At 42.0% G+C, this 461373-nt stretch carries 437 protein-coding genes, 25 tRNA genes, 3 rRNA genes, 1 other RNA gene, 6 pseudogenes, 1 CRISPR repeat array, 2 riboswitches and 1 other annotated feature (2 of these 476 only partly in view); of the genes and pseudogenes, 356 read left to right on the forward strand and 116 right to left on the reverse strand.

What is annotated here, in order from left to right:
• The 5 genes from codA to NL111_RS01055 all read left to right on the forward strand — a co-directional run.
• Positions 1-428: the end of a cytosine deaminase gene (gene codA, locus NL111_RS01035; RefSeq protein ID WP_285110343.1), read on the forward strand. It extends 808 nt beyond the left edge of the window; the window shows 428 of its 1236 coding nt (coding positions 809-1236); the start codon falls outside the window, past its left edge; its stop codon occupies positions 426-428.
• Positions 429-519: 91 nt separating this feature from the next.
• A complete protein-coding gene (locus NL111_RS01040) occupies positions 520-2052 on the forward strand; it encodes an ABC transporter permease/substrate-binding protein (protein ID WP_002830954.1) in 1533 nt (510 codons plus the stop codon).
• Positions 2049-3014: an ABC transporter ATP-binding protein gene (locus NL111_RS01045; protein ID WP_002830218.1), complete on the forward strand. Its 966-nt coding sequence runs from the start codon at positions 2049-2051 to the stop codon at positions 3012-3014. Before NL111_RS01040 ends, NL111_RS01045 begins: the two co-directional genes overlap by 4 nt.
• Positions 3015-3037: 23 nt before the next feature.
• Positions 3038-4375 carry a dihydrolipoyl dehydrogenase family protein gene (locus NL111_RS01050; protein WP_285110344.1) on the forward strand — a complete coding sequence of 446 codons (1338 nt, stop codon included), beginning with the start codon at positions 3038-3040 and terminating at the stop codon, positions 4373-4375.
• Between the two features lie 29 nt (positions 4376-4404).
• A complete protein-coding gene (locus NL111_RS01055) occupies positions 4405-5565 on the forward strand; it encodes a cation:proton antiporter (RefSeq protein WP_002830215.1) in 1161 nt (386 codons plus the stop codon).
• Positions 5566-5809: 244 nt separating this feature from the next.
• On the opposite strand, the gene helD (NL111_RS01060) is transcribed toward NL111_RS01055, so the two are convergent.
• Positions 5810-8095: an RNA polymerase recycling motor HelD gene (helD, locus tag NL111_RS01060; RefSeq protein WP_285110345.1), complete on the reverse strand. Its 2286-nt coding sequence runs from the start codon at positions 8093-8095 to the stop codon at positions 5810-5812.
• A gap of 347 nt (positions 8096-8442) precedes the next feature.
• Between helD (NL111_RS01060) and trpS the strand changes: the two genes are divergently transcribed.
• From trpS to NL111_RS01080, 4 genes are all read left to right on the forward strand, one after another.
• Positions 8443-9465 (forward strand): tryptophan--tRNA ligase, encoded by a 1023-nt coding sequence (gene trpS, locus NL111_RS01065; protein ID WP_002830212.1) that lies wholly within the window; start codon positions 8443-8445, stop codon positions 9463-9465.
• Between the two features lie 547 nt (positions 9466-10012).
• Positions 10013-10951, forward strand: a complete 939-nt coding sequence (locus NL111_RS01070; protein WP_002830210.1) for a Ppx/GppA family phosphatase — start codon at positions 10013-10015, stop codon at positions 10949-10951.
• Positions 10948-12174: a hydroxymethylglutaryl-CoA reductase, degradative gene (locus NL111_RS01075; protein ID WP_002830958.1), complete on the forward strand. Its 1227-nt coding sequence runs from the start codon at positions 10948-10950 to the stop codon at positions 12172-12174. The genes NL111_RS01070 and NL111_RS01075 overlap by 4 nt, the downstream gene beginning before the upstream one ends.
• Complete coding sequence (locus NL111_RS01080) at positions 12167-13123, forward strand: hypothetical protein (RefSeq protein ID WP_002830959.1); 957 nt, start codon at positions 12167-12169, stop codon at positions 13121-13123. The genes NL111_RS01075 and NL111_RS01080 overlap by 8 nt, the downstream gene beginning before the upstream one ends.
• 163 nt (positions 13124-13286) lie before the next feature.
• Here NL111_RS01080 and NL111_RS01085 read toward each other — a convergent pair whose 3' ends face one another.
• Positions 13287-13478: a PspC domain-containing protein gene (locus NL111_RS01085; protein ID WP_002830204.1), complete on the reverse strand. Its 192-nt coding sequence runs from the start codon at positions 13476-13478 to the stop codon at positions 13287-13289.
• Positions 13479-13620: 142 nt separating this feature from the next.
• On the opposite strand from NL111_RS01085, the gene NL111_RS01090 reads away from it, so the two are divergent.
• From NL111_RS01090 to NL111_RS01145, 12 genes are all read left to right on the forward strand, one after another.
• The gene (locus NL111_RS01090) at positions 13621-14286 is read left to right on the forward strand and encodes a hypothetical protein (RefSeq protein ID WP_119179234.1); all 666 of its coding nucleotides are present in this window, start codon (positions 13621-13623) and stop codon (positions 14284-14286) included.
• Between the two features lie 78 nt (positions 14287-14364).
• Positions 14365-15213, forward strand: coding sequence for a DUF72 domain-containing protein (locus tag NL111_RS01095; RefSeq protein ID WP_159215796.1), 849 nt, complete (start codon positions 14365-14367; stop codon positions 15211-15213).
• Positions 15214-15292: 79 nt separating this feature from the next.
• Complete coding sequence (gene metG, locus NL111_RS01100) at positions 15293-17317, forward strand: methionine--tRNA ligase (protein ID WP_036672267.1); 2025 nt, start codon at positions 15293-15295, stop codon at positions 17315-17317.
• A gap of 279 nt (positions 17318-17596) precedes the next feature.
• Positions 17597-18379: a TatD family hydrolase gene (locus tag NL111_RS01105; RefSeq protein ID WP_002830200.1), complete on the forward strand. Its 783-nt coding sequence runs from the start codon at positions 17597-17599 to the stop codon at positions 18377-18379.
• Positions 18366-18935, forward strand: a complete 570-nt coding sequence (gene rnmV / locus NL111_RS01110; protein ID WP_008842097.1) for a ribonuclease M5 — start codon at positions 18366-18368, stop codon at positions 18933-18935. The genes NL111_RS01105 and rnmV overlap by 14 nt, the downstream gene beginning before the upstream one ends.
• Positions 18919-19812: a 16S rRNA (adenine(1518)-N(6)/adenine(1519)-N(6))-dimethyltransferase RsmA gene (rsmA, locus tag NL111_RS01115; RefSeq protein ID WP_002830198.1), complete on the forward strand. Its 894-nt coding sequence runs from the start codon at positions 18919-18921 to the stop codon at positions 19810-19812. The genes rnmV and rsmA overlap by 17 nt, the downstream gene beginning before the upstream one ends.
• Before the next feature lie 126 nt (positions 19813-19938).
• Complete coding sequence (locus tag NL111_RS01120; protein WP_002830196.1) at positions 19939-20244, forward strand: Veg family protein; 306 nt, start codon at positions 19939-19941, stop codon at positions 20242-20244.
• 347 nt (positions 20245-20591) lie between these two features.
• On the forward strand, positions 20592-21443 hold the full coding sequence (ispE, locus tag NL111_RS01125) for a 4-(cytidine 5'-diphospho)-2-C-methyl-D-erythritol kinase (protein ID WP_002830195.1): 852 nt from the start codon (positions 20592-20594) through the stop codon (positions 21441-21443).
• A gap of 9 nt (positions 21444-21452) precedes the next feature.
• Positions 21453-21965: a TetR/AcrR family transcriptional regulator gene (locus NL111_RS01130; protein ID WP_002830194.1), complete on the forward strand. Its 513-nt coding sequence runs from the start codon at positions 21453-21455 to the stop codon at positions 21963-21965.
• A gap of 138 nt (positions 21966-22103) precedes the next feature.
• Positions 22104-22583 carry a universal stress protein gene (locus NL111_RS01135; RefSeq protein ID WP_002830967.1) on the forward strand — a complete coding sequence of 160 codons (480 nt, stop codon included), beginning with the start codon at positions 22104-22106 and terminating at the stop codon, positions 22581-22583.
• Positions 22584-22597: 14 nt separating this feature from the next.
• The gene (locus NL111_RS01140; protein WP_002830968.1) at positions 22598-23050 is read left to right on the forward strand and encodes a universal stress protein; all 453 of its coding nucleotides are present in this window, start codon (positions 22598-22600) and stop codon (positions 23048-23050) included.
• A 255-nt stretch (positions 23051-23305) separates the two neighbouring features.
• Entirely contained in the window at positions 23306-24742 is a 1437-nt protein-coding gene (locus NL111_RS01145) for a DHA2 family efflux MFS transporter permease subunit (protein WP_270516283.1), read from the forward strand.
• 297 nt (positions 24743-25039) lie between these two features.
• Here the strand turns inward: NL111_RS01145 and NL111_RS01150 are convergent, their stop codons facing one another.
• The 5 genes from NL111_RS01150 to NL111_RS01170 form a co-directional block, all read right to left on the reverse strand.
• On the reverse strand, positions 25040-25915 hold the full coding sequence (locus tag NL111_RS01150) for an alpha/beta hydrolase (protein ID WP_270516282.1): 876 nt from the start codon (positions 25913-25915) through the stop codon (positions 25040-25042).
• A 133-nt stretch (positions 25916-26048) separates the two neighbouring features.
• Positions 26049-26807: an ABC transporter ATP-binding protein gene (locus NL111_RS01155; protein WP_002830189.1), complete on the reverse strand. Its 759-nt coding sequence runs from the start codon at positions 26805-26807 to the stop codon at positions 26049-26051.
• On the reverse strand, positions 26800-27720 hold the full coding sequence (locus tag NL111_RS01160) for an ABC transporter permease (protein WP_119179239.1): 921 nt from the start codon (positions 27718-27720) through the stop codon (positions 26800-26802). The genes NL111_RS01155 and NL111_RS01160 overlap by 8 nt, the downstream gene beginning before the upstream one ends.
• Positions 27717-28712, reverse strand: a complete 996-nt coding sequence (gene trpX, locus NL111_RS01165) for a tryptophan ABC transporter substrate-binding protein (protein ID WP_002830973.1) — start codon at positions 28710-28712, stop codon at positions 27717-27719. Before trpX ends, NL111_RS01160 begins: the two co-directional genes overlap by 4 nt.
• A gap of 317 nt (positions 28713-29029) precedes the next feature.
• Positions 29030-29725 (reverse strand): GntR family transcriptional regulator, encoded by a 696-nt coding sequence (locus NL111_RS01170; protein ID WP_058120717.1) that lies wholly within the window; start codon positions 29723-29725, stop codon positions 29030-29032.
• Positions 29726-29880: 155 nt separating this feature from the next.
• Here NL111_RS01170 and NL111_RS01175 point away from each other — a divergent pair, with 155 nt between their 5' ends.
• The 9 genes from NL111_RS01175 to NL111_RS01215 all read left to right on the forward strand — a co-directional run bounded on the left by NL111_RS01175 (position 29881) and on the right by NL111_RS01215 (position 40056).
• Complete coding sequence (locus NL111_RS01175; protein ID WP_002830186.1) at positions 29881-30192, forward strand: PTS sugar transporter subunit IIB; 312 nt, start codon at positions 29881-29883, stop codon at positions 30190-30192.
• Between the two features lie 73 nt (positions 30193-30265).
• Positions 30266-30589, forward strand: coding sequence for a PTS lactose/cellobiose transporter subunit IIA (locus tag NL111_RS01180; RefSeq protein ID WP_002830184.1), 324 nt, complete (start codon positions 30266-30268; stop codon positions 30587-30589).
• Between the two features lie 12 nt (positions 30590-30601).
• Entirely contained in the window at positions 30602-32056 is a 1455-nt protein-coding gene (locus NL111_RS01185; protein WP_159215800.1) for a 6-phospho-beta-glucosidase, read from the forward strand.
• Between the two features lie 60 nt (positions 32057-32116).
• Complete coding sequence (locus NL111_RS01190) at positions 32117-32878, forward strand: MurR/RpiR family transcriptional regulator (RefSeq protein ID WP_002830182.1); 762 nt, start codon at positions 32117-32119, stop codon at positions 32876-32878.
• A gap of 243 nt (positions 32879-33121) precedes the next feature.
• Positions 33122-34465 (forward strand): FAD-dependent oxidoreductase, encoded by a 1344-nt coding sequence (locus NL111_RS01195; protein WP_270516278.1) that lies wholly within the window; start codon positions 33122-33124, stop codon positions 34463-34465.
• A 33-nt stretch (positions 34466-34498) separates the two neighbouring features.
• Complete coding sequence (locus NL111_RS01200; RefSeq protein WP_070366613.1) at positions 34499-35275, forward strand: (S)-acetoin forming diacetyl reductase; 777 nt, start codon at positions 34499-34501, stop codon at positions 35273-35275.
• Positions 35276-36188: 913 nt separating this feature from the next.
• Positions 36189-37616 carry an arginine-ornithine antiporter gene (gene arcD / locus NL111_RS01205; protein ID WP_270516277.1) on the forward strand — a complete coding sequence of 476 codons (1428 nt, stop codon included), beginning with the start codon at positions 36189-36191 and terminating at the stop codon, positions 37614-37616.
• 68 nt (positions 37617-37684) lie between these two features.
• The gene (locus NL111_RS01210) at positions 37685-38395 is read left to right on the forward strand and encodes a Crp/Fnr family transcriptional regulator (protein WP_002830178.1); all 711 of its coding nucleotides are present in this window, start codon (positions 37685-37687) and stop codon (positions 38393-38395) included.
• A 119-nt stretch (positions 38396-38514) separates the two neighbouring features.
• Positions 38515-40056: a YfcC family protein gene (locus NL111_RS01215; RefSeq protein ID WP_004166786.1), complete on the forward strand. Its 1542-nt coding sequence runs from the start codon at positions 38515-38517 to the stop codon at positions 40054-40056.
• A 140-nt stretch (positions 40057-40196) separates the two neighbouring features.
• On the opposite strand, the gene NL111_RS01220 is transcribed toward NL111_RS01215, so the two are convergent.
• Positions 40197-40784: a uracil-DNA glycosylase family protein gene (locus NL111_RS01220; protein WP_002830175.1), complete on the reverse strand. Its 588-nt coding sequence runs from the start codon at positions 40782-40784 to the stop codon at positions 40197-40199.
• Between the two features lie 141 nt (positions 40785-40925).
• Between NL111_RS01220 and NL111_RS01225 the strand changes: the two genes are divergently transcribed.
• The 29 genes from NL111_RS01225 to fabV all read left to right on the forward strand — a co-directional run bounded on the left by NL111_RS01225 (position 40926) and on the right by fabV (position 65460).
• A complete protein-coding gene (locus NL111_RS01225) occupies positions 40926-41819 on the forward strand; it encodes a metal ABC transporter solute-binding protein, Zn/Mn family (protein ID WP_002830984.1) in 894 nt (297 codons plus the stop codon).
• Positions 41819-42499 carry a metal ABC transporter ATP-binding protein gene (locus NL111_RS01230; RefSeq protein ID WP_002830173.1) on the forward strand — a complete coding sequence of 227 codons (681 nt, stop codon included), beginning with the start codon at positions 41819-41821 and terminating at the stop codon, positions 42497-42499. Before NL111_RS01225 ends, NL111_RS01230 begins: the two co-directional genes overlap by 1 nt.
• Positions 42492-43280 carry a metal ABC transporter permease gene (locus NL111_RS01235; protein WP_002830987.1) on the forward strand — a complete coding sequence of 263 codons (789 nt, stop codon included), beginning with the start codon at positions 42492-42494 and terminating at the stop codon, positions 43278-43280. The genes NL111_RS01230 and NL111_RS01235 overlap by 8 nt, the downstream gene beginning before the upstream one ends.
• Before the next feature lie 332 nt (positions 43281-43612).
• Positions 43613-44449: a pur operon repressor gene (purR, locus tag NL111_RS01240; protein ID WP_087116502.1), complete on the forward strand. Its 837-nt coding sequence runs from the start codon at positions 43613-43615 to the stop codon at positions 44447-44449.
• An 8-nt stretch (positions 44450-44457) separates the two neighbouring features.
• Positions 44458-45864: a bifunctional UDP-N-acetylglucosamine diphosphorylase/glucosamine-1-phosphate N-acetyltransferase GlmU gene (gene glmU / locus NL111_RS01245; protein ID WP_002830170.1), complete on the forward strand. Its 1407-nt coding sequence runs from the start codon at positions 44458-44460 to the stop codon at positions 45862-45864.
• Positions 45865-46098: 234 nt separating this feature from the next.
• The gene (locus NL111_RS01250) at positions 46099-47190 is read left to right on the forward strand and encodes a prenyltransferase/squalene oxidase repeat-containing protein (protein WP_285110348.1); all 1092 of its coding nucleotides are present in this window, start codon (positions 46099-46101) and stop codon (positions 47188-47190) included.
• 16 nt (positions 47191-47206) lie between these two features.
• Positions 47207-47665 carry a DUF4430 domain-containing protein gene (locus NL111_RS01255; RefSeq protein WP_119179244.1) on the forward strand — a complete coding sequence of 153 codons (459 nt, stop codon included), beginning with the start codon at positions 47207-47209 and terminating at the stop codon, positions 47663-47665.
• Positions 47652-48134 carry a EutP/PduV family microcompartment system protein gene (locus NL111_RS01260; RefSeq protein ID WP_002830162.1) on the forward strand — a complete coding sequence of 161 codons (483 nt, stop codon included), beginning with the start codon at positions 47652-47654 and terminating at the stop codon, positions 48132-48134. Before NL111_RS01255 ends, NL111_RS01260 begins: the two co-directional genes overlap by 14 nt.
• Positions 48135-48452: 318 nt before the next feature.
• Positions 48453-48731, forward strand: a complete 279-nt coding sequence (locus tag NL111_RS01265; protein ID WP_002830161.1) for a BMC domain-containing protein — start codon at positions 48453-48455, stop codon at positions 48729-48731.
• 56 nt (positions 48732-48787) lie between these two features.
• On the forward strand, positions 48788-49510 hold the full coding sequence (gene pduB, locus NL111_RS01270) for a propanediol utilization microcompartment protein PduB (RefSeq protein ID WP_053905796.1): 723 nt from the start codon (positions 48788-48790) through the stop codon (positions 49508-49510).
• 21 nt (positions 49511-49531) lie between these two features.
• The gene (locus NL111_RS01275) at positions 49532-51208 is read left to right on the forward strand and encodes a propanediol/glycerol family dehydratase large subunit (RefSeq protein WP_128737284.1); all 1677 of its coding nucleotides are present in this window, start codon (positions 49532-49534) and stop codon (positions 51206-51208) included.
• Positions 51209-51226: 18 nt separating this feature from the next.
• Entirely contained in the window at positions 51227-51955 is a 729-nt protein-coding gene (locus tag NL111_RS01280; RefSeq protein ID WP_002830157.1) for a propanediol/glycerol family dehydratase medium subunit, read from the forward strand.
• Between the two features lie 11 nt (positions 51956-51966).
• The gene (locus NL111_RS01285; protein WP_002830155.1) at positions 51967-52497 is read left to right on the forward strand and encodes a diol dehydratase small subunit; all 531 of its coding nucleotides are present in this window, start codon (positions 51967-51969) and stop codon (positions 52495-52497) included.
• 11 nt (positions 52498-52508) lie between these two features.
• A complete protein-coding gene (locus NL111_RS01290; protein WP_285110349.1) occupies positions 52509-54338 on the forward strand; it encodes a diol dehydratase reactivase subunit alpha in 1830 nt (609 codons plus the stop codon).
• A gap of 5 nt (positions 54339-54343) precedes the next feature.
• A complete protein-coding gene (locus NL111_RS01295) occupies positions 54344-54700 on the forward strand; it encodes a glycerol dehydratase reactivase beta/small subunit family protein (protein ID WP_002830152.1) in 357 nt (118 codons plus the stop codon).
• On the forward strand, positions 54701-55174 hold the full coding sequence (locus NL111_RS01300) for a BMC domain-containing protein (RefSeq protein WP_002830151.1): 474 nt from the start codon (positions 54701-54703) through the stop codon (positions 55172-55174).
• 27 nt (positions 55175-55201) lie between these two features.
• On the forward strand, positions 55202-55477 hold the full coding sequence (locus NL111_RS01305) for a BMC domain-containing protein (RefSeq protein ID WP_002830150.1): 276 nt from the start codon (positions 55202-55204) through the stop codon (positions 55475-55477).
• Positions 55478-55507: 30 nt separating this feature from the next.
• The gene (gene pduL / locus NL111_RS01310; RefSeq protein WP_002830149.1) at positions 55508-56134 is read left to right on the forward strand and encodes a phosphate propanoyltransferase; all 627 of its coding nucleotides are present in this window, start codon (positions 55508-55510) and stop codon (positions 56132-56134) included.
• Positions 56135-56156: 22 nt separating this feature from the next.
• Positions 56157-56663, forward strand: coding sequence for a PduM family microcompartment protein (gene pduM / locus NL111_RS01315; RefSeq protein WP_002830148.1), 507 nt, complete (start codon positions 56157-56159; stop codon positions 56661-56663).
• Entirely contained in the window at positions 56642-56914 is a 273-nt protein-coding gene (locus NL111_RS01320; protein WP_002830147.1) for a EutN/CcmL family microcompartment protein, read from the forward strand. Before pduM ends, NL111_RS01320 begins: the two co-directional genes overlap by 22 nt.
• Before the next feature lie 14 nt (positions 56915-56928).
• Positions 56929-57507: a cob(I)yrinic acid a,c-diamide adenosyltransferase gene (locus tag NL111_RS01325; RefSeq protein ID WP_008841254.1), complete on the forward strand. Its 579-nt coding sequence runs from the start codon at positions 56929-56931 to the stop codon at positions 57505-57507.
• Positions 57508-57616: 109 nt separating this feature from the next.
• Positions 57617-58096 (forward strand): GlcG/HbpS family heme-binding protein, encoded by a 480-nt coding sequence (locus NL111_RS01330; RefSeq protein ID WP_024862645.1) that lies wholly within the window; start codon positions 57617-57619, stop codon positions 58094-58096.
• Position 58097: 1 nt separating this feature from the next.
• On the forward strand, positions 58098-59531 hold the full coding sequence (locus NL111_RS01335; protein ID WP_058120727.1) for an aldehyde dehydrogenase family protein: 1434 nt from the start codon (positions 58098-58100) through the stop codon (positions 59529-59531).
• Positions 59532-59534: 3 nt separating this feature from the next.
• Positions 59535-60656: a 1-propanol dehydrogenase PduQ gene (locus tag NL111_RS01340; protein ID WP_002830141.1), complete on the forward strand. Its 1122-nt coding sequence runs from the start codon at positions 59535-59537 to the stop codon at positions 60654-60656.
• A 23-nt stretch (positions 60657-60679) separates the two neighbouring features.
• On the forward strand, positions 60680-61867 hold the full coding sequence (locus tag NL111_RS01345) for an acetate/propionate family kinase (RefSeq protein ID WP_024862642.1): 1188 nt from the start codon (positions 60680-60682) through the stop codon (positions 61865-61867).
• A gap of 15 nt (positions 61868-61882) precedes the next feature.
• Entirely contained in the window at positions 61883-62227 is a 345-nt protein-coding gene (locus NL111_RS01350) for a BMC domain-containing protein (protein ID WP_002830138.1), read from the forward strand.
• A gap of 13 nt (positions 62228-62240) precedes the next feature.
• On the forward strand, positions 62241-63266 hold the full coding sequence (locus tag NL111_RS01355; protein ID WP_285110351.1) for an oxidoreductase: 1026 nt from the start codon (positions 62241-62243) through the stop codon (positions 63264-63266).
• Between the two features lie 26 nt (positions 63267-63292).
• The gene (locus NL111_RS01360; protein ID WP_285110352.1) at positions 63293-64081 is read left to right on the forward strand and encodes a tyrosine-protein phosphatase; all 789 of its coding nucleotides are present in this window, start codon (positions 63293-63295) and stop codon (positions 64079-64081) included.
• Positions 64082-64266: 185 nt separating this feature from the next.
• Positions 64267-65460 (forward strand): enoyl-ACP reductase FabV, encoded by a 1194-nt coding sequence (gene fabV / locus NL111_RS01365; protein WP_285110353.1) that lies wholly within the window; start codon positions 64267-64269, stop codon positions 65458-65460.
• Positions 65461-65562: 102 nt separating this feature from the next.
• Here the strand turns inward: fabV and NL111_RS01370 are convergent, their stop codons facing one another.
• On the reverse strand, positions 65563-66669 hold the full coding sequence (locus NL111_RS01370; protein ID WP_220444088.1) for a helix-turn-helix domain-containing protein: 1107 nt from the start codon (positions 66667-66669) through the stop codon (positions 65563-65565).
• A 268-nt stretch (positions 66670-66937) separates the two neighbouring features.
• Between NL111_RS01370 and NL111_RS01375 the strand changes: the two genes are divergently transcribed.
• The 3 genes from NL111_RS01375 to NL111_RS01385 are packed head-to-tail and all read left to right on the forward strand — an operon-like array spanning position 66938 to position 70171.
• Complete coding sequence (locus NL111_RS01375; protein ID WP_285110354.1) at positions 66938-67861, forward strand: energy-coupling factor transporter transmembrane component T; 924 nt, start codon at positions 66938-66940, stop codon at positions 67859-67861.
• Positions 67843-69489 carry an ABC transporter ATP-binding protein gene (locus NL111_RS01380; protein WP_285110355.1) on the forward strand — a complete coding sequence of 549 codons (1647 nt, stop codon included), beginning with the start codon at positions 67843-67845 and terminating at the stop codon, positions 69487-69489. The genes NL111_RS01375 and NL111_RS01380 overlap by 19 nt, the downstream gene beginning before the upstream one ends.
• Positions 69482-70171: an ECF transporter S component gene (locus tag NL111_RS01385; RefSeq protein ID WP_002830128.1), complete on the forward strand. Its 690-nt coding sequence runs from the start codon at positions 69482-69484 to the stop codon at positions 70169-70171. The genes NL111_RS01380 and NL111_RS01385 overlap by 8 nt, the downstream gene beginning before the upstream one ends.
• A 65-nt stretch (positions 70172-70236) precedes the next feature.
• Here the strand turns inward: NL111_RS01385 and glpK are convergent, their stop codons facing one another.
• The gene (gene glpK, locus NL111_RS01390; RefSeq protein ID WP_036672252.1) at positions 70237-71739 is read right to left on the reverse strand and encodes a glycerol kinase GlpK; all 1503 of its coding nucleotides are present in this window, start codon (positions 71737-71739) and stop codon (positions 70237-70239) included.
• A gap of 294 nt (positions 71740-72033) precedes the next feature.
• Here glpK and NL111_RS01395 point away from each other — a divergent pair, with 294 nt between their 5' ends.
• Both NL111_RS01395 and NL111_RS01400 read left to right on the forward strand, forming a co-directional pair.
• Complete coding sequence (locus tag NL111_RS01395; protein ID WP_002830125.1) at positions 72034-73011, forward strand: ribose-phosphate diphosphokinase; 978 nt, start codon at positions 72034-72036, stop codon at positions 73009-73011.
• Between the two features lie 243 nt (positions 73012-73254).
• Positions 73255-74292 carry an ABC transporter gene (locus NL111_RS01400; RefSeq protein WP_285110596.1) on the forward strand — a complete coding sequence of 346 codons (1038 nt, stop codon included), beginning with the start codon at positions 73255-73257 and terminating at the stop codon, positions 74290-74292.
• Positions 74293-75271: 979 nt separating this feature from the next.
• Here NL111_RS01400 and NL111_RS01405 read toward each other — a convergent pair.
• On the reverse strand, positions 75272-75610 hold the full coding sequence (locus tag NL111_RS01405; RefSeq protein ID WP_002830991.1) for a hypothetical protein: 339 nt from the start codon (positions 75608-75610) through the stop codon (positions 75272-75274).
• A 231-nt stretch (positions 75611-75841) separates the two neighbouring features.
• Positions 75842-76264, reverse strand: coding sequence for a hypothetical protein (locus NL111_RS01410; RefSeq protein WP_002830120.1), 423 nt, complete (start codon positions 76262-76264; stop codon positions 75842-75844).
• A 171-nt stretch (positions 76265-76435) separates the two neighbouring features.
• Between NL111_RS01410 and NL111_RS01415 the strand changes: the two genes are divergently transcribed.
• Positions 76436-77089 carry an MIP/aquaporin family protein gene (locus NL111_RS01415; protein ID WP_002830992.1) on the forward strand — a complete coding sequence of 218 codons (654 nt, stop codon included), beginning with the start codon at positions 76436-76438 and terminating at the stop codon, positions 77087-77089.
• Between the two features lie 54 nt (positions 77090-77143).
• Here NL111_RS01415 and NL111_RS01420 read toward each other — a convergent pair whose 3' ends face one another.
• Positions 77144-77902 (reverse strand): potassium channel family protein, encoded by a 759-nt coding sequence (locus NL111_RS01420; protein ID WP_002830993.1) that lies wholly within the window; start codon positions 77900-77902, stop codon positions 77144-77146.
• 108 nt (positions 77903-78010) lie between these two features.
• On the opposite strand from NL111_RS01420, the gene NL111_RS01425 reads away from it, so the two are divergent.
• From NL111_RS01425 to NL111_RS01445, 5 genes are all read left to right on the forward strand, one after another.
• Complete coding sequence (locus tag NL111_RS01425) at positions 78011-78982, forward strand: asparaginase (protein ID WP_002830116.1); 972 nt, start codon at positions 78011-78013, stop codon at positions 78980-78982.
• A gap of 51 nt (positions 78983-79033) precedes the next feature.
• Positions 79034-80947, forward strand: a complete 1914-nt coding sequence (locus NL111_RS01430) for a M13 family metallopeptidase (RefSeq protein ID WP_285110356.1) — start codon at positions 79034-79036, stop codon at positions 80945-80947.
• Between the two features lie 581 nt (positions 80948-81528).
• The gene (gene asnA / locus NL111_RS01435) at positions 81529-82536 is read left to right on the forward strand and encodes an aspartate--ammonia ligase (RefSeq protein ID WP_053905783.1); all 1008 of its coding nucleotides are present in this window, start codon (positions 81529-81531) and stop codon (positions 82534-82536) included.
• A gap of 283 nt (positions 82537-82819) precedes the next feature.
• Positions 82820-84127, forward strand: coding sequence for an NCS2 family permease (locus NL111_RS01440; protein ID WP_002830113.1), 1308 nt, complete (start codon positions 82820-82822; stop codon positions 84125-84127).
• A 320-nt stretch (positions 84128-84447) separates the two neighbouring features.
• Positions 84448-85206 carry a ribonuclease H family protein gene (locus NL111_RS01445; RefSeq protein WP_024862628.1) on the forward strand — a complete coding sequence of 253 codons (759 nt, stop codon included), beginning with the start codon at positions 84448-84450 and terminating at the stop codon, positions 85204-85206.
• Positions 85207-85284: 78 nt separating this feature from the next.
• Here NL111_RS01445 and NL111_RS01450 read toward each other — a convergent pair whose 3' ends face one another.
• The 3 genes from NL111_RS01450 to NL111_RS01460 all read right to left on the reverse strand — a co-directional run bounded on the left by NL111_RS01450 (position 85285) and on the right by NL111_RS01460 (position 87096).
• On the reverse strand, positions 85285-85806 hold the full coding sequence (locus tag NL111_RS01450) for a GNAT family N-acetyltransferase (protein ID WP_285110357.1): 522 nt from the start codon (positions 85804-85806) through the stop codon (positions 85285-85287).
• Positions 85807-85917: 111 nt separating this feature from the next.
• A complete protein-coding gene (locus NL111_RS01455) occupies positions 85918-86103 on the reverse strand; it encodes an LBP_cg2779 family protein (protein WP_002830110.1) in 186 nt (61 codons plus the stop codon).
• A 138-nt stretch (positions 86104-86241) separates the two neighbouring features.
• Entirely contained in the window at positions 86242-87096 is an 855-nt protein-coding gene (locus NL111_RS01460; RefSeq protein ID WP_285110358.1) for a LysR family transcriptional regulator, read from the reverse strand.
• Positions 87097-87256: 160 nt separating this feature from the next.
• Between NL111_RS01460 and NL111_RS01465 the strand changes: the two genes are divergently transcribed.
• On the forward strand, positions 87257-88282 hold the full coding sequence (locus NL111_RS01465) for a YeiH family protein (protein ID WP_004166766.1): 1026 nt from the start codon (positions 87257-87259) through the stop codon (positions 88280-88282).
• A gap of 381 nt (positions 88283-88663) precedes the next feature.
• Here the strand turns inward: NL111_RS01465 and NL111_RS01470 are convergent, their stop codons facing one another.
• Positions 88664-89605 carry an AEC family transporter gene (locus NL111_RS01470; RefSeq protein WP_002831012.1) on the reverse strand — a complete coding sequence of 314 codons (942 nt, stop codon included), beginning with the start codon at positions 89603-89605 and terminating at the stop codon, positions 88664-88666.
• 83 nt (positions 89606-89688) lie between these two features.
• Between NL111_RS01470 and NL111_RS01475 the strand changes: the two genes are divergently transcribed.
• The 9 genes from NL111_RS01475 to NL111_RS01515 all read left to right on the forward strand — a co-directional run bounded on the left by NL111_RS01475 (position 89689) and on the right by NL111_RS01515 (position 100862).
• Positions 89689-90018 carry a hypothetical protein gene (locus NL111_RS01475; protein ID WP_005919729.1) on the forward strand — a complete coding sequence of 110 codons (330 nt, stop codon included), beginning with the start codon at positions 89689-89691 and terminating at the stop codon, positions 90016-90018.
• Between the two features lie 21 nt (positions 90019-90039).
• A complete protein-coding gene (locus tag NL111_RS01480) occupies positions 90040-90864 on the forward strand; it encodes a Cof-type HAD-IIB family hydrolase (protein WP_053905777.1) in 825 nt (274 codons plus the stop codon).
• A gap of 427 nt (positions 90865-91291) precedes the next feature.
• On the forward strand, positions 91292-91945 hold the full coding sequence (gene pyrE, locus NL111_RS01485) for an orotate phosphoribosyltransferase (RefSeq protein ID WP_002831015.1): 654 nt from the start codon (positions 91292-91294) through the stop codon (positions 91943-91945).
• A 122-nt stretch (positions 91946-92067) separates the two neighbouring features.
• Positions 92068-92988, forward strand: a complete 921-nt coding sequence (locus tag NL111_RS01490; RefSeq protein ID WP_063504692.1) for an aspartate carbamoyltransferase catalytic subunit — start codon at positions 92068-92070, stop codon at positions 92986-92988.
• Between the two features lie 4 nt (positions 92989-92992).
• A complete protein-coding gene (gene pyrC, locus NL111_RS01495) occupies positions 92993-94285 on the forward strand; it encodes a dihydroorotase (protein WP_128688296.1) in 1293 nt (430 codons plus the stop codon).
• Positions 94282-95367, forward strand: coding sequence for a carbamoyl phosphate synthase small subunit (locus NL111_RS01500; RefSeq protein WP_128688297.1), 1086 nt, complete (start codon positions 94282-94284; stop codon positions 95365-95367). The genes pyrC and NL111_RS01500 overlap by 4 nt, the downstream gene beginning before the upstream one ends.
• A 2-nt stretch (positions 95368-95369) precedes the next feature.
• Positions 95370-98543 (forward strand): carbamoyl-phosphate synthase large subunit, encoded by a 3174-nt coding sequence (gene carB, locus NL111_RS01505; protein ID WP_128688298.1) that lies wholly within the window; start codon positions 95370-95372, stop codon positions 98541-98543.
• A gap of 11 nt (positions 98544-98554) precedes the next feature.
• Positions 98555-99466 (forward strand): dihydroorotate dehydrogenase, encoded by a 912-nt coding sequence (locus tag NL111_RS01510; RefSeq protein ID WP_002831022.1) that lies wholly within the window; start codon positions 98555-98557, stop codon positions 99464-99466.
• A 13-nt stretch (positions 99467-99479) separates the two neighbouring features.
• Positions 99480-100862: a flavocytochrome c gene (locus tag NL111_RS01515; RefSeq protein WP_002831024.1), complete on the forward strand. Its 1383-nt coding sequence runs from the start codon at positions 99480-99482 to the stop codon at positions 100860-100862.
• Positions 100863-100969: 107 nt separating this feature from the next.
• Here the strand turns inward: NL111_RS01515 and NL111_RS01520 are convergent, their stop codons facing one another.
• Complete coding sequence (locus NL111_RS01520) at positions 100970-101377, reverse strand: iron-sulfur cluster biosynthesis family protein (protein WP_002830093.1); 408 nt, start codon at positions 101375-101377, stop codon at positions 100970-100972.
• A gap of 93 nt (positions 101378-101470) precedes the next feature.
• Complete coding sequence (locus NL111_RS01525) at positions 101471-102907, reverse strand: MFS transporter (RefSeq protein ID WP_056985040.1); 1437 nt, start codon at positions 102905-102907, stop codon at positions 101471-101473.
• Between the two features lie 152 nt (positions 102908-103059).
• Between NL111_RS01525 and gloA2 the strand changes: the two genes are divergently transcribed.
• The gene (gene gloA2 / locus NL111_RS01530; protein WP_128688299.1) at positions 103060-103440 is read left to right on the forward strand and encodes an SMU1112c/YaeR family gloxylase I-like metalloprotein; all 381 of its coding nucleotides are present in this window, start codon (positions 103060-103062) and stop codon (positions 103438-103440) included.
• 139 nt (positions 103441-103579) lie between these two features.
• Here the strand turns inward: gloA2 and NL111_RS01535 are convergent, their stop codons facing one another.
• The 3 genes from NL111_RS01535 to NL111_RS01545 all read right to left on the reverse strand — a co-directional run bounded on the left by NL111_RS01535 (position 103580) and on the right by NL111_RS01545 (position 105868).
• Positions 103580-104473, reverse strand: a complete 894-nt coding sequence (locus tag NL111_RS01535) for an IS3 family transposase (RefSeq protein ID WP_128688300.1) — start codon at positions 104471-104473, stop codon at positions 103580-103582.
• Positions 104470-105144 (reverse strand): helix-turn-helix domain-containing protein, encoded by a 675-nt coding sequence (locus NL111_RS01540; RefSeq protein WP_004165838.1) that lies wholly within the window; start codon positions 105142-105144, stop codon positions 104470-104472. Before NL111_RS01540 ends, NL111_RS01535 begins: the two co-directional genes overlap by 4 nt.
• A gap of 493 nt (positions 105145-105637) precedes the next feature.
• A complete protein-coding gene (locus NL111_RS01545; RefSeq protein ID WP_002830089.1) occupies positions 105638-105868 on the reverse strand; it encodes a hypothetical protein in 231 nt (76 codons plus the stop codon).
• Positions 105869-106086: 218 nt separating this feature from the next.
• Between NL111_RS01545 and NL111_RS01550 the strand changes: the two genes are divergently transcribed.
• The 3 genes from NL111_RS01550 (at position 106087) to pta (ending at position 109368) form a co-directional block, all read left to right on the forward strand.
• A complete protein-coding gene (locus NL111_RS01550; protein ID WP_002830086.1) occupies positions 106087-106800 on the forward strand; it encodes a glucosamine-6-phosphate deaminase in 714 nt (237 codons plus the stop codon).
• Between the two features lie 393 nt (positions 106801-107193).
• Positions 107194-108393 (forward strand): acetate/propionate family kinase, encoded by a 1200-nt coding sequence (locus NL111_RS01555; protein ID WP_002831028.1) that lies wholly within the window; start codon positions 107194-107196, stop codon positions 108391-108393.
• Between the two features lie 3 nt (positions 108394-108396).
• Positions 108397-109368 carry a phosphate acetyltransferase gene (gene pta, locus NL111_RS01560; protein ID WP_002830083.1) on the forward strand — a complete coding sequence of 324 codons (972 nt, stop codon included), beginning with the start codon at positions 108397-108399 and terminating at the stop codon, positions 109366-109368.
• 151 nt (positions 109369-109519) lie between these two features.
• On the opposite strand, the gene NL111_RS01565 is transcribed toward pta, so the two are convergent.
• Positions 109520-109978, reverse strand: coding sequence for a Fur family transcriptional regulator (locus NL111_RS01565; protein ID WP_002830081.1), 459 nt, complete (start codon positions 109976-109978; stop codon positions 109520-109522).
• 156 nt (positions 109979-110134) lie between these two features.
• On the opposite strand from NL111_RS01565, the gene NL111_RS01570 reads away from it, so the two are divergent.
• Together NL111_RS01570 and NL111_RS01575 are read left to right on the forward strand one after the other, a co-directional pair.
• Positions 110135-111571: an MFS transporter gene (locus NL111_RS01570; protein WP_002830079.1), complete on the forward strand. Its 1437-nt coding sequence runs from the start codon at positions 110135-110137 to the stop codon at positions 111569-111571.
• 12 nt (positions 111572-111583) lie between these two features.
• Positions 111584-112486, forward strand: coding sequence for a YihY/virulence factor BrkB family protein (locus NL111_RS01575; RefSeq protein WP_002830078.1), 903 nt, complete (start codon positions 111584-111586; stop codon positions 112484-112486).
• A gap of 72 nt (positions 112487-112558) precedes the next feature.
• On the opposite strand, the gene NL111_RS01580 is transcribed toward NL111_RS01575, so the two are convergent.
• From NL111_RS01580 to nrdI, 4 genes are all read right to left on the reverse strand, one after another.
• A complete protein-coding gene (locus NL111_RS01580) occupies positions 112559-113020 on the reverse strand; it encodes an ASCH domain-containing protein (RefSeq protein WP_002830076.1) in 462 nt (153 codons plus the stop codon).
• A 79-nt stretch (positions 113021-113099) separates the two neighbouring features.
• Positions 113100-113879 (reverse strand): tyrosine-protein phosphatase, encoded by a 780-nt coding sequence (locus NL111_RS01585; protein WP_008841211.1) that lies wholly within the window; start codon positions 113877-113879, stop codon positions 113100-113102.
• A gap of 283 nt (positions 113880-114162) precedes the next feature.
• On the reverse strand, positions 114163-114954 hold the full coding sequence (locus NL111_RS01590; RefSeq protein ID WP_002830073.1) for a tyrosine-protein phosphatase: 792 nt from the start codon (positions 114952-114954) through the stop codon (positions 114163-114165).
• Positions 114955-114968: 14 nt separating this feature from the next.
• Positions 114969-115442, reverse strand: a complete 474-nt coding sequence (gene nrdI / locus NL111_RS01595) for a class Ib ribonucleoside-diphosphate reductase assembly flavoprotein NrdI (protein WP_002830072.1) — start codon at positions 115440-115442, stop codon at positions 114969-114971.
• A 163-nt stretch (positions 115443-115605) separates the two neighbouring features.
• Here nrdI and NL111_RS01600 point away from each other — a divergent pair, with 163 nt between their 5' ends.
• The 3 genes from NL111_RS01600 (at position 115606) to NL111_RS01610 (ending at position 119438) form a co-directional block, all read left to right on the forward strand.
• Positions 115606-116421, forward strand: coding sequence for a Cof-type HAD-IIB family hydrolase (locus NL111_RS01600; protein ID WP_004166745.1), 816 nt, complete (start codon positions 115606-115608; stop codon positions 116419-116421).
• A gap of 481 nt (positions 116422-116902) precedes the next feature.
• Positions 116903-117838, forward strand: a complete 936-nt coding sequence (locus tag NL111_RS01605) for an ABC transporter ATP-binding protein (protein ID WP_024862614.1) — start codon at positions 116903-116905, stop codon at positions 117836-117838.
• Positions 117828-119438 carry an ABC transporter permease gene (locus NL111_RS01610; RefSeq protein ID WP_285110359.1) on the forward strand — a complete coding sequence of 537 codons (1611 nt, stop codon included), beginning with the start codon at positions 117828-117830 and terminating at the stop codon, positions 119436-119438. The genes NL111_RS01605 and NL111_RS01610 overlap by 11 nt, the downstream gene beginning before the upstream one ends.
• Before the next feature lie 60 nt (positions 119439-119498).
• On the opposite strand, the gene NL111_RS01615 is transcribed toward NL111_RS01610, so the two are convergent.
• Entirely contained in the window at positions 119499-120884 is a 1386-nt protein-coding gene (locus NL111_RS01615) for a hemolysin family protein (RefSeq protein ID WP_002830067.1), read from the reverse strand.
• A 222-nt stretch (positions 120885-121106) separates the two neighbouring features.
• On the opposite strand from NL111_RS01615, the gene NL111_RS01620 reads away from it, so the two are divergent.
• Entirely contained in the window at positions 121107-122045 is a 939-nt protein-coding gene (locus tag NL111_RS01620) for an aldo/keto reductase (protein WP_002830066.1), read from the forward strand.
• A 175-nt stretch (positions 122046-122220) separates the two neighbouring features.
• On the opposite strand, the gene NL111_RS01625 is transcribed toward NL111_RS01620, so the two are convergent.
• Entirely contained in the window at positions 122221-122547 is a 327-nt protein-coding gene (locus NL111_RS01625) for a hypothetical protein (protein ID WP_024862611.1), read from the reverse strand.
• Between the two features lie 147 nt (positions 122548-122694).
• Here NL111_RS01625 and NL111_RS01630 point away from each other — a divergent pair, with 147 nt between their 5' ends.
• Complete coding sequence (locus NL111_RS01630; protein WP_002830062.1) at positions 122695-123225, forward strand: DUF1836 domain-containing protein; 531 nt, start codon at positions 122695-122697, stop codon at positions 123223-123225.
• Between the two features lie 403 nt (positions 123226-123628).
• On the opposite strand, the gene ybaK is transcribed toward NL111_RS01630, so the two are convergent.
• Positions 123629-124132, reverse strand: a complete 504-nt coding sequence (gene ybaK / locus NL111_RS01635; protein WP_285110360.1) for a Cys-tRNA(Pro) deacylase — start codon at positions 124130-124132, stop codon at positions 123629-123631.
• A gap of 108 nt (positions 124133-124240) precedes the next feature.
• Here ybaK and NL111_RS01640 point away from each other — a divergent pair, with 108 nt between their 5' ends.
• Both NL111_RS01640 and NL111_RS01645 read left to right on the forward strand, forming a co-directional pair.
• Positions 124241-124963: a GntR family transcriptional regulator gene (locus NL111_RS01640; RefSeq protein ID WP_002830056.1), complete on the forward strand. Its 723-nt coding sequence runs from the start codon at positions 124241-124243 to the stop codon at positions 124961-124963.
• Between the two features lie 237 nt (positions 124964-125200).
• Positions 125201-127564, forward strand: a complete 2364-nt coding sequence (locus NL111_RS01645) for a phosphoketolase family protein (RefSeq protein ID WP_002830055.1) — start codon at positions 125201-125203, stop codon at positions 127562-127564.
• A gap of 121 nt (positions 127565-127685) precedes the next feature.
• Here NL111_RS01645 and NL111_RS01650 read toward each other — a convergent pair whose 3' ends face one another.
• The 3 genes from NL111_RS01650 to NL111_RS01660 all read right to left on the reverse strand — a co-directional run bounded on the left by NL111_RS01650 (position 127686) and on the right by NL111_RS01660 (position 129746).
• Positions 127686-128279: an NUDIX hydrolase N-terminal domain-containing protein gene (locus tag NL111_RS01650; protein WP_285110361.1), complete on the reverse strand. Its 594-nt coding sequence runs from the start codon at positions 128277-128279 to the stop codon at positions 127686-127688.
• A 25-nt stretch (positions 128280-128304) separates the two neighbouring features.
• A complete protein-coding gene (locus NL111_RS01655; RefSeq protein ID WP_285110362.1) occupies positions 128305-129219 on the reverse strand; it encodes an RluA family pseudouridine synthase in 915 nt (304 codons plus the stop codon).
• A 65-nt stretch (positions 129220-129284) separates the two neighbouring features.
• Positions 129285-129746, reverse strand: a complete 462-nt coding sequence (locus NL111_RS01660) for a universal stress protein (RefSeq protein ID WP_002830051.1) — start codon at positions 129744-129746, stop codon at positions 129285-129287.
• Between the two features lie 223 nt (positions 129747-129969).
• Here NL111_RS01660 and scrK point away from each other — a divergent pair, with 223 nt between their 5' ends.
• Positions 129970-130842 carry a fructokinase ScrK gene (gene scrK, locus NL111_RS01665; RefSeq protein WP_128688309.1) on the forward strand — a complete coding sequence of 291 codons (873 nt, stop codon included), beginning with the start codon at positions 129970-129972 and terminating at the stop codon, positions 130840-130842.
• Between the two features lie 164 nt (positions 130843-131006).
• On the opposite strand, the gene NL111_RS01670 is transcribed toward scrK, so the two are convergent.
• Entirely contained in the window at positions 131007-131744 is a 738-nt protein-coding gene (locus NL111_RS01670; RefSeq protein WP_002831052.1) for a DUF554 domain-containing protein, read from the reverse strand.
• Positions 131745-131861: 117 nt separating this feature from the next.
• Here NL111_RS01670 and NL111_RS01675 point away from each other — a divergent pair, with 117 nt between their 5' ends.
• Entirely contained in the window at positions 131862-132752 is an 891-nt protein-coding gene (locus tag NL111_RS01675; protein WP_002831054.1) for a LysR family transcriptional regulator, read from the forward strand.
• A 72-nt stretch (positions 132753-132824) separates the two neighbouring features.
• On the opposite strand, the gene NL111_RS01680 is transcribed toward NL111_RS01675, so the two are convergent.
• A complete protein-coding gene (locus NL111_RS01680; protein ID WP_285110363.1) occupies positions 132825-133688 on the reverse strand; it encodes an NAD(P)-dependent oxidoreductase in 864 nt (287 codons plus the stop codon).
• A 125-nt stretch (positions 133689-133813) separates the two neighbouring features.
• On the opposite strand from NL111_RS01680, the gene NL111_RS01685 reads away from it, so the two are divergent.
• Genes NL111_RS01685 through NL111_RS01695 form a run of 3 tightly spaced genes read left to right on the forward strand, consistent with a single transcriptional unit; the run spans position 133814 to position 135183 of the window.
• On the forward strand, positions 133814-134278 hold the full coding sequence (locus NL111_RS01685; protein ID WP_002831057.1) for a hypothetical protein: 465 nt from the start codon (positions 133814-133816) through the stop codon (positions 134276-134278).
• Between the two features lie 13 nt (positions 134279-134291).
• Positions 134292-134966, forward strand: a complete 675-nt coding sequence (locus NL111_RS01690; RefSeq protein ID WP_005919621.1) for a L,D-transpeptidase — start codon at positions 134292-134294, stop codon at positions 134964-134966.
• Complete coding sequence (locus NL111_RS01695) at positions 134953-135183, forward strand: hypothetical protein (protein ID WP_002831060.1); 231 nt, start codon at positions 134953-134955, stop codon at positions 135181-135183. Before NL111_RS01690 ends, NL111_RS01695 begins: the two co-directional genes overlap by 14 nt.
• A 34-nt stretch (positions 135184-135217) precedes the next feature.
• Here NL111_RS01695 and NL111_RS01700 read toward each other — a convergent pair whose 3' ends face one another.
• The 3 genes from NL111_RS01700 to NL111_RS01710 form a co-directional block, all read right to left on the reverse strand.
• Positions 135218-135862, reverse strand: a complete 645-nt coding sequence (locus NL111_RS01700) for a DedA family protein (RefSeq protein WP_002830041.1) — start codon at positions 135860-135862, stop codon at positions 135218-135220.
• A gap of 338 nt (positions 135863-136200) precedes the next feature.
• Positions 136201-137052, reverse strand: coding sequence for a hypothetical protein (locus tag NL111_RS01705; RefSeq protein ID WP_004166729.1), 852 nt, complete (start codon positions 137050-137052; stop codon positions 136201-136203).
• Positions 137053-137055: 3 nt separating this feature from the next.
• Positions 137056-137475 (reverse strand): helix-turn-helix domain-containing protein, encoded by a 420-nt coding sequence (locus NL111_RS01710; protein ID WP_002830039.1) that lies wholly within the window; start codon positions 137473-137475, stop codon positions 137056-137058.
• 174 nt (positions 137476-137649) lie between these two features.
• Between NL111_RS01710 and NL111_RS01715 the strand changes: the two genes are divergently transcribed.
• Complete coding sequence (locus NL111_RS01715) at positions 137650-138582, forward strand: alpha/beta hydrolase (protein WP_128688311.1); 933 nt, start codon at positions 137650-137652, stop codon at positions 138580-138582.
• Between the two features lie 119 nt (positions 138583-138701).
• Here the strand turns inward: NL111_RS01715 and NL111_RS01720 are convergent, their stop codons facing one another.
• A complete protein-coding gene (locus NL111_RS01720) occupies positions 138702-140678 on the reverse strand; it encodes a cation:proton antiporter (protein WP_002831065.1) in 1977 nt (658 codons plus the stop codon).
• 91 nt (positions 140679-140769) lie between these two features.
• Positions 140770-141726, reverse strand: coding sequence for a nucleoside hydrolase (locus NL111_RS01725; protein ID WP_002830036.1), 957 nt, complete (start codon positions 141724-141726; stop codon positions 140770-140772).
• 160 nt (positions 141727-141886) lie between these two features.
• On the opposite strand from NL111_RS01725, the gene NL111_RS01730 reads away from it, so the two are divergent.
• A complete protein-coding gene (locus NL111_RS01730) occupies positions 141887-142870 on the forward strand; it encodes an NAD(P)/FAD-dependent oxidoreductase (RefSeq protein ID WP_128688312.1) in 984 nt (327 codons plus the stop codon).
• A 615-nt stretch (positions 142871-143485) separates the two neighbouring features.
• Here NL111_RS01730 and NL111_RS01735 read toward each other — a convergent pair.
• Positions 143486-145642: an LTA synthase family protein gene (locus tag NL111_RS01735; protein WP_159217792.1), complete on the reverse strand. Its 2157-nt coding sequence runs from the start codon at positions 145640-145642 to the stop codon at positions 143486-143488.
• Between the two features lie 164 nt (positions 145643-145806).
• Here NL111_RS01735 and NL111_RS01740 point away from each other — a divergent pair, with 164 nt between their 5' ends.
• The 3 genes from NL111_RS01740 to NL111_RS01750 are packed head-to-tail and all read left to right on the forward strand — an operon-like array spanning position 145807 to position 148128.
• On the forward strand, positions 145807-146262 hold the full coding sequence (locus tag NL111_RS01740) for a GNAT family N-acetyltransferase (RefSeq protein ID WP_285110364.1): 456 nt from the start codon (positions 145807-145809) through the stop codon (positions 146260-146262).
• Positions 146262-147371 (forward strand): YibE/F family protein, encoded by a 1110-nt coding sequence (locus NL111_RS01745; protein ID WP_024862601.1) that lies wholly within the window; start codon positions 146262-146264, stop codon positions 147369-147371. Before NL111_RS01740 ends, NL111_RS01745 begins: the two co-directional genes overlap by 1 nt.
• Positions 147364-148128 carry a YibE/F family protein gene (locus NL111_RS01750; protein WP_002830031.1) on the forward strand — a complete coding sequence of 255 codons (765 nt, stop codon included), beginning with the start codon at positions 147364-147366 and terminating at the stop codon, positions 148126-148128. Before NL111_RS01745 ends, NL111_RS01750 begins: the two co-directional genes overlap by 8 nt.
• A 398-nt stretch (positions 148129-148526) precedes the next feature.
• On the opposite strand, the gene NL111_RS01755 is transcribed toward NL111_RS01750, so the two are convergent.
• Entirely contained in the window at positions 148527-149465 is a 939-nt protein-coding gene (locus NL111_RS01755) for a magnesium transporter CorA family protein (RefSeq protein WP_002830030.1), read from the reverse strand.
• A gap of 109 nt (positions 149466-149574) precedes the next feature.
• Here NL111_RS01755 and NL111_RS01760 point away from each other — a divergent pair, with 109 nt between their 5' ends.
• From NL111_RS01760 to map, 4 genes are read left to right on the forward strand one after another with little or no spacing between them, the layout of a single operon-like run.
• The gene (locus NL111_RS01760) at positions 149575-150309 is read left to right on the forward strand and encodes a TerC family protein (protein ID WP_002830029.1); all 735 of its coding nucleotides are present in this window, start codon (positions 149575-149577) and stop codon (positions 150307-150309) included.
• Between the two features lie 40 nt (positions 150310-150349).
• Positions 150350-150679 (forward strand): thioredoxin, encoded by a 330-nt coding sequence (gene trxA, locus NL111_RS01765; RefSeq protein ID WP_002830027.1) that lies wholly within the window; start codon positions 150350-150352, stop codon positions 150677-150679.
• Entirely contained in the window at positions 150660-151526 is an 867-nt protein-coding gene (locus NL111_RS01770) for a DegV family protein (protein WP_004166723.1), read from the forward strand. The genes trxA and NL111_RS01770 overlap by 20 nt, the downstream gene beginning before the upstream one ends.
• A 40-nt stretch (positions 151527-151566) precedes the next feature.
• The gene (map, locus tag NL111_RS01775) at positions 151567-152349 is read left to right on the forward strand and encodes a type I methionyl aminopeptidase (RefSeq protein WP_002830025.1); all 783 of its coding nucleotides are present in this window, start codon (positions 151567-151569) and stop codon (positions 152347-152349) included.
• A 220-nt stretch (positions 152350-152569) separates the two neighbouring features.
• Here the strand turns inward: map and NL111_RS01780 are convergent, their stop codons facing one another.
• Positions 152570-152944: a VOC family protein gene (locus NL111_RS01780; protein WP_002830024.1), complete on the reverse strand. Its 375-nt coding sequence runs from the start codon at positions 152942-152944 to the stop codon at positions 152570-152572.
• 118 nt (positions 152945-153062) lie between these two features.
• Between NL111_RS01780 and NL111_RS01785 the strand changes: the two genes are divergently transcribed.
• Positions 153063-154610: an ABC-F family ATP-binding cassette domain-containing protein gene (locus NL111_RS01785; protein ID WP_002830023.1), complete on the forward strand. Its 1548-nt coding sequence runs from the start codon at positions 153063-153065 to the stop codon at positions 154608-154610.
• A gap of 79 nt (positions 154611-154689) precedes the next feature.
• Here NL111_RS01785 and NL111_RS01790 read toward each other — a convergent pair whose 3' ends face one another.
• Entirely contained in the window at positions 154690-155541 is an 852-nt protein-coding gene (locus NL111_RS01790) for an aldo/keto reductase (RefSeq protein WP_285110365.1), read from the reverse strand.
• 165 nt (positions 155542-155706) lie between these two features.
• Positions 155707-156621 (reverse strand): proline-specific peptidase family protein, encoded by a 915-nt coding sequence (locus NL111_RS01795; protein ID WP_002830021.1) that lies wholly within the window; start codon positions 156619-156621, stop codon positions 155707-155709.
• A 184-nt stretch (positions 156622-156805) separates the two neighbouring features.
• On the opposite strand from NL111_RS01795, the gene NL111_RS01800 reads away from it, so the two are divergent.
• Positions 156806-157588 (forward strand): biotin--[acetyl-CoA-carboxylase] ligase, encoded by a 783-nt coding sequence (locus tag NL111_RS01800; RefSeq protein ID WP_119179006.1) that lies wholly within the window; start codon positions 156806-156808, stop codon positions 157586-157588.
• Here NL111_RS01800 and NL111_RS01805 read toward each other — a convergent pair.
• The gene (locus tag NL111_RS01805; protein ID WP_285110366.1) at positions 157533-159989 is read right to left on the reverse strand and encodes a Xaa-Pro dipeptidyl-peptidase; all 2457 of its coding nucleotides are present in this window, start codon (positions 159987-159989) and stop codon (positions 157533-157535) included. The two genes, NL111_RS01800 and NL111_RS01805, sit on opposite strands and share 56 nt — an antisense overlap.
• Before the next feature lie 83 nt (positions 159990-160072).
• Positions 160073-161086, reverse strand: coding sequence for an adenosine deaminase (add, locus tag NL111_RS01810; RefSeq protein WP_002830018.1), 1014 nt, complete (start codon positions 161084-161086; stop codon positions 160073-160075).
• A 172-nt stretch (positions 161087-161258) separates the two neighbouring features.
• Here add and NL111_RS01815 point away from each other — a divergent pair, with 172 nt between their 5' ends.
• A complete protein-coding gene (locus NL111_RS01815; RefSeq protein ID WP_002831076.1) occupies positions 161259-162611 on the forward strand; it encodes an NCS2 family permease in 1353 nt (450 codons plus the stop codon).
• A gap of 16 nt (positions 162612-162627) precedes the next feature.
• Positions 162628-164406, forward strand: coding sequence for an adenine deaminase C-terminal domain-containing protein (locus NL111_RS01820; protein ID WP_285110367.1), 1779 nt, complete (start codon positions 162628-162630; stop codon positions 164404-164406).
• 127 nt (positions 164407-164533) lie between these two features.
• Here NL111_RS01820 and NL111_RS01825 read toward each other — a convergent pair whose 3' ends face one another.
• On the reverse strand, positions 164534-165922 hold the full coding sequence (locus NL111_RS01825) for an amino acid permease (protein ID WP_002830014.1): 1389 nt from the start codon (positions 165920-165922) through the stop codon (positions 164534-164536).
• Between the two features lie 153 nt (positions 165923-166075).
• Here NL111_RS01825 and NL111_RS01830 point away from each other — a divergent pair, with 153 nt between their 5' ends.
• Positions 166076-166492, forward strand: coding sequence for an NUDIX domain-containing protein (locus NL111_RS01830; RefSeq protein WP_002830013.1), 417 nt, complete (start codon positions 166076-166078; stop codon positions 166490-166492).
• A 101-nt stretch (positions 166493-166593) separates the two neighbouring features.
• Here the strand turns inward: NL111_RS01830 and NL111_RS01835 are convergent, their stop codons facing one another.
• A complete protein-coding gene (locus NL111_RS01835; protein ID WP_002830011.1) occupies positions 166594-166770 on the reverse strand; it encodes a hypothetical protein in 177 nt (58 codons plus the stop codon).
• Positions 166771-166890: 120 nt separating this feature from the next.
• Here NL111_RS01835 and NL111_RS01840 point away from each other — a divergent pair, with 120 nt between their 5' ends.
• The 8 genes from NL111_RS01840 (at position 166891) to NL111_RS01875 (ending at position 172496) form a co-directional block, all read left to right on the forward strand.
• Positions 166891-167460 (forward strand): guanylate kinase, encoded by a 570-nt coding sequence (locus tag NL111_RS01840; RefSeq protein WP_002831082.1) that lies wholly within the window; start codon positions 166891-166893, stop codon positions 167458-167460.
• Between the two features lie 60 nt (positions 167461-167520).
• Positions 167521-167967, forward strand: coding sequence for a Fur family transcriptional regulator (locus tag NL111_RS01845; RefSeq protein ID WP_002830008.1), 447 nt, complete (start codon positions 167521-167523; stop codon positions 167965-167967).
• A gap of 126 nt (positions 167968-168093) precedes the next feature.
• Positions 168094-168606 (forward strand): hypothetical protein, encoded by a 513-nt coding sequence (locus tag NL111_RS01850; RefSeq protein WP_200834150.1) that lies wholly within the window; start codon positions 168094-168096, stop codon positions 168604-168606.
• 12 nt (positions 168607-168618) lie between these two features.
• Positions 168619-169467 (forward strand): DUF6681 family protein, encoded by an 849-nt coding sequence (locus NL111_RS01855; protein WP_002830005.1) that lies wholly within the window; start codon positions 168619-168621, stop codon positions 169465-169467.
• Between the two features lie 142 nt (positions 169468-169609).
• A complete protein-coding gene (locus tag NL111_RS01860) occupies positions 169610-170350 on the forward strand; it encodes an amino acid ABC transporter ATP-binding protein (protein ID WP_004166713.1) in 741 nt (246 codons plus the stop codon).
• 12 nt (positions 170351-170362) lie between these two features.
• Positions 170363-171196 (forward strand): glutamate ABC transporter substrate-binding protein, encoded by an 834-nt coding sequence (locus NL111_RS01865; protein ID WP_002831086.1) that lies wholly within the window; start codon positions 170363-170365, stop codon positions 171194-171196.
• Positions 171193-171843 (forward strand): amino acid ABC transporter permease, encoded by a 651-nt coding sequence (locus tag NL111_RS01870; RefSeq protein ID WP_002831087.1) that lies wholly within the window; start codon positions 171193-171195, stop codon positions 171841-171843. Before NL111_RS01865 ends, NL111_RS01870 begins: the two co-directional genes overlap by 4 nt.
• Entirely contained in the window at positions 171843-172496 is a 654-nt protein-coding gene (locus NL111_RS01875; protein ID WP_002829999.1) for an amino acid ABC transporter permease, read from the forward strand. Before NL111_RS01870 ends, NL111_RS01875 begins: the two co-directional genes overlap by 1 nt.
• Positions 172497-172586: 90 nt before the next feature.
• On the opposite strand, the gene hflX is transcribed toward NL111_RS01875, so the two are convergent.
• The 4 genes from hflX to NL111_RS01895 all read right to left on the reverse strand — a co-directional run bounded on the left by hflX (position 172587) and on the right by NL111_RS01895 (position 177134).
• Positions 172587-173879, reverse strand: a complete 1293-nt coding sequence (gene hflX, locus NL111_RS01880; protein ID WP_002829998.1) for a GTPase HflX — start codon at positions 173877-173879, stop codon at positions 172587-172589.
• Between the two features lie 245 nt (positions 173880-174124).
• Positions 174125-174805, reverse strand: coding sequence for a histidine phosphatase family protein (locus tag NL111_RS01885; protein ID WP_285110368.1), 681 nt, complete (start codon positions 174803-174805; stop codon positions 174125-174127).
• 4 nt (positions 174806-174809) lie between these two features.
• On the reverse strand, positions 174810-176441 hold the full coding sequence (locus tag NL111_RS01890; RefSeq protein ID WP_285110369.1) for an APC family permease: 1632 nt from the start codon (positions 176439-176441) through the stop codon (positions 174810-174812).
• A gap of 45 nt (positions 176442-176486) precedes the next feature.
• Positions 176487-177134: a histidine phosphatase family protein gene (locus NL111_RS01895; RefSeq protein WP_002829995.1), complete on the reverse strand. Its 648-nt coding sequence runs from the start codon at positions 177132-177134 to the stop codon at positions 176487-176489.
• A gap of 139 nt (positions 177135-177273) precedes the next feature.
• Here NL111_RS01895 and helD (NL111_RS01900) point away from each other — a divergent pair, with 139 nt between their 5' ends.
• From helD (NL111_RS01900) to NL111_RS01920, 5 genes are all read left to right on the forward strand, one after another.
• Positions 177274-179571, forward strand: a complete 2298-nt coding sequence (helD, locus tag NL111_RS01900) for an RNA polymerase recycling motor HelD (RefSeq protein WP_285110370.1) — start codon at positions 177274-177276, stop codon at positions 179569-179571.
• Positions 179572-179708: 137 nt separating this feature from the next.
• Entirely contained in the window at positions 179709-181385 is a 1677-nt protein-coding gene (gene alsS, locus NL111_RS01905) for an acetolactate synthase AlsS (RefSeq protein WP_002829993.1), read from the forward strand.
• A 28-nt stretch (positions 181386-181413) separates the two neighbouring features.
• Complete coding sequence (budA, locus tag NL111_RS01910) at positions 181414-182118, forward strand: acetolactate decarboxylase (protein ID WP_285110371.1); 705 nt, start codon at positions 181414-181416, stop codon at positions 182116-182118.
• Between the two features lie 32 nt (positions 182119-182150).
• Positions 182151-183071 (forward strand): type I pantothenate kinase, encoded by a 921-nt coding sequence (gene coaA, locus NL111_RS01915; protein WP_370647627.1) that lies wholly within the window; start codon positions 182151-182153, stop codon positions 183069-183071.
• A 726-nt stretch (positions 183072-183797) separates the two neighbouring features.
• Positions 183798-185183: a cation:dicarboxylate symporter family transporter gene (locus NL111_RS01920; RefSeq protein ID WP_002829990.1), complete on the forward strand. Its 1386-nt coding sequence runs from the start codon at positions 183798-183800 to the stop codon at positions 185181-185183.
• Between the two features lie 151 nt (positions 185184-185334).
• Here the strand turns inward: NL111_RS01920 and NL111_RS01925 are convergent, their stop codons facing one another.
• On the reverse strand, positions 185335-186012 hold the full coding sequence (locus NL111_RS01925; RefSeq protein ID WP_285110372.1) for a Crp/Fnr family transcriptional regulator: 678 nt from the start codon (positions 186010-186012) through the stop codon (positions 185335-185337).
• A gap of 122 nt (positions 186013-186134) precedes the next feature.
• Between NL111_RS01925 and NL111_RS01930 the strand changes: the two genes are divergently transcribed.
• The 4 genes from NL111_RS01930 to guaA all read left to right on the forward strand — a co-directional run bounded on the left by NL111_RS01930 (position 186135) and on the right by guaA (position 190445).
• A complete protein-coding gene (locus NL111_RS01930) occupies positions 186135-186365 on the forward strand; it encodes a heavy-metal-associated domain-containing protein (RefSeq protein ID WP_002831095.1) in 231 nt (76 codons plus the stop codon).
• The gene (locus NL111_RS01935) at positions 186365-186910 is read left to right on the forward strand and encodes a ferritin-like domain-containing protein (RefSeq protein ID WP_063504667.1); all 546 of its coding nucleotides are present in this window, start codon (positions 186365-186367) and stop codon (positions 186908-186910) included. Before NL111_RS01930 ends, NL111_RS01935 begins: the two co-directional genes overlap by 1 nt.
• Positions 186897-188819 (forward strand): heavy metal translocating P-type ATPase, encoded by a 1923-nt coding sequence (locus NL111_RS01940; protein ID WP_285110373.1) that lies wholly within the window; start codon positions 186897-186899, stop codon positions 188817-188819. Before NL111_RS01935 ends, NL111_RS01940 begins: the two co-directional genes overlap by 14 nt.
• A gap of 72 nt (positions 188820-188891) precedes the next feature.
• On the forward strand, positions 188892-190445 hold the full coding sequence (gene guaA / locus NL111_RS01945; protein WP_285110374.1) for a glutamine-hydrolyzing GMP synthase: 1554 nt from the start codon (positions 188892-188894) through the stop codon (positions 190443-190445).
• Positions 190446-190592: 147 nt separating this feature from the next.
• Here the strand turns inward: guaA and NL111_RS01950 are convergent, their stop codons facing one another.
• The 3 genes from NL111_RS01950 to NL111_RS01960 form a co-directional block, all read right to left on the reverse strand.
• Positions 190593-191768 (reverse strand): tyrosine-type recombinase/integrase, encoded by a 1176-nt coding sequence (locus tag NL111_RS01950; RefSeq protein WP_285110375.1) that lies wholly within the window; start codon positions 191766-191768, stop codon positions 190593-190595.
• A gap of 87 nt (positions 191769-191855) precedes the next feature.
• A complete protein-coding gene (locus tag NL111_RS01955; RefSeq protein WP_285110376.1) occupies positions 191856-192089 on the reverse strand; it encodes a hypothetical protein in 234 nt (77 codons plus the stop codon).
• Positions 192090-192167: 78 nt separating this feature from the next.
• The gene (locus tag NL111_RS01960) at positions 192168-192941 is read right to left on the reverse strand and encodes a hypothetical protein (protein WP_274803653.1); all 774 of its coding nucleotides are present in this window, start codon (positions 192939-192941) and stop codon (positions 192168-192170) included.
• 13 nt (positions 192942-192954) lie between these two features.
• Between NL111_RS01960 and NL111_RS01965 the strand changes: the two genes are divergently transcribed.
• Complete coding sequence (locus NL111_RS01965) at positions 192955-193185, forward strand: 2-hydroxymuconic semialdehyde hydrolase (RefSeq protein WP_285110377.1); 231 nt, start codon at positions 192955-192957, stop codon at positions 193183-193185.
• Between the two features lie 82 nt (positions 193186-193267).
• On the opposite strand, the gene NL111_RS01970 is transcribed toward NL111_RS01965, so the two are convergent.
• The 4 genes from NL111_RS01970 to NL111_RS01985 are packed head-to-tail and all read right to left on the reverse strand — an operon-like array spanning position 193268 to position 195541.
• Positions 193268-194134, reverse strand: a complete 867-nt coding sequence (locus tag NL111_RS01970) for a hypothetical protein (protein ID WP_285110378.1) — start codon at positions 194132-194134, stop codon at positions 193268-193270.
• Positions 194135-194179: 45 nt separating this feature from the next.
• Positions 194180-194716 (reverse strand): PH domain-containing protein, encoded by a 537-nt coding sequence (locus NL111_RS01975; protein WP_285110379.1) that lies wholly within the window; start codon positions 194714-194716, stop codon positions 194180-194182.
• Positions 194717-194758: 42 nt separating this feature from the next.
• Positions 194759-195169, reverse strand: coding sequence for an ImmA/IrrE family metallo-endopeptidase (locus NL111_RS01980; RefSeq protein WP_285110380.1), 411 nt, complete (start codon positions 195167-195169; stop codon positions 194759-194761).
• Positions 195170-195181: 12 nt separating this feature from the next.
• Positions 195182-195541 (reverse strand): helix-turn-helix domain-containing protein, encoded by a 360-nt coding sequence (locus NL111_RS01985; RefSeq protein WP_152688835.1) that lies wholly within the window; start codon positions 195539-195541, stop codon positions 195182-195184.
• 170 nt (positions 195542-195711) lie between these two features.
• Here NL111_RS01985 and NL111_RS01990 point away from each other — a divergent pair, with 170 nt between their 5' ends.
• Complete coding sequence (locus NL111_RS01990) at positions 195712-195951, forward strand: helix-turn-helix transcriptional regulator (RefSeq protein WP_152688836.1); 240 nt, start codon at positions 195712-195714, stop codon at positions 195949-195951.
• A 126-nt stretch (positions 195952-196077) separates the two neighbouring features.
• Here the strand turns inward: NL111_RS01990 and NL111_RS01995 are convergent, their stop codons facing one another.
• Entirely contained in the window at positions 196078-196365 is a 288-nt protein-coding gene (locus NL111_RS01995) for a hypothetical protein (protein ID WP_285110381.1), read from the reverse strand.
• Between the two features lie 105 nt (positions 196366-196470).
• On the opposite strand from NL111_RS01995, the gene NL111_RS02000 reads away from it, so the two are divergent.
• The 44 genes from NL111_RS02000 (at position 196471) to NL111_RS02215 (ending at position 227712) form a co-directional block, all read left to right on the forward strand.
• A complete protein-coding gene (locus tag NL111_RS02000; RefSeq protein ID WP_285110382.1) occupies positions 196471-196728 on the forward strand; it encodes a hypothetical protein in 258 nt (85 codons plus the stop codon).
• A complete protein-coding gene (locus NL111_RS02005) occupies positions 196715-196930 on the forward strand; it encodes a hypothetical protein (protein ID WP_285110383.1) in 216 nt (71 codons plus the stop codon). Before NL111_RS02000 ends, NL111_RS02005 begins: the two co-directional genes overlap by 14 nt.
• An 81-nt stretch (positions 196931-197011) precedes the next feature.
• On the forward strand, positions 197012-197479 hold the full coding sequence (locus tag NL111_RS02010) for a helix-turn-helix domain-containing protein (protein ID WP_285110384.1): 468 nt from the start codon (positions 197012-197014) through the stop codon (positions 197477-197479).
• Entirely contained in the window at positions 197461-197733 is a 273-nt protein-coding gene (locus tag NL111_RS02015; protein ID WP_128472030.1) for a hypothetical protein, read from the forward strand. The genes NL111_RS02010 and NL111_RS02015 overlap by 19 nt, the downstream gene beginning before the upstream one ends.
• A gap of 10 nt (positions 197734-197743) precedes the next feature.
• Complete coding sequence (locus NL111_RS02020; RefSeq protein ID WP_159208631.1) at positions 197744-197887, forward strand: hypothetical protein; 144 nt, start codon at positions 197744-197746, stop codon at positions 197885-197887.
• Between the two features lie 92 nt (positions 197888-197979).
• Positions 197980-198873 carry a DUF1351 domain-containing protein gene (locus tag NL111_RS02025; RefSeq protein WP_285110385.1) on the forward strand — a complete coding sequence of 298 codons (894 nt, stop codon included), beginning with the start codon at positions 197980-197982 and terminating at the stop codon, positions 198871-198873.
• A gap of 2 nt (positions 198874-198875) precedes the next feature.
• Positions 198876-199712 carry an ERF family protein gene (locus NL111_RS02030; protein ID WP_274803648.1) on the forward strand — a complete coding sequence of 279 codons (837 nt, stop codon included), beginning with the start codon at positions 198876-198878 and terminating at the stop codon, positions 199710-199712.
• Positions 199705-200541, forward strand: coding sequence for a helix-turn-helix domain-containing protein (locus NL111_RS02035; protein WP_285110386.1), 837 nt, complete (start codon positions 199705-199707; stop codon positions 200539-200541). Before NL111_RS02030 ends, NL111_RS02035 begins: the two co-directional genes overlap by 8 nt.
• 4 nt (positions 200542-200545) lie before the next feature.
• On the forward strand, positions 200546-201268 hold the full coding sequence (locus NL111_RS02040) for a putative HNHc nuclease (RefSeq protein ID WP_021361655.1): 723 nt from the start codon (positions 200546-200548) through the stop codon (positions 201266-201268).
• On the forward strand, positions 201213-201623 hold the full coding sequence (locus tag NL111_RS02045) for a hypothetical protein (RefSeq protein ID WP_152688843.1): 411 nt from the start codon (positions 201213-201215) through the stop codon (positions 201621-201623). Before NL111_RS02040 ends, NL111_RS02045 begins: the two co-directional genes overlap by 56 nt.
• Before the next feature lie 2 nt (positions 201624-201625).
• Positions 201626-202072, forward strand: coding sequence for a single-stranded DNA-binding protein (gene ssb, locus NL111_RS02050; RefSeq protein WP_285110387.1), 447 nt, complete (start codon positions 201626-201628; stop codon positions 202070-202072).
• A gap of 10 nt (positions 202073-202082) precedes the next feature.
• Positions 202083-202280 (forward strand): hypothetical protein, encoded by a 198-nt coding sequence (locus NL111_RS02055; RefSeq protein WP_159225215.1) that lies wholly within the window; start codon positions 202083-202085, stop codon positions 202278-202280.
• Positions 202273-202515, forward strand: coding sequence for a hypothetical protein (locus NL111_RS02060; RefSeq protein WP_159225214.1), 243 nt, complete (start codon positions 202273-202275; stop codon positions 202513-202515). Before NL111_RS02055 ends, NL111_RS02060 begins: the two co-directional genes overlap by 8 nt.
• A gap of 605 nt (positions 202516-203120) precedes the next feature.
• Entirely contained in the window at positions 203121-203543 is a 423-nt protein-coding gene (locus NL111_RS02065; protein WP_285110388.1) for an ArpU family phage packaging/lysis transcriptional regulator, read from the forward strand.
• A gap of 210 nt (positions 203544-203753) precedes the next feature.
• Positions 203754-203826: transfer RNA gene (locus tag NL111_RS02070), tRNA-Asn, on the forward strand.
• A gap of 198 nt (positions 203827-204024) precedes the next feature.
• A tRNA-Ile gene (locus NL111_RS02075) sits at positions 204025-204096 on the forward strand.
• 65 nt (positions 204097-204161) lie between these two features.
• A complete protein-coding gene (locus tag NL111_RS02080) occupies positions 204162-204338 on the forward strand; it encodes a hypothetical protein (protein WP_200834126.1) in 177 nt (58 codons plus the stop codon).
• Positions 204338-205024, forward strand: coding sequence for a terminase gpP N-terminus-related DNA-binding protein (locus tag NL111_RS02085; RefSeq protein ID WP_285110389.1), 687 nt, complete (start codon positions 204338-204340; stop codon positions 205022-205024). The genes NL111_RS02080 and NL111_RS02085 overlap by 1 nt, the downstream gene beginning before the upstream one ends.
• Complete coding sequence (locus NL111_RS02090) at positions 204990-206321, forward strand: PBSX family phage terminase large subunit (RefSeq protein ID WP_285110390.1); 1332 nt, start codon at positions 204990-204992, stop codon at positions 206319-206321. Before NL111_RS02085 ends, NL111_RS02090 begins: the two co-directional genes overlap by 35 nt.
• A gap of 9 nt (positions 206322-206330) precedes the next feature.
• On the forward strand, positions 206331-207860 hold the full coding sequence (locus NL111_RS02095) for a phage portal protein (RefSeq protein WP_285110391.1): 1530 nt from the start codon (positions 206331-206333) through the stop codon (positions 207858-207860).
• A complete protein-coding gene (locus NL111_RS02100) occupies positions 207857-208990 on the forward strand; it encodes a phage minor capsid protein (protein ID WP_285110392.1) in 1134 nt (377 codons plus the stop codon). The genes NL111_RS02095 and NL111_RS02100 overlap by 4 nt, the downstream gene beginning before the upstream one ends.
• A 99-nt stretch (positions 208991-209089) precedes the next feature.
• The gene (locus NL111_RS02105; protein ID WP_021361667.1) at positions 209090-209662 is read left to right on the forward strand and encodes a phage scaffolding protein; all 573 of its coding nucleotides are present in this window, start codon (positions 209090-209092) and stop codon (positions 209660-209662) included.
• Positions 209663-209674: 12 nt separating this feature from the next.
• Positions 209675-210544: a capsid protein gene (locus tag NL111_RS02110; RefSeq protein ID WP_285110393.1), complete on the forward strand. Its 870-nt coding sequence runs from the start codon at positions 209675-209677 to the stop codon at positions 210542-210544.
• A 73-nt stretch (positions 210545-210617) separates the two neighbouring features.
• Positions 210618-211034 (forward strand): hypothetical protein, encoded by a 417-nt coding sequence (locus NL111_RS02115; protein ID WP_285110394.1) that lies wholly within the window; start codon positions 210618-210620, stop codon positions 211032-211034.
• Positions 211031-211381 carry a putative minor capsid protein gene (locus tag NL111_RS02120; protein WP_285110395.1) on the forward strand — a complete coding sequence of 117 codons (351 nt, stop codon included), beginning with the start codon at positions 211031-211033 and terminating at the stop codon, positions 211379-211381. Before NL111_RS02115 ends, NL111_RS02120 begins: the two co-directional genes overlap by 4 nt.
• A complete protein-coding gene (locus tag NL111_RS02125; RefSeq protein ID WP_152688854.1) occupies positions 211381-211725 on the forward strand; it encodes a minor capsid protein in 345 nt (114 codons plus the stop codon). Before NL111_RS02120 ends, NL111_RS02125 begins: the two co-directional genes overlap by 1 nt.
• The gene (locus NL111_RS02130) at positions 211726-212121 is read left to right on the forward strand and encodes a phage tail terminator protein (RefSeq protein WP_285110396.1); all 396 of its coding nucleotides are present in this window, start codon (positions 211726-211728) and stop codon (positions 212119-212121) included.
• Positions 212122-212133: 12 nt separating this feature from the next.
• Entirely contained in the window at positions 212134-212676 is a 543-nt protein-coding gene (locus NL111_RS02135) for a phage tail tube protein (protein ID WP_032540560.1), read from the forward strand.
• A 73-nt stretch (positions 212677-212749) separates the two neighbouring features.
• Entirely contained in the window at positions 212750-213217 is a 468-nt protein-coding gene (locus tag NL111_RS02140; protein ID WP_159214781.1) for an Ig-like domain-containing protein, read from the forward strand.
• Positions 213218-213288: 71 nt separating this feature from the next.
• A complete protein-coding gene (locus NL111_RS02145) occupies positions 213289-213681 on the forward strand; it encodes a hypothetical protein (protein ID WP_065124790.1) in 393 nt (130 codons plus the stop codon).
• Positions 213682-213690: 9 nt separating this feature from the next.
• The gene (locus NL111_RS02150) at positions 213691-214311 is read left to right on the forward strand and encodes a Gp15 family bacteriophage protein (RefSeq protein WP_133279918.1); all 621 of its coding nucleotides are present in this window, start codon (positions 213691-213693) and stop codon (positions 214309-214311) included.
• 33 nt (positions 214312-214344) lie between these two features.
• Positions 214345-219966 (forward strand): tape measure protein, encoded by a 5622-nt coding sequence (locus tag NL111_RS02155; RefSeq protein ID WP_285110397.1) that lies wholly within the window; start codon positions 214345-214347, stop codon positions 219964-219966.
• Position 219967: 1 nt separating this feature from the next.
• Positions 219968-220792 carry a phage tail domain-containing protein gene (locus NL111_RS02160; protein WP_285110398.1) on the forward strand — a complete coding sequence of 275 codons (825 nt, stop codon included), beginning with the start codon at positions 219968-219970 and terminating at the stop codon, positions 220790-220792.
• Between the two features lie 12 nt (positions 220793-220804).
• A complete protein-coding gene (locus NL111_RS02165; RefSeq protein ID WP_285110399.1) occupies positions 220805-221920 on the forward strand; it encodes a phage tail protein in 1116 nt (371 codons plus the stop codon).
• On the forward strand, positions 221913-222164 hold the full coding sequence (locus NL111_RS02170; RefSeq protein ID WP_152688872.1) for a hypothetical protein: 252 nt from the start codon (positions 221913-221915) through the stop codon (positions 222162-222164). Before NL111_RS02165 ends, NL111_RS02170 begins: the two co-directional genes overlap by 8 nt.
• A gap of 2 nt (positions 222165-222166) precedes the next feature.
• Positions 222167-222490 carry a hypothetical protein gene (locus NL111_RS02175; RefSeq protein ID WP_285110400.1) on the forward strand — a complete coding sequence of 108 codons (324 nt, stop codon included), beginning with the start codon at positions 222167-222169 and terminating at the stop codon, positions 222488-222490.
• A complete protein-coding gene (locus NL111_RS02180) occupies positions 222490-224319 on the forward strand; it encodes a BppU family phage baseplate upper protein (protein ID WP_285110401.1) in 1830 nt (609 codons plus the stop codon). The genes NL111_RS02175 and NL111_RS02180 overlap by 1 nt, the downstream gene beginning before the upstream one ends.
• 14 nt (positions 224320-224333) lie before the next feature.
• On the forward strand, positions 224334-225167 hold the full coding sequence (locus NL111_RS02185; protein WP_285110402.1) for a hypothetical protein: 834 nt from the start codon (positions 224334-224336) through the stop codon (positions 225165-225167).
• Entirely contained in the window at positions 225167-225493 is a 327-nt protein-coding gene (locus NL111_RS02190; RefSeq protein WP_285110403.1) for a DUF2977 domain-containing protein, read from the forward strand. The genes NL111_RS02185 and NL111_RS02190 overlap by 1 nt, the downstream gene beginning before the upstream one ends.
• A 2-nt stretch (positions 225494-225495) precedes the next feature.
• Positions 225496-225654 (forward strand): XkdX family protein, encoded by a 159-nt coding sequence (locus tag NL111_RS02195; protein ID WP_285110404.1) that lies wholly within the window; start codon positions 225496-225498, stop codon positions 225652-225654.
• A 106-nt stretch (positions 225655-225760) separates the two neighbouring features.
• On the forward strand, positions 225761-225985 hold the full coding sequence (locus NL111_RS02200) for a hypothetical protein (RefSeq protein WP_285110405.1): 225 nt from the start codon (positions 225761-225763) through the stop codon (positions 225983-225985).
• Between the two features lie 2 nt (positions 225986-225987).
• Positions 225988-226230: a phage holin gene (locus NL111_RS02205; protein WP_274584043.1), complete on the forward strand. Its 243-nt coding sequence runs from the start codon at positions 225988-225990 to the stop codon at positions 226228-226230.
• Positions 226214-227335, forward strand: coding sequence for a peptidoglycan recognition protein family protein (locus NL111_RS02210; RefSeq protein WP_285110406.1), 1122 nt, complete (start codon positions 226214-226216; stop codon positions 227333-227335). Before NL111_RS02205 ends, NL111_RS02210 begins: the two co-directional genes overlap by 17 nt.
• A 110-nt stretch (positions 227336-227445) precedes the next feature.
• On the forward strand, positions 227446-227712 hold the full coding sequence (locus tag NL111_RS02215; RefSeq protein WP_128472057.1) for a hypothetical protein: 267 nt from the start codon (positions 227446-227448) through the stop codon (positions 227710-227712).
• A 913-nt stretch (positions 227713-228625) separates the two neighbouring features.
• Here the strand turns inward: NL111_RS02215 and NL111_RS02220 are convergent.
• Positions 228626-228931, reverse strand: coding sequence for a helix-turn-helix domain-containing protein (locus NL111_RS02220; RefSeq protein ID WP_036672232.1), 306 nt, complete (start codon positions 228929-228931; stop codon positions 228626-228628).
• 247 nt (positions 228932-229178) lie between these two features.
• Here NL111_RS02220 and NL111_RS02225 point away from each other — a divergent pair, with 247 nt between their 5' ends.
• From NL111_RS02225 to NL111_RS02235, 3 genes are read left to right on the forward strand one after another with little or no spacing between them, the layout of a single operon-like run.
• Positions 229179-231851 carry an LPXTG cell wall anchor domain-containing protein gene (locus NL111_RS02225; RefSeq protein WP_285110407.1) on the forward strand — a complete coding sequence of 891 codons (2673 nt, stop codon included), beginning with the start codon at positions 229179-229181 and terminating at the stop codon, positions 231849-231851.
• A 34-nt stretch (positions 231852-231885) separates the two neighbouring features.
• Positions 231886-232899: a DUF4767 domain-containing protein gene (locus NL111_RS02230; RefSeq protein ID WP_285110408.1), complete on the forward strand. Its 1014-nt coding sequence runs from the start codon at positions 231886-231888 to the stop codon at positions 232897-232899.
• 18 nt (positions 232900-232917) lie between these two features.
• A complete protein-coding gene (locus NL111_RS02235; protein WP_285110409.1) occupies positions 232918-233322 on the forward strand; it encodes a hypothetical protein in 405 nt (134 codons plus the stop codon).
• A gap of 333 nt (positions 233323-233655) precedes the next feature.
• Here the strand turns inward: NL111_RS02235 and NL111_RS02240 are convergent, their stop codons facing one another.
• On the reverse strand, positions 233656-234096 hold the full coding sequence (locus NL111_RS02240) for a GyrI-like domain-containing protein (RefSeq protein WP_159214133.1): 441 nt from the start codon (positions 234094-234096) through the stop codon (positions 233656-233658).
• A gap of 333 nt (positions 234097-234429) precedes the next feature.
• Here NL111_RS02240 and NL111_RS02245 point away from each other — a divergent pair, with 333 nt between their 5' ends.
• Positions 234430-235767, forward strand: a complete 1338-nt coding sequence (locus NL111_RS02245; RefSeq protein WP_159214134.1) for an ApeA N-terminal domain 1-containing protein — start codon at positions 234430-234432, stop codon at positions 235765-235767.
• 334 nt (positions 235768-236101) lie between these two features.
• On the opposite strand, the gene NL111_RS02250 is transcribed toward NL111_RS02245, so the two are convergent.
• Both NL111_RS02250 and NL111_RS02255 read right to left on the reverse strand, forming a co-directional pair.
• Complete coding sequence (locus NL111_RS02250; protein ID WP_119178996.1) at positions 236102-236539, reverse strand: hypothetical protein; 438 nt, start codon at positions 236537-236539, stop codon at positions 236102-236104.
• A gap of 64 nt (positions 236540-236603) precedes the next feature.
• Positions 236604-237353, reverse strand: a complete 750-nt coding sequence (locus tag NL111_RS02255) for an Lreu_0056 family protein (RefSeq protein WP_285110410.1) — start codon at positions 237351-237353, stop codon at positions 236604-236606.
• 473 nt (positions 237354-237826) lie between these two features.
• On the opposite strand from NL111_RS02255, the gene NL111_RS02260 reads away from it, so the two are divergent.
• The 3 genes from NL111_RS02260 (at position 237827) to NL111_RS02270 (ending at position 242634) form a co-directional block, all read left to right on the forward strand.
• The gene (locus NL111_RS02260; protein WP_285110411.1) at positions 237827-238471 is read left to right on the forward strand and encodes an SDR family oxidoreductase; all 645 of its coding nucleotides are present in this window, start codon (positions 237827-237829) and stop codon (positions 238469-238471) included.
• Positions 238472-238663: 192 nt separating this feature from the next.
• Positions 238664-240073, forward strand: a complete 1410-nt coding sequence (locus tag NL111_RS02265) for an MFS transporter (protein WP_005916102.1) — start codon at positions 238664-238666, stop codon at positions 240071-240073.
• Positions 240074-240099: 26 nt separating this feature from the next.
• Complete coding sequence (locus NL111_RS02270) at positions 240100-242634, forward strand: M1 family metallopeptidase (protein WP_285110412.1); 2535 nt, start codon at positions 240100-240102, stop codon at positions 242632-242634.
• 226 nt (positions 242635-242860) lie between these two features.
• Here NL111_RS02270 and NL111_RS02275 read toward each other — a convergent pair whose 3' ends face one another.
• On the reverse strand, positions 242861-243442 hold the full coding sequence (locus NL111_RS02275; RefSeq protein WP_036671447.1) for a hypothetical protein: 582 nt from the start codon (positions 243440-243442) through the stop codon (positions 242861-242863).
• Between the two features lie 183 nt (positions 243443-243625).
• On the opposite strand from NL111_RS02275, the gene cas9 reads away from it, so the two are divergent.
• The 5 genes from cas9 (at position 243626) to NL111_RS02300 (ending at position 251853) form a co-directional block, all read left to right on the forward strand.
• Positions 243626-247720, forward strand: a complete 4095-nt coding sequence (gene cas9, locus NL111_RS02280; RefSeq protein WP_285110413.1) for a type II CRISPR RNA-guided endonuclease Cas9 — start codon at positions 243626-243628, stop codon at positions 247718-247720.
• Positions 247721-247935: 215 nt separating this feature from the next.
• A complete protein-coding gene (gene cas1 / locus NL111_RS02285) occupies positions 247936-248841 on the forward strand; it encodes a type II CRISPR-associated endonuclease Cas1 (protein WP_128688324.1) in 906 nt (301 codons plus the stop codon).
• Positions 248819-249124: a CRISPR-associated endonuclease Cas2 gene (gene cas2 / locus NL111_RS02290; protein WP_002831107.1), complete on the forward strand. Its 306-nt coding sequence runs from the start codon at positions 248819-248821 to the stop codon at positions 249122-249124. The genes cas1 and cas2 overlap by 23 nt, the downstream gene beginning before the upstream one ends.
• Positions 249121-249792: a type II-A CRISPR-associated protein Csn2 gene (gene csn2 / locus NL111_RS02295; protein WP_128688325.1), complete on the forward strand. Its 672-nt coding sequence runs from the start codon at positions 249121-249123 to the stop codon at positions 249790-249792. Before cas2 ends, csn2 begins: the two co-directional genes overlap by 4 nt.
• A 28-nt stretch (positions 249793-249820) precedes the next feature.
• Positions 249821-251307: a CRISPR direct-repeat array (repeat unit 36 nt; unit sequence GTTTCAGAAGGATGTTAAATCAATAAGGTTAAGATC).
• A gap of 303 nt (positions 251308-251610) precedes the next feature.
• Positions 251611-251853 (forward strand): helix-turn-helix domain-containing protein, encoded by a 243-nt coding sequence (locus NL111_RS02300; RefSeq protein ID WP_053905933.1) that lies wholly within the window; start codon positions 251611-251613, stop codon positions 251851-251853.
• Between the two features lie 1396 nt (positions 251854-253249).
• Here the strand turns inward: NL111_RS02300 and NL111_RS02305 are convergent.
• Complete coding sequence (locus NL111_RS02305) at positions 253250-253897, reverse strand: CPBP family intramembrane glutamic endopeptidase (RefSeq protein ID WP_024862570.1); 648 nt, start codon at positions 253895-253897, stop codon at positions 253250-253252.
• 189 nt (positions 253898-254086) lie between these two features.
• On the opposite strand from NL111_RS02305, the gene groES reads away from it, so the two are divergent.
• From groES to NL111_RS02325, 4 genes are all read left to right on the forward strand, one after another.
• Entirely contained in the window at positions 254087-254371 is a 285-nt protein-coding gene (gene groES / locus NL111_RS02310; protein WP_002829962.1) for a co-chaperone GroES, read from the forward strand.
• A gap of 22 nt (positions 254372-254393) precedes the next feature.
• Positions 254394-256016, forward strand: a complete 1623-nt coding sequence (gene groL, locus NL111_RS02315; RefSeq protein ID WP_002829959.1) for a chaperonin GroEL — start codon at positions 254394-254396, stop codon at positions 256014-256016.
• Positions 256017-256315: 299 nt separating this feature from the next.
• Positions 256316-258148, forward strand: coding sequence for a potassium transporter KimA (kimA, locus tag NL111_RS02320; protein WP_002829957.1), 1833 nt, complete (start codon positions 256316-256318; stop codon positions 258146-258148).
• A 221-nt stretch (positions 258149-258369) separates the two neighbouring features.
• Entirely contained in the window at positions 258370-259545 is a 1176-nt protein-coding gene (locus tag NL111_RS02325; RefSeq protein WP_002829956.1) for a glycosyltransferase family 4 protein, read from the forward strand.
• 67 nt (positions 259546-259612) lie between these two features.
• Here the strand turns inward: NL111_RS02325 and NL111_RS02330 are convergent, their stop codons facing one another.
• Positions 259613-260251 (reverse strand): YigZ family protein, encoded by a 639-nt coding sequence (locus tag NL111_RS02330; RefSeq protein ID WP_285110414.1) that lies wholly within the window; start codon positions 260249-260251, stop codon positions 259613-259615.
• A gap of 31 nt (positions 260252-260282) precedes the next feature.
• Here NL111_RS02330 and NL111_RS02335 point away from each other — a divergent pair, with 31 nt between their 5' ends.
• From NL111_RS02335 to NL111_RS02475, 29 genes are all read left to right on the forward strand, one after another.
• Positions 260283-261602: an ATP-dependent helicase ComFA gene (locus NL111_RS02335; protein ID WP_128688329.1), complete on the forward strand. Its 1320-nt coding sequence runs from the start codon at positions 260283-260285 to the stop codon at positions 261600-261602.
• 119 nt (positions 261603-261721) lie between these two features.
• The gene (locus NL111_RS02340) at positions 261722-262273 is read left to right on the forward strand and encodes a ComF family protein (RefSeq protein ID WP_285110415.1); all 552 of its coding nucleotides are present in this window, start codon (positions 261722-261724) and stop codon (positions 262271-262273) included.
• 128 nt (positions 262274-262401) lie between these two features.
• Positions 262402-262956, forward strand: coding sequence for a ribosome hibernation-promoting factor, HPF/YfiA family (gene hpf / locus NL111_RS02345; RefSeq protein ID WP_002829951.1), 555 nt, complete (start codon positions 262402-262404; stop codon positions 262954-262956).
• Between the two features lie 148 nt (positions 262957-263104).
• A complete protein-coding gene (gene secA, locus NL111_RS02350) occupies positions 263105-265468 on the forward strand; it encodes a preprotein translocase subunit SecA (protein ID WP_002829950.1) in 2364 nt (787 codons plus the stop codon).
• 77 nt (positions 265469-265545) lie between these two features.
• Positions 265546-266662 (forward strand): peptide chain release factor 2 gene (gene prfB / locus NL111_RS02355; protein ID WP_126130458.1). Its coding sequence is split into 2 segments (ribosomal slippage): positions 265546-265617 and positions 265619-266662, totalling 1116 coding nucleotides; the frame shifts between segments, so codons are not numbered across the junction.
• Between the two features lie 11 nt (positions 266663-266673).
• Positions 266674-267378 (forward strand): response regulator transcription factor, encoded by a 705-nt coding sequence (locus NL111_RS02360; protein ID WP_128688330.1) that lies wholly within the window; start codon positions 266674-266676, stop codon positions 267376-267378.
• On the forward strand, positions 267350-268738 hold the full coding sequence (locus tag NL111_RS02365; protein ID WP_002829946.1) for a sensor histidine kinase: 1389 nt from the start codon (positions 267350-267352) through the stop codon (positions 268736-268738). The genes NL111_RS02360 and NL111_RS02365 overlap by 29 nt, the downstream gene beginning before the upstream one ends.
• A gap of 227 nt (positions 268739-268965) precedes the next feature.
• Positions 268966-269847 carry a phosphate ABC transporter substrate-binding protein PstS family protein gene (locus NL111_RS02370; RefSeq protein WP_002829945.1) on the forward strand — a complete coding sequence of 294 codons (882 nt, stop codon included), beginning with the start codon at positions 268966-268968 and terminating at the stop codon, positions 269845-269847.
• The gene (pstC, locus tag NL111_RS02375) at positions 269843-270754 is read left to right on the forward strand and encodes a phosphate ABC transporter permease subunit PstC (RefSeq protein ID WP_058121037.1); all 912 of its coding nucleotides are present in this window, start codon (positions 269843-269845) and stop codon (positions 270752-270754) included. The genes NL111_RS02370 and pstC overlap by 5 nt, the downstream gene beginning before the upstream one ends.
• On the forward strand, positions 270751-271638 hold the full coding sequence (pstA, locus tag NL111_RS02380; protein WP_002831117.1) for a phosphate ABC transporter permease PstA: 888 nt from the start codon (positions 270751-270753) through the stop codon (positions 271636-271638). The genes pstC and pstA overlap by 4 nt, the downstream gene beginning before the upstream one ends.
• 13 nt (positions 271639-271651) lie before the next feature.
• Positions 271652-272449, forward strand: a complete 798-nt coding sequence (gene pstB, locus NL111_RS02385) for a phosphate ABC transporter ATP-binding protein PstB (protein WP_002831118.1) — start codon at positions 271652-271654, stop codon at positions 272447-272449.
• 12 nt (positions 272450-272461) lie between these two features.
• Positions 272462-273220, forward strand: coding sequence for a phosphate ABC transporter ATP-binding protein PstB (gene pstB / locus NL111_RS02390; protein ID WP_004166687.1), 759 nt, complete (start codon positions 272462-272464; stop codon positions 273218-273220).
• Between the two features lie 12 nt (positions 273221-273232).
• The gene (gene phoU / locus NL111_RS02395) at positions 273233-273895 is read left to right on the forward strand and encodes a phosphate signaling complex protein PhoU (RefSeq protein ID WP_002829939.1); all 663 of its coding nucleotides are present in this window, start codon (positions 273233-273235) and stop codon (positions 273893-273895) included.
• A 190-nt stretch (positions 273896-274085) separates the two neighbouring features.
• Positions 274086-274409: a PspC domain-containing protein gene (locus NL111_RS02400; RefSeq protein ID WP_230457010.1), complete on the forward strand. Its 324-nt coding sequence runs from the start codon at positions 274086-274088 to the stop codon at positions 274407-274409.
• An 18-nt stretch (positions 274410-274427) separates the two neighbouring features.
• A complete protein-coding gene (locus NL111_RS02405; protein ID WP_002829937.1) occupies positions 274428-274787 on the forward strand; it encodes a phage holin family protein in 360 nt (119 codons plus the stop codon).
• Between the two features lie 15 nt (positions 274788-274802).
• Entirely contained in the window at positions 274803-275741 is a 939-nt protein-coding gene (hprK, locus tag NL111_RS02410; protein WP_002829936.1) for an HPr(Ser) kinase/phosphatase, read from the forward strand.
• Between the two features lie 12 nt (positions 275742-275753).
• Positions 275754-276599, forward strand: coding sequence for a prolipoprotein diacylglyceryl transferase (gene lgt, locus NL111_RS02415; protein ID WP_002829934.1), 846 nt, complete (start codon positions 275754-275756; stop codon positions 276597-276599).
• Between the two features lie 76 nt (positions 276600-276675).
• Positions 276676-277692 carry an NAD(P)H-dependent glycerol-3-phosphate dehydrogenase gene (locus NL111_RS02420; RefSeq protein WP_004166684.1) on the forward strand — a complete coding sequence of 339 codons (1017 nt, stop codon included), beginning with the start codon at positions 276676-276678 and terminating at the stop codon, positions 277690-277692.
• Between the two features lie 22 nt (positions 277693-277714).
• A complete protein-coding gene (gene galU / locus NL111_RS02425) occupies positions 277715-278590 on the forward strand; it encodes a UTP--glucose-1-phosphate uridylyltransferase GalU (protein WP_002829932.1) in 876 nt (291 codons plus the stop codon).
• 191 nt (positions 278591-278781) lie between these two features.
• Positions 278782-279705 carry a thioredoxin-disulfide reductase gene (gene trxB / locus NL111_RS02430; RefSeq protein WP_008841833.1) on the forward strand — a complete coding sequence of 308 codons (924 nt, stop codon included), beginning with the start codon at positions 278782-278784 and terminating at the stop codon, positions 279703-279705.
• 245 nt (positions 279706-279950) lie between these two features.
• Positions 279951-281675: a phospho-sugar mutase gene (locus NL111_RS02435; protein WP_285110416.1), complete on the forward strand. Its 1725-nt coding sequence runs from the start codon at positions 279951-279953 to the stop codon at positions 281673-281675.
• A gap of 413 nt (positions 281676-282088) precedes the next feature.
• Entirely contained in the window at positions 282089-282718 is a 630-nt protein-coding gene (locus NL111_RS02440) for an HD domain-containing protein (RefSeq protein ID WP_002829927.1), read from the forward strand.
• 131 nt (positions 282719-282849) lie between these two features.
• On the forward strand, positions 282850-284853 hold the full coding sequence (gene uvrB / locus NL111_RS02445) for an excinuclease ABC subunit UvrB (protein ID WP_005916189.1): 2004 nt from the start codon (positions 282850-282852) through the stop codon (positions 284851-284853).
• 12 nt (positions 284854-284865) lie between these two features.
• Positions 284866-287709, forward strand: a complete 2844-nt coding sequence (gene uvrA, locus NL111_RS02450) for an excinuclease ABC subunit UvrA (RefSeq protein WP_285110417.1) — start codon at positions 284866-284868, stop codon at positions 287707-287709.
• Positions 287710-287895: 186 nt separating this feature from the next.
• Positions 287896-288783 (forward strand): RNase adapter RapZ, encoded by an 888-nt coding sequence (rapZ, locus tag NL111_RS02455; RefSeq protein ID WP_002829924.1) that lies wholly within the window; start codon positions 287896-287898, stop codon positions 288781-288783.
• Entirely contained in the window at positions 288780-289781 is a 1002-nt protein-coding gene (gene mgfK / locus NL111_RS02460; RefSeq protein ID WP_002829923.1) for a gluconeogenesis morphogenetic factor MgfK, read from the forward strand. Before rapZ ends, mgfK begins: the two co-directional genes overlap by 4 nt.
• An 11-nt stretch (positions 289782-289792) precedes the next feature.
• The gene (gene whiA, locus NL111_RS02465; RefSeq protein ID WP_002831129.1) at positions 289793-290722 is read left to right on the forward strand and encodes a DNA-binding protein WhiA; all 930 of its coding nucleotides are present in this window, start codon (positions 289793-289795) and stop codon (positions 290720-290722) included.
• Between the two features lie 268 nt (positions 290723-290990).
• A complete protein-coding gene (locus tag NL111_RS02470; RefSeq protein WP_285110418.1) occupies positions 290991-293783 on the forward strand; it encodes a glucosaminidase domain-containing protein in 2793 nt (930 codons plus the stop codon).
• Between the two features lie 101 nt (positions 293784-293884).
• Positions 293885-294160, forward strand: a complete 276-nt coding sequence (locus NL111_RS02475) for a hypothetical protein (protein WP_002829920.1) — start codon at positions 293885-293887, stop codon at positions 294158-294160.
• A 76-nt stretch (positions 294161-294236) separates the two neighbouring features.
• On the opposite strand, the gene clpP is transcribed toward NL111_RS02475, so the two are convergent.
• Both clpP and NL111_RS02485 read right to left on the reverse strand, forming a co-directional pair.
• Positions 294237-294830, reverse strand: a complete 594-nt coding sequence (gene clpP, locus NL111_RS02480) for an ATP-dependent Clp endopeptidase proteolytic subunit ClpP (RefSeq protein ID WP_002829919.1) — start codon at positions 294828-294830, stop codon at positions 294237-294239.
• 396 nt (positions 294831-295226) lie between these two features.
• A tRNA-Arg gene (locus NL111_RS02485) sits at positions 295227-295298 on the reverse strand.
• A gap of 74 nt (positions 295299-295372) precedes the next feature.
• On the opposite strand from NL111_RS02485, the gene rpoN reads away from it, so the two are divergent.
• From rpoN to eno, 6 genes are all read left to right on the forward strand, one after another.
• Positions 295373-296698 carry an RNA polymerase factor sigma-54 gene (gene rpoN, locus NL111_RS02490; protein WP_285110419.1) on the forward strand — a complete coding sequence of 442 codons (1326 nt, stop codon included), beginning with the start codon at positions 295373-295375 and terminating at the stop codon, positions 296696-296698.
• 185 nt (positions 296699-296883) lie between these two features.
• On the forward strand, positions 296884-297915 hold the full coding sequence (locus tag NL111_RS02495) for a sugar-binding transcriptional regulator (RefSeq protein ID WP_285110420.1): 1032 nt from the start codon (positions 296884-296886) through the stop codon (positions 297913-297915).
• Between the two features lie 67 nt (positions 297916-297982).
• Positions 297983-299005 (forward strand): type I glyceraldehyde-3-phosphate dehydrogenase, encoded by a 1023-nt coding sequence (gene gap / locus NL111_RS02500; RefSeq protein WP_002829916.1) that lies wholly within the window; start codon positions 297983-297985, stop codon positions 299003-299005.
• A gap of 128 nt (positions 299006-299133) precedes the next feature.
• Positions 299134-300336, forward strand: a complete 1203-nt coding sequence (locus NL111_RS02505) for a phosphoglycerate kinase (protein WP_002829915.1) — start codon at positions 299134-299136, stop codon at positions 300334-300336.
• 84 nt (positions 300337-300420) lie between these two features.
• Positions 300421-301176 (forward strand): triose-phosphate isomerase, encoded by a 756-nt coding sequence (gene tpiA / locus NL111_RS02510; protein ID WP_002831135.1) that lies wholly within the window; start codon positions 300421-300423, stop codon positions 301174-301176.
• 68 nt (positions 301177-301244) lie between these two features.
• Entirely contained in the window at positions 301245-302567 is a 1323-nt protein-coding gene (gene eno / locus NL111_RS02515) for a phosphopyruvate hydratase (RefSeq protein ID WP_002829911.1), read from the forward strand.
• Between the two features lie 222 nt (positions 302568-302789).
• On the opposite strand, the gene NL111_RS02520 is transcribed toward eno, so the two are convergent.
• The gene (locus NL111_RS02520) at positions 302790-304103 is read right to left on the reverse strand and encodes a PTS sugar transporter subunit IIC (protein ID WP_058121027.1); all 1314 of its coding nucleotides are present in this window, start codon (positions 304101-304103) and stop codon (positions 302790-302792) included.
• A gap of 11 nt (positions 304104-304114) precedes the next feature.
• A complete protein-coding gene (locus tag NL111_RS02525; protein WP_081041643.1) occupies positions 304115-305509 on the reverse strand; it encodes a glycoside hydrolase family 1 protein in 1395 nt (464 codons plus the stop codon).
• 133 nt (positions 305510-305642) lie between these two features.
• On the opposite strand from NL111_RS02525, the gene NL111_RS02530 reads away from it, so the two are divergent.
• The 12 genes from NL111_RS02530 (at position 305643) to smpB (ending at position 317141) form a co-directional block, all read left to right on the forward strand.
• Positions 305643-306365, forward strand: coding sequence for a GntR family transcriptional regulator (locus NL111_RS02530; RefSeq protein ID WP_058121028.1), 723 nt, complete (start codon positions 305643-305645; stop codon positions 306363-306365).
• A 56-nt stretch (positions 306366-306421) separates the two neighbouring features.
• Positions 306422-307528, forward strand: a complete 1107-nt coding sequence (locus NL111_RS02535) for a PfkB family carbohydrate kinase (protein ID WP_285110421.1) — start codon at positions 306422-306424, stop codon at positions 307526-307528.
• Positions 307529-307688: 160 nt separating this feature from the next.
• Positions 307689-308645 (forward strand): PfkB family carbohydrate kinase, encoded by a 957-nt coding sequence (locus NL111_RS02540; protein ID WP_058121030.1) that lies wholly within the window; start codon positions 307689-307691, stop codon positions 308643-308645.
• A 17-nt stretch (positions 308646-308662) separates the two neighbouring features.
• A complete protein-coding gene (locus NL111_RS02545) occupies positions 308663-309355 on the forward strand; it encodes a phosphoribosylanthranilate isomerase (RefSeq protein ID WP_058121031.1) in 693 nt (230 codons plus the stop codon).
• On the forward strand, positions 309315-310004 hold the full coding sequence (locus NL111_RS02550) for a DUF6198 family protein (protein WP_230937759.1): 690 nt from the start codon (positions 309315-309317) through the stop codon (positions 310002-310004). The genes NL111_RS02545 and NL111_RS02550 overlap by 41 nt, the downstream gene beginning before the upstream one ends.
• 4 nt (positions 310005-310008) lie before the next feature.
• Positions 310009-311166 (forward strand): iron-containing alcohol dehydrogenase, encoded by a 1158-nt coding sequence (locus NL111_RS02555; RefSeq protein WP_058121032.1) that lies wholly within the window; start codon positions 310009-310011, stop codon positions 311164-311166.
• A gap of 21 nt (positions 311167-311187) precedes the next feature.
• Positions 311188-312372, forward strand: a complete 1185-nt coding sequence (locus NL111_RS02560; RefSeq protein ID WP_058121033.1) for a NupC/NupG family nucleoside CNT transporter — start codon at positions 311188-311190, stop codon at positions 312370-312372.
• Between the two features lie 15 nt (positions 312373-312387).
• The gene (locus NL111_RS02565; RefSeq protein ID WP_058121034.1) at positions 312388-312747 is read left to right on the forward strand and encodes a hypothetical protein; all 360 of its coding nucleotides are present in this window, start codon (positions 312388-312390) and stop codon (positions 312745-312747) included.
• Between the two features lie 25 nt (positions 312748-312772).
• The gene (gene rihA / locus NL111_RS02570; protein ID WP_119178976.1) at positions 312773-313708 is read left to right on the forward strand and encodes a pyrimidine-specific ribonucleoside hydrolase RihA; all 936 of its coding nucleotides are present in this window, start codon (positions 312773-312775) and stop codon (positions 313706-313708) included.
• Between the two features lie 217 nt (positions 313709-313925).
• The gene (gene secG, locus NL111_RS02575; protein ID WP_002829910.1) at positions 313926-314162 is read left to right on the forward strand and encodes a preprotein translocase subunit SecG; all 237 of its coding nucleotides are present in this window, start codon (positions 313926-313928) and stop codon (positions 314160-314162) included.
• Between the two features lie 144 nt (positions 314163-314306).
• Positions 314307-316658, forward strand: a complete 2352-nt coding sequence (rnr, locus tag NL111_RS02580; RefSeq protein ID WP_002829909.1) for a ribonuclease R — start codon at positions 314307-314309, stop codon at positions 316656-316658.
• Positions 316659-316673: 15 nt separating this feature from the next.
• Positions 316674-317141 (forward strand): SsrA-binding protein SmpB, encoded by a 468-nt coding sequence (gene smpB, locus NL111_RS02585; protein ID WP_002829908.1) that lies wholly within the window; start codon positions 316674-316676, stop codon positions 317139-317141.
• Between the two features lie 119 nt (positions 317142-317260).
• Here smpB and NL111_RS02590 read toward each other — a convergent pair whose 3' ends face one another.
• The 3 genes from NL111_RS02590 to NL111_RS02600 are packed head-to-tail and all read right to left on the reverse strand — an operon-like array spanning position 317261 to position 319269.
• The gene (locus NL111_RS02590) at positions 317261-317821 is read right to left on the reverse strand and encodes a GNAT family N-acetyltransferase (RefSeq protein WP_285110422.1); all 561 of its coding nucleotides are present in this window, start codon (positions 317819-317821) and stop codon (positions 317261-317263) included.
• Positions 317808-318377 carry an LURP-one-related/scramblase family protein gene (locus NL111_RS02595; RefSeq protein WP_002831139.1) on the reverse strand — a complete coding sequence of 190 codons (570 nt, stop codon included), beginning with the start codon at positions 318375-318377 and terminating at the stop codon, positions 317808-317810. The genes NL111_RS02590 and NL111_RS02595 overlap by 14 nt, the downstream gene beginning before the upstream one ends.
• 19 nt (positions 318378-318396) lie before the next feature.
• Positions 318397-319269, reverse strand: a complete 873-nt coding sequence (locus NL111_RS02600) for a Cof-type HAD-IIB family hydrolase (protein WP_063504651.1) — start codon at positions 319267-319269, stop codon at positions 318397-318399.
• Positions 319270-319379: 110 nt separating this feature from the next.
• Between NL111_RS02600 and NL111_RS02605 the strand changes: the two genes are divergently transcribed.
• From NL111_RS02605 to NL111_RS02615, 3 genes are read left to right on the forward strand one after another with little or no spacing between them, the layout of a single operon-like run.
• Positions 319380-320072, forward strand: a complete 693-nt coding sequence (locus NL111_RS02605; protein WP_002831140.1) for a uracil-DNA glycosylase — start codon at positions 319380-319382, stop codon at positions 320070-320072.
• The gene (tsaE, locus tag NL111_RS02610; protein ID WP_004166671.1) at positions 320073-320546 is read left to right on the forward strand and encodes a tRNA (adenosine(37)-N6)-threonylcarbamoyltransferase complex ATPase subunit type 1 TsaE; all 474 of its coding nucleotides are present in this window, start codon (positions 320073-320075) and stop codon (positions 320544-320546) included.
• The gene (locus NL111_RS02615; RefSeq protein WP_285110423.1) at positions 320536-321042 is read left to right on the forward strand and encodes a GNAT family N-acetyltransferase; all 507 of its coding nucleotides are present in this window, start codon (positions 320536-320538) and stop codon (positions 321040-321042) included. The genes tsaE and NL111_RS02615 overlap by 11 nt, the downstream gene beginning before the upstream one ends.
• Here the strand turns inward: NL111_RS02615 and NL111_RS02620 are convergent.
• On the reverse strand, positions 321035-321571 hold the full coding sequence (locus NL111_RS02620; protein ID WP_285110424.1) for a 3'-5' exonuclease: 537 nt from the start codon (positions 321569-321571) through the stop codon (positions 321035-321037). The genes NL111_RS02615 and NL111_RS02620 overlap by 8 nt on opposite strands.
• A gap of 73 nt (positions 321572-321644) precedes the next feature.
• Here NL111_RS02620 and NL111_RS02625 point away from each other — a divergent pair, with 73 nt between their 5' ends.
• The 8 genes from NL111_RS02625 to NL111_RS02660 all read left to right on the forward strand — a co-directional run bounded on the left by NL111_RS02625 (position 321645) and on the right by NL111_RS02660 (position 331485).
• Positions 321645-322562, forward strand: a complete 918-nt coding sequence (locus NL111_RS02625) for a Gfo/Idh/MocA family protein (protein WP_002831143.1) — start codon at positions 321645-321647, stop codon at positions 322560-322562.
• A 61-nt stretch (positions 322563-322623) separates the two neighbouring features.
• The gene (murB, locus tag NL111_RS02630; protein WP_285110425.1) at positions 322624-323526 is read left to right on the forward strand and encodes a UDP-N-acetylmuramate dehydrogenase; all 903 of its coding nucleotides are present in this window, start codon (positions 322624-322626) and stop codon (positions 323524-323526) included.
• A gap of 167 nt (positions 323527-323693) precedes the next feature.
• Positions 323694-324545 carry a diadenylate cyclase CdaA gene (cdaA, locus tag NL111_RS02635; RefSeq protein ID WP_002829898.1) on the forward strand — a complete coding sequence of 284 codons (852 nt, stop codon included), beginning with the start codon at positions 323694-323696 and terminating at the stop codon, positions 324543-324545.
• Entirely contained in the window at positions 324546-325445 is a 900-nt protein-coding gene (locus NL111_RS02640; protein ID WP_285110426.1) for a CdaR family protein, read from the forward strand.
• A 125-nt stretch (positions 325446-325570) separates the two neighbouring features.
• On the forward strand, positions 325571-326932 hold the full coding sequence (glmM, locus tag NL111_RS02645) for a phosphoglucosamine mutase (protein ID WP_002829896.1): 1362 nt from the start codon (positions 325571-325573) through the stop codon (positions 326930-326932).
• Positions 326933-327187: 255 nt separating this feature from the next.
• Positions 327188-329005, forward strand: coding sequence for a glutamine--fructose-6-phosphate transaminase (isomerizing) (gene glmS / locus NL111_RS02650; RefSeq protein WP_204230067.1), 1818 nt, complete (start codon positions 327188-327190; stop codon positions 329003-329005).
• Between the two features lie 247 nt (positions 329006-329252).
• Positions 329253-329573 (forward strand): hypothetical protein, encoded by a 321-nt coding sequence (locus NL111_RS02655; protein ID WP_002829893.1) that lies wholly within the window; start codon positions 329253-329255, stop codon positions 329571-329573.
• 232 nt (positions 329574-329805) lie between these two features.
• Complete coding sequence (locus NL111_RS02660; protein ID WP_063504823.1) at positions 329806-331485, forward strand: oleate hydratase; 1680 nt, start codon at positions 329806-329808, stop codon at positions 331483-331485.
• A 220-nt stretch (positions 331486-331705) separates the two neighbouring features.
• Here the strand turns inward: NL111_RS02660 and NL111_RS02665 are convergent, their stop codons facing one another.
• Positions 331706-332245 (reverse strand): hypothetical protein, encoded by a 540-nt coding sequence (locus NL111_RS02665; RefSeq protein ID WP_002831149.1) that lies wholly within the window; start codon positions 332243-332245, stop codon positions 331706-331708.
• 162 nt (positions 332246-332407) lie between these two features.
• Here NL111_RS02665 and NL111_RS02670 point away from each other — a divergent pair, with 162 nt between their 5' ends.
• The 3 genes from NL111_RS02670 (at position 332408) to NL111_RS02680 (ending at position 334484) form a co-directional block, all read left to right on the forward strand.
• The gene (locus NL111_RS02670; RefSeq protein WP_285110427.1) at positions 332408-333088 is read left to right on the forward strand and encodes a YjjG family noncanonical pyrimidine nucleotidase; all 681 of its coding nucleotides are present in this window, start codon (positions 332408-332410) and stop codon (positions 333086-333088) included.
• A 313-nt stretch (positions 333089-333401) separates the two neighbouring features.
• A complete protein-coding gene (locus tag NL111_RS02675; protein ID WP_002829879.1) occupies positions 333402-333938 on the forward strand; it encodes a phenolic acid decarboxylase in 537 nt (178 codons plus the stop codon).
• 21 nt (positions 333939-333959) lie between these two features.
• Positions 333960-334484: a PadR family transcriptional regulator gene (locus NL111_RS02680; protein ID WP_128688338.1), complete on the forward strand. Its 525-nt coding sequence runs from the start codon at positions 333960-333962 to the stop codon at positions 334482-334484.
• A 189-nt stretch (positions 334485-334673) separates the two neighbouring features.
• Here the strand turns inward: NL111_RS02680 and NL111_RS02685 are convergent, their stop codons facing one another.
• Positions 334674-335462, reverse strand: a complete 789-nt coding sequence (locus tag NL111_RS02685; protein WP_128688339.1) for a glucose-1-dehydrogenase — start codon at positions 335460-335462, stop codon at positions 334674-334676.
• 566 nt (positions 335463-336028) lie between these two features.
• Positions 336029-336276: a binding site (T-box leader), on the forward strand.
• 62 nt (positions 336277-336338) lie between these two features.
• Here NL111_RS02685 and asnS point away from each other — a divergent pair.
• The 6 genes from asnS (at position 336339) to NL111_RS02715 (ending at position 344541) form a co-directional block, all read left to right on the forward strand.
• On the forward strand, positions 336339-337730 hold the full coding sequence (asnS, locus tag NL111_RS02690) for an asparagine--tRNA ligase (protein ID WP_002829876.1): 1392 nt from the start codon (positions 336339-336341) through the stop codon (positions 337728-337730).
• Between the two features lie 196 nt (positions 337731-337926).
• On the forward strand, positions 337927-338385 hold the full coding sequence (locus tag NL111_RS02695; RefSeq protein ID WP_005919175.1) for a PTS sugar transporter subunit IIA: 459 nt from the start codon (positions 337927-337929) through the stop codon (positions 338383-338385).
• Positions 338382-338687, forward strand: coding sequence for a PTS fructose transporter subunit IIB (locus NL111_RS02700; RefSeq protein WP_005919173.1), 306 nt, complete (start codon positions 338382-338384; stop codon positions 338685-338687). The genes NL111_RS02695 and NL111_RS02700 overlap by 4 nt, the downstream gene beginning before the upstream one ends.
• Positions 338688-338700: 13 nt before the next feature.
• Positions 338701-339810: a PTS fructose transporter subunit IIC gene (locus NL111_RS02705; RefSeq protein WP_098040657.1), complete on the forward strand. Its 1110-nt coding sequence runs from the start codon at positions 338701-338703 to the stop codon at positions 339808-339810.
• A gap of 21 nt (positions 339811-339831) precedes the next feature.
• Positions 339832-342501 (forward strand): mannosylglycerate hydrolase, encoded by a 2670-nt coding sequence (gene mngB, locus NL111_RS02710; protein WP_128688341.1) that lies wholly within the window; start codon positions 339832-339834, stop codon positions 342499-342501.
• A 99-nt stretch (positions 342502-342600) separates the two neighbouring features.
• Entirely contained in the window at positions 342601-344541 is a 1941-nt protein-coding gene (locus NL111_RS02715) for a BglG family transcription antiterminator (protein ID WP_128688342.1), read from the forward strand.
• A 109-nt stretch (positions 344542-344650) separates the two neighbouring features.
• Here NL111_RS02715 and NL111_RS02720 read toward each other — a convergent pair whose 3' ends face one another.
• The gene (locus NL111_RS02720) at positions 344651-346030 is read right to left on the reverse strand and encodes a C69 family dipeptidase (RefSeq protein WP_128688343.1); all 1380 of its coding nucleotides are present in this window, start codon (positions 346028-346030) and stop codon (positions 344651-344653) included.
• Between the two features lie 132 nt (positions 346031-346162).
• Between NL111_RS02720 and NL111_RS02725 the strand changes: the two genes are divergently transcribed.
• Complete coding sequence (locus NL111_RS02725; protein WP_004166656.1) at positions 346163-346465, forward strand: rhodanese-like domain-containing protein; 303 nt, start codon at positions 346163-346165, stop codon at positions 346463-346465.
• 152 nt (positions 346466-346617) lie between these two features.
• Here NL111_RS02725 and NL111_RS02730 read toward each other — a convergent pair whose 3' ends face one another.
• The 3 genes from NL111_RS02730 to NL111_RS02740 are packed head-to-tail and all read right to left on the reverse strand — an operon-like array spanning position 346618 to position 349268.
• Entirely contained in the window at positions 346618-347271 is a 654-nt protein-coding gene (locus NL111_RS02730; RefSeq protein ID WP_002829872.1) for an energy-coupling factor transporter transmembrane component T family protein, read from the reverse strand.
• Entirely contained in the window at positions 347255-348682 is a 1428-nt protein-coding gene (locus tag NL111_RS02735; RefSeq protein WP_075139720.1) for an ABC transporter ATP-binding protein, read from the reverse strand. The genes NL111_RS02730 and NL111_RS02735 overlap by 17 nt, the downstream gene beginning before the upstream one ends.
• A 10-nt stretch (positions 348683-348692) precedes the next feature.
• Positions 348693-349268 carry an ECF transporter S component gene (locus NL111_RS02740; RefSeq protein WP_024862546.1) on the reverse strand — a complete coding sequence of 192 codons (576 nt, stop codon included), beginning with the start codon at positions 349266-349268 and terminating at the stop codon, positions 348693-348695.
• Between the two features lie 88 nt (positions 349269-349356).
• A riboswitch (TPP riboswitch) is annotated at positions 349357-349448 on the reverse strand.
• Between the two features lie 268 nt (positions 349449-349716).
• On the opposite strand from NL111_RS02740, the gene NL111_RS02745 reads away from it, so the two are divergent.
• From NL111_RS02745 to sufB, 8 genes are all read left to right on the forward strand, one after another.
• A complete protein-coding gene (locus tag NL111_RS02745; protein ID WP_024862545.1) occupies positions 349717-350457 on the forward strand; it encodes a glucose 1-dehydrogenase in 741 nt (246 codons plus the stop codon).
• Positions 350458-350979: 522 nt separating this feature from the next.
• The gene (nrdD, locus tag NL111_RS02750) at positions 350980-353130 is read left to right on the forward strand and encodes an anaerobic ribonucleoside-triphosphate reductase (protein ID WP_063504644.1); all 2151 of its coding nucleotides are present in this window, start codon (positions 350980-350982) and stop codon (positions 353128-353130) included.
• Between the two features lie 10 nt (positions 353131-353140).
• Positions 353141-353728: an anaerobic ribonucleoside-triphosphate reductase activating protein gene (gene nrdG / locus NL111_RS02755; protein WP_002829866.1), complete on the forward strand. Its 588-nt coding sequence runs from the start codon at positions 353141-353143 to the stop codon at positions 353726-353728.
• A gap of 14 nt (positions 353729-353742) precedes the next feature.
• Complete coding sequence (gene sufC, locus NL111_RS02760) at positions 353743-354519, forward strand: Fe-S cluster assembly ATPase SufC (RefSeq protein WP_024862542.1); 777 nt, start codon at positions 353743-353745, stop codon at positions 354517-354519.
• On the forward strand, positions 354488-355561 hold the full coding sequence (locus NL111_RS02765; protein ID WP_231118484.1) for a SufD family Fe-S cluster assembly protein: 1074 nt from the start codon (positions 354488-354490) through the stop codon (positions 355559-355561). Before sufC ends, NL111_RS02765 begins: the two co-directional genes overlap by 32 nt.
• 1 nt (position 355562) lies before the next feature.
• Positions 355563-356738, forward strand: coding sequence for an aminotransferase class V-fold PLP-dependent enzyme (locus NL111_RS02770; RefSeq protein WP_075139722.1), 1176 nt, complete (start codon positions 355563-355565; stop codon positions 356736-356738).
• Positions 356735-357175, forward strand: coding sequence for a Fe-S cluster assembly sulfur transfer protein SufU (gene sufU / locus NL111_RS02775; protein ID WP_075139723.1), 441 nt, complete (start codon positions 356735-356737; stop codon positions 357173-357175). Before NL111_RS02770 ends, sufU begins: the two co-directional genes overlap by 4 nt.
• Positions 357168-358574: a Fe-S cluster assembly protein SufB gene (sufB, locus tag NL111_RS02780; protein ID WP_005919512.1), complete on the forward strand. Its 1407-nt coding sequence runs from the start codon at positions 357168-357170 to the stop codon at positions 358572-358574. Before sufU ends, sufB begins: the two co-directional genes overlap by 8 nt.
• A gap of 243 nt (positions 358575-358817) precedes the next feature.
• Here sufB and NL111_RS02785 read toward each other — a convergent pair whose 3' ends face one another.
• Both NL111_RS02785 and NL111_RS02790 read right to left on the reverse strand, forming a co-directional pair.
• Positions 358818-359441: a MarC family protein gene (locus NL111_RS02785; RefSeq protein ID WP_002829857.1), complete on the reverse strand. Its 624-nt coding sequence runs from the start codon at positions 359439-359441 to the stop codon at positions 358818-358820.
• A gap of 455 nt (positions 359442-359896) precedes the next feature.
• The gene (locus tag NL111_RS02790; RefSeq protein ID WP_128212102.1) at positions 359897-360970 is read right to left on the reverse strand and encodes an IS30 family transposase; all 1074 of its coding nucleotides are present in this window, start codon (positions 360968-360970) and stop codon (positions 359897-359899) included.
• A 73-nt stretch (positions 360971-361043) separates the two neighbouring features.
• On the opposite strand from NL111_RS02790, the gene NL111_RS02795 reads away from it, so the two are divergent.
• The 3 genes from NL111_RS02795 to NL111_RS02805 all read left to right on the forward strand — a co-directional run bounded on the left by NL111_RS02795 (position 361044) and on the right by NL111_RS02805 (position 363024).
• Positions 361044-361529, forward strand: a complete 486-nt coding sequence (locus tag NL111_RS02795; protein ID WP_285110428.1) for a KwaA family protein — start codon at positions 361044-361046, stop codon at positions 361527-361529.
• Positions 361519-362625 carry a hypothetical protein gene (locus tag NL111_RS02800; RefSeq protein ID WP_285110429.1) on the forward strand — a complete coding sequence of 369 codons (1107 nt, stop codon included), beginning with the start codon at positions 361519-361521 and terminating at the stop codon, positions 362623-362625. Before NL111_RS02795 ends, NL111_RS02800 begins: the two co-directional genes overlap by 11 nt.
• Positions 362626-362865: 240 nt before the next feature.
• A complete protein-coding gene (locus NL111_RS02805; protein WP_202054988.1) occupies positions 362866-363024 on the forward strand; it encodes a hypothetical protein in 159 nt (52 codons plus the stop codon).
• Positions 363025-363106: 82 nt separating this feature from the next.
• Here NL111_RS02805 and NL111_RS02810 read toward each other — a convergent pair whose 3' ends face one another.
• Positions 363107-364249 carry an ArgE/DapE family deacylase gene (locus tag NL111_RS02810; RefSeq protein ID WP_285110430.1) on the reverse strand — a complete coding sequence of 381 codons (1143 nt, stop codon included), beginning with the start codon at positions 364247-364249 and terminating at the stop codon, positions 363107-363109.
• Between the two features lie 126 nt (positions 364250-364375).
• Here NL111_RS02810 and NL111_RS02815 point away from each other — a divergent pair, with 126 nt between their 5' ends.
• From NL111_RS02815 to NL111_RS02825, 3 genes are all read left to right on the forward strand, one after another.
• Positions 364376-364636, forward strand: coding sequence for a hypothetical protein (locus NL111_RS02815; protein ID WP_285110431.1), 261 nt, complete (start codon positions 364376-364378; stop codon positions 364634-364636).
• A 26-nt stretch (positions 364637-364662) separates the two neighbouring features.
• On the forward strand, positions 364663-365598 hold the full coding sequence (locus tag NL111_RS02820; RefSeq protein WP_285110432.1) for an NADP-dependent oxidoreductase: 936 nt from the start codon (positions 364663-364665) through the stop codon (positions 365596-365598).
• Positions 365599-365773: 175 nt separating this feature from the next.
• A complete protein-coding gene (locus NL111_RS02825) occupies positions 365774-366811 on the forward strand; it encodes a zinc-dependent alcohol dehydrogenase family protein (protein ID WP_002829849.1) in 1038 nt (345 codons plus the stop codon).
• Between the two features lie 394 nt (positions 366812-367205).
• Here the strand turns inward: NL111_RS02825 and NL111_RS02830 are convergent, their stop codons facing one another.
• The 9 genes and pseudogenes from NL111_RS02830 to NL111_RS02875 form a co-directional block, all read right to left on the reverse strand.
• Complete coding sequence (locus NL111_RS02830; RefSeq protein WP_002829848.1) at positions 367206-367859, reverse strand: HAD family hydrolase; 654 nt, start codon at positions 367857-367859, stop codon at positions 367206-367208.
• 710 nt (positions 367860-368569) lie between these two features.
• Entirely contained in the window at positions 368570-369739 is a 1170-nt protein-coding gene (locus NL111_RS02835) for a metallophosphoesterase family protein (RefSeq protein ID WP_004166638.1), read from the reverse strand.
• A gap of 120 nt (positions 369740-369859) precedes the next feature.
• Positions 369860-370698: pseudogene (locus tag NL111_RS10680) on the reverse strand (ISL3 family transposase); the annotation flags it as partial.
• Positions 370695-370889: pseudogene (locus NL111_RS02850) on the reverse strand (transposase); the annotation flags it as partial. The pseudogenes NL111_RS10680 and NL111_RS02850, both read right to left, overlap by 4 nt.
• A gap of 381 nt (positions 370890-371270) precedes the next feature.
• Positions 371271-371945, reverse strand: coding sequence for an MFS transporter (locus tag NL111_RS02855; RefSeq protein ID WP_004166636.1), 675 nt, complete (start codon positions 371943-371945; stop codon positions 371271-371273).
• Positions 371906-372436, reverse strand: a complete 531-nt coding sequence (locus NL111_RS02860) for an MFS transporter (RefSeq protein ID WP_004166635.1) — start codon at positions 372434-372436, stop codon at positions 371906-371908. Before NL111_RS02860 ends, NL111_RS02855 begins: the two co-directional genes overlap by 40 nt.
• A 99-nt stretch (positions 372437-372535) precedes the next feature.
• Positions 372536-373552 (reverse strand): polysaccharide pyruvyl transferase family protein, encoded by a 1017-nt coding sequence (locus NL111_RS02865; protein ID WP_004166634.1) that lies wholly within the window; start codon positions 373550-373552, stop codon positions 372536-372538.
• 21 nt (positions 373553-373573) lie between these two features.
• Complete coding sequence (locus tag NL111_RS02870) at positions 373574-374944, reverse strand: sugar porter family MFS transporter (RefSeq protein WP_004166633.1); 1371 nt, start codon at positions 374942-374944, stop codon at positions 373574-373576.
• Positions 374945-375109: 165 nt separating this feature from the next.
• Positions 375110-375358 carry a GlsB/YeaQ/YmgE family stress response membrane protein gene (locus NL111_RS02875; protein WP_036671510.1) on the reverse strand — a complete coding sequence of 83 codons (249 nt, stop codon included), beginning with the start codon at positions 375356-375358 and terminating at the stop codon, positions 375110-375112.
• Between the two features lie 571 nt (positions 375359-375929).
• On the opposite strand from NL111_RS02875, the pseudogene NL111_RS02880 reads away from it, so the two are divergent.
• Both NL111_RS02880 and NL111_RS10645 read left to right on the forward strand, forming a co-directional pair.
• Positions 375930-376859 (forward strand): annotated as a pseudogene (locus NL111_RS02880) (IS30 family transposase).
• A gap of 94 nt (positions 376860-376953) precedes the next feature.
• Positions 376954-377243, forward strand: a pseudogene (locus tag NL111_RS10645) (transposase).
• A 224-nt stretch (positions 377244-377467) separates the two neighbouring features.
• Here the strand turns inward: NL111_RS10645 and NL111_RS02885 are convergent.
• Positions 377468-379132 carry a glycosyltransferase family 8 protein gene (locus tag NL111_RS02885; protein ID WP_128474541.1) on the reverse strand — a complete coding sequence of 555 codons (1665 nt, stop codon included), beginning with the start codon at positions 379130-379132 and terminating at the stop codon, positions 377468-377470.
• Between the two features lie 221 nt (positions 379133-379353).
• Between NL111_RS02885 and NL111_RS02890 the strand changes: the two are divergent.
• The 4 genes and pseudogenes from NL111_RS02890 to NL111_RS02905 all read left to right on the forward strand — a co-directional run bounded on the left by NL111_RS02890 (position 379354) and on the right by NL111_RS02905 (position 382965).
• Positions 379354-380281 (forward strand): annotated as a pseudogene (locus NL111_RS02890) (IS30 family transposase).
• Positions 380282-380348: 67 nt separating this feature from the next.
• Positions 380349-381197, forward strand: a complete 849-nt coding sequence (locus NL111_RS02895; RefSeq protein WP_004166631.1) for an IS3 family transposase — start codon at positions 380349-380351, stop codon at positions 381195-381197.
• A 54-nt stretch (positions 381198-381251) separates the two neighbouring features.
• The gene (locus NL111_RS02900; RefSeq protein WP_004166630.1) at positions 381252-382121 is read left to right on the forward strand and encodes a replication initiator protein A; all 870 of its coding nucleotides are present in this window, start codon (positions 381252-381254) and stop codon (positions 382119-382121) included.
• A 193-nt stretch (positions 382122-382314) separates the two neighbouring features.
• On the forward strand, positions 382315-382965 hold the full coding sequence (locus NL111_RS02905) for a dihydrodipicolinate synthase family protein (protein ID WP_080600964.1): 651 nt from the start codon (positions 382315-382317) through the stop codon (positions 382963-382965).
• 42 nt (positions 382966-383007) lie between these two features.
• Here the strand turns inward: NL111_RS02905 and NL111_RS02910 are convergent, their stop codons facing one another.
• The 3 genes from NL111_RS02910 to NL111_RS02920 all read right to left on the reverse strand — a co-directional run bounded on the left by NL111_RS02910 (position 383008) and on the right by NL111_RS02920 (position 385273).
• Complete coding sequence (locus NL111_RS02910) at positions 383008-384342, reverse strand: dihydrolipoyl dehydrogenase family protein (protein ID WP_285110433.1); 1335 nt, start codon at positions 384340-384342, stop codon at positions 383008-383010.
• Between the two features lie 152 nt (positions 384343-384494).
• Positions 384495-385067, reverse strand: coding sequence for an MFS transporter (locus NL111_RS02915; RefSeq protein ID WP_226884968.1), 573 nt, complete (start codon positions 385065-385067; stop codon positions 384495-384497).
• Complete coding sequence (locus tag NL111_RS02920) at positions 385040-385273, reverse strand: hypothetical protein (RefSeq protein ID WP_285110434.1); 234 nt, start codon at positions 385271-385273, stop codon at positions 385040-385042. The genes NL111_RS02915 and NL111_RS02920 overlap by 28 nt, the downstream gene beginning before the upstream one ends.
• Positions 385274-385871: 598 nt before the next feature.
• Here NL111_RS02920 and NL111_RS02925 point away from each other — a divergent pair.
• Positions 385872-386822 carry a magnesium transporter CorA family protein gene (locus NL111_RS02925; RefSeq protein WP_285110435.1) on the forward strand — a complete coding sequence of 317 codons (951 nt, stop codon included), beginning with the start codon at positions 385872-385874 and terminating at the stop codon, positions 386820-386822.
• A 74-nt stretch (positions 386823-386896) separates the two neighbouring features.
• Here NL111_RS02925 and NL111_RS02930 read toward each other — a convergent pair.
• Positions 386897-387292: pseudogene (locus tag NL111_RS02930) on the reverse strand (recombinase family protein); the annotation flags it as partial.
• Between the two features lie 38 nt (positions 387293-387330).
• On the opposite strand from NL111_RS02930, the gene NL111_RS02935 reads away from it, so the two are divergent.
• Complete coding sequence (locus NL111_RS02935; RefSeq protein ID WP_285110584.1) at positions 387331-387831, forward strand: AlwI family type II restriction endonuclease; 501 nt, start codon at positions 387331-387333, stop codon at positions 387829-387831.
• Between the two features lie 103 nt (positions 387832-387934).
• On the opposite strand, the gene NL111_RS02940 is transcribed toward NL111_RS02935, so the two are convergent.
• The 5 genes from NL111_RS02940 to NL111_RS02960 form a co-directional block, all read right to left on the reverse strand.
• Entirely contained in the window at positions 387935-389110 is a 1176-nt protein-coding gene (locus tag NL111_RS02940) for an IS256 family transposase (protein ID WP_004166624.1), read from the reverse strand.
• 849 nt (positions 389111-389959) lie between these two features.
• A complete protein-coding gene (locus tag NL111_RS02945) occupies positions 389960-391525 on the reverse strand; it encodes an AAA family ATPase (RefSeq protein ID WP_004166623.1) in 1566 nt (521 codons plus the stop codon).
• Between the two features lie 438 nt (positions 391526-391963).
• Positions 391964-392329 carry a hypothetical protein gene (locus NL111_RS02950; RefSeq protein WP_004166622.1) on the reverse strand — a complete coding sequence of 122 codons (366 nt, stop codon included), beginning with the start codon at positions 392327-392329 and terminating at the stop codon, positions 391964-391966.
• Between the two features lie 100 nt (positions 392330-392429).
• On the reverse strand, positions 392430-392882 hold the full coding sequence (locus NL111_RS02955) for a hypothetical protein (protein ID WP_285110436.1): 453 nt from the start codon (positions 392880-392882) through the stop codon (positions 392430-392432).
• Positions 392883-392963: 81 nt separating this feature from the next.
• Positions 392964-393194 carry an excisionase family DNA-binding protein gene (locus NL111_RS02960; RefSeq protein WP_004166620.1) on the reverse strand — a complete coding sequence of 77 codons (231 nt, stop codon included), beginning with the start codon at positions 393192-393194 and terminating at the stop codon, positions 392964-392966.
• Between the two features lie 383 nt (positions 393195-393577).
• Here NL111_RS02960 and NL111_RS02965 point away from each other — a divergent pair, with 383 nt between their 5' ends.
• Positions 393578-394732: a site-specific integrase gene (locus tag NL111_RS02965; protein ID WP_036671415.1), complete on the forward strand. Its 1155-nt coding sequence runs from the start codon at positions 393578-393580 to the stop codon at positions 394730-394732.
• A 214-nt stretch (positions 394733-394946) separates the two neighbouring features.
• Here NL111_RS02965 and ssrA read toward each other — a convergent pair.
• Together ssrA and NL111_RS02975 are read right to left on the reverse strand one after the other, a co-directional pair.
• Positions 394947-395315, reverse strand: a transfer-messenger RNA (tmRNA) gene (gene ssrA / locus NL111_RS02970).
• A gap of 39 nt (positions 395316-395354) precedes the next feature.
• Positions 395355-395501, reverse strand: coding sequence for a hypothetical protein (locus NL111_RS02975; RefSeq protein ID WP_002831223.1), 147 nt, complete (start codon positions 395499-395501; stop codon positions 395355-395357).
• A 123-nt stretch (positions 395502-395624) separates the two neighbouring features.
• Here NL111_RS02975 and NL111_RS02980 point away from each other — a divergent pair, with 123 nt between their 5' ends.
• The 3 genes from NL111_RS02980 (at position 395625) to NL111_RS02990 (ending at position 398220) form a co-directional block, all read left to right on the forward strand.
• Positions 395625-396437, forward strand: coding sequence for a LicD family protein (locus NL111_RS02980; RefSeq protein WP_285110437.1), 813 nt, complete (start codon positions 395625-395627; stop codon positions 396435-396437).
• A 24-nt stretch (positions 396438-396461) separates the two neighbouring features.
• Positions 396462-397247 carry a TMEM175 family protein gene (locus tag NL111_RS02985; RefSeq protein WP_004166616.1) on the forward strand — a complete coding sequence of 262 codons (786 nt, stop codon included), beginning with the start codon at positions 396462-396464 and terminating at the stop codon, positions 397245-397247.
• A gap of 373 nt (positions 397248-397620) precedes the next feature.
• A complete protein-coding gene (locus NL111_RS02990; RefSeq protein WP_002829843.1) occupies positions 397621-398220 on the forward strand; it encodes a lytic polysaccharide monooxygenase auxiliary activity family 9 protein in 600 nt (199 codons plus the stop codon).
• Positions 398221-398540: 320 nt separating this feature from the next.
• Here NL111_RS02990 and NL111_RS02995 read toward each other — a convergent pair whose 3' ends face one another.
• Complete coding sequence (locus tag NL111_RS02995) at positions 398541-398765, reverse strand: CsbD family protein (protein WP_285110439.1); 225 nt, start codon at positions 398763-398765, stop codon at positions 398541-398543.
• 143 nt (positions 398766-398908) lie between these two features.
• A riboswitch (TPP riboswitch) is annotated at positions 398909-399014 on the forward strand.
• A 145-nt stretch (positions 399015-399159) separates the two neighbouring features.
• Between NL111_RS02995 and thiM the strand changes: the two genes are divergently transcribed.
• The 28 genes from thiM to NL111_RS03135 all read left to right on the forward strand — a co-directional run bounded on the left by thiM (position 399160) and on the right by NL111_RS03135 (position 427694).
• Entirely contained in the window at positions 399160-399954 is a 795-nt protein-coding gene (gene thiM, locus NL111_RS03000) for a hydroxyethylthiazole kinase (protein WP_002831226.1), read from the forward strand.
• Complete coding sequence (thiD, locus tag NL111_RS03005) at positions 399951-400781, forward strand: bifunctional hydroxymethylpyrimidine kinase/phosphomethylpyrimidine kinase (RefSeq protein WP_002831227.1); 831 nt, start codon at positions 399951-399953, stop codon at positions 400779-400781. The genes thiM and thiD overlap by 4 nt, the downstream gene beginning before the upstream one ends.
• Positions 400771-401451: a thiamine phosphate synthase gene (gene thiE, locus NL111_RS03010; protein ID WP_285110440.1), complete on the forward strand. Its 681-nt coding sequence runs from the start codon at positions 400771-400773 to the stop codon at positions 401449-401451. Before thiD ends, thiE begins: the two co-directional genes overlap by 11 nt.
• Complete coding sequence (gene tenA, locus NL111_RS03015) at positions 401433-402110, forward strand: thiaminase II (RefSeq protein ID WP_285110441.1); 678 nt, start codon at positions 401433-401435, stop codon at positions 402108-402110. The genes thiE and tenA overlap by 19 nt, the downstream gene beginning before the upstream one ends.
• A gap of 396 nt (positions 402111-402506) precedes the next feature.
• Complete coding sequence (gene recQ, locus NL111_RS03020) at positions 402507-404261, forward strand: DNA helicase RecQ (RefSeq protein ID WP_285110442.1); 1755 nt, start codon at positions 402507-402509, stop codon at positions 404259-404261.
• A gap of 136 nt (positions 404262-404397) precedes the next feature.
• Positions 404398-405111, forward strand: coding sequence for a matrixin family metalloprotease (locus tag NL111_RS03025; RefSeq protein ID WP_005917527.1), 714 nt, complete (start codon positions 404398-404400; stop codon positions 405109-405111).
• Positions 405112-405437: 326 nt separating this feature from the next.
• Entirely contained in the window at positions 405438-406559 is a 1122-nt protein-coding gene (locus NL111_RS03030) for a serine hydrolase domain-containing protein (protein WP_285110443.1), read from the forward strand.
• Between the two features lie 15 nt (positions 406560-406574).
• Positions 406575-407354, forward strand: a complete 780-nt coding sequence (locus NL111_RS03035) for a YveK family protein (RefSeq protein WP_285110444.1) — start codon at positions 406575-406577, stop codon at positions 407352-407354.
• A gap of 9 nt (positions 407355-407363) precedes the next feature.
• Entirely contained in the window at positions 407364-408098 is a 735-nt protein-coding gene (locus NL111_RS03040; protein ID WP_285110445.1) for a CpsD/CapB family tyrosine-protein kinase, read from the forward strand.
• Between the two features lie 2 nt (positions 408099-408100).
• Positions 408101-408889 (forward strand): tyrosine-protein phosphatase, encoded by a 789-nt coding sequence (locus tag NL111_RS03045; protein ID WP_285110446.1) that lies wholly within the window; start codon positions 408101-408103, stop codon positions 408887-408889.
• A gap of 1 nt (position 408890) precedes the next feature.
• Positions 408891-409556: a sugar transferase gene (locus tag NL111_RS03050; protein WP_058120745.1), complete on the forward strand. Its 666-nt coding sequence runs from the start codon at positions 408891-408893 to the stop codon at positions 409554-409556.
• A gap of 19 nt (positions 409557-409575) precedes the next feature.
• Positions 409576-410358, forward strand: a complete 783-nt coding sequence (locus tag NL111_RS03055; RefSeq protein ID WP_285110447.1) for a DUF4422 domain-containing protein — start codon at positions 409576-409578, stop codon at positions 410356-410358.
• Between the two features lie 35 nt (positions 410359-410393).
• The gene (locus tag NL111_RS03060; protein ID WP_285110448.1) at positions 410394-411362 is read left to right on the forward strand and encodes a glycosyltransferase family 2 protein; all 969 of its coding nucleotides are present in this window, start codon (positions 410394-410396) and stop codon (positions 411360-411362) included.
• 17 nt (positions 411363-411379) lie between these two features.
• Complete coding sequence (locus tag NL111_RS03065) at positions 411380-412378, forward strand: stealth family protein (RefSeq protein ID WP_285110449.1); 999 nt, start codon at positions 411380-411382, stop codon at positions 412376-412378.
• A gap of 40 nt (positions 412379-412418) precedes the next feature.
• Positions 412419-413528 (forward strand): EpsG family protein, encoded by a 1110-nt coding sequence (locus tag NL111_RS03070; protein ID WP_285110450.1) that lies wholly within the window; start codon positions 412419-412421, stop codon positions 413526-413528.
• Between the two features lie 52 nt (positions 413529-413580).
• Positions 413581-414537: a glycosyltransferase family 2 protein gene (locus NL111_RS03075; RefSeq protein WP_285110452.1), complete on the forward strand. Its 957-nt coding sequence runs from the start codon at positions 413581-413583 to the stop codon at positions 414535-414537.
• A gap of 79 nt (positions 414538-414616) precedes the next feature.
• On the forward strand, positions 414617-415516 hold the full coding sequence (locus NL111_RS03080; RefSeq protein WP_285110453.1) for a glycosyltransferase family 2 protein: 900 nt from the start codon (positions 414617-414619) through the stop codon (positions 415514-415516).
• A 32-nt stretch (positions 415517-415548) separates the two neighbouring features.
• Complete coding sequence (glf, locus tag NL111_RS03085) at positions 415549-416673, forward strand: UDP-galactopyranose mutase (protein WP_502929573.1); 1125 nt, start codon at positions 415549-415551, stop codon at positions 416671-416673.
• A 2-nt stretch (positions 416674-416675) separates the two neighbouring features.
• The gene (locus NL111_RS03090) at positions 416676-418091 is read left to right on the forward strand and encodes an oligosaccharide flippase family protein (RefSeq protein WP_285110455.1); all 1416 of its coding nucleotides are present in this window, start codon (positions 416676-416678) and stop codon (positions 418089-418091) included.
• 16 nt (positions 418092-418107) lie between these two features.
• Entirely contained in the window at positions 418108-419154 is a 1047-nt protein-coding gene (locus NL111_RS03095) for an acyltransferase (protein WP_285110456.1), read from the forward strand.
• Between the two features lie 485 nt (positions 419155-419639).
• On the forward strand, positions 419640-421964 hold the full coding sequence (gene ygjK / locus NL111_RS03100; protein WP_285110458.1) for an alpha-glucosidase: 2325 nt from the start codon (positions 419640-419642) through the stop codon (positions 421962-421964).
• Positions 421965-422292: 328 nt separating this feature from the next.
• Positions 422293-422595, forward strand: a complete 303-nt coding sequence (locus NL111_RS03105) for a PTS sugar transporter subunit IIB (RefSeq protein WP_285110459.1) — start codon at positions 422293-422295, stop codon at positions 422593-422595.
• Between the two features lie 23 nt (positions 422596-422618).
• Positions 422619-423845, forward strand: a complete 1227-nt coding sequence (locus tag NL111_RS03110) for a PTS sugar transporter subunit IIC (protein WP_285110460.1) — start codon at positions 422619-422621, stop codon at positions 423843-423845.
• 34 nt (positions 423846-423879) lie between these two features.
• Positions 423880-424215 carry a PTS lactose/cellobiose transporter subunit IIA gene (locus NL111_RS03115; protein WP_024862496.1) on the forward strand — a complete coding sequence of 112 codons (336 nt, stop codon included), beginning with the start codon at positions 423880-423882 and terminating at the stop codon, positions 424213-424215.
• Between the two features lie 15 nt (positions 424216-424230).
• A complete protein-coding gene (locus tag NL111_RS03120; protein ID WP_285110461.1) occupies positions 424231-425685 on the forward strand; it encodes a glycoside hydrolase family 1 protein in 1455 nt (484 codons plus the stop codon).
• 130 nt (positions 425686-425815) lie between these two features.
• Positions 425816-426247, forward strand: a complete 432-nt coding sequence (locus NL111_RS03125; RefSeq protein ID WP_285110462.1) for a BglG family transcription antiterminator — start codon at positions 425816-425818, stop codon at positions 426245-426247.
• A 31-nt stretch (positions 426248-426278) separates the two neighbouring features.
• The gene (locus NL111_RS03130) at positions 426279-427013 is read left to right on the forward strand and encodes a BglG family transcription antiterminator (protein WP_285110463.1); all 735 of its coding nucleotides are present in this window, start codon (positions 426279-426281) and stop codon (positions 427011-427013) included.
• Between the two features lie 189 nt (positions 427014-427202).
• On the forward strand, positions 427203-427694 hold the full coding sequence (locus NL111_RS03135) for a PTS sugar transporter subunit IIA (RefSeq protein ID WP_285110464.1): 492 nt from the start codon (positions 427203-427205) through the stop codon (positions 427692-427694).
• 892 nt (positions 427695-428586) lie between these two features.
• Here NL111_RS03135 and NL111_RS03140 read toward each other — a convergent pair.
• From NL111_RS03140 to NL111_RS03150, 3 genes are all read right to left on the reverse strand, one after another.
• Positions 428587-429240 (reverse strand): DUF3862 domain-containing protein, encoded by a 654-nt coding sequence (locus tag NL111_RS03140; protein WP_204230093.1) that lies wholly within the window; start codon positions 429238-429240, stop codon positions 428587-428589.
• 91 nt (positions 429241-429331) lie between these two features.
• Positions 429332-430177, reverse strand: coding sequence for a DNA/RNA non-specific endonuclease (locus tag NL111_RS03145; RefSeq protein ID WP_159208689.1), 846 nt, complete (start codon positions 430175-430177; stop codon positions 429332-429334).
• Positions 430177-431085 (reverse strand): TgpA N-terminal domain-containing protein, encoded by a 909-nt coding sequence (locus tag NL111_RS03150; protein WP_285110465.1) that lies wholly within the window; start codon positions 431083-431085, stop codon positions 430177-430179. Before NL111_RS03150 ends, NL111_RS03145 begins: the two co-directional genes overlap by 1 nt.
• A gap of 152 nt (positions 431086-431237) precedes the next feature.
• Here NL111_RS03150 and NL111_RS03155 point away from each other — a divergent pair, with 152 nt between their 5' ends.
• From NL111_RS03155 to NL111_RS03170, 4 genes are read left to right on the forward strand one after another with little or no spacing between them, the layout of a single operon-like run.
• Positions 431238-431693, forward strand: coding sequence for a CopY/TcrY family copper transport repressor (locus tag NL111_RS03155; RefSeq protein ID WP_274583754.1), 456 nt, complete (start codon positions 431238-431240; stop codon positions 431691-431693).
• Entirely contained in the window at positions 431694-432068 is a 375-nt protein-coding gene (locus NL111_RS03160) for a cupredoxin domain-containing protein (RefSeq protein WP_002829798.1), read from the forward strand. It begins immediately after the preceding gene.
• 18 nt (positions 432069-432086) lie between these two features.
• The gene (locus tag NL111_RS03165; RefSeq protein ID WP_063504619.1) at positions 432087-432359 is read left to right on the forward strand and encodes a cupredoxin domain-containing protein; all 273 of its coding nucleotides are present in this window, start codon (positions 432087-432089) and stop codon (positions 432357-432359) included.
• Complete coding sequence (locus NL111_RS03170; RefSeq protein ID WP_285110466.1) at positions 432359-434284, forward strand: copper-translocating P-type ATPase; 1926 nt, start codon at positions 432359-432361, stop codon at positions 434282-434284. The genes NL111_RS03165 and NL111_RS03170 overlap by 1 nt, the downstream gene beginning before the upstream one ends.
• Before the next feature lie 192 nt (positions 434285-434476).
• Here NL111_RS03170 and NL111_RS03175 read toward each other — a convergent pair whose 3' ends face one another.
• Positions 434477-435004: a VanZ family protein gene (locus NL111_RS03175; RefSeq protein ID WP_005917432.1), complete on the reverse strand. Its 528-nt coding sequence runs from the start codon at positions 435002-435004 to the stop codon at positions 434477-434479.
• A 33-nt stretch (positions 435005-435037) separates the two neighbouring features.
• Positions 435038-436360, reverse strand: a complete 1323-nt coding sequence (locus NL111_RS03180; RefSeq protein ID WP_285110467.1) for an APC family permease — start codon at positions 436358-436360, stop codon at positions 435038-435040.
• A 118-nt stretch (positions 436361-436478) separates the two neighbouring features.
• On the opposite strand from NL111_RS03180, the gene NL111_RS03185 reads away from it, so the two are divergent.
• Positions 436479-437246, forward strand: coding sequence for a GH25 family lysozyme (locus tag NL111_RS03185; RefSeq protein WP_004166849.1), 768 nt, complete (start codon positions 436479-436481; stop codon positions 437244-437246).
• Positions 437247-437289: 43 nt separating this feature from the next.
• Here the strand turns inward: NL111_RS03185 and NL111_RS03190 are convergent, their stop codons facing one another.
• The gene (locus NL111_RS03190; protein ID WP_002829792.1) at positions 437290-437670 is read right to left on the reverse strand and encodes a DUF4828 domain-containing protein; all 381 of its coding nucleotides are present in this window, start codon (positions 437668-437670) and stop codon (positions 437290-437292) included.
• Between the two features lie 311 nt (positions 437671-437981).
• On the opposite strand from NL111_RS03190, the gene NL111_RS03195 reads away from it, so the two are divergent.
• The 7 genes from NL111_RS03195 to NL111_RS03225 all read left to right on the forward strand — a co-directional run bounded on the left by NL111_RS03195 (position 437982) and on the right by NL111_RS03225 (position 443817).
• Positions 437982-438989: a Gfo/Idh/MocA family protein gene (locus NL111_RS03195; RefSeq protein ID WP_285110468.1), complete on the forward strand. Its 1008-nt coding sequence runs from the start codon at positions 437982-437984 to the stop codon at positions 438987-438989.
• A gap of 6 nt (positions 438990-438995) precedes the next feature.
• Positions 438996-440312: a DEAD/DEAH box helicase gene (locus tag NL111_RS03200; protein ID WP_285110469.1), complete on the forward strand. Its 1317-nt coding sequence runs from the start codon at positions 438996-438998 to the stop codon at positions 440310-440312.
• Between the two features lie 93 nt (positions 440313-440405).
• Positions 440406-441437 carry an LCP family glycopolymer transferase gene (locus NL111_RS03205; RefSeq protein ID WP_285110470.1) on the forward strand — a complete coding sequence of 344 codons (1032 nt, stop codon included), beginning with the start codon at positions 440406-440408 and terminating at the stop codon, positions 441435-441437.
• Between the two features lie 11 nt (positions 441438-441448).
• The gene (locus NL111_RS03210) at positions 441449-441685 is read left to right on the forward strand and encodes a hypothetical protein (RefSeq protein ID WP_002829787.1); all 237 of its coding nucleotides are present in this window, start codon (positions 441449-441451) and stop codon (positions 441683-441685) included.
• Positions 441686-441966: 281 nt separating this feature from the next.
• Complete coding sequence (locus NL111_RS03215) at positions 441967-442221, forward strand: helix-turn-helix domain-containing protein (protein ID WP_002829785.1); 255 nt, start codon at positions 441967-441969, stop codon at positions 442219-442221.
• 236 nt (positions 442222-442457) lie between these two features.
• A tRNA-Arg gene (locus tag NL111_RS03220) sits at positions 442458-442531 on the forward strand.
• A 308-nt stretch (positions 442532-442839) separates the two neighbouring features.
• A complete protein-coding gene (locus NL111_RS03225) occupies positions 442840-443817 on the forward strand; it encodes a GMP reductase (RefSeq protein WP_004166854.1) in 978 nt (325 codons plus the stop codon).
• A 325-nt stretch (positions 443818-444142) separates the two neighbouring features.
• On the opposite strand, the gene NL111_RS03230 is transcribed toward NL111_RS03225, so the two are convergent.
• Positions 444143-446350: an ATP-dependent Clp protease ATP-binding subunit gene (locus NL111_RS03230; RefSeq protein WP_285110471.1), complete on the reverse strand. Its 2208-nt coding sequence runs from the start codon at positions 446348-446350 to the stop codon at positions 444143-444145.
• A gap of 215 nt (positions 446351-446565) precedes the next feature.
• Between NL111_RS03230 and ykzS the strand changes: the two genes are divergently transcribed.
• From ykzS to NL111_RS03385, 31 genes are all read left to right on the forward strand, one after another.
• Complete coding sequence (gene ykzS / locus NL111_RS03235; protein WP_002829780.1) at positions 446566-446754, forward strand: protein YkzS; 189 nt, start codon at positions 446566-446568, stop codon at positions 446752-446754.
• A gap of 142 nt (positions 446755-446896) precedes the next feature.
• Complete coding sequence (locus NL111_RS03240) at positions 446897-447163, forward strand: phosphocarrier protein HPr (protein WP_002829779.1); 267 nt, start codon at positions 446897-446899, stop codon at positions 447161-447163.
• A complete protein-coding gene (gene ptsP / locus NL111_RS03245; protein WP_285110472.1) occupies positions 447163-448887 on the forward strand; it encodes a phosphoenolpyruvate--protein phosphotransferase in 1725 nt (574 codons plus the stop codon). Before NL111_RS03240 ends, ptsP begins: the two co-directional genes overlap by 1 nt.
• Before the next feature lie 72 nt (positions 448888-448959).
• The gene (locus NL111_RS03250) at positions 448960-449733 is read left to right on the forward strand and encodes an alpha/beta fold hydrolase (RefSeq protein WP_285110473.1); all 774 of its coding nucleotides are present in this window, start codon (positions 448960-448962) and stop codon (positions 449731-449733) included.
• Between the two features lie 85 nt (positions 449734-449818).
• Complete coding sequence (locus NL111_RS03255; RefSeq protein ID WP_002829774.1) at positions 449819-451006, forward strand: glycosyltransferase family 4 protein; 1188 nt, start codon at positions 449819-449821, stop codon at positions 451004-451006.
• Positions 451007-451036: 30 nt separating this feature from the next.
• Entirely contained in the window at positions 451037-452053 is a 1017-nt protein-coding gene (locus tag NL111_RS03260) for a glycosyltransferase family 4 protein (RefSeq protein ID WP_201197906.1), read from the forward strand.
• A gap of 12 nt (positions 452054-452065) precedes the next feature.
• Positions 452066-453103 carry a lysylphosphatidylglycerol synthase transmembrane domain-containing protein gene (locus tag NL111_RS03265; RefSeq protein ID WP_502929577.1) on the forward strand — a complete coding sequence of 346 codons (1038 nt, stop codon included), beginning with the start codon at positions 452066-452068 and terminating at the stop codon, positions 453101-453103.
• A 438-nt stretch (positions 453104-453541) separates the two neighbouring features.
• Positions 453542-455118 (forward strand): 16S ribosomal RNA (locus NL111_RS03270).
• Positions 455119-455198: 80 nt separating this feature from the next.
• Positions 455199-455272 (forward strand) — tRNA-Ile (locus tag NL111_RS03275).
• Between the two features lie 5 nt (positions 455273-455277).
• A tRNA-Ala gene (locus NL111_RS03280) sits at positions 455278-455350 on the forward strand.
• Between the two features lie 178 nt (positions 455351-455528).
• A 23S ribosomal RNA gene (locus tag NL111_RS03285) occupies positions 455529-458451 on the forward strand.
• A 95-nt stretch (positions 458452-458546) separates the two neighbouring features.
• Positions 458547-458663 (forward strand): 5S ribosomal RNA (gene rrf, locus NL111_RS03290).
• The 16S, 23S and 5S rRNA genes sit together here with 21 tRNA genes alongside, the layout of an rRNA operon.
• 7 nt (positions 458664-458670) lie before the next feature.
• Positions 458671-458743 (forward strand) — tRNA-Val (locus NL111_RS03295).
• A gap of 7 nt (positions 458744-458750) precedes the next feature.
• Positions 458751-458823, forward strand: a tRNA-Lys gene (locus NL111_RS03300).
• A gap of 56 nt (positions 458824-458879) precedes the next feature.
• Positions 458880-458952: transfer RNA gene (locus tag NL111_RS03305), tRNA-Thr, on the forward strand.
• A 10-nt stretch (positions 458953-458962) separates the two neighbouring features.
• A tRNA-Gly gene (locus NL111_RS03310) sits at positions 458963-459034 on the forward strand.
• 31 nt (positions 459035-459065) lie between these two features.
• A tRNA-Leu gene (locus NL111_RS03315) sits at positions 459066-459151 on the forward strand.
• Between the two features lie 8 nt (positions 459152-459159).
• A tRNA-Arg gene (locus NL111_RS03320) sits at positions 459160-459233 on the forward strand.
• A gap of 10 nt (positions 459234-459243) precedes the next feature.
• Positions 459244-459317 (forward strand) — tRNA-Pro (locus tag NL111_RS03325).
• Positions 459318-459352: 35 nt separating this feature from the next.
• A tRNA-Met gene (locus NL111_RS03330) sits at positions 459353-459426 on the forward strand.
• Positions 459427-459446: 20 nt separating this feature from the next.
• Positions 459447-459520: transfer RNA gene (locus tag NL111_RS03335), tRNA-Ile, on the forward strand.
• Positions 459521-459567: 47 nt separating this feature from the next.
• A tRNA-Ser gene (locus NL111_RS03340) sits at positions 459568-459657 on the forward strand.
• Between the two features lie 10 nt (positions 459658-459667).
• A tRNA-Met gene (locus NL111_RS03345) sits at positions 459668-459741 on the forward strand.
• A gap of 4 nt (positions 459742-459745) precedes the next feature.
• Positions 459746-459819 (forward strand) — tRNA-Asp (locus NL111_RS03350).
• 4 nt (positions 459820-459823) lie between these two features.
• Positions 459824-459896, forward strand: a tRNA-Phe gene (locus NL111_RS03355).
• Positions 459897-459918: 22 nt separating this feature from the next.
• Positions 459919-459989 (forward strand) — tRNA-Gly (locus tag NL111_RS03360).
• 8 nt (positions 459990-459997) lie between these two features.
• Positions 459998-460071: transfer RNA gene (locus NL111_RS03365), tRNA-Ile, on the forward strand.
• Between the two features lie 3 nt (positions 460072-460074).
• A tRNA-Ser gene (locus tag NL111_RS03370) sits at positions 460075-460162 on the forward strand.
• A gap of 20 nt (positions 460163-460182) precedes the next feature.
• Positions 460183-460254 (forward strand) — tRNA-Glu (locus tag NL111_RS03375).
• Between the two features lie 28 nt (positions 460255-460282).
• Positions 460283-460356 (forward strand) — tRNA-Met (locus tag NL111_RS03380).
• Between the two features lie 6 nt (positions 460357-460362).
• A tRNA-Asp gene (locus NL111_RS03385) sits at positions 460363-460436 on the forward strand.
• Positions 460437-460555: 119 nt separating this feature from the next.
• Here NL111_RS03385 and NL111_RS03390 read toward each other — a convergent pair.
• Positions 460556-461373 carry the 3' portion of an ISL3 family transposase gene (locus NL111_RS03390; protein ID WP_502929576.1) on the reverse strand. 454 nt of this gene lie beyond the right edge of the window, so the window shows 818 of its 1272 coding nt (coding positions 455-1272); its start codon lies off the right edge, out of view; its stop codon occupies positions 460556-460558.

A 461373-nucleotide genomic window follows, 5' to 3' on the forward strand; every position in this document is an offset into this window, starting at 1 on the left:
CGTTAATCAACATTCACCTGGGTGGTCGATTCGATACGTACCCGAAGCGGCGCGGATTAACCCGGGTGAAGGAGCTGCTAGAACACCACGTCAACGTCTCATTTGGTGAAGACGATGTGAAGGATCCGTGGTACCCAATGGGCGATGGCAACATGCTGGATTCAGTTCACATGGGCATTCACGCGGCACAGCTGATGGGGTATTCACAAATTATGGATTCTTACAATCTAACTACTAATAACGGGGCCAAGACGCTTAACGTTGAGGATCATTACGGAATCGCGGTCGGCAAACCAGCCAACTGTTTGATTTTTAACGCGGATAATTTTTATGACGAATTAAACGAACGTAAAGAATTGCTTTACTCCATTCACCAAGGTAAAGTGATTGTCCAAACTCAACCAGCACAAATTAAAACTAATTTCTAAAACTAATTGGCAACTCAACGGGCATTTCGTTAGGGTTGCCAATTTTTTTGTGCGATAATTTAATTCAAATACAAACAAGGAAGTTGAGCGCATGAAAGATTTAGTTCAGACCTTCGCCGAACAAAAAAGCGACCTGTGGCAAGCCCTACTCCAACATTTGGGGATTTCACTGGTTGCGTTGGTGCTGGCGATTGTAATTGCAATGCCTTTAGCAATTTGGGCGACGCGACACCGCAAAATTGCGGAAATTTTGTTGCAGATTACGGGAGTTTTGCAAACGATTCCGTCTTTAGCCTTATTGGGATTGTTAATTCCATTAGTGGGGATTGGCAGCGTGCCAGCCATCATTGCCTTGGTAGTGTACGCCCTGTTACCAATATTTCAAAATACATACGTGGGGATCACCGAGATAGACCCATCGTTAGAAGAGGCGGCGGACGCTTTTGGAATGCGGCCATTACAAAAGCTATTTCGGGTGGAACTACCCACCGCCATGCCGGTAATTATTTCGGGAATTCGGACGGGACTGGTTTTGATTATCGGAACGGCAACGTTGGCCGCGTTAATTGGCGCTGGGGGACTTGGAAATTTCATCCTTTTAGGAATTAACCGTAACGACCCTGCATTAATCTTGGTGGGGGCCATCAGCTCTGCCTTATTAGCGATTGGGCTAAGTGCGTTATTAAACGTTTTACAACGATGGTCGGTTAAAAAAATCACCATTAGTTTGGCAATTCTCGTGGTGGCGGTTTCTGGTGCCACGGTTGCTAAAATATTAACCCCGCCGACCGAAACGATTACGATTGCGGGAAAATTAGGTTCGGAACCGGACATCTTAATCAATATGTACAAAGATTTAATTGAAGAGGAAGCCCCCCATACTAAAGTGACCTTAAAGCAAAACTTTGGGGAAACGAGCTTTTTATTTAACGCGTTGAAGGCTGACAAAATTGACATTTATCCGGAATTTAGCGGTACCGTATTAGAAACTTTAGTGAAGGATGCCCCTTCCCAGCGTCTAAGTGCGGCACAAACATACGCGACTGGGCGTAAATTGTTAGCTCAGCAATATCAAATGGACTATTTGAAACCGATGCGTTACCAAAACACTTACGCCCTGGTGGTGAAAAAAGATTTCGCAAAACAGCATCACTTAGAAAATATTTCGGATTTAAGCCGGATTGAAAACCAGCTACACGGGGGGATGACGCTCGAGTTCATTAACCGCAAGGACGGGTGGAAAGGAATTCAAAAAGCGTACGGTTTAGAGTTTCCGGTCAAGTCGATGCAGGCCTCGTTGCGCTATTCGGCTATTAAAAACGGGCAAATTAACGTTGCCGACGCTTACTCCACGGATAGCCAGATTCGGCAGCTCGGGTTGCAAGTCCTCAAAGATGACCAACACGTTTTCCCACCGTACCAAGGTGCGCCGTTAATGAAGAAGAGCTTTGCTAAAAAACATCCGCAAGTGGTCCGGGCGTTAAATCGCTTAGCAGGCAAAATTACGGAAGCAGAAATGCAAGAGATGAATTATCAAGTGAACGTCCAAAAACGTTCCGCCCAACAGGTGGCCCACGACTATTTGGTCAACAAGGGTTTGTTGAAAGGAGCCGAACGTAAATGAGTAAGACAATGATTGAATTTCGGCACGTGAAAAAGATTTTTGGTGGTCGAACAGTAATTGATGACCTAAGTTTTACGGTCAAGGAGGGCGAAATTTTCGTCCTGGTCGGAACTTCTGGAAGCGGGAAGACGACCACTTTAAAAATGATCAACCAGTTGTTTGTGCAAACCGCCGGCGACATTTTATTCAACGGGCAGAGAATAAAGGATTATGATTTGCGGAATTTACGTTTGGAGATTGGGTACGTGCTCCAACAAATTGCCCTATTTCCAACGATGACGGTGGAGCAAAACATCAGTTTGATTCCAGAAATGAAGCGGGTCGATAAAGAAGAGGTTAAACGACGGGTTACCCAGCTATTAGAAGATGTTGATTTAGACCCAGAGCGCTACCGCAAACGGTACCCGCGGGAACTTTCGGGAGGCGAGCAACAACGGATCGGAATTCTTCGTGCATTGGCTGCGCAGCCACCGGTGGTATTGTTTGACGAACCTTTCAGCGCGTTAGACCCTTTGGTGCGAGCGCAGTTACAAGACTTAGTTTTAAAGTTGCACCAGAAATTTAAGAACACGATCGTTTTTGTCACCCACGATATGGACGAAGCCCTGAAATTAGGGGACCGTATTGGGGTGATGAAGGACGGAAAGTTGTTGCAAGTAGCCACCCCGAAGGAAATTGCCCAAAATCCCGCCAACGAATTTGTGGAAAATTTCTTTTCAGCCACCGTGGGTAAGAACCTATACCAAACCGAAGTGGAAAAGGTGGTGCGCACGGGTTTTGGGGTGTCGGCGCCGTCCACGACAGAAAAATTACCTGTCATCCCAAGAACGGCCAGTTTAGACGAGGTGTTCCAGCAGTTAGCTGAGCACCCAATTTTACAGGTAGTGGATGAACACGGGCAGACTACCGGCTGGGTGGATCGGCCGTCCTTGTTTAAGTATTTGAGTGAAACAGTCCATTAATTTAGTTAATGAGGGGGAGCATTATGGAAAAATTTGACGTAGTTATTATTGGTGCAGGGCCTGCGGGCTTAGGGTTAGCGTATGACTTAAAACAAGCCGGCCAAGCCGTGGCGGTAGTGGAAGAAAATCGCTGGGGCGGTACTTGTCCCAACCGCGGGTGTGATCCTAAAAAAGTTTTAATGGCGGCGGTGGAAGCCAAGTTACGTAGCCGCCACCTCGTTGGGAAGGGCTTAGAAAACGAACCGGAAATCGACTGGCCTTCCCTAATGCGTTTTAAGGAAACGTTCACGGAACCAGTTTCTTCAAGTAGCCGTCAGGGATTGGTTGACGCTGGGATCACGGTTTTAGACGGGCACGCTGAATTTGTGGATCAACACACGCTAAAAGTAGGCGAACAGCGGGTGGAAAGCAGCCAATTCGTAATTGCCACTGGCCAACGTCCGGGACGCCTAAGCAAAATTGAAAATGAAGCATTGATGCAAACTAGTACAGACTTTTTGGCAATGCCGGAACTGCCTAAGCGAATTGCCTTAGTAGGGGGCGGCTACATTGCCTTTGAATTGGCAGCCATCGCGAACGCAGCCGGAGCGGAAGTGCACGTGATTCATCATAACGACCGGCCCTTAAAGCAGTTTCCAGCAAAAAGCGTTAAGCAATTTATGGAACAACTGACTAAACAAGGGGTTCAATTCCACTTAAATATTGACGTTACCGCGATCGAAAAAAGCGCGGAGGGGATGACCTTGCGGGATGATCATCAATTTAGTTTGCCAGTGGACCAGGTTTTCGTTACTGCCGGCCGAGTACCTAACATGGATACCCTGAACCTTGAACAGGCTGGGGTAGAGACCGCGAAAAATGGTATCATGGTAGATGACCATTTGAAAACTACGGCAAGCAACATCTATGCAATGGGCGACGTGGTGGCTAAAGCGCAACCGAAATTAACTCCGGTGGCAGGCTTTGAAGCACAATATTTGGCGCAATTGTTGACCCACCAAAGTTCGGCAGCCATTGCGTATCCAGTGATTCCGACCGTCGTGTATGGGGTTCCCCAATTAGCAAAGGCCGGGATGGAAGTTGCAACTGCACAAAAAGACTCGCAACGCTATGAAGTTAAGGACTTGGATTTAACTAATTGGTTTACCTATCGGCGGATCCAAGATCCAGACGCGCGGGCGACGGTCGTGGTTGACCGCCAGTCCCAACAAGTAGTGGGCGTGGTCACCATGAGTAGTGAGGCGGAACACGTGATAAACGACCTTACGTGGCTGATCAACCGTGGCGGTAGTCTTAGCGAGTTACAACGGCAAATTTTCGCGTACCCCACTGAAGCTAGTGACTTAGAGTACTTGCGGTAGTTAAAATTTAAGAAAAGGATCGTGATTTAATGGAGTTCGTGGGCGTCCTCGTTTTAATCTTAGGATTGACGCTGTTAGCGGGCCACTTTGCACAACGGATTGGCATTCCTGCCGTAGTTGGCCAATTACTGGTGGGAATTGTTTTAGGACCGGGAGTTTTAGGGGTAATTCACAGTAACGAAATCACCGCGGTGTTTTCCGAAATCGGAGTCATTATTCTGATGTTTTTAGCCGGGTTAGAAAGCGACCTGAAGATGTTAAAGCGCTATATTAAGCCAGCGCTGGTCGTTGCCGTCATGGGGGTAATTTTACCAATTGCTCTGGTAGGCGGCGCGAGTTTGATCTTCGGGGTTAGCCCAATGGAAGCCCTCTTTATTGGGGTGATTTTTTCGGCTACTTCGGTAAGTATTTCGGTAGAGGTGTTGAAGGAGTACCAAACCCTAAATACCAAAGAGGGAGCGACGATTTTGGGCGCAGCAGTGGCTGATGACATCCTTGGCGTATTGTTATTAGGGGTAATGATTGCCTTAACTAGTTCGAGCGGCGGCTCAAAGACTAGTTTGGGCGGCGCGCTTTTTTACCAAGTGCTATTTTTCATTGCCGTGTACGTAATTGGGAAATGGTTGGTGCCGATGTTAATGCGAGCGGCGGATCGTCTTTACATTACCGCTGCCCGACCAGTAATGTCGATCATTATTTGCCTAGGACTGGCTTGGTTAGCAGACGTAGCTGGGTTGAGCGGCGCCATCGGGGCATTCTTTGCCGGCGTTGCCGTTTCGTTGACTGACGAAAATGATGAGTTAAATGAAAGCATTGAGCCAATTGGCTACGCCGTTTTTATTCCAGTATTCTTCGTTAGCGTAGGGCTTTCGATGTCGTTTGCGGGCTTGCAGTCGGTAATCGGTTTGATTATCACCCTGACGGTCTTAGCGACCTTGACCAAGTTACTAGGTTGCGGGGCCGGTGCGTACCTGTCCGGCTTTGACGTAACCAGTAGCGGAGTGATTGGTGCCGGGATGATTTCCCGGGGCGAAATGGCGCTAATTACCTTGCAGATTGGGTATGGAGAGCACTTAATGAGTGAAACATACTATTCCGCAATTGTGTTGGTAATTGTGCTGGTAACGTTGATTGCACCGTTCATTTTAAAAGATGCGATCAAGTACAATAAGCGCGCGATGGCACGGTAAATATAACTGAGAGTGGGACAAACTGACTTTTGGCACATGTTTTGGCTCTATTGAAGCCAAAACGCCAAAATAAAAACGATTCATGATGAAGTTTAACTTCATGAATCGTTTTTTATTTAGAGCCTTTTGTCACAGCCCCTTTTTGGTTAAGCGGAGCAAACTGACTTCTGGCGCACGTTTTGATTTTATTGAAGTCAAAACCCCAGAGATTTTTCGTTTTTCTCAGCTTTGTCTTTTTAATTTTTTAGAGCTTTCCCGAAGAATTCCACACTCTTTTTATGCTAAAGCCTTCTTCCTTCATCTGGGTAATAATTTCGCTAACCTTCCCGATGCTTACCAAATTGAGGTGATGCATGGCTCTGGAAGCAATCGTGTACAGGGTGCCCCGCCATAATTTTTCGGGGTAATTTTGTTCCGAAACGTCGTAGGCAATTACCGAATCAAATTCCAACCCCTTCGCCAGGTAAATGGGTAATACAACGATTCCCTTAGGCAACGAGCGGTCGCCGTCGGTTAGCAGGCTAGGTTTTAAATCATGCAACCATTCCGCAACTTGAGTACTTTCCTGCATGTTTTTTGTTAGGATAGCGACGGTCCCGTAATCTTGCAATTCGGCTTGGCAAATTTGTTTCACTGCGGTAATGGCCTCGGAAAGGGTATCCGTAACCGTAATTTCGGGTAATTTACCATGTCGACTAAAGGGTTGAATTTTATCACCGTCGGGTAGTAGGGCCGCCGCAAATTTAGTGATTTCCGCGGTGGATCGGTAGCTACGGTTAAGGGTGATCAGGTTGGCCCGATGAACGGCAAATGCGTCCTTAAGTTTTTCAAGTAAAGCGGCAGGTTTGGTAACGTCCTTGAACAAAGCTTGTTCACTATCGCCCAACAACGTAAACTTGGCCTTCGGAAAGGCGTGCTTGAGGTACATTAACTGGGCAACCGAATAATCCTGCATTTCATCGATGAAGACGTACTGAAACTTGCGATTGGTGCCGCTTCCGGTGATCAAATCCCGTAACATCATTAGCGGAGCGGCATCTTCTAAACGTACATGATGCAATTCAATGTCGTTATTGAAGGTGGTGGCCGCTGCAGCGCCGTCAATTTCAGAAGATGGGAGCTGCCTTAAGAAATCCGCATACTGGGCGTAAACATCAATAAAGTAGTTATTAAAAATGGCATCGTCGATAATTTCAAAAGCCTTGGTAACTAAGTGACGGCCAATGAAATAATTTTCTTCATCAAAGGAGTTAAAGTGGCGACGTCCCACAATTTCGTGGTATTTTTCGTCACTGATTTGGTCGAGCTGGGTTTGTACCCAGTCTGCAGAAACCTCTTGATCAATCCGGGCCTTTAATAACTTAACTAGTTGGTTTTTAGTTCGTAAAATCCGTTCGCGGTTGCTCATGGATGCAGGGAAGCTCGCAAAAATTTCGCGAATCTGCTCTTTTTTAAAGAACGGCGCCCCTTGATAATTAATGTCGGTGAATTTAATATTTTCCGGGGTGAGTTGGTCTTCATATTGCTGAATTAACTCAATGTACCGTTGGCTTTCTTTAAATGAAATAATCCGTTGTTCTTCCGAAGTTTGGCTAACTTGGTTTTCAAAACGGTCAAACAGGCTTTGGACGTTGAGTCCTTCCAAACGCCGGTTAAGAAATTCGGCCAGGGTAAGCTGGCGCATGTTACGTTCCCCTAAACTAGGCAACACGTCGGAGATGTAACGACTGTACAGTTTATTAGGCGAGAATAAGACAATCTCGTCCGCGTCAAGGGAAGCTCGGCTATGATAAAGTAAAAAGGCAATGCGTTGCAGGATTGCGGAAGTCTTCCCGCTACCGGCAACCCCTTGAACAACGAGCAGGTCGCTTTGAACGTCCCGAATGATGTCGTTTTGTTCCTTTTGGATGGTGGCCACGATGTTGCGCATGTATTCGTCATTTTGCTCACCGAGCGCCTGCTGCAATAGTTCGTCACCAACCGTTTCGTTAGTATCGAACATGTGGGTGATTTCACCGTGGCTGATGGTAAACTGCCGCTTCTTAGTTAATTCGGTTTCCATGGGACCCGCCGGAGTTTCGTATTTGACCTTTCCGAGGGTTCCGTTGTAATAAATACTGGAAATGGGCGCCCGCCAGTCGTAAATTAAAAAGTCGCCGTCTTGGTCGGCAAAGGAGGCCACGCCGATGTATAGTGATTCCGGCGTGGTTTCGTCAGGATCTTGAATGTCAATACGTCCAAAGTAAGGCGAATCCTGTAATTCAGTTAAGGAGTTGATTTGTCGTTTTAAAATGGCTTCGTTTTCCACTGCCCGGGCAACCAAACCTTTTTGCTGCTGAATTTCCGCTTCCGTTTCAATCCGGTCGTCGGCTTCAATCAAGTTGACCTTAGCGTTTTGCGAATAGTTCTTTTCTACTTTACTAGTTTCGTGATGGGCCTTTTCGTACAGGTCTTCCGTCCGCTTTTTCTGGGCGCCAATCTGGTCAACTACGAAATCGACGCGTTGTTGTTCTTGCTGTTGCTCGTCCACCTGAATTACCTCCGTCCTTTTAGTGCTTGAACCATTTTAGGGGCCATTTCCGGGAAAGTCAAACTAAAGGATATTAAGGGAGATTTTTTTGACAAGGTTAGTGAAATTCCTATAGAATGGAATAGAAGTAGTAAGCCAAGCACAGAGAGGGAGGATTGCTGAAAAATCCCACGGCAAGCGAAATGGATTAGTTACGTTACGTAGGGCGAAATCCCTTATCTTTCAAGTGAGCGGTGACTTTATAGAAAAGTCACAATTTAGGTGGTACCGCGAGATTTCGTCCTATTATTCAAATTTTGAATGATAGGTTTTTTTATTTATTAAATTAAGTTATTGGAGGAAAAGAAATGACAGCCAAAAAAGTTATTTTGACCGGCGACCGGCCAACCGGAAAGTTACATATCGGTCACTATGTGGGTTCGCTAAAAAATCGGGTCCAACTTCAAAACACGGGGAATTACGATACCTTCATCATGATTGCTGATATGCAGGCGCTCACGGATAATGCTCGGGATCCTGAAAAGATCCGCAATAGCCTTATTCAAGTAGCGCTCGATTATCTGGCGGTAGGGATCGATCCAGCAAAATCGACCATTTTTGTTCAATCACAAATTCCAGCGCTTAGTGAACTTACCCAACACTACATGAACTTGGTTAGTGTTTCACGTTTGGAACGCAACCCGACCGTTAAAACTGAAATTAAACAAAAGGCGTTTGGCCAAAGTATTCCAGCTGGTTTCTTGACTTACCCAGTTAGTCAAGCGGCAGATATTACTGCGTTTAAGGCGGATACGGTGCCGGTTGGGGATGACCAAGAACCAATGCTGGAACAAACTCGCGAAATTGTTCGGAGTTTTAACAATATTTATGGTAAAGACGTCCTTGTGGAACCAGAAGGCTACTTTCCACCAAAGGGAATGGGGCGGATCCCTGGTTTAGACGGAAATGCTAAGATGTCTAAGTCGTTGAACAACGCCATTTATTTGGCAGACGACGCGGACACGATTCAAAAGAAGGTAATGTCAATGTACACTGATCCACAACACATTCGCGTAGAGGATCCCGGACACATTGAAGGTAATACGGTCTTTACCTACCTCGACATTTTTGATCCAGATAAGGAAAAGGTTCAAGAATTGAAGGATCATTATCAAGCCGGTGGGTTAGGCGACGTTAAGATTAAACGTTACTTAAACGAAGTTCTCCAAGCGGAATTGAAACCAATCCGGGAACGCCGGGAAAGTTACGCGGCCGACCTTGCGGGAGTTTACCAAATTCTCGAAGAGGGAAGCCAAAAGGCAAATGCAATTGCGAACCAAACCTTAAGCGAGGTGCGGGAAGCAATTGGGTTGAATTATTTTAAAAAATAGAGTGCGGAAGAACTCGGGAATTTCCGAGGATTAACAGAATCAAGGCCTTAATCACGGTTTGGGTGATTGAGGCCTTGATTTAGTTAACCGGAAGAAATTGAGTTCTGGAGCACGTTTCGACTGTGCAGCAAGAAAGCACAGAATTAGGGCCTTAATCGCGGTTTTAGCGATTGAGGCCCTAATTTGGTTACCGGAGGAAGTTGGGGCAGAAAACACGTTTCGACTATGCAGCAGGAAAGCACAGAATCAAGGCCTTGATCACGGTTTGGGTGATTGAGGCCTTGATTTAGTTAACCAGAAGAAATTGAGTTCTGGAGCACGTTTCGACATTACTAAAGACAATCCATTGAAAAAGGGGCTCGCTTTTTTAAATCCGGAAGGGCTTTTGTTTTTCTTTTCTTAAAGAAAAGCCGGACCTAATTTTTAATAGTACTTAAGGAACGTTAATTGATAAGGTTTTACTAGTTTTGCCAACTCTTTAACGCGCTCAACCATTGGGAATGGTAAAATAAAAAATGAATATATCAATTAAAATGAGGATCCCATAATGAAAAATTTAGTAATTGTCGATTTAGGGTCGAATTCGGTACGGATGGCCATTAACTCGATTACGGATGAAGGCACGTTCCGGGAAATCAGGCGGGTTAAAGAAGACTCCCGAATTTCTGAAGGTATGGGACGCGAACGCTTGCTTCGGCCGCAAGCAATCAACCGGACGATTGAAGCACTTCACCGGTTTAAAGCAATTTATGAAGAGTACCCAAGAATTGAAGTTCGCGGGATAACCACGGCGGCGGTACGGATGGCCCGTAACCAAAAAGACTTTTTAAAACGCGTTCAACGCGAAACGGGAATAAAATTAGAGGTTTTATCGGGAGATGACGAAGCCTACTACGACTATCTGGGGGTCATTAATTCACTAGAGGTCAAGGACTGTTTGGTACTGGATACCGGAGGGGCCAGTTGTGAGTTAATTGACGTGCATAATGGTAAGGCGCGGAACATGATCAGCATTCCAATCGGGGCAGTATCGCTTTCAGAACGGTTCCACTTAAGCAACGTGATTCGTGGGGATAATTTATTTTCCGCCGAAATGTTTGTTAATAAGCAGCTCCGCGACGTTTGGTGGATTATGGACGCGTTTAATAAACCGGTAGTTTTGCTAGGGGGCGCGAACCGGACGTTAGCTCGGATCAACCGCTGTCGGCAAAAAATTGCCCGGGTGAACAACATTCACGGCTATCGGCTAAAAACAGAAGCAATTAACCGCACTTTCCGTTCTTTGATTACCCGTAATCTGGAAAATCGCAAAAAAATTGCTGGTTTGGAAACGGCTCGGGCCGACATTATCGTGGGCGGGGTGTTACCATTGGTGATGCTACTTCAGATGATTGACTCGGACCGGGTAATCTTTTCAGAAAGTGGCGTACGGGAAGGCATTATTTCAGAATACATTAACCAACATGTAAAGGGAGTTAATTTATGATTGAAGGATACCATCGGTTAAGCCGGCAAGCCCAGTTAGAATTATTGTCAGAATTGACTGGCGTAGGGGTGGCTACGCTAGCAAAACTGCCAATTGACGCTGTACGGCAGCAACAAATCGAAAATTACTTAACTGATTTCCGAGTACCGGAAGGAATTGCGGTGAATTTTAAAGTTAACGGACGTGAGCACGTGGTTCCAATGGTCACCGAGGAACCTTCCGTAATTGCGGCAGCTAGCAACGGAGCCAAGTTAGTTTGCCAAGCTGGCGGATTTCAAGCCCATAGTAAGCGGCTGATGCGCGGCCAATTATTGATGAATACGAAAACGAGCATTGAAGCTAGCCAATGGGTGGTTGACCACCAAAAGCACCTGTTAGAAGTGGCCAATGCTGCCCATCCTTCGATGCAAAAACGCGGAGGCGGCGCGCTAAAAATCATGCCCCGCCCGCTGTCTGCTACCCAGCTATCCGTGGATTTGTTAGTGGATACAAAGGAAGCAATGGGGGCTAACACCATTAACACCATGCTGGAAGCTTTGAAAACGGAATTTGAGATGGAAGGAATCGCCGTAGAGATGGCAATTTTATCTAACCTGGCTGACCAGGCGCTGACCACGGTTACTTGTACGATTCCGGAAACGGTTATCGATTCTGCGGTAGCCCAAAAGATTGCTGATGCAAGTGAATTTGCCCAGATTGATCCGTACCGGGCGGCTACCCATAACAAGGGAATTATGAACGGAATTGACGCCGTAGTAATGGCTACTGGGAACGACTGGCGGGCTATTGAAAGTGGTGCCCACGCGTTTGCAGCTCGTGATGGGCAGTATCGGGGACTAAGCACCTGGCAAATTGTTGATCAGCAATTACAAGGCCAATTAGTAGTGCCATTGCCGGTTGCTACGGTCGGTGGGTCGATTGGAATTAATGAGCAAGCTCAACTAAACCTCGAATTGCTTCAAATTGATAGTGCTAACCAACTTGCAGAAGTGATTGGGGCAGTTGGACTCGCCCAGAATTTAGCGGCGCTCAAAGCCATCGTGACTGAAGGAATTCAGCACGGACATATGCGGCTACAGGCAAAATCATTGTTATTAGAACACGGATTGCCCGCAACTAAATTAAACGAGGCGGTGCCCCGGTTATTAAAAGAGCCGCGGATTGATTCCGCTCACGCCCAAAAAATTATTGAACAAATGAGAAAGAAGGATCTTGATGAGTAACGTAGAAGTTAATGACCAAGTAAAATCACTGTTAGAAGCCGTTAACGCAACCTTCCCGGGGGAGGTCCGTTTAAGTTTTGGTGACCAACAGGCCGGATTCGTTCGGCACGACCAAGCCCAACAATTCCACGAGCCGGGAAAAATGTTAATTAAGGTAGACGACATTACCGCGCCTAACTACACGGCTTCTCACGAGCTTATTCACTTATTGATGGTATTAAAAGGATTTCCGCAACTATACTTTGGTTTAACGACTGGGGAAAAGGAAACCGACCAGCAATTAATGTTTTTAATTACGGAGCTTTACGACGTAATTGCCCACGAAGTGGTGGTTGATGAGCAGCGGCGTCACGACTTGATTGATGAACAAGTGGAAGCTGAATTCTTGAAGGGAATTCAAGACGCGGTGGAACCCGAAACGGATGGCAAAGTAGATGGCTTTAGCGCCATTCGCTTGATCATGATGATGGACGCAATTAATTTTTATGGCGACCATCTTAGCGATTATGAAGCACAGTTAACCGCGGATTATCCAACCACGTTTGCAACGGCCAAAAAAATGATGGCGGAACTAAACCAGCGCAGCATCACTAGCCCGTTTGACTTGCATCGAAAAGTAGTTAAGGCATTTACGATGGTGGATCAACAACTTCAAGACTGGGGCTTGCCAGAACTTCATGCTCTAGAATTTGCTACGCTGGGCAGCGTGTTTAGCGAACGGCAATTACGGTTATCCGTTAAACAATTATTCCAAATTTACCATTCGGAATTGCACGAAAAAGCTCAGGACACCCGAGCCTTTGTAGGATTAGGAATTGGCGACCAACAAAACGCCTTCGTAGTCCCTACGCCAAAGGATAAGCCTAGTGACGAGTATTTCCGGGAATTGTACGCAAAAAACGTAAAGGATTTCTTTGACGAAATTAAGATGCCGTACACCACTCGCTAATTTAATCATTAACTCAAAACTCTGGTTGCGGTCGTTGACGTTAACCAGAGTTTTTAAGTGGAGAGCAGTTTTTAAACGTCACGCAGTGCAGTGCAAGAATAGCGGCATAATAAAAACTCAGAAAAACTTTTAAGTTTTTCTGGGTTTACTTCAAGTTAATAAATTATGATTTTTCGGGAACTACTACCATAGCCACCAGGTAGATGATGAGGCCCGGGAAGAAACCGGAAAAGACGGTGATTGCAGTGTAAATAATCCGTAATAGGTTGGCATCCACGTTATATGTTTCCGCAAAGCCACCAATTACGCCGCTGATTACCCGATCGGTGGATGATTTATACAGCCGTTTATTCATGTGCTCACCTCATTTCATTTCTTACATTATATAACATTTAGGTAAGAAAAACGCGAAAGATGAATCCCGATAGCTAGGCAGAAAATTAAATGGTAGAATTATTAGGTACTGATTCCATGTGTAAAATTGGAGACATTTAAAAATGAGTGAAAAAGGTTGGAGAATTACGGCAAACATTGCTGGAATACTTTCGTTATTGGCGGTATTCTTGTTCATGTTTCGCATGTTAGTAGGTAAGATTGATTTTTGGACCATCCTGTTTTTTTCGTTAATTGTGGTCGGAGCAGTCGCGTACGCATTGATCCATATGATTTTAAAAATCCGGTGGTTAACCCCGAGCAAAGAATCGGTTACCGAGCAGGTTTCGGAGACTAGGGAATTCGTGGGACTCTTTATGAGCATTTTAGTAGTTTTTGCTTGTGCAATCGGCTTTAGTTTTTTTAGCAAAACGGCAGCTGGTGAAACAGCGGGAACGATTTTGTTTGGAGCAACTTTAATCACGATCGTTGCCAAGATTTATGACATCTGGCGATTAACGAACGCAAAAACACAAGGGCGGCAAATGGTTGGACACGATCCAATTTGGCCCCTGTCACAAGCTGAAAAAATTGGGTGCGGTCTTTTCTTAATTGGTATTTTGGGGATGTGGCTGTGGGCCCCATTATTAGCGGTTAGTTACGCCGGACTATTAATTTTTTTGATCAAGCCAATTCGTCACCGCGTGGAAGGCCGGTGGCTGGACGTGCTTTTAATGACAATTAATTTAGTGATGGTGCTTTTATCGACACTTTTGGTGGTTTTTAAATAAATATTAATAAAACTGAAATCAAACTAACCGTGAACTTTTGGATTTGAATTTCAGTTTTTTATTTAGAAAGGAATTCAAATGATAGAAATTGGTTTAAGTACGTGGACGGACCATCCGGCGTTGTCAACGGAAGGAAAGGATAAAGCCACGTTAACGGAATACGCGGGACACTTTCCATTGGTGGAAGTGGACAGCTCCTTTTACGCGACCCCTTCCTTATCCAACGTGGTTAACTGGCAGCATCAAGTTCCAGAACAGTTTCGGTTCATTTTTAAGGCTAACCAAGCGATGACGCTTCATGATGGGGTAGTTGACGAAGACTACTTAACTACCGAGCGGCGGATGGTGTTCACCGATTTTTATAAGGTCATGCAACCCTTAGTGAAAGCTAATCAATTAGCTGCGGTACTTTTTCAGTTTCCACCGTCGTTTCGTTGCGAACTGAAAAATATTCGTTATTTATTCGAGGTTCGTCAAATGATGGGACAACTGCCAATTGCCGTAGAATTCCGTAATGCTAGTTGGTTTACCGATGCGGTGACTGAAGATACCTTATCTTATTTACAACGCTTAAAAATGATTAACGTGACGGTGGACGAGCCTTTTGATGGGAACCAAGGGATGCCGTTTGTTTTACAAGTCACCAGCGCAAAACAGGCGTTTTTCCGGCTACACGGGCGTAACGCTAGTGGTTGGTTTAGCAGCGGCAAGAACTGGCGACGAGAACGGACTAACTACCGGTATTCGTCTGCGGAACTAAAAGAGTTGGCAGAATCCATCAAGGCGGTTGCGGAATCAGTTCAAGACGTTATGGTGATTTTTAACAACAATGGTAATCACGATGCGGTAGCCAACGCCAAAGAATTGCAACAGCTCCTGGGAATTCATTTTACGGGGCTTGGTCCAATGCAGTTAGACTTATTTTAGCCCGGGAAGCGCCCATTTTTCCGCATGCTATATGGTACAATAACAGTAATTATCTTTAGACTAGAATTGAGGAACCATGATGGCAGAAAATAATACTTATTACATTACAACACCGATTTATTATCCATCCGGCAAATTGCACATTGGTAATTCCTATACCACGATTGCTTGCGATGCGGAAGCCCGTTTTCAACGGTTACAAGGCAAGGACGTCTTCTTTTTAACCGGTACTGATGAACATGGCTTGAAGATTGAACAAAAGGCGGAAGCTCTACACACCACCCCCCAAGCTTATGTAGACGACATGGCCAAAGGGATTAAAGAACTTTGGAAATTACTCGAAATTTCCAACGACAAGTTCATTCGGACTACCGATGAAGCTCATGAAAAGTCCGTTCAATACATCTTCCAGAAGCTGCTTGACCAAGGCGACATTTACCTCGGCGAGTACGAAGGCTGGTACTCCGTTTCTGACGAAGAGTACTTCACTGAATCCCAATTAGCTGAGGTTTACCGTGACGAAAATGGCAAGGTAATTGGTGGTAAAGCACCTTCTGGTAACGAAGTTGAATTAGTTAAGGAAGAATCGTACTTTTTCAAGATGAGTAAGTACGCGGACTGGTTGCTGGATTATTACGAAAAACATCCCGACTTCATTCAACCAGCTAGCCGGATGCACGAAATGATCAACAACTTCATTAAGCCAGGTCTTGAAGATTTAGCAGTGACCCGGACGAGCTTCAAGTGGGGAGTTCCCGTTAAAAATGATCCTAAACACGTAATTTACGTTTGGATCGACGCACTTTCTAACTATATCACCGCGTTAGGTTACGGTAGTGACGATGACAGCTTGTTTAAACGTTACTGGCCGGCTAACGTACACATGGTTGGTAAGGAAATCGTACGGTTCCACACTATTTACTGGCCAATCATGTTGCACGCGTTGGGATTAGAAATGCCAAAACAAATTTACGGCCACGGTTGGTTATTGATGAAGGATGACAAGATGTCCAAGTCAAAGGGAAACGTAATTTATCCCGAAACCATCGTGGAGAAATACGGGTTAGACGCACTTCGTTATTACCTATTGAAGGCAATGCCTTACAGTAACGACGGAAACTTCACACCAGAAGACTTTGTTTCTAAGATTAATTTTGATTTGGCAAACGACCTAGGGAACTTATTGAACCGGACCGTTGCCATGATTAACAAGTACGAAGGCGGCGTAATTCCTACGTTCCAAAGCGGGGTTAACGAAGTCGATGCGGACCTTGAAAAGGTTGCTGCAGAAACCATTAAAAATTATCAAGAATTAATGGAAAGCATGCACTTTAGTGACGCATTGGCTGAAGTTTGGAAGTTAGTTTCTCGTTCAAACAAGTACATTGATGAAACTACGCCATGGATTCTAGCGCGTAACGATGATGAAGAATCAAAACAAAAATTAGCTAGCGTAATGAACCACCTTGCAGAAAGCTTACGGATTATCGCAATTTTGATTCAACCGGTGATGACGCAATCACCAGCGAAGATTTTCGGCCAACTAGGTTTGGATCCGGCAACGATGGAACTTCAAGGTTTACACTTTGGCGAAATTCCAGCCGGCACTAAGGTGGTAGAAAAGGGAACGCCAATTTTCCCTCGGTTAGATATTGAAAAAGAAGCGGCATTTTTGAAGGGTCAAATGACTCAATCAGACAAAAAGAAGGGACGGGCAGCAATGGCAGAAGCAAATCAAGCAAAGGCTACGGAAGAAAACGTAAACGAAGCTAAAAAAGAAATTCGCATTGAAGCATTCGATAAGGTTGAACTACGGGTAGCAGAAATTCTGGAAGCGGGCCACGTAGAGGGCGCTGACAGGTTATTGAAGTTCAAATTAGATGCGGGCGATGAAGAACCACGCCAAATTTTGTCCGGAATTGCACAATGGTATCCAAACCCAGAAGAATTAGTGGGTAAAAAGGTAGTGATCGTTGCCAACTTGAAGCCAAGAAAGATGCGCGGTGAAATTAGTCAAGGAATGATTTTGTCGACGGAACGCGATGGCCAAGTAAACGTGGTAATGGTGGACGAAAAACACGAAAATGGAGATGTGTTGGGATAAAACCAGAGGGCGGAGTAACCCGGGTAGCTCTTGAGGATTAACGGAATTATTTAATTAATCGCGGGTTAGGCGATTGATTAGATAATTTGGTTAACCGGAGAGAGCTGGGTTACGGAGCCGATTTCGGCAAGGCAGCTACTTCCGCTGTGTTTATCCTAAGAATCTGGAATTGATAAGTGAAATGCGAAGAAGCTGGGAAAAACGTTGTTCACCCCAGCTTTTTTGCTATTAAGTAACAGGGCGTTAAGCCCGATTTGATAAGTTGGGGAGGCAATCAAGATGAAAATTTTTGATTCACATACTCATTTAAATGACGAAGCTTTTTGGGGAAACGAGCAAACGTACCTGGATCACGCGCGTAAGTTAGGGGTTAAAGCTACGGCCCAAGTCGGGTCCAACACAGTTTTAAACCAACGGGCTCTAGAATTAGCCGAAAAATATCCCCACACCTACGCGATTGTGGGATGGCATCCGGAAGACGCAAAAGATTTCCATGAATCCGAGCGAGCAACGTTATTGGAACAGTTGAAAAATCCTAAGGTAGTGGCTTTGGGAGAGATTGGATTAGACTATCATTGGGATACGTCGCCCCAAAAAACACAACGGCGGGTTTTTACGGAACAAATCCAAATCGCCCAAGAACGTAATTTACCGATTGCCATCCATAACCGAGATGCGATGGAAGATACCTACGAAATTTTAAAGAATGCCAGCACGCACCCAATCAAGGGTGTGATGCACAGTTTCAATGGGAACGTTGCTTGGATGGAAAAATTTTTGGAACTCGGATTAAACATCTCGTTTAGCGGAGTGGCGAGTTTTAAGAAGACTAAGGAAGTCCACGAAGCCGTTCGCCAAGTACCGTTGGAGCGGATCATGGTGGAAACCGACGCACCGTACTTAGCTCCGGAGCCTTTACGCGGCAAGCAAAACGAACCGGCCTACGCGCTATACGTCCTAGAAGCTTTGGCCCGCCATCGGGACATGGATCCAGACGAATTAGCAAAGGCAACTTTTGAAAATACATGTAAACTTTATGGGATTGAAAATGAAGAAAATTAAAGAAGTAATTGTAGTTGAAGGAAAAGACGATACCAAACGAATTAATTTAGCGGTCAACGCGGATACTTTGGAAACCCGGGGTTCGGCGCTGTCTGAGGAAACGATTGAACAAATTCAGCAGTTGCAAGAAACGCGGGGAGTAATTGTGTTTACCGACCCTGATTTTTCAGGTGAAAAAATTCGTAAAACCATCGCGGCCGAAGTACCTAACGTTAAACATGCTTTCTTAAAGCGCAGTGATGCCGTTCCCGACCACAAGGGTAGTCTAGGGGTCGAACACGCTAGTCCAGAAGCAATTCGGCATGCATTAGAGCATCTTTATACGGAAGATGACGAAGCGTTGCCCCAAATTTCTCAGGACGACTTAATGGAAGCTGGATTAATTGTGGGTAAAGAGGCTAAACAACGCCGAATTAAGTTGGGCGAAATATTAGGAATCGGATACGTAAACGCAAAGCAACTACCCAAAAGGTTGCAATTATTTCAGGTAGCTAAAAGTGATTTTGAACAAGCAGTTCAACAAATTGACGGAGGAAAGTATGAAGAATCAGATTGAGATTGGGAATCCCACGCGAACACGGGCGATTTTAGAAAAATATGGCCTATCCGCTAAAAAAAGCTTAGGGCAAAACTTTTTAACCGATCCCAACGTGTTGGTTAACATTGTGGACGCGGCCGAAATTAACGATGGCGACGACGTGATCGAAGTGGGACCGGGAATTGGGAGCCTCACGGAACAAATTGCTAAACGGGCCCACCAAGTTTTAGCCTTTGAAATTGATCAAAATTTAATTCCGGTTCTAGATGAAACGCTGGCTCCGTACGATAACATTACGATTATCAACGAAGACGTACTTAAAGTTAACGTTAACGAAGTGGTTGCGGAACATTTCGACGGACAGCATCCGATTAAGTTAGTGGCTAATTTGCCGTACTATATCACCACCCCCATCTTAAAATCGTTTATGGCAAGCTCCTTGCCAATTGCAAAAATGGTGGTGATGATGCAAAAAGAAGTTGCCGACCGGCTTACCGCGCAGCCTGGGGATAAGGAATACGGTTCGTTATCCGTCGTGGTGCAATACCGCATGCAAACTCAGGTAGAGTTCACGGTTCCTGCCCGGGTGTTTGTCCCCCAGCCTAAGGTGGATTCTGCGATTGTTAGTTTAACGCCTCGCAAAGATTGGCCAGTTTATCCTGCAGACGACCGTGACTTCTTCAAAACGGTGCACGGATGCTTTATGCACCGCCGAAAGAACTTGTGGAATAACATGCAGGGGTTGTACGGTAAGGCACCGGAAACTAAAGAAAAAATTCAGTCCGTATTAGACGAGTTGGAAATTGACCCGCACATTCGGCCAGAACGTTTAACGGTGGTTGACTTCATCAACTTACACAACCAAATTCAAACTGTCGGACTAAAGCGTAAATAAACCGTTTTAATTGAAATAAAGCACAAAAAAACTAAATGTAAAGCGTTGATATTCAATTGTTGGTGTGGTAAAATTGCATCTTTTGTGAAACTATGATAGAATGTTTCACATGGGAAGGTGAAGTTAATGCCAATCACACTAGCTACAATAAAAGATAAACTCGATAATCGTATCGGGGAAGAATTATTGGTAGTCGCTCAGGCTGGCCGCAAGAAAGTTACCAAACGGCGTGGACGATTGCACATGACATACCCAGCCGTTTTCGTAGTTGATTTGGATCAAGACGAGAACTCCTTCGAACGTGTGTCGTACAGTTACACAGACATTTTAACTAGAAACATCAAACTAAACTTTGACGATGAAACTGATGGTGAAGAAGCCGCCGAAGACATCGAGGATGAAGAAGACGAAGCAGAATTTGATGCAGAGTAACTTCTAGCTAATAAAACTTGGTGAACCGTGGTGAAGGAGCTAATTAAAGCTAAATCACGCGGTTCTTAAGCGTGGAAACGGGCTGTTAACCAAAACAGTAGCGGACGCAAAGTCATTAATGACTTTGCGTTTTTTTATGTAGTAGACATTAGAGAATAAATTACTTCCCAGAACTTTGGGGGCGCGGCTTTTCCAAGTTACACATGACGGCTTGGTTTGTAACTATTTAGTTATCGTGTTTTGCTAATAATTAGGGTAAAGTTTCACTTTGTGTTAAACACCCTTTTTTATTTTGTTTAATTTTCTAGTATAATCAGTATTAAAAGTAAACAAAGCGGGTGGAGTAAATGGAAATCACCGAGAAAGCTCCTGCTAAATTGAACCTTTTTTTAGACACGCCATTCAATCATCCCGATGGTTTACCAGAATGGAACATGATTATGACGTCGGTTGATTTAGCGGACTATGTCAAGATTGAAAGTATTCCAGGGCGCACGGGAATTAAGGTGCGAACGAATACTGGTTTTTTACCTAACGATAGTCGGAACTTAGCGTATCAAGCAGCCCGAGTTTTGCAAGAAAAGTATCAAATCCGCGCGCGAGTGAACATTGAGATTCGAAAACACATTCCGGTAGCGGCCGGTTTAGGTGGCGGTTCTTCAGATGCAGCAGCGGTATTGCGCGGTTTGAACCAGCTGTGGGATTTAAAATTAAATAACGAAGAATTGGCTAAAATTGGGTTGACCATCGATTCGGACGTTCCTTTTTGCGTCTATGGGCATACGGCACACGTTTTGGGAAAAGGTGAAAAGGTGATTCCCTTAAAAAAGCTGCCCCCAATGTGGGTGGTAATTGCCAAGCCCAAGCTTAGCGTTTCCACGCCCCATATTATTAGTAAAATTGAACACCAAACTTTACAACACTCAAATATTAAATTAATGCTCGACGCGATTGAACACGAGGATTATGATAGTATTTGTCGTTATATGGGGAACGTTTTAGAACAAGTAACCGGAAAAGAACATCCGGAAGTACTAAAAATTAAGGATAAAATTAAACAATTCGGGGCGGACGCAGCGCAAATGAGCGGTACCGGCCCGACCGTGTTTGGAATTTGTTCCAAGTCGACCCGGGCTAAACATATTGTTAACAGCTTAAAGGGTTTTTGTCATGAAGTATATTTAGTGAGAATTTTGTGAGGGATAGAAATGGCTAATCATGAAGCAACAAAAAAGAAAATTGTCGACGGGTTATTTGAGTTGTTAAAGGATAATGAGTTAGCCAGCATATCAGTTAGTAACATTTGCCAAACTGCGTCAGTTTCGCGGATGTCGTACTACCGAAGTTTTAAATCTAAGGACCAAATCATTGATTATAAAATTGACCAAATATTTACGGAATTTTTTAACTACTTAATGACCCGTCCTAATCACGATATTAGTGCCTTCTTGGAGGCTTACTTTGCGGTTTGTCGGAAAAATGCTTATTATATCGGAATTTTAATCGACGCTGATTTAAACGACCGCTTGTATAATAAATTGCATTTTTACCTAACCGATCTAATTGAAAAGGGAATTTTCAAACTACGGACGGACATCCCCGTAATGTGGGTTAATTTTGCGGCTGGCGGCTTAAGTCAAATGGTTGTGCAATGGGTGAAGGATGGACTCGTGCAGACAAACCAAGAAATGGTAATGGTTGCCCATCGCTTCTTAAGGTAGCGTATTTACATAGTTGCCAAACTGGTTAAAGAACATGGCAACGGTATAAGGAACGGAACTCGTTCTGCTATGGGGGATTGGTAGCGCTCTCGTAGGAAATCTACTATAATAGAAACATAAATTATGGGAGTGATGGACATGCTCGAGTATAAAAAGATCTTAGTACCAATTGATGGCTCTGCCAATAGTGAATGGGCCCTGAAAAAAGCAATTTCGGTGGCTCAGCGGAACCATGGACATTTAGACGTGGTTACCGTTATTCAGTCCTCACGTTTTATGGATATTTATGGGCATATGGGTACTAACATGAATTACGTCGAAGTATCCCTCCTCCGAGCTAAGGAATATGTCGATAACATTAAGGAACAAATTCAGCAAAAGTACCACTTTACTGATATTGACGTATACGTGGAAGCCGGCGATCCGAAAACCGTTGTGGCCACTGATTTGCCAGAGAAGTTAGGCACCGACCTGATTATGATCGGGTCGACCGGCCTGAACGCTTTGCAACGAACGCTGCTCGGTTCGGTAGCTGATTACGTAGTTCGCATTGCGCCAGTTGATGTTTTGCTGGTTCGCACCAAAATGGATAATTTCACGATTGCTAAGGAAGTATAACAGGAGGAATTGAGATGAGTAGTACGCGGGAATTGAACCCAAGAAGATTCAGTCAAATTTTAGTCGGGGTAGACGATTCCCCGGACGCGCAATTAGCTTTTCGGTTTGCAATGAACCGGGCTAAACAAGATGATGCTGAATTGGACTTGGTAACGGTTATTGAAGAAAACGACATTAATATTTACCAGGCGTTGGATAAAAACTTTATTACCCAAAAACGGGCCGAGCTAGAAAAACATTTGCAAGACTACCGAAAAATTGCGCTTGAATTTGGAATCAAGAAGGTCCAAACTTACATTGCCGAAGGGGAAGCCGGCGAAACGATTGTCAAAAACGTAATTCCGCGAGTTAACCCGGATTTATTAGTGATTGGCTCCTCTTCTAAGACGGGCATGGCCAAATATTTTGGTTCGCAAGCGTCATACATGGCTAAACACGCGCCGATTTCAGTACTGGTGGTCCGTTAAACCATTATTTTCAATAAGGTGCTAGCCGATTTCTGAAATCGATGAATAACTAATTAAATGAGTAAATAAAGGGTCTGCGAGATGTTCTCTGCAGACTCTTTTTGCATTTTAAGAACAATGGGGACGTGGTTTTCACGAAGTTTCAAGAAAAAACTTACGAAAAAATTTTCTTTCTGCTATAGTAATCTAGTTGCGTCATTAGATAGGGTACTTAAAACAACTAGAGTACGTGAAAGAAAGAGGGTTTGATTTTAAATGAAACAAAATGAAAACAATGGCATGATGCAAGCTAGAGTTCCAGTTGCTCATCCCATGATAGTCATGGCAAGCATGATGATTGGCGCGTTCGTAGGAATGTTTAGCGAAACTTCGTTAAACATTGCCTTACCACAATTAATGAGCCATTTAAACGTCGCTGCTGGTACGATCCAGTGGTTAGTAACGGGTTACATGTTGGTAATCGGAATCGTATTACCATTTTCGAGTTTAATTTCGAAATGGTTTACTACCCGCCAGATTATTATATTTGGATTGTTGGCGTTTATCGTCGGAGCGGTAGTTTCTGCGTTATCAACAGCCTTTCCAATGTTATTGGCTGGGCGCATGATTCAAGGAATCGCGACCGGTTTGATCTTGCCAATGATGTTTACCGTGGCAATGCAAGTTTTCCCGCCTTACAAACTGGGTGCGGCAATGGGAATGTGTGCCTTGGTAATTATGTTTGCACCAGCAATTGGTCCAACGTTGACCGGTTTGATTTTAGCTAAGTTATCCTGGAACTGGATTTTCTGGGCGTTTGTGCCATTCTTAGTAATTGCGCTATTATTTGCGATTTTTGGTTTGAAGAACGTCGGTGAATTGACGAAGCCTAAGGTTGACGTCCTTTCCCTACTAGAATCAATTATTGGTTTTTCAGGAATCGTAATGGGAGTCAGCTTTGCCAGTGAACAAGGTTGGGCTTCTCCGCTAGTGCTGGGTTCGTTGATTGTTGGAATCGTCGTCTTAGCACTTTACGTTAAGCGGCAACTTGCCCTTGTTGAACCAGTCCTTAACTTAAAGATTTTTGCCATTCCGGCTTTCCGGACCGGCGCGGTCTTAGTAATGTTAGATTTTGGCATTATTTTGTCGGCAATGTACTTGTTGCCAATGTACATTCAACGGGGGTTGTTACTACCAGTTGCCTTAACAGGGATTATTATGTTACCTGGTGGTATCATCAACGCGTTGGTATCTGCGGTCGCTGGTCGGCTTTATGATAAAGTAGGCGCAAAGACTCCGGTACGCTTAGGCTTGATCATTGCCTTGGTAGGTGCGGTAATGCTAATATTCACCACCACCCATACGTCAATTGCTTATTTAATTGCAGCACACGTAATTTTGATGGTCGGCGCTCCGTTAGCAATGTCACCTGCGCAAACGTACGCGTTGAATTCATTACAGGGAGCACAATCTGGTGATGGAAGTACCATCATGAACACTATGCAACAAATTGTAGGTGCGATTGCGACGGCCTTGGCAACTAGTTTGTTGGGAATTGGCCAAACGGTATATCAAAATCACCATGGCAGCGGCCACTTGAGTGCAGCATTTACGAACGGTACTCATTACGGATTTTACTTTACAATTGCTTTAATCGCGGTTGGCTTATTAGCTTCATTGAGAATCACTACGGCTAAGGATGCTGAAAAATAAGTAATTGAGCCACTAAAAATGAGAGTGGGACAAAAGTCTCTAAACAAAAAAACGGTTCATGAGGTAAAACTTCCTCATGAATCGTTTTTATTTTGGTGTTTTGACTTCAATAGAGCCACAACGTGTGCCAAAAGTCAGTTTGTTCCGCTTAACCAAAAATTGGCCATCATGCCCAATTCAGGCATCATGGTCAATTTTCAGTTAATGCTCGCAAACTACCCGACTTTTGTCCCACTCTCATTTTTTTACGTTAGCCGATTTCTTAGATTAGTGGGTCAGGGTGCTTAAAAATGACCACTACTTCTTTTGCCATAAAAACTTGATCAACGCGCGGTTAACCCGGGCATTGTTATGCAACTTGCTGTGTTGCGCGTTTTTTCCATGGATTTCAAGCTCCGTGTATGACTTGGCTCGAGGACTTACTAAATATTTTAGCGACTTAGCAGAATTTACCGGCACGGCTTCGTCAGAATGACTGCCATCGTCTAAATCGCCATAAATATTAAGTACGGCAGTTGAAGTAGGAAAATTTTTGCGCAGGTTAAGCAATTCCCGGTAAGCAGGGGCCATCCAGCTTGGCTTACCAGTAGCCTGGTTAACGGTGACTTGCTCACTCTTCTTTTCACCCATCAGCCCGTTGTAATGTCCCGCAATTGCTACCAAGTGAGCAACCTGAGGAAGCTTGGCATTGTGCAAATTATCATTGAGATAATTGATGATTTCAAGGTTTCCCATCGAATGTCCAACTAGGTTGATTGAGTGATAATGATGCTGTTTTTCTAAAGCAACGACAACTTGTTTAATGTATTCGCCGCCACGATGATATCCGCTAACGTAATCTTCGTGGTCATTATTTGCCGTCAGTTTGTTATCCGCTAAGTTAACTTCCACAATGGGGTTAATTGCGTCCGCGGGAATGGAATGATTAAACGTAACTTGGCCATTTTTAGCAACGTCTGCGCGGACTACGGTATTAGTTACTCCGGCTTGGCGAGCTGCGTCCACCATTTTTTCTTCGGCGTGAAAGCTGCTTCCCCATCCGTGGACAAATAACGTTGGAGTGGTGGACTGAACGTATTTTGCGGTAGTTGATGAACGATGCGGACCCGTCAAGTAGACTATTCCAGTTGCGATAATCAGCAATCCCAATAAAACTAATAATATTTTTTTCATCAAATTCTCCTTAACATTGTGAAATTCTCAATGGATTTGGAATTGTTCACATTATATCCGTAATTGTGGATAATGAAAAATATTTATTTTTAATCGTTAAGGATAATGATTCGTTATATAAGGCAGTGTAATCTTAATAAATTGAGAGTTCTCGTAAATCCGCCTGAGCCTTTTCTTCGGCGTTTAAATCTTGGGTGATTTGCCCGTTTCGCAAGACTAAAAGCCGGTTACCGTATTTGACCGCGTCGCTAAGTTGGTGGGTGATCATCAGGGCGGTTAAATGATCCGCAGTAATCCGTTCTTGGGTAGCCACCATTAACTCGGTGCTGGTTTTGGGGTCGAGGGCCGCCGTGTGCTCATCTAGTAAAAGAATTTCCGGTCGCTTGATGGTTGCCATCAAGAAGCTTAAAGCTTGGCGTTGTCCGCCAGATAGGCTTCCGGTTGGGGTTTTAAGCCGGTTGCTAAGTTGGTTAGGCATGCTTGCGGTAATCTGTTTGAATTCGGCAGTATGTTGGTTTAAGCGGCGGGGACGCAATCCGCGACGTTGTCCGCGTTTCGTAGCTAATAATAGGTTTTCCGCAACGGTCATGCGGGGGGCGGTTCCCAACTTAGGGTCCTGGAAGACCCGACTAATGTAGCGAGTCCGTTTTTCTTCGGAAAGGTGGGTAATGTCTTTTCCAGCAAGCAAAATCTGGCCTTCGTCAACGGCTAAGTTTCCAGCGATCACGTTAAAAAGGGTTGATTTACCAGCTCCGTTAGAACCTAACAGGGTGATAAAGTCGTTTTGGTAGACCTTTAAGTTAATGTTTTTTAAAATTTGGATTTCTTCGCTAGTGTGTCGGTTGGCGTAGACGGACACGTTTTTTAATTCTAAAATTACTTGGTTATTCATTTGAATCACGCTCCTGACTAATTGGTGAAAGGCCACGGCGGACAATGTTGGATAAACGCAGCTTTTGGCGTAAGGTTGGCAACATTAGGCAAAGGGCCAGTACTAATGAAGAAATTAAGTTTAAATCATTGGTGTTAAAGCCGGCCTTGAGGACTAAGAGAAGTACGAACCGGTAGATGATGCTACCGCAAACCACGGCAACGAGACGCTGGTTCATGGTCAACTCTCCAAAAACTACTTCGCCGATAATGATTGAAGCAAGACCGATTACGATGATTCCAATTCCCATGTTAACGTCGGAATAACCGTCACTTTGGGCAATCAAGGCACCAGAAACGGCAATTAAACCGTTGGAAACCATGAGGCCTAAGTTTTTCATTTGGTCGGTATGAATGCCTAAAGATTTTGCCATTTTTTCATTGTCCCCGGTTGCAATGAAGGCTTGGCCAAGCTCAGTTTGCAAGAAAAGCGCTAGAAGGGCAACCACCACGGTGATAATTAACAAGCCTAACAGTACGCTATCGAAGAAGGGCGGTAATGCAGTTAGGAACGCACCGCTAAACAAGGTGTGATGTCCTAATAAGGATACGTTCGAAGTCCCCATAATTCGTAAGTTGATGGAGTAGCAGGCGGTCATCACTAAGATCCCGGCCAATAAAATTGGAATCTTTCCCTTAGTGTACAGTAAGCCGGTGGTCAGACCTGCTAACATACCTACGCCAAATGCTAGTACGGTTGCCAAAAGCGGGTCTACTCCGTGAGTAATTGCGGTCACGCTCACGGCTGCTCCTAACGGAAAGGTCCCTTCCACGGTCATGTCAGGAAAGTCTAAAATCCGAAAAGTTAAAAATAATCCTATGCCAAGGAGCCCCCACAGCAACCCCTGACCGATAGCAGAAGTAATTAGATTCATTTGTAAATAACTCCTTCCTTTTGTGCTTTTTGTAGTAAGTTATTAGGAATTTTAATTCCCATTTGTTGCGCTTGTTTTAAGTTAATGGTTAGGTCGCCGCGTTTAAGATATTCGACCGGATTTTCCCGAACTTTTTCACCCTTTAAAATCCGCCCGGCCATTTTTCCAGTCAACACGCCGAGTTTATACTGGTTCACGCTGTAAGTGGCAATTCCGCCATTTTTGACCATGGAATCGACTGCTGGGAAAACGGGCACGTTAGCCGCGTTGGTGTTTTTGACCAACGTTGACATCGCTCCGGCAATGGTGTTGTCGGTTGGAACGTAAACCGCGTCCACCGCCTGGACCATGGATTGCGAAACCTGGTTAAGGTCGTTGGAATTCGCGATGGAATACGCCTTAAGATTAATGCCCGCCTTCTGGGCCAGTTTTTTAAATTGGTGGTACTGGGTCACGGCCGAGTTGTCACTAGAAGTATAAATAATCCCCAAAGTGTGCAAATGTGGCATAAGCTGCTGAATTAATTGCAACTGTTGGGCTAACGGCGCTTGGTCGGAGACGCCGGTAACGTTCGTAGTCGGATGCTTTAGGTTAGTCATTAGACGAGCACCTTTGGGATCGGTAATCCCGCTCATAATGACCGGCGTCGTACTGGTAGTATTTGCCAAAGCAAGGGCGGCTGGGGTGGTAATTCCAATCGATAGGTCGACCCCTTCATTTTCAAACTTCTCGCTCATGGTCTTGAGGTTACTCTGATTTCCTTGAGCATTTTGGTAGTCCACCTTTAGGTTCTTTCCTTCGGTAAATCCGGTTTGCTTTAAGCCAGCGTAAACCCCGCGCTGAATTTGTTTTAAAGCTGGTTGGTCCATTAGTTGTAGGATGCCAATCTTTTTAGTGGTTTGGCTAGCCTGGTTGGTAGAATTTCCTTCTTTGAAAAAGGCAAATCCCAGAAACGCAAAAATGATGACGATAAAACTTAACATTCTTTTCATACAAGCAAAGCTCCTTAAAATAAAGTAATAAAAAAGGACAAACCCAGAGGGCCTGTCCAAAAAAGGCCCGCATGGCGGTTAATGATCCATGCGGGCAATTATCAGCGTTATTCAACACAAATGAGCCGGCACAGATACGATCTGTATACAGGTCGTATCTTGCCTTTGCAAAACACAACCTAGTTACCGGCTTTGCCAACCATTATTGACATTTTTTCGTTTTAAAATGCTCATTTGCTTATTCCTACCTTACAAGTTAATCTTCCACGAGTATAACGGAAGACTTTTTAGTTTGTCAACGACGATTTAAAAATTACCTAGCTCTGGTTAATGGCATGGAAGTAGAAACGGGTTCCGCGATCTAAGTAATAAGTTTTCGAGAAGTTGAATAAAACGTTATTCTTCCGGTAATGCGACTGGTAAAGGGTGATATAGCGATCGCCTTGAGGAAAGCCGGTAATGGACGCAGCTTCTGGCGATAACGGTTCAATGCCAACGTATTGGTCGCTCGAATCAACGGTGACATCGTATTCGGCTTTGATAAACTCGAGGATTGATTCATGCAGGACGTCGACTGGTAGAAAGGGAACTTCGTTGCGTTCGTAGTAAGCGTATTCCAATATATAAGGCTGATTTTTACGGTAACGATACCGGATGATTCGGTATAGTTCATCGCCATCTTCACAACCAAACTCATTCGCCATGGCCCGGTCGGCAATCATCCGGTCAAAAGTAACTACCCGAGAAGTTAGCTTTTGATGGTTAAACCCCTCGGAAACCCCCATGGTGAGGTTAACGATCCGATCGGTGTCCGCGCCGATATTATTAATGTAGTATCCGCTGCCTTGAACCCGGCGCACAAGTCCCTTTTGGCTAATGATGTCGATGGCCTTACGAATTGTGTTCCGGCTAACGTTATACTTTTGCATTAATTCGTATTCGGTAGGCAATTTTACCTTGAACTGATGGTGATTAATTTTATAAATCAAATCATTTGCAATAAATGTATACAATTAGTGACACCTTCTTTATCTGGTTTTAATAACCTGGTGACAAATTTAAATGTTTGGCACTTGTAAAATTTGTACCTACGTTTTATAATTCAATTGTAACGTAAGCGGTTTCATAGTCAACCGCCTAAATTAAATTTATTACAGGAGTGATTCATATGGCTGAAAAAACAATTATGTTAGTATGTGCGGCAGGGATGTCGACTAGTTTACTAGTTTCCAAGATGCAAAAAGCTGCGGAAGCTGAAGGCGTTGACGCAGAAATCTTCGCAACGGCGGCATCCGATGCGGATAACAAATTATCCGAAAAATCACCAGACATTTTGATGCTTGGACCGCAAGTTCGTTATCTAGAAGACAACTTCAAAAAGAAATTAGATATTCCAGTAGAAGTTATTGATATGCAAGACTACGGCATGATGAACGGCGAAAAAGTTCTCAAAGAAGCTTTATCAGCAATGGGGAACTAAGGAACTTTGTGAATTTTTTAAAAGCGCTTTCACTTAACTGGAGCGCTTTTTTGTATCGAAAGGAGTAAATTAAATGGCTGAACAAGAACAAGATATGCAAGCAATTATGGGATTAATTATTAACGGAGGGAACGCAAAGAGTTCTGCTTTTGAAGCAATTAACGCTGCTAAGGAAGGTGACTTTAAGCGTGCTGATGAAAAATTGAAGGAGTCCGACGGCTTTTTAACTGAAGCACATAACGCCCAAACCGGGATGTTGACTGAAGAAGCCAACGGCAATCATGCCAAGGTAACTTTACTAACGGTTCATTCCCAAGACCACATCATGAATGCCATCACTTTCCGGGATTTAGCCGGAGAAATTGTGGACTTATATAAGAAATTAGCTGAAAAGTAAGGTGGAGATTTGATGACGGAAAAAAATTATCGGATGCCTGCTGGTTTCTTATGGGGCGGCGCAGTTGCAGCCCATCAGTTTGAAGGCGGATGGCAAGCCGACGGGAAGGGCGTTAGCATTGCGGACGTCATGACGGCAGGTAATAAAGACACTCCGCGTAAAGTTACCGATGGAGTGGTGGATGGGGAGATTTATCCTAACCATTGGGGAATTGATTTCTACCATCACTATCGCGAAGATATCGCTCTTTTTGCTGAGATGGGCTTTAAGTGCTTTCGGACTTCGATCGCTTGGACGCGGATTTTCCCTAACGGCGACGAAACGGAACCTAACGAGGCCGGATTAAAGTTTTACGATGACGTTTTTGATGAACTTTTAAAACATGATATTCAGCCAATTATCACCCTGTCCCATTTTGAAATGCCTTATCACCTAGTAAAGGAATATGGCGGTTGGACTAATCGAAAACTAATCGACTTTTTTGTCCGGTTTGCCAAGACGGTAATGGAACGTTATCGCGGTAAAGTTAAATATTGGATGACTTTTAATGAAATTAATAATCAAGCTGATTATGACGATCCGCACCCGCTTCTCCAAAACTCGGGGTTGCTAGTTACGAAAACTACGCCAGATAAAGAAGCGTTAATGTACCAGGCGGCCCATAACGAAATGGTTGCAAGCGCGAAGGTGGTCAAGTTGGCTCACGAAATTGACCCAGATTATCAAGTCGGGGCAATGATTGCCATGTGTCCAATTTACCCGCTTACTGCTAAACCAGCGGATATTATGAAGGCTGAACGGGCAATGCAGACCCGCTATTACTATGGTGATGTTCAGGCGAATGGTGAATATCCCGCATGGCTGTTGAAGTACTGGCAACGGCGTAATATTTCCGTGGACATCAGCGATGAAGACCGCAAAATTTTAGCGCAGGGCACGGTGGATTACATTGGCTTTAGTTACTACATGTCCTTTACGACAAAAGCTAACGATGACGATTCCGACTACGCCTACCGCGAGTCTACTGATTTAGTAGATAATCCGTACGTAGCAAAATCAGATTGGGGCTGGCAAATTGATCCAATCGGTTTGCGTTATTCCATGAATTGGATGCAAGACCGTTGGCATAAACCACAATTCATCGTGGAAAACGGTTTTGGCGCTTACGATCAAAAGACCGCCGATGGCCAGGTTCATGACGACTACCGAATTAAGTATTTCCATGACCACATTCTCGAGATGGAAAAGGCCGTCGTGTTAGACGGAGTTGATTTGATTGGCTACACTCCGTGGGGCTGCATCGATTTAATCTCAGCTAGCACGGGTGAAATGGCCAAGCGCTATGGCTTCATTTATGTCGACCAAGATGATGCGGGTCATGGAAGCCTAGCACGTTCTAAGAAGGATTCATTTGCTTGGTATCAAAAGGTAATTGCTTCAAACGGGGCGGATTTAACTACTAATTAATTAAAGCCGCTGACGTCCCGTAGGCCATAAGGTTAATACCGTTTTAAGGAGGTGATCAAGGTGTTTAGTTACGAACGAATTCAGACCCTCAATCAATTAGAAATGTTTGTTTATAAGTACGTTGCGGGCCATCTTGAAGAATGTAAAACGATGACGATTCGAGATTTATCAGCTAAAAGTCACGTGTCATCCACTACGGTTTTGCGTTTTTTGAAGAAAATGGGTTATGAAGGATTTTCTGATTTCAAATATGCGTTGCGACATCATGATAAACCCGACCGGTTTGGACAGGTAGAACAAGAATGGGGGCCAATTGCCCAATTTTTAACGCAAGCTAATTTGCCTAAGTACCGGCAAAAAATTTCCGCGGTAGCGCAGTTATTTTTAAAGGCGCATACCCGCCTCTTTTTAGGGATGGGATCGAGTAGCAGTCTCGCACAGTACGGTGCCCGAGTGTTATCTAATTATGGATTGTTTTCTTTGGCAATTATGGATCCGTATCAGCCGCAACCGATTGAGGGCCGGGACTATACTAAAACTTTGATCATGTTTTTGTCCGTTTCGGGCGAGTCCGATGCAATTTTGCGACAAGCTAATTATTATCGACAAAATGGGGCGACTACCGTTGCGGTAACGGCCAACCACCTTTCAACCCTTGCACGGGTTTGCGACCATTGTCTGGCATACGACATTCCGGAAAAGAAAGTGGGAACGCTAGACTTCACTTCCCAAGTGCCGGTAGTTTACGTTTTAGAACAAATTGGTCAGCGGTGTGGCGAGCTGATGAAAAATAATAAGGTGACTACCAAGGTTAAAAAATAGTGTTATGAGAACGGTTAATTTTAAGTAAAAGAGTTGGGAATGAAAATTTTTTGTGAATTTTAGTCCCAGCTTTTTTATGCTTTCAAAAGCGAATGTGCTAATTTATTCCCAATAAATCAACAGTGTTAACTATTAGGTTCAATAGCCGGGATAAAGCGAGCGTTTCCAAGACTTGTGTAGTAGTTGACAAACGGTTGAAAACGGTTACTATTTAGTTATAAACAACTAGGAGGTTGGTTACTTATGAAAATTGCTATAGTTGGTTGTACACACGCTGGAACCTTTGCGGCACAACAAATCTTAACAGAACATCCCGATTACGACGTGACGGTTTACGAACGTAATGATAATTTGTCATTCTTATCATGTGGGATTGCGCTTTGGGTAGGGAACCACGTTTCTGATCCAAAGAAAATGTTCTATTCATCGCCAGAAGCGTTGACTGAACTTGGTGCAACCATGAAAATGAAGCATGATGTTTTAGATATCGACCCCGATACAAAGACTTTAAAAGTTAAAAATCTCGCAACAAATGAAGAGTTTACCGATACATACGATAAGCTAGTTATGACGACTGGTTCATCGCCTGTAATTCCGCCAATTGATGGAATTGATAACGAACGAATCAAACTTTGCAAGAACTGGAACGACGCGGCAGAATTAAAACGGATTGACGACGACGTTAAGTCCGTAGTGGTAATTGGTGCAGGCTACATTGGCGCTGAATTAGCTGAACAATATGCAATCACTGGCCGTGAAGTTACCTTGATTGATGGTTTACCAAACGTATTGGCAAAGAACTTTGACCCTGAAATTTCTGACCAGGTTGCCAAAGACTACACTGACCACGGTGTTAAATTAGCAATGAACGAAATGGTTCAAGGCTTTAGCGGAACTGATCAAATTACCGTTAAGACTGATAAGGGTAGTTATACAGCAGATTACGCAATTCTCTGCGTTGGTTTCCGGCCACATACTAGTTTGCTAAAGAACAAGGTTGATATGCTCAAAAACGGTGCAATCATCACTGATGAATATATGCAAACTTCGAACCCGGACATTTTTGCCGCAGGTGATGCTTCAGTAGTGCACTACAATCCTACTGGCAAAGACGATTACATTCCGTTGGCAACTAACGCGGTTCGTCAAGGAATCCTAATTGGACATAACATTGAAAAACCAACCGTAAAATACTTGGGTACCCAAGCAAGTTCTGCGGTAGCACTTTTTGGTAAGACTTTGGCAAGTACCGGTTTGACCGAAGGTGGCGCACAAGCGCGGGGAGTGGAAGTTGATTCGGTAACCCTTGAACAGGATTATCGTCCAGAATTCATGCTTACCACTACCCCAATCTTAATGCGCTTGGTTTGGGATCCAAAGACCCGGGTTGTCCTCGGAGGAGCGTTCTACAGTGATTATGACTGTGCACAATCTGCAAACACGATTTCGTTGGCAATTCAAAACAAGATGACCATTGACGACTTGTCGATGGTAGACATGTTCTTCCAACCAAATTACGACCAACCGCTTAACTACATTAATGCGTTAGCAATGGCGGCCGTTGCCAAGGCAGATTCTAAGAAATAGTAGACTGATTTTAAGCAGAAGGGAATCCTGAGCATGAACAAATCAAAAGTAGCGATGGTTACGGGAGCTGCGCAAGGGATCGGTAAAGCGATTGCGTTGCGTTTAGCACAGGATGGTTTCGCAGTGGGAGTTGCGGATTTAAAGGCCGCAGCCGCCCAACAAGTAGCGGATGAGATCAACGACCGCGGACAAACTGCCATTGCTGTTGAAGTTGACGTTGCTAATCGAGATGACGTGTTTAAGGCGGTTTCTCAGGTTAGTGACCAACTAGGCGGGTTTGACGTGTTAGTTAACAATGCTGGGTTAGGTCCCACAACACCAATTGAAACCATCACTCCTGAGCAATTTGATAAGGTATATCATGTTAACGTTGCTGGCCCATTGTGGGGCATTCAAGCTGCAGTTGCACAGTTTGAAAAGTTAAACCACGGTGGCAAGATTATTAACGCGACTTCGCAGGCCGGAGTAGTGGGAAATCCTAATTTGGCACTCTACTCGGGTACTAAATTCGCGGTCCGGGGAATTACGCAAGTAGCTGCGCGAGATTTGGCAGACAAGGGAATTACCGTGAATGCTTACGCACCTGGAATTGTAAAAACCCCAATGATGATGGACATTGCTCATCAAGTCGGTCAAAACGCTGGCAAAGATGACGAGTGGGGGATGCAACAGTTTGCAAAGGACATCACCTTAAAACGACTTTCGGAACCGGAAGACGTAGCTGCAGCCGTTGCGTTCTTAGCTGGTCCGGATTCCAATTACGTTACCGGACAAACCATCATTGTGGATGGCGGAATGCAGTTTCAGTAAGTCAGTTTTAATTTAGCTTTGAACTAGTTCAGAACGAGAATTATATCGTTCTGGACTTTTTTGTTGTGACGGAGAATTGTAAAACAATGATGACGGATGAAATTTTAGCGATTGTTATTTAATTAATGGTGGGCTTGCGAGATAGTCAAAATGCGTTCCCAAGCCCAAATTTCTCCGGTTGAACAAAAGTTTAATTTGCAATGCAGACTAAACGTGCTCCAGTCTCCAATCTTTTCCGGTTAGTTTAATTATGCAATCAATTGCCAAACCTGCGATTAATTGCATAATTAAACTAAGTCTGTGTTTTTATGGAAGATAGTCAAAATGCGTTCCCAAGCCCAAATCTCTCCGGTTAATGAAATTAAAAAAATAAGCGTAAACGCTTAATTTTTTAATTTCATTAATCCTCAAGATTTAACCGGGCTTTTCCACGCTCTCAATTGAGCACCATCCTCGCCTTTTTTTCCTTTGTTTTGTACAATTACTTTAATAAAAATGATAAATTGCTAACATTTAGAACGTTAAATCTCCACTGAAAGCGGTTTTATTAATCGGTAAAATAGACCCATGGAGTGAAACTATTTTTATTGTTTTAATTATGTATCGTAGCCCGGGCTCGGATGAATTATCACGCCAGTTATTTCGATAAGGTTAGTTTAAAACAATAAAAAATTTGCTCAGTGTCCTGATTGAGGGGTTACCGAAAGCATTTGTCGTATTTAACTAGTTAGATATTTTTATGCGTATTTAAGAGTACTAGCTAAAACGTTGCTACTAGTGAGATCGATTCGGATTGCTTCATCAATCGTGATTAATGATCGCCGCTAAACAACTAAATTTTAAGTAAACAGTCAAATTATTAAGTGAGCTGAATGTTCTGCTCACGGACACAAACTTTTTAGAGGTGATCAACTTGTCAGAAAAAAAGCCGCCCAAAAAAATTGGTTTATTGCCATTATGTGCGCTAGTGATTAGTTCATCGATCGGAGGTGGGGTGTTTGGCCTACCATCCGATCTAGCACGTGCAGCGGCTCCGGGACCGGTGATAATCGCATGGTTAATTGTCGGTTTTGGAATTTTAATGTTAGCTTTGTCATTAAATAACTTACTGCTTAAGGAACCGAAGCTGGAAGGCATGTTTTCCTATGCGCAAAAGGGATTCGGACCGTTTGCAGGTTTTATTAGTGGCTGGGGATACTGGTTGTCCGCCTGGCTTGGCAACGTGGCGTTTGCAACCATGATGATGAGTGCTTTGGGGTATTTCTTCCCCGTCTTTAAATCAGGACAAAACTTACCTTCAATTTTGTTAGCAAGCGTCTTGCTGTGGTGTTTAACCTACTTTGTCAGTCAGGGAATTGAAGGCGCTGCGATTATTAACATGGTGGTTACCATTGGTAAGCTAGTCCCGTTGTTCGTTTTTATCGTAACTGCAATTATTTTATTTGATGGGCATCTTTTTACCCAAGCTTTCTGGGATAACGTAGGAAGCCACTTTGTAGTCAGTGACGTAATGCAGCAAATTAAAAACTGCACGATGGTGATGATGTGGGTCTTCGTTGGGATCGAAGGGGCTTCCACCCTCTCCGCACGGGCGCAGAAGAAGTCAACTGCCGGAAAGGCAACCATGTTTGGTTTGATTAGTCTATTAGCAATTTACATGCTAATCTCAATCTTGCCATATGGCTACCTAACCCGGACGCAGTTGGCGGACCTTCATCAGCCAGCGCTATTATACGTCTTTGCCCAGATGGTAGGTCCTTGGGGCGGTTACCTGATTGGCATCGGCCTAATCGTTTCCATCTTGGGTGCGTGGTTGTCGTGGACAATGCTACCAGCAGAAACCATTTTGCTAATGGCTAAGCAAAAGCTATTGCCAAAGTATTTTGGTAAGGTCAACCGGCATAATGCACCAACATTTGCGTTAGTAATGACTGCGTTTTTAGTACAGGGCTTTCTGTTTACCTTGTTGTTTACCTCGCGTGCGTATAACTTTGCTTATTCGCTTTGTACGGCTTCGATTATCGTCTGTTATATCCTAGTAGCAGCGTACCAAATCAAGTATTCCTATCAACACCTAAACGTAAAGGAAAATCGGGCGCAACTAATGATTGGAGTTTTCGCGTTAGTATTTGAAGTCGTGGGGATTTGGATGGCAGGGATTGAGTACTTATTACTCTGTTTAATTGCCTACTTACCAGGTATTTACTTCTACGGGAAGGCTCGTCAGGAAAATGGCTGCGCAGTCCGCTTGTCGCACAAAGAAAAATTAGTGACCGGATTGCTTACCGCGGGTGCGCTATTGAGTGTGGGTCTAATGTTTACGGGCGGAATCTCGCTTTAGGAATGTGTTATATTAGAACTTTGGTTACTTGATTTAAGAGCTAAGAATCATCAGCTAGGAGTAATGATATGACAAACGAGCAGGATTCCATTCGGGATAATCCGAAAAAGTATTTAAAAACTAAACCGGAATTTAGTGATTTTACCGATGCAGAGTTGCAACAGCTTATTAATCAAATGCACGTAAAGCAATTTCCCAAGGGACAGGTTTTATTTGATCAAAGCGATGATCGAGAAAATTTGTACTTTGTGATTAAAGGTTTGGTACGAGCGGAGCGAACCGATGCAAACGATAAATTCACTTTTTATACATACGTTAAGGCCGACCTTGCTTTTCCTTACCGGGGAATGTTTACGGAATGTTATTATCCGTACACAGCCCAGGCAATGACCGATATTGAAATTGTCTATTTTCCAATGTCAGTTTTTGAATCGCTGTTACGACAAAATAACGCGGCATTGGTCAAGGTGGTTAAGGAAATGAGTTCAATCATTAGCGAATCAGAAGATCAGATTCAGCAGTTAGTTACCCCAAGTGCACGACAACGAATTGTCCAAGCGTTGAAAACTTTTGAAGCTGATTTAGGACAGCTCCAGCCGGATGGTAGTTCTAAAATTCCGTATCCCCTCCGCATTAAGGAATTAGCAGTGATGAGCGGAACCAGCCGGGAGACTGCCGGACAGATTGTCAAATACTTGGTGGAACAAAACTTAATTGATTATGAACATAAACGGTTTGTTTTTAAACCTGAATTTTTTCAGGATGAAGATGACGACTAACTAACAAAATTGAAGGCACACAATTAAATACAACTAAAAAAGGTGGTCAACTGGCGTGGGACTTATTTTTAAAGAACTTTTGCGAGGTTGACCATTTTTTGGTAAGGGAGTGTGCCATTATGTTAACAAGGGGAAAACAGCGTTTTAAGCTTAAAATGCCGGGAGCGTTTGTAATTTTATTCATTTTGACGATTGTGGCGGTAATCGCTACGTGGGTAGTTCCTTCAGGGAGTTACGCAAAATTGGCGTACAACCAAGCAAACTCGTCTCTACAGGTAAAACAGCCTAACGGACAGGTTGAAAAGGTACCAGCTACCCAAAAAGAATTGGATAAACTGGGTGTTAAGATTAACATTCAGAAGTTCACGTCGGGAAGCATTAACCAAGAAATTTCAATTCCCAACACCTACCAGCGCTTGAAGCAGCATCCTGCAGGAGTTGATCAAATTACTTCTAGCATGGTTAACGGAACTATCGAAGCTGTCGACATTATGGTATTTATCTTTGTGTTAGGCGGCTTAATTGGTGTGGTAAGGGCAAGCGGAGCCTTCGAATCCGGTTTGCTAGCGCTGACGAAGAAGACGAAGGGGCATGAGTTTCTGTTAATTTTCTTAGTAGCGACGTTAATGGTTCTAGGCGGAACGTTATGCGGAATTGAAGAAGAAGCGGTGGCTTTTTATCCAATCCTCGTGCCCGTCTTCATTGCGATGGGCTACGATTCGATTGTCTGTGTGGGAGCCATTTTCTTAGCTAGTTCAATTGGGACGGCCTTTTCAACAATTAACCCGTTTTCCGTAGTAATTGCCTCCAACGCGGCTGGGATTAGCTTCACGGAAGGTTTACCATGGCGGGCCTTTGGCTGTGTAGTGGCGGCGTTGTTCGTAATTGGCTACCTCTACTGGTACAGTAAGAAGGTTAAACAAAATCCGGCAGCTTCGTACTCTTACGAAGACCGGAATGAATTTAACCAAAAATGGTCGGTAATAAATAATGATGAACAACAAGCAGCGTTTACCTTACGAAAGAAAATTGTTTTAGCGCTATTCGTAGCTGGTTTTCCTTTGATGGTTTGGGGAGTAATGACCCAGGGCTGGTGGTTCCCTAAGATGGCGGCTTCGTTCTTGGCCTTTGCCATTTTGATCATGATTTTAACGGCGACTGGTAAAAATGGAATTGGGGAAAAAGGTGTCGTTGACGCGTTTGTCAACGGTGCTTCGAGCTTAGTCGGGGTATCGTTGATTATTGGGTTAGCTCGAGGAATTAACTTGATTTTAAACCAAGGAATGATTTCCGATACAATCCTGGACTTTTCCTCGTCGTTAGTTGCCCACATGAGCGGGCCGGTATTTATTATCGTGATGTTATTTATTTACTTCGTCCTGGGCTTCATCGTGCCATCGTCTTCTGGTCTAGCGGTACTTTCAATGCCAATTTTGGCGCCGTTAGCAGATACGGTACAGATTCCACGTTTTGTTGTGGTTACGGCCTATCAATTCGGGCAATATGCAATGTTGTTCCTTGCCCCAACCGGGTTGGTAATGGCTACCCTCCAAATGCTCGACATGAAATATTCCCACTGGTTCAAGTTTGTTTGGCCGGTAGTGGTTTTCTTACTTGTCTTCGGTGGGGGAATTTTAGTGGCCCAAGTCTTGATGTATTAAAAACGTATCGATATAAAAACAGGAGCTTAGTTAGCTCCTGTTTTTTAATGCTTTGTAAAGATAACGGTGTTTGGGTTTAGAATGCTTATTTTAGTTGCAGAGATTGTTTACAGTAAAAATTAGTAAAGGGTGGTCAGACGCTAGGAATCTTGTAAAATAGCCGCGACTCGGCGTTTTAAATCGGGAACCACTTGTTCTTCAAACCACGGATTTCTTGCCAGCCAGATATTATTTCTGGGTGAAGGATGGACTAGTGGAAAATACTTTGGTAAGAACGATTGGTAATTTTTTACCAACTCCGTGGTGGTTGTCTTCGGAGTGGTTTTTAAGTAATAACGTTGCGAGTAAGCGCCAATCAACAAGGTTAATTGGATGTTAGGCATGGCAGCCACCATTTGGGGGTGCCATTTTTCAGCGACGGCCTTACGAGGAGGGATATCCCCGCTTTTGCCTTTTCCGGGATAGTAAAAGTCCATTGGCAGAACGGCAATTTTTCCAGAATTGTAAAAGGTCTCGCGCGAAATGCCCATCCAATCCCGAAGCCGATCGCCGCTTTTATCATTCCAGATAATTTCTGTATCCTGCACGCGTTTGCCGGGTGCTTGGCCGACGATGAGAATTCGCGCCTGGGGATTGAGCATGTAAATGGGGTGCCAACCCTTTTCAGTAAAGATGGCATTTTGCGGATCCTGCATGATTTCTTTGAAAAACGGCATTTGATAATCCAAACAAATTCTCCTTTCTATTAGGAAACTACCTCCAGTATACATCATTGAAAACGTTATCTTGAGAATAACGCTAGCAACTAGCGCATTCTTTGTTATAATTGTCAGAGTAAATAGTAATGATTACTCTTTAGGAGGAAGAAGATGCGCGGAAGGCGAAGTTGGTTAGCAGGTTTAGTTTTGTTACTAGCGGGAGTATTTTTGCTTGGGGGATGTACGGTAACTAAGCCAAAACATTCGGATAAGGTTCAAGTAGTTAGTTCGCTTAATTTTTATGGAGACGTGGCCAAGAAAGTTGGCGGTAAGTACGTCAAGGTGACGAATATTATTCAAAATGCGGCGACTGATCCGCATGATTTTGAGCCAACGACCAAGACGGCTAAACTCATGGTGGATGCTGATTTAGTAATTGAAAATGGGATGGGAACGGACGCCTGGATGCAACGGATCACCCCGCATAAAAAGGGACTTCAGGTGATTAATCTTGGACATTTGATGAACAAAAAGAATGGCGAGAACCCTCATTTGTGGTACGATTTGGCAACTATGGAACGTCTAGCAAACCAGGTGGCTAAACAGTTAAGTAAGAAAGACCCGCAACATCGCGAATTTTATCAGCGAAACGCCCAAAAATACGTTAAATCGCTGCAGCCAATCCAGAAGAAGATTGACGAAATTAAACAACAAAGTTCGGGGAAAAAAGTTGCGGTAACCGAACCGGTTTATGATTACACCTTGCGGGAGTTAGGCTACCAAATTAGCGACCGGAAATTTGCGCTTGCAATCGAAAACGAGACCGATCCTTCACCAAAAACGGTTGAAAGCCTGCAACAAGATCTTAAGCAGCGCCGAGTAGAATTCATCGTTAACAACCAACAGACTGGTAATAAGGTAATTGATGAAGTTTTAAAAATGGCTAAAAAACATCACGTTCCCGTTATCAACGTTACGGAGACGATGCCGGACGGTAAGTCGTATCAAGAGTGGATGGTTAGCCAACTAAATCAAATCAGTAAAATAATAAGAGGGAAAGATTAATGACGGAGACATTGGTACAAGTACACGACTTAACGGTCGAGTTCCCGGGACAAAAACTTTTCAATCATTTAAGCTTCAACATTGACCGGGGTGAATTTTTAAGTGTAATTGGTGAAAACGGGGTGGGGAAGACCACTTTAATTAGGACGTTGTTACACCAAGTTAAACCGACTCACGGGGAGATTAAATTTCGGTCGGCAGTGAACATTGGTTACGTGCCTCAGTTTAGAAATATTGACCGGGATTACCCATTATCCATTCGGGACTTTGTAGCCCTAAATTTGCAAGAAAGTCGGTTACCGTGGTTATCCAAGAAAGAACGCCAACAACTAGACAAAATTTTGCAAGAAACGGGTTTGGTAGAAATTCAAAATACCCGGATGGGTCGGGCGTCCGGTGGACAAAAACAACGGGCGTATTTAGCTCAGGCACTGGTCGATCAGCCGGATTTGTTAATCTTGGACGAGTCGACTGCAAGTTTGGATAGTGTTCGTAAATACGAACTTTTCGACTTGGTGCAACATTTTAATCGGCGGCACGGATTAACGGTATTATCAATTACGCACGATTTCGATTTAATGAAAAAATATTCCGACAAGTACTTATTGTTGAAAGAAGACCGGTACGCGTTGGGCGAAGTCAGCGATATTCACAGTGAGGAGGATTTGCCCAATGTTTAGTTTTGAATTTATGCAAAATGCCTACATTGCCGGAACTTTTATTGCCATTATTTGTGGGATTATGGGAGTCTACGTAGTGGGGCGCAACATGTCGTTCTTGTCCCACATGCTCTCAGAAATTGGCTTTTCTGGGGCGGCGTTCGGAATTTTTATGGGATGGCAAGCCTTAACGGGGATGTTGCTGTTTACCATTGTGAGCTCAATTTTGATTGGTAAAATGAGTGTGCAAGCATCACGACGAGAATCGGCAATTTCGGCAGTTTCAAGTTTGTTTTTGGGACTTGGAATCTTATTTCTTTCAATTTCTAACAAAAACGTTAGTTACGCTACTAACATTTTGTTTGGGAGCGTAATTGGAATTGGTCGGTCAGAAGTTCGCCAAGTATTGTTGCTTACCATCGTGGCCTTAGCCTTCATCTTGTTGATGTACCGACCGCTTAAGTTTGATTCGTTTGACCACGTGGGTGCTTCTGTAAAGGGGATTCACACAAATTTTATTTCAATTATCTTTTTAGTAGTATTAGCGTTGAGCGTTAGTACGGCAGCCCAAATTGTGGGTTCACTGTTAATTTTTGTGTTACTAACGTTACCGGCAGCGGCCGCAAAAATTGTGGCTAAAACGGTGAGTGGCATGATGCTGTTTGCGGTAGGCGCCGCCTTGGTAGGCGTTTGGCTAGGACTGTACTTGGGCTACGTAACGAGTTGGCCGGTAAGTTTCTTCATCGCCTTAATTGAATGCACGGTGTACTTTTCAGCGATGTTGCTGGGGAGAAAAGATTAGAATATCTCAAAATTGGGGACGAAATTTAAAAATTAACCAGCTAAGGGGATTGGTCGCAAGTTTAGCGATTGATTCCCTTATTTAATTGGATGGAGGAATTGGGGTGCCTAAGTGTGATGGGGCTACGCAAGCAGTAAATGGTGGTTTCCACCCAATACATAGCAATTTAACGATTGAAAAGGACTGTTTTCCGGTTCTTTTTACATTTATGAATTTTTGCAATAAATTATATTAAGGTTTTCGCCTAAACCCGAACATTATCCTTGAACTGTGGTATGATATTGGTTAATGAGAACAAATATCTAATAGACAAACGAAGTGGAGTGAAAGCAATGAAACTGAAGCGTAGTGAACGGCTGATTGATATGACTAACTACCTTATTAATCATCCCCGCACACTAATAACTTCTGGATTTTTCGTTAAGCGATATTCATCCGCTAAATCTTCGATTAGTGAAGATTTATCAATTATGAAATCAACTTTAGCAAAAAGACAGTTAGGAACCATTGAAATTACTAATGGAGCGGCTGGTGGAATTAAATATTTACCGGGAATTGGGAAAGCAGAAGCCCAAAAGGTTATTCAGGATCTCACGGAACAACTTTCGGATCCGGATCGTAAGCTGCCTGGTGGGTATCTGTATATGTCCGATTTATTGGGGCACCCGGACACCTTGCGTTCAATTGGACGGATGCTAGCTAGTGAGTACGTATTTTCCGACGTCGATGCGGTAATGACCGTGGAAACTAAAGGAATCCCGCTAGCCCAAGCAGTAGCCAACTATTTAAACGTTCCGTTCATCATTGTGCGGCACGAATCGGTGATTACGGAAGGTTCGACAATTTCGGTCAACTACGTATCCCGTTCTTCGGAACGTATCCAAAAAATGGAGCTTTCTAAACGCAGTTTACAGCGCGGAATGAAGGTTTTGATTGTGGATGACTTCATGAAGGGTGGCGGCACCGTTCATGCAATGGTCGATCTGCTGAAAGAATTCGAAGCAGAATTGATTGGAATTTCGGTACTAGCTGAAGGAACTTACAAAGGACAACGGGCAATTGAGGACTTCACTTCGTTGTTGAACGTGGACACTTCCCAAGCCGGACAAGTTCAAATCAAGGCCGGAAACTATTTTGAAAGAAATTTTAAAGAAGACACTAAGGAGTAATTGTAGCAATGGTGAAAAGTACGATTATTTTAGCAGCGGGTCAAGGAACCCGGATGAAGTCAAAATTATATAAGGTATTACATCCCGTTTGCGGTAAAGCGATGGTGGATCATGTTTTAACTCAAGTTGAAAAAACGGATATGGACCACGTGGTTACCGTAATTGGTCACGGTGCAGAAAAGGTTCGGGAATTGCTTGGGGACCGGACGGAATACGCGGTTCAAAAGGAACAACTTGGTACGGGGCACGCCGTTTTACAAGCTGAAGACATTTTAGGCGACAAAGACGGGATTACAATGATTGTTAGTGGCGATACGCCGTTGTTTACCGCTAAAACTTTTGAAAACTTATTTGAATATCATCGTCAAAAGGGCGCTGCGGCTACAATTCTCACTGCGCGGACCGATAATCCTTTCTCATATGGCCGGATTGTGCGTAACGACCTTGGGGTGGTGGATAAGATTGTTGAACAAAAGGATGCCACTCGTGAAGAAGCAGAAATCACGGAAATTAATACCGGAGTTTACTGTTTTGACAATCAGAAATTGTTCAAGGCTTTGCACCAAGTTAAAAATGACAATGCTCAAGGAGAATACTACCTTCCTGACGTAATTGGAATTATGAAGGCGGCTGGCGAAATTGTCGCAGCTTACGAGATGGATGACTTTAGCGAATCAATGGGAGTTAACGACCGGGTGGCCCTTTCGAAGGCAACTAAGGTAATGCAACAACGCATCAACGAAGTGCACATGCGTAATGGAGTAACCATTGTGGATCCGGAAAATACATACATTGATTACGGGATTGAAATTGGCGCTGACACCGTAATTGAACCAGGAGTTCAACTACAAGGTCAAACCAAGATTGGTTCGGATTGCGTGATTGGCGCACATTCTAAGATTGTGGATTCGACTATTGAAGACCGGGTTACGGTTACCTCTTCGCAAATTGAACAGGCTATCATGCACCACGACAGCAATATTGGACCAAATAGCCATTTGCGCCCGAAAGCTGAAATTGGCGAATTTGTTCACGTCGGTAATTACTGTGAAGTTAAGAATGCTAAATTGGGGGCCCGGACTAAAATGGGCCACTTAAGCTACGTTGGGGATGCAGATGTAGGTACGGATATCAACATCGGTTGCGGCGTGGTATTCGTTAATTATGATGGCATCAACAAGCATCACACTACGGTGGGTGACTACTCGTTCATTGGTAGCAACGCCAACATCGTGGCCCCAGTTAAATTAGCGGACCACAGCTACGTAGCTGCTGGTTCAACCATTACTGGCGACGTTAACCAATACGAAATGGGCATTGCCCGGGGCCGGCAAGTTAACAAGGAAGGTTATTTCAAAAAACTTCCGGTTTACGAAGCAGCTTTAGAAGCTGAAAAAGAAAATCAACGTGACTAATCATTACTAAGTTGATCCCTCAAGCACGCAGGTTGCTTGAGGGATTTTTTTGTGGTGGAAATTTTAAGCGGTAAAAAATGCACTATTTTGCGCAAGATTGTAATAATTTTAAGAACTATTTTGATAAGGCATAACAATTTTTTGCGGGTTCCCATGCCAAGCATTTTTAAATTTTAATGAAATGGTATATTGAAAAAGTGGAAACGATTTCTTTAATTATTCGGAGGGGATAGAATGTTAAAAAGTATAAAGTATAGCGCAGCGGTTGCTGCAGTTGCATTGTTATTAGGCGGTACGGTATCTGCTAGTGCGGCAAGTTTTACCACGGCAAGCAAGACGGAGCAAAAGGATCAGACCGAAAAAGTCTTTACATACGCCAAAAATGACCTTTTAAAGAAGAATCAAGATCTTGCTAAAGATATGGATTCTGGTAAAACTAGCAAGGCCAAATTGTTTGATAAGAAGGCTTACCCAGGAGTAGGAGCTAGTGATGGTTACCAAGATTTGTTAGTTGGATTGAAACGTCAAGGATATAAGTTTACTGATCATGACAAACAATTGGTTAAGAAAAACTTGATTGTTTCAAAAAAGAGTACGCCTAAGCAATTAGCAAATGCCATTATTGGACTTCAAGCTGTGGGCTTCAATCCCAAAGCATATAAAACTAATGGTGAAAAGCTAAACTTAGTAAAGATGCTCTACCAAAATAAGAAAGTATTGAATAAAAAGACAACTACTAATGAACAAGTTCAAGTTTTAGTAGCACTGAAGTCAAATAAGAAATTCAAGGCTCCTAAGAAAGCTAAATTTACGGTAAAGAAATTAAGCAACAAGCTGGCTAAAAAGCAAATTAAGGTTACCAACCATAAGAGTAAGAACTATAAAAATGATGGTGGTTGGGCATATAACGATGATGCTGCTAGTGTAGACGCAGACACTACTGCCATGACTTTAAATGCCCTAGAAATGAGTAAGAGCAAAAACAAGACCGTTAAAAAAGCAATTACTAAGGGTCGTCATTACTTGAAAGTTAACGTTAATAAAGACGGTGGCTTTGGTATGGATGGCAAGTCCAACGCTAACTCCAATGCTGAAGTTATTACAGCATTATCAATGAATAAGAAGGCTTTCAAGAAAATTAACCAAGTTAAGTTGAATGACAAACAAGAAAACTCCACGTTGAAGAACACCTTGTCATTTATTAAAGAAGACGGTTCTATTAAGGATGCATACGACCAAACCATGGGCGTGGGACAAGTCCTCGTTGCGCTTAGTGCATACCACAACGGAAAATATGCTAACAATGGGGTTTATCAATTTAAGTAGGGATTGAGGAAGGCTAATGAAACGGAAATGGTTTCCGCTTTTAGTGGCGGTATTCCTAATTATCGGTGTGGCAATTGGCTTTGGTGGAATTTTACATTCTAAAAATTCCAGTAATGATGATTTAGGCTTTAGCAATGCTAAAGTTGACCCAGATAAGGTGCAAGTCACGGTTGAAACGGATTTAAAACGACCTAAAAAGAACCAGCAAATCCTCTTTGATAAACAAATTAAGTATCAAAAAGGGATGACGGCGTTTAGCGCCCTTAAGAAAGTTGCTGGCAAACAAGTAGGCTATCAGAACGGGGCAACCGTATACGTCAATCGGATCGGTAAATACACTGAAAATGATGTCCACTCGGGGACGGGCTGGAAATATTACGTTAACAATGGCAAAGATATTGCTAAAGCAGCCAATTTAAAAACGTTAAAGGCCGGAGACCATCTGTATTGGAGATTTGTTGATGGATACAAATAAAGTGAGACGTCCAATGTTTATTGGGCCGATTGGTTGTGGGAAAACTACCCTGTTACAACGGATCAATCATTTAGAAATGCATTACAATAAAACGCAGTCAATTGAGTTTTATAACAACATTATTGATACTCCTGGTGAGTACATTGAACACCGCCGCATGTATACTAACTTGGCAACCACCGCGATGGACGCGGGGGTAATCGTTCTTATGCAAAGTGCGGTAGACAGTCGGATTGTTTTCCCAGAAGCGTTTGGGACCATGTTTGCTAGACCGTTAGTGGGCGTGGTTACTAAAATTGATTTGGCAGAAGACGACGCGCAGATCAACTTAGTGAAGCAGCGGCTTAAAAGTGCTGGAGCAAAACGAGTGTTTACGTTGTCTGCGGTGGCTAACCAAAACGTTAACGATTTGGTTGACTTTTTGCGCAAAACACGCGAACAAGAAATGGAAGCCAACAAACCAGATTAATTTTATTTTAAGAGGAATTGGGATAGTTAAACTATTCTAATTCCTCTTTTTTATGAATTATTGGCAACAACGCAGTTATTTGTTCAAAAAATTAATAAATTATTGTGATCTTCGAATTTAATAATCACTTTTATTCTAAAAGTCTAAAATGCAATGGTTTAATTTTGTCATTATGGAAAATATTTTACTTTGAACAGTCTTAATCAACCAGATTCCTAAATTAATGCCTTTAAAAAATGCAAACGGTTTCAATTATACTGAACTTGGATCCGGTCGTGCCGTAGCGATTGGAAAATAAAAAATCGGAGGAATTATCTCATGGAACATGAAGCATTAGGATTAATCGAAACAAAAGGTTTAGTTGCATCAATTGAAGCAGCGGATGCAATGGTTAAGGCAGCTAATGTTGATTTGATTGGCCAAGAAAAAATTGGTCACGGTTTGGTAACGGTAATGGTTCGCGGAGATGTTGGCGCGGTTAAGGCTTCGGTAGATGCTGGAGTAACGGCAGCTGAAGAAATTGGCGAAGTCCTATCAAGCTACGTCATCCCTCGTCCACATGCAGATGTTGAAAACATTTTGCCTAAGAAAGAGTAATTGGTTGTTGAAATAAACAATTCATTTTTAAGCAGTTTTCATCTGGAGGGATGAATATGAATAATTTTTTTAATTCAACTAGTACGGTTCCCGAATACGTTGGTTCTAGTGAGATAGGCGACACGATCGGAATGTGTATCCCTAGTGTAGACGCGATGTTATTAGACGAACTACACGTGAGTACTAGAAAATATTCAGTTATCGGGATTTTAAGTTCTCGAACGGGAGCTGGTCCGCAGATTATGGCGATGGACGAAGCGGTAAAGGCGACCAATACAGAGGTTTTGGACATTGAATTGCCACGCGATACAAAGGGCGGTGCAGGACACGGCGTTTTGATTTTAATTGGTGGTAGCGATCCTTCAGACGTTCGCCAAGCAATTAACGTTGCGTTGGATAATTTGTCACGGACATTTGGTGATGTATACAACACCCCAGCTGGACATCTAGAACTACAGTTTACAGCGAGTGCTTCCGGTGCGGTACATACCGCCTTCGGAGCTCCCCTAGGTAAAGCCTATGGTTTAATTTGTGGTGCTCCGTCTGGAATCGGTGTGGTAATGGCTGATACCGCAATTAAAACTGCGGGGGTTGATGTCCTAAGTTTTGCTTCTCCTGGTCACGGGACTAGTTTTTCTAACGAAGGAATCGTCCATATTAGCGGTGATTCGGGTGCGGTACGTCAGGCTGTGATGGCTGGACGGGCAGTCGGATTAAAGCTTCTTGGACAACTAGCCGGCACTGAACCAAAGAATGATTTTCCATCCTATATTAAGTAGCAAATGGAAAGGAGTAGTATTTTGAAACGGCAAAAACGATTCGAAGAACTTGAAAAACGTCCGATCCATGAGGACGGTTTTATTAAAGAATGGCCCGATGAAGGACTAGTGGCGATGATGGGTCCTAACGATCCAAAGCCAAGTATTAAGATCGAAAACGGCGTGGTTACGGAATTAGACGGAAAAAAGCGGGCAGATTTTGATTTGATCGACCTATACATTGCAAAGTATGGGATTAAATTAGAAAATGCCGAAAAAGTAATGGCAATGGATTCTACTCAAATTGCCCATATGTTGGTTGACCCTAACGTATCCCGCAAAGATATCATTGCGATTACTACCGCAATGACACCGGCAAAGGCTGAAGAAGTTATTAGTAAATTAAACTTTGGCGAAATGATTATGGCAACCCAGAAAATGCGTCCGCGGCGGACTCCTGCCACCCAAAGTCACGTTACTAATATTCGGGATAACCCGGTATTAATCGCGGCAGATGCGGCAGATGCAGCTTTACGTGGCTTCCCGGAACAAGAGACAACTACGGCGGTAGCACGCTATGCACCACTTAACGCTATCTCACTGATGGTTGGTGCACAAACTGGCCGTCCGGGAGTTTTAACGCAATGTTCAGTTGAAGAAGCAACCGAACTTAACTTAGGGATGCGAGGATTCACTGGTTATGCAGAAACTATTTCAGTATATGGTACTGACCGAGTCTTCACTGACGGTGACGATACTCCTTGGTCAAAAGGATTTTTGGCATCTTGTTACGCATCCCGTGGTTTGAAGATGCGTTTCACATCTGGTTCGGGATCCGAAGCCATGATGGGTTATACCGAAGGCAAATCAATGCTTTACCTAGAGGCTCGGTGCATTTTCATCACCAAAGCTTCTGGGGTACAAGGACTACAAAATGGTGGCGTTAGCTGTATTGGAATTCCTGGTGCGGTACCTTCAGGAATTCGTTCAGTAATGGGTGAAAACTTGTTATGCATGATGCTTGATTTGGAATGCGCTTCCGGAAATGACCAAGCATTCTCTCATTCAGATATGCGGCGTACAGAACGGTTATTAGGTCAGTTTATTGCGGGAACAGATTACGTTTCTTCCGGATATTCTTCAACACCTAATTACGACAACACCTTTGCGGGTTCGAATACCGATGCCATGGATTATGACGACTATTACATCATGGAACGTGATTTGATGATTAATGGCGGGATTCATCCGGTATCAGAAGAAGAGGTCATTAAGGGTCGGAATAAGGCGGCTCGGGCGTTACAAGCGGTATTTGATGAATTAGGATTACCGAAGGTTACTGATGAAGAAGTTGAAGCAGCAACTTACGCAAACACCTCTAAAGATATGCCAGAACGTAACATGGTTGAAGATATGAAGGCAGCTCAAGAACTGTTAGACAGAGGAATAACCGCAGTGGACATTATTAAAGCGCTTTATACCCGCGGATTTAAGGATGTTGCTGAAGCGGTATTAAATCTTCAAAAGCAAAAAGTTTGTGGTGACTTCTTACAAACGTCTTCAATCTTTGATAAAGACTGGAACATTATTTCAGCGGTCAACGACGCAAATGATTATCAAGGTCCTGGTACTGGATACCGGTTAGACGAAGATAAGGAAGAATGGGAACGCATTAAGAACGTTCCGTTTGCCATTGATCCAGGAAATATGAAGTTTTAATCAAAGGAGGAAGCGTAAATGTCTCAAACAATTGATGAAAGCATACTAAGAAAGATCATAAGAGAAGTTTTGGCTGAAAACCAAAATATGGATACGCCAATTTCTTTTAAAGATGAGTCAACTTCTTCCACTCCCAATACGCAACCAAAGACTGAAAGTGAGGACCGTTCCACAATTTCACGACCAGTTACCGAAAAAAAGTTGGATTGGTTTAAACACGTAGGTAAAGCAAAGCCCGGTTTTTCTAAAGATGAAGTAGTCATCGGGGTAGCTCCTGCCTTTGCGGAAGTTTTGGAGAAAAACATGACGGGATTACCGCATAAGGATATTTTACGCCAAGTAATTGCGGGTATTGAAGAAGAAGGTTTAAAAGCTCGGGTGGTAAAAATTTACCGAACTTCAGATGTTTCGTTCTGTGGTGCCGAAGCCGATAAATTGTCAGGTTCTGGAATTGCGGTAGCGATTCAGTCGAAGGGGACGGCAATTATCCATCAAAAGGACCAAGAACCGCTCTCTAATTTAGAGTTATTCCCCCAAGCTCCAGTGCTGGATTTGGATACTTATCGGGCGATTGGTAAAAATGCAGCCGAATATGCAAAGGGGATGTCGCCTAATCCAGTCCCAACCGTAAATGATCAAATGGCTCGGGTAGCTTACCAAGCGATTTCAGCCTTGATGCACATTAAAGAAACGAAGCAAGTTGAACCTGGACGTCCGGCTGAAGAAATTGAAGTAAATTTTGATTAGGAGGGAAAGTAATGAGTGAAATCGATGATTTAGTGGCCAAGATTATGAGCCAGATGGGCGATCAAGCTCCTAAGAATACATCTAAAACGAGGACGTCAACTCCTTCGCAAATGGCGACTCATGAGACTCCACTAACGACGAAGGACTACCCGCTTTATTCAAAACATCCGGAACTAGTTCATTCACCTTCGGGAAGTAATTTAGACGATCTCAATATTGATAACGTTTTAAAAGGCGCAGTTAAGCCTAAAGACTTACGAATTACGGCAGAAACGTTGCGTTTGCAGGGACAAGTCGCTGTAGATTCTGGACGCGATGCGATTCAGAAAAATTTTCAAAGAGCTGCTGAGCTAACCGCAATTCCCGATGAACGATTATTGGAAATGTACAACGCTTTACGGCCGTATCGCTCCACTAAACAAGAGCTGCTTGATATTGCTAAAGAGTTACGCGATCAGTACAACGCTAAAATTTGTGCAGACTGGTTTGAAGAAGCAGCTGAATTTTATGAAACCCGTAAAAAATTAAAAGGTGACAATTAAGGAGCATTTTTATGAAACGTGTAATTGGAGTTGATATAGGGAATTCTTCAACCGAAGTTGCACTTGCTGAAGTATCTAACCGTGGAGACGTTAAATTTATTAACTCTGGAATTTCAGCGACAACTGGAATTAAGGGGACTAAGCAAAATTTAATTGGAATTAAAAAATCGGTTGCGCAGGTTTTAGCTAAGACGCAATTAACACTTGATGATATTGATTTAATCAGGATTAACGAAGCTACTCCCGTAATTGGCGACGTAGCGATGGAAACTATTTCGGAAACCATTATCACCGAATCAACCATGATTGGGCATAATCCCAACACTCCTGGAGGGGTGGGGATTGGTTCTGGATATACGGTCAATCTTTTGCAACTTTTGCAAGAAAAGGATCGGCAAAAAAAGTATATCGTGGTAGTTCCTAAAGAAGTTGATTTTGCTGATGCAGCTCGGTTAATCAATTTATATAGTAAGGCTGGTTACCAAATTACGGCCGCAATTTTGCAGAATGATGACGGCGTTTTAATTGATAATCGGCTCGACCATAAAATTCCAATTGTGGATGAAGTGGCTTTAATTGAAAAGGTACCTTTAGGAATGTTAGCGGCTGTTGAAGTTGCGGATAAGGGTAAGGTGATTTCTCAACTATCTAATCCGTACGGGATTGCGACGTTGTTTGGTTTAAATTCAGATGAAACTAAAAACATCGTTCCCGTTTCACGAGCGCTGATTGGCAATCGTTCCGCCGTAGTTATTAAGACTCCGGCAGGTGATGTTAAGGCGCGGGTAATTCCAGCAGGTCGAATTAACATTCAGGGCGATCATGGTAGCGAATCCGTAGGCGTTTCTGCCGGAGCAGATGCCATCATGGATAAAATTACTAGCTTTGATCGAATTACGAACATCACGGGTGAAGCTGGAACCAACGTTGGCGGAATGTTAGAAAAAGTTCGGCAGACAATGGCCGATTTGACCGGAAAGCAGAATAAAGAAATTGCCATTCAAGATTTGCTAGCTGTTGATACATCAGTACCAATTAAGGTTCAAGGTGGCTTAGCTGGTGAATTTTCAACGGAACAAGCTGTTGGAATTGCCGCGATGGTTAAATCTGATCGACTACAAATGCAAAGAATTGCGGATTTGATTCAAAATGATTTGCACGTTCCAGTCGAAATTGGTGGTGCCGAAGCGGAAGCCGCCATTTTAGGGGCCTTAACTACTCCAGGAACAACCAAACCAATTGCTATCCTTGATTTAGGAGCGGGTTCTACCGATGCGTCAATTATTGATCAAAATAACCAGATTACCGCAATTCATTTAGCTGGTGCTGGTGACATGACCACGATGATGATCAACTCGGAATTAGGCATTAATGACACCTATTTAGCAGAGGATATTAAAAAATACCCCCTTGCAAAAGTAGAAAACTTATTCCAAATTCGGCATGAAGATGGCACGGTGCAGTTTTTTGACGAGCCCCTTCCAGCAGATATTTTTGCTCGAGTGGTGGTTATTAAGCCTAACGGATATATACCGGTGCCGGGAAATCTCAGCATCGAAAAAATTAAGCATGTTCGCCAAAGCGCTAAAAGAAAGGTTTTCGTAACTAATGCACAACGCGCGTTGCGACATGTTAGTCCAACTGGCAACATTCGGGATATTCCATTTGTAGTGATTGTGGGTGGATCAGCACTTGATTTTGAAATCCCACAATTAGTTACCGACGCTTTGTCTCACTACAATTTGGTAGCTGGACGCGGGAATATCCGGTCGATCGAGGGTCCCCGAAACGCGGTGGCAACCGGCTTGATTTTATCGTACGCAAACCAGTTAAGGTCGTGATGTAAATGAGTATGGAAAAACCTTCGATTGTAATTGCCATGCGTGAGGATAACGAAGATACCACTGAATTAACGCAGCTTTTATACGGAATTGAAGAAGAGGAGATTCCATTTTCTTTTAAGACCATGGCGTTCGACAACCCGGTTGAACGTGCGTACCAAGGGGCGTTATTTTCGCGATTATCAGTGGGAATTGCCTTTGACGATAAATCAGTAATTGTACACTATAAAAATTTACCTAAATCAGAGCCACTATTTAAGGTGGAAAAAGACAATTCCGTAAATTTACGGATTTTAGGAGCCAACGCGGCGCGCTTAGTAAAGGGCGTACCGTTTAAAAGATTAAATAAGGTGGTGAACTGATTGAAAACATTAGGTTATTTAGAAGTTAAAGGCCTTACCAACGCAATCGTATCGGCCGATAAAATGTTAAAAACCGCCGACGTGGAATTAAAAAATATTTCCAATACGCGAGGTAGTGGTTGGGTCACAGTTGCGATTGTTGGTGACGTAGCGGCAGTGAGCGTGGCAATCGCTATGGCAAAAGAAATGATGGGCGAAAACTACGTTAGCTCGACGGTATTAGCTAACCCTGCGGAAGGAATTGAAAAGCTTAACCGAACTGATTTATTACTTGAACCAACGGTACGGAAGGCTAACGAAGCTAATTCAGAGCCGCTGAACGTTGAACCGACACGGCCAACGGAAAAACTGGAACCTCAAAAACCAGCCAAGTCCGAGAAATCTAAGGCAACCTCAAAGACTAAAAAAGAATCAAATAGTAAAAAAGAAACTAATTCAAGTACTAAGAAACGTAAAAAACAATCTAAAAAATAATTTTTGAAATTTCAGGAGGAACATATTATGAATAACGCATTAGGATTAATCGAAACAAAAGGTTTAGTTGCATCTATCGAAGCTGCAGATGCCATGGTTAAGGCAGCTAACGTACAAATGATCGGTCAAGAAAAAATTGGTAGCGGTTTAGTTACAATCATGGTCCGTGGAGACGTTGGCGCTGTTAAAGCATCAGTTGATGCAGGAGTTGCTGCGGCTGAAAACATTGGTGAAGTAGTTAGTTCATACGTAATTCCTCGCCCGCATGCTGAAGTTGAACGCATTTTACCTTCAACAAAATAAAAATAGCTTTAATAAGGGTGGACGAGAATTATGGATGAAGAACAGTTACGACAGTTAATTCGCAAGATTATAAAGGAAGAAACTGACCCAAACCGGATTCGTATTGGAGTTTCAAATCATCACATTCATTTGACTGATGAAGACTTTGCAACTCTATTTCCTGGCCAAGAAATGACAGTGTACAAGCCGTTATACCAACATGAAGAATTTGCTTCAAATCAATTTGCAGACATTGTTGGTCCTCAAGGAACTATTAAACACGTGCGGATCTTAGGTCCTAACCGGGCACATTCTCAAGTAGAAATTGCCCGTTCAGAAACTTTTGAATTGGGAATCGACGCTCCTATTAGATTATCTGGTCATTTAGAAGGGGCTCCTTCCGTTAAGTTAGTTACTAAAGATGGAGAAGTAGAAGTCCAAGGTGTCATCGTTGCTAAACGGCATATTCATATGAGCCTAGAAGATGCTGCTCGTTTTGGTGTTAAGTTAGGTGATACGGTCAGTGTAGAAATCAATTCCGACGAACGCAGAACCATCTTTGATGACGTGATTTGCAGACCGCGGAAAGACTTCTTATTAGAAATGCACATCGATACTGATGAAGCTAACGCTGCTAACGTAAATGCGAATACGTTCGGTAGAATCATCAAAAAATAAACGAAATTGGAGGGTGAATTGAATGGATCCGATTGTTGCTCAAGTAATTGAAAAATTAAAACAGAGAAATGCGCAATCCGCCGAAATTACCTACTCCAAAAGTAATGACGTTCCCTCAACGGGAATATTTGTTGATAACGCCAATCTGGTTTTAAAGCAAGTTTCAATTGAGCTGATTGCGGATCTGTTTCACCTCGACCAAAGTAATCGTTGGGTAACCTGGATTTTACAAGGGCTCGATTACGACGTGAATTTTCAGTTAAACGTGAGCTATCACGCACTTAATTTTATCCCGTTAGTAATGATTAGGGACTGGCCAATTATGTTTGTCGTTAACGGTGAACATCCAGTTTATGCATTTTATCCAACTATAATCACACGAGAAATGTTAGCAGGCATTCCGGATAAAGCGGTGGTAGTGGTAACGAATGTTCAAAATATTACCGCGGGTGCCGAAGAAATAAGCAGCCAAAAGGATTTAAAAATACAAGTAAGGACTGATGAAAATTGTATATGGCAAAAGTTGTAGGCAGCGTGGTGTCTACCCAAAAAGATAAGTCATTAGTTGGTCGTAAATTAATGATTGTAAGAGCGATTGATTCGCAAGGCCAACCCGTTCGCCCGGAAGAAGTTGCCGTAGATTCAGTCGGTGCTGGTATCGGAGAATACGTACTGCTTGTGCGGGGAGCGGGTGCTCGGATTGCTAACCATGCGGATAAAAATTTTCGTGACGTGAGCGATTGCGCAATTGTCGGTATTATTGACAGTTTCGACAAGTAAGGAGATGTAGCAAGATGCCAATCTATACCAAAGGTGGAGATAAGGGATCAACGAGCCTTTACGACGGCAAACGAGTGCATAAGGACTCTTTACGAGTGGAAACTTACGGAACGTTTGACGAACTGAACGCCAACATTAGCGTGGCGGATAAACTTTGTTTAAGCAAAAAAAATCAAGAAATCTTGAAAAAAGTTGAGTACAAGATGTTCTTTTTACAAGGAGAAATTGCTACTTTAGATACCCAAAAATTTTTAAAAAATAGCGTGACCATTGAAGAACAAGACGTACTCGATTTGGAAAAGGTTATTGATGAATACACAGTCAAATTGCCACCCGTAAAGTCTTTTATATTGCCTGGTTCAAGCTTGGCCGGTGCTCAGTTACACGTGTGTCGGACAGTTTGTCGGAGAGCAGAGCGTCGCTTTGTTCAATTTGCTAGTGAAACCACCGTACGACCAGTACTTGAAAAATACGTTAATCGATTATCTGATTTCTTTTATATTTTAGCCCGATCCGAAGATTACGAAGATTATCTAGCCAAGGTGACGGAGGAAGTAATTAAAAGATACCGTGCGTATTTTACTGAAAATTAAGGGAAACGGCCTAGGGATTAACTAAATTTCGTGATGGCTGGTGGTTGTCAATTTTAAAAAGAACGGAAAATTTTCCAACTTCTTAAATGATTTGTTGAGGACGAATGGAATGAATGAAGAGCAAATTAATAACATTGTTAAAGAAATAATTACCAAACAGGGGGATCAATTAGGAAACCTATTTGATCGCCAAAAAATGCAAAGGGTGTTTGACGCGGCCGTAGCTAAAGCTAACGAATTAAATGTGGGAGTTACCATGTGCATCATGGACGCAGCAACGGTTGTTCAAATGCTTTACCACATGCCGAATGCTAATCTAGTTAGTTCAGAACTAGCTCCTAAGAAGGCTTGGTCAGCAATCGCAATGAAAGAACCTACTAAAGATATTAGTAAAGATATTCAACCTGGTGCACCGCTTTACCAAATGGAAACCATGTTGAATGGAAAATTAGTGTCCTTCCCGGGCGGAATTCCGTTAGAAATCGGCGGAAAAATTGTCGGAGCGATTGGGATTAGCGGCGGATTGGTTGAAGAAGACCAAGCAATTTGTGAGGCTGCTGTGGAAGAATTTATGAAGGAGAGTAAGTGAAATGGAAATTCAAAATCTTGAAGAAGATATTCGACGCATTTTAAGTGAAGAACTAAAGAAAAGTGGCACTAGCCAAACTGCGTCAACTAGTGATGCGGGCCAAAACGGAATTTTTAAGACCGTGGATGAAGCAATCGCGGCAGCTAAGGCAGCTGAAGATGTTTATATTGATAAACCATTAGCCTTTCGGGAAAAGGTTTTAACAGCAATTCGTGAAGGATTCCGTCCATACATCGAAAAAATGGCTAAGGACATTAAAGATGAAACAGGAATGGGAACGGTTGAAGCTAAAATTGCTAAGCTAAACAATGCTTTATATAACACTCCTGGAACTGAAATTTTGCAACCTGAAGCTGAAACTGGCGACGGTGGTTTAGTGATGTACGAATACGCTCCGTTTGGAGTAATTGGGGCAGTTGGTCCAAGTACTAACCCTTCTGAAACGGTAATTGCTAACGCCATTATGATGTTAGCTGGTGGAAATACGTTGTACTTCGGCGCCCATCCAGGTGCTAAAAAAATTACCCGTTGGACAATTGAAAAGTTAAACGAGTTAGTTTATGAAGCTACCGGGATGAAGAATTTAGTTGTATCAATTGAAGAACCGTCAATTGAATCTGTTCAAGAAATGATGCAACATCCTGACATTGCAATGCTGTCCATCACGGGCGGCCCAGCAGTGGTTCACCAAGCATTAGTCAGTGGCAAAAAAGCCGTGGGTGCTGGTGCAGGTAACCCTCCTGCAATTGTTGATGCCACTGCTAACGTTGCGTTAGCTGCACACAACATTGTAGATTCCGCATCTTTTGATAACAACATCCTTTGTACCGCAGAAAAAGAAGTAGTAGTTGAATCTAGCGTGAAGGATGAACTTATTAAAAAGATGCAAGAAGAAGGAGCATTTTTGGTAACTAACGCTAGTGATATCGATAAGTTAGCAGAAATGACCATTGGCAAAAATGGTGCACCTGACCGCCAATTCGTCGGTAAAGATGCAACCTACATTTTAGATAAGGCAGGAATTGCATACACTGGCACACCAAAATTAATTATTTTGGAAGCCCAAAAGGATCATCCATTGGTTACTACCGAAATGTTGATGCCAATTGTACCAGTAGTTTCTTGCCCAACGTTTGATCAAGTTTTAGCGACTGCGGTAGAAGTTGAACAAGGATTGCATCACACGGCTTCAATTCATTCTGAAAACTTACCAAATATTAACCGTGCGGCACACCGAATGAACACTTCCATTTTCGTAGTTAACGGTGCAACGTATGTGGGAACCGGGGTAGGAGCTAACGGTGCTCATGCAGGTGCTTCAGCATTAACGATTGCAACCCCAACTGGAGAAGGAACCGCAACAGCTAAGACCTTCACTCGCCGTCGTCGGTTAAATTCGCCAGAAGCATTTTCGTTACGTTCGTGGGAGGCATAATTTATGGAAAGAATTGCAATTCCAACTCAAATTTATTCTGGTACCGATAGCTTAAAGCAATTGGGAAAGCTAAACCAAGAACATATTTTAATGGTATGCGACGCTTTTTTGCCGGGGACGCCAACCTTAGATGAAATTAAGGGAAACATAAATTCGAGTAATCAGGTAACTGTTTTTTCAGATGTTAAGCCGGACCCGCCATTGAAGAACATTATGCAAGGGGTTAACGAATATTTAAAAAATGTACCCACGGTAATGATTGGAATTGGAGGCGGTTCAGCGATTGATACAGGAAAGGCAATTCGCTTCTTTGGTGAAAAACTTTCGGGAAAATGTATTAAAGAATTTATTGCCATTCCAACTACCAGCGGGACTGGTTCAGAAGTAACCAATACAGCGGTAATTTCGGATCCGGAAAATCATCAAAAATTCCCAATTATGGAGGATTACCTAATCCCAGACGTTGCACTTTTAGATCCGCAATTAGTAATGACTGCTCCTAATAGTGTAACCGCTTTTTCGGGGCTGGATGTTTTAACCCATGCTTTAGAAGCGGTGGTGGCTCAGGATGCCAATACCATTACCGATGCCTTGGCAGAAAAGAGTGCCTCGGTAATTATCAATAATTTAGTTGAATGTTACCAACACGGGGACAATGAAGCGGCCCGTAAAATTGTTCATGAGGCATCTTGTGCAGCAGGAGCGGCCTTTAACAACGCAGGGTTGGGAATTTGCCACTCGATTGCACATCAGTTAGGAGCAAATTTCCATATTCCACATGGCTTAGCCAACGCAATGTTGTTGCCATACGTAGTGGAATATAACGCAACGCACAGTCAATTAGCATTACACAAATATGCAATGGTTGCTCGTAAGGCTGGATTAGCAAGCTCTGGAATGGGTGATCGGGTTGCCGTGCGTAAATTACAATCCCAAATCAAGCAAATGGCAAGAAAGATGAATTGCCCAGCAACGTTGACTGCTTTTGGAATAGATACTAAAGCAGCGTTGGAAGCAACGGACCAAATCGTTGCTAGTGCTAAGTTGGACGGTACTTTCCCAGGGAATCCAGTCGTACCAACTGATGAAGATTTAGCAGAGATCTATAAAAAAATCATCAAATAAAGATTTTCAGGAAGGTAATTAGGATGTCCAAAAAGATATTGTCAATTAACTCAGGAAGTTCATCATTAAAATTCAAACTTTATCAAATGCCAGAAGAAGAAGTATTGGCCAGCGGCCAGGTTGATCGAATTGGGATTGCAAATAGTACGTTTGATTACACTGTTCATGGGAAGGCTACCCAAAATAGAGTGCCGATGAAGAACCATGATGAAGCGATTAAAGCAGTTATTAACATGCTTTTAACCAGCGGGGTCATTGAAGATAAGTCAGAAATCGTAGGAGTGGGGCATCGAGTATCTCACGGTGGCCGGTATTACGATCGTCCAGTTTTGGTTAATGAAGATGTAAAAAAACGAATTGCAGAATTAAGTGTCCTGTCTCCATTGCATAATCCGGTTAACTTAATTGGAATTAAAGATTTTGAAAAATTATTACCAGCAGCCCAAGAAGTGGCGGTGTTTGACACCTCTTTCCACCATACGATGCCTGAAGAAGCATATATGTATGCTTTACCGTACGAATACTATGAGAAGTATGGTATTCGTCGTTACGGTTTTCATGGTCCTTCTCATGAATACGTGTCTGAACGAGCCACGGAATTATTTGGTGAAGAACGGACTAGTAAGATGATTACTTGCCATCTTGGAAATGGCAGCAGTTTGTGTGCGATTAAGGATGGTAAATCAATTAACACTTCGATGGGGTTTACACCATTAGCTGGTTTAGTGATGGGCAGCCGTTCTGGGGATGTCGATCCAGAAATTTTACCTTTCATTGAAGAAGAGCTCCATTTGGACTCAGAAGAAGTGCGCGAAATGTTAAATAAGCGCTCTGGATTGTTAGGCTTATCTGGGGTTTCTAGCGATGTTCGCGATGTCGAAAAGGCAGCTAACGAAGGTAACCGGCGTGCTCAATTGGCGATTAAGGTTTTTGTTCACCAAATCCAACATTACATTGGCGCGTATGCTGCAGATTTGAACGGGTTAGATACGTTAGTCTTTACTGCAGGAATTGGTGAACACTCGATTACCATGCGTAAAGCAATTTGTGAAAAATTAGGTTACCTTGGTGTCAAAATTGATGACCATAAAAATCAAAATGGTGAATTATCGATTGAAGCAGCAGATAGTAAAGTAAAAGTTGCGGTAATTCCAACTGACGAGGAAATCATCATTGCTCGGGACGTTATGCGAGTTGCTGAATTTAATTAAACGAGGATGATAACGATGATTGAAGATAAAGCGAGAATGATTCAAGAATACGTTCCGGGAAAGCAAGTAACTTTGGCACACATTGTGGCTAACCCAACGGAAGATATTTACGAAAAGCTTGGAATTCAAACTCCTAAAAATGCTTTAGGAATTTTAACAATCACCCCTAGTGAAGCTTCAATTATTGCCGGTGACGTAGCGACTAAGTCAAGTAACGTAACGCTCGGCTTTATCGACCGATTTAGTGGCTCGGTAGTGGTCGTAGGGGAAGTCTCGGAAGTAGAGTCGGCCTTGCGAAAAGTGATTAAAACGCTGCACGAACTTCTAGGTTTCGATATTCCGACGATTACGCGTACGTAAGGCTGGTGCGAAGATGGATAAGCTGAATTTAAAAAATCGTTTTGTTTTGCCACCGTTAGATATGCGAATGGCGCTATTTGATGGTACAGTTAGTTTAAATGACCTTGAATTCCATCGACAACGTTCCCAATCGGTAGGAATGGATGTGGTCGGCTCGGCTTTTATTTCCACAGAGGGGAACACTGCTTTAGGATCAATTAGTATTAGCCGAGATGAAGATATTGAGGGATTAAGCAAGTTAGCAAAAGTAATCCAGCGAAATCATGCTAAAGCGATTATTCAGCTAGTGCATGCAGGACGTTTAGCTAGCCCCCAGGCAATCTTTGAAAAAAAAGCATTTGCTCCCAGCGCGATTGCAGCTCCCTGGTCCCAGCTAGTTCCGCAAGAATTAACTCGTGATGCTATTTATAAAATTATTGACCAATACGCAAACGCATTAAAACGAGCAATGGCTGCGGGATTTGATGGTGTGGAAATTCATGGAGCAAACGGTTTTTTACCGCAACAATTTCTTTCATCCAATGCTAATCATCGCCAAGACCAGTTTGGCGGTTCTTTAGCGAATCGATTCCGGTTCGTGAAGTTATTAATCCAACGATTGCAGGCAACGGTTAGCCAATTTGGTAATCAAACATTTGTTTTGGGATACCGACTTTCGCCTGAAGAGTACGAAGACGGTGGCTTAAAATTAGGGGAAACCTTACAATTAGCGCAACTTTTAGAGCAGTTAGGGATCGACTACTTAAGTCTCTCCTTACGTGATTTTATGGTAACTCCCCGGACTTTTGATACCCAAGTGCCAATTGTGAAACTCTTCAATGCGGCGGTAGATCTACCAATAATGGTAGCTGGGCAAATCAATGACGCTAATAAGCTAAAACAAGCCCAAGAACTCAGCTCGCTAGTTGGAATCGGTCGACCCTTAATTAAGGATCCTAATTGGTTGACTAAGATAAACTCGGGAAAATCCACAGCCAATGGTTTGGCCCTAACCGCTAGTGAAATCGGGGTTGCCCAGTCAGTTTATCAAGTGCTTTAAAAATAATAATCCACGAGGAGAACTCAATGTGCAGTAAAAGAATTTTGAATTTATCCGGTGGATTTAACTTTCGTGACTTAGGAGATTATCCGGCAGCTAACGCGCACCGAGTAAAGTGGTGTAAGCTAGTTCGGTCAGGATACTTATCGGATTTGACAGACCAAGATCTTCAAAAGCTGGTAGATTACGGGATCAATTTAGTGATTGATTTACGTTCAAAGTCAGAAGTACAAAGTTTTCCGGATAGATTAAACTCCCATATTAAATATATTAACTTACCAATCTTTCAAGACGATCAAACGGAAAGCGGTGCATCTTTGAAACGGATTTATCAGCTTTATGCACGTAGCAACCAAGGTGGCTTTCAGAAGATGATGCGATCTTACCGTAAACTGATTACGGATCCACACGCCCAACAGGCCTATCATCACTTCTTTGAATTATTGGAAAAGTACGGTAGGAACGGTGGAATTCTTTTTCACTGCTCGGCTGGAAAGGACCGAACAGGGATGTGTACAATGCTGTTATTAGCTGCTTTGGGGGTCGATGATAAAGTGATTCGAGAAGATTATTTGTTAACGAACCCAGCTTCTAAAGCGCGCATTGAGTGGCGGCGTAACGAAGCAAAAAAGATGCATCTAGGAAGAAACTTTGTACAATCTGTTGAAGATTTAGCTTCTGTGAGGGACGAATATTATGACCAACTGGTAGGGATGCTTAATTATCAGTATGGTGGTATTCCCCAGTATTTAAAAAATGAAATCCAATTGACTAAGGCACAAAGGCAAAACCTACGAAAAATTTATCTCGACTAAATAAGTTTTTGATAGGTAGATAAATTACAAAACAAGCCATGCTAAAGAGGTTAGAAAATAGCAATTCTAACCTCATTTTTAGCATTCTTATGAAGTGAATTCAGGGTTAATAGTTTTATTTTAGAAAAAGTTTTCTATAATTTAAGTAGCTAAGGCAACGGAAAAAACTAAAGAAGGAAATCAAAATGAAAGTGAAGCCAAAAATCGTTGGAAACGTTATTAAATCGGTTAATCCTTATGGTTGCCGGCAAGCAGTTTTAAATCAAATTAATTACGTAAAGTCTAAGGGGAAATATGCGGGACCTAAAAAGGTGTTAATTTTGAGCGGTTCATCAAGTTATGGCCTAGCTACCCGAATTACCACGGCGTTTGGCAGCGGTGCAGATACCATTAATGTAGCTTATGAACGGGGGCCAAAAAGTCCTGAACAATTAGGTTCTGCGGGGTGGTATAACAGTATCTTTTTCAAACAATTTGCTGAGCAAGCTGGGTTGATTGCGCAAAACTTTATCGGCGATGCGTACAGTGACACCATGAAACAACGGGTGATTGAGTACATTAAAAATGAATTTGGCGGAAAAATTGATCTGCTTGTATATAGTTTAGCAGCGCCGAAGCGCAACGACCCCCGGTCCGAGAAAGTATGGCGGTCGGTCTTAAAACCAATCGACCAAAGCATGACTGGCGAAAATATTGATTTAGAACACGAACGGTTATTCACCGAAACGATTGCACCAGCGACTCCAGAAGAAATCCAAGGAACTGCTAAAGTAATGGGCGGTGAAGACTGGGAATGGTGGATCCAAGCGTTAAAGGAAGCCCATGTATTAGCAGATGACTTTAAAACGGTGCTGTATTCTTACATTGGCCCACAAATGACGTATCCATTTTATCATGAAGGAACCTTAGGGGTGGCAAAAACGCAAGCTGAAAGATCCGCCGAGCGGATTAATCAGGAATTGAAGCCGCTCCAAGGACGAGCGCTAGTTTGCGTATCAACCGTAGTGACTACTAAGGCAAGCGTGGTCATTCCAATCATGCCAAAGTACATGATTGCTTTGTACAAAGTGATGACCGATGAGGCTACGCATGAAACACCAATTATGCATAAAGATCGGGTTTACCGGGAAATGATCTATGGGAAACATCCAATTTACGATCCAAAAGGACGACTACGCGCAGACCATTATGAATTACGGCCTTCGACGCAGGCAAAAACGGCAGCCCTATACCAACAAATTAATGCAGATAATTTTAAAAGTCCGATGACGGGTTATGCTCAATTTAGAAAAGAATTTCTTAATACGGCGGGATTTGCGGTTGATGGTTTAGAGAATGATGAGTTTGAATTTTCTGACTTATTAAATCTAAAACCATAATAAACGGTTTACTGGGGATAACGAAGAAATCAAAAAACTGTCCAAATGAAAACTAGCATAAGCTAGAAATTCATTCGAACAGTTTTTTCGTAGATACTAAGTTTACCGGAAGTCTACGTACATCCATTGGACTACGGAAACACCCTTTGTGGAAATTAAGTCAGCTGAATTAGTTGGTTGTCGTCCATCAACGGTAAAAATCCAACCACTTTTTTCATTTGCGTCAGTTAGGTCACCAATGCTATTAACGTATAAATAGCCGTTGGCAGACTCATAATAGTAATCTAGGTTTTGCTTCGTAAAAAACGCTTTAGAAACGTCAAAAACGGAGGCATTCTCTGGCCAATCTAAAGTGTGATGAATCGTGTATATCTTGCTGATGGCTGCATTTTCTTTCCGATATTTAGACGGAGTTGTTCCAGTTATTTTTTTGAAAATCTTAGTAAAATAGCTGGTTTGTGAGAACCCCGCAATGTTAGAAATTAAATTAATCGGTTTCCGACTTAAAATTAGTTCCCGTTGGGCGTGAGCAATTTTTTGCTGATTGATGTAATTAATAAAATTAATATCCATGTATTTCTTAAAAATGCGACTTAAATACGATGGTGACAAAAATACGTGTTCGGCTACTGTACTAAGGGTTAATTGACTAGTTAAATTTTCACAAATGTAGTTAGTAGCTTCTTTAATACTCCGAATGGCTTCAAACTTTTCAGTACTAGTTCGAACTTGTGGATCTTCGGCAGTAGCAATTGGTAAAACGTTGTTAGCAGAGCTTTTTAGCTGCAGTAGCGTACTTAAATAATTTATTTTGGTCAACTGTTCATCGGTCAGCGGTTCTAAAACTTGGGCAGTCAAATCTTGCCGATTAGCAAAATGGCTGTTAAATAAATTAGAAAGATATTCCTTAGATACTTGGATCCGATGGTTAGAAGACTTTGCAGAGCTGCACATGGTGAATCCCCAAACCTGGTTATTGAGAATGATTGGGAAGATGATCGACTTACCAAAGTGTTCAGGATCGAGTGTTTTTTGAACAACTTTATTATCGGTGATAATGTCGCCACGGTAAACTAACACGCCAGTAAAGCTATAGAAAAGCACGTCGATTTGGGTGATTTCGTAAAAAGCATTTAACGAATTGGCAAGTTTAGTGTAAGAGTCCGGCGTATAACGATCGTCATGCGTTTGTTTTAATGCACTTAACATGATCAACCTCCTAATGAAAAAATATGTGAAAACGATTTCTTTCGTTAATTATGGAGCAAAAAAATACTATTCACAATGCAATATAATGTCAATTTATTGCTAAAATGGCAATATTTTTAGCGGTGATTGTAAAATATTGTCACCACGACAAAATAGTACACGTTGATAGGAAAGGACAAATTATTACCACTTTTTGTGGAAAAAGTATCACTTTCAAAGTTTTGGGAATGGTACCGTTAAAGTAACCTTTTAAAGAAAGTGGTTACAGATGAAAGAGCAACCGTTAAAGTCGAACACTAATCAACGGAATTCGACACTTGAGTTTGAACGCCTAAACCCAAGCATTATCTTTGCGTACTATTTACTTTTAATCATGATTACCGTTTTATTTAATTCCCCCATCATTTTAATGATTGAATTTACCGCGGTTTTGGGATTGTTAATTCAAGTTTCTGATATGATGTCGGCACTTAAAACGCTTAAAGCAACGGGAATAATGGCACTTTTTATTATCATTATTAATCCGCTGACCAACCATAACGGTGCACACTTACTGACGTCTTTTCACGGGTTGACGATTACTAAAGAAGCGTTATTGTACGGAATTTTAATGGCTTTGTCTTTAACTAACGTAATTTTACTGTTTGCTTCGTATAACAAGCTGATGACTAACAATAAATTTATGTTTTTGTTTGGTAAAATTTTGCCCCGCCTGTCGTTGCTAACGATGATCGTAATGCGATTTATACCTTTATTTCTAAAGCGCTTCAAAAATATTAGCCAAATTCAAAAGATGCGAGGAATTGATGTTGATCAAGGTAGCGTACGGCAACGAACTAAGGCTTTAATGCAACTAATGCAAGTATTGCTGGTGGACGCTTGCTATAACGCCTTTCAAACTGCGGATTCGATGACTGCCCGCGGTTTTGGCAGCACCAAAAGGTCCAATTACCAGCGTTATCGGATGACCCGCCGTGATATAACATACGCGGGAATCTTAGCTAGCGGCGGAATAGTTTTAATTGGGGAAGCGATTCGTCGAATAGGTGTAATTCAGATTTATCCTAGTTTGCAAATGAATTGGGGGACTTGGCAAGAAGAAGGACTCCTCATTAGCACGGTGGCTTTGATTTGTGGATTACCAATGGTTGTAGAGTTGAAGGAGGAACTTTGGTGGAAATTTTACAAGTAAAAGATTTATTTTTTAAATACGCTCTCGCTAAGAGGGATAATTTGGAAAATATTAATTTAAACGTCAATCAAGGTGACTTTATGCTGATCATTGGTGATTCAGGAAGTGGAAAAACTACCTTACTAAAACAATTAAAAAAGGAGTTATGGCCAGTTGGCGAACGTCGGGGAGCAGTAAAGTTTAAACACCAGTCCCTGAGTACACTATCGCCAATTGAAAGTGCCCGGAGAATAGGGATGGTTTTTCAAAATCCGGATGATCAAATTGTGATGGATACGGTAATCCAAGAGCTCGCCTTTTCCCTTGAAAATGTTGGAGAAGATAGTGAAAACATCCAGCGTAAAATTGCTGAAATGGTTAGCTTTTTTGGCTTTCAAGATATTTTATACGCATCAGTAAACGAACTTTCCGGTGGACAAAAGCAGTTGGTTAATTTGGCGGCGGTATTAATTTTGCAGCCTGAATTATTACTTTTAGACGAACCCACCGCGCAGTTAGACCCCATCGCAACTAAGGAATTCATCAGTCTTTTACAACGGGTTCATGATGAACTAGGGGTAACCATTATGATCAGCGAACACCAACTCGACGAATTATTGCCCTTGGCTAATCGATTATGCATTATGGAGGAAGGTAAACTAACTTTTACTGGTAACGTGGAAGAAGGGGTGCAACATGCCGTTCAAGATCAGAAAATGGCTGAGTTCATCCCTGAAGTTCCTCGTCTTTTTTTGGCAGAAAATTTAATCGCCACGTCTTCTAAGGATACCGTACCACTAACGGTGGTCGCTGGTAAGCGTTTTATCGATTGCCATGGGATTAAATTTCAGCAACGAAAGCGGATCATCCCTTCACTGAGTGGTGACCCAGCTTTAAAGATTGAGCATGTCGATTTTAAATACGGGCGAAATAGTCCACTGATCTTAAATGACTTAGGGCTAACTGTACAACGCGGTGAATGGCTATCAATTGTGGGGCGAAATGGTACTGGAAAGTCAACCTTACTAAAATGTCTAATGGGGATGGAAAAAGCGCGACGAGGTAAAATTACCGTGTTCAATCGTAAACTTGCTAAATGGGAAAGCGGTCAGTTGTACCGAATGGTGGGGTATTTATCGCAAAATCCTGCCGATCACTTTAGTTACGATACGGTGCTTGAGGAATTGGTTAACCGAGCCAAACAATTAGGATCAGCGGAACCCCAAGAAATTGCTGAGTCAATGTTAACGCGTTTAAAAATTAACTCCTTGAAAAATAAAAATCCACACGATACCAGTGGCGGTGAGCAACAGTTGATCGCCTTAGGAATTATTTTAATTGCCCATCCCCAAATTTTACTTTTAGATGAACCTACTAAGGGACTAGACCCGTTGCGTAAAAGGAGTTTAGGAAAGCTATTGCAAAAGCTACAAAAAGCAGGAATGACAATCATCACTACTAGTCACGATATGAGTTTTAGTGCTACCTATGCTACCCGCTGTGCCATGTTGTTTGACGGTAAAATTACTTCTACAGCAGACCCGTACTCCTTTTTCGCTAAAAATTTCTTTTACACCACCCCCATTAATCGGATGGTGCGGGACCAATTGCCAACGGCTTTAGTATGGAGGGAGCTTAGCCATGAATAAGCAAATGACGGGAATTACTTTCTTAATTGCCATTGTAATTTTCTTGGTTTTTTTAACCTTCGTAACTGCACTACAAGGTCAGCACTTTCTTTTATTTAGTTTTATTTGTTTAATCGCGAGCGTAATTCCCTTTTATTGGAAATTCGAAAGCAGTGCTCTAAAAGCTCGTGAGGTGGTTTTTTTAGCGGTACTAATTGCAATCGCTGCAGTTAGTCGGGTACCATTTGCAATCATTCCCAACGTACAACCGACTAGTTTTGTGATTATCACTGCAGGAGCAGTGCTAGGTCCAGAATCGGGATTTATTATTGGCTCGACAGTGGCGTTAACGTCGAATATGTTTCTTGGACAAGGGCCGTGGACCCCATGGCAAATGTTTGCGTGGGGGATGATGGGGATGACGGCCGGATTGTTGAAAAACACCCCGTTAGTTAATCACAAATATGCAATGGTGCTTTTCGGTTTTGTCTGGGGGTTTGTTTTCGGGTGGATCATGGATTTGTGGTATTTGGTAGCGTACATTAACCCGCTGAATTTCAAGGCGATGCTACTAACTTTTCTAGGAACCGGATACTTTGATTTACTACACGCTTTATCAAACGTTTTTTTCTTACTGATTTTTTACAACTCATGGAAAAAGACCATTACTCGTTTCAAAATTAAGTATGGACTGCTTGATTAAGAATGATTTGCCCAAAAATAAACACGCCAATGCGTTCGGTACAGAAGCAAGGCGTGTTTTAGTGTTTATTCATTTTCTTTGGAAAAAATTTGGGACGCTAAAACGGCTCTTTGCCACCTTCGATAAAGGCGTTCACGTTTTTTAGCGGTATAAACGGGTTGAAATTTAGTGATGGGATGTCGAAGTTTTTTGATTTCGGTGAGATCTTCCCAAAAACCAACGGCTAGTCCAGCTAAGAAGGCCACTCCTAAGGCTTTGATGTCGGTAGTTTCTGAACGATTTACGTCCACCCCTAAGATATCTGCTTCAAACTGCATTAAGAAATCATTTTTAGCCATGCTACCGTCGGTGTAGACCGTCTGAAGTTCTGCCTGCATGTCCTCTTGCATAGCCAAAATAACGTCTTTAGAACGGTAGGCAATTGACTGCAGGGTGGCACGCACAAAATCTGCTTTGGTGGTTTTATCGGTCATCCCGAAAACCGCGCCCTGTACTTTTTCGTCCCAGTAGGGTGCACCCATTCCGTTAAACGAGGTTACTACGTATAGGTTATCGTTGGTAGATTGACTAGCAACTGCTGCCGAATGCAAAGGATCTTTAATCATTTCCAGACTATCTTGTAGCCAGGTAACCGCAGTTCCGGCAACAAAAATATTGCCTTCTAATCCGTAATAAATTTTTTTATCAAGTCCAAAGGAAACCGTGGTAAGTAAATTATTTTCGGAATGAACCATGTTTTCACCGGTGTTTACGGTAATGAAGGCGCCAGTGCCGTATGTAGCGCTAATTGCCCCGCGGTGGAAAGCCAGCTGGCCTACCAAAGAGCTCTGTTGATCACCAATCATCCCGGCGATAGGTACGGAACAGTTGAAAAACGCGGATCCAATCGTGTAGCCAAAGATTTCCGAGTTAGAACGTACTTCTGGCATCAGTTGAATGGGAATGTTCAGTGCTTTCAATAACTCTTCGTCCCAGTCTAGAGTACGAATGTTAAAAAACATCGTTCGACTGGCATTTGTGTAATCGGTGACGTGAGCATGGCCATTGGTTAACTTCCAAAGTAACCAGGTCTCGACCGTGCCAAAAAGCAGTTCGCCGTTTTCGGCCTGCTGTTGGGCATGGGGAACGTGGTCTAAAATCCACCGAATTTTAGAAGCAGAAAAGTACGAGTCTAATACTAGTCCCGTACTGTTTTTGACTAGGTCTTTATAGTTGGAAAGGTTCCAAGAGTCGGTGATTTCGTTGGTCTGGCGTGAGCGCCACATAATGGCATTGTAGATGGGTTTGCCAGTCCTTTTATTCCAGATGATGGTGGTTTCTCGTTGATTAGTAATCCCAATTCCAGCGATTTGCTTAGGGCTAATTCCCGAAACAATCAATGCGTTAGCCATCGATGAATAAACTTTTTTCCAAATATCTTCAGGAGATTGTTCGTACCAGCCCTGATGGGGACTTTCTTGGGATAACTCTCTAGAAAAGCTAACCACCTCAGAGCTAGCATGATTAAAAATCACGGTCTTAACTACCGAAGTACCAGCGTCAATTGATAAGATGTATTTTTGTTTCAAGTTTCTGCATCCCCCTGTAACAACGCAATAAACGAACTTTTTGAAAGACAACGGCGATTGTAGATTTAAGTATAACACGATTCGGTGAAACAAATAATTTGTTTCACGGACCTTTCAGGAAACTTTTTAAGATAATTGCAAAAAACACCCTGCAACAAAGAAAAAAACGTTTTTTTAAGGAAGAAAACTTAGAAACTCTCCGGAAGTAACTTGCTTTTATAGTCGTAAATGAATTATGATATTATATGGAAAAATTGAATAAACTCAATATCTTATAATCTTTTGGAGGCAAACATGTCTGAACATTATTCCGATCCAAAGCTTAAAATTTTCGCTTTGAATTCGAACAAGCCCTTAGCGGAAAAAATCGCCAAGGCAGTTGGTGTAGAACTCGGGAAAACATCGGTTGATCGTTTCCGTGATGGTGAGATTCGTATTAATATTGAAGAAAGTATTCGTGGGGATGAAGTTTACATTATTCAATCCACCTCTGCGCCGGTTAATGATAATTTGATGGAAATGTTGATCATGATTGATGCTTTGAAACGTGCTAGTGCCAAGACAATCAACATCGTAATTCCATATTATGGATATGCTCGGCAAGATCGTAAGGCCCGTTCGCGGGAACCGATTACTGCTAAGTTAGTAGCAAACATGATTGAACGTGCGGGTGCAACCCGGATTATCGCACTTGACTTGCACGCAGCACAAATCCAAGGTTTCTTTGATATTCCGCTCGATCACTTGATGGGTGCACCATTGTTAGCTGATCATTTCATTGAACGGGGCTTGAATGAAAATGCGGTAGTAGTTTCTCCTGACCACGGTGGAGTTACGCGCGCACGTAAGTTGGCAGAATTTTTGAAAGCACCAATTGCAATTATTGACAAACGTCGTCCACGCGCAAACGTTGCAGAAGTAATGAACATTATTGGTGAAGTTAAGGGCAAACGTTGTATCATGATTGACGATATGATTGATACGGCCGGAACGATTACTTTGGGAGCACAAGCTTTGATCGATGCGGGCGCAACTGAAGTATATGCTAGTTGTACACACCCAGTTTTATCGGGTCCAGCGATCGAAAGAATTCAAAACTCGCCAATCAAGGAATTGATTGTGACGGATTCTATTCAACTTCCAGAAGAAAAGAAAATTGATAAGATCACAAGCATTTCGGTAGGACCTTTGATCGGGGAAGCAATTCGTTTAATTCACGAAGACAAACCGGTTAGTCCATTATTTAACAATCGTTTTAGTACAGAACACTAATACGGGTTGGCGTACCGATAGCAAAAGAATAAATAAATGCAGAGGCAAGAACGAATTTCTTAGCCTCTTTTTTATGTACCGGCTACTTTGAAAGATAAAACTCATTCAATTTTTAAAACTTGGTAAACAAGCCAATTTTTGGACCCTAAATCATTTACAATAGAATTAATAATTTTAATTGGAGAAGTGAATTATGAAATTTTGTTTGAACTGTGGCGAAGAATTACCTGAAAAGGCACATTTTTGCCCAATTGCGGGGCTAAAATCGAAACAGCATCAAGTGAAAGTTCCCGGCTTTCTCGTGCAGAGTTGCATAAAAATCGGCAAGAAACACCATTAGACGATTTGAAAGAAAGCGCGGATACCAAACCGGAAGAAGAACCAACGATTAGTCGCGCTCGCAGAAAAACTGGTGCTTCTACGGACCTCAAGGAGGGTGCGTTAACTACGTTGCAATGGATCGGAGGCAATTGGTTAACGGCGCTGCTAGTTTTGTTAGTAATTGGAGCAATTTTTTACTGGCTAAGTAAAATGGTTGGGGTAGTTTTACTGGTGGTGGCGGTTGCTGCCGCATTTTTCTACGCTCAACGAGTGGGCGCTGGTGACCGTAGTGCAGACCAGGCTGTGAAAGCAGCTCTTCAAAAGGGGGGCGAAGCAGGTCGTCAGGTTTGGCAAAAATTGCAAACGGCGTTACTAAAAAAACGTGGTAAAAAGGATTTCACCACTCCAACTGCCGAACAAAATTCCGATCCAACGGAAGCAGAGGCAGCGGAAGCGACTGCGGAGCCGAAATCTATGAAAGAAGGGGCTTCGTCAGGGGTAAATAATCCTAAACCAACTAATGGCACTGACGTACGTAAAGGGAAGCAACGCTGGACGTTGAAAAACAAGTTCATTATGGGGATTGCCATTATTACCGGAATGGCTGCTTACTGGGCACCGTTTGCTTCGGCACCCACTGCCGGGTATAACGTTAAAACTTCCCTTATGAGTATTTTGAAGACGTTAGGAGACGATCAGCTTGCTCACTTTTTATGGGTGATTCCCGCATTGCTCTTACTTGGAGCGCTTTTGCAATTCCATTGGCTGACCAAATGGGCGAGTTACCTAAACTTGCTGTGGTACGGAATGATGTTCTTTTTGATTTACCAAAATGAAGCCCAATTAGTTGGCCTAGGTAACATGTTCAACGGAGTTCGTTGGGGATGGGGTGGCTATTTAATTGTTGCTTGCAGTATTATCTTATTATTAATGCATTCAAGAACGCGTACTCGAAAATAAAGCATATTACCACCGCTACCTAGCCTAGGTCGATGGTAATATGCTTTTTTATGCAACAAAAAAGGATTCTAGACTTCTCACACTAGAATCCCACTAAGAGGAAAGGCGTTCCCAATCAATCGTGATCTCTTTATTGGAAAATTTATCGATCTTTACACCTTCAACTTCAATTACATATTCAATTGTTCAGCCGTCGTGCTTCTAACCTACCTGAGGTTTTGTTATTACGTCTGCTGCTGCATGTCTAATCAAACAAAGGGTTTGACGAAGGATACACTCGTTCAGGCTAACGGTGAAATAGACGGTCTTGGAGTTTCATTAAGATATTCTTCGAAACGATAGACCTCCAGTGAACTATTGGGTTTTTATTTGGAACAGTGCCTAGGATAATTACCTAAGCGAAGTATTTATGTCATTGGACACACCTACTTGATTCAATGCTTGGAGATGACGTTGAACATTACTCTTTAAAAAGATGATTGCCACTCCATTCATCAATCCATCGTGCGTAAACACTTAATCATTACGACGTCTCTAAACGTCAAAACTTTTTCACGGTACGCTCATGATGCAACTGATTAGCGAATAGAGCTAATATTCTTGCCTTTTCGTCGGTTCTGGCAATCTGAGAACCAAGGCAATCTGAGAAGTTTTTGATTGAAGAGGAACTATTTCCTTTCCTCAATTAGAATATTATCACAAGTTGTAAGCGGTTGCAATATAAAGACTCGAAACTACCAAAAAATATTTTTTGGTAGTAAATTTCAATGCTAAATTAAAACTTACTAAGCGTCGTGGAGGCGATTAGCGAGTTTTGATAGTTATATTTAATTTCAACACGTTAATGTGATATAGGCGAAATGCATTCCAGAACCCAAATCTCTCCAGATAACTAAATTAAGGTATTAATCGCAATTCACGATTAATACCTTAATTCTGTTAAGCCTCAAGATTTACCCGGGTTCTGGAGCGCTCTAAACTATTCCACCCAAATCTTCACACCTTTATAGATGTTATAAATGAAGAGGGCCAAAGCCACAATTCCCATTAATCCCACAATTAAGAACAGTACCAAAGAGGTGGTTGGAAAATGATTTCCCGTAAAGCTGTGCGCAGTAGCGAGAATTCCCAACCCAAAACCTAACGGCAACAAAATGACGGGAATGAGGTGAAGCCAAAACGCCGTAATTGCGTGTCGATGAGCAGGTGCATACTGGACATTACTGGTAAGTACCATCACGATAATTGGAAAAATAATTGGTAGAAAAAAGATGCTGAAATATGAAAGTGAACTTAAAAATTTATTTTCGGTAGACATAAATCTGCTCTCCTTAAATTAGTTTAGGCAATAGATCAGTTTTCAATTGAAAAGGTGACAAAAAGGTTGTTTTTGTAAGACGTTAAATTCTGCGGTAAAAATTGTTTTATCTTTGTAAGATTATTAATTGATAAAAATAGGGGCTCGAAAAAATTCTCGCCCCGATAGTATATAAATTACCAAATAAAAGTGCAATACCGTTTAAAAATTGCTTAAAACATCGTTAAGTAATTACCCTTTTTTGGCTTCCTTAGCCTTACTTTTAGCTCGTAATTCATCCTTTAGCTTTTCAATATCTTCTTCGTGAGCAGCTTTCCATTTCTTGTATGAAAAGCGAGCATCGGTATCCGTATCCCCAATTTTCATTCCGGTTTCAAGCCAAAAAACTGCTTCCGATAAACTACCAAAGTTGCGCATCCAAAGGGTGTGTCCGTTTGCGGAATCTAAAGCGACGTAAGAACGAAACTTTTTAGTCAGGTAAGTATGTTTGCGAATCTTGAAGGCTTTTCGTTGCCGAGTTAGCTTGTAATCAGGAAGAATATAGTGCCCAGGGTGCTTTAAAACGGGGACGTTATCCTGCCGTTGGCTCTTAAATTCTACAAGCATTGCCTTCGCGGTGGGTTGGTCGATAATATTTACGTCAAAATTTGCCATGTAAACTCCTCCTGATTATATTTCTAGTAATATTTTAGCATAAATATTAACCAACCGTTCTAACAAACCCCTACTTTATAAATCTCTTAATTTGAGAATGCTTCTAAATTGGTATACAATGCTATTTGCATTATTTTTTATTATTTACTATATAGAAAGGAGACCATTTATATGCGTAAGTATATTTCAGAACTTATTGGTACTTTTGTATTGGTCTTTGTAGGAACGGCAGCAGTAACGATTGCTCATGCAAACGTAGTTGGAATTGGATTAGCCTTTGGGTTAGCCGTAACCATTATGGCTTATTCAGTAGGAGCAATTTCAGGGGGACACTTTAACCCCGCAGTTACTCTTGGAATGTGGATTAACAAACGGATTAGCGGTGCAGATGCCGTTTATTACGTGATTTCCCAATTTATCGGAGCGGTTTTGGCTTCCGGAATGGTGAAGTACTTCCTTTCCGCAATGGGTGCTTCCACAGCTAACTTGGGTCAAACTGATTTCACTAAAATTTCGGCGTTCCCTGCGTTAGTTACCGAAGCATTGGTTACGTTCTTGTTTGTATTAGTAATTCTGTTCGTTACTAGCAAGCAATACGGCAATGCTAGCTTTGCTGGATTGATTATTGGCCTAACTTTGGCATTGATGATCATCGCAACCTTAAACTTAACTGGTGGTTCATTGAACCCCGCACGGAGTTTTGGACCTGCTATTTTAGTGGGTGGCAGTGCGTTATCCCACTTCTGGGTTTACGTGGTTGCTCCACTAGTTGGTGGTGCAGTTGCTGCCGTTGTAGCTAAGGCTCTAGGTAGTGAAGCTGAATAATTAGCTGAGTAATAAAACAGGCTGAGGATTGGGATAATGCCCAATTTCCTCAGCCTATTTTTTATGCCGATTTTTTTTACGTTCTAAATTAAGTTCGCGTTGCAAGTGGTCGACCTTATGATCCAACTGGTCGATTTTTTCAAATAGCCGACTAAAATCATCTTTATTAGCGTCGGTAGTTTGACTCGTGAAAAATCCCGTAATCGTACTGGTTAACAAACCGATAAAACCAACCCCGGCGATCATTAAGAAGGCGGCGATAAACTTACCGACGTTGGTGGCGGGAGAAATATCGCCATATCCAACCGTCGTTGCCGTGGTAATTGCCCACCAAAGCGCGGATGGGTACGGGACCTTCTCCACTATGGAATACATCAAGGAGCTCAATACTAAGATGAACATACTAGCGGTAAAAAGGTTCAAAAATCCTGATGAGTAAACAAAACGGTGCACAGTTTTGGAAAGTTTACCATCCAAACCAAATCGCCAGAGTAAGTGGTGGTGCCGAATTAGTCGCCAAACCCGGCCAATTCGAAAAATAGCGAAGGCCGGATGCAGCGGAATTAACGATAATAAATCAAAAGTGTTATCAAAGAGAAATCTTTGCCAGTGCCTACTGATGGCTAGGCGATAGAAAAAATCGATCGTATAAAGGAGCAGTAAAACATTTAATAAATGGGCTAATGGTGGAGCGCTTAAACGGATGGCATGGGGATCCAAAAACGAGCCCACGACGATTAGGAATGAAAAGAGGGCGATGCCCGCAATTCCAATGTCGTAGCTTAGCTGCCAATTGATTTTTGTTTTCGTCATGAGTAAAATCTCCTAAATTAATAGAATTATTTTAACGCATTTCTGACCGGTGTAAATAGTTTAGAAATGATATGATAGGACTAATTAATCCTAGAAGAGGTAAAGCAGATGAAAAAAATATTGGCATTACACACTGGCGGAACAATTTCGATGTCGGCTAGTAATGATAAGGTAAAGACTAACGAAGAAAATCCGTTATTGGATACCCAATTTATTAACGAAAATATTGATTTGGCAAACGAAGTCGTATTAAATAAGCCTTCAGAACACATTACCCCAGAAGATATGTTGGTAATTAAAAAACGAGTCAAAAAGGCAATCGACAATGATGAATGTGACGGAATCGTAATTACCCACGGTACCGATACGCTCGAAGAAACGGCTTATTTCCTTGATCTTACGATTCCAAGCGTGATTCCAATTGTTTTAACGGGCGCAATGCGTTCTTCTAACGAGCTTGGTTCTGATGGTGTTTATAATTTCCAAAGTGCGATTTTAACGGCGGCTTCCGACGAAGCTACGGGCAAGGGCGTGTTAGTAGTCATGAATGATGAAATTCACACCGCCCGGTTTGTTACTAAAACCCACACAACTAACGTAGATACTTTCCGGACGCCAACGTTTGGACCGTTAGGAATTGTATACAAACGGGATATTCGTTTCTTCCAAGCCTTAATTAGCCAACAAGTTTGTGATATTGACGAGCTAGTTTCTGGTGTTTACTTAGTTAAGGCTTACGCAGGAATTCCAGGAGCCATTTTTGAGACGCTAGATCGCCCAGAAACTAAGGGGATCGTTATTGAAGGACTTGGTGCGGGAAATTTGCCAGTTGAAGTGGTAGAACCCATTCAAAAATTGATTAAAAAGGGAATTCCAGTAGTAATGGTTTCCCGATGCTACAACGGGCTTGCTGAACCAATTTACGATTACGTTGGCGGCGGCATTGACTTAGAACGGATGGGAGTAATCTTCTGTCAGGGACTTAACGGACAAAAGGCGCGGATCAAACTCCAAGTGGGGTTAAGCAATCACATGAACGGCAAAGAAATTGCTCGCTACATGCATGACGCCGTTTCTTAACGAAGCCCGTGTATAATAGAACTGTGGAAAAACAGAATGGGAGGAAAGAAAATGACAAGTTCAGTTAAAGAAGATTTTTATGATGCAGTCAACGGAGAATGGCTAAAAACGGCTAAAATTCCAGACGACCATTCCTCGACCGGAGGTTTTATGGACCTCGTTGACGGAGTTGATAAACAGTTAATGAAGGATTTTGCCGAAATGCGGAATCACGAAGTTGAACCAGATACTACCGAGTTGGCCGAATTTATTAAGTTTTATGAAATGGCGGCGGACTTTCAACAACGGGATGCGGATGGAGTGGCTCCGTTATTGCCATACCTTGCACAAATTGAAAAACTGCAAAATTGGGATGACGTCAACGCTAACCTAAAGGAATTATTCTATAACGGGGTTGATTTACCGGTGGATATCGGAATCGAACCCGATTTAAAGGGTGACGGTGCCGACAAACGTAACGTTTTGTGGGCTGGGGGCGTTAGCTTGATTTTGCCAGATAAAACTTATTACGACGCCGATAACCCCAATGGACCACAACTAATGAAAATCTTTACCGAAATGATGAACCAGCTCTTGGTAAAGATTGGTAAGTCACCTGAAGAGGCGCACGAGATTGTTGAACAAGCCAAACGGTTTGACGCTAGCTTAGCACCATACCGTAAAAACTCGGAAGAACTTAGTGACGTTGCGAAACTCTATAATCCAATGGAATTTACGCAGTTTGCGGACAAAGTTCAAAGTATTGACGTTAAAAAATTAGTTCAAGAATTGTTAGGTACGCAACCAGAACAAATTATTGTTACCGAACCTCGCTTCTATGAAAACCTCAACCAAGTGGCTAATGACGAGACTTTTGCCGACTTTAAGAGCTGGGCGTACGTTAACATGGTCCGTTCTTTGACGGGTTACCTTAGCGAAGAGTTCCGACAAATTGGCGGAATGTACGGACGGGCGTTGTCCGGACAGAAAGTTTCCATGCCGCAAGAAAAGAGTGCCTTTTATCTAGCACGCCGGACCTTTAGCCAAGTGGTGGGCGAATACTATGGCCACCGTTACTTCGGGGAAGCAGCTAAAAAAGACGTTCACGAAATGGTGGTTGCCATGATAAACGTTTACGAAAAGCGCTTGGCAAACAACGACTGGCTAGGGGAAGCCACCAAACAAAAGGCGATTACTAAGTTACGTTCTTTGAAGATCTTGGTGGGTTATCCAGATGAACTGAAACCAGTTTATAAGAAATTAAAAACGAAAACTGCAGCTCAGGGTGGCAGTTTAGTTGAAAACGTACAAAACTTCTCGCGGATTTTCCTTGAAGACCAGTTAGCCAAGTACGGTAAAAAGGTTGACCGCAGTGAATGGCACATGAGTGCGGATACGGTGAATGCTTATTACTCTCCGGAAGGCAATTTAATCTGTTTCCCAGCAGCGATTTTGCAAGCGCCGTTCTACAGCTTGAAACAAACTGCTAGCCAAAATTACGGTGGAATAGGTGCGGTAATGGCTCACGAAATTTCGCACGCCTTTGATCCTAACGGGGCCCTCTTTGACGAATATGGCAACATGGACAACTGGTGGACGCAAGCTGATTTAGATCACTTCCATGAACTATCCGAAGCCATAGTTCAAGAATTTGATGGACTGCCATTTGCGGGCGGCAAAGTTAACGGTAAGTTGGTGGTAACGGAAAACGTTGCTGATGATGGCGGACTTAGTGCGGCATTAGAGGCGACTAAGGATACCGACGATGCTAACTTAGAGGAATTCTTTACAAATTGGGCGCGGATTTGGCGGACTAAGGCAACCCCAGAACGAGAACAATTACTGCTAGCTATTGACGTTCACGCCCCATCCAAACTGCGGGCAAACGTTCAAGTTCAAAATTTCCAAGAATTCTACGACACCTTTGACGTAGAACCCGGTGATGGAATGTACATGGCTCCAGAAAAACGGGTGCAAATCTGGTAATTTCAGGACTTAGTGCAGGAAAATTACTGAATAATTTAGTTGATTAAAAAGCCGTTTGGTGAAGTGTTAACTTCGCTAAGCGGCTTTTTAGGTTAGCAGCTTGGGAAAATAGGCTTGAATACTGCATTAGTGGGACTAACGATAGCAATATTATTGGCGGATGGTCGGGTTAGCTTAGGAGGGCCAGCAAAAAACTGCGACTAAGTAAAATTTAGCTATTTTAAAACTAAATGTTTGATTAGATTTCTAATTGTGTTATCATTGTGCCACAAAATAAAAAAAGCGTGGGAGACGAGTAAATTATTTTGCGCTAACAGTGAGTCAAGAAATAGTGGAAACTTGATTAGTGGCAATTTAGTTGAATAACACTCCCGTAAGCTCCAGGCTGAAATGTAGCGCGCACAGATTAGGCTTGGACGTTGCCGGTCCGTTACCACCGGAGCGTATGTTAGTACGTGTTTTGAGGTGATCCGTTCTGATGAATGGGTAACTTGGGTGGTACCGCGAAAGTCTTTCGTCCCTAGTATTCTGGGGGCGGAAGGCTTTTTATTTTGTAATTAATCTCAAAAGGAGTGAAGAAGATGCATTTAACAATTCCAGAAAAATATGAACCAAAATTGTCCGTACGCGAAACTCAAAGGGCGATTAGATTTATCCGTGAAACCTTTCAAGACGAATTTGGGAAGGAGATGAACTTATCAAGAGTTTCGGCACCAATGTTTGTCGACCACTCCACGGGGCTTAATGATGATCTTAACGGGACGGAGAGTCCGGTTTCTTTTACAATGCAAGACTTGCCAAACCATAAAATTGAAATTGTTCATTCACTAGCCAAATGGAAAAGAATGACTTTATCGCGCAACGATTTTGACTTACATGAGGGCATTTATACCAATATGAACGCTATTCGTAAAGACGAAGATTTAGATAATTTGCATTCCATCTACGTTGACCAATGGGATTGGGAAAAAATTATTGCCAAAGAAGAACGGACTACGGCAGTTTTAAAGGAGCACGTCCGTAAAATTTTTAAAGTGATTAAGCATATGGAGCATGAAGTTTGGTATAAATATCCCCAGGCTGTTTATCATCTACCTGATAAAATCCATTTTGTCACGACGCAGGAGTTGGAAGACCGCTGGCCTGAAAAAAGTCCTGAGGAACGGGAAAAGGCGATTACGCAGGAGTTAGGATGCGTTTTTTTGATGAAAATCGGTGGACCCCTTAAGTCTGGAAAAAGACATGATGGTCGTGCTCCCGATTACGACGATTGGAACTTGAACGGTGATATTTTGTTTTGGTACGCTCCTTTGCAGTGTGTTTTGGAGCTTTCTAGTATGGGAATTAGGGTTGACGAAGACGCGCTCCGCAGACAATTAAAAATGGCTAACGCCGAAGACCGTAGTCAATTGCCTTTTCATAAGGCGTTGTTGAACGAAGAACTACCGTATACAATTGGCGGCGGAATCGGTCAATCGCGACTATGTTTGTTGCTGTTGGGGAAGGCGCACGTTGGCGAAGTGCAAGCCAGCATTTGGCCGCAAGCAATGGTTGAACAATGCAAAAATGCGGGAATTCAACTTTTATAAATGCGGCGAAGGGCGTAGCTTTATTAAAGTAGCGAAACAAGGATTATAGGCTGCAAAACAAGGGCACTTTTCCAAGACTTAAAACTTGGAAGAGTGCTTTTTGTGTAGGAATTATTTGCTGAGGGGATTAGTAAGGTGATTAGTAATTGGCACATTTTTGGCAAAACACGAACTTTATCTGTAACTAATTTTATGCTATATCGTACTTTACTTATTTTAAGGATTAGAGTAGACTATATCAACGTGCTTTTTTGTTTAAATCGAACTAAAAGGAGAAAGAGTTTTGAAGAATATCGCTAAGTATTTTCAATTTGAACAATTGAAGACGAATTTTAAAACCGAGATTATTGCGGGAATCACTACTTACATCTCGATGGTCTACATTATGTTTGTTAATCCAAACGTTTTAGGCGCTTCGGGGATGGATAAGGGAGCTATTTTTACCGCCACGGCCTTAGCTAGTGCAATTGGATGTTTCTTAATGGGAATTTTGGCAAACTATCCGATTGCCTCCGCACCGGCTCTAGGAATCAACGCCTTTTTTGCTTACTCAGTAGTTATTGGGATGAAGGTGCCTTGGCAAACCGCTTTGGCTGGAGTATTCGTGGCTTCACTGATTTTCTTGTTGATTACAATTTTTAAATTACGGGAATTAATTATCAACGCCATTCCAGCTGATTTAAAACATGCCATTTCAGCGGGGATCGGGATGTTCGTTGCCTTTCTAGGTTTGAGCCAAGGTGGTCTGGTGGTTGCTAATCCAGACACCATGGTTGGCTTAGGGTCCTTCACCACGCCAACCACCTGGATCACCGTGTTTGGCTTGGTGATTACCATTATCCTAATGGTTCGCCGGGTTCCAGGGGCAATTTTCTTCGGGATGGTTCTGACCACGCTATTCGGCATGGTAACTGGAGTAATTCACGCGCCGACCCACCTGCTAGCTGCCGCACCAAGTTTAAAGCCAACTTTTCTAACCGCGGTTTCACACGTTGGTGACATTAACACCCTCCAACTCTGGGTGGTAGTCCTTACCTTCTTATTGGTAACTTTTTTTGACACGGCGGGAACTTTAGTAGGACTGGCTACTCAGGCAGGATTTATGAAGGATAATAAAATGCCCCGAGTCGGCAAGGCTTTGATGTCGGATTCGACCGCCATGCTAACGGGTTCGTTATTAGGAACTTCGCCCGTGGGTGCGTTTGTGGAATCCTCAGCTGGGATCGCGGTAGGCGGCCGATCAGGTTTCACGGTGGTAATTACCGGAATTATGTTCATCTTGGGAATCTTCTTCTCCCCGTTGCTAACGGTGGTCACTTCCCAAGTAACGGCGCCGGCACTTATTATTGTTGGAGTTTTGATGGCACAGCAGACACGTGAAATTAACTGGGATCGTCTAGAAATTGCCATTCCTGCATTTTTAATTATTATTGGAATGCCGTTGACGTACAGTATTTCAGATGGGATGGCCTTAGGGATTATCAGTTACCCAATTGCCATGATTGCTGCTAAGCGCGGTAAGGAAGTGCATCCGTTGATGTACGGATTGTTCTTCGTTTTTATTGGGTTTATCGCAATTCTTAACGTTTAAAAAAATTAATTAATCAGTTTTGGAAAGTGGAACAAACTGACTTTTGGCACACGTTTTGGTGCTATTAAAGCCAAAAAACCAAAATAAAAACGATTCATGAGGAAGCTTCACCTCATCATGGATCGTTTTTTGTTTAGCGGCTTTTGTCCCACTCTCCTTTTTTAATCAAACGGCAAAACGTTTTTGACTAACATAAGTTAAAAAGTCATAATTAATAACGGATTATTGAAAAAACTTTGGTAGATTAGAATCCGGTATTGGAGATTCGTCAATAGTGCTGAACACTCGGTTTTATTGAAAATTAATTTTTGAGGTGGCAAATGGCAAAACAGAAGTATTACGTAGTAAAAATTGGTAAACAGCCCGGAATTTATCGGACTTGGGCCGAAACTGAAGCGCAGGTTAAGGGATTTTCTGGGGCAAGCTATAAAAGCTTTGGAACGTTAGAAGAAGCTGAACAGTGGCAAGCTGGTAAGGAAGTTACGGAGGCTAAATCAGCTAAGAAAGCTATCCCGCAAAAGCAGCCGCAAATCCCCCAAAAAGATCCTCAGGTTCCAATCGATCGGATCCTTTTATATACGGACGGCGGATCCCGCAATACGGGTACCGTAAAAGGTGGTCACGTGCGGCAAGCGGATTTAGCAGCGTGGGCGTACTTGTTGAAAAAAGATGACCAAGAATATTCTCAATCGGGTGGTGAGTTTGGTGCCACTAATAACCGAATGGAGTTAACGGCCCTTTGGCGAGGGTTGGAAACGGCGTTGGCTAAAGTCGGCAAGGACGCACCAATCACGGTGATTTCTGATTCTAAGTATATTTTAAACGCCATCACTAAGAAATGGCTTGCGGGATGGCAACGCCGCGGCTGGAAAAAATCCACCGGCGCCCCGGTAGCTAACCAGGAACTGTGGCAACAGATTGCTAAGCTGCTACCCCAATTCACTGATTTACAATTTTTATGGACAAAAGGTCACGCCACTAATCAAGGAAATATTTTTGTTGACCATAAATTAAATAAAATGATGGATTATATGGAAGAAAAGGGAATGGTCCCCGTAGATGATAAGCTTCCAAAATAATTGCAATTAATTTAAAAATGCCCCTTCATTGTTAGACGTTAATCTAATGGCGATGGGGCGCTTTGGTAATTAGGGTGTTTAGAATTTATCAGTGCTAGATAACTGGTAGTGCTGGATGGTCCCGGTCGTTTTAACAAGGGAAAAACCAGCTTCTTTCAACACTTGAATTTGCGAGACGTTTTCCTGATCAACCGCCCCGTTAATTTGCGATAGTTCTAATTCTTGAAATGCAAAAATAATTAGCCGTTTTAAAATCTCTGTCATTGCGGCAACCTGCAACGTTTCATCGGACAGGGTGAATTGGATGGTGGCTTGTTGAGGATGGTCGGCAAACTCAGTTAATCCCGCGATGCCAATAAATTGTTGGTCGGCGCGGCGGGTGATCCCCCAAACCAAGGCGCGGTTATTCATTACTTGCCGCATTACTTGGTTAACGTAGGCAACCGTGTCGGTGAGTTCCTGATCGGCCGGGCGGTGCTCTTGTTGTGCAATTTGGGGATGGCTTCGGAGGGCAAAAATGTCCTTTACCTTAGTTTTGGTAAGCCAATCCAGACTGTATTGGTTAGTCAAAATTGGGTGATAAAATTCAAATTTTTTCATGGTACCCTCCTGCAAAATAGTACGAAAGAACCCGGTAGTTTTTAGCGATTAGTAAATAATTGCTAGAAGTTACGCGGGTTCTTTTTTGAATTATGAAACGGGCCGCCGAGCTTACTTGGTTTTCATAAAATCGGTGATGCGCTTTAAGTCATCGTCGGTCGGCGTGTACGAGTTTTCCTTGATTCGGTGAATCTTTTCTACGGATAGATGTGTTCCAAAGGCAACGTCAGCATCCGTAAGGTTATTTTTCTTTTGGAAATTGATAATTTTTTCCGCAAATTCTGTTACGCCATTCATAAAGAATCCCTCCATAAAGTTTCCATCTATGTATGATAAATCCTATCATAATTGCCGGGTTAAACCTAGCAAACTAAATCAATAGCTGATGATTTTTATCAAGACTAACTTTATTATAACGCTCTTCGCCATAAATGCTTAGAGGAGTTGCTGGTATTCGTTTTCGAAGAAACTATTTTTGGCGTATACCATGGCAATCGGCCGACTAATATCAAGTCCTTTAATGGGCAGCGTCACTAGGGATTGATCTGCAAGCTGAGGCTTAACTAAGGAACGGTACATAAAGCTCACGCCCAAGCTTTGAAGCAAGTTAACGATCCCACCGGAACTTCCAAATTCAATTACTTGAGCGAAGTCGTCTTTTTTGACGTTGAATGCACTCGCCCAATCTTCGAAAACTTTCCGGGTTCCTGAACCGTTTTCCCGAAGCAATAGCGGTTCGTCCAATAAATCGGTTAGCGTAAGCGAAGAACGTTGGGCGAGTGGCGAGGAAGCACGGGTAACCGCCACAAAGTCTTCGGTAGTAATGGTTTGGCTGCTGTATAAGGACTTGTCAAAGTTACCTTCCAAAATTCCGATATTTAGCTTTCCGGTATCAATCTGAGACAAAATGGTGCGGGTATTAGCAACCGTACACTGAATATGGGTGTAGCGATCGTGCCACTTTCGCAACAGTTGCGGAGCCATAAAAATACTTACTGAATGAGTTACTCCCACTCGAAGCGTGGTTGCTTTGGCAGGATGTTGCAGCCGTTGTACCAGTTGGTTTTCTTGATGTTGGGTAGTTTCGATGAATCGCGCTAGAGCTTGTCCGGCAGGGGTGATGCTCAAATGCGGGTGGCGGTATTCCACCAATTTTAGCTGGAGTTCGTTTTCTAAACTCTTAACCTGTTGGGAAACTGCAGGCTGGGTAATAAATAATTCCTTAGCAGTTTTCGTGTAGGATTTATTTTTCGACAATAAAGCAAACGTGGCGTAGCGGTTATCAATCATCGTAATTCTCCCTATAAGTAATATCTATAGACTGATTATATATTATAATTATATTTTATTCACTAACTTTGATAGGATAATTAATGTGCTAGAAAACGAGTAACCCCAAAAGTATTCGCTAGGGGTTTACAAAATAAACAAAGAGAAAAGGAGAATTATTATGGCAAAGTTGGTGAAAGAAAAAAGCTTTTGGACAGCTATTGGAGTAACGTTACTCTGCGCGTTAGCCGGTAGCTTGTTGGCCCAATTACCATATTTTAGTTTAATTGGCGCCTTAGTAATTTCATTAGTTTTAGGAATGTTAGTACAGTTTAGTCCACGGGTCGTGGAAAAATCCAAAAAAGGTACCGGGTTTATTTCTAACAAATTTTTACGTTTAGGAATCATCCTTTTGGGATTTAAGTTGAACTTAATTGATTTGGCGCATGCGGGAGTAAAGACGATTTTGTTGGCGGTTTTAATAGTTGGTCTGACAATTTTAGTGGTTTACAATTTAGCGCGAAAATTTAACGTGGAATCTAATTTAGCAATGCTCGTGGCAAGTGGGACCGGAATTTGTGGGGCAGCCGCAGTAATGGGAATCTCTCCACAAATCCAGGTGCCGGCTGACCAAGAGGAACAAAAGCGGGAAGACGAAGTTATGGCAATTGCCGTGGTGGCGATTTTAGGAACGGTCTTTACGTTTATCGAAATTGGTTTGAAATCATGGTTGCATTTAACGCCGACCCAATTTGGGGTCGTTGCTGGCGGGTCACTCCATGAAATTGCCCACGCGGTGGCAACCGGTGGTGCGGGTGGTCCGGTTAGTTTGGATACGGCCATCATTACCAAGCTTTCCCGGGTGCTTTTGTTGGCTCCGGTAGCCTTGATTATCGGTTTCTGGCACCGGCGGCGGAATGAAGTTAACGTTGCTAATCAAACAAAGGGCAAGCTCCCAATTCCTTGGTTTATGGGTGGCTTTATCCTTGCTAGTGTTGTCGGAACTTTCTTACCATTAGGTGCAGGCGTTTTAGCAGGATTAGTTAAACTGGCTTACATTTTCTTGGGCATGGCAATGGCTGCTTTAGGTATGTCAGTAAACTTCCGGGTAATCTTAAAACGCGGTAAGGGACCGTTTGCGGCAGCGACGATCGGCTCGGTATTGCTATTAATTTTCGTAATTATGGCAAGCAAGTGGTTCTTCTAGAATTTAAAAACATCAGTTATTAAAAAATGAGGGTCGGACAAAAGCCAGAAAGTTTGTGAGCATTAACTGAAAATTGACTTATGCTTGAATTGGGTATAATAGTCATTTTTGGTTAAGCGGGAAAAAATGGCTTTTGGCGCACATTTGGTTTTATTAAGGTCCACGCAAAAATGTTTTTCGAGAATTTTCTATTCTTGAAAAACATTTTTTATTTTCTTCTCAGTCCCAATCTTTGTTAGGAATGTTTTTTTGCAGCTGAGCCGAAACGTGTTCCAGCCCCCAGGGTTTTTGCGGTTAACCAAATTTTGGGCTTAATCGCAAGCACACGATTAAGCCCAAGATATAGTTAATCCTCCAACCCTACCCGTGGGCTTCCACACTCTATCCCATTATCCACATCATCACCGGCACCATTATCAGTGATAGTAACGTGGATTCCGTCACCATAATTGATGCAAAATCGGCATCCGCATCGTATAGCTTGGCGACTACCGGCGCATTCGTCATTACCGGCATGCACGATTGTAAAATGAAGACCTGCTTCATGATTAGGGGCATGGAGCTTGGCATTACTAACAGAGCCATTAAGCTTGGCGCAAAAACAAACCGGCCAAGTAAAACTCCCAAATTGTCTTTTTGAAAACGCATATTGCGCAAACCTGCATCGTAAACGGAAACCCCAATAAACAACATGGACAACGGGATGGTCAGGCCTCCTAAGTAAGTGAAGCTAGACGATAAGAAACTAGGTAGGTGAATGTTTAGGACAATCAGGACGATCCCAATCATAAATCCTAAAAGTGGGGCTGAGAAGATCTTTTGTAAAGTGCTTTTTAGACTGATTTTGGTTTGGCGTTGTTGGTCACGTTGGATGAAGTAAACCCCTAACGTCCAAAAAATGGTTGTATTAGCCATGTAATAAACCAACACGTATGGCAAGCTACGTTCTCCGAAGATTGCTAGGTTAATGGGCAACCCGACAAAAACGGTGTTGGAGTTAAAAAACATGGAAGTAAACAAGCCTTGATGGCGCGGGTTAACGTGAATTAAGCGCACAATTAACCAAGCAAGTCCCATTAAAATGAACATTGATAAAACCGGGTACCAAAGGTTGGGCAGTAACTTGAAAAGTTCAGCTTTAGTAAAATCTTTGGTAATTGAAGTGATCATGTAAGGCGGCAGGGCCACTTGGGTAACAAGCTTAGCAAGTAATTTTTTAGAATCCTCGTTAAACCAGTGTCGAGAGGCTAAATAGTACCCCACGGCAACCATAATAATGATTACCAGTACCCCTTGAATACTTTGTAATAAAATTTCACTCACCCCTAATTTGTTTTCTAGTCTATTTTAGCGCAATATCCATGGTAAAATTGAATTTAATTAGTAATTAAATGGGGGAAAAGCGCATGGCAATTATTCAAGTACCACACGATTTGACCGAAGTACGGGTTAAAAAAGAACAATTAAAAGAACAGGGTCAAACGGTTGCTGAAGAACAATTAATTGAACAAGCAATCCAGGATAATGCCCAACACTTATTAGACGACATTTTGGACGGGCACTACTTCACTTGTAAATTAGAAAATGACGAGTTGGTAGTCTATGATGTGATTAACGCGCCCACTGGTAAAGTTGCACCTCGCGGAACTAGCTTTACTGAGGATTTTACACAAGATGCGGATAGTCTCTGGGACTACTTGGATAAACAGCTAAGTAAAATCGCTGGCGGTCGTTAGTAACTCAACAAGGAGGATGTTATGACGGAGATTCGATTAATTGCAAGTGACATTGACGGAACTTTTTTAAATGACCAACGGGAGTTTGACCGATCACGTTTTCAGGCCCAACTAGACGAACTTAGTCGCCGACAAATTAAATTTGTGGTAGCTAGTGGGAATCAACTGGCGCACTGCCAAGAAGTTTTTGAAGGAATTGAAGGTGACCTGACTTTTGTCGCTGAAGACGGTGCCCTGACCGTTGAGCAAGGGAAAGTTTTGGATGATAATCCCATTAAACCGGCTTTACTGCATGATGCGTTGGATTATTTAATGAGCACTCCGGAGTTTGCCGAAGCAAAACTAATTTTGTCGACCCGTCAACAAGCGTTCACCAACATGGTGCCTAGTGACGCCGATTGGAAAGACAGTGCATATTTTTATCAACACCTTACGCCGGTAGCAAAACTAACGGCGGTAAACGAGCCGATTTACAAGATTGATATTCATTGGAGTGGGCTAACGGACGTGCGCCCCCAAGCCGAACAGTTACAAAACGCGCTGGGGGATGACCTTGGTTGCGTGATGAGTGGGCTGGGGGGCATGGACGTCACCATGCCGCACGTGACTAAGGCTTATGGACTGACCCAATTGCAGAACTTGTGGCAGATTTCCATGGACGAGACCATGGCCTTCGGCGACACGCAAAATGACGAAGCCATGTTACAGCACGCGCGACTAGGTTATGCAATGAAAAACGCGGAACCAGAAGCTAAAAAAGCAACGAAGCTAATCACAAAATTGGACAACAACCACAGTGGCGTTTTAGACATGATTGAGCGGTTGTTGGCCGGGGAGATTAAGTAGGTAACTACGCGAATCCTTCAAAATACAAGTAAAATGGAAGCTGAGAAGGAACTGAAATTATTTTGGTATATTGACTTTAATAGAGCCATACCTACACCAAAATTCAGACTACTTTGGTTAATCCTAAAGCGACTATTTATGCTAAATTCAAGCACAATGGTCGCTTTTTAGTTAATGCTCATAAACTACCCAACTTTTGCCCCACACTCTATTTTTTACCATAACGTGGCTTGACATTTAATTTCAGGGGTGTATCATTGGTAAAAATTAATCGAGTCGCTTTAAGTTGATCCCGAGAGGTCAACAAGCTAACGGAGTCGCCATCAGTAGGTGGAATGGACGCGGTTAGCGCCGGCCATTTTACTTACTGGTGGTTTTTTTGTACCCAAAATTAGCGATTTCGAAATCCAAATAAAGGGGTTCAAACATGACGGAAACACAAACTCAAGCAGCAATTATTCAGCAGTTACTGGAATTGCAAGCAATTCAGGTAAAGCCTGACGCACCGTTTACGTACGCCAGTGGAATCAAGTCGCCAATCTATACCGACTTGCGAATGACAATTAGCAAACCCGCGTTACGTAAACAAATTGCCACGGGGCTCAGCGAACTAATTCGGCAATTTTATCCGACGGCAACGGTGATCGGCGGGGTGGCAACGGCTGGGATTCCGCACGCAGCGTGGGTTGCTGAGGAACTCGGATTACCGTTGATCTACGTTCGCTCTAAACCCAAGGATCACGGAGCGGGTAAGCAGATTGAGGGGGCTTTACAAGCCGCTGACCAGGTGGTGTTGATTGACGATTTGATTTCAACCGGCGGCAGCGTACTTAAGGCTGGCAAAGCGGTTCGCCAAACCCCCGCTCAACTGCTGGGGGTCGCGAGTATCTTTAGTTACCAGCTCCCGGACGCACATCAAAACTTTGCGGCTGAGGATACCCAGTTACATAGTCTGATCGATTATCACCAATTAATTGATTATTTAGCTACGCAACAACAACTAACCCCGGCCCAGCTAGATTCGGCCCGCACTTGGCATCAGGATCCTTGGCAATGGGGCGCAACTACAACAATTAAATAAGATTTAGTTTCAATTAAATCGGTTTCCCGAGAGGAACCAATTGAATCGGCTTTTTTAGGCTACCTTCCAAGCAAATTCAATTGGCAGGTAGCCTTTTTTGATAACTTAAGGAGGAAAAAATAATGAATATGCATGACTTGACTACGGTAGAAAACTTTAACGAAGCGGACGTATTACACAAAATTAAATTAGCAGAAGAATTCAAGAAGGGTAAGAAGGTGCAATTAAAGCGCCCGGTTTACGCGATGAACCTCTTCTTCGAAAATAGCACCCGGACCCACACCAGCTTTGAAATGGCTGAACAACGCTTAGGTATGAAAATGTTGGAATTTGAGGTACAAACTAGTTCGGTTTCCAAAGGTGAAACACTGTTGGATACGGTGAAAACCATTGACGCGATTCGAACGGACGTGGCGGTAATTCGGCATCCCCAAAACGATTACTATGAGCCAATTTTGGACGAAAATTTAGACATCAGCATCGTCAACGCGGGCGACGGTAGCGGACAACACCCATCCCAATCGTTACTAGACATGATGACGATTTACGAAGAATTCGGTCGTTTTGCGGGCTTGAAGGTGGCCATTACCGGCGATATCGCCCATTCCCGGGTCGCGCGTTCTAACGCAATGCTACTAAATAAGCTGGGCGCTCAAGTCTACTTTGCGGGGCCTGAAGAATGGATGGCCAAAGACCTAGCTGACTACGGTACTTATCGGCCGATTGATGAACTGGTTGACCAAGTCGACGTCATGATGTTGTTGCGAATTCAAAAAGAACGGATCCAGGATCGCGATAATTTACGAATGGAAGTTCAGGATTACTTGACCAACTACGGTTTGACTAAGCAACGGGCAGAACGGATGCAACCACACGCGATTATCATGCACCCCGCTCCGGTTAACCGCGGAATTGAAATTGAAAGCAAACTGGTGGAATGCCAACGTTCACGGATCTTTAAACAAATGACCAACGGGATGTACATGCGGATGGCAATTTTGACCGACGTGCTAAACGCGAAAAACTTGGTGATGGGGGCGTAAATAAATGCGAACCTTGATTAAAAACGGCCGGGTAGTCTCTAACGGCCGTCTACAAAAGGCGGACGTCTTGGTGGAAGATCAACAAATTAGCGCAATTGCTTCCCAACTTGCGGAGACGACGGTTGCTGAACGGGTCATTGATGCCCAAAATCAACTGGTACTTCCGGGATTGGTGGACGTGCACGTTCATTTCCGGGACCCCGGATTAACCGAAAAAGAAGACGTAACTACCGGCAGCCAAGCGGCGTTACGGGGCGGATACACCACCGTGCTGACGATGCCCAACGTAAATCCGGTTCCCGACGACCCGACCCGGTTAGCTAAAATGATTGCGCATAATCAACAAGTCGGCCGCGTGCACATTGGGCAATACGCAGCGGTAACTAAGAACCGGACCAGCGATCAGTTGGTAGACTTTGCAGCTCTTAAAGAAGCGGGGGCGGTGGCCTTCAGTAACGATGGCAACGGGGTCCAAAGCGCACAAACGATGTACCGGGCCATGCAAGCTTTGCAAAAAATTGATTTGCCGCTTGCGGCCCACGTGGAAGACGAATCCCTTATGCAGCACGGGGTGATGAATGCCGGGGCGCGTGCCCAAGAACTAGGTTTACCTGGCATTGATGAGCTGGCAGAAACGGCACAATTAGCCCGGGATTTAGAAATCGCGCGAAAAACGGGCGTACACTACCACGTTTGCCACGTTTCTACAGCACGGAGCGTGGAGCTGATTCGGCGAGCCCAACGTGACGGAGTGTGGGTGACTGCCGAAGTCGCCCCACACCACCTCTTCTTGGATGAACAGATGATCACTAAGGACAACCCCATGTTAAAGATGAACCCCCCGTTGCGCCGGTTAGCGGACCGCCAAGCATTACTTGCGGGATTGCTGGACGGCACGATTAGCATGGTGGCTACCGACCACGCCCCCCATACGGACGCGGATAAGGTGGGTTCGATGAAAACGGCGGCCTTTGGAATTACCGGATTGGAAACCGCCTTTGCCTTGCTTTACACCAAGCTAGTTAAACCGGGAATTTGTTCGGTCGGCCAATTGATCAACTGGATGAGTACCAATCCCGCCCAAGCCTTTCAGTTAAGGAAGGCGGGCAATTTAACGGTAGGTGCGGTGGCGGATTTAACGATTGTGGACGTGGATCACGAATATGAAATTGACGCTGCGGCGATGGCATCGAAGGGGCACAACAGTCCGTTGATTGGCCAACGAGTTTATGGTCAATCCCAGCTCACCATGGTTGCGGGACAAATCAAGTTTGAACGAAGGGGCATTTCAAAATGAAGCGTTATTTAGTTTTAGAAGACGGCACGGTTCATCCGGGCACGGCAATCGGCGCCAATCAGGAACGCATCGGCGAACTGGTTTTTAATACCGGAATGAGCGGATACCAAGAGTCCTTAACCGACCAATCCTATAACGGAGAAATTTTAATGTTTACGTACCCATTGATTGGCAATTACGGAATTAACCGCGACGATTGGGAATCGATCCGTTCTAGTTGCGCGGGAGTGGTGGTTCACGAAGTTGCGCGACGGGCTAGTCACTGGCAAATGAAAATGACTTTTGAGGAGTTTTTAATTCAACAGGAACTCCCCGGAATCAGCGGAATTGATACCCGGGCGGTAACCCGGCACATTCGCGAGCACGGGGCGATGAAGGCGGCGTTAGTCAACGAAGTCCGCGATGGCTTGGTGGAACAAATTCAGCAATTCAAATCGAACGCGCACCCAATCGAACAAAGCGCGACGCCCCGGCCGTACCCTAATCCAGCAACGGGTCGGAAGGTGGTCGTGGTGGACTTTGGCCTCAAGTATTCCATCTTAAGGGAACTTGCGCGGCGGAATTGCAACGTAATGGTGCTGCCCTACGATGCGGACGCCCAAACGGTCTTAGCAAATAATCCGGACGGGGTGCTTTTAAGCAACGGACCGGGGGACCCCGAAGCAGTTCCAGACGGCGTGTTACAAATGATTCGCACGGTGGAAAAACAAGTGCCCGTGTTTGGCATCTGTATGGGACACCAGCTCTTTGCCCGGGCGAACGGCGCCCGGACGATGAAATTAAAGTTTGGTCATCGGGGATTTAACCATCCGGTGCGCAATTTAGCTACTGGGCGTATCGACTTAACTTCGCAAAACCACGGCTATGCGGTAGACCGCGCTTCGGTTGCCGCGACCGATTTGACGATTACCCACGAAGAAATTAACGATGAATCGGTGGAAGGTTTACGTCACGAAAAGTACCCGGCTTTTTCAGTACAATTTCACCCAGACGCGGCACCTGGGCCACACGATGCGGTCGGTCTTTTCGACCAATTTATGCGGTTAATTGACCAACGGAAAAAAATAATGGAGGTGCGCTAATCATGCCTAAGCGAACGGATTTAAATAAAATTTTGGTGATTGGATCAGGACCGATCATTATTGGTCAGGCGGCCGAATTTGACTACTCCGGTACCCAAGCGTGCCTGTCGTTAAAAGAACTCGGCTACCAAACGGTGTTGGTCAACTCAAATCCAGCGACCATCATGACCGATACGGACGTGGCGGATAAGGTCTATATTGAACCACTCACCCGGCAATTTGTATCCCAAATCATTCGCAAAGAGCGTCCGGATGCCATTTTGCCAACTCTTGGAGGTCAGCAAGGGCTTAACATGGCGATGGAATTAGCCGAATCAGGAATTTTAAAGGAACTAAATATTGAACTATTAGGAACTAAATTGGATGCAATCGACCAAGCAGAAGACCGGGAACGGTTCCGGTCGTTAATGAAGGAACTTGGTGAACCAGTTCCTGATTCCGCAATTGCGACCACGGTTGCCGAAGCGGTCGACTTCGCTAAACAAAGTGGCTTCCCCGTAATTGTCCGGCCTGCGTTTACAATGGGCGGTACCGGCGGCGGAATCGTTAATGACGAAACGGAACTTCGGAAAATTGCCGCCAACGGACTCACCCTTTCGCCAGTGACCCAAGTGTTGATCGAACAAAGCATTGCCGGAATGAAGGAAATTGAGTTTGAAGTAATGCGGGACCACGCCGATAACGCGATTGTGGTCTGCAACATGGAAAACTTTGATCCGGTAGGGATTCATACCGGAGATTCAATTGTTTACGCACCGGTTCAAACCTTAAGCGACCGGGAAGTTCAGGAGTTGCGGGACGCGGCGCTGCGGATTATTCGGGCGCTAAAAATTGAAGGAGGTTGCAACGTTCAGTTTGCCCTTGACCCAGTCCAGAATCGGTATTACGTGATTGAAGTCAATCCGCGGGTAAGTCGATCAAGCGCGCTAGCTTCTAAGGCAACCGGCTATCCAATTGCCAAGGTGGCGGCGAAAATCGCCGTTGGATTACAACTTGACGAAATTTTAAATCCGGTGACCGGCTCGACTTACGCGGAATTTGAACCAGCGCTAGATTACGTGGTTTGCAAAATTCCCCGGTGGCCGTTCGATAAATTTGCCAACGCCGATCGCCGTTTGGGTACCCAAATGAAGGCAACTGGAGAAGTAATGGCGGTTGGTCGCACCGTTGAGGAAGCCACCCAAAAGGCGGTGCGCTCCCTCGACATTGATGTAGCGGAGCTCCATGATGAACGCTTAGCTAACTTAAACGACACAGAGTTACTTGCTGGAATCAAAGTAGCTCGAGACGACCGACTATTCTACCTTTACGAAGCGTTGCGTCGCGGCGAATCGTTGACTAAATTAGCGCAATTAACTAAGATTAGCGTTTATTTTTTGGATAAATTACTACATATTTATGAAATTGAAACGGCGCTGCAGGACCATCCCTTTGCAACCGAATGGCTAACCGATGCTAAACATTACGGTTTTGCGGATACTACGATTGCCCGGCTTTGGCAAACCACTGCGGATCGGGTGCGTGAATATCGGCACCAAACTGGAATTCAACCAGTATACAAGATGATTGATACTTGCGCAGGGGAGTTTGCTTCCAGTACGCCGTATTATTACAGCACCTACGAATTTGAAAACGAAAGTCAGGTTTCAGAAAAGCCCTCCATCCTAGTGTTGGGGTCGGGTCCGATTCGGATTGGGCAGGGGGTTGAATTTGACTACGCCACGGTCCACTCGATTCAAGCAATTCGTCAAATGGGTTACGAAGCCATCGTGGTAAATAACAACCCGGAAACTGTTTCGACCGACTTTTCAATGTCTGACAAACTATATTTTGAGCCGTTAACTGTCGAAGAGGTGCTTAACGTAATCGAGTTAGAGCAACCTAAGGGCGTAATCGTTCAATTTGGCGGCCAAACCGCGATTAATTTAGCCGAAGCCTTAGCGGACCACGGAGTTCCCGTTTTAGGCACCGCGGTGGAAGACGTGAACCGTGCCGAAGATCGGGACGAGTTTAATCAGTTAATCACGGAAAACCAGTTCCGGCAACCCGAAGGACGAACCGCTACCACGGTTCCAGCGGCGATTACGGCGGCTAATCAAATCGGCTATCCGGTGGTCGTTCGTCCAAGTTACGTTTTAGGGGGCCGGGCGATGGAAATTGTCCACAACCAGGCTGAATTGGAAAACTACATGCACACTGCGGTCCAGGTTTCCCACCAGCATCCAGTTTTGATCGACCAGTACCTAGTGGGGACGGAATGTGAAGTTGACGTGGTCAGCGACGGACATGACGTGGTAATCCCGGGCATTATGGAACATATTGAACGTTCGGGTGTGCATTCGGGAGATTCAATGGCGGTTTATCCGGCTCAAACCCTTTCAACAACCGTGCAGAACCAAATTGTGGAAATCGCGACTAAATTGGCCCGTTGTCTACGGTGCGTTGGGCTAATGAACGTTCAATTTATCGTCCACGACGAACAGGTTTACGTGATTGAAGTTAACCCACGCGCTAGTCGGACGATTCCATTGATTAGCAAGGTCACGGATTTACCACTGGCCCGGATCGCAACGAAGGCCATCCTTGGCCAAAGTATTCGGGAACAAGGGCTAACTCCGGGGCTTCACCGACCGGGTAAGTTAATTCACGTGAAGGCGCCGGTCTTCTCCTTCACCAAACTAAACGATGTGGATAGTTTGTTAGGACCAGAAATGAAATCCACTGGCGAAGTGATGGGAAGTGACCGTACTTTAGCTAAGGCACTGTATAAAGCGTTGGAGGGTGCAAAACTTCATTTACCAGACCACGGCAAAGTTTTGTTAACGGTCCGCAACACGGATAAGGAAGAAGTGGTTGGTTTAGCTAAACGCTTCTGGGATCTAGGTTATCAACTAGTGGCTACTGAAGGGACCGCGGCAGTCTTGAAACAAAACGGTTTACCTGTGGAAACGGTGGAAAAACTGACGGAATCGACCCAAATTTTAAATGAAATCAAACAACATGAAATTAGAACGGTGATTAACACCATTGCTGACGATCCGGATAGCGCCAACGACGGAATTAAAATCCGACAAACCGCGCTAACCTACGGAGTGCCATTGTTTACCGCCTTGGATACGGTGGATGCCATTTTACAAGTGTTAGAAGCCCAAGCCTTTACTACGGTTCACCTATAAGGAGGAAGATTATGCAACGCTTAGAAACGGAAATTGCGGGAGTAACGTTAAAAAATCCGGTTATGAATGCGAGTGGTACTGCCGCGTATGGTCAGTCCCTGGCGGAGAAAATGGATTTAAACGAATTGGGGGCCTTAGTGATTAAATCGACCACCCAAACTCCCCGAGCGGGCAATCCGTGGCCCACAACGGCGGAAACCAGCGCGGGCTGGCTGAACGCGGTTGGGTTAAAAAATCCGGGGATCGACCACGTATTAAGTGAAGAACTTCCTTGGTTAGCCAATAATTTTCCAACACTACCGATTGTGGGGAGCGTCGCGGGAAGTACTTTTGAAGAGTACGTGACGGTCGCACACCGTATGGCTAGCGCACCGAACGTTAAATTAATTGAAGTAAACGTCTCCTGCCCGAACGTAAAGGAAGGCGGGATCGCCTTTGGAACGGAACCGCAAATGGTGCGAGAACTAACCCAAGCAATTAAGACCCAGGTGGACTGTCCGGTGTTAGTTAAACTAACTCCTGCGGTGGCCGCCATCGAACCCCTCGTGCTTGCTGCCGAAGCGGGCGGAGCGGATGGACTGGTCATGATTAATACGTTGATGGGAATGGAGATTGATCTACACACCCGCAAACCGCACTTATCAAACGGTACTGGAGGGCTTTCTGGAAAGGCGATTCATCCCCTAGCCGTGCGAATGGTTCACCAAGCACGCCAAGTAACCGATTTACCAATCATTGGCGTGGGGGGCGTTTTTACTCCCGCAGATGCGTTAGAATTGATGGTAGCAGGAGCCCAAGCAATTCAAATTGGATCCGCAAGCTACGGCAATCCGCGGGCGTGTCACGACGTCATCACGGAATTGCCTGCCGCGATGGATCGATACGGGTTTGAACGGATTGCAGATTTTAAGGTGAAAAATTAACGGAGGCGGAGTAATGACACAATCCCAATCAATTCAATCGATAGCCGCTGAAAAGCAATTTGATACCATGATTGTAGGTGCTGGCAGCGCTGGTTTAGTAAGTGCGCTCGCGTTGGCCGAAGCGGGAAAACGGGTAATTGTTTTAGAAAAAATGGCTAAGCCTGGAGGGAATTCTATTCGGGCTTCTTCAGGGATGAACGCTGCTAAGACGGTTGTTCAAGAGCACGCGGGGATTAAGGATACTTACGAATCCTTTTTTGAAGATACCTACCGGGGCGGCGGGCGGAAAAATGACGTGGACATGTTACGCTACTTTACTAGTCACGCAGCTGAAGCAGTGGACTGGTTGAAAGAACATGGGATTGTTTTAGACGATTTGACCTTAACTGGTGGGATGTCAGTTAAACGAGCCCACCGACCAAGTAGCGCTCCGGCAATTGGGGGATACTTGATTCATCACTTAGTAGATGATTTGACCCAAAAACAAGTTCCGATCCTTTGTCAAACTAAGGTAGTGAATATTATGCGAATGGAATCTGGAGATTTTCAGTTAATTGCTGAAAACCAAGCTGGTGACCGACAAACGTTACGGAGTGCGACGGTAATTTTGGCAACCGGAGGCTTTTCGGCTAGCCAAGATTTAATTGCTTATTACCGACCTGATTTGCTGCATTACCGCACTACGAACCAACCAGGAGCGACCGGTGATGGTCTACGTTTAGCACAACAATTAGGGGCCCAATTAATCGATATGGCGGAAGTTCAAGTGCATCCCACCGTCTATCAAGATTCAGCAAGAACCTTTTTAATTGGCGAAACAGTTCGTGGCGAGGGCGCGATTCTCGTTAATCATCAAGGAAGCAGGTTCGTTAACGAACTGGCCACCCGCAAAGAAGTTACGGCGGCGATTAACGCACAAACTCCGGCCAACGCTTTTTTAATTTTTAACCAAGCGTTGATTAACCGGGTGGTTGCCGTCCAATTTTACGACCAAATTGGCCTGGTCACCCATGGCGCAACCCTTGCAGAATTAGCCGACCAATTGGAAATTCCCCAAGCTGCATTGGATACTACGATGGCAACTTGGCAAACGGTGGTTCACCAACAGCATGATGCAGAATTTGGCCGCACCACCGGCTTAGTAGATGACTTTGCAACCGGGCCTTTTGCGGCAATTCCGGTAGCTCCAGCTGTGCACTATACAATGGGCGGCGTAAAAGTTAACGTAGAAACCCAAGTTTTAGATGACCAACAACAACCGATTGCGGGATTATATGCGGCTGGAGAAACCGTGGGCGGCTTACATGGCAATAACCGGCTCGGGGGTAACTCGATTGCGGAAACAGTAGTCTTTGGACTAGCGGCCGCTCGTCAGATTGAAAATTACCAGGTTTAATTAAAAATCGACTGTCATACCTAAATTTGGTATAACAGTCGATTTTTGGTTAGTACTTGCAAACTATCTGACTTTTGTCCCGTTTGCTTCTTCTTAACTATGTTTAATTAGCAAATTCGGTTGCCTAGTTCTTGCATATCTTTCTTAAGTTGCTTACCGTCTCCGTCGTCTTGGGGAACAAAGTTCGTTACCGTAACGGCGTTGTCAATAATTCCACTATTGTCGCGAAGTGAAAGCAGCCCCATCTTGTAATCAAGGGTAAGGCCTTCGCCTAAATAAGTGGGCTCGTCATGTCCGGTAGTAAGTTGCAACCCGGCATTGTTTTCAACTGGTTCAGCATAGTCAGCGTCTTCGTTGTCCGCAACCACTAGTTGGAACTTGTTGCCAATTGAACACGAACCGCCTAACTTAGAGAATTTACTTGAGCCGTCGTCTAACGCCAAGAAGACGTGACGTTGACCAATGTTTTTAGTACTTAAATATTCTTGTGCTGATTGAGTAATGTTGATTTCCATAGTGTGGCCTCCCAATAAAATTGACTGCATGTCTCTTACCTACGAGCTAATCCTAGCGCAAGAAGGAGCGGAAGTTAAAAATTATGCTTGTGATTATGCTTCTAAAGTTTTTCGCCGGGTAATCAACCATCGCCGAATTACAATAATGTCGGCAATTGCGAGTAATCCCGCAGAAATCGCGAATGAAAAATGCATTCCGAAAATGAATAGTTGATCATTTCCGTGTGGATAGGTAGTTAAACTAGTGTGGGCCTTGGCACTCATTAACAAGAACAATGCGGATGTGGATATCGTTACCCCTAAAATCATTCCAAGGTTCCGCGCTAGGGCGTTGACGCTACCAGCAATTCCCAAGCGGTTATGCGGCACCGCCGACATTACGGAAGCGTTGTTAGGCGATTGAAATAATCCGGTCCCCATTCCAGTAACGATGGATGCAAAAATGAAGAACCAGTACGGCGTTTGCAAGTTGAATCCCATAATTAAAAATTGAGAAATCAACAGCAGCGTTACGCCGATTACGGTGATTTTAGCGCCACCAAATTTGTCAGATAAAAAGCCTCCTACCGGTCCGAAAATTACCATGGTCAACGGAATGATCGACAAGAGGGTCCCGGCCACTCCCGAAGACAAACCGCGGGCGTTAACTAGATAATAGGGCATTAAAACGTTGTAGAAGAAACCATTGATGAACACGAGGAGTGCGGCAATGAGCCCTAACGTGAAGTCAGCGTATTGAAAAATCGATAAGTCCAACAGCGGATGGCGCCGGTGATTTTCGGTATGAATAAACAAAATAAATGAAATTATGGCAATTAATAAGGCTCCAAGAATTAACGGATTTAGATAACCTCGTTCTTGTCCGCGAAGAATTGCGAAGAAAAAGGTGATAATGCATATTGCAAATTCAATTGCTCCGGTCCAGTCAATTGGGGCGTTGGCTGCGAGGGGCTGGTCGTGAGGCAAACTCTTTACGCCAATTAAAACGGCTATAATTCCAATGGGAACGTTAATCCAGAAAATGTAGTTCCAAGTCAAATAATTTAAGATAAGTCCCCCAATAGCGGGTCCGGCAACGGCGCCCAAAGCAACGAAGGTTCCGATTACCCCCATTGCACGTCCACGTTGTTCAATGGGAAAGGTACTCGTGGTAATCCCAAAGCTGTTAGACATGGTCATCGCGGCTCCGATAGCCTGAACGGCACGCGCAAATAGCAAAAATGCCAGACCTAGATTGATTCCGGCAAGGAGGGACCCTAAGATAAATATGGCCGTCCCAATCCGAAATACCTTTGATTTACCAATTACGTCTCCCAAACGACCAAAAAACATTAAGAGGGCGCTGATGACGATTAAGTAAATGGAAACAACCCATTCAATGCGACTTAAACTGATGTTCATCTCCTTTGACATGATTGGCATGGCAATGTTGACAATCGAGCCATCAAGGGTGGACATAAAGGTAAAAATACCCAACGCAATTAAGATCAGCGTTTTATTTGTTTTTGAAGGCGCTTGTGACTGCTTCATTCAATTCTTCCTCCTGTAAATAATTTGTACAACTACATATTTTCCCGTTATCATAGGAAATGTCAATCTTTTCGAGCTATAAACTATCTAGGCTGTTAAAAAAACGATTTTCCCGATAAAATATAGGAAAAACATGGAAAGCAGGTAAATTAATGTCACCAAAAAAAATTGACCATATTGCGATTATTTGTACTGATTACGAAGCTGCGCGGGATTTTTACGTGGAGCAGTTGGGAATGCAAGTAGTGCAAGAAACCAAACGAAGCGATAAGCAAGACGTTAAGTTAGATCTGCGTTTTGGGGATTTAATGGTAGAGTTATTCATTAAACCAACGGCGCCTAAACGCCTGACGTATCCTGAAGCAGCAGGATTACGCCACCTATGCTTTAAAACGGAGGATATTGCTGCCGACGTTGCCGAGTTAAAGGCAAAGGGGATTCGAGTGGAACCTATCCGAGAAGATGAGCTCAATCAGCGCAAAATGACCTTTTTCTTTGATCCGGACGATTTGCCAATTGAGTTACACGAATAAACTTTTCCACAGTGTTAGTGGAATAAAAATGAGCGTGGGACAAAAGTCGGGTAGTTTGCGAGCATTAACTGAAAATTGACCATGATGTACTAGGCCCTGTCAAGTTGACAGATGAAATAATATAAAATTAGGCGGCTTACTAAACGGCTTCATTCCAGTATTCATCTGGAGTGAGGCCGTTTCTTTTTGTTGATCGATCATAATGATTAAAATATTCAATTCCACTTTCAACTAACTTAATCAGCTCTTGATAAGTTTTAGGTGTTTCATGCCGTTCCATCCAACGTAGTTTAAATTCATTCCACCATCGCTCCATCGGAGCATTATCATAAGGAGTTCCAGGACGTGACATACTTCGTTTAATGTTGAATTGATTAAGAAAATTGTTAAATGTTCCGGAGGTGTAGGCTGATCCACGGTCAGTATGAATTAACGGTTGAACACAACTTACCATTGAAAACGCCTGCTTAAATAGTTGTACCTGTGATTTGCTAGTTTCTGTTTCGCTTAAGGTATATGTAAGTAACTTTCGACCGTATAAATCTAGTACGCCACTAAGGCGTACCTTATATTCACTGTTTACTCCATAAGATAATTCAGTTGAATCTGCTAACCAAACTTCGTTTGGCTTGTTTACTTCAAAATTTTGATTTAATAAATTGTCTTGGATATATTGTTCGTTTTGTTTGTTTCGATTATGTTTCTTCGGTCGAATCTGACATCTAATACGCAATTTACGCATTACACGACGGACCATTTTAGTGGTCACAGGGAAATCAATCAGCTTATCTTTTTCTAAATTAACTAATATATTTCCAGCGCCAATACCTTGATGATGAAAATCAAACCAATATTGTACACGGTTATTTAATTGTTGATCTTGCCGTTCCCAATCCGTTTCTTTGCGTTTTAGAAATTTATAATAAGCCTGTCGGCTTAAACCTGCATTCCTCAAAAGAAGCGATACTGCTCCAAAGTGATATTGACTGATTTCTTTAATTGCTTGATAAATCAACCGATGTTGCTTTTTCACCCCCTGCGCTGAAGTTCCATGTATTTTTTTACGAATTCTTCAAGTATTTTTTTCTCAGCTAATTGTGCCTTGAGTTGCCGATTTTCGCGCTTTAATTTATCTGTTTCGGTTAATTCTGTAGTTGGTTTACGATGCCCACGATTATCTGCGAGGCTTTCATAACCACCAGTTTGAGCTTTGATAACCCATGAGCGAACTTGTTGGTATGATACCTTAAAGTGCTCAGCTGCTTCGGCATACGAATGTTTACCTTTGGTAATCCACTCGACAATTTCTATTCGCTCTTCAAAAGTTGTCTTACGACTCATAACGGGGACCTTCTTCCTAAACGGCGTAGCCGTTAAAGTTTTATCCTCATTATACTTGTTAATCCAGTCAATTAGTTGCTTACATGAACGTAATCCAAATTTACTCATTAATTCACTAAGGGTACCTTCACCATTCAAATATGCCATAACCGCTGTGTACTTAAAGTCAGTGGAATATTTATTATTTTTTTTAACTTCCATCAGACCTTTAATACCAAAGGTTTCGTAGCGTATTAACCAATCCTTAAAAGTGCTTCTTCGAAGACCATGATATTTAGCAAATGCTCTTTGACTAATATTCGATTGGTTAAATTCATTTATAAAATTTAATTTTTCTAATGCTGTGTACTTAGATCTAGACATTCAAAAATCCCTCCATGATTATCAGATGAATTATGTTATTTCATCTGACAACCATAAAGGGATTATCACATGATGCTTGAATTGGGCATGATGGTCAATTTTGGGTTAAGCGGAACCAACTGACTTTTGGCACACGTTTTGGCTTTATTGAAGTCAAAACCCCAAAATAACTTTTTAGGACCTTTTCATCCTTGAAAAGTATTTTTTCCCAGCCTCGTTTTTTTGCTTGGTGATTAAGGATGTGGAGAATTACGCAATAAAGTCAAAACGTGCACCCAGCCCCAGTTTCTTCCGGCTAACCAAATATCGGCCTTAATCGCTAAAGCAATTAAGACCGATATTCTGCCGTTCTAGAGTTTTACTGCGATAAAGTCAAAACGTGTTCCAGCTCTCAAAGTTCTGCGGTTAATAAAATTTTAGCCTTAATCGCTAACCCCGCAATTAAGGCTAAAATCTAATTAATCCTCAAACTCTGCCCGAGGACTTCCACACTCTAAATTTTTTTCCGCACATCATACGACGCATTATTTTTATCTTGATTAGGTTGGCGATCCCTTACGTAAAAAATGGCGTATTCCTCATTTTTATCCTTATTATTAACGACTACTAGTTCATCATCTAGCCGCTGTTTTTGCTTATAGAGGTGTCCCTTACGCACCGCTTCGTTATAGTCGTGAAAATTACCGATTGAATCACCGGGGTTAAAGAAAATTGTTTCACTCATGGTATCCACCTCCTACGATTACCTTAACTATAATTGAAAATGTACGCGTTTTCAACAATTACGCCATGATCCTAAATTGGACGGGTTGACGTAGCTTAAAGCTGGACAATTAAAACCAAATTTGGTATTTTTTTGTGTTTTATTGGCTTATCTATTGCATTTTGGTTTAGACCATTTTATAATTGGACTATACCAAAAATAAAAAAGGAGCGCTGACTATGAAGGTAATTATCGTAAAAAATGATGTTGAAGGCGGAAAAGAAGGTTACAAAGTTTTTGCTGACGCAAAGAAGAACGGGGCAAAAACGTTCGGTTTAGCTACCGGAAGTACTCCAATTACCACTTATCAAGAAATTATTAAAAGTGATTTAGATTTTTCAGACTCAATTTCAATTAACTTGGACGAATACGTGGGACTTCCTGCCGATAGCGACCAAAGCTACAACTACTTCATGCACAAGAACTTATTTGATGCAAAGCCATTCAAGCACTCATATTTACCAAATGGTCGCGCAAAAGATATTGAAGCAGAAGCAAAACATTATGATGAGATTATTGCGGAAAACCCAATTGATTTACAAATCTTAGGAATTGGGCGCAACGGACACATTGGTTTTAACGAACCAGGAACTCCTGCAGATAGTACTACTCATAAGGTAGCATTAACTCAATCGACTATCGATGCTAACGCTCGTTTCTTTGAACATGAAGAAGACGTTCCGCGTTTTGCGATTTCAATGGGATTGGCTTCAATTATGCAAAGCAAGCACATTTTGATGGAAGCATACGGTGAAGACAAGGCTGATGCAATTAAGGGAATGATTGAAGGACCAGTAACCACTGATTTACCAGCAAGCTTATTGCAAAACCATGATAATGTTACCGTAATCGTTGATGAAGCAGCTGCAAGCAAATTGAGTGGTAAGTACTAAAAAACGAACAGAAGCTGTAGAAAACTTTGTGAAGGCAAAAACTAAAAAGGGTATTTTTTTAGACAAGTTAGCCGAAGAAATGTAAAATGTTAATTCTAATCAGGAGATTAAGAAGTTTTTTTCTTAATCTCCTTTTTATTTCCCGCAGTTTTCGAACAAAAAATCCTCAAAGGATTGAAAACGTTTCCCGTTTGGAATAAGATGTTTTTATAGGTATTGGGATAAATAGTCCCCAAACGTCACTAATTTTGTTATTTTTAATATAAAGAATTTACCGTAAAGTGGGGTAGCACACCTATTTAATAGTTATTAGTTATCTAAACAATAACTTTAATGGGAAAATACGGATTAATTCTGATAAAATAAGTCTTATTGTAAGGGAGCAATCACAAAGTGGAAAAAATAATTGCAATCAATGCTGGTAGTTCAACATTGAAGTTTAAGCTTTTCGAAATGCCTGAAGAAAAGGTGATTTCATCTGGAGCGGTAGATCGAATCGGGATTCCGGGTTCTAATTTTACAATCAAGACGGCCGATGGACATAAAACTAAAATTGAACAACCAATTAAGAATCATGAAGAAGCCGTTGACTTATTGTTACAACAACTTCTAAAACTAGACATCATTAAGGATTACCACGAAATTACCGGAGTGGGTCATCGAGTGGTTGCGGGAGGAGAAATTTTCCAAGATTCCGCGTTAATTAATGATCAAGTTTTAAAAGATATCGAGGACCTAAAGGAATATGCGCCATTGCATAATCCAGCTAATGCTACGGGAATTCGCGCATTCAAGAAAATTTTGCCAGACATTACCAGTGTGGCAGTTTTTGACACGTCTTTCCACGGTACGTTACCCGAGAAAAATTATCTATACAGTATTCCTTACGAATACTATGAAAAATACGGTGCTCGTAAATATGGCGCACATGGAACGAGCCACCGGTACGTTGCGGGACAAGCGGCCAAATTAATGCAAAAGCCATTGGAAGACTTGAAATTAATCACGTTGCACTTAGGTGCGGGAAGCTCAATTACGGCGATTAAGGATGGAAAGTCTTTTGATACATCGATGGGCTTCACTCCGTTAGCTGGGATTACGATGGCCACCCGTTCAGGAGACATCGACGTTTCTTTGGTAGTTTATTTAATGGAAAAACTTAACATTAAAGATCCACGAAAGATGCTAGAAATCCTCAATGAGAAGTCAGGATTATTAGGTTTGTCACAATTATCGCCTGATTTACGCGATATTTTAGATGCTGCGGATGATGGTAATCACCGTGCTGAAGTGGCGGTTGACATTTTGGTTAACGACATTGTTAAGTACATTGGGTCATACGCAACGGAAATGGGCGGCCTGGATGGGATCGTCTTTACTGCCGGAATTGGTGAAAATAGTGTGCCAATTCGGCAAAAAGTCGTGAACCGGTTAGGTATCTTTAACGCCAAACTAGATGATGAGCTTAATCAACAACGCGGTGAACGGTTTATCAACCAAGCAGATTCAGCAATTAAAATTATGGTAATCCCGACCAATGAAGAATTAGCGATTGCACGTGAAGTGGAACGCTTTAAGAAGATGGAGGATTGAGTTGTGAATTTATTTGAAACATTTAAAAATAAAGTTAAAGAACAAAAGCGGACGCTAGTTTTGCCCGAAGGTGAAGACCAACGGGTGCTTGGCGCGGCAGTTCGTTTAGCTGACGAAGAACTAGCTAAGGTAATTGTATTAGGTTCGAAGGAAAACATCCAAGCTCTAGCCCAAAAAGATCACCTTGACTTAGCTAACTTGCAAATTATTGATCCTGCTGAATATCCTGCTGATGAAAAGCAAGTAATGGTCGATAAACTAGTTGAACGTCGGAAGGGTAAAAATACGCCGGAACAAGCGATTAAAATGTTAGAAGACGTTAATTACTTTGGTACCATGTTGGTTTACCTTGGTAAGGCAGACGCAATGGTTTCTGGAGCAGCTCACGCAACTAGTGATACGGTACGACCAGCATTACAAATTATCAAAACTAAACCGGGCATGCGACGGATCAGTGGAGCCTTCCTCATGCAACGTGGTGATGAACGCTACGTCTTTGGGGATTCTGCGATTAACATCGATCCGGATGCGGACACGTTGGCAGAAATTGCCATTCAAAGTGCGGAAACCGCACGTTCAATTGGAATTGACCCTAAGGTTGCTTTACTAAGCTTTTCCACAAAGGGCTCGGCCGCTGGTGAAATGGTTGATAAGGTTGTGGAAGCAACCAAGTTGGCTAAGGAACGCGATCCGAAAACCCCAATTGACGGGGAGCTTCAATTTGACGCAGCTTTCGTTCCGGAAGTAGGAGCCACGAAGGCACCGGAATCCGATGTGGCGGGCCACGCCAATGTCTTTATTTTCCCTGAACTTCAATCAGGAAACATCGGCTACAAAATTGCCCAACGGTTAGGTGGCTTTGAAGCGTTAGGACCAGTACTCCAAGGTTTGAATGCACCAATTTCGGACCTTTCCCGGGGCGCTAGCGAAGAAGACGTTTATAAAGTCTCTATCGTAACTTTGGCCCAAGCATAAAGTAAATATGTAAAACCAGAGTAGGCTAATTGAATCTTTCCCACAGCTTGGTTTTCTTAAAATAAATTAAAAGTGCTTTTCAAGAATGAGTTTAAAAATTCTTGAGAAGCACTTTTTGGTTATGCAATCTTAATTTGCGGAAAGCGTTAAGCTATTTGGTACCCATAGTCCCTTGCTTTTTACAATCGGGACACAGCCCCTCGACTTCGACGTGATTAGCGATAATATCAAAACCGGTCTTAGTAGCGGCGACCCGGTCGATCTTAGCCAAATCAGCGGCGTAATCGGGATAATCGACGTCAATAATTTTGCCACAATTGGTACAAATTACGTGGAAATGGGGGTGTCCATAATAATCATAATGAATACCATCTTCTCCACTGGTCAATTCAATCACTAATCCCTGGTCAACAAGCAACTTCAGGGTATTGTAGATGGTTGCTAAGCTTAAGTTAGGGGTTTTTGAATTTAATGCGTGAAAAATAGTTTCCACAGTCGGATGGTTTCTTTTTTGGATTAGGTATTCCAAAACAAGTCGACGCTGAGGAGTGATGCGAATATGCTTTTTTCTCAAATGTTCAATTGCTTCATCGATTGTATTTTTGGCCATCGTATTTTCTCCTATGTCATAATCGAGTCACTAAATTAATTGAAGCACGTTTTTTACTTAGTTTCAAACAGGATTGAATAAAGTTTGCTTGGAAGCTTTACTTTAGGTTTTTAAATTAATAAAATTAAAGTTAAGTTGGCTTAAAGAGGTGCACTTATGAAAGAACTGCAGCGTTTACGTAGTCAGCTGAGCAGTGCGGACTATCACCACGTTATCGTCCTGATTTTAGGGATGCTAACCATGTTAGTGGGGGAGTTTAGTACTGCTTTGCCAATTGCGGAAATTTTACGCAATTTTAATAGCGGCGGTACCACCGTGCAACTAGTGAACATCTTGCCTTTAGCAATCTTAGCATTAATGTATCCGTTAGGGCCGGTATGGTTGCAGAAGCGAACGGTGACCACGTTATTTAGGGATTCATTAAAAGTTTTTATTATTGGAACGGTCATCATTGGACTGGCTTACACGTTGCCCCTCATGTTAGTGGGCAGGATTATTCAGGCGGTCGGTTGCGGAATGATGCTACCGATGTTTGCCACCTTGGTTAGCGCCCTCCTCCCTGAGGATAGTCGTTTTAGTGATTTTAATCAACTCGAAGATATTATTACCGGGGTGGCGACAATTACGGCTTTGCTGTTAACGGGGATGAGCTTTTTAATTTTACACGCTTGGCAATGGGCTAATTTGTTAGTAATCTTAGGCAGCTTAATTGTCTATGGCATGGCAAACGAAATTGAAATTGATTTAGAAGCGCAAAAGTATAGCATAGAGTGGGTTAATTTCGGCCTTTCCGGGGGCTTTTTATTACTGATTGGCGGGATGGTTTTACTTACGAAAACTGGTTTAGCTTTGGCAAGCTGGTGGCGGTGGTTCTTTTTGCTTAGCGCGTTGATTTGTTTAGCGCTTTACGTACGGCGGGAGTGGCAAGTTAAGAACCCGTTAATTGATTTTAGAGGGCTACTAGACGTGCGTTATCTGCGAGCAGTTCTCTTACAGGGGATTGGAGCAGCTTCCTTTGCAAGTTTATTGGTAATTGGAGTGCTATACTTACGGCAAGGCCTGCACTACGCAACGTGGGCCATTGGGGTATCGTTGATCCCAGGAATCGTGGTGCGGTTGCTAGTTCATCACGGGACCATTCCATTGTTGAAAAACGTTTCTACAATAAAACGGATTCGAATGGCCACGGGCATCATGATGTTAGGCTGGGGATGTTTGACAATTTTTTCAACGTACCTCAATCTGCTATTGTTTGTGATTTTAACCATGTTGATTGAGGCAGGACACGGTTTATTGATTCAAGTTGGTAAGCAACTTAACCAACGGCCACGGTCCCGGAGGTTAATTAACATGGCGGATATTTTTGCCGGACAGTTTAAACTGATGGCAACCAGTTTGATTTTGACGGTGCTATCCGTGGTTTTACAAAACGTGACCGAAAGTTGGTCATTTTCAGGCCTCCCGGGGCAGTTATCTTCGTTAGCGGGATACCGGGCAGCATTTTTAGTCTTTTTTATCATTACTATCTTGAGTTGGCTGGTCACGATGATTGCGGGCCGGAATTATAACTTAAGTAAACATATTGTGAAGTAGTTGGAGAAAATAATGACTTTTAAGGTGTTTTTAAGAAAAAGCGAAACCTTCTTAAAAGCGTTACTGAAGCGATTCAATGAAGCGGAAGTGGTAAATAATTCGATCGTGTTAGCGTATTATTTACTGCTTTCATTTTTCCCTTTAGTAATGCTGTTAGGAACTTTATTACCACTGTTTCAAATCCGGGTAAATACCGTTTTAGAGTACATAGAAACCGCCGTGCCTGAGACCATTTATAACATTACCGAGCCAATCGTCAAGGATTTTTTAGGTTCTGGAAATGGCGAACTGTTTTCATTTAGTTTGGTAATGACGGTCTTTTCAGCTAGTCAAGCGGTCGCAGCGTTTCAACGAACCGTTAACCGCGCTTATGGAGTCGCCAAATACCAAAATCCAATCATTAACCGGGTAGTTTCCTTTTTCCTTACGGTGGTGATTATTGCGATTATGGCGGTGCTGGTTTTCTTGTTTAGTTTTGGGCAAACGTTGGTCAGTTATTTGACCCCTATTCTAAATTTACCAACCCATTTATTTGCGTTGGTCGGTCAATTAAAGTGGCCAGTTACCATTGTGGGCCTGTTCGTGGGGCTATCATTGCTTTATTACCTAGTGCCTAACGCTAAAATCCGGTTCAAGTATGTAATCCCCGGGACGGTGTTTGCAACGATTGGCACGATGGTGTTGTCCCAAGTCTTTTCCTTTTATTTAAGGATTTTCGCGCGATCTGTTACAAGTTACAAGACTTTGGGTACCTTTATTGCCATCATGTTCTGGCTTAATTTCTCGGCAATGATCATCATGTTTGGCGGGGTGCTAAATGCTACCTGGCAAGAATTGCGCGAAGGTAAAATCATCGAAACTGCCGGAAGTCTGCGTAAAGTGGTTGGAAAATATAAAATTAACATTCATAAATAAAAAACAGTGTGGAAAAGTAGGTTAACAACTTGAGTAAAAGTTGTCCCTTGCCACACTGTTTTTAATTATGCTTTAACGACGATAAACCACTTCGAACAATTCGGTTACAACCGGATCGTCGGTTGAAAATTGATTATCGTAATTAGCCATTAATCTTTCAAATTTGTGCAAACTACGCTCGCGCCAGTCTTCGAGGCTGCGATCTCCTTCGCCTTCGTTATAAGCGTGTTCAGCAGAAACCCGTAAGAAGGGAATCAATTCCGAAACCACGGTCTTAATTACCGCGACGGGTTTCATCTGACCGTCTAGCAGTACGAAATAGTCTCCGGCTTGAGGAATGGCTTCCTGTTCAGCGGAATAATAAGCTAACGGTTTAGTGGTTGCGCGTTTTTGCCCTTTGAGAATCAAATTATTTAGGCGGTCGATCTCTGCGGGCTGGTCTTGGGGGCCAAACCATCGTGTTTGAAAACGATCCCCCTTAACGCCGCTTTGTTCGGTAAATGCTTGCCAAATTGCTTCAACTGGTGTTGCCATTGTATCAGGTCCTTCCCGTTATCTTATCGTTGTTGCCCATATCCTACCATCTTGGAAACGTTTCCGCAACTGAATTAGTTTACTCGAGATAAAGCCGTCGAAGATCCTGTAAGTCGGTTTCACTCAACTCTAAGGCTTCCTTAAAATAGTGGTCCCAATTGCCAAATCGGTCAATAATTAACTGATGGGCCCGGTCCAAACTAGAGGCGGCAACGGAAAAGACGCTGTTCATCCTTTGGATTAGTTGGTTAGCGTGCCGGTTGGCAATTTGTTTGCGCAATTCGTCAGGGTCGCGCCGGCTATAGACTAAGTTAGTCAATAAATAATCTTCCCGGATGGTACTATATGGCACTTGGAGTGCGGCCATAATTAGCATTCCTGCCACCCCAGTGCGGTCTTTGCCAGCTGCACAGTGAAATAGAAGGGACTCGTTTTCTTGGTCGTTAGCTAATAAATCAATAAACATTTGGCGGAACGCTAGACGTGCGTGTTCGTTAAGTACCATTACCAAGTAGGGATCGTACATGGCTTCTACGTGGGATTGGTATTGCAAATGCTGGTTAACTGGGATATCCGAGGTTTCACCATCATGAATCGGATAAACCGGGTATGAACGGACGATGATGTCTGTAGGAACGCGGTCTGGGCTCCAGGTCACTTCGGACGGCGAGCGTAAGTCAATATCATACTTTAACCCGTAATCTGCTAAAACAGCGCCATCGTGCTCGTTGAGGCGGGATAACTCCCCAGAGCGCAAAAGTTTTCGCCATTTGATAGTTTGATTATTAATGTTTTGGTAACCGCCGAGCTCTCGCAGATTCACGGCGTGGGGAAGGTCTAAAATTCGTTCAGGCTTCATAATTCGAGGGCACTCCTAACTGTGGTTTTAAGCCTATTATAACGCAGCTAGCAGAAAACATTTACCGGATCAACAAAAAAAGGACGCCGTTTAGGGCGCCCTTTGGGGAGTAGGTTATTGAAAACTACATTCTGTACTTTTTGGAGGAGTAATCAGAATAAATTTTCGGATGAGAAATGGTAATCCCTACCTCCTCATCCACATTCTATATCATAAATGGTAAATGTGAATTTTTTGTTAACTTAGTCTTTTAAAAATATCAAAGTTTATTAAGATTTGTTAATTACTCTAAATAAATTTTTCTAAGGTCCGCTAAGTCGTGATCCGTTAAATGAAGGTATTCTTTAAGGTAATTCTGGGTGGAACCAGAAAGTTTCTTAATAGCTTCCATTGCGGAATTATAGTACGAGATGTTCACAGATTGGAGCGCCTTGGCACTTTGAATGAAGGCCGAATTTTTATTTTGTAACTTCAAGTCCATTACTAGGTTGTCGATCCGCGGCTTAATTGCTCGATTAGTAAGTAAATAATCGGCCCGGATCGTATCTTCGTCAACATTCAGAGCGGAAAGAAAGAAAATGGCGCCCATACCGGTCCGGTCTTTTCCTGCCGTACAATGGAAAAGTAAAGCGGAGTCTTCGTCGCTATTAGCTAGTAAAACATCAAAAAATTTCCGGTACGCCTTTTGTGCGTGGGATTGGTTGATCACGTCGCGATAAACTCGGCGCATTTCAACTAGTCCGCTGGTGGGATCGTAATTCATTTTACGTTGTAGATCACTAGTTTGCTTAGTACTTTGGGTTTCGTCGACCGGGAATACCGGATCAAAAGTGTATTTTGCACCAGCAGGGACTTGGTCAGGTGCCTGACTTTTTTCTTCCGGGGAGCGGAAGTCCACGTCGTATTTGATGGGGTAGTTAGCTAAAAAATCTAGGTCCGTTTGGGATAAACCGGATAGACGTCCCGAACGAACGATTTTATTCCACTTAATCGTTTTGCCATCAAGGGTTTTATAGCCGCCAAGTTCGCGGAAGTTTAATCCAGTTGCGATTGGTAAGAGTCTTGCACGTTCCATCTTAATTCCTCTCTTTATACGTTAATTTCTTCTTCGACACGTTCTGCCATGTTAGCGTAAATACGTTCACAGTCTTTGGTAGTTCCGCGGAGTTCATAATCGTCGATCATTTCAAAACCATAATCCCGAGCGTAGCGGCGCGCAGTTAGACAATACTGTTCGTTAAAGTTGCGGTTGCCGCTCCCCACCACGCCGAGGCATAATTCGCGGTTGTGGTGGTAGGCAATGTATTCACCCAACACGTTAGTCATTAGTTCCTTAACACCGTTGTCAATGCCGTTACCGCCGTCCAAGTAGGTGGGAACGAAGGCAAAATAAGGAATCTCTTCATCAGCAAATTCCGTTTCGTCCGTGATTTCCTTGGCGAAAATTAACGGATTTTTCGGGTCTTGTTGGTGCATTTTTTCGGCGTAGTCACTTAAATCGTCGACGAAAGATTGCGTATTACCCGCAATCGAGATGTACAAAAGGTGAATTTCATTTTTCATGGTTAGAACTCCTTACTATATTTGCTGTTACAGTTAATTTTACGCTCCTCTTAAATAAAATGATACCACGGGTTAATAACAAACTCACTTAAACTGCCGAGAAAGATGGAAACGCTACCAGAATGTAGTACAATAATAGGCAGTAATGTAAGGGGTGAAGGTAGTGAAACCACATTTAGTATTCATGGACATTGACGGAACGTTAATTGATAATCACCAAAATGTTTTACCAGCAACCAAACAGGTAATTGAACGACTTCAACGAGAGGGCGTAATTTTTTACATTGCCACGGGGCGGATGCTGTCACTAGCGAAGTTAATTCAGAAAAAAATCAACGATGATGTTGAAATCATTGCGTCAAACGGATCGGTATACCAAAAAGGAAACCATATTCATCAGGAGCATCTAGGATGGAACGCGTTGAAGGAAATTTACCAAATTACGATGGACTTAGGACTTTCAACGAACTTTTTCACCACCGAGATGACCTACTATACTAACAAAAAGCCGTGGCGCCTAAGTCGCTTAGCGCGGGTTCGCGTGATGGCGGATAAAATGGGAAATCGGGGATTTGAAAAGATTCAAGATTTGGACCATCTCCAGCAATTGAGCAGCCAAATTATTAATGGGATCACCATTGATGATGAGCCCTCCGCACGTTTGCAAGAGGCGAAGGAACGCTTGATGGCAACGAAATTGCTAGCGGTATCGTCATCGTCGCCAAACAATCTGGAATTGATTCCAAGAAGAATTTCAAAGGCTACGGCGGTTCGCGCGATTATGGATAAGTACCAAATCCCGGTGGAAAGAACGTTGGCATTCGGTAACGATATGAATGATTTGGAAATGATCCGTGCGGTAGGAACCGGGGTAGCAATGGGAAATAGCCCGGAACTGCTAAAAAAGGAAGCGGATGCGGTGACGGAAAGTAATTTGGAAAATGGAATTGGAAAATTTTTGGAGAGGTATTTTAATTAGAGCGTTCTCAGGACTGGGTAGCTTCCGAGGATTAACGGAATCTAAAGACTAATCGCGGGTTGGGCGATTGGTCTTTAGATTTGGTTAACCGGAAGAAGCTGGTCCTGATAGCACGTTTTGACTAGGCAGCAAAGAACCCTCAAGGATTAACCAAATATAAGGACTAATCACCTAACCCGTGATTAGTCCTTATATTTGGTTAACCGGAAGAAGCTAGGGGCTGGAACTCGTTTTGACTAGGCAGCAGAGAACCCTCGAGGTTTAACGGAATCAAGGGAATTAATTGCGAGCTTTGCGATTGGTTCCCTTGATTTGGTTAACCGGAAGAAGCTGGTCCTGATAGCACGTTTTGACTAGGCAACAAAGAACCCCGAAAATAAGGGATTTTCAAAGGAAAAATCCCCATATATTTACGTTGACTTATATACCCGCAGAGCGTATTCTGTGTTGGAATTAAAGAGGTCCTAGCAGGGAGGCGCTGATGATGAATGCAAAAAAGGTATTAGATGTGCAACAAATCCAAAAGAACTTTGGTAAAGTTCAGGCATTGCGAAACGTTACTTTTCAAGTAAACCGTGGTGAAGTTTTCGGATTTATTGGGCCCAATGGTGCGGGAAAAACGACGACAATTCGGGTGATTTTGGGGATTATTAAAGCAAGTGCAGGAAAAGCCACCATGTTTGATCAAGATGTTTGGCAAAATCGGGTGGCAATTCATCGCAGGCTTGCTTACGTACCAGGCGATGTATATTTGTGGCCTAATCTGACTGGTGGCGAAATTATTGACTTATTCCTGAAAATGAACGGAGAAAAGCATTCTAAGCGGACTGATGAATTAATTGAACGCTTTGATTTGGACCCGAAGAAAAAGGCGCGAACTTATTCAAAAGGAAATCGGCAAAAAGTGGCGTTAATCGCGGCTTTTTCCCAAAATGCGGAGTGTTACATTTTTGATGAACCCACTTCGGGGCTAGATCCCCTGATGGAAGAGGTTTTTCAGGAGGAAGTGTTAAAACTTAAGAACGAAGGAAAGGCGATTCTATTGTCTAGCCACATATTATCTGAAGTGGAGCGGATGTGTGATCGAATTGCCATTATTCGTGAAGGGATCATTATTGAGCAGGGAACGTTAGATGAAATGCGGCACTTAACCCGCACACAAATTACCGTGGCTACTAAAGACGCTGCTGAAACGGTTAAAAATATACCTGGGGTGCACGCATTTGAGGTTGATCAACGGAACCCGAAAAAAATTAGTTTTTCTGTCGATACGGACGCGATTAGCAAAGTGATGAGAATTTTGACGGAGAAAAATATTTTAGCGATCCAAAGCACTCCGCCAACTTTAGAAGATCTATTTCTCAGATACTACAAACAGGACGCAAACCAACGTAAGGTGATTGATCATGAAAAATAAAATGAAGGGTTACGGACTGTTGACTGCGTTAAATTTACGTCGTGATCGTTTAAACATTGGCGTTTGGGTCTTAGTATTAGCAGGGCTGATGGCTAGCGTGGCGTTCAAGTTTGAAACGCTGTACGGAAATCGCCAAGCAATTTCGTCCATCAAAGCAACCCTCAATACACCGGCAATGCAAGCCTTTTTCGGGACGTTTGATACCCCGTTAAAAACTAGCGGAGACCTGTTTGCAACCGAGATGTTGGTATTTATGGCAATTGCGATGATTGCGATGAACATTTATTTTGCAATTCGTGCTACTCGTGGCGAGGAGGATCAAGGTCTTACGGAATTGGTGGTCGCTCACGACGTTGGTAACTGGTCGATAATTATGGCAGCGCTCACGGAACTATTCATAATCAATGCGGTCACGGGAGTGCTATATAATTTAGCAATCCAATTTAGTTCTATGGCGGGGGTTAACGCGAATGGAGCGTGGTTAATTGGCTTGAGTTTAGCAGCCGGAGGATTACTGTTTGGCATGGTTGGTTTATTAATGGCTCAAGTTTTTGATAACGCTCGTTCGGCGACGATTGCTAGTTACATGATTTTGGGGGTGATGTACGTTGCCCGGATGTTTACCGACCTTAAAAATCCTGCCCAAACTTGGTGGGTTCCCTTAGGATGGATTGAAAAAATTGAAGCTTTTCATGACAATAACTGGACGCCCGTTTTTCTAACGTTCAGCTTAGGGATGCTGATTGGTTTAGCAGTCTTGGCGGTTAACCAAAGCCGAGACGTGGGCGCGGGCATGTTTCAGGGATCTGCGGGACGGGCCCGCGCAGCACGTACCTTACAAGGACCCATTACGTTAATCGAAAAATTACAACGTCATAGTAATTGGATTTGGTTATTTTCACTATTTATCCTAGGCGGAATGCTCGGTTCAATTTTTGATACGGTGGGAGATATTTTAAAATCTAACCCGACCATGCAACTCGTTATGCAAAAATCGGCAATCCACAGTGCTAATCACCAAATTTTGCTTAATTTCATTTCAATTATTGGCATGATTATGGCTGTTTTAGGAACGATTCCAGCAGTGATGAGCGTTAATAAACTCCATGGTGACCAACAACGCGGTTATCTTGAAAACGTGTATGCTAAGGCGGTTTCGCGCAACCGCTTGTTGACTGGGTACGTGGCCAACGGAGTAGAAATTGGTGTTCTAGGTTTTGCGGTAGGACTGTTGGGAGTTGACGTTGCGGGAAATTGGGTGCTGACCCAGGGTGACATTGGCTTTGCAGCATACGTAAAAACTTTCATTGCCTTTGCTCCCACAATTATCTTGACCGTTGGCCTGGCAGTCTGTTTTAACGGAATTGCGCCGAAGTTAAACGGAATTACCTGGTTGTATCTGGGGTACGCATTCTTTACTAGTTATCTTGGCGGTCTACTTAAACTACCAGCCTGGACTAAGCAACTTACCGGATTAGGATGGACCAAGATGGTTCCTTTAGACAAGGTTAATTACAGTTATGTGTTTGTTTTGATAGCGCTCGGGTTACTTTTAATGGTCATTGGTTATTGGGGATTTAATCGGCGCGACCTCTCTTAAAAGCGATTTTTAGCCAAAATAAAAAGCAGGGAGATAGTCCCTGCTTTTTGTGTACCTAGCTTAATCGGTAAAGTGATCTACTTCCGGAACGACCGGCGGTACATCGGCGAGCTCTTCAGGTTTTAGTTTGTGGACCAAGAACCAGTCGATATGGGCGTTTTCGTTATCAAGCACTTCGAAATCATAGTTTTGAATTCGAACGTGTTCATGTACTTTGATTTCCGGGTTGTGATCGATGACGTAACCACCAAGGGTAACCACGTCTTCTTCTTCAAAGTCGGGCACGTCAATGCCAAAGTACCGTTCAAAATCGTACACCGTCATTTTTCCGCTAACCTTGAAGTAACCGTCAGCTTCTTTATGAATGTAGTCTCCCGAAACGTCGTCAATTTCGTCGTTGATGTTGCCGAAAACTTCTTCGTAGATATCCTTATCGGTGATGATTCCACTTGTTCCGCCGTATTCGTCAACCACTACGGAAATCGGAACTTGTTTTTTAATCATTTGTTCTAGGACGTCTTGTAACGCCAGCGTTTCAGGAACGGTAATGATGTTACGTAATAACTTGCTGACCTTAATATTACCGTCCACTTGGCTTTGCCGAATGATGTCGTAGTTGTAGATGTAACCGAGGATCTTATCCTTATCGTTATTAGCAACTACTGGGAAACGGCTAAAGCGACTTTGTAAGTATTGGCGTAACGCATCGTCTACCGTGCTGTCGACATCTAAAACTACTAATTGAGTCCGGTCGATCATGATGTCTTTGGCGACCTTATCATTAAAATCAAAGGCCCGTTGCATATAAACGTAGTCGTTTTTGTCTAATTCTCCGCCGCTAACCGCGTTTTTAGAAAGGTTTAAAATTTCTGCTTGGGAGAAGATTTCTGAGTTCTCGTCGGCAGGCTGCATTCCCATTAACCGGACAATTCCGTTTGCCGAAGCGTTCAGTAACCACACGAATGGATAAAAAGCAGTGTGGAAATAGTGAAGCGGAGTTACCACCCACATCAAAACCTTCAACGGAATGTCGATACTGATGTTCTTGGGAACAATTTCGGTGATTACCACTTCTAAGTAAGTTAGTAGTAGAACCCCGATTACTGCCCCCACAATGTGCAGCGAGGCACTGTTAACCATGTGTGTAGCCCCAAATAGTTCGACCACGAAATATTCAACCGTTGATTCACCAATCCAACCGAGGATGATCCCACAGATTGAGGTACCAACCTGAGTAGTTGAAAGATATTCGTTTAGGCGACTAACCATCCGCATTGCCAATCGATATTTCTTTCGCTTGCGTGCGCTAGTTGCTTCTTTTTCGGCTTCTTCTAAGGCACTGGGCCGGGTTTGCACAAGGGCAAATTCGGCGGCAACGAAGAAGTAAGCTAATATAAAAGTGATAAGTATCACAATCAGGTTAGAGACTATCTGACCGCTATCCAAAAATAATTCCCCATTTCTTTTTTCTCGTTATTGTTATATTATACAACGTTAAAATTCAAATTAGTATGCCAAGAACCGTACTTTACCGAAACTAAGGGGATATTTCAAGGAATCATTCCCAAAAAATTTATTCGTTGACTAGCTGTAACAATTGTAATCGCTTTTATTGGTGGTATGATGATGTTGTTTAAGAAACTTTAGAATTTATCTGGAGGTATGGAAATGAAGCAAATTAACGTGGGCGGCATGCACGCTTCCAACGTAGCGTTAGGAATCATGCGGATGGATGCGCTCTCCGACGAAAAGGCTGCGGAAGTAATTGATGCGGCTGTAGATGCGGGGATTAACTATATTGACTCGGCAGATTTATACGGGCATGGAGCATCAAGTGCAAAGTTTAAGGCTGGTCTTAAGCTAGCTAAGGCTAGTCGCGATGAACTATACATCCAATCCAAGGGTGGCATTGTCAGTGAAAATGATGGGGACATTCCGTACGGCAACCGTTACAACTTTAGCAAGCAACATTTGATTGCCGCGGTAGATGGCGAATTACAGCGCTTGGGAGTGGATTACTTAGATTCATTTTTACTTCACCGACCAGATCCGTTAATGGAACCTGCAGAGATCGCGGAAGCCTTTGATGAATTACAAACGGCGGGCAAAGTACGGCATTTCGGGGTGTCCAACTTTAATCCGATGCAAATAGAACTATTACAAAAATATTTGCAACAAAAGCTAATCATTAACCAGCTCCAATTTGGCATTATGCATACGGGGATGATTGACTTTGGCATGCACACCAACATGACTGACGACCGGAGCGTCAACCACGATGGTCAGATTCTTGAATATTCCCGGATTCATGACATGACGATTCAAGCGTGGTCACCTTACCAATACGGATTCTTCGACGGGGTGTTCATTGATAATCCGAAGTTCCCTGAGTTGAATAAGAAAATGCAAGAAATTGCGGATATTTATGGGGTAACCAAGAACGCCATTGCCACGGCATGGATTTTACGTCATCCCGCTCAATTCCAAGTATTATTAGGTACCATGAATCCGCAACGGATTAAGGAATCGGCAGCTGGTAGCGACGTGGAGCTTACCGGACAAGAATGGTACGACATTTATTACGCAGCGGGTAATGATTTACCATAGGCGATGAAAAAAGCAGCTAAAAAATCATTTTGGGATTTTGCCTTTTAATGAAGTTAAAGGTCAGTTTGTTCTGCTTAACCCAAAAGCGACCATCATGCCCAATTCAGGCATAATGGTCGCTTTTAGTTAGTGCTCACAAACTATCCGACTTTGGTCCCACACACTTTTTTAGGAACTATTGCTTATTGACGTCACTAATCTTCATGGTAATGTTTTTAGGCTTGTCTTGGACGACCACGATGGTTCCTTTGCCAAGAAAATCTTTCGAACCACTGTATTTAATAGTGTATTCCTTAGCAACGGCACCTGAATTTTGCAGGCCCATTACGTAAATTTCATCATCGGTAAAATCGTCGCTAAAGGCAAACGCAATTACGGGAGTAACCACAATTTGGTCCTTTTTCATTTGTTTCAACGTATCCCACAAGCCTTTAATTACTTCGCTTGGAAACTGTTCCTTAACTTCTTCAGCAACTTTTCTTTTTTTAGTTGGATCAAACATTTTACTTTCCTCCACCTGTGAATAATATGAATAGATTACCATAAAAGATGACTTTTGATAATTATTGTTTATTACACGAGGTAATCTAGTTTATAAAACTAGGTAATGATGTTACAATGAAAGAAAACAAATAAGGAGGTTTTAGCAATGAGTAATTATAAAGAATATCAACGGTGGTTGGAACTAGTCAGCCGGGTGGAATTACCACACTGGGATGATTTGCCAAATTTTGATTTGTATATGGACCAAGTAGTGGCGTTGATGACGGAATACACGGGACCTTTAGGCTTGGAAGCAGTGACGCCGGCAATGATCAACAACTACGTGAAAAATAAAGTGATTGTCGCCCCAGCGAAGAAGAAGTATCAGGTAATGCAAATCGCGGATATCCTCTTGTTGACGTTGCTAAAGCAATCCTTTTCGATTCAAGAGATTCGTTCGGGAATTGACCGGGTAACCGCAAGTGAATATCCGAAGCAGGCCTATGACCGATTTATTGATTTGCTAAATAAGAAGATTAGCTTGATTGGTAAATCAAGACCAGATCGCCATGCAGAAAACCTAACGGACCAACTACTGGAAGCAGCATCAGATATGGTGGTGGACCAGTTGGAAACCAACCAACTAGTAAAAATAGTAAAGAATTCAAAGTCGCACGAACCGACGAAAATAAAATAGAGCGTTCTGGAGCCCGGGTAGCTCTTGAGGACTAACAGAATTAGGGACTGATCGCGGGTTAGGCGATTGGTCCCTGATTTGGTTAGCCGTAGAGAGCTGGGGTCCATAACGCGTTTTGACTACGTAGCATAGAAAGAACGGAATCACGCCACTAATTGCGGTTTAGGCAATTGGTGACGTGATTTGGTTAACCGGAAAGGTTTGGGTTACGGAGCACGTTTCGACAATGCAGCATAGAAAGAATGGAATTAGGGACTGATCGCGGGTTAGGCGACTGGTCCCTAATTTAGTTAGCCGCAGAGAGCTGGGGTCCATAACGCGTTTCGACTACGCAGCATATAATCCAATAAAAAAATAATCCCCCGGGCCAACCAGCAATTTGCCCACGGTTCGGGGGATTATTTTATTCAGTAATATCACCAAAGGTACCATGAACCAAGTCAGCGAGGTCCGTAGCTTTTAACTGAACGGAACGGCCAATTTTACCCGAAGAAACGATAATAGTCCCTTGTTCCTTAGCGATTTCCGAAATGTAAATTGGAAATCCCTTGGTTTCGTAAATGCCAATCGGGGTGTTGGCGCCGTGTTCGTACCCAGTCGTTGCCACCAAGTTCTTTAGCGGAATCATACCGACTTTTTTATTTCCGGACAGCTTCGCTAATTTTTTATAGCTAAGGTGTTCGTCCACGGGGATTACCCCAACCAGCGGACCAGTTTGGCTGCCGGTTAAAGCGAGGGTTTTATAAATGACGTGATCGTCGATTCCGATGTGGTCGACGCTGAGTTGCTTAACGTCCCCATCTTGGTACGTTGGAAAAACGAATTGTTGGTACTCAATTTTATGTTTATCTAAAATTTGTTCTACTAAGGTTTTGGAAATTTTTCCTTTTTTCTTTTTCTTCGACATAATCTATCACCCAGCAATGTATTTTAGCACATTGAGCGAATCCCTCACAAAATGAAAGTGGTAAGTTTGCTATAATGATATAGCAACTAATCTACAGGAGATAATTTAATGAAAGATCTGATTTACCGAAAAATCATCCATGATTTGAAAAAACGTATCTTTAATAATGAATTTCCGTCAATGCGTTTGCCAGACGAACGCTCTTTAACGGCAGAATATAACGTTAGCCGTAGTTCCGTAAAGCGGGCGCTTAGCTCGATGGCGCAAGAGGGGATTGTGTTTAAAAAACGGGGATCGGGAACCTTTATCAATCCGCTGTACTTAAAGAGCCAGTCATCGTTTAATTACGAAGGTTCCAACATCGGAATTACCGACAGTTTGAAATCCAACGGAAAAAAGCAGGGGATTAAGGTGCTAGATTTTTCCGTGATTCCAGCCACTAAGAGCATGAAGACCGACCTGTTCTTAAATGACGGGGATTTTGTCTATAAAATTCGGCGCCTGCGCTTATTAGATGAGGAGCCGATCATGATTGAAACGGGCTACATCCCCATTAAAATCGCGCCAGAATTATCCAAGGCCATTGTGGAAAAATCAATTTTTAATTATTTGGAAGACGCGAAGGGACAACAAGTAACCCGTTCATATATGTCGATTCAAGTAGCTCCTTCTAACCAAGAGGACCAAGAATTACTAGGGTTAACTGCTAACGAACCGGTCGGCATTATGTCCGGAATTTTTTTCATGGATGACGGAACCCCCTTTGAAATTTCAAATATGCGAATTCATTACCGGCATATGAATTACAGCACGTTTGTATCAGTAGATTAGGTTTAATTTTTAAAAATAAATAACGGTAAATTACCATTTTTAACCGAGTATGCAGCACAAAGGAGGTTTTTAGAACCTCCATAATCGTTGTAACGGCGCTGTTTGTACGCGGCTATTTTTATTTTTAAAAAATTGGACCGTATCAATTTATAAAATGATTGACCTTTTTCGAGAAAGCGGTTATACTTATCTCGTAAATTAATTAATCAGTTTTTCGCTCACGAAAGGAAGATTACGATGACAGACTATTCATCTAAAGCTTACTTTGACAAACTTGAAAAGTTTTGGCGCGCAGCTAATTACCTCTCAGTTGGTCAATTGTATTTAAAAGACAACCCATTATTGAAGCGTGACGTTAAGGCCTCCGACGTTAAGGTTCACCCAATCGGACACTGGGGAACGATTCCTGGTCAAAACTACATTTACGCTCACTTGAACCGGGTTATTAACAAGTACGGCGTTAACATGTTCTATATCGAAGGACCAGGTCATGGTGGACAAGTAATGGTTTCTACTTCATACCTTGACGGTTCATACACTGAAGCTTACCCAGCAATTACCCAAGACGAAGAAGGAATGAAGAAACTCTTCAAACAATTCTCTTGGCCAGGCGGGGTTGCTTCTCATGCCGCTCCTGTAACACCAGGTTCAATCCACGAAGGTGGCGAACTTGGTTACTCACTTTCTCACGGTGTGGGTGCTATCTTAGATAACCCAGACCAAATTGCTGCAGTAGTAATTGGTGATGGGGAAGCTGAAACTGGTCCTTTGGCAACATCATGGAACCACAACCGTTTCATCAACCCAATTACTGACGGTGCGGTATTGCCAATCTTGGACATTAACGGTTACAAGTTGAGTAACCCAACCCTTACTTCCCGGATGACGGATGAAGAATTAGCTGAATTCTTCCACAGTCAACATTGGGACCCATACTTTGTTGAAGGCGACGATTCTGAAGCAATGGATCCTAAGATGGCTGAAGTAATGGACAAGGCAATCGAAAAGATCCAAGAAATTCAAAAGAATGCTCGTGAAAACCATGACGAATCATTGCCATACTGGCCAGTAATCGTCTTCCGTTCACCAAAGGGCTGGACTGGTCCAAAGACTTGGGACGGTAAGGTTATCGAAGGTACTTTCCGCGCTCACCAAATTCCAATTCCTGTTGATCAAAACAACATGGAACACGTTGATGCACTAGTTGACTGGATGAAGTCATACAAACCAGAAGAATTGTTTGACGAAGATGGTCACATCGACCAAGACATTCTTGACTTCGTGCCAAAGGGTGACAAGCGGATGGCTGCTAACCCAATCACTAATGGTGGGGTTCACCCAACTGACTTGAACTTGCCTGACTTCCGTCAATACGCGGTTGACACAAGCAAGCGTGGTCTCAACATGAAGCAAGATATGTTGGTATGGTCCGACTACTTGCGTGACGTGGTTACTAAGAATCCAAAGAACTTCAGAATGTTTGGTCCTGACGAAACGATGTCAAACCGTCTCTATGGCCTATTCGAAGTAACTAACCGTCAATGGATGGATTCAGTTAAGAAGGACTGGGATGAAGCAGTTGCTCCAGAAGGTCGCATTCTTGATGCACAACTTTCCGAACACTCTGCAGAAGGCTGGCTTGAAGCATACACCTTAACTGGTCGTCACGGAATCTTCACTAGTTATGAAGCATTCCTTCGGGTAGTTGACTCAATGCTTACCCAACACTTCAAGTGGTTACGGAAGGCTTCTGAATTAGACTGGCGTCGTGATTACCCATCATTGAATATTGTTTCAACTTCAACAAGTTTCCAACAAGATCATAATGGTTACACTCACCAAGACCCAGGTATCTTAACTCACTTAGCTGAAAAGAAACCAGAATTCATTCGCGAATACTTGCCAGCTGACGCAAACTCATTGTTAGCAATCAGCCCATTAGTAATGAACGATCGTGGTAAAGTTAACTTGATTATTGCATCTAAGCAACCACGTCCACAATTCTACTCAATGGCTGAAGCAGAAATGCTTGCTAACAACGGTTTGGGAATCATCGACTGGGCAAGCACCACGAATGGTGAAGAACCAGACGTAGTTATCGCTGCTGCTGGTACTGAACCAAACATGGAAAGCTTGGCTGCAATTAACATCTTGCACGACCGCTTCCCAGAATTGAAGATTCGCTTTATCAACGTTATTGACCTATTGAAGTTACAAAGTCCAAAGGTTAACCCTAACGGCTTGAGCGACGAAGAATTCGACCGCTACTTCACTAAGGACAAACCAGTAATCTTCGCCTTCCATGGTTTCGAAGACTTGATTCGTTCAATCTTCTTTGACCGTCACAACCATAACTTACACGTTCATGGTTACCGTGAAGAAGGGGACATTACTACTCCATTTGATATGCGAGTTCTTAACGAACTTGACCGCTTCCACTTGGCTCAAGACGTAATCAACTCAATTCCAGAATTTAACGAAAAGGGTGCAGACTTTGCCCAAGAAATGGACAATATCCTTGCTCGCCATCACGAATACATTCGTGACCATGGTGACGACCTTCCAGAAGTTAAAGACTGGGTATGGAAAGACGTTAAATAATTAAAGCTTAAAGATTAAACAATAAAAGCTGAAAGCAAAGGCCCTTACGGGCGGCTGCTTTCAGCTTTTTTGTGTTGTAGTAATAATGGAAGTGACTATTGCAAACAAGAGCTTAGAGAAGTTAATCCACGTGTAAATCTACAGAGTCAAATAATTGTGCAATTTGTTCAGGAGTGGTTCGCTTCATGGAAAGCGGTGGAAGCTGGTCTTTATCAAACCATTGCATCGCAACTGTTTCACTGTTCTTAACGAATTCACCACTTTCCACTGTACAAGCGAAAATAAATTTATAATACTGAAAAGTTTGCGGGACGTCTTTTCTTAGGGAGGTATCATAGACAGCGCGAAGGGTAGCCATGTTTACGGTCAGCCCAGTTTCTTCGTGCACTTCTTTAATGACGTTTTCTTGTAAGGTCCAGCCAATTTCTGCAAAACCGCCGGGGAGAGCCCATTCACCGTGTGAGTTTTCCACGAGCAATACCTGATTTTTTTGGCGAATAAAGGCTCGCACGTCCACTTTGGGAGTTGGATACCCCGCCTCGTCCTTAAAGAGTTCTGCCACGGTGGTTACTTGCACATTTCCAAGCTCACTCAAACGTTGCATCGCAAGCTGACGGAGACCTTGATAACGTTCGATATCAAAGCGATCGCTTGCGTAAGCTAATCCAGCTTCACTAATTGCTAATATTCGACGAATGAAAAAAAGTTCTTCCAAAATAGATGCCACCTTTACTTACAAATTAATCTCCAACATCAAAAGCTGGCTCAGCCAACGAAATTCCAAAGTAATCGGGTACCGGTGCAGTTACCGTTTGCCAGTTTTGGCTAAAGGGCAAGGGAAATTTGACTTGCCAAGAGTGCAGCCGCATGGGGGCTCCGTCAGCAAGTAAATTATACAAAGGGTCTCCCACGATAGGATGCCCTAAGGCTGCAAGGTGAACCCGAATTTGGTGGGTACGGCCGGTTGCTAACTGAACGAGTAGTAGGCTCCGTTCAGCAAATTCACGAACCACTTGGTAGTGAGTAGTGGCCGGTTGCGCTTCCGGACCGTTGATTTGTCGTTTACGCTGGTCGTGGGGGTCAAGTCCAATGGGAAGCGTGATGGTTCCGCTACGGCTTTTCAAGTGACCTTCTACCATGCACAAGTACGTTCGTTGAATTAATTTTTGACTGATTTGCCGACTAAGAATTGGGACAACAACCGGATTTTTGGCTACCAAAAGGGCGCCACTAGTCCACTGGTCCAAACGATGAACGTTATACGCGTTGGAATCCTTCTTGGCAAAGTACGCCTGTAAGAAGTTAATCATGCTTCCCAACTCGTGTGGTTGGTTAGCGTGTGTTTTAATCCCCGCGGGTTTATTAACCACAAGAAGGTCGTCATTTTCAAACAAAACGTCAGGACTTTGGGAAGAATCCGGGTCAAACGGCGGAAGCGGGGTAGAAAAGTCACTTTCTTTGAAGGTTAACGAAATCAAGTCTCCGGTGCGGACAACGGTGCTAACCGGTTGGTACCGTTGGTTTACCAAAACTCGGCGTTCAGTGCGTAAAAAATGGACGACTTTCCGAGAAAGCCACCAAGTTTTTTGCAGTAGTTCTCGTAAAGTTTGGGGAGAATAAGATTGGTCTAGTTTAATATGGTACGTCCAGGTCATAAAAACTCCTTTTTGCCATAAAAAAACGACCCATAAAATTATGGACCGCTTTTTTACATACTTAATTATTTTTTGGCTTTCTTTTCGGGTTTAACTACTAACACATCACAAACCGCGTTCCGACTTACGTAAGTAGCAACTGAACCAACCATTAGCCGTTCTAGCGCGTTTAAACCAGTAGAACCAATCATAATCAATTCGTTTTTGTGATCCTTTGGAAATTCACGAGCAATTACCGGCTTAGGATTACCAAAGCGGATATGAATGCTAACGTCGGTAACCCCAGCATCTTCAGCTCTTTTCTTTAGTTCTTCTAAGCGATGTTGGACGTCTTCAGAAAGCTTGTAGATTACATCTCCACTAACCGCTCCACCATAGGTGTCACTAAATTGGTTAACTTCTAAGACATTTAGGATATCTAGATGAGTGTTATTCCGTTTAGCAACTTCAATTGCCCGGTCAACGACAACCTCTGTCATTTTTGAACCGTCAACAGGTGCCAAGATATTTTTGTATTGTTGTAGCATGTTCCCACCATCCAATCATCATTTCTTATACTAATAATATCATTTTCAAAATGAATTGTAAGCCTTTTTACCTTTAAATTCTGGATATTTTCGCTTTGGCAAAGGTAAAGAAACAAAAAATGAAATCGGTTTATTACAACGCCCGAAACAGTGGTATATTGGTATGGTAAACGGACAACGGGGAATGGTTCCCCATGCTAATTTAAATTAGGAGCGATACATAATGTTATTGGGTAGTATTGAAGCCGGCGGTACCAAATTTGTGTGTGCCGTGGGAAACGAAAATTATCAAGTACAGGATCAAACACAATTTCCAACGACTACTCCGGAGGAAACCTTACAACGAACAGTCGATTACTTTAAAAAATTTGACATTGCGGCGTTAAGCATTGCGTCGTTTGGACCAATTGAAATTCGGCACAGTTCGCCAAAGTATGGCTATGTAACCACTACGCCAAAGCCAGGTTGGGCGGATACGGATTTTGTAGGGTGCATTAAAAAGGAATTTGATATTCCGATTTTTTGGACTACCGACGTCAATGGTTCGGCGTACGGGGAATACGTAATGGCCACCCTCGCTAACGAAAAAATCAATTCGTTGACGTATTATACAATTGGTACCGGTGTGGGTGCGGGAGCAATCGTGAACGGCCACTTGATCGGGGGAATCGGTCATCCTGAAATGGGCCATGTTTTAGTAAAGCGGCACCCTGACGATCTAGATTTTAAGGGTGTTTGCCCGTACCACGGGGACTGTTTAGAAGGATTGGTTGCTGGGCCAACGTTTGAGGCTCGCTTAGGCGTTAAGGGCGCAGAAGTTCCGCATTCAGATCCCGTCTGGGACATTATGGCTTACTATACGGCACAAGCCGCTATTCAAACGACCCTTACGCTACGTCCGGGAAAGATCGTTTTTGGTGGCGGGGTAACCAACCCGGATTTCTTGGAGAAGGTTCGCAAATCATTTAAAGAACTCCTGAATGGCTACGTACAAGTTCCGGATCTTGATAAGTACCTCGTGATGCCGGAAGTTGCCAATAATGGTTCAGCCACCCTGGGTAACTTTGCGTTAGCTGAAAAATTATTAGAAGTTTAATAAGCTTTTTTGCTAGAAACAGACTGTTCAATTGGTTTTACGATTTAAACAATGCAACGTAAGGACTTGAAATAAAAATAGTCGCTTAACTACTGCTTGGTTGTGCAGTAGCTAGGCGACTATTATTTTTTAGTACTGAGTGTGGGATATCGTTCAAAAATTTCCTATAGCAGCGGTAAAATCACGTTGGTCCATAACCAAGAAATTGGCATGATAACGATCATAATCGGGATCATGTCGGCAGTTGGGAACATCTTAACTTGGATAATTCGGAAACCGCTCGCTAACATTAAAACTCCGCCTCCAGCTTTAAAGTCCAGAATCATATCTGGGGTGGTGAGGGGGAAGATCACGTGAGCAGCGAGGAGTAGGGCGGTTAGAATGATTAAAAGCGGGATCGCAATTAAGGAAACCACGTATCCTAAATTGGCCGCAAAAATCAATGCCGTAAAGAAATCCAAAATGGCTTTGGAAATTAAAATCGACGGATCACCACTCATTCCTTCAATCAAAGAACCGTAAATACCGGTTCCGCTCGCACAGAAAAGGACGATTACGGTAACCAAATTAGCGTCGTAAGTGATCTTGTCCCAACTACCGTTACCCGTTTTATTGGAGGGGAGCAAGCGTGAAATGAGACGTTGCATATTTTCTGCGCCCCGGTTAATTAACACGCCGAGTCGGAATAGGAGACCCAATCCAGTTCCGATGATTACCGCGAAAATTACCGCGGCTAAGTTTTTCATGGGGGCAATTGCGTAAATTCCCATGGTCATGGAACAAATCCCAAAGGCCATGTTTAGACCTTCTTTGAACCGTTCGGACATCGCGCCGCCACTTAAGGCCCCAATGATTCCCCCAAAGAAAATTGCTGAAACGTTAACTATGATTCCAATTGGCAAATTAAATCCTCCCTCTTTTTTTACTCACAAAAGATTAGTTTAGTCATTGACTCGGAAAAGCGCAATTCCTTTTTATGTGCTAAAATATTCCAAATAGGAATAGGTCGGGAGAAAGCAATGGATACAAAAAAATTAACGACGTTGGTTGACTTGGCAGAAACCCAAAGTTACAGCGAGACTGCGGAAAGGTTATTTTTGTCGCAATCAACCGTGTCAAAACACATTATGGCTTTAGAAAAGGAATGGGACGTTAAGCTTTTTTCGCGCGCTCACCGGCAAGTACAGTTAACCGCGGCAGGAAAAAAGATTTTGCCCGCGGTTCAACAATTATTGCGACAGGAAAAAGAATTACAAACCACGGTGGCAATCGCAAACGCCAACCACGCCCAGACGCTAGTTATTCACGGAATTGCTTCCATTGCCCAGTACCAAGCTTTTAACATCATTACTAAATTTACTAGCCAGTATCCGAACGTAAAACTGAAGTTCAGTGAAGCGGAGGTGCCGGACCTAAATGAAGATTTAAAACGGCAGGACGTTGACGTGATTTTTACTCGAATTTACGAGGATAACGATCCGCGCTATGACACAATCGTTAACGAAACAGACCATTACGTGGTGTTGGTGCCGAAGAATAGTCCGTTGGCGCAAGCTAAACAACTAAGCATTGAGATGATCAAGGACCAACAACTCCTTTTACTCCGGAACACAATTACCGTTGCGAACCCCTTAAACGAAGTTTTGAAACGTTCGTTAGTTACTCCGCGGATTGTTTATGAAGGACAGCGAATTGATTTGATTTTAGAAATGTTAAACCAAGGGATGGGCGTTTCGGTAGTGATGAACAAGTCGTTTGATTTGACGGGATTTGATAACGTCAAGGCCGTACCACTGGTTCCTGAAATCTGTAGTCGCCTAGTCTTCTTAAAAAGAAGGGACCGGACTGCACCAGTGGTTAATCTGTTTTGGGACTTTGCAAAACGGGAAATTGAGCAAGCAAAAGAATAGCAGGTAAAAAATAACCCTCACAGCAAGGTGTCCACCTAGTTGTGAGGGTTGTTTAATTTAAGAAGCTCGGGGTTATTTCCACCATAGTTTGATTAAAGCTTGGGTACCGTCGTCGCCAAGACCTTGGGCATTAACTAAATTGTCGTAAAGCTGGGTGGCTAAGCGAGTGGCTGGTAAATCAATGTGCATTCGCTTAGCTTCGGTTAAGGTGATGTTGAGGTCCTTTAAAAAGTGTTTAGCAAAGAATCCCGGCGTGTAATCATTCTTCAGAATCCGCGGTACGTAATTATCCAGGCTCCAGTTATCGGCGCTTCCGTGGGAAACGGTATCTAAGACTTTTTGTAAATCTAAATTAGCGGCCTTCGCGTAAACCAGCATTTCAGTTAAGCCGGTCATCGTGCCGGCAATCATGATTTGGTTAGCCATCTTAGCGTGTTGTCCGGTACCAAAGTCCCCAAAGTAATTCACCGCTTGTGAAATTTCGGGGAAGAGGGGTTCCATTTTTTTAAACGCCTCCTGGTGCCCGCCGGCCATGACGGTTAAGGTAGCGTTTTTAGCACCAATGTCACCGTCAGAAACGGGAGCATCGAGTGCCAACGCCCCGATTTCTTCAGCCCGGTGGCCAATTTCTTCAGCGAGGGTCGGTGAACTGGTGGTCATATCAACAACTAACTGGTCGGCTTTCAACGTTGTAAAAATACCGTTTTCCCCAAAGTAAATTTCCTTAACGTCTTGCGGGAAACCAACCATGGTAATGACGATGGGTGCTTGGATGGTCAACTGAGCGGGCGAGTCAACCCAAATTGCCCCGTGGTCAATTACTTCTTGGGCGTGAGCCTTAGTCCGGTTGTAGACAAATACCTGATGATGGTGCTTTAACAAATTATTAATAATTCCCGTACCCATTACTCCAGTACCGATAAATCCAATTTTCATGTAAATTTCCTCCTGTCTTAAATCAAGCGCATTAAATCAGCGCAATGGGAAAACAATGTATGTATGTAAAAAACGAGTTATGAATGTTAAACTTTTATTTAGAAACTTAACTAGTGAGGGATAAAATGAAAATTCTAGCCAACGACGTGATTCAAACCTTAAAAGCGGGCGACTTTGCCAGTCAAACGTTTAAAATCGGAAAAGCAACGCTTAAAAAAGCTGACGGAACCGGTGCAGATGAGGCGTTTAACTACTTAAAAACAGCGGTTAACCAGCACGGAATTGCCGAAGCGGTCATCAACGTTAACAAAGACGTGGTGATTAAGTTACAATCAAACGTAATTAACCTACCGCTATTATACCCCGCAGCCGTCGAAAAATTAACCGAGGCTGACCAAGAATACGATTTGAACGTATATGCAGTCATCGAAGCTGAGAAGATTAATTCTTCACATTTACGAATTGATCAAATTGGAACGGCGGATGATCTGCTAAATGACAACCCGGACTTACGTTTAAATTTCCGGGACTGGGTTAAAGAACAGTTTGAACGCTTAGATCAACCAGCTGCAAAATCGACTACCGAATAGCAGGAGGGAGATTATGAAAAGAAGATTTGAATTGATTATTGGTTTGGCAATCGTCTTATTTGTGGGGGCGGTTTTTACTAGCGCACGAGCATACCAAAAACAAGTTCGCCACGATGCTAAAGTTGAACTACAAAAATCAGCTAAGCAAAAGGCTTTACCCAAAAGTTCGGCCAAGGATACCGGACTAGCTGGGGATGAAGCCCCCACGGCAGAAACGGCGAAAGCTTCTACCAAGACGAAAATGAACCCCGTAAATTGGAAAAAGTCCTCGCAAAAAAATGAATACCCTGATTTAGATAAGCATCCCCAGGCTTACTTGAAGGTTTCCATTGCCAAGCAACGGGTTTACGTGATGGACGGAAAAAAGGTCTTATACACCATGTATGCATCCACCGGATCCAAGGATAGTCCGACACCAACCGGAACTTTCCACATCCAAAAAGAACGGGGCGACTTCTTCTATAACGCGGCTTCTAAGGAAGGGGCTAAGTACTGGGTTTCGTTTAAGGATCACGGGATTTACCTTTTCCACACCGTTCCGACGGATAAGAACGGTAAATTTATCCCTAAAGAAGCGCAACAACTGGGTAAGGAAGCCCAATCTCATGGCTGTGTAAGGTTATCGGTTCCAGATGCAAAATGGATTTATAAGAACGTTCCGGAGGGTATGAAAGTTGAAATACATTAAGATGATTCAAGAATGGCTACACCGGCCCCGACATTTTATTGTAGAAGTAGGGTGGGGCCTAGGACTTTTGTTAGGACTGCTGTTAGTGGTGAAAATCATTGGTCGTTTAGTTTTGCACACTACCTTCATTGGCTTTGGTACCATCCTTGGCGTGATGGTACTTTATCTAGTAATTATTTTTGGCTTACGTGCTTTAGAAATTAAATTACGCAAATAAAAAAGACGGGTTCCCGGAACCACCTGAGTAATTGTTAGGTGGCATCGGTTTGAACCCGTCCTTTTATTTTGCGCCAAATTAATTCGATCATGAACGGAACGAAAATTAGCATTAGGAAAATTAAGGTGAAGTATTGGCGAACAAAAGCGGTGCGACCGAAGAAGTAACCGGCAAAACAGCAAGTCAATACCCACAGTAACACGCCGGCGAAGTTGAGCTTATTGAAACGGCGCCAATCCATCTGGGTCGTTCCCGCAATAATGGGAACGAACAATCCCACGAAGGGGATGAACCGGGAAAAGACCAGCGATTTTTTAGTGTTCTTATCAAACAGCTTTTGGGTTTGATCTAACTGCGGAGAATCGCTGATTTTTTGAGCGATTTTATTTTTCGATTCCAAATTCACACCGTACCAATACTTAACCATGGCTCCGGTAGTTGCGGCAGCGATGAAAGTTAGCAGCAACAGAAAAATATTTAAATGTGCTGGGGCCGTAGAAGCAATCGTTCCAGTTAAGAATAAAACGGATTGCCCCGGTAAAAAAGAGAAGAAAATAAAGGCAGTTTCCAAGAATATCCAGATAAACAAGATCAAGTAAACCCACTGATTTAATTGGGTTGTTAAGGGGGTTAGGTAGGATAACGGATGAATTAGAAATCCCCAAATTAAATTTAGCATCGTACACCTCCTTATCGTTTTTATGGTAGTCTCATGATAGAGTTTTTTGGGCGAGATTGCAATTTTTAGGTCCAAGCTGGTTGTTGTGCAACCATTTTTGTGATACATTAGTTACATGCGATGAGTCGAGATGGGTCAGGCAGCTTCGGCTGTTTCGCTGCGGCGACTAGTGACCATTTCACCGGCACACATTAACTACCGGATTTTGTAGGTGTGGGTCAATTTGGGTGTGTGAGCCACTCAACGACCAATTCAGCAATTTTGCTGATGACCGGTTTATAAAAGACCATGACGTAATTTCGGTTACGTCATGGTCTTTTTTTGTCCGCTTTTTTAGTTTATTTGATTAGGTATACTTGGTCATGAATTAAATCAAACGGCTGAAAATGTTGGTTTAACTTAGCAGCGGCTTGTGGTTCAACCAATTGAGCAATTTGCCAAAACTCGTTACTGTTGGTGGCGCCGTTTTGTTCGCCAATGCAGATTAATAGGGGCTGGTTAGGCAAACTACGCAGTTTTTTCAAAACTTGGACATCAATGTCCAGCCCATCGGGAGCCCAAGCCATAATTACGTAATCAACTTGCGGGCCATACTTTTCGATGGCAGCGAGGGCATCCAAAGGCTCCACTTCGGTCACCAAATGTCGACCAGTTTCATTTTCGGATTGCCACGCAAGCGAGTCTGTAGCAATTATGGGCTGGTCTTTCATCCGCAATCCGTGACTAATATAGCCGTTGCCAGCCATGATTTCTAGGGTGGGACGTCCGGCTAAATAGGCGGTAAGATCGTTAATTAACGGTGCGGAAATGTAAGCCCACATTCCGTACCTTTCTTCCAAGAAATCCCGGTACGAACGCAAAAGTTTATCTAACTTGGGTAGTTCGCGAGTTAATTTTTCCCAAAGACGATCTCCCCGCGGATCACCTAACGGAAAGCGTTCTTTGAGGCGGTTAAAAATTTGTTCTTGAACGTCGTCGGGCAATTCTAAAAGCGGCAATTGCTGGGGCAATAGATTTTGTCGAATTAAACGCTCGCTTTCCAATACTTGGTTAATCAAAAAAACAATTGAACCATAATCTTTAAATAAATTGCGATAATTGGTTAATTGGCGAAGGTAACGATCAGACGATTGCGTTGTTTGCGCCTTTTTTAATTGTCGCCGAAGCTTTTTCAATTTTTTCGGGTTCATTGCTTAGTCATCGTTCCTTTTCTGCCAATTTAAATCAAGCTCTTCTTGTTCCGTGGATGAGTTAATTGGGCGTCGTTTCTTACCGTGGAAATAGCCGTTGATTAATTGAAAAACTTCGTAGCGGTCGTCACTACTCAACGTTTTATGATCAAAGCTTAATTGACGGCCAGATAGGAATAGTTTGCTTAAATCATAGGCGTTAAGCGCGGAGCGACCACACAGATAGTCCATGCTTACGTCGAAATATTCGGCTAATTTTTTCACTTCCAGATAGGATGGGGTGCGGATTCCCCGTTCCCAATTCCCAATTTGATTAGCGGTGTTTGGATTTTCATCCGGAAATAATTCATTTAATTCTTGAGCAAGCACCTCCAAAGTGATGTGCTTACCGTGGCGTAAAGCGCGCAAACGTTCTGGAAACATAGACCGTCCTCCTGTGAATAATATTCTAGACCTATTTTAATACAGTTCGAGGGTATGCGACAAATTAAAGTAAATGTCACAAGCAAATTGGGGCCAAATTCGGGATTAGCGTAATTTTCCGCCAAGGACAGTAAAAAAACGCTATACTAAAAAAGTTGGTTTAGGAGGAATACGATGAAAAAATTTTGGAAATGGCTTTTGGTGGTACTAGCGGTTTTGCTCGTGGTGGACTTAGGCGCGGGGATGTATTTTTTCCACGTTGCGGAAGTTCGCGGTACCAAAAGTTTTATTAAGAACGACGGAAAAATCACTAAAAACGATCCGTTGCGGACCCAAAAATTATGGTATCAACGGGTAAAAAAGGAAAAGTGGACGATGAAATCGGCGTCCGGTAACTTGAAGCTGGAAGCTTATTACATTCCAGCGGCCCATCCCACAAATAAAACGGTCATTTTAGCGCATGGTTTTTTACAAAATAAAGACGGTGAAGGCGCCCCGGCAGCCATGTTTCATGATTTAGGTTATAACGTACTGGCTCCGGATGATCGGGCTCACGGTAATAGCGAGGGGAAGCTAATTGGATATGGTTGGTTAGACCGGCGTGACTATATCAAATGGATGAACAAACTATTGCGTGAGAAGGGCGAACATCAAAAGCTGGTGATGTACGGGGTTAGCATGGGTGGTGCAACCACGATGATGATCAGTGGGGAGCCTGACGTTCCGCACCAGGTGAAGGCGTACATCGAGGATTGTGGTTATACGAGCGTGGAAGATGAAATTACTTACCAAGCCAAATCAATGTACCACCTCCCGAAGTGGCCACTGGTACCGACGGTTAGTTTAATTTCGAAGATTCGAGCGGGCTACAGTTATGGCGAAGCTAGTGCCATGAAGCAGTTGGCAAAAAATCATCAACCGATGATGTTCATTCACGGTGGAAAAGATGACTTTGTTCCTACCAAAATGATTGACCAGCTGTACGCTGCCACGAAGGGCCCTAAAGAAAAGTACGTGGTGAAGGATGCGGGGCACGCGAAGGCTATGCAAATGGACTATCAGCAATACCGCGACCGAGTTAAGAAATTTTTAGAAAAGAACGTTTAGCAAATTTTTCAACAAGGGATGTTGAAAACTACGCACCCAGACAAAGTGTGAATAAATTTGTAAAAAGAAAAAAAGTCTTAAAAGAATCGTTTTAAACGACAATCCTTTTAAGACTTTTTTTACGCGTAAATGTAATCGTTTTGCATGTAAATCCATTCGTCATTAGCTACCTGTTCATATAGCAGGTTAGCTAGCTCACGAGAAATATTTTGCTTACTTAATTGGTTTTGAATAAAATTGTATTCGTTTTGAAACGCGCTAATGAAGAGTTCATCTTGAATCCGGTTAGCCTGTTTATTATTCTGCAAACGGCGGTGACGTTCGCGGTAATAGCTTTCAATCCAATGAACTTCAGCTTGATTTTCTTCGGTAATTTGGTTGTGCAATTCTTCTAGGATCCGGGGGATGATTTTAGCTTCCACGTTCGCAATGTCATCTCGCGCAATTTTGATTTTGCGTTTAATGGCTTGATTATTAACGTGAACCGCCTTATGTCGGAGACGGTGTTTCAAACGTATTAAGGAGTACTTAATTCGGTATAAAATTTGGTAGAACAGCGATTGACGCAGCTGGTAGCTTTGGAAAAAGGTCATTCGTTCGTACAAAGTTTGCAACTTGGAGCTAATTTCGCCCTGGTCCACCATTTCTTGTAGCAGTTGTTCTTCTAAGCTGAAGCACTTTTGCAACAGTTTAAAAATGGTTCGTCTCTTTGGACGCTGGAACATCGATTCTTGGCTTTGCAAGGTTGCAATGACCGCTTGGGTTTCAATCGGATCTTCGTTAGCGTCCTTAACCTGTTGAATAGCGTAATTAATCATTTGCTGCCGGTATTTGCTAATGTCGTCGGCGCTATACGAAACCGTTTTTTTAGGCAAGACGAGCGGCAAAATAATGCTAGGCACGCATAGACTGAGGACAATTACCGTAGCGGCGATAAAAATTAGGTCGTTACGAAACGGAAAAGCGGCCTTTTTGAAGACCAAAGGGATTGAGAAGGCCATTGCTAGGGTAATCGTCCCGTGAATGCCATTGATGGCGATTAAGAAACGGTTGAGAAGTCGTTCTTGGGGACGAATCCGAATGCTAGCAAGTCGCAAGCTCACCCAAACGTAACGAATCACGATCATGGTGACGTACAGCACGATACCGATCAATACTAAATCCGTTAACGAGGCCACCTGACGACTGTTATTAACAATGTCGTAAATTACGGTAGGTAGCGAAACTCCTAAAAGGATAAAAACAAAACCATTTAACAGTTCGTTTAGATTTTCGGTAGTGGTCTTAGAAACGATTTGAATCTTAGTGGAAGTTAAGCGTAAAAATGGGGTTTGCGTACTCTGGACTAGCCCAGCGGCAACCGCGGCTAAAATTCCTGAAGTACCACAAAGTTCGGCAGCTAAATAGATGGCGAAGGGCTTGATCAAGTTAATGGGGACGACAATGTTAGCGTCGTCAATATTAGATTCAATCAGTAAAAATTGGAGTCGCAGAAATGCCCAGCCAATTATCCAACCAATTATCAACCCGCCTAAGAATACGTATAAGTAGTCGAAAATGCTTATTAAAGGTGAAAAGTGCCCAGTTTGAAAAGCAGTGAGTGCTAAGTCAAAGGCCACGATTCCGCTAGCGTCGTTAAAAAGAGATTCATTTTTTAGGTTAAGCATTGCGTCCGGGGGGATTTCTAAGTTGTCGGTTACGGATGAAACGGCAACCGCATCAGTTGGGGTGATGATTGCTGCCAAAGCAAATGCTAGTGCGAGCGGGATGTGGGGAAGCATTAAGTAACTTAGGTAACCCACACCTAAGATGGTGGTTAAGGCTAAACCGACGGCTAACGAGAACGTGTTTCCGAGGGTTAGCTTTAATTTGTTAATATCGGTATTGGCACCGTCATGAAACATCAGTGGTGCAATGATTGCCAGCATGAATATTTCGGGTTCCAGAACAAAGTGATTAAAGTTCGGGACAAATGATAGCAGCAAACCCACTAAGATTTGCACAATTGCTCGAGGTAGGAACTTAATTCGAGAATCCAAAATGTTAGCAACAATAACTGCCAACATTAAAGTTAAAATGAAAAATAAAACGTTCAATACGTGTCCTCCTTTCTTTGTTTTATGTTAATTAGCGTAACAAAAAAACGCGGAAAAATCGATTTTCGCGTTTTTATTAATAGTAATTTAGTTATTTACTGAATAAGTTAGTTAAATATTCCATGAAACGTTGTAGATAACGGTCGGCGTCTACGTTAATTGCTACGTTGACGTTGGGTTCTGGATCGGTTAGACGAGCAGGATCACCAATGGTACGGCCCCACATGGCGTCAGTGGTATCTACAAACATGTTTAAGGCCAGCGTTTGAACTAGGCTAGGATCTAAGGCCACGCCGACTGCTAGCGGATCGTGGAGCGCACAGCCGCCTAAGTGCGGACTGGTAATTTTATAAACATCAATGTAGTAGTCAACGATGTCAGCAAATTTCCGTCCGGCGTTGGTGCCTAAATCACGCCATTGTTGGGTTTCTTTTTTAGTAAGCAACGTTCTTAGGGTAACGTCTAGGCCAACCATGGTAAGGTTCTTTTGACGAGTAAAGACTTCGTTAGCCGCGTGCGGATCTTGGTTAATGTTAGCTTCAGCCACTGGGGACACATTGCCTGGTACGGTGAGGGCGCCTCCCATTAGCGTTACCTTGCCAATCAAGTCCGTAATTTCCGGATCCTTCCGAATTGCGGCCGCGAGGTTAGTCAGTGGACCAGTAGGAACTAAGATTAAATCTGAGTTATATTGGTGGGCAGCTTCGATCAGGAAGTCGATCCCAGATTGTTCTTCTAATTTACGTTGCGGAGTAGGTAGGTCCACTTCGCCAATCCCATTTTTTCCGTGGATTTGTGCGCTAATTGGCATTACTTCAAAATGGTCGGTTGTTTGCGAATGTTCATCGCCCAAGAAAACGGGGATGTCGGTGTGCCCGAGCAATTCGAGAATTTTTAAGCTGTTAATTCCTGCATCGGGTGTTAGTACGTTACCATATGTGGAAATAATACCAATCAAATCGACGTCTGGAGCAGCTAACGCGTAGGCGATGGCCATTGCGTCGTCAATACCAGTATCAAGATCTAGAATCATTTTTTTACTTGCCAAAAGAACCCCTCCGTTAAATAAACGTTTATGTACTGTATTACAAATTAATCATACGAAACTCGTTGTTAAAAAACAATGCTTGGCTTTCTTTTTTGCTGAAGAAACTGTTAAGATATTTAGTAAACTAAAAAATTATTGTATTAAAGAGGATGCAGAAATCATGACTGAAATATACGACATTACGATTGTGGGGGGCGGTCCTGCGGGGGTGTTTGCAGGATTTTACGCAGGAATGCGGACTGCAAAAACGCAGATTATTGAAAGTTTGGCCCAAGTGGGTGGACAAGCAGCTGCTTTATACCCAGAAAAAGTAATTTACGACGTGGGCGGTTACGCAGGCGTGAAGGCTGCTGATTTAGCAAAGTCATTGGAAAAGCAGACTCGCTTGGTTAACGTACCGATCCGGCTTAACGAAACGGTTGTGAACATTACGCCTAACGGGGAACTATACGACGTGGAAACCACGAAGGCAAAGTATCAGTCGCGGGCAATTCTGTTGGCCACCGGAAACGGAGCGTTCAATCCGCGTAAACTAGCGGTGAAGGGCCTTGAAAAATTGGAAGGCGACAAGATTTTTTACCACGTTCCGGAATTAGCTCAGTTTAAGGACCAAGACGTGTTGGTTGCTGGCGGCGGAGATTCCGCGATTGACGTGGCGTTGATGTTGGAGAAGGTCGCACACCAAGTTAGCCTAGTTCACCGGCGGGAACAATTCCGCGGGCTTGAACTAAGTGTGCAAAGATTGAAGGAGTCTTCGGTAGAAATCCTAACGCCGTTTTTGATTCATGACGTTCGGGAAGAAGCCGCGGGCGTAACGGTGGACTTAAAGGAAGTCGGTACCGAGGAGCTAACGACCCGGAAGTTTAACCAAGTAGTGGTTAACTACGGATTTACGTCGAGCAATAAGATTATTAAGCAATGGGATGTAGAATTAGAACAAGCGCACCGGATGTTCGCGGTGGACAACTTGATGAAAACAAATTTGCCGAACGTATATGCAATTGGTGATGGAATTGAATATCAAGGAAAATTAAGATTGATAGCCACGGCGTTTGGAGAGGGGCCGATTGCGGTAGATCAAATTATGAAAAAGTTGTATCCGGGAAAGAGGGGCCCGGTACATAGTACGTCGATGTTTAAATGATAGAGCGTGGAAATCCCCGGGTAGCTCTTGAGGACTAACAGAATTAAGGCATTAATCGCGGTTTTAGCGATTGATGCCTTAATTTAGCTAACCGGAGAGAGCTGGGGATTTCCGCGCGTTTCGCCTATCTATCAGTAGCACGCCAGGCACTAATTGCGGGTTTAGCAATTGGTGCCTTAATTTGGTTAACCGGAGGAAGTTGGGGCCGAAAACACGTTTCGACTACCTAGCAACAGAACGCAGAGGCATTAATCGCGGGTTTAGCGATTGATGCCTTAATTTAGTTAACCGGAGAGAGCTGGGGATTTCCGCGCGTTTCGCCTATCTATCAGTAGCACGCCAGGCATTAATCGCGGGTTTAGCAATTGGTGCCTTAATTTGGTTAATCGGAGGAAGTTGGGGCCGAAAACACGTTTCGACTACCTAGCAACAGAACGCAGAGGCATTAATCGCGGTTTGCGATTGATGCCTTAATTTAGTTAGCCGAAGAGAGCTAGTTTTTTTACGCGTTTCGACTACATAGCAGTAGAATGCCAAAATTAACTAAATCAAACCACAAAAAAAGAGGATTTTCAGTTGCATCACGCAACGAAAATTCTCTTTTAAATTTTAAAATCAGCTACCATTTGAATCCGGATTAGTAATCTTAATCCGATTTTCACTGGTTGACTTATGGTTTACTTCAGGCGCGTCAGTTTTATAAAGGTCTTCCAACGACTTATCTTGATTACGCGAATACATTGAAGTAGATTTTAATTTTAGTTTGTCCTCAATCTTGATAGCTTTGTCTAAACCGTCAGAATAGTTGTAATCTGCGGAATTGACCTTCTTAAAGTCGGGATTCTTGTAAAAGCGTAAAAGGTTCTTTTCGTTCAAGGAATCCGACATCTCTAATTGTTTATGGGCGGCTTTACGATCCTTCTTGACCTTCTTTAAGAAAGCATTGCTAGGATCGGTAATCTCGTTACCGTTTTGGTCGTACAGGGTGTTGCCAATCGAACTATACGTAGGCGTCACGAAGTCATTGTTGCGGAACGCTACGATTTGGCTATGTTGTTTGGACAACAAGTCGGTACCAAATTGGATATAGTTCTTGTTTGAAATTCCTAGTAAATGAAGGAGGGTTGGCAATACGTCAATTTCGCCCCCATATTGGTTTTGAATTCCGCCATCTTTCATTCCTGGAATGTGAATCATTAGGGGAACCCGTTGTAACTGGGCGTTATCCCAACTATTCCAGTTTTCGGTGGGATTATCGCCGAACTGTTTAAAGTGATTTGGATCTTGAGCAAAAGTTTTCGCTAAAGCTTTGTTAGACGAGTTCGAAATCCCATAATGGTCACCATACAGCACAATCATTGAGTTATCATACAATCCCGATTTCTTTAAGAAGTTGAAGAATTCTTCAATGGATTGGTCGAGATAGTTAGCGGTTTTGAAGTAACCGTCCACGGTTGCATCGCCAGTGTCGGGAGTTTTGAAGTCGCTGTCTTCTGCGTCCAACGTGTACGGAATGTGATTACTTACGGTAATGTACTTAGCGTAAAACGGTTGTTGCAGATGTTGTAAGTACTTCACAGAGTCTTTAAACAACAGCTTATCTTTTAGTCCGTAAGTAGTCGATTTATCCCCAGAAACGTCAAAGTCGCTAGCGGAGAAGAAGTTTTCATAACCCATGTTTTTATAAGTGTTATTGCGGTTCCAGAACGATGCGGTATTTCCGTGGAAAACGGCGGAAGTATAGTTACCGTGCTGTTTTAAAATTGCCGGAGCCGCTTGGAAAGTTTGGTCCGAACCTAGTTGGGCAAACAGGGAACCTTGCGGGGTTCCAAACGTACTGGTTTCCAGCATGTTTTCCGCGTCGCTAGTTTTTCCTTGGCCTACTTGGTGGAAGAAATTGCTGAAGGAATAGGTTGATTTACTATGGTAAATACTGTTTAAGAACGGGGTTACCGTCTGTCCTTCAACCTTATCGTCAATTAAAAACTGTTGGAAACTTTCTAAATGAATAATAATGACGTTTTTGCCCTTAGCCTTCCCAAAACTAACGTCGGATGGCTTAGCATAGTGTTGTTTAACGTATTTTTCAATCGAGGTAAGCTCACTTTTTTTAGCTTCGGAACGCATCTTAATGTTGCGTTCCAGTTGAACGCCGTCGTAAGCCGTAAAGGCGTCAATGCCCATGTATTTAACCACGTAGGAGCGGTCAAAAGTCCGGGTGATTAATTGGGGACGGTCCATTTCGGCAAGCATGAGGTTAAACGCAAAGAATAAAATCCCTACCGAAGTAATTTGAAAACCGAATTTTTTCGGTAACGGATGGGGATCCATCTTAATTTTTTTCAAGGCTAATAGTAAAAAGATGACCAGTAGATCCAACCAATAAAAGATGTCGTGAAAGTTGGTTAGCGACATGGAACTTGCGCTGAGTCCTTGGTTTACCTTGGAATATCCGAGCATCGTGTTGACGGTCATAAAATCGGAAAATTCCCGAAAGTAAATTACGTTTAAGTAAAGTAAAACTGTATTAGCTAAATCTAAAAGCATCGCCGTCCAGTAAAAAGCTCGTTTAGGACGGACGTAGAGGGCTAGCCCGAAGATTAGCAGAGTGGTGGCAATGGGGTTGATTAATAAAATGATCCACTGGAAAATACCAGACACTCCTAAAGAAATGTCGGTAAAGTAAGCGAATAAAGTTTTTAACCAAAATAGGACGCTGATCAGGATAAAGAACCCGAACCGCGTGTCAATTCTTGATTTAAGAGATTTCATTTTCAAAGACCTTTCAAAAGTACATTCTTTACAAATATAAATGCAATTTTACCATAGATTGTTTAAAGAAATCTTAAGGGGGTCGGTACTAAAGAAAGAATAAAATAAAATTTTAATAAATTTCTAAATCTGTGAAGAAATTGTTGTAAGATGGGCTTAATAATTTGGATTTGGAAAGGAAGGTCACGATGGAAGCTAAAATGGTTAAGGGAGCGACAGGCCCAATTTACATGGACGCGTTAGCACTACGGCGACAAGTTTTTGTGGAGGAGCAGGGGATTGATCCCGCACTTGAATTTGATGCTGACGAAGATTTTTATACATACTTTGTGGGCTACGAAGACGATACGCCGGTCGTGACGGCCCGGGCTCGGCGGACGGAGCCCAATACTTGGACAGTACAACGGGTGGCAACTGCCAAGGAATCGCGACGTCACGGCCTTGCCCAAGAACTTTTTGAATACATTGAAACCCAAGGACGCCAAGCGGGCATTGAAAAGATTCGGTTACACGCCCAAGCAACTGCGGAACCCTTCTACTTTGCGTTGAATTACGAGCGCACTGGCGGTCCAGAAATGGAAGCGGGCCTATTACATTATTGGATGGAGAAAAAACTCTAATGCGTTGGAAATCTCAAATTGGGTTAATATTGGTAGTTATATTGACTGGCCTACTCGTGGTGGGCTTAGTACAGCATGACGACGTGATTTACCGGACCCCGTTAGGTCGAATTGAACGGGTTACTAATTTAAAAAAGGTTCCGCAAACCGACAATTTTAATAATCACGATTATCGTGCCAAGCAACGCCTCCAGATTAAAATTTTAAACGGAAAACACCGGGGGCAAACGGTGTCCGTGAAGAACGAATATAGTGGTTCCCAAGCGACCGATTTAAAATATCGCCCGGGCCAAACGGTACTGTTACATTTTAATGGCACCGGGCAGCGGGTGAAGGGGGCGACAATATTAGATTTGAAGCGGGACGTCGCCATCACGATATTGGTAGTGATTGCCGTAGGACTGCTGATTTTAATGCGACGAACCGGAATTCACGCAATTGTCAGTGTGTTATTAAACATGGTGCTCTTTTTTATTGCCGTGGAAATTGACGTGCAAGAATCTGGATATGCAGTATTGGCAATTTTTAGCGTGGTCGCGGTGTTGTTTAGCGCCATCACCCTTACCTTAGTTTTAGGCTGGAACAAGAAAATGATGGTTAGTCTGTTAACGACTTTAGCAGGAACTTTTAGCGCAATGTTGATTGGCGGACTTGTATTTAGTTTGACGGGCAACGGGGGGCTTCATTTTGAAACCATGGAGTACGTGACCCAAAATCCCGAGCCGCTCTTTTTAGCAGAAACGGTGCTAGGTTCGTTAGGGGCCGTAATGGATGAGTCTACCGACATCATTGTCAGTTTGGCTAAGCTGCGAAAAGAAAACCCGCAGATTTCAATGAAACAGCTGTGGATTTCGGGACGGAACATCGGTAAAACCATTATGGGTCCCCTTTTAAACGTGTTATTCATGATTTTTATGGCCGACACCTTTTCCATGATGGTACTTTATTTACGCAACGGGAATAGTTGGCAGTACGCCTTTGAAATGAACATGCAGTTAGGTTTCGTGCAAAGTTTAATCAGTGGAATTGGAATCGTGTTGACGGTACCGATTGCGAGTTGGCTGACAGGTGTCTTTTTCAAAAATAAGGGGGTACCGACTAATGGTTAGTGCGACGTTAATTTTAATGATCATCTTGGCGGTTTTAATGGTTATCGTGGGCGGAGCGACCGGGTTGCGGGCCTTTTTAAGCATAATTTTGAATTTTGCGGTATTGTTCGTAAACATTGCTTTAATTTCGTGGGGTTTTCCAGCGTTGACGGTAACCATTATCAGCAGTTTGGTGATTTTAGCCATTACAATTTTCATGGGCAGTGACGACGACCAGATTACACAGAATGCATTTTACAGTTCGGTATTAGTATTGGTAGTTTTGATTGGGCTGATTCTGATTATTCACCCTCACTTAATGATTCAGGGATTCGGTAACGAAAACAACGAGGACCTTGAAGGGATGTCGTTGTTAATTGGGATTAAGTTTAGTGACGTAATTACGTCGACAATGATCATTAGTTCGTTGGGGGCGGTTGCGGAAGCTTCGATTGCCGTATCGACGGGGATTCAGGAACTGATCGAAACAACGCCGGATTTAGATTTGACCAAGCTTTTTAGCCACGGCTACGAAATTGGAAAAGAAATTATCGGGACCGCTTTGAACACCTTGTTTTTTGGCTTCTTTGGAAGTTTCCTAGGTTTATTTATTTGGTACGTAAAGTTGAATTACCGCTTTAGCGAATTCTTTAATAATAAGATTTTTGCGGCAGAATTTTCGATGATTTTGATTGGTTTCATCGGGGTAATTAGTGCGGTGCCGTTGACGGCATGGGTAACGCAATTAAGAGTGCGAAAAAACTCGGGTAGTCTTTGAGGACTAACGGAATTAAGGCATTAATCGCGGTTTGAGCGATTGATGCCTTAATTTGGTTAGCCGGAGAAGACTGAGTTTTTTTGCACGTTTCGACAAGGCAGCAAAGAAGCGTCACTGAATTACGGGACTAATTGCGGGTTTAGCAATTGGTCCCGTAATTTGGTTAGCCAGAGAGTCTTGGGTTTCGGAGCACGTTTTGACTACACAGCAAAGAAGGCCCACGGAATTAAGGCATTAATCGCGGTTTGAGCGATTGATGCCTTAATTTGGTTAGCCGGAGAAGACTGAGTTTTTTTGCACGTTTCGGCAGGCAACAGCAAACTATAATAAAAAATACAGTATTTCAAGCCGGTGCGGTTTTACTCAATGCCGGTCTGAAATGCTGTATTTTTGTGGAATTATTTTTTAAAAAAGTTACTCCAGTTAACGATTAGATAAACAATTAGAATTAATAGGGACGAAATTTCTAAGGTGACGAGCCAACTCCAGCCTTGATCGGCAAGCGGTAATTTAACGTTTTGACCGAAGAAACCAAAAACAATGTTAGGAACTGCTAAAACAATTGAAAGAATTGTCAGGAATTTCATGGTATTATTCAAGTTATTGTCTAAAATATCCGAATAGGATTTAGAAACTTGTTCGATAATGTCTGAAGATAGCTGGGCCATTTCTTGACTCTGCTCTGATTCAATAATGATCTCCTCCAGCCGATTCCGTTGGGCCTTGGTCAGGTTTAGGTTGGGGAGGCGCATCATGCTGTTAAGCAACGACGTATTCGACTTTAGAGAAGTCAGTAAGTAGATTAAACTGGTTTCTAATTGCAACATGCTTTGGATGCCGCTGTGGTTCAGGCGGGTTTTAAATTTATCCTGAATTGCCTGACGATCATAATTAATTCGGGAGACCGCGTCGTTAAACCGCATCGTAAGTTCGTAAATCGTGTTGAAAACGGCGTTAACCATCAGCGAACTATTTAACTGAACAGGTTTATTTAAAGTTTTACGTAATAAAGTTTTTAAATTGCGATCCATAATTTTATTAACGTAGTGGGTAGAATCGTGAGTAAAAATTACCAGCGCCTTAGGCAGAAACAAAAAAGCGGCCGGTTCGGTCTGAATACCGGCATTATATAGCGAGCTTAAAGCGTGGAAAATAATCAAAAAGCTGTTATTTTCTTCGTCGATTTCTGCCCGAGCACGTTCGTTAGGGTCAATCGCGTAACTCAACGTTTCGGAAGTGGCGTGGTAAGTTTTTACTAGGGTCTGTAATTCTAAAGTACTCGGGTTCGAGACTTGAATTAGCGAAAAATCATTCACGGTTTTGCTTACTTTTAACATAATCTGGACCTCGTTGTTTGTATTAACCTAAGTGTAACCCTTAATGGGTGAAAAAATATACTAAATCGTTTAAAATATATTATTTGGAATTTAAGGGGAGAAATTTATATTGAATATTTTAACAAATTTATACGGTCCCTTCTTCGATCTCAACAACTGGAAGACGGTATTAGAGTCTAGTTCGGACTGGTTAGTGATTTTGTCACTGGTGATGATCGAGTGTTTACTATCGGTGGATAATGCCGTAGTTCTTGCAACCCAAACCCAAGTGTTGGGGGATAAGGTCGAACGGGAAAAATCCTTATTTTACGGTTTGTGGGGCGCGTACCTATTTCGATTTTTAGTAATCGGAATTGGGACTTACCTCATTCACCTATGGGAAATTAAAATCATTGGAGCACTTTACCTAGCATACCTAGTGTTTCGCTATTTTGACAAACGGAAACGGGGGCGTCGAACCCGTAAATTGGTGAAACCACGGGGTAAAATTTCGCTTTTTTGGCGGGTGGTAATCCAAATCGAATTTATGGACATTGTCTTTTCAATCGATTCGGTATTGGCTTCGCTGGCGATCTCTTCTAATCCGGTCATTGTGTTACTGGGGGGCTTAATTGGAATTTTAGCGATGCGGGGAATTGCCGAGGTGATTATGAAATTAATGCACCGAATTCCTGAACTAGAGACAATGGCCTACGTGCTGATTGGGATTATTGCCCTTAAATTATTCTTGTCGATTCCCGCGATTGATATTGAAATTAATTCGGGAATTTTTGCCGGAATCGTAGTGCTGGCATTCTTGATTACGATCGCAATTCACTACCTCAGAAAAAGCGTACGCAAATAATGCTATAATCTATATACTATAAATAAAAAGGAGACTCCTCATGGCAGCTACGGTAACAAGTGAAAATTTAGCTGAAGTAACTAAAGATGGATTGACCATCGTTGATTTCTGGGCCCCTTGGTGCGGACCCTGCAAGATGATGGAACCTATTTTAGAAAATCTGGAGCAAAGTTACGGGGACCAAGTTCATTTTGGCAAGCTTAACGTTGACCATAACCAAGAATTGGCCCAATCATTTAAGGTAATGAGTATTCCTTCATTAGTTTTGTTTAAGGACGGCAAGGCAATCGAAAAGGTTACCGGCGTTTATCCCGAAGCAAAATTAGCGAAATATATAGAGAAGAAGATTAATGAAAATGAATCAAAGTAAAACGGCAATTGTGATCGATAGTTCGGCTAACCTTGATCCTGCGATAGCGCGGAAGTACAACATTACGGTGGTTAACCAGCCAATTATGTTTGGCAAGCACGTCTATCACGAAAATGTTGATATTGATGCGGATGAATTTTATCGCATGTTGAAATTAGAAAAGTACCACCCCACCACTTCGCAGATTCCGATTAAGGAAATGCAAAGGGTTTTTGCTGAACTTGCTGCGAAGGGTTATAAAGCAGCCTTGTGCATCGGATTATCGGGAGGCTTGAGCGGGTTCATCAATAGTCTTTCAGCTTCCGTGCCGGTAATTAAGGAACTACAAGTTTACCCTTATGATTCGGGCTCAATTTTGGCTGGACAAAGCAACGCAGCTATTTTGGCGGCCAACCTGTTAGATAGCGGCGTGGACATCCACGAAGTTTTGCGGCAGTTGCGTAAGTATCGTAGTCAAACGGAAGTGTACTTAGCGGTCAACAACGTTAAAGAACTCCAGATTTCGGGGAACATTGCCAGTCGAACTTCGTTGGTAAGCTCGTTTTTTGGGATGCGCCCAATTTTAACGATTAATCGGCAAGGCCGCTTGGAAATGGTCGGTAAAGAGCGTAAGATAAAAAACGCTATGGAAGCGATTAGTGAAATTTTTGCGCAACAAGTGGTTGATTATCGCCATCTGACGGTGACGGTGGTCGATGCTGACGATGTGGATCGCAGCATGCAATGGCAAAGTGAACTGAAGGTCCAATACCCGGGCTTACACGTAGAATCTTGTCCAATTGGTCCGTACGTGGGAACCTATACGGGAAGCAAGGCAATTGGGTTAATTTGGTCACCAAAGTTGTGATACCATAGTAGTTAGGTTAATTAAGAAACGGGTGGATAAAATGATTACATTGAAATCAGAACGTGAAATTGAAGGAATGCGGAAAGCAGGCGCAGTTCTAGCAGGAATGCATATTGGACTTCGCGATGTTATTAAGCCAGGAATTTCTAGCTGGGATATCGAGAAATTCGCGCTTCGTTATTTAGATGAACACGGCGCAGTTCCTGAAGAAAAGGGCTTTGAAGGTTACGAATACGCAACTTGCGTGAGTGTTAACAACGAAGTATGTCACGGCTTTCCGCGGAAAGATTTGATTTTAAAGGAAGGCGACTTGGTTAAGGTTGATACCGTAGTCAGTGTGGATGGTTACATGGCCGATTCTTGCTGGGCATTTGCGGTTGGTGAAGTTAGTGACGAAGTTAAGAAATTAATGGAAGTTACTAAGAAAGCTTTGTACCTCGGAATTGATCAAGCCGTTGAAGGAAACCGGATCGGCGACATCGGTCACGCAATCCAAACTTACGTAGAAGACGAAATGGGTTATGGCGACGTCCGGGAATTTGTTGGTCATGGTATTCAACCAACAATGCACGAAGATCCCATGGTTCCTGGCTATGGTGAAGCTGGTCACGGTCCGCGGCTCCGGAACGGAATGACCATCACTATTGAACCAATGGTAAATACCGGAAGTTGGCAATGTGATACTTCTGCTCCAGACGGTTGGACAGTTACCACCATGGACGGCAGTTTATCTTGCCAATACGAACATACTTTAGTGGTTACGCCAGATGGTCCTAAGATTTTAACTTCACAGGATCCAGTGGGGGACGCTAAGTACCTTTAATGAAAATGATTAATTATTAATAAAAGAGGCTGGGAATTTGGCGTTCCCAGCCTCTATTTTTGTAATATGGGTGTGGATCTGTTGGGGTGCTAGATAGTCGAGGCGTGCTCCAGCCCTCAGAGTTCTGCGGATAACCAGATTGGGTCCTTAACCGCAGGACCCACGGCTAAGGACCCAATCCAGTTATTCCTCAAACTCTGCCCGAGGGCTTCCACACTTTTTAATAATTCGCCACTTCTACCACATTTCCGTCCGGGTCCTTTATCAACAGCGACTGGACCTTTCCGTGAGTTCCTTGGCGTTGCTTTGGTTCATCGACGATTTCCACAAAGTAGCTCTTTAAGTGGTTGACAATTTCGTTCATCGGATTTTTGGCAACCAGTGACAACGCAATGCTTCCGGAGGTTGGTTGCGCTGGAGCAATTGCCGGCTTGGTCTCCTTAGTTGTAAAATAGATTCGCTGCTTCCCCGCACGCACACCTGGATACGGAGCGTCGGTTAGGATCGGCATATCAAAAACCTCGTGGTAAAAACGTTCACTACGAGCAACGTCTGCCACGGTTAGGGTAATATGATCAATTTCTCGAATATTCATAATCTATAAATCCTCCTTGTAACCTGTACAAGTATAGCATAGGTAAATTCAATTGACGTTTTGTGGTAATTCATGCTACGGTGGTTACTAGTTATTTTAAAAAGACAGGGTGAAAAAAATGAGTTTGCTATCAGTTGAACATCTGAGCCACGGTTTTGCGGACAAAGAACTGTATGAAGATGCAAGTTTCGAACTGAATAAAGAAGATCACATGGGAATTGTCGGGCAAAATGGTGCTGGTAAAAGTACGCTAATTAAGATTTTGACTGGCGAAACTTTACCAGATAAGGGCCGGATTGTTTGGCAAAATAAGGTCACTTATGGTTATTTAGACCAGTATGCGGATATTCCGCAAAATGACACGTTGTACGAATTTTTAACCACTGCGTACGCAGATTTGTTCAAGCAACGTGATTTAATGGAAAAATACTATGCCGAATACGCCGAAAATTTGGATGATAAGTTGTTGGAAAAGGCGGGGCGGATCCAAGAAAATCTGGACGCTAACAATTTTTACGAAATCGATACCGAAATTAACCGGGTAATGACCGGTTTAGGACTTGATGATATCGGTAAAGATCACATTGTCAGCGAGATGAGTGGGGGCCAGCGTTCCAAAATCATTTTGGCAAAGCTCCTACTACAAGATCCTGACGTATTGATCCTAGACGAACCAACCAACTATTTGGATACCGCGCACATTAATTGGTTGGCAGACTACCTTAACGGCTTCGAGGGAGCTTTCATGGTAGTTTCTCACGACTATGAGTTTTTGCAAAAGGTAACCAATTGTATTTGCGACGTTTCATTTAACAAAATTACTAAGTACCGGGGCGATTTCCAATCCGCAATGCGGCAAAAGGAAGCGCGGCAAGAAGCACAATTAAAGGCTTACGAAAAGCAACAAGTAGTCATTGAAAAGGCGGAAAACTTTATCCGCAAGAATAAGGCTGGCCAACGTTCAACAATGGCGAAATCCCGGGAAAAGATGCTTAATCGGATGGACAAGATCGATCCGCCTAGTGAAAACTTGAAGGGGCATTTCGATTTTCCTTACCTAGATACGGGCTCACAAAACGCCGTGGCGGTTAATAAGTTGGCCGTTGGTTATGGTAAAAAGCAGCTTTTGGAACCAGTGACGTTCTCCATGGTGGCGGGCGAAAAGGTGGCCTTTTCTGGGTTTAACGGAGCCGGAAAGTCGACGTTAATTAAGAGTATCTTAGGCTTGATTCCGGCTTTAGGTGGGGAAGCTCATTTCTCACCATCAGCTAAGGTAAACTATTTTAGCCAAGAATTAGTTTGGGATAACCCCGACCTAACACCATTACAAACAATTCAAGAAAAATATCCAACCATGTTACCAAAAACGATTCGGACTAAGTTAGCCAAGTGTGGGATTAACGCGGCGGATACCCAAAAACCTATGCATCAACTAAGTGGTGGCGAGCAAACTAAAGTCAAGTTAGCCTTGATGGAATTGATTGAATCTAACTTCTTGATCATGGACGAACCCACCAATCATCTTGATGACGAAACCAAGCAAGCCCTAAGTGAAGCTTTGCAACGCTTTAAGGGAAACTTAATCGTGGTATCTCACGAAAGTAGTTTTTATAACAGCTGGATTGATAAAGTGATCAACGTGGAAAAATTACGTTTGGATCGCTAAAACTTAATTACAATCAAAAACGGAGCCTAACATCAATAAGATGTTGGGCTCCGTTTTGTTTAGCGATTAGTAATATTAATTAGAATGTTGCTGTATCGGGATCGGTTGGAGCACCTGCTTGGCCGTGGAAACCATCAATGGTTTTCATGTCGTCAGCAGATAGCTCGAAGTCAAATACTTCGGTGTTTTGTTGAATCCGTTCTGCATGAACAGACTTAGGTAGTGGCAAGAAGCCGTGTTGTAATGACCAACGAATAACTACTTGAGCGACCGACTTGTGGTACTTTTCAGCAATTTCCTTAAGTTCTGGAATGCTAAAGATTTTACCAGTTCCTAGTGGGCTGTAAGCTTCGGAGAGGATACCGTGTTCTTTGTTATAAGCAACCACTTTGTCTTCAGTATCGCTAGGATTGAGGAAAATTTGGTTAACTGCGGGAGTTACCTTGGCAGTCTTCAACAATTCGTCTAGGTGATGAGGCCGGAAGTTGGAAACCCCAATTGCCCGCACTTTGCCAGCTTCTAGGGCTTCTTCCATTGCCCGCCAAGATTCTGCGTTCTTTTGTTGCCATTCGTCACGGAATTTAACGGGATTTGGCCAGTGAATTAAGTAGAGGTCGAGGTAGTCTAAACCAAGTTTTTGCAAACTTAAATCAAGGGCTTTTTTCGTTGCTTCGTAACCGTGGTCTTCGTTCCATAGCTTAGAGGTGACAAAGAGGTCTTCGCGAGCTACGCCACTGTCTTTAATGGCTTTTCCCACGCTTTCTTCGTTACCGTAAGCTGCGGCAGTATCGATATGACGGTAGCCAGCATCTAGGGCAGCCTTAACTGCTTGGTATGCTTCTTCACCATCTTTAGATTGCCAAGTTCCAAAACCGATTACGGGAATCTTAACCCCGTTATTTAATGTATAGGTATCGGTGAGTTTATTCATGAGAAATTCCTCCTTTATTTAACCTTACTTACTATATGATAGCTTTTTTCTTTAGCAATAACCAGCCATAAGCCCGAAAATTTGTCAGGCGTTTTGTAAAGAAAAGGGTGGCCGAGATAAAAAAATAGGGGCTAGGAGCAATCCTAGCCTCTATTTTGAAATCTATTATTTATTAAAAGTGCCTGCTTCTACTTCGCGAAGGTAATCAGCAAGATGCTTGAAGTAAACGGGGGCGTTGTCGATCATGTGGTGGTGACCGCCATCTGGAGTAGTAACTAACTTAGCGTTAGGGATTACTTCAGCCATCCGTTGTGCCGACTTCAACGGCATGGTTTCGTGTTCGCCGAAGGTCAACAAGGTTGGGACCTTGATGTTATGGATTTGGTCGCGAACGTCCCATTCCTTCAACTTACCAGTAACAACGAATTCGTTGTCGCCTTGGAAAGCGTTGTAAACGGGAGTTGCCATAGTTGGAACCAAGTGACGAATTGCCACTGGTTGTTTACGATCTACGTAACCAGCGTTAAGTACGTCGACTAATTTTTGGTAACGTTCGTTATCCCAATCTCCGGACTTTTCACAGTCACGCATGAACTGAGCATCTTCGGGAGCAAGGGCTTCGTCTCGAATTGCGTCTTGATGTTCAAGGTATTCATCGATATTATCAACCATGGAAGAGATGATGGCACCTTTTAAGTGTTCACCATACTTCAATGCGTACATCATGGTCAACGCGCCACCCCAAGATTGACCGATCAAGTAGAAGTGGTCAATGCCGAGTTTTTGACGAACTTCTTCCACTTCGTCAAGGAAGTAATCGTAGCTGAGGTACTTTTCAGCAATTTCAGGGTCGGAGTAGTCGGGTTGGTCAGAATACCACGAACCCAATTGGTCGTAGTAGTGAACTTGGACGTCCAAACCTTGTTTTAAAAGTTCATCGTGGAAGTTTTCCCAGTATTCGTGATTGCCACCGGGACCACCATGAAGGGCCAAAAGGTGGATGGAGTCGTTAGTCCCATCCGTATGTGACCATAAGTGATATCCGTTATCTAGTGTTAAAATTGTTGTACCTTGTTTCAAGATATTTCACCTAGTTTCTTAAATTTAAGCCTATAATAGCAGATTTATTAGAAAGTGACCAGATTAAATGAGAAGCGTTTAGGCGTAAAGTTCCGCGGAAATACTGGTATAACCGACTTAGTGCTTAAATTAAAAAATTAGAAAAAATTAATTATTTTCTGCAGTTGATTAAGGAGTAATTTTAATGCAAATTAATGTCGCACGACTACAAAATGAATTTCCGGATGAAAAAATTGAATATTTTGACCAAGTTGGCTCTACTAATGACGTAGCTTTTACGCGCGTGCAACAAAATCCTGGAATAGCGGGGATGGTAGTTGCCAATCAACAAACGGCTGGACGAGGGACTAACCAGCGCCAGTTTTATTCACCGACTTCGGGGATTTACTGTTCGATTTACCTTCCTCTAGCCCCAGCCACCGTTTTACATCCCGGACGGGTAACGGCAAACGTGGGCGTGATTGTTGCCGAAGCGGTGCACCGCGTTTTTGGACAACCGCTTGGTATTAAATGGGTGAACGATTTATATTTACATGATCAAAAGGTGGGCGGCATTCTGTGCGAAGCCGTGTCTAATGATGATAATCAACTAATCGGGCTGGTGCTGGGGCTGGGGTTGAACATCTTAACCACGACCTTTCCCCAAACGATGTTGCGGACGGGAGGGCCGATTGTCGAACAAGCAAACGCAACGCAAGTAACCGACCTGTTGATTAAGATCAACCAAGCTATCCAAAAAAAGCGCCAGACACTGGCGTCTGACGCAATTAATCCAAAGTATTTAGATTTATCGATTTTACAAGACCAATGGGTGATCATTGATCAGGTCGCAAGTCGGCTTACCGGAAAAGTAACGGGGGTCACACCCGAAAATGAACTACTTGTCAACGATGGTCATCAGCTCCGAACCGTTACGAACGGTCGGATATTACGTTGGCAAGCCGAACCTTTAAATGACTTTGATTAAGCTGCAATGAATATTGCAAATCCTGGTTGCCCCGGATGGTGGTTTCAAAATCAGTTGCGTAAATTACCAATCCTAATTGGTGACCTGCAGGAAGGTGGTAGAACGTCGGCTGTAACTGTAAAGTTACGTCGTAGAATTGGTTAGGCACAACTTTATCAACGCGATAGTTGTTAGTCCGATTTTGCAAATTAATGTGACCCTTACTAATCATTTTCCACGGGGTGACGCTCTTTTGTTGCGTAAATTCTCGTAAGTCGTCGGTGCGCCAATCGTAACTGCCGCTTAACGAGCGAGGTTGGATGAGGCTTGGGGTGACGTTTAAGCGCCGGGCATCGCCAAAGTCAACTAGTTGAAAACTAAGCATTCCAAATGGTTTATTAACCGCCACGTTAACCTTAACTTCCGCAGCCCCATCAATATACCAATCGTGATCGAGTTGGGCAGACTTGAAGATTAACCGGTTATCACGCATCTGGTTTTTACCATTGGTGGCGTGTTCCGTGTTAAGCAGGTCGGTATGCCACTGCGTAAGGTTATTTTTGTACATTTCAAAAACTTCTGGATCGAGGACGTCTTTAAACGAGGCGGCCTCGTTTTTAGTTGGTAAAGCAGCATCCACCAGTGTTTTGGCTTGGAGGGTGAATTCCCGTACTTCATCATCAGCATCCTGCCAGTCAGGGTAGGTATGCCACGTTTCGGGTTCTACGTTATCTTGAATGATGACGTTTGGTAAAACTTCTGGAGCGTTATTTTCCACGCCAAACAACTTGTAACTTAGCCATAAGTTCATCATGTCGGTAAAGTCAATCGAACGGAAATTATTAATGTAAATGTGCTGACCTTGGTGAAGAATAATCTTCTTGTTAATTGGCAAGTCACGGACCGCGTTCCACAAGTTAGCGACGTTACGGGGCTTGACGTTCCAATCGTTCAAACCGTGCACTAAAATTAGATCGGCCTTAATATTTTTGGCTTGGTTGAGATAGTTGCGGCTGTCCCAGTAGCGAGAATAGTTGCCGCTTTGCCGGTCTTGGTCGTGGTTAATCCGGTTTAAAACTTGGTCAAATTTACTACGAACTTTTAAAGCATCCCCAAGGTCTTTTTGTCGACTAAAGACTTCGGCAGCAAGGACGTCCATGTCTTCACCCTGGAAGGTGTCCGGAGCGGCAACTAAACCGCCATCCCGATAATAATCGTACCAACTGGAAATGGCCGCTTCCGAAATAATGGTTTCAAGACCTTCGACCCCGGTAGTAGCTGCTGCAGTGGCTAACGTACCTAAGTAGGAACGTCCGGTCATGGCAATTTTATGGTTACTCCAGTTGGCCTTGATTTCAATGTTATCGGTTTTGTTAGTAAACGCGCGACGATTTCCCGCGAGCCATTCAATAATTGCCGTGGTGGAAATGGTTTCCGCCACCGAACCAGTATCCCGCAAACCTTCTGAATCCCGGGTTCCGATTCCGGCCGCATAAACTACCGCAAACCCACGGGTTAGGAAGTAGTTATTTAAGGTGTAGGGTTGCTCGCGGGCAAAGTGTTCGCAAGCGTGTTTAGCTTGACCCTTAACTTGTCGTTCGGGTGGTAGTTCTGGGTCATACGGTTTAGCCGTCACGTCTTCGCGAGTAAGGTGGTTAACTGTTTTTTCAGTTAACGGGACGTCGACATTATGGGTTACTTGTTCACCCCAATGATCGTTAGTTCCTTGGTTATAGGGACTGGCAGTGTACAAAACGGGGGCCTTGTATCCTTGCTCAGTTTGGGCAGGACGTAAAATTTCTGCTTTTAACAGGTCGCGTTTACCATCGTGATCAGTATCTAAGGGAGCTTCTACGTAAACGACTTCCCGAATGATTTGATGCGGGTCAAAGACGGCTTGGGCTTTTCCGTTGAAGAATAACGGGGCGGTTGTGGTCGCGTAGAACGGGGTGAAGTAGCCTTGTTGGGTAAGGTGATCAAGGTAAGTTTCCCCATTTTTCGTGTGCGCCGTCAAAATTGAATACCAAGCGTGTGCCACGTCTGCGCTAGTTTCAAGAGCGTCAAGGGCAAGGCGCGGTAAGTTGATTTTGGCAGTTGCAGCCTGCGGGTCAATAACAGAAAAATCAATTCCTGATTCAAATTGTAATAGCTGTAAGGCAATTAAATAAAAAATATCCAGGGTTAGCGGCTCTGCGCTCGCAAAAAAGTCTGCTGCAGTTTGGTTAGGCGTCGCAAGTAGGTTGCCTAACTTTTGTTGAAACGTGGACTCTTGATTGCTGATTAAAAAAGAACGCCGGAGAAAATCCTCAAATTGTGCCTTAGGATCGGCAATCAGGTCCTGATCAATAAAATGAATTGCTTTCAATTCGGTAATTTCTTCATCTTGGTCAACGTCAATGCGACCAAATTGGTTGTTTTTCATAAAAAATCCTCCACAGTGGTTTATGGTTCATATTATACGCCTAAAGCATACGAACATTTACCGCCGTGGAAGGATTTTTAAGTTTAATTACTATTTACGTAGTTGTTTAATTCGTTGAGATAAATTTCTTTTTGTTGATCGCTGATCCAAGAGCTTTCAAATGAATTTCTAGCTAATTGGATAATTTGTGGTTTAGTTAATTTGAATTGGCTAGCAATCGCGGTGTAGTTGTCACTGATGTAGCCACCAAAATAGGCAGGATCGTCAGAGTGAATTGAAACTTTGACGTTTTTTGATAGGAGTTCTAAAACCTCTTGACCCTTCATTTCTGGAGATACGAAAGAATTAGAAAGCGGACACGAAGTTAGACCGATTCCTCGTTTAGCAACCAAATCAACCAGATCGGGGTCTTCAACGATGTTGGTACCATGGTCGATGCGTTCAACTTCCATAATTTCAAGTGCTTGACGAATATGCTCAATGGAATCTTTTTGGTCGATGTCGCAGTGAACGGTGCGATGTAAACCGGCAGCAGCTGCATCTTCAAACTGGCGTGCAAATTTTAATGGTGGATTATTGTGTTCGTCTGAATCTAAGCCGATTCCAATAATCTTATCTTGATATTTCAAAGCTTCCGCTAAAGTTTTTCGTGCGGATTCTTTTGAGAAATCACGCAGGAAACACATAATTAATCCGGCATCGATATTTAGGGCTCGCGCGTCAACCGTTGCCCGATATAATCCGTTAATTACGGTCGCAAAACTAATCCCACGACTAGTGTGCGCTTGGGGATCAAAAAAGATTTCAACGTGGCGGACGTTATTTTGGGCGGCACGTTTTAAGTAATCAAAAGCTAAGTCATAAAAGTCCGCTTCCGTTTGTAAGACGTTCATTGCGGGGTAGTAAACGGCTAAAAACGAGGCCAAATCATCGTATTGGTAGGTCTTTTGGACCTCTTCAACCGTATTTTGTCCGATATCCACGTGGTTTCGTTTGGCTAATTTTAACTTCAACTGAGGTTCGAGGGTTCCTTCGATATGTAAGTGTAGTTCAGCTTTGGGGAGTCCCTGAATAAACTCCTTGGTTATTTTATCCATAATCTGTTTCCTTTCTGGTAGGTAGTTCGTCATTAGGGCCTTGTGAGGGCTATTTTAGCATTTTTTGAGTTATTGTTAAAGCTAAATACGAATATTGGCGATTGTAAATCGAAATAAAGTATGGAATAATTAGTGGAGAAAGCTAAAAAATATTTGGAGGACGGTACTTACCATGCAAAAGGCGAACGATCAAATTTTGGCGGATGACAATATGTTAGAAAAAGTATTTCATTTAAGCGGTCATGGAACCACGATTAAGAGGGAAATGTTAGCAGGCTTAACAACGTTTGTTTCAATGGCCTACATTTTGTTTGTTAATCCTAGCATTTTAGGAGCAGCTGGAATGGATAAGGGAGCGGTCTTTACGGCAACTGCTTTATCGGCAATTTTAGGAAGTGCTTTAATGGCATTTTTAGCAAATTATCCAATTGCTGTAGCCCCTGGGTTAGGCGACAACGCTTTCTTTACTTTCTCAGTAGTTTTGGGAATGGGAATTTCTTGGCAAAAAGCAATGGCGGGTGTATTTGTCGCTTCAGTCCTTTTTACCATCCTTTCGTTTCTTAAAGTTCGGGAAGTGGTAATTAATGCAATTCCAAAAGATTTGAAACTAGCAATGGCGGCGGGAATCGGTATTTTCATCGCTTTTGTTGGTCTCCAAGGTGGCGGACTAGTTACCGCTAGCAAAACTTCGTTGGTTGAAATTGGCTCTTTGACCGTTCCAACCACTTGGCTAACAATTTTTGGAATCTTTGTGATTGCCATTTTAATGGCAAAAAGGGTGCCGGGCTCCATTTTTATTGGTTTAGTGTCGACCGCCTTGTTAGGATTGATCACTGGGCTAATCAAAATGCCGGCGAGCATCATCTCTCTTGCACCAAGCATGAAGCCGACTTTTGGGGTCGGAGTTTATCATTTATCTTCAATGATGGACCCTCAAATGTGGGCGGTAGTTTTAATCTTCCTGTTAGTCGCCTTCTTTGATACCGCAGGAACCTTGATTGGGTTAGCGCAACAAGCTGGAATTATGAAGGATAATAAAATGCCTAGAATTGGGCAAGCATTAGTAGCGGATTCGGTTTCAATGTTAGCTGGATCAGTAATGGGAACGACACCTACCGCAGCTTACGTAGAGTCTTCAGCAGGAATTGCGGTTGGAGGAAAGACGGGGTTAACTTCTTTAACAGTTGCGGTATTGTTTGGGTTTAGTATGCTATTTTCGCCGCTCCTAACCGTAGTTACTAACCAAGTTACTGCACCAGCACTAATTGTGGTGGGGGTATTAATGGCGTCAGCATTACGTGAAATTGAATGGGATAAATTTGAAATTGCAATGCCAGCCTTCTTAACCGTGATTGGCATGCCATTAACGTATAACATCTCGTATGGAATTGCCTTTGGTTTCCTAACCTATCCCATCCTCATGGTGGCTGCCGGACGGCGGAAAGAAATTAACTACATTATGTGGGCAATGTTAGTGATTTTCATTGTATTGCTATACATTTTAAATATTGTACCTAAAGCCTAAGCAGACGGGAGCAGATATGGATACTACGACGGAGTTAGAAAAATATATTGATGCGGGGGCAGCTGAAATTCCAGCAGACCTGGTTATTGAAAATGGTACGTTAATTAATGTGGATACGGCCGAATATTATCGTGCAGACGTAGCAATCTACAAGGGTAGAATTGTGGCAGTTGATAAAGACGTCTCGGACTATGTCGGAGAGCATACCCGACACGTAGATGCGACCGACCAATATCTAGCCCCTGGTTTGATTGACGGACATATTCACGTTGAATGCAGCAAAATGTCAATGACGCGCTTTGCTCAAGCAGTAGTGCCCAAAGGAACGACTAGCATTGTCTCTGGATTGGATGAATATATTTCAGTGATTGGATTAGCCGGGCTAGACGAAATTTTTGCAGAAATTGATCAGCTTCCCCTAAAAGTTTTCTGGGGGGTTCCGTATAAAACGCCATACACAATCCCACAGTCAACGGTAGCTTATAACGTTAGCGCGCAAGATCACCAAAAGTTTCAACCTCAGGAGCGTAGTTACGGCGTTTGGGAAACCGTCCGAGAAGCGGTCCAAACCAAAGATAAAGATACCTTGTCAGCTGTTTTAACGGCACAAAAATTGCATAAACCGATTTTTGGCTGTTCTCCATTGGCCAAGGGGAAAGATCTAAATCAATTCTTAATGACTAGGGTGCGGGTCGATCACGAAAGTTATTCTCATGAAGAATTTTTAGAAAAAGCTCGGAAAGGAATCCACACGATAATTCGGGAATCTTCGGTTACCAAATTTTTAGCCGAAAACGTTAAAGCCATTACGGAAGGTGCTCCGGGTGTAGCCCGCCACACTAGTTTTTGTACGGACGACGTAACGGCGCGTGATATTTTGGAAAAAGGACATGTTGATCATCTAGTTCGGTTAGCGATTAAGGCAGGAATTTCGCCCATGACCGCCATTCAGATGGCAACTTTAAACAGTGCCGAAGCGTACCATATTGACGACCAAGTGGGTTCGATTGCGCCTGGCAAGGAAGCGGATATTTTGCTAATTGACCAGCCAGGAACCTTTAATATTGAAACGGTGATCAGTAAGGGCGTGGTGGTAGTTGAACGACAAGCGGAACAGTTGGAATTTGTGCCACCAAAAAGATCTGTAGAGATTACGAATTCGGTTAAATGTGCGGAAATAACGGCTGAGAGTTTTAAATACCAAGTTGATCAGCCAACGGGAATGGCGACGGTTCGAAGCATCAAGAGCGTGGGGCCGTTTGTCCGTAAATCGAGAAAAGTTGATTTAAAAATTAAGGACGGGTGCATCCTTCCCGATGCCAAACGGGACGTTGCGTTAGTGTCTGTGGTTGAAAGATATGGCATTAACCACCAACACTCTCGGGGATTCATCTCGGGATGGGGATTGCAGTCCGGAGCAATAGCTACTTCTGCTTCGCCAGATGATAATAACATTGTCGTGGCGGGGATGGATGAAGCGGATATGGCGTTAGCAGTCAACGAATTAGTTAAACACGGCGGAGGACAAGTCGTGGTTAATAAGGGCGAAGTGCTCGCCTTGTTGGAATTGCCGGTTGCTGGAATAGTAACTGATTTGCAGCCAAACGAATTAGCTCGAAAAGAAGTAGAGTTAAAAAATGCTGCTAATCAATTAGGATGTAAACTTCCGGATCCATTATTTTACCTGTCCTTCTTGCCAATCACGGCCATCCCAGATTTAGCAATTACGGATGGCGGAAATGTTGATTACACGAAATTAGAATACTTTGATCCTATTCTTGACCTTATAAAGTAGCAAATAAAAATTGGAGCCCCTAGATAAATTTCCAGAGGCTCCAATTTTTTTATACGTAAATTATTTTTTTAGAATCAAGCAAAGGTAATTAAGGTTCATAAATTAACTGGAGATTGGTGAATAATTTTTATTCAGCCAGTTTACTATGCCGCATCCCATAGCTAAAGTAAATGATTAAGCCGATTGCAAACCAGATTGCTGAACCAATCCAAGTTTCTAAGGAAAGGGTCGAAATCAAGTAAACACAGGCGATAACCGAAATGATCGGAATCACTGGATAACCAGGTACCTTAAAGCCGTTCCCCGGGATGTCGGTGCGGCGACGAAGGGGGATTACCCCTAACGAGATTAGTCCGAAGGCAAACAGGGTTCCCATGTTTACTAGGTTGGTAAGTTGATCAAGGGGTACGAATCCGCCAAGTAACGCGATAAAAATCGTAACGACGATCAAAGCGTTTTTGGGTGAACGGTGCGGCCCTTCTAGTTGGCCTAACAAGCGTGGCAGGAGTCCGTCCCGCCCGGTTGCGTAAACTAAACGAGAACTACCGTAAATCATGGAAATCATCATGGTGGTCATCCCTGCTAGGGCACCCACGGATAGCAATCCCGCAATCCAGTTCTGGTGAACCAATTGTAAAGCAAAGGATACGGGGTTTGCCACGTTAAGCTCGTTATAAGGCACCATCCCAGTTAGTACCACTGCCACCGCCACGTAAAAGATGGTGGCAACGATCAGCGTACCGATGATTCCAATAGGCATGTTCTTAGCCGGATTTTTTACTTCCGCTGCAGATGCTGAAACGGTGTCGAATCCTAAATAAGCAAAGAAGACGGTGGATGCGCCAGCTAAGGTTCCATGAATCCCAAATGGAAAGTATGGTTGCCAGTTGCTGGGTTTAACGTAAAAAATACCCACGCCGATAAAAATTAAAATAATTGCAATTTTAACGAAAACCATTAAGTTGTTAATGCGGATTGAAGACTTAAAACCACGGTTTAATAGAAAGCCAATTAAAAGCACGATGATTACCGCAAACAAATTAATATAAGTCCCATGCTGGGGATCAAATGGCCCGGCAATTGCTGCAGGGAGGTGGCCGCCAAATCCCTTAATTAAGGAACCAAAGTAAGCAGACCACCCGGTGGAAACCGCCGCGACGGCCAGTACGTATTCTAGAATTAACGCCCAACCTAATAACCAGCCGAGCAGTTCCCCGTAAATAATGGTTCCGTAGGAGTAGGCGCTGCCCGCCACGGGAATCGAGGCGGCAAACTCTGCGTAACACATTCCTGCTAGAGCACAAACCAAGGCGGCAATCACAAATGATAGGGTGATTGAGGGACCAGCTTTTAACGCTGCCACGGTGCCGGGGAGAATGAAAATTCCGGTACCGATTACTGCCCCGATTCCGAGGGCTAAGAGGTCTTTAGCACCCAGCGTTTTTTCAAATTGAGAATCTACCTTCAGATAATTAGCTAGTGATTCTTTACGAAAAATATTATGTTTTAGTTGCATACGCCACTTCCTCTCTAATGTTTTTCTAATAATACGGGATGAAGTTAATACTGTCAACGAAAATCAAGAAATCCACCTAGATTAAATTTGCTAAACTAGTGCAATTAGAGACTGGTATAATTAAAAAAGTAAGCAAAAAACGGAGGAATGACGATGGCTTTAGAATTGGATGGCGGAGCAGTAGTTTACCAAATGCGGGCAAAAGAGCCGTATTACTTATTGCTAAAAAGCGCTACGAGCGGTTTTTGGGGATTCCCTAAAGGACATTTAGAAAATACGGAATCGGCTCTTGAAGCCGCCGAGCGGGAGATTAGGGAGGAGACTGGGATTATCGCCACGGTCGACGATCGTTTTTACGACGTTTTAAATTATCGAGTTGGCGAAAATGACAAGAAAGTGACCCTATTTACGGCAAAGGTTCCTGAAGATACGGTAGTTCGATTGCAGAAGGAAGAAATTAGCATGGCGGCGTGGCTTGATTACGCAGCTGCTAGAAAGCGGCTAACCTACCTAAACTTAAAGCAGGCGTTAGATAACGCGGACCAATATATTCGGAAAGCAGAACAATAGTAATAAAAATTGGGCGCGCGCAAAGCAAACAAAAAAGAGGCCATGACATCGCGGGTCATGGCCTCCTTACTTGCATTTGATAAAGCTTTTTAAGAGTTAAGTTATGCTAACTTGCTGAATGAATTTTCTTCGAGGCTTTGAAGATTTTGAATTGCTTCTTCAATCGTTACGCCTGTAGCTTGAAACTCTGGTTGGGCTTTATCATTAGCGATAAAAACCTGCTTTTCAGTATCAAGTGCGATACTGTACCAAGCTGTGCTGTACTTTTTAAATTGCATAATGATAAACCTCCTAAATCATGAATTTTAGAAGCGGGAAAAGCGCTTCCAATTGATACGATACCTTAATTTACAACATTTTAAACAAAAATGCAAATATTTAAGCTTGGAGTAAGGGAAATGAATAAGATTATTGTAATAGCGGGGCCTACGGGTTCGGGGAAAACCACGGTAGCAGACTATCTTAACCAACGTTATGGCGTTGTGAAGGTGATCACGCACACCACCCGCCCCCAAAGGACTAATGAAAAGCAAGGGGTGGACTATTATTTTGAAACGGCGGATTCGTTCGACCAAAATCATTATTTGGAACAAGTTCAGTACGCTCACTACCGGTACGGCTCTTCCTACGAAGGGCTCACCCAGGCGTGGCAGAAGAACCCGATTGCTTGCATTGTGTTAGACACGGCCGGGGCAATTACTTACCAGCAAAAATTGGGTGACCAAGTGGAAATTTTGTTTTTGCGGGTGCAAAAAGAAGCTACATTGAAGCAAAGGCTGTTGAAGCGTGGGGATAGTATGGATTCAATCACTAAAAGAATTAACAGCCCTGAGTATCGCCGAGATATGGAATTGCCAAGTGAACTACAAGGAAAGGCAACCGTGATTGATAACGACGATTGGCAGGCTACTAAGCAAAAACTTGACGCATTTTATTTGCAGGTCAAAAAGCAAACTTTGGACGTTTAAATGCGCCCCTAAATATGTTAATGTAAAGCGTAATAATTACTATTTACGAGGTGGCAAACAGTGGATAAAAGCCCAATTGCAATTGCGGTTAAAATTTTAAAAGCGAACGGCTATAAAATTACGCGTCAGCGGCAGAGTTTATTAGAGTTGCTTGCGCAAAGCGGTGATCGGTATTTGGAATTAACCGAATTAGACCGCTTGATGCGGCTACAATTTCCTAAGATGAGTCATAACACGATTTACCGAAACGTTAAGGAATTTGCGGCACTAGGAATTGTGGAAGAAAATCAAAACGAAAATGACGGAAAAACAGAAGTAAAACTGGACTGTAACGAGCAGCATGCACATCACCATCACTTTATTTGCAACCAGTGTGGAAAAGTGCAGGAATTAAAAATGTGTCCGTTGAGTTTTTTTAGCGACCAGTTACCGGGTGCTGAGATTACCGGACACCATTTTGAGTTATATGGGATCTGTGCAGAGTGTGCAAAAAAAGTTCACGCATAGTGTGGATAAGTTAAATGTTAACTTTATCAGATAAAATATTAAAGTTATTGCAAACTTGGGGGAGTTTTGCTTACCTGAGCGCGTTTTTTTGGTATGCTAATGTTTGGAAATATGGAGGGAGATAGAATGGCATACAGAACACCACCTTTTTTAACGCCGATTGCCATCGTGACGATGATAATTGCGCTAAGTGCGACAAACGTAATTGTTAATAAAGCTACCAACACTTCTGAAGGAGCGCCGGTGCGTTCTTCAAAAGTAGTTGAAAGCAGTGAACCAGAAAAGAAACCTTCAAGCGACGATGAACATTCTAAAGATAAATCGGAAGAGTCGTCATCGAGTTCTGAAGAAAGCAGCAAGCCGAGTGAAGATACTTCAAGCAGTGGGGAAACTTCACAACCAACTGATGATCAAACTCAAGACAATTCTTCTTCGAAAACGACTAAGGATTCGACTGGCAATGATAAGGCCTCTAGTGGGGCAAATGATGAAGGCCAGACCACGACGGATAGTTCCAGAGATGCAAGTTCAGGATCAGGAGCTGCTGCATCGCAAGGGCAAGCAAGTTCGCAGCAGGATACTAACCAACAGGCTGCCGTCCAAAAGGCCACGACCACTGATACTAATACAGGTCAATAAGGGGGGATAAACGTGATTTCATTTCTAACATTAGTAAGTCATTACATGGGCATGATTAGTGTTAAGAGTAAGTTGAAGAACCAAATTTACACTATCACAGCCTTTGTAGGGAATTGGTATTTGTTATACATTGGGATTCGCTTTATCCAAAATGGCGCATATACAAGAGGATTACTGCTATTAGCAATCTTTTTGATTTTCTTGTATTTCTCAATTATGAACATTTATTACTATTTCACTAATAAGCAGGCTCCGTTTGATATTTCTCCAATTTTAGAAAAATACATTGGGGGCACGCCAGAAGAAGTGCGGGAAAAAGAAGAATTCCGACGCCGCCTTACGCGGGTAGAACGACAAAGCCGCCAAGTTGCTAGTCCAGGCGGAGTTTTCGACCAGAAGGCCCTGTTACCCGCCACGATCGTTTCATCTGCGCGCCAACAAAAAAATATTGAACAAATTGCGGAAAAGATGATTCAATCAGGGATGGTCTTCATGGATTATGGGGGCCGGACTGACGAAGAATTACGGGCAGAAATGCCTGCTCAGCAAACCGAAACGTACGCAATCGGCGACTTGGGAGTGGCGATCCCGTATGCGGAAGTCCAACTCGTTGCTGGCAAACCCACTGTGGTAGCTGGAATGAACCAAATGGAGGCCGTTCCAGTGGGCGAAATTACCAAGGTGGGCTTATCCAGTTACCAAGCCGCTAAAGCTGAAAACCACTTGTATTTAGCAAACGCGTTTTTAATTGGTGGCGAAAAGAAAGTACGCGGTCGCTCTGGAATGATTGTGGAAAATGAACCATACCGCTTAAAAATTAATATTGCTTATAAACGGCGCCAAACCTCACTTTCGAAGTGATTTGATGATAAATTATTAAGACCTGTCAATGTATTTACTTTGACAGGTCTTTTTTTGTCCAGTATAGTCAATATAACCAAAAATTTATCTAATTTTAATCTTTCGTTAATGTAATCGGGTAAATGGAAACGGAGGGATCAAGATGTCGATGATCGAATTTCATAATGTGGAAAAGTATTACGGTAAGTTTCATGCCCTAACCGACGTTAATCTAACGATCGAAAAGGGAGAAACGGTGGTATTGATTGGACCGTCTGGTTCAGGAAAAAGCACCTTGATTCGAACCATTAACGGATTAGAAAGTATTGACGGTGGTCAATTAATTGTCAACGGATTTGACTTAGCCAACCGCCAAACCAATATCAACAAAATTCGCCGAGAAGTGGGAATGGTTTTCCAACATTTTAACTTGTACGATAACAAGTCTGTTTTAGAGAACATTATGCTAGCTCCCCGGGTCGTGCTTAAACGACCTGAAGAGCAGAACCGCCAACTAGCAATGGAACTGCTGGACCGGGTTGGGCTAGCTGAAAAGGCAGACAGCATGCCTGCCATGCTATCAGGGGGGCAAAAACAACGTATTGCGATTGCCCGTAGTTTAGCGATGCAGCCTAAATGTATTTTATTTGATGAGCCAACGTCCGCGCTCGATCCTGAAATGATCGATGATGTTTTAAACGTTATGAAGCAAATTGCCCGCGATTCCGCCATGACCATGGTAGTGGTGACTCACGAAATGGGCTTTGCTCGTGAAGTGGGGGACCGGGTGATTTTCATGGATGGTGGTCGGATCCTCGAAGACGACCGCAAGGAAGAATTCTTTGACGGGCAACCATCTAACGAACGGGCACGCCAATTTCTCAGCAAGATTATCAAACACTAGGAGGTGGTCCCCATGCGTAGAAGGTTTAAAATGCTTTTCTTGGGACTGACAGCCGTACTTTTTCTGGGCATTCTAGGTGGTTGTACAAAGCAAGAAGCTAAACAACGTGACGCTTGGCAAACCGCCCAGCAAACTAAAACCCTCACTTGGGGGGTAAAGGCCGATACCAAGTTGTTTGGGTTAATGGACGTAAAGGACTCCCAGATTAAGGGGTTTGATATTGACATTGCTAAAGCGCTGACGAAGCAGATGTTGGGAAAGGATGCGCGGGCCGAGTTTGTTCAAGTAACTAGCCAAACGCGGATTCCACTGCTGAAGAATGGCAATTTGGATGCAGTGATTGCGACGATGACGATCACTAAGGACCGGCAAAAAGTAGTTGATTTTTCAGACTCCTATTTTGATGCCGGACAATCCCTGTTAGTTCCTAAAGATAGTAAGATTCATAGCGTAAAGGATCTAAACCATCCGGGTACCAAGGTGATTGGGGTGGTTGGTGCTAATTCGGTCAGCAACGTTAAAAAATTTGCCCCTAAAGCACAGGTAATTCAGTTGCAAGACTATGCTCAAGCCCTTACGGCACTAAAATCCGGGCAGGGAGCGGCTTTAACTACGGATAACGGTATTTTATTTGGGATGGCGGTTGATAATCCCCAATTTAAAGTGGTCGGAAAAGCGTTCACTAAGGAACCTTACGGAATTGCCATTAACCAAAACCAACCGGCGTTGAAAAAACACCTTAACCAAGCGTTGGAAGAGATTATCGCAAACGGGGAGTATAACCGACTCATCAAGAAATGGTTTGGCGATATTCCTGGATTTAATTACCGGGAGGTGGAACGATGATTAATATTTTAACTAATCATAGTGCGGAGCTCTTTAGCGGACTGGGACAGACGCTACTTTGTAGTTTGATTGCGTTATTTTTTAGTTTAGTAATCGGATCGCTGTTTGCCATCATGGAAGTTTTGCCTAGTCGGTTAGCACGGACCATTGGCCGCATTTATGTGGAAGTGGTTCGAAACATTCCGCTACTGGTAGTGACCATGTTCTTTTACATTGTGATTCCACGGTATGTCCCCGCGGTAAACGGTTTTACCGCTGGTACCATTGGATTGACCATCTACACTTCGGCTTTCATTGCCGAAACGGTGCGGGCGGGAATCCAATCGGTAAGCGGGGGGCAAATGGAAGCGGCCCGGTCAAACGGAATGACGTTTAGCCAAGCGATGCGTTACATTGTTTTGCCCCAGGCTTTTAAGATTGTGATTCCACCTTTAGGAAACCAATTTATTAACCTAGTTAAGAATTCGTCAGTGTTAGCTTTCGTGGCTGGATTTGACCTGATGTACGTGGGGAACGACATTGCCTCCACCACCTTTGACACGATTAACTCTTATCTAGTAGTGGGAGTATTGTATCTCATTATCACGATGCCGCTAAGTTACTACATGCGGTACCTAGAAAAACGGACGAATCGAGGTGTCGCCTAATGCACGCATTTATGGAAGCCTATTCCGCGGTAAATTTAGCGTTCTTGTTAAAGGGACTGTGGATAACTATTGAAGTTTCGGTGATTTCGATTATTTTTAGCTACGTGCTCGGTGGAATACTGGGACTAATCCGTTACCTTAACGTACGCTACTTGTCAGCGTTGGTGGGAGTGGTGATTGACGTAATCCGAAACTTGCCCCTCTTGTTAATGTTCTTCTTCGTTTACTTTGGATTGCCTAACTTGGGAATTCGGTTGGGAATCCTGCCATCCTCAATTTTGGCGCTAACGGTATTTGAATCAGCCATGATTGCGGAAATTATTCGGGGCGGGATTGTTTCGATCGATAAAGGCCAAATGGAAGGCGCTCGGGCGAACGGGTTATCGTATTGGCAAGCAATGCGCTACATTATTTTGCCCCAGGCACAGGTTCGGATGATTCCAGCTTTGGTTAGCCAATTCATTTCGTTGATTAAGGATACTTCTTTAGCGACGATTATCATGCTTCCGGAAATGATGTACCACGCGCAAATCATTTACGGGCAAAACACAAATTATATTATTCCAATGTTTGTGGCTCTAGCAGGAATGTACTTCGTGGTCTGCTATACCTTGTCGATTATCTCGCGAAAACTAGAGCAAAAATTAGCTTAAGATTGTAAAATTAATAAAAAATGGCATGCAACCCCATTCGTTACCGAATCAGAGTTGAATGCCATTTTTGCGTTAGTAGCTAACAAAATTTTAAATTTGATCTTCCGGTTGGACAACGTACTGGGCGAGCCGCTGATAATCACTGTCCTTTAGTTCGGCGGTGATTTTAGTTCCTTGATCGGTGTAGGAAGTTTTCTTTACGTCGGCATTGCCGTTTAAGAAGTTGACTACTTGACCTTCATCAAAAGGAATCAGGAAATCAGCACGTACGTAGTTTTTAAATACTTGCTTTTTAATTAACGAAGTTAGCATTTCAAGTGATTGAAGCTGCTTTGCCGAGTAGGTGAGTTCGGTTCCATCCAACGTCGGGTAAGCGATGCCTGCCCGATCGGCCTTGTTAAAGGCGTAGATCATGGGAACGTCGGTGACCCCAATTTCTTGGAGGGTGTCCGCAGTAGTTTGCATCATTTCCCGGTAATGCGGGTCGGATACGTCCACAACTTGTACAAGGAGGTCCGCTTTAGCAGCTTCCGATAGGGTGGAACGAAAGGCCTTTACCAACTGGTGTGGCAAATTGCTGACAAACCCAACCGTATCGCTAAGAATCAGTTCTTTTTGGTCTGGGAAGGTTAGTTTGCGCACACTAGTGTCCAAGGTGGCAAACAGCATGTCTTTTTCGAAAACTTGCTTGTCTTCATTGCGGCCGTACATACTGATTAAACCATTCATCGTGGTTGACTTTCCAGTATTGGTGTACCCTACTAAGGCTACGCTAGGGATGTCCTTTTTATCCCGACGCTGGCGTTGCACGTTGGCCGAAGTGGACATTTCCTTAAGTTCCTGGTTGATGTGGTTGATTCGGTTACGAATCGTCCGCCGGTTTAATTCTAGCTTAGTTTCACCGGCACCCCGGTTAGTAAACCCACCGCCGGTATTTCCGGCAGTTTGTTGGTCAAGTCGCTGGGTAGCGCTAGTCCGCAAGCGGGGAAGCTGATATTGCAACTTGGCAAGTTCAACTTGGAGACGGGCCTCTTTTGAACGAGCCCGGTTAGCAAAGATTTCTAAAATCAAACCGGTGCGGTCGATGACTCGTAACTGGGTTTCCTTTTCTAAGTTACTAAGCTGACTAGGGGTTAATTCGTCATTAACCACCAGGGTTTCGACTTCGCGAGCCGCAGCTACTTGGGTCAGTTCTTCAATTTTTCCTTTTCCAAAATAGGTTGCGGCATTAGGCCGTTCTAATTTTTGGGTAAGCTGGTCCATCACCCTCATGTGGTTAGCAGATGCTAACGACTTAAGTTCTGCCATGGCGTAATCCAGGTTAACGCCAGGTAGTTCTAGACCGGCAATAATAATTGGTTCTTCATTGATTTCTTCGTTCATATAAGAATGGCCTCCAAATTATTGAAAACGTTTATATAATTATATCATGGATTAGGCGGGGGTAGAAAAATAAGCATTTTATGGGGTGAGCCGCGTAAATTTCTCTGCCGTAATAAGAAAATGAGAGTGGGACAAAAGTTGGATATACAACCTAGTCGAAATGTGTCCCCAGCCCCAACTCGTTCCGGTTAACTAAAAAGTAGACCTAATTGTCGAGACAATTAGGTCTACTTCTCAATTAATCCTCACGAGTTACCCGGGGCTGGGGATACTCTGCCAAAATATTCCACCACTCCATCTTGGTCCCTCAATTTTAATTTGGTAACACTCCCGTTGCGGGGGCTATGGGACACGTCAATTTCCGGGTTGAACATGGACGTCAAAATTCGAATCAAAGTTCCGTGCGATACCACCAATACGTTATCACCATTGTTAGCTTGGTCAAAGGTGTAATCCAAACCTTGTTGCAAACGGGTGGTGATTTCCGTGTAGCTTTCGGCATCGTGGAACGGATCCACGTTTTTCCACACGTCGATGGCCGCCTTAATGCCATGTAAAGCGGTCATGGCGTTAAGGGTTGGTTCAATTGTGGAATGTTGTTGATAAAGTTTAAATTCAGTTTCTACCGAATTAGCACCTTCGAAATAACCAAAGAATTGTTCCCGAAAAGCTGCGATTGGTTCGATGGTTTTTTCGGGTAACGGGTGGTGATTTCGCTGGTTGATGAACCGGGCCGTTTTGATTGCCCGAGTAGTATCTGAACAATACGCGTGGGCAAAGTCCACGTCCGCTAGAAAATCGCCTGCTTGTTGGGCGTCGTGCACCCCTTTTTCGGTAAGTGGCGAATCAGACCAACCTTGTAAATGGCGGTACCGATTGAAGAGGGTTTGCCCGTGCCGTACAAAGTAATAGTTAACAGTTTTCATGAATCTATGCTTTCTTAAATGATTTTCTAAAGATGTTAAAGAAGAGGAAGTAAACCGCCAAGGTAGCGACCACGATAATTCCCCAAGCAATCACGCCAGACCAAACGTCAGCACTGTAGTGGCCCTTAATTACTAGATAAGCGCCCACAATGAAGGTTAAGATTGCAAATGGGTAGGAAGCCCGGGAAGTCTTCTTCAAATGGTTACGTTCTACCCACGCCATGTAAGGAAGCAACGCGGATAGGGCAATGAAAATTACCGGAATGATGATGTTCAACGCTAATTCCTTGTCGTATAAAGCAGTTCCTGGCGTCGCGTCGGTTGGACGAACCCCTAACAGTGAAAATACGATGGTGATTACAAAGCACCATGCTCCCACCAACCAAGCAAGAACGTCGTTTTTGATGAAGACGTAATCACTGTGGAATTCTTTACTCTTTTGCCGAATGCGCATGAAGGCAAAGAAGACAAAACTAGTTACAAATGGCGAAACAATTCCGTTGATGTTCAAAAGCCAGTTGAACATATCGTTAATACTTGGTAGCCAGTTACTGAGGAAGAGTACCAGCGAAACGATTCCAGTGGTTAACCAGTACCCATTGATTGGCAAACCGTCGCTATTTAGTTTACCTAGTGATTTAGGCAGGTACTTCATTGCGACGTCAGACAAGAAGATCCGGGTGCTGGCGTCTAAAATAACCGCCAATTGGGCAAACATGTAAAGGGCTTGACTCACCGCAAAGATGTACATGAGGGTGTCCCCAATTCCAAATTCCTTCCCTAACGCTTGGAAGGCGTAGTAGGAACCGTTCATCTTTAAATCGTAAGGAAGATGGTGGGCATTAAAGAACACCGCCAACGAGAACGAACCAAAGACGGTGAGAAAAATTGTCATTAATAATAGCATCATCATGGCTTTCGGAAAGTCCCGTTTACCGTCTTTCATTTCCTTAACGTATGGTGCGGCAAGCTCGGCACCGTTAATCGCGAAAATTAATAACCCAAAGGTAGATAGGAAGTGTCCATCAATTTTAGGGATGAAGGCCCTCGCGTTAAAGGGCTGGGTAGCAATGTGACGACCATGCATTAGGGCGGTAACCGTCATTACCACGAAAAGAATCGTCATTACAAACATGGCCCCGCCGCCTAAAGTACTGAGAATCTCCAACGAGCGGTTGCGGAAAAAGTGCTGGAACCAAATAAAAACTAAAAAGACCACCGCGGTGAAGAGAGCAAAGGCAATCGTGGGCATGTAGGATTGTAAATCCCCGTTACCCTTAACTAACCAACTAATTGAAACTACCACGGAGTTAGCAACGTCGACTACGTATGGTAATCCCGCAATCCAGTAGAAGAAGGCCACGATGTATCCGGCAAGGTCCCCGTTAGTTGCGCGAACCCAGGAAGCTAATCCGCCACCGTCTTCGTTGAAAGTTCCGCCTAGTTGGCCAACCATCATTTCATATGGCCAAACAAAAAGCAGAATCATCAAAACCCAGGTAGAAACAATTGCTAAACCTTGGTTATGAAAATTGTAAATTAAATCGTCAAAGCCAATTACGGTAACAAAGTCCATCAGAGCAACGACCGGCCAGCTAATGTACCTTTTTTTTGCATCTAAAGGTGAATTTTCCATTCTTACGTCTCTCCTATGTAAATTTTAAATCTCAATTCTACTATCTTAATTGTTATATTCGATTAAATGAATTCCATCTTCATCAAGGGTAAAACGGGTAATGCTGCCATTTTTAGGACCCCAAGTGATGTCTAGTTCAGGATCTGCTTTAGCTGCGATGGAACGGATTGTCGTTCCGTGACTGACGATGAGGATTTGATCGCCATCGTTAGCGGTCGCTAGCAAGTCGTTAAATCCACGGTTGATTCTTTCCCAAAATTCGGCGTTATTTTCCGCATCGTGGAAAGGATCGGCCGCTTTAATAGCGTCTTTAGTTTCCGCAATCGGGCGTTCTTCGAGAAATTCGTGGAACGAGCGTTTTCCAGAAATCGGCATCAAAACTTCAAACCAAGTTTGGGCAGAATCGTTGCCTTCAAAATAACCGTAAAATTCTTCTCGAAATTCGGTTTTTGCTTGGATTTCAGCGGTAGTGTGCTTGTTTTCAGCTAAAATGGCGCGGGCAGTGTTCATTGCTCGGGTGGTATCCGAAGCGTACACCGCGTCGAACTTAGTATCGCTTAGTCGAACGCCAGCTTGGTGGGCGTCTGCGTACCCTTTTTCAGTTAAGGGTGAGTCGGACCAGCCTTGCATCCGATTGTACTTATTAAAAATGGTTTGTCCGTGACGAACAAAGTACAGCTTTAGTTGTTTCATCAGCTTCTGTCCTTCCTTATTTTTTGTAAAACCTCAACCATTCTATCATAAATTAAATTTCCAAAATGACTTAAATCTTTGTGAAAACGCATAAAAAGGAGTAAAATTTATGTCTAACAAAACCGAGAGGTGAAACATATTGGCAGACGAAATTTTTAAATATGAAGAAAAACATTTAGCAGAGGTCTTAGATAAGGTAGACATTGCTATGGATAAGGCCCAAAAAGATGCTAAGAATGCCGAAAATGATCGCGGAGCAATCCAAGATAATTTTTATAACGATGTCCGAATCAATACTTCCAGTTATTCAGGAATGATGGACACGGCAATTTCAATTCGCCAACAACAGCAGTTGCTCGAAGAGCGTGAGAATAGTTGGCAACACGCAACCAAACGAATTAAAACACTTAAACAAATGCAAAAACGGCCTTACTTCGCCCGGATTGACTTCCACGAAGAGGGCGAGAAAAACGACGAGACTATCTACATCGGACTGGGTTCGTTTTCGGATACTCCGGACCACTTTTTGATTTACGATTGGCGTGCGCCAATTTCAAGTGTTTACTACGATGGCAAAATGGGCCACGTGGAGTACGCAACCCCAGATGGGCAACAATCCGTGGATTTAAAGTTGAAGCGCCAGTTTACGATTGAAGACGGTAAGTTGATTTCGGTTTACGATACTGACGAAACGATTGGCGATCAAATGTTATTGAACGCTTTAGGATCGCAGTCGGACGTAAAGATGAAGAGCATCGTTTCCACCATTCAACGCGAACAAAACCAAATTATCCGGAATACGTCCGCGGACCTTTTATTTGTGCAAGGGGCGGCTGGTTCAGGAAAAACGGCGGCAATTTTACAACGAGTTGCGTTCTTGTTATACCGTTATCGGGGAAAATTGACGGCAGGACAAGTGATTATGTTCTCGCCAAACCAGTTGTTTAACGACTATGTGGACCAAGTGTTACCTGAATTAGGGGAACAAAACATGGTGCAGATGACCTATTACCAATTTGCCCGGCGGCGGATTCCTAACTTAGATGTGGAAAACTTACAACAACGGTTTGATAAGCAGCTTACTGACGCAGAACGAAAAATCGACCAATTTAAAGGTAGTTTACAATTCTTTAAAGCCCTAACCCGTTATGCACAGCACCTTGGGAAGGGCGGCATGCGGTTTAGAAATATCATGTTCAAGGAAAAACCGTTCGCTAGCAGGGAAAAGATTAAGGAAATTTACTATTCGTTTAACGACACTTATAGCTTAAGTAACCGGATCGACGGAACTCGAGAGACCTTAATTCGCATGCTTAACCAAAAGGTTGGGAGCGAACTACGGACGAAATGGGTAGAAGAAGCGGTGCAAAACTTAAGCCAAGAAGAAATTCACGAGTTGTTTAAGAATAAACCTCGCGAATTCAAGGACAATGACGAAGAATTTAAGTTTTTAGCTCGGCAAATTGTGGTTAAAGAGTTAAAACCGGTTCGGAACGCAATTATGCGGAACCGCTTCTTGAGTATTAACGCGCAGTACGTCCACATGCTTCGGACTTTGCCAAAGTGGTATAAGTTAGAAAAAATCGGGGTTACCGAAGCACAGTGGCAGGCCCATGTAGAAAAACTAGTGGAAAATCTTAAAAATCGGCAATTAACGATGGTGGATACGTCAGCGTACCTGTACCTCTATGATTTAATTACTGGTAAACGGGGCGACCGTTCGATGCGCTACGTGTTTATCGATGAAATCCAAGATTACAATGCCTTTCAACTAGCTTATCTGCGGTATAACTTCCCGAAGGCTAAGTTTACTTTGCTAGGGGATTTGAACCAATCAATTTACGCAAACGAAACCAGTAAAACCCTTTTGGCAGAACTTTCGACCATGTTTGATCCGGAAAAGACTAAGGTAGTTCAGTTGGCGAAGTCGTACCGTTCGACGCAACCAATTACGGACTTCACGAAGGAGATTTTGGAAGAGGGCGAAGCAATCGAAGCGTTCAACCGCCAAGGCGAATTACCCCGGGTTGCCGTTACCCAAGATCAAGCTACCATGCTTAAGACGGTCCAAGCCCAGTTAGAACGGGACCGCCAAGACCACGAAACTACCGCAATTATTGGTCGTAGTTTAGCAGAATGTGAGCAAATCACGGAGCAGTTGCAGGCCGCTGGAGAAAAGGTAACTTTAATTCGCACGGAAAATCAACGACTTGTAGAAGGAACTTTAGTAGTACCATCCTTCCTAGCTAAGGGACTGGAATTTGATTCAGTGATTGTTTGGGATGCTAACGCGGAAAATTATCAAAGTCACCGCGACGAACAGTTGTTATACACCATTTGTTCACGGGCAATGCATCGTTTATTAGTAGTAGCCATGGGACAACTTAGTCCGTTAATTGCTAAAATCCCCAAATCGTTATACCAAACAATTAATTAAGTTATGCACAGCAAACGATGGATAATGGGAATCAAGTTGCAAGGAGTGCAAAAAGTAATATTTACCCGATCCATGGTAGTAAAATTCTGATATAGTAGTTATGTAAACACTTTCAAGACCCCCTAAGGAGGAAAAAGATGATTCAAAGCAGTTACACGGGAGCGGATTCGATTCTGGACAGTCTCATTAACCATGATGTGGAATATATTTTTGGGATTCCAGGTGCCAAAATTGACTTACTGTTCGAACAGTTAGAGCATTCTAATCGGGCTCGTAAGCCCCGGTTAATTATTACCCGACACGAACAAAATGCGGCCTTTATGGCGGCAGCGGTTGGTCGGATTACCGGAAAACCGGGAGTGGTTTTAACCACCTCCGGCCCCGGAGTGGGAAATTTAGCTACCGGATTAGTTACCGCGACGGCGGAAGGGGATCCGGTATTAGCTATCGGTGGGCAAGTTCCCCGTAACGACCTTTTGAGACTAACGCATCAAAGCATGCGCAACGCGGATTTGTTTGAACCAATTACCAAGTACAGTGTGGAAGTGCAGGAACCAGAAAACATTTCAGAAGTTTTGGCAAATGCCTACCGGGCTGCGGAATCTTCTAAACAAGGGGCAAGTTTTGTGAGTTTTCCACAAGACGTGGTGAACGCACCAGTTAGCACCCGGCCAATTCAACCCTTGAAGAAGCCCATTTTAGGACCAGCAAGCCCTGATGAAATTAAGAAACTGGCGGAAGCCATTAAAAACGCCCAACTTCCCGTACTATTGCTAGGGATGCGGGCGTCATCGCCAGAAGTTACCCAAGCGGTACGGCAGTTAGTTAAGGAATCTGATTTGCCAGTTGTGGAAACTTTCCAAGGCGCGGGAATTATTTCCCATGATTTAGAAGACCATTTCTACGGGCGGGTCGGACTTTTCCGCAACCAACCTGGGGATAAGTTGTTGAAACACAGTGATTTGGTTATTACGGTCGGATACGATGCCATCGAATACGAACCGCGGAACTGGAATGCGGAAGGGGATGGCAAGATTCTCGTAATCGACGATTCACCATCCGAAATCGACCACAACTTTGAACCCGAAAAAGAACTAGTGGGCGACATTGCCCAAACCATTAACCTCTTAACACCGCACCTCGCGGGTTACCAAATTAGTAACGACGGAGAGCAGTACTTAGAGCAGTTACGCGAACAACAAAATCAACAGGACTTACCGCCCGAAGCGGAATCGGATACCCAACGAATTCATCCGTTATCACTAATTTCAGCGTTGCAGTACCGGGTCGACGATGAAATGACCGTTTCAGTTGACGTGGGAAGCTTTTATATTTGGATGGCACGGCACTTTAGAAGTTACCAACCACGGCACCTCTTATTTAGTAACGGAATGCAAACCCTCGGAGTTGCCTTGCCATGGGCAATTTCAGCGGCGTTGTTACGTCCGGGTCACAAATCAGTTTCCGTTTCTGGAGACGGGGGCTTCCTGTTCTCCGCGCAAGAATTGGAAACAGCCGTTCGGGAAAATCTAGATATTGTGCACATTATCTGGAACGATGGGCATTATGACATGGTTAAGTTCCAAGAAGAATTGAAATATGGCAAAGCTGCGGGAGTAAACTTTGGTCCGGTTGACTTTGTTAAACTGGCTGAAAGTTATGGTGCCAAGGGCTTGCGAGTTGATGGACCAGCAGATCTAGGAAAGAAACTGGACGAAGCGTTTCAAACGAAGGGACCGGTAGTGGTCGACATTCCGGTTGATTATCGAGATAACGTTAAGTTGGGCCAATCCTTGCTACCAGATCAACTATAAAATATTTGTAAAAAAGGGGGGATTGCAGATGGCAAAATTATTTCAATACGGCACGTTAGCAATGTTAGTGGACGGACTTTTCGGCGGAACTTTGACTGCCGAAGCATTATTAGAACACGGTGATTTTGGGATTGGGACTGCGGAAGGTCTTGATGGCGAAGTCATTATTTTAGATGGGGTTGCTTACCAAGCCCTAGCTGACGGGAGTGTTCGCATTTTGGAACCCGAAGCCATGTTACCCTTTGCCGACGTTAACCAAGCGGATTTTGAGGGTCACGTGGTTTTACCAGAAATCGAAATGACTGAAGTAGATGCGACATTAGCTAAAGAATTGTCATACCAAAATACATTTGTGGCAATTAAAATTAGCGGACTCTTCTCCCGGGTGCAAACCCGGGTGGTTAAAGGCCAACAGCGCCCTTACCCAACGTTGAGCGAGACCGCTGCGAAGCAACAAATCTTTGATGCACAAAACATTAAGGGAACCGTTGTGGGATACTATAGTCCGAAACTATTCCACGGAGCGAGCGTGGCCGGAATGCATTTGCATTTCATCGACGACCAACACCAATTCGGCGGTCATTTATTAGATTTTAGGGCTGATCAAGTGAAACTTTCCTGGCAGATACTGGACGGGATTGACTTGAGTTTACCGATTAAGGACTCCGAATTTATGAAGCATCAAGCTAGTGACGTGCGAGATATTCAACAGTCCATCGCTGAATCGGAATAGTTAAGGAATTAATCGAAGACGAGGATTTAGTAATCATGCAGGCACAAGGATATTTCACGTTTGACCGCACCGCGTGGCAAAATTTATCAAATCGGGCAGAATTACCGCTGACTCAGCAGCAATTAGCCGACATTAAGGCGCTTAACGACCGGATTTCCTTAGAGGACGTCCAGGACGTTTACGTTCCACTGGTACGGTTACTGCAGAAGAAGTACGCTGATTTTGAAAAATGGAACCGCGATAAACTGGACTTTTTACAGATTCCAGTTAAAAAAACGCCGTTTATTGTAGGAATTTCGGGAAGCGTAGCGGTAGGTAAAAGCACCACTGCGCGCCTATTGCAGGTGCTGTTAAGCAACTGGTTTAGCGATTTAAAGACCCAGTTGATTACTACGGATGGCTTTTTATACCCTAATGCTGAGTTAAAGCGGCGTCATTTAATGAGTCGGAAGGGATTTCCTGAAAGTTACAACATGAAGGAATTAATCCACTTTTTAAACGCGGTGAAAACGGGCCAAAAACAGATCAAGGTGCCGAAATATTCACACCAAGTTTATGACGTCATCAAGGATGAATATGACGTAATTGATCAGCCAGATATTTTAATTGTGGAAGGCATTAACGTACTCCAATTACCGGCTAACGAAACGATTTACGTTAGCGACTTTTTCGATTGGTCGATTTACGTGGATGCGGAAGCGGACTTGATTGAAAAATGGTTCCTGGAACGGTTCGGCGTGTTATTGGATACGGCATTCCACGATCCGAGCAATTACTACTACCAGTATGCCCAGATGCCACGGGAAGAAGCCTTTGCCTACGCTAAAAAAATTTGGCGCGATATCGATTTGAAAAATTTAAAAGAATACATTTTGCCAACCCGTTTTAGAGCCGATATGATTCTACACAAAACGGAGGGGCACGTGATGGACAACATCTTAGTGCGCGTGTAGGCGCCGTTCTACGTAAGAAACGAAGGAAAAATTCGTTTTAAAAAATTAGGAGGCTAACTTGTTGCGATTGACTTTAATAGAGCTCAAACGTGTGCTAAAAAGTTAGTTTTGCCTAACCCCAATTGATCAGTGTGCCTGGATTTGGCATACTGGTCGATTTTTAGTTAAGGCACATAAATTGAGTTGTCTAAAAGTACGGAAGAACAAGAGGATGGCTTGGACTAAGAAAGGCTGATTAGCTTAGTTGCTAATACCTTAATACGACCAATGGATAAAGGCTTATGTTAGCAAATGGGAAAGCTAATCAAGTACGGATAGTAAATAAGGCAGTACTAAATGCTTTTCTTTTTGGAATAATGGTGATACACTTACTAAAAATACCACGAGGAGTTAACTATTATGAAGATGTGTTGTTGTTTGATATCAGTCTAATGAATAAGTGATCAAATTATGGATTCCCTTATTTGTTAGCGAACCAGCTTATTTGGATCTTAAGGGCAATTCATATTGATCATCAACACACCTTCTATATAATTTTTTTGACGTGCAAAAGGGGTTGGGGTCTATTTGAATAGATCCCAACTCTTTTTAGTTAGGAAGAAAAATTATGGTGAATGAAAGATTAGTTAAACTACTAGGTAAACATCGTGGTGGTCAATCTTGTTAATGATGGTTAGTGATAAAAATGCATGTAATACCATAATTAATAAGAGGGAATGAAGATTTATGAATGATTTGATGATTTGGGCAACCGTGGGGATTGCTGGCGTGATCCTGCTTGTTTTAGCTTTATTACAACGAAAGAACGTAAGCTTCAATAAGTTAGTTTTGATTGGCTTGGTTTTAGGATTAAGTTTTGGAGCAATCACCCAAGCAATTTTTGGATCAACAAGTAAAGTTGTTGCTACAGCAGTTGATTGGATTGGAATTGTGGGGAATGGCTACATTTCGTTATTACAAATGCTGGTAATTCCACTAATCGTAATATCGTTAATCAGCGCGTTCACCAAGCTAGGAGACACTAAGAATCTGGGGAAGATCGCGAGAAACGTGCTAACGGTGTTATTAACAACTACGGCAATTGCGGCATTTATTGGGGTAATTACCGTGATCGCTTTTAACTTGCAAGGAGCGTCGTTTGTAAAGGGGACCGCCTCTAAAGACAATCTGGCCTTTTTACAACAACACCAACACGCATTATCAGAATTAACGGTTCCGCAAAAAATTGTAAGTTTCTTACCACAAAACATTTTTGAAGACCTTGCCGGAACGCGGGCAACCAGCACGATTGCGGTAGTGATTTTTTCACTAATTGTTGGGTTAGCGTATATATGGTTAAAAGAACACTATCCCAACGACGCACTTGCCTTCGAACGGGGCACCGATATTCTAGATAAATTAATATCCAGAATGGTTCGTCTCGTCATCAATTTAACTCCGTACGGAATCTTTTCTTTGATGGCAAAGACAATTGCGGTGAATAGTATTAAAACCATCGTAAGTTTAGCGTACTTTATTGTGGCGGTCTACGTGGCATTGTTGTTGGTGTTGGTAGTCCATACCGTTATTTTATTATTAACGCATACCAACCCGATTGAGTACTACAAAAAAGTGTGGCCAACTCTGATCTTTGCGTTTACTTCGCGTAACAGCGCGGGAACGTTGCCAATGAACGTCGAAGTACAAACTAAGCAACTGGGGATTAATAAGGCCATCGCAGATTTTTCTGCTAGTTTAGGGCTCAGTATTGGACAAAACGGATGTGCAGGAATTTACCCAGCCATGATTGCGTCGATCACGGCTCCGGTAGTGGGAATCAACATCGTATCGGTTAAATTTATTTTAACGTTGATTATTATCGTCACCATTTCATCCTTTGGGGTGGCTGGCTCAGGTGGCGGCGCGACCTTTGCCGCCCTAATTGTCTTAGGGACGTTGAATTTACCGGTTGGCATCATGGGAATTGTTTTGGCAATTGATCCGATTATCGATATGGGTCGGACGTTAGTGAACGTTAACGATAGTATCCTAGCCGGATTGGTAACTGCCAAACGAAGTGACATGTTCAATGAAGATGTTTTTAACGGTAAAGAAAAAATTGAACAAGCTTAATTGAGTGAGATGAATTAGTTTTTAGTGTTTTAAATTAAAGGACCGTTTCAGGAATTTTTAGATTCTGAAATGGTCCTTTTTTATTTTAATTAAAAACGTCATCTTTTAAGCGATAGTTTGATGAATTGGTGATTGGATAACTAAAAATAACTTATTCAATTAGCGTTAAGCCGGCGGCATCGAGAATTTGTAACTGGTGTCCAGGAAGCTTTTTAACCAAATGGTGGCTTTCCCAACGTTTTAGATAACGGCTAATGGTTTCCGGCGTGGTTCCTAACAAGGTGGCTAAGTCCTTATTTTTGAGCGGCAGGGTGAAAGGATTGGCTTGCAAACTAGCAGAAGTTTCGACGAGGTAATCGGCAAGTCGTTCAGCAACCGATTCTGTATTAGTCTTGGTGGCTTGAGCTTCGAGCGACAATAGCCGGTTGCCCAGGGTGTTCATCACGTTCACGGCAATTTGAGGATTGCGGGTTAGAAGCTGTTGAAAATCCGCCCGCGCAATCGTGCACACGGTGGTCGGGGTTAAAGTTGTCGCCGTGGAATGGTGCTCAAGTTGGTTGAAAAGGGCTGCTTCCCCGTTGATGTCACCGCTTTGGAGCAGGTAAAGCAGATGTTCCTTACCGTTTTCTGCGGGTCGTACCACCTTAACTTGCCCCTTGGCAACGATGGTCAAGGCGTCAACAGCGTCCCCGGCTTGATAAAGAATTTGTTGGGCCGGGACGTGACGATGGTGAACGATTGCCTCAATTTGCTGGCTTTGAGTGGGGGTTAAGTTTTTAAAAATCGGTACTAAAGGCACGCAATGGTGCGCATCAACGAGGGTGGCCATTATATTTCTCCTTTGTTTCATTAGCAAAGTGCAAATTTTTTTGTCAAAACTTGACCAAGGTCAATTTCAAAAAGGTCGGGTACTTCTATGCTTAATATATCAAAGCAAGGAGGAAATATAAAATGACTAAGGTTATTCTGCAATTAGATACGTTAACTTGCCCAAGTTGCATGACGAAAATTCAGGGCGCCCTCACTAAATTGGCGGGGGTCCAAAACGTTAAAGTACTTTTTAACGCTAGCAAAGTTAAGGCGCTCGTTGATGATCGGTTAGATAGTGCGGATTTAAAACGGACCGTTGAAGAACTAGGGTATCAGGTAAAAAGCGTGAAAACCAAGGAGGTTACTGAATAATGGCAAAATCAATTGAAGAACGTTATTTAGCAGAGCAAAAGCAAGCTGAAATTGACCACCACCAACCAACCGCGGGAGCGATGGCGGACCATATTCTGGCAAATTTACGCGTGTTGACCAATAAACTGGTGCAAGCTGCTTGGTACGTTAAGGGGCCAAGCTACTTTGCCGACCGGGAATATTTGCTACAGTTACAGGCAACGTTAAACCATGATTTCGTGCAATTAGGCGACCAGCTTCGTGCGGTAGGGGAAAAGCCCGCTTCCGTCACCGCAGAATTTAGCGAATACAGTATGCTTACTGAAGATCCGCGGATTAAGTATTACTCGACGGAAGCTATATTGGCGGGGTTAGTAGCAGATTGCCAAACTAGTTTGATGTTTATTCAGCGCGCCGTTGCGTTGGCTAACCAAGAAAGTAAGTTTCCCTTAGCAAGCTACTTAATTGAGCTTAACGGACAATTTGAACGGGCTTCACAAAAATTACAGGCCCGTTTGGGAAAAGAACCGCGCGAAGGTTTGGAAGAGGACGATGAAGATGATTAAAATGCAACGCTGGTTCACAAGGTTTGCTAACCCGCTGCTCGGGGTGGCTGCGCTATTAACCGCCGTGGGATGGCTGCTGCAACATAGTGGGGAGTTCCCAGAAGCAGCTGGAATGGCGTATGGCATAGCAACGTTGGTAGCGGGGATGCCGATCCTGTTGAAAGCAATCGCTGCGTTACGCGCCCGGGTGGCCAGCATTGAATTGTTAGTAAGCATTGCCGTGCTAGGAGCTTTAATCATTGGGGAACTAGAAGAAGCGGCGGTGGTCACTTTTTTATTTGGTCTAGGTAATTACTTAGAGCGCCGTACTTTAAAGCAGACTCACCGGGCGTTAGCTAACCTAACGGAAATGCAGCCGACACAAGCACTCTTAGTGAGCGAAGGACAAACCCGCACGGTAGCAATTGACGATGTTGAGGTAGGCGACCAGTTATTAGTGCGGATTGGTGACCAAGTTCCAGTTGACGGGCGGGTGGTTACCGGGACGGCTGCCGTCAACGAAGCGGCCATTACTGGTGAAGCGCGGGTGGTTAATAAAACACCCACGGATCAAGTATACACAGGTACAATTGTGGAAAACGGACAAATGGTGGTTGAAGCCCAAAAAGTTGGGGAAGAAACCACGTTTGGCAAAATAATTGAGCTCGTGGAGGAAGCTCAAGACAATCAGGCGCCGGTAAGCCGTTTTATTGATCAGTTTGCCCGGTTCTACACGCCACTGGTTTTAGTGTTAGCGCTCTTAACACAGTTAGTTACGCAAGACTTCCGGTTGGCGATTACAATTTTGGTGCTGGCGTGTCCGGGAGCGTTAGTAATTGGGACACCGGTATCCAACGTCGCGGGAATTGGCCGGGGAGCGCAAAGCGGCATCTTGATTAAGGGCGGTCAGGTCATTGATCAACTGGCCAAGGTGCGTACCATCCTCATGGATAAAACCGGGACGATTACCACTGGTAAACCGACCGTCCAGAGCTTCTATCAGTATTCACAACAAGATTGGCTAGCAGTGGCGGCCCAATTAGAAAAGCAAACTAACCACCCTTTGGCAGTGGCCGTTGTGGAATTTTATGAACAACGAACGGGTCAGCCTGTGCAAAACCATGATATCGCAATCACCACCGTTAAAGGAATCGGGGTTACCGCCACTTGGCATGGTCACCAAGTGAAATTGGGAAGCCCGCGGATTTTAGAACCAAGTGCCCAAAAACTTTCTAATAAACAGACTGCTGATTTACAAAAACTGCGGGAAAATGGGCAATCGGTAATTTTAATGATCGTAGACGGTGCTTTAGTGTTGACAATGGGCTTATCCGACCAAGTCCGACCCGGCGTAGCTAGCGCACTTAAACAACTTCGCCAAACCGGAGTGACGAACCAGTGGATGGTGACCGGTGATCAACTAAAGGTTGCCCAGTCCGTTGCGCATACCGTGGGAATCACCCAGGTTAAAGCAGGTCAGTTGCCTAACGAAAAGGCCCAGTTTTTGAAGGAACTCCAAGCAAGCGGTCAACCAGTGCTATTCGTTGGCGATGGAATTAACGATAGTCCCGCAATCGCCCAAGCAGCGGTTGGAATCGCGATGGGGAGCGGCACCGACGTCGCGATTGAAACTTCGGACGTGGTGCTGATTAATCCTGATTTTAAGAACGTCGTTTTTGCGCGGCAAATTGCTCAAGCAACGCTGCGTAACATGATGGAAAACGTGGGAATTGCGGTTGGTACGGTGGCGCTGCTGATGTTAGGAGTTAGTTTAGGCTGGGTAAATATGGCAAGCGGGATGTTTTTCCACGAAGTTAGTATCCTGGTGGTGATTTTTAACGCCATGCGATTACTGAAACTAAAACGTCCCGCCTGGGAAAATTTTTCCACAAAAACTGGCGGTGAGAGCCCTTCCAGTAAAACTATCTAAGTGATAGGGCTATGGTTTTTCACAATTTTCCTGTATGATAGAGGATAAGAATGAAAAGATGAGGTGAAGGACTTGGCGAACACAGATTTATCAAATTTTGATAAAATCATTGTTTTGGATTTTGGTAGTCAATACAACCAATTGATTACGCGCAGAATCCGTGAATTTGGGGTTTACTCAGAGCTTCTTTCTCATAAAATCACTGCGGAAGAAATTAAGCAGATTAATCCTAAGGGAATTATTTTCTCCGGGGGACCGAACAGTGTTTATGATGACGATGCTTTTCGAGTTGATCCTGAAATTTATCAATTAGGAATTCCAATTTTGGGGATTTGTTACGGAATGCAATTGATGGCCTACAATTTGGGCGGTCGGGTTGAATCTGCGGATAACCGGGAATACGGCCATGCAGATATTAACGTAACTGATGACCAAGCGGCATTGTTTAAAGGCTTGCCAGCTACTCAAACGGTTTGGATGAGCCACGGTGACTTGGTTCGTGAAGTTCCAGCCGGTTTTAAGACGGTAGCTACTAGCGTAAATTGCCCAATCGCTTCCATGGCGGATGACGACCGGAAATTTTACGGCGTTCAATTCCACGCGGAAGTGCGGAATACGCAATATGGTAACGATATTTTACGGCACTTTGCCTTTGATGTTTGTCAAGCTCAAGCAAATTGGTCAATGAACGACTTCATTGACATGCAAGTGGAAAAGATTCGCGAAGAAGTTGGCGACCGTAAAGTACTCTTAGGGCTTTCTGGCGGGGTCGACTCAAGCGTTGTCGGCGTATTGTTGAACAAAGCAATTGGTGATCAACTAGTATGTATCTTTGTGGATCATGGTTTGTTACGTAAAGGTGAAGCAAAGCAAGTTATGGATAGCCTAGAAGGCAAATTCGGCTTGAACATTATCAAGGTTGACGCACAAGACCGCTTCTTGAGCAAGTTAGCCGGAGTTACTGATCCTGAACTAAAACGGAAGATCATCGGTAACGAATTTATCGAAGTCTTCAATGACGAAGCTCAAAAACTTAAGGGGATTGATTTCTTGGCTCAAGGTACCCTTTACACTGACGTAATCGAAAGTGGAACGGATACTGCGCAAACAATCAAATCCCATCATAACGTGGGTGGATTGCCAGAAGACATGCACTTTGAACTAATCGAACCACTTCGGACCTTGTTCAAGGATGAAGCGCGTGACTTAGGTGAAAAGTTGGGAATGCCAGAAGATTTAGTTTGGCGGCAACCTTTCCCTGGCCCTGGTCTAGGAATTCGGGTGCTAGGTGAAATCACCGAAGATAAGTTGCAAATTGTTCGCGATAGTGACTTGATTTTACGTGAAGAAATCAAGAACGCTGGCTTAGACCGCGACATTTGGCAATACTTCACCGTCTTACCAGGAATTCGCAGCGTTGGGGTAATGGGTGACGGCCGGACTTACGACTATACAGTCGGAATTCGTGCAGTTAACTCAATTGACGGAATGACCGCCGACTTCGCGCGGATCCCATGGGACGTACTCCAAAAAATTTCGGTACGAATCGTAAACGAAGTTGACCACGTTAACCGTGTAGTGTACGACATTACGTCCAAGCCGCCGGCCACTGTGGAATGGGAATAAACTAAATATAAACGAAAACCACCTTATCCCGGTTAATCCGGATGATAGGTGGTTTTTTCGTGTTTTTTAAAAAGGGATAAGCGGGATAAGATGGAAAAAGTTGTGGTACCGAGATGGGTACATGTACCCATCAAATAATATTGGGGTTTAGAAGCCTAATTCTTGCTTAACTCCATTATAAACTTTAATTACACTACTCTTGTTGGGGCGAGTGTATTGATTAGTCATTTGGACGTTGGAGTGGCCAAGCCATTTAGCGATCGATGTATCTGACAAATTAGATTCCTTAGCTCTGGTAGCAAAGTAGTGTCTTAATTTGTGCGGGTGGATACGAACACCACATGCTTTGCTGACTTTCGTAAAAACTCTAGACGGATACGTTATATGAACTGCATGTCCAGACATTTCATTTACAAATAAAAACGTATCAGGTTTAATATCTAGGTTATATTTTTCTCTTATTGATTTACAAGTATTAATAGCAAATTTAATTATCCCAATCATCTCACCAGTAATATACAGTGTTCGGTAAGATGACGAAGTTTTTAATTCTCCGCCATTAGGTTTATATTCAGTTCGTCCGCGATCAATTGTAATTTTACATAGCTCTTGGCCATTTTTATCTTTTAAGAACTCAAACGATTCCAAGCGTAATCCTAGAATTTCTTCCCGACGCGGGCCCAGAGTAAAAAGATATACCATAGATAATTTATATTTGTTTAATATTTTTTTAGCTGTATCTAGCCATTTTTTATAGTCTGCATCCTCTAATGTCAAATCTTTGGCTGATTTAGCTCCAGTTATTGCAATGTGCTTTAGCTTGTTTTTATTGATTAGATCGAAAGTTTCGGCCTGGTTCATTATTAATTGCATGATTGAATTAATTGTATTAATTGTTGTTTTTGCGTAGTTATTTTTGACCAAGTTATCAATAAAACGTTGGTAATCAGATCTAGAAACATCAGATAGTGCTACATTACCAAACACAGGACGCAAGTGTGTATTAAAATATCCTACTTGTGTTTGTTGTGTGTCAGGTCGCCATTTTTTTAGCTGAACATTTCTATCAGCAATTTTGTCAAAATATTCGCCGACAGTTATATTAGCATGTTCAATGGGCGATATTCTATTGTTGTAAAGTTCATTTTCAAACTCAGTGAGTTTAATCTCGGCATCTTTTACACTTCTAAATCCGCTTCTAGTGAATTCCCGAGACTTATTTTCACTATTTTTATAAATCCGCCTAACGCCGTATCTTTTTCCTTTTTTAGTTTGGTACTCGTAAATATTGGGGTGACGCTTAACAGCTTTCCATTTTCTCATAACTATCAATTCTCCCTTTTGTGAAAAATTAGTCCAAAAATGCAAACGTATGTTCTTTTTTAATCCAAAAAAATAAGCCTCTAGGCATTACACACGAAATGATATTTCTGAAACATCAACATCTAAGTTGTTATCTTTGATAAACTTTTCAATCATCGCTTGTTCTGATAGCAATCCAGGAAGCATCTCTTGATAGTCCTCCTCATCGACAATGTCACGGTGCGGCTTGATGCGAACTCCATCATCTTTTAGGCGTTGTTTAACGTATTGCGAATCGTTAAACGGGTTATCGTCTAGTACATCTAATTTCATTGATTTCAAGATAAAACCTCCATTTATATTTGATTAATGCCCACATACGGAGTTGAACCGTATTGAATCACCGGAGTGGGAGGATGCTTATTCGGGTTTAAGTCCAAATTGCCAAGCCATATAATTTATTCTTCTACTCCAATTATATTTAAAATTAGGAGTATATGGGATGTTGCTTAAACCATAATAGCTTTGAAGACTTAAAATAGTTTCATGAACAATTTCTCTCATATATGCTAAAGTTAAATCTTTAAAATGTATGGGTTTACCTGCTTTTGTCGAATCGTATCCCAAAAGATAACTAGTTCCACGACTCGGTTCTAGTGACATTCCGGTATCTCCAGAAGTTATATTTTTATATAGTGAATCGATATTTTCATCAAAATGTGCTCCGCCATCTTGATTGGCAATGGTTATTATGATTTTAGAACGAGTTAGCTGAGTTGTATGATTAACATCGTTCATAAAAAATAATCTTTCATCCCACCATTTTTCAAAGGTTGTTGTTCTTTTTGAGTTTGGCTTGAACAAAAACGTATTATAAAATTCATTATTTTTATTAGTTTTAAAGCATGCAACGTAGACTGATCCATAATTTAGGCCACGGTTATACTTTACTTTTGGATTGAACGATTGCATAATAATCTTATCTTTGTCGTTAAGATTAGAAATTAGACTGGTTTGACGATTAGTATCATAGAATAAAAGTCTAAGTGTTGCAGCAGAACGCTTTATAGCTCTAAAATCGCCGTAGTCATATCTTTCGGCATCAGCGATTAAATCTCTAAGAGAATCTTTAAGTTGTTCCTTTTCTGCACCTGGTAGTCTAGATTCTCGTTTTGAAGTTTTTTTATTTCGCATGGGGGATTTAGTAATGGATAAAGAAAAATATATTCATGAAATAAATAATATTGAAGACTTGGAGTATATTTCAGAGTATCAATACATGCTATCAACGTTTCCGACTCAGAAAAATATCTCAGTTAGTAATCTGAAACATTTGTTCAAAGGGCTTCCAATCGTTGATACAAGTGATGAAGAGTATGTACACTGGATTCAACTTGATGATGAAGCATTAGAATATATTAATTCAATTATACATTGAGCTCCTTTCTGCATCCCGATTATGGGATGCTTTTTTTATGCCCACCAGCGGAATCGAACCGCTGCGTGTCACCAGAGTAGGACTATTTTTTTGATAATGATTTATGTGCTAATTCTTTGGCACGTTTTAAACGGGGCTCAAAGTAATCTAGCCACATTGCTCCACCGTATTTTGGTTGCTGTTCATTTATGAACTCTTCTATTATTTTGATTTCATTGTCATATAGCCTTAATTTTCTATAATTTATAGCTAAACGCTTATAAACTCGTGCACTTTGGTCGGTTAAATTTCTAATTGGTAATAGTAAAGAATTGGATTCATTACTATTACCAGACTTTGAAAGTTGTTCTGCCTTTTCAATTATTTTAATAAATTCATCTTGCTTTAAGTCCTCGCTCTTTTTTTGGCGCATTTCGTTTGCTGCTTCGGTATTTCCGGAGGATTCCCAAAAATCTACAAGATAATCATAATTATTATAAAAATTTTTTGAGCGTTTTTCTTTTTCTGATGGAGTAATCCAACCAGATTTGTGCAGTTCTATGTATTTCCAATTATCTTTTAAAAAAGCTAATCCTTTTTTTGTTATTTTTCTATGGACAGTTATTAAATCATTCTCTAATAAATTCTTAAATGATTTATCGATGTCAGTTATGTAATTTTTTTTTAGATATTTCGGAAGTGGATTACAGTTACGAGAAATGCACCATAAGTATAAAGTATCTCCAATAGTGACACTAGAAATAGTTGTTGGATTATTTGCCCATGGAAATATACTATCAAAGTTTACGGAATTGGCAGGATATCCATTAATGGTCAAATCTGGATATGACAACGTTGTTCCTTCTAATTCTTCATTGCTTTGCAAATTAGCTTTCTTAGAATTTAACTCAGTGGCAACTGCTTTATTCTTATATATTAACTTTTTAAAAAATGAAGATATGCGACTCATTTGCCTTCTCCTATATTTAAACGTGATATGTTAGAAAGTAATTATCTAAAGTTCTAAGATTTGCTTTTTCTTTGCATTAAACTCTTCTTGCGTAATGATTCCTTCATCGAGTAGCTCTTTGTATTTTTTAATTTGATCAGGTCCGTCTAAGGGTGTAGTGCTAGAAATATTTGAGGATAATGTATGTAGAGACTCTTTATACTTTTCAGAACTTTCTTTTATTTTGTTAACCATAATTGGGGCAGTATTTTTGTCTACTTGTTCAACCAAAGTTGTAACAGCCCCGTTAGTTATTGAAATCTTTCCAAATAATAACCCTTTAGAATAAGAGACACCGTTAACCATGTCTAAAGGTATTTCTGTTGACTTAATACCAAAAATCAGCCCTTTATCAATGAATAAAATTCTTTTTTGTGTAAGTACAATAAGTACAGTATTTCCATCAACAAAACCTGAAGTAGCATATTGTATAGTCTCGTCATCGTTTAAAATTTCAGGTAAAGCTTTTACCTCTTTTTTTGTTCCAAAAGTATCAGAAACACCAGCTTTTTCCATTTGTCTTTGTATTTCTTTTAAGTCCATGGCTATTCCTCCAAAAAGATTTTAAATTAATCACTTATATTTTTACGAATTCGTAGGCAATCCGTAAGTTACTTCTAGCTCACGAATGGTATTAGGCAAACGATCGTATTCTTCCACATAGAATAAAGCTAAAAGGCCACTGGCAAACTCGTTAGCCTGGTTTTCAAATTCATCATATCCAAAGCGAATGCCAGTGTAGTAACCAGCTAGTCCTTCATGCATAAAATAGTGGCCGAGCTCATGGGCCAAGGTAAAGTACTTCTGTGGTGAATCACGTAATGAATCGTTTAATATTATAATTGTTCCCTTATCGTCATAATTTGTTTTGCCCAAAGGCATACGCCCCAAATAGCAGTAGCGTACATCTATATTCAATATTTCGGCAATCTTGAAAGGATCAGCCGTTTTGTATCTTTTTTGAACTGTTTGTATAAAGTCTTTAACAATAGACAATTGACACACCACCTAATCATGTTTATGACGATCCCAGAAAATTTGGGTCATTGCTATCCGCAATTTCTCTTTTTCATCCTCTGTAAGATTGTCGCCGCCATAGGTGAAAGATCCATCATTTTCTTCCAAAAAACGTTTGAGATCGTAGGTGTCTTTTTTATTAGCCCACTTAGGCGTATTATTTCGTCCATGTAAATAGTCCAAAGTCACTTCAAAAAAATCCGCAATTTTATTTTGCATTTCAGCATCGGGCATACGCTTACCTTGCTCGTATGATGAATACGTTGTTTTCGCAATATTAAGAATATTGGCCATTTCTTGTTGAGTCAATTTTTTTTCTTTTCGCAAAGCTTGTAATTTATTTGCAAACATACAAAGCCCCCATTTCTACTTTATTTAATGGTACTACACAAAACGCGTACAAGGTATACTAAACGAGTATTTAACACGAAAAGAGTATATTTTTTGTTGACATAACACAAAACGCGTATTATAGTATAAACATAAGGTACGCAAATCGTATTACAAAAGGAGGTGAATCTATGAAACCGAGAACCTGGTTAAAAGATTACAGAAATCATTTTAACTACACACAGAATGACATGGCAGAGCTGTTAGGTATCGCTGTAACAACATATGCTTCTTACGAGCAAGGTCATAGGACTCCTAAAGTAAGTTCTGCAAAGAAGTATGCTCAAAAAATGAATATCAATTGGAGCTATTTTTTTACAGATGATGTACGCATTTCGTACCACAAAAATAAAGAAGAGGTGACAGCATGAATGATGAATTACGTTCAAAAACATTTAATAAAAATTTTTCGGTTAAGTACGAAATACTTTGTCAAGTTGAAAAAAGTCTCAAAAAAAGCAATGGCATCGTAAAATTGATGCTCATTGCAAAGACGATTAACCTTTTAAATCTGAAATAGGGATTCGGGCTTTGTTGATTTCAATGTAACTAATCTCTGAACCAGATATTGAAATATATGAATAATTTTCGTCCGTAAATTCATTACCAGTACGAATGAATTTAAATAGATAACTTTCGGCTGTATCTATATAAAAATCGGGAATCTTTATTTCTTGGTTAGTATCTTTAACCGAAACAACATTACTGATATGAATCGGCTCATCGGTATGTTGATCAGCATGTCCTTTAAGCCAAATAAAAATATCGTATTGCTTGTTTTCCATAATTACACCTCCTTTCGGTATTGATACATCTATTATCCCACAAGGAGGGTAGAAAGCTTTATAGCTAGTTCATATTTAATTTTTAAAGAACAAGGAGGCAACAAAATGGATAAAAGCAAAGGCATCTCACTAAAAATCACACGACCCGAAAAGAATGCCAACGTAAAAGAATCTTGGGGATACGAAGTTAGAATTAACGGTTACAAGATTGAACAAGGTATCAGCGCTATCGCGTTAGATATGCCCGCAAATAAGAAGCCAGTTTTAACGATTAAATGCCGGCCAGATTATATTGAAGCTGATTTGCAGGCATTGGTTAAACTGATGGATACATCCAAGGAGGACAAAAATGCTACTAAATAAAGCAATGCAATTACACCGACAACTGGGATTATCCCAGTGTTATGACTTATGTAACGAATGGTTAGATGAGCAGGATATCTTATTCGCCATCAAAAATAAAATCATCCCTGAATTAACGTTTCAAGCTATATGCAAGGGTGCCATTCCAGAAGGTGCTGTAAAACAAAAGATTAACGCAATGCCTACAGCGATGATTGGCTAATCGCCTTTCCACAATTCCAATAGTAACAGCAGGCAACGTGAATAAAAATCTCCAAATTTTCACTAAAAGGGGGTGATAGAGTTGGTAATTTCACAAGAAAAATTAGGTCAAGAATTGCAAAACGCCATGGCCCGACAAGACATTACAGCTAAAGAGCTAGCTTACCGCTTAGGACTTAAATCGGTGTCCACGATTTCAATGTGGACGCGGGGTGAACGCCAGGTTACAGAAGCCCGTTTATATGATTTGTGCCGCGTTCTTGATGATTGGCGATTTAGATTTAAAGTCGCTAGTTACATCGCCGGTATTGACCTGTTAGGCGATAACGAATATCAAGACAACGTACTAGCACAACATAATCGCGTTTTGAAAGAAGAAAATGAACGGAAACAAGTTGACCCAATTTATTACGACGTAATTAGTCGTGGTGCAACTGATGATGAACAGGTCATTATGGAGCATGACAAGGAAAGTTTCGAAGAGATTCAAGCAGAAATTAGTGAGTGGGTCACTGGAAAGGAGCAGATTTTATGCAAACAGACGATTTAGTTTTACAGAAATTCTTAGAAACTTTGAGAAAACCCGCAATTAGGATGCTAAAAAAAGCGATTGACGAAGCTAGCCAAAGCGAAGAGAGAGTTTACGTAAAAAAGGCAACAGCTTGTAGAATTCTAGATTGCGATAACAAGACATTTAATGAGCATTTCGCTGGTCAGATTGATGTCTATTATCTAGGTGATTCGAAAATGAAACGCTACTTACGAAGTGACGTTGAGCGGCTAGCTAATAAGGTGAAAGCGTAGGAGGAAAAACATGAATTTTTTAGTTTTTATGGGCGCGGCGTTTTTCGGATTAATCATCGATAGAATACTTATTTTTCTGGACGATCCAAAAGATAACATCAAGTATTTTGAAAATAAAAAGAAGGGGAATCGTTATGTTACCAAGCGACGTTAATTTAATAAAAAAATCCCGCACGGCCATGCGAGATTCAACAGCTATAAATATTATTTACACTTACATCTTATCACCGAAGGGAGATATAGACAATGACTAACGCAATCGCAGACGTGTCTAGCCACGTTGAGTTTAAACCAGCTAAATTAAAGCTAACTAATCGTGATGCCATTATGGACCGCGCTAAAGAGATTCGCGATCAGTTTAAGATGGATAATCCCGTAATCACGGCAGAAAACCTTGCTGGCAATAAGCTCGTTTTACGTGATTTGAAAAAACAGAAAAAGTTACTTGATGAAGCCCGTTTAAAGGTTAAACGGGAATACAACAAACCGCTGGATGAATTTACTTCGGATATTAAGAAAGCTCAATCCATCATTGATGAGGCTATTAATCCACTGGAAATCGCAGTTAATGATGTGGAAGAAAAACAAAAACAAGAACGTAAGCAACGGATTATGGACGTAGCTACCCAGATTTTTGACCAATATGAAGTTGACATTAACGACTTAGAATTCGATAAGCACTGGTTGAACAAAACCTATCAGAAGACCAAACGTGAGAATGAAATCATTGCCCAAGCGGTTCAGCTCCGGAAGCAAAAGGATCAGCTTGCTAAGGACGCCGAAGCTGTTAACAACCTAGCAGGTGGTCGTAATCTCGATCCAGAACCGTTTATTCAGCAGTTGCAAAATGGTATCCCATTAGCTGATGTCACGCAAAATATTGATGCTGCGGCCAAACAGGCCGAACAACGGAAAGAACAACAAGAGCGGCTTGAGATTGCCCGTAAAGCGCAAGAACAAGCTGAACTCGAAGCCAAAACTAAAAAGGTCGGTAATAAGCGTGTGGACAAGACCACCGGTGAAGTTGTTGATGAATATCGGACATTTAGATTCACCGCAAAGGTAAATATCAAGCAAGCGAAGGCATTAGTGGAATTCTTGAAAAACAACGGAATTGAATATGAAACGGAGGCTGTTTAATTATGAATGATCTACTTGAAAAATTGGATTTGTCACAATTGGAAAACGTCAAATACATCTACGAACTAAAAGCCAAATTTAGCCAAGAATTGGCTGACTTTCATTCAAAAGTAAGACCACCTGCTAAAAACGGACACGTTAACTTCCGTACTAAGTCAGGACAAAAAAAGTACGATTACGTTCGCCTTGAAGATTTGATTAAGTCGATAGACGAAGCATTAAAAGGGACAGGGCTAACCTGGAATCAAGATTCGGAAGTTAAGAACGGAACCATTAGAGTTCGAACAACACTATTATCTAGCAACGGTTATGAGCAGGTCGGCTCCTGGTTAGAGATTAAGACCGGTGGAGACCCACAAGCAATTGGTAGCGCGCTAACCTATGCCAAGCGTTACTCATTGGGAACGGCTTTCGGCATCAATAGCGAAACAGACGACGATGGAGAACAGTCACAAGGAACTAGCAATCGTGCTAAAGCTAAGGCTACAGCGCCTAGGGCACAAGCACCACGACCGCAGACAACAAAAGCCAAACCTCAACCTAATAATCCGGATCCATTAATTAGCCAGCCACAATTACGGCTAGTCAACGATAAGCTAACTAAGTTGAGCCAGGCTAAGGGCACTAATGCGGACACCGAAGCACAACGTTATCTTGCGATGGTTCATCTAACCAAGTTAGAAGACCTGACCAGCAGTCAAGCCGTTATGCTAGTTAATCACCTGGATGAAGAGATTAAACAAGTGGAAACTAACAAACCACAACAACAAGCACCTAAGACCACACCTGATGATCTAGATGCATGGTTAAACAATAGGGGAGTGACAACTCATGCCTAATGAGAAGCCAAACTACTATTCAATTATTCCGGCGAATATTAGGTATGACAAACGACTACAGCCTAGAGCGGTGCTGTTATATGGCGAAATTACCGCACTAACGCACACTAATGGCTACTGCTGGGCTACTGATTCGTACTTTGCTGATTTATACAAGGTTTCTAAAACAACCGTGCAGAGTTGGCTTAATTCGCTAGAAAAATGTGGGTATATTTCAAGACAAAAAATCTACAAAGAGGGTACTAAAGAAATCAAGAATAGGTATATAAAAATTTTTGAGTACCCTACCCAAGAAAATTTGGGTACCTACCCAAGAAAATCTAAGGACCCTACCCAAGAAAACTTGAGAGAGAATACTACAGTTAATAATACATTGAATAATACAAATAATAATAAACCGTCAAAGCCACCTAAACCGGTGGCCAAGCGTGAGTGCTTCGAATCGCTTTGGAAGCTGTATCCGAATAAGAAAGGCAAAGAATCAGCGTTTAATTCCTACAAGCGATCGATTAAGGACGGTGTTACTGACGATGAAATTAAGCAAGGTATTAATAATTACCTGGCAGAAATCAAGGCTAAAGGCACCCCTAAACGGTATATCAAACATGGTGATACATGGTTCCGACAAAAGGGGTGGCAGGATGAGTACGACACAACGCCAGACGTAGCAGCGGGGCGTAAACGACCAGTTACCGTTAGGGAGACGTTGCCGGACTGGGCCCAGGATGAAACTACGGTGCCAGCGCCAAGTAATGCTGAATCTGTGCCAACTACGGAGGAAATCAATGAAAAGCTGGCCAAACTAAGAGCTAGGAGAGAAAGCAGGTGAGATTGTGCAACGAGCAAGAGCAGAGCAACGTGGTAATGACCTAATCATCCACTTGGATCGTCCACTTAATCAAGACCATATAGAAACCGTGAGTGGCGCACGTGGTCAGTTCTATGTCGATTTCGAAGTGGCCGACCCACGTAAGGCAAGAGTTAAGCAACGGCGCCTGTTCTTTGCCCTGTTACATGATATTGAACTGTGGTCTTTCGAACCAAAGGATTTTCTAAAAGAGATGTTCTATACCCAGTACGAGATTTACACGGCTGGAAAGACTATCAGCCTTGCAGACGACACCAAGTCAACCGTGAGCGATGCTAACGTGCTCCTGGACTTAGTAATCGACTTCATGTTTACCTGGCGAGTTCCTTTCAAAAAAGGCTATGAATTGCTACCGCGTGAGGAAGAGTATTACTTATTCCAGTGCTGTAGACATCGGATTTGCACAATTTGTAGCAGGCATGCGGACATCCACCACGTGGAGCCAATTGGTAGTGGCATGGACAGAACCAAGGTCGACCACACCAAGCGCCACGTAATGGCATTATGTCGCGACCATCATAGTGAGATTGAGACAATTGGACCGAATCGATTTTCAATGCGCTATCACGTTCCAGTTGAGGGCGTGAAATTAGATGTTGAAACATTAAGAAAGATAGGAGTTAGAGGAAATTATGGATCAGAAGATGAGCGAAAAAGAGAAAATATTAATCAGACAAGCGCTGGATAGTGGAATGACGTTTGATGAAATTATGGATTGTTTAGAAAGTTCGGACGAAGGTGATTATGCTGAAATATCTTATTCAACTGATAGTGGTAAAGCTTACCTAATGGGTAATGGCGAAGCAATCCTTAAGGGAATTATTGCTTTGATTAACCAGTTTATCAATTCAGCACCTGTCCAAACCAGAGGAAGAATCATTAACGAGCTGGATACCTACATGCTTAATCGTTCAATGGAATGGGTAACACGTGATAAGAACTCGGAACACAATTGCATGAACACTGTTGATGAAAAAGACTTCCCGGATGAATTAAAAGAAGTGTTTAAAGACATATTTGAAGATAGATTTGGAGGGGAGTAGGGATGATTAATCGAACCGTATTAGTCGGTCGCCTAACCAAGGATCCAGAAATCCGTTACACCCAATCAGGGATGGCGGTGGCCAACTTTACTATGGCCGTGAACCGGCAGTTCACCAACGCTAATGGCGAGCGAGAAGCGGACTTTATCAGCTGTATTGTCTGGAGAAAGGCGGCCGAAAACTTCTGTAATTACACGCATAAAGGATCATTGGTCGGGATTGACGGTCGGATCCAAACGAGTATGTACGAGAAGGAAGGCCAGCGTGTTTACTCAACACAAGTGGTCGTAGATAGCTTCTCATTGTTAGAACCGAAACAGCAGAGCCAACAACGTGGCCAGCAATCTAACGCTAGCAATGCTTTGCATGACAATTTTGGACAGCCTGCTAACAATTACAGCCAGAATAATGACGATTTCGGCATTGATGATAATGATTTGCCGTTTTAGGAGGGTGAAGATGACTAAGTTAAGCGTGTTCAAATGGACGGAAGAATTCCCAATGGGTTCAAATGATGTGAGTATTGGGTCATTTCAGGATTCGGAAATTGATTTGTCCGATAAAGATGCGGCCAGACTAGCTAACTGGATTTTGGGCGAATTAAAGGAAGGAAATCATGTAACGTTCAGAATTGATGAGGAGGTAGAAGATGACTGACTCAGAAATAACAGAAGTTCAACGCTTCATTGTAGATGAAGTTTTGCCAACATATGCTGACGGATATACGACAGGTGAAATGATATCAGAAATTATAATTGGCACATTACAGTTGCAAGATAAATACCTTTTAGAACCAACAGAACTTGGTGCAACTATTTTAGCGAACCAAGTTGAATTTAGAGCCATGGTTGAGGCAGAGCTAGAAGAACTGGCAGATAAATCGGAGGGTTAAGTAATTATCGTAAAACATGGAGGAATGAAGATGAGAATTAAATTACTAATGAGTTTGTTTGTTGTGGCCGCGTTGATGTTATTCGTGGCGCATCCAGTTGGCACACTAGTCACGGCTGTGTTGGCGTTATTTTTACTTAGTTAGGATGAGGACGATGGAGATTTTAAAAAAGTTTCATAAGTGGTTACAGAAAGCCACATGGAATGGCAGTCTAGAAAGTTTAATGGCTGATTTGTTCACTATCGTTGCAACTGCAGACGTCTTTGCGAAGAATGTTTCGATGACAGAAACATGACTAATGTTATGCCTGATGTTGTTATTTGACATTTTGTCGATCGTTAAACGATGGGATTACCGGAAATCGAAAGAATGGGAGAAAGATAATGAGCGCGTTATTTAGTGCATTGTTTAGATTTGCGATGTTGTTAGTATGTGGCCTAATTGGAATCTTAATGTGTTCCGCATTTGTTTTTTCAGTAATCAGAGGAATTGGATGTTTGTGGCAATTCTTCTTTTAGCAATAAAAAAGCCCCACAGCTCCAATTGCTATGAGGACAACCAATAATCTAATTATAGCACACAGGAGACTATGGGGGATGGACGTTTTGGCAATACCTAAGATTAATACTAAAGGGACAATGTGGCGGGTTAAGGACTTTTTTAAAAAGGATTACCCAGGTATCTGCAGACGTGCCGGCAACAATCCGACCGGCATTCGAGCGGTAATCATTGATGGGATGCCCAAGTCACAAGCAGCAGGTAATAACGCAGAAAACAAGATAACGGAATATATTGAAAACCAAGTCGAATATGAAAAAGTTGTTAATGCGATTAAATCGTTAGACATGTGGTCACAAGACATCATCACTTATGATGTGATTGGAAATCGCACAGTAAAATGGTGTTCAGGAAGGTTACATATGACGCGTTCTAGATACCTTGACTATAAAAGATACGCGCTTAATGCCTTTGCAGACGCTTATGAATATCAAACTTTTGGGGAGATAGACTTGCACGAATATGAGTGAGGACAAAAAATCGGACTTTTGGTGGACTTTTGGTGGACTTTTTTAGGACTTTTAACAAACTTTTATCGGACTTTTTTAGGACTTTTTTGGAGAAAAACGGCGTTAAAATGATATTGTCGAAGAGTTGGGGATACCATTAATAAGTTCATTTGTTCTCCTTTGATTATATATTTGCCAAAATACAAAACGATACCAACTCTTTGACAAATTGTAGGTGTAGCTCAGTTGGTAGAGCACCTGACTGTTAATCAGGAAGTCGCAGGTTCGGATCCTGCCATCTACGTTGCGATTTAATATCGCAAAAATACTCCGGGTTGAAAGCTACGGCAAGGCAGATGGTTCAGCGTGTGGAAAGCGTGATGAGGTTCGATTCCTCATTGTCTTATAGAGGATAGCATGAACGGTACATGCAATCTGACATCTAACAACTCTTGATTAGTCGCGAATGATTGAGAGCGAACGGGTGTAGATTAAGAGCCCAGGTGTTGTAGCTCAGCGGTAGAGCGCTTGATGGATAATCAAGAGGTCGCCAGTCCGAATCTGGTCAGCTCCACTATTAAGGCTTTGCAGGGTTCGAGTCCCTGCTCCTCTTTTAACAATCCTTACTAAGGTGATTACATGAAAATGACGAAATGGGGCTACATTAGCCCAACCGAGATACGGGTTTTTAGTGACCTGGATAAACAATTCAAACAGCAACGTAAAAAGGACGATCCTAAAGCGGACCGTCCTTTTATTGTGCCTAAAAAAGAAAGAGAAACTATTAAGATTGATTGGAGGCGTGGTGATATGTGATGAGAAAGCTAGAACAAGCAGAAAAAGATTATCTCTCTGGTATGAAGTACAAGGACATTGCTGAAAAGTACGATGTTTCGATTAATACCGTTAAATCGTGGAAGAACCGTCATGGATGGCAACGTGGATCCAAAAAGGGTGCATCCCCACCTGAAAAAAGGGTGCACACAAAATCAGAAAAGGGTGCACACAAAAATGAAGGTGCGGATGATGAACTAAATGCCAAGCAAGAACTGTTCTGTCAATTAGTAGGTGCTAAAAGATTGCCGTTATATCGGGCTTATATGATTGCGTATCAAGTAGCTGTTGATACCAATGCAGTTAGAGTTAAAGCTTCACGGCTAAGAAGCAATCCTAAAATTGATGCAAGAATTGTTAACATTCAGCGAGAAGTAGCGGCTAAGCATAAATGGTCGTTGGACACAGTGGTTGGAGAGTTGACATTCGTACATGACGCTGCCAAAGCTGACATCATTATGGATGGATTACGAAAGGCTAACTCAGACGCCATGCTGAACTCGCTCGACCGCATTACTAATCTGTTGCACATTAGTGATGAAGGCAAGCGGGCTAAGGCCGAAGCGGACATTGCACAGTCGAAGGCTAACGAGGTCAACTCTAATGGCAGTGACGGCAACATTGTAATTGTAGATGAGTGGAGTGATGATGATGACACCGACGATTAATATCCAGAAAGAGGTGCAACCGCACTTTAAACGCATCTGGCAGACGGATTGTCCTTATATCCTGATGTGCGGTGGTCGTAACTCGTTTAAGTCGTCCACAATTGCTCTTAAGCTGGTAATGATGATGACGTCCTACATTATTAAAGATGATGTGGCCAACGTTGTTGTTATCCGCAAGGTGGCCAACACGATTGCCGATTCAGTGTTTCAAAAAATTCAGTGGGCGTTGCGCAAATTTGGGATAATTAGTCAGTTTAATGCGAAGTCTCATCCCTACAAAATCGTGCATAAGCGAACAGGATGTGCATTCCATTTCTATGGCCAAGATGATTTCCAAAAATTGAAATCCAATGACATTAACAACGTGATTGCGGTGTGGTATGAAGAAGCAGCTGAATTTAAAGACGCCGAAGAATTCGATCAGACTAATTCAACGTTCATCCGGCAGAAGCATCCGAAAGCCAAGCAAGTTAAGTTCTTCTGGAGCTGGAATCCACCACGAAACCCGTATGAATGGATTAACGAGTGGACGGAAAAGCAACGTGGTAAAAAGGGATGGTTGGTAGACAAATCTAGCTATCTAGATGACGAGCTGGGATTCGTTAATGACCAAATGTTGATTGAAATCAACAACATTAAGGAATCTGATTACGATTACTACCGCTATCTTTACTTAGGTGAAGCGGTGGGGCTTGGAACAAATATCTATAACATGAACCTATTCCATCCCCTTGATTCCTTTCCAGAAGATGAATACTTGATGAACATCTACTTCTCACAGGATAGCGGGCAACAAACATCTGCTACCACCGAGAGTTGCTATGGGCTGACCAACACGGGCAAGGTAATCCTACTGAACACGTACTACTATTCACCGGTAGGCAAGGTCAACAAGAAAGCACCGAGCGACTTCGCCGAAGACCTCCACAAGGTTGAACATGAGTGGATAGAACAATGGGGGATGGAGCCGTGGAAGAAGTCCGCCGATAGTGCGACATCTGATTTTGCGTTAGATCATGAAATGATTAAGCGATATAACGAGCGTTACCACCACGTTAAAAAGGTGGATAAAACACAAATGATTGACAACGTCCAGCATCTACTTGCAACTGGGCGTTTTTATTATCTCGACATCCCAGAAAATGAAATCTTTATTAAACAGCATCAGAAATATCAATGGGATGAAAAAACGGTTAACACCGATGATCCAAAGGTCATTAAGGTGGACGACCATACGTGTGACCAGTTTCAGTACTTTGTATTAGATAACCTAAGAGACCTAGACCTGAAATGGTAGGTGATACAAATGAATATAATTCAAAAAATTAAAAATATGTTATGGAAGGGGGCGGCAGCTGTGGGAGCAACGAACTCATTATCGCGGATCGTTGATGATTCACGAATTAGTATGAGCGCCGCGGAATACGACCGGATTGTCAAGGATTTCAAATACTATGCTAATCGTTATGACAAGGTTAGCTACATTGATGCTGAAAACGTTAGACGCTATCGGCAGTTTAATTCGGTAAATCTAACTAAACGAGCGGCACAACGAATCGCTTCGATTGTGTTCAACGAACAATGCGAGATTAGCTTTGATAATGACGAGGTGGGTAAATATCTGAATGATGTGCTTAGTGCTAATGATTTCAAAAACCAGTTTGAAATGAATCTTGAAAAGGGCGTCGTTGCTGGTGGTTTTGCTATGCGCCCGTACGTTGGGACAGACGGCACCATCAAGATTGCGTGGGTGAGAGCGGATCAATTCTTTCCGTTGCAATCCAATACCAACTCAATTAGTGAAGCCGCAATCTCAAGTCGAACGGTGGTTAGTGAGCATGACCGCAACGTCTACTACACCTTGCTAGAATTCCACGAATGGAAGGACAACAATTACGTGGTAACCAACGAACTCTATCGTTCGGAGACGGCAGACATTGTTGGTAATCAGGTGCCGCTTGCAACGCTATACCCAGACATGGAGCCACAAGCTATCTTTGACGCGGGAGGGATGATTAAGCCGTTGTTTAGCTATTTCCGTATGCCAGGCGCTAACAACATCTCGTTAGAGAGCCCGTTAGGCATCGGCATTGTAGATAATAGCAAGACTGCTCTCGACAATCTGAATTTAACGCATGATTCGTTTATGTGGGAGATTCGGAATGGTAAGCGCAAGATTGCAGTGCCGGAAGAATTGATGAAGTTCGATAAGCACACCCACCGACCAATGTTCGACACGGATACGGACGTGTACGTGAAAATGATTGGGGATGACATCTCAATCCAAGACATGACCAACGACATTCGGGTACAACAGTTTACTGATTCCATGAACGCATGGCTACGAGAATTTGAAGCCAACATCGGCATGGCGCCCGGAACGTTTAGTTATGATCCGCACAATGGCATGCAGACGGCCACAGCGGTGGTTAGCGAGAACAGCATGACTTATCAGACGCGATCTAGCATCTTGACCAATGTAACGGCCGCCATTGAGCAACTATGTGTCTCAATCCTAGAGCTGTCTATGGCATCTAAACTGTTTCCTAATGGGGAATCACCATTTACATTACCGAACGATTTCGATCTGAATGATATTGGCATCCATATTAAGTACGACGATGGGGTCACGGTCGACAAAGATAAGCAGATGGAAGAGGACTTGAAAAACGTGGTGGCTGGTGTGCTGTCAAAGACTACATTTTTGCAACGCAATTATGGATTATCCGAGGACGACGCCAAAAAAGAACTGGCTAAGATTCAAGCCGAACAGCCAGACACTGACACGATTGGTGGTCAACAGACTACGGAGCTGGGTGGTGGTGATGGTGATTGATTACTGAAAAGAACATGTCCAATAAGGCGGATTCGATTGTCGATTTATACAGCGAATTACAGCAACAAATTATTTTCAGAATCATTAATCTAATCGGTGCGACAAGCGCTGATAAAGTTGATGCAAGCAACGTGTTGTTATGGCAGGTGGAGCAACTCAAGAAAGCTGGCTTATTGAACAATCAGACGATTGAATTGCTGTCGGACGTTACCGGCAAAGCTGAATCACAGATTCGATCGCTAGTCTTGGACGATGGCCGGACGATTAACAATGAGATTAACCGCCAGCTGGAACATCTTACGGACGTGCATCCCAAAGTGATGCCAGATAACAGCAACATCCTAAGCAATTTGCTAAATCAAACGTACAAGGACATTAACAACGTCACTAATGAGACGCTAGGTGGCAATAATCAAGCCAATAACGCGGCTGTGCGGGCGTTTAGGAAAGTGGTCAATCAATCAACTGTCGAGACAATAAGCGGTCTTAAAACGCACGAGAGAGCCATTAACGATGCCATTTATAAATTAGCTGATTCTGGATTAGAAACTAATCTAGTTGATTCAGCAGGGCGTCGTTGGGCGCTAGATAGCTATGTGAGGTCAGTAATCAATACCACTGCGCACCGGACGTTTAACGAAACAAGGATGAATTCAATGAATGAATTCGGGGTAACGCTGGTTACCATGGACAGTCACGCTGCATCCCGGCCAGCCTGCGCACCAATTCAAGGTCACATCCTGAATCGAGTGCCAAGGGATGACCCTAACTTTGACAGCGAATACGATACGATTTATGACCACGGCTATGGTACGCCAGCCGGAACGCAGGGCGTTAATTGTCACCATTCGTTGTATCCATACGTCAAGGGTGTGAGCACTAATTCATTTAAGCCGTACGACCCGGACAAAGCCATTAAAAACGGTCAAATTCGACAGCAACAGCGGGCACTTGAGCGCAATGTTCGGAGGGATAAAAAGATGTTGGAAGTGGCCAAACGGTTGCATGACGAAGAGAAGATTAATCACTACAAGAACATGCTGGCTACCCATCGTGGTAGGATTCGCCAGCTAGTTAAGGATAACGATTTCTTATACCGCGATTACTCGCGGGAAAAAACATATAACTAAATACATCGACCCGAGTACGTCGTTAAACTGCTTATTTTTTATGCACAATATCACACGCAGTCGTGACTGCGACATCAAAAACGAAAGGATCGTGCAGACATGGAAAGAAAATTTTTGAAGGAAAAACTCGGATTGGCGGATGACATCGTTGACCAAGTGCTTGCTGAAAACGGCAAGGACATTGAAAAGGTGGAAGCCAAGCTTAACACTGCCAACGACCAAATCACGTCGCTACAGGGACAGCTGGAAGACCGGGATGGTCAACTCAAAGACCTTAAGAAGAGTGCCGGCGACAACGAAGAACTTAAGCAACAAATTGCCGACCTCCAGAAAGCCAATGAAGATACCAAAAAGAATCTGGAATCCCAGTTGCAACAGACGAAGGTGAACAGTGCTATCAATCTAGCATTGTCCGGAGCCAAGGCACGCGACGCAAAGGCAGTTATGCCGTTCATCAATCGCGACACATTAAAGCTTAACGAAGATGGCAGTGTGGCCGGGCTTAAAGAGCAAATTGAAGCCGTCAAGAAAGACAAGGGGTTCTTATTCGAATCTGACGAATCTAAGCCAGACGGCAAGCGTATAAACGTGTTTCAGCAAGGTAATCCGAGCGGTGGTGAATCGGGTGATTCACTAGTTTCAAAAATTGCTAGTAGATTAACAGAAAAATAGGAGGAATAAATTATGCCAGTAGTATTAGATTCAAGAGACATGGCTGAAATTGACAAGCAATTCCAAGCCGATAGTCAAGTATGGAACGTTCTACAAGGGGGAGCAAGTGGAATTACCGCTGCCGACTTTGTAGGAGCCAGAGAAGTACGCATTAATAAGATGAGTGGCTTCGTTCAACCTTCAGAGTACAAGCGAAACGAAGACAACGCACGCTCAAAGATTAATGTTGAAAAGGAAACCGTGAAGTTGACCCACGAAGATTGGTTCGCCTACGACATGGACGAATTGGACATGTCAGAAAATGGCGCTTACCAGGTCAACAACGTGGTTGAAGAGCACCAACGCTTAATCACTGTCCCACGTCGTGACAAGGTAGCTGTTCAATCCCTACATGACAATGCAGGTAAGACAGTTGGCGACACGATTGACGAAAAGAACGCGTTAGCCGCTTACGATGAAGCTGAAAAGTACATGTTCGACACGGAGGTTCCTGGTGGATTCGTAATGTTTGCATCGGCAGACTACTACCAAAAGCTTAAGAATGCCAGTGGAGTTAGTCGGACATTTACGACCAATCAAATGGGCATCAACGGTATCAACCGGACTGTTGCCCAATTAGATGGCAGTGTGCCAATCTTACGTGTTTCAAAAGACCGTTTAGCTGGCCTAGGTTTAACCGATAACATTAACTTTATTTTGACCCCACTCACAACCGTGGCGCCAATTGTAAAGTATGACAACGTTTCAGTAATTACACCCGACAGTGACCGTAACGGTAACCGTTACACAATCAAAGGGCTAAGTTACTTTGATGCTATTGTCCTAGACAATGCTAAAGCTGGTATCTACATGTCAGCAACCGCTGGCGACGCGTCAAAATAGACGCCCCATCAGGGGTGACAGCAACCCCAGGAAACGATGGGGCACTTATTAAAGCTAACTAGAAGGTGATTAATTGGATTACCAAACATACCAAGAGCTTGGTTTTACCAAGCTAAGTCAAGATGAGTTTAATTCAGTAATTACCGATTCAGAGTTGCTATTACAGCAAGTGACTCGGAATTTCTACGATCCATACTTTCATTCACTGAAAGACGATTTAAATTCGGATGATGCATTCTTGGTGTATCGTGCAATGCAATACGAGAAGGCTATTGCTATGCAATGCGAATTCGAATTTGAATCAGGGCTCAACTCGCCGGTTGCCCGTGCTGATAACGATGTGAAGAGCGTCTCTATTGGACGGACTACCATCCAATCGGACGGTTCAGGGATTGACGCAGTGACGTATGGCAATAGCGGCGTGGTTAGATCGGCTATTAGTATGTTGGTCAATACCGGATTGATGTATCGGGGGGTGGATAGTCGATGATACCGAAGATACCCAAAAAAATGGCGCAGCAGACCGTTGCGCTTGAGGTTCCTACAGGAGAAACAGACGTGTGGGGTAAGCCTGAATATGAGAAGGTAATTATCCGGAATTGTGTGGTGCAACCACAAACGATTTACTCCGGAACGAATAACGACCGACAGATTGTGGCCAATGCCATAGTCTTTTTTTATGCCGGAATTACAACGCCGTTGCCCGTGCTGAAACACGACGCAGTTAATAATTACAAACTGATTTTTGAGGACGTGGAGTACACCGTTACCAACATCGTTGACAATCGGCATCCCTACAGCAATGACGTTTATTCGTACGAATTGGAGGTGCTGTGATGGCTTTTAACGTTGATTTGAATTTGAGTGATTTCAACAAGGTTCCCGACCGCTTCAACAACGGCGAGAAGTTGGCAGTCAATCAAGCCATGACCGAGATGCAACAATTCGTGCCTAAGCGCTCTAATGCATTACGGCAAAGTGCCACGTTAAACGTGAGTGGTCATTCAGTCGTTTATCACGCTCCTTACGCCAGGGCACAGTTCTACGGCATAATTAACGGCCATAAGGTCAAGCGCTACACCACGCCTGGCACTAGTCGACGCTGGGATTTGCGTGTAAAAGGTGATAGCCAAAAGATGGGCAACATCGAAAAAGCTTTCGTTGAAGGGAGCAAATTATAGATGGATTTAGTAGAAAGATTGGTTGAGTCGATTAATGAAACAGTCGACTTGCCATACAAAGTCATTGCTGGTTATATGCGCCCAGGGGAGTGCATTGCATTGGCGCCTGATCCAGGGTCGTCAACACTTGATGAAGATTGGTCGGGTAATAAGACAAAGCGCATGAATTACACGATTGCAATGCGAACAAAGGACGCGGAACTGGCTGATAAGTTCATGTGGGATATAAGTAACTACCTTGAAACAGTTGATGATATACCAAGCAATGACGACAGTTATATTTTTCAAGAAATTGAGCAGACCGGATTACCTAGCATGTCCGAACAGGACGAGCAAGGTTACACCGATTACATGCTCAATTTTTTTGTACAAATTATTACACGGACAAATAAATAGGAGGAATTTAAAATGCCTGAAAAGACTTTAAAACGACCAGAAAACTGGGTCAACAAACTAGAAATTGATCTAAACGGTGGCCAAGATCCAACGGCCGAAGGCGACGATGTTAAAAATGCTAAATGGGCAAACATTTCGCAAGGAATCTTGTCAATGACACCTGCTGCTAATGCGACATCTGAAACACAAAATTTTTGGAACGGTAAAGGCTGGGGTGAAACAGACGAAACTGGAAAACGAGTTACATTTGCCATTACTGGCCAACGCGTCGTTGGTGATCCAGCACAAGATTATATTGCAGCTCGCTTCATGGCAATGGGCGATGCCTTACGTACGTTAGTTCGCTGGACTGATCAAGGTGGAAATACAATTACCGCGAACTGCACGTTGACATCTATCGTTCCGTTCGGTGGTAATGCTAATGCCCGCCAAACATTCTCGTTCACACTTTCGATGAATGGTGTACCGGTACCTGGAACGAATGGAACTAACAACGATGATGGCACTGGTCAAAACGGAATCATTTCCGGGGATGGTGGCCAGTTGGGAAAATAGATTCCCCGTCCGGTGTCTCAGCTACGCCGAACAAAGACGGGGCAACCGTTAATGCTAATTAGGAGGTGCCAACATGGCAGACAGAAGTAATCAATCATTGGTGGCCTATAAGAATGGCAAGCCAGTTGCACAAGGCGACACCGGCACGTGCCAGGTAGCTATCACAGGATTAGCACCAGGTACTAAGGTAGCGGCTGGTGATTACCAGGTAGCATTTACAGATGGAACGAACACGTCCGATAAGGTCGATGTACCAGCTTTTAACGTCCCTGATGCTACCGTGGCAGTTACCGGCGTAACGCTATCGCAAAAGACGGCGTCGATGCACGTCGGTGATACAAAGCAAGTAACGGCTACAGTCGCGCCTGATGATGCCACCAATAAGAAGGTGACCTACGCTTCGGACAACGAAGCTGTGGCCACTGTAGCCGACGACGGCACAATCACAGCAGTGACCGAAGGCGAGGCTAATATCACCGTCACAACGGATGATGGAGGACTAACTGACAAGTGTGCGGTAACTGTTACCGCCACAGCTTAACATAACAATCAGTCGCCGAATAAATGCACAGTACCGGATCGGGGCGGCCATTAAATAAGGAGCGAATTAACATGGCAATTAACATTAATATTGATAATCAATTAGGACTGGTTTACTCGTTTAGAATCGCAGGCAAAGAACGTAAGTTAACCTATGACGATGAATGTGCGCTAGAAATCCAACGGGTTGAACTAACCGTAACTAAATCGTTACAAAATCTCGACAAGATGGACGAGGAAGAATTTAATGAAATGCCAGTTGATGATCAATTAGACTTTGCTCGCGACGAATATGCAGAAATTCGGGATGCAATCATTCCATTCTTCGACAAATATTTCGGTGACAATGCTGGCCAAGAAATTTATGAATATTGCCACAACTCAACTCGGGCGCTTGCTACGATTTTTGGCGAAATTAACAAGTATCTTGACCAGACAAAAATCAAGTCTAAGTCCAAGAAGTAGGCGATAGTCATGCTGTCATTAACCGACAAGCTTGAATCAACAATGATGACCGGCATTGGCGAAGTGGAATTTAAACTGGCATTTAACAACGTTCTGGAATGGTATAAAGTCAGTGAGAATGACGATTTGAAATGGACTGCCAAAGTGGAACTTGGATGGCAGAACTTTTTTGACGGTTTTGGTCTGACATTCGAAACAGCTGATGATTATGAAGTAGCCGTTAAGGCGTTAGGAGACCTCAACGACTATATTCACCAGGAACCATATAACAACATCGAGGGCGATGACCAATCTGGCCCTTCGCCTAAATCATTTAGTTACACGCAAGACGCAGAGGCAATCTATGCGTCTTTTATTTTTGATTATGGCATCGACCTGCTGGATGAGATGGATAAATTGCGTTGGGAAAAGTTCAGAGCGCTATTTAATAATTTATCAGCTAAATCGCCATTAATGCGGATTATTGATATTCGCCAAAGCAGTACTGAAGGCCTTGAAGGCAACGCACTGACTAGCCTTATTGAAAAGCAGAATTATTATGCCCTAGAAGGACAAAGCACCAGTGCTGTTGATGATGCAATCGGGTCAATGTTCAACATGCTGGCCGTGCAAGCTAAGCAAGGTCAATAGTTACAGAAATAAAGAGAGAAGGGAGGTTAATAAATGGCAGATGGAACAATTAACATCGATGTGCTGTTGCACAAGGAGAAGTTCCTCCCGGATTATGAAAGCATAAAGAACCTGTTAACCAATCTAGGCACTAACACTGGCGACAAGATGGATCAGGACTTCACGGCGAATGCTGACAAGATGGCCAACAAAGCAAGGTCTGTTCATGATCGCATTCGCGAAGAGATGAGTAAGACGGTTAAACAAGTTATAAAGGCAGACACGACCGAATTTGACGAAAAAGTTAGTCGTGCTGACCGGAGCCGTCAAAAGTTCAAGAACCCGGTTAAACAGAGATTTAAGGCTGATTTTAGTGGCTTCAATCGTGGTATCAAAGGCGTAACAAGGCAGATTGACACGTTCAAGGAGCACACCCACCGCATTCGGGATGTTATGGCCGGAACCTTCGCTGGCACGCTAATTACTAATGGACTTACCGCGATTGTTAACGGGTTAAAAGCGGCCACCCAAGCTGGTATGGCTTACAACAAAGAGCAAGATACCATGCGCACCGTGTGGACAGCGTTAACGACCGAAGCACCACGTGACGGTAAGGAGCTGGTCAACTACATTAACAGCCTGTCGCAACACTCTATTTATGCGGCAGATACCATTGACCGAATGGCACAATCGTTTTACCACGTTCATTCTAACGTTAAAGAAACCAAGGACTGGACTAACGCATTCGTTGCCCTAGGTTCTACTTTGCACATGAGTAACGACGCACTGGCCGAATCAGGTGAGCAATTCGCCAAAATTGTCGCTGGTGGCAAGGCTTCCGCCGAAGATATGGCCGTAATGATTAATCGGTTCCCGATGTTTGGGGAAGCTTTGCAAAAAGCAACCGGTAAATCAATGAAGCAACTCTATGCAATGAGTGCGGCGGGGAAAATGACGGCCACACAATTCACCGATGCACTAGACTATCTAGGTAAGAAGTACAAAGGCGGGACTGCCGAAGCGATGACCTCGTTTCAAGGCATGACCATGTACATGCAATCCAGATGGCAAGTTTTAACTGGTAAAATCATGAACTCGTCCTTCAAACTCACCAAGAGTGCGGCGAAGGATCTACGTGATCTTATGTCTGACGACATGATGGAAAAGTACGCCAAATTGGTGTCCGGGGCAATTAGCAAGGTTACCGAAGGCGTTGCCATCATGGTGCACTACATTGATAAGAACAAGTCCAGCATCGTTGACATCTTCGGTTCGATTGGAGAGATTGTTGGATTAGTCGGCAAAGGTGCTTGGGATGAGATTACTGGGATGTTTAAGATGATTCCAGGCGTCAAGTCAGATGGCATTAAAGGTGTTGCCGAAGGGCTAAAAGAAATTTCTAAACATAAAGATGCTGTGGAGAACGTTGGTAAGGTGTTAGTAACGTACTTTATGGCCAAAAAGATGGTTAGCGCGGCACACACGATTTGGGACATCTACAAAGGCTTAAAGAGTATTGCTAGCATACCATTTAAGGCGATTAAAGGTGTTTTTTCATTATTAAAACCCAAAAATATTAAATTAGGCGTTAAATGGGTCGGACAGAAGACACTAGATATAGCTAAGGGAGCGGTTGCTAAATTTGGAAAAATGAAGGCAAAAGCTATAGCTGCTGTAAAGTGGACAGGAAGAACGATCATTAAATTAGCCAGAACCGCTGTCCAAGGATTTAGCAAATTAAAAAGTTACGCTATTATGTCGGCTAAATGGACAGGTAAGACAGTTGTTAAACTAGCTCAAGCGAGCGTTCGTGGCTTTGGCAAATTAAAGAGTTCTGCCATTATAGCAGCCAAATGGACAGGAAGAACTGTTGTTAAACTGGCCAGAGCATCTATTACCGGCATAGGTAATCTTAAAAGTTATGCAATCTTAGGAGCTAAATGGGTAGGCGGTAAGGCTGTTAGTTTAGCAGTTAGAGGATTTACTTTAGTGCGTAATATAACTATGACTACACTAATTCCTGCCATGAGTTCTTTATGGGCATCTATCATGTCAATTAATGCCGCCATTTTGGCTAGTCCTATTACTTGGATTATTGCTGGGATTACAGCTTTAGGCGTGGCAGTCTATGAAACGTACAAGCATTTTAAGCCATTTAGGGATGTAGTAAATGGCATTGGTAGAACCTTCGTTAAAGTTTTTAAAGGTATTGGCTCATTTGTTGGCAACATCCTTGACGGTATTTGGAAGAAAGTTACAGGCGTCTTCAACAAAATCGGCGGTTGGATTTCCGATCACAATCCATTCAAAGGAGTTAGCAAATGGATTGGTGGCATTACAGGTGGCGGTAATAAAAAAGCTAAAAAGCCTAAGAAGACCACTAAAATTGCGCATGTTTCGAAGAAGGACATTGCAAATCTAAAAGCAGCAATTCCAGTTATGAAACAATACAAAACGGCTCTCAAAGGACTCAAAGAGGCTTTGAAAAAGAACGATCCTACCAAACTCTTAAAGGCAATGAATAAGCGACTTAAAAGTAGCATCGGTAATTGGGGTAAGTTGGCCAAACCGATTAAGCAGATTGGTTCAGCTTTCAAGGCCTTAAACAGTTTTTCAAAATCCATGAAGTCGGATCCATTTAATAAGCTCAATCATGATTTACCTAAATTAGATAAGACATTGCGTAACAGCAAAATTGGTTCTAACTTGAAGAAACTCAAAAAACGACTTACTGATAACGACCCAACCAAGGTTATTAATAAAATTAGTAGAGCTATAAGTAAGAATAACAGCAAATGGTCTAAATTCGGGAAGTCGAGTAAGAAAGTCTCTGATTCAGTAGTTGCTTTAATTAAGGCGATGAAGAGCATTGACAAATCGAACTCGTTTAAAAAGTTAAAAGACCAGCTTTCTAAGCTTAATAAAACATTAGATAAGAGCAAAATTACTGACAATCTTAAGAAACTCAAAAATGGGTTAAAGAATAATAATCCTACAAGCAACTTGAAGAAGGTTACTAAAGGATTAAAAGATAACAATCCAACTAAGATCCTTAAATTGATGAATAAGGCTTTCAAATCTGCTACTAAAGATTGGAAGTCATTTGCCAAGACGGTTAAGACATTAGACAAGTCTTTAACTGGCTTATACAAGGAATTTACAAAGTTTGGTAAAGATAAATCTATTAGTAAATTGACCATGGGGATCAGATCGCTTGATAAAGTTATAAGTAAAAATAAGATTGGAAAATCTTTGAAGAGTTTGAAACAGGATTTGAAAAAATACAATCCAGTCAGTGAGCTAAAGAAGATTAGCAATCAAATTAGCAAAGACGCTAAAGATTGGAGCAAGCTGGCTAAGCCGATCTCAACGCTAGCTAAGTCCTTTAAGATGCTTTCTAAATCGATGAAGTCGATTGAAAAAGACAAAGGCTTGAGCAAGCTTAACAAGGATTTAGACAAGCTTGAAAAGACTGCTAAGAGAACCAAATTTGGCACAGAAATTAAAAAACAAATTGACGTGGCAAATAAGGCGGTTGGCAACACTGGCTTCATTAAAGTGTTCCATAACATGACTAATTCAATCGTCCACGACCTCAATCGCTTTAAGTCCAATTTTAAGCGTGATTGGGAACGGCTCTGGAAGGATGCTGCTAGCGACGAAAAGAAGGAAGTCAACAAGATTGAGAGTGACTTATCCTCGTCAACCAACAAGATGCTTAAAACTGAAAATAGTTTTAGCAACTCTTTTGAAAAGACCTGGAAGTCACTCGGTAACACGTTGCGTTCCAGTTGGAAGTCAGTCTGGAAGGACATTGCCGACCTGTCCAATTCAGGGATGCACAAAACAGCTGGTTACATTAACAGCGGCATCCAAGGCATTGACTATGTCCTTGGTAAGTTTGGCGGATCCCCCAAGACCATTTCACCGATTAAGTTCGCTAGTGGTACCGGGCTTGTGGAAAATGGCCGTTTAACTCGTGGCACATTAGCCATGCTAAACGACGGCAATGACAGTCCAGAAACTAACAATGTAGAACGCGTGGTTAAAGCTGACGGTAGCTCTTACGAACCAGCCGGCAACAACGTGCTTCAATATTTAGAACCAGGCGACGCTGTTTTAAATGCGACTGAAAATAAGATGTTTAAGATGTCAGGACTAACGCACTTTGCGGATGGGACTGGCATTTTTAGTTCATCTTTATTTAAAGGCGTTAACGGTGGTTATCAACAATTAATCGAATTGGCTGAACGGCTAAGCTCAAACGTTAATAAGTCGTTTGCAGCGCTATTCAGCAAAAAGCCAAAAATCAAGGGTGATGTGCCTAAGGCGTTCGAAACAGTGTTTAAAAAACAAGCGGATAAGCAAGGTCAGAAATGGTGGGCGACCGTTTGGGACGTTATCAACGAAGCCATTGGCGGTGCTAGTGGTGATGCAACCGGATTGCTAAAGGCCGTTGAAAAATATGGTACTGGTAAGCCGTACGTCTGGGGCGCTACTGGCCCGGATAGTTTCGACTGTTCTGGATTAGTAATGTACGCCCTCAAAAAAGCGTTTGGAATTTCGTATCCGCATTTTTCTGGTGATCAAATTGCCCGAACACAACACATTAGCAAGGATCAGCTTCGCCCTGGTGACCTGATTGGTAATGATGAACACATTGGTGTCTACGCTGGTAACGGTAAGTATTGGTCGGCCATGAGCCCAAGTTCACACCCGAACATTGGGATGAGTCCAGTGTCGACGTTCCCTGGAACGCCAATCTATGGCCGTGTCCGTGGTTTAAAATCGGAGGACGACAAAAAGAAGAAGGATACTAAGGCAGATAAAGGCTTGATTGGCTTTGTCAAAAAAGAGCTGGGCCCAGGTGTCTTTTCATTCATCAAGAAACACCTTGCACCATTAGTTACAGATTCAGACGGCGTTGGTACGGCTAGTGGTGGTAAGGTCTCCGGTGATCTAATCCGTGAAGCTGCGAAAATTGCTGGTGTTTCGATTACTAGTGGCGATATTAAGCATATTGAAAATGTTATCCAACATGAATCTGGGGGAAACCCAACTATTGTCAATCACACTGATAGGAATGCTAAATTAGGGCACCCATCTAAAGGAATTCTCCAATTTATCGATTCCACATTCCGCCACTATGCTATGCCTGGACACAAGAACATCTTGTCCGCCCTCGACCAATTGGTAGCCATGTTTAACGACACGACCTGGCGTTCTGATTTGACGCTTGGTGGTTGGGGCCCAACTGGTGCGGTTCGGCATGCTAATGGTGGCTGGGGCCAATGGGGTAAGCTCAACATCTTCAACGAAGTGCCAGGTGAACCCGAAGTGGCCATTAATCCAAACCGTGCCACAGCGGATGACCTTATTATGGAAACCATTGCGGAACGCTTGAAGAAAGCTCCGAATGGTAAGCTGGCCCACGCACTTAACGCAATTAGCCACGTGCCAGAACAGGCGCACCAATTCGCTGGTAAAGCAATCGCCAATGTTAACAATCCTACTAACACCGGGGCTAGCGTGGCAACGGCTGGCGAAGGTGGCAACATCAACACCACCGTTTACCTTGATAGCAAGACGATTGCTGATGTTACTTATCCAATAAATCAAGCACGCCAAGCTAAGCAAATAACGATTGAAACGAAGAAGAGAGGTGGATTCCACTAATATGACTGAAAGTATTTTAATCCAGCACATGGACGGGACAATGTACAATCTGGATGACCTGGACATTCGGGTGATTAACTTTGACCCGCCCAGTCCGGCATATCAACACACGTTCACCCAGATTCACCAAACGAAAGCAACCCAGACCGCCTCCCAAATTCAGCAGACGACGATTCCACTAGTGGTACAGGTTAGAGCGCACGACGTTTACGATTATGAACTAATGCGGGAACGAGTGCTGCGTGTGTTCCCCGGTTACGAATCGTTCTACGTGATTAACATGCGAATCCCGATGATTCGTTGGAAAGTTAGCGTAGATGGATTCAGCTATCCACGGCTGAATAACTTCTGGTTCACGCAACCAATCACGATTAATCTAATGTCGGAGGATGGGTTCGCCGAATCTGTTTCAATGACCAGTGAAGACAACTTCACGAAGTTTGATAATAAGTGGGGCTTAGGTATGAACCTGCCGAAAGATGTAGATTACTCATATAAGTTCACAACGAACAAATTTGACGTCTACAATCTTGGTAATATTCCACTTAAGGCAGAGGAGCGGCCGGTGTTGTACGAATTTCAAGGGACGGTGGCCAACGGGCTAACGATTACCAATAACACGACTGGACAGACTTTTAAATTTAACAGGGGGCTGAAAAAGAGTGATAAATTACAGATTTACGGGATGAAACCCGTTTTAAATAACCAATTAGCATTTCAGAATTGTAACCATGCTTATTTAGATTTAAAGGTCGGAAAAAATTCATTTGCTATTTCAGGTGCTACTGATTTTACGTTTTCAGTGGATACTCGATTTTATTACTAAAGGAGGGGTGGCATGTTAATTGTTACGGATATAGCGGGCAATCAAGCGCCACTACTGGTTAGCGACGTGCACGTGACTAAGCAACTTAATCAAGTGGAGCAACTAGACTTCACCACGGCCAACATTCCAGGCAATGAGCAGGCCTATGAAATGGTGCAAGCACGTTCGTTGTTTACCATTCCGGAAACTGGGCAGGTTTATCGAATTACCCAGGAGGACGGCCAAAGTCTTAACGATTACTACCAGAAATCGGTGACGGCGTTGCAGGTCATCCAGGACTTGGACGAGCATCTAGTCAAAACCACTATTAAAGGTAATCAAAGCCTAGACGCCGTGATGAAGTTTATCACGGCCGGTACGAAGTTCACCTACACAATCCATGATCAGGTGCCTAATCATAATTTTACTGACGAGATTGGGCGAAGCAGGGCGCTAGATTTATTTAACGAATCGGTCATTTCGGCATTCGGCGTTGAGTACACGGCGACTGGCTATCATATTGACCTGTATAAATCGATTGGCAAAAAGAACGCGTTTGTGTTTATTGACAATAACGACATCTATTCGTTGGCCAACTCCGCCGATTACACGCCTATCAGAACGCATGTTTATGGTGAGGGGCCGACAGACGATAACGACAAGCCAAAGTTTACGGCAGATTACACTAGCCCTAAATCGAGTGTCTATGGCGTTATCGATGCGGACATCTATAACGACGATACTGCTAAGGATAAGAACGACCTCATCAACAAAATGAAGGCCACCCTAGTTGATAGTCCCAGCATTCAGTACACCGCCTATCTCAATCGATTCGCCGCGGACAATAACATTGCCGACAAGCTGAATGATTTAGCGCTTGGTAATTATGGGTTTGTGCGGAGTAGGCAGGGGCTCGACGAAGAGCTGCGAATTATCCAGATTGATTTATATCCGCAAGAAAAATCGAAGGAGAGCACAGTTACATTTGGCAATTTCTTGCTAAATCCTGCGCAATTGATTGCAGATTTGAACTCCAACAAAGCCCAGGCAGCGAAAGAGATTAGCGGATTGCAACGTGGCCAGAGCAACGTTAAAGAACAGCTGGCCAAAGGGATTACTACAATATTGGACGGTGAGATTGATGACTGAACGGAGATATCTAGCGCAAGAAGGGACAAAGTTCTATCCAGTTACCCATAAGGATGCAGTTGTTGGATTAGATGTAGCCAACGCTAATGAGGATGGACTGATGTCGAAAGCTGACAAAACCAAGCTAGACAAATTACAGGTAGAGCCGATTGAGGGGCTTAAATTCAAGTCCCCTAATGGCTCTATTTTTGTACTAACGGTTACTGATGATGGCAAGCCAACATTTATGAAAGAAGGTGGTTAGGGTTGACGGATAAGCTTAAAAAGATTGACCTGGTCACTGATGACTTACATTTAGGTGACCGCGATGAAAGAGTGGACTTGATCGGTAATTTTAAAACTACCGAAGAAGCAGTCAACGCCATTATTGAGTGGCTAGATTCTGACGACACCAGTGATTTTGTTAGCAAAGAAGACCTGGAAAGTACGCTTAAAGAATTGCGTGACATGATTAAAGAAAATAACAAAGATTTGAAAGAGCGAATCAATCACATCCTGTTGGGGACCGATGTGGAATCCATCGAGATTGTAGTAACTCAAATATTAAAACAGCGGGGAGTGATTGATTAATGGAAGTTATGACATTTAACATCGACAAGGATCGGCGAAATCTTGTTGACGATAAGCAGAATTTTAGCATTGATTTCCACGATTCAAAGTATAACTGGCTACAGGCACGTCAATACGAAGAAAGTATGCGACAAGTGGAAGTTCACGTAGTGCACGGAAATGGTTCACCGGTTGATTTGACCGGGATGAATCCAGTTTTTGAAGGGTGGTTGCCAGAAGGACTTTACCGGATTATTGATGCTAAGCATTCGGTAATGATTGATGCTCAAAATGGTATTTTTAGATTTGACTTCCCAGCACCAGCGTTTCAGGTTGCTGGTTCATATAAGCAAGCGTTCTTCCGCTTAATGAAGGACGGGAAGAGTGTAACAACTTTGGAATTCAGTTTGGATGTTATGGCCGATAAGGTTATTTCTGGCCTTGTGCCATCCAACTATATTACGCCGTTTGAAGATGAATATGATAAATTAATTGCCATTGTTGAGAAAGCTGATAGTAAATTTACCGAACAGCTAATTAAGTGGAAGGACGAATTCAATAAAACTATCGGTGATTTAAATGGTGATTATTTAAGCATTAAATCATTAGCAGATGCATTAGATGCCCGTCTAAAAACTCTCGAGGACAAGATTAAAGCTGATGGGTTGCTTACGCAGGCTGATTTTGATGCTCAGATTAAAATTGTTAATCAAAACATTAAAGATGCTTTAGACAAACTTCAGGGGAATATTATCGTTGGTGACAATATTACTATCGGTAAACGGGTTAATAAAAGTAATCAATCAGCGATTGAAAATCTGCGGTCGTTGATTAATCCTAGTCTGTTCAATTTTGTATTCTTCACCGATTGCCATTACGACCAGTGGAACGCCCCGAACCGCACTGGGCTTGACCGTCTAAACAATGCACTATTGATGGACGGTTCAGTCGATGCAATTATTGCTGGCGGCGATAATGTTGATGGCGGTTCAGCATTGTATGATATCGTGTTAAGCCAACATAAGGAATTTATCAACGATATGCTTTTTTATCATAATGGTTCATCGGATAAATTTATTTTGAAAGGCAATCATGATGACGCAAGTGGGCGCCCGGTTAACTATCTCCGCACTGGTGATACTCAATTCGCCGGTACCACGCCAATCCCAGCTGCGGACTTAAAGCGAATGTATAATAATTCGGCGCTACTTAATGGAGAAATACGGGACGGGAATAGTAACTATTTTTATAAAGATTATCCCGAAAAGAAAGTGCGGTTAATTGGGCTTGATTCCAATGATACGCCTGAAGTACTCAAATCAGACGGCACATTGAAGTATCTTGGATTAATCTACATGGGATATCAAGAGAAACAAATCAATTGGTTAGCTAATGTTGCTTTACAAAATGTGCCAGAAGATTACACAACTGTAATTGTAGGACACATTCATGCGGATGCGATGAAAGATAGCGTGGACGAAAATAACATCTTCGGAGATCACTATTACAATGTGGACTTAGTTAATCAGGTAATCAACGACTTCATGCGTGGCACATCCAGCATGGTGACAAGTAACACGAAGAATTGGGAAGTTTCTGTTAAATCTGACTTCACAAGCCAGGGTAAGCGAATTATGGCGGGTTACATTCACGGACATCAGCATCAAGATAATTACACTAGTGACCTTGGATTTAACAACATTGGGATCACATGTTCCGTTGGAAGCGACGCCAGCAATCCCAGTGACGATGGTTGGGTCGTAGTAAGTGTGGATCCGGCAAATCAAACAATCCAATTAAATAACTTTGGACATGCTACCAGTCGAAGTTTCAAATTCATTAACGGATAATAGGAGGGATAATTTTGGCAAATGAATCAATTAATAATCCAGCGCACGATATAGTTAATAGTTTAACTCCCTATGTTAATAGGGACCAGGCAATTACCGAGATGGGGATGATGGAGGCCATCCAAAAGCTAGCTGCGGTTGTCGATGCGCACATTGGTAGTGGGGTTAATGCTCATACTCCAGTTAGTCGTTATCAGGCAGGCTTTATGACCCGTGACTTGTGGCTAAAATTTTATGAGATTGCGGGAAAGCGAACTTACAATGGTGGCGGTCAAGACATTATGGCGTTAGAGCCAGGAAAATATTACGGTCTTAAATATAAAAATGGTCCTTTAGCAGCCGATGATGATGCGCTTGTGACGGTTGATGTTAACGAAATTGAAGGTATTGGGAAACAGATTATCGTTATTAAATCATATACTGGGCAGGTCTACCTATATACGCAACACACTAATGGAGCTGGGACTAATTACAATGCACCGAGCGTTTGGACAGCAATTCCTAGGTTAGCAACTCTGTGGGAGGGTAGTATGACTACTGTAGGTACTAATTTCACCTTAGCTGACAAGATTGAAAAATACACACGATTGATATTTACAATAAACTCTAATAACGGGGCATTTTATGATGTAACAACGCCGGCGGTGGGGAACACTTTTAAAATTAACGCCATTCAACATCAAAATACGCACTTGGGTATGAATAATTTTGAAGTAACGCTTACTATTAGTGGTGACTCTGGCAGCATTACTAAAAATGTATCCGACGCTTATAACGAAGGCACGGCTGGACCGGTTGCGGCTTCGAACCTAGCATCAATTCGCAAAATTGTGGGGGTGGTCCAATAATGCTTAGTTTAAAAGTCGATCAAAATATTATTGTTGATTATGCCATTGGTAGTGGACTAGTTGGTGACAACGTTATTCAGTATGATGGAAAAATACCAGATGATTTCTACGAAAATTATAAGCCGTCTTTTTATTTGCTAGAAAATAATGAGATTGTTGAAAATCCTAATTACGTGGCACCTAATCCACCAGAGATTGAGCCAAATAATCTTGAAAAACAAGTAGCAACGCTTGGTTATCAGCAGATGGCAGATATTCAAACAATTAATGCACTACAACAACAAAACGCAAAAATGGCGTACCAGATTATGACAGGAGGTAAGTAATAATGAAATTTCCAGATTATGATGCAATTAAATATTGGTACAATACTACACCTAAATTATGGACGATTGATATGGTGGCTGAAGCGGTTAAATGTGGCAACATTACCGCTGAGCAGTACAAAGATATTACCGGAGAAGATTACGTAACGCCTACACCATAGGCGTTTTTATTTTGGAAAAATTAAGGAGAAAGAAGGTGTAAAATTGCACACACTGTTGGGGTTGTCTTGGGGGGAATGGGCATCGATCGTAACTATCATTCTTTTTATGGCAGGCATGGTTAGCCTACTTTTTAAGTATATCGTTTTTGGTCCATTTCAGGACGACATAAAAGATTTAAATAAAAATTTTAAAACACTTAATGACAATCTACGAGAAATAAGGATTAGTGTTGCGGAATTAGATAAGCGAGTAGACGAGCACGATCGGCGGTTAGACCGCCACCACGAAAGGATTAAGGACTTACAAAACAAAGTATGGGGAGGAAATTAATAATGGAAAAAGCGAAAAACATCAATTGGCATGACGGTAAATTGTGGGCAGGATTGATTAGTTTACTAATCGTTTTAGTTCAACAATTAATGGTAGCATTTGGCTACAATTATCCAGTCGACTGGCAAAGCATTGTAGGGATTATTAACACCGTACTAACTCTACTAGGAATGCTGGGAGTAATTAGTGATGTCACGGCTGTTAATACTGAAGGGGGTAAGGCTAACAATGAAGCTAAAAAATAAATTAATTGCTGGATTGGTCGCTGGAGCAGCGGCCTTTTTTGTTGGACTGAATCAACAGGTGAGCGCGGCGACGATTAACAATGACTACGCTCTTAGTGCAAGCGAAGGTTCACCGCTACGTACCAACAATAACGTAATTATTGCGCATGCTACAGCAGTATATGCTCCTGCTAGAAATGTAGCTACTTATGAGAAACGTGAGTGGTATAACGCTGGTGCCTACGTTCAGTACATCGTTGGTGATGGGGGTAAGATTTATCGTGTTGGCGCCGAAGGTTATCAAGCATGGGGTGCTGGCTCATGGGCTAATGCTAATGCACCAGTTCAGATTGAACTTGCACAAACGTATGACAATGCAGAATTCCATAAAGACTATGTAGCCTACGTCAACTTGTTACATTCAAGCGCAATTAAATATGGAATTCCAACCGATGTTGATAGTTCAGCATGGCGAGGTGTTAAGTCCCATCTTTGGATTACTAATCATGTTTGGGGTGACCACACCGACCCTTACGGCTATCTAGCAACTCATGGCATTACTAAGGCTCAATTTGCCCATGACGTACAATATGGTTTCAGTTCGTCGGGTAATGATGTAAACCATACGCCTAAGCCGACACCTAAACCAGTAAAACCTGCTAATAAGAAGCAAGTAGATGTAACCTACGCAATGCATCAACGTAATGGTCACTGGTTGTCGCCAGTTAAGAACGCTGGTTCTGGTGTCAACGGATTTGCAGGTATGCCATACAGTGCGCACGATTTGCTTTACGTTAAAGTTAACCGTGGCTCAATTAAGTACCGGGTTCACACAATCGAAGATGGCTGGTTGCCTTGGATCCATAAAGCTAACAAGAACGACACAGTTAACGGTGTAGCTGGTATTAAGGGACACACAATCGACGGCGTCCAGATGTACTACACAACGCCGGAGGGCGAGACTTATCAACAAGCATACTACCGCTCACAATCAACACAGCGAGCTGGCTATCTCGGTGCCTGTGCCGACAATGGTTCTGTGGCTGGGTTTGATTCATGGGCCGGAATGTACGGCGAACCACTAGACCGGTTGCAGATTAGTATTAACGACCATAGTAATTTTTAAGCTTATTAAAATTAGGAAGTAATTATTTAGCCTCTGTCTTCGGACGGAGGCTTTTTTATTTTGACAAACGCAAACGTAAGTTCGTATAATTAGCAGGAGGTGTTTATACTATGAATAAAGATGTGAAAATTATCTTGGAAAGAATCCAGGAGCATTTTAAGCGTGTTCCAAACACGATTTACAAAATCAATGTGGTTGATGACAGATTCGACAAGTGCTACAACTTTTTTATTTACATAGAAAAAAGGGGAAAACGGCCACACTCCATCCCATTACGAACAATTAAAAATTACGACATAGACTATTTGAAGGAAGTCATTAGTGGGATTAAAGAACATTACCAATTAACTTTTACATATACAGGCTTTACGGAATAATTTTAAAAAATCGGTTGAGTAAATAAAATTTGAAACTAGGATAGGACAGTACTAGAATAGGATGGTACTAAATTATGTTAAGAAATATTGTTTTGCATTATAAAACAGTATGTTAGAATAAGGGTGTACAAAAAAGAGAGAGTTGGCCTGCTTGCCGGCACTCTCTCTAGATTGTGGTATCCATTATTAAAACAGGTTAATAATGAGGAACCAAATTGCGGAGGAAATAATCCCCTTAATAATTGGGACTACCCAACCACGCAAAAAGTTTTCGATATGTTTTGCCATAGAGGTAACGACCTCCTTTCAGACGACCATTCCATGGGGTTGTGGTTACGTGTCGTCCACTAATTAGTATAGCGTATTTTGTTTAATTTACAAAGCTTGCATAAAACTAGATTGTGTAGTATGGTTCTAATAGATATGTTTTTAGAGGGTAACGACCTCTATGAGTCAAATAGGGGTATTTGACTCGACAAGTTCCTTTATTTACCTCCTTTTCCTTGTCTGGAAAAGGGATACATATTTTTATGCCACTATTTTAATTAATAGTGGTTTTTATTTTACGATCATTACAGCTATTTAGTGTCTATATTAATGGAAAAAGTGTTGAAGTTATAATCAATATGGTACAAAAGTGGGTACCATTTTTAAGAAACTTGTAATGAAGGCTTTTTTTAGGCGATGCAACTATTGAATGGGAATGACCTGGTTGAACAGAAAATCCCTATAAATCAACGTTTTTCGACTTGAAAAATGCTTGATTTTCATTAAAACTAACATATTTCCCTACCAAAACCCTGCCAAAATTGGTGGGAATGTGTGCGGGGTTACCTTCATAAAAAGCTTTGACAATTAATTTGTCAAAGCTTTTTTAGTGCGCTAAATTTCTGTTTTGTGCTTGTGAGCATATTTACTGAAGTGTTTCATTTGCTTTTTCAATAAGAGAGATAAATTGTAGAATGCTTTCAGTTTGTTCATCAGTTAAGCCACCCATCTTAAAGGTTAAATCATCAGAAATACCTAAAAGATAATCGGCAGATGTATCTAAAATGTTACATATTTTTACAAGTGTCTCTAGTGATGGGTATGACAATCCTTGTTCGTACGCTGAAACGGTACCCTTACTAACGTCTAATCTATTTGCTAAATCCAGTTGGGTGAAATGTTTTAACTTTCTGGCAGATTTTAAACGAGTGTTAAAAGAAGTAATATTCATATGTTTTTGCCCTCCGTTCAGGTTAGCAAAATCATATACAAGTATTGCATGTATAAAATATGGGTAATATTGATATAAAAATTCTTTTTTGATATGATAGGGGGTATTAAGTACTGGCTATTTTAATATCAACGTTTAATGCTCCAGCTATGTTGGTTTAGTTGGTTAATTTATATGTTTTTTAACCAGTGCTTGACGGTAAAAGTTTGAAATACATAAACACAATATTCTATTTTGGAGGAATAATATGTCGAATAAATCAAATCTTACAGTGCTCTCTACTACGCTTGCTGCTACTGGTGCCGTTGTGGTTGGTGCAGGTACGACCGCCCATGCTGATACGGTTAAAGCTCCTGCTCCCGAACAAGTGCAAACGGTTAAGGCCCAAAACCAAAAACTAGATGATGACATCAACCAAGCGCAAAGCGACGTTGATAACGCGCAAAAGAATGCGGACCAAACTCAAAACGCGGCTAACAATGCTAAGCAAACTGCTGATGATTCCCAAAATAAGGCTGATGCAGCTGCTGATCATGCTAACCAAGCGCAAGACGATTTAAATGACGCTGAGTCTAACGAGCAAGCCGCTCAAGATAAAGCTGACCATGCTACGGATGATGCCATTAACCAAGCCCAAAATGATGTTAATGACCAAAAGAAGCAAAATGACCAAGCTAACCAAGACGTGGAAGACGCCCAAAATAACGTTAACCATGCCCAAGACAACGTTAATAATGCAAAGTCAAATGTCAACCAAGCCCAAAATGATGCTAACCAGGCGGATGACGCGGTATCTAAAGCTCAAGATAATGTAAACGATGCCCAAGCTGACCTTGATAAAGGCAACCATGCTCAAGCAGACTTAGACCAAGCCCAAGACGACTTAAACCACGCTCAAGATAACGCTTCTAAAGCTCAAGCTGGTGCTAATCAAGCTGACCAAGCCCAAAATGATGCAGCTCAAAAAGCTAATGATGCTAAGCAACATGCTGACGATGCTGCTAAGGCCCAAAACGATGCCCAACACAAAGCAGATGCTGCTAACAAAGCCCAAGATGATGCGCAAAAGGCGTTAGATGATGCGAAAAGTCATCAAGGTAATGGACAACTTATTAAATTGGGAAATGAGTATGTTAATGCTTTGAAAGATTATAACGAACATCAAGGCTATAACAAAGATAGTAGTGATCCGATTGTACAACGCTTAATTAAAGCTTCTATAGCACTGAATGAGCATAATAAATTCCAATCGAACGCTGCTGATAAGACAATTAAAATTAATGGTCGACAGGACCTAACTCCTGAATTGTTAAGTCAGCTATCTCTTTATGCGGCTCGTTTAATTGATGCTATGCGTGATGAATTTGGGTCAAACCATGTAACCGTTACTAATGGTGGCATTAAATTTGCTAGTGATATTGCTAGAGAGTATGAAGATGATAACTGGGATATGTCAGTAGGGGGCCATGATGTGCCTGCTATTAATCGTGCTGCCGCTGATAATGGATTGGCTGATGAAGCTAAGCTCAACATGTATGAAGATATGGCGAGTGCATACGGTAGCTATAATCTCGGAGATTGGAATTTGACCCTTGATGATTTCAAAGAAATGATTTTTAATTCATTAATGACCTTCATGGCTAATTGTGACGAATGGGACCACGCTAATAGCATTTTAGGTTATTTAAGTGAAGATTCTGACCAATATTTTGGTGTTTCTATTGATGATATAGTTCTCGAAAATTCACAAGGCGTTCCAGGTAAAACGCGTGATTTTCATTCACATTTTGTATTTGTTGACCCGACAATGATTCGTGATACTTCCAAGTTCGACACCACCCCAATCAAGTCTAACGTTCCTTCTCAATCAACGATTGACCAATTGGAAAACGACTTGAAGACTAAGCAAGCTGATGCAAATACGGCCAACCAAGCTTTGGCTACGGCTAAGGCCAACAACGCGAAAGCTCAAGCTGCACTAAACGCCGCTAATGCTGCTTTAAATGCGGCTAAAGCAAACCAAGCTAAAGCCCATGCTAACTTAACTCAAGCGCAAGCTGCGGTTAAAGATGCGAAAGCCGCAGTCGTTGCTGCCCAACATGCGCTTGACGAAGCAAATGCTAACCATGCCGCTAAGCAAAAAGCATTGGATGATGCCAAAGCTAAATTAGCGAATGCCAAAGCCAACCAAGCTCAAAAGCATGCGATTTTAAATGACGCAAACGCCAAACTCGCAAAGGCTAATAATGCGTTAGCTGATGCCCAAGCTAAATTAGCAGCTGCCCAAGCAGTTCTGGCAGCTGGTAAACAAGCTTTAGCGGATAAAGAAGCTAAGTTAAATGATTTGAAGAACGCTGATAAAGCCCTTGCCGATGCCAAAGCTGCGGTTGAAGCTGCTCAAAAGGCTTATGACGATGCTAAGACAGCGGCTAACCAGGCTCAAGCTCAAGCTGATGCTGACGAAGCAACTTATGAACGTCTTCAAGCAATTGCTGATAAAGCAGCGAAAGCTTTGGCGGATGCGAAAGCTCGTTTGGCTCAATTAGAACATCAACGCGACATCAACGATGCAATTGACGATGTTGATAACGGTTCAAAAGATAATCATGATGTAAACACTAACCACAATGGTTCAAATACATCAAATGGAATAAATTCATCAGACACAAGCAACACATGGGATGATCCTACTGTATTAAACAACAGTGCAATGTCTAATGACTCATCTAAAATCGTTACACCAGCAATGGTTGCAGCCCGTGCAATGTCGAATCGTTCACGTTCTCAAGTGGTTAAAGCTTCAATATTACCTCAAACTGGTGAAACTAATAATAACGAAGGCTCGATGATTGGACTAGCTTTACTTTCATTATTAGGTATGTTTGGGCTGGCAAAAAATAGACGGCGTCGGATGCACTAATAAATAGTAGATTAGTTTGAGAGGATTCATTAACATGAATAAAAAAATTTTACTTCCAGTTATGATTTGTTCCATGGTTTTGTTGGGTGCTTGTGGTAAGCAAACTTCAAAAGGTAATGAAACGCAATCTACACAATCATCGGTTGCTAAATCTACATCGAAAAGCAGTCAGAGTACGATAAAAACACATGAAAATAAAGCTGCTATGAATTTCGAAGAAATAAAGTCAGGAAATTATAGTAGCTTAACGGGTGAGTGGAATTTAGTTAAAGCTATTGCCAAAAATGAAGATGTGACAAACAGTACTCAAGTTAACTTAAAGGTATCAAAAACTAATTTGACTGATGGTCAAATTACAATGGATTCGGCAGGTATTAAAGATAGTAATGGTAACCATGATTTGATTTTTCAAGAGAAACAAGGGACCTTAGTTGCTAGTCTTACTGATGAAGATGATGCTGCAATTAATTATTTGGTCACATTCTATCCAAAAGGTGTATCGAGTGAATACGGCGATGGAAATAAAAATTTAATTGTAATCTGGACAAGTAATAATAGCTATACTGAAGTCTTTGAACAAAATAGTTCTAACAGTGAACAAGGGAAGAAATCAAGTTTCATGCCTAAAGAAAAAACAAAAAGCAGTAGTTTATGGAACGCTAGCAAGGACGAAAAATTATCGTCATTTATTGATAAATGGTCGGTAACTATGGATCAAGATTACGATAAATATGATGGGGTAAATGATATAGAAACCTCGACGGGAACCACCTATCCACGCGATTTATCTAACGTAACGGTTAACGGACAGAACAGTTCAATTGGTTGGAGTAAAGATGGAAAAGGTGATTATGAATATAATGTAGTAGCGATTTACAATCATGATGGAGACGTGCCACCACTACCAAACCATATTACTTATTTCTTTGCTTATCATAATGGCGAGCCGGTAGTACTGGTTGACCAAAGTCGAGATGGTACGCCAGATCTTACTGAGACACAAAATGCTCAATTAAATGCCGGTTTTAACCGGATCGCTGAAAATTAAATTATATGGGAGTAGATTATGGATTCAAAGTTAAAAAATTGGGTAGAATCAAAGAATCTGTCAAAAAAGCAGATTATTGAGATTTTAGTAGGAATCATTTTAGTGATTGGGATAATTTTTGCCCTAATGCCTAAGGGATTAAATGGAACTTATGAATTAAGTAAAAATTACGTGGTTGGTAAGGATACGGATACAATTGTTTTTAGTGGAAAGAACTATAAAGAAACCATAACTACAATTGATACGGGTTTATTTGGGGGCTCAGGATCAAAAGAAGTAAAAAGATATTCTGGAACTTATAAAGTTACTGATAAAGAAGTGACTTTTTCGGGTGACTTCCCACATTCAGCAACGGCAAAATTATCCAAAGATAAAAGAGTGTTGACCCTCCAAGATGGGGACCAATATGTAAAAAAGGATTAAATTAAAGAGGTATAAATCCCAAATAAAATGCACGCCGAAAATGTTGTCTCGGCGTGCATTTTTGTTTCTTAAAAAAGATAGAATCAGTGAATTGAACGGTTATTAATAAACTCTCTTATGTAATTTAGACTTACTCTCCAACAGATTTTTAGCCATAATTTTTCTAGAAAGTTACGCAACCATTATTGTGGATTTAACATTTAGTCCAGTTTAACTATTATCCAAAGATTCCAATTTTAAGATTATAATTTTACTAAGTTGAGTATCTTTTGATATTTTAGTTTGTGTTTTATCTTATCCAAATAGAACATAGCGATGCCCATGAGGTAGCACTTATTTTAAAGGGATGCAGAACTCGCATACGTGTGACGATATTTTTGAAGAAGAATAGCGTTCAATTATTGGTTTACTATCGTCTACAGGTAAATTATTGGTTAAACTTGAAATGTTTTTCCAAAAATTTAATACGCCAGCTTTTGTATGTGCAACTTCAAATATAGAGTAGAGTCCATCAGAAATTTTGCGACTAGGCAATCCGAAATTTTTTGTTCTATCAGTTATAATGATTCCTACATCATACCTTTGCTTCCCTATAGGTGTTGTCATAGGATTATCTAATGCTATCCCAAGTATTGTCATATCTTTTATGAATAAGTGCTTTTCTTTTAAGTACGCCTTGAAGTTTTCCATTAATTGTTTATTTTCAGGACCATATTTACCGACCCTACGCATGTAGGCTATTTTAATATCTTTAAATTCTTCAATAATAGGCATAGTAAGCCTCCTAAATTAAGTAGTGTCAAGCTTGATATGGCAATCATAAGTACAATTAAAAAGATTTTCAAGGATTTTTTTACGTGAAATTACTTGCTATTATGGTAATAAGGATTGTATTTTTACTTCCGGCACTAATTAAAGATATGTAAATGTAAACAACAAACTTTAGGCGAATAGAATCTCACTGTTAGAGACGCTATACAATATGTGCGATGCGGCTATTAAAAATATTGTTGGTCGAATGGTACTATCTAGTAAAGTATAACTTTACCAGAGTAATATTTAAGTAAATTTGGATGTGTTTATGATTAGTTTATCAAAGGAGGTATCATGGCAATTAATAAGAAGTTTTATGAATATGATATGCGGGATGATTTTTCTATACCAGTTTATGTGGGATATGATTTAATTAAATGTGGAAAAATTGAAGGGGTTAACCCGCAAAGGCGAGTTGCAGGACAACTTATCCGGAAAAGTGGACAAACATACTTAGAGTTGGCTGATTTTCCTAGAAAAAAAGGATACGAATCGTCTGAAACTGGCATAGTATATGATGAAGAAGATAAAATTGCTAATCATAATGATGGCGGTACTTGGTATGCTTGCACATGGGATGGAACGTTGCAATTTATTATTCGTAAATATTTTAGAGTAAAATATACTGAGCATTTCGCTACAAATCATTTTACCAATAGTACTTCAAGATGGCTAGTTACTGACTATTCTATTACGAGTCAATTGATGCTCCCGATAAAAGTATCATCGATGGAGCTTTCGCTAGATTATGTATATGCGTGGTTTAATATTTTTCATCCAGAACAAGACCGGACAAAAAATAAACCACTAATTTTTAAGAACCTAACTTTTGAAAATCAGAATTTTATGCTCGTTGTTGTTGCTAACCGAAAAGAGAAACATGAACTTCATGAATTTCAGAAAACGGCATATATGAGTATAAAAGTTATATTTAAGAATGAACAGACGCGAGATTTTACCTATCAGTTAGCCGTAACAATTAGAAACTTTTTCCAAATATTGACGGGTAAAAGTATAGGTATTAGTCGCATTATCTTAAATTCCAATATACAGCAAGATCCCAATAAACAAGGAATGTTATTAAAAGATGAACGCGAGAATTGGTTTCTTGACCAATCATTCCTACCAGATAAAGTGAATGAAAAAAATTTAACTTTTGACGTTCCTTATCGTGATATATCAGCAAACTTTGAATACATACTTAAACAATACTTAATTGATGCAAAATTACAACAATTTATTTCTAATTTTCTCATCATTGATCAATTTCGCATACCAGTAAATACCCAAATAGTTACACTTATATCAGCAGTTGAATCGTATTATAACGAAGCAAAGTATAGTAATGGTAAACCAATACAAAGTGCTATTAACAAATTACAACGCTTGGGAGAATTAATTGAAGATCCCAACGATTTTCTTAAAAAGAATAGCATTCATGGCCGTGCAACAGATATAAGTTCTTTATTCCAAGAAATGATTGACGCTAGAGATTATATTGTGCATGGGGTTAAAATTAAAAAGTACACATCAGAAGCTGATTTATTTCCGGATCTCATTATTTTTAAAAAACTAATTCAAACCGCAATTATTAGGATTGTATTAATACAAATTGAATCTAACAATGAATAATTATTTTTTAAATTATGGGTTAGAAAGAAAATAACCAATAACGCCTTAAAATAACTTATTTAACTTGAAGATAAGTGCTAAATTTAAATGTTGTAATGTAGCTAATATGTCTTTCTCCATTTTTATAGTTAATATTAATATATAAGCAAAATGCACATCGAAAGTTTTTTTTCTCGATGTGCATTATATATATGTGTAAGAAGACTTATTCTTTAAGAACTTAGCAAACTAATATTATTGGACGATAATAGTTCCTAAAATTAAAGAGAGTTTATTCGATTTTTAAAAAGTATGACTAAAAACTAAAAGGAATGGGACTTTACTTTAGGCCTCTCTATTTTGCTTGAACCCACCATTCACTGATCTCTCCAGATGAATCTTTTTCTGGAAAAGCAACATGACCATTAATTTTAGTTTTAGCACTTAAATCGACGTAGTCATCATCTTCCGATTCTGAACCAGTTTCTTCTTCAGCATCAAAATGAATATACATTTTGTGATCTTTAATTTTCCAGTCTCCACTAGCTAAGAAGCCACTAGTAGTTCCATCGTCATGAAAACGTACGTAGCCTTCACTATCATTTTTAGCGTCATCATAACTTTCAGGTTTTTCACTTTCAGTTACAACATAATAAGAATGCCCATTAAAGTCCCGAGCAGGATTATTCAATGTTTTAAATGCAAAAAATACACATAGTACTATAGCAATCACTCCAACAAGCTTGATAGTCTTGCCATTTTTTCCGTTCAAAGTTTCTTTAAGCTTATCCATTGATCATTTCTCCGTTCCTTTTATGTATTTTTACGTGGGATATCTTAAGTTGAGATGTGCAGGATTACCAACCCGCAGGTACGTTATAGCTGCCGTCTCCGTCAGTATAAGAAGCAAAAGTACCATCCGATTTTAATCCAATGTTTTTTCCATCGGCATTGTCCAAAGACCAATATGTATTATTACCTTCAACGTTTTTTACATGGACGGTCCAGCCTTGATCACCTTGTTTTTTGGTTGCGTAAGCAATTGCTTCGGCGTCGGTAGTCAGATGAACCTTGCCGTGGGTACTGTCAAAACTTTGGGGATTTTTTTGACCTTGGTGAATTTTAACGATGATGTCATCGACCTGCTTAACCTGTGCGGGTGTAGAGTAGTAACGTTGTTCTAATTCAGCTAAACTAATGGTTTTAAATGGGGGATAGTGTTTATTAGCTTTGCGAGAATATTTTACGTTGTTGCCTTCAATTTGATATGAAACAATGCAAACGGGCCCACCGTTTCCAACAAAGTTTCCGCCATCATTTTGCCAAATTCCAAAATTGATTTCTTGCATGATATCATCATCGGGGTAACACATTTGGAAAAGCATTACCGCAACTTTCTCTTTATCCCGAGTTTTGACGGCAATGTTCTGGGTAGAATGCTTTCGTGTCTTTTCAGTAGTTGTGGAACTACTTGACTGCGATTGTTTAGCGACTTTGTTAGTTTTACTAGTTACTGAAGATGATTGCGTTGTTTTAGCTTGGCTACCGCAGGATCCCAACATTAATGGAATGGTAAGTAATGCGACTAAGGTGTAACTTTTCTTCATTTAAACTCCTCCAAAAGGTAAATAGTTAATACGAGTGGATTCTAAAATATGTAGCAATGAATGTTTTTCAAAAATCAGCTCCTTTCAAAATGATAGCCATCAACTTTATAATGTTAGTATATCAAATGATATATGCATATAAAAATAGTTGAATAAAAATGATTTAACAATAAACCGAAACCATTTTTTGAAACGGCTTAATATCGTGTTCTTTGAATATCATTTTGCCTAAAATTTCTGTTGGTACGCAAAAATAACCTTTAATATATTTTTTAAAAAAGTGTAATTATATAGTTGATTAAGACACGAGGCAATTAAAAATGAACTAATATGATATCGTCAGTATTGATTAACTAACTTTTTATGATTACTACGATGAAAATAAGTTACCAAAGTGTAGTTGCTTGAATGCTTACAAAAAGTTAGCTATCATACAGGTATAGATTAAGGCCAATTAATAGGAGGAACGGAGAATGGCAAAGATATTTATTGCGGGCGGCTCTGGACGGGTTGCTACCGCCTTAATTAAGAATTTAGTTGCGGATGGTAACGAAGTGGTTGCTGGAGCGCGGCATCCTGAAAACGTTGTTGAGATGGATCACGTGAACGCGGTAAAGCTTGATTTGCATGACGGGGTAGACGCGATCGCCGACTTAATGAAGGGGAGCGACGCCGTTTACTTTACTGCTGGTTCGCGAGGCGCCGACTTGTTGCAAACTGATGCGATGGGCGCGGTTAAAACTATGCAAGCGGCCGAAAAATTAGGCATTAAGCGTTACGTCATGCTGAGTTCGCTATACACATTGGAATCGGAACGTAAGTGGCACGAAGGCGGTTTGGCAGACCTCTTGGACTACACAACTGCTAAGTTCTTTGCGGACAACTACCTCGTTCGTGACACCGATTTGGATTACACCATTGTTCAGCCAACTAGTTTGACTGAAGAAGCGGGAACCGGCCAAATTTACATCGGAAAAGAGCTCCCACAAAAGACTAACCCAATTCCAGACGTGGCAAGGGTTCTAGCAGACGTTTTGAAACAGCCGAATACTGTTAAAAAAGTATTTATGATGAGCAGCGGTAATCAAGCAATCGACCAAGCGTTGGCTAACGTGTAAATTTTAACCAACTAGAATGTCCCCCAGTACGCCAAGAATTCATTAACATGATTCTTGGCGTTTTATATTTTATGAGTAAAATATTTTGTTTGTGAAAACGAACTGGATTTTTCATTACGGATTTGACATTTTCCTGAATTATTTTCATTATGGTAGAAGCACGTTTGATGAAAATAAGAGAGGAAGAAAAATATGGAAGCACAAAATACGCGGCACACCAACCCGATGATTGTGGTGGCGGTAGTGGCGTTGATGTCCTTTATGGGAATTTTGACGGAAACCTCAATGAACGTAACTTTCCCAGCTTTAATGAAGGAGTTTCACGTCCCCCTCAACACGGTTCAGTGGGTGACCGCCGGATACTTATTGATGGCTGCCTTAGTAATGTTAACGTCGGCTTACATGAAACGTCGGTTTACCAACCGGCAGTTGTTTACCGCCGCGGCAATCTTATTTAGCAGCGGTGACTTGATTTGTGGACTAGCGACTAACTTTTGGGTTTTGTTAGCCGGTCGGTTAATTCAGGCAGGATGTGTGGGACTATGCACGCCCCTGATGGTCAACATCATTCTAGACGTAGTGCCCCAGCATAAATTGGGGACTTACATTGGAATGGCAAACTTGATTATTTTGATTGCACCGGCACTCGGGCCCACGTTTGGCGGGGCGGTAGTTGCTTTTAATAGTTGGCGAATGATTTTTTGGTCAACTTTACCCGTTGCGTTAGTGCTGATGTTGCTTGGCATGAAAGTCATCAAGCAGTACGCGCCTACTGACCAGCACTACGCATTTGACTGGACCCGGTTTCTTTTGTTGGGGATGGCGTTAGTTAGTTTAATTGTTGGATTGAACGCCCTCGGAGAAATGCAATTGGGTACTTTTGTAGGGTTGCTGATCGTCAGCATTGGCTTAACTATACTATTTGTTAAACGCTCGCACACTGCAACGAAAGCTTTATTTTCACTACAAGTTTTTAAGCAACCAGCCTTTTTATACAGTTTTCTACCATATATAATGCTGCAATTTGCAAACGTAGGGATTAACTTCCTGTTACCTAATTACGTGCAGGATGTTTTTCAAGCGACTTCGCTAGTTGGTGGGCTAATCTTACTGCCGGGAAGTTTGTTTAACGGATTTGGACAACCATTGTACGGCTGGCTGTTGGATCGGTTTGGTGGAAAAGTGCCCTTGTATACCGGAGATATTTTGTTTACGTTGGCGTTGGTTGGCTTAATGTGCTGGGGACCCCAATTAGGAGTGGTTGGAATCACGATTGCTTACTTAATTTTCGCGATTGGCCGCTCGATGGCGTTTGGAAATTCGGTCGCGTACGGGCTAAAACATATTGACAAAGAATTTCAAAACGATGCTAACGCGTTGTATAATACGGGACAACAGGTTACCGGAGCAATCGGAACGACTGTCTTAGCGCTATTGATGGGATCGGTTAAACGCCCAGGCTACACCCACGCGCAAAACGTAAGTGCGGGGAGTCAGTTAGCATTTATTTTGCTAGTAATTTTCGGTTGCGTAATCTTTGTGTTTTTCCACCATTTGGTTAATTTAAAGAATTTGCCAGAAGATAAGGGCGTTGATTTATAAGCGCTGGGCAAAATAGGAGGAGCAGCATGGCGAATATTGAACGATTTTACACTAAATTTCACCCAACTAATTACCAAATTAAATTAGCAATTAGTCGGGAAACAAAGGAAATTAAGGGAACGACCACTATTACCGGGGAGGCGTTAAGTTCCCAAATTGACATCCATCAAAAGGATCTACAAATCGAAGAACTACGGGTAGATGGTACGGCAGGCGATTTTACCATTGATCAAGCCGCGGAAGCAATTCACGTTAAATTACCGCACACAGGAACGGTAACTTTGGAAATCAAATACACCACCAAGTTAACCGACACGATGATGGGGATTTATCCGTCATATTACGAAGTGAATGGGGAAACCAAGCAGTTAGTGGGCACCCAGTTTGAGACCACCTTTGCGCGGCAAGCCTTTCCGTGCGTGGACGAGCCGGAAGCCAAGGCCACCTTTGATTTAGCCATTAAGTTCGACGAACATCCTGGCGAAGTGGTATTGAGCAACATGCCAGAAACTAAGGTCGAGGATGGCTATCATTATTTTGAACGTACGGTAAAAATGTCTACGTACTTAATCGCGTTTGCCTTTGGTGATTTGCAAAGTAAGCAAACTAAAACTAAGAGCGGCGTCCAAGTGGGCGTTTTCGCCACCAAGGCTCATCAGCCGCAAGAGTTAGATTTTGCTTTGGATATTGCCAAACGAGCGATTGAATTTTACGAAGACTTCTACCAAACTCCGTATCCATTACCGCATTCATGGCAACTAGCCTTGCCAGACTTTTCAGCCGGAGCAATGGAAAACTGGGGCTTGGTAACTTACCGGGAAGCTTACCTTTTGCTCGATCCAAAGAACACCACTCTACGTACTAAACAGGTGGTGGCTACGGTAATTGCTCACGAATTAGCGCACCAGTGGTTTGGTGACTTAGTAACCATGCAATGGTGGGACGACCTTTGGTTAAACGAAAGTTTTGCCAACATGATGGAATACGTGGCCGTTGACGCTTTGGAACCCGATTGGCAAATTTGGGAATTGTTCCAAAATTCTGAAGCAGGCGCAGCTTTACAACGGGATGCTACGGACGGAGTGCAATCCGTGCACGTCCAAGTTAACGATCCAGCCGAAATTGACGCCCTCTTTGACGGAGCCATCGTTTATGCAAAGGGAGCCCGGATGCTGGTAATGGTCCGCGCTTTGATTGGCGACGACGCTCTCCGTCAAGGCTTGCAAAAATACTTTGCAAGCCACCAGTACGGAAATGCTACCGGAAATGATTTGTGGCAAGCCCTCGGGGAAGCTGCGAACATGCCAATTGGTGACATCATGCATACGTGGCTAGATCAACCGGGATACCCAGTGGTGACCGCCCAAGTTGAAAATGGTGACCTGGTACTTGAACAACAACAATTCTTCATTGGTGAAGGGCAAGATCAACAACGCCAATGGCAGATTCCGTTGAACGGAAGCTACGCAGAGGTTCCGGACTTACTACAGACGAAAACCTTGAATTTAGGAAATTACCAAGACTTACGGGATCGAAACCAACAACCGTTCCGTTTGAACGTGGGCAACAGTTCGCATTTCATCGTGCGCTACGACCAACGGTTATTAGATGATATTTTAGCTGATTGGGAGCAACTGACCGCGATCGACCAGCTTCAACTGTTGCAAGACCTGCGTTTGTTGGCGGAAGGCAAGCAAATTTCCTACGCGGAGATTGTGCCCTTATTACCACGATTTGCGAAAACCGATTCTGCGCTCGTAACGGAGATGTTATACCGGGTGGCAAATGATTTAAAGAAGTTCGTTGCTCCGCAAAGCTCAGCAGAAAAGCAACTTAAGAAGTTCTTTGGTGAATTAAGTCAAGCACCGGCCCAACGGTTAGGCTGGCAAGCGGCGGCTAGTGAAACTAACGACGACCAGTTGATGCGTCCGATGGTATTGAAGGCGGCTTTGTACGCTGAAAATCCAGCAGTTACCGCACAAGCCCATCAGCTATTTGAAGAAAACGAAGCACAGCTGCCAAAACTACCGGCCGCAATTCGTTCCTTAGTAATTCGGAATGAAGTCGAACATTTCGGTAGCCCTGAGCTTTTTGCCCGGTTGCTTAAAGAATATCAACGGACAAGCGATGCGAGCTACAAGAGTGACCTTTGCCAGGCGCTTACGGCCACACCATCCTTACCATTGATTCAACAACTAGTTCAACAGTTTGAAAATGCGCAAGTAATTAAGCCGCAAGACTTGCGAGCGTGGTTCCGTGGCGTATTGGCTAACCCTCAAGGGCAAGGCCCGGCATGGAACTGGATTCGTGACGAATGGCAATGGCTAGAAGACACGGTGGGCGGTGACATGGAATTTGCCACCTACATTACGGTGATTGCGGGGATTTTCCAAACCCCGACGCGCCTAGCCGAATTCAAAGCATTCTTTGAACCAAAACTAGCAACTCCAGGATTAACTCGGGAAATTACGATGGATATTAAGGTAATTGAAACCCGGGTCGCACTAATTGAAACGGAAAGGGATGCTGTACAAGCTGCGGTAGCCCAAGCAATTAAGTAACGTGATAAATAAAGCGAGAGACTGCGAAAAAACGGAAAGCTCCTTTTGGCGGGTTGATTCTACTAGGGTCGACACACCAAAAGCTAGTTTGTCCCGCTTAACCTAAAAGCGACCATTATTATGCCAAATTTAGACATAATAATGGTCGCTTTTAGGTTAGTGCTTGCAAACTCCCCAACTTTTGGCCAATGCGCTCGTTTTTAATTTGCCTAAAGTGCGGTGTTAGTTATTTGTTAACGATTTGGTGGTTGGAAAGGTCCCCGTCCGCGCTTTGCACGTCACCATTTGCGTAAACGTAGTAAGAACCGTGTTTAGGGGAGGTAATGTGGAAATAAATTGGTGAAGACTTGCCAATGGAACTAAAGGCCACTTTCCAATTTTGATTACCATATTTTTCAGTTAGAAGGGCAACTGCTGCTTGTTCGTTTTGAATTTTCTCGTCAGCAAGGGGCCGGTTGCCATTCTTCTTTTCTGCCTTCGTTAAGTCGCTGCGGGACATTTGATTATCTGCAGAACTACTTGAGTCGGTAGCCGAACTTGTTGAAGAAGAAGCGGAATTAGAATTAGAGCTAGAGTTAGAGTTAGTCGAGTCTTTTGAAGAGTTTGCGCTAGCTGATGAGCTAGTTGCTTTATCAGCTGAACTTGATTTAGCGTCCTTGCTAGCAGACGACTTACTTGATGACTTGGCCACCTTTTCGGTCTTGCTAGAATTAGAAGATGTATCAGAGTTAGAAGTAGAATGGTTGCCACAACTTGCCAAGGTTAATGGTAAGACTGCTAAGATAGCGATTGACGCAATTTTTTTCATGGTAAAATCCTCCCCCGGATTGATGAATTTAGTGCTAATAATTTAGTTAATTTTAGCATACTCAAGCAAAACTGCAAGGTACGCAAAAGTTTAATTTAATAACGTTGAAACCGCTTAAAATGCGTTGAGTAATCGAGGGAAAAACGATATAGTGAGATTAATAACGTTGAGGAGGAATTTTACATGGGTGACAGAAAGTATAACCTTGGTCTCGATATCGGGACGTCATCAATTGGCTTTGCGGCAGTTGACGAAAATAACCAACCCATTCGAGTTAAAGGAAAGACGGCAATTGGGGTACGCCTCTTTGAAGAGGGCAAAACGGCGGCGGATCGGCGTGGTTTTCGGACTACGCGGCGGAGGTTATCCCGGCGCCGGTGGCGGATCAATTTATTAAATGAAATTTTTGATGCGCACCTTGCCGAGGTGGACCCCACCTTTTTGGCCCGGTTAAAAGAATCGAACCGGTCAAATTTGGATCCAAAGAAGTCTTTTCAAGGCTCACTTTTATTCCCAGAACGGAAAGATTATCAATTCTATGAGGAATATCCCACGATTTACCATTTGCGAAAAGCATTGATGGAAGAAGATCGGAAGTTTGATATTCGGGAAATTTATTTAGCGGTCCATCACATTATTAAATACCGTGGAAACTTCTTAAACGGAACGCCGATGCGGTCGTTTAAAGTAGAAAACATCGAACTGGATACTTTGTTTGACCAGTTAAACCAACTTTACGCGGAAATTGTTCCTGATAATGAGCTGGCCTTTGATTTAGCACAAGTGGTGGATGTTAAGGATGTTCTTAGCAGCACAACCATCTATAAAATGGATAAGAAAAAGCAACTAGTGAAGATGATGCTGCTTCCCGCAAGCAACAAGGCGTTACAGAGCGAAAACAAGAAGATCGTTACGCAGTTTGTTAACGCGATTTTGAACTATAAGTTCAAGCTTGACGTGCTCCTCCAAGTTGAAACGGACGCGGACTGGTCCTTGAAGTTAAACGACGAGGGGGCGGATGATAAATTAGAAGAATTCACGGGTGATTTAGATGAAAATCGTTTGGAAATTATTGATCTTTTGCAAAGACTACATAACTGGTTTTCACTAAATGAAATTACGAAGGATGGTAATTCGTTGTCTGCGGCGATGGTTGAAAAATATGAAAACCACCATCACCATTTAGAATTATTGAAAAAGGTGATTGAGAATCATCCGGATGCTAAGAAAGCAAAAGCACTGAAGGAAACGTACACGGCCTACGTCGGTAAAACGGACGATAAGACCCAGAACCAAGATGATTTCTATAAGGCTGTGGAAAAGAACTTAGATGATTCGCCGGATGCAAAAGAAATTAAACGTTTAATTCAGCTAGACCAGTTCATGCCTAAGCAACGGACTGGGCAAAATGGGGCAATCCCTCATCAACTGCATCAACAGGAGCTCGACCAAATTATTGAAAAGCAATCTAAATACTATCCATTTTTGGCGGAGCCGAATCCAAACGTTAAGCGCCGTAAAGATGCTCCTTACAAACTAGACGAATTGATTGCCTTTAAGATCCCGTATTACGTGGGCCCGTTGGTAACGCCGGAAGAACAAGCACAAAATAAAGAAAACGTGTTTGCGTGGATGAAACGGAAGGCTGCCGGTCCAATTACACCATGGAATTTTGATGAAAAAGTTGACCGGATGGAATCCGCAAACCGATTTATTCGGCGGATGACTACCAAAGATACGTATCTTTTTGGCGAAGATGTTTTACCTGCGGAAAGCATGATTTATCAAAAATTTGTGGTGCTTAATGAACTGAACAATTTGAAAATTAATGGGCGGCATTTGTCACTTAAGGATAAGCAAGACGTTTATAATGACTTGTTTAAGCAACAAAAAACGGTTTCCATTAAAGCGCTCCAAAATTACTACGTTACCAAGAAGAAAGCTGCAACCGCGCCTACCGTGGGCGGATTAGCCGATCCAAAGAAATTTTTATCAAGTCTATCAACTTATATTGATTTCAAAAATATGTTTGGGGAGCGGGTAAATGATCCGCAATTCCAAGAGGATTTAGAACAAATCGTGGAATGGTCGACAATTTTTGAAGATCGGGGAATCTTCAAGGCAAAATTACAAGCCCTGGGTTGGCTATCTGAAAAGCAGATTCAACAAATGGTGGCTAAACGTTACAAAGGATGGGGCCGGCTTTCCAAGAAGCTCTTAACTGGGCTAAAGAACGCGGAAGGATACTCAATTTTAGACGAAATGTGGCGTTCGACCGAAAACTTCATGCAAATTCAAACTCGCCCAGAATTTGCGGCACTGATTCAACAGGCCAACGAAAAGCAATTTGAGGGCAACGACCCGGATAATGTTTGGGAGAATATTGAAAGTATTTTGGGGGATGCGTACACTTCACCACAAAATAAGAAGGCAATCCGTCAAGTGGTGAAGGTTGTCCAAGATATTGAAAAAGCAGTGGGTAACCCACCTGAAAAAATTGCGATTGAGTTTACCCGTGAAGCCGCGGCGAACCCTCAACGGACGCAAAGCCGTTTGCGTACCTTGGAAAAACTTTATGAGAGCGCCGAAGAAGTTGTAGACGCGGGGTTAACTGCCGAACTGGCTGAATTTAAGGAAAATAAGCACGTTTTATCGGATAAGTACTACCTGTACTTTACCCAATTAGGCCGGGATGTTTATACTGGCGACACTATTAGTCTAGACAAGTTGAACGATTACGACGTTGATCACATTTTGCCACAATCCTTTATTAAGGATGATAGTTTGGACAACCGGGTATTGACGATTCGGGCGGTTAACAACGGAAAAAGTGATAACGTACCAGCTAAAATGTTTGGCAAAAAAATGGGCTCATTTTGGCGGTACTTGCTGGATAACGGAATGATTTCCAAACGAAAATATAATAACTTAATTACCGATCCGGATAATATTAGTAAATACGCCCAAAAGGGATTTATTAACCGGCAACTCGTGGAGACCAGTCAAGTCATCAAACTGACGGCTAACATTTTAAACGGGATTTACGATAAGGACACCGAAATTATCGAAGTTCCAGCGAAAATGAATTCTCAAATGCGGAAAATGTTTGATTTGGTTAAAGTGCGGGAAGTTAACGACTACCACCATACCTTTGACGCTTATTTAACCATCTTTATTGGAAACTATTTGTATAAATGTTATCCAAAATTACAGCCATACTTTGTTTATGATAATTTTAAAAAGTTTGGTAACAAGGAAGACATAGGACATAAACGTTTTAACTTTTTAGGAAAAATTGAGCGAGAAAAGAAAGTGGTTGCTCCCGAAACTGGTGAAATCTTGTGGTCAAACGTGGCGCCGAATGAGACCATCAAACAGATTAAGAAGGTTTACAACTATAAATTTATGCTTGTTTCTCGGGAAACCACCACTCGAAGAGCAGAATTATTTAACCAAACTGTTTACCCAAAGAATTATCGTGGAAAACTAATTCCGATTAAAGAAGACCGGCCTACGGATTTATATGGTGGTTATAGTGGAAATACGGACGCCTATCTTGCAATCGTTGCCTTAGAAGATAAAAAGAAGGGCAAATATTTCAAGGTGGTCGGAATTCCAACTCGGGCGGCTGCCAAATTAGAGAAGTTAAAGCAACAAGATTCACAGCAGTATTTACAGGCGCTTCATGAAGTTATCGCGCCACAATTTACAAAGAGCACTAAAAAGGGAATCAAGAAAACAGAATTCGAGATTGTTCTAGATAAAGTGCACTACCGGCAATTAGTTCAAGATGGCCCCGTTAAAATGATGCTGGGCAGTTCGACGTACAAATATAATGCTAAGCAACTAGTTTTGTCAGAAAAAGCTCTACAAGTAATTGCGGATGACCGAAAATTTGATGAAACGCAAAAGGACAGTAATTTAATCGCGGTATACGATGAAATCTTATCAATTGTTAACCAATCTTTTGATTTATACGATATTAACGGTTTCCGGGAGAAATTAAATGATAATCGGAATCAATTTATTGATTTGCCAGCCGAAACTAAGTATGAGGGACGAAAAGTAGTTGCCCACGGTAAGCGTGAAATGATTTTAGAGATTTTGAAGGGATTACATGCTAATGCATCCTTTGGAAATTTGAAACCAATTGGATTTGCGACACCATTTGGCCAGATGCAATCCAAAAATGGTATTGAATTATCAGAAAATGCGTTCTTAATCCACCAATCGCCATCAGGATTATTCGAACATAAAATTAAATTAAGCGATCTTTAATGAGAGCATCAAAAAAGAGGAGCCGTCCCATTAAGGGTCGGTTCCTCTTTCATTATGTAATGCCCAGATAGCTGGGACAAATGGATAAACTCCGCACAAAGTGCATTGTTTGATTTCAAATCAGGATGTTAAATCAATAAGGTTAAAAGTTGGGAGCTACCCAACACCATTAATATAAACCAGTACACTGGTAAAATCAAGGAGGTTTTAAAAATATGGGATGGAGATCAGTAATCATCACCCAGCACGCTAAATTATCGTATTCGGCACATGCGATGATTGTGCAGACCAATGACGGAATTAATCAAATTCCGGTTGATGACATTAGTTTGTTGCTAATTTCGACGACGCAAGCGGTAATTACGACGGCGTTAATTAGTGAGCTATCAAAGAAAAACGTCAAAATTGTATTTACCGATGAAGCGCGTGAACCGATTAGCGAAATTTACGGCTATTATCCCGCTAACCGGACCGCCCAGCTGCTGCGAGAGCAAGTTAATTGGGACTTACAGTTACAACAAATATTGTGGACGAAATTAGTGGCTAATAAAATCATCAATCAAATTAACGTTTTGAATTTACTAGATCATTCGACTGATGAACTTGTATTGGAATTGGAAAAATTGGAATTGAATGATTTAACCAATCGGGAAGCGGTGGTATCGCACAAATATTTTCCGTTATTGTTTGAAAGCGGTTTTACAAGGAGAGATGGTTCGGTAATTAACGCGGCGTTGAACTATGGTTACTCAATTTTGTTGTCGGCCGTAAACCAAGAAATCGTGGCGAATGGCTACGTTACATATTTAGGGATTCATCATGATAGCGAGGAAAACCAGTTTAACTTGGCTTCAGACTTGATGGAACCCTTTCGGCCGGTTGTGGATTGCTGGGTGGCAAATCAAAAATTTAATCAACTTACGCCTGACATTAAGTACGGGCTGGTGGAACTCTTGAGTTTGGAACTTAAGTATAACGGCAAGAAGACGATTTTACGTAACGCGATTACCGATCACGTACGGAATTGTTTGAAGTATTTAGCGGGGAAAGCTAATAGTTTTACGATTGAAATGGAGTTAAGCGATGAGGTACCGAATAATGCGATTAATGATAATGTTTGATTTACCAGTTGAGACGGCGGTACAAAGAAAACAATACCGACAATTTAGAAAAGCGCTAATTAACGAAGGCTTTTTGATGATTCAATATTCTGTTTATGTTCGCGTATGCGTGAATAAAAAATCGGCGACGTTTATGGAAAACCGCATCAAAACTTATTTACCCGAAAATGGCACAATTCAGGCCCTTACGTTAACTGAGAAGCAGTATAACGACATGCATTTTTTGGTTGGTGAACGGGTAAAAGACGTGCGCAATACCTCTGATCGGACGGTGATCCTATGAAACTAACGTATCGAACTCATGAACCGGTGGAAATTAAACCTCACGCAATTACGGTTTTGGGAACCAATAATTCTACGGTTTATACCGATTTAGTAAATGGTATGCAGGAACGTAACGAATTGATTTTAGCTTTTGATGAAAACTACAAAGAACTTGAAATTAGTAAAGTTTTCGATTGGATTGGTGACGTAGGAACCCAAGATTTAGTTATTCAAAAATATTTAACTAAGATTGAACGGGTTTTTGCCGAAGGATTGGTGGATGAGCAACGTAACCAAATTCACGATCAGGTTAACCAGCTATTTAATACGGTTGCTGAACAATTATTTATGCTAGATTTACCGATTAGCGTCAATTATGATTTTGATTTGAAAAAGTTATTGAAGTATTGTGGAGTGCACTTTGATCTGCTAAGCGTGGGTAACCCGTATGGTATAATTGAAGCGATTTTGAAGATTCACGAGGAGTGCGCGATTAATTCGTGTGTCGTGTTAACTAATGTTGCACATTATTTGACAGCGACCCAAATTGAAGAACTTACCCAGCTAGTAAGTCAAACGAATCAAGCACTCTTACTAATTGAATTCACAGAAATAGGCAATCAGGAGGCCTATGGAAATAGCGAATTCTACTACATTGACAACGACTTTGTTGATTGGCATCAATAATTGATGAAATTTTAGTTAGAAAATAACTGTTTCAGAAGGATGTTAAATCAATAAGGTTAAGATCTAATTTAATACTCATTATTTGCCCTCCTTCGTTTCAGAAGGATGTTAAATCAATAAGGTTAAGATCCTGTGCAGCGCCAAAATACGCATTTAGGTGTTTCAGAAGGATGTTAAATCAATAAGGTTAAGATCACGGTATTGTCAACATATAACATTGCTAATGTTTCAGAAGGATGTTAAATCAATAAGGTTAAGATCTTGCTTGTCACCATGCTAGATGTTCCGTGCGTTTCAGAAGGATGTTAAATCAATAAGGTTAAGATCAACAACGTTAGGGGATTAGTTATGAGAGATGTTTCAGAAGGATGTTAAATCAATAAGGTTAAGATCCTCTATCAGCTCCACAACGTAGCAAACTGTGTTTCAGAAGGATGTTAAATCAATAAGGTTAAGATCATGACGCGCAAATAGTTAGCACTAAAACTAGTTTCAGAAGGATGTTAAATCAATAAGGTTAAGATCAAAATGGCAAAAACGAGAACATCGATGGCGGTTTCAGAAGGATGTTAAATCAATAAGGTTAAGATCGCTTGGTTCCTGCAGACTACATTACCCCTTGTTTCAGAAGGATGTTAAATCAATAAGGTTAAGATCAAGCAACGGCGCGGGTGTCTGTTTCCGGAGGTTTCAGAAGGATGTTAAATCAATAAGGTTAAGATCCATTCAGCACATGTATATCGCCAACCACTAGTTTCAGAAGGATGTTAAATCAATAAGGTTAAGATCTCAGATTTCCAAACTATATAAATGCTAGTGGTTTCAGAAGGATGTTAAATCAATAAGGTTAAGATCTTTGGTGGCAATTGGAAGGCCGCCTTGTTAGTTTCAGAAGGATGTTAAATCAATAAGGTTAAGATCGGTCTATTTGACTCAATGGCTAAACAAGAGGTTTCAGAAGGATGTTAAATCAATAAGGTTAAGATCTTGTTAAATCCCATACTGCCAATATGGAAAGTTTCAGAAGGATGTTAAATCAATAAGGTTAAGATCGCCCGGCTTGCATACTGTTTTCGGCGTTAGGTTTCAGAAGGATGTTAAATCAATAAGGTTAAGATCTTGCTGCTGCTCTACTTGGTGTTTTGTACAGTTTCAGAAGGATGTTAAATCAATAAGGTTAAGATCTAAATGTTATGCCACACACTGAGAACGTGAGTTTCAGAAGGATGTTAAATCAATAAGGTTAAGATCTATCACGGCCTAAGATGTTGCGGTCAGGCAGTTTCAGAAGGATGTTAAATCAATAAGGTTAAGATCGGCATTAAAAAATATATCGGCGACATTCCTGTTTCAGAAGGATGTTAAATCAATAAGGTTAAGATCTTACAAATTATCTGAACTATGACACCGATGGTTTCAGAAGGATGTTAAATCAATAAGGTTAAGATCACGGTTCAAACGACGACATTATTGGCGCCGGTTTCAGAAGGATGTTAAATCAATAAGGTTAAGATCCATTGCCATAAAAACACAATTCCTCTAATTAGTTTCAGCAGGGGGGATAAAGTTGAATGGAAGACATAAAAAAGACAAACAAGAGTGAGTGGTTAAAATGATATTACTAGCGATAATACAAACCGTAATAAGCATTCTAGATTGGCTCGGATTCAAATTTAAAAATAGGACTGAGGGGCTTAGCTCCTTTTTCTTGTACTCGTTTTATCATGGAGGAATAAAAAATGAAAAGAGAAAAAGCGGTTAACATAGTTATATTGCTGTAAATTTCAATTGTGTTCTCTATTTAAGTAGGTGTGTATCGTGAGTTTATTAAAGGAGTACCTAGATTCTAACAACATAACGGGTTATAGGATTGCTAAAGATAATAATATTACTCAGTCAACAATGACAAGGGTAATCAATAGGGACTTGGATAATTTATCATTTAAGTATCTTAAAGCAATAGCTATTTCCTTGGAAAAAGATATAGGGACAGTTGCAAAAGAATTAAATAGCTTGCAAAATAAAACCGTTCGAAATTATGAAGTGCAACAAAAAAGTTAGACAAAGTATATTTTAATTTTATACAATGGCCTACTCCAGAAATTCGACGGGAGTTAAGCCATTTTTGCTTATAGAAATTTTTTAATTATTGTACTAGGTGTTATATTCGGTAACGATTCGCTTTGAATCGTCTAAATTATCAATAGTTGTACGGTATAAGCATTCTTTTTGCATAAGATTTAAGAAGCTTTTTATTGGAGCATTATCATGACAATTGCCCTTATGGGACATACTTGGTGTTACTCCAAGGTTTTTTATTGCATTTTGGTGAAGCAAATGTTGATATTGTTAACCTTGATCGGGATGTGAGATGGGTTTTGAATTAATTGGCAATTTGACAGCTAAATCATCAGTGGTAAATGCCAACTGGTTTAAACGGGCATGTTCACTAATAACTGTTGTTATCAGTAAATGACTGGTCTCATCCATAACAACTGATATATATCCTTCACTATGATTTGCCAGTTTAGCTTGTGTAATATCTGCATATAAGATGGTAACAGGTGCTGTGGCAGTAAATTATACATAAATTGGAGAAACTTGATTAATGGAGAGACAAGCAACTTGATTTTGAGAAAGTCGTGGAAGAATTAATGAAGAAAAAAGAGTGGAAAAAATAAAACAACCAAAAATTAAGATTCAAATTGAAACGAATGCTTCTAAAATTAATAAAGAGGTTAGAAATTGGTAACCTAATTAGGCCGATTAAAGGTTTCAGAGGATGTTAAATCAATAAGGTTGGCAATGAAAAAAAGGGAGTTTAATAATTAATGCTCATAGAGTTTAAATTTGGTATAATGCGAAATGGAATTTGAGAATGATTTGGTATTGGCGATTTACTCACAATAAAAATAAGTTGCTTTTATTGTTTCAGAAGGATGTTAAATCAATAAGGTTAAGCGTAGAGCTAAAAATCTTAGCTCAACAAAAAACGAAAACTCCTATAAGTTAATGATTACTTTAACTTATAGGAGCTTTTTGTAGTTAGAGAAGGATGTTAAATAATTGAATAATGCGTCTTTATTGCGAGAGACAATAAACATTATTTAAAATTGAATACGAGAGTAACGTTAATTTTTGAACAGCTCTCAAAAAAGAAGAGTAGAAAGATAAGTTTGTTTGTAAAATTAAAGTTAAGCTTTTTTCTCATAATTTATGACTTCCTTTGTATTTGTTTTATAAATTTATAATAAAAGCAAAATTTTTATTATATCAAAATAATCAACAATTTTCGGAATGATTATACCCCATAAACTTAGAAATCACAATAAAATAAGTACAGCGACCTTATATTTTATCCAGTAGAACACATTAAATAACTGATATAAAGAAAAAACTACAGACAACAAAAAACAGCCCAACCGAATCCCAATCCAGTCAGACCGTCTTAAATTACCTACATCACCAGCGGCAATACCACCAGGCCGTTCATCAAAATGTGCGCAATCATTGAAGTTTGGATGCGCCCCGTTTTATGGTACAGCCAGCAAAATAGCAGCCCAATTGCGGCGTATAAAAAGATGTGGCTGTCGTTATGCATAAAGGCGAACGCTAAGCTGGAAATGATCGCCATGATCGTCAAGCCTAAGTTCGAGCGCATCCCGAACAGCGTGCTTAAATTGCCAAACAAAACTTTTCGAAAAACTAATTCTTCCATAATGGGCGCCCCAACGGTGATTGCCAACACAAAAAACGGGTTGATTTTCGCTAGGGTAACTAACGTAGCCGTGTTCGCGGAAGCAGGGTTTTGCCCCAGAATAAAAGTGACGTAGCTAACCACAAACTGGAGCACGATTACTAACGCAGTTCCAATAATCCCCCACGCAATTGCTCGGAAGAAGGGGATTCGCCGAGTTTCAATTTGATTGATTTCACTATTTTTCAGGTTAATAACCACCAGCAGAGCAGCTCCGACTAAGTAATCGATAGTTTCCACCCAGATAAATGATGCACCCAACCGAACGAAAAGGTTGATAACGCTCGGTAGCAAGAAAATTGCTAAATAAGTGATTAAAGTTAATAAAGAACTTTTACTAATTTTCATCATGACACTCCTTTATTTCCTGTAAGTATAGCATATTTGAACGGTTGTTATATTTGATTGGTTAATATTGGTCAAAAACACTTGCATTCTATTAAAAACATGATATAGTTATCAGTGTAGTTAGCACTTAGGTATAACGAGTGCTAAATAAATCATGCATTTAATTATCAGAAATTTGGAGGGATTCACGTGTTAAAACCTTTAGGAGATCGCGTTATTTTAGAAGCTAAAGACGAAGAAGAACAAACTGTCGGAGGCATCGTTCTGGCAAGTAATGCTAAAGAAAAGTCCCAAACCGGTAAAGTTGTCGCTGTAGGTAACGGTCGCGTTTTAGATGACGGAAAGACGTTACCAATGAACGTTAAAGTAGGCGACACAGTAGTTTACGATAAATATGCAGGAACAGAAGTAACATACGAAGATCAAAAATATTTAGTTGTCCATGAAAAGGACTTAGTTGCAGTCGTTGAATAATTAATTTAAAGGAGTGTTGATCATGGCTAAAGAAATTAAGTTTTCAGAAGATGCACGCACAAAGATGCTAAAAGGGGTCGACAAATTAGCAGATACCGTTAAGTCGACTATTGGACCAAAGGGACGTAACGTTGTTTTGGAACAATCATACGGTTCACCAACAATCACTAACGATGGTGTAACAATCGCTAAGTCAATTGAATTAGAAGACCACTTTGAAAACATGGGTGCTAAGTTAGTATCCGAAGTTGCTTCTAAGACAAACGACATTGCTGGTGACGGTACTACAACTGCGACAGTACTCACCCAAGCAATTGTTAACGAAGGTATGAAGAACGTTACTGCTGGTGCTAACCCAGTTGGTATTCGTCGTGGTATTGAAAAGGCTACTGAAAAAGCAGTTGCCGCATTGCACAACATGTCACACGAAGTAAAGACAAAGGATGACATCGCACAAATCGCTTCAATTTCTTCTGCTAACCCAGAAGTTGGTAAGTTGATTGCGGACGCAATGGAAAAAGTTGGTAACGACGGAGTTATCACTATTGAAGAATCTCGTGGAGTTGACACAACCCTCGACGTTGTTGAAGGTATGCAATTCGATCGTGGTTACATGTCACAATACATGGTTACTGACAACGACAAGATGGAAGCTAACCTTGACAACCCATACATCTTAATTACTGACAAGAAGATTGCTAACATCCAAGACATCTTGCCATTACTTCAATCAGTGGTTGAACAAAGCCGTTCACTTTTGATCATTGCTGATGACATCACGGGTGAAGCATTGCCAACCTTGGTATTGAACAAGATGCGTGGTACTTTCAACGTGGTTGCTGTTAAGGCACCTGGCTTTGGTGACCGTCGTAAGGAACAACTTGAAGATATTGCCATCTTAACTGGTGGTACAGTTATCACTGACGATCTTGGCTTGAACTTGAAGGACGTTACAATCGAACAATTAGGTCAAGCAAACAAGGTTACGGTTACTAAGGACGACACAACCATCGTTGAAGGTTCTGGTAGCCAAGAACAAATCGCTGAACGGGTTGCAATGATCAAGCAACAAATCAGTGAAACAACTTCTGACTTTGACAAGGAAAAACTTCAAGAACGTCTTGCTAAGTTAGCTGGTGGGGTTGCAGTTATCCGGGTTGGTGCTGCTACTGAAACCGAATTGAAGGAAAAGAAGTACCGTATCGAAGATGCTTTGAACGCTACTCGTGCTGCTGTTGAAGAAGGATTCGTTCCTGGTGGTGGTACAGCACTTGTTAACGTGATTGCTTCCTTGGAAGACCTTGACGCAGAAGGCGACGAATTAACAGGTATCAACATCGTTCGTCGTGCTCTTGAAGAACCAGTTCGCCAAATTGCTGAAAACGCTGGTGAAGAAGGTTCTGTCATCGTTACAAAACTTAAGACACAAAAAGATGGTGTTGGTTACAACGCTGCAACTGACGAATGGGTTGATATGATTGAAGCTGGTATCGTTGACCCAACTAAGGTTACTCGTTCAGCACTTCAAAACGCTGCTAGTGTATCCGCATTGTTATTAACAACGGAAGCGGTAGTTGCTGACTTACCAGAAGAAAAGCCGGCAGCTCCAGCAGCTCCAAACCCAGGTATGGGCGGAATGATGTAAACAAACTTTCGTGACTGATGGAGATGCTTACCGAAAATGGTAAACCATCCCCGCAATTAATCACTGAAGGCAACTGAATAATCCAGGAAAAGACGCGCATTGCGCGTCTTTTTTTGTGTCCAAATGCCGGGGCAAAGGGTTATCGCAAAATCTCTTTAAAAGTTAATCAGGAATTTTGTTTTATTTGCCTAAATTCTGTTATTATCAGTATATGAGTGAGAATCCAAAAATATGCTAGCTAATTTACTGGTTTTGGAGTAGAATTTCACTTGCATATTTTTAAAAACGGAGAGTAAAAAATGTTTTCGTATTTGAAACGTATTTTAATTGGTAAACCACTGAAGACGTTAGACGAAAGTGGCCAAGCGTTAACGAAATTTAAGGCGCTCGCTCTGCTATCTTCAGATGCTTTATCATCTATCGCATATGGTACCGAAGAAATTCTTTCGGTTTTAATTGTTTTATCAGCTGCGGCAACTTGGTATTCAATCCCGATCGCAGCAATCGTGTTAGTGCTATTATTTGCAATTACGGTGTCATATCGTCAGATTATTAAGGCGTATCCTTCGGGAGGCGGTGCTTACGTAGTTGCTAGCAAGAACTGGGGGACTTCGGCCGGGCTAGTCGCCGGGGGGTCGCTGTTAGTTGATTACATGCTGACGGTGGCCGTAAGTGTGACTTCCGGAACCGAAGCGATTACCTCGGCGATTCCGGCGTTACAGAAGTATCACGTGGCCATCGCGGTGCTGATTGTGCTCGGAATTATGGCCCTGAACTTGCGAGGTTTGCGGGAATCGGCAAGTTTCCTTACCATCCCGGTTTACCTGTTCGTAGTGGTAATCTCGATAATGATTATTGTAGGGTTATATAACATCGTTACCGGACAAGTTACTTATCATGCGGCGGCAGCAATTGGCTCGACCGTGCCGGGAATGACCTTCGTGCTCTTCATGCGGGCGTTATCTTCTGGATCTTCTTCCCTAACTGGGGTAGAAGCGATTAGCAACGCGGTGCCTAATTTCAAGAAACCGCGGCGGAAAAATGCGGCAGCTACTTTGGCAATCATGTCGTTGATTTTGGCTTCGTTCTTCGCGGGAATCACGTTCTTAGCTTACTACAGCGGAATTACGCCGATGAGTTCGCAGACCGTGCTTTCCCAAATCGGGGTTACGGTCTTCGGCCACGGGATTTTCTACTATATCCTACAATTGTCAACCGCGTTGATTTTGGCGGTAGCCGCAAACACCGGGTTCTCGGCCTTTCCAATGTTGGCCTACAACTTGGCCAAGGATAAGTTCATGCCCCATGCTTACATGGATCGGGGCGACCGACTCGGCTACTCTAACGGAATTATTTCGTTAGCCGCGGGCGCAATCGTGCTGATTTTGATTTTCGGTGGACAAACCGGTCTCTTAATCCCGCTTTATGCTATTGGGGTTTTCGTACCGTTCACGTTGTCACAATCCGGAATGATCGTGCATTGGAAACGAGAAGGCGGCGCTCATTGGTGGATAAATGCTTCTGCTAACTTACTAGGAGCGTTACTATCGGCAGTCTTAGTAGTCTGCTTGCTATTCCTACACTTTAGCAACGTTTGGCCATACTTTGTGGTTATGCCACTGTTATTGCGGATGTTCTACAAGATTCGTAAGCACTATGACGAAGTCGCTGACCAACTGCGGGTTGTGGAAAAGGGCAAGGTTAACTTGCACGACTATGACGGTTCAACTGTAATTGTGTTGGTTAGCAACGTTACCCAAGTAACTTCTGGTGCGATTAACTACGCTCGGTCAATCGGGGACTACGTAATCGCCATGCACGTTTCGTTTGATGCTAACCCAGAAAAAGAGCATAAGACGGCGATGGAATTTAAAGCGGAATATCCGGACGTACGGTTTATTGACATTCACTCGTCATACCGTTCGATTACCAATCCGACGCTTCGGTTCTGTGACGTAATTGCTAAACGGGCGGCAGAACGGAATTACACTACGACGGTATTGGTTCCGCAATTCGTTCCCCGCAAACCATGGCAAAACATTTTGCATAACCAAACTGGTTTACGATTACGGGCGGCATTAAATTCACGCGAAAACATTATTGTTTCCACGTATAATTATCATTTGAAATAAAAGTAAACGGGTTAAGGAAGTGAGCTTCCTTAACCCGTTTTTTGTGCAAAGACTCCGGGAAAAGCTTCGTTGAAGTGAATAGATGTTATTTTTCTATAGAAACGTTGTCGTTTTAAAATGAAAATTATCGTTAAATTATATGAGTTTTCGATGAAGTTACTGTATAAGGCATGCAAATTTCGGTATAATGAGCTTATTATGAACATAAAAGAGGACAAATTATGCGATTTGAAATAGTTGTCAGTTTATTTGCAACCATGATCATTTCGGCGATTTTAACACCATTTGTCCGAAGAATTGCTTTTAAAATTGGAGCGGTTGATAAGCCGAACGCTCGGCGGGTTAATAAGGTGCCGATGCCGACGATGGGCGGGTTAGCAATCTTCTTGGCATTTAATTTCTCACTTTTTTTCTTATTAAGAAATCAAATTCCTAACCCGCAATTTTACGGAATCTTCTTCGGCGAATGTATAATTATGTTAACCGGAATTATTGATGATATTTTTGAATTAAAACCTTCGCAGAAAATGATTGGAATCTTACTTGCGGCTTTAGCGGTGTATTGGTTTGCGGAAGTGCAAATGACGACCTTAACCTTACCATTTATCGGGATTGTCCATTTAGGATGGTTGTCGCTTCCAATTACCTTGCTATGGATTGCCGCGATTACTAACGCGATTAACCTATTGGACGGTCTAGACGGGTTGGCTACCGGGGTCACCATCATTGCGCTATTTACGACCGGGTTTACCGGATTGTTCTTTTTACCATCCACTAATATTTACATTGTAATTATGATTTTTACGTTAGTGGCTGCAGAAGTGGGCTTTTTGCCATATAATTTCTTCCCGGCCCGCATTTATTTGGGAGATACCGGGGCGTTATTTATTGGATTTATGATTGCGGTCTTTTCGCTTTCAGGATTGAAAAACGCCACCTTCATTTCCGTCTTGATCCCGGTAATGATTTTAGGAGTGCCGTTAACCGACACAATTTACGCCATTTTGAGACGACTGCTAAATAAACAATCAATTGCGCACGCCGATAAACGCCATTTGCACCACCGTTTAATGCAAATGGGATTGACGCATCGACAAACCGTGTTGGTAATTTATGGTATTTCAATGATTTTTTCCTTTATCGCGTTGCTCTACCCGCTTTCTACATTGTGGGGCTCGGTATTGTTGACGATCGGAATTTTAGTGGGAATTGAGTTGTTTGTGGAAGCAATCGGGCTAGTAGGGGAAAATCGGACCCCGATGCTAAGCTGGATTAAACGATTAGTTCGGACCACTACTTCTAAAACTGCTAGCAATGAATTTAAAGAAGAAGATACTTTAAAAGATCGGGTGCGTTCGCGTAGTGAACGGCACCAACAAAAAAAGCATCACGACTGATGTAGTAATCCCTAAAAGTTAGATCTTGGAGATACTATGTAAGGCGCGATGCTTTTTTGTTAAATAATTACTGAGGTTGGTACGGGACTCGAACGCGTTGTTGTCCGCCGTCTTTGAAGCTAACGTTGCCACTAAAAAGTCCGGTTAGTTCTGCCTTTAAATCGGCCACTTGGTCTTGGTCAACGGCGACGGTGGTGATTACCTGGGTGGTATACTCGTGATTCACCTGAGTAATTTGATGTTGTTCGAGGTAGTAGGTTAACTGATCGTTATTTTGGTAATCAATGGTGATTGATAGCAATTCTTGGTCTACCGATTCCATTAGGGCAGCAGATTGCACGGCAAGGGAAGTACTCGATCCGTAAGCCCGGATCAACCCGCCGGCGCCTAATTTGATGCCGCCGAAGTACCGGGTGACCACTACTAAAACGTTCGTGAGATTTTCGCGTTTTAAAACTTCAAGGATGGGCGCGCCCGCCGTGCCAGAAGGTTCGCCATCGTCCGAAGCGCGTTGAATATCTTGGTGGTCACCAAGCACGTAAGCAAAACAATTATGGGTAGCTTTAGCTTCGATTTCACGGATATTTTGCAGTTTAGTTTGGGCTTCTTCTTCGGTTTGTACCGGAATAATCCGGCTAATGAAACGGGATTTCTTAATGTCTTGTTCAGTGGTAACCGGTTCTTTGACGGATAAAATTAATTTCAAGAAAAGGTCTCCTTTTTAAGTATCTTATAGTATGGAAGCAAAGGTTAAAGAAAAATATTACGGCCGGCTAGTACCGGTTAATCAGGCGGAAGCTACTGATCCAACGGTTAATTATTTTCCAGCCGTTATCGTAAAAAAACGGCGGATCCAATGTCAGCGCTGCGGAGCGACTACCAAATTAAAGGAGGGCAGCTTACCCAACCAGCAGTATTATTGTCGAAGCTGTATAAATCTCGGTCGAATGTCCACATTGGTTAAGTTAGGAAACTTGCCTGAACCGAATCACTTTCCTGTGGGCCGTTCATATTTAAAATGGCAAGGGCAACTAACCCCGGACCAACAGCGTTGCGCCAACGAAATTATTTCGTCAATTAAACAGCAAACGGACCGGCTATTGTGGGCCGTTACGGGGGCGGGAAAAACCGAAATGCTTTTTCCGGGAATTAACTTTGCGTTAAAAAAGGCGCTCCGGGTTGCAATTGCCTCCCCACGAATCGATGTAGTTTTAGAACTGCACCCCCGGATTCAAGCGGCGTTTCCGGAAATTGCGATCGCATTATTACACGGGCGCACTTCCACTCCCTATACGTATACACAGTTAGTTTTATGCACTACGCACCAGCTACTTCGATTTTACCACGCCTTTGACGTTTTAATCATTGACGAAGTGGATTCGTTTCCCTTTGCAATGAATTCGGCATTACACTACGCGGCGCACCAAGCGCGTAAGGAGTGCGGCACGACCATTTACTTGACGGCCACGCCAGACGGTCAATTGTTAAAGGAGAGTCGGGCGCACCGGCTGCCTACTAGCTATTTAACCCGCCGATTTCACGGGCACCCGCTACCAGAAATTAAAATGGTCAGTGGGTGCAATTGGCAAAAATTAATTCACCGCCAGCGGCTTCCGGAACGACTACGCCAATTTCTAATGGCTCAAGTAAAGGCCCAGCGGCAGTTTTTAGTCTTTGTTCCGCGAATTGATCAGTTGTCTTCGGTTTTGCAGGCCATTCAAAAACAATTTCCGGAGCTTGGCTTAGCAACGGTGTACGCGGAAGACCCGGACCGGATTGAGAAGGTTTCAGCAATGCGGGAAGGTCAGCTTACCGGTTTAATTACGACCACCATTCTGGAACGCGGGGTTACCTTTCCGGGAATTGACGTAGCAGTTTTAGGTGCGGATGATGAAATCTTTTCCATGGCTGCCCTCGTACAAATTGCTGGAAGGGTCGGGCGCAGTCCTAAACGACCAACCGGAACCGTTTTATTTATTGGCCAAATGTTAACTCGCCGGATTAAAAGGGCCCAACGCCAGATTAAATTTATGAACCAGCAGGCCTTTAAGCAATGAACCGCTGTTTATTATGCAATCGAATGCTGAATAGACGAGTTGACCTATCCTTTATCCTTAGCTTTCAGTGGGCACAACCGCAGCTGCTTTGTCACCATTGTCGAAACCAGCTAGTTAATTTGCAGGAGCGTAAAGTTTGTGTAAGCTGCGGACGACTAGCTAACCAGTTACAATGCCCAGACTGCCAAAAATGGAATGACCAATTTAACAATCAAGCACTTTTCCAATACAACGCGTTCATGAAGGAATTTTTTCAGCGCTATAAATTTCAAGGAGACTACTGGTTGCGTAAAGCTTTTTGCAACGATTTTATCAATTTTATTCAAAGTTTAGTTAAAGAAGATGAACATTTAGTACCAATTCCGGTCGATCAAGGTACAATAAAGGTACGAGGATTTAATCAGGTGGCGGGGTTAATAGAAGGTTTGGAATTTGAGCCCATTTTAATTAGCCAACGCTCTAAACAAGCTCGCCATCAGTTTCAACGCAGCCGTCGGGAACGGCTGCGACGTGAAAATCCTTTCCGGGTTGTTGAACCTAATAAAGTCGCCGGAGCAAAATGGGTAATTATTGATGATATTTACACCACTGGGGTAACCGTTCGCCAAGCCGGACGGGAGCTTAGCAAGCATGGTGCGCGTCAAGTTCGTTCAATTACGCTTTGCCGATAGTTTTTGAGTGTATTAATTGTTTATTATAGCGTTTTCATTTATAATATAAGTGTACAGAAATACATGAAGTAAAACTTATATTTCTGCACGTGGACGCACTTTGTTCACAGTTGAAAGGAGAGAGTCTTATGCTTGATTTTAATGTACGTGGTGAAAATATTGAAGTAACAGAATCAATTCGAGATTACGTTGAAAAAAGAATTGGTAAAATCGAAAAGTACTTTGATCAAGGTGCTAACCCAAAGGCACACGTAAATTTGAAGGTATACCAAGATCGGACAGCTAAAGTAGAAGTTACCATACCATTACCATACTTGGTATTACGAGCAGAAGAGACATCGCCTGATTTGTACGCAAGCGTGGATTTAGTAACGGACAAATTAGAACGACAAATTCGTAAATACAAAACTAAAATTAATCGTAAATCACGGGAAACGGGTTATAAGGGAGTTGAAATCCCACAAGAAGACGCCCGTGAAGACGAAGAAGAAGCCAGTGAATTTGATATTGTGCGGACTAAGCAAGTATCCTTGAAGCCGATGGGAGCTGAAGAAGCAATCTTGCAGATGGACATGTTAGGCCATAACTTCTTTATTTACGAAGACGCTGATACGGGATCGGTTGATATTGTTTATCGGCGTCACGACGGTCGCTATGGTTTAATTGAATCCGCTAACGAATAATTGTAAATGTAAAAAATAAGGATTGCTTAATAAACCACACAAGGTTTGTTAAGCTTTTTTTGATGAACTTTGATAATATAGAAAAAAATGATAAACTTAGACAAGTTTATCGTGGACACGATTTAGAAGAGTACGGAAGGAATTATACATGGCAAACATTTTAAAAAAATGGGTTGAAAGTGATGCCCGTGAAATTAAACGGCTAGGAAAAAAAGCCGACAAAATTGATGCCCTTAAGGATGAGATGGCACAATTAAGTGACGAAGAATTAAAGGCAAAAACGCCAGAATTTAAGGAACGTTTAAAGAATGGGGAAACCCTCGATGATATTTTAATTGAAGCCTTCGCGGTTGCCCGGGAAGGTGCTAAGCGCGTGTTAGGACTATTCCCTTTTCGGGTGCAATTAATTGGTGGAATGGTTCTTCATGGCGGAAATATTGCCGAAATGAAGACTGGTGAAGGAAAGACTTTGACCGCTACGCTACCAGTGTACCTTAACGCCCTAGGCGGCGAAGGGGTTCACGTAGTTACCGTTAACGAATACTTAGCGGAACGGGACTCTACTGAAATGGGTGAGTTATACAAGTGGCTTGGTTTGACGGTTGGGGTTAACACGGCAGAAATGTCGCCTGACGAAAAACGGGAAGCCTACAATTGTGACATTACCTACTCCACCAATAGTGAAATCGGGTTCGATTATTTGCGGGATAACATGGTTGTGTACAAGGAAGATATGGTACAACGACCATTGAACTTCGCGTTAATTGATGAGGTCGACTCGGTATTAATTGATGAAGCCCGGACTCCGTTGATTATTTCTGGACAAACTGAACCCTCGGTTACCTTATACCAACGTGCGGACCGCTTTGTGAAGACCCTTACCGATGGCGATTACACGATTGATTGGGAATCTAAGTCAATTTCGTTGACTGAAAACGGAATTCGGCGTGGTGAAAAGTATTTCAACACGGATAATTTATACGATGTAGAAAACAGTGCCTTGAATCACCATATTGACCAAGCACTCCGGGCCAACTACATCATGACTAAGGATAAGGACTACGTAGTTTCTGATGATGGTGAAGTACTAATTGTTGATTCGTTTACCGGACGGGTCATGGAAGGCCGGCGTTTTTCTGACGGCCTTCACCAAGCAATTGAAGCTAAGGAACACGTTGAAATTCAAGATGGTTCCAAGACCATGGCTAACATTACCTACCAAAACTTGTTCCGGATGTATAAGAAATTATCCGGGATGACCGGGACGGCGCAAACGGAAGCGGAAGAATTCCGCGAAATTTATAACATGGAAGTGGTTAGTGTACCAACTAACCGGCCAGTAGTCCGGGACGACCGCCCTGATTTACTATACCCAACTTTGGAAAGTAAGTTTAAAGCGGTAGTTAAGGAAATTAAAAAGTTGCATACTAAGGGGCAACCGGTGCTGGTTGGTACCGTGGCGGTTGAAACTTCTGAGTACCTATCCCGGTTATTAGACCGTGAACGGATTCCGCACGTAGTTTTGAACGCGAAAAACCACGCTCGCGAAGCTGAAATTGTTGCTAACGCGGGCCAAAAGGGTGCCGTAACCATCGCGACTAACATGGCTGGACGGGGAACCGATATTAAATTGGGACCTGGCGTAGTCGAACTAGGCGGGTTAGCCGTAATCGGTACCGAACGTCACGAATCTCGGCGGATTGATAACCAGTTGCGGGGACGCTCTGGACGGCAAGGTGACGTCGGGATGTCGCAATTCTACCTTTCACTAGAAGACGACTTGATGATTCGCTTTGGTTCCGAACGAATTAAGGACTTGCTTTCCCGGATGAAGGTTGCGGATGAAGACGCGGTAATCCAAAGCCGTTTGATTAGCCGCCAAGTGGAATCTGCCCAAAAACGGGTTGAAGGTAACAACTACGACGCGCGGAAGAACGTCTTACAATACGATGACGTAATGCGGGCGCAACGGGAAGTTATCTACGCGGAACGGCAACAAGTAATTATGGAAGAACACAGTCTAAAAGATGTGCTAATGCCGATGGTTTACCGGACGATTGACCGGGTGGTAGACGCGCATACAGCCAAGACGAAGAAGAGTTACGATCTAGATACGATTGTGGAATTTGCCCGAACCACCTTGGTAAACGAAAATGATATTAACATTGAGGACTTAGAAGGCAAGTCGGCTAACGAAATCAAGGATTACTTGAAGCAGCTAGCAGACCAAATGTACAAGCAAAAGGAAGATGCGTTGTACGCGCCTGAACAAATTCTCGAATTTGAAAAAGTAGTTATCTTACGAGTGGTTGACCAACACTGGACCGACCACATTGACGCGATGGATCAATTACGTCAATCAGTTGGACTACGGGGTTATGGTCAATTAAACCCACTAGTTGAATACCAACAAGAAGGCTACCGGATGTTCAACGAAATGGTTACGGACATTGAGTACGAAACTACCCGACTCTTCATGAAGTCGGAAATTCGACAAAACCTTGAACGTTAGTAGCTTTATAATATAAACTGGGGAGGCGGCAAAGCTGACCCAGTTTTTTTAGTTAAAAGAAAAAAGGAGTAGATGAAATGGAGCTAACGGACGCAAAACATCAAATTGAAGATATGCAAAAAGAGGTCGCTGACTTCGGGAGGTCTCTTTGACTTAGATGCGTTGAATGAAAGCATCAGTGTTAACGAGGCTAAGATGGCGGAACCTGATTTCTGGAATGATCAGGAAAAAGCCCAAAAAATAATTAACGAAACTAACGTATTAAAAGCTAAATATGACAATTTTAAAAATTTAACTGACCATGTGGAAAACTTAGAGGTCACCCTAGAACTCTTAGAAATGGAAGCAGACCCCGACGTGCAGGCGGAGTTTGAAGACGAACTTTCCCAAACGGCCAAACTGCTGCGTGACTACCGGTTAGGACTGTTGCTGAACGGCAAGTACGATGCCAATAACGCCATTTTGGAAATTCACCCGGGGGCTGGCGGAACCGAATCCCAAGACTGGGGCTCGATGTTATTGCGGATGTATACCCGCTGGGCAGAGCAGCACCAATTCAAAGTCCAAATTGAAGATTACCAAGCCGGCGAAGTTGCCGGAATTAGTAGTGTTACAATACGGGTGATGGGCCATAACGCCTACGGCTACCTACGTTCGGAAAAAGGGGTTCACCGCCTCGTGCGGTTATCGCCTTTCGATTCAGCCGGCCGGCGGCACACCTCGTTTGCTTCGGTAGACGTAATGCCAGAATTAGACGACTCGGTAGAAGTTAACATTAACCCAGACGATTTGCGGGTGGACGTTTACCGCTCTAGCGGGGCCGGCGGGCAGCATATTAACAAAACTTCCTCGGCCGTTCGGATTACCCATTTGCCAACCGGAATCGTGGTTGCTAGCCAAGCAGAACGGTCCCAATTGCAAAACCGGGTTACCGCGATGAATATGTTAAAGGCTAAGTTGTTCGAGTTAGAAGAGCAGAAAAAGGCTGAAGAAAAGGCTAAGTTAGAGGGAACCCAGCTAGAAATCGGCTGGGGATCCCAAATTCGCTCTTACGTTTTTCATCCGTATTCAATGGTCAAGGATCACCGGACTAATCTAGAAACTGCGAATGTGCAAGGTGTGATGGATGGCGATCTAGATGACTTTATTAACGCTTATTTACAATGGAAGTTGCAGAAACGTAATCCTAAATAGGAGATTTTTTCATGGCAATGACAATTTTAGTGGTCGATGATGAACCGGCAATCGTTACACTCTTAACGTACAATTTAAAACAAGCTAATTACCAAGTGATTAGCGTAGACAACGGGGTGGACGCCGTTAAAGAAGTGCAACGCGGGAGAGTCGATTTTGTGATTATGGACTTGATGCTGCCCCAGCTTGACGGGGTGGAAGCTACGAAACAAATCCGTAAGTTCAACGAGCAAATTCCGATTATTATGTTGACGGCTAAATCTAGCGAAGTGGATAAGATTTTAGGACTAGAATTAGGGGCGGACGATTACTTAACCAAACCGTTTAGCCCACAAGAATTAATTTCACGGATTAAGGCCATTTTGCGGCGGACTAACCGAGTGGTCGACTTAAAGAAGATTGTCCCTGAATTACCTGTTACGGGGGTTGCGATTGACTTTAAGCGGCTAACGGTACAAAAAAATGGGCAACCGGTGGCTTTAACACCAAATGAATTTCGGCTGCTAAAGTTTTTGTTTCAAAATAGTAACCAAGTTTTATCACGGGATCAAATCCTCGAACAGGTTTGGGGATACGAGTATGGCGGGCAGACGCGCATTGTGGATATGCACATCAGCCATTTACGCGACAAGCTGGAAGACGATCCAAAACATCCACGGTTGATTAAAACTATTAGGGGGTTCGGTTATGAGTTCTTCACAAAAGAAGGGCATTAGAAAAACCATCCAGTTTGGGCTAGCAAGTTTGATTGGGAACGCGTTTATGGCCTTTCTGGTTTATAAATTAATTGTTAAGGAAAACCCGCGGGTCACCCGGGTCGACATGACCTTAATGATTGCGGTAATTTTATTGATTACCGTGATTGAAGTGATTGTTTTTTGGAGTAACCAAAAGAACATCATTGAGCGGCAACACCAGTTCCGAATTAACCTGGAAGAGACCATTAAAGGGAATAAGGTTCCTAAAATTTACCTGGATCCAGACGACCCCTTTTATAAATTATCTAAGGCCGTTAATGAAATTAGTAAACACGAGCGTCACCAAATTCACGAGTTGACCAACCAACAAAATGAATTAAAAGCGATTATGGATAACTTACCGGTGGGAGTATTAGTAATTAATCGACACCGGGAGTTACAGGTGGCGAATACTTACGCCATTAACCGGTTAGGAATCACGGCGCTCGATATTCCGCACCCTTACACGTTAGACGTGCGAAATCAGGAGCTCAGGAACTTAGTTGACCAAGTTTTCCAAAGTCGCCAAAGTGTCACTAAAACACTCGAACTGGAAGACGGCGGGCAATCTCATATTTTTGAAACCAACGTAGTTTACAGTCCCAAAGTGCACCACAAGTTTGAAATTATCGTGTTGCTTTACGACGTAACTGAAAGCGTACGGTCGAAACGAATTGAACAGGATTTTGTTAACAACGCCTCTCATGAGTTGCGGACCCCAATCACTTCAATTGCTGGATTTGCGGAAACGTTGTTGGAGGGCGCCAAAGACGATCCCGAAACGCTGGATAACTTTTTAAATATTATTAAGTCGGAAAGTGATAAATTAGTGCGCCTGGCGGACGATATTTTGACCATGTCCCAGGTCAAAAATGAACCAAAGAATTGGAAGAAAGTTAACTTGTACGCTTACGTGGAACAGCAATTTCACATGTTACAAAACAATTTACAAGAAATGCAGTTGACGGTGGAAAATAAAATTCCGGAAACGACCATGGAAACTGTGGTAGAAAACGACCTTTTCCAAATCACTAAGAATTTGATTACTAACGCGATTAGTTACAATCGCCATGGTGGAAAGATTAAGGTCGAATACGCTTCGCATCACGATAGTTGGGAATTGTCAGTTAGTGATACTGGAATCGGAATTCCGTTAGATCAGTCTGAACGAGTTTTCGAGCGCTTTTACCGGGTTAACAATGCGGTGAAGGGCGGGACCGGCCTGGGGTTAGCCATTGTTAAGGAAGCCGTCGTGGATATGGGCGGTAGCGTCCGGATTGAATCGGACGATGACGATAGTGGAACCACCGTCGTAGTTCGGTTTAAGCGCCGGGTTTAAAATAATAATTCACACAATTAAGGTGTCGGAAAATTCCGACGCCTTTTTTTGTTGACTTTGACGATGCAAAAGTAAGTTTTTACTCATGGGGATGTGGATAACTTAGCTAATCTTGGCGTTAGTTTCGACATCTTTACATAATCTTTACATTACCCATATGGAACCTTTACCTAGCTTTCATAAGCTAAGTATGTAAGTAAGGAACAGGAAAAACGGGAGGTTCGCTAATGAATAAATGGCTTAAGTTGCTGCTTAGTTGCGGATTAATTTTGGGAATTGGGTTACTTGCGGGTTGCCAGAATAAAGACGCCACCCAAAAAGTAACCATTGTCGGTTCGACCGCATTGCAACCCTTGGTAGAAAAAGCGGCGGCAGATTATCAGGTAAATCACCCGCAAGCACAGATTACTGTGCAGGGAGGCGGGTCGGGTACCGGACTTGGTCAAGTTCAACAAGGAGCGGTACAAATCGGAAACTCTGATGTATATGCTGGGCAACAAGATGGAATTCGAGCTAGCCAATTAAAGGATCATCAAGTGGCGGTAGTCGGCATTGCACCAGTAATCAATAAAGACGTGGGGATTAAGAATTTGTCCATGACCGAGCTGCAAAAAATTTTCACGGGAAAGATCACCAATTGGAAACAGGTGGGCGGCCCAGATGAAAAAATTGTGATAATCAATCGGGCCCAAGGCAGCGGAATCCGGAAAACGTTTGAACAGACGGTTTTACCGCATGGTGGGGCGGTAAATGCTCAGGAACAGGATGCTAACGGAACGGTGCAAAAGGTAGTACAGGCAACTCCCGGAGCAATCAGTTATCTATCCTTTTCATACTTCAATAAGCAGTTACAGCCAATCGCAATCGACGGAGTACAACCCACCGCGGAAAACGTGCAAACTAACCGGTGGAAAATTTGGTCGTACGAGCACATGTACACCCAGCTGAAAACTAACTCAGCAACCCGCGACTTCCTTAAGTACATGACGTCCCAGACGGTACAAAAAAATTTAGTGAGTGATTTAGGATACATTTCCATTCATGATATGCAAGTGAAACGGACCATGAACGGAAAAGTGATTCCAATCAGGGGGGAGCAAAATGATTGATGAAATTCAAAAGGAATTAACCCAAAAGTCACCAGCCGCGCGGCAAGATCAATTGGGCAAATTAATCGCCCGGATTTGTGTGGGAGTAATTATGCTAGTGGTTCTAGCAATCTTATTCATGATCACTTCCAAAGGCTTAGCAACTTTTTCAGAAAACAAAATCAGTGTAGGCGATTTTTTCACCAAAACAATCTGGAATCCGACCGCTAAACCGACCCCGTTAGTGGGCGCATTACCGATGATTGTCGGTTCTTTTGCAGTAACCCTGGGCTCGGCACTTTTGGCAGCGCCTTTGGCAATGGCAACGGCCATCTTCATGGTGGAAATTGCAAACAAACGGCGTCGGGGACTTCTTCAAGCGGTGATTGAGTTACTAGTGGGAATTCCATCGGTAGTTTACGGGTTCGTCGGCTTAACGGTGGTGGTCCCCGCCCTTCGTGGTATTTTTGGCGGAACCGGTTTTGGAATTTTAGCCGGCGCCCTGGTGTTATTGGTAATGATTTTGCCAACCGTAACCGCAATGTACGTGGATAGTTTACAAGCAGTTCCCCGTCACTATCGGGAAGCTTCCTTAGCGTTAGGGGCAACCCGTTGGCAGACAATTTCTAAAGTAGTGGTGCGTGCTTCCTTACCCGGGTTGTTAACGGCGATTATTTTTGGGATGGCCCGTGCCTTTGGCGAAGCACTCGCGGTACAAATGGTAATCGGAAACGCAGCGGTTTTGCCAAAAGACGTTTTGACTCCGGCGGCTACGTTGACCAGTGTTTTAACGACCGGAATTGGGAATACGGTGTTGGATACTTTACCAAACAACGCCCTGTGGTCCTTAGCTCTGGTGCTGCTGATAATGTCACTATTTTTCAACCTATTAATTCGGATGATTGGCAAAAAGGGGGCGTTTAAATGAAGGCGAAACGAATTGACCGGATTGCAACCGGGGTGATTTACGCAATGGTGGGATTGGTCGTTTTGATCCTAATTGGGTTGTTAGGTTTTATCTTAGCGACCGGATTACCACACGTGTCGTGGCGATTTCTGACATCTTCGGCGGCCGCCTTTAGTGCAGGGGGCGGCATTGGGGATCAATTGTTTAACTCGTTTTATTTATTGGTGCTAACCCTGATACTATCCTTACCGATTGCGTTAGGAGCAGCAATTTATTTAAACGAGTATGCGCCCCAAAATAAAATTACTGAAATTATGCGAATCATGATTGAAGTGTTGAGTTCGTTGCCTTCGGTAGTGGTCGGGTTGTTTGGCTTCTTACTTTTCGTGGTGCAGTTTCAACTAGGATTTTCCATTCTTTCAGGTGCAATTGCCCTAACGCTGTTCAATTTACCACTGTTAACCCGCAGCATTGAAAACGCTCTGGCAGGGGTGCCTAATTTACAACGAGAAGCAGGATTAGCGTTAGGGATTTCCCGGTGGCACACGATTACCAAGGTGATTCTGCCAGCTGCCTTACCCGGGATTTTAACCGGAGTAATTCTGAGTGCGGGACGGGTATTCGGGGAAGCCGCTGCACTGATTTTTACCGCGGGACAAAGCGCACCAAGTTTAAATTACGCCGATTGGAACCCGCTTAGCAGCACTAGTCCACTGAATATTTTTCGACCGGCAGAAACCCTTGCCGTCCACATTTGGAAGATTAACACGGAGGGAATCATGCCCGATGCTAGCCAGGTATCTGCAGGGGCTTCCGCAGTTTTGATTATTGTAATTTTAATATTTAATTTCAGCGCTCGGCGCTTAGGTAACTGGGTATACCGGCGAATTACCGCGAGCCGATAGGGGGATGGATGCAATGCAAACCAACGTTAATGAAAGTTCAATCTTAAGGTTTCCAACTAACCGTGAAATTGCACTGGAAACTCACGATTTACAGGTATTCTATGGGGAAAAGCAAGCCCTTTTTGATGCTTCGCTACAGTTTCCCCGGTATTCAATTACTGCGTTAATTGGTGCCTCGGGATCGGGGAAATCGACCTACTTACGCAGCTTGAACCGGATGAACGATGGCATCGCGCGAGTGACCGGTAGCATTACGTACCGGGGGTTAGATATTAATACGAATAACGTTGATATTTACCAAATGCGGCGCCGGATCGGGATGGTTTTTCAACGCCCCAACCCGTTTGCTAAGTCAATCGAACGTAACATCACCTTTCCATTACGCGAGCATGGGGTAAAGGATTCCGCGCAACTAGCCGAAGTGACCGAGACGAGTTTGCGACAAGCTGCCCTGTGGGATGAAGTGCATGACCGCCTAAATGCGAGTGCCTTAGCACTTTCGGGCGGACAGCAACAGCGCTTGTGCATTGCCCGGGCGTTGGCGATGAATCCCGACATTCTACTGTTAGATGAGCCGGCCAGTGCGTTGGATCCGGTGTCGACTGCTAAGATTGAAACCACGCTGCGGGAATTAAAAAAACGGTATACGATCATTATCGTTACGCATAGTATGGAGCAGGCGTCACGATTAAGCGATTATACGGCGTTCATGCATTTAGGGAAGATTGTAGAATTTGATACAACCAAGAATATTTTTACCAATCCCCGTGAAAAATTGACGGAAGACTATATTTCAGGAAACTTTGGTTAAAGGAGAAGGGTAATGAGTAATAACGTGGTAACTGCAGAAGACGTGCGCTTATCTTATGGGGAAACGGAGGCTTTACACGGGATTAACCTTAACTTGCCACAAAACCAAATTACGGCTTTGATTGGACCTTCGGGTAGTGGTAAATCAACCTTTTTGCGTTGTTTGAACCGGATGAACGATTTAATTCCGGAAGTGCGGGTGACCGGAACGATTCGGGTTGCGGGGCAGGACATTTACGATGCTCAAACTGACGAAGCGGATTTAAGACGGCGGGTCGGCATGGTTTTCCAACAACCCAACCCCTTTCCGTTTTCGGTTTATGACAACGTCACCTACGGACTCCGCCTTGCGGGAATCACCGACCCCCAAGTCTTAGCAGAACGGGTGGAAACGAGTCTGAAACAGGCCGCGGTTTGGCAAGAAACTAAAGATCATTTAAAAAGCAACGCCCTTTCTTTTTCGGGCGGGCAGCAACAGCGGATCTGCATTGCCCGGGTGTTAGCGGTTCAACCGGAAATTATTCTTTTAGATGAACCAACTAGTGCGCTAGACCCGATCTCGGCGGGGAAGGTGGAAGAAAGTTTGGTGGCTTTGAAAGAGAATTACACATTAGCGGTAGTGACTCACAATATGCAACAGGCCTCTCGAATTTCGGATCAGACGGCGTTCTTTTTAAATGGTCAGTTAATAGAAGCGGGGCCAACTGCTAAACTATTTTTAAATCCGGATCAGACGGCAACGAGTGATTACTTGAATGGTAAATTTGGTTAAGGGGGAATTGGTATGCAAGGAATTTTTAAAGAAGAGCTTAAACGGCTATTAGAACGGTTCACGGAAATGGGACTGGACGTGGGGGAACAAATTTATCAGGCAACCAAATCTTTTATTGACCACGATCGTGAGCTAGCTCAGTCCGTGATCGAACATGATGAAAAGGTCAACGTTGCCGAAGTGCGGTTAGAAGATCAGGCAATTAATTTGATGGCGCTGCAACAACCAGTGGCTAATGATTTTCGACAGGTGATCGTAGTTTTAAAGGCGAGTTCGGAACTGGAACGGATCGGTGACCACGCGGTGGGGATTGCCAAGGAAACGATTCGAATTAAGGGGCACCAGCGGGATGCGATAATTGAAGCAGAAATTGCTGAAATGACTCATTTGATTCGGGGAATGCTCGACGCAACGATTGACGCTTACGTCAAGGATGACGGCCGGCTTGCAAAAGAAATTATCGATGCCAACCACCAAATCGAAACCAGTTTTAAAAAAATTCGACAAAGCATTGCCAGTAAAATGAAAAACGATGCCAAAGTGGTTACTGGAGGAACTGGATATTTAATGGTTGCTAGCTATTTGGAACGGATTGGCGACCACGTAATTAACGTGGTGGAGTGGATCATGTACAACCAGACTGGAAAGATTACGGAGTTATCCGGAGACAACTAAAAATAAACGGGGGGAATTTTGCGCTAGGAATTTCCACCCGTTTATTTTTATTATGGAAAATAGCGCAAGGTGTGCTGTCTTTTAGGGGATTAATTTAAAATTTTGGTAATACCCGTACTTTTTATGGGGATAAAGTTTGCTAATCGAAAGTGAAAAGCTGTAAAATTACAGATAATTAAAAAGCTTAGAGGTGAAATGTTTGAAATCAGGTTTCAAATCAAAGTTTACAAAGTCTAACGACCGTTTTGTTGCTGGAGTATGCGGTGGCATTGCAGAACATTTTGGCTGGGATAAGTCCCTTACCCGAATCATTGCGTTAGTACTAATTTTACTATCACACGGGTTGTTGTTGATTCCATATTTTATTTTAGCTTGGTACATGCCAAGTCAAAATACGGGATTCTTTCAGCAATTTGCCAACTGGACTGGTTTTTCGGGAAAAGCTCCCGGACAAAAGCAATCACGGCAAAGAAAAGAAATTAAGGACGCCGAAGTACACGACGTCGATGAATAAAAGATTAGGAGAATGCAAATGCGCTTTTGGCAACGAGTATTAGTGAATGGAATTTTATTTGTCGCTTTAACGGGATTTTTCCAAAATAGCGGAAATTTCTACGTTTCTAACATTTGGATTGCGTTAGCGGCGAGCCTCGTCTTGGCGATTTTAAATGCTAGCGTGCGACCAGTTTTACAAATTATTTCGCTACCAATCACGTTATTGACCTTAGGATTTTTCAGCATCGTGATTAACGCGTTAATGCTGACGTTCACGTCGGCGCTGGTTGGTCCCGCTAACTTCTATTTTTCGTCATTCGGGATGACGATGTTGATCTCGGTGATTTTGTCGATTTGTAACATGATTATTTCGAATCATTTTTCCAATCGTTATTAAAGGAGGCCCATCGTAATGGCCGATAGTGTTTCAATTACAGAATTAGTTAAAAAAATTAGGCTCGACGTATTTTATGGGGAAGACCTGTTAGATAAAAAGCAGGTTACGGTTAGTGACATTTCCCGGCCGGGATTAGAATTAACCAATTACTTTAAATTTTACCCCCGCGAGCGAATTCAGTTGTTTGGTCAAACCGAAATTTCGTACGCAAAGGATAGCATGACGAGCGCGGATCGTACGGTCGTCTACAGCCAAATGGCAGATAAGCAAACGCCCGCCTTCGTAATTTCACGGGGACTTCCGGTGCCTAAGGAGTTAATTAAGGCGGCAAAGGATAACGGAGTGCCGATTTTAACGTCGACCCTCCCGACTTCCCGGTTGTTAAGTAACATGACTAACTACCTAGAAGACCGTTTAGCTGAACGGGATTCGGTTCACGGTGAACTTGTGGAAATTTACGGACTAGGGGTGCTGATCACCGGTGATTCCGGAATCGGGAAGAGTGAAACTGCTCTAGACCTTATTAAACGCGGGCACCGGCTGATTGCAGATGACCGAGTCGATATTTACCAACAAGATGAACAGACCTTAATTGGGGAAGCTCCCCAAATTCTCCGGCATTTGTTAGAGATCCGGGGAGTCGGAATTATCGACGTGATGAATTTATTCGGGGCTAGTTCGGTTAAGAACAGTACCGATATTAACCTAATCGTCCACTTACAAAATTGGGATAAGGAAACCCATTTTGATCGGCTCGGTAATGGTGAACAAACCCGGCATTTCTTTGATTTAGACATCCCCAAAATTACAATTCCGGTTCGTGTTGGACGGAACCTCGGGGACATCATCGAAGCCGCCGCAATGAACTTTAGGGCTAAAAATATGGGTTACGACGCTACGAAGGTTTTCGACCAAAACCTTAACGCGTTGATTAAAGATAACTCACAAGCATAGGAAGTGGATTTAGTGAATTTAAGTGTCGGAGCTTTAAATCCGATTGCATTTTCGTGGGGGAGCCTCCAGGTGCACTGGTACGGAATTATCATTGCCTCTGCCGTGGTCCTGGCAACCATTCTAGCGGTTCGGGAAGCGCGACGCCGGCGCGTGGATCCCGATCGCATCTATGATTTGATTTTATGGTCGCTGCCGGTGGCCATTATTAGTGCTCGCGCCTACTACGTGATTTTTGAATGGGGTTACTACCAAAACCACCTTTCCGAAATCATTCGGGTTTGGGACGGTGGAATTGCGATATACGGTGCGTTGATTGGTGCAGGAATCGTGGTTTACCTATTTTGTCGATACTACTGGATTCCGGTTTGGTTGATGTTGGATATCATTGCTCCGGTGCTGATCATGGCTCAAGGAATTGGCCGGTGGGGTAACTTTATGAATCAGGAAGCCTTTGGGCGGGTAACTAGCTTAGCTTTTCTGCAAAGTTTACACCTGCCGCATTTTATTATTCAGCAGATGTGGATCAACGGTGCGTTTCGCCAACCAACCTTCCTGTATGAATCCGTATGGGACATTTTAGGCTTTATTGTGTTAATGAGTTTACGTCACGTACCGAAACTTTTTAAACAAGGTGAAATCTTTTTGAGCTACGTGATTTGGTATTCTTTCGGCCGGTTCTTCGTGGAAGGAATGCGAACGGATAGCCTTATGTTATTGGGGATTCGGGTCTCCCAATGGTTGTCGGTAGTGTTATTTATGGGCGCGATTGGCCTGTTGATTTGGCGCCGGACACGGGTCCAAAATCCGGTTCCCGACTACCTGGATGGAAACCAGTTCGCACCAAAAGACCTTGAGTAAAGTACCTTTATATATGATAATGAGAGGGTACATATTTTTAAATAATTATATTTTATAGATTGTAAGGGGATTAATAATGGCAAAAAAAGTTGCAGTGTTAGGAGCCGGTTCATGGGGCAGTATTTTAGCAAACATGTTGGTTCAAAATGGCAATGATGTAGTTGCTTGGACAAACATGGAGGCGCAAGCTCAAGAGCTTAACGACCAACACACTAACGAGCATTACGTGCCAGGTTTCAAATATGATGAACGTTTAGTAGCAACGACGGATCTAGAATTTGCGTTGAAAGACGTTGACGCGGTGTTATTCGTTGTTCCTACTAAGGTAATGCGCTTAGTTGCTCAACAAATGGTTGCCGTTTTAGAAAAAACAAAGCAACAACCAGTGATTATTCATGCAAGTAAGGGACTTGAGTTAGGAACGCACAAACGTCTTTCTGAAGTATTGGAAGAAGAAATTCCAAGCCAGTACCGGAAGGCAATCGTGGTCTTGTCTGGCCCAAGTCATGCTGAAGAAGTTGCTAAACAAGACTTGACGTTGGTAACGGCGGCAAGCACGGATTTAGCAAGTGCTGAAATGGTCCAAAAATTATTTATGAACCACTATTTCCGCGTTTACACCAATGACGACATCATCGGCGTAGAGATGGGAGCGGCGTTGAAGAACGTCATTGCGATTGGCGCCGGTGCTTTACACGGCCTGGGATACGGGGACGATGCTAAAGCAGCCCTCATTACCCGGGGATTAGCTGAAATATCTCGTTTAGGAGTTGCCTTTGGCGCCAAACCACTGACCTTTATTGGTTTATCCGGGGTTGGTGATTTAATTGTTACGGCTACTAGTGTTCATTCTCGAAACTGGCGGGCTGGTAACGAACTTGGCCAAGGGATGCAGCTGCAAGAAGTTATCGATACGATGGGGATGGTCATCGAAGGGATTCCTTCTACCAAGGCAGCTTACGAATTAGCCCAACAAAAACATATTGAGATGCCAATTACTGAAGCCATCTACGATGTGTTGTATAATGATAAAGGTGTTAAAGAAGTCATTGATGACCTTATGCACCGGGATGGAAAATCAGAATTAGAGTAAATATTTGGAGGTTTGAGTTTTTATGACAAAAGTACGTAAAGCAATCATACCAGCAGCGGGATTAGGAACCCGATTCTTACCAGTAACTAAGGCTTCGCCTAAGGAAATGTTACCAATCGTGGACAAGCCTACGATTCAATACATCGTCGAAGAAGCACGGAAGTCTGGAATCGAAGATATTTTGATCATTACCGGAAAAGGTAAGCGGGCAATTGAAGACCATTTTGACGCGGTTCCTGAATTGGAAGCTAACTTAAAGGCAAAGGGCAAGAAGCAAATGTTGAAGATGGTTGAAGAAACCACCGGTCTGAACATGTACTTCAAGCGACAAAGTCATCCCCGTGGTTTAGGGGACGCGGTTTTAACTGCGAAGACATTCGTTGGTAACGAACCATTTGTCGTTATGTTAGGTGACGATTTGATGGAAGACAAGGTTCCCCTAACTAAGCAACTGGTTGATTCGTTCGAAGATACTGGTGCTTCTACATTAGCTGTTTTACCGGTTCCTCACGAAGAAGTTTCGAAGTACGGGGTTATTGATCCATCTGAAGAAGTGGAAAAAGGCTTGTACAACGTTTCTAAGTTTGTGGAAAAACCCGCAGTTGATGAAGCACCAAGTAACTTAGCGATCATTGGTCGTTACGTACTTACTCCAGAAATCTTTAACATTCTCGAAAACCAAAAACCTGGTGAAGGTAACGAAATCCAATTAACCGACGCAATCGATACGTTAAACAAGAAGCAACGGGTGTTTGCGAAAGTATTTAACGGTGACCGTTACGACGTGGGTAACAAATTTGGTTTCTTAAAGACCAACATTGAATATGGTTTGAAGCATCCAGAAACGAAGGATGAACTTAAGGCCTACATCAAGGAATTGGCTAAAACGCTCAAATAAAAATTAACGATAGCTATTTAAGGGAGACTCGGACTTTTGGTCCCGGGCTCCCTTATTTATTTTCTAAGTTACTTGGTAACTTGCTAAGTATTAAAAATGCAATTTTTAAATTAGTGATTATAATACAGAATCATGGACAGTTATTAAAAGTAAGTGTATAGTGGATTCATTATCAGATATGGAGGATTATTATGGCAAAGCAATATGATGTGATAGTAATCGGTGCGGGACCGGCTGGAATGACTGCGGCTTTGTATGCATCGCGTGCTAATTTGTCGGTGCTGATGCTTGATCGCGGAATTTATGGCGGTCAGATGAATAATACGGCAGCCATCGAAAATTATCCGGGATTTAAGTCCATCCTGGGACCAGATTTAGCAAAAGAAATGTATGAAAGCTCCACTCAGTTTGGCGCAGAGTACGCTTACGGAAGCGTCGAATCAATTCGTGACGATGGAGCCACTAAGTTAGTGAAGACCGATATGGGTGAAGAATTTATCGGCAAGGCCATCATCATTGGGACCGGCTCAGAATACAAGAAGCTGGGCGTGCCTGGTGAAGAAGACTTTAGTGGCCGGGGAGTTTCCTACTGTGCGGTATGTGATGGTGCTTTCTTTAAGGGAATGCACTTAATCGTGGTCGGCGGTGGTGACTCAGCGATTGAAGAAGGTATTTACCTGACTCAATTGGCATCGAAAGTTACTGTTATTCACCGGCGGGACCAACTTCGGGCACAAAAAATCAGCCAAGACCGGGCGTTTGCTAACCCCAAGATGGAATTTATTTGGAACAGCAACGTAACCGAGATTGTGGGCGATGATAAAGTTACCGGCGTAAAGGTTAAAAATAACCAAACTGGCGAAGATTCTTTTATTGAAGCTGCGGGAGTATTTATCTACGTTGGGGTAAAGCCAATGACCGCTCCGTTTAAGGACTTGGGCATTTTAGATGAAAACGGCTGGATTCCAACCGACAACCTAATGCACACCAAGGTTCCGGGAATTTTTGCAGTCGGTGACGTACGGAAGAAAAACCTTCGCCAGGTTGCTACGGCAGTTGGAGAAGGCGGCACGGCGGGACAACAAGCTTACGAGTACATTCAATCGTTATCCTAAAAGTGTGAAGTCATTAACCATTTAAGAAAATTATGAAGCCTCCAGAAGCCAGGGAAGACCTTGGTTTCTGGAGGCTTTTTTGGTGAACTGGAGTGGTTTAATAATTAAAAACTTTTTTATGGATTAGCTGTACTTTATAATTATAGGTAATGGCAGAGTGTGATTTTTGGGTAAAACGCTTTCTGAGTGACTAATCGTATTGTATAATAAAAATTAAGTTACTCACACCGAGGAGGAATTTTTTAATGAACTGGGAAGATTCAGTTAAAGAATGGCAAGATTTTGCCGATTTAGATTTTAACTTAAAACAAGAATTAAAAGAATTAGCAAAGGATCCACAAGCGCTAAAAGAAGCTTTTTATGCACCGATGGAATTTGGAACTGCAGGAATGCGGGGAGTAATGGGTCCGGGAATCAACCGGATGAACATTTACACGGTTCGTCAGGCAACGGAAGGTTTAGCTAACTTCATGGACACACTAACTCCCGAAGACAAGCAACGGGGAGTAGCAATTAGTTTTGACTCCCGTTACCATTCGCAAGAATTTGCTTTAGAAGCTGCGGGTGTTTTAGGCAACCACAACATTCCAACGTTCGTGTTTGATAGTATGCGGCCTACTCCCGAACTTTCTTTTACGGTTCGTGAACTCGATACCTACGCTGGTATTATGATTACGGCTAGCCACAACCCTAAACAATATAACGGGTATAAAATTTACGGTCCGGATGGCGGACAAATGCCACCAATGGAATCGGACCGGATTACTGAATACATTCGGAAGGTCACCGATATTTTTGACGTAAAAGCTTTGACGCAAGGCCAACTCCGTGAAAAGGGCTTAATGACCTTAATCGGCGAAGACATTGACCAGAAATATCTTGCACAAGTAAAGACGGTTTCCATCAACCACGACCTTATTAAAAAATATGGCGCAGATATGAAGTTGATCTATTCGCCACTTCACGGAACTGGAAAGGTAGTCGGCGGCCGTGCCCTTGAAAATGCCGGTTTCAAAGATTACACGATGGTACCAAAGCAAGCCATTGCGGATCCTGAGTTTGGCACAACACCATTCCCCAATCCGGAATTTGCCCAAACTTTTGATTTGGCGATTGAGTTAGGTAAAAAGCAGCAAGCAGACCTCTTGATCGCGACGGATCCTGACGCGGATCGGCTAGGTGCGGCCGTTCGTTTACCAAATGGCGATTACAAGCTATTGACCGGAAACCAAATTGCGGCGGTAATGTTAGAATACATTTTAACCGCCCACGATGAAGCTGGAGACTTACCAAAGAACGCTGCAGCCGTAAAATCAATCGTTTCTAGTGAATTAGCAACCCGGATTGCGGAAGCTCATGGTGTAGAAATGATTGACGTTTTGACCGGATTTAAGTACATTGCCGATCAAATCAAACATTATGAAGAAACCAACGAACACACCTTTATGTTTGGCTTTGAAGAAAGTTACGGCTACCTTGTTCGGCCATTTGTTCGGGATAAGGATGCCATTCAAGGGATTGTACTATTGGCGGAAATTGCCGCTTATTACCGGAGTAAGGGTCAAACCCTTTATGATGGGGTGCAAAACCTCTTCACAACGTATGGCTACCATGAAGAAAAAACCATTTCAAAAGATTTCCCTGGTGTGGATGGTAAAGCGAAGATGGCAGCAATCATGGAAAAGGTTCGTGAAGAACGCCCAGACCATTTTGACGACGTTGCGGTGGTTGAAACCCAAGACTTCTTAAGTCAAACTAAGTACGCAGATAATGGCGAAACTTCGCCAATCGAATTGCCAAAGGCGGACGTTTTGAAGTTTAAGTTGGCAGATGGCTCATGGATTGCGATCCGCCCATCCGGAACGGAACCAAAGATTAAGTTCTATATCGGAGCGGTAGGCGAAAGTGAAGAAGTAACCTTGAAGAAGATCGAAAACTATGAAAAGGCAACTGATGGGTTGATAAACTAGAGTGCGCAGGGACCCGGGTAGATTTTGAGGATTAACTGAATATCGGGACTAATCGCGGTTTGAGCGATTGGTCCCGATATTTGGTTAACCGGAGAAAACTGGGTACCGGAGCACGTTTCGGCTATATAACAGTGAAGCGCAAGTTTAACTAGATGTTAGGTTTGATCGCGGTTTGAGCGATCGAACCTAAAATTTGGTTAACCGGAGAAAGCTGGGTACCGGAGCACGTTTAAACTTATCCATCAATTTAATAATAATAAGCAAAGATTCGGCTAACGGCCGGATCTTTTTTAGTTTCCAGCTGTTTTAAAAGGGGTGCTAAGCCAAGTTTGTTCCTCGGCGGAAAACTTTCACATTCCAGTTTATTTGTGATAGTATGTTAACAATTTAAATTTATTTAGGGGGAATTTTTTATGGGGATGCATCAATTTTTTAAAAGTTTAAGCAATTTAGAAACGATCTATCGGGCACCGGGCTTTTTTAAGTACCAAAAGCACTCGGTCGCGGAACATTCCTTCAAAGTGGCGGAAATTGCTCAATTTTTAGGCGACGTGGAAGAACATGCGGGAAACCAAATTAATTGGCGTTTACTTTATGAAAAATCCCTTAATCACGACTATAACGAACGCTTTATCGGCGACATCAAGACGCCGGTTAAGTATGCCACGGCCGACTTGCGGAAGATGCTGGCGAATGTAGAAGATTCAATGAAGGATAACTTCATTAAAAATGAAATTCCTGCTGAATTCCAAGCTGCTTACGAACGGCGTTTGTCAGAGGGCAAGGATGACACGATCGAAGGCCAAATTTTAGCGGTGGCGGATAAGATTGACTTGCTTTACGAATCGTTTGGTGAAATCCAAAAGGGAAATCCGGAAGACGTTTATACCGACATTTATAAGGAAAGCTTAACCACGATTGTTAAATATAAGGACATGCCGAGTGTGCAATACTTCCTCGAAAAAGTTTTACCCGAATTGTTAAATGAAGAGTTTACGGACCAACTAAAATTAGAAAAAATTAGTCGCACAATTATTCAATAGCAAAAAAATAGCGAAAGTATGTTCGGTGTGATAGAATAGTGGCAGTAACTCAAACGTTAATAATCAAATGGCTGAGAGCCAGAACCTAACGGGGTTCATCTCAGTTTTTTTGTGTGAATGGGGGAAAAATAATGATTGAACGCGAGGAAAATCGGCAGTTCGAACTAGTTTCTAAGTACCAGCCTACCGGAGACCAACCGACGGCGATTAAACAACTAGTTGATGGGATCCAGAAGGGTGAAAAAGAACAGATTCTTTTGGGTGCGACCGGAACTGGAAAGACTTTTACCATTTCAAACGTAATTCAGCAGGTCAACAAGCCGACGCTGATTTTATCACATAACAAGACGCTCGCTGGACAATTGTATGGTGAATTCAAACAATTTTTCCCAAATAACGCAGTTGAGTATTTTGTTAGTTATTACGACTATTACCAACCCGAAGCATACGTGCCTTCTAGTGACACTTATATTGAAAAAGATTCGTCCATTAACGACGAAATCGATGAGCTGCGGCATTCGGCGACGAGCTCGCTATTGGAACGGAACGACGTGATTGTGGTGGCCTCAGTTTCGAGTATCTTTGGTTTAGGGGACCCGCGCGAATATCGCGACCAAGCCTTATCACTACGCGTGGGGCAAGAGATTGACCGTAATCAATTACTCCGAGAATTAGTCGACATTCAATATGAAAGAAATGACATTGATTTTCAACGGGGGCGTTTCCGAGTGCACGGCGACGTGGTGGAAATCTTCCCGGCCGCTAACGAAGCCCACTCGATCCGGGTGGAATTCTTTGGCGATGAGATTGACCGGATGCGTGAGATGGACGCTTTAACTGGAGAAATTATTGGTGACCGCGATCACATCACCATTTTCCCGGCAACCCACTTTATGACTAACGAAGACCGGATGGAACACGCTATCGAAGGAATTGAAGCGGAATTAAAGGACCGGCTTGCAGAGTTAGAAGGCCAGGGTAAGTTATTGGAAGCCCAACGACTGAAGCAACGGACCACTTACGATATCGAAATGTTGCGAGAAATGGGTTATACCAACGGAATTGAAAACTATTCCCGGCACATGGACGGGCGCAAACCCGGCGAACCGCCGTACACGCTGCTGGACTTCTTTCCAGACGATTTCCTACTGGTAGTTGACGAATCCCACGTTACCATGCCGCAAGTTCGCGGGATGTATAACGGGGACCGGGCCCGGAAGCAACAATTAATTGACTACGGGTTCCGGTTACCAAGTGCATTAGATAACCGGCCGTTGAAGCTTGAGGAGTTTGAAAAACACGTTCATCAAGTGGTTTACATGTCCGCAACTCCCGGGGACTACGAGACTGCTAGGACGGACCACGTGGTACAACAAATCATTCGGCCAACGGGATTATTGGATCCGACTATTGAAGTGCGGCCAATTATGGGCCAAATGGATGATTTGCTTGGCGAAATTAACCAACGGGTAGAAAAAGACGAACGGGTCTTTGTAACTACCTTGACGAAGAAGATGGCCGAAGACTTAACCGATTATCTAAAAGATATGGGGATTAAAGTGGCCTACCTGCATAGTGACGTAAAGACGCTGGAGCGAACTCGCATTATTCGTGATTTACGACTGGGCAAGTACGACGTCTTGGTCGGAATTAACCTGCTTAGGGAAGGAATTGACGTTCCGGAAGTTTCGCTGGTGGCAATTTTAGATGCCGATAAGGAAGGCTTCTTACGTAACACCCGTTCCATGATTCAGGTGGCTGGACGGGCGGCGCGTAACGAACACGGACACGTAATTATGTATGCCGACCACGTTACCCAATCCATGAAGGAAACCATCGACGAAACCGCGCGGCGACGCTCGATTCAGGAAGCATACAATAAGGAACACGGGATTACCCCGCACACGATTAAGAAAGATATCCGTTCGCTAATCTCAGCTACCACGGAGACGGAAGACGCTGGTGAAAAGGACGACTTTTTGGATGTGGACTTCGCGGATATGGATCGTAAAGACCAAAAAGAAATGATTGAAAGTCTGGAAGACCAAATGCGCGCGGCAGCTAAAGAACTTGATTTCGAAAGGGCTGCTAATCTGCGTGATACGGTATTGGAATTAAAAGCCCAGATTGATTAGGAGGAATTCCGTTTGGTAAATGATAAGATTATCATTCACGGTGCGCGAGCACATAACTTAAAAAATATTGACGTTACCATTCCAAAAAATAAATTAGTGGTGGTAACTGGTTTATCTGGTTCAGGGAAAAGTTCGCTTGCTTTCGATACGCTATACGCGGAGGGGCAACGTCGTTACGTGGAAAGTTTATCGGCATACGCTCGGCAATTTTTAGGCCAGATGGACAAACCCGACGTAGATTCGATTGACGGGTTGAGCCCAGCAATTTCAATTGACCAAAAAACTACTTCGAAGAACCCCCGGTCCACGGTGGGAACCGTTACGGAAATTAACGATTACCTGCGCTTACTCTGGGCGCGGGTGGGAACTCCCGTCTGTCCAAACGATGGAACGATCATTACTAGCCAAACGGTTGAACAAATGGTGGATCGGGTTATGGAACTTCCCGAACGAACTAAAGTACAAATTATCTCCCCAATCGTGCGCGCTAAAAAAGGGCAACATAAAAAGGTGTTTGCCAGCATTAAGCGGGAAGGTTTTGTGCGGGTTCGGGTTGATGGTGAAACCATGGATGTTGAAGAAGTTCCGGAATTAGAAAAGAGCAAGGCCCATTCCATCGACGTTGTCATTGACCGCATTGTGGTTAAGGAGGGGATTCATTCCCGACTCTTTGACTCATTTGAAGCGGCTTTACGATTAAGTAAAGGATACGCGACCGCCGATGTGATTGGCGGAGACCCCATTCTATTTTCAGAACACTATGCTTGCCCAATTTGTGGATTTACGGTGGGAGAGTTGGAACCCCGGTTGTTTTCATTTAACGCTCCGTTTGGTGCCTGCCCAGATTGTGACGGGCTCGGGGTTAAACTGGAAGTTGATATGGACTTAGTAGTTCCTGATCAGGATAAAACGTTGCGGGAAGGGGCGTTGGCTCCTTGGAATCCAATTAGCTCCCAGTATTATCCAAAATTACTGGAACAGGCGGCGGAAAGTTTTGGCATCGATATGGACACGCCGTTCAAGGACCTACCGAAGGATGCACGGCAACTAATTTTATACGGATCCAAGGGAAAGCAATTCCATTTTCATTACGAAAATGACTTTGGAGGAGTGCGGGATGTCGATACCGAATTTGAAGGGGTCATTAATAATGTCAACCGCCGTTATCAAGAAACTAACAGTGACTTCACGCGTGACCAAATGCGGTTATACATGCGGGAGTTAACTTGTCAAACTTGTCACGGTTATCGCCTTAATCGGAAGGCGCGGGCGGTTAAGATTGCTGGTCAACACATTGGTGAGGTTTCTGAATTACCGATCGATCGTTGTACGGCCTTTTTTGAAAAACTTAATTTTTCGGAACAAGACACCGTCATTGCAACGCCAATTTTGAAGGAAATCCGGGACCGGTTGAACTTCTTACGGAACGTGGGGTTGGAATACCTGACCTTAAGTCGGTCGGCACGGACCCTCTCCGGAGGCGAAGCGCAACGGATTCGGTTAGCTACCCAAATTGGTTCGAACTTATCTGGAGTACTATATATCCTGGATGAACCTTCGATTGGGTTGCATCAACGGGATAACGATCGCTTGATTAGTTCCTTGAAAAAGATGCGTGATCTCGGCAACACCTTGATTGTCGTAGAACATGACGAGGATACCATGCGGGCAGCAGACTATTTGATTGATATTGGTCCAGGCGCAGGAGAAAATGGTGGCGAAGTAATGGCCGCGGGGACTCCCAAACAGGTTGAACGCAGTCGTAAATCGCTTACCGGACAATATTTAGCTGGTAAGAAGTCGATTCCGGTTCCTACTGAACGGCGGGATGGCAACGGCTTGGCAATTCAACTAAAGGGCGTTCAAGAAAACAACTTGAAAAACATTGACGTGAAGTTCCCATTAGGAAAGTTTATTGCCGTTACCGGGGTTTCGGGATCTGGCAAGTCTACCCTGGTAAACATGGTGTTGAAACGAGTTTTGGCACAAAAGCTTAACCGGAATTCGGAAAAGCCTGGTAAGTATAAGTCGGTTAGCGGAATCAAGAACATTGAAAAGGTTATTAACATTGACCAAACCCCAATTGGACGAACCCCCCGGAGTAATCCGGCAACTTACACGAGCGTGTTTGATGATATTCGCGGACTGTTTGCGCAAACTAACGAAGCTAAGCTACGTGGATACACAAAGGGCCGCTTTAGCTTTAACGTAAAGGGCGGTCGTTGTGAAGCATGTAAGGGTGACGGAATTCTGAAGATTGAAATGAACTTCCTACCGGACGTTTACGTTCCTTGTGAAGTGTGTCATGGCACCCGGTACAATTCTGAAACTTTAGAAGTTAAGTATAAGGGGAAGAACATCGCGGAAGTTTTGGATATGACCGTTGAAGAAGCTGCTAAGTTCTTTGCGCCAATTCCTAAAATTGCCCGCAAGCTTCAAACCATCATTGACGTTGGGTTAGGATACGTGCATTTAGGGCAATCCGCAACTACCCTATCCGGAGGCGAAGCGCAACGGATGAAGTTAGCTGCTGAATTGCATAAAAAAGCTAACGGAAAAAACTTTTATATTTTAGACGAACCAACTACCGGGTTGCATACTAATGACATTAAGCGGTTGTTAGATGTTTTACAACGCCTAGTGGATAATGGCAACACTGTTTTGGTAATTGAACATAATTTAGACGTTATTAAAACAGCAGATCACCTAATTGATTTAGGACCAGAAGGCGGCGACGGTGGCGGACAAATCGTGGCTACCGGAACCCCCGAAGAAATTGCGGAAGTGGCCGAAAGCTATACGGGTCAATATTTGAAACCTGTTTTAGAACGAGATCGCAAGCTACAGAAAAAGTAATTTTATCAAATCTTAAGCGGAAATTAGACCATTAGATTGGTTAGATTTCCGCTTTTTTAGTAGTACCGCGGGGATTTTTGGCGATGACTTTTGGTGGTCGCCAAGTTTTCGTGGTATCATTTAAAAAATGACACACCCGGATGTGTTATACTGGAGAAGTTGTTACCTTGGAATGGGGGAATCATTATGAACGAATCATTGAAATTGGTAGTGGTAACGGGAATGAGCGGTGCCGGAAAAACCGTCGCAATGCAAAGTTTCGAAGACATGGGCTTCTTTTGCGTTGATAACATGCCGTTAGCACTGTTACCAAAATTTTGGGAATTAATTAAAGAAAATGGCAACATTACCAAAGTTGCCTTAGCAGTTGATTTACGTTCGGATGCATTTTACGAACAAGTCGTCACGATGCTGACTGATACCCAAGCACTTTCGGGAATTAATCGTGACATCTTGTTCCTGGATGCAACTAATGAGGAATTAATTGCGCGTTACAAGGAAACTCGACGGGCACATCCGCTAGCGATGGACGGTCGGGTAGCGGACGGAATTCGCAAAGAACGCGAACTGCTTGCCCCAATCAAGTCGGAAGCCCAGCTGGTGATTGACACTAGCAATTTAACGCCTCGCGAATTAAGAAGTAAAATTTTTAACCAATTTTCAACCAACAAAACGGTTCCTAAATTCCATATTGAAGTAGTTTCGTTTGGCTACAAATACGGGTTACCGATTGACGCAGACATCACTATGGACGTGCGTTTTTTGCCTAACCCATACTACGTGCCGGAACTAAAAAATCAGGTAGGAACCGATCAACCGGTGTACGATTACGTAATGAACCAGCCGGCTACGGAAAAATTTTACCAAGCTTATTTAAAGCTGTTGATGGATATTATGCCGGGGTACCAACAAGAGGGAAAGTCGAATTTGACGATCGCGATTGGCTGTACCGGTGGGCAACACCGTTCAGTAGCGATTGCGGAGCGGTTAGGAAATGATTTAGCTAAGCACTACGTTACTCACATTTCTCACCGAGATGTAAATAAGCGAAAGGAAACGGTAAATCGCTCATGAGTAAAATCAAGGGACCTAAAATTGTGGTAATCGGGGGCGGGACTGGCCTTCCAGTTATCTTAAACGAGCTACACAAACGCAATGCAGACGTGACCGCCATCGTTACGGTGGCAGATGACGGAGGTTCTTCGGGAATCATTCGAGACTACGTTAACGTGGTTCCACCGGGGGATATTCGGAACGTCATGGTGGCTTTGTCGGACATGCCGCCCGAACTCAAGGACATTTTCCAATACCGCTTTAAAAGTGAAGATAACTTTCTTGCCGGACATGCGATTGGTAATTTAATTATCGCCGCGCTTTCTGAAATGCGGGGCGGAATTGACCCTGCAATCCGAGAATTATCGCAAATGCTTCAAATTGAAGGACATATTTATCCGGCAAGTGCTGAACCGCTAGTGTTGCACGCTAAGTTTACGGATGGCACGAGCTTAGCAGGTGAATCGGAAATTACCGCGGCCCACAAAGATGTTAAACAGGTGTGGGTCGAAAACAATCCCTGGAGTGAGCATAAAAAGCCGCGGGCCGTTCCAGAAGCCCTAGAAGCTATTGAAGCAGCTGACGAAATTATTCTAGGACCGGGAAGTTTATTCACTAGCATTTTGCCCAACCTAATGATTGAAGACATTCGTAAGGCCGTTTTAGCGACCCAAGCGGAAATTGTTTACATTTGCAACATTATGACTCAAAAAGGCGAAACAATCGGCTTTACCGATGCCGACCACGTGCACGTTTTAAACCAACATCTAGGTCGGAACTTTGTGGATACTGTGCTGGTTAATACCGAAAAAGTTCCTGAATCGTACATGGATTTTAACCGTTATGACGAAGTTTCCAAACAAGTAATTCATAATTTTAAAGGACTCCGCGAGCAAGGGGTACGAGTAATTTCGGACAACTTTTTGAAACTGCGTGACGGCGGTGCTTTCCATGATGGTGAAAAAGTGGTCGATGAGCTAATGCACATCTGTAGCAACCCAATTAAGAAACAAGCATAGGAGGTGTGGTCGTGTCTTATGCCAGTGAAGTAAAAAAAGAGCTGACTAGCTTGGAAGTCCACGAACATAACGCAAAGGCCGAATTGATGGCGTTGATCCGGATGAACGGTTCAATTGGAATTAATAATCGGCAGTTAGTGTTAAATACTCAGACGGAAAATCCGGCGATTGCACGGCGAATTTACTCGCTACTAAAAAACTTCTACCACTTAGAAGCAGAGTTAAGTGTGCGTCGTAAGATGAAGCTGAAGAAAAACAACCTTTACATTGTGCGTTTGCGGACGGGCGCTCAGCAACTACTTAACGATTTATCAATTTTAAAGGATGATTTTCAAATTAACGAAACCGTTCCGGAGGGGCTCCTATCAACTGAATCGGAGCTACGCTCGTATTTAAGGGGGGCCTTCTTAGCGGGAGGTTCAGTTAATAATCCCGAAACTAGTCGCTATCATTTGGAAATCTATTCGCTTTACGAAGCCCATAATCAAATGATTGCGGATTGGATCAATCAGTACCACCTCAACGCCCGGACAACGGAGCGCCGAAGCGGCTATATTGTTTACCTGAAGGAAGCCGAACACATCGCAGATTTTCTTCAACTAATTGGTGCAACCAATTCAATGTTAAAATTCGAAGATGTTCGAATTATGCGGGATATGCGTAATTCGGTTAATCGGTTGGTAAATTGCGAAAATGCTAATATGAATAAAGTTGCCAACGCTTCGATGAAGCAGATTAATAACATCCAGTACATTGATGAAGTGGTGGGACTCGACGAGTTGCCGCCTAAGCTGCGCGACATCGCGAAGACACGGTTAGCACACCGGGAAGTTAGTTTGAAAGAGCTTGGCGAACTAGTGCCGGGTGGGCCAATTTCTAAATCGGGGGTTAACCACCGGTTAAGAAAGATTAATCAGTATGCAGAGAAGTTGCGCGCTTAAAGGTTTTTACGATAAAAAATATTTCTTAAAAACTTTTGCATTAGTTAATATAAGAGCAATGAATATAAATTTATCTAAAATACGCGGGGATGCACAGGAATGCTGTTAACTTCGCGTATTTTTATTTTGCAAGTAAAATGTGCCAAAAGCGCTACACTACGGACTTTGTAACTATAATGTAAAACGTTTTAATAAACAGATGTGCTATCCTTAAGGGGATATATAAATCAACGCCGAAAAGGTTTGGATATAGGAGAGTAGTTAATATATGGAAATCAAAAAGCATTACAAAATGTTTAAGTCAGGGAAGAAGTGGGTATTCGCAAGTATCGCTACAGCTAGTTTGGGTTTGGTAGCACTCAATACTAATGCTGAAAAAGCACATGCGGATAGCGATGCGCAAGCTAACACTAATTCTGCAAGTCAACTTGATCAACAGACCAAGACGGCTCCGGTTAACGAAAAGCAAGTTACGTTAGCTAAGCCAGCGACTGTCAAAGCTAGTTCAGCTGCCGTTACAGCACAATCTGCAGCCCCAGCTTCTAGTGCTGCTCAATCTGTAGCTAAGGTTAACGCGGATAGTACTGCAAAGGCTGACCAACATTCTGCTGCAGCAAAAGTTGGAACCAAAGCAACTACTTCTTCAGCAGTAAAACCAGCTAAGGAAGCCGCTTCAGCTAATGCAGTTAAAGCAGCCCCAGCTTCTAGTGCAGCTAAAAAGGCAAGTACTAGTGTAGCTAGTTCTGCAGCTCCAAGCTCGGCAGCAAGCAAGACGGTTACTTCAGCAGCCGTTAAGGATAGCGCAGCTAAGGAAGCCGTATCTTCAGCAGCTAATGTGAAATCAAGTTCAGCCGCAGCTAAAACTTCGGTTAATTCAAGTGCGGTTTCTGAAGCTGCCCAAAAAGACGCTAAAGTGGAAAAAACTGCAGAAAAGAAGACCGATAACTCATCGAAGGACTACACGATTGATAATACATATCGGTTAGCTGATAACGAAGGTAGCGATCAAAAGACTAACAATAAAATTATCGTTGCCCATGCCGTTGGACAATACTCATCTGCTCGCGACGTTGCTATCTACGAAAAGCGGGAATGGGATAGTAGTGAAACCTACGTTCAATACATCGTTGGAGATGGCGGACGGGTATACGCCGTTGGAGAAGAAGGGTACGTTGCTTGGGGTGCTGGTAAATGGGCTAACGAAAATGCTCCCGTTCAAGTTGAATTAGCACAAACTTACTCGGATAGCCAATTCAAGAAGGACTACCAAACTTACGTTAACTTACTCCGTGATTCCGCAAAGAAGTGGAATATTCCAACAACTTTGGATAGTGATGAATACACTGGAATCAAGTCACATGTTTGGGTTACCGAACATGTTTGGGGAAATCACGTTGACCCATACGGTTACTTAGGTACTCATGGAATTACCAAGGAACAGTTTGCGCATGATTTGGCATATGGTTTCGATAATGATGCTGCTAACGACAACCAAAACAATAATCAAAATGATAATCAAAACAACCAAAATAATAACCACCAAAATGACTCTTCAAATAACCATGGCAACCAAAATAACCAAAGCTACCATGTAGGCGACAAGGTTACCATCAAGAACAGTGCTTCTCACTGGGCAACTGGTCAATCCATTTACAATGGGGTTAAGGGTCATACTTACAAGATTATCCAAACTAATGGTCACAAGTTGTTGTTAGATCAAGTAATCAGCTGGATTAACGACGGTGATGTTTACAAGGCGGGTTCTAATTCCGGTTCGTCAAACAATCATAATAATAATCACACTACTAACAATGCGGACATTAAGGTTGGTACCGTGGTTACCATTAACAACAATGCTAGCCACTGGGCAACTGGTCAAAGCATCTACAGTGGTGTAAAGGGCAAGAGCTACAAGGTTATCCAAACTAACGGAAATCGTCTTTTATTGGATAAGGTAATTAGCTGGATTAACAAGGGCGACGTTCACGTTCCTGGTTCGAACTCGAATAACAATAACTCTGGCAACCAGAACCATAATAATGGCAATAACCACAATAATAACGGTAATACAGAATCAATCCACGTTGGCTCAAAAGTTACCATCAATAATAATGCTAAGCGTTGGGCAACTGGTCAAAATATTTATAGCGGTGTAAAGGGTAAGACTTACACGGTTATTCAAATGAACGGTAGCCGGCTATTGTTGGATAAGGTAATCAGCTGGATCAACAAGGGCGATGTTCACCTTCCTGGTTCAAACGGTTCGCAAAATAACAATAACAACAATAATAACCACGCTAATAATAACGATGGTACGATCCGGGTTGGTACAAACGTAACCATCAAGCCGTCTGCTAAACGTTGGGCAACCGGCCAAAACATCTACTACGGTGTAAAGGGTAAGACTTACAAAGTTATCCAAATGAACGGTAACCGCCTCTTGTTAGATAAGGTTATTAGTTGGATTAATAAGGGTGACGTATACGTTCCAGGTTCATCCAATAATAACAATAGCAACAGCAATAATAACCACAACAACAACGGTAGCAATTACCACTTCACCAACCAAAACTGGACGGCTGCTCAAACTAACTTTGTTAACAGCATTGCAGCAGACGTAATGAACGTTTGCCAAAACAATCATTTATACGCTTCCGTTGCAATGGCACAAGCCGTTGTAGAAAGTGCTTATGGTGCTTCAACTTTGGCTCAAGAAGCACACAACCTCTTTGGAATTAAGGCAGACAGCACATGGCATGGTGCAACCTATACCAAGAATACTCAAGAAGTTATTAACGGTCGGGTAGTAACTATTTCAGCTGCGTTCAGAAAATACGATTCATTCAAGGATTCGATTGCGGACTACGCTAAGAAATTAGAATCACGTCCACAATACGCAAATGCATTTTCTAACCATGCGCACAACTACGTTGAATCAGTTAAAGCAATCAAAGCTGGCGGTTACGCAACGGCACCTACTTACGTAAGCAGCATTGTTAATTGCATTAATAACTATGGATTCTACAAATTAGATGGCTTGAACTCAGCAATTTCGTTGTAATTTCTGTAGATAAAATTTAATATAGGTGTATAAGCAGAAGAGGCTGGAACGTAATGTTACAGTCTCTTCTTTAATAAGTGAGTGATGGGGGATGAGCAAAAGTGAAGTATAAAGAATATCAATTTGTTCAGCTATGGGATGGCCGGATGGGTACAATTATTAAGACGCTGTCCAGTGGCGGCTATTTAATTGAAGATAATTTCTGGGGTTGGCTAGAAATGAAGAGCAAGGAAGATCCCGAACATTACATTTTCCCAAATGCCGATGTAGAACGGCGCTTCTCTGCTTTGGAAGAAGAAATTGAAGGGGAAGCCCGAATGGCCGAAGAATGGTATGAATTTCGGTACAAAGTGATGGTTAGCGGTTTAGGAAATTAAACTATAGATAAAAAAGAGCTTGGAAATCAAAAACGATTTCCAAGCTCTTTTGCTTTGCAAGTATCAGTAAGATTGCTTACTTAAGGCTTGCGTTCTTTTCCATGATACCGTCGATCAAACCATAATCAACTGCGTCTTGCGCAGAGAGGTAGTTATCCCGTTCCGTATCAAGATTGATTTTTTCTAGCGGTTGACCAGAATTTTCTGCCAAAATTTTGTTTAACTCTTTCCGAGTCTTCAAAATTTGTTCAGCAGCAATTTCAATTTCGGTTTGTTGACCTTGAGCACCACCAGAAGGTTGATGAATCATAACTTCTGAATGAGGCAATGCAAAACGTTTGCCCTTTGTACCAGAAGAAGCTAAAACACTGGCCATCGAAGCAGCCATTCCCATTACGATGGTTTGTACGTCAGCTTTAATGAAGTTCATCGTGTCGTAGATTGCCAATCCAGCAGTAACTACGCCTCCTGGAGAGTTGATGTAAAGGTAAATGTCTTTTTCAGAGTCTTGTGCATCAAGGAATAGTAATTGAGAAATGATTGAGTTAGCCAAATCATCGTCAATTGGACCTGATAACATAATAATCCGATCTTTTAATAGTCGTGAGTAAATATCATAAGCACGTTCGCCACGTGATGATTGTTCAATAACGGTTGGAACCAAGTTCATAACTTAGTAGCCTCCTTTTCGGATAAAGATTTAGTATTAATTACTAACCATGGCTTTAGTTTATCTCATTGGTCAAAAAAGGTCAAATGTTTTTGCTCATTCATTAAAATTAATGCTTCAAAAGCACGATCTAGCTCCGATAGGGAAGGAAGGATGGGGAAGAAATGAAAATACTTGTTAAAACCTGTGCTGGAACACTAAATACGGGTTTATCATGGATAAAGCGCTATTACTAGTATATAATCGACGTTAAAGAAGGGCTTATCAAAATGGTAAGTTGTTTATAAAAAAATATCTGTCATCAGCAATTATTAAATTACTAATAACAGATATCAGGAACTGATGATGACGATTACTCGCCATCTCAGTACTTTTACGTTTCAGAATATAAAAAAATGCGCCATCGGGGAGTCGAACCCCGATCTTGAGAACCGGAATCTCACGTGCTATCCATTACACTAACGGCGCTTAACAAAATAAATTTTACATTATGTTGGCAAAAAAAACAAGCTAAAAATAATAGAATTATGGAGAAAAATTTTATGGTAATGAAGCAAGGATTTACGCAAAACCAAACGCAACAGCAGAAGCAAGTGCAACGTTTGGCAATGACGCAAACACTACAGCAGTCAATTCAAATGCTGCAATACAATGCTGAAGAGTTGCAAAATTTCTTGAAACAAAAGGAAATGGACAACCCTTTAATTACCGTTGAAGTAGCTGAAGAACGGCCTTTAAGCAAGGTGTCGAAAAATTCCGACACGCATGAGACCTTTATGAATCAAATTGCTAGCGATACGGAACAATCATTATTTGATTATTTATTGGATCAAGTTCATCTAACCATGCGGGATACGCCACTAAGGAAGTTGGTTCTTTTCCTATTGGATTACGTTGACCAGAATGGTTATTTACGGATCACGAAAGACGAAATTAAACAAAAAACGCAGGCTGATGACATTGCCATCATGGATGCAATCACGCTTTTGCAGCAATTGGATCCGCCCGGGGTCGGTGCCCGAACTCTGCAAGAATCATTAATGCTCCAAACTGAAAATGACGAGGGTTCGCCTGAGATCGCTTATATGGTCTTAGAAGAGTCGTTTGACGACTTAGTTGACCGTAATTGGGAAAAGATTGCTCAGCGGTACGACATTACATTGGCTGAGGTTCAAGAAGTTTTCGACTACGTGCGCATTTTAACCCCGAATCCAGGAGCGGGCTTTGGTAAGCAAGATCGCGGATACATTACGCCAGATTTAATTTTTAAGTTGGAAAATGGCGAACCCCGACTAATTCAATCGAAAGCTTCACGACCACGGGTTAGTTTTTCACAGGAATACTTTGAACAATTACGTAAAAAGGCTGACGATGAAGTAAGCAGCTACGTAAATGAGAAAAAACGCGAATACGATTGGATTGCCAAAAGCTTGACGCAACGCCAAGATACCATTTTAAGGGTGGGCAAGATAATTTTTGAGCGGCAACAAGACTTTTTCCTTCAGAAGAGTAAAGAATTAAGTCCGTTGATGCTACGAGACGTGGCCAATAAATTACATTTACACGAATCGACGGTTTCTCGTGCGGTTAATGGCAAGTATATTGCAACGCCCTTTGGAACCTTCGAATTACGTTCTTTCTTCAGCAATGCGGTTAACCAGACTAGTGACGTCTCCGCCGATGCGGCCAAGTTAAAGATTAAGGCGATTATCGATCAAGAAGATAAGGAAAAGCCCATTTCAGACGCTAAAATTGAAAAGCAATTAAAGGCGCAGGGGGTCACGATCTCCCGCAGAACGGTCGCTAAGTATCGGGAAGCGTTGGGAATCCCGTCGTCATCAAAACGAAAACGCTATCTGGAAAAATAAGCTTAAAATTAAATAGAATATTTAAGCAGGCAAATTTGCAAAATAATGGGGAGCTTGTTATAATTTGATTTGTAAGTGAGGTATGCAACAAGAAGTAGTTCTTATGGTTGTGTGCCATTTATTTTTAAGTTGTTGGGTCGTTTTATGACACAGCTGGACAAATAAGGTCCCATATAGGAGATAACATGGATGATAATGAAATGGATTTATTAGAGTCTGTTGTCCCGGGTTTAATCAGCGAGTTTCTACAAAGATTTGATATTTTAAAATCAATCGACTTGTTGGCTCCAGTTGGTAGACGAGTTTTATCCGAACACCTACATCTAAGCGAGCGGGTTTTACGGTCCCAGACGGACGTGTTAAAGTCTCAAGGGTTGCTAAAGACTTCGCCAGCGGGGATGTCGTTATCGGATGAAGGTCGTCGGGTTATGAACGGATTGGAACCGGTGGCTAATAGATTCTTGGGCTTAACTAGCCAAGAAAAGCAATTAGCGGAACGGTTAAATATCGAACGGTGCTTCATTGTTCGCGGTGATCAAGCGGAGAGCCCGGTCGTTTCCAAGCAACTAGGAATTGTCTTAAATGACGCACTTGCAAAATTATTGCCGGAGGGTAATAATACTATAGTGGTGATGGGCGGATCGACGATGGCGTCGGTAGCGACGAGGCTTAAACCAGAGCTCTCACAGCACCGCCAGTTGATTTTTGTTCCTGGAAGGGGCGGCATTGGCGAATCAGTTTCTAAGCAAGCTAATTCAGTTGCCGCTACGATGGCCAAGCAGACCGCAGGGGAAGCTAAGTCATTATATATTCCGGAGCAACTCAGCGAAAGCACATATCACCCGCTACTAAATGAACCAACGGTGAGACCGGTGTTGGACCTAATCGTGCATGCCGGGGTTGCCATCCACGGGATTGGCCGAGCAGATGCGATGGCTCAAAGACGAGGAGTTAACTCCGAAATCAAGAGTTATTTGCGGAAGGCGCGGGCCGTGGGAGAAGCGTTCGGCTCTTTCTATAATAAGGAAGGTCGGATCTTATATCAGGTTCATCGCATTGGACTCCAATTACAGGGTGTCCAGCATTTCAATCATGTATTTGCCGTGGCCGGTGGTCATGACAAGGCTCAAGCGATTGAGTCGTACATGAAAATTGCACCGCATCAGACAATTTTAATTACTGATGAAGGTGCCGCAAACGTGATTTTAAAAAAGTGAGGCCAATTGTGACTGAACTTTTTAAAATAAATTATTTTTTTAGATTCCTAAAGGAGGAAATCTTAGTATGACTGTAAAGATTGGTATTAATGGTTTTGGACGTATCGGTCGTTTGGCATTCCGTCGTATCCACGAATTGGGTGCAAAGTCAAATGATATCGAAGTAGTTGCTATCAACGATTTGACAAGTCCTGCATTATTAGCACACTTGCTCAAATATGATTCAACACATGGTACTTTCCCTGGCGAAGTTAGCGCAACAGATGACGCTATCGTTGTTGATGGTAAGAAGTACCACGTTTACGCAGAACCTCAAGCTCAAAACATTCCTTGGGTTAAGGAAGACGGCGTAGACTTCGTACTTGAATGTACAGGTTTCTACACATCAAAAGAAAAGTCACAAGCTCACTTAGACGCTGGTGCAAAACGTGTATTGATCTCAGCTCCTGCTGGTTCAGACCTTAAGACAGTTGTTTACAACGTAAACGATGATGTTTTAACTGCTGACGACCGCATCGTTTCAGCTGGTTCATGTACAACAAACTGCTTGGCACCAATGGCATACTTCTTGAACAAAGAATTTGGTGTTGAAGTTGGTACAATGACAACTATCCATGCTTACACAAGTACACAAATGATCCTTGACGGCCCTGTTCGTGGTGGAAACTTCCGTGCTGCACGTACTGCTGCTGCTAACACAATTCCTCACTCAACTGGTGCTGCTAAGGCTATCGGCCTTGTTATCCCAGAATTGAACGGTAAATTACAAGGACATGCACAACGTGTTCCTGTTGTTGACGGTTCATTAACAGAACTTGTTTCAATTCTTGACAAGGATGTTACAGCTGAAGAAGTTAATGCTGCAATCAAGAAGCATACAGAAGGCAACGAATCATTTGGTTGGAACGAAGACGAAATTGTATCAAGCGACATCATTGGTACAACTTACGGTTCAATCTTCGACCCAACACAAACAGAAGTTACAAAGGCTGGCGACAAGCAATTAGTTAAGACTGTTGCTTGGTACGACAACGAATACGGCTTCACTTGCCAAATGGTACGTACTTTATTGAAATTTGCTACTCTTTAAGATTAAATTCTTAAATATTTGTAGATTTCAAACCGTCTAATCGGTCTTGGAGACGGAGGGAGGTCACTTCCTCCGTCTCTTTTTTTAAGAAAAAATAATTTATTGCTCACTTAAAAGGAGGAATTATCTTGGCTAAATTAACAGTTTCAGATTTAGATGTTAAAGGCAAGAAAGTTTTGATGCGCGTTGACTTCAACGTGCCAGTTAAAAATGGTGTGATCGGTGACGATAACCGTATCGTAGCCGCACTACCAACCATCAAATACATCATTGAAAATGGTGGAAAGGCAATCCTCTTCTCTCACTTAGGTCGGATCAAGAAGGAAGAAGACAAGAAAGAATTGACTCTTCGTCCAGTTGCTCAACGTCTTTCAGACTTGCTTGGCAAGCCAGTTACTTTTGTTCCCGTAACTCGCGGTGCACAATTAGAAGACGCAGTTAACGGCTTGAACGACGGCGACGTATTGTTATTCGAAAACACTCGTTTCGAAGACCTTGACGGCAAGAAGGAAAGTGGCAACGATCCTGAATTAGGTAAGTACTGGGCATCACTTGGCGACATGTTCGTTAACGATGCATTTGGTACAGCACACCGTTCACACGCATCAAACGTTGGAGTTGCTACAGCAATGAAGGCAGAAGGCAAGAAAGTTGCTGCTGGTTTCTTAATGGAAAAGGAAATCAAGTTCTTAGGTGAAGCTGTTGACGATCCTAAGCACCCATTCGTTGCGATCTTAGGCGGTGCTAAGGTTTCTGACAAGATTGGTGTTATCGACCACTTACTTGACAAAGCTGACAAAGTTATCATCGGCGGTGGTATGACATACACATTCTACGCTGCAAAAGGCATGAGCATTGGTAACTCCCTTGTTGAAGCTGACAAGATTGACGTTGCTAAAGAAATCCTTGCTAAGGGTGGCGACAAGATCGTTCTTCCTGTAGACAGTGTTGTTGCTGAAAAATTTGACAACGATGTTCCTCACAAAGTTGTTGAAGGTGACATTCCTGACGGTTACATGGCCCTTGATATTGGACCTAAGTCAGTTGCTGAATTCAAGGACGTTCTTAAAGACGCTAAGACCGTTGTATGGAACGGACCAATGGGTGTATTCGAAATGAGCAACTACGCTAAGGGTACTCTTGAAGTTGGTAAGTTCTTAGGAACTCTATCAGACGCAACAACCATCGTTGGTGGTGGTGACTCAACTGCCGCTGTTAAGCAATTAGGCGTTGGCGACCAATTGACACACATCTCAACTGGTGGTGGCGCATCACTTGAATACCTTGAAGGTAAAGAACTTCCAGGTATCGCTGCAATTTCTAACAAATAATTAACTTGAATGGGGTCGGGAATCCATGGAGATTGCTAATCCCGTTCGGTTACATATTTTGTGATTAAGAAAGGATGTTTTATTTTGCGTACTCCAATTATTGCTGGAAACTGGAAAATGAATAAGAACCCCCAAGAAACACAAGAATTCTTGGAAGGTATCAAGGGCAAATTACCAGATGCTTCAGTTGTAGAATCAGTAATCGCTGCTCCTGCAATTGATTTAAACACTTTAGTACAATTCTCTAAAGATGAACAACTAAAGACTGCTGCTGAAAACTGCTACTTCGAAGATGAAGGTGCTTTTACTGGTGAAACTAGTCCAAAAGCATTGTCTGAAATGGGCGTTAACTACGTAGTTATCGGTCACTCAGAACGTCGTCAATACTTCAAAGAAACTGACGAAGACATCAACAAGAAGGCTAAGGCAATCTTCAAGAACAACATGAAGCCAATCATCTGCTGTGGTGAAACGCTTGAACAACGCGAAGCTGGCGAAACTAACGAATGGGTTGCTGGCCAAGTTACTAACGCTCTTAAAGACTTGTCTGCTGAACAAGTTGCTAATACCGTAATTGCTTACGAACCAATCTGGGCAATCGGTACTGGTAAGACTGCTTCAAGTGACCAAGCACAAGAAGTTTGCCACGTAATCCGTGAAACGGTTGCTAAGTTATACGACCAAACCGTTGCTGACAAAGTTCGTATCCAATATGGTGGTAGTGTTAAGCCTGCAAACATCGCTGAATTGATGAGCAAAGAAGACATCGATGGTGGCCTTGTTGGTGGTGCTTCACTCGATCCAGAATCATTCCTACAATTAGTTAACTACCAGGGTTAATTTAATTCTAGAAATATAATATAATGGTAACTGCATAAGCAGATTATAAAATGTGAGGAGATATTAAAATGTCACTTATTACTGATATTTATGCACGCGAAGTCTTAGACTCACGTGGTAACCCAACTGTTGAAGTTGAAGTTTACACAGAAGACGGCGGCTTTGGTCGCGGAATCGTTCCTTCAGGTGCTTCAACTGGTGAACACGAAGCTGTTGAACTTCGTGACGGCGACAAGAACCGTTACGAAGGCAAGGGTGTTGAAAAGGCTGTTGCTAACGTTAACGGCCCAATTGCTAAGGAAATTGTTGGTTTTGAAGTAACTGACCAAATCGCAATTGACAAGGCAATGATCAAGTTAGACGGTACTCCTAACAAAGGTAAGTTAGGTGCTAACGCTATCTTAGGTGTTTCTTTAGCGGTTGCTCGTGCTGCTGCTGATGAACTCCAAATTCCACTTTACAACTACATTGGCGGATCAAACGCACACGTTCTTCCTACACCAATGATGAACGTTATCAACGGTGGTGCTCACTCAGATAACAAAGTGGACTTCCAAGAATTCATGATTATGCCTGTTGGTGCTCCTTCTGTTAAGGAAGCTATCCGGATGGGTTCAGAAACATTCCACGCATTGAAGAGTCTTTTAGCTGCTGACGGCAAAGCTACTTCAGTTGGTGACGAAGGTGGTTTCGCTCCTGACTTTGCTAACAACGAAGAACCTCTTCAATACTTGATCAAAGCGATCGAAAAAGCTGGCTACAAGCCAGGTAAAGACGTAGCAATCGCTGTTGACGTTGCTGCTTCAGAACTTTGGAACGACGATGACAAGAAGTACAAGCTTCGCTGGTCAACTGGTGAAGAATTCACTACTGAAGAATTCGTTAAGTACCTTGAAGGCTTAGTAAACAAATACCCAATCATTTCAATCGAAGACCCAATTGACGAAAACAACTGGGAAGACTGGGCAAGCATCACAAAAGAACTTGGCAAGAAAGTTCAACTTGTTGGTGACGACTTCTTCGTTACAAACACTGAATACCTTGCAAAAGGTATCAAGATGGGTGCTGCTAACTCAATCCTTATCAAGGTTAACCAAATCGGTACGCTTACAGAAACAATGGAAGCTATCGAAATGGCTAAGGAAGCTGGTTACACAGCTATCGTATCTCACCGTTCAGGTGAAACAGAAGATACAACAATCGCTGACTTGGTTGTTGCTACAAACGCTGGTCAAATTAAGACTGGTTCAATGAGTCGTACAGACCGCATTGCTAAGTACAACCAATTAATGCGGATCGAAGACCAACTCGAAGGTGTTGCAGAATACAAGGGTATCCACTCATTCTACAACCTTAGTGCACAAGCACGCGAAGATATTACAAACAAGTAATTCATTTCGAGTGATCTAAAAGAAGGATGGACATTTTGTCCATCCTTTTTTTATTGCGTTTTTAAGCGTAGCGACTGTCTGCAGAAAGGATTCATCGTTTAGGTATAGATCTAAGGCACGGAATATTTTACTCAAATTAATTTGGACAATAATTAAAGTTAAAAAAATCTGTTGTCGGTAAATTATAAATAAAATACCAATAACAGATTTTGAAAATTATGTTTATAGTTTTAAACTGGCTTGTTTCATTGCAACACGCTCACTAATTTTTAAGAATGGCAGATATATGAGAACTCCTAATACCAAGGTGAGTCCTTGAATAATTGGAGCTCGCCAATCCCCTCCAGTAGCTAAGTAAGCATTTAGTAAAGGCGGGGTAGTCCAAGGAACCATAACGACTACACGATTCATCCAACCAATTGCTGTAAAGAAGTATGCAATACTTATACCTAAACTTGGTAGTAATACAAATGGAATTACTAATGCAATGTTGAATACGATGGGATAACCAAAGATAACAGGCTCATTAATATTAAAAATGCTAGGGATAAACGCCATTTTTGTAATATCTCGGCTAGATTTCAATTTCGAAAAAAGTAACGTTGCAATTAAAAGGCATATTGTACTTCCTGTACCACCGAGCATGCCGAATGTATCTCTAAAAACATTATTAATAATATAAGGAATATGGTCGCCTGCTGCATAAGCAGTCATGTTTTTATTCATATTAATTAGCAAAACAGGGTCTAATAGAGTACCATTAATTACTGCTTGGTGAATACCAAAAGTAAATAATAAATTTCCTGTTCCATATATTAAAAGTAGCCCAGGTAAACTTGTATTTACACGACGTAATGGTTCTTGAATAACGTTAGTAATTAAAGTGATCAAGTCTGTGTGAAAAATGACTGCAAGAATTGTAGATATAATAGCAAATAAACTCATTGTAATTAAAGCTGGAATCATTGTATTAAACGAACCTGCTACAGCGGAAGGAACAGAATCACTTAGGTGAATTTGTATTTTCTTGATTTTTGATAAACGAATAAATAATTCAGTTGCTAGTAATCCGATAATAATACCTGAGAACATTCCAGTTGTACCAATATTCTGAAATGATAATGCCCCAGTTATATGAACTGCTTGATTATTATTTATATCTGTGGTTGAAATGTTAATGGGCATCATGATAATTAAAGTAGCTAAAGCCATAATCGCGGCTGTTATTTTATTAGGATAGTTTTTATTTTGCGCTAGACAGTATCCAATTGTGGGAGCAATTAAGACTCCAGCTATATTTAAAGTTCCATTTGTTATGTAAGTACCAAAAAATTGGAATTTAGTAAGAGTATTTCCAGACACTATCCAAGGAAAGATAACATTATTTACTAGTACACCAATACCAGCAAGTATAAATAAAGGCATGATGATAGCAAAAGCATCTCGAAGAGAACGCAAATGAATTTGATTTCCGACTTTGAAAGCTATATTGGTAAATTGTTCTATAAACTTCTTTTGGCTCTTTGTTTTATCCATGAAAAATCCTCCTAATTATTGTGATCTAAGTTCTCACCATTACTTTTAATAACCTTTTTTAGCCAATAGAAACTAGCCTTAGGTATTCTTCTTAAATCTTTTAAATCATGATTTTCACGATTTACATACACTACACCATATCTTTTTCGCATATCACCTTTAGAACTTGGAATGTCAATTAATCCCCATCCTAAATAACCCATAATGTCAGCACCATCTATTGTTACAGCTTCGTATAAAGCTTTTAAATGTTCTTTATGATATTTAATTCGGTAGTTGTCATTTATGATTTCGTTATCTTTATTGATATGCTCGTTAACTCCGATTCCATTTTCAATTGGGAAAATGGGTAAATTTGTTTCATTTGATAATTTTGTTAATACATTTCTAAATCCGAGAGGATCAATTTGCCAACCCCATGCAGTAGTTTGCAAATATTTATTAGGTACGCTGGCTTCACGCATATAAAAGTTAGGTGGGGTACTATCGTTTATTAAAGTATGATCTAACGTCACTGTGTAATAATAACTAAATGATATGAAATCATTCCGGTGGCTAGCTATAATGTCTAGGTCTCCATCTTGAATTGTCGACATAAGATTGTTGTTCGCTAAATAACACATAACTTCTTTGGAGTATTTACCACGAGTAAATGCATCAATGAAATGCTGATTAATAAATTCTGAAGCTTTACGCGTAATGAAAATATCTTCAGGATTATTAGTAGCTGGATAAAATTCTTGATAAGCAAGCATTCCACCTATTTGATCGTTAGGAAATTTTTCGTGAATGTAGTTAGCAATTTGTGCGTGAGCAACCATTGTATTATTAGCAATTGTGTATAACTCTTTTAAGCCTCTTTTTCCACTAATGTAACCACTATTATCATATCCTGCTTCAAACAGGTATCCGTTTTGCTCATTAAAACTAATCCAATACTTAACATATTTTCCGTATCGATCAATAACTGCTTTAGAAAATCTAATAAAAGCATTCGTTACATAACGACTAACAAAGCCGTTGTATTTTTGTGCCAAATTTAATGGCATATCGAAATGATACAAGCAAATCATTGGAGTAATGTTCGACTTTAATAAGTAATTGATCAAATTGTCGTAATATTTAAAGCCTTGTAAATTAATATGCCCGTCTCCATCAGGAAATATACGAGTCCAAGATATTTGGAACCTATAGCAATTCATTCCCAATTCTTTCATTAAGTCAATATCTTCTTTATAGCGATGATACTCATCAATGCCATCTTTCCAATCTGAAGTATTCTCAGTTGCAGTTTTTGCATCATACACGGACATACCTTTCCCATCTAAGTTCCAAGCACCTTCACTTTGCATGCTAGATACTGAGTTACCCCATAGAAAATTTGTTCTTAATCCCAAATTTGTCACACTCCCATCTATTTCGTCTGTAATGATAGCGCTTTATTTAAGATATGTAAAGTCATTTATGTTTAAATGAACTTACAATGATAATTATCATGTATATGCTATAATTCAAATAGTAAATGGTAGGTGATTAAAAATGGCAAAGTACAAAGATATTGCTAAAGTTATACGTGAACGAATTTTAAATGGTACTTACCCTACTGGGGAATCACTTCCCGAGCAAGTTAAATTATCTAAAGAATTCAAAACGTCTAGGATGACAATTCAAAAAGCTCTTGATTTGTTAGGATACGAAGGGCTAATTTATAGTAAGCAAGGAAAAGGGACTTTTGTAAAATCAAATGCTGATTCATTATCGAAATTAGATACAAGTATTAATCAATACGTTGGTACAACTGAGTTATTTAAAAATAAAGCAAGTGTAAGTAGCAAAATTATAAAGAATGAGCTTCGGTTACCATCTAGTAAAGAGCAAGATAAATTACAATTGGATAGAACTGACGCAGTATATGACGTTATACGTGTGCGATATTTAGATGAGGCGCCATATTGTATTGAGCACTCGATTATGCCTACCAAAATTTTAGGTAATCTAACGGATGGAGTATTAAAGAAGTCAATTTATTATTATTTGGAACAACAATTAAATTTAAAAATTGGTGCAGCTTATCGGAAAATTAGTGCGGATAAACCGAATAAAATGGACCAAGAATATTTGAAATGTGATTTGACAGAACCTGTTTTACAAGTGAAACAAACAGTTTTTTTACAAAATGGAAAGCCTTTCGAATATTCTACGACTCGACATCGTTTCGACATGGGAAGTATTACAACAATAAATATGGGAAATACTAGATAAGTTGACTAAATGTCATTAAAGTAAATAAGAATAAGTTTTTATGGATGGGTGAGTGAATGCCAAGTAATAACGGTCTAACGAGACGTGAAAAACAAATTTTGGAATGGATTCGGCAAGATCCTTTAATTAGTCAAAATGAAATTGCCGAGCTAGCTGGAATATCCCGTTCTGGAGCAGCTGCGCATATTTTTAATTTGATTAAAAAAGGATATTTAAAGGGGAAGGGGTATATTTTAGCGCCTCAGCAGTATGTTGTTGTTATTGGAGGAATGAACATTGACACGTATGGTATTGCTAAACAACAATTTGAAGTTAAAACTTCTAACCCAGGCCATGTAATACATGCTATGGGTGGGTTAGGACGTAATATTGCAGTAAATCTTACTAAATTAGGAATTACTAATTACTTCATTACAGTGTATGGAGACGATTTCTGGGGAAATGAATTTAAGGCGGATGCAGCAAATCACGAGATGGATATTACTTATGCAAAGCAATTTTCTAATACTGCGACATCTAATTATATATATTTAAATCAACCAAACGGTGAGAGATTTATAGGGTTAGATGATATGGAAATTAATAAACATATTACCCCCGAATTCTTAAAGGAACGTACAGAAGTAATAATGGCAGCAAAATATTTAATCATTGATACAAATTTGCCCGAAGAATCAATTGTTTGGTTAACAGATCATTTTAGAGGACCTATATTGGCAAAGGCAGTTTCATTAGCTAAAACTGAAAGACTAAAGAGGGTGCTTTCTAAAATAGATACTCTAGTAATCAATGGAATTGAAATGCCAATTTTAACAGGAATTGAACCGATAAATCAAAAGACAGCTACAAAAGCCGTGCAGTATTTGATAAAAAAGGGAGTAAAAAATGTATTTACTTACGTAGATAATGTAGGGACATTATATGCTAACAAAGTACAGGGAAAATTTATTGATACCCAAAATATGGTGTCTGTTAATACTAATGGTGATGAAGCTGCGGCTGCAGCAGCGATAGTGTATGCTAGAATAAACGGTAATAGTTTTAGTGAAACGGGACAAATTGCTACAGCTGCAACGTTTATTACTGCTAAAAGTGAAGAAGCAGTAAGTGAAGATATGAGTGCTGATGTATTGTTAAAAGTTGCTAAACGATTAGAGTCATAAAAGAAAAAAGTAAAACTTCTAAAAATTGAGTTTTGAATTATAACTCAATTTTTAGGATTTTTTTTGTGCAGACTATTGACAACGCTTTCAAAAGTGTTTTAATTTAATATAAACAAAGGTTTATTCAATTAAACAATTGTTTATAGATAGGGGGATTAATATGCCAAAAGGTGATAACGTACCATTAGATTACGTAGTGGTTATTGGTGGTATGAATATGGATATATTTGGGATGCCTGAGCAAAAAGTTATTCATCGCGATTCTAATCCTGGAAAGGTAGGTATGACAGTAGGAGGGGTAGGGCAAAACATTGCACAAAATTTAGCACATTTAGGTGTGCCTACGTATTTAATTACTTCGTACAGTGATGATTACAGTGGGAGTCTTCTTGAGTTGGCCTGTAAAAAGAACGACATCCATCTTGATTACGCTGCTAAAGTATGTGGAGAAAGATCCTCAACATATATGTATATCACTGATGAAATCGGTGACATGTTAGTTGGTGTAAACGATATGAAGATATGTGAGCATATATCACCTTCTTTTTTGGAAAAACGACTAGATTTTATTAATCAAGCTCGTCTTTGTGTGGTAGACGCTAACTTATCTAAAACAACAATTGATTGGATAGGTAAAAATGTCAGCGTGCCAATATTTGGAGACACGGTCTCAGTTGCTAAAGCGTCGCACTTTGAGAATATTTTGAATAAGGTAACCATGTTAAAGCCTAATGCTTTAGAAGCTAGTTTACTAACAGGGATCAAAGTTAACGATAGATATAGTGCTGAAAAGGCAGCAAAAATTTTGATTTCTTACGGAGTTAAAAATGTATTCATATCTTTGGGTGCTGATGGAATTTTGTGCGCCAATAAAGAAAAAGCATTAATAATTCACCCATACGAAACAGATATTATTAACGCAAATGGAGCAGGCGATTGTGGAATGGCAGCAATTGCATGGAGTTATTTTGATAACCCTCAACGCAATTTGGGAGAAGTTGGACGAATTTCTCAAGCTGCTTCTTCTATTGCTTTAGAAAGTCCTAAGTCAGTACCAGATATAACTGTTAAGAAAATTATTTCTAAACTAACAAGTATGACAGTAGTTTTAAATTAGTTTGTGGAGGGACAATAATGATTAAACAAATTTATTCTTTAATTCAATATGATGAAGCAGTAGAAACTATGAAAGCAGGAGCAGACAATATTGGATTAGTACCAATGCAAAATGGTGGCGTACCTGCTCATAGAGTTCCAATTAAGAGAGTGCATAAAATTTTTAGTGAAGCAAAACGTAGGGGGGTCACTTCTGTTGCAATTATGTTAACTAATGATCCTGAAGAGATGCTTGAAATTGCAGAAGAAATCCAGCCTGATATTTTACATATTGCTGGTGATGGATATGCTGCCACTCGGGAATTTGTTGAGAGACTAAAAGAAGTAGCACCAAGTACTAAATTAATGCAAGCTGTTCTAGTAGATAATGAATCAGCTATTGACCGTGCTAAAAGCTTTTCTTCCTATGTCGACTATATTTTATTGGACTCTGGGTTGGCACCTGATACAGGAATTGGAGCGAGCGGGCAAACTCACGATTGGAATATCGACGCTCAAATTGTAAAAGAAGTAAACGTACCAGTAATAGAAGCTGGCGGGTTAGGTCCAGATAACGTTGCTGAAGCAATTGAAAAAATTAAGCCATATGGGGTTGATTCTCTTACTAAGACAAGCATTAAATATGAAAACGGTAATATGGAAAAGGACATTGATAAAGTTCGCGAATTTTGTGAAGAAGCGGATAAAGCTGCAGCAAAGTTGGGGCTTTGAATGGGCAAAAAATTTTCCAAGTTTCGTTACTAAGTTAAGTATTAAAAAAGTTTTATTAGCTATATTTGGAGTTCTTTTGGTCTGTATAGGAGTGGCATTTAATAATAATACTAGTTTAGGAAACGATCCAGTCGGAATTGTATACGATGGTATACGCGTAATGTTTAATATGAAACCAATACATCTAGGTTATGTCTCTAACTTTATTAATATAGTATTGATAATAATTTTACTAGCATTAGGTCGACGTTACGTAAACATAGGTACCGCCCTTTATTTATTACCATACGGATTCTTTATTACAATAGGGTCACGCTTATATCCAATGATTTTTTCTGGAAAAGATATTTTGACGAGATTGATGGGTGGGACTACGGGAATAGCGCTCTACTATGTAGGGATTAGCCTATTTGTTGCCACTGAAATTGGAGTAGATCCCTTTAATGGTATTATGCTAACTATTCGCGATAAAACGGAGTGGAGTATTCGTAAAAGCAAAATTATTTTTGATATATGTTTAACATCATTAGGTATTTTATTAGGTGGGAAATTTGGGCTAATTACTCTTGTTGCCGCTACTAGTACTGGCCCAGTTATACAGTCTTTAGGTGGATGGTTCAAAAAATATTTAAAAATCGAAAAGGAGTAATGATTTGGTAAATTATAAGTTACTACAGCAAGTAAAAGTTGTTAATACAGATAACTTAGCCACTACATTAGTAGACATTTTACATCATGAAGGTTATCAACATCCTTTGATAGTTATGGACAGCTTTTTAGCTGAGTTTGATGTGATTAAAAAAGTACAAAAGAAGTTCACTAAAAAAGGTATCGAATTTAATGTTTTTGATCAAATAGTACCTGATCCAGCGACAGAAGTTGTTGATGAAGGAGTAAAAACATTTGAAAATTCCAAGGCTGATAGCATTATTGCTATTGGTGGAGGAAGTTCAATCGATGTAGCAAGAGGAATAAATATTGTACGAATTAATGGCGGCAATATTATGGACTACGCAAAAGAAAAAAGGAATATTAAAAGATCTCTAGGACTTATTGCGGTGCCCACTACCTCTGGTACAGGCAGTGAAATGTCCAATGCTTTAGTTTTAACAGATAAAAAGACAAAGCAAAAAATGGCTATTTTGTCTGACAATGCGGTCAGTGAATACGCTGTATTAAATCCAGATTTATTATTAACGTTACCGCCTAAAATGACTATTGCGACAGGACTAGATGCATTTTCACATGCTGCCGAAGGATATTTATCAAGATTATCTACTCCTATGACAGATGCTATCTGTGAGAAAGTTATGTTTTTAATCTATAACTATCTACCTGTAGCAGTGAGAAATGGAAAGGATCGTGAAGCGCGTGAAAAAGTCATGGTAGCTGCAAGTTTGGCTGGTTGGATGTTGAATAATGCTGGGACTAATATTGGACATTCTACTGCTCACATTTTGGGTTCTAAATATCACATTGTTCATGGAGAGGCGGTTGCTTATGCATTGCCGGGGGTGTTGAAACTAGTTGGACAAAGTATGCCAAAAAAGGTTCGCGAAATTGGTAAGATTTTGGGGGCAACCTTTACTGAAGAGCCTAGCCCAGAAAACACTACCAATATTGCAATTAAGGCTTACAAAGATTTCCGAGATGATATTTTGGGATTACATCCATTTAGTGATTATGGATTAACTACCAAGGAAATTAAAAGTAATATTGAAGAAATTTTAAATGAACGTTTTGCAATAAATACACCAGTGGATTTAACTTATAAAAACGTAAGCGATTTCTTAGACGAGTACGGCAGATAACATAATAATGAGGTGAATATTATGAACTTTCTCTTTTTATTTACTGGTTTAGCATCTGTTTTTGCAATTGGTTGGCTTATTAGTGGAGATCGCAAAAATATTAGATTCAAATCGATGGGGCGCCTATTTTTACTGCAAATAATTATCTCCTTTGTTTGTTTACATACCTCAGGTGGAATTAATGCATTAAAGGGAATTTCTTCTTTTTTTAATTGGTTGATGAATCAAGCTTCTGGAGGAGTTGATTTTGTTTTTGGTGGGTTAATGATTAAACCAGGCGGCTCAGTTTTCTTCTTAACAGTGTTAATGCCAATCGTTTTTATTTCTGCTTTAGTTGGAATTTTAAATTATATAAAAGTATTACCATTTATCATTAAGTGGACTGGACGTGGTTTAAATAAAATTTCAGATATGGGTGAATTGGAAAGCTATTTTGCAATTTCAACAGCCATTTTAGGTCAACCAGAAGTTTTTTTAACTATTAAAGATCAAATACCTAAATTAAATGAACGTCGCTTATATACGATATGTGCTTCAGCGATGAGTGCTGTATCAGCTGCAATGCTAGCTTCATATATGAAAATGGTTCCTGGAAAGTTTGTAGTAGTAGCTGTTTTCTTAAATATATTGTCTGCCTTAATCATTTCTTGTATCGTTAATCCATACGTACCGGAAGCTAACGATGAGCTAGTAGAAATTCATAAAAGTAAACAAGAACCTTTTTTCCAAGTTTTAGGAAATTATATTATTGATGGATTTCACCTAGCTATTACAGTTGGAGCAATGTTAATTGGATTTGTAGCATTAGTTACTTTTTTGAATAATTCCTTTATGTATCTTATCCATATAAGTTTTACGGACATAATCGGGTATGTCTTTGCGCCAATTGCTTTTGTGATGGGAGTACCATCACATGATGTTTTAAAAGCGGGGAGTTTGATGGCAACCAAATTAATTACTAATGAATTTGTAGCTATGGGTTCCTTACACAGTATGGCAGGGGAATTGAGTACTAAGGCAAATGCAATAATCTCAGCCTATTTGGTTTCGTTTGCTAACTTTGGAACTATTGGAATTATTACAGGTTCCATTAAGTCTATTAGTGCAGAGCAAGGCGGTTATGTTGCTAAATTCTCTATGAAACTCCTTGTAGGAGCTACATTGGCGTCTATTTTAACAGGTACTATTGTAGGTTTGTATTTCTAAGAAGGATATAAATTTATGAAGACTTCGAAAATTAGCTTAGTATTTTTAGCAGTATTAATTGTTATTTTATTTAGTGTTGATAATGCATTTCCATTTATTACACAAGGATTTAAATTTGGCGCAGGCTCATTCGAACGCTCTGTTTGTTACGTTTTATTTTTATATGTTTGGGGATTATTTACATTATTTAAACATAGACGATTTGCTGCTACCTTTTTAAGATTCATCAATGTTGTTTATATGATTGGCTTTATAAGTAATGTAATAACAATAACCTCGAAGAGATGGGGAACAGTCGAACTATTTTTCACTGTGATTTCTATTGTCGGGATAGCTACTATTTATTTGTTTAACAAGCATGTAGGTGAATATTAACTGAGAATTACTAGGAGGATTTTATATGACCAAAATTATTTTAGATTGCGATCCAGGACATGATGATGCATTAGCAATGATGTTAGCAATTGCATCGTCCAATATTGATCTAACCGCAGTAACAACTTCAGCTGGAAATCAAACCCCAGAAAAAACTTTAAATAACGCTTTGAGGTTATTAACTTTAATGGGACAAGAAAACATCCCGGTGGCAGGTGGAAACCATGTTCCACTTGTTAAAACGCTTGAAACAGCCGGAAATGTTCATGGAAAGTCGGGTTTAGATGGTGCTACGCTACCAGAACCAGTAATTACTCCAAGTTCATTAACAGCTATTGAACTGATGGCAAAAACAATTGAAAATTCAGAAGAACCAATAACTTTAGTAGTGACTGGACCAATGACCAATGCAGCATTATTTTTACGTGTTTATCCAGAATTATTCCATAAACTTGATAAAGTAATATATATGGGTGGTGCAATGGGATTAGGAAATTGGACTCCCTCAGTAGAATTTAATATATTTGTGGATCCTGAAGCGGCAAAAATTGTGATGAATGCTGGAGTCCCTTTAGTAATGGCACCTCTTAATGTAACGCATAAAGCTCAGATTTTAAAAAGCGAAATTGAAGAAATAAATAAAATCGATAATGAGGTTGCACATGCTTTTCATGGATTGTTGAATTTTTTTGAAAAGTATCATGAAACCCCAAAATGGGGATTTAAAGGAGCTCCATTACACGATCCGTGTACAATTGCGTGGTTAATCAATCCGCAAATGTTCAAAAGTAAGTTAATGAATGTTGATGTAGAACTGCAAGGAAAATTAACTACTGGAGAAACGGTATGTGACTATTATGAGTTAACTAACAAACCTAAAAATACAGAAGTATTACTTGATATTGATCGAAAGAAGTTTATCCAATTGATTATGAACTCTTTGAAAACATTTTCTGAGTAACACGTAAACTGGGATAAGTTAAAATTTTAAAGTAGCCTTTAATGCCAGATTAATCTAGCATTGAAAGCTACTTTGTTTTTTAATGTCCTAATATTAGAATTGAATAATAGCTACAGAAGCAACATAATGTAAATAGTTTTTTGTTTAAATTGGAATTCACCCGTAAGTATGTTAAATTAATACTAGAACTTATTTAGAATACAAAGGAGGTCATCTTGTGTACTCACTTCTGATGACAATTCTATTGATTCTGTCAGTGGTCATAATCATTGCGGTTATGATGCAACCGGCAAAGACTGATAATGCGATGTCTTCATTGACAGGTGGGGCTGGTGACCTATTCTCAAAGCAAAAGTCACGTGGATTTGAAGCGTTCATGCAAAGAGTAACGGCAGTCTTGCTTTTCTTGTTTTTTGCTATCACCATTGCAATGGTTTACGTATCGGCCCATTAAAAGCGATCGTATCTAACAAAAAAATTGCATTTAGCGAAGTCCTAAGGCATTTTTGGGACGGATTAGGAATGGCTAAAGACAAAATCGAGCATGGTTTTGTCTTTAGCTTTTTTATTTAATACTATGAATTTATAGAGGTAAGTAATGGAATCAAGTAAACTTCAAGCTTCAATTATTAATTATTTGGAGCGACGGCCTACACAAAAATTCACCGCGGAAGAATTGTTTAAGGGTCTTAGTTTAGAAAAGGCGTCCGTATTCAACGAATTGGTCAAAGAATTAACTTCGTTGGAACGGTCCCACAAAGTAGAAATCACGGCGGATGACAAGTTTAAAATTGCCCGCCCCCAAAACCAATTGCTCGTTCACGGAACCTTTCGAGCAAATGACCGCGGCTTTGGTTTTGTAGCGGTAGAAGACGATGAAATTCCTGATATTTATATCAGTGAAGAACACACCGCCTACGCACTTAATTTGGACGAAGTCGATGTAAAAATCGTGCGTCCGTCTAAAAAAGGTGACGACCGGGGTCCGGAAGGAATTGTTAAGAAGATTACCAAACGGCATCTCACCCAAGCAGTGGGAGTGTTTGAATTTGCTCCAGACCCTGCTCATAACGTGCTCGGGCACATTAATTTAAAAGATAAAAAGATGTCTAACTACGAGTTTGACGTGCTAGAAGGCGGTATTCACCCCGAAGACGGAGCGGTGATTACTGCTCAGGTTACCCAATATCCAAAACCCAACGCCCCTAAGTTAATTGCAGGGGTTGCGGAAAAGACGATTGGGTACCGCGACGATCCGGGAGTAGATATTCTGGAAATTGTTTACCAACATGAGTTACCAACTGAATTTCCGGATGACGTTAAAGAAGAAATTGCTCAAATTCCCGACCACGTTACTGAAGCCGAAAAACAAGGTCGCGTGGACTTAACTAACGAAGTAGTGGTTACCATTGACGGCGACGATTCAAAAGACTTTGACGATGCGGTTGGCTTACAAAAGTTAGACAACGGTAACTATCGCTTGCTAGTTAACATCGCGGACGTTTCCCACTACGTTAAGGAAGGCTCCCCACTTGATAAGGAAGCATATCGGCGCAGTACCAGTGTTTATTTAACGGACCGGGTAATTCCAATGTTACCGCGGAAGCTTTCTAACGGGATTTGTTCCTTAAACCCTAACGTAGAACGGCTAGCGATGACTTGTGAAATGGAAATCAGTCCGGATGGCGAAGTGTTAAGCCATAAAATCTACCCAAGTGTCATTGAGTCTAACGCCCGGATGACTTATAACGACGTTAACAAAATCTTGGAAGCACGCGATAAGAAAACCATCGAGCGTTACCAAGATTTAGTGCCAATGTTTGAAATGATGGGCAAGTTGCACAAGCTGCTTTTGAAGCGGCGTAAACAACGTGGAGCCATTGAATTTGACGACAACGAAGCACAAATCATTGTCGACGAAAATGGGCACCCAATTGATATTAAGGTGCGGGAACGCGGAACCTCAGAACGGATGATTGAATCCTTCATGTTGGCGGCTAATGAAACGGTGGCAGAGCATTACTACGACGCCCACGTACCGTTCCTATACCGGGTTCATGAAACCCCAGATAGCGAACGGATGTTAACCTTCTTCGAATTCTTATCAACCTTTGGCCACGTGGTTAAGGGAAGCACTAAGGATCTTAAACCAAAGATGTTGCAAAGCGTCCTCAAGAAAGTTGCGGGAACTCGCGAAGAAGCCATGATTTCGGTTATGTTACTGCGGAGCATGCGCCAAGCGAAGTACGATGCTAGGTCATTAGGTCACTTTGGGTTAGCAGCTAAGTACTATACCCACTTTACTTCGCCAATTCGGCGGTATCCCGACTTGTTTGTTCACCGGCTGATTCGCCATTATGCGGAAGATGGTACTGGAAAAGACGCTCAAGAAAAGTACGCGGACATTATTCCGGAAATTGCGGAACATACTTCCCAACTTGAACGACGCGCAATCGATACGGAACGCGATGTTGACAGTATGAAGAAGGCTGAATACATGGGCGACCACATTGGTGAACAATTTAACGCCATGGTTAGTTCCGTAATGAAGTTCGGACTTTTTGTTGAATTGGAAAACACCATTGAAGGCTTAATCCATATTAGTACCATGAAGGACGATTACTACGAATACGTGGAAAATCAAATGGCGCTAGTGGGCCGTAACACCCACCGGACCTTCCAAATTGGCTTACCAGTTGCGGTGAAGTTAATGCGGGTGGAAAAGGACCAGGCTGAAGTGGACTTTGAGTTGTTGCATCCGGAAAAGACGCCAACTAGCGAAATTAAGTTGCCACCTCGGCAATCCTTCAACCGTAATAAGGGTGGTCAACGGAATGGTAACCGAAATCGCCGGCAAAACGGGCAACGTTCGAATAATTCCAACAACAAACCATTCTACAAAGATAAAAACGTCAAACGCTTTTCTAAGAATACTTCTCACAAAAAATAAAGAGGAGGGTTTCGTATGGCTAAAAAACCACAGGTAAAGGATCAAGCTTTAGCCCAAAATAAAAAGGCTCGCCATGATTATTCCATTTTAAGCACGATGGAAGCGGGAATTGCGTTAACCGGTACGGAAATCAAATCAGTTCGGGAACGCCGGATCACCCTCAGAGACGGGTTTGTGCAAATTCGCCATGGTGAAGCAATTTTGATGAACGTGCAAATTAGTGAATACTTGCAAGGTAATCAGTTTAATCACGATCCGTTGCGAAATCGGAAGCTCTTGTTGCACAAAAAAGAAATTCAAAAGTTACAAGAAGCTAGCCAAAATAAAGGAATCACGATTGTGCCTTTAAAAGTTTACCTTAAGCACGGCTTTGCGAAGGTGCTGATCGGGGTTGCTAAAGGAAAGCACGAATACGATAAACGAGAAACTTTGAAGAAACGTGACCAACAACGGGAAATTGAACGCGCGTTGAAGAACCGTTAAACGGGCGGCGTTTATTGATAAGTGAATAATAAAAAATAGCTGTGGATAACTCCCTCCATCGAGGGGGATAATCCATAGCTATTTTTTGTTTCGGATGCTTTAATGAGAATTCGAGAAGGTTAAACTTCTTTTTTCAAGTGTTGGTAGTGGTGACTAGAAACAATTTGCCGGTGGTCGAGTTGGAAACCAATTCGCCGGTAAAGGCGTTCTGCGTCAGGATTCAAATCATCAACCAATAGCCCAACCATTTTTAAGTCACGAGCTTTTGCGTATTCGGGAAGGGCATTAAGCAACTTAGTACCGATTCCGTGATTTTGGAAATCAGGGTTAACTACTAGCGAATCGAGGTACCACTCGTCATCGTCAGCTTCAGCTTCTTCGTAAATGGGCTGAGGAGCGAGGGCAACTTGGTCAAAATGATTTTGAAATTCATCCTTTAACTTCTCTTCGTTAGCGCCTGGATAGCCAAAGGCGACTCCCGCAACTTGGTTATCCATCTTAGCAACAACCACGTCGGCGGCCTCTTGGTATAGGGGACTTTGGAAAGTTGCTACGAATAGTTTAGTAACTTCTTGAGGATCGTTTTTCAAATAAAAAGGCAGCTCCATTTCATCGAGAATGATTTTGAGTAGTTCAACAACTTGGGGCATGTCTTCAGTAGTGGCCTTAGTGATTTGCATTAGAATTCTCCTTCGAAAAATTATTATAGCCAGCCGTGTCTGACTCAATCTTCCAAGTTCGAACTAGTTTAGGCTCCCGAAGTGGGGGGCGCTTTTGAATCCAGCGGTCGAGAATCGCCGCTAAGCAAATAAACAGTGGCGTATTGGATTCTACGAAAACGTTCAATTCAATATACGCACTGCCGTTGATTTGAACGCGGTTAACTTCAAGAATTTTAGTTAAGCCATGAAAAACCTTAAAGTGGCAGGTAACGGTATCTCCAATAATAATCCAGCGAAGGTTGTGAACGTACAAGAGCCCGCGAATGAAGCCTACGGGAGTCGTCACTGTTCCAACTTCGTGGTTATTTAAGAACAATTTAAACTTGGGTAATAGTCCTACCGCGATTTGCTTAAGCTCAGCTCGGAGCTGGCCTTGCATATCGTAAACAGAAAGGGCATCACGTTTGATGCCCCATTTGCCAACTAGAAGGTATTTGGAATTATGGTTTTCATCGCTAACCGTGGTAGCACCTTTATTTTCTAGTCCTTGACTTTTTAGATAGAATCTCTGCATCGGCTTAGCCTCTTTTTAATTATTGTTGATTTTCGGCAAGCTGTTCCAGGATGGCTTTTCCAACCCCATCCTCGTTGTTAGTTACGGTGAGGTGGTTTGCCAGGCGCTTGATCTCGGGAATTGCATTGCCCATGGCATAGCTAACGCCCGCGACGCGCAACATGGAAGCGTCGTTTAAGTTATCACCAATCGTCATCACTTGGGACATCGGAATCCCAAGTTGGTCCGCAAAATTCTGTACGGCAAGTCCCTTTTGCGCACGGGGACTGTTGATTTCAATGTTATTTTCAAACGATGATGAAATTGCTACGTCAACCTGTTGTTGAATAGCTTCCCGGACGGGTTTTAATCCCTTTTGGCCGTTTTGACCAAACGCAACCAGCTTCAAAATTTGAATTTTTGGATCGTCAAGTAGCACTTGGTAATTATCTACGTACCGGATGTTCATTAATTCTACCCGGGCAGAAGACATGGCCACTGCTAGTTTGAATGGCGTATCTGGGTTAACGGTCTCTAAAAGGTGAGAGACCGTTTCAATCCGCCGGGTCCGACTGTTGGAAACCACGCCTTGGTTGGTGGTGATTTCGTAGTAAAGTCCGCGTTTCTCGAGTTGGTGCATGATTAACTGCGCGTTAGGCTTAGTAATCGGCACTTCATCAAGAATTTTGCCTTCGGTGTCAAAAATTGCGGCACCGTTGAGGGTGATGAGTGGTACGGAAAGCCCGTAAGTCTCTAAAAGGGGTTTCGCTTCACGATATTCGCGACCCGTTGCCACGACGAAATGAACTCCGGCGTCCTGCGCTTTTTTAATCGCCGCAGCATTACCTGGTGAAATTTGCATTTCTTCGTTAAGTAACGTTCCGTCCATATCTGAAGCAATCACTGAAATCATGTTATGCACATCCAATCCATATATTTATCCTAATTTTAACATGAACCCCGCCATTTTTTTCAGAAATCAGTTAGAATGGAAGTAACAAATTGTTCGAGGAAGATTGAGGTATGAAAACAATTATTCATAACGATTGGCAGAAGGTTTTAGAAAGTGAATTTGAAAAGGATTATTACGCAAATCTCCACCAATTTTTAAAGCAGGAGTACGCAACCCAAAATATCCATCCCGATATGTATCACATTTTCCAAGCGTTCGAATGGACGCCGTTTTCGGAGGTTAAAGTGGTTATCTTAGGGCAGGATCCGTATCATGGTCCTCACCAAGCGCACGGACTAAGTTTTTCGGTGCGCCCGGGAGTGCCGGTGCCCCCGTCTTTACAAAATATCTACAAGGAATTGCAGGATGATTTAGGAGTCAAACCGGTGCAACACGGATACCTGAAGAAATGGGCGGACCAAGGAGTACTGTTGCTTAACTCCGTATTAACGGTGCGCAACGGTCAGGCCTTTTCACATCAAGGTCACGGCTGGGAACGACTAACCGACACGGCAATTAAACGGTTGTCGGAACGTGAAAAGCCGGTGATCTTTATTTTGTGGGGGCGGGCCGCGCGTGACAAGATTAAGTTAATTGACCAGTCCAGAAACATTATTATTCAATCTGCGCATCCCAGTCCGTTATCGGCATACCGGGGCTTTTTTGGCTCCAAGCCGTTTTCCAAAACTAACGCAGCTTTGGAAGCAATGGGGGAAAAGCCGATTGATTGGCAACTACCAGAACACGTAGAAGAGGAAAAATAAATGCAAACTTATCAATTACGAAACGAAGAAATGACCATTGAATTTGGCAAAATGATTGGTAAACTTCTGCATCCTAACGATGTGGTTGTGTTAGACGGAGATCTCGGGGCGGGGAAGACCACCTTAACGAAGGGCATTGCCCAAGCTTTAGGGATTAAACGCTACGTAAAAAGCCCCACCTACACAATCATCCACGAGTACCATGACGGGCGGATGCCGCTTTATCACATTGACGCGTACCGGTTGGAAGATGGGAATGCCGACGACATTGGTTTAGAAGAATATTTTGAAAGTGATGGGGTTACCGTTATTGAGTGGGCTCAGTTTATTAAGGAATACCTGCCCGAAGAATACTTGAAGATTGGGTTGGACCGGAACCACGATAACACCCAGCGGTTTCTAACTATCGAACCCAACGGCGAACGGTACCAGCAATTTGAAAAGTTCCTTGAGGATCAAATCAATGGCCAATAGGGAAGATGAAGTTTACCTAACGGAGGGAACTCCCGAGGACGCCCAAGCGATCGTGAGGCTAATTGACCAATTAGAAACGGAGACGGATTCAATTGAGTTTGACCCAACCATCCATCAGCTGGAGCTCAAGCTGATTCAACAAAATTTAGCGTTAATTCAGCAAAGTCCGACTAACTTTTTATTGTTGGCAAAGTTGGGGGATGCTCCAATCGGCTTGCTAACGATTGTGGAAACGGACGCTAAAAAGGGACAGGCAGAGTTGGGAGTCGGCGTGCTTGAAAAGTATTGGCACAACGGGATTGGAACCCTATTAGTCGATGAAGCATTATATTGGGCTAAAAATTACAGCTCCTTATCGACCATTTGGCTAGATGTCCTGACGGATAACGAGCCGGCTATCCACCTATACGAAAAGATGGGCTTTACAACTAAAAAAGCCCCGATCAAGGATGATCAGGGCCGGAGTTTAAAACGAATGGCACGTAAGCTTAGCTAACTTTACGAATAAAGCTACTGATGGCGTCCGCACCGAATTGTTTCTTCTCATATAACAAGATGTCCGCACACGCCAAACTATCGTCTAAGGCGTTGTGGTGGTGCTCTAATTCAATCCCCAAATTATCACAGAGCGTGTTGAGCTTGTGGTTAGGATAATTAGGGAAAAAGCTGCGGGAAGTCCGCAAAGTATCCAAAGTTTGGTAAGGCAACCGGTTAAGTTCGTAACGCTCCAGCGTCTTCTTTAAAACGCTATTGTCGAAGTTGGCGTTGTGGGCCACGACAAGTTGGTCGGGAGTAAAGAACGGCTGTAAAATCGGCCATAGCTCCGGAAAGGTGGGTGCGTCCTGAACGTCGGCTTCGTGGATTCCGTGTACTTGAACGTTTCGCCAATGAAATTTGGTTTCCGGGTTAATTAAAGAGTACAGTTCGTCGGTGATTTGATCATTTTGAACCACCGTAAGCGCGATTGAACAAGCGCTTGCCCGCGCGGGCGCGGCAGTTTCAAAATCAATGGCAACAAAGTTCAAAAATATCACTGTCCTTATATTATTTTAAGTCAAGTTTAACTAATAAAGATTAGTGCGTAAAGGAGTTTTTCCAATGATTAAAGTTGGGGTAATTGGATTGGGGAACATCGCTCAAAAGGCTTATTTGCCGGTAGATAGTCAGTTGCAAGATCGCTTCGAGTGGTACTTGGTCAGCCGGCAAGCTGAAAAATTGCAGCATTTGCAAAAAAAGTACGGTTTTCAACACGGGACGACCCGGATGGATGATTTGTTTGAGGAAAACGTTCAGGCGGTGTTCATTCATACCGCTACCTCCACCCATTACGCGATTATCAAAAAGTTTTTGCAACACGGGGTTCACGTTTATGTGGATAAACCCATTTCAGAAAACTTGGCGGAGGTGAAAGAACTTTACCAAATTGCTGCTGAGCAGCACGTGTTATTAACCTGTGGATTTAATCGGCGGTTTGCGCCACTGCACCAAGCGTTCGGGCAATTGGGAACCCCGCATTTAGTTCGGGCAACTAAGACCCGGGTGATGGAAAATCAAAGTCCCCAGTTTGCCGTTTATGACCTAATGATTCACGTAATTGATTTGGTCCAGTTTTTAATGGGATCATCAAAAGTGGAATACGTGGATGGCCGCCTACGAGAACAGGATGGTCAGTTGGTCTGGGCGGAGGTCGAACTAACCAACGGGGATGCTTCTGGCGTGGCCCAAATTGATTTGCGCGCTGGTGCGAATACTGAAGTAGCAGAGGTGGTTAGCGATCACGGCGTTGCCCGAGTGGAAAATTTACAAACGCTAACCCATGATCACGACGGGCAACGGACGGTCCAAAGTACGCCAGACTGGCAAAAAATGCTGGTAACCCGGGGATTTGCGCCGTTAATTGAAGCTTTTTTGCGGGCGGTGGAAAATGACGGTCCCAACCCGGTAGCTCCGGCTTCGGTGATTAAGTCCCATACGCTATGTGACCGTTTAATCCAGAGTATGAAAGTGATAAAATAAGCGAAGAGATTTTCGATGAATCGTGAGGATTCACAATGTAAACGAGGTAAGAGGGGAAAGTATGATGGATCAATCAATAACCGCGGCATTTCCAGAAATTAAGGTCTACAAAGATGAACCGTTGTCAAAATACACCAATACACAAACGGGCGGACCAGCGGATTTGCTAGTATTTCCCAAGTCGGTGACTGAAACTAAGCAGTTGATGATTTGGGCTAAGGAAACCGCTACGCCCCTAACGGTGATTGGAAATGCAAGTAATTTGATTGTGCGTGACGGAGGAATTCGCGGACTAGTTTTAATCTTAACCAAGATGGACAATATCCAAGTTAACGGCAATACCGTGATTGCGGAAGCGGGGGCAGCTTTAATTCAAGCCACCGAAGTCGCTTACCAATCGGGATTGACCGGTTTTGAGTTCGCTGCTGGAATTCCGGGTTCAGTAGGTGGTGCGATTTTCATGAATGCCGGAGCTTATGGCGGTGAAATCAGTGAAATTGTGGAAAGTGCCGAAGTGTTAACGCCAGATGGCCAAATTAAACGGCTGAATAATCACGAATTGGATTTTGGTTACCGACACAGCAGCGTGCAGGATTATCACGATGTGGTAATTTCAGCATCATTTAAGTTGCGTCCCGGCGATCAAACTAAGATTCGGGCGCAGATGGATGAGCTGAATCGGCTCCGTGCTTCCAAGCAGCCGTTGGAATATCCATCGTGCGGAAGTGTGTTTAAACGCCCCACCGGTTACTTTACCGGAAAGTTAATTCATGAAGCTGGTTTGCAAGGCTTCACGATTGGCGGCGCCCAAGTTTCTAAAAAGCACGCCGGATTTATCATTAACATCGGGAATGCTACGGCAACTGACTACTTAGACGTGATTCACCACGTACAAGCCACGGTATTTAAACAGTTTGGGGTTAAGTTGGAAACTGAAGTCCGGATCATTGGTGAAGAAAAATAAATTGAATATTTAAACGAAGTGACCTCCGATTTGACAAGCGGGTGAAGTGCAGTTATGCATACTTGAAGCGTAAATGTGCGATAAATTAACCCCCTGCAACAAATAGGAGGTCACTTTATATTCTCTCTGGTATAATTATCCCTGAATATGAATTTGGAGGGACAGGTATGAACATAAATTGGTCCCAGTTGTTAACTTGGAGCGACGTCATCAATATTATTGATGTACTCGTGGTTTGGTTTGTAATTTATGAATTGATTATGCTGCTGCGGGGAACCAAAGCGGTACAGTTATTTCGTGGGATTATCGTCATTATTATAATTATGGCGGGAAGCTGGTATATCGGATTAAGCACGGTTTACTGGATTATGAATCAGGTCATCAATTGGGGAGTAATTGCGATGGTGATCATCTTTCAGCCGGAAATTCGCCGGGGACTGGAACACTTAGGTCGCGGGTCGATTTTTGCAAAGAACCATTCGCAAAAAGAAGCGGAAGAAAAAATGATTCAGGCGTTGGATAAGGCGATTCAGTACATGGCTAAACGTCGAATTGGAGCGTTGATTTCAATTCAGATGGAAACCGGGCTTGATGACTATATTGAAACCGGAATTCCTCTGGATGCCGACGTTTCGGGAGAGCTGTTAATCAACATTTTTATCCCGAACACCCCGTTACATGATGGTGCGGTGATTATTAAAAACGGTAAGATTGCCGTGGCAGCTGCTTATTTGCCTTTGTCACAGAGCAACTTAATCCCTAAGGAACTTGGAACTCGTCATCGTGCGGCAGTCGGAATGAGTGAAGTTACCGATGCATTAACCATCGTAGTCTCAGAAGAAACTGGAGAAGTTTCTATTATGAAGGACGGCGAACTATTGCGGGATATGTCGCAAGAATCCTATTTACGGTATTTCCGGACTCAATTAATTACCAGTGATGAAGGGCCAACCCCGTTCTTCACTTCGGTTACGGAAAATATTTCGGCCTTCTTTAAGGGAAAAAGGGGGCGGCACTAGATGAAGAAATTTTTTACCAAAAATTTTAGCTATCGGTTGATTGCGTTAGTCTTAGCCCTTTTGCTTTTTGCGTACGTAAAGACCGATCACCTTACTTCAACGCGGGTTTCGGGGACCGACGCAAATCAGAATAAAACCGCGTTGATGTCCACCAAGACGGCTACAATTACGATGCCGGTGGATTTAGATGTGGATTCAAGTAAGTACGTAGTTAGTGGATACCAAGAACGCGTTAAAATTACGTTGACCGGCTCCAGCGCAATGATTACTACTTTAACCAACACCCGTAATTTTAAGGTGTACCTTGCATTGCAGGATTATGCACCGGGTAAGCATACGGTTAAGTATCAAGTGGAAGGACTCGGTAAGGATATTCGTTACCGAATCCAACCAGAAAAATCCAAAATAACAATTGCCCACCGGAAGACGAAGAAATTTGAAATTCGCTACCGTTACGATACTAACATGGTTAAGAAAGGCTATACGATGGGGAACGTAAAGACCTCGGTAACGACGGTTCAAGCAACGGGCTCCGCATCAGAAATTGACCGGATTAGCCAAGTGGTTGCCGACGTTAACGTCCCTAGTGACACTACAGAGGATGTTTCTGCGCGTTCTGTGTTGCAAGCTTTGGACTCAAACGGTAACATTGTAAATGTAGTCTTGACTCCGCAATCGGTAAATGTCACTATTCCAGTTTCCAAGGTGAAAACAGAAAAAGCTAAGGAATCTAGTGAGGCAAGCAGTCAAGCTACGTCCTCTTCTAGAAGTTCGGAAAAATCAGCAAGTAGCGCATCCTCATCGAGTAGTGAAGAAAGTTCTTCGAGTTCAGCAAGTAGTGACGAGAGTTCGTCCGTGGATGATACTAGCAGTGACGGGAATCCGCAGCTCCAACAGTGATTCATAAGTGAAAACTAGCTTGGGAGCGGTGCTAATTAAATTGCTGATTTTGTGATTTAGATAATGAGTTAAAAGAGATTGACGGCGGACTACAGGTCTTGTCGCAAAGAAGGAGATTTTCAATAATGAAATTGAAGTATTTTGGTACAGATGGAGTTCGTGGAATTGCAAACGAAACGTTGACACCAGAACTAGCTTTCCAATTAGGGCGAACTGGCGGATACGTATTAACTAAGCATGCCAAGGATGCTGATCAGCGTCCCCGGGTGCTGGTTTCACGAGATACTCGAGTTTCTGGCCAGTTGTTAAAACACGCCTTGATTTCGGGTCTTTTGTCAGTAGGAATCGAAGTAATGGATATGGGAATCGTTACAACGCCCGGGGTTGCTTACTTAGTTCGTAAGCAAGAAGCTGACGCGGGAGTGATGATTACCGCTTCGCACAATCCAGTAGAGGATAATGGGATTAAGTTCTTCGGTTCGGACGGTTACAAGCTATCTGACGAATTGGAAGCTGAAATCGAAGTTCTCTTAGATGCTGAAAAAGATAACCTTCCCCGGCCATCGGCTAAGGGACTTGGTTCCGTAACGGATTACCCTGAAGGTGGGTTAAACTACACGGCATTCTTGGAACAAACGATTCCGGACGACCTAGAAGGGTTACATATCGCGGTTGACGCTGCTAACGGTGCTACTAGCGGCTACGTTTCCCAAATCTTTGCTGACTTAAATACTGAATTTGAAACGATGGCAACCAATCCCGATGGGTTAAACATCAATGCGGGAGTCGGCTCGACTCATCCAGAAGCTCTAGCAAAATTCGTGGTTGAAAAGGGCGCGGATATGGGAGTTGCCTTTGATGGGGACGGCGACCGTTGCATCGCAGTGGACGAAAAGGGAAATATCGTCGACGGTGATAAGATCATGTACATCTGCGGGAAGTTTCTAAGTGAACGGGGTCGCCTTAAGGAAGACACCGTGGTAACGACCGTAATGAGTAACCTCGGAATGTACAAAGCGTTAGAAAAACACGGTATGCATTCGGTTAAAACCCAAGTTGGTGACCGTTACGTGGTGGAAGAAATGTTGAAGGATGGTTATAACCTTGGTGGGGAACAATCCGGCCACATTATTTTCTTAGACCACAACACTACTGGGGATGGCATGCTTACGGCTATCCAGTTAATGTACGTGGTTAAGCAAACTGGTAAAAAACTTTCCGAATTAGCTGCCGAGGTAACTACGTATCCTCAAAAGTTAGTTAACGTACGGGTTCAAGACAAGAAATTAGCGCTTGAAAACCAAGCCATCAAGGACATTATCAAAAAGGTTGAAGACGAAATGGCTGGCGAAGGCCGGGTATTAGTTCGTCCTTCCGGAACTGAAGACTTACTTCGGGTGATGGCGGAAGCTCCTACTGAAGAAGCGGTTAACCAATACGTTGACCGGATTGTTGCGGTAGTTAAGAGTGAAGTTGGCGTTGATTAACGGCTGTAATTAAATAATAAAAAAACGAAACGGGCGGAGAAATTCTCTAGCCCGTTTTTGATTGTCTAATAAAATGAGTTTGGGGTAAAAAATTTAAGGGGGTCTAATCCCTTGTGCTATACCTATTCCCACATTTGATATATACCAATTACGAAAAATAATGTTTGACAATCGCCTTAAGCGGTAATATATTAAGAATCGTTAATTATACCAATTATATAAAAACAAATAGATGAATTTAGGAGAACAGGGATTATGTGTGGAATTGTTGGAGTAACAGGTAGAGCAGATACGACGAAACTTTTAGTGAATGGTTTGAAAAAATTGGAGTACCGGGGATATGATTCTGCGGGAATTTACGTAAATAATGGTCAAGACAAGGATTACCTAGTTAAAGCGCAAGGAAAGATTCAAAACTTAGAAGCTCAACTTTCTGATGACGTGAACGGCAGTGCCGGAATTGGGCACACGCGCTGGGCAACTCACGGAATTCCGAGCGTGGCTAACGCGCACCCGCATTTTTCAGCAGACAACCGGTTTTACCTCGTGCACAACGGAGTTATCCAAAACTTCAAGGAGTTAAAACAAACTTATTTAGCAGACGTGCCTTTCCAAAGCGATACTGATACTGAAGTAGTGGTTCAATTAGTTGACCACTTCGCTAAAGAAGGTTTATCGACCATGGACGCTTTCAAGAAAACTTTGAGCTTGTTGAAGGATTCTTCGTACGCGTTTGTTTTAATGGACCGGGAAATGCCGGACACCCTCTTTGTAGCTAAGAACAAGAGCCCGTTATTAATTGGGGTAGGCGACGACTTTAACGTAGTTTGCAGCGATGCTTTAGCAATGATCAACGTGACGAAACGGTTTGTGGAGTTGCACGATGGCGACGTGGTTAAAATCACCCCTGATAAAGTGGAGCTATTTGATGCAGATGGCCAAGCAATTCAGCGGGAACCTTTTGAAGTTGACATTGACCAGTCCGATGCTGATAAGGGAACTTACCCATACTACATGTTAAAAGAAATTGACGAGCAACCAGCCGTAATCCGGCGCATCGAAGAAAAATACCTTGATTCAAAGGGTGCAGTTCGTTTCGATAAAGCAATGTTAGATAAATTAAACCAAGCCGGTAAAATTTACATTGTGGGTGCGGGAACCAGTTATCATGCTGGTTTAGTGGGCAAGAAGTTATTGGAACGCTTTGCCAAGGTGCCAACGGAAGTAGTGCTAGCATCCGAATTTGCCTACGACGATCCAATTATTGAAAAAGATGCCTTCTTCATCTTCCTTAGTCAAAGTGGTGAAACTGCTGATAGTCGGCAAGTTTTAGTCCGGGTAAATGATGAATGGCAAAAGCCAAGCCTCACGATTACTAACGTGGCTAACTCAACGTTGGCGCGCGAAGCAGAATTCTCGGCAACCTTAGAAGCGGGTCCGGAAATTGCGGTAGCGTCGACCAAGGCCTACACCGCGCAAATTGCCGTAGAAGCACTTCTAGCGGTAGCAATGGGGCGGATGAAGCAAATCAATGCGGCAACTGATTTTGACATTGCAGGACAATTAAGCATGGTGGCAAACGCAATTCAAACGGTGGTGGATGAAAAGGCAGCTATCGAACAATTGGCCAAAGACACCCTTTTAAAGGCGCGTAACACCTTTTACATTGGCCGGGGGTTAGATTATGCAGTAGCCCTAGAAGCTTCCCTTAAGCTTAAGGAAATCTCTTATATTCAAGCAGAAGGTTTTGCAGCCGGCGAATTGAAGCACGGCACGATTGCCTTAATTGAAGAAGGGACTCCGGTTATCGGGATCATTACCCAAGGTAAAACTGCCGATCACACCCGGAGCAATTTAGAAGAAGTGATCTCACGCGGAGCACAGGTGATTACCTTCGCTAGCCAAAGCCTCGCCAAGAATACGGATGACGTAATTCTTCCTGACGTTGATGAAATGTTGATGCCGTTGGTTAGCGTCATTGCTGCTCAATTATTGGCTTACTACGCTTGCTTGCAACGGGGTTACAACGTTGACCAACCGCGTAATTTAGCTAAGAGTGTCACGGTAGAATAGGAGGAAGAGCAGTGCAAAGTCGCCTAAATTTTAATTTGAATATTTTTGAAATTTAGGTTGACATTATTATGTGTAAGCGCTAACATATGGTTGTAAGGTAGTGGCGCATCTCCTACCTGCACAATCAATTCTCTTTCTCTCTTATGCTGGATCCGACTCGTACAAGTCCGGATCCTTTTTTGGTGCCATAATAATTCTAGACAGGAGTCGGTAACGCGCTTTATACTAGATAAGTGGAGGCGAGAGAATGAAGAGCAATGAGACATTCACCTTGATTCAAGAGATTACCCGTTTGGATGGTACTAAATACATTGAAATTGGTAATATGATGATGAATGGTCGCGCTGAGCTAGCGGCCGAGCGTGGTTATATTAAATCAGTGCGGATTATGCAGCTGAACATATCGCATTCGCAACATGTAATTAATTATGAAAAATACATCGGGGAACGCTACGAAATGCCCGACGAAAACATGACTTCGTGGGAAGAATGGCAAAAAGATGACCGGATTATGAAGGACTTCAACGCGATTTTACACGAAAATCATATCAGTGCTAATAAAGAATAATTACTTGGCTTTTAAGGCCTGTTTTTGCATTATACAATTCAAGTAATTCAAATGCTTTTCTGGAATTTTTTAATTCTGGGAAAGCATTTTTTGGTTTTCGCAGTTTTTTTGTACCAGAAAAAATAATTTTTATTTGCAAGTGTAAACGCTCGCAAAAATTCGCTTTTCGTGTTAATCTATTCTTGAATTTAAATATAAGAATAATCAGGTTTGTTTCCACAAGGGGGAATCGATGATGAGAAAAGCGTTTATGATTGGTACAGGAGTTGCAAATTTAGCTGCCGGCGTATATTTGATTCGTGATGGTGGTTGGAGCGGTAATCAAATTACCATGTTCGGACTCGATAAACATGGAGCTAATGATGGAGCTGCAGTTGCGGATTACGAGACGGAATACGGCAACCAACGGCTATCTAACGATCGGGGCTTTTTAGCCAAGGGCGGTCGGATGCTTAACGAAGAGACCTACGAAAACTTGTGGGACGTTTTGCGGAGCGTGCCGTCTTTGGATCACCCAGGGCAATCGGTTACGGATGACATTTTAAACTTTGACCATGCTCATCCAACCCATGACGTGGCCCGGCTAATGGATAAGCGTAACGGGATCCGGAATAATGGCGGTGCGGACGACTATTCGCATATGCAATTTAATAACCAAGACCGGAAACTGTTAACCAAATTAATGATGATGCCTGAAAGCCAAGAAGCAAAGCTTAACGACGTCAGCATTGCAGAATGGTTTAAGGATAGTCCGCACATTTTCACCACTAACTTCTGGTATATGTGGGAAACTACCTTTGCGTTTAAGAAGGAAAGTTCCGCAATGGAATTGCGGCGTTACATGAACCGGATGATTCTGGAATTTAGTCGGATTAACACCCTTGAAGGGGTTACCAGAACGCCGTATAACCAATACGAAAGTATCATTCTACCGATGCGTAAGTACTTGAGCGACCACGGGGTTGCCTTTATCAACAACCGTAAGATTACCGCCTTCCAATTCAAGGACACTCCGTTGCGCGATGATATCATCGTTACTGGCTTAGAGTACGAAGACGTAGGGGAAAATAAGCAAACCGGCACAATCCCGGTTGACGAAAATGACCTCGTTTTCGATATCAACGGCGCGATTACCGATAGTTCATCGATTGGTGATTTCAACACCCCAATTAAGGAAAATATGGAATACGCTCCTAGCGCAGCATTATGGAAACAAGCCACCGAACATTTCTATAATCTAGGAAATCCGGACAAGTTCTTTAACGACCGTGCCCAAAGTGAATGGATGAGCTTTACGGTAACCACGAAGAACCACTATTTGGTAAACCAAATTAGCCGAATTACCCAACAAGAACCGGGGAATGCTTTAAATACTTGGGTAGACAGTAATAATTTGTTATCTATCGTGGTTCATCATCAACCACATTTCCACGCCCAAAAGGAAAACGAAACGGTCTTCTGGGGCTACTTCATGTTCCCACGTAAAAATGGGGATTATGTGGACAAACCGGTAATTGAAATGACCGGAAAAGAAATGCTGCAAGAATTACTAGGTCATTTGGCAGAAGTTGATCAAGCAACGGATAGCATTGTTTACCATGAAGAGGAAATCATGGATAGCATCGTTAACGTAATTCCGGTTTACATGCCGTACGCTAGTGCACTGTTCAATACGCGAGCTGTCGGAGACCGTCCCGAAGTAGTGCCAAAGCACTCGAAAAACTTGGCGTTTGTCAGCCAATTTGCAGAAATGCCATTTGACATGGTCTTTACCGAACAATACTCGTTCCGGGCGGCACAACGGGCAGTCTACCATTTCTTAGGAATTCCTGAAGAAAAAATGACCCCAGTGCACCACTACGAGAAGAATCCAAAGGTGCTTTTGAAGGCAACCCGGACCATGTTCCGTTAAAATTATCTATTTAATAATACTAAAAGTTGATTTGAGTGTTTGATTTTAATGAAGCGTCAACGAAATCAGCTGCTCCGCTTAACAAAAAATCGATCGTTATGCCAATTTAGGCAACGATCGATTTTTTATTAATGCTTGTAAACTACCCGACTTTTGTCCTGCTCTTAGCATTTTGGGTTAGGACTTAGTAAAGTTTTCAAGTCCGTCACGCGTACTTTTACTACTTACGAGTGATTTTGGGAAGGACGTAGTTTTGGTAGTAATCTTGGTAGGTTTGTTTGGAAATTTGGCCCCATTGTTCTTGGCTAAATTCCTTAATTTTTTCGGTACTAAAGTTAGCCTCTTTAATTGCGCTGATTGAGAAGACTTGGGTTTGGTCGCCAACGCTTAGCCGAATTTTCTTCAACGAACGGGGAAGTGTGTCGCCCTGGATTTTCTTCAGAATATGGACCATATTGGGTGCGTAAAGCTGGGTGAAATCAAACAAGTTTAACTTAGGGACCCGAATGATAATCTGGGAGTCCGTAAAGTTAACTTGAAAAGGCAGGCGACCGTTAAAACTATCCGCAATTTGATTTTCAATCAAGGTGGCTTCATTGGAGGCGTTTTCCTCGCCATAGGAATCAGTATTTGAATGAATATCTAATTGTTGATTGGTAAAATTAGGGTAAGTTTGAAAGCCCAGAATTGCCAAAACAACTACGGTTAAGTTAGATTTAGAAAAGATTCTGGGACGTTTGAATTTCTTTGCTTTAGCCATGTCTTATATCCGTTCATAATAAACCCGTTAAACGTAATTACGTTTAATAATTTCAACAACATCAACAATTATAGTAAATTTAAAGTATTTACACAAACGTTTGTTTGCTAAATGTTAAAGAATCCGTTACGATAGATGAAAAATTATTTAAGGGGTATCGGGATGTTAAAATACGCGATTTTTGATTTAGACGATACTTTACTGGACTTTAAGAAGGGTGAACGTATCAAAGCTACCGAAGTCTTACGTAAGTATGGCGTGCAAGATTTGACGACTGGATTGGCAACCTACACAAAAATTAACCAGCAGGTCTGGGAAGCAATCGAGCAAGGTGCACCTCGGGATCAAGTGTTGAAAACCCGGTTTTCGAAAACCTTTGCGGCACTCGGAGTGGATGGCGATGGGGTCGCTGCTGAACGGGAATACCGCCAGCGATTGGCAACTAGCTACTACCAATTTGAAGGCGCGCAAGCATTATTGCGGGATTTGAAATCGGCAGGAATTCGGTTGATGGTGGGAACTAATGGGGTTAAGAAGACTCAGTTGAGTCGGCTCGCTGGTTCCAAGTTAGACCAATACTTTATCGACTGCTTTATTTCAGAAGACGTTGGTTATGCTAAACCTGATGAACGCTTCTTTGCGCCAATTAAGCATAAATATGCGGATATGAGTTTCCAGAATACCGCAATGGTGGGCGACCGGTTGCAATCCGACATTTTAGGGGCCAATCAAGCTGGGCTCAAAAGCATTTGGTATAACCCCCAACAAATCGCGGTAGATGCGCCAATCAAGCCAACCGCGGTAGCACATTCTTATGACCAGTTGCGGGAATTAATGTTGTAAGACTCGCTTGAAACAACAAATAAAAAGAGATAACTTACGAAATTAAGGGTCCAGCAAAATGGAACTTGAAGAATCAAAAATTTGAATTTTTTTCAGTACTAAATAGTTTAAAAATACTAAAAATAGGGGACTTTCAGTAATTAGCTGAGGGTCCCTATTTTATTTTTGAAAGATGTCATGCATACCTTAAAGAAACCCTTGAGGGTGAGCTAGCTAAATTTTTAGGAAATCCACTGTTGACTTTTATGTCGATAACGTCATATAATTGCTTTTGTCGATAACGACATAACATTCAAAAGCAGGTGAAGTAATAATGGAAAAACAATTTAAAACTTTAGAAGACTTTTTAGGAACGCACTTTATTTACACATACGATAATGGTTGGGAATATGAATGGTACGCTAAAAATGACCATACGGTAGATTATCGAATTCATGGGGGAATGGTTGCCGGTCGTTGGGTTAAGGACCAAGAAGCCGACATCGTAATGTTGACGGAAGGTGTTTACAAGATTACTTGGACGGAACCAACTGGAACGGACGTGGCGTTAGACTTCATGCCAAACGAAGGTAAGTTACACGGAACCATTTTCTTCCCTAAGTGGGTTGAAGAACATCCTGAAATCACGGTTACTTTCCAAAATGAACACATTGATTTAATGGAAGAATCTCGTGAAAAATATGAAACTTATCCTAAACTAGTTGTTCCAGAATTTGCTAAAATTAGTTACATGGGTGATGCTGGACAAAATAACGAAGATGTTATTTCTGAAGAACCATACGATGGCATTACCAGCGACATTCGCAACGGAAAGTATTTTGATGAAAACTACAAGCGAATTAACAAGTAATTAATTTTTGGAGGAGTTCGCATGCCACGACCACGAGTTTTACCGTACATTGTTTTAGGATTGTTAAATAAGAATGGGGTTATGTCTGGAAAAGATATGATTGCGGAATTTAAGAACGAAATTAGCGAGTTCTGGACGGTTTCACACAGCCAATTGTATCCTGAATTACAACGAATGACGGACGAAGGCCAAATTGAAGTGGTTGACGATGAACAAAATCGGAAAGTCATTAACTACGCAATAACTCCGAAGGGTCAAACGGATTTGCGGGAATGGCTCACTACCCCGATTACGGCCAAAAATGATGAACTGACGTCACTTAAAATGTACTTTATCGCTGACCGACATGATCCCCTTTTACAGCAAATTCTAAAACAGGCGGCGGATCTTCACGAACAAAAAGTGGCCCACTTAAAGCAACGGCAAAAATTACTGTTTGAAGAACCATCCGCGATTGAGGAAAATTACGGACATTACTTAATTTTGTCCCGGGCGGTTGAAAGGGAAGCATCTCATTTAGCCTGGCTAAAAAAGCACATCGAATAATCCGAAAAAAAGGTTTACAAGTAGGTGGACGTGGGAAAATTCGGGTGGCTTGCGAGCACTAACCCAAAATCGGTAGTTGTGCCTAAATTGGGCGTAACTACCGATTTTGGGTCCTTAAAAAAGTCGTCACCAAAACAGCACTGAGAAGTTTGCGAACTCTCAGTGCTGTTATTTTAATACCTATTTTAATTAACCTTTACCGCCTTGGAAGGATGGATAAAGTGTCATCCCGCCATCAACGAAGAGGGTAATTCCGGTGACGTAACTTGATTCAGCAGAAGCTAACCATGCCGCCGCGGCCGCGACCTCTTCAGGATCCCCAATTCGTTGCATAGGAATCATGCTAGTGGTGGTTTTTAACTGTTCAGGATCCGCAAATTTTTTAGCGTTGATTGGCGTATTGATCGCGCCTGGGCCAATTGCGTTTACCCGGATGTGCCGGTCGGCGTATTCCATCGCAATCGTTTCGTTGAACAGCTTTACGCCGCCTTTGCTAGCAGCGTAGTGTGCAAAAGTTGGCCACGGAATTTTCTCATGAACGGAAGACATGTTGATAATGTTTCCGGGTTTATCATGCGAAAGAAAATAATTAATGGCCGCTTTTGAACCTAAAAACACGCCGTTTAGGTTGACGTCGAGCACTCGTTTCCAGCTTTCAAACGATAATTCTGCAGTTGGTTGTTGATTTTCCATCCCCGCGTTGTTGACCCAAACGTCTAGGTCGCCAAATTGATCGACGGCCATGTCGACTAGACGCTTAACGCCTTCTTCGGTTGATACGTCAGCTTGCACGACCACGCCTTCACCGCCGGCTGCGTTAATTTGATCCCGTACGGCGTTGGCGCCATCTTTATCAGAGTTGTAATTAATAACGACGTGCATACCTTCTTGCCCAAAGCGTTCGGCAATCGCGCTGCCGATTCCTTTTGAGCCGCCAGTGATTACGGCAACTTTTCCATTTAAATCTTTATATAACATAGTTACTATCCCCCCAGAACATAACTGTAAAATAAATTCTTGATGTTCGTAACGTATGATAACATCAGAAATCACAGTAAGGGAACTGAAACGATTTGGCGTTGCTTACCTTATGCGTAGCTTAATATTTTGGGGGATTGTCGCGATACACAAAGACAAAATAACCCTATAAAAGCAAACTGGATTTTATAGGGTCGACGAGTTTTAAAAAAGGTGGAGTGATTGGATTAAAGGCAATAAAATTAACAAAATAATGATGATAATCATGCTTAATCCAAAGAAATTATTCGGGTTAAAGGTCACCCCAAAGCCAAATACTTTGGGGATTAAAAGTGGCGAATGCCAATCGAGGTGGAGATTTCGGTCATTTTTAAGCCAGGTTACGTAAACGGTCGCCAGGATGAGACAGATCACCAAAAGCAATACGAAACTAACCATAATATAATACTCCGTTTCGGGAAAATATTTGAGCATAGAATAGCACACTAAAGGCGTGAAAACAACGAAATCCCAATTTACAAAAATAATTTTCTATGCTAATCTTGAAGCTAGCTAATTGAATATAATCAAAAACCGTAAGAAGAACAAGTATTTTAAGCCCGTAACTTAAAGCGAATTGAGGATGGTGGAAGCTCAAGAAGTTATTCTTTTAAGAAAAACATCTTCTTTGTTTCTAGGCTGAACGATTAAGCGTCCAGTAAGTCTAGACGTGACCGATACGTTATCGTTTGGAAAGCATACTTTAGATGTGCTTTTAGAGATGTTTATTTTTAAACGAATTTTGGGTGGTACCGCGAAGTCTTTCGTCCCTGTTACGGGATGGAAGACTTTTTTATTGGCGGACTTTTTACGAAGATAATAATGGAGGGATTTTTAATGGAAAATACGTTGGTTAAATCACTTTATGCGCAAGCAACGCATGATGAAGATGTATCAGTAGAAGTAACGGGTTGGCTAAAGACGCTCCGTTCTTCCAAGAAAATTAGCTTTTTGGAAATTAACGACGGTTCCTGCATTAAAAATGTGCAGGTAATCATGGAAAATGGGTTGGAAAACTACGAAGAAATTAAGAAAGCTCCCATTTACACTACCTTAAAAGTAGTCGGAACGGTAGTGGACACTCCGAAAGCTAAGCAACCGTTTGAAATTCACGCAACTGAAATTGAAGTTTTAGGTAACTCAGACAGTGACTACCCACTTCAAAAGAAACACCACACACCAGAATTCTTACGTGAACAAGCACATTTGCGTCCGCGGACCAATACTTTCTACGCAGTTTTCCGAATTCGTTCGTTGGCAGCCTTTGCCATCCACGAATTCCTCCAAAAGAATAACTTTGTCTACGTTAACACTCCGTTGATTACTTCTAGTGATACGGAAGGTGCCGGTGAAATGTTTAAGGTGACTACTTTAGACCTTAACAACGTTCCAAAGAACGAAGAAGGCAAGGTTGATTCTACTAAGGACTTCTTTAAGCAACCAACTAACTTAACGGTTAGTGGTCAATTGAACGCGGAAGCATTTGCGTTGGCTTTCCGGGATGTTTATACTTTTGGTCCGGCTTTCCGCGCGGAAGATTCACACACTACGCGGCATGCCGCTGAATTCTGGATGGTTGAACCAGAAATGGCGTTTGCTAACTTGCAAGACGTGATTAACGTTTCCGAAGACATGTTGAAGTACGTGATCAACTACCTCTTGGAAAATGCTTCTGATGAAATCGACTTCTTGAACCAAAACGTGGACCAAGAATTACGGGCTCGTTTGGAAGCAACTCGCGACGCCGATTTTGCCCAAATTACTTATACGGAAGCAATCGACAAGTTGTTAGCTGCTGACCAAGAATTCGAAAACAAAGTTGAATGGGGAATTGATCTCCAAACTGAACACGAAAGATACTTGAGCGAAAAAGTTTACCAAAAACCAGTGTTCATCACGGATTACCCTCGGGACATCAAAGCCTTCTACATGCGGGAAAACGAAGACCACAAGACGGTTGCCGCAGTGGACTTATTAGTACCTGGCATTGGCGAATTGATTGGTGGTAGCCAACGTGAAGAACGACTAGCTAAGTTGAACGAAAAGATTAAGGAATTTAACTTGGATCCTGAAGAATACAAGTGGTACCTTGAATTAAGAAAATATGGGGAAACGGAACACTCCGGATTTGGAATTGGTTTCGAAAGATTATTGATGTACGTTACTGGTGTGGAAAACATCCGCGACGTCATCCCATTCCCACGGACCCCGGGTAACGCCAGCTTCTAATTTGAAACGTTAATAGTAAGCAAAAAGCCTTGAATTTAGTCAGACGATGACGGATTCAAGGCTTTTTTTATGAATAAAAAATATTTCTAATTTCCAATACAAGTGGAAATTGATTGTGATTACAAAGACTAAAGCATCACTTACAATGAAAATGTAATCGGTTACAACATAAGGGATGCAGTAGGAGGATAACTCGATGGTAATACCGTCAACAAATATTTTCTTAGATAAAAACTTTTCAAAAAAAGATGATGTGATTCATTATATTGCAAATAAAGCAGATAAATTGGAATATACTCAGTCATCAAAAGATTTATTTAATGTGTTTAAAGAACGAGAAAAAGATTATTCTACCGGTTTACAAGAAGGTTTTGCGATTCCTCACGCTAAATCACGAATAGTAAAGAAACCTGGAATAATATATGTTCGATCAAATACCGGGATTGAATGGGAGACATACGACAATCAAGCTGTTACAGACGTATTTGCTTTAATGGTACCGGATAAAGATGTGGGGACCATTCATTTACAAATGTTATCAAATCTTGCGACTGCTTTACTTGACGATGATTTTAAACTAAAGCTTCGTAATTTGGATGACAAAGGTCAAATTTCAGAATTTATTACTAAACAGATTGGAGAGACAATATCATGAAAATTGTAGGAATTTCAGCTTGTCCAGCAGGATTAGCACACACACCAATGGCAGCAAAAGCACTTGAGAAAGCAGGTAAAGAACTGGGGTACGATGTCAAAATCGAGGAACAAGGCTCTATGGGACCAGTAAACGTCATCACTCAAGAAGAAGCTGACGCAGCCGATTTTGTATTGATTGCTTCTGACCAAAAAATTACTGGAATGGATAGATTCGAAGGGAAAAAGGTATTACGTGTAGATATTAACGTATGTATAAAGGCCCCTAAAGCAGTCTTGAAAAAATGCGTAGCTTCAGTATAGGAGGAATCATAAAATGAAAAGCGCTAAAACTTTATTAGCCGAATGGAAGGGCTATTTAATGAGCGGAATTTCGTACATGATTCCTACAGTAATTGGTGGTGCAATGATTGTAGGGATACCTCAGCTTATTGGGATGGCTATGGGGGTTAACGATCTTTCCAAGTACAAAAACGCAAGCAATATTTTCCATATTTTATACGAAATTAATTCTGTAGGATGGATTGGAATCGGTTTAGTTAACTTAGTAATTGCTGGATATGTTGCATACGCAATTGGAGATAAGCCGGCGTTAGGAGCTGGTTTCATTGGTGGTCAGTTGGCATCAACAATTAACGCAGGATTCTTAGGAGCCTTAATTGCCGGATTTGTTGCTGGATATGTGGCAAGATGGTGTCGAAAAATTCAAGTTAGTGATGCTTGGAAATCAGCAATTCCTTTATTAGTAGTGCCGTTGCTTACTACTGGAGCAGTTGCGTTAGTGGAAGGCGTCATATTATCTGGGCCGCTAACTTGGATTAATGTTAGTTTAGTCGCTTGGGTAAAAGGGATGATTAGCAACCATACTAACGGAGCAATTGTCGCAATTGTATTGGGTGCCATGATTGGAACTGATTTAGGCGGACCAATTAATAAAGCTGCTTGGATGGTAGGAAATATCTTATTTATTGAAGGAATTTATGGTCCAGCTTTGATTACTAATATTGCAATTTGCTGTATTCCACTCGGATATGCTTTGGCTACCTTTATTTATCCAAGACGTAAATTTTCAGACGAAATGTTTATGGCTGGAAGAAACAACCTTATTATGGGAACCTTTGGGATTACGGAAGGTGCGATTCCATTCTTTCTAACAAGTCCTTTGAAACTTTTACCAGTCAACATGATTGGTGGTGCGCTAGGATCCGTTACGGGTGTTCTACTAGGAATGCACTCCCACATCCCACCTCTAGGAGGACTGCCTGGAATAATTACAGCAGATAATAAGTTTGCCTACATTGCTGGAATTTTTGTTGGAGCTTTATTTATTGGACTAGTTGCACCATTAGTGGCTAACTTCAACATTTCTAGCGAAAATGAAGGCGAAGATATTGGTGAAGATGATATTAAGATTGAGATTGGTTGATTGCGAGGTAGTTAAGTAGATATGGTTAAGACAGTACATGTGATTCCGCATACTCATTGGGATCGAGAATGGTATTTTACAACGTCACGTTCAAAAGTATATTTATTAAAGGATCTATCAGAAGTTATAGATAATTTAGAAAATAACAAGGGATATGATCGATTTATTTTAGATGGGCAAGCTTCACTAATTGAAGATTATTTAAAATGGCGACCAGATGATTTTAACCGAGTTAAACAGTTAGTTCAGGATAAAAAGTTGATTATCGGCCCCTGGTATACTCAAACGGATCAATTTGTAATTTCAGGTGAAAGCATTGTTAGAAATTTACAACAAGGTATGGATATTTGTAATCAATTTGGTGACTATATGAACGTAGGCTATGTACCCGACTCATTTGGCCAAGAATCCAGTATGCCACAAATTTACAAAGGATTTGGTATTCAAGATACCATGTTTTGGAGAGGTGTATCGGATGAAGAAGTAGAGCATACGGAATACCAATGGACAGGGGAAGACGGCAGTAAAATTAACGTTTACCAAATCCCATCTGGTTATTATATTGGCGGTATTATTGATGAATCACAATTGGATCAGGTTATGAGAACGGAGCCTTTTAAGTCAATTGTAAAACGGGCGACAACTAAAAATATTGCTTTTCCTAATGGGTTTGATCAAGCACCAGCAAGAAAAGATCTACCAAAAGTAATTCAAAAATTAAACCAAAATAACCCAGATTTTAAATTTAAATTGAGCTCGATTGAAGAATATATAGAAGCAGTAAAAAAAGAGCATCCTGAATTAGAAGAGCTTTCAGGAGAATTAACAAACGGAAAAAATATGCGGATACACAAGTCAATATATTCTTCTCGTTCTGATTTGAAGAAAATGAATACTGAAATCCAATATTATTTAGTGAACGTTTTAGAACCAATTTTAACGATGGCTGAAAATTGGGGGATTAGTTATCCTAAAGAAGCCGTAAAAGATATTTGGAAGTTAATGTTTGAAAATGCAGCTCATGATTCGATTGGAGCATGTGTCTCAGATACGACTAATGAAGATATATATATGCGTTATAAACAAGCAAGGGATATTAGTATTAATTTAGTTGAAGTTACTTTACGACAAATTACTGTACGAATTAAAAATAATACAAAATACCCAATTACGTTAACTGTATTTAACCCTCTTACCGTTAAACAGCAACAGTTGGTAAAAACAGTAGTATATTCGCCAACTAAGGATTTTTCACTAAGAGATAGTGAAGGTAAAGAAATTGGTTATACTATCGTCCAATGCGAAGACCAAACGGAATATATCATTAATCAAACTATCCAGCTTGATCCGTCACGAAAAATTTTTAAGCCATCTAAAGTTTACAAGGCTGTAATATACCTTCAAACGGAATCAATTCCAGCTACTGGATATCAACAGTTATATTTGGACTATGCAACTAAAGATAATAAACCGTTAAATGATAGTACTGATAACTCACTGGAAAATAACTTCTTTAAAATAACAATTAATGAAGATGGTACTCTAGATATTTTAGATAAAAAGGCTAAAAAGGAATACTTAAAGCAAGCAATTTTAGAAGAAAATGGTGATGGCGGGGACTCATTTAATTACTCGCCTGCCAAAAATGATATGGTGATTTACTCTTATAACCAAGAGCATACAGTCAACGTTAAACATTCTGATTTATTATCAATTGCTAAAATTAGCTACAATTTTAAAGTACCTAAGAACCTAGAAAGTCGCGCTAAAAAAATCTGCGACACGTTTATGCCAATTACGTTGAGTATATTATTAGAGAAGAATTCAAGAGTAATAAAATTTAAAGTGAAGGTGGATAATTCTCTTCCAAAGGACCATCGACTATGTGTGAACTTTGATACCGGTATCCAGTCTAAAGTTTCAATAGCTGACCAACAATTTGGAACGATTGCACGTCCAGTTTATCGGCATAAAGAAATGGAACTTTGGAAAAAGGCAAAAGACCAGTGGAATGAAAAACCTATTACGATTGAAACTTGCCAATCATTCGTAGCGTTATCTAACACGACTAGTACCGTGGCAGTAATGCCTAAGGGTGTACGTGAATATGAAATTACTGGGGAAAACTATTCTAATATCCGATTAACCATCTTCCGGACGTATGGTTGGATGGGAAAAGAGGATTTATTATACCGTCCAGGTAGAGCTTCTGGAGAGAAAGTAATTGCAACCCCCAACGCCGAACTTAATAAGCAAATGGAATTTGAATTTGCTTTAAACATTGAAAATGACACCTTTGACAATGTCAACGTCGGAATGACAGCTAAAAAATATGATACAGGGTTACAAATATATGAATACGCTGATTTCTTGAATGGTCGTTTAATTTTTAATATGGATGAAGTAACACCTTTCTTGGACAGCGAAAATGGATTGATTCAAACTAAGGGTAACCTAGTATTAAGCAGCTTAAAAAAAGCTAATCACCGAAACGGCTACATTATAAGACTGTATAATGCAAAAAAAACAGAATCAGTGGATGATGTAATCAGTTTTGAGATGAAACCTAATCGAGTCGAATTAGTAGATTTGAAAGAAGATACTATTGAACCTTTATATTTGGAAGAAAATAAGTGCGATTTAAAGGACGTTAAACATGCTAAATTTGTAACCGTTTATTTTGAATACTAGGAAACTTAGTAGCCTATTCTATATTAATGTATGAATAGGTTACTTTTATAATTTGTAAAATTATGCACTAGATAAATTTGATGTAGGAGTTTTAAAAAGATGCTAGAGCTTTCTTATGCGCGTTTGAAAAAAATTTTGATGATCTTAGTTGTTGCACAAAAGGAAATTAGTTCTAGTTACTTATCTTTAAAGCTTAAAGTAAGTGAAAGAACAATTAGAACAGATATAAACCGACTTAATGAAGATATTACCAAATACAACGTTTTAATTAAGCATCATCGTTCAAAAGGTTATTTTTTAAAAGAAGAACAAACTGGAAGTCTTGCTAAATTAAAAGCAGATCTGGAAAAACTTGATAAGAAAGTGATGTTTGATTCGGTTAATATACGTTTAAAAAAGTTAATGTGTTTATTGTTGCTGACCAATGTTCCAATAAGCATTTATAAAATCTTGGAAGACATGTATATCAGTAGCGGTACCCTTGCCAATTATATAGAAGAGATTAAAAGTGCCATTAAAGGGAATCATTTAGAAATCGTACGTGTTAATAATGCTTTTTCAATCGTTGGGGATGAGGTTGAAAAGCGACAATGTTTCATCGATCAAGTTGAAGATAAAAATTATAAAACTTATATTTTAGGTTTCACAGATTTAGAGAAGAGTATTTTCAAGGAAATTAATTTAGATGAACTAAAGAGTGTCTTAGATGAATTTATGGATAAATTAGTTTTTGATATTGCAGATTTTAACCGAAAAAACATCATTATGCATATAGCTATTACCATTCTAAGGATAAAAAATGGCAATGAGATAACCACCTTCTCTGATAATTCAATAATTAAGGGAAGGATTGAAAAAGAGTTTACCCAATTATTTGTTGGAATTGAGCAGCGGTTTAATGTCCAAATCTCTAGTGCTGAGCGAAACTATATTAAATATCACTTTGCTCTAAATAATCCACAAATTATTCGAGATACAGAAGACAATAGTGAAGTAGAGATTAATAAAGCAATAATGCTTTTTTTAGACAGGATACGGAATAATTATGGATTTGATTTATCTGATGCCACAGAATTAATTAATAATTTAAGAACACATATTACCTCGCTTATAAAAATTAATCATTTTGATAGTACTCGGAAGAATCCACTACTAGATGTGATTATTTCCACCTTTCCCTTAGCGTACGAAATGACAAAAACCTCAATTGATGTTTTAGAAAAACGATTGAACTTAACCTTTAATGATGACGAAGTATCCTTTATAACGTTGCATATTGGTGCTGCTATGGAAAATAGATATAATCAGAAATTGAGCGCTAAAAAAGTAGCTATCGTATGTGGGTCAGGAACAGCTACGGCAAATTTATTAAAGGTGAAATTAGAAGCCAAGTTCAGTCAATATATAGAAATTGTAGGGCTATACTCGTTCGAAGAGTACCGCAAAGGCAAAATGGAACCGGTTGATTTTATTATATCTACGGTACCTATTTTTGATAGTAAAATACCGGTAGTTCAGGTTGATTTAGCTAATTTTGCTCATGATAGTAAAGAGCTATCAAATTTTATTACAACTGCTGAAAATCAACCTCTGTCTAAATTGTTTGATCAAGATTTGATTTTTATTCATCAAGATTTAAAAAGTAAAGATGCGGTTTTAAGGAAGATGCTTAGTGCTTTAGAAAAAGAAAATGTAACTAAGCCAGAGTACAAACATTTTTTAATGAAGCGGGAAAAAATGTATTCAACAGCAATTGGCGGAGGTATAGCTATCCCACATCCAATAAAATTTTCAGCGTACAAGTCAAGAGTGGCTTTTTTACAAACTGAAAGGGAAATTAATTGGGGAAACGAGCATAATGTGGATTTGATTTTTATGTTGGCAATTAATGAAGATGATTATCCCAAAATACAACCACTGTTTAGCTTTTTGGTAGATTTGCAGGAAAACAGTAAGTTTTTAAAATTAATCAAGAAGACTAATTCAGCACAAGAAGCATTGCAAATTATTAATTCGTTTGTAAAAGAAAGCCTAGATTAGGAATGGTAGAACATTGAATTATGCCAACATAAAAAGCACTCCTAAGTTGGAGTGCTTTTTTGAATAGAAGGTTAATATTTAACGGGAATAGCTGCACACGGGTGGCGTCCTAATCCCCCAACGAAAACCGCAGCTTCATATTGCGGGAACCGAGGTTGATTGCATCGTTAAGCAGTTTAGTAGCCTGGGCTAAGATGAAATCGGCCATTGCCTGGTTAGCGGACGTTAAAGTTTTTTCCGTGGGGGTCGCTTGGCGATCCGTTTCTTTTTGCATCCTTAGCACGTTTTGAAGTACCGTTTGGGCAAAGTTGTCCTGTAAATCTTGGTAGAGGGCAAAATTTCCGTCCCCAATTAAGGCAAGCACCCGGCTAATCCAGTACATGTAGTTGGTATTCACTACCGTGGGGGTATCGCGATAGCAAGCCGGAGTATCCGTGACGTTACTATAAAATGGCACCATGGCGTTAAACGTGTTGGGACCAAAGGCCAGCCAATGAATTCCCGCGATTTCATCGGGAACTTGGTTGCGTAACTCTAGAATGTGAGTTTCTAGATTGCGATTGATGCCGATTGGCCGAAAATGTTTCTCGAGCACAGTTTCGCCATAAGGGTCGTAGGGTGTTTCTTGATAGTGTGAGCTCAAAAGGAACTTCAAATCTTCCACAGAAATTTTCTTGGTTGCGTGATTAATGAAAGGTAAATCCTGGTCGGTAGGCTCCCCAACAAAATTATCATCCAAAAATTGGTGGACGTACCAAGCCCGGGGGTTATTGTAGTACCGGTCTTTAATCGTGGCACTACCAAAAATGTGTCGTAAATTAAGGCCTTCGTGATCCGGATTAAGTTGATTTTTGGCAATGAATTCCGGGAGATCCGCAGAGGCTAGGCAATCAGCTGAATTAAAGTCGAAATCGGTGATGTTCCAGCGGTTCGGCGCAATTGCATAGGCATCGTCGGGAATTCGAATTGCAGCCCAGTGATGGCCTCCGATGGTTTCCATATACCAAATTTCTTCGCGATCGGCGAAGGCAATTCCGTTGGATTCGTAAGTACCGTATTCTTCTAAAAGTTTACCTAAGCGCAAGACGCCCGCCTTGGCGGACTTGATGTACGGTAAAACCAGCGTAAGAAAATCCTCTTCGCCAAGTCCCTTTTCAACTAACGGGTCCACGCTAAGTACCCGGGCGTTAGTAGTAATGGTTTCAGTAGCGGTCATCGCCGTGTTTTTACTGTTGATGCCGCCAGCACCCCAAATGCCATACGTGGGATCGGCATCGGGCGTGGCGGTGTAGCGGAGCGGATTGTCGGGAAGGGGAATCGTTAAATCACTATGGACAGAATGATAGGGTTGAGGCTGATCTTCGGGGTTAACGACCACGAACCGTTGGGCATTAGAATCATCGGCACCGTCTTCGTTACGGGCAATGAGGGTGGAACCCGTCAGGCTAGCGTTTTTACCGACTAAAATAGTAGTGCAAGTTTTCAACATGTGCTTGTCCTCCAATTGATTTTTACTGTAATGGTAGCACGATTAGCTAAATAGGCAATCACTATTCAGTTAGAAAAGGGAATGCTATCATGGTCAATATACAATTTAAACTAACATGAGGAGCGTTAAGCAATGGTTAAAACAATTGCAATGGAAGATTTTTACCAAAAGTATCCGCTAACTACCGCCGTTTTATTGGACGTGCGGGAGCCAGACGAATTTGCGGCTGGGCACGTGGCGGGGGCGCGTAATTTTCCCTTAAGCCAACTGTCCACCCGGTTAGCCGAATTAGACCCAGCGACCCCATACTACGTGATTTGCCGTTCGGGAAGACGTTCAGCAAACGCGTGCGGGGTACTCGAAGTCCAGGGCTTTGATGCAACCAACGTGGCCGGCGGAATGTTAGCTTGGCCAGGTAAAGTAGAAAAAGACTAGATAAAAATAAGCGCGGGAAACAAAAGTCGAGGAATTATGAGCGTTAACTAAAAAATTGACCATTATGCTTGTAATGGTCAATTTTTGGTTAAGCGGAACAAACTAATTTTTGGTGCACGTTGGGCTTTACTAAAGGCCCAACACCCGATTTACTATCTAAAATACCAAACCAGTACTTGTAAAGCTAAAAAAGTTCCCACGGCAACGCCCCAGTTCCATCGGGGAATGGCGTAAGTTTGGTAGTGGGTGCGCGTCTGATTTTCGCTAAAGCCGTGAGAATGCATGGCAATTGCCAAGTTATCCGACCAGCGCAGCGATAGTAAAATCGCTTTAAAAAAGATTGTGGGGGACCAGACGTGTAAAACTTCACCACGCATCATGGCTGCGGTTTTAATTTGTTGAACGGCCGTCTTTACTCGGGGGATGAAGTAAAAGGCGCCTAACGATCCGTAAACGAATTTGGTAGGCAAATGCCAATTTTGTTCCAGGGAACCTAGCAGACTTTCGACGGTCGCGGTAAAAGAAAATGCCCCACCCAAAACAATGTAGGCGTAAACCCGGGTAGCCATTATCCAAGCGGTCCGCACCGCGTTGCCAGTCCCGTTTAAATAAAACGAAATCCAAGTTGCTACGGCAGGAAGCAGCGGGATTACCAAAAGCAGTCCCAGTTTGCGCACCGCAATTCGTTTCCAAAGCAGGTAGGCTAACCCGCCGATGATGATCACTAGGTTAATAGGAACACTTTTAACAAAGGCAATTTCAAAACTAATTGCCAGAATTAAAATGAATTTAACTGATGAATCCATTTAGTTCCTCCTGATAAATAAGCTGATGATCGGTCAGTGCCAAATGATAGTCAAAAAATTCTGGTAGGCCCGTCAATTGGTGACTGATCATCACGATGGTTTGTTTTTGTACTTGGGCAGCTTTTTGAATTAATTGCATAACCACCCTTACGGAAGCTAAGTCCAAGCCGGCCAAGGGTTCATCAAGTAAAACGAGCGGGTTGCCTAAAATTAACATGGTTAAGATTTGGAGCTTTTTCTTTTGCCCGCCCGAAAGTTGATAAACAATCTGTTCTTGTAACTCCGCTAAATTAAGACGTTCCAGCCAGTCTTGAATACGGTCGGCAGTCCAATATTGGGGTTCGCGGGTGTGCTGTAAGCTTAGGTCGATTTCTTCTGTAACGGTCATTTTAAGAAATTGCATTTCAGAATCTTGAAAGACCACCGTAGCAGTTTTGGCCCAAGTTCGCGCGTTGAACTGGGAAAGCGGCCGATTTTCATAAAAAAGCTTGCCTTGATAGGGATGAAGCCGGGCAATTGCTTCGAATAACGTCGACTTTCCCGAGCCGTTTTCACCAGTAAGCAAAATTAAGTGTTGCTTGGGAAAGGACGTTTGGACGGCCTGAAGTAGATACCGGCCCCCGTTTTCAATCCCAAAATCTTGTAACTTTAGGATTGCAGCGGCGTTTGCGTTAGGAATCGGGAACGCCGTGCGGGTGGTTACCTGGTAACGCGCAAAAATCGGTTGTGGATCGGTAATTAAGCTAACTTGTTGGTGATCAAGCTGGTATAAGTGATCGCAAATTTTCGCATAGTCGTTGAGATCGTGGTCGGCAATTAAAATCGTCTTGCCTTCTTGTGCCTGCAGTTTTTTTAAAAGCTTGATGAGGGCTTTGCGAGATTTTAGGTCAACGTTGGCAAATGGCTCATCAAGTAAAATTAAGTCACTGCCGGTTGCCAGAGTAATCGCGAGGGCGACTTTTTGCAGTTCTCCGCCAGAAAGGGTGGCGAGTTGCCGGTGACGCAAGTGAGCAATCCCCACTTGACTAAGCGCTTGGGTAATTAAATCGTCAATTTCATCAGCGGGAATAGCCAGGTTTTCCAAGGTGAAGATGAATTCCTTTTCGACTTGGTCCATGGCAAATTGTTCTCGTGGATTTTGAAAGAGCAACGCCAATTTTTGGGTTAGCTCCGCGGGCTGCCAAGCGTTAACGTCCTTTTCTTCCAGTTTGACGGTTCCTTGGATAATTGTCCCCGCAAAGTGAGGGTACAGTCCTGCGATAATCCGTAGCAGGGTAGATTTTCCACCGCCGGACGGACCGTACAAAACGTTGAAACTACCAGCCGTTAGGTGAAAGTTAAGTTGTTTGAGAATCGGCTGAGTTGCCTGCCGATATTTGAAAGTTAAATTGTTAATTGTGACTTTTTCCATAATTGGATGCCTACTTCCGCCGCATAATGCCCGAACGCTCTACCAGCCGGTTGATCCAGGCAACTAAAACGCCACAGAAGAAACCAATTGAAATAAACCGAGCGATAAACAAAACGATTAGAAAACTTGGACGGTAAGCGGCATAGCCTTCTTGGGCAAGGCTCCAGCCGAAGGTAATGATGGTGCTAGTGACGGTCGACAAAAATAAGGCCAGTTTGTCGTAATGGCGGTAGCCAGTGAAGGTGAAACCAAGCTCGCTCCCAATTCCTTGAATGAGCCCGGAAAGAATTGCACCAGCGCCAAATTGACCGCCTAGGAGCATTTCAACCAGACCTCCCAGAGTTTCCGCGATGATACTGGATCCAATTTTGCGGGTGAGCATGATGCCTAAAGGTCCGGCAATCATCCATAGGCCAAGTAACAGGTCGTTAGCTAGCGGACCGAGACCGACTGCGGCCAACCCCGCCGTTAGAAAACTATACGATAAATTAGTGGCGAAAAAAATCACCCCACAAAAAATCGCGATTAGCACAATAAAGACTACGTCTCGTAACGAGTAATTCCAGTTTGCTTTTTTAGTATTCATAACTAAAAAACCTCCTCAGTAAATTAATAAATTTACTTAGAAACAAGAAGCCAGAAAAATAGCCAGCTTTTCGGCAACGAAAAACTGGCTGTTATTATCCAATATCTCCCTACGCTAATACTAATTAGACCAGGTTCAATGGGTATTATCTCAGCCAAAACGGCACCCCAGCATTGTTGTTTTTAAGTTTTTACTATGAAGCAATCGTAGCATTTTGTAATCGGCTTGTAAAGCGGTTACTTGGCTGCAAATGGTCTACCTAAAAATTATGAGAACAGATTGGTAAAGTCACGTTATTCTTAACGTTAGATATGACAGGGGACCCAACCGAAAAAACAATAGGGGTAATAGGACGGTTTGTGAAAACGGTTGCAAATTGGTACTGGTAGGTTTATGCTTAAATTGATAGGGAATACGCCGAATAAAATAGGTTTAGGAGGCCAATGAAATGAGTAGACTAGACGGAAAAGTTGCGATTATTACTGGTGGAGTAAAAGGTTTTGGATTAGCCTGTGCCAAACTTTTTGTTCGGGAAGGTGCAAAAGTGGTGATCACGGACGTTGATGTTGCTGGCGCAAGTGAAGCCTTGCAGGAAATTGGCGAAGATAAGGCCGTTTTCGTCAAACAAGACGTTGCGGTGGAAGATAATTGGGAACCCGTTTTTAGGACGGCAATTGATAAATTCGAAAAAGTGGATATTTTGGTTAATAATGCGGGAATTTTAGCCTTTGACAATGCTGAAAATATTGAACTTGACGAATGGCACAAGATTTTGTCGGTCAACCTGGACGGCATCATGTTAGGAGTGAAGTATGGCATTCGACACATGAAGGAAAAGGGTGGTTCGATTATCAACATGGCTTCGATTGCGGGCCTAATTGGGATTTCTAACCTATACGCGTATAACGCCTCAAAAGGTGGAGTGCGTTTACTTACTAAGTCAGCAGCCTTGTACTGTGCGGAGAAACATTACCCGATCCGGATTAATTCGGTACATCCGGGATACGCCCACACCCCAATGGTGGATGCGTATCCTGAAATGCGAGCGGACTTGGAGAAACTACATCCAGTTGGCCGCCTAGGCACCGCGGAAGAAATTGCCAACATGGTGTTGTACCTAGCTTCCGATGAATCCTCCTTCTCGACTGGCTCCGAATTTGTGGTGGACGGCGGATACACGGCACAATAGGTTTAACGCGCTACTCAATTTAATAATGGATTAATAAAACTGGTTCAAATAGGTAAATAAGCCTATTTGGGCCAGTTTTTTAGTGGTAGTGATATTGGTAATGAGTAGAAAAATATATGGGGTTCAGATAGTTAACTTAAAAAAATAAATTTATAATGTGCTTCTCAGTCATAACTATGGACGTGAAGCCAAATTATTTTCCATGCTTTTGTGATGAAAAACAGTTTAAATCTAAAAAACTGGTCCCCAACTAAACTGCGGTGACCAGGTTTTTAATTGCCATTTTAAATTACGTTACATACACCATATATAGTGGTTAATCGTTCGTTAAGCACATATATCTTGTGTTTTCAACCTTTATCTTTTTGCGAAATCGGAGTAATCTATGATGTGAAGAGAAACCAATCAAGCCAGTTTCGAATATCAAACAGCTTTAAATAAACAGAAAATAATAACGTTGTTTATTATAGCGAGAATTGAACGAGATTGGAATAAAAAATTAGAAAAGGACGGGTGGTTAAAATGATCAATTCGCAAGCAATCGCAACCGACGCTTGGACTGAATTACGTCAAAAACAAGTAGTTAAAGCAGATGGGGAAAGGATGCAATTTTACCCCTATAAAATCGCGCTAGTGGTTGATCAATTAACCACGGACGAGGTTGAACGGCAAAAAATTACGCAAGCAATTTTAGAACAGTTAACGCAAATGGCGTCGCCGCTAACGGTAGAACAAATTCGGGCAGTCTTCAAAGTGATCCTTCATGATTATCAACGGGACGACTTGTGGGAAAAATATGCTGAATATCGGCAAGCCGATGAAGCCAAGTGGCAGGCCGCGATTGACCCGCAAAATAAATTAAGCCAGTTATTTGATGGACGGGATACGGTAGTTCACGAAAATGCTAATAAGGACAGTAATATTTTCAGCACCCGCCGGGACTTAACGGCCGGAATGGTCGGCAAATCATTTGGGTTAACGATGATGCCGCAGACCGTAGCAAAGGCCCACTTGCGCGGCGACATTCATTTTCATGACTTGGACTATTCACCGCTAACTTCAATGACCAACTGCTGTTTGATTGACTTCAAGAGTATGCTAGCGAATGGTTTTAAGATTGGAAATGCGGAAGTGGAGTCACCTAAGTCAATTCAAACGGCAACCGCCCAAATGTCACAGATTATTGCGAATGTGGCATCGAGCCAATACGGAGGTTGTTCGTCAGACCGGACGGATGAAATGTTGGCGCCTTACGCAAAATTAAATTACGAAAAGCACTTGAAGGAAGCCGAAAAATGGGTGCTCCCCGAACAACGGGAGACCTTTGCTAAGGAAAAAACCAAGAAAGATATTTACGACGCAATGCAAGCGTTAGAGTACGAAGTTAACACGCTGTTTTCATCCAACGGACAAACGCCGTTTACCACGGTGGGATTTGGCCTGGGAACTTCGTGGATCGAACGGGAAATTCAAAAGGCAATCTTAAAAGTCCGCATTAAGGGGCTCGGCAAGCAGCACCGGACCGCAATTTTCCCAAAGTTGGTCTTTTCAATTAAGCGCGGAATAAATTTAAATCCGGAGGATCCCAACTACGATATCAAACAGTTGGCCGTAGAGTGTGCAACTAAACGGATGTACCCCGACGTCTTAATGTACGACAAAATTGTGGAATTAACTGGAAACTTTAAGGCGCCCATGGGTTGTCGGAGCTTCTTACAAGCTTGGAAGAACGCTGATGGCGAAGAAGTTAATAGTGGCCGAATGAATTTAGGGGTCGTTACCGTTAACTTGCCACGGATTGCGATTGAAGCCCAGGGTGACCGAGAAGTCTTCTGGGAGATTATGGAAGACCGGGTGGCGTTGGCGAAAAAAGCCTTACTCTTCCGAATTAAACGTTGCCGGGATACCCAACCGCAAAACGCGCCGATTTTGTATAAGCACGGTGCCTTTGGAGTCCGCCTCAAGGATGGTGACGACGTGGACCAACTGTTTAATCACCGACGGGCGACCATATCGTTAGGTTACATTGGTTTGTACGAAGTGGGAACCGCCTTTTTCGGTCCCGATTGGGAAGATAATCAGGAAGCCCACGATTTCACGGTTTCAATCGTGAAGTACCTGTACGAAAAGTGCCTAGCTTGGGAAAAAGAGTACGGCTACCATTTCAGCGTTTACTCCACGCCAGCCGAATCCCTGACGGATACCTTCTGTGAGGATGATATTGAAAAATTCGGCAAGATCAAGGACATTACCGACAAGGAATACTACACTAACAGTTTCCATTACGACGTCCGGAAAAATCCGACTCCGTTTGAAAAACTTACTTTTGAAGAAGAGTACCCGAAGTACGCGGCCGGCGGCTTTATTCACTACTGTGAGTACCCAAATTTAAAACAAAATCCGGCTGCTTTAGAAGCGGTTTGGACCTGGGCTTATGACCACGTGGGTTATTTAGGAACGAACGCTTCGATCGACCACTGTTATAAATGTGGATTCGATGGCGACTTTAAACCCACGGCCCGCGGTTTTGAATGCCCACAATGTGGGAACCGCGACCCCAAAACTTGTGACGTGGTTAAACGGACTTGTGGTTACTTAGGAAACCCAATGATCCGGCCAATGGTTCATGGACGGCATAAAGAAATTTCATCACGGGTTAAAAATATGGAATAGGGGTGAAAACGTGGTTAGACAACGACGAGTACGGTCACCGAGAAATCCCCAGCCGCAAGAATGGCTGGCGAAGGACCGCAGTTTAGAATACATTGCCGACTATAAGCCGTTCAACATGGTTGATGGGGAAGGCATTCGCTGCAGTTTGTACGTTTCGGGTTGTTTATTCAACTGTCCGGGGTGCTACAACAAGGCGGCGCAAAATTTCCATTACGGACGCCCCTATTCGCAGGAATTAGAAGACCAAATTATCGAAGACATGGGGCAAAGTTACGTACAGGGGCTGACCTTGTTAGGCGGAGAACCCTTCTTAAACACGCAGGTTTGCTTGCGGCTAGTCCGGCGGGTGCGCCAAGAATTTGGGCACGACAAGGACATCTGGTCGTGGACCGGTTACACCTGGGACGAACTGATGCAGGAATCTTACGATAAATTGGAATTGTTAAGCGAGCTAGATATCTTGGTGGACGGCCGTTTTTTAGAAGCTAAAAAAGATTTGACGCTTCAATTTCGGGGAAGTTCCAATCAACGAATTATCGACGTGCCTAAATCGTTAGCCGCAAACCAAGTCGTCATTTGGGATAAATTGCTTCGTTAAGGTAGGAGAATTTGATGAGTAAGTTAGAAATTAAAAATTTAAAGGTCAATGCGGGTGATGAGCGCATTTTAAACGGGGTTAATTTACAAATTAATCCGGGAGAAATTCACGCGTTGATGGGACCTAACGGGACTGGGAAGTCAACGCTTTCGGAAACGATTATGGGAAATCCGCTCTACGAGATTGTAGATGGCCAAATTTGGTTAGACGGGCAAGATATCACGGAAATGAGCGTTGACGAACGGGCCCGGGCGGGAGTCTTTTTAGCGATGCAGTATCCGATGGAGGTCGCGGGAATTTCCAACGCCGACTTCATTCACGCAGCGTTAAACGCACGTAACCAAGGCCAACCAGTTGCCGTGCTGCCCTTTTTAAAACAGCTTAGAGCGAACATGGAATTTTTAGAAATTAATCCGGAATATGCGGACCGGGGGCTTAACGCCGATTTTTCCGGTGGTGAAAAAAAGCGTAACGAAATCCTGCAAATGATGATGTTACGACCCGAGATGGCTATTTTAGATGAAATTGATTCCGGATTAGATATTGACGCCCTCAAAATTGTGGCGAAGGGGATCAACGCAATGCGCAGTACCACCTTTAGCTGCTTGATGGTCACACACTATCAGCGCCTGTTGAACTACGTGGTGCCTGACGTGGTGCACATCATGATGGACGGCCGGATTGTTAAAAGCGGCGGCCCCGAACTAGCTACGGATCTGGAAAAGACTGGCTACGCTGAATTAGAGGAAACGTTAGGAAGTGAAACCAGCCATGGCGATTCCCTTGAATAAAACGGCGACCGCTAGCTATCCCCGTATTTTAGGAATTCGGTATGACCCCGCAGCTTTTACCTTGCCGGATTCTACCAGGGCCGCTTGGGACTGGGAGGCCAACGCGGAAGCTTTGCAAGCCATTAATGCAGCGGGAGGTACGGTCCGGCGCATTAATGGTGCGACAGCGGAACTATCCGGTCTGCCCCAATTACTAGCTTCCACGGACAACCAATTTGTGCAACAGCACTTGCAAAACCAACTCCAGGGTGTGGTAATCAGTTTGCCGGATCACGCGGAAATTTCGCCAGCGCTAAACTTAACCCTGCGAACGGAGTCAGCTTTTCCCGTGGAATGGACAGTTTGGTTTGATTTAGGGGTCCATAGTCGGTTGACCACGAAGCTAACGCTAGATTTAGCGGGAGAGGTGCAGCAATCTAACTGTTTGATAGGAGGGGCTTTAGCGGACGAAAGCAATTTGACACTCATCACCGACACGCAAAGCCACAAGGCTACCCGAAGTTTATTGCTAGGTGATTTTGTGAGTGCTCGGGATGCTAACCTCGATTGGTCCTTGTGGCCACAAACGAAGGGGCAGCTACTAGGTGATTTAAACGTAACGCTTGCTGGAACCGGCAGTCGGGCAACCCTTAACTTGGCGCGTTACGGCTACCAAGATGACTGGGTGGGCATCCGTGGACAAATTAAGCATTTGGGCCAACATACTTTTAGCCGAATCAACATGCGGGGAGTTTTGTACGAAAATTCCCGGGTCAACTTTACGAGCATTGGCCAAATTGATCATGGGGCCAGTGATGCGGACGCGGACCAGGAAAGTCGGTTAATGACCGTAGAACCGCACGCTAAGGGCAGCGTTAACCCGGTCTTAGTGATTGACGAAAACGATGTCCGGGCCGGCCACGCCGCTAGTGTCGGCCAGTATGACGAAGATGCACTTTACTACTTACAAAGTCGGGGACTGCCGATGGAGACGGCAAAGCAAATTTTAATTGATAACTTTATGGAACCGATTTGGCGTTTGCGCAACGGGGAGGTTGGCTAAGATGACGGATTACCAAAGTTTAACTTATTTGGATAACGCGGCGACCACCCCCATGCCAGAGGAAGTTTTAGCGGTAATTGACGACTATTACCGGTTTAACAAGGTCAACGTCCATCGGGGGATTTATCAGCTTGCGGGCCGGGTCACCAGCGCTTATGAAGCGGTTCGCGAACAAATCGCCCAGTGGCTGCATGCTCCCCAACCAGAGCCGGTCGTTTTTACCAGCGGGACTACCGACGCGTTAAACCAGGTTGCCTTCGGCTATGCACAGCCGCGGTTGCAGCCGGGTGACGAAATTATCGTCAGTGTACTCGAACACCATTCTAATTTAGTGCCTTGGCAACGGGTGGCTGCCCAAACTGGAGCGCACTTGCGAATGGTGGGAATGGATTCGCAAGGTAACCTGGATTATGCTCAATTAGCAGAGCTTATCAATACGCATACCAAGGTAGTTGCGCTCACGATGGTTTCCAACGTGCTGGGGACGGTGGTTGACGTGGCAAAGGTTGCTCAACTAGTCCATCAGTATGACGGAGTCTTAGTGGTGGACGCTGCCCAAGCGGTCGCCCATTTGCCAATTGACGTTACCGCCATGGATGCCGATTTTCTCGCGTTTTCCGGACATAAAATGTTTGGCCCCACAGGGATTGGGGTGCTTTATGGCAAGCTAGCTCGGTTAGAGGAGATGGAACCGGTCCGTTTTGGTGGCGAAATGGTCGACTTGGTTACGCCAACTTCGGCAACTTTTCAGCCGTTACCAATCCGTTTAGAAGCAGGGACCCCCAACGTTGCTGGCGTATTAGGGCTAGGAGCGGCCGTGAAGTATCTAGAAAAACAGGACTTTGCCGCTATTCAAAAACATGAAGCACACCTAATGCAGTTTTTACTTACCGAACTCCAGGAAGTGCCGGAGGTTAAAATTTACGGTTCGTTAGATTATCAACGACGGGTGGGAGCGGTTAGCTTTAACGTCGGTAAACACCACGCCCATGACGTGGCCACCATTTTAGATGCTTCGGGAGTGGCCGTGCGCGCTGGACACCTGTGTGCGGAACCATTAATGCAAGCTTTAAACGTTAGCAGCGTTGTGCGGACGAGCTTTACCTTCGAAAATCAGGTTGCCGATCTGCAACGCTTAGTGGACGCGGTAGAACAAGTGGGGCGGATTTTATCATGAACAATTTACAAGAGTTATACCAAAAAATTATTTTAAATCACGCTAAGAACCCGGTGGGCTACGGAACAGTCCCCCACGCAAATTGTGTCGGGGCGTTGCGCAATCCCGAATGTGGCGACGAGATTACGGTTTATGCCGAAGTTGACGCGCAACGGATCCAGCAACTGGGTTTCACGGGGACGGGCTGTGTGATCAGCATGGCATCGGCAAGTATGATGGTTGCGCAATTAAATGGTCGCACGCTAGCGGATGCCCGCCAACTCTGGGAAAATTTCCAAAATTTAGTGGTACAAAAGGATTGTGATTCCGATCAGCTGGGGGATTTAGCGGCCTTCGCTAGTTTGCACCAGTTTCCGACGCGGGTGCGGTGCGGTACCTTAGCGTGGCACGCGCTTGCAGAAGGTTTAAAGGAGAAGGGGGAAGTTTTTGATGGATGAAGTCAGTCCAACGCAACCAGGAAATTTTAAGGACGAATGGGGACCGATGGATGACGTCCAGCCAGTCTTTTCAACCGGGGTCGGAATTAACGAGGAAACCATCCAAGCCATTTCGCGGGCGAAGCACGAACCCCAATGGATGCTAGACTTGCGGTTACAGGCCTACCAAATTTACCAATCCATGCCCATGCCGAGCTTTGGACCAGACCTTAGTGAGATTGATCTGAACGAAATTAAATATTTCCAGCGAGCAACGGATCACATTGCTCGCAACTGGGAGGACGTGCCCGACGAAATCAAGACTACCTTTGAACGAATCGGGGTTCCAGAAGCTGAACGAAAGTACTTAGCCGGTTCGGCGGCACAGTATGAATCCGAAGCGGTTTACCACAACCTCAAACAGGATTTAGAAAGTCAGGGAATCATTTTTATGGATACTGATTCAGCTTTGAAACAGCATCCAGAACTAGTCCGACAGTACTTTGGTAAATTAATTGCCGCAAGCGATAATAAGTTTGCCGCCTTGAATACCGCCGTTTGGTCGGGTGGAACCTTTCTATATGTGCCGAAAAATGTGCATGCCGACGTGCCGATCCAAAGCTACTTCCGGATTAACGCGGGCCGGACGGGCCAGTTTGAGCGAACCCTGATTATCGTCGATGAAGGCGGCAGCGTTAACTACGTCGAGGGATGCACTGCGCCAAATTATGCGGAGGACAGTCTGCACGCCGCAGTTGTAGAAGTGTTCGTTAAAAAGGACGCCTATTGTCGCTACACAACGATTCAAAATTGGTCGACGAACGTGTACAGCTTAGAAACCAAGCGGGCCCAGGCCGAAGCAAATAGCACCATGGAATGGGTCGACGGTAATTTAGGTTCAAAGGTCACCATGAAATACCCCAGCATTTATCTAACGGGCGCGGGCGCCACCGGTTCGATGCTGTCGATTGCAGCGGCGGGTGCCAACATGCACCAGGATACCGGCGCCAAAATGATCCATTTAGCGCCGAACACCCATAGTACGATTGTTTCAAAAGCAATCTGCCATAACGGCGGTCGGGCGGACTACCGAGGATTGATTAAGTACACAAAGGCGGCCAAACGGGCTAAGTCCCACGTCGAGTGCGATACGATTTTGATGGATCAAGACAGTGCCAGCGATACTTTCCCAGTTAACGACATTGAAACGAGCGACGGCACGATTGAACACGAGGCCCACGTTTCGAAAATCTCTGAAGCCCAATTGTACTACTTAAAAAGTCGGGGATTAGACGAAGCGACCGCCTCTCAATTAATCATTATGGGATTTTTGGAGCCCTTCACCAAGCAATTACCAATGGAATACGCCGTAGAGTTAGACCGGTTGATTAAGTTTCAGATGGAGGGCAGTATTGGCTAAAGCTGTGAAATTTGCGAACGCTATGCAAAATTTTGCCCAATAAAAAGAACGGCGAATTAACGCCGTTCTTTATTGATTGATAATAAAATTAAAGTGAAAAACATTTTTAAATAATAGAGCCAAAACGTGCTCCCAAAGTCAGTTTGCGCTGCTTAATAGGTAATTGGTAACCATGTCCATGCATAACCACCGATTCCTTGTTAATGCTCACGAACTAGCCGACTTTGGGGGTGCGTTTTTATTTTAAAGATGGAAGGCGGCTTGCACACCCACGATCAGCATTTTGACGCCGATGGTTGCTAAAATCAGCCCCATTAACTTGGTGATTACGTTCATGATGTTGTTGCCCAGCTTGTCCATGATTTGTTCACCGTAGATAAAAATGAAGTAAGCAATGACTGCTAAAACAACAAACGCGGCCACGACGATGAAGGGGTTGGTCCCACTAGCCAAGTTCATGGTGGTAGCAATGGTTCCGGGGCCGGCCAAAATCGGCATGGCTAGCGGGGAAATCGCGACGTTGGTGTTACTACTGTTGACGGAATCCTTAACGGATTTTTCGGGATCGTGCTGGATCGGCGAAACGTTACCTTGAATCATGTGATAACCAATCAATCCCAAAATGATCCCGCCCATGATGCGGAGTGCAGCAAGGTTGATACCAAAAATGGTGAAGATGTAATTTCCGAGAAAGGCAAACAAAACCACGATGACGGTTGCCACGATAAAAGCCAGCCGGGCAATCGCGTTGATTTCCTTGCGGCTGTTATCAGCAGTCAAACTGACGAACATTGGCAAGTTAGCAAAGGGGTTCATAATTGCAAAAAATGCGGTAAATGAAAGTAAAAATGCTTGAACTAAATGCATGGTCGTCCTCCTTGTTAAACGTTTTCAATGCAATGATTGTTTTTTAATTATATGGGTTAGGTTGGGAAATGCCAAGTTTGGTGATTTATGGATAAAAAGTACGATTTTGTTAATTTAATAGAAATAGTATAATAAAAACGGGGGTGAGATAATGTTCAGGTCATCAAGAAAAGATTTCAGATTTAGCTATTATATCTCTTCATTAATGATTTCGTATGGTCTTCTAATTATTTATATGCTATTAAGTAAACTGGAAGATGTCGAGTATGATTTTTCTGATCTAATAGTTAACTGGTGGTCCCCTAATAAAATAGTTTTCGGTATTTTATTAATTTTGTTTCTTTTTAGTTTGTTTTCTTTAAAGAAAATTCAAACGCAAATTGCAATAGTAAGTTAGCCAGTGCCGATAAAGCACACAGACGAAAGGGCTCATGGGAGTTCCAGGTGGATCAGGATTAGGCGGCGCGGCCTTTGCGCGCACGTGCTAATTCCTTTCGAAATACTTCAGCTGGTGTACAGAACTTAAGTAAGCGGCGCGGGAGATGGTTGAGCCGAGATTCAGCTTGACGGGCCAGACTGGGTGTAGCTAGATCGAGTGATTGCCCCTTAGGAAAGTAACGTCTGAGTATACGATTGTGGACCTCATTAGTGGCGCGTTCGGCCGAGCTATAAGGGTGGGCATAATAAGTCTCGGCAACACCCTCAAGCGCAGCCGTTAGCGTGGTGAACTCTGTTCCGTTATCCGCCGTGACTGTCCGCATAACGTCACCGAATTCAGCCGTAATATTTTGCATGGCATAAGCCACAGATTCAGCGTCTTTACCCTCGATCAAGCGGACAATCTCATAGCGCGTTTTACGTTCGGTAAACGTTAATAGGACACTCTCGCTACCAGCACGTTTGCCAATGACAGTATCGATCTCAAAATGACCAAACTCGTGGCGCGTTTCTACTCGCTTTGGCCGTTCTTCAATACTACGACCGAGTAGGCGCTGATGTTGGTGCGAGTGGTGCTGGGTCGTCCGGCGTTTTGTTTTTTCCAGCAGATCAAGGTTACGGATCTCCAATAGTTGCGCATCGATATAGTTGTACAAAGTCTTCGTACAGACCATTTTGGCCGGCTTAAATAACCGGTGCTTACGGGCATAACCAACAGCAGCGTCCGGAGACCAGCCCTCATGGCAGAACTTATCATCAAAGTAGGCTAAGAAGGCCGTCACTTGGCTAAATTTTAATGGACGTCCACAGTTTTGCCGCTTTATTTCATAGCGATTCTGAGCGGCTTCAGGGCTGTAAATTTCAAAGTAGTGTTTCTGATTATTAACGCGTTTAACTTGCGTGACTCGACCACGCTTGAGCTCATTATTGACGGTCTGGTGGCAGACGCCTAATCGAATCGCTATTTGCCGTGCTGAGCATCCTTCAATGTGCCAAGCGGCGATTTGACCGCGTTCGATTTCCGATAAATGGTGACCTTTTGGGCGTGGTGTGATAGACTGTTCTTGCATCAAGACGAAAACTTCTTTCATTGTTTGTTGTAGGAACTTCAATGATACCTGAATTTTTCGTCTTGGTGTTTTTTTTTTTTACCATTTTGGCTGCGTGGCTAACTTAATTATAAAACGCGCGAAGAAAATTCAAACAATAATCCTGGATAATAAAAACGCTGCACACACACTAGGAATCTATAAAATTAAAGTGAATGAAAAATATAACCAAGGCTTTAGAGATTTTATAATGAGTGTGTTGGTACCGATCATTTCTTCTTTTTCAATAACTGATCATGCCGTGTCAACATTGGTTATTTTATTACTGGTACAGTATGTGACATATAAGTTTTATGTTAATTCATCAGATATTTTTCCAAACGTCTCTCTTGCTATTTGGGGTTATTCGATTTTTATTGGCATTGAACAGAAAGATGAGTTTGGAAGGGGAAATTATGGAAAAACTTGGTATGTATTGGGAAAGACTAATGAAATTGAAAATATTATTTTAAGTGACCAAAAGATGACCCCTTTCGGCGATCCATCTTATATTAACAATAACATTGGTGTTATTTTGGAGGATACAGACAATGAAAATTAAGTCCGCATATGTTTTAAATTATGAGTCGAACGGAAAAATTAACACGCTTAAATTACCTTTTGAAGAGGAACAACTTGATAACTTATCGAATTTTGTAAAAAATCCGAGTGACAATAGAATTCCTGATATTACCGATACAAATAACGAAAATTTTAATTCACCAAAGCGTTACTCTGTGCATTTTAATTGGAAATATGTGGATGATCAAAATAGTACTTTTAACGAAGAGAACAAGGATCCGCAAATAGTAATCTTAGAAAATCTTTTCTCTAAGTTTAATGAGAATAATAATCTTCTTCAGAAGTCTGAAGATATTTTTGGGAAAAATAAGGAATTTTTATATTCCACCGTTGTTTATGAAACGGAAGAATTGAGTGATAAGGCAAATACACAACATCTGTATTTATATTTATTGAAAAAATCATTGGCTGTTAGCAATCGTGTTGGATTATTTTCTTTGCCCAAAAGAATAGGGTCTACAAAGGCACATGCTTTAGAGGCTCAAGAAGTTACTGATGGATTTTATTTACCACAGAAGGACTGTGTATGTAGTTTTCACAAAAAAATTGTAGAAGGTAATAAGAAGGCAGAAAATGTGGTTGAGACTGTCAAAGTGTACGATGGACTTACATTTAGCGAGTTGTTTTGCTTAGAAGAAATGAGGAAACAGTACGCAGAAAATACAATAGATAGGTTTAATGATACTGATAATCCTTTAACTTTGACTAGAGATAAAGTTAAAGTTAAATTTAAATTTATGACTGATACTAACGAATTGGACATTGAAAAAGTGAAAAATAGGATTTGCAATGATGATAAATTAGTTACAACTTTTGCAAGGTTTAAAGGGACTAAAAGCAGCACAATTCAAAAAATAGGAATTGATAAATTAGAACAAGCATTAGATAGGCTAAAAGCATACGTAGAGTCTGATGCAACTGCCAAATTTAGTATTATTAACATTCCTAGTATTGATAAAGAAAAACTAGAAATCTTTGTAACGGAAGATCAAGTACCTATTTTAGCTGCTTTATTGGAAAATAAAGTAATCGAACGTATTTTGGACAAAAGCATAAGGGTGCCATACTTTGAATAAGATTAAGAGAAAATTATTCTCAGGTTTCTAATTTAGTGTTGATGGATTAAATATTGGAAGTTTTAATCACTTTGCAATTATAATTTTTGTAGAAATATAGAAATTATAAAGTACTTAATTTTAAATTTAAAGAAGTCATGGGAGGAGGACTAGTTTTTTAATAGTATTCAATATCAACAAAGAAATTTTCAATATTATTTTAATGAAAGCTTTATAAAACTTGTCGTGATGTGTTAAGCAATGTTAAGTGAATTAAACACTTTTCCAAAAGAACTTGCCGACGTTTTGGACCAACTATTAATTATTAGTAGTAAATTTGATATCGCCCCAGAAACGTTGCTTAAATATAGTGAGGATAAATTGCAGGCGCGGTTTAAGGATGCGCTGGATGAAGAATAGGATGATAATAAAAAGTTCTAACCGCTTGACGATTAGAACTTTTTTATTTGGAAACTAAACGGAGCTCCAACTTCAAATAATATTATTTTTCAAGAAATTTCATAAACAATTTTTGATAGATTTCAATGAAATCAAGGTACATCTTTTTAGGTAAACTTTCATTTACTTGATGTTGTGATCCGTCGCCAGGGCCATATACCGCAAAAGGAAAATCGTTTGGTTTATCCTTTGCTAAGTTAGAAGCATCGGTAATCCCCGGGCTAGCAGCTACGACAATCTCACGTCCAGCGTATTCCTTACCGATTGATTGAATAGTTTTAACTAATTGGTTTGAAGGACTTGTTGCGATCGGGAACACATTCATAATTATTTCCGTACTAATTTGTGCGCCGGCGTCATTATAAGTTCTAACCAATGTTTCAATCTTCTTAGCTACTTGGTCATTATCATATTCTGGAATGGTCCGAACATTGATTAAGGCCGTAGCTGAATCAGGGATGGAATTAATCTGATTTCCACCATTTAAAACATCAATGTTGAATCTTACCGGCCCCATTTCCCCAGCAGGGATTGTTTCAAAGTATTCGTTAGCTTCATTTAGTAGTTGCATCAAAGGAACTAGGGCGTTATAGCCCTTTTCGGGTGTCGAACTATGCACAGAAGTACCCTTAGAAGTAAATTTAATATCAAAAGAACCCTTTTGTTCGGAAGTAGTGCCGTAAGTTGAGGAAGGTTCGGCGATTAGTAAACCGTCTGCGTCTTCCATATAGTGGTCACGGTAAAAGGCTGCGGAACCTTCTTCACCAACTTCTTCTCCGGCAGTTGCAAGCAAGCGGATGGTACCTTTTTTAGGTAGGCCTTGCTTTTTCAATTCAATCATGGCAATTACTAAAGCTGCTAAACCAGCCTTCATATCCGTAATTCCTCTACCAAAAAGCTTGCCATCTTTTTCAGTCATGGTAAATGGATCGCTATCCCAAGCTGCTAAATTTCCGGGATCGACAACGTCCATGTGCCCCGAAACGGCGAGGATGGGAGCACCACTACCGATTTCAGCAACTAAATTAGCACGTTGACCTTTAATCGGGAGAATTTCTGAGTGAATATCATTTTTTTGGAATAAATCTTTTAGATATTCTGCGACCTCTAATTCGTGGTCATTAACGGACTTGATTTTAATTAAATCAGCTAAAATTTTTAAATATTCTTGATTTTCTGAAAGCATATTATTAATCACACCTTTCCCTTTATTATTGGAAAAGATTACTACTTTCTAATGGAAAAATCTACTTTTAAAAATACGACAAATATGTCCAAAAATCATTTGTGCGGGCTGGAGGATCAGCGCTAAATGATATTTTCTAAAATAGAAGGCCTAACCGCCATGGGATGTCGATTGCATCCTTTGGAAGATTGTTTAGCGGGGAATATAATGTATTTGAAGGCCAAACTTGAAGAATTTATAGAAGGCAAAACTAACTCTTTAAAAGATTTGACCTTTCTGCAGGCTGAACAGCGAGGGCTTTATGAATTGGGAATGAGGAAAATGAGCATTTTCTATACAACTTACTTTTTACAAGAGGTACAATGTAAAACATACCTAAAAAAATAAGTTACACTCGCTGAGGAGGAATGACGATGAAAGCAATCACGATTAGAGAATATGGGGACGTTAACCAACTTCACGAAGAGGAATTAGCGATTCCGCAAATTGCGGACGACGAAGTTTTAGTTAAGATTAAGAATACAAGCATTAACCCAATTGACTGGAAAGCACGTATGGGGCTTTTGAAGCAAATGTACGATTGGCAATTTCCAGTGGTTTTGGGATGGGACCTTTCGGGCGTGATTACCAAAGTTGGTAAGGATGTTAAGGATTTTAAAGTTGGCGACGAAGTATTCGCCCGTCCTGACATTTATGAAAACGGAACGAAGGGAACCTACGCCGAATACGCGGCGGTTAAGGAAGATAAACTAGCGTTGAAGCCAGCCAACGTTTCGTTTGAAGAAGCAGCTGCAATTCCGTTGGCGGGGCTAACCGCATGGCAGGTAATCGTAGACCGTTTAAAGGTGCAAAAGGGCGACAAAGTTTTAATTCAAGCCGGAGCCGGCGGCGTGGGTATTTTTGCGATCCAAATTGCCAAACATTTAGGTGCTTACGTGGCCACTACTGCCAGTGCTAAAAATGCAGAATTTTTGAAGGACTTAGGGGCTGATGAAGTGATCGATTACCATGAGCACAAGATCGAAGACGTCCTTCAAGATTACGACGCCGTTTTTGACACAATCGATGCTTTGAATGAGGGCTTAGCAACCTTGAAACCAACTGGTAAGTTAGTGACGATTGCAGGACATCCAACCCAACAGCAACAAGAAGCGCAACCTTCAGCAACGGCCTGGTGGCTCCAACCTAATGGCAAACAGTTAGCTGAATTAGGTGATTTAGTGGCAAAGGGTGAAGTTAAGGTGATCATTGATAGCACGTTCCCGCTTACGGAAGATGGCCTCCGAGCCGCACATGAACGTAGCCAAACGAACCATGCGCGGGGGAAGATTGTTATTAACGTGGGATAATAAGTGGAAAGTTCATAAGTTCCACGTAACCAAAAATTGCCCATCATGCCCAATTCAGGCATCATGGGCAATTTTCAGTTAATGCTCGCAAACTACCCGACTTTTGTCCACTCTCTTTTTTACGCTCATTTGCGTTATAATACAGGAAAATAGTTAACAACAAAGGAGAACCGTCATGAAAGCAACCGTATTTATGGAACCAGGCAAAGTGGAAGTCCAAGAAATTGAAAAGCCAACTTTGAAGAAACCAACTGACGCCGTAATCAAAGTGCTTAGAGCATGTGTGTGTGGCTCGGATCTATGGTTTTTTAGAGGAATTTCGGAACACGACCATGGTTCAGCAGTGGGCCATGAAGCAATTGGAATTGTGGAAGAAGTGGGTAGCGACGTACATAACGTTTCGGTGGGGGACTTTGTTATCGTCCCGTTTACGCACGGATGTGGGCGCTGTCCCGCATGTTTAGCTGGTTTTGATGGTGATTGTTATAATCGCGAACCAGGTAATAATGCCTACCAGTCTGAATACGTTCGTTATGCCAACGCTAACTGGGGTCTGGTGAAGATTCCGGGGCAACCAGCCGATTATTCTGACGAAATGCTGAATAATTTCTTAACCCTATCTGATGTTATGGCCACGGGCTACCATGCGGCCTTCACCGCCGAAGTGAAACCTGGAGATACGGTGGTGGTCATGGGTGACGGCGCCGTTGGATTGTGCGGGGTGATTTCGGCAAAGTTGCGCGGAGCAAAACGCATCATCGCAATGAGCCGGCATGCCGATCGACAAAGGTTAGCCCTTGAGTTTGGCGCGACTGATATTGTTGAAGAACGGGGCGACGAAGCTGTAGCTAAAGTAATGGAAATCACTGACAACCACGGAGCGGATGCCGTTTTAGAATGTGTGGGTACTGAACAGTCGGTAGATACCGCCACTAAAGTTGGCCGTCCTGGTGCAATTGTGGGACGAGTTGGGATTCCGCAAAATCCTGAAATGGATACCAACGCTTTGTTTAGACGTAATATTGGCTTGCGAGGCGGAATTGCGGCAGTTACTACGCACGATCGTAACGGACTACTACAAGCGGTTTTGGACGGTAAAATCAATCCTGGCAAGGTATTTACCCAACGCTTCAAGCTAGACGACGTCCAAGCTGCCTATGAAGCTATGGACCAACGCAAAGCGATTAAATCATTGTTGATTGTAAGTGAATAAAGCGCAACCGAACGCGTTAATATGAGTATTAACTAGAAATCGGCAGTTATCTCCTGAACAGGGATAACTGCCGATTTATTTGATTGAGAGCGATTAACTGCCTTTGTGGCGTATCAGTAATTTTTGTAGGGGTACTTGTGGTGCTTGCAAAACATGATTGGACAGATTCGGTATTCATGTATTTATTCACTAAATAGTACGATTGCTTAGCCGGCAGCAAATTAATTGCAAATGTGTTTAGTAATTCAAACGTAACCATAAAATTATCGTCTTTCTCTTAAAAAAAATGTATCAAATCACTGAGTTCTTGTTGGCGCCGATTTTGTGGGTTACGGTGCAGCTTTAACTAAGCATATTATTTCTAGGAGGTGTTTCTCCGGCTGTTCAAGATAAATTATTCGATATATCTAACTAATTTATTGAGATGATCAAAGTAGAGTGGCGAATTTTCCCGCATCCATTTTTGGATGGTAAGATTTTTTGGAGACCATCCTGCTGCTGCAAATGGAACATTGCACTTGTTAGCCATTTCTAATCCTAAACGAGAATCATCCAAGATTAGAGCCTCTTTAGGTTGTAATCTAAAATGGTTTAGGATTTGTAAAACTGGATAAGGATTAGGCTTAATTTTGTCTTTTCCTAATTCCCAGCCATAAACAGCATCTGGTTCAAAACCGCATGCTCTCATATAATCACTTTTTACCATTGCAGACTCAGAATGCGATACCACGGTTATTATCCCGCCCTGTTCTTTAAATTGTTTAATTAGTTCAGGGAAACCAGGGAAAAATTTTGCAATCCTTTCCCTATTGTACTGTCGCCAAATTTCTTGTTGACGCGATTGTTCTTCAGGTGTGAATTTAATAATATCAGTACATAATTTATTAAAGCCAGGGTTAAAGCAGTAATTGACAAATTCATTAAGGGTAAGAACCGGAGCTTCTGGACGTAGTTCTTTAAGCGCAGCGACAAACGATGGGTAGTGGATGTATCTGGTACTATCCACCGCGGTATCGTCATGATCTAAAATCAGACATTTGTATTTCATTATTGAGGACCTCGCAATTAATTAAATTTAATAATATAGAACATCAAAAGGACAGGTATTTGTGAACAGAATAATCCCAAAAGCTAAATTATAAAATCTGGATTTAGTTTAAATTAGATAAACACGTAATTCTTTTGTCCATATTACAATGTAAAAACATTTTTTTAAAGACTGTGAGATTAAAAACGCGCGAAATGAAGCTGACTTTTGGGGGACCAAACCTTAATAGATGTGCGAGAAAAAAGGTTATTGACTTACGTATTAAGGATTAAAGAAGCGCAAACACATTAATAAAATTATTTTATGAAAGAACTTAAGAGGAAATCTCTCTCAAAAAAGTATAAAGCGCATATGAAAATCCCGGCATTATTATGGAAAAATATTATTGGAATCCCTTAATCGGATATAAGGATTGATTAAATATTTATTTAAAAATGGAAAAATAATTGAGATAACTATTGAGTTGATTTGGGATTTTTTCAGGCTGCTATGTACACTTGTTTATTGGAGAACCATATCTAAGAGCATTAAAAAATCCCGTCATATCAACGTTTTGACGCTGTATATAACGGGATTAAGTTTTAACTATGGAGTCGGCGGGTTTTGTACCCGACTGCTCACAAACGTTGATATACCAATGTTTTACATAGCTAATTCAAAAATTGGCTAAGCTTTTGGCTATGTTTTATAAAAAAATATGCTTGCAAGGCTTAAATTTCAAAACTTACGAATCTGGCTGCTGCACCATATCCAAATATTTGGAGCAACATTTTGTCGGGATTGATATTAATGAAATATCCAGCTAATTCGGAAATCTCATTATATCGGCGATCCCATTTTTTATTATAATCAGTCGTTAGGCCGTGTTTTTTACCCATTAAAGCCGAACAATTTAATATTATATGATTAACCCCATTAACTTTGTAGCGCTTTTCATAATGCATGTGTCCACAAATATAATTCGATATGGTCGAAATACCGGTATCAGTAAAGTTATAGCGAACATTAACTCCAAAATCACCGGATAATTCATTTTTAAGTTGTCCAGAATCCTTATTATTAAAGCTAGTAAAAATCTTCTGAACTAAGTCACCGTTGAAGTTCAAAGCTGAACGACCACTTTGACTGATCAAATTAGCATGACCAAAAACTACGACATGCTTATCAATTGTCTTTTCTAAAATAGATATTAAATCTTCGATCTGTTGCTCGCGGATACCACGGACTTTTTTGAAGTTGTACTTCTTGGTCCCGCCATTTAGGATATAGGGAATATCGCTCGTATTCAAGAAAATTACTCGAATATCCCCTTTATCGATCCAAGCAACTTTGGAACCAAGACTCAAGCGTTTGATCTCAGGTTGTTCGAAATCATGTTTCGTTACCAAATTATAGTAGTCGTCACGTCTAAATGAGGCTGAAGTAATAAATTTGTGTTCATCATACTTATCATTTTCATCGTGATTACCTTCCAGCACATAAAAAGGACGCTGGCTATTTTGGTAATTTTCCATCGTGAATTGTAACAATCCTCGACTGATCTCTGGCTTATCACTACCGTCGATCAAATCGCCTAAATGAATATTGTAATCCACTGGCAATGAATCGCAAGCCTTATTGGCTTCAATAATATGCCTTACACCGTTGAGACCATAGTACGATGAACTGGCAACAGCTTTTTCATGAGTGTCCGTTAAAACCGATAAAGTCAAGCAATTTTGGCTAACGTTAGGTTCAACGTTCTTTCTGAAAACTTGCTCGATATATTCTGTAAAAGACGGTCTCGGCTTTAATTTCCTCAAAAAGTTATCAGTTTGAACAGAGATAAATTCAGATAGTCTCGCTCTAAAAAATTTTTTAGTAAGAAATTTGATTTTCACGATTTTTATTCTCCTAATTGACTAAATCTTATCATGTTTTAGACTCCGACAAACAAAAAAACCATCATAAAAGGGCTCTTTGTCAACGGGTGTTGATGGAGGATTTATGTGGAACTTCGTTCACTTGCGAACGGGGCTCCTTTTCTTTACTCTGATTTTAAATTCAATTTGAATACGAAAAACAAAGTTTTTCCAGTTCCGGTATCCGTATGCTGTCCGTTTAATCTGTTTAATCTTTCGATTGACGCCTTCAATGGACCGTTGGGAAGTGTACTACTGGTCATATTTTGGATGAGCTTTTTATTTTTAATAAACGTTTTGATGGTCGTAAAGAGTTGAGGACTAACGTTCTCAACCTCATCAAGCGTCGCAGTAAAAGCTGCATAGTCTCGGTTACGAAAAGCTTCGACGAGTTTATGAGTGGTGAAGTAAGTATTTTCAAACTCATGACTGAGATTTAAACCAGACCAGATAAGTTGTTCTTAAGTCAGTCTGTTTCGTAAATGTGAAAACCATTGTGGTTGACTTTTCTCAAGAGCTTCATAGTTCATAAGATACAGGCACCAATACGGTTTTAACACTCGGTATTCGGGGGTATCTGGGTGATACTTTTTCATTAACTGGGCACGAGTTTGGTTCAAGGCTCGTAAGGTCATTTGAACCAAGTGAAAGTTGTCGACGATTAATTTGGCGTTAGGAAACAGATAACGAATAACAGTTTGGTATTGTGCGTTGAGATCCATTACAACTTGAGTAACCTGTTCACGATTTTTTAGCGAATAATGGTTTAGAAAAAATTGTTTAATTTCATTAGTCTGTCGACCAGGTAAAATGGTGATAATATCATGCTTTTGTCCATCAATTGTAATGAAGCTCATTTGGTTAGAAGTTGAACGAAATTCATCAATGCATAAGGTTTTTGGAAGACCGTCATACGCTGGCATGGTCTGCTTACCGAGCGCTCATAACTGCCGTTGCGGTTATTACCAGTGTTAATCCCAGCGTATGAGTAGCGTTCGTAACCCAAAAACTCTGCCAATTCGGTTTGAAGCAGCTGGTTAATCGCAATTTAGAGGTGGTGACGAAAAACTTCGTCCAAATCTTGCTTTTGGGCTAGTGCAGCGATAATTTCTGTGGTAAGTTCATTCATGGGGAATGCCTCCTGTGATGTTTTCTGTGGTTACTAAATATCATAAGGGAAGGCATTCCCTATTTCTATACAATTCAGAAATCTTTTATGCATTTACATAAGATATTTTACGCTCTCATTTAATTGTTCCTATATACCACTTAATCTTTTTGTTAAGTGGTGTTTTATGATAATAAATTGTTTTCCTATCGAGTCAATTTTAAAACCACCATACTATCTTGTAGCTTGCTATTTTACAAGCATAAAAATTTGGGCTGATGGTTTATTAAAATTCTATCTATCCTCACATGAAGAAGCTAACATAAATATTAAGACTTATTCTCTGGTATGCTGAACCTGAATAATAATTGCCAAAATCAGTACAGGCATTAAAAGATCTTATTAATTATAGTTATACTTAATTAATATTGTTAGAACACCTATTGTGAAAACACTAAAGACACTACCTGCAATGCCCAAACCGCTTAAGCCTACAGTGGCCACGACATATCCTCCAATTGCAGATCCGGTAGCAACTCCAACATTTGAAAAAATTGAATTAAAAGAAGAAGCTAAAACCAATGATTGGGGATAATTTTGTTTGGCAATATCCATGTAATACAATTGCATGGGTGAGTTAGAAATAGACATTGTTAAAGCCATTATGAGAATGGCACTGATTTTTAGCCATGTTAAATTTCCACTTACGAATATAAGAAAGATACTAATAGCTTGAAGAATAAAAAATTTTTTTAAATTGCGTTTCCATTTCATGTTTGCTATACGCCCACTCACTTGGTTGCTTACCAATCCACATAGTCCGTACAAAAATAGAACAATTATGACATTATTGTGGGAGAAACTTAACTCTTTAATTAATATTGGCTTCAAATAGGTATAAATGATATAAATGGCACTAAAATTAAAGACCGGGACCAGAATACCCCAGATGATTTTTTTGTCTTTTAAGATAGCTAACTGTTTGAATATGTTATGTGTTCCATTTTGTGTTAAATTATGGGGTAGCAAATAGAAAACTACGATAGTAATAAAGACTGAGGCAAAAAAATTGTCCAAAAAGTTAATCGCCAGTTAAGGTTATCACTTATCCAAGTACCTAAAGGTACGCCAAAAACTGAAGCAATACTGAAGCCTGAGAACACCCAAGATATTAGCCAAGCTCTTTTTCTCTGAGGAGCAATTGCAGCTGCAAAGGTAACAGCAGTCGACATCAGAGGCCCAGACGATAGGGCTGTTATAATTCTACTCATAAGTAGTACATTAAAATTACTAGCTATAGCTGTCAATAAGTTTCCAAATGAAAAAATCAGCATAAAAAAGAGCATAACTTTATGCAAAGCGATACTACCAATAGATAAGTTAATTATTGGTGTTGCAACTGCATAAACGATTGCAAATATGGTTACGAGTGCCCCAATGTCTGCGATAGAAACTCTAAAATCTGTCGATAAATTATTTATAATTCCTATTATAATAAATTGACTCAAACCCATTGTGAACGTTAGAAATGTTAATAATATGCATTGAAGGTTGATTTTCTTTTTCATATGACCACCTTATTAAGAGATACACTAAAAAAGTTATATAAAAAGCCAATTTTTTGATTAACATCAAATGAAAAATGTTATCAAAAAGTTGGCTTTTCCCTACCGATTATGTGCAATTAAATCATGTAACTGTTTAAAATCAGGAATAAGATCATAAGCGTGAGTTTTGGCTTCCATGAGCGCGTTTATTTGTTGTTTAATCCTTTCGGTATCTTCCTCATCGGTATAACTAACCCAGTTGATATGCTCTAGCCAATCAAAGTAAGCGTGTTTACCTTTCCCATAACTGTTTCCCATTAGTAAACAAGGTGTTCCAGTTAAAACTGAGAATACCATTGCATGCCATCGATCAGTAATAATTAATTTTTGACCTGAAAATAGGCTTAATTCATTTCTGAATAATTTTTCACGGGTATCAGGTGTAATAGTTTTAACCGTATCTAAAACAGTATCCGTAAATTCAATAGGTTGGTAGGCTCTAAGCAAAGCCTTCATATTTTGGATAACCTTATCTTTGACAACTTTTTCACTGTCCCGTCTGAGAACAAATAATGACCCTTGACGCTTCGATTTTGGGGCTTTCTTAGATTGCATATATAAAACCATATCAGGTGTAAAAATGACTTTATTATTGAAGGTAGTCTGCATTCTATGGTAGCTCTGTGCATCTCGGGCTACTAAAACTAAATTGGGGTTTTTTTGGTAAGCCTCTTGACTTAACTTTCGTTCATAAAGCCCAGCTTCATTGTCCTCAAAATGAATAGACTGTGGGAATGAGATAGTTAGGTTATCAGTAAAAGTTGAAAATACTTTTCTACGTGCTTTTTCATGGTCTAAATAGAGATTTCCCATATTGCCACCACCCGTAAAGGCAATAATATCTGCACTACTTAGATTTTTCTTTACAACAGGAATAGCCTCATCATCATCTTCCTCCACTATTTCAATATATTGGTATTCTGGAAATTCAGCTTCGACATATTTTCGTTCGGCTAATGAGATTGCCTGGTCACCAAGATTGGTGTAGCTAGGAACACCAAACATAAAAAATTTGGGCTGATTGTTTTTAGGCAATTCGTGTACAACGTTATTAGGATTGATATAAAAGTTGGCCATATTATTTTCCTCATTTTAATTTTATTTGCTGGAACTTTCCTGATAGGATTTTTCCATTTTCTCTTGATTAATAACAGTCAAGGAAAGAAATAAACTGCACCCATTTGTTATGGCAAATACAAAAAAGACAGTGGCTGTTCCTAAAGCATTAATTAGCAATGGGTAAACTAAGCTAATTGAAAAATTAGTGATCCATGTGGTTGCTGTAGCAATTGACATAAATCTAGCTTTGACACTATTAGGGAACATTTCTGCCATAATCAACCAAGTAACAGGGCTAACAATACCTTGATGGTTCGCTAGAAATAGAACAAGCATTGCTAGAACCAAAGTATTTGTAACTACCTGTGGCAGCATGTTTGCGTGCATAATAGCCCCTAACAACGCTAAGAAGATAATATTACCCATTAACCCAATTTTTAACATTTTCAGATGGTTGTGATTGGCAATTATTCTGGTTCCAAAGATACTAGCGATGACAGATGCTAAGCCGATTAGTATATTCGCATACAAAGAACCACGTTCTCCCATACCAACCTTTTCTAACAAGATAGTGCCATAATACATAACTGTATTAATACCCGATACTTGTTGAATCAAGGCAATAACGATTCCAATCAAGAGTAAGTAGACTAATCGTTTATTCGAAAAGATTTGGTTCCAAGTGAGCTTTGTCTCTGTTTTGATATTCTTTTTACGCCCATCAATGATCCTGTTAGCAGTTTGTTTTTTGAATCCTAGTCGACGAGCTAAATTACGTGCTCTTTTTAAATGCCCTCTTTGTACTAACCAGTTAGGACTCCCAGCAATATTGAATGAATTAATCCATAAGATAATAGAGGGGACACATGCCATTAAAATCATAACGCGCCAAATTGGATTCCAGTTACCCCATAGACTGCCTAAAAGGGCATTCATAATAAACGCTACTAGTTGTCCTAAAACGATAAAAATTGCATTCTTATTGACGTTGCTAGCACGAACTTCCCTTGGGGATATTTCTGCAAGATACATTGGAGAAAGACTTGAGGCAGCACCAACAGCTAGTCCCAGGATAAACCTAAATGTGGTCATAAAGATATAATTGAGTGATAATGCGCAACATACAGTTGCCAGTGTAAAGATAACTGCACCCCAACGAAGTGTACCCTTTCTGCCATATTTATCAGCACATTTTCCACATAGGAATGCACCAAGGCAAGCCCCTAAGACTAAAGAGCTTGACACGATTCCCTGACGGGAAGGAGTTAGATTTAATTGGCTAGTCTTGCTCATAAAAGCCAAAGCTCCATTGATAACACCAGTATCATACCCAAATAGGAATCCTCCCAAAGATATGACGTAAACACTGTAGTTTAATAATCCATATTTTCTGCCGCTTCTATTTTGCATGGCCAATTTGTCCACTTCTTTCAGCTTGTTAATAATTAGAGTGGCTTTACATGAAATTAAAGTAAAACATTTATAAAAAAGCCAATTACTACAGTAATTGACCAGCTAATAACAACCATGGATTCATTTAAAAGATTGTTAAAAAGTTTAACATATAGGGGAAAATTATCTTGTGCTACGACTTAAAAAGAAAGAAACTACTGCTACAACAACTATTGTGCCTATAATTGACGGAATAATGGCCATACCAGCTATATTTGGCCCCCAACTGCCTAAAATAGCTTCACCAATGGATGAGCCAACTAAGCCAGCGATAATATTGCTAATCCAGCCCATAGCTACGCCTCGATTAGTGATGGCACCAGCGATTGCGCCAATAACAGCACCAACAATTAAAACCCATAACCAATGCATAAAATTCACTTCCCCTTTTTTGAACAAACGTTCTATAATGATTACAAGCATAACTATACCCTTATCAAGGGTGTGATGCAAGGAAACCATACGATCAAAGCTGTTGAACAAATTCACAATATTTCCTGTGCATGCTATTTATTTCATAAATGTTTCAACAATAAAATAGGTATGTAAAACAATTATTTGTGTTTCATATCTCCGATCAAGTGGAGTGTCCATTAACCAATTTTTGAGATTGCTAGTGTTGGGTTAACTGGGTGTCAACTTATATTATTAGCTACACCAATATGTAATTTCGGATAGATCAGTTAACTTAGCATTAATCATTTTTTTCTTAAATAAAATAAAAAAGTGGGTAAATGAAAAATGATCATGATGTATACACAGTCAGGGTGTCATTCTTGTATGACATCTCGTCGATGGTTTAATAAACACGGAATCAGATTCCAAGAAAAAAACTTTAGTAAACGGTAGATTGTAAAATTAATCCGAACGCTGTTCGGACAAAAAGGATCAGCTTCCTTTAAAATGGTGTTTACCACAAACCCATCTTTTAGGAGCTGATCTTTTGTCTAGTATAACCTATTCCAAACGAATTAAAATCGAAACCTTTTGTGAACTAGGGCTGTCCAATATCCAAATGGGCGTTCGGCTGAACCGATCACCGTCAACAATTTTTTATGAATTATCTCGATGTCAACCTTATCAGGGTGAATTAGCATAAACAGATGCCGAATACAAGCGATCACGATGTGGTCGGAAAACTAAGCTGAGCGATGAGTTAAAGCAAAAAATTCTCAACCATTTACGTCTAAGCTGGTCACCAGGAATGATTGCTCACGAATTTAAACTAGCTACTAAATCTATTTATAATTGGCTAAATCAGGGGAGAATTGGTTTCTCCTTGAATGATCTACCTGAACATGGCGTACGCCAACGGCGTAACGTTGACCAACGATCCAAATATAATCAATCTTTGGGGCGATCAATTGAACAGCGTCCCATGATGATTAATCAACGTAATCGCATCGGCGATTTTGAACTAGATACAGTCGTTGGTCCTCGTGGGCATAGTAAGGCAGTTTTATTAACTTTAATCGATCGCAAATCACGGTTCTTTTGGGCATACCGGTTAAAAGATCGGACGACAGCGACTGTTAATGAAGCACTAACTAAGTTCCTAACCACTTTTAATGGTCCGGTGCACAGCTTTACTGTGGACCGTGGCACTGAGTTTAGTGGGCTAGTATCACTTAAATCACAATATGGTATTAAGACCTATTACTGCCATGCTTATACTCCAGCTGAACGTGGTAGTAATGAACGCTTTAATCGGAATTTACGTTATTTTTATCTTAAAGGGACTCGTTTTGAGCACATTAGTGCTCAAGATTTAACGACGACGTTACTCCAAATTAACCAGCGACCGCTTAAAATACTCGACTGGCAAACACTGTATCAGGTTATGCTGAAAAATTTGTCCAAAAATTCGGATTAAATTTGCAATCTACCGTTTAACTTCTGAACAAGTTGTTTCCGGGGGTATTAGTACTAATTCAGATTTTTCTGAAGTCTACTTTGCTGTTCAATCCATCGCTGATGCCATTCGGCATCAAAATAAAGAAAAATTGTTACAACTGCTTAGAACCAAGACCACTACTCCATATCTTCGTACACTACTTAATACTTTTAAAACACGCGTTAAATCAATCGTATATGCTCTATATTCACCATTATTAAATGGTCGTATTGAAGGCACTATTCGTAAAATTAAACAAATTCAACGCACGGCTTATGGATATAGAAATTGGCAGCACTTGAGAGATCGTATATATATTGAATTTATATTTAAAACTAAAAAAGAAAACCAATTCGTAAATGAATTGATTTTCTTCAATTGCCTTCAGCAACACTTGTTGACTTAGAGCCCTTAAAATTCAACATTAACGCACCAAATAGGGACCAGAGATTTTTAATCTCTAGCCCCTATTTTTTAGTGGATAATCGGATTAGGAGGATTACCACTTTTAAGGTACTTTAAATGGTTAGCAATAAAATAAGTTTTGAAAAAGCTAGTGGTTAAGTTGGTAACCAACCTGACTGAGCTTATCCGCGAACCTTCACACCTTGGTTGCTAACCATTTCGTGATACTTCAGGTACACCTCGGCGTAAGGATTTTCACAATCCTCGTGCCAAGGCTTTACGTGTCCGCAGAAATGAATTAACTTAGGATCTTCACGTGTTTCTGCGTAAGGTTCCAACAATTCGGTCCGCGGTGGAAAAATGGTTTCCATTACAATGTTGGACTGGGCGTTCCATTGGGGATGCAAGTGTAGCCAATCGTTGTAAAGGATGGCGTTCAACGCGTCCTGATCGTGGAAACGTAATTTTTCGGGGTTTTGGTTGATGTAATCTAACACTTTTTGGGTGATTGACTTCGCCCGCCAACGGACAAGGTCAATTAACATCATTCCCGAATTAAAGTACTTTTCATTTTCCTTAGTGATTCCCATTTTTTCCAACCGGTCGTGGAATCCAGCATCCTCTACGGCAGCAATTACGTTGCCCTCTAAGTTGGTTTGCCATAATTCATGCAAACTTGTGTTGGCAATGATGTCGCAGTCGAGGTAGATTGCCCGGTTGATGGATGGCAACAATGCGGGAGCTAGGATGCGGTAGTAGGCCGTTTTGACGATTCGGTCGCTTTCTACCGCGTTAGCTAGTAATTCTTCGTTAACTTCTACAATTTTAATCGTCGCGTTGTCATACCGGGCAATGATGCTTCCCAATAACATCATGTCGCGATCAGTCAGGTGATCGGGTAACAAGAAGAAATTGTATTGGTGTTCTGGATCATTTTCTAAAATCGAAATATAAGATGTGGCAAGCGGTTGAATAAAGGCCGAGTTTGCCGCTGAGATAACGTTAATCACTCCACGATGCATTTCCAATTCACCAAGTTCTTCGTGATACTCATCTAAATAAGGATGGACAGTGAGGTCCTTCCACGGTTTTTCATGAGTAGTGAAATGAACAATGCTAGGTTCCTTAATGGCTTCGTCGATTAGTTCAGCGTACCCCTGGTTGATTGGCCGATGTTTTCTGAAAATAATCGAGTTTTGTAAATTCCATTTTGGATGAAGAAATTGAACTTCCCCAGCTAACACGGCGTTAAGCGCGTCTTGGTCGTGGAAAATAATTCGGTCGGCATGATTTCTAATAAATGCCAAAGTTTTTTCTGTGATTCGATGGGCGTTCCACCGGGCAACATCGATCACCATGATTCCGGAATTGAAATATAGATTACTTGCGGCAACCACGGGATCGACACCTAGGCGATGCAATGCAAAAGCCTGTCCCGTATCAATAACCGCACCCACGGTATTACCATTTAAATTACTTTCGGCAAGTTCGGTTAGGTCCTTTCGAATCAAAACGTCAACGTCTAAGTAAATTAGTCGATCAATCTGCCGTGAAGCTAGTAGCTTAGGGGCGATGATTCGAAAATATGCGGTTTTATTGATGTGTTGGTTCGTTGGGCAAAAATCAAAACGTTCGTCGTCAAGATTTAAATACTCAATGGTATGAAAATTATGCATCAATTTGTCTAACAGTGCCCGGGTTTGGTCACCAAGGTTGTTGGTTAAAACAATGAAATGGGCCCGGGTTGCTGAATTTAAGGTTTCTAAAGCAGTTTTAATGGTAATGCATAGTGGGTCAGCATAATTACGGTCCGCTGCCAATAAGATATTAATTTTTTTCAAATTCATCCACCCCTTTTTTGATTTATATGCCCATTATATAAATTTATTCAAAATTAAGTAAAGTAATATGCAATAGTTTTGATAAGGAAATCAAAATATTTGCAAACGCTATTCTCCGTCTGTATAATAGTAGATTGTAAAATTAATCCGAACGCTGTTCGGACAAAAAAGATCAGCTTCCTTTAAAATGGTGTTTGCCACAAACCCATCTTTTAGGAGCTGATCTTTTGTCTAGTATAACCTATTCCGAACGAATTAAAATCGAAACCCTTTGTGAACTAAGCCTGTCCAATATCCAAATGAGCGATCGCCTAAAACGATCACCTGCCACAATTTCTTATGAATTAGCTCGATGTGAACCTTACCAGGCCGAAGTGGCCCAAACAGATGCCGAATACAAGCGGTCACGATGTGGCCGAAAGACTAAATTGAATGACAAATTAAGGCAAATAATTTTAAACCATTTACGGCTAAGTTGGTCACCAGAAATGATAGCTCACGAATTTAAACTAGCGACTAAATCAATTTATAATTGGTTAAATCAAGGGAAAATTGAGTTTTCTTTAAATGATTTGCCTGAACATGGCGTGCGCCAACGGCGTAACGTTGACCAACGATCCAAATATAATCAATCTTTGGGGCGATCAATTGAACAGCGCCATGATGATTAATCAACGTAAGCGCATCGGCGATTTTGAACTAGATACAGTCGTTGGTCCTCGTGGGCATAGTAAGGCAGTTTTATTAACTTTAATCGATCGAAAATCACGGTTCCTTTGGGCATACCGGTTAAAAGATCGGACGACAGCGACTGTTAATGAAGCACTAACTAAGTTCCTAACCACTTTTAATGGTCCGGTGCACAGCTTTACTGTGGACCGTGGCACTGAGTTTAGTGGGCTAGTATCACTTGAATCACAATACGGTATTAAGACCTATTACTGCCATGCTTATACTCCAGCTGAACGTGGTAGTAATGAACGCTTTAATCGGAATTTACGTTATTTTTATCCTAAAGGGACTCGTTTTGAGCACATTAGTGCTCAAGATTTAACGATGACGTTACTCCAAATTAACCAGCGACCGCTTAAAATACTCGACTGGCAAACACTGTATCAGGTTATGCTGACAAATTTGTCCAAAAATTCGAATTAAATTTGCAATCTACCGAAATACAAAATCGGGAGGTGAAACGACCGGACGATATCAAGCGATTCAGGAAATGATAGCCGAAGGCTACTCAGTTAGTGAATTAACCAAAGCAGCTGGAATAACAAGGCAGGCTTACTATAAATGGCTCAAACATAAGCCAAGTAAGCGCGAAATCGAAGAGTCAGAGATTTTTCAATTAATTAAGCAGTTAGAGAATGAGCATAAGCAAAGTGTTGGCTATGACAAGATGACTAGGTTAATCAATTTGAGCCAACAAATTTCTTACAATGTGAATAAGAAACGTATCATTCGAATAATGAAGGAACATGGAATCAAGGCTGACTATCGTCAGCCGACTCGCAAGCGTATCCAGACTCAGCAAGCTTATGAAGCTGAAAACATCCTCAAGCGACAATTCAATCAGACTGCAGCTAATCAAGTTTGGGTTACGGATACCACAGAAATAACATATGGAGTACGGCTTAATAAGGTTCGACTGCATGTGGTATTAGATCTATATGGCCAGTATCCAGTAAGTTGGTTAATTACACCTACTGAAACCGCGGAAGGGGCTATTAAAGCATTTGAAAGGGCACGAGTAAATGAAGGAGCATTAGCTCCGCTTATCCATACTGACCGTGGAGCAGCATATACCTCAAAAGCATTCAACCAGTATTTAGTGATTAACAATGCACAGCATAGCTACTCAGCTCCGGGAACACCGGCAGATAATGCGGTAATCGAGCACTGGTGGGCTGATTTCAAAGCAATTTGGATAGCTCATCTTCCTAAAGCTCAAACGTTGGTAGAACTAAAACAACAAGTCAAAGAAGGCATTACATATTTTACCGAGAAATTTATCTCAGCGAAAAGAAATGACCTTACCGCAGCAGAATATCGCTTTGGCAAGGCCAACTAATTTTTATTATTTAAAGTGCAAACTTGACAGGGTACAGTACCTGAAAATAATAAAGTGTTTTTTACATTTACCAATTTAGAACTAAAAGAATTACTTAATTGTTCAGAACACAAAGTAATTTCTATTAAAAAGCAATTAGAAGAATTTGGATTGTTACGACAAGAAAGTGTGGGGTTTGATCCAAAGCAAAAAAAGAATTTGCCTAATCGGCTTTATTTAGGACAACTCCATCTTACAGCAACCGATGTTTATAAAATGCCTGATTTTTCTAATAAAACGGCTGAAACCCTTGATATGAGCGGAACTGCAAATTCTGCAGTCCGACAAGAAAACGCTGAAACCCTTGGTACAAGCGGAACTGAAAATTCTGCAGTTAATCAAGAAGAATATAATAACTTAGATACTAATAGATACTATAAAGAGACTGCACAGCTAGATTTTTCCACTGCTAATTTTTCAAATGCTCAAATTGAAAAACAAAATCAAGACCTAGTACAACATGCAAAAGAATTTTTGACAGAAGAAGATAATAACCCTATTCCATTTGAACCAGAAACAATACGACTAATTAGTCTATGGGCAAATAATAATCCTAAAATCATTAAAAAAACTATTGGGATTATTCTAAATGCTAGACGAGATGTCCAAGATTTACACAAAGATCATCATCTATTTTTTATCTTAGATCATGAACCAGAATTACAAACCAAGATCACACAAACCTTGCGTCGGTATTTTAATGCTTTGCGAAGCGACGATAAACAGACTAAAAATTACGAGAACTATTTATATATCACTATGAAAAATATGTTTGAAAATTACGGTAGTTCTAAACTACAACGTGAATACAAGTTTGAACACTCAACAAACCAGATAGCGAAGAATAATTTATCAATGGACTTAGGGACGGAGTATCTGAATTAATTAGAAATGCAAAAAATGTAAATAGTCGTTAAAAGCTATAAAATGCCATATAAGCAATTTTATAGTTAAAACGACTAATTATCCGTTTAATCTATAAAAATGGCTGAAACACAAAAATAAACGCCTTAATTGGCTTTTTAATAGCACCAATATAAAATATAGAAAGGGATAAGAACGTAAAACATGAAATGAGATTCAAAGCGAGTTAGCAAAGCATGCTGAAAGTATTGGAGTGGATGCCCTTGCTGCAATCCCACCAATTTACTTTGGATTACCTGAACACGCAATTGAAGCATATTGGACAAGCATGATGGAAGTAACTAATTTAGATTTCATTATATATAATATTCCGCAAACAACCGGTTATGCACTATCAGAAAACTTATTTAAACGTATGATGGCAAAAGAACAAGTTATTGGGGTTAAGAATTCATCCATGCCAGTAATGGATATCAATATGTGGAAATTACGTGCTGGTAAAGATAATATTGTTTTCAATGGGCCAGATGAACAATTTGTAGGTGGACGCGTAATGGGGGCCGATGCAGGTATAGGTGGAACTTATGGTGTTTATCCAGAATTGTTAATGGAAGCGGATCGGTGCGTTCGTGAGGATGACCTTGAAAAAGCTCTTCAAATTCAACTTAAAATTAATGATTTAATTTCAGAATTGACATCATTTAAAGGTAATTTATATGATGTGATGAAGTTAATCTTAGCTAAACGTGGGGTAAGTGTAGGACGAGCACGTAATCCTTTACCACATGTAGAAGATGATGAAATGGATCATGTTGAGGTAGTACGGCAACATATTGATGATGCAATTGCTGAATTTACTAAATAATAAAAAAACGCCGAGTCTCCTTAAAAGAGGCTCAGCGTTTTTTTAAATCTGTGACCAGACGTCCGCTCCCAAAGTAGGGAAGAGAGGTACGATGCGGCCTAGTTGTTCAGCTGTATATTGAAACTCAATTGCTGGTAATAAAACGTTAATTGCATCGGCAGCATGTTCACTAACTTCAGCTGCTCCTACAAGATGATGGTCTTGATCGTAAATCAAGGTGTTATCACCAATTGTTTCCTTATCAACTTGGCGGAACCATCCGTCAGGAAGATGATTAGTTTTAATGGTGTAATCAGGATTTTGCTGAGCTTCTTCGACGCTCATACCAACCTGTGCGATTTGTGGTGAGGTAAAGACAGTGGTTGGGATGGGCGGATAGTTGATTGCGTCAGTAGTCTTTCCTGTGAAAAGTTGGGTTAAATAACTAGATTCAAAGATCGCAGTCGGGGTGAGCTTAGGCTGTTCTTTATCAAGCACATCACCAGAAGCATAGATGTTATCAATGTTAGTTTGAAGATGATCGTTAACTTCGATCCCGTTAGCATTGTAACTAACGCCTACTTCGTCTAATCCGATGTTTTCGATGTTAGGAATTCGTCCGGTAGCATCCAAAATCCAGTCGGTGGTGAGGGTTTCGTGATCGTTATAAGACACGGTAAAATGAGAACCGTCTTCCTCAAAACGATCCACCTGAGCGTTGTAAATGAACTTCACCCCTCGTTTTTCGAGGTCGGCAATGACTTGTTTTACGTAATCTTGATTAAATTTGCGCAACGCCCGATTATGGCGTAAAAGTACAGTGACGTTCGCGCCGGCAGCATTGGCAATCGTGGCAAATTCCATGCCGATATAGCCCGCGCCAATAATTACGATATTTTCAGGAAGCTGTTTGAGGTTCATAAAATCGGTACTGTCATGCGTAAGTTCTGAGCCCATAACATCTAGATGGTGGGGACGTAGCCCCGTTGCAATCACGATTTTGTCAGCGGTGTAGCGCTGTTGATCCACTTCGATGGTGTGAGCATCAACAAATTTTCCACGACCGTGAATAATTTCGATGTCAACAGAGTCGAGTAAACCAGTAATCATGTCCGGCAAGCCGTCGATGACTTCGTGTTCATGTTCTACATTGGCAGTCCAATCCAGCTTTAAGTCACCATTTACAATGCCATCAAGGCGTTCTTGGTGGCGTAAAAGTTGAACCGGGTTGTCCAGCGTAATTTTCGCGTTGCATCCACGGTTTGGACAAGTTCCCCCGATTTTGTCCGCTTCGATAATGGCGACTTTTTTACCACTATTAGCTAGTGGAACCGCCCCGTCGAAGGCACCATGCCCCGCGCCTAAGTACAAAACATCAAATTGATAACTTTCAGTCATTTAATTACCTCCATCCTAAATTTAGGTGAATAAACAATTACCATTGTTGGCACGAGCATAGCAGAGGATAGGTGCGAGTTGCAAGCGATTGCAACTGAAGAGAACAAAAAGCAATCCTTAACTTTAAATAAGGATTGCTAAAAAATATCTTACTAACGTTTTAATGATTTAATCGATAGCATTGAAATACCACCAATCAAGGAAAAAATAAATGAAACAATAAAAATTCCAGAATAACCAAAAAGACTTATGACGGCAGCGGCTAAAACGGGTGCGATAGCTTGTGTAATTGTATTACCTAAGTTGTAAACACCTAAGAAAAATGCAACACGATTTTGATCGGGGATAACTTTTAAGTTTAATAAATTATCAAGTGCGTTCCATAAGCCCATTCCTAAACCGGCAGCTAAGGCGTAAAGAATAATACCAGTATTATTTCTTAAGAAGAACAGGGAGAGACCTGCAATTGCTAATAAGATAGTTGAGAGACCTACTGATAATTTCAGTATTTTAAATTTATTAGATAGTGGCCCAGTGACTAATCCCATCAAAATGCCAAAAATAAGCATAATCATGTTAACAAGTTGGATAGAAGATTGAGTTTGATTACCACGATGAAGAAAGTCGGTCATTATATATAAAATGTATCCTGTAATTGCAAAGTTTCCAACTCCCTGAAACATTTTTCCTATAAGAGCTAGGTAGTAGTCGCGCCAATTTGCCAAGAAGGAAAAATTAACTTTACATTTTTTAAAGAAAACTTTTCTTTCTTTTTAGTTGAGGTTTCATCTAAATTAGAAGGCTCATGGACAATCAAAGTTGCAATTAATACGCCAGCAAATGTGAATATACCAAAGACTATAAATCCTAGTCGAACCTGGCTAAGGAACAAAGCACCGATAACGTTAAATCCGTTATTACCTAAAGCCATGCCTAGACCACCATAAGCAGAAGAAGCAGTCCCCTTTCCATCTTCAGGTGCAAAGGATAATCCAGATTTGAAAAAGCCAAGAGCTAAAAAAGCTCAACAAACTTTACAACAATAATCGTAAAAAGCGCCTAGAAATAGGCGTTTTTTCATGTTTTGACGTTTGAGAAACGCATTCTAAGTCCAGTTTTTATTAATAAATGGGTTAATGTCCGCTAAATGAATATATAAACTGCGTCATAACTTAACAATTGTGTCGCTTTTTTTGTGCCTTATAATTAAAGGTGTTAAAATACGTCATAACTTACCACCATAAAGCAGTCCAATTAATTTATTGACTTCTAAGTAAAATACCAGGAGTTTTGCTATGAGTTAACTATGATCCTAGGTGGTTACCAAAACATTCCTTAAATTAGGGTCTATAATTATAAATTAGATAATACATTAGAAGTTGGAGACAAGATTGTCTAGATAATGTGTGAGATAAAATTTTTGGCAGGTTATCATACATAAGACAAAATGTTTTTAAAACTGATAACGTATTTATTTCACAACAATTACGCATTTATTTTTGAGAAAAATATAAAGCAGGAGGATTACAATGCTGAAAAATTATTCTTTAACAAAAGATACATTATTAGTTTCGTCAGAATCAAATATCAAAAATTCTTCCGTTGTTTATGTTTATGGTGACGAACGAGAATATATCGAATCTTTTGAACATAAATATGACCTTAAAATAGGCAATATACTAACGTTTGATGATCAAGTTGCATATGACACGATGATAGATCGGAACGATGAAAAAAGTTTGCTCGTAAGTTTTTTGTTTCCCGAGGTACATGAAGGTGGGCATCTACATAATCTGATGACATCTATTGTTTTCTTGGTATTTAAAAATAAGTTGATAATTTTTACAAAACAAAAATTAAAATTCATTCCCGAACTCTTATCCAATATGGTTTTACGTGATGTCAATAATTTCATGGAGGAAGTACTTTTAAAGATCATGCAAAAAGATTTCCATGTGATGCTTAACGACCTTCGTGGAGTCAAGGGAAAAATTGATGATTTAGAATCAGAAATATCAACGTCCGGTCCACTCAGACCAACGTTTGGTGATTTATTGACTCTTCAAAAACACATGATAGCTTTGTCAACAACCTATGGCGCTAATCACAAAGCGCTGGGTTTCATTAACAAAAATTTCACAACTATTAATGATATTGATTTTACCACCAAAAAAATAATTGATGAGATATACGATACAAGCGACACAATGGATAGAATTATTTTAGGTTACAGCCAATATTTGGATGATTTGGAAGATATGATAACCAATATGATTTCGTATCAGCTTAACATGATTATGAAAACTCTAACAGAGATATCAATCGTTTTGACTATTCCAGCGATTATTTTTGGCTTTTGGGGAATCAATGTCCATGTCCCGTTTGAAAAATCTTCTTATGGTGTTTTTGCTGTGCTGATTATCTCTGTTATACTAAGCCTAATTTGCTGGCTTTGGTTGCGACGCAAAAAATATTTGTAAAGTATTTGTGATACCCTAATATGATTTAAAGCAGAATTGCTTTGTTGACTTTTTAAAAGGCTGATTCCTTTCAATAATTTAATAGCTTCAGCGGCTTCCTTCACAGTATGAGAGTTAGAATATTCAAAGATAGCCATATTCCGGCTATCTTCTTTTCTTTTGGGTATACCCTCCTTATAGTTGGGATTGTGTTGCCTTGCAAATATTTTACCGGCTTGCATACGCTCGATAATCATATCACGCTCCATCTCCGCGACCGATAGCAAGGTTCTGACAATCATACGCTCAATTGGGGTGTTATCTATCGTTCCTAAATTTAAAACCTTAATCATTATTTTTTCTTTCAATAAGTCATCAATTAAGTTCAATGCTTCTCTAGTATTACGAGCAAAACGATCTAACTTTATGACGATCAATGTGTCATTGGGTTCAATCAGATGGACCAGTCTTTCAAATTGCGGTTGCCTGGTATTACATTTCAGAGGAGAAGTATAGTTTGCGAGAGTCAATGAACCTTACGCTGGATTCAGAAGGATTACCTGTGGCACAAGCAGGAGGACAAAAGAAGAAGCAAGATGAAAATTCTGGTGACATTACCATAGAATACAAGGATCGTACTTTATTTCTTGAAGTAACACTGATGGATAAGAATGCCATTAAACGTGGGGAGTGGGAACCAGTACTTAGGCATACCGTCAATCTTTCTGCTAGTCGCACTGTTCCGGTTCAAACATATTTCATCACTGACGCTGTTGATAAGAACACCGAAAATATTTGGCGTTCTGTGGCTGCAACCGATTTAGAGGAAAACGCTGTCCAACATCGCTCTGTTCGTGCAACCATATATCCTCTGACAATTGATACGTTGATTAAATGGTTACATGATAAAGGTGTAAACGAAAAGGTTATTTGGGATGCCGTAGATACTTCATATAAACCAATAATCGAAACTGATTTCGACGCTGATTGGAAGGCTGACATATTAGCCTCGATATCATCGAATAACTAAATACAGAAAAATACAACAAATATTATCAGACTAGGGACTATACTGGTAGCGTCAAGAATCTTGTGTAAATGAAATGCCTTCGTACATGTAATATGTATCTAACTTAAATAAATGATGCTTCCAAGGGGTCCTGGAGTCCTTTGAACCCTCGGTGGATCCGCTTCAGAGACTTCTCGTTATAAACATTAAACTGAGAAACCAGGAAGCGATCCAGTGAATCTTCCGTTGGAAATTGTTCTTTGTGGTGGGTGGTGCGCTTGAGATGCTTATTAAAGTTCTCAATCAGGTTAGCGGAGTATAGTGATTGCCGGATAGCTGGTGGAAAGTCCATGAAAGTAAGTAAATTCGGCATTTTAAGCAGATCTTTGATTAATTTGGGATAGGTCTGATGCCAGTTGTTGGCGAACTCATTCAGTTTCAGTTCGGCTGCTTCACGGTTGGCGGCCCGATGAACTTGTTTAAGGTCACTGATCACGGCCTTGCGGTCTTTTACGCGAACTTTGTTCATCAGATTCCGCCCAACATGAACCAGGCAACGTTGTCGTTTGGCTTTAGGGAAATGCCGATTCAAGCCTTCATCCAAACCAACTAACCCATCGGCCACAAACAACAGCACATCTTTAACGCCCTGCTTGATCAAGGTTCCCAGCAGTTCAGTCCAGATTCCAGTCGATTCCGTTGGCGCCACTTGGTAGTTCAGCACTTCTTTCGTACCATCTGGACGAATGCCAATCGCAATATGAACGGCTTCTTTTTGAACGGTATCCCGCTTTAACGGCAAGTAAGTGGCATCTAAGAAGATGGCCGCATATTCTGAAGCCAGTCGACGTTGCTGGAAAGCTTGAACCTGTTCATTGACGGCTTTAGTCATGTTGGAAACCGTGGCTTTGGAGTAGTGAGCACCGTACATTTTCTCAATGAGTTCGGCAATTTCAGCAGTGGTAATTCCCTTGGTATACAACTGAATGACCGTTGTTTCTAAATTATCACTGTGCCGACCGTAGGCTGGCAAGGTATGATTTTCAAACCGGCCATTGCGATCTCGAGGAATGGTTAAGTTAAGTTGGCCGTACTTCGTATCAAACGAGCGCTCATAACTGCCGTTGCGGTTATTACCAGTGTTAATCCCAGCGTATGAGTAGCGTTCGTAACCCAAAAACTCTGCCAATTCGGTTTGAAGCAGCTGGTTAATCGCAATTTCGAGGTGGTGACGAAAAACTTCGTCCAAATCTTGCTTTTGGGCTAGTGCAGCGATAATTTCTGTGGTAAGTTCATTCATGGGGAATGCCTCCTGTGATGTTTTCTGTGGTTACTAAATATCATAAAGGAAGGCATTCCCTATTTCTATGCAATTCAGAAATCTTTTATGCATTTACACAAGATATTTTACGCTCTCCTATGTGTCTTATATGGCTACTGTATGAGTGGTTACTATATATGTGTCTATGCTTGTGTGTGGTGTCGTACGTGTGTATCTTGTGTCATGTACTTGTGGTCTATAGTCTTAGTGTTCTTGAGTGGCTCGGCTGTCTGTCCTATGCTGTCGCTGGTGGCTCCGTCATTGCTTGTGGTTTGCCTTGGTGTCTATACCTAGTTACTTATGTGCTCACCTTATAGTTGGTATGTTGTGTTGCTGATATACATGATATGTATATAGATGATGCGTTTATGCTTGTGCCTAGTTGCTCGCTTGTGGTGGAAGGTCAAGACTTTTGCAATCTCAAAATTAAAATAAAAAACGAAATAAAAAATATATGTGGCTCTAGCTGATCGCTAGGACTTTTTATGCATATATTGAATGTTTATACACAATAATGAATATTTATATAGTTGGATAGGTGTAGGAAGATTGAGGCAAACTAAAACATAGAAATATGATTTTTTAAAAATTAATATCGATGGAAATGCCTATTTAATAGGGCGGGGGGTGATTTAGAAAAAAAGATGAAAATTCTGTTAATGCCTCGCCACCTCAAATATATACACAAGGTACCACATCGACTTTTCTTGTTAAAAATATTTTCCACGGTTAAATATATTATTCTGCCAAAAGTGGCAAAAACCTGACTCGGCAATTTACCGAATTAGGCTGTATGTATGGTGGTTAAAAATCTGCCACCATTAGCAATTAATTATTTAATTTTCTGGATTGCTCTTTTGTCATTCCATACTTTTTTGAAAAATCCTTGCTTGTAATAGTTCTATCGCTTCTATCTTTCGGTAATTGTTGCTTTAATTCATTTGATAAATTATTGTATATACTTTGGTTCTTACCTTTACCAGTCTTATTTTTACCGCCTAAAGAGTTACCAACTTGTTTAGATTTATTAGTAATATTCGTAGCCCAATCCAAATACAGTGGAATATCTAATTTATCTTTTTTAATTTTCTTCTTCAATTCAATTGCAAAAGTTGATTCACTCCAAACACCTTTTTTAATATTCCACTTATTCATAATTTCCTTATAGTCACTATATGGATTAATGTTAGGGTCTCCAAAATATTCTTTTGTTGCATTCTTCACAACTTCTTCCAGTGCTCTATTATTATTATCTAATTCTAATTGTTCCCATGCATCTCTACGAGGCGTACTTAATAATTGGTCAAAACAACTTAATTTTCCTATATACATCCAATCTTTCTTGCCTCTGGTTAATCCAGTATGAAGGTTATTAATTGTATAAAAATCATGACTTTGAGGGGGAATTGGTCGGTTTCCCATATAGAAGCATACTTTATCAAATTCCATACCTTGTATGTTATCTGTTACACTTCCACACATGAAATTCCAATAGTCAGGATCAACTGATTCTTTATCAATAGTTGGAATATCTGGGATAGTATTTTTCAATCTTTCTAAATATTTATTAAAGGGATTGAGATAGATTTCAGAATCTTTCTTTTTTGGTGAGACAAAGGGAAAGTCTTCAATTGGAATTATATTTCCATCTTCTAACTTATCGTTGGCTTCTCTGATTCTGTTGTAATCAGGGCTTATTATCATCCACCCATCATTAAAACATTGCTTTAGGTGCATTTGATAATTATGGTTAAATGAATGTTCACTTCTTAATTCCTGATAAAATTCTTCATTAAAATCTTTAGCATTCCAACTAGTAACGGCATCCATTCTATAGTTTTTTCTCAATACTCTAACCTGAATGCTATCAATATAAATTTTCCAGTCATCAACTACATCAAGAAATGTACCGTCTTTTATATTCTTATATAGTTGTTTCATTAGACCATTAAAATTCTTGTCATCATTATCATCAAATATTTGTTTATTATATTCATTTTGCATCCAAAGTGCATCTAAAGCACCTGATTTTTTAATGGCTGGTTGCTGGTGGCTATCTCCATAGCAATAAATATTTACATCTTGTCCTGATTCTTTTTGGTTATTAACATGCATTAGTAAGGATTCAAAGGTAATGCTCGCCATCTTCCCAAATTCATCAATAATTATATTACTTGCTTTATTAGTGCTATAACTACCAAAGTTAACCCTTACCTTTAATAACTTATTTACACGTTTAATACTACCTTGCAATCTGCTACTGGCTGTTTTGTTAGGTGTAGTCAGAAATACATCATTATCATCAATATTTCTTAGTACATCATTTATTGCCGTTGTTTTTCCAGTTCCTGCGTTGCCTACGCATAAGAACATCTTCACGGTTCCATTGCTCATACACACACCTCTATTTTGTTTTTTTCGTTAAAATTTGCTAGATACCTTATATAAGACCTGTACCATTTTTTAATTAATTTAAGTCAATTTATCTATACTAAATATATATAATTGCTTCACGGTAATTTAGTCGTTTCTTATATATAAAGTGATTGACTATTTTACCGTCAAGGATTTATAGTCATTGGGCACAATTCCAGAATGGAATTTGAACAATCTTTTCATTTTGTGGGTTTCAAAATGAAAAGTCCAAGACAACTAGTAGCTAACTTAATAATTACTAGAATAATTAACATGTAATCCTAATTTGGAACTACATCATTATCATTAATTAATACTGTAGTGATTCACGACTCTAATATATAACTACTATTAGTTATGTTATCCACATGCAAAGCCCGCATATGAATAACTCCTGAAGCTATCTAATTATTATGTCTATGCCGTACGATATTTTAAATAGTTATTAATCATGTTAAATGTTTTGCCTTCTGAGATAGGTTTACAACTACGTGAAGGTCTCAAAAGTCCTGCCTTAGTCGGGTTTAACAACTCTGGCTTTAGGGGGATGGTGTGATTAACTTGCTTAATACGGGCATCAAACTCTATCCAATCATATTTTTTTAACATTCCGATGTTATCCCGCATATCCTTAGTGTAAGTTAGATGTGCAAAATCAAAATGATGTTTAGAACCACTTACATTTCTGATATAGATTACAGGTCTTTGCTTAGTGTCGTTATCATTTGTGTATATATTAAAACCTATGACTGTCCCCGTGAAGTGTTCTCGTTCGTTATTCATAGTAATTCCTCCAATTACTTAGCATTTTGATAGCTTTAAAATCCAAAAATGCCGTCATATCAACGTTTGTAGGGTGTTTATTTGGTATAAAATATTCATTTTATTGGCTATTTTTAGCCCTTTTAAGATAGAAGTCTTTATTTTCCTCTAATATATATTGGAGGAATTCCCAATTGGTTTCTGGTACTGATTGAGGCTTTCTTTTGGTTAGTAATCTAACTTTAGAAGGATATTCTAATTTATAGTCATATTGAATAGGATGTTTTTTTCTTATGGTGGAGTCATTCCCTTGATAACCCTTGAGATAACTAGACACCCTAGCATTGAATTGAACTTCATCACCTGTAGCCAAAATACCCAAACTTTGAAATTGTTTAGTGTAATTAATCCACAGATGATCAGCTACTAGATTTCCATTAATATCCGTTAAATTTATTATCAAAAAGGTAGGCTTGCCATGCCCGTTGTATCCAGTCTTATAACCCAGTCTGCTAACAACTCCCACATATGTTCCGCGTTCTTTATTTCCTATTTGCTTAAGTGCGTCTCTCATAATATTTACTCCTTAAATTTTTTATACTTAGTTAAATAATTTTTATTCTTAAATAAGCCTCGCAAGCGTATTTTTTATTAATTAAATGATTTTATTCTTCAGGTATTCATCGATGGCTAAACGGTCAAAGCGTAGAACACCTCCAATCTGCACGGCGGGCAATCCTTCGGCAATAGCCTTCTGGAAAGTTCTGTAGCATATTCCCATATATTTGCACGCCTCTTTCTTGTTCATGTAGCGAGGAGCTGGGTTAAACATAATTGATAGTTGTTCCATTAATTCCTTATTTTCAGTTACTTGGGTTAATTCCATATTGATATCCTCCAATTAATTTTTAAGCCACTATTACGTGACTATGTATGATGTGCCTTATATAGGGTGTGAAAAGAGTTTCAAGTAAAAAATATTAAAAAATACCTTTACACTACTAATATGTATAAAAAAACGAGAAAATGCCAAGAAAATACAAAAAAGATCAATCAGATACATTTCTATGCCTCTGCAGATAATATGTATAAAAAAAAGAAATCTCACAAACAAATTGTGAAATCTCTTAAATTTATTTTTTGAGTTGCCTAAACAAAGATTTAAATGTAACATGTAGCTGTTGCAGGTCTGACTCTGCAACACGGGAGGTCATCCCAATATTTTCAAAAAATGTGAGCCTCGCAAGCAACACAGGAGCGAAAATAAAAATGGCAAAAATTAAAAAATATACAACAAAAACAGGAAAAATTAGATATGAATTTCAGGTGTACGCGGGAGTTGACTCTCTAACCGGGCGCCAAAAGACCACTAGGAGACGTGGCTTTAAGACGAGGAAAGAAGCCTCCATCGTATTGAGTAGATTAGAATTGGAAATCGAAAAAAGAGGACTACAGGAGGATGAGAGACGCTTTTTCAGGGATGTTTGCGCGGAGTGGATGGAACAGTACCGTTTGACCGTACGTGAGTCAACGCTAGAGAAGACTCAACGTATTATTCGCGTCCATGTTCTACCAGCTTTTGGGGATATGCTTATTGATCAAGTCACACCCAACGTGTGCCAGAGGGTTGTTAATAAGTGGTTTCTGGAAGCAAAATCCTATAAGAAATGGCTGAATTACGCTTCGATGATTTTTGATTACGCGCTTAGGGCTGAGTACGTGGGGCGGAATCCTTGCACGCTAGTAACAATGCCACGAGTACAGGAACAGGCAGGCGAAAAGTTAGAAAACTTCTGGACCAGAGACGAACTGAATACCTTTTTCGATTACGTGACTCCCGAAAGAGACGTAGAACAATTCACGATGTTCAGGGTGTTGGCTTATTCTGGTATCAGAAAAGGGGAATTACTAGCGCTAACGTGGAAGGATATCAACTTTGAGGACAATACGTTGCGGGTCAATAAGACCCTAACGCAGGGATTAGGTGGGAAGCTAATCGTACAACCTCCGAAGAGTAGGGCTGGACGCCGTACAATCGACTTGGATGACAGTACCATGCGATACCTCAGGCAATGGAAGGGTGTTCAACGCGAGACTTTTCTGGGGATGGGCTTCAATACTAACAATGTTGATCAGTTAGTATTTGCTAGCAATAGAAATCATTTTCGCTCCATGAATACCCCCACCAAATGGCTTAATAAAGCTATTAAAGCCACGGGACTCAAACACATCTCAATTCACGGGTTTAGGCACACACACGCCTCACTACTGTATCAGTCTGGAGTAGGTCTTAAGGAGACTCAACAGAGATTGGGACACTCAAGAGCAGACAGTAGCGTTACGCTCGACGTGTACACTCATACGACAGAACAACAGAATGTAGCAGCTTTGCAGAGGTTTGAAAATTACGTTGAGGCCAAATAACTAAAATTGGCTAAGCTTTATAGAATTTTTTGTAAAAAATAAGTGCTTTAAACCTTGCCATAATAGGAATAAGTACCAAAAAAATTGGCTAAGCTTTTGGCTAAGTTTTAGGTCAATTCTGTGCAATTTTAAGCAAAACATGAATATTTAGAAGTACAAAAAAATCCCGTCATATCAACGTTTTAACGCTGTATACAACGGGAAGGAATAGCAAAAATGGAGTCGGCGGGAGTCGAACCCGCGTCCAAGCATGTCGCCACTGTAACCTCTACATTCATATCCATACTATTTAAATTCACGAATTAAGCTGCCGTATGTCAGGGCCTCATTAAAACGCTAGTCTGTAAATCCTCTTCTTAAGCATCCAGGCCAATCCTTAAGCGCAAGTCCACTCTTTTTGAGACCCGTTACTAGCCCGTGGACGAGACTAGGCGGATCACGCTAAGCTACTGTTTAGGCAGCTAAAGCGTAAGAATTGTTATTATTTTTTGCAGTTATAATTAAACTGAACGTTTTTACGTAGACGTAACCTACGAAATGCAGTTACAGTTCGACCCATACCTGTCGAATCCATAACGACCCCGAAATCATGTTACATAAATATTATAACATACGTTCTATTTTACCGACGTTTCTTGTCATTTTCAATCGGAATGGGGCGGTAAGCCAATTGTTGGCCCTGCAAGTTGCGTAAAAGGCGTTCAACTAATTCTGAATTCTGTAAATTCTTCAATAGATAACCTAAAAGATTGTTTTGTGTTGGTTTCATAAAAACTCCCTCCCATCTGCCATTATCATATTACATTCCCCAAAAAAATCAAACTTCTTTGCCTATTGCTTAACCAATCCTTAAATGTAACAATTATTCTAGAAGATGAAAGGAAGGGACGCCATGAGCCAAATTGAAGAACTGCATCGGGTGCAGTTGCAGATGTTACAAGTGGTTACGAACATTTGCGATAAATATGATATTAAATATATGCTAATTGGCGGCACGTTATTGGGTGCAATTCGACACGATGGATTTATTCCGTGGGACGACGATGTCGACTTGGGAATGACCCGGGAAAATTATGATAAATTTGCAACCGTGGCGCCGATTGAGTTCCAACATAACCATTACTTTATGCAAACTGCGGATACGGATCCTAATTTTGCGTTTAGTTATATGAAAATTTTAGATACCAATACTTATATTGAAGAAAAAAACAACGTCAACGACGCGCGGAAGGGAATCTTTATCGACATTTTCCCGTTTGATAAGGTTCCTCGTCAACCCGAAATTCGCCAAGCGGTTTATAACCGGTTCAAAATTGCGGATACGGCAATCTTACTGCGGCTTGGGTACAACGTCATTAAGACGCCGTTTCGTAAGGATCCTAAGGACAAAAGCTTGGACCTCTTCATGAGTGTCGCAAAGCTAAAGGAACGGCGGGAAAACATCATGCGGTTGTATAATCACGAGCCGTTTCACCATTATAAGAATTATGCTTCCCAATATGCCTACGATAAAGAGGTTCTGAGCCAGCGGGAGCTCACCGAGTTAACCAAGCATAAGTTTGAAAATCTTGAGGTTGCCATTCCCAAGCATTACGATAAAATTTTAACTCGCATGTACGGAGACTACATGGAGCTGCCTCCAGAAAAAAATCGCGTGGCAAAGCACATCGACGTTGTGATCATCGATGGCAAGCATGTGGAATAGGGATGAAAAGAGCAATTGAAAAAAATGAAGGAACGAATGGATGCGTTTAGTGATGCGGTAATCGCCATTATCATTACTATCATGGTGTTGGAGCTGCCGTTACCGCAACACGATGCGTTAAGTGAATATTTACAATTCGGGAAAAGCATTGGCATTTTCTTTATTAGTTTTTGTTTCGTAGCCAACATTTGGTACCAACACGCCATGTTGTTCAAGGACAGTGACACCATGAACGATCGCGTTTTCGTTAAGGAGTTTACCTTTTTGGCGTTCTTAAGCTTGACGCCAATTTTTACCAAAGTCATTATTTATGACACTAATCGGACTACCGTAATGGCGTACGGGGTGTTGACCATGATCGTCAGCATCCTGTTTATGTGGCTCAGTTATGAAGTTATCAAACAAAAGTACACTAGCCACCACGAAATGAGACAAATTTTCCATAAGATTTATGATAACCACAACAACTTTCTTGGCTTCGCGAGCGTGCTAATTTTAGTGTTAGCCTATTTCTATCCGAAGTGGGCCGTAGTTATCTACTTGGCAATTCCGGTCTTTTCGTTTGTGGTCACCCGGCATGATTACACGGACTTCCAAGACGTTACGGAACTTCCGGAAGCCGAACAGGATCAGTTCTTGAGTGCGAATAACGTTGATTTGCATGATTTAAGGAAGAAACAACGCGAAATCATGAAGAAATATCGGGGACACGGTCGCAAACGCAACGATCCCGAACTTCAAGCCGAGTTACGCAAGCTGTTTCAAAGCTATCCTGACTTAGCCAAACGAAATCGCCATCAGCGCGAGTAATATGGAAATAACTAAAAGTCTGTTAAATTTTAATTTTCACTGGGTAACCAAAACAAGGACGTTTACCAAGTTTTGGTTACCCATTTTTTGTGCCTTGATTTATGAGCTGTCGATCGTGGAGATTGCATAAGAGCTGTCCAACTAGGATGGTGAACTTAGCTTTATAAAAGTGTATCGGATGTGAAATGTGAGGGATTTAAAGCTTTCTTTATCCTGGAAAGATTTTTAAAGGACATTATTATGTAGGGGAACGAGTCTGATCGGCATCAACTACGAAGGCCGTTAACGAATACCGGCATTCTATTTGTGTAAGCGTTTTTGTAGAACAGATTTTTTTATCATGTTATCTTATAGACATAAGGAGGGATGTATTATGGTAAAGTCAAGTAACCGATTTATTCGTTACGTTTTAGTTGTTGCTAGTATTGTAGTTGTTGTGTTAGGATTAGGCGCAATCAAGGCTTCTGCCCACGGATTTGTTACTAATCCTGGTGGTCGAGCCTATTTAGGAAGCAGCCAGTTTCCTGGTAAACCATTGAACGAAAATATTGGTCCGGTAATGTACGAACCGCAAAGCATCGAAGCACCGAAAAATACCTTTATCGATGGTAAAATTGCGAGTGCGGGGATTTCCAAGTTTTCTCAATTAGACGAGCAAACTGCCGATCGTTGGTACAAGACCCCAATTAAGAGTGGGCCACTTGATGTTACCTGGCATCTAACCGCTCCTCACAGTACAAGTACGTGGGATTACTACATTACCAAACCAGGCTGGGACCCGAACAAACCGTTAAAATTCAGTGATTTCAAGAAAATTGCTAGTTTTGATGATCACGGGGCAACCCCAGGAACCGAAGTAACGCACAAGGTCAACATTCCGGACCAAAAAGGATACCACGTGATCCTAAGCGTATGGAATATTGCTAATACAGCAAATGCCTTTTATCAAGTTTCAGACGTTAATATTCAATAATTCATGGAAGATGTTACAAACAGTGGGACCAAAGTCGGATAGTTTGTGAGCATTAATAAAACCCCATTAATCATGGTTTAGGTGATTGATGGGGATTTTGTTATGTTGGAGTAAACCAATTCCTTAGTGCGGTTGATTCTATCATTCTAAATATTTTAACCTTTTTTATTCGAGGGATTGAGTACAACTAGAAAAAACGCTTCATTGATGTATGTAGAAAATTGAATTGGGAGAAGGGACTCTAGAATAATGGGCTGGTAGGAGTTAGTTTCCAGCTATGTGATTAGGCCAAACAAAAAACCGCAAGCGCGGTTTTTTAATTATTCGTGATCTTTATCGTCTTTCTTGTCTAACTTTTCCTTTAATTCTTCCATTGCGCCGGCAGCGGAATCCTTTACGTCAGCAAGTTTGTCTTTAACTTTGCCCGCCATGTTTTGCGCTTTGCCTTTGCTTTCTTCCTTCTTGTCGCCAGTTAACTTACCAGCACCTTCGTGTACTTTACCTGCAACTTTGTCCTTAGTGTTTTCCATTCTGTCTTTATCCATAAATATTATCCCCCTTTGAATATTTTTGGTACATCTTTATTTTAGCAGGGGGCGCCCTTAAAAGTGAATTTATATGCTCACGGACTTGTGCAAGGGAGTTAAAAGGCGTATTATGAAACCGAATTCATATTCAAATAAAATAATATCTACACTAGGGGTGTTCGTAGAAGAACTGAGATGCGCTTGTGCAGCGTGATCCCTTTGAACCTGTAAGTTGATACTTGCGAAGGAAAGTGTTTATTGGGCGAAAACCATCCTTCTCAAGGGTGGTTTTTTTGTTGGTTGCCGATGGAGGATGTTAGGAAATGCGGTCGTCAATCTACAGCGATGGTTCGCTGGTAGCGACCGCCTTCGGTACACCGCTTGGTGGAGATATGAATGAGGAGCTGATCAAATGGATTTACAAGGAATTAAGCGAATTCGGGAGGTTAACCCGGTGGTGGTGAACTATGCTAATTTCGTGACCCCGTTTTTAGTAGCGAACGGGTTAAACGCGGTGGGGGCTTCCCCAATTATGAGCGAAGAGGAAAGCGAAGCCGAAGAACTGGTCCGCTTGGCGTCCGCGGTGACCATTAACCTTGGAGCAGTGCGTCGAGAAGGCTGGGCAGACATCGAAACGTTGTGCCAAGCGGCTAACGACCAACAAAAACCGCTCGTTTTGGATCCGGTAGCGGTCGGGGCAACTCAGTACCGGCAGCAATTAAACTTCCGGTTGTTGAAAAAGTATCAGTTCGACGTAATTCGTGGTAATTTAGGCGAAATTGCGGTATTAGCGGGAATTGATTGGCAAACCCGCGGAATTGACGCGGGAAATGGCGAAGGGGACGCACATCAAGTGGTGAAAGCTTGCGCACAAAAGTACCATAACGTGGTGATCGCGAGTGGGGCAACCGACTACATTAGTGATGGAACCCGGGTGGTCGAGATTCACAACCAAACCCGACTTTTGCCGGCGGTGGTGGGTTCGGGAGATTTGCTTTCGAGTTTAGCAGCCGCGTTTTGTGCAGTCGGACCGAACCCGTTGCAGGCGGCGATTAACGCAAGCTTGACCTTGTCGTGCGCCGGTGAACGGATTACCGAAAAATTGCACGACCAGTATTTGCCAGGAAGTTTTTTGAGCGGACTGATGGATGAATTAGCAAACATCACGGTTGCCCAAGTTGAAGAAAGAATGAAAGTTGAGGAATGATTAGCATGGATACAAAAAAGCCAGCGCAAGTTTTAACGATTGCCGGAACGGATAGCGGCGGAGGAGCTGGAATTCAAGCGGATTTGAAAACGATGCAGGAACGCCAGGTTTTTGGAACCTGCGTAGTGGTCGCGGTGACCGCTCAAAATACGCTTGGAGTGACCGACGTGGCGGTGATGCCGCGCCACATTATCGACCACCAGTTTGCGGCGCTGGCCGAAGATTTAGATATTAAGGCTGCGAAAACGGGGATGCTGGCTAATTCGGCAGTTGTTGACGCGGTTGTGGAAAACTATCAAAAGTATGATTTTGGACCTTTAGTGGTGGATCCGGTGATGATTGCAAAGGGCGGCGCGAAACTACTGAGCGACGAAGCCATCGAAGCGGTGCGGACCCGGTTGTTGCCGTTGGCTTATCTAATTACCCCGAACCTCCCCGAAGCTGAAAAATTAGCGGGAATGCCGATTAAAAATAATGCAGATGCTAAAGCGGCTGCTGCCCGTTTGCAGGAACTGGGCGCGCAAAACGTTTTGATTAAGGGCGGCCATTTTAGTGAACCAACGGAAAGTCGCGATTACGTTCTGTTCGCGGACGGTAGCGAGTTAGAGTTAGCTAGTCCTCGTTATGAAACCAGCAACACCCACGGCACTGGCGACACGATTTCATCAGTGATCGTGTCGGAAATTGCGAAGGGCAAATCTTTAAAACAAGCCCTACAAATTGGCAAAGCCTTTATTAACGCCGCGATTAGTGACGGAATTCAGGTGGGACACGGGCACGGCCCGTTGAACCACTGGGCATATCGGGAGGTTGAAAATGAAATTTAATCCAACCATGCTACAAGCCTACTTTATTGCCGGCACCCAGGACGTAGCTAGCAAGGCGGACTTCTTACCGACGGTGGAACGAATTGTGCAAGCCGGCGCCACCGCTTTTCAATTTCGTAACAAAGGGGCGGTGAAAACCGCTAGTCGTGACGAAGTGGTCGAACTAGCTCGAGCTTGTCACCAAATTACCCAGAAATATCAGATACCGTTGTTTATTGATGACGACGTAGATTTAGCGTTGGCCGTGGGGGCGGAGGGGATTCACGTCGGACAAAAAGACGAACGGATTACCTCAGTCTTAGAACGAGTCGGCGACCGAATGATCGTGGGGCTTTCGTGCAATACCGCGGCGCAAATCACCGCTGCCAACCAGTTGAACGGCGTAGACTACTTGGGAACCGGAACCGTCTACGAAACTAACTCCAAAGCCGATGCTGGGAATGCCCTAGGAGTGGATAAATTACGTGAATTAGTCCAGATGAGTAAATTTCCGGTAGTTGCGATCGGTGGTATTACACTGAAACGGGTTGCTGAAACGGTGGCAACTGGCGCGGCCGGAATTGCGGCCATCAGCATGTTTATTCAAATGACCGATCCTGCTCAGCAAATTGCTGGAATTAAAGCCACGGTCGCCCAAGCAGGAGGTGCAGCATGTTCTCCGAAGAAATAAAGCAAGCTGCCCAACCAATTTTACACGACATTCAACAGCATCCGTTTGTGCAGGGGATTCAGGCGGGCAAAGTTCCAAGTGCAGCCTTAGCGGTTTACGTGGAGCAGGATACCTGTTTTTTGAACACCTTTGCGAAGGTTTTTGCCGGTGCGTTGGTGAAAAGTCAAACCAAGGAACGGATGCGTTTTTTCAGCGAACAAATTCAATATTCACTTGCGGATGAGTCGGCGGCCCACCAGATTTTATGCGACATCGCCGGCATTGAATTAGCCGAGCACCAGCACGCTGAACCCCGGCCATTAACTGCGTTGTACACGGAGCATTTATTCACGGCGGTTCGCGAAGGAGATTTGTTAGACATTGCAGCGGTCGTGTTGCCGTGCCCGTGGACGTACAATGAAATCAGCCAAGCGATTGTGGAAAACGCCGCACCTGACACCCCCTTCTTGCCGTGGATTGAATTCTACCAAGGTGACGAAGAAGGTGCTGGCGACGATTCGGTTACCCAGTTATTTGCGATGCTGGACGAGGCCGCGTCTAAATTAAGTGCCCAGCGCAAAGAAGAAATTACCCACCGCTTTTTGCGTAGTTGTGAATTAGAGTATGATTTTTGGGAACAGGCGTATTCACAAAAGGATTGGAAGTATCGGTGGAAATAAAAAGACTTTAAAACTAGCATACTTCAAGATGAAGGCGGAAATCATGCGTTGCGGATTTCCGCCTTTTTTGGTGGGGGGCGTTCTCTGTGGCATAGCCAAAATGAACTCCAGCCACCAATCTTCTCCGGTTAGTCTAATTTTGGAATTAACCGCCCAACCCGCGATTAATTCCAAAATTAAACTAATCCTCAAAGATTACCCAGTGACTTCCGTTCTCTCAATCGAAAACGAGTTTCAGCCCTCAAGGCTCTGCGGTTAACCCAAACCAGCCATCAATCGTCAAACCCACGATTAATGGCTGGTTTACGTTAATCCTCGATCCTTACCCGAGGGCTTTCACTCTCTCATCATTCATACTATACTTAACTACTATCAACAAAAAGAAAGAGGCATTCGATGGATCCACAAACCGTTTTAAAATCTAACTTTGGCTACGACACCTTTCGACCGGGGCAAGCGCGCGTCATTGACGCCGTGCTTCACCGGCAAAACGTCTTGGCAATCATGCCCACCGGGGGCGGTAAGTCGCTTTGCTACCAAATTCCGGCCCTCATGCAATCGGGATTGACCCTCGTGGTTTCACCGCTCATTTCGCTAATGAAGGATCAGGTCGATACCTTGGTGGACAACGGCATTCCCGCAACCTTCATTAATAGTACGTTAGATTACATGGAAATTAACGAACGCTTTGCGGCCGCACGTAATCGGCAGGTGAAATTGTTGTACATTTCGCCAGAACGGTTAGATTCCGACTACTTTGACCAGCTGGCTTCCTTACCGATCGATCTATTGGCAATTGACGAGGCCCACTGTATTTCACAATGGGGCCATGATTTTCGGCCCAGTTACCTAAACCTAACCGACCTAGTGCAACATTTGCCAACTCGACCGACGATTATTGCACTGACGGCAACGGCGACTCCGCGGGTGGCCACGGACATCAAGGAACGTTTAGGAATTACCGAACAGGTTCAAACTGGCTTTGCGCGTGAAAACTTGGCGTTTAAAGTGGTTAAGAACCAGGATAGCAACCGTTTCTTAATGGACTACCTCAAGTTAAACCAGGACCAGTCCGGAATCATCTACGCCAGCACGGTTAAGGAAGTGGAGCGTCTACATCGAATTTTAACTAAGAAAAAGTTCAACGTGACGATGTATCACGGACAACTTAGTAAGGCGGAGCGACGCCAGAACCAAGAGGACTTTCTTTTCGACCGGGTGCCGGTGATGATTGCCACTAACGCGTTTGGGATGGGAATTGACAAGAGTAACGTCCGTTTTGTTATCCATGACCAGATTCCTGGCAGCATTGAAGCGTATTACCAAGAAGCGGGACGCGCCGGTCGGGATGGACTGCCTAGTGAAGCAATCCTGCTATATAAGTTGCGGGACGTGCAAATTCAACATTATTACATTGAAAGTTCGGAACGGGATGAGGAAAGTAAGGAAGTCGAATACCAGAAGCTCCAGGCAATGAGTCAGTATGGCAACACTCAGATGTGTTTGCAACGCTACATTTTAAATTATTTCCACGAAGATGATCCGGATTGTGGATACTGCGGGAACTGTTTAGACACTCGCGAAGCACAAGACATCACCATTGAAACTCAACAAGTTTTGTCGTGCATGCACCGGATGGGCGAGCGGTTTGGAAAAGAAATGGTGGCACTCGTATTGACCGGTTCGCAAAACCAGCGCGTCAAGCAGTTTCATTTTGAAAAGTTATCGACGTACGGTCTAATGAAGCAAAAGACCAAAAAGCAAGTTACCGAGTTGATCGATTACCTAGTTGCTTCGGGAATAATCGCGATGGAAGGTGGCCAGTATCCCGTCTTGAAAAATACTGCGGCTGGGCTAGATATTTTGCGTGGTAAGCAGCGGGTAACCCGCAAAGTGGCGGTCAGAGCCGAAAAATCATTGCCAACTAACGACGCCTTGTTTGAAGAGTTGCGTCAGTTGCGGCGTGATTTAGCCGAAGAACAACACGTTCCGCCATTTGTAATCTTTTCTGATAAAACCCTCCGCGACATGTGCGCGGTGCTACCGGAAACGTTGGATGAAATGTTAGACGTTAAGGGAATTGGGGAAAATAAATTAGCCAAGTATGGCGAACAGTTCCTCAAAGTATTGCAAAATTACCAAGAAGCTTAGTTTTTTATAAAGGTGAGGCAATTTTTGGTTAGTTAGGACCTAAATCGTTTTAAAATACAAGAAGGTAAAAATCTTCAATCGGATTGGAAAGCGATGCGTTATTTAACTTAAACTAATCGCGCTAGGAGGATGCTTTTTGCGTTTTAGAACATTTTGGGGATGGCTTTTGATTTTCGGGATTGCGGCGTGGTTGATTAAAAGCGACGTGGTGACGATTCCTGCCGGCGTTCAGCAAACCTTCCGTACGGGAATTAATAAAGTGGCGACCAGCTTAGATTCGGTGATTGATTCCAACTGGAACTTTAACCAGAATAAAGCGACTAAGGCGGATCAGGCGAGCGGGAAAGCAACCCCGGTTGAGTCGGTAGTGAAGGGAAAGAATTTGTCGAAGACCTATTACTACAGTTTCGCGCCGAATACGCCAGAAAACGTTCAGAAGGTCTTTCAACAAGCAATCAAGCAGTACAACCAGACGGGAATCGTGGATCTGGAACCCGGACCGATGCACAATTGGCTTAACCACGTGACGCTCGGCGTTTACCAAAAGGCCATGCCAGAAAACCAAGACCGAACTATTGAACTAGGGGTGGGCGGCCCCGACGTGATTGAACAACAGGGGGTCGTTAGCCGGATTGCTAACCACGCCTCGGCAAAACTAAACATTTATTATAACCGCTCGATTTCTCAATCGGTCGCGCTTCACGAACTGGGGCATGCGTTAGGGTTAGACCACAGCCAAAGTTTGACCTCAATCATGTATCCGATTGACCGGGGACAGCAAGGCTTAAGTGAAGAGGACTTGAACGGCTTGCGCTCGATTTATGGGAAGCAAACGGATGAAAACGAGTAGTTAGCAAGAAAATTCTAAGAGACTTAACCCTTGATTTAAAGGGGTTTTTGCGCAATCGATAAACGACTGGATATGTTCTTCCAGTCGTTTTTTGTGTATAATGGCTATCGTTGTCTAAACTAGCTCAGGGAGTAGGTTGCGAGGTGCCAAGTGAACTAGTTTAAGACGACAACTGCGCACTTTATTTTTGTTACAAAAGATTACAACGGAGTTACAAAACCAAGTAAATTAAGTGACGTTGTACCCGACTGGGTGCGATTCAGTTGAAACTTACCCTGTTAAATGATAGATTAAATTGTGACTTATTGAAAATGGAGAGATACTGTATGAAAAAAACGCTAACGTGGTTAGGGGTTACAGTAGGGTCTTTAGTCGTCTTCGCGGGCGCCGGCTTTGGGTTGACCTTAGTCAATAAGGATTCTCTAGCTACGCACTTTATCGAAAAGTACACGGGGTCAAAATCCGACTCCGCAAGTAGTTCAGGTACCACATCATCTTCGTCCGATTTGCTTAAAGTATCGAAGAGCGCTAACCTCGATTCGATTTTAAACAACGGCGAGTATAATGGTTCAGCAGCATTAAATACAGGTAAGAAAATTCTCGTTAGTTCGCGTGGCTACGGCAACCACGCAAATAAAATTACGATGACACGAGATAGTCGTTTTGTGATGGGGAAAATACAAGACGTGGTCAATAACGCGGTCATCATGCACTTGATTGACACTGGCAAGGTGAAGTTAAACGACAAGCTGTCGAAATACGATAAGGACGTTGCCGGTGCGGACTTAATCACCGTTAAGGAAGTCATGAATCAGACTTCGGGGCTGTCAGCCGCTGACTTTTCGGCGACCGGCTCGGCAAAGGATTTGATTAAGAAGGTCAACGCGGACGCTGCGTACGATTCAGCAAGTGAAGGTACATATTCGGATTCAAGAGTTAACACTATTTTACAAGCAGCAATTATTCAAAAGGTGACCGGCCAAAGTTACCGGTCGGTCATTCAAGACTTGCTGGATCAGCTCGAACTTGATCAGACCACGTTTGGTTTGAAGAATAAGACGGTTGACTACTACGAGAGTGGCGATTCGCTCAACGGCACGAAGGTTTCGGTGGACGACTTGGACACTAAAGCAATCAACCGCCTTGGTAAAGATCAGCTAGTTAGTTCGCCTAGCGACATGGCGCAGCTCTTCAATTATCTCTTCAATAGTGATTACGTTGCTCCGGCAACCTTGGACAAAGTTTTCAAGGATGCTAAGGACGACCACGCAGCGGGCTTTTCAGTTGATGGAAACTCACTGAGCCTTGCCCAATCAATTGCGGGCGGGCGTAACCGTGTGGAATGGAACTTGAAGGACCAAACGGGAACCTTCCTATTTAGTAATTACGTTAATGGGGAAGATAATCTCGCATCAATTTCAACAAATATGTTTGACTACTTAAGATAACTTTCGGAGGATTTCATGGAAACTGCAGAAACACAACAGATTAGTATTGGCCAAATCTTAGCCATACTTCGAAAACATATTGGATTAATTTTTGCTAGCACGTTTATTATTACTTTATTGGCTGCGCTAATGACGTTCTTTGTGATGACGCCTAAGTACAGCGCAACTACTCAAATCTTGGTTAATCGAAAGCTGTCGGATGACATGGCGGGCGCACAATTACAACAAACCCAAGCCGATGTGCAAATGATTAATACATATAAAGATATTATTACTAGTCCAACGGTTCTACGTGAGGCGGACGAAAAATTAACCGGTCTTCCGGGTTACAAGAGCGGCGTTGATAACCTAAAGAGCTCCATTTCAATCAGTAGTCAACAAAACTCCCAAGTTTTCTCGATTAATGCCAAAAGCACTAACCCGAATACGGCAGCTAAGATGGCAAACGAAACTGCTAAGGTCTTCAAGCGTAAAGTTGTAAAGATCATGAGCATCAACAACGTTTCGATTGTTTCTAAAGCCGCGCCAGACGATGATCCGGTTAGTCCACGGACAAAACTTAATATCGCGGCTGGAATCGTAATTGGTTTCTTGCTCGGGGTTGGATTGGCGTTCTTACGTGAATTTAGCGACCGGACGGTTACTTCAGAAGAATTCCTTACTGAGGAACTCGGTTTGAAGGGGCTTGGAATCATTAGCGAAATTGACGATGACGAAATTCGACGAAAAATTGCACCTAAGATTGGTGGCAATAACCGTGAAGATGGCGAAACTAGAATGCGTAGAAGGGTCTAGGTGATAAGCATGTTTTTTAAGAAGAAACCAAAGTTAGATAATGAAAGTCTAAAAAATGGGGTCGGATTGATTACCTATAATGATCCTACTTCCACAATTGCGGAACAATTCCGGACGGTGCGGACGAACATCCAATTCTCGTCAGTGGATAAGCAATTAAAATCGATTGTCTTTACCTCTTCGGCACCGTCTGAAGGCAAATCGACCGTTAGCAACAACGTGGCGGTAACTTGGGCTGACCAAGGCAAAAGTGTTCTAATCGTCGACGCGGATATGCGCCGACCCACCGTGCACCGGACTTTCCGGACCAGCAACGCGATCGGTTTAAGTAACCTATTGGCTGGCACTGGTAGCTTGTATGACGCAATTCACAGTACGGTAGTAGAAAATCTTTCCGTAATGCCCAGTGGTCCAATTCCACCTAACCCATCTGAACTTTTAGGTTCACCTAAGATGGTTAACCTTTTAGGGGTGCTCACCACTAAGTTTGACTTGGTTATTATCGATGCACCGCCCGTCAATACGGTTACCGACGCACAAGTTTTGGCTGCACGTGCGGATGGGACAGTTTTAGTAGTGCCTCAAGGAATCGCGGATAAAGCGGGCGTTCGGCATGCTAAACAAATGCTCGAAACGGTTCAGGCAAACATTTTGGGTGCCATTTTGAACCGTGCATCTGCTGAAAAATCAACGGGTTACTATGGTGGCTATTACGGTGGTTATTATGGAACGGATGATAAGTAATCATGGGGTTAATTGATTTACATTGTCACATTCTGCCAGGGGTTGACGACGGTGCGAAAGACCTACCGATGGCGCTCGACATGGCGCGCGAAGCGGTTAATCAAGGAATTTCACACGTTTTATTAACGCCGCATCACATGGACGGAATGTACACCAATCATAAAAAAGACGTTATTGCAAAAACAAATGCTTTTCAAGCTGAATTAGACAAAGCGGGTATTCCGTTGACGGTTTTTCCCGGGCAAGAAGTGCATTTGACTGGTGAATTGTTAGACGCAATTGACCAAGACGATATCTTATTTATGGATGAAGCGGGTAAGTATCTGTTGCTCGAATTTCCGCACAGCGGAATTCCAGAGTACGCAGAAGACATGGTCTTTGAGCTAATTGCCCGGGGGATCACTCCGGTGCTGGCCCATCCTGAACGAAATCACGGATTTCAAAAGAATCCGGATCGGTTATACGATTTCATCGAAATGGGTTGCTTATCGCAACTAACCAGTAGCAGCTACCTAGGCGTATTTGGCAATCGCGTCGAAGAGCTGACGCAACGCTTCATTGACGCCAACTTAGGTTTTATCTTTGCGTCCGACGCCCATAATTTTAAGGGGCGTCGGTTCTTAATGCGGGACGCATTTAATAAGTTAACGAAGAAAACTACTGAAAGAAAGGCAACAAGTTTTAACTACAACGCAAAGGCAATCGTAAATGGGGACTCGATTGCTACGGACGATATCCTGCACGTATCGGAAGTTAAAAAAAGAAAGAAAAAGAGGTTCTGGTTGTTCTAAAATGGAGATTAAAATGACAGAAAATAAAAAAATTGTGATTGATGAGCAATATCAAAATCGACGTTTTATTTATCATTTTTTTAAGCGAGCAATAGACATCATTGCAAGTGGTGCAGGTTTAATTTTGTTATCCCCATTATTTTTAATAATTAGCCTAGCAATTAAGGCCGAAGATCGGGGACCAATTTTTTATTCACAAATAAGGTTGGGAAAAGGTCAGCGGCCTTTTAAAATGTATAAATTTAGATCAATGATCGTCGATGCTGATAAAAAGCTTGAAGATTTACTCGAAAAAAATGAGGTCGATGGGGCCATGTTCAAAATGAAACACGATCCCCGAATTACTAGGGTGGGGAGGTTCACGCGCAAACATAGTTTGGATGAACTCCCACAATTATGGAACGTTTTGGTTGGTGACATGACCTTAGTTGGCCCGCGTCCACCGCTGGAACGGGAAGTTGCGGAATATTCAGAGTATGATCGTCAACGACTAGCCGTAAAACCTGGTTGCACAGGATTATGGCAAGTTAGCGGTCGAAATGATGTGGATTTTGATGGGATGGTGGAACTGGATCTGAATTATATTGAAAATAGTGGGATTCTATTTGATATTAGCATTTTATTCAGAACAGTTGCGATAATTTTCAAGCCAAATGGAGCATATTAAATTATAAGGATGGATGTTTGTGAATATAAAAATACTGGTTGCAGCTCATAAAAAGTTTCCAATGCCTAAAGATAGAGAACTATATCTGCCTATCCTAGTGGGAGCAACTAAAAATTATACTGTAGGGATAGATTACCAAAGAGATGATGTGGGGAAAAACATTTCTATAAAAAATCCTAATTATAATGAATTAACCGCAATCTATTGGGCATGGAAAAATTTAGATGCAGATGCTATTGGACTTGTACATTATCGACGCTTATTTAGTAGAAACAAAAAGCGTAATCTTGAAAATGTACTTAGCAAGGATGATGTGGAGAAGCTATTAGAAGGTTCAGAAGTTATATTACCCAAAAAACGTAGGTATTACATTGAAACTATCTATTCACACTATATACATTCTCATCATAAAGAACCACTTGATGAGACAAGAAAAATTATTCAACAATACTATCCTAAATATTTAAAGTCCTTTGATAAGCTTATGAGCCAGAGATCTGCTCATATGTTTAATATGTTTATTATGAAAAAGAACATTTTTGATGAATACTCAAACTGGCTATTTGATATTTTATTTAAACTCGAAGGAAGAATAGATATAAGTGGTTTTTCAGTTCAAGAAGCTAGAGTCTTTGGCTACATTTCCGAGCTTTTACTAGATGTATGGGTGAAAACGAATAATATAAAATATATAGAAAATAATTGGATACAAATTGGGAATAGAAGGCTGGCTGCTAAGGTCTTCAATTTTCTAAAGAGGAAATTCATAGTGAATGCGAATGATAAAAGAACACATTTTTGATGGATATAATTGATTATAGGGAGAGATAAACTAAGTTGAATAAAGGGCTCATATCTGTTATTGTTCCAGTTTATAATGTGGAAGATTTAATTGTTACGTGTTTAGATGCTATCCAAGAACAAACTTACAAAAATTTTGAAATTATTATTATAAACGATGGATCAACCGATAATACAGTGAACGAAATAAATGAGATGGATATTAGTTGTAAGTATAGACTGATAAATACGGAAAATAAGGGAATATCAGCAGCAAGAAACAGAGGAGTAGATGAAAGTGTAGGAGAATATATTACTTTTATTGACTCAGACGATGTAGTAGATCCTGATTACTTGGAATATTTGTTAAGTTTATCTAGAAAGTTTAATGCAGATATAGCTTCATGCCAACATATAGTTGAATTTAAAAATAAAAAAAGTATCAATAAGAGCTTTAAAAATCCGAGTCATTTTATGAGTGCTCATGATTGGATTCAAGATGTTTTAGTAATGCATAAAGTTGATTTATCTCCATGGGGAAAACTTTATAAATCAAGTTTGTTTGATAAGCATATATTCCCAGAAGGGTTGTTATTTGAAGATACCTACGCTATTCCTGTGCTTGTGAGTGAAACTAAGGGCGTAGCTGTTGGTAATGAAGTTAAATATCATTACAAAATAAGAGAAAAGTCAATAACGCGCTCTAAATTTAAAAGTTCTTATTTAGACTTAATAACAAGTACTGAAGTTATGACAGAAAAAATATTAAAAGAATTTCCCGATCTAAAGAGAGAAGCAAGAGTTAGAAAAGCATGGGCAAGTGTGAGTGTAATGAGTAAAATACTTAAATCAGACAATTCAAGGGATTACAAAGAATTAGTAAACAAAATACGCAGTGATTTACTGGGGTACTCTTCTTCGATTATTTTTTATAAAAAAAGTAATTGGGAATTAAAGATAGCTTTGATTTTGATATTTATAAATATAAATTTGTATAATTTTTTCTTAAGTTTAAGAGAAAGATGATTTTCAGTGGAGGAGTTATGGAAGAAAAAATTGATTTTGTTATAACTTGGGTTGATGGTAGTGACGATAAATGGATTTCAAAAAAAAATAGTTATCAAAAGAATGATGAAAACAAATTAATTAATACGGAAAGCAGATATAGAGATTATGACACTTTAAAATTTTGGTTTAGATCAGTAGAAAAATATGCTCCGTGGGTTAATAAAATATTTTTAATAACAGATAATCAAGTACCTGACTGGATTGATCCAAATAATCAGAAACTTAAACTAATAAATCATGACGACTATATAAATAAGGAATATTTGCCAACATTTAACTCAAACGTAATTGAACTAAGTGTTGGTAACATTGAGGAATTAAGCGAAAATTTTGTTTTGTTTAATGATGATACTTTTTTAAATGATTTTGTGGAACCAAGTTATTTTTTTAAAAATAATAAACCCCGAGATCTTTATGCGGAAAGTCCAATTATTTCCACAAAGGGTAGTGTGGCACATGCTATGGTTAATGATATGGAAATAATAAATGAAAACTTTAACAAATTTAAGTTCTACAAAAAAAATTGGAGTAAGGTATTCAATTTTAAAAATAGGGCGAAATTGTTAAGAACTATAGCACTGCTACCTAATAGAAATTTTAGTGGGATGTGGAATAGTCATCTGCCAGTTTCTTATAATAAAAAAACCTTTAAGGATGTATGGAAGAAATATGGTAATGAATTGGAGAGAACTTTAAAAAACAGATTTCGAACACCATATGATTATAATCAATGGTTAATGAGATATTGGCAACTAGCTTCTGGCAACTATGATGTACGTGAGGCAACCAGCGGAATTGTTTTTGATCTTGGTGATACTAATACTAGGGTAATCGAAAATGAAGTTAAAAATCATAAGCATAAGATGATTTGTTTAAATGACACTGATAATGTAACTAATGCAGACAACATAAAAACAATGTTATTTAGCGTATTTAATCAGAAATTTCCTGAAAAAAGTTCATATGAAATTTAATTTTTAGAGATAGTGAGAAATATTTATGATATATGTGTATATGATGATTTTAGCTACTTTATTAACAGGTGCAAGTGAATATGTTCAGTTAGTAAAAGTAAAAAGTGATGATACTTATTTAGATACTGTGGGGCAGTCTGTATATAAAAAAATAGTATCCAATTTTTTATATATGCTATCTTTTTTAGTAATATTTATACCAGGAGCGATTAGATACTATGTTGGAATTGACTATACTACATATAGTTTATATCAAATTCCAGCTGTTTTAAGTAATCGGCCAAATGTTAAAGTAGAGAGTCTTTACCGCCTAGTGATAAAATTTGGGTATTGGTTGGGTGGTCAAAACAGTTATCAGATGATTTTTTTTCTAACTAATTTATTAATAGTGTCCTTCCTTTTTTTATATATTGCTAATGTATCTTCCTACAGATGGTTAAGCATTATAATATTTATGTCATTTGGTTTTTTCTTTTTCTCCTTGAGCGGCATGCGTCAATCTATAGGCGTTATTATTGCCTTATGGGGTTTGAAATTTATCAAGACAAGAAAATTAAGCTTATATTTAATAACTATTCTGGTAGCATCTCTTTTTCATTCTTCGGTTATTATATTTATTGTTTTTTATTTCACTGATAAAATTAAAATTAATCCATTTTTTATAGCGTCAATGATGGCCGTATTGAATGTAAGTGCTGCTTATATAAGAAATTTTATTGTTTATTTGTCTACGAGATTAGATTTATATTCTAGCTATTTTGGAGGCCAATTTGACAATGGAGAATATAGTTCAACCTGGGTTTATCTAGTACTTTTAATTATGCTATTTTTGTGTTTCAGTAGAATTTTATTGGGAAAAGAAAGATATTATAAAAATAATGCTGAATTAAATATGCATTACTGTGCTTGCATTATTATTTCAATAATAGGATACTTGCCCACTCCGGGGAGACTCTTGTTTCTTTTTACTCCAGTATATATAACTTTAATACCTAACACTATTGCATTGTATAAAAATAACCTCACAAAAATGATTTTTTTTGGAGCAACAGTTATGGTTGCTATTGTTTTCATGTATTGGTTCCTTTTTGTCCAAAACTTATACGCAGTATTGCCATATAGATACACACTGGGAAATTTATTAAGTTAATCTAATTAGTTTTGGAAAACCATGGTAGGGAGTGGTAATAATTTTATTTAGTGTGATTATTCCAACGTTTAATTCTAGAAATACTATCCTAAAAACTATAGAGTCGGTTTTAATAAATAAAGAGGATGAGCTCGAAATTTTAATTGTTGATGATGGGTCAAGTGATGGTACAGTCGAGTTAATTAAAAAAAAGAACTTTCCTTATATAAAAATTTTTAATTGCACACATATGGGGCCAGCAAACATTAAGAATTTTGCTATAAAGCATGCTAAGGGAAACTTTATATGTTTTCTAGATTCTGATGATTTACTAGCTCCAAATTATTTTGAAATTTTACGAAATAATTTAACCCCTAAAATAGATTTGTTGATTTTCAATTATAAGACATTCAGAAGTAGCGCTGAGGATAAAGAAGAAATTAGAAAAATAAGCCCAACAATTTCTGGTATGGATACGATGGTTTGGAATAAAGTGTATTCAAAAAGTATAATAAAAAAACTGAATTTCCCCGAAAATACGACATACGAAGATGTAGGATTTAGTGTTCAGGCGTTTTTAATATCAAGAGAGTTTACGTATATAGATAAAACTCTATATTATTACCGACAAAGAGAGGGGTCTGTGACTAAAGACCCAAATAAACCGGTAAAAATACATCTTGATATTATAAAGGGCTTTAAAGAAATGTTTGCTTTCATTAAGAAGTATGAGGTGGACCTAACTGAGAATGATAAAAGGGAAGTTTCAATTTTAGTCAATAAAAATATATTAATGCACATTAGAAAAATAATACAACTTTATAATATTCAAAATAAAGAAAGTAAGACCACGATAGTAAAACTTCTTAATTTCAAAAGAGATGTCAATACTTTGCTAGGCTCTCGGTATAGCTTGTTATTTTCTAAAACATTTAAAACTAATTTTAAATTTTGTGTAATGTATTTTCTAATAAAAATTAGACGATGGGGGATCATAAAATCAATTGTTATTAGGAAAAATCATAAGTAGAAATATTCTTGGTTATCTTGAGGCTAGGGTAATAAATAAGGCAATTGCTATAAAATGAATGGAAGTAGAGAATGAGTAAATGAATAAAAAAGAAGATAGTAAAGTAGATGTAGTTGTTGTTACTTTCAATAGGTTGAAATTGCTAAAGGAATGCATAAATGCATTGCTAGCACAAGGAGATAGTTTGTCACATATATTTGTGATTGATAATAAAAGTACTGATGGAACAGGGGAATTTTTGACAAATATACGTAATGAAAAAATTATAACTGAAACCTTAAGTGAAAATATTGGTGGAGCTGCTGGTTTTGAGTATGGTGTCGGAAAAGCAATGAGCGAGGGAAGCGGAGACTACATATGGATTATGGATGACGACACAATTCCTCAAATTGATGCTTTAAATTCTCTTGTGCACTCTGCTGAAATATTAAAGGGAGAATTTGGATTTTTGTGTTCTAATGTTAGATGGACCGATGGCTCGCCATCTAATATTGCAACGCCAGCAAAAGATTGGCCAGATAAAATTAATGAGAATTTAGTAAAGGTTGAGGCTGCAACATTTGTATCGATATTGGTACCTAGAAAAGTCATCTTATCTGTAGGCCTTCCAATAGGCAGTATGAAAATCTGGGGAGATGATACAGAATATACAAGAAGACTTTCTACATATATGCCTAGTTATTTTGATATAAAAAGTGATGTTATACACAAAAGCTCTTATGGAGCTACGACTGAAAGCTTGAAAAATACAACTCCAGATAGGTTGTGGAGATATAAAAATAGCTTTAGAAACGGTATCTATATTAGTAGAAAATATGATTCAAATAAAAAAGTCGTTAAGAACGTGATCATTAATATAGTGATAGGTATAAAAGCACTAGGAGCAACAGATAATAGGTTTAAGCGATTTAGTACTGCTATTAAAGGTACAATGGCAGGGTTTAGATTTAACCCAGAAATTAAAATTAAGAACAAATAACAATTTATTTTTATAAAAATATTAGGAGATGTATGTTTGTGAACTATCTAGTAGTAGGCTCCGGCCTCTTCGGCTCAGTTTTTGCCCACGAAGCGGCAAAACGAGGACATAAAGTTAAAGTGATCGAAAAGCGCGATCATGTTGCGGGAAATATTTACACTAAGGAAATTGAAGGAATTCAGGTTCATCAATATGGTGCGCATATTTTCCATACTAGTATGAAGAAAATTTGGGATTACGTAAATCAATTTGCTGATTTCAACAATTACATTAATACGGTGATTGCTAATTATAATGGTGAAATCTACAGTATGCCGTTCAACATGTATACATTTAACAAACTTTGGGGTGTTATCACTCCTGACGAAGCTAAGGCAAAGATTGAAGAACAAAAAAAGCGCGTTAAACTTGATGGAAAGCCTAAAAATTTAGAAGAACAGGCGATTTCGTTGGTTGGCCCCGATGTTTATCAAAAGTTAGTTAAGGGTTACACCGAAAAGCAATGGGGACAATCGGCAACCGATTTGCCTTCTTTTATTATTCGTCGTTTACCAGTTCGATTTACATACGACAACAACTACTTTAACGATCCATATCAAGGTATTCCGATTGGTGGGTATACCCAAATTATCGAAAAGATGTTGGATCATGAGTTGATTGAGGTAGAAACTGGTGTAGACTTCTTTGATCACAAGGAAGAATACTTAAATTCTGGAGCAAAAATTATTTTTACTGGAATGATTGATCAATTCTTTGATTACGAATTAGGCGAACTAGAATATCGGAGTTTACATTTTGAAACTGAAGTAATGGATGTTGATGACTATCAAGGTAACGCAGTGGTTAACTATACTGATGCTGAAACTCCATATACTCGAGTTATTGAACACAAACATTTTGAATTTGGTAAGGGGAATAAAGGTAAAACAGTGGTTACTCACGAGTATCCAAAGACTTGGAATCGTGGGGATGAACCCTATTATCCAGTTAACAATAAGCGTAACAAAGAGCTTTATACTAAGTATGTTGAGTTAGCCAAGGAAAAAGCACCGAGTGTATTGTTTGGTGGTCGTTTAGGTCAATATCGTTATTACAACATGGACCAAACGATTATGGCTGCTCTACAGACGGTTGAACATGAATTTGGAGAAAAATAAATATGCAAGTCGTTAAGAATTATCTTTATAATGCTGCTTATCAAGTATTTATTCTGCTAGTTCCTTTAATTACTACTCCGTATTTAGCCAGGGTTTTAGGACCGACTGGAGTAGGGATTAATGCGTACACAAATTCAATTATTCAATATTTTATTTTGTTCGGAAGTATTGGAGTAAATTTGTATGGAAATCGACAGATTGCGTATGTGCGTGATGATAAAAATAAATTAACGAAAACATTCTACGAAATATTTTTAATGCGGGTAATGACAATTATATTGGCTTATGCCGCATTTTTAGTATTTCTAATGTTTACAGGTAGCTATCATACGTATTATTTTGCGCAGTCAGTTTCAATTATCGCTGCTGCCTTTGATATCTCATGGTTTTTCATGGGAATGGAAAATTTTGGTGTGACAGTATTAAGGAACTTCATCGTTAAGATTTTGACGCTGGTTAGCATTTTCACTTTCGTTAAATCATATAGCGATTTGTATATTTATATCCTGATTTTATCACTATCGTTACTTATTGGTAACTTAACCTTATTCCCTAATTTGGGACGTTACATTGGAAAAATTGATTTTAAACACCTTAGAATTTGGCGGCACTTAAAGCCTTCGTTGGTATTATTTGTACCACAAATTGCTACTCAAATTTACTTGGTAGTTAACAAGACCATGTTGGGTTCGATGACTTCCGTCCAATCAGCAGGTTATTTTGATCAATCAGATAAAATGATTAAGATGGTTCTCGCAGTGGTAACGGCTACTGGAACGGTGATGCTTCCTCACGTTGCCAATGCTTTTATGAAGGGCGAGGTGGAGAAAACTAAGGAGTTTTTGTATAATAGCTTTTCTTTTGTAACAGCAATGTCAGTGCCAATGATGTTTGGAGTAGCTGCAGTTGCTCCAAAGTTTGTTCCATTATTCTTCACAGACAAGTTTATGGCAGTAATCCCATTGATGATGCTTGAATCGGTAGTTATTTTGTTAATTGCATGGAGCAATGCATTGGGAACGCAATATTTACTGCCAACAAATCAAAATGGTGCATACACTAAGTCAGTAATTATAGGAGCGGTTGTCAATATAGTTATTAACATCCCATTTATTTTGGCTTGGGGCGCTTTAGGGGCAACTCTTTCAACCGTACTATCAGAATTGGCGGTTACTGCATATCAGTTGTTTGTTGTTAGAGAGCAAATCAAGTATCGCAGTTTATTTGCTGATACTTTTAAGTATTTATTTGCTGGTTTAATTATGTTTATTGTTGTGCTTTTCTTAGATAAGAACTTAGAAAATAATTGGACAATGCTAATTATTGAAGTATTAGTTGGCATAGTCACTTATTTTGCGTTGCTGGTTGTATTACGAACGAAAGTTATCAAAGACGCAAAGGGCATGATTAAACGGTAAATTAAGATTAGATAGGATGAAAATAGTGAGTAACTCGAGGAAAAGAATTATAGGTGTTGATTTAGTTAAGGTGTTTGCATGTTTCAGTGTTATTTTGTTACATACATCAATGCCGTTTTTTTACAGTAATCAGACTTTTAAGATTGGTAATCTTAGCATTATTTCAGAAATTTTGTACTATGCAGGAACAGCAGCAGTGCCATTGTTTTTTATGGCAAATGGTTTTTTTCTAATTAACCGATCTAAGATGTCTTACAGATATATATATACCAAGATTGGTTTAATATTAGTGCCTGTTTTTAGCTGGAATGCAATTTTATATTTGACCAAATTTTTACTAGGGAAGAATCAAGAAAACTACTTAATCATAGTAGGCAAGTCCTTTTTGCAAAGGGGATTCTTTTTCCAATTCTGGTTTTTAGGTGCGTTAATTATTATGCTTCTGTTTGTCCCGGTCTTTAATTCAATAATAAAAAGGTCTATAAAGCTGTTTAGTGTTATTATGCTGTTATGTTTGTTGATTTCATGGGGATTTGATTTATATAACCATTTTTCAGGTCAGATGCCTATTCAAAAAAGTGTAATCCAAACATTTAGATTATGGACGTGGAGTAGTTACTACATGGCTGGTGGACTTATTGGCTTTTATTACAGGCGAGATGGCTTTTCAAAATTAAAAAAGTGGATAGGATACGTACTAGGAATAACTAGTGTCCTAATGTTAATTTACTCTATTTTGAACGTTAGATTAGTAAACACTCCATTTGCCGAATATAATTATGATAATATCTTGATTTTTCTTTGGATCAATTTCATGTTTTTGTGTTGTTTATTCATTCCCAGATTTTCAACGGCGCAAACAAAAATTATTGAATCAATTTCAAAATATAGTTTCGGTATTTATATAGTGCACGTTATTGTTCTAAAAATATTTGAGAAACTTTTAGGCACTAGCGGTATATTTATTAATTTAGTGACTATAATTGGAGTCTTTATTGGTTCGTGGATTATTACGTACGTAATGGCAAAAATACCGTATTTAAATAAATTAGTTGTTTTTTAGAAATATTAGCTTTATTGATACGTAATCAAAAGGTTTAGTTACTATATTAAGAATATTCTATAAATAACTTCTAACATTTAGTTGTATAGTATGTCCTATTAATAACCCTTGTTAACTTAACTAATAAATGGTAACATGTCTATTGATCTATGAAATATATTTATCTAACAAGAAAAAGTCGTCAATCACCCCGATTGACGGCTTTTTTTGTTGTAGTGGATATATTTAACAAATCACGTATTTATTTTCATGAAATTTCACTAAAAGTAATTAACCTGATTAACAAAAAATTATTCAAATGTATGCGTTTTAATGATACTGTTATAGCTGACAAACAGTGTGTTTTAAAACATAAAAAATTAAAGTTAATGTGGTAATGTATCGCCATTCTAATTGCAAGTGGAGATAAATATGCTGTTATTAAAAAAGTTTATGTTTCCAATTTTTTTGAGGGATATTGATGTTTTTACGGGGAGGGGTAACATATGATCAATTCTAGTCTTATAAAAAAATGCCTTTTAGGCGTAGTGTGTGGGCTAAGTGTCGGAATTTTACTAAATGAAAACAGATATTCTGTTAAAGCTGATACGGTAGAAGATTACAAAAATGTCTTAGATATAAGCGGCAATCCGACTGCAAATTTCTATTCAAAGAATAAAAAAGTATCTACCAATAAGTATTCATCTTTTTCAGATCAAGGTGCTTGGCATGCTTATTATTTGCCAAAAGAAGGGGTATCTTCGACGTATGGTGGTTTCCCGGGGCCCATGATTATAGCTGAAGAATATCCAGTCAATTTGTCGCACCAAATTTCTAAGCTACATATTATCAACGCAAAAACGAATAAAGAATTTAACTTTGCGGACGCTAAGAGAAGTTTTAACTATTATCCAGGCCGTTTGAACCAGGTTTATAAGTTTAAAAATTTGACGATCGCTTTGGATCTAATCTTTACTGATAGCCGCACGGCAATGGTTAGAACAAACATTCAAAATACTGGCAAGACTAATCTAAGTTTAAAAGCGTACTGGACGGGAGACATTATCAATAAGTTAAAGACCCGGGAAAAGAAAGCGGTTAATCTTAAACAGCAGTTAGTGAAAGGTACTAACGGGGTAAAGGTCAAATTTTCGAAGGTTAGAAACGATAACTATTATATGACCACTGCTGGTAATCAGTTTAACGTGGTTTACAGTGCGCCAGTTAAAACTAGTATCAAGGGTGACAAACACAAGAGTAGTTTAAATAAAACTCTTACCGTTAAACCAGGCGAAAGTCAAACCTTAGAATCTACCCAATCTTATACCTTTACAAAAAAAGAGGCGGATGCTGAAGTAGCAAAGGCCAGTAATGATTTTGCAAATGTAGATACCCTTTTCCAACAAAATGAAAATCGTTGGAATAACTATATCACTAAGGCAACGGAGAATGATAAAAGTAAGAAGGAAGTTGCTAACAAAGCCAAGTATGATCGGGCAGCAGTTAAAGGAATGGAAACTTTAGTAACCAATTGGATAAGCCCAGCTGGAGAACTAAAACATGATGGAATCGTTCCTTCAATGTCTGACCAGTGGTTCGAAGGCTTATGGGCATGGGATTCCTGGAAACATGCCGCTGCCGTGGCAGAATTTGACCCAGAGTTAGCGGAAAGTTCAATTAAGGCATTGTTCGATTACCAAATTACCAAAAAAGATAAAGTGCGTCCGCAAGATGCCGGGATGATCCCTGATGCCATCTTCTACAACAAGAATAAGGAACGCGGTGGGGATGGAATCAACTGGAATGAACGTAATTCTAAGCCACCATTAGCTTCATGGGCAGTTTGGCAAGTTTATAAATCAAACCATGATAAAGCTTTTTTGAAGGAAATGTATCCTAAGTTGGTTGCCTACCATGATTGGTGGTACTCCAATAGGGATTATAATAAGGACGGTTTAGCTGAATATGGCGCAACGGTCGATCCATTGCATTACAAGAAGAACAAACACAATCAGAAAGTTGTTAATAAAGAAGAAGTAATTCTTGCTTCCGCATGGAAATCTGGAATGGACAATGCGGTAAGGTTTGATGCTACCGGAGTGGGCAAGGCCGATAAAGGTGTTAAAGTTTATCCAGATAAGGACAGCAAGGGTAAAGTTGTCGGATATTCAGTTAACCAAGAGTCCGTTGACTTGAATTCTTACTTGTACGCTGGCAAAGGATTTTTAGCGGCGATTGCCAACGAACTAGGATATACCGCCGATGCTGAAAAATATACCGCTGAAGCCTCACAATTACAAAATAAGATTCAATCTAAAATGTTTGATAAGAAAACCGGGTTCTTCTACGACTTACAAAGTAACAAGGATGGATCGACTCTGTTGCTTTCAAATCGAGGGAAGGGTCCTGAAGGGTTGATTCCGCTTTGGGCAAGGGTTGCAACGAGTGCTCAGGCTGATCAAGTAAAACAAGTTCTAATGAATAAAAAGATGTTTAACACGTACATGCCTTTCCCAACTACTTCGCGGGATAACAAAAAATTCACGGCAACCCAATATTGGAGAGGACCAGTTTGGCTGGATCAAGCGATGTTTGGAATCGAAGGGTTACAGAATTATAACTACAATTCTGAGGCACTTAAGCAAACCGAAAAGCTATTCGACCACGCCGAAGGATTAACGGGAAGCGGACCAATTCGTGAAAACTATAACCCATTAAATGGAGACGGTTTGAATTCGTCAAACTTCTCCTGGTCTTCAGGGGTATTTTACATGTTGCACCACAATGTTTTAGGTGATGACCAAACGTCGTCGCAGCAGTATTTTAAGTAGGACAGGTTAAAGAATAAGTAGACAAACAAAAATCCAGATGACTTAGGATGGCGAAGCCTGAGAATCTGGATTTTTTGTTTTCATAAAAATAGATTTTATTTTTTTCTCCCACAGTATGGATATGATTAAGGTCCCGTTATATTTAAAATTTGTTTTTGAAAAATTTGATAAAGAGGTGAGTGAATATTTGACATCTCTTTAAAAAGAAAATCCCATAATTTAAACGGACATAAAACTTCCCCTCACGGTGAAAAAGCTAAATTTAAATAATAATGAAAAGGCTTTATTCTAAGGTTGTAAAAAGAAATCATTCATGGAGGTATTTATTATGAGTTTAAACGTCTTACTAGTTTGTGGATCGGGAGCTTCATCGGGTTTTATGGCGGCAAATATGCGGAAAGCTGCCAAAAAAGCAGGATTAGATTATAAAATTCAAGCCCGTAGCGAAGCAGAACTTAATGACTACGCCAATGATATTGATATTTTAATGGTGGGTCCGCATTTGAAATCAGAATTCGAAGCACTTCAAAAAAGTGTACCTGACAAGGTCGTTACGATTTTGATGAAGCCAGATTACTATTCAATTTTAGATGGGGCAGCGGCCGTTGAGCATATCAAATCAGAAGTTTAATTAAATGGAGAGGAGGCATTCCGATGAATAAGTTCATGGATGCTTTAAATAAAGGTTTTGCTCCACGAGCACAGAAAATTGCAAATAACCAATGGATATTGACTATCAAGAATTCTATTCTACAGGTTTTACCATTTATTTTTGTTGGATCACTAATTACATTACTTGATATTCCGGCTAATTTTTTTAAATGGTGGCCAGATTTGTCGCCGATTAGTAGCTTTACTTTTGGACTTACATCAATTTTTGTTGCTTTTCTTTTCCCGTTTAATGTGATGGAGCAAAAGAAATTAAATAAACAAAAGATTATTGCTGGGTTATCATCAGTTGCGCTATTCCTGATGTTTGCTAATCCAACTTGGGATAAAACAGGTTCAATTATTTCATATCAATTCTCTAAACTAGGAGCTGGGGGAATGTTTGTAGCTCTGGTTGTAGGCGGCTTTGTTGCAATTATTATGGGGTTCTTTGGTAAATTTAGCTTTTTTAATGAAGATACTGCATTGCCAGATTTTGTGATTGCTTGGTTTGATTCCATGTTATCTATCATCCTGGTAGTTGGAACTGGATGGATTTTAACTTATTTAGTTCACTTTGATCTTTACCAGCTGGTAGTAGCAGTATTTTCACCGTTAGCTAATTCATTAGATACTTGGTGGGGATTCACTTTATTCCTATTTTTTGACTGTTTTATTTATTCAATGGGGATTTCTGGTTGGGTTTTAGCAGCGATTGATCAGCCAATCATGTTTGCTGGCATTGCTAATAACGCACAACAATTTGCACACGGACAAGCGATTACGCACATTTTTACTAGTGAACTGATTTATAGTTTCCCTTGGATTGGTGGGGTAGGTTGCACCATGCCATTAGTGCTAATGATGCTCTTCTGGAGTAAATCTAAGAGATTAAAAGTTTTAGGAAAGGCATGCGTTGTTCCTTCAATATTTAATATTAATGAGCCACTAGTTTTTGGGACAATTGTTTGGAATCCATATTTGATGCTGCCGTTATGGATTAACGGGATTGTATTGCCATTAATTACTGTATTTTGGTTTAAATTTGGTTTATCACCAATACCGCATTCATTGATGCAAATGTGGTATATCCCGTTCCCATTTGTTACATGGATAGTAAGTCCAGCGATTAGTGCTTTAATTCTTCTTGCAATTCTATTCTGTGTAGGAGGATTGATTTATTACCCATTTTTCAAAATTTACGACAGTAATCTTATTAAAGAAGAAAACTAAAAATTAATAATTTGAGAAAGGTTAATTGATTAATATGGCTGATAAAGAAAGTTCAAATGAATCTGTAAAAGAAACGATGGAAATTATTATTAATGCGGGAGACGCACGGGATTTTATTTCAAAAGCGCTTGATAAAGTAGCAGAGAGTGATTATAGCGCTGCTAAAGAACTTATGGAAAAAGCCAATCAAAAATTGGTAGCTGCTCACCGTATTCAAACTAAGAAACTACAAAAAGAAGCGGAAGGCGATGCCGTAGAGTATTCAGTGCTGTTTACCCATGCTCAAGACACGGTAATGACCATTATGAGTGAATACAATCTATCTAAGAAGTTAATTGGCATATTTGAACGCAAAGAAGGAAAAAGATAAGAAAGGAATTTTATTATGAAAAATCAGTATTCGTATTTTCCAAAGAATTTTTTGTGGGGAGGAGCTCAAGCAGCTAGTCAAGCAGATGGTGCTTATCGTGAAGATGGTAAAGGACTAAACTCCTCAGATGTCCAACCTTTTTTAAAGGGACTTTCTAATGAAGAAATTCAAAAAATAGAAGTACAAGGAATGACTTTAGCACAAGCCAAAGCAGGAGTGACCGACCAGGAACACTATTATCCTAAGCGCTACGGTATCGATTTTTACCATACGTACGAGAGTGATATTGATTTACTGAGTGAAATGGGTTTTAAAACCTTTCGAACTTCCCTAGATTGGTCACGAATTTTTCCTAACGGGGATGACGAAGAACCCAACGTTGCGGCATTAGAGCATTATTCAAAGATGATTGATTATCTTTTAAGTAAAAATATTGAGCCAATCATCACGATGAACCATTACGAAACTCCGCTTAACATTACTTTTAAATATGGCGGTTGGCCAAATAAAGATGTGATTCCGATGTTTGAGAAATTCGGAAAGACTTTACTAGATTGGTTTGGCGACCGGGTTAAGTACTGGATTGTAGTTAACCAAATTAATATGGTACAAACCGAACCATGGTTATCCGTGGGGGTGGCAGCGGACCAGTATGATAATTTGGCAGAAGCGTTATACCAGTCAACCCATAACCAGATGGTGGCGGCGGCTTGGATTAAGAACTATGCCAAAACTCTTAATCATCCTAATTTAAATATTGGAACCATGGTTGCTGACGGTACCGTCTTTCCTGCGACGGCGAAACCGGATGACGTTGTATTAGCATTACAGCATAATCGAATGCAATACATGTTTACCGATGTGCAGTTTAGGGGAGCTTACCCTAAATTTGCCCAAAATTATTTTGCGGATCACGACATCAAGTTGGCGATTACTGATGCAGAAATGAAGTTGATCAAAGAGAACCCAATGGATTTCTTAGGGATTTCATACTATTACTCTCAAATGGTTGATTCCACTAAGAACAAGTATGAAGTTAACGATAATACACCTAATCCATATTTGAAGGCTTCCCCATGGGGTTGGGCAATTGATCCTCAAGGATTTTACAACACGCTTTCGCAGTATGCGGATCGGTACGGTAAGCCAATTATCATTGCGGAAAATGGAATTGGAATGTATGACGAGTTAACTGAAGACAAAAAAGTACATGATGATTACCGGGTGGATTATTTAAGACAACATATTGAACAAGTTGGTCGTGCAATTCATGACGGAGCTAACGTAATTGCGTATTGTGCATGGGGACCTATTGACATCGTTTCTTGTTCTTCTCAACAAATGTCTAAGCGTTATGGCTTCATTTACGTAGACTTAGATGATGAAGGGAACGGAACTGGCGCACGGTTCAAAAAAGATAGTTTTACTTGGTACAAGAAAGTTATCGCTACGAATGGTGAAGAACTTTAGGTAAAAAATTATAATTTCGCGATTAAGCTATATTGAATGCTTTTCGCGAAATTTTGCGTAGAAAGCCATGTTTTAATTGGCAAGTTTTCAAATTAAGCATAGTTAATGCTCATGATTAGGGGATATAATGATGTCCACAAAAAGAGAAGAGAAAATGCTCCGGTACCTCATGACCAAACCGGGGTGGCATAGTGTTCAAGAACTATCGATTTTTTTGGATGTGTCAGATAGAAGCGTTAAAAAGTACTATAAAAATTTATCGGCAGATCACCCAGTGGTTTCTTCAAAGTTGGGCTATAAATATGAGGGCACTAGAGAAATTAAAGAAAAACAACCGGAATTAAAAGGGTCCAAAATCCCAACTACTAAGCGGGAACGGATTTTTTACGTACTCAATAGATTGTTAAGCAACGATGCGCCGGTAAATGTGTACGATCTAGCTGAAGAAATTTTTGCTAGTGAATCTAATTTAAAACTTGATTTTAAAGCGGCCGTAAAATACGCGAAAAATTTTGACTTAACTTTGAAACAGCGAGGGGGATTATTTCTCTATCTCTGGTAGCGAAGAAGATAAGCGACACATGCTTTCAGACATGCTATATAAAGAAAGCGACGGAAATTTTATTAGTAAATCAATCATTCGAAGCAACTTCCCTACAATTGATTTAGATGGGCTGTACACGATTACGCAAACATGCGCAAAGGATCATCATATTTATTTGAATACTTTTGATTTGAATAACATTGTTTTACACGTGGTAATTGCCATCCAACGGATTAGAGATGGATATCAAACGCAACCACAGTTAGATGATTTTTACTGGAAAAGTAGTCGCTTTGCCAAAGATTTACTAAAGGAAGTTGAAAACAGTCAGACAAACGTTCGTTTTTCTAAAGATGACTTAGAAAGTCTGGGGCTGGTCATTGATGGTTCGGTTTCCCGATGGACGATTGATATGAAAGACAGTATTTCAGAAAGTTCATTACGCTTAATTCGCGTCATTCTTGCTTACGTGAAGAGCATTTATAAAATTGATTTGACGGGACCTGATTTTATAAATCAATTTGCGATTCACGTTAGCCGGTTAATTCAACGGTTGCGAGACGGGAAAAGCATTCAAAATCCGATGGCTAATCAAATGAAGGCTCAAAGCCCTACTGTCTACGAATGTGCGGTGCTAATATCTCATAAGATTGCAAACTATGTAGGAGTGCCGGTTCCTGATAACGAGATTGCCTATATTGCTATGCATATTGGAAATGCCATTGCAAAACAGATTGAAGATAAAGAACGGCTAAGGACAACAATTTTAATTCCAGATTATTAGGGAAAATTTCTATCAATTGTCGATCAAATTGAGAAGAATTTTGGTAGTGAACTAGTAATTACAAAGGTCGTCACCACAGAGTCTACAGTAGAAAATGATCTTGATTTATTAATTGCCTTTACAGATAGAAGCTCAACTAGAGTACCCAGTGTACAAATCTCGCCATTCTTTACGAAAAATGATAATCGCATGTTGAAAAATAAGATCGATGAAATTGGTAATGAAAAGCGGCGGAGGGCATTTGATAGCCAAATTGGAACATTTTTCGACCAACGTTTCTTCACGATTAGTCGACAATTAAAAACGAAGGAAGCCGTTATTGAGCATATTGCCAATGCCTTTTACCAAGCTAAGGTAACTGACCAAGATTACCAAAAAGATTTGTTGGATAGGGAACAAATGTCGTCCACGGCGTTTGGTAAAATAGCAATTCCCCATTCGTTAACCATGAAAGCGCATAGTACCAAGGGGTTCATTTATATCAATCCTAACGGGCTAACTTGGGGAACAAGTCGCGTTTATCTAGTATTCGCTTTAGCTGTGCGAAAAGAAGATTCTAAGTTGTTTAGAAATATTTTTGACAGGTTATCGGACGTGATGACGGAAGAAAAGAATATTGCTGAATTGGTTGGAAGCACGAGTTACGAGGACTTTTTGGGGAGGATTAAGGGGATGTTATAAGAATTGACCATAAAGATAGGATTTATAATGGAAGTAAGAAATATTTTAATATAGAGTAAGTTACATACGTACAAAAATAAAAAGCTAGTGATAAACATTGCTGTTTATTACTAGCTTTTTGCTATATATAATTTGTTAACAAGTAAAGTAGGACACTTATATTTGTTAACCAGTAAATTAGATGGATTATTAAATTTTTAAAACTGAAAATCTTATACATAGTACCAGCAAAAGTAATCCGGGCATACATAGATGTACCCATAACATTTATCAATATAAGGATAAGCAAATTAAGAGGCCTCTGAAAAACGTAATATAAATCTTGTACTGGAAATGCAATAAAAATTTGAGCCAGGATAGCTATAATCCAAATTATTCGAGACACTCGATGTCCAAAACTACTTATTGATGATTCAGATAGAGTTTTATTCTTCCATGTTTTTAATTTAAGAGAAGAAATAAGAACGCCTATGTTCAGAATAGCGATGAGCTTGAAGCTTATTCGGAGTGAATCAATCATCTTGACGGAATTGAAATCGCCAACAGCATACAAATATAACATAACCATAGGAGCGAATAGTTCGAAAACCATAAATGCTATGGAGATGAATTTGTACTCTTTATCTCTTTCTCTCCAAGTTTTATCATCTTGGGAATTGATACTATTACTTTGATGTATATTTACCGTGCTACCATTTAAATTATTTCCACTAAAAAAATTTTGGTTGTTTTGTAGAATCTTATTTTGACTTTCAGATTCTTGTTGTTTGATCGAAAAAAAAGAACCAAGAAAAGTTACTATTGCAGTAACAAGTTCTAAGATAGCCGTTAACAATGATAGAGACATATAAATTTATCAACCCCTTTATGGCATTTAACGTTTATATTAACTCTATTTCATATCCGTCTGCGTTTTACCACTTACCGCATCATTTTGGAAAGTAATGATAAAGTTAGCCCCAGTATCGCCCTTAATATCCGAAGTGTAACTCCAATCCTCAGAAGTTATTCCAGAAATTGAAGTGATACTGTATCCATTAGGTTCCCCAAATTTGTTTTTAATGTCGTCTTTTGACATTCCATTTGAAATAGAATTGAAATCAGATAAAGTGATTTTATTGGCGCGTTTAACTTTTAGACCGTCAATAGATTTACTAATTGCGTGGTTATTTGAGAAACCAATCGTTACTGCAGAACCCAAGTCACTATTAGCAACTTTATCCCACGTATTCATATCCGATTTAATACCATCAATAGTATCAGTAGAAGTGGAACTAGGTTTCTTACCAAATTGCTTTTCTGTATTTTTAAGACTAGTCCCATCATTTTCACTCAATTTAATTGCATTAAATTGTGATTTAGTAATTCCATCTACTTTCTTTGTAGATGAAGTAGAGCCATTGTTGGAATTGTCCGAATTTCCCCCTAGTGCAGTACCAAGTATAAAAATTACAATAATTGCCAAAATCCAAAACCAAAAACGTTTGTAGAACGGTTTTTTCTGCACATATGTGTTTCCGTCCTTGTCTGTAATTTTCTTACTCATAAAAATTCCTCCATAAATGTAAACGTACAGCTTTTATTGACAATCAGATTGTTGGTCATTTAAAAGTATCTTATCTTAACAAGACAGTTACCTATTTCTCCACCGAACTAGTCCCGTCCGCGTAATTCAACTTCACACCGTCTTGGACGTTGAAGATGAAGACGTTGAAATGGATGTCGTTGTCACCGATGGACTGGGCTTCCATTTGGACGCCGCGGGCTAATAAGTCGTCGCCGTTGAAAATGGGGGTGACGCGGTAACGAACGTAGTGTTTAGAGTCCTGTTTTAGGTAGTAGGCGATGTCCATTTCATGGGCGAGCATTTCTGGCGAATTCAATGAACGGGTTCCAGTCATTAGGTTTTTTAAGTTATTGTTTTGGCCGGTTAATTGGTAGCCAATTAAGTGACTGCGGTTATATAACCATCCCGAAGCAATCCGCTTATTGTGCCAACCGGTGGGGTTTACGGTTAGCGGTTCGCGTTTGGCGGTGGGCATTAAGGATTGGTTTAGCATGGCGTTGGCAGCCGTCACCCGGTTGAGGTGGTCAAGGTTGCCATAACGTTGCCAAGCCCCTTTGTCGATAGATAGATCAGCCTTGGAAAACTTCGGCTGATTGTGGTTAACGACGACTTCCTGTTGCCCAGCATAATTTAGCTTGGCTAGGTTAGCAGTATCGGTTTGTTTGGTAGCCGCCGATTGATGAAGTTGTTTCTTCTTGTGGTTTAGTTGTTTGGTGAGCCGGTCATTTTTAGCCTGTGCTTTTGCAATCTTTTGCTTCAGCTCCCGGTTTTCCTTCTGAAGTTTACGGGTGGCTTTGCGGTGCGGATGGGTGTACATCACCACGGTCTTTGCTTGAACCGTTGGAGTAGAGTGGTAAACCACGCTACCCATCAAAAATGGCACGACTACTAATAGTAATTTTGCTTTTAATTTCATTATCTCAACGCCTTTCGATAACCTGCAGCTTGCGCTTCCGCTTCGGAATGGAAGTGAACCGCGTTAGCTGAATTCATGTGGTAACCGGCTTGTCCAGGGACGTGGTAAATATGGGAATTAACGTTACCAATAATATCCTGGGCGGTTCCGGTGTATGTATCGCCTTCGTCATCACTTGCTTGCGCTGCGGATTGTTGCCGGGCCTGGCGACTTTGTTGGGCAGCGGCCCGACTTTGTGCTGCGGCCGCCTTTTGTTGTGCTTGGGCAGCCTTTTTAGATGAAGCTGCGGCAGCTTTACTTTCACTCTCGGCGCGGGATGCGGCTGCTTCGCTTGCCGCGGCCGAGCGTGAGGAAGCTTCTTCGCGTTTGGCTTTGGAAGTGGCGATTGCGGTGGTTGCCTCCGCTTTCTCACTAGCTAAGGTTGCGTTCTCATGCTTAACCTTTTTTAGTTGGGCAACGAGCGCGGCGTGCTTTGCCTTAGCAGCTTGGTAATCTTTTTGGTCACTGCGCGCCACCTTGTGGACCACGTGGGTGCTTTCTACTTGAGCAGCGGATGAACTAGACTCCGTGTCCGGGGTAAACTGCACTGCCCCCACAAATAAGATGGCACTCAAAATTATGGGAACAATTGCGGGCCGGGCCGATTTCTTATGAAATAAATCAATAATTAAGGCAATTACAAACGAAATTAAACCAGCAAATCCTAGTAATGATACGGCATTGGCAAAGGATGTACTTTGGGCGATCACTAAAAGCATCAGCCAAATTGCCCAGACGGTTAGTCCCGAAAAGACTCGTGGATAATTACTTTTTGCCCAAAGGTGGTCTTTACTCCACCGGTAGGCATAATAACTCAATGAAATTGGAAAAAAGAGGATGATTAATCCCCATTTTAGGTACTTTGGCATAAAAGCTCCTCCAGTTGTTAAATTTTCTCCTTTAATAGAATACTATAGCGGGTCATGAGAAGAAAGGAGCTTTTACGTTGACAAATGTAAACCTGCCTTTTATACTAATCATGAAGGTTACAAATGTAAACGTAAAAGGGAGGAATGCCACGATGGAAAATACCGCAACGGAACTTAGCGGCGCCGAATGGGAAATTATGCGGATTGTTTGGACGCTCGGTGAGGCAAAAAGCACGGAAATTGTCCACTTGATGCAGCAATCAAAAAAGTGGACGGCTTCCACCATCAAAACGCTATTACGCCGGTTAGTGGCCAAGGGCGCGTTGCGTACCGAACGGCTGGGTCGGAAGTTTATTTACCATCCCACCATTGCTGAAAAACAGGCGATGGAGGCGACGACCACCGAGCTGTTTGCCCACATGTGTAACATGAAGAAGGGGCAGGTAATTACCAATTTAGTTGCCCAGACTACCTTAAGTAAGCAGGATATTAGCAATTTACAGGAGTTATTGCAACAAAAATCAACCACCGCGCCAGAAAAGGTGGAATGCAATTGCCTTCCGGAAACGGATTGTGACGAAACTTGCACCATGAAAGAGGGGGATTAGATGATGACGAGATTGATTGTTTTAATAGTAGGATTAGCGTTAATTGGTTTTATCGTTTGGTGGTTCTTCGGTAAACACGAAGCCCAATCGGAAGTGGCGGAAGTTACTGGCGATACCCAGACGGTCGACGTGGAGGTTAACGGAGGCTACTCTCCCGAAAAGATTGTCCTGAAAAAGGGCGTTCCGGCAGTTTTAAACTTTACCCGGAAGGATCCGTCAAGCTGTTTGGACCGGGTGGTTTTCGCGGACTTTGGGATTAACCAAGCCTTACCACAAAACCAAACCGTGCCAATCAAAATCGATACCAGCAAGGCTGGCGAATATCCGTGGGCATGCGGAATGGATATGTTCCATGGCAAAGTCGAAGTTAAATAGCTAAGGGAGGTCATTTAAATGAAAGAGCAAACGCAAGTCGTTAACGTTACGGTCGCCGGTGGTTATCAACCGGCCGAAGTGCATTTTCAAAAGGGGATTCCCGCACAAATTAACTTTCGGCGGACCAGCCCCCAAGGTTGTTTGGACGTGGTGCATTCTTCGCAACTAGGATTTGAAGAACAGTTACCGCTTGACGAAACCAAGTCGGTTACCGTCAATACGGACCACGCGGGGGAATTCCCGTTTAGCTGTGGCATGGACATGTTTAGCGGAAAAGTGGTGATTGAGTAATGAAAATTACAACTCGTTTTTGGATTTCGTTAATTTTTTCGTTACCAATGTTGGTCGAAATGATCTTGAAACCGTGGGGATTCATGCTTCCCGGCGGCCACTGGACGATGTTAGCCTTAACCACCGTGGTAATGGCGTTGTCCGCGCGCCCATTTGCGCAAAGTGCGTGGGCTTCGTTTAAAAAACACCATTCCAACATGGATACGCTGGTGGCAATCGGAACCGCGACGGCTTATTTCTACAGCATTTACGCGATGATTACCGGCCAAGCGGTCTTCTTTGAAAGTGCAGCATTCGTCACCACCTTCGTCTTATTGGGCCAAGTTTTTGAAGAAAAAATGCGGAACAATGCTTCGGAAGCGGTCGAAAAGCTGGTTAATTTGCAAGCTAAGGAAGCCGAAGTACTCCGTGACGGAAAGTACGTCAAGGTGCCGCTCAGCGAAGTGGCCGTGGGCGACCAGATTCGGGTTCGGCCGGGCGAAAAGATTGCCGTTGACGGAGTGATCGAATCGGGTTCCTCGACGATTGACGAATCAATGGTGACGGGGGAAAGCATGCCGGTAACTAAAAAGGTTGGTGACCACGTGATTGGTTCGACAATTAATAACACCGGGACCTTCGTCTTTAAGGCTAGCAAAGTTGGCAATGACACCATGTTGGCGCAAATTGTTGAATTGGTGAAGAAGGCTCAAAATAGCCATGCTCCAATCCAGAATTTGACCGACCGGGTTTCCGATATTTTCGTACCGGTGGTCTTGATCTTAGCAATCGCGACCTTTTTGGTATGGTACGTCTTCCTCGGGGCTACGCTAGCACACGCGTTGATCTTCGCGGTTTCGGTCGTGGTGATTGCGTGCCCATGTGCCCTTGGTCTGGCAACCCCCACGGCGTTAATGGTCGGTACTGGCCGGGGGGCTAAGATGGGAATTTTGATCAAAAACGGTGAAGTTTTGGAAAAGGTCAACGAAGTTAAAACCATTATCTTTGATAAGACCGGCACGGTTACTAACGGAACTCCAGAAGTAACCGACGTGGTTGGCGACCGTGACCAGGTTTTACGGGTGGCAGCTAGCCTCGAACAATCTTCCGAACATCCCTTAGCGACCGCAATCACTAAGGCCGCGCAAAAAGCGGACATCGCTCTGGCGACGGTTACTAACTTTACGGCCGTGGAAGGCAAGGGGGTAAAAGCGCAGTTAAACGGCAAAACTGCCCTAGTAGGGAACGAAAAGTTATTGGACGACCTTGCCATCGATAAGCAGTGGCAAGATGCGATGATGGATTTACAAAAAGCAGCGAAAACGGTGGTCGTGGTGGCGCTAGATAACCGGGTGATCGGCTTAATCGCCATTCAAGACGCACCCAAGCCCACCTCTAAGGCAGCCATTGCGGAATTAAAGGCCCAAGGGTTACAACCGGTCATGCTAACCGGGGATAACCACGTGGTCGCCAAGGCGATTGCGCGACAGGTCGGAATTGATACGGTAATTGCCGAAGTCCTTCCGCGGGATAAGGCGGAACGGGTAAAGAATTTCCAAAAGGCCGGTAAGGTTGCCTTCGTTGGGGATGGTATCAATGACGCTCCCGCATTGAGCACCGCAGATGTAGGAATCGCAATGGGTTCTGGAACCGACATTGCGATCGAATCCGGTGGCATTGTGCTAGTGAAAAACGATTTGCGCGACGTTGCAAAAGCGTTGGAATTGAGTCGCAAGACCTTTAACCGGATTAAGTTAAACCTCTTTTGGGCGTTCATTTACAATGTTCTGGGCATTCCGGTGGCGGCCGGCGTTTTCTACCTTGCCGGAATCATCCTCAGTCCTGAATTAGCAGGCTTAGCAATGGCGTTTAGTTCATTATCCGTAGTCACGAGTTCGGTACTCTTGAATCGGGCGAAGATTGCGCCGAAGTCAGCGACGGCATAATAAAAGAAGCTGAGAAAAAACTAAATATTATTTTGGCGTTTTGACTTTAATAAAGTCGAAACGTGCGCCAAAAGTTATTTTATTTCGCTTAACCAAAAAACGAGCGTTATGCCAAATTTAGGCATAACGCTCGTTTTTTAATTCTTGCAAACTACCAACCTTTTGTTCCACGCTCTTTTTGGTATCGAGCAATTAAGCAAAGCTAGTATTCTTCAACCACGGACGAACCAAGCAGTAAAAGGCAAGGTAGCCGATTACCACTCCAGCCGCGTTAGTGAGAACGTCGGTAATGTCCACGGTCCGTTGGATGTTAATGATCATGTCCAAAATTAGTTGGTTACCTTCGTTGAAAATTCCGACTAGGCCTGCGCAAAGAATGACAGTAAGCCAGTTTAGATGCCGGTGGAATAAAATTCCGAGATATACTCCGGCTGGAATCGTCATTACGATGTTCATGTACGAACCCATCGAGCGCAATGCCGAAGGGTAGTAGATAATTTTAGCGTGGTGCCAATAGAAATAACGGGCGTAATAAGCGTACGGGTCAAAGAAGTATTGTCCCGGGGTAAATAAGAGCCACGCTACGCAAACTAGGTACACGGCTAAACTACCGAAAACTACGGCCCGGTCTAACGAAGGGCGTCGCTCGTAAGCAATCAAACAGCCGATCAAAATGATTAACGCGAGGCCAAGAAAGGGGATGTACTTAATAATAAACATTAGTTAGCCTCCTAATTTAGTTATGCATTTATCTTAACGATTAGCGCGATTGGTCGCAAGAAATACGGGGATTCCTAACAAAGTTATAATAATTCCTGTAATTGCTAGAACCGGTTGGTTGATGATGGTCATGACCAATACGAAAGTCCCGCCGAGGATCGCCACAATTGGCAATAACGGATAAAGCGGCACCCGGTATGGCCGTTCTAATTCAGGTTGGGTGCGGCGCAATTTAATCACCGCGTAAAAGATTAAAACGTTAAAAATCCACATTACGAAAATTAACATGTCGGTTAATAAGTCAAAAGAACCAACGCTAATCATCAAAAGGGCGATTACTAATTGTAGTAATCCGGCTACGTACGGCACGCTGGTGCGGGAAAGCCGTTTTAAAGCCCGACTGAATGGCAACGAATTTTCTAAAGCCATTGCGTAAGGCACCCGAATTCCAGTCATTGTGTATCCATTTAGTGCGCCGTATACGGAAATCAAAATTCCAATGGTAACTAGTTTACCGCCCAAGTTACCTAGCAGGTGGGTGGCTGCCACGGAGGCGGCGTTAAGGTTGCCAGCAAGTTCGTGGATTGGCAGGGTCCGCAAGAAGATGAAATTAATCACTAAGTAGACCACCATAATTCCGGTGAGCCCCAAGCCAATTGCTAAAGGTAAGTCACGTTTGGGATTTTTCATTTCGCCGGCAATTGCACCAATTCCTAACCAACCATCGTAAGCAAATAGGGTAGCTAGCAAGCCGCCGCTAAATCCGGTTAAGGTTTGGGAAAAGTGACTGTTTGCCGGTAGCAGGCTGAGGTGCACCGGACTACTGGAACCCAATCCCCAAATTACGATTACGATCAGCGGGATTAACTTAGCAATGAGGGCGACCGACTGTAATCGCGCCCCGTACTTAGCGCCCAGCAGGTTGACTCCGGTGACCGACGCGCCACAAAGCATGGCGATGGGCACCAAAAGCCCATTGGATAAGTGCAATAAATTGATTAATTGGGTACTAAAGATGATTGAAAGGGCGGCGATGTTAGCCGGAAAATAAATCAAGGTTTGTGCCCAGCCCATTAAAAAGCCGGTCAGTTTGCCGTAACTGGCTTCAAGATACTTAATCGCGCCTCCGGTCACCGGGATGGCTGCGGCAAGTTCGGCACTGGTTAACCCGCCACAAATGGTCAAGATTCCTCCCGCAAGCCAAGCTAGTAAACAAAGCCCCGCGGATTGGGTACTGGCGGTGACGCTGGCTACTTTAAAGAAGACCCCCGCGCCGATTACCGTGCCCATTACGGTTGAAAAAGCTGCAAATAAACCGATGTTTTTTTGCAGCTGCTTTGGTTTTGAATTATTCATAAAAACCCCCTGAACGAACGTTGCCAGAAACGTTCGTGTTTTCTGAAAATATTTTTAATGATAATTCGAATATTATAGGGGATAAGTGTACAATATTCAACAATGAGGAGGCGGCACGATGAAACAAAATCTGCGCGCGGCTCAGCGTCCCCGGTTTGCTAAGGCAGCCATTAAACGTCAACGCCGATTGATTCTTTCCATCGTAGTCGCGTTGGCGTTACTAATTGCGGGAGGCTGGGGAATCTTTTGGCACGTCCAACGGCAAGAACAGCAGACCCTTTCACCATATTCAATCCGCGGATGCGTGATTGATCAAGCAGATGGGATCGTCAATTTTCAAGATTTGGCTAAGCAAAAAGTAAAGTTTGTCTATTTAAATGCGACGACGGGCGCCACGTACTTTGATGATTCGTTTAACACGAACTACGACCGGTTACGTGCAACTAACCTTAAGGTCGGGGTGGTGCATAACTTTAGTTTTGAAAGAAGTGCGGTAAAGCAGCTTCAATATATTAGTCGCAAAGTGAAAAGTAATACCGGGCAGCTCCCGGTGGTAATCCGGGTGAGCTACTACGGGGAAGATACGGCGGAGAAGGTGGATTGGAAGAAGCAGGGCCCCATCTTAGCCGATTTGGTCCGGCGGTTAGCTAATTATTATGGACAACCGGTCGTTATTAAGACTACTCCGGAAATTCGGCAACGACTGTATCCAAAATACGTTAAACAAAGCCAGTTTTGGTTGGAAGCCGAGAAAGTTCAAAAGGCCGACCGGCACGTAGAATTTGTGGAATACGATGATCAGCGGACGCTGAAGACCGACCGTCGGGAAATTGAATTGCCAGTTTCATACTTTAACGGCGGACGTCAGGAATGGCAAAAGTACTAAAATATGATGGGCAGTTTTCAGTAAATGAAAAAGAGCCTGAAAATCAATCCTCTTTTTCGGGACGATTTTCAGGCTCTTTTTCTGCATCAACGATTGCGTAAGTTTCGTTGTTAGCTTCATCGTAAACGCTGATTGGGCGGTATTCGTTGGCCTTAACCACGAGGTGGTAGCCAAAACGGTCAATGAAGGTGATTCGGTAACTATCCAAATCTTCGACCACCGTTTTCAATAATTTTCCATCCAGGTAAACGTCGTAGTTAGGTAAAATTTTTAATTCGTGTTCTCGATTAGTATTGGGCTCGTGATATAACCAGGTCCCGGCAAAGAAAAACGGACTGACGGTTTCTTCAGTTTTATCGGTTTTTTTAGAATCGAAACGAATTAATGAAAAAAGGTCACCAAGTGCTGTTTTTTGCCAGTTCATACGCCCATACTCCTTCTCTTTATTGTCCACTTAAATATAACATTATTTGGGTAGGCGAAGTAGTAAAACGGCTTAGTTTTTAGCACTTGTTAAAAAATTGAAGTAATCGAAATCGTTTTGTAATATTGCACCCCGCAACGATTGATGAAAGCGCTTATCAAGGGTGGTGATTTTTCCGTGGTTAAATATCTGCGGCAACCAAAAATTCTTTACGAATTTACCAGTCGAGGGAACATTTTTGCAATTCTACGCTGAATAACTTACCTTAATTAAGGTAGAATAGAGTTAGAAATTTAAAGGAGGAAAACAGCATGATTAAATTTGGAATTATTGGAACTAATTGGATTACCCAGCAGTATGTGGATGCTGCCCATGCTAGCAAAGAATGGAAATTGACAGCGGTTTATTCACGGACTCTCGAAAAGGCACACGAGTTTGGGGATAAGAACGGGGCAACTAAGTTCTACGACCAAATTGCCGATATGGTTAACGATGACGAAATTGATGCTGTTTACATTGCCTCACCTAACAGCTTGCACTTCGCTCAAGCTAAACAAGTTTTGGAAGCCGATAAGGTAGCGGTAGTGGAAAAGCCCATCGTTGCCAATCCTACCGAATGGATGGCATTAGACAAAATTTTAAAGGCGCACCCGCAAGCTAAACTATTCGAAGCAGCTCGGCATATTCACGAACCTAATTTCAAAGCAATCACCCAAAAGATTGCCGAAATGGACGAAATCCAGGGCGCAACGCTAACTTACGCGAAGTATTCTAGTCGGTTTGATAGTTATCTATCCGGCAACGAACCAAACATCTTTTCGTTGAAATTTGCCGGAGGCGCGCTGCAAGACCTCGGAGTTTACCTTGCATACGACGCGATGGTTTGGTTTGGAATGCCAGACGAAGTGGCTTACTTCAATCAAAAATTGCGCACTGGTGCCGATGGTAAGGGCGTCGCAATTTTACGTTACCCAGAATATGACGTGGTTCTAAACATTGGAAAGAACGTCAATTCAGAAATTGGTTCAGAAATTTACGGTTTGAAAGATACCATTATTATGGACAACGCGGCTGAATTAAACCGGGTTGAATATTTGAATGCGTCCGGAGACAAGGAATTGATCAGCACCACTCCAGACGAAAATCCGATGATTGCTGAAGCAACTGACTTTGCGCGGGTAATTAACGATCCGGATGATCCGCAGAATCAAAGGGATTACCAAGAATGGCTAACTTTGAGTCGAAACGTCAATAAATTGCTCTATAACCTCCGGCAAAATGGTAAGATATACTTTACCAATGAAAAAGAAGAGGATTAAACTTTCATGAACGATTTATTTCAACAACATTTTCAAGAAAAGGGCTTTAAGCAACCAACCTTGATTCAAGAACGGGTTGCCGAACCGCTCCGGGCGGGGGAAAACGTCTTAGGACTTTCCCCAACTGGTTCCGGAAAAACCTTAGCATTTGCTTTACCATTACTGGAAAAAGTGATTCCAGGCAACGGTCCGCAATTGCTAGTATTGGCGCCTTCCCAAGAGTTGGCGATCCAAACCACGGACGTTTTTCGCGAATGGGCAAGTTTAATTAACTTGAAGACTACCTCAATCACCGGCGGAGCGAACGTGCAACGTCAGATTGAACGGTTAAAAAAGAAGAAGCCCGAGATTATCGTAGGAACCCCTGGGCGAGTACTTACCTTAATTAATGAGCGACGCCTCAAGGTGAAGGAAATTCAGAGTTTAGTAATTGATGAAGCTGACGAAATTTTGACGGGGGAAGCCCTCGAAGACGTGCGTCAGATTGAAGACCAATTACCGAGTGACGTTCAATTGAGCTTCTTTTCAGCCACTAACGACCTTGCAATAGATGATTTGCAAACCTGGTTTGGCGTAACGCCGCAAGTAATTGACGTCCGGGCTGAAGACCAGACCCGGGGGGCGGTGCAACATGGTTGGCTAACTGCTTCACCGAAGAACAAACCACAAATTTTACGCCAATTAAGTCGGGTAAAGAAGTTCCAAGGGTTGGTATTCTTTAACCACGTAGCGACGATGGAAAAAATTACCGCCCTTTTGAAGCACGAAGGCGTTAAGGTCAGCAAAATTGCGGGACACCAGGTACAAATTGACCGGGCTGCAGCAATGCGCCGGTTTAAGAAGAAGGAACTTTCCTTATTAATGGTTACCGACGTTGCGGCTCGGGGATTGGACATTGAAAACCTCCCGGCCGTAATTAACTACGACATTCCGCGGGACGCCACTACCTACACTCATCGGGTTGGACGGACCGGACGCATGGGCCAGGCGGGCTTTGTGATTAGCCTGGGAGATGACCACGACATCCGAAACTTAAAGAAGATCTTGCGGGAGCTGGACCAACCGGCAGAAAAATTGGCAATTGCTAACCGCCAGATAATGACCGCTACTAAAGCTCGGCAAGTTGCCGAACAAGTGGCGGACGAAAAACAAACGTCTGCGCCAGTTGCCGAAGAAGCGCCACAAAAAGCTCCTTTACGGGATGTTAAAACTCGTAAAGCAGCAACGAAGGTGAGCCCCGTTGCTTCCTCAAAGCCTAAGAAAAAAGGGAAGAAGAAGCATTTGAAACGGAAGGGGAAGCCCCGCGCAAAGAAATCAAATTAAATATTATTTAGTTTTGCTTAATTATCAATTTTTTAGTTAAAAAGGGCCTGAAATAGTGTAATATAGTCACTGTTGAAAGGTGGGTATAATTTTATGCGTAGAGAACGTAGAAGAGCGTCGCACACGATGCGCAATACTATTTTAATTGTTATAGCAGTTATTTTGCTTGGTGGAATATTCTATGGGGTGCGCAAGTACCAGAACGTCAAAAATGCGGTTGATAGTACCTACAGTAGTGCAGGTATTAAAAAACAACGGAATACCGCCGATTTAGTTGCTAATAAAAAGCCAATTTCGATCCTATTAATGGGAACGGATACCGGAGCACTCGGTCGTTCGTATAAGGGACGGACCGATAGTATGATGGTGGTTACGATTAATCCAAAGACAAATAAAACGACGATTACTAGTATCCCGCGGGATTTAGGGGTTACCATTCCAGGATACGAAGAAAAGTCGCCGTCTAAAATTAACGCTGCTTACGCGTTTGGTAAGGCAGGAACTGCGATTCGCGCGGTACAATCGGTTTTCAACATTCCGATTGATTACTACGTCTTAGTTAACATGGGCGGCATGCAAAAGGTCGTTGACGAAGTAGGTGGAGTTGATATTACTCCAACGCTCAGCTTTACGTATGATGGTTATACCTTTAAAAAGGGTGTTAAGACTCACATGGACGGGAAGAAGGCGCTGGCTTACTCCCGGATGCGTTATGACGATCCGCAAAACGATTACGGGCGTCAGACTAGACAAAGGGCAGTGTTAACTGCTATCCTTGGCAAGAGCAGTTCGGTTTCAGCATTGCTTAATAAAGACTTTATCGATTCAATTGCTAACGAAACCCAAACCGACTTTGCGTTTGGTAACCTCGTGGACTTGGCAAAGAATTACCGGGCCGCATCGAAGAACATTGAAGAAACCCATGCTCAAGGCAGTGGTCAAATGGTCAATGGACAATCGATGGAAATTGTTTCCCACACCGAGCTACAACGGGTGACTGATTTCATAAGAAAAGGCCTCGGCTTGAAGCACGCCGAAACCGGGACTGCGGCGTTATCAGCTAATGGAGCTGCTAACGTAAGTAATAGTCAGGTAGAGAATGACAACATTAATGCAGGGAATTAAAGGAGATAACAATGGCGGATAAGGAAAAAGTTGACGAAAAGAAACCATTTGATGTAGGCGACGAAGTTACGGTGAAGAAAACTGATCTTCTACCAACTGGTTTTGCAGGAACCGTTGGAAAAGTCTATGAAAACTCGATTTTAATCGAAATTGACCCAGCCAGCGTTGCTAATTCACGTTCAGAGGAATTGCACGATTTACATGGTCGGGTTGTAGTACGGATGAGTGAAGCAACTAAAAAAGCTTAAGCCCCCTCTAAGAACTCCAAATTGGTTAAAAGAGCCGGTTTGGGGTTTTTTATTACATTTATTGTTCTTGATCTTTTTCTTTGTGGTAAAATACAGTATGCCCGTTTTTGTTTATTATCTTGTGATACATAGGGGGGAGTAGCTAGTATTTTAAGAAAGATTAAGTTTGAGCCTATTACAAGCCATATAACAGTTTTTTTGCTAATATAAGGATAAATAGATTTACCCTTTAGATAACAAGACACGCTGAGAGTTTGAATGTAGAGAAAAGAGGAATAAGTATGTCGAAAAATTTAAAAATTGACCTTAACACAGATGAATTAATCGGAAGTCGTGAAGCAAGCCTAATGTGGGGCAAGCAAAAGGATTACGTGCGAACAATCTATAACAAGTATCCAGAACGCTTCCCAACAGGCACAATCCGAAAATTTGGTAAACAATTAATCGTTACCCGTGAAGGCATGGAAAGTGTAACGGGGATTAAGTACGAAGACTTGGATAAGAAAAACATTGAAAAGGCAAAGCTTCCTAGATAATTTTTTGAAATACTAGGTTACACCGGCTTGAAAAATTTTCAAATTCGAGCATTATTCTGAACAAGGTTTCAGAAATTATGAACCGTCCATATTTGTTAGACAAAATCTAATAATTACTGGGACGGTTTTTTTAGTTGTTTAGGGGTAGAATGAAGAGATGCCTTTTAGGAGAGGCGCTACTAATCTGGCAGGACAACTTTACAGAATTTAAAATTCATGTAATACTAAATTATTAGGTCTCCGTGGCTCAACTGGATAGAGCAATCGCCTCCTAAGCGATAGGTTGCGAGTTCGATTCTCGCCGGGGACATTGTTATATGGCTTGAAGCATTGCGGACAAAAGGATTTCGAAAGAAAGTGCCAACCAAATGCCTTTCAAGAAGCATCCAACGATTTAAAAGTTGGGTGCTTTTTTTGTTTGCGGATCAATTGTACTAGAATCGCGGGAGAAATGGTGAATAATTCGCATAATGACATTATCATTAGATGATAAGAAATATATTAACGATTTATTAGGTGAGAAAGCGAACTTTTTAAACTTGTTTTGTTGATAAAGTTAGTGTATATTATTGCTTGGTGGCGATTGGCCATTAATTTAATCAATTCGAGGGGACCAGAATGAAAGTATTTGATTATGAAGACATTCAACTAATTCCAGCTAAGTGTGTTGTTCGCAGCCGTAGTGAATGTGATCCAACAGTTGAATTGGGAAAACATACGTTTAAGCTACCGGTAGTGCCGGCTAATATGCAGACCATTATCAACGAAGAAATTGCGGAAAAGTTAGCGGCAGATGGCTATTTTTACATCATGCACCGTTTTGAACCAGAAACTCGGTTAGCTTTTGTCAAAAAAATGAAGGCTAAAGGATTGATTTCTTCTATTAGTGTGGGTGTTAAAGACGGCGAATACGACTTTATTGACGAATTAGCTGCTAAGAATTTAGTCCCTGACTACATTACGATTGACGTGGCCCACGGGCATGCGCAAACCGTAATTGACATGATTCATTACATTAAAGAAAAATTACCAGAAAGTTTTGTAATTGCTGGAAACGTCGGGACTCCTGAAGGGGTTCGTGAACTAGAAAGTGCCGGCGCGGACGCAACTAAAATTGGAATTGGACCAGGAAAGGTCTGCATTACTAAGTTGAAGACTGGTTTTGGAACCGGCGGCTGGCAACTATCAGCTTTACGTTGGTGTGCCAAAGTTGCTCGTAAGCCACTGATTGCCGATGGCGGAATCCGGAACCACGGGGACATTGCAAAATCAATTCGCTTTGGGGCAACCATGGTGATGATTGGTTCGTTATTTGCAGGACATATCGAATCACCAGGGGAAACCAAGGTGGAAGATGGTGTCACCTATAAGGAATACTTCGGTAGTGCTTCTCAATACCAAAAGGGAGAGGCGAAAAACGTCGAAGGGAAGAAGATTTGGATTCATCAACGCGGACATTTAGCGGATACGTTGAAGGCAATGCAAGAAGATTTGCAGTCGGCGATTTCATATGCGGGAGGACGCGATTTGGAATCGATTAGAAAGGTCGACTACGTAATTGTGAAGAATTCGATTTTTAATGGGGATATATTATAAGAGTGCTTCCTGCCCCGGGTAGCTTCTGAGGATTAAAAAAATAGGGCATTAATCGCGTTTTTGGCGATTGATGCCCTATTTTAGTTAACCGGAAGAAGTTGGGGCAGGAAGCACGTTTCGGCTATGCAGCAGAGAAGTACGAAGTTAAGGCGTTGATTGCGGTTTAGGCAATCGGCGCCTTAATTTGGTTAACCGGAAAAAGCTAGGTTCCAGAGCACGTTTCGGCTATGCAGCGACTCAAAAGCCCACCAAACAGAACAAAAAAAGGGGCCAGAATTTCAGCAATGAAATCCTGGTCCCATTTTTAAAAGAAACTAATCAGAAATTATTTTTTGTCGTCAGGGGCAACTTCAATCTTGTCGTCCTTGATGCGAGCAATTAATTGTTTTTCACTTGGGTGATCGAGGTAGAAGTCCGCGATCCGATCTTCAATTTGCTCTTGGATGACCCGCCGCAATGGCCGAGCCCCCATCTTAGGATCGTATCCAAGTTCGACAAGGCGTTCTTCCACTGGTTTGGTAACGTTCACGTGCAAGCCTTGGGTTGCTAGCATCTTGTTAACGTCGGCAATCATCAAGTCCACGATTTGCATTAGGTTATCCTTAGTCAACGCGTGGAATTCAACGATGTCGTCAAACCGGTTAAGGAATTCAGGCTTGAAGTAGTTGCCAAGTTTGTCGAGTACGGAATGGGTCTTACCTTGCATTGCCGCACCGAAACCAACGTCGGCTTCAACGTCGCCTGATCCAGCATTAGAAGTCATGATGATGATGGTATCCTTGAAGCTGACCGTCCGACCTTGTGAATCAGTCAAACGACCGTCGTCAAGAATTTGTAAGAACATGTGCATCACGTCTGGATGAGCTTTTTCTACTTCATCAAGCAAAATCAAGCTGTAAGGATGCCGCCGAACTTGTTCGGTTAATTGGCCAGCTTCTTCGTAGCCCACGTACCCTGGAGGCGAACCGATCAATTTAGATATTGAATGTGGCTCCATATATTCACTCATGTCAAAACGAATCATGGCATCTTTGGAACCAAAGAGTTGATCAGCTAATTGTTTAGCCAATTCAGTCTTACCAACCCCGGTAGGACCAACGAAGAGGAACGAACCGATTGGCCGTCCAGTTCCGTTAAGTCCGATCCGGTTTCGCCGAATTGCTCGGGAAATCTTAACAACTGCTTCGTCTTGACCAATAACGTGCGCTTTTAAGTTGCTAGCAAGGTTTTGCAACTGTTCTTGCTCTTGCTTTTGCAAGTCGCCGACCGGAATGTCCGTCTTTGATTCGATGATTTTTTCCATATCCTCTGCGGTAATGGTTGGTTCATCTTCCTTATTAGTTGCGCCATCCTTGTTCTTTTCTAACTTAGAAACTTGGTCACGGTAGTAGGCTGCTTTTTCGTAGTCTTCCGATTCCAGAGCCTTCTTCTTTTCAGCTTCGGCTTCGTCAATCTTCTTTTGAATGGTTTCCGGATCCGCTACGTTGATGGTTAAGTTCTTCTTTGAACCGGCTTCATCAAGAAGGTCGATTGCCTTATCTGGCAAGTACCGGTCTTGAATATACCGCTTGGACAACTTAACTGCCGCCACGATCGCGTCGTCAGTGTAGTGAACGTGGTGGTAATCTTCGTACTTCTTTTGGATACCTTTCAAAATCTTGATTGCTTCTTCTTCACTAGGTTCGTCGACTTGAACGGGTTGCAACCGGCGAGCAAGCGCCGCATCCTTTTCAATGTCCCGGAACTCTTTCAAAGTGGTGGCCCCGACTAGTTGGAAGTCACCCCGTGCAAGGGCAGGCTTTAAAACGTTTCCGGCGTCCATGCCGCCTTCCGCATTTCCGGCACCCACAATTTCGTGAATTTCGTCAATGAAGACGATTAAGTCCGGATTATTTTGAACTTCCTTCATTAATTCCTGCATCCGTTGTTCGAATTGACCACGAATTCCGGTACCTTGAACTAATGAAACGACGTCCAAACGAATAATTTGTTTATTCAATAATTTTTGTGGTACTGAGCCTTCCACAATCCGTTGTGCCAGACCTTCAACTACCGCAGTTTTACCAACTCCAGCTTCACCGATTAAAACCGGGTTGTTTTTGGTCCGTCGATTCAAAATTTCAATAACGCGTTCAATTTCTTTATCACGACCGATCACGGGGTCGATCTTTCCTTGTTTTGCTAAATCTGTTAAGTTTAAACCGTATTGGCCTAGAAGAGAGCTTCCGTTACCGCCGTTGGGGTTATTTCCACCGCCGCGGCCTGCTTGAGTAGGGGGAACTTGTTGTCCGTACATATCTTCCGGACGACTTACGTTGCCACCTTGCATTGCACGGAAAATGTCGTCTAAGTTACCAAATCCAAATGGATCTTGTGCCATACGCGCACCTCCATTTCCATTATTGTTATTAAGTTGTTGGTTCTTCAAAAGTTGATAGCAATTTTGACAAAGGTTAACCTCTGTCCTTCGACCATTCACGTTAGTATATAAATGAATGGTTGCTTCGTTCTTATGACAATTTTGACAAAGCATGTGCTGTCTCCCTTCTATAATGAAGTTATGAAAGAAACTAATCAGCCATTACGTCAAAAAATGTTTGACCAATATTGACCATAACTAAATTATACACGCTCTTTTAAATTGTGCAAGGAGTTTGATTCAAAATCGGAAAAAGGTATTGTGGAGGCGCCAGTATTGTAAAAATTAGTATAAAGGTATAGAATAAATAAGCTAAATGAGGTGTTAAAATGCGTGATTATTTGAAGCTTTTAAATGATTTAAAAGATGGGGTACTCGATGAGCTAACGATCACAGCCGAAGAGTTCCAAGAATTCCAACCGGTTTTTATGGATTTTCCGGAACGCAAGCAGTTAATCGGTGAAGCCCAACGTGGCGGAACAATTACTTACCGTTACGAGAATAACAAAAAACAATAAGGCAGTTGATTTTTGTTTTATGTAAGGGCTTGCTTTAAGGCTCGTAAATTGATATTATCTTGTCAAAGGCTTGTAAATGGATGACGCGACAAGCAACTTCATTTATAGCAAAATTTAGTGTTACTAAGGAGAGAAATATATTATGGAAAAACGCGACTTTCATGTAATTGCAGAAACAGGTATTCATGCTCGTCCAGCAACATTGTTGGTACAAGCAGCAAGCAAGTTCAACTCAGACATTCAATTAACATACAAGGACAAGTCTGTTAACTTGAAGTCAATCATGGGTGTAATGTCACTTGGTGTTGGCCAAGGCGCAGACGTTACAATCTCTGCTGACGGTGACGACGAAGCTGACGCAATCGCTGCACTTGAAGACACAATGAAGAAAGAAGGACTTTCCGAATAATGACTGGGACATTAAAGGGTATAGCAGCTAGTGATGGAATTGCCATCGCTAAAGCTTACTTAATGGTGGATCCCGATCTTTCTTTCGAAAAGAAGACTATTACGGATGTCGATGCTGAAATTAATCGTCTCCATGATGCTTTAGAACAGTCTAAAAAGGAACTAACCCTTATTAAAGCTAAAGCTGCTGAAAATCTTGGAGCTGAAGAAGCAGAAGTTTTTGAAGCTCATCTAACGATTCTTTCAGATCCAGAGTTGATTGGTAACATTGAAGATAAGATCAAAAATGATACCATCAACGCTGAAGAAGCTACAAAAGAAGTGACTGACAACTTCATCGCGATGTTTGAAGCAATGACCGACAATGCTTACATGCAAGAACGGGCTGCAGATATTCGTGACGTTACTAAACGGTTGATGAGTCACTTACTTGGTGTTGAATTGCCAAATCCAGCTTTGATCGACTCCGAAGTCATCATTGTTGCTCATGATTTAACACCTAGTGACACGGCCCAATTGGATCGTCGTTACGTTAAAGGTTTCATCACTGATATTGGTGGACGGACTTCACATTCGGCCATTATGTCGCGGACCTTGGAAATTCCTGCGGTAGTGGGTTCTGAAAAGGCTACTACTAGCGTTAAGCAAGGCGATATGATGATTGTCGATGGTTTAACTGGGGATGCGCTAATCAATCCTTCTGATGATGAAATCAAAGAATATGAACAAAAGAGTGCAGATTTCAAAGCTCAAAAAGCTGAATGGGAAAAGTTAAAGAATGAACGGACCGTTTCTAAAGACGGTGTACACTTTGACTTAGCTGCTAACATTGGTACTCCAGATGACTTACAAGGTGTTCTGGATAACGGCGGTGAAGCAGTTGGTTTATTCCGTTCTGAATTCTTGTACATGAATGCTTCTGAATTACCTTCTGAAGATCAACAATTTGAAGCTTACAAAAAAGTTGTTGAAGGAATGAACGGTAAGCAAGTTGTAGTTCGGACTATGGATATTGGTGGAGATAAGGACCTTCCTTACTTACCATTACCTGAAGAAATGAATCCGTTCTTAGGCTACCGGGCAATCCGGATTAGTTTAGACCGCACGGATTTGTTCCGGACCCAATTACGGGCGCTTCTTCGTGCTTCAGCATACGGTAAGCTAGCAATTATGTTCCCAATGATTGCTACGGTAGCTGAATTCAAGAAGGCTCGGGCAATTTACGACGACGAGCGTAAAAAGATGATCGATGCAGGTACTAAGGTTGGTGAAATCCAAGTCGGTATGATGATGGAAATCCCAGCAGCTGCAATGATCGCTGATAAGCTCGCTAAGTATGTTGATTTCTTCAGTATCGGTACAAATGATTTGATTCAATACTCATTTGCTGCAGACCGTGGTAACGAAAAGGTTTCATATCTTTATCAACCATACAACCCATCACTGCTTCGTTTGATTAAGCAAACGATCGATGCTTCCCATGCGGAAGGCAAGTGGACCGGGATGTGTGGTGAAATGGCTGGCGATCAAATCGCTGTACCAATTCTAATGGGTCTTGGTTTGGATGAATTCTCAATGAGTGCTACTTCAATTTTGAAGACTCGCTCATTGATGAAGAAGCTAAACACGGACGATATGAAGAAGTTAGCTGAAAAGGCTATCACAGAAGCGGAAACTAACGAAGATGTAATTAAGTTAGTTGAAGAAACTGTTAATAACAAGTAAGCTGAATAAGTTAACTGGGAACCGTTGACCATTGGGTCGCGGTTCCTTTTTGTTTTATATAAGGAGCGACGTATGGAATTTATACTAAAAACTGGAGAAACCATCTATTACGAAGACCAGGGAGAAGGAATCCCCATCCTGTTTTTAACGGGCTTTGGTGGGAATACGGAAATTTGGTCGGGCCAAGTTAACTTCTTCTTGCAACATGGTTACCGGGTGATCCGGTTGGACTACCTTAACCATGGCCGTTCGGACCGGGTTGACTATGATTTAAAGATTGATGATTTGGCGGACGAAGTACTTCAATTAGTGGATGCCTTAGAGATTAAAGAACCGATTGGAATTGGCAATTCAATGGGGGCCGCTGTTTTATGGAATATTTTATCGATTCGGGGCTGGGATTTTGTTAGCAAGGCTATTTTCGTTGATCAACCGCCTAAAATGATAAACGATGATCAATGGCATTACGGCTTTAAAAATTTAAACGAAGCTAACTTTGAACAACTGATGAGTGAACCTATTTTACGGCCAGCTTACCGTCGAATTGAGGGGTACGTTTACAAGAATTCTAAGGCCATTGATTCTAAATATCCTTTTTCACAGCCTAAAAACCGTTCTTTAGTGAAGGGACACGCGAGAAAGGATTGGCGTCCGGTTTTGCGAGCAGCCACAAAACCAGTATTGTTTATCTTAGGGGAAAAGAGTCCGTTCTTTAATCCCCAGATGGGGGATGCACTTAAACAGCTCAATCCCCGCATTCAAGTGGAGGTAATGCCAAACGTTGGTCACATTCCGATGGCAGAAGAGCCCGCCCAATTCAACCAACTAGTTTTACGTTTTTTATAAGGTAGAGGCAGCTGTTTGCATATCGCATTTTAAACCAATATAATTAGAGAAAGTAGTTTAATTAGGACAAAGAGGGAGATTCGCTGTGAATATTGGACTGTTTACTGACACCTATTTTCCACAAGTTAGTGGGGTAGCAACGTCAATTAAAACGCTGCGTGATCAGTTAGAAAAACAGGGACATCAAGTTTATATTTTCACGACGACGGATCCGAAAGTTGATACAAACGTCTACGAACGGAACGTATTTCGTTTTACTAGCATTCCGTTTGTGTCATTTACCGACCGTCGAATTGCAATCAGTGGGTTTATTCGTGCTACTCAGATTGCTAAGGAACTTAACCTTGATATTGTCCACACCCAGACGGAGTTTTCCTTAGGTTGGATGGGAAAGTTTGTTGCTAAAGCTTTAAAAATTCCGGTAATCCATACGTACCACACGATGTATGAGGATTATTTACACTATGTAGCCAACGGGAAATTACTCAAGCCGTACCACGTTAAGCAGATGACGCGGGCGTTTTGTTATCACATTGACGGGATTGTTGCTCCAAGTGAACGGGTGCAGCGAACAATTCAACGTTACGGGATTCAAGTTCCCACGCGCATCATTCCAACGGGGGTTAACTTGGAACAGTACCAAAAAGATAGCAATCCCCAACAATGCCGTGAAGCATTAGGATATGATGCAAAGACACCAGTTTTGCTATCCTTAAGTCGCTTGGCGTACGAAAAGAATATCCAAGAAGTGATTGATTGCTTCCCCGCAATCTTAAAGGAAGTTCCGGATGCCCAGTTATTGATAGTGGGGGATGGTCCTGCGCGGACTAGCCTGGAAAACCAGGTTCATGATTTGGGTTTGGAAAAGCACGTTAAATTTACGGGCGAAATTAATAATGATCAAGTTTACCGTTATTATCAAGCGGCCGACCTATTTGTTTCGGCTTCTGATTCGGAATCGCAGGGATTAACGTATATTGAAGCGATGGCTTCGCATTTAAAAGTGGTGGCCAAATCAGGGCCGTATACGGACGAGTTGCTAGATGATCCTTCGTTAGGGAAGGTTTTTGATACCGAAGCGCAGCTCGTGCAAGCAATTAAGCGGTATATTGAACATCCGGATGAATTTAATGATCCACGTCCTCGGGAAAAGAAGCTCTATGAAATTTCCGCGGATTATTTTGGAAAGCGGATTGTAGATTACTATAATAGTGCAATCAGCGCTCATGCCGATTTGGAACATGGCTCAAAGAAAGAGTCTGAACTGGAATAATTTTGTTTAACGTTAGGGGTTAGTTAGGTTATGCCAATTAAGGTGAACATGTTTTCGTCCGCCAGTAAGGTTAAGGGACAAGGAGTTGGTAGTGCGTATGAAGAATTGATTCGTTTGCTGAAGACGCATTTTCCTAAAGAAATTGATTTAACAATTAATCGTTATACGCAAGCGGATATCAGTCATTATCATACAATTGATCCCCAATTTTTTGTGTCCACTTTTACTAAAAAGCGGGGCGTAAAGGTGGGGTACGTTCATTTTCTCCCAGAAACTATCGAGGGGAGTCTTAAGATTCCACAACCCTTTCGTTGGTTATTCTATAAGTACATTATCGCGTTCTATAAACGAATGGATCAGATTGTAGTAGTGAACCCAACTTTTATTGATCAATTAGTTAAGTACGGAATTAAACGGGAAATTATTACTTACATACCTAATTTTGTTCGGAAGGACGAGTTTTACCAGTATGATGCCGAACAACGCCGCCAAGTTAGGGAACAACTGGGTGTGCAAGACCGGTTTACCATTTTAGGAATTGGTCAGGTGCAAGAGCGAAAAGGCGTAAAGGATTTTATCAAGCTTGCTCAACAACACCCAGAGATGTACTTTATCTGGGCAGGCGGATTTTCGTTTGGTAGGTTAACGGATGGGTATGCTGATTTAAAAAAGGTGGTTGATAATCCTCCAGCAAACTTAAAATTTACTGGAATTGTGGACCGGAATAAGTTAGTGGAATACTATAATGCCGCAGACTTATTTTTATTGCCTTCTTATAATGAACTGTTTCCGATGTCGGTTCTCGAGGCCTTCAGTTGCGGAACCCCGGTGATGTTACGTGATTTAGACTTGTACCATTCAATTATTAAGGGCTATTACATTGCGGCGGACAATTACGCTGAAATGGATCAAAAATTGAGTGCGTTAGTCAAGAATCCGGCACAACTGAGGGATTATCAGCAACGTGCAGACCAAGCTTCGGCAGAATATTCAGAAGATCATTTAGCAGAGATTTGGCTAAATTATTATTCATCTTTACTTAAATAGGGGGGAATCATTATTACAAGGAAAAACAAGATTGTCCTTGTCGTGATGATTTTGGCCGGATTGGTAATTTTTGGCTATTCGTTGCGTGGGGTTAATTTGCACCAAGTCTCGCATGATATTTTGAATCTAAACGTGGGCTGGCTTTTAGTGGCCCTATTATGTATTATCTTGTATCTAGGCTTCGAAGCCGTTGCAACTAAAGTATTGGTGGAAAGTAACGGCGATCGACTGTCTTGGAAAGATGCAATTCGAATTCCATTGATTGAGCAGCTCTTTAATGGACTGACTCCTTTTTCTTCCGGGGGACAGCCAGCTCAGTTAGTGGCTTTAATGCAGAGTGGTATTGAAGGCGGCCGAGCTAGTTCAGTACTATTAATGAAGTTCGTGGTTTTTCAGTCAATGGTTGTATTGAACTTTATTTTTAGTCTGTTGATTGGCTTCCAGTATTTGGAAGATAAGATTAAATTTCTTTCTTGGTTTGTGCTATTTGGTTTTTTGATTCACTTAGCAGTAATTATCGGGTTATTGATGATTATGTACTGGCATAACTTTACCAAGAAAATGTTTGACCTTATCTTTATTCCGATTAAACGATTCACTAAACCAGAGCGTTATTTAAGGTGGAAGACGTCGATTGATGCAAAGGTGGACACTTTCTACTTAGAAAGCGTACGGATGAAGTCGCAGTGGCGGTTATTAGCCAAGGTAGCGTTATTAACCTTTTTACAACTACTGTTTTATTATCTAATTCCATATTTCATCCTATTAGCATTAGGAAAGACTCACGTGCATCTAATTATGGTGACGTGCTTGCATGTACTGATCTTCATGGTGATTTCGCTATTCCCCATTCCTGGAGGCGCAGGAGGGGCGGAGTATGGCTTTAGTGTTATCTTTGCCCAGTTCGTAGGTAATAGTAGTAAGTTGGTTTTAGCCATGATAATTTGGCGTTTGCTCACTTACTATTTTGGAATGTTTGCGGGAATGTTTGCAATGGTAATAAAACCAAACCGGATTAATCGGATAGTACCTAAAAAAACGAGCGAATAAGCTCGTTTTTTTATTTTTTTTAAAAAAAGCCTTGACCTGATTTAGTAATCTTGATACTATATTTAAGTGCTCTTCGATAAGGGCGCATCAAGGCGTTGAGCGATTTAAAAAATCTCAACTCAAAAAAAGTTGTTGACAGATTTTGATGCTTAATGTTAAGATATATGAGCTGGTGTTTTTCGCCAGTTAGTGAGATTTCAAATAAAACAATTTAAAAAAAGTTGTTGACAATTGATTCTCATGATGATATATTTAAATAGTTGTCAAAAACGTTATAAACGTTGATACGACAACGCTGGTAGACCTTTGAAAACTGAACAAAATTTTGACAAACGATCGTGTGAGGACTCGCAAATCAAATTGATTTAGTGAGAACAAACATGCGAAGTCAATTCGCAAAAACAAACAATTAATGAGCTTGAAAAAGACTCATCATTTTAATATGAGAGTTTGATCTTGGCTCAGGATGAACGCTGGCGGCGTGCCTAATACATGCAAGTCGAACGAACTTCCGTTAATTGATCAGGACGTGCTTGCACTGAATGAGATTTTAACACGAAGTGAGTGGCGGACGGGTGAGTAACACGTGGGTAACCTGCCCAGAAGCAGGGGATAACACCTGGAAACAGATGCTAATACCGTATAACAGAGAAAACCGCCTGGTTTTCTTTTAAAAGATGGCTCTGCTATCACTTCTGGATGGACCCGCGGCGCATTAGCTAGTTGGTGAGGTAACGGCTCACCAAGGCGATGATGCGTAGCCGACCTGAGAGGGTAATCGGCCACATTGGGACTGAGACACGGCCCAGACTCCTACGGGAGGCAGCAGTAGGGAATCTTCCACAATGGACGCAAGTCTGATGGAGCAACGCCGCGTGAGTGAAGAAGGGTTTCGGCTCGTAAAGCTCTGTTGTTAAAGAAGAACGTGGGTGAGAGTAACTGTTCACCCAGTGACGGTATTTAACCAGAAAGCCACGGCTAACTACGTGCCAGCAGCCGCGGTAATACGTAGGTGGCAAGCGTTATCCGGATTTATTGGGCGTAAAGCGAGCGCAGGCGGTCTTTTAAGTCTAATGTGAAAGCCTTCGGCTCAACCGAAGAAGTGCATTGGAAACTGGGAGACTTGAGTGCAGAAGAGGACAGTGGAACTCCATGTGTAGCGGTGAAATGCGTAGATATATGGAAGAACACCAGTGGCGAAGGCGGCTGTCTGGTCTGTAACTGACGCTGAGGCTCGAAAGCATGGGTAGCGAACAGGATTAGATACCCTGGTAGTCCATGCCGTAAACGATGATTACTAAGTGTTGGAGGGTTTCCGCCCTTCAGTGCTGCAGCTAACGCATTAAGTAATCCGCCTGGGGAGTACGACCGCAAGGTTGAAACTCAAAAGAATTGACGGGGGCCCGCACAAGCGGTGGAGCATGTGGTTTAATTCGAAGCTACGCGAAGAACCTTACCAGGTCTTGACATCTTCTGCCAACCTAAGAGATTAGGCGTTCCCTTCGGGGACAGAATGACAGGTGGTGCATGGTTGTCGTCAGCTCGTGTCGTGAGATGTTGGGTTAAGTCCCGCAACGAGCGCAACCCTTATTACTAGTTGCCAGCATTCAGTTGGGCACTCTAGTGAGACTGCCGGTGACAAACCGGAGGAAGGTGGGGACGACGTCAAATCATCATGCCCCTTATGACCTGGGCTACACACGTGCTACAATGGATGGTACAACGAGTCGCGAAACCGCGAGGTTTAGCTAATCTCTTAAAACCATTCTCAGTTCGGACTGTAGGCTGCAACTCGCCTACACGAAGTCGGAATCGCTAGTAATCGCGGATCAGCATGCCGCGGTGAATACGTTCCCGGGCCTTGTACACACCGCCCGTCACACCATGAGAGTTTGTAACACCCAAAGCCGGTGGGGTAACCTTTTAGGAGCTAGCCGTCTAAGGTGGGACAGATGATTAGGGTGAAGTCGTAACAAGGTAGCCGTAGGAGAACCTGCGGCTGGATCACCTCCTTTCTAAGGAATAATACGGAACCGCACACGAGTCAAAGTTTTGTTTAGTTTTGAGAGGTCTACTCTCAAAACACATGCGTATCGGGCCTATAGCTCAGCTGGTTAGAGCGCACGCCTGATAAGCGTGAGGTCGATGGTTCGAGTCCATTTAGGCCCATACATGGGGAATTAGCTCAGCTGGGAGAGCGCCTGCCTTGCACGCAGGAGGTCAGCGGTTCGATCCCGCTATTCTCCATTGAACAACGTTAGTTGTTCTGCTTTTGTTCTTTGAAAACTGAATAATATCTATAATTTTCTAATTTTAATTAATTATAATTAAACCGAGAGAAAACCGCGTAATTTTAAAGAGTTAAACAAGATTAGTTCAAAATAATCGCAATACTCAATTAATCGCTTTACCGTAGGTAAAGTTAGGTTAAGTTAGGAAGGGCGCATGGTGGATGCCTTGGTACTAGGAGCCGATGAAGGACGGGACTAACACCGATATGCCTCGGGGAGCTGTAAGTAAGCTTTGATCCGGGGATTTCCGAATGGGGCAACCCAATAGTTTTAATCGACTATTATCCGCATCTGAATTCATAGGATGTGTGAAGGTAAACGTGGGGAACTGAAACATCTCAGTACCCACAGGAACAGAAAGAAAATTCGATTCCCTGAGTAGCGGCGAGCGAAACGGGAACAGCCCAAACCAAGAAGCTTGCTTCTTGGGGTTGTAGGACTGAACATTTGAGTTACCAAAGAGCTTGATAGCTGAAGGGCCTGGGAAGGCCAGCCAGAGAGGGTGACAGCCCCGTAAGTTAAATCAAACTCCCTCAGTTCAGGATCCTGAGTACGGCGGAGCACGTGAAATTCCGTCGGAATCCGGGAGGACCATCTCCCAAGGCTAAATACTACCTAGTGACCGATAGTGAACCAGTACCGTGAGGGAAAGGTGAAAAGCACCCCGGAAGGGGAGTGAAATAGTTCTTGAAACCATGTGCCTACAAGAAGTCAGAGCCCGTTAATGGGTGATGGCGTGCCTTTTGTAGAATGAACCGGCGAGTTACGTTCGTATGCCAGGTTAAGTTGAAGAGACGGAGCCGAAGCGAAAGCGAGTCTGAAGAGGGCGAATTAGTATGCGGATGTAGACCCGAAACCAAGTGACCTACCCATGTCCAGGTTGAAGGTGCGGTAAAACGCACTGGAGGACCGAACTCGTGTACGTTGAAAAGTGCTGAGATGAGGTGTGGGTAGCGGTGAAATTCCAAACGAACTTGGAGATAGCTGGTTCTCTCCGAAATAGCTTTAGGGCTAGCCTCGGAATTAGGATCGTGGAGGTAGAGCCACTGTTTGGACTAGGGGCCCGTCATGGGTTACCGAATTCAGATAAACTCCGAATGCCATCGATTTATGTCCGGGAGTCAGACGGTGAGTGATAAGATCCATCGTCGAAAGGGGAACAGCCCAGACCACCAGTTAAGGTCCCTAAATATATGTTAAGTGGAAAAGGATGTGGAGTTGCATAGACAACTAGGATGTTGGCTCAGAAGCAGCCACCATTTAAAGAGTGCGTAATAGCTCACTAGTCGAGTGATCCTGCGCCGAAAATGTACCGGGGCTTAAACATATTACCGAGACTGTGGATGCCACCATTAGGTGGCGTGATAGGAGAGCGTTCTAAGGGCGACGAAGGCAGACCGTGAGGACTGTTGGAGCGCTTAGAAGTGAGAATGCCGGTATGAGTAGCGAAAGATAGGTGAGAATCCTATCCACCGTATGACTAAGGTTTCCTGGGGAAGGCTCGTCCTCCCAGGGTTAGTCGGGACCTAAGCCGAGGCCGAGAGGCGTAGGCGATGGATAACAGGTTGAGATTCCTGTACTAGTTAAACTTGTTTGAACAATGGAGGGACGCAGGAGGCTAAGGAATGCACCCGATTGGAAGTGGGTGTCCAAGCCGTAAGTCTGAAGTCGAGTCAAATGCTTGATTTCTTAAGGACAAGCGGTGATGGGGAGTGAAATTTAAGTAACGAAGTTCCTGACGTCACGCTGCCGAGAAAAGCTTCTAGTTAGAGTTTAACTACCCGTACCGCAAACCGACACAGGTAGTCGAGGAGAGTATCCTAAGGTGAGCGAGAGAACTCTCGTTAAGGAACTCGGCAAAATGACCCCGTAACTTCGGGAGAAGGGGTGCTGATCGCAAGATCAGCCGCAGTGAAAAGGCCCAGGCGACTGTTTATCAAAAACACAGGTTTCTGCAAAATCGTAAGATGACGTATAGGGGCTGACGCCTGCCCGGTGCTGGAAGGTTAAGGGGATGAGTTAGCGTAAGCGAAGCTTTGAACTGAAGCCCCAGTAAACGGCGGCCGTAACTATAACGGTCCTAAGGTAGCGAAATTCCTTGTCGGGTAAGTTCCGACCCGCACGAAAGGCGTAACGATCTGGGCACTGTCTCAACGAGAGACTCGGTGAAATTATAATACCCGTGAAGATGCGGGTTACCCGCGACAGGACGGAAAGACCCCATGGAGCTTTACTGTAACTTGATATTGAGTGTTTGTACAGCTTGTACAGGATAGGTAGGAGCCGTAGAATCCGGAACGCTAGTTTCGGAGGAGGCGCAAGTGGGATACTACCCTCGTTGTATGAACCCTCTAACCCGCGCCACTAATCGTGGCGGGAGACAGTGTCTGGTGGGCAGTTTGACTGGGGCGGTCGCCTCCTAAAAGGTAACGGAGGCGCCCAAAGGTTCCCTCAGAATGGTTGGAAATCATTCGCAGAGTGTAAAGGCAGAAGGGAGCTTGACTGCGAGACAGACAGGTCGAGCAGGGACGAAAGTCGGGCTTAGTGATCCGGTGGTTCCGTATGGAGGGGCCATCGCTCAACGGATAAAAGCTACCCTGGGGATAACAGGCTTATCTCCCCCAAGAGTTCACATCGACGGGGAGGTTTGGCACCTCGATGTCGGCTCATCGCATCCTGGGGCTGTAGTCGGTCCCAAGGGTTGGGCTGTTCGCCCATTAAAGCGGTACGCGAGCTGGGTTCAGAACGTCGTGAGACAGTTCGGTCCCTATCCGTCGCGGGCGTAGGAAATTTGAGAGGAGCTGTCCTTAGTACGAGAGGACCGGGATGGACACACCGCTGGTGTACCAGTTGTTCCGCCAGGAGCATCGCTGGGTAGCTATGTGTGGATGAGATAAACGCTGAAAGCATCTAAGTGTGAAACTCGCCTCAAGATGAGATTTCCCATTGCCTTCGGGCAAGTAAGACCCCTGAGAGATGATCAGGTAGATAGGCTAGAAGTGGAAGTGTAGCGATACATGGAGCGGACTAGTACTAATCGGTCGAGGACTTAACCAAGTAAAACGTGGCAAGTAACTCGAAAGAAATGTAGATATTATTCAGTTTTGAGAGGACAAAAGTTTTCTCAAGTGATAACGTAAGTTAGCACAGAGTGTGGTGACGATAGTGAGAAGGATATACCTGTTCCCATGTCGAACACAGAAGTCAAGCTTCTTAACGCCAAGAGTAGTTGGGGGATCGCCCCCTGCGAGGGTAGGACGTTGCCGTGCTAATTATGGAGGATTAGCTCAGTTGGGAGAGCATCTGCCTTACAAGCAGGAGGTCACAGGTTCGAGCCCTGTATCCTCCATTATCTTGAGCCGTTAGCTCAGTTGGTAGAGCATCTGACTTTTAATCAGAGGGTCGACAGTTCGAGCCTGTCACGGCTCATAGCACTAAAAGTGCTGTGACATATAATTGAATATATGGCATTATATAAAGGTAATGCCGACTTAGCTCAGTTGGCAGAGCATCTGTCTTGTAAACAGAGGGTCGGAGGTTCGAATCCTCTAGTCGGCATATCGATCATGCGGAAGTAGTTCAGTGGTAGAACATCACCTTGCCATGGTGGGGGTCGCGGGTTCGAATCCCGTCTTCCGCTTCGTAGTAAGTATTTACTACTTTTATAAAATGCCGGGGTGGCGGAATTGGCAGACGCACAGGACTTAAAATCCTGCGGTCAGTGATGACCGTACCGGTTCGATCCCGGTCCTCGGCATTTGTATTGCACCCATAGCGCAACTGGATAGAGTGTCTGACTACGAATCAGAAGGTTGTAGGTTCGACTCCTACTGGGTGCATTGTTTTAAACGGGAAGTAGCTCAGCTTGGTAGAGCACCTGGTTTGGGACCAGGGGGTCGCAGGTTCGAATCCTGTCTTCCCGATTAAATGTTGATAAACATTTATTAATTAAATAGATCGCGGTGTAGCTCAGCTGGCTAGAGCGTCCGGTTCATACCCGGGAGGTCGGGGGTTCGATCCCCTCCGCCGCGATAGGGTTAATATACGAACTTGGACCTTTAGCTCAGTTGGTTAGAGCAAACGGCTCATAACCGTTCGGTCGTAGGTTCGAGTCCTACAAGGTCCATCTAGCATTTTTGTTAGTAAGGGCAGTGAAACGTATATTTGTATTATGGAGGATTACCCAAGTCTGGCTGAAGGGAACGGTCTTGAAAACCGTCAGGTGGGTCAAACCACGCGAGAGTTCGAATCTCTCATCCTCCTTTTTAATTATCGCGGGATGGAGCAGTCTGGTAGCTCGTCGGGCTCATAACCCGAAGGTCGTAGGTTCAAATCCTGCTCCCGCAATTATGGTCCTATGGTCTAGTTGGTTAGGACGCCTGCCTGTCACGCAGGAGATCACGAGTTCGAGTCTCGTTAGGACCGTAATGGCTCGGTAGCTCAGTCGGTAGAGCAATGGATTGAAGCTCCATGTGTCGGCAGTTCGATTCTGTCCCGCGCCATTGAAAATTTGATAATTATTTTGCGGGTGTAGTTTAGTGGTAAAACCACAGCCTTCCAAGCTGTTGTCGCGAGTTCGATTCTCGTCACCCGCTTTAAGTATGGGCCTATAGCTCAGCTGGTTAGAGCGCACGCCTGATAAGCGTGAGGTCGATGGTTCGAGTCCATTTAGGCCCATTTGGAGAAGTACTCAAGTGGCTGAAGAGGCGCCCCTGCTAAGGGTGTAGGTCGCGCAAGCGGCGCGAGGGTTCGAATCCCTCCTTCTCCGTTAGTTCTTATTATAAGTATGACCCGTTGGTCAAGTGGTTAAGACACTGCCCTTTCACGGCAGTAACATGGGTTCGAATCCCGTACGGGTCATTTTTTGTCATATTTATATTAATATTATCGCGGGATGGAGCAGTCTGGTAGCTCGTCGGGCTCATAACCCGAAGGTCGTAGGTTCAAATCCTGCTCCCGCAATTAATTGGTCCTATGGTCTAGTTGGTTAGGACGCCTGCCTGTCACGCAGGAGATCACGAGTTCGAGTCTCGTTAGGACCGTCTTTGAAAGAGACTTAAGCAAATGCCATTCGTTTATTAAACGGATGGTTTTTTTGTGTTGTAGAAAAGTTCGGCTCTTCGTCAACTGTTGTTGGTAAACTAAATTTTGAAAGTTCTAATCACTTGGTGATTAGGGCTTTTTTAGTATGTATGCGGAAAACGTAAAGTACTCTAATCCTAAACTTAAAAAAACTTCGGTAGCCAAAGCCAGCTCTTTTAATAGCTTTGATTTTATTATTTAATCCTTCTAAAGGTCCATTTGAGTGTTGTGTAATGAAGGTATTATGGATTTCATCATGATGAGTTTGAAGCATTTTAAGCGTACTAAGCATTTCTTCAGAACAACCTTCGGTGTTCCAAAAGGCGGCATTGTAATTGTTCCAATCTTTGTGTTTAAGTGCAGCTTGAAGTTTATTTAAGACGTTGTAAGTTTGATTGAGAGCGGGATCAAGATTTAACAGCCGATCTACAATATCTTTGGCGGTGACCCAGTAAGGGAAATAAGTCCATTTATGAAATTGTTCAAAATCTAACTGTTCATGAGGCACTAGCAATAATTTCCAATAGCGTTTAAGTGCTTTAAATTCACGGGAAGATGGGGCAAATTTTTTCATTATGCGAACTCTAGTCTTATTAAACGCCCGATTAAGGGCGTTGACGATATGGAACTTATCTACGACGACAATCGCATTTGGAAAGATAGTTCTAGTCAACTTTGGGTATGTATAGTTCATATCTGTGACAATGATTCTGACATTTTCCCTGGCCGCTAGATCATAACGTTTAAAGTGTTTTTCTAGTCGTTGGATAGTCCGAAAAGGAAGAATATCAATTAATTTATGAGTTTTGGCGTCCATGAATTCAAAGCTCATGGCATCAGTAGCGGTTTTAGTACTTTTGATTTCATCCATCAAGATTACTTCTGGAAGCCAGTGAA

Source organism: Pediococcus sp. AC40 (assembly GCF_030252485.1).
In the GTDB taxonomy this organism is placed as follows: Bacteria; Bacillota; Bacilli; order Lactobacillales; family Lactobacillaceae; genus Pediococcus; species Pediococcus acidilactici.

Bases quoted from the DNA above. Each gene is read 5' to 3' on its own strand.
- NL111_RS03065 (WP_285110449.1), top strand. From the start codon at position 411,380: ATGGAAGAAAAAATTGATTTTGTTATAACTTGGGTTGATGGTAGTGAC.
- NL111_RS01350 (WP_002830138.1), top strand. From the start codon at position 61,883: ATGATTGAAGATAAAGCGAGAATGATTCAAGAATACGTTCCGGGAAAG.
- NL111_RS01605 (WP_024862614.1), top strand. From the start codon at position 116,903: ATGATGAATGCAAAAAAGGTATTAGATGTGCAACAAATCCAAAAGAAC.
- NL111_RS02005 (WP_285110383.1), top strand. From the start codon at position 196,715: ATGCTACTAAATAAAGCAATGCAATTACACCGACAACTGGGATTATCC.
- NL111_RS01860 (WP_004166713.1), top strand. From the start codon at position 169,610: ATGTCGATGATCGAATTTCATAATGTGGAAAAGTATTACGGTAAGTTT.
- gap (WP_002829916.1), top strand. From the start codon at position 297,983: ATGACTGTAAAGATTGGTATTAATGGTTTTGGACGTATCGGTCGTTTG.
- map (WP_002830025.1), top strand. From the start codon at position 151,567: ATGATTACATTGAAATCAGAACGTGAAATTGAAGGAATGCGGAAAGCA.
- NL111_RS02360 (WP_128688330.1), top strand. From the start codon at position 266,674: ATGGCAATGACAATTTTAGTGGTCGATGATGAACCGGCAATCGTTACA.
- NL111_RS02365 (WP_002829946.1), top strand. From the start codon at position 267,350: ATGAGTTCTTCACAAAAGAAGGGCATTAGAAAAACCATCCAGTTTGGG.
- NL111_RS01985 (WP_152688835.1), bottom strand. From the start codon at position 195,541: ATGTTTGCAAATAAATTACAAGCTTTGCGAAAAGAAAAAAAATTGACT.
- NL111_RS01780 (WP_002830024.1), bottom strand. From the start codon at position 152,944: ATGAATATTCGAGAAATTGATCATATTACCCTAACCGTGGCAGACGTT.
- glf (WP_502929573.1), top strand. From the start codon at position 415,549: ATGTTTGTGAACTATCTAGTAGTAGGCTCCGGCCTCTTCGGCTCAGTT.
- thiE (WP_285110440.1), top strand. From the start codon at position 400,771: ATGAAATTTAATCCAACCATGCTACAAGCCTACTTTATTGCCGGCACC.
- scrK (WP_128688309.1), top strand. From the start codon at position 129,970: ATGTTATTGGGTAGTATTGAAGCCGGCGGTACCAAATTTGTGTGTGCC.
- NL111_RS01835 (WP_002830011.1), bottom strand. From the start codon at position 166,770: ATGCAATTTAAAAAGTACAGCACAGCTTGGTACAGTATCGCACTTGAT.
- NL111_RS02810 (WP_285110430.1), bottom strand. From the start codon at position 364,249: ATGCTTTCAGAAAATCAAGAATATTTAAAAATTTTAGCTGATTTAATT.
- NL111_RS01330 (WP_024862645.1), top strand. From the start codon at position 57,617: ATGAATGAAGAGCAAATTAATAACATTGTTAAAGAAATAATTACCAAA.
- NL111_RS01045 (WP_002830218.1), top strand. From the start codon at position 2,049: ATGAGTAAGACAATGATTGAATTTCGGCACGTGAAAAAGATTTTTGGT.
- NL111_RS02030 (WP_274803648.1), top strand. From the start codon at position 198,876: ATGAATGATCTACTTGAAAAATTGGATTTGTCACAATTGGAAAACGTC.
- NL111_RS01580 (WP_002830076.1), bottom strand. From the start codon at position 113,020: ATGGCAACACCAGTTGAAGCAATTTGGCAAGCATTTACCGAACAAAGC.
- NL111_RS02625 (WP_002831143.1), top strand. From the start codon at position 321,645: ATGATTAAAGTTGGGGTAATTGGATTGGGGAACATCGCTCAAAAGGCT.
- ptsP (WP_285110472.1), top strand. From the start codon at position 447,163: ATGACTGGGACATTAAAGGGTATAGCAGCTAGTGATGGAATTGCCATC.
- NL111_RS01510 (WP_002831022.1), top strand. From the start codon at position 98,555: ATGCAACGCTTAGAAACGGAAATTGCGGGAGTAACGTTAAAAAATCCG.
- tenA (WP_285110441.1), top strand. From the start codon at position 401,433: ATGTTCTCCGAAGAAATAAAGCAAGCTGCCCAACCAATTTTACACGAC.
- NL111_RS02675 (WP_002829879.1), top strand. From the start codon at position 333,402: ATGGAAAAACAATTTAAAACTTTAGAAGACTTTTTAGGAACGCACTTT.
- secA (WP_002829950.1), top strand. From the start codon at position 263,105: ATGGCAAACATTTTAAAAAAATGGGTTGAAAGTGATGCCCGTGAAATT.
- NL111_RS03200 (WP_285110469.1), top strand. From the start codon at position 438,996: ATGAACGATTTATTTCAACAACATTTTCAAGAAAAGGGCTTTAAGCAA.
- mgfK (WP_002829923.1), top strand. From the start codon at position 288,780: ATGAGTAAAATCAAGGGACCTAAAATTGTGGTAATCGGGGGCGGGACT.
- NL111_RS01815 (WP_002831076.1), top strand. From the start codon at position 161,259: ATGCAAAAGGCGAACGATCAAATTTTGGCGGATGACAATATGTTAGAA.
- rihA (WP_119178976.1), top strand. From the start codon at position 312,773: ATGACCAAAATTATTTTAGATTGCGATCCAGGACATGATGATGCATTA.
- NL111_RS01645 (WP_002830055.1), top strand. From the start codon at position 125,201: ATGACAGACTATTCATCTAAAGCTTACTTTGACAAACTTGAAAAGTTT.
- NL111_RS01405 (WP_002830991.1), bottom strand. From the start codon at position 75,610: ATGTCTACCGAAAATAAATTTTTAAGTTCACTTTCATATTTCAGCATC.
- NL111_RS01785 (WP_002830023.1), top strand. From the start codon at position 153,063: ATGAGTTTGCTATCAGTTGAACATCTGAGCCACGGTTTTGCGGACAAA.
- NL111_RS02120 (WP_285110395.1), top strand. From the start codon at position 211,031: ATGATACCGAAGATACCCAAAAAAATGGCGCAGCAGACCGTTGCGCTT.
- NL111_RS01490 (WP_063504692.1), top strand. From the start codon at position 92,068: ATGAATATGCATGACTTGACTACGGTAGAAAACTTTAACGAAGCGGAC.
- NL111_RS01295 (WP_002830152.1), top strand. From the start codon at position 54,344: ATGAGTATGGAAAAACCTTCGATTGTAATTGCCATGCGTGAGGATAAC.
- NL111_RS03155 (WP_274583754.1), top strand. From the start codon at position 431,238: ATGGAAAATACCGCAACGGAACTTAGCGGCGCCGAATGGGAAATTATG.
- pduL (WP_002830149.1), top strand. From the start codon at position 55,508: ATGGATGAAGAACAGTTACGACAGTTAATTCGCAAGATTATAAAGGAA.
- NL111_RS01325 (WP_008841254.1), top strand. From the start codon at position 56,929: ATGCCAATCTATACCAAAGGTGGAGATAAGGGATCAACGAGCCTTTAC.
- NL111_RS03215 (WP_002829785.1), top strand. From the start codon at position 441,967: ATGTCGAAAAATTTAAAAATTGACCTTAACACAGATGAATTAATCGGA.
- alsS (WP_002829993.1), top strand. From the start codon at position 179,709: ATGATTCAAAGCAGTTACACGGGAGCGGATTCGATTCTGGACAGTCTC.
- NL111_RS01790 (WP_285110365.1), bottom strand. From the start codon at position 155,541: ATGAATAAACTCACCGATACCTATACATTAAATAACGGGGTTAAGATT.
- NL111_RS01960 (WP_274803653.1), bottom strand. From the start codon at position 192,941: ATGCGAAATAAAAAAACTTCAAAACGAGAATCTAGACTACCAGGTGCA.
- NL111_RS01885 (WP_285110368.1), bottom strand. From the start codon at position 174,805: ATGAAAACTGTTAACTATTACTTTGTACGGCACGGGCAAACCCTCTTC.
- NL111_RS01755 (WP_002830030.1), bottom strand. From the start codon at position 149,465: ATGTTAAAAGTAAGCAAAACCGTGAATGATTTTTCGCTAATTCAAGTC.
- NL111_RS03180 (WP_285110467.1), bottom strand. From the start codon at position 436,360: ATGAATAATTCAAAACCAAAGCAGCTGCAAAAAAACATCGGTTTATTT.
- NL111_RS02230 (WP_285110408.1), top strand. From the start codon at position 231,886: ATGAATAAAAAAATTTTACTTCCAGTTATGATTTGTTCCATGGTTTTG.
- sufB (WP_005919512.1), top strand. From the start codon at position 357,168: ATGGATGAAGTCAGTCCAACGCAACCAGGAAATTTTAAGGACGAATGG.
- NL111_RS02495 (WP_285110420.1), top strand. From the start codon at position 296,884: ATGGATGATAATGAAATGGATTTATTAGAGTCTGTTGTCCCGGGTTTA.
- NL111_RS02225 (WP_285110407.1), top strand. From the start codon at position 229,179: ATGTCGAATAAATCAAATCTTACAGTGCTCTCTACTACGCTTGCTGCT.
- cas1 (WP_128688324.1), top strand. From the start codon at position 247,936: ATGGGATGGAGATCAGTAATCATCACCCAGCACGCTAAATTATCGTAT.
- NL111_RS02165 (WP_285110399.1), top strand. From the start codon at position 220,805: ATGTTAATTGTTACGGATATAGCGGGCAATCAAGCGCCACTACTGGTT.
- NL111_RS02470 (WP_285110418.1), top strand. From the start codon at position 290,991: ATGGAAATCAAAAAGCATTACAAAATGTTTAAGTCAGGGAAGAAGTGG.
- thiM (WP_002831226.1), top strand. From the start codon at position 399,160: ATGGATTTACAAGGAATTAAGCGAATTCGGGAGGTTAACCCGGTGGTG.
- NL111_RS01260 (WP_002830162.1), top strand. From the start codon at position 47,652: ATGGATACAAATAAAGTGAGACGTCCAATGTTTATTGGGCCGATTGGT.
- NL111_RS01675 (WP_002831054.1), top strand. From the start codon at position 131,862: ATGGATACAAAAAAATTAACGACGTTGGTTGACTTGGCAGAAACCCAA.
- NL111_RS02565 (WP_058121034.1), top strand. From the start codon at position 312,388: ATGAAGACTTCGAAAATTAGCTTAGTATTTTTAGCAGTATTAATTGTT.
- NL111_RS02045 (WP_152688843.1), top strand. From the start codon at position 201,213: ATGGATCAGAAGATGAGCGAAAAAGAGAAAATATTAATCAGACAAGCG.
- NL111_RS03205 (WP_285110470.1), top strand. From the start codon at position 440,406: ATGCGTAGAGAACGTAGAAGAGCGTCGCACACGATGCGCAATACTATT.
- carB (WP_128688298.1), top strand. From the start codon at position 95,370: ATGCCTAAGCGAACGGATTTAAATAAAATTTTGGTGATTGGATCAGGA.
- NL111_RS01750 (WP_002830031.1), top strand. From the start codon at position 147,364: ATGGTTAGTGCGACGTTAATTTTAATGATCATCTTGGCGGTTTTAATG.
- NL111_RS01250 (WP_285110348.1), top strand. From the start codon at position 46,099: ATGTTAAAAAGTATAAAGTATAGCGCAGCGGTTGCTGCAGTTGCATTG.
- NL111_RS02985 (WP_004166616.1), top strand. From the start codon at position 396,462: ATGAAGGAACGAATGGATGCGTTTAGTGATGCGGTAATCGCCATTATC.
- NL111_RS02820 (WP_285110432.1), top strand. From the start codon at position 364,663: ATGAAAGCAATCACGATTAGAGAATATGGGGACGTTAACCAACTTCAC.
- NL111_RS02095 (WP_285110391.1), top strand. From the start codon at position 206,331: ATGAATATAATTCAAAAAATTAAAAATATGTTATGGAAGGGGGCGGCA.
- asnA (WP_053905783.1), top strand. From the start codon at position 81,529: ATGCATTTAACAATTCCAGAAAAATATGAACCAAAATTGTCCGTACGC.
- NL111_RS02060 (WP_159225214.1), top strand. From the start codon at position 202,273: ATGACTGACTCAGAAATAACAGAAGTTCAACGCTTCATTGTAGATGAA.
- NL111_RS02685 (WP_128688339.1), bottom strand. From the start codon at position 335,462: ATGTTATATAAAGATTTAAATGGAAAAGTTGCCGTAATCACTGGCGGC.
- NL111_RS01585 (WP_008841211.1), bottom strand. From the start codon at position 113,879: ATGAAGCCTGAACGAATTTTAGACCTTCCCCACGCCGTGAATCTGCGA.
- NL111_RS01105 (WP_002830200.1), top strand. From the start codon at position 17,597: ATGAAAATTTTTGATTCACATACTCATTTAAATGACGAAGCTTTTTGG.
- NL111_RS01800 (WP_119179006.1), top strand. From the start codon at position 156,806: ATGCAAATTAATGTCGCACGACTACAAAATGAATTTCCGGATGAAAAA.
- NL111_RS01820 (WP_285110367.1), top strand. From the start codon at position 162,628: ATGGATACTACGACGGAGTTAGAAAAATATATTGATGCGGGGGCAGCT.
- pyrE (WP_002831015.1), top strand. From the start codon at position 91,292: ATGACGGAAACACAAACTCAAGCAGCAATTATTCAGCAGTTACTGGAA.
- NL111_RS01935 (WP_063504667.1), top strand. From the start codon at position 186,365: ATGGCAAAATCAATTGAAGAACGTTATTTAGCAGAGCAAAAGCAAGCT.
- NL111_RS02240 (WP_159214133.1), bottom strand. From the start codon at position 234,096: ATGCCTATTATTGAAGAATTTAAAGATATTAAAATAGCCTACATGCGT.
- NL111_RS01805 (WP_285110366.1), bottom strand. From the start codon at position 159,989: ATGAAAAACAACCAATTTGGTCGCATTGACGTTGACCAAGATGAAGAA.
- NL111_RS01420 (WP_002830993.1), bottom strand. From the start codon at position 77,902: ATGACGAAAACAAAAATCAATTGGCAGCTAAGCTACGACATTGGAATT.
- NL111_RS02055 (WP_159225215.1), top strand. From the start codon at position 202,083: ATGACTAAGTTAAGCGTGTTCAAATGGACGGAAGAATTCCCAATGGGT.
- NL111_RS02215 (WP_128472057.1), top strand. From the start codon at position 227,446: ATGAATAAAGATGTGAAAATTATCTTGGAAAGAATCCAGGAGCATTTT.
- metG (WP_036672267.1), top strand. From the start codon at position 15,293: ATGGCAGAAAATAATACTTATTACATTACAACACCGATTTATTATCCA.
- NL111_RS03090 (WP_285110455.1), top strand. From the start codon at position 416,676: ATGCAAGTCGTTAAGAATTATCTTTATAATGCTGCTTATCAAGTATTT.
- NL111_RS02740 (WP_024862546.1), bottom strand. From the start codon at position 349,268: ATGAATACTAAAAAAGCAAACTGGAATTACTCGTTACGAGACGTAGTC.
- NL111_RS03210 (WP_002829787.1), top strand. From the start codon at position 441,449: ATGGCGGATAAGGAAAAAGTTGACGAAAAGAAACCATTTGATGTAGGC.
- NL111_RS01290 (WP_285110349.1), top strand. From the start codon at position 52,509: ATGAAACGTGTAATTGGAGTTGATATAGGGAATTCTTCAACCGAAGTT.
- NL111_RS02925 (WP_285110435.1), top strand. From the start codon at position 385,872: ATGCTGAAAAATTATTCTTTAACAAAAGATACATTATTAGTTTCGTCA.
- NL111_RS01745 (WP_024862601.1), top strand. From the start codon at position 146,262: ATGCGTTGGAAATCTCAAATTGGGTTAATATTGGTAGTTATATTGACT.
- NL111_RS01940 (WP_285110373.1), top strand. From the start codon at position 186,897: ATGAAGATGATTAAAATGCAACGCTGGTTCACAAGGTTTGCTAACCCG.
- NL111_RS02125 (WP_152688854.1), top strand. From the start codon at position 211,381: ATGGCTTTTAACGTTGATTTGAATTTGAGTGATTTCAACAAGGTTCCC.
- mngB (WP_128688341.1), top strand. From the start codon at position 339,832: ATGGTTAAGACAGTACATGTGATTCCGCATACTCATTGGGATCGAGAA.
- NL111_RS01450 (WP_285110357.1), bottom strand. From the start codon at position 85,806: ATGAAAAAATTTGAATTTTATCACCCAATTTTGACTAACCAATACAGT.
- NL111_RS02920 (WP_285110434.1), bottom strand. From the start codon at position 385,273: ATGGCTTTAGGTAATAACGGATTTAACGTTATCGGTGCTTTGTTCCTT.
- pstB (WP_002831118.1), top strand. From the start codon at position 271,652: ATGCAAACCAACGTTAATGAAAGTTCAATCTTAAGGTTTCCAACTAAC.
- pduB (WP_053905796.1), top strand. From the start codon at position 48,788: ATGAATAATTTTTTTAATTCAACTAGTACGGTTCCCGAATACGTTGGT.
- NL111_RS02160 (WP_285110398.1), top strand. From the start codon at position 219,968: ATGACTGAAAGTATTTTAATCCAGCACATGGACGGGACAATGTACAAT.
- NL111_RS02805 (WP_202054988.1), top strand. From the start codon at position 362,866: ATGTTAAGTGAATTAAACACTTTTCCAAAAGAACTTGCCGACGTTTTG.
- NL111_RS02940 (WP_004166624.1), bottom strand. From the start codon at position 389,110: ATGAATGAACTTACCACAGAAATTATCGCTGCACTAGCCCAAAAGCAA.
- NL111_RS02875 (WP_036671510.1), bottom strand. From the start codon at position 375,358: ATGCATTGGTTATGGGTTTTAATTGTTGGTGCTGTTATTGGCGCAATC.
- NL111_RS02790 (WP_128212102.1), bottom strand. From the start codon at position 360,970: ATGAAAGAAGTTTTCGTCTTGATGCAAGAACAGTCTATCACACCACGC.
- NL111_RS02655 (WP_002829893.1), top strand. From the start codon at position 329,253: ATGAAGAGCAATGAGACATTCACCTTGATTCAAGAGATTACCCGTTTG.
- NL111_RS01890 (WP_285110369.1), bottom strand. From the start codon at position 176,441: ATGGAAAATTCACCTTTAGATGCAAAAAAAAGGTACATTAGCTGGCCG.
- hpf (WP_002829951.1), top strand. From the start codon at position 262,402: ATGCTTGATTTTAATGTACGTGGTGAAAATATTGAAGTAACAGAATCA.
- NL111_RS01730 (WP_128688312.1), top strand. From the start codon at position 141,887: ATGACTGAAATATACGACATTACGATTGTGGGGGGCGGTCCTGCGGGG.
- nrdD (WP_063504644.1), top strand. From the start codon at position 350,980: ATGATCAATTCGCAAGCAATCGCAACCGACGCTTGGACTGAATTACGT.
- NL111_RS03185 (WP_004166849.1), top strand. From the start codon at position 436,479: ATGAAACAAAATCTGCGCGCGGCTCAGCGTCCCCGGTTTGCTAAGGCA.
- NL111_RS01570 (WP_002830079.1), top strand. From the start codon at position 110,135: ATGAAAGAACTGCAGCGTTTACGTAGTCAGCTGAGCAGTGCGGACTAT.
- murB (WP_285110425.1), top strand. From the start codon at position 322,624: ATGATGGATCAATCAATAACCGCGGCATTTCCAGAAATTAAGGTCTAC.
- NL111_RS01150 (WP_270516282.1), bottom strand. From the start codon at position 25,915: ATGAAAAAAATATTATTAGTTTTATTGGGATTGCTGATTATCGCAACT.
- NL111_RS02545 (WP_058121031.1), top strand. From the start codon at position 308,663: ATGATTAAACAAATTTATTCTTTAATTCAATATGATGAAGCAGTAGAA.
- NL111_RS02150 (WP_133279918.1), top strand. From the start codon at position 213,691: ATGCTGTCATTAACCGACAAGCTTGAATCAACAATGATGACCGGCATT.
- NL111_RS02725 (WP_004166656.1), top strand. From the start codon at position 346,163: ATGGTTAAAACAATTGCAATGGAAGATTTTTACCAAAAGTATCCGCTA.
- NL111_RS02530 (WP_058121028.1), top strand. From the start codon at position 305,643: ATGGCAAAGTACAAAGATATTGCTAAAGTTATACGTGAACGAATTTTA.
- NL111_RS03120 (WP_285110461.1), top strand. From the start codon at position 424,231: ATGAAAAATCAGTATTCGTATTTTCCAAAGAATTTTTTGTGGGGAGGA.
- budA (WP_285110371.1), top strand. From the start codon at position 181,414: ATGGCAAAATTATTTCAATACGGCACGTTAGCAATGTTAGTGGACGGA.
- NL111_RS02275 (WP_036671447.1), bottom strand. From the start codon at position 243,442: ATGAAAAAAATTGCGTCAATCGCTATCTTAGCAGTCTTACCATTAACC.
- ykzS (WP_002829780.1), top strand. From the start codon at position 446,566: ATGCGTGATTATTTGAAGCTTTTAAATGATTTAAAAGATGGGGTACTC.
- NL111_RS02035 (WP_285110386.1), top strand. From the start codon at position 199,705: ATGCCTAATGAGAAGCCAAACTACTATTCAATTATTCCGGCGAATATT.
- NL111_RS02190 (WP_285110403.1), top strand. From the start codon at position 225,167: ATGCTTAGTTTAAAAGTCGATCAAAATATTATTGTTGATTATGCCATT.
- tsaE (WP_004166671.1), top strand. From the start codon at position 320,073: ATGCAAACTTATCAATTACGAAACGAAGAAATGACCATTGAATTTGGC.
- NL111_RS02130 (WP_285110396.1), top strand. From the start codon at position 211,726: ATGGATTTAGTAGAAAGATTGGTTGAGTCGATTAATGAAACAGTCGAC.
- NL111_RS02715 (WP_128688342.1), top strand. From the start codon at position 342,601: ATGCTAGAGCTTTCTTATGCGCGTTTGAAAAAAATTTTGATGATCTTA.
- NL111_RS01155 (WP_002830189.1), bottom strand. From the start codon at position 26,807: ATGAATAACCAAGTAATTTTAGAATTAAAAAACGTGTCCGTCTACGCC.
- NL111_RS02440 (WP_002829927.1), top strand. From the start codon at position 282,089: ATGGGGATGCATCAATTTTTTAAAAGTTTAAGCAATTTAGAAACGATC.
- NL111_RS03050 (WP_058120745.1), top strand. From the start codon at position 408,891: ATGGAGATTAAAATGACAGAAAATAAAAAAATTGTGATTGATGAGCAA.
- nrdI (WP_002830072.1), bottom strand. From the start codon at position 115,442: ATGAAAAATGAAATTCACCTTTTGTACATCTCGATTGCGGGTAATACG.
- NL111_RS01970 (WP_285110378.1), bottom strand. From the start codon at position 194,134: ATGAGTCGCATATCTTCATTTTTTAAAAAGTTAATATATAAGAATAAA.
- trpS (WP_002830212.1), top strand. From the start codon at position 8,443: ATGACAGCCAAAAAAGTTATTTTGACCGGCGACCGGCCAACCGGAAAG.
- NL111_RS02605 (WP_002831140.1), top strand. From the start codon at position 319,380: ATGAAAACAATTATTCATAACGATTGGCAGAAGGTTTTAGAAAGTGAA.
- sufC (WP_024862542.1), top strand. From the start codon at position 353,743: ATGAGTAAGTTAGAAATTAAAAATTTAAAGGTCAATGCGGGTGATGAG.
- NL111_RS01180 (WP_002830184.1), top strand. From the start codon at position 30,266: ATGGCTGAACAAGAACAAGATATGCAAGCAATTATGGGATTAATTATT.
- NL111_RS03230 (WP_285110471.1), bottom strand. From the start codon at position 446,350: ATGCTTTGTCAAAATTGTCATAAGAACGAAGCAACCATTCATTTATAT.
- purR (WP_087116502.1), top strand. From the start codon at position 43,613: ATGAAACTGAAGCGTAGTGAACGGCTGATTGATATGACTAACTACCTT.
- NL111_RS01040 (WP_002830954.1), top strand. From the start codon at position 520: ATGAAAGATTTAGTTCAGACCTTCGCCGAACAAAAAAGCGACCTGTGG.
- NL111_RS03225 (WP_004166854.1), top strand. From the start codon at position 442,840: ATGAAAGTATTTGATTATGAAGACATTCAACTAATTCCAGCTAAGTGT.
- NL111_RS02015 (WP_128472030.1), top strand. From the start codon at position 197,461: ATGCAAACAGACGATTTAGTTTTACAGAAATTCTTAGAAACTTTGAGA.
- NL111_RS03115 (WP_024862496.1), top strand. From the start codon at position 423,880: ATGGCTGATAAAGAAAGTTCAAATGAATCTGTAAAAGAAACGATGGAA.
- NL111_RS03070 (WP_285110450.1), top strand. From the start codon at position 412,419: ATGATGATTTTAGCTACTTTATTAACAGGTGCAAGTGAATATGTTCAG.
- NL111_RS02170 (WP_152688872.1), top strand. From the start codon at position 221,913: ATGACTGAACGGAGATATCTAGCGCAAGAAGGGACAAAGTTCTATCCA.
- NL111_RS01255 (WP_119179244.1), top strand. From the start codon at position 47,207: ATGAAACGGAAATGGTTTCCGCTTTTAGTGGCGGTATTCCTAATTATC.
- NL111_RS01280 (WP_002830157.1), top strand. From the start codon at position 51,227: ATGTCTCAAACAATTGATGAAAGCATACTAAGAAAGATCATAAGAGAA.
- NL111_RS02335 (WP_128688329.1), top strand. From the start codon at position 260,283: ATGGAAGCAAAGGTTAAAGAAAAATATTACGGCCGGCTAGTACCGGTT.
- NL111_RS02235 (WP_285110409.1), top strand. From the start codon at position 232,918: ATGGATTCAAAGTTAAAAAATTGGGTAGAATCAAAGAATCTGTCAAAA.
- NL111_RS03240 (WP_002829779.1), top strand. From the start codon at position 446,897: ATGGAAAAACGCGACTTTCATGTAATTGCAGAAACAGGTATTCATGCT.
- NL111_RS01710 (WP_002830039.1), bottom strand. From the start codon at position 137,475: ATGTTTCCAGAACGTTTGCGCGCTTTACGCCACGGTAAGCACATCACT.
- NL111_RS03250 (WP_285110473.1), top strand. From the start codon at position 448,960: ATGGAATTTATACTAAAAACTGGAGAAACCATCTATTACGAAGACCAG.
- NL111_RS02195 (WP_285110404.1), top strand. From the start codon at position 225,496: ATGAAATTTCCAGATTATGATGCAATTAAATATTGGTACAATACTACA.
- NL111_RS02025 (WP_285110385.1), top strand. From the start codon at position 197,980: ATGACTAACGCAATCGCAGACGTGTCTAGCCACGTTGAGTTTAAACCA.
- NL111_RS01395 (WP_002830125.1), top strand. From the start codon at position 72,034: ATGTCTGAACATTATTCCGATCCAAAGCTTAAAATTTTCGCTTTGAAT.
- sufU (WP_075139723.1), top strand. From the start codon at position 356,735: ATGAACAATTTACAAGAGTTATACCAAAAAATTATTTTAAATCACGCT.
- NL111_RS01950 (WP_285110375.1), bottom strand. From the start codon at position 191,768: ATGAGAAAATGGAAAGCTGTTAAGCGTCACCCCAATATTTACGAGTAC.
- ybaK (WP_285110360.1), bottom strand. From the start codon at position 124,132: ATGTCGAAGAAAAAGAAAAAAGGAAAAATTTCCAAAACCTTAGTAGAA.
- NL111_RS03080 (WP_285110453.1), top strand. From the start codon at position 414,617: ATGAATAAAAAAGAAGATAGTAAAGTAGATGTAGTTGTTGTTACTTTC.
- NL111_RS02205 (WP_274584043.1), top strand. From the start codon at position 225,988: ATGGAAAAAGCGAAAAACATCAATTGGCATGACGGTAAATTGTGGGCA.
- NL111_RS02200 (WP_285110405.1), top strand. From the start codon at position 225,761: ATGGCAGGCATGGTTAGCCTACTTTTTAAGTATATCGTTTTTGGTCCA.
- NL111_RS01865 (WP_002831086.1), top strand. From the start codon at position 170,363: ATGCGTAGAAGGTTTAAAATGCTTTTCTTGGGACTGACAGCCGTACTT.
- fabV (WP_285110353.1), top strand. From the start codon at position 64,267: ATGAAAGTGAAGCCAAAAATCGTTGGAAACGTTATTAAATCGGTTAAT.
- NL111_RS01920 (WP_002829990.1), top strand. From the start codon at position 183,798: ATGAATGATTTGATGATTTGGGCAACCGTGGGGATTGCTGGCGTGATC.
- ssb (WP_285110387.1), top strand. From the start codon at position 201,626: ATGATTAATCGAACCGTATTAGTCGGTCGCCTAACCAAGGATCCAGAA.
- NL111_RS02520 (WP_058121027.1), bottom strand. From the start codon at position 304,103: ATGGATAAAACAAAGAGCCAAAAGAAGTTTATAGAACAATTTACCAAT.
- NL111_RS01210 (WP_002830178.1), top strand. From the start codon at position 37,685: ATGACAAACGAGCAGGATTCCATTCGGGATAATCCGAAAAAGTATTTA.
- NL111_RS02735 (WP_075139720.1), bottom strand. From the start codon at position 348,682: ATGGAAAAAGTCACAATTAACAATTTAACTTTCAAATATCGGCAGGCA.
- NL111_RS02305 (WP_024862570.1), bottom strand. From the start codon at position 253,897: ATGAAAATTAGTAAAAGTTCTTTATTAACTTTAATCACTTATTTAGCA.
- NL111_RS02085 (WP_285110389.1), top strand. From the start codon at position 204,338: ATGAGAAAGCTAGAACAAGCAGAAAAAGATTATCTCTCTGGTATGAAG.
- NL111_RS01690 (WP_005919621.1), top strand. From the start codon at position 134,292: ATGAAAAGAAGATTTGAATTGATTATTGGTTTGGCAATCGTCTTATTT.
- pstB (WP_004166687.1), top strand. From the start codon at position 272,462: ATGAGTAATAACGTGGTAACTGCAGAAGACGTGCGCTTATCTTATGGG.
- NL111_RS03125 (WP_285110462.1), top strand. From the start codon at position 425,816: ATGTCCACAAAAAGAGAAGAGAAAATGCTCCGGTACCTCATGACCAAA.
- NL111_RS03130 (WP_285110463.1), top strand. From the start codon at position 426,279: ATGCTATATAAAGAAAGCGACGGAAATTTTATTAGTAAATCAATCATT.
- NL111_RS01975 (WP_285110379.1), bottom strand. From the start codon at position 194,716: ATGGACTTAAAAGAAATACAAAGACAAATGGAAAAAGCTGGTGTTTCT.
- NL111_RS02785 (WP_002829857.1), bottom strand. From the start codon at position 359,441: ATGCATTTAGTTCAAGCATTTTTACTTTCATTTACCGCATTTTTTGCA.
- NL111_RS01770 (WP_004166723.1), top strand. From the start codon at position 150,660: ATGAAAATGAATCAAAGTAAAACGGCAATTGTGATCGATAGTTCGGCT.
- NL111_RS01640 (WP_002830056.1), top strand. From the start codon at position 124,241: ATGAAAGATCTGATTTACCGAAAAATCATCCATGATTTGAAAAAACGT.
- NL111_RS01055 (WP_002830215.1), top strand. From the start codon at position 4,405: ATGGAGTTCGTGGGCGTCCTCGTTTTAATCTTAGGATTGACGCTGTTA.
- cas2 (WP_002831107.1), top strand. From the start codon at position 248,819: ATGCGATTAATGATAATGTTTGATTTACCAGTTGAGACGGCGGTACAA.
- NL111_RS02210 (WP_285110406.1), top strand. From the start codon at position 226,214: ATGAAGCTAAAAAATAAATTAATTGCTGGATTGGTCGCTGGAGCAGCG.
- NL111_RS01620 (WP_002830066.1), top strand. From the start codon at position 121,107: ATGAAGCAAATTAACGTGGGCGGCATGCACGCTTCCAACGTAGCGTTA.
- NL111_RS02730 (WP_002829872.1), bottom strand. From the start codon at position 347,271: ATGGATTCATCAGTTAAATTCATTTTAATTCTGGCAATTAGTTTTGAA.
- pduM (WP_002830148.1), top strand. From the start codon at position 56,157: ATGGATCCGATTGTTGCTCAAGTAATTGAAAAATTAAAACAGAGAAAT.
- NL111_RS02935 (WP_285110584.1), top strand. From the start codon at position 387,331: ATGAACCTTACGCTGGATTCAGAAGGATTACCTGTGGCACAAGCAGGA.
- smpB (WP_002829908.1), top strand. From the start codon at position 316,674: ATGGCTAAAAAACCACAGGTAAAGGATCAAGCTTTAGCCCAAAATAAA.
- NL111_RS02705 (WP_098040657.1), top strand. From the start codon at position 338,701: ATGAAAAGCGCTAAAACTTTATTAGCCGAATGGAAGGGCTATTTAATG.
- csn2 (WP_128688325.1), top strand. From the start codon at position 249,121: ATGAAACTAACGTATCGAACTCATGAACCGGTGGAAATTAAACCTCAC.
- NL111_RS02080 (WP_200834126.1), top strand. From the start codon at position 204,162: ATGAAAATGACGAAATGGGGCTACATTAGCCCAACCGAGATACGGGTT.
- NL111_RS02615 (WP_285110423.1), top strand. From the start codon at position 320,536: ATGGCCAATAGGGAAGATGAAGTTTACCTAACGGAGGGAACTCCCGAG.
- NL111_RS01840 (WP_002831082.1), top strand. From the start codon at position 166,891: ATGAATAAGATTATTGTAATAGCGGGGCCTACGGGTTCGGGGAAAACC.
- NL111_RS01130 (WP_002830194.1), top strand. From the start codon at position 21,453: ATGGCTAATCATGAAGCAACAAAAAAGAAAATTGTCGACGGGTTATTT.
- NL111_RS02660 (WP_063504823.1), top strand. From the start codon at position 329,806: ATGATGAGAAAAGCGTTTATGATTGGTACAGGAGTTGCAAATTTAGCT.
- NL111_RS02325 (WP_002829956.1), top strand. From the start codon at position 258,370: ATGCGATTTGAAATAGTTGTCAGTTTATTTGCAACCATGATCATTTCG.
- recQ (WP_285110442.1), top strand. From the start codon at position 402,507: ATGGATCCACAAACCGTTTTAAAATCTAACTTTGGCTACGACACCTTT.
- NL111_RS01700 (WP_002830041.1), bottom strand. From the start codon at position 135,862: ATGCTAAATTTAATTTGGGGATTTCTAATTCATCCGTTATCCTACCTA.
- clpP (WP_002829919.1), bottom strand. From the start codon at position 294,830: ATGAACTTGGTTCCAACCGTTATTGAACAATCATCACGTGGCGAACGT.
- glmS (WP_204230067.1), top strand. From the start codon at position 327,188: ATGTGTGGAATTGTTGGAGTAACAGGTAGAGCAGATACGACGAAACTT.
- NL111_RS01655 (WP_285110362.1), bottom strand. From the start codon at position 129,219: ATGACCTGGACGTACCATATTAAACTAGACCAATCTTATTCTCCCCAA.
- NL111_RS02665 (WP_002831149.1), bottom strand. From the start codon at position 332,245: ATGGCTAAAGCAAAGAAATTCAAACGTCCCAGAATCTTTTCTAAATCT.
- NL111_RS03165 (WP_063504619.1), top strand. From the start codon at position 432,087: ATGAAAGAGCAAACGCAAGTCGTTAACGTTACGGTCGCCGGTGGTTAT.
- NL111_RS01550 (WP_002830086.1), top strand. From the start codon at position 106,087: ATGAAGGTAATTATCGTAAAAAATGATGTTGAAGGCGGAAAAGAAGGT.
- cdaA (WP_002829898.1), top strand. From the start codon at position 323,694: ATGAACATAAATTGGTCCCAGTTGTTAACTTGGAGCGACGTCATCAAT.
- NL111_RS02265 (WP_005916102.1), top strand. From the start codon at position 238,664: ATGGAAGCACAAAATACGCGGCACACCAACCCGATGATTGTGGTGGCG.
- NL111_RS01925 (WP_285110372.1), bottom strand. From the start codon at position 186,012: ATGGCCACCCTCGTTGATGCGCACCATTGCGTGCCTTTAGTACCGATT.
- NL111_RS01305 (WP_002830150.1), top strand. From the start codon at position 55,202: ATGAATAACGCATTAGGATTAATCGAAACAAAAGGTTTAGTTGCATCT.
- NL111_RS02140 (WP_159214781.1), top strand. From the start codon at position 212,750: ATGGCAGACAGAAGTAATCAATCATTGGTGGCCTATAAGAATGGCAAG.
- NL111_RS01995 (WP_285110381.1), bottom strand. From the start codon at position 196,365: ATGGAAAACAAGCAATACGATATTTTTATTTGGCTTAAAGGACATGCT.
- hprK (WP_002829936.1), top strand. From the start codon at position 274,803: ATGGCCGATAGTGTTTCAATTACAGAATTAGTTAAAAAAATTAGGCTC.
- galU (WP_002829932.1), top strand. From the start codon at position 277,715: ATGACAAAAGTACGTAAAGCAATCATACCAGCAGCGGGATTAGGAACC.
- NL111_RS01090 (WP_119179234.1), top strand. From the start codon at position 13,621: ATGAGTGAAAAAGGTTGGAGAATTACGGCAAACATTGCTGGAATACTT.
- NL111_RS01430 (WP_285110356.1), top strand. From the start codon at position 79,034: ATGACAAGTTCAGTTAAAGAAGATTTTTATGATGCAGTCAACGGAGAA.
- ispE (WP_002830195.1), top strand. From the start codon at position 20,592: ATGGAAATCACCGAGAAAGCTCCTGCTAAATTGAACCTTTTTTTAGAC.
- NL111_RS02680 (WP_128688338.1), top strand. From the start codon at position 333,960: ATGCCACGACCACGAGTTTTACCGTACATTGTTTTAGGATTGTTAAAT.
- NL111_RS01565 (WP_002830081.1), bottom strand. From the start codon at position 109,978: ATGGCCAAAAATACAATCGATGAAGCAATTGAACATTTGAGAAAAAAG.
- NL111_RS02910 (WP_285110433.1), bottom strand. From the start codon at position 384,342: ATGACTGAAAGTTATCAATTTGATGTTTTGTACTTAGGCGCGGGGCAT.
- NL111_RS03160 (WP_002829798.1), top strand. From the start codon at position 431,694: ATGATGACGAGATTGATTGTTTTAATAGTAGGATTAGCGTTAATTGGT.
- NL111_RS02250 (WP_119178996.1), bottom strand. From the start codon at position 236,539: ATGGATAAGCTTAAAGAAACTTTGAACGGAAAAAATGGCAAGACTATC.
- NL111_RS01355 (WP_285110351.1), top strand. From the start codon at position 62,241: ATGGATAAGCTGAATTTAAAAAATCGTTTTGTTTTGCCACCGTTAGAT.
- NL111_RS01335 (WP_058120727.1), top strand. From the start codon at position 58,098: ATGGAAATTCAAAATCTTGAAGAAGATATTCGACGCATTTTAAGTGAA.
- NL111_RS03140 (WP_204230093.1), bottom strand. From the start codon at position 429,240: ATGAGTAAGAAAATTACAGACAAGGACGGAAACACATATGTGCAGAAA.
- eno (WP_002829911.1), top strand. From the start codon at position 301,245: ATGTCACTTATTACTGATATTTATGCACGCGAAGTCTTAGACTCACGT.
- NL111_RS02420 (WP_004166684.1), top strand. From the start codon at position 276,676: ATGGCAAAAAAAGTTGCAGTGTTAGGAGCCGGTTCATGGGGCAGTATT.
- NL111_RS01480 (WP_053905777.1), top strand. From the start codon at position 90,040: ATGACGGAGATTCGATTAATTGCAAGTGACATTGACGGAACTTTTTTA.
- NL111_RS01385 (WP_002830128.1), top strand. From the start codon at position 69,482: ATGAATAAGCAAATGACGGGAATTACTTTCTTAATTGCCATTGTAATT.
- NL111_RS02945 (WP_004166623.1), bottom strand. From the start codon at position 391,525: ATGAGCAATGGAACCGTGAAGATGTTCTTATGCGTAGGCAACGCAGGA.
- NL111_RS02700 (WP_005919173.1), top strand. From the start codon at position 338,382: ATGAAAATTGTAGGAATTTCAGCTTGTCCAGCAGGATTAGCACACACA.
- gloA2 (WP_128688299.1), top strand. From the start codon at position 103,060: ATGTCACCAAAAAAAATTGACCATATTGCGATTATTTGTACTGATTAC.
- NL111_RS01370 (WP_220444088.1), bottom strand. From the start codon at position 66,669: ATGTTAAGTGCATTAAAACAAACGCATGACGATCGTTATACGCCGGAC.
- NL111_RS01850 (WP_200834150.1), top strand. From the start codon at position 168,094: ATGGCATACAGAACACCACCTTTTTTAACGCCGATTGCCATCGTGACG.
- NL111_RS01465 (WP_004166766.1), top strand. From the start codon at position 87,257: ATGGCAAAGTTGGTGAAAGAAAAAAGCTTTTGGACAGCTATTGGAGTA.
- NL111_RS01225 (WP_002830984.1), top strand. From the start codon at position 40,926: ATGCGCGGAAGGCGAAGTTGGTTAGCAGGTTTAGTTTTGTTACTAGCG.
- kimA (WP_002829957.1), top strand. From the start codon at position 256,316: ATGTTTTCGTATTTGAAACGTATTTTAATTGGTAAACCACTGAAGACG.
- NL111_RS01500 (WP_128688297.1), top strand. From the start codon at position 94,282: ATGAAGCGTTATTTAGTTTTAGAAGACGGCACGGTTCATCCGGGCACG.
- NL111_RS03095 (WP_285110456.1), top strand. From the start codon at position 418,108: ATGAAAATAGTGAGTAACTCGAGGAAAAGAATTATAGGTGTTGATTTA.
- NL111_RS02540 (WP_058121030.1), top strand. From the start codon at position 307,689: ATGCCAAAAGGTGATAACGTACCATTAGATTACGTAGTGGTTATTGGT.
- rsmA (WP_002830198.1), top strand. From the start codon at position 18,919: ATGAAGAATCAGATTGAGATTGGGAATCCCACGCGAACACGGGCGATT.
- NL111_RS03030 (WP_285110443.1), top strand. From the start codon at position 405,438: ATGAAAAAAACGCTAACGTGGTTAGGGGTTACAGTAGGGTCTTTAGTC.
- NL111_RS02960 (WP_004166620.1), bottom strand. From the start codon at position 393,194: ATGGAATTAACCCAAGTAACTGAAAATAAGGAATTAATGGAACAACTA.
- NL111_RS01515 (WP_002831024.1), top strand. From the start codon at position 99,480: ATGACACAATCCCAATCAATTCAATCGATAGCCGCTGAAAAGCAATTT.
- rpoN (WP_285110419.1), top strand. From the start codon at position 295,373: ATGGTAATGAAGCAAGGATTTACGCAAAACCAAACGCAACAGCAGAAG.
- NL111_RS01410 (WP_002830120.1), bottom strand. From the start codon at position 76,264: ATGGCAAATTTTGACGTAAATATTATCGACCAACCCACCGCGAAGGCA.
- NL111_RS01680 (WP_285110363.1), bottom strand. From the start codon at position 133,688: ATGAAAATTGGATTTATCGGTACTGGAGTAATGGGTACGGGAATTATT.
- NL111_RS02435 (WP_285110416.1), top strand. From the start codon at position 279,951: ATGAACTGGGAAGATTCAGTTAAAGAATGGCAAGATTTTGCCGATTTA.
- NL111_RS01050 (WP_285110344.1), top strand. From the start codon at position 3,038: ATGGAAAAATTTGACGTAGTTATTATTGGTGCAGGGCCTGCGGGCTTA.
- NL111_RS02270 (WP_285110412.1), top strand. From the start codon at position 240,100: ATGGCGAATATTGAACGATTTTACACTAAATTTCACCCAACTAATTAC.
- rnr (WP_002829909.1), top strand. From the start codon at position 314,307: ATGGAATCAAGTAAACTTCAAGCTTCAATTATTAATTATTTGGAGCGA.
- NL111_RS02800 (WP_285110429.1), top strand. From the start codon at position 361,519: ATGAAAATTAAGTCCGCATATGTTTTAAATTATGAGTCGAACGGAAAA.
- NL111_RS03195 (WP_285110468.1), top strand. From the start codon at position 437,982: ATGATTAAATTTGGAATTATTGGAACTAATTGGATTACCCAGCAGTAT.
- phoU (WP_002829939.1), top strand. From the start codon at position 273,233: ATGCAAGGAATTTTTAAAGAAGAGCTTAAACGGCTATTAGAACGGTTC.
- NL111_RS02145 (WP_065124790.1), top strand. From the start codon at position 213,289: ATGGCAATTAACATTAATATTGATAATCAATTAGGACTGGTTTACTCG.
- NL111_RS02885 (WP_128474541.1), bottom strand. From the start codon at position 379,132: ATGAATTTGAAAAAAATTAATATCTTATTGGCAGCGGACCGTAATTAT.
- NL111_RS02255 (WP_285110410.1), bottom strand. From the start codon at position 237,353: ATGAAGAAAAGTTACACCTTAGTCGCATTACTTACCATTCCATTAATG.
- NL111_RS01445 (WP_024862628.1), top strand. From the start codon at position 84,448: ATGGCAAAACAGAAGTATTACGTAGTAAAAATTGGTAAACAGCCCGGA.
- NL111_RS03175 (WP_005917432.1), bottom strand. From the start codon at position 435,004: ATGTTTATTATTAAGTACATCCCCTTTCTTGGCCTCGCGTTAATCATT.
- NL111_RS02865 (WP_004166634.1), bottom strand. From the start codon at position 373,552: ATGGCCAACTTTTATATCAATCCTAATAACGTTGTACACGAATTGCCT.
- NL111_RS01630 (WP_002830062.1), top strand. From the start codon at position 122,695: ATGAGTAATTATAAAGAATATCAACGGTGGTTGGAACTAGTCAGCCGG.
- NL111_RS01235 (WP_002830987.1), top strand. From the start codon at position 42,492: ATGTTTAGTTTTGAATTTATGCAAAATGCCTACATTGCCGGAACTTTT.
- NL111_RS01265 (WP_002830161.1), top strand. From the start codon at position 48,453: ATGGAACATGAAGCATTAGGATTAATCGAAACAAAAGGTTTAGTTGCA.
- add (WP_002830018.1), bottom strand. From the start codon at position 161,086: ATGGATAAAATAACCAAGGAGTTTATTCAGGGACTCCCCAAAGCTGAA.
- NL111_RS01590 (WP_002830073.1), bottom strand. From the start codon at position 114,954: ATGGAACGTGCAAGACTCTTACCAATCGCAACTGGATTAAACTTCCGC.
- trxA (WP_002830027.1), top strand. From the start codon at position 150,350: ATGGCAGCTACGGTAACAAGTGAAAATTTAGCTGAAGTAACTAAAGAT.
- NL111_RS01875 (WP_002829999.1), top strand. From the start codon at position 171,843: ATGCACGCATTTATGGAAGCCTATTCCGCGGTAAATTTAGCGTTCTTG.
- NL111_RS02590 (WP_285110422.1), bottom strand. From the start codon at position 317,821: ATGCAAATCACTAAGGCCACTACTGAAGACATGCCCCAAGTTGTTGAA.
- hflX (WP_002829998.1), bottom strand. From the start codon at position 173,879: ATGAACGAAGAAATCAATGAAGAACCAATTATTATTGCCGGTCTAGAA.
- NL111_RS02000 (WP_285110382.1), top strand. From the start codon at position 196,471: ATGGATAAAAGCAAAGGCATCTCACTAAAAATCACACGACCCGAAAAG.
- NL111_RS01830 (WP_002830013.1), top strand. From the start codon at position 166,076: ATGGCTTTAGAATTGGATGGCGGAGCAGTAGTTTACCAAATGCGGGCA.
- NL111_RS02180 (WP_285110401.1), top strand. From the start codon at position 222,490: ATGGAAGTTATGACATTTAACATCGACAAGGATCGGCGAAATCTTGTT.
- NL111_RS02745 (WP_024862545.1), top strand. From the start codon at position 349,717: ATGAGTAGACTAGACGGAAAAGTTGCGATTATTACTGGTGGAGTAAAA.
- NL111_RS01175 (WP_002830186.1), top strand. From the start codon at position 29,881: ATGGCTGAAAAAACAATTATGTTAGTATGTGCGGCAGGGATGTCGACT.
- NL111_RS01340 (WP_002830141.1), top strand. From the start codon at position 59,535: ATGGAAAGAATTGCAATTCCAACTCAAATTTATTCTGGTACCGATAGC.
- NL111_RS02770 (WP_075139722.1), top strand. From the start codon at position 355,563: ATGACGGATTACCAAAGTTTAACTTATTTGGATAACGCGGCGACCACC.
- NL111_RS01735 (WP_159217792.1), bottom strand. From the start codon at position 145,642: ATGAAATCTCTTAAATCAAGAATTGACACGCGGTTCGGGTTCTTTATC.
- NL111_RS01455 (WP_002830110.1), bottom strand. From the start codon at position 86,103: ATGAATGGCGTAACAGAATTTGCGGAAAAAATTATCAATTTCCAAAAG.
- NL111_RS02405 (WP_002829937.1), top strand. From the start codon at position 274,428: ATGCGCTTTTGGCAACGAGTATTAGTGAATGGAATTTTATTTGTCGCT.
- NL111_RS02955 (WP_285110436.1), bottom strand. From the start codon at position 392,882: ATGAGAGACGCACTTAAGCAAATAGGAAATAAAGAACGCGGAACATAT.
- glmM (WP_002829896.1), top strand. From the start codon at position 325,571: ATGAAATTGAAGTATTTTGGTACAGATGGAGTTCGTGGAATTGCAAAC.
- rapZ (WP_002829924.1), top strand. From the start codon at position 287,896: ATGAACGAATCATTGAAATTGGTAGTGGTAACGGGAATGAGCGGTGCC.
- NL111_RS01415 (WP_002830992.1), top strand. From the start codon at position 76,436: ATGCGTAAGTATATTTCAGAACTTATTGGTACTTTTGTATTGGTCTTT.
- NL111_RS01195 (WP_270516278.1), top strand. From the start codon at position 33,122: ATGAAAATTGCTATAGTTGGTTGTACACACGCTGGAACCTTTGCGGCA.
- trxB (WP_008841833.1), top strand. From the start codon at position 278,782: ATGGCAAAGCAATATGATGTGATAGTAATCGGTGCGGGACCGGCTGGA.
- NL111_RS01120 (WP_002830196.1), top strand. From the start codon at position 19,939: ATGCCAATCACACTAGCTACAATAAAAGATAAACTCGATAATCGTATC.
- NL111_RS01705 (WP_004166729.1), bottom strand. From the start codon at position 137,052: ATGAACCCGAAAAAATTGAAAAAGCTTCGGCGACAATTAAAAAAGGCG.
- NL111_RS02260 (WP_285110411.1), top strand. From the start codon at position 237,827: ATGGCAAAGATATTTATTGCGGGCGGCTCTGGACGGGTTGCTACCGCC.
- pyrC (WP_128688296.1), top strand. From the start codon at position 92,993: ATGCGAACCTTGATTAAAAACGGCCGGGTAGTCTCTAACGGCCGTCTA.
- NL111_RS01360 (WP_285110352.1), top strand. From the start codon at position 63,293: ATGTGCAGTAAAAGAATTTTGAATTTATCCGGTGGATTTAACTTTCGT.
- NL111_RS02220 (WP_036672232.1), bottom strand. From the start codon at position 228,931: ATGAATATTACTTCTTTTAACACTCGTTTAAAATCTGCCAGAAAGTTA.
- NL111_RS01475 (WP_005919729.1), top strand. From the start codon at position 89,689: ATGGCAATTATTCAAGTACCACACGATTTGACCGAAGTACGGGTTAAA.
- NL111_RS01930 (WP_002831095.1), top strand. From the start codon at position 186,135: ATGACTAAGGTTATTCTGCAATTAGATACGTTAACTTGCCCAAGTTGC.
- NL111_RS02950 (WP_004166622.1), bottom strand. From the start codon at position 392,329: ATGAATAACGAACGAGAACACTTCACGGGGACAGTCATAGGTTTTAAT.
- NL111_RS01660 (WP_002830051.1), bottom strand. From the start codon at position 129,746: ATGCTACAACAATACAAAAATATCTTGGCACCTGTTGACGGTTCAAAA.
- NL111_RS03145 (WP_159208689.1), bottom strand. From the start codon at position 430,177: ATGAAATTAAAAGCAAAATTACTATTAGTAGTCGTGCCATTTTTGATG.
- NL111_RS02895 (WP_004166631.1), top strand. From the start codon at position 380,349: ATGATAGCCGAAGGCTACTCAGTTAGTGAATTAACCAAAGCAGCTGGA.
- NL111_RS03135 (WP_285110464.1), top strand. From the start codon at position 427,203: ATGTTGAAAAATAAGATCGATGAAATTGGTAATGAAAAGCGGCGGAGG.
- NL111_RS01185 (WP_159215800.1), top strand. From the start codon at position 30,602: ATGACGGAAAAAAATTATCGGATGCCTGCTGGTTTCTTATGGGGCGGC.
- NL111_RS02020 (WP_159208631.1), top strand. From the start codon at position 197,744: ATGAATTTTTTAGTTTTTATGGGCGCGGCGTTTTTCGGATTAATCATC.
- NL111_RS01610 (WP_285110359.1), top strand. From the start codon at position 117,828: ATGAAAAATAAAATGAAGGGTTACGGACTGTTGACTGCGTTAAATTTA.
- glmU (WP_002830170.1), top strand. From the start codon at position 44,458: ATGGTGAAAAGTACGATTATTTTAGCAGCGGGTCAAGGAACCCGGATG.
- NL111_RS02870 (WP_004166633.1), bottom strand. From the start codon at position 374,944: ATGCAAAATAGAAGCGGCAGAAAATATGGATTATTAAACTACAGTGTT.
- NL111_RS01140 (WP_002830968.1), top strand. From the start codon at position 22,598: ATGAGTAGTACGCGGGAATTGAACCCAAGAAGATTCAGTCAAATTTTA.
- NL111_RS02640 (WP_285110426.1), top strand. From the start codon at position 324,546: ATGAAGAAATTTTTTACCAAAAATTTTAGCTATCGGTTGATTGCGTTA.
- NL111_RS01965 (WP_285110377.1), top strand. From the start codon at position 192,955: ATGGATAAAGAAAAATATATTCATGAAATAAATAATATTGAAGACTTG.
- NL111_RS01135 (WP_002830967.1), top strand. From the start codon at position 22,104: ATGCTCGAGTATAAAAAGATCTTAGTACCAATTGATGGCTCTGCCAAT.
- NL111_RS02535 (WP_285110421.1), top strand. From the start codon at position 306,422: ATGCCAAGTAATAACGGTCTAACGAGACGTGAAAAACAAATTTTGGAA.
- NL111_RS02995 (WP_285110439.1), bottom strand. From the start codon at position 398,765: ATGGATAAAGACAGAATGGAAAACACTAAGGACAAAGTTGCAGGTAAA.
- NL111_RS02560 (WP_058121033.1), top strand. From the start codon at position 311,188: ATGAACTTTCTCTTTTTATTTACTGGTTTAGCATCTGTTTTTGCAATT.
- NL111_RS01080 (WP_002830959.1), top strand. From the start codon at position 12,167: ATGAGTAACGTAGAAGTTAATGACCAAGTAAAATCACTGTTAGAAGCC.
- NL111_RS02695 (WP_005919175.1), top strand. From the start codon at position 337,927: ATGGTAATACCGTCAACAAATATTTTCTTAGATAAAAACTTTTCAAAA.
- pstA (WP_002831117.1), top strand. From the start codon at position 270,751: ATGAAGGCGAAACGAATTGACCGGATTGCAACCGGGGTGATTTACGCA.
- NL111_RS01525 (WP_056985040.1), bottom strand. From the start codon at position 102,907: ATGAAGCAGTCACAAGCGCCTTCAAAAACAAATAAAACGCTGATCTTA.
- NL111_RS02105 (WP_021361667.1), top strand. From the start codon at position 209,090: ATGGAAAGAAAATTTTTGAAGGAAAAACTCGGATTGGCGGATGACATC.
- NL111_RS02370 (WP_002829945.1), top strand. From the start codon at position 268,966: ATGAATAAATGGCTTAAGTTGCTGCTTAGTTGCGGATTAATTTTGGGA.
- asnS (WP_002829876.1), top strand. From the start codon at position 336,339: ATGGAAAATACGTTGGTTAAATCACTTTATGCGCAAGCAACGCATGAT.
- NL111_RS02965 (WP_036671415.1), top strand. From the start codon at position 393,578: ATGGCAAAAATTAAAAAATATACAACAAAAACAGGAAAAATTAGATAT.
- NL111_RS01870 (WP_002831087.1), top strand. From the start codon at position 171,193: ATGATTAATATTTTAACTAATCATAGTGCGGAGCTCTTTAGCGGACTG.
- thiD (WP_002831227.1), top strand. From the start codon at position 399,951: ATGATTAGCATGGATACAAAAAAGCCAGCGCAAGTTTTAACGATTGCC.
- NL111_RS02245 (WP_159214134.1), top strand. From the start codon at position 234,430: ATGGCAATTAATAAGAAGTTTTATGAATATGATATGCGGGATGATTTT.
- cas9 (WP_285110413.1), top strand. From the start codon at position 243,626: ATGGGTGACAGAAAGTATAACCTTGGTCTCGATATCGGGACGTCATCA.
- NL111_RS01460 (WP_285110358.1), bottom strand. From the start codon at position 87,096: ATGATTGATAACCGCTACGCCACGTTTGCTTTATTGTCGAAAAATAAA.
- NL111_RS01715 (WP_128688311.1), top strand. From the start codon at position 137,650: ATGAAAAAATTTTGGAAATGGCTTTTGGTGGTACTAGCGGTTTTGCTC.
- NL111_RS01085 (WP_002830204.1), bottom strand. From the start codon at position 13,478: ATGAATAAACGGCTGTATAAATCATCCACCGATCGGGTAATCAGCGGC.
- NL111_RS03170 (WP_285110466.1), top strand. From the start codon at position 432,359: ATGAAAATTACAACTCGTTTTTGGATTTCGTTAATTTTTTCGTTACCA.
- NL111_RS01095 (WP_159215796.1), top strand. From the start codon at position 14,365: ATGATAGAAATTGGTTTAAGTACGTGGACGGACCATCCGGCGTTGTCA.
- uvrB (WP_005916189.1), top strand. From the start codon at position 282,850: ATGATTGAACGCGAGGAAAATCGGCAGTTCGAACTAGTTTCTAAGTAC.
- NL111_RS03110 (WP_285110460.1), top strand. From the start codon at position 422,619: ATGAATAAGTTCATGGATGCTTTAAATAAAGGTTTTGCTCCACGAGCA.
- rnmV (WP_008842097.1), top strand. From the start codon at position 18,366: ATGAAGAAAATTAAAGAAGTAATTGTAGTTGAAGGAAAAGACGATACC.
- NL111_RS02135 (WP_032540560.1), top strand. From the start codon at position 212,134: ATGCCTGAAAAGACTTTAAAACGACCAGAAAACTGGGTCAACAAACTA.
- NL111_RS02830 (WP_002829848.1), bottom strand. From the start codon at position 367,859: ATGAAATACAAATGTCTGATTTTAGATCATGACGATACCGCGGTGGAT.
- NL111_RS01285 (WP_002830155.1), top strand. From the start codon at position 51,967: ATGAGTGAAATCGATGATTTAGTGGCCAAGATTATGAGCCAGATGGGC.
- NL111_RS02595 (WP_002831139.1), bottom strand. From the start codon at position 318,377: ATGCAGAGATTCTATCTAAAAAGTCAAGGACTAGAAAATAAAGGTGCT.
- trpX (WP_002830973.1), bottom strand. From the start codon at position 28,712: ATGAAAAGAATGTTAAGTTTTATCGTCATCATTTTTGCGTTTCTGGGA.
- NL111_RS01200 (WP_070366613.1), top strand. From the start codon at position 34,499: ATGAACAAATCAAAAGTAGCGATGGTTACGGGAGCTGCGCAAGGGATC.
- NL111_RS01375 (WP_285110354.1), top strand. From the start codon at position 66,938: ATGAAAGAGCAACCGTTAAAGTCGAACACTAATCAACGGAATTCGACA.
- NL111_RS03105 (WP_285110459.1), top strand. From the start codon at position 422,293: ATGAGTTTAAACGTCTTACTAGTTTGTGGATCGGGAGCTTCATCGGGT.
- NL111_RS01625 (WP_024862611.1), bottom strand. From the start codon at position 122,547: ATGTTTGATCCAACTAAAAAAAGAAAAGTTGCTGAAGAAGTTAAGGAA.
- NL111_RS01145 (WP_270516283.1), top strand. From the start codon at position 23,306: ATGAAACAAAATGAAAACAATGGCATGATGCAAGCTAGAGTTCCAGTT.
- NL111_RS01990 (WP_152688836.1), top strand. From the start codon at position 195,712: ATGAAACCGAGAACCTGGTTAAAAGATTACAGAAATCATTTTAACTAC.
- NL111_RS02825 (WP_002829849.1), top strand. From the start codon at position 365,774: ATGAAAGCAACCGTATTTATGGAACCAGGCAAAGTGGAAGTCCAAGAA.
- NL111_RS02815 (WP_285110431.1), top strand. From the start codon at position 364,376: ATGATATTTTCTAAAATAGAAGGCCTAACCGCCATGGGATGTCGATTG.
- NL111_RS02600 (WP_063504651.1), bottom strand. From the start codon at position 319,269: ATGATTTCAGTGATTGCTTCAGATATGGACGGAACGTTACTTAACGAA.
- NL111_RS01895 (WP_002829995.1), bottom strand. From the start codon at position 177,134: ATGAAACAACTAAAGCTGTACTTTGTTCGTCACGGACAAACCATTTTT.
- NL111_RS01545 (WP_002830089.1), bottom strand. From the start codon at position 105,868: ATGAGTGAAACAATTTTCTTTAACCCCGGTGATTCAATCGGTAATTTT.
- NL111_RS02670 (WP_285110427.1), top strand. From the start codon at position 332,408: ATGTTAAAATACGCGATTTTTGATTTAGACGATACTTTACTGGACTTT.
- NL111_RS01520 (WP_002830093.1), bottom strand. From the start codon at position 101,377: ATGGAAATCAACATTACTCAATCAGCACAAGAATATTTAAGTACTAAA.
- NL111_RS01685 (WP_002831057.1), top strand. From the start codon at position 133,814: ATGAAAATTCTAGCCAACGACGTGATTCAAACCTTAAAAGCGGGCGAC.
- NL111_RS01230 (WP_002830173.1), top strand. From the start codon at position 41,819: ATGACGGAGACATTGGTACAAGTACACGACTTAACGGTCGAGTTCCCG.
- NL111_RS01540 (WP_004165838.1), bottom strand. From the start codon at position 105,144: ATGTCTAGATCTAAGTACACAGCATTAGAAAAATTAAATTTTATAAAT.
- NL111_RS01345 (WP_024862642.1), top strand. From the start codon at position 60,680: ATGTCCAAAAAGATATTGTCAATTAACTCAGGAAGTTCATCATTAAAA.
- NL111_RS02860 (WP_004166635.1), bottom strand. From the start codon at position 372,436: ATGAAAAAGAAAATCAACCTTCAATGCATATTATTAACATTTCTAACG.
- NL111_RS03260 (WP_201197906.1), top strand. From the start codon at position 451,037: ATGCCAATTAAGGTGAACATGTTTTCGTCCGCCAGTAAGGTTAAGGGA.
- NL111_RS03040 (WP_285110445.1), top strand. From the start codon at position 407,364: ATGTTTTTTAAGAAGAAACCAAAGTTAGATAATGAAAGTCTAAAAAAT.
- NL111_RS02980 (WP_285110437.1), top strand. From the start codon at position 395,625: ATGAGCCAAATTGAAGAACTGCATCGGGTGCAGTTGCAGATGTTACAA.
- ygjK (WP_285110458.1), top strand. From the start codon at position 419,640: ATGATCAATTCTAGTCTTATAAAAAAATGCCTTTTAGGCGTAGTGTGT.
- NL111_RS02155 (WP_285110397.1), top strand. From the start codon at position 214,345: ATGGCAGATGGAACAATTAACATCGATGTGCTGTTGCACAAGGAGAAG.
- NL111_RS01215 (WP_004166786.1), top strand. From the start codon at position 38,515: ATGTTAACAAGGGGAAAACAGCGTTTTAAGCTTAAAATGCCGGGAGCG.
- NL111_RS01575 (WP_002830078.1), top strand. From the start codon at position 111,584: ATGACTTTTAAGGTGTTTTTAAGAAAAAGCGAAACCTTCTTAAAAGCG.
- NL111_RS02720 (WP_128688343.1), bottom strand. From the start codon at position 346,030: ATGTTGAAAACTTGCACTACTATTTTAGTCGGTAAAAACGCTAGCCTG.
- NL111_RS01825 (WP_002830014.1), bottom strand. From the start codon at position 165,922: ATGCAACTAAAACATAATATTTTTCGTAAAGAATCACTAGCTAATTAT.
- NL111_RS02975 (WP_002831223.1), bottom strand. From the start codon at position 395,501: ATGAAACCAACACAAAACAATCTTTTAGGTTATCTATTGAAGAATTTA.
- NL111_RS03035 (WP_285110444.1), top strand. From the start codon at position 406,575: ATGGAAACTGCAGAAACACAACAGATTAGTATTGGCCAAATCTTAGCC.
- NL111_RS01160 (WP_119179239.1), bottom strand. From the start codon at position 27,720: ATGAATCTAATTACTTCTGCTATCGGTCAGGGGTTGCTGTGGGGGCTC.
- NL111_RS01070 (WP_002830210.1), top strand. From the start codon at position 10,013: ATGAAAAATTTAGTAATTGTCGATTTAGGGTCGAATTCGGTACGGATG.
- groL (WP_002829959.1), top strand. From the start codon at position 254,394: ATGGCTAAAGAAATTAAGTTTTCAGAAGATGCACGCACAAAGATGCTA.
- NL111_RS03045 (WP_285110446.1), top strand. From the start codon at position 408,101: ATGGGGTTAATTGATTTACATTGTCACATTCTGCCAGGGGTTGACGAC.
- NL111_RS01075 (WP_002830958.1), top strand. From the start codon at position 10,948: ATGATTGAAGGATACCATCGGTTAAGCCGGCAAGCCCAGTTAGAATTA.
- NL111_RS02990 (WP_002829843.1), top strand. From the start codon at position 397,621: ATGGTAAAGTCAAGTAACCGATTTATTCGTTACGTTTTAGTTGTTGCT.
- NL111_RS01425 (WP_002830116.1), top strand. From the start codon at position 78,011: ATGAAAAAAATATTGGCATTACACACTGGCGGAACAATTTCGATGTCG.
- NL111_RS02090 (WP_285110390.1), top strand. From the start codon at position 204,990: ATGAGTGGAGTGATGATGATGACACCGACGATTAATATCCAGAAAGAG.
- NL111_RS02110 (WP_285110393.1), top strand. From the start codon at position 209,675: ATGCCAGTAGTATTAGATTCAAGAGACATGGCTGAAATTGACAAGCAA.
- NL111_RS03150 (WP_285110465.1), bottom strand. From the start codon at position 431,085: ATGCCAAAGTACCTAAAATGGGGATTAATCATCCTCTTTTTTCCAATT.
- NL111_RS03190 (WP_002829792.1), bottom strand. From the start codon at position 437,670: ATGAACTGGCAAAAAACAGCACTTGGTGACCTTTTTTCATTAATTCGT.